443 protein-coding genes, 3 tRNA genes, 6 pseudogenes and 2 riboswitches (1 of these 454 only partly in view) are annotated in these 461,373 nt (G+C 41.2%); of the genes and pseudogenes, 186 read left to right on the top strand and 266 right to left on the bottom strand.

Features of this window, described 5'->3' with window-relative positions; all coding sequences use genetic code 11:
- Positions 1–843, top strand: partial view of a hypothetical protein gene (locus tag EHS11_RS18895; RefSeq protein ID WP_135765897.1) — the 3' portion only. Its footprint begins 231 nt before the window's first position; the window shows 843 of its 1,074 coding nt (coding positions 232–1,074); its start codon lies beyond the left edge, outside the window; it ends in the stop codon at positions 841–843.
- Positions 844–868: 25 nt separating this feature from the next.
- Here the strand turns inward: EHS11_RS18895 and EHS11_RS18890 are convergent, their stop codons facing one another.
- The 15 genes from EHS11_RS18890 to asd form a co-directional block, all read right to left on the bottom strand.
- Positions 869–1,870, bottom strand: coding sequence for a S1C family serine protease (locus EHS11_RS18890; RefSeq protein WP_167884497.1), 1,002 nt, complete (start codon positions 1,868–1,870; stop codon positions 869–871).
- The gene (locus EHS11_RS18885; RefSeq protein WP_135765895.1) at positions 1,867–2,670 is read right to left on the bottom strand and encodes an alpha/beta fold hydrolase; all 804 of its coding nucleotides are present in this window, start codon (positions 2,668–2,670) and stop codon (positions 1,867–1,869) included. The genes EHS11_RS18890 and EHS11_RS18885 overlap by 4 nt, the downstream gene beginning before the upstream one ends.
- Positions 2,671–2,682: 12 nt before the next feature.
- Positions 2,683–3,708 carry an SH3 domain-containing protein gene (locus tag EHS11_RS18880; RefSeq protein ID WP_246048063.1) on the bottom strand — a complete coding sequence of 342 codons (1,026 nt, stop codon included), beginning with the start codon at positions 3,706–3,708 and terminating at the stop codon, positions 2,683–2,685.
- 11 nt (positions 3,709–3,719) lie between these two features.
- A complete protein-coding gene (locus EHS11_RS18875; RefSeq protein ID WP_135765894.1) occupies positions 3,720–4,937 on the bottom strand; it encodes a pyridoxal phosphate-dependent aminotransferase in 1,218 nt (405 codons plus the stop codon).
- A gap of 11 nt (positions 4,938–4,948) precedes the next feature.
- The gene (locus tag EHS11_RS18870; protein WP_135765893.1) at positions 4,949–6,646 is read right to left on the bottom strand and encodes a DNA repair helicase XPB; all 1,698 of its coding nucleotides are present in this window, start codon (positions 6,644–6,646) and stop codon (positions 4,949–4,951) included.
- 190 nt (positions 6,647–6,836) lie between these two features.
- Entirely contained in the window at positions 6,837–7,826 is a 990-nt protein-coding gene (dusA, locus tag EHS11_RS18865; protein ID WP_135765892.1) for a tRNA dihydrouridine(20/20a) synthase DusA, read from the bottom strand.
- A gap of 18 nt (positions 7,827–7,844) precedes the next feature.
- Complete coding sequence (locus tag EHS11_RS18860) at positions 7,845–9,959, bottom strand: flagellar biosynthesis protein FlhA (protein WP_135765891.1); 2,115 nt, start codon at positions 9,957–9,959, stop codon at positions 7,845–7,847.
- Between the two features lie 10 nt (positions 9,960–9,969).
- Positions 9,970–11,094: an EscU/YscU/HrcU family type III secretion system export apparatus switch protein gene (locus tag EHS11_RS18855; protein WP_135765890.1), complete on the bottom strand. Its 1,125-nt coding sequence runs from the start codon at positions 11,092–11,094 to the stop codon at positions 9,970–9,972.
- Positions 11,091–11,873, bottom strand: coding sequence for a flagellar biosynthetic protein FliR (gene fliR, locus EHS11_RS18850; protein WP_135765889.1), 783 nt, complete (start codon positions 11,871–11,873; stop codon positions 11,091–11,093). The genes EHS11_RS18855 and fliR overlap by 4 nt, the downstream gene beginning before the upstream one ends.
- A gap of 1 nt (position 11,874) precedes the next feature.
- Positions 11,875–12,138 carry a flagellar biosynthesis protein FliQ gene (gene fliQ, locus EHS11_RS18845; RefSeq protein ID WP_109020627.1) on the bottom strand — a complete coding sequence of 88 codons (264 nt, stop codon included), beginning with the start codon at positions 12,136–12,138 and terminating at the stop codon, positions 11,875–11,877.
- The gene (gene fliP / locus EHS11_RS18840; protein WP_425460604.1) at positions 12,135–12,887 is read right to left on the bottom strand and encodes a flagellar type III secretion system pore protein FliP; all 753 of its coding nucleotides are present in this window, start codon (positions 12,885–12,887) and stop codon (positions 12,135–12,137) included. Before fliP ends, fliQ begins: the two co-directional genes overlap by 4 nt.
- A gap of 65 nt (positions 12,888–12,952) precedes the next feature.
- On the bottom strand, positions 12,953–13,669 hold the full coding sequence (gene fliO, locus EHS11_RS18835; protein WP_135765888.1) for a flagellar biosynthetic protein FliO: 717 nt from the start codon (positions 13,667–13,669) through the stop codon (positions 12,953–12,955).
- 38 nt (positions 13,670–13,707) lie between these two features.
- The gene (gene fliN / locus EHS11_RS18830; protein WP_135765887.1) at positions 13,708–14,784 is read right to left on the bottom strand and encodes a flagellar motor switch protein FliN; all 1,077 of its coding nucleotides are present in this window, start codon (positions 14,782–14,784) and stop codon (positions 13,708–13,710) included.
- 94 nt (positions 14,785–14,878) lie between these two features.
- Positions 14,879–15,199, bottom strand: coding sequence for a DUF971 domain-containing protein (locus EHS11_RS18825; RefSeq protein WP_135765886.1), 321 nt, complete (start codon positions 15,197–15,199; stop codon positions 14,879–14,881).
- Positions 15,196–17,451: an archaetidylserine decarboxylase gene (gene asd, locus EHS11_RS18820; protein WP_135765885.1), complete on the bottom strand. Its 2,256-nt coding sequence runs from the start codon at positions 17,449–17,451 to the stop codon at positions 15,196–15,198. The genes EHS11_RS18825 and asd overlap by 4 nt, the downstream gene beginning before the upstream one ends.
- On the opposite strand from asd, the gene EHS11_RS18815 reads away from it, so the two are divergent.
- From EHS11_RS18815 to EHS11_RS18805, 3 genes are read left to right on the top strand one after another with little or no spacing between them, the layout of a single operon-like run.
- Positions 17,442–18,302 carry an LIC_11366 family protein gene (locus EHS11_RS18815; RefSeq protein ID WP_425460601.1) on the top strand — a complete coding sequence of 287 codons (861 nt, stop codon included), beginning with the start codon at positions 17,442–17,444 and terminating at the stop codon, positions 18,300–18,302. The two genes, asd and EHS11_RS18815, sit on opposite strands and share 10 nt — an antisense overlap.
- 40 nt (positions 18,303–18,342) lie before the next feature.
- A complete protein-coding gene (locus tag EHS11_RS18810; protein ID WP_109020632.1) occupies positions 18,343–18,582 on the top strand; it encodes a hypothetical protein in 240 nt (79 codons plus the stop codon).
- Positions 18,579–18,926: an arsenate reductase family protein gene (locus tag EHS11_RS18805; protein ID WP_135765884.1), complete on the top strand. Its 348-nt coding sequence runs from the start codon at positions 18,579–18,581 to the stop codon at positions 18,924–18,926. The genes EHS11_RS18810 and EHS11_RS18805 overlap by 4 nt, the downstream gene beginning before the upstream one ends.
- Before the next feature lie 30 nt (positions 18,927–18,956).
- Here EHS11_RS18805 and lpxD read toward each other — a convergent pair whose 3' ends face one another.
- The gene (gene lpxD, locus EHS11_RS18800) at positions 18,957–19,973 is read right to left on the bottom strand and encodes a UDP-3-O-(3-hydroxymyristoyl)glucosamine N-acyltransferase (RefSeq protein ID WP_135765883.1); all 1,017 of its coding nucleotides are present in this window, start codon (positions 19,971–19,973) and stop codon (positions 18,957–18,959) included.
- A gap of 111 nt (positions 19,974–20,084) precedes the next feature.
- On the opposite strand from lpxD, the gene EHS11_RS18795 reads away from it, so the two are divergent.
- Positions 20,085–20,576, top strand: a complete 492-nt coding sequence (locus EHS11_RS18795; RefSeq protein ID WP_167884496.1) for an OmpA family protein — start codon at positions 20,085–20,087, stop codon at positions 20,574–20,576.
- Positions 20,577–20,579: 3 nt separating this feature from the next.
- Here the strand turns inward: EHS11_RS18795 and EHS11_RS18790 are convergent, their stop codons facing one another.
- From EHS11_RS18790 to EHS11_RS18770, 5 genes are read right to left on the bottom strand one after another with little or no spacing between them, the layout of a single operon-like run.
- Positions 20,580–21,173, bottom strand: a complete 594-nt coding sequence (locus tag EHS11_RS18790) for a TIGR04282 family arsenosugar biosynthesis glycosyltransferase (RefSeq protein WP_135765956.1) — start codon at positions 21,171–21,173, stop codon at positions 20,580–20,582.
- Positions 21,091–22,401 carry an MptA/MptB family glycosyltransferase gene (locus EHS11_RS18785; protein ID WP_135765881.1) on the bottom strand — a complete coding sequence of 437 codons (1,311 nt, stop codon included), beginning with the start codon at positions 22,399–22,401 and terminating at the stop codon, positions 21,091–21,093. The genes EHS11_RS18790 and EHS11_RS18785 overlap by 83 nt, the downstream gene beginning before the upstream one ends.
- 9 nt (positions 22,402–22,410) lie before the next feature.
- Positions 22,411–23,127, bottom strand: coding sequence for a glycosyltransferase family 2 protein (locus tag EHS11_RS18780; protein WP_246048061.1), 717 nt, complete (start codon positions 23,125–23,127; stop codon positions 22,411–22,413).
- Positions 23,117–24,451 carry a multiheme c-type cytochrome gene (locus EHS11_RS18775; protein WP_246048060.1) on the bottom strand — a complete coding sequence of 445 codons (1,335 nt, stop codon included), beginning with the start codon at positions 24,449–24,451 and terminating at the stop codon, positions 23,117–23,119. The genes EHS11_RS18780 and EHS11_RS18775 overlap by 11 nt, the downstream gene beginning before the upstream one ends.
- Positions 24,452–24,455: 4 nt before the next feature.
- Entirely contained in the window at positions 24,456–25,394 is a 939-nt protein-coding gene (locus EHS11_RS18770) for a sulfurtransferase (protein ID WP_135765879.1), read from the bottom strand.
- 182 nt (positions 25,395–25,576) lie between these two features.
- On the opposite strand from EHS11_RS18770, the gene EHS11_RS18765 reads away from it, so the two are divergent.
- From EHS11_RS18765 to EHS11_RS18735, 7 genes are all read left to right on the top strand, one after another.
- The gene (locus EHS11_RS18765) at positions 25,577–26,053 is read left to right on the top strand and encodes a DUF4395 domain-containing protein (RefSeq protein WP_135765878.1); all 477 of its coding nucleotides are present in this window, start codon (positions 25,577–25,579) and stop codon (positions 26,051–26,053) included.
- 3 nt (positions 26,054–26,056) lie between these two features.
- Complete coding sequence (locus EHS11_RS18760) at positions 26,057–27,544, top strand: hypothetical protein (protein WP_135765877.1); 1,488 nt, start codon at positions 26,057–26,059, stop codon at positions 27,542–27,544.
- Positions 27,504–28,112: an XRE family transcriptional regulator gene (locus tag EHS11_RS18755; protein ID WP_135765876.1), complete on the top strand. Its 609-nt coding sequence runs from the start codon at positions 27,504–27,506 to the stop codon at positions 28,110–28,112. The genes EHS11_RS18760 and EHS11_RS18755 overlap by 41 nt, the downstream gene beginning before the upstream one ends.
- A gap of 108 nt (positions 28,113–28,220) precedes the next feature.
- The gene (locus EHS11_RS18750; protein ID WP_167884495.1) at positions 28,221–29,771 is read left to right on the top strand and encodes a rhodanese-like domain-containing protein; all 1,551 of its coding nucleotides are present in this window, start codon (positions 28,221–28,223) and stop codon (positions 29,769–29,771) included.
- A gap of 126 nt (positions 29,772–29,897) precedes the next feature.
- The gene (locus tag EHS11_RS18745; RefSeq protein WP_167884494.1) at positions 29,898–30,257 is read left to right on the top strand and encodes a hypothetical protein; all 360 of its coding nucleotides are present in this window, start codon (positions 29,898–29,900) and stop codon (positions 30,255–30,257) included.
- Between the two features lie 37 nt (positions 30,258–30,294).
- The gene (locus tag EHS11_RS18740) at positions 30,295–31,242 is read left to right on the top strand and encodes a hypothetical protein (protein WP_135765874.1); all 948 of its coding nucleotides are present in this window, start codon (positions 30,295–30,297) and stop codon (positions 31,240–31,242) included.
- Positions 31,243–31,321: 79 nt separating this feature from the next.
- On the top strand, positions 31,322–32,743 hold the full coding sequence (locus EHS11_RS18735) for a sulfurtransferase (RefSeq protein WP_167884493.1): 1,422 nt from the start codon (positions 31,322–31,324) through the stop codon (positions 32,741–32,743).
- 92 nt (positions 32,744–32,835) lie between these two features.
- Here the strand turns inward: EHS11_RS18735 and EHS11_RS20515 are convergent.
- From EHS11_RS20515 to EHS11_RS18710, 6 genes and pseudogenes are all read right to left on the bottom strand, one after another.
- Positions 32,836–33,072 (bottom strand): annotated as a pseudogene (locus EHS11_RS20515) (methionine ABC transporter permease); the annotation flags it as partial.
- 78 nt (positions 33,073–33,150) lie between these two features.
- Positions 33,151–33,414: a hypothetical protein gene (locus EHS11_RS20510; protein ID WP_246048058.1), complete on the bottom strand. Its 264-nt coding sequence runs from the start codon at positions 33,412–33,414 to the stop codon at positions 33,151–33,153.
- On the bottom strand, positions 33,411–33,554 hold the full coding sequence (locus EHS11_RS20255) for a hypothetical protein (protein WP_135765872.1): 144 nt from the start codon (positions 33,552–33,554) through the stop codon (positions 33,411–33,413). The genes EHS11_RS20510 and EHS11_RS20255 overlap by 4 nt, the downstream gene beginning before the upstream one ends.
- Complete coding sequence (locus tag EHS11_RS18720) at positions 33,502–33,936, bottom strand: ATP-binding cassette domain-containing protein (protein WP_135765871.1); 435 nt, start codon at positions 33,934–33,936, stop codon at positions 33,502–33,504. The genes EHS11_RS20255 and EHS11_RS18720 overlap by 53 nt, the downstream gene beginning before the upstream one ends.
- A gap of 38 nt (positions 33,937–33,974) precedes the next feature.
- The gene (locus tag EHS11_RS20505; protein WP_167884492.1) at positions 33,975–34,154 is read right to left on the bottom strand and encodes a MetQ/NlpA family ABC transporter substrate-binding protein; all 180 of its coding nucleotides are present in this window, start codon (positions 34,152–34,154) and stop codon (positions 33,975–33,977) included.
- Positions 34,105–34,413: a MetQ/NlpA family ABC transporter substrate-binding protein gene (locus tag EHS11_RS18710; protein ID WP_246048057.1), complete on the bottom strand. Its 309-nt coding sequence runs from the start codon at positions 34,411–34,413 to the stop codon at positions 34,105–34,107. Before EHS11_RS18710 ends, EHS11_RS20505 begins: the two co-directional genes overlap by 50 nt.
- A gap of 102 nt (positions 34,414–34,515) precedes the next feature.
- Here EHS11_RS18710 and EHS11_RS18705 point away from each other — a divergent pair, with 102 nt between their 5' ends.
- A complete protein-coding gene (locus tag EHS11_RS18705) occupies positions 34,516–35,727 on the top strand; it encodes a multiheme c-type cytochrome (protein ID WP_167884491.1) in 1,212 nt (403 codons plus the stop codon).
- On the opposite strand, the gene EHS11_RS18700 is transcribed toward EHS11_RS18705, so the two are convergent.
- The gene (locus EHS11_RS18700) at positions 35,687–36,859 is read right to left on the bottom strand and encodes a trans-sulfuration enzyme family protein (protein WP_135765869.1); all 1,173 of its coding nucleotides are present in this window, start codon (positions 36,857–36,859) and stop codon (positions 35,687–35,689) included. The two genes, EHS11_RS18705 and EHS11_RS18700, sit on opposite strands and share 41 nt — an antisense overlap.
- Before the next feature lie 198 nt (positions 36,860–37,057).
- Here EHS11_RS18700 and EHS11_RS20500 point away from each other — a divergent pair, with 198 nt between their 5' ends.
- Positions 37,058–37,561, top strand: a complete 504-nt coding sequence (locus EHS11_RS20500; protein ID WP_135765868.1) for a DUF1564 family protein — start codon at positions 37,058–37,060, stop codon at positions 37,559–37,561.
- A 23-nt stretch (positions 37,562–37,584) separates the two neighbouring features.
- Here EHS11_RS20500 and mtaB read toward each other — a convergent pair whose 3' ends face one another.
- The 7 genes from mtaB to EHS11_RS18660 form a co-directional block, all read right to left on the bottom strand.
- Positions 37,585–38,877, bottom strand: a complete 1,293-nt coding sequence (gene mtaB, locus EHS11_RS18690) for a tRNA (N(6)-L-threonylcarbamoyladenosine(37)-C(2))-methylthiotransferase MtaB (protein WP_135765867.1) — start codon at positions 38,875–38,877, stop codon at positions 37,585–37,587.
- Positions 38,874–39,647 carry a tetratricopeptide repeat protein gene (locus EHS11_RS18685; RefSeq protein ID WP_135765866.1) on the bottom strand — a complete coding sequence of 258 codons (774 nt, stop codon included), beginning with the start codon at positions 39,645–39,647 and terminating at the stop codon, positions 38,874–38,876. Before EHS11_RS18685 ends, mtaB begins: the two co-directional genes overlap by 4 nt.
- The gene (locus tag EHS11_RS18680) at positions 39,644–40,078 is read right to left on the bottom strand and encodes a hypothetical protein (RefSeq protein WP_135765865.1); all 435 of its coding nucleotides are present in this window, start codon (positions 40,076–40,078) and stop codon (positions 39,644–39,646) included. Before EHS11_RS18680 ends, EHS11_RS18685 begins: the two co-directional genes overlap by 4 nt.
- Complete coding sequence (locus EHS11_RS18675; RefSeq protein ID WP_135765864.1) at positions 40,079–42,625, bottom strand: ATP-dependent Clp protease ATP-binding subunit; 2,547 nt, start codon at positions 42,623–42,625, stop codon at positions 40,079–40,081.
- A gap of 61 nt (positions 42,626–42,686) precedes the next feature.
- Complete coding sequence (locus tag EHS11_RS18670; protein WP_135765863.1) at positions 42,687–43,493, bottom strand: ATP--guanido phosphotransferase; 807 nt, start codon at positions 43,491–43,493, stop codon at positions 42,687–42,689.
- Positions 43,494–43,497: 4 nt separating this feature from the next.
- Positions 43,498–44,196 carry an ABC transporter ATP-binding protein gene (locus EHS11_RS18665; RefSeq protein ID WP_135765862.1) on the bottom strand — a complete coding sequence of 233 codons (699 nt, stop codon included), beginning with the start codon at positions 44,194–44,196 and terminating at the stop codon, positions 43,498–43,500.
- Entirely contained in the window at positions 44,189–45,541 is a 1,353-nt protein-coding gene (locus EHS11_RS18660; protein WP_167884490.1) for an ABC transporter permease, read from the bottom strand. Before EHS11_RS18660 ends, EHS11_RS18665 begins: the two co-directional genes overlap by 8 nt.
- 60 nt (positions 45,542–45,601) lie before the next feature.
- On the opposite strand from EHS11_RS18660, the gene EHS11_RS18655 reads away from it, so the two are divergent.
- Both EHS11_RS18655 and EHS11_RS18650 read left to right on the top strand, forming a co-directional pair.
- The gene (locus EHS11_RS18655) at positions 45,602–46,585 is read left to right on the top strand and encodes a hypothetical protein (RefSeq protein WP_135765861.1); all 984 of its coding nucleotides are present in this window, start codon (positions 45,602–45,604) and stop codon (positions 46,583–46,585) included.
- 4 nt (positions 46,586–46,589) lie between these two features.
- Positions 46,590–47,621, top strand: coding sequence for an LIC_10230 family protein (locus EHS11_RS18650; protein WP_167884489.1), 1,032 nt, complete (start codon positions 46,590–46,592; stop codon positions 47,619–47,621).
- 10 nt (positions 47,622–47,631) lie between these two features.
- On the opposite strand, the gene EHS11_RS18645 is transcribed toward EHS11_RS18650, so the two are convergent.
- Genes EHS11_RS18645 through acpP form a run of 6 tightly spaced genes read right to left on the bottom strand, consistent with a single transcriptional unit; the run spans position 47,632 to position 51,822 of the window.
- The gene (locus EHS11_RS18645; RefSeq protein ID WP_246048055.1) at positions 47,632–48,378 is read right to left on the bottom strand and encodes a toxin-antitoxin system YwqK family antitoxin; all 747 of its coding nucleotides are present in this window, start codon (positions 48,376–48,378) and stop codon (positions 47,632–47,634) included.
- Complete coding sequence (locus EHS11_RS18640) at positions 48,341–49,240, bottom strand: mechanosensitive ion channel family protein (RefSeq protein WP_425460600.1); 900 nt, start codon at positions 49,238–49,240, stop codon at positions 48,341–48,343. Before EHS11_RS18640 ends, EHS11_RS18645 begins: the two co-directional genes overlap by 38 nt.
- Positions 49,233–50,333 carry a 3-dehydroquinate synthase gene (gene aroB, locus EHS11_RS18635; RefSeq protein WP_135765858.1) on the bottom strand — a complete coding sequence of 367 codons (1,101 nt, stop codon included), beginning with the start codon at positions 50,331–50,333 and terminating at the stop codon, positions 49,233–49,235. Before aroB ends, EHS11_RS18640 begins: the two co-directional genes overlap by 8 nt.
- Positions 50,330–50,791 carry an NUDIX domain-containing protein gene (locus EHS11_RS18630; RefSeq protein WP_210413724.1) on the bottom strand — a complete coding sequence of 154 codons (462 nt, stop codon included), beginning with the start codon at positions 50,789–50,791 and terminating at the stop codon, positions 50,330–50,332. Before EHS11_RS18630 ends, aroB begins: the two co-directional genes overlap by 4 nt.
- On the bottom strand, positions 50,791–51,531 hold the full coding sequence (gene rnc, locus EHS11_RS18625; protein ID WP_246048054.1) for a ribonuclease III: 741 nt from the start codon (positions 51,529–51,531) through the stop codon (positions 50,791–50,793). The genes EHS11_RS18630 and rnc overlap by 1 nt, the downstream gene beginning before the upstream one ends.
- 57 nt (positions 51,532–51,588) lie before the next feature.
- A complete protein-coding gene (gene acpP, locus EHS11_RS18620; RefSeq protein ID WP_135765856.1) occupies positions 51,589–51,822 on the bottom strand; it encodes an acyl carrier protein in 234 nt (77 codons plus the stop codon).
- Positions 51,823–52,240: 418 nt separating this feature from the next.
- Here acpP and EHS11_RS18615 point away from each other — a divergent pair, with 418 nt between their 5' ends.
- Together EHS11_RS18615 and EHS11_RS20495 are read left to right on the top strand one after the other, a co-directional pair.
- On the top strand, positions 52,241–53,734 hold the full coding sequence (locus EHS11_RS18615) for a sulfurtransferase (protein WP_135765855.1): 1,494 nt from the start codon (positions 52,241–52,243) through the stop codon (positions 53,732–53,734).
- 124 nt (positions 53,735–53,858) lie between these two features.
- Positions 53,859–54,191 (top strand): hypothetical protein, encoded by a 333-nt coding sequence (locus tag EHS11_RS20495; RefSeq protein WP_425460599.1) that lies wholly within the window; start codon positions 53,859–53,861, stop codon positions 54,189–54,191.
- 206 nt (positions 54,192–54,397) lie between these two features.
- Here EHS11_RS20495 and fabG read toward each other — a convergent pair whose 3' ends face one another.
- The 11 genes from fabG to EHS11_RS18555 form a co-directional block, all read right to left on the bottom strand.
- Positions 54,398–55,159 carry a 3-oxoacyl-ACP reductase FabG gene (fabG, locus tag EHS11_RS18605; RefSeq protein WP_135765854.1) on the bottom strand — a complete coding sequence of 254 codons (762 nt, stop codon included), beginning with the start codon at positions 55,157–55,159 and terminating at the stop codon, positions 54,398–54,400.
- Positions 55,160–55,213: 54 nt separating this feature from the next.
- Entirely contained in the window at positions 55,214–56,236 is a 1,023-nt protein-coding gene (gene plsX, locus EHS11_RS18600) for a phosphate acyltransferase PlsX (RefSeq protein ID WP_135765853.1), read from the bottom strand.
- A gap of 5 nt (positions 56,237–56,241) precedes the next feature.
- Positions 56,242–56,442, bottom strand: coding sequence for a 50S ribosomal protein L32 (gene rpmF / locus EHS11_RS18595; RefSeq protein ID WP_109020667.1), 201 nt, complete (start codon positions 56,440–56,442; stop codon positions 56,242–56,244).
- Between the two features lie 69 nt (positions 56,443–56,511).
- Complete coding sequence (gene hisG, locus EHS11_RS18590) at positions 56,512–57,126, bottom strand: ATP phosphoribosyltransferase (RefSeq protein ID WP_135765852.1); 615 nt, start codon at positions 57,124–57,126, stop codon at positions 56,512–56,514.
- Positions 57,127–57,882 carry a tetratricopeptide repeat protein gene (locus EHS11_RS18585; protein WP_135765851.1) on the bottom strand — a complete coding sequence of 252 codons (756 nt, stop codon included), beginning with the start codon at positions 57,880–57,882 and terminating at the stop codon, positions 57,127–57,129.
- Positions 57,883–57,887: 5 nt separating this feature from the next.
- Positions 57,888–59,588, bottom strand: coding sequence for a 30S ribosomal protein S1 (locus EHS11_RS18580; RefSeq protein WP_135765850.1), 1,701 nt, complete (start codon positions 59,586–59,588; stop codon positions 57,888–57,890).
- Positions 59,589–59,611: 23 nt separating this feature from the next.
- Positions 59,612–60,352: a (d)CMP kinase gene (gene cmk, locus EHS11_RS18575; RefSeq protein ID WP_135765849.1), complete on the bottom strand. Its 741-nt coding sequence runs from the start codon at positions 60,350–60,352 to the stop codon at positions 59,612–59,614.
- Positions 60,353–60,419: 67 nt separating this feature from the next.
- The gene (locus tag EHS11_RS18570) at positions 60,420–62,201 is read right to left on the bottom strand and encodes a methyl-accepting chemotaxis protein (RefSeq protein ID WP_246048052.1); all 1,782 of its coding nucleotides are present in this window, start codon (positions 62,199–62,201) and stop codon (positions 60,420–60,422) included.
- A 222-nt stretch (positions 62,202–62,423) separates the two neighbouring features.
- Positions 62,424–64,004 carry a gluzincin family metallopeptidase gene (locus EHS11_RS18565; protein WP_135765848.1) on the bottom strand — a complete coding sequence of 527 codons (1,581 nt, stop codon included), beginning with the start codon at positions 64,002–64,004 and terminating at the stop codon, positions 62,424–62,426.
- Positions 64,005–64,103: 99 nt separating this feature from the next.
- Positions 64,104–64,529: a hypothetical protein gene (locus EHS11_RS18560; RefSeq protein ID WP_135765847.1), complete on the bottom strand. Its 426-nt coding sequence runs from the start codon at positions 64,527–64,529 to the stop codon at positions 64,104–64,106.
- A 144-nt stretch (positions 64,530–64,673) separates the two neighbouring features.
- A complete protein-coding gene (locus EHS11_RS18555) occupies positions 64,674–65,795 on the bottom strand; it encodes an AraC family transcriptional regulator (RefSeq protein ID WP_135765846.1) in 1,122 nt (373 codons plus the stop codon).
- A gap of 280 nt (positions 65,796–66,075) precedes the next feature.
- On the opposite strand from EHS11_RS18555, the gene EHS11_RS18550 reads away from it, so the two are divergent.
- Entirely contained in the window at positions 66,076–66,693 is a 618-nt protein-coding gene (locus EHS11_RS18550) for a slr1658 superfamily regulator (RefSeq protein WP_135765845.1), read from the top strand.
- A 42-nt stretch (positions 66,694–66,735) separates the two neighbouring features.
- On the opposite strand, the gene aroA is transcribed toward EHS11_RS18550, so the two are convergent.
- Positions 66,736–68,019, bottom strand: a complete 1,284-nt coding sequence (gene aroA, locus EHS11_RS18545) for a 3-phosphoshikimate 1-carboxyvinyltransferase (protein WP_135765844.1) — start codon at positions 68,017–68,019, stop codon at positions 66,736–66,738.
- A gap of 87 nt (positions 68,020–68,106) precedes the next feature.
- Here aroA and EHS11_RS18540 point away from each other — a divergent pair, with 87 nt between their 5' ends.
- A complete protein-coding gene (locus tag EHS11_RS18540) occupies positions 68,107–70,635 on the top strand; it encodes a cyclic nucleotide-binding domain-containing protein (RefSeq protein ID WP_135765843.1) in 2,529 nt (842 codons plus the stop codon).
- A 533-nt stretch (positions 70,636–71,168) separates the two neighbouring features.
- Here EHS11_RS18540 and EHS11_RS18535 read toward each other — a convergent pair.
- Positions 71,169–71,855: a hypothetical protein gene (locus tag EHS11_RS18535; protein ID WP_135765842.1), complete on the bottom strand. Its 687-nt coding sequence runs from the start codon at positions 71,853–71,855 to the stop codon at positions 71,169–71,171.
- A gap of 90 nt (positions 71,856–71,945) precedes the next feature.
- Between EHS11_RS18535 and EHS11_RS18530 the strand changes: the two genes are divergently transcribed.
- Entirely contained in the window at positions 71,946–72,356 is a 411-nt protein-coding gene (locus tag EHS11_RS18530) for a hypothetical protein (RefSeq protein ID WP_135765841.1), read from the top strand.
- Positions 72,357–72,360: 4 nt separating this feature from the next.
- Entirely contained in the window at positions 72,361–72,858 is a 498-nt protein-coding gene (locus tag EHS11_RS18525) for a hypothetical protein (RefSeq protein ID WP_135765840.1), read from the top strand.
- A 45-nt stretch (positions 72,859–72,903) separates the two neighbouring features.
- Here EHS11_RS18525 and EHS11_RS18520 read toward each other — a convergent pair whose 3' ends face one another.
- From EHS11_RS18520 to EHS11_RS18500, 5 genes are all read right to left on the bottom strand, one after another.
- Complete coding sequence (locus EHS11_RS18520) at positions 72,904–73,878, bottom strand: D-2-hydroxyacid dehydrogenase (RefSeq protein WP_135765839.1); 975 nt, start codon at positions 73,876–73,878, stop codon at positions 72,904–72,906.
- Positions 73,879–73,931: 53 nt separating this feature from the next.
- Positions 73,932–74,423 carry a tetratricopeptide repeat protein gene (locus EHS11_RS18515; protein ID WP_135765838.1) on the bottom strand — a complete coding sequence of 164 codons (492 nt, stop codon included), beginning with the start codon at positions 74,421–74,423 and terminating at the stop codon, positions 73,932–73,934.
- Positions 74,424–74,485: 62 nt separating this feature from the next.
- Positions 74,486–76,369, bottom strand: coding sequence for a 1-deoxy-D-xylulose-5-phosphate synthase (gene dxs / locus EHS11_RS18510; RefSeq protein ID WP_135765837.1), 1,884 nt, complete (start codon positions 76,367–76,369; stop codon positions 74,486–74,488).
- A 7-nt stretch (positions 76,370–76,376) separates the two neighbouring features.
- Positions 76,377–78,701 (bottom strand): adenylate/guanylate cyclase domain-containing protein, encoded by a 2,325-nt coding sequence (locus EHS11_RS18505; protein ID WP_135765836.1) that lies wholly within the window; start codon positions 78,699–78,701, stop codon positions 76,377–76,379.
- Between the two features lie 240 nt (positions 78,702–78,941).
- A complete protein-coding gene (locus EHS11_RS18500) occupies positions 78,942–79,202 on the bottom strand; it encodes a hypothetical protein (protein WP_135765835.1) in 261 nt (86 codons plus the stop codon).
- Positions 79,203–79,935: 733 nt separating this feature from the next.
- Here EHS11_RS18500 and EHS11_RS18495 point away from each other — a divergent pair.
- From EHS11_RS18495 to EHS11_RS18485, 3 genes are read left to right on the top strand one after another with little or no spacing between them, the layout of a single operon-like run.
- Complete coding sequence (locus tag EHS11_RS18495; RefSeq protein WP_246048049.1) at positions 79,936–80,217, top strand: cysteine-rich CWC family protein; 282 nt, start codon at positions 79,936–79,938, stop codon at positions 80,215–80,217.
- The gene (locus EHS11_RS18490) at positions 80,218–81,189 is read left to right on the top strand and encodes a ribonucleotide-diphosphate reductase subunit beta (protein WP_135765834.1); all 972 of its coding nucleotides are present in this window, start codon (positions 80,218–80,220) and stop codon (positions 81,187–81,189) included.
- A 43-nt stretch (positions 81,190–81,232) separates the two neighbouring features.
- Positions 81,233–83,632 (top strand): ribonucleoside-diphosphate reductase subunit alpha, encoded by a 2,400-nt coding sequence (locus tag EHS11_RS18485; RefSeq protein ID WP_135765833.1) that lies wholly within the window; start codon positions 81,233–81,235, stop codon positions 83,630–83,632.
- 205 nt (positions 83,633–83,837) lie between these two features.
- Here the strand turns inward: EHS11_RS18485 and EHS11_RS18480 are convergent, their stop codons facing one another.
- From EHS11_RS18480 to EHS11_RS20250, 19 genes are all read right to left on the bottom strand, one after another.
- Complete coding sequence (locus tag EHS11_RS18480) at positions 83,838–85,004, bottom strand: YncE family protein (RefSeq protein ID WP_135765832.1); 1,167 nt, start codon at positions 85,002–85,004, stop codon at positions 83,838–83,840.
- The gene (locus EHS11_RS18475; RefSeq protein WP_425460603.1) at positions 85,004–87,130 is read right to left on the bottom strand and encodes a TonB-dependent receptor plug domain-containing protein; all 2,127 of its coding nucleotides are present in this window, start codon (positions 87,128–87,130) and stop codon (positions 85,004–85,006) included. Before EHS11_RS18475 ends, EHS11_RS18480 begins: the two co-directional genes overlap by 1 nt.
- Positions 87,131–87,264: 134 nt before the next feature.
- Positions 87,265–87,441, bottom strand: a riboswitch (cobalamin riboswitch).
- 55 nt (positions 87,442–87,496) lie between these two features.
- Positions 87,497–88,162 (bottom strand): fatty acid desaturase CarF family protein, encoded by a 666-nt coding sequence (locus EHS11_RS18470; RefSeq protein WP_135765831.1) that lies wholly within the window; start codon positions 88,160–88,162, stop codon positions 87,497–87,499.
- 136 nt (positions 88,163–88,298) lie between these two features.
- Entirely contained in the window at positions 88,299–89,099 is an 801-nt protein-coding gene (gene trpA, locus EHS11_RS18465; RefSeq protein ID WP_135765830.1) for a tryptophan synthase subunit alpha, read from the bottom strand.
- Entirely contained in the window at positions 89,096–90,286 is a 1,191-nt protein-coding gene (gene trpB, locus EHS11_RS18460; RefSeq protein WP_135765829.1) for a tryptophan synthase subunit beta, read from the bottom strand. Before trpB ends, trpA begins: the two co-directional genes overlap by 4 nt.
- 393 nt (positions 90,287–90,679) lie before the next feature.
- Positions 90,680–92,425 (bottom strand): proline--tRNA ligase, encoded by a 1,746-nt coding sequence (locus EHS11_RS18455; protein WP_135765828.1) that lies wholly within the window; start codon positions 92,423–92,425, stop codon positions 90,680–90,682.
- A gap of 26 nt (positions 92,426–92,451) precedes the next feature.
- Positions 92,452–94,161 (bottom strand): site-2 protease family protein, encoded by a 1,710-nt coding sequence (locus EHS11_RS18450; RefSeq protein ID WP_167884487.1) that lies wholly within the window; start codon positions 94,159–94,161, stop codon positions 92,452–92,454.
- Positions 94,158–95,315 (bottom strand): 1-deoxy-D-xylulose-5-phosphate reductoisomerase, encoded by a 1,158-nt coding sequence (gene dxr / locus EHS11_RS18445; protein WP_135765827.1) that lies wholly within the window; start codon positions 95,313–95,315, stop codon positions 94,158–94,160. The genes EHS11_RS18450 and dxr overlap by 4 nt, the downstream gene beginning before the upstream one ends.
- A 17-nt stretch (positions 95,316–95,332) precedes the next feature.
- Positions 95,333–96,244, bottom strand: coding sequence for a CDP-archaeol synthase (locus tag EHS11_RS18440; protein ID WP_135765826.1), 912 nt, complete (start codon positions 96,242–96,244; stop codon positions 95,333–95,335).
- A complete protein-coding gene (locus EHS11_RS18435) occupies positions 96,241–96,954 on the bottom strand; it encodes an isoprenyl transferase (protein WP_135765825.1) in 714 nt (237 codons plus the stop codon). Before EHS11_RS18435 ends, EHS11_RS18440 begins: the two co-directional genes overlap by 4 nt.
- Positions 96,955–96,977: 23 nt before the next feature.
- On the bottom strand, positions 96,978–97,526 hold the full coding sequence (gene frr / locus EHS11_RS18430; RefSeq protein ID WP_135765824.1) for a ribosome recycling factor: 549 nt from the start codon (positions 97,524–97,526) through the stop codon (positions 96,978–96,980).
- A complete protein-coding gene (gene pyrH / locus EHS11_RS18425) occupies positions 97,516–98,265 on the bottom strand; it encodes a UMP kinase (RefSeq protein ID WP_109020697.1) in 750 nt (249 codons plus the stop codon). Before pyrH ends, frr begins: the two co-directional genes overlap by 11 nt.
- Complete coding sequence (tsf, locus tag EHS11_RS18420) at positions 98,255–98,851, bottom strand: translation elongation factor Ts (protein ID WP_135765823.1); 597 nt, start codon at positions 98,849–98,851, stop codon at positions 98,255–98,257. Before tsf ends, pyrH begins: the two co-directional genes overlap by 11 nt.
- A complete protein-coding gene (rpsB, locus tag EHS11_RS18415; protein ID WP_109020699.1) occupies positions 98,851–99,726 on the bottom strand; it encodes a 30S ribosomal protein S2 in 876 nt (291 codons plus the stop codon). Before rpsB ends, tsf begins: the two co-directional genes overlap by 1 nt.
- A 3-nt stretch (positions 99,727–99,729) precedes the next feature.
- The gene (locus EHS11_RS18410; RefSeq protein ID WP_109020700.1) at positions 99,730–99,963 is read right to left on the bottom strand and encodes a hypothetical protein; all 234 of its coding nucleotides are present in this window, start codon (positions 99,961–99,963) and stop codon (positions 99,730–99,732) included.
- Positions 99,964–100,076: 113 nt separating this feature from the next.
- Positions 100,077–100,382, bottom strand: coding sequence for a type II toxin-antitoxin system PemK/MazF family toxin (locus EHS11_RS18405; protein WP_135765822.1), 306 nt, complete (start codon positions 100,380–100,382; stop codon positions 100,077–100,079).
- Entirely contained in the window at positions 100,376–100,600 is a 225-nt protein-coding gene (locus EHS11_RS18400) for an AbrB/MazE/SpoVT family DNA-binding domain-containing protein (protein ID WP_135765821.1), read from the bottom strand. Before EHS11_RS18400 ends, EHS11_RS18405 begins: the two co-directional genes overlap by 7 nt.
- Before the next feature lie 44 nt (positions 100,601–100,644).
- Positions 100,645–101,046 (bottom strand): type II toxin-antitoxin system tRNA(fMet)-specific endonuclease VapC, encoded by a 402-nt coding sequence (vapC, locus tag EHS11_RS18395; protein ID WP_135765820.1) that lies wholly within the window; start codon positions 101,044–101,046, stop codon positions 100,645–100,647.
- Entirely contained in the window at positions 101,043–101,273 is a 231-nt protein-coding gene (locus tag EHS11_RS20250; protein ID WP_135765819.1) for a ribbon-helix-helix domain-containing protein, read from the bottom strand. Before EHS11_RS20250 ends, vapC begins: the two co-directional genes overlap by 4 nt.
- 210 nt (positions 101,274–101,483) lie before the next feature.
- Positions 101,484–101,605, top strand: a riboswitch (TPP riboswitch).
- A gap of 147 nt (positions 101,606–101,752) precedes the next feature.
- On the opposite strand from EHS11_RS20250, the gene EHS11_RS18385 reads away from it, so the two are divergent.
- Genes EHS11_RS18385 through EHS11_RS18365 form a run of 5 tightly spaced genes read left to right on the top strand, consistent with a single transcriptional unit; the run spans position 101,753 to position 105,221 of the window.
- Complete coding sequence (locus EHS11_RS18385) at positions 101,753–102,691, top strand: FAD-dependent oxidoreductase (RefSeq protein ID WP_135765818.1); 939 nt, start codon at positions 101,753–101,755, stop codon at positions 102,689–102,691.
- Positions 102,688–102,885, top strand: a complete 198-nt coding sequence (gene thiS / locus EHS11_RS18380; protein WP_135765817.1) for a sulfur carrier protein ThiS — start codon at positions 102,688–102,690, stop codon at positions 102,883–102,885. Before EHS11_RS18385 ends, thiS begins: the two co-directional genes overlap by 4 nt.
- A gap of 3 nt (positions 102,886–102,888) precedes the next feature.
- Positions 102,889–103,647, top strand: a complete 759-nt coding sequence (locus EHS11_RS18375) for a thiazole synthase (RefSeq protein ID WP_135765816.1) — start codon at positions 102,889–102,891, stop codon at positions 103,645–103,647.
- Position 103,648: 1 nt separating this feature from the next.
- Positions 103,649–104,263 carry a thiamine phosphate synthase gene (locus EHS11_RS18370; RefSeq protein ID WP_135765815.1) on the top strand — a complete coding sequence of 205 codons (615 nt, stop codon included), beginning with the start codon at positions 103,649–103,651 and terminating at the stop codon, positions 104,261–104,263.
- Positions 104,250–105,221, top strand: a complete 972-nt coding sequence (locus EHS11_RS18365) for a HesA/MoeB/ThiF family protein (protein ID WP_135765814.1) — start codon at positions 104,250–104,252, stop codon at positions 105,219–105,221. Before EHS11_RS18370 ends, EHS11_RS18365 begins: the two co-directional genes overlap by 14 nt.
- Before the next feature lie 83 nt (positions 105,222–105,304).
- On the opposite strand, the gene EHS11_RS18360 is transcribed toward EHS11_RS18365, so the two are convergent.
- The 6 genes from EHS11_RS18360 to EHS11_RS18335 form a co-directional block, all read right to left on the bottom strand.
- Complete coding sequence (locus tag EHS11_RS18360; protein WP_135765813.1) at positions 105,305–105,607, bottom strand: type II toxin-antitoxin system RelE/ParE family toxin; 303 nt, start codon at positions 105,605–105,607, stop codon at positions 105,305–105,307.
- Positions 105,608–105,790 carry a hypothetical protein gene (locus EHS11_RS18355; protein WP_135765812.1) on the bottom strand — a complete coding sequence of 61 codons (183 nt, stop codon included), beginning with the start codon at positions 105,788–105,790 and terminating at the stop codon, positions 105,608–105,610.
- Between the two features lie 151 nt (positions 105,791–105,941).
- Positions 105,942–106,691: an SDR family oxidoreductase gene (locus tag EHS11_RS18350; RefSeq protein ID WP_135765811.1), complete on the bottom strand. Its 750-nt coding sequence runs from the start codon at positions 106,689–106,691 to the stop codon at positions 105,942–105,944.
- Positions 106,692–106,742: 51 nt separating this feature from the next.
- Positions 106,743–108,263 carry an HDOD domain-containing protein gene (locus tag EHS11_RS18345; protein WP_135765810.1) on the bottom strand — a complete coding sequence of 507 codons (1,521 nt, stop codon included), beginning with the start codon at positions 108,261–108,263 and terminating at the stop codon, positions 106,743–106,745.
- Between the two features lie 344 nt (positions 108,264–108,607).
- Positions 108,608–109,093, bottom strand: coding sequence for a bleomycin resistance protein (locus tag EHS11_RS18340; protein ID WP_135765809.1), 486 nt, complete (start codon positions 109,091–109,093; stop codon positions 108,608–108,610).
- On the bottom strand, positions 109,090–109,560 hold the full coding sequence (locus EHS11_RS18335) for a MarR family winged helix-turn-helix transcriptional regulator (RefSeq protein WP_135765808.1): 471 nt from the start codon (positions 109,558–109,560) through the stop codon (positions 109,090–109,092). The genes EHS11_RS18340 and EHS11_RS18335 overlap by 4 nt, the downstream gene beginning before the upstream one ends.
- A 147-nt stretch (positions 109,561–109,707) precedes the next feature.
- Here EHS11_RS18335 and EHS11_RS18330 point away from each other — a divergent pair, with 147 nt between their 5' ends.
- Positions 109,708–110,460, top strand: a complete 753-nt coding sequence (locus EHS11_RS18330; RefSeq protein ID WP_135765807.1) for an EAL domain-containing protein — start codon at positions 109,708–109,710, stop codon at positions 110,458–110,460.
- 237 nt (positions 110,461–110,697) lie between these two features.
- On the opposite strand, the gene EHS11_RS18325 is transcribed toward EHS11_RS18330, so the two are convergent.
- The 15 genes from EHS11_RS18325 to lepB form a co-directional block, all read right to left on the bottom strand.
- A complete protein-coding gene (locus EHS11_RS18325) occupies positions 110,698–111,144 on the bottom strand; it encodes a carboxymuconolactone decarboxylase family protein (RefSeq protein WP_135765806.1) in 447 nt (148 codons plus the stop codon).
- 75 nt (positions 111,145–111,219) lie between these two features.
- Positions 111,220–112,281, bottom strand: coding sequence for an SMP-30/gluconolactonase/LRE family protein (locus EHS11_RS18320; RefSeq protein ID WP_246048047.1), 1,062 nt, complete (start codon positions 112,279–112,281; stop codon positions 111,220–111,222).
- 52 nt (positions 112,282–112,333) lie between these two features.
- Positions 112,334–113,641, bottom strand: coding sequence for a PP2C family protein-serine/threonine phosphatase (locus EHS11_RS18315; protein WP_135765805.1), 1,308 nt, complete (start codon positions 113,639–113,641; stop codon positions 112,334–112,336).
- A gap of 31 nt (positions 113,642–113,672) precedes the next feature.
- Positions 113,673–115,496 (bottom strand): methyl-accepting chemotaxis protein, encoded by a 1,824-nt coding sequence (locus tag EHS11_RS18310; protein WP_135765804.1) that lies wholly within the window; start codon positions 115,494–115,496, stop codon positions 113,673–113,675.
- Positions 115,497–116,345, bottom strand: a complete 849-nt coding sequence (locus tag EHS11_RS18305) for an SDR family oxidoreductase (protein WP_135765803.1) — start codon at positions 116,343–116,345, stop codon at positions 115,497–115,499.
- Between the two features lie 11 nt (positions 116,346–116,356).
- Positions 116,357–118,147 (bottom strand): sensor histidine kinase, encoded by a 1,791-nt coding sequence (locus EHS11_RS18300; protein WP_135765802.1) that lies wholly within the window; start codon positions 118,145–118,147, stop codon positions 116,357–116,359.
- 2 nt (positions 118,148–118,149) lie between these two features.
- Positions 118,150–118,521 carry a bactofilin family protein gene (locus tag EHS11_RS18295; protein WP_135765801.1) on the bottom strand — a complete coding sequence of 124 codons (372 nt, stop codon included), beginning with the start codon at positions 118,519–118,521 and terminating at the stop codon, positions 118,150–118,152.
- Positions 118,522–118,531: 10 nt separating this feature from the next.
- A complete protein-coding gene (locus EHS11_RS18290; protein ID WP_210413722.1) occupies positions 118,532–118,753 on the bottom strand; it encodes a tetratricopeptide repeat protein in 222 nt (73 codons plus the stop codon).
- The gene (acpS, locus tag EHS11_RS18285) at positions 118,753–119,136 is read right to left on the bottom strand and encodes a holo-ACP synthase (protein WP_135765799.1); all 384 of its coding nucleotides are present in this window, start codon (positions 119,134–119,136) and stop codon (positions 118,753–118,755) included. The genes EHS11_RS18290 and acpS overlap by 1 nt, the downstream gene beginning before the upstream one ends.
- 210 nt (positions 119,137–119,346) lie before the next feature.
- On the bottom strand, positions 119,347–119,700 hold the full coding sequence (locus EHS11_RS18280; protein ID WP_135765944.1) for a MarR family winged helix-turn-helix transcriptional regulator: 354 nt from the start codon (positions 119,698–119,700) through the stop codon (positions 119,347–119,349).
- 70 nt (positions 119,701–119,770) lie between these two features.
- Positions 119,771–120,256 carry a glutathione peroxidase gene (locus EHS11_RS18275; protein ID WP_135765798.1) on the bottom strand — a complete coding sequence of 162 codons (486 nt, stop codon included), beginning with the start codon at positions 120,254–120,256 and terminating at the stop codon, positions 119,771–119,773.
- 204 nt (positions 120,257–120,460) lie between these two features.
- Positions 120,461–122,167: a biosynthetic-type acetolactate synthase large subunit gene (gene ilvB / locus EHS11_RS18270; RefSeq protein WP_135765797.1), complete on the bottom strand. Its 1,707-nt coding sequence runs from the start codon at positions 122,165–122,167 to the stop codon at positions 120,461–120,463.
- A gap of 279 nt (positions 122,168–122,446) precedes the next feature.
- Positions 122,447–122,659 carry an AtpZ/AtpI family protein gene (locus tag EHS11_RS18265; protein ID WP_135765796.1) on the bottom strand — a complete coding sequence of 71 codons (213 nt, stop codon included), beginning with the start codon at positions 122,657–122,659 and terminating at the stop codon, positions 122,447–122,449.
- Between the two features lie 4 nt (positions 122,660–122,663).
- Positions 122,664–124,310, bottom strand: coding sequence for an LA_3751/LA_3752 family putative glycosyltransferase (locus EHS11_RS18260; protein WP_135765795.1), 1,647 nt, complete (start codon positions 124,308–124,310; stop codon positions 122,664–122,666).
- Between the two features lie 7 nt (positions 124,311–124,317).
- Positions 124,318–125,355 (bottom strand): signal peptidase I, encoded by a 1,038-nt coding sequence (gene lepB / locus EHS11_RS18255; protein WP_135765794.1) that lies wholly within the window; start codon positions 125,353–125,355, stop codon positions 124,318–124,320.
- 112 nt (positions 125,356–125,467) lie between these two features.
- Between lepB and EHS11_RS18250 the strand changes: the two genes are divergently transcribed.
- Together EHS11_RS18250 and EHS11_RS18245 are read left to right on the top strand one after the other, a co-directional pair.
- On the top strand, positions 125,468–126,259 hold the full coding sequence (locus EHS11_RS18250) for an aldolase (RefSeq protein WP_135765793.1): 792 nt from the start codon (positions 125,468–125,470) through the stop codon (positions 126,257–126,259).
- Positions 126,260–128,008 (top strand): DUF2079 domain-containing protein, encoded by a 1,749-nt coding sequence (locus tag EHS11_RS18245; protein WP_135765792.1) that lies wholly within the window; start codon positions 126,260–126,262, stop codon positions 128,006–128,008.
- Here EHS11_RS18245 and EHS11_RS18240 read toward each other — a convergent pair.
- From EHS11_RS18240 to EHS11_RS18210, 7 genes are all read right to left on the bottom strand, one after another.
- The gene (locus tag EHS11_RS18240) at positions 127,997–129,019 is read right to left on the bottom strand and encodes an MBL fold metallo-hydrolase (protein WP_135765791.1); all 1,023 of its coding nucleotides are present in this window, start codon (positions 129,017–129,019) and stop codon (positions 127,997–127,999) included. The genes EHS11_RS18245 and EHS11_RS18240 overlap by 12 nt on opposite strands.
- A gap of 290 nt (positions 129,020–129,309) precedes the next feature.
- Complete coding sequence (locus EHS11_RS18235) at positions 129,310–130,488, bottom strand: MaoC family dehydratase (RefSeq protein ID WP_135765790.1); 1,179 nt, start codon at positions 130,486–130,488, stop codon at positions 129,310–129,312.
- Positions 130,489–130,554: 66 nt separating this feature from the next.
- Positions 130,555–130,755, bottom strand: a complete 201-nt coding sequence (locus EHS11_RS18230) for a hypothetical protein (RefSeq protein ID WP_135765789.1) — start codon at positions 130,753–130,755, stop codon at positions 130,555–130,557.
- Between the two features lie 177 nt (positions 130,756–130,932).
- Positions 130,933–131,661 carry a hypothetical protein gene (locus EHS11_RS18225; protein ID WP_135765788.1) on the bottom strand — a complete coding sequence of 243 codons (729 nt, stop codon included), beginning with the start codon at positions 131,659–131,661 and terminating at the stop codon, positions 130,933–130,935.
- Positions 131,662–131,691: 30 nt separating this feature from the next.
- A complete protein-coding gene (locus EHS11_RS18220; protein ID WP_135765787.1) occupies positions 131,692–132,693 on the bottom strand; it encodes a hypothetical protein in 1,002 nt (333 codons plus the stop codon).
- Positions 132,690–133,205 (bottom strand): RNA polymerase sigma factor, encoded by a 516-nt coding sequence (locus EHS11_RS18215; protein ID WP_135765786.1) that lies wholly within the window; start codon positions 133,203–133,205, stop codon positions 132,690–132,692. The genes EHS11_RS18220 and EHS11_RS18215 overlap by 4 nt, the downstream gene beginning before the upstream one ends.
- A 47-nt stretch (positions 133,206–133,252) precedes the next feature.
- Positions 133,253–133,615: a hypothetical protein gene (locus EHS11_RS18210; RefSeq protein WP_135765785.1), complete on the bottom strand. Its 363-nt coding sequence runs from the start codon at positions 133,613–133,615 to the stop codon at positions 133,253–133,255.
- 332 nt (positions 133,616–133,947) lie between these two features.
- Here EHS11_RS18210 and EHS11_RS18205 point away from each other — a divergent pair, with 332 nt between their 5' ends.
- Together EHS11_RS18205 and EHS11_RS18200 are read left to right on the top strand one after the other, a co-directional pair.
- On the top strand, positions 133,948–136,674 hold the full coding sequence (locus EHS11_RS18205; RefSeq protein ID WP_246048045.1) for a chitobiase/beta-hexosaminidase C-terminal domain-containing protein: 2,727 nt from the start codon (positions 133,948–133,950) through the stop codon (positions 136,672–136,674).
- 246 nt (positions 136,675–136,920) lie between these two features.
- Positions 136,921–137,727: a hypothetical protein gene (locus tag EHS11_RS18200; RefSeq protein WP_135765783.1), complete on the top strand. Its 807-nt coding sequence runs from the start codon at positions 136,921–136,923 to the stop codon at positions 137,725–137,727.
- A 217-nt stretch (positions 137,728–137,944) separates the two neighbouring features.
- Here EHS11_RS18200 and EHS11_RS18195 read toward each other — a convergent pair whose 3' ends face one another.
- Positions 137,945–138,166, bottom strand: coding sequence for a hypothetical protein (locus tag EHS11_RS18195; protein ID WP_167884473.1), 222 nt, complete (start codon positions 138,164–138,166; stop codon positions 137,945–137,947).
- Between the two features lie 29 nt (positions 138,167–138,195).
- Between EHS11_RS18195 and EHS11_RS18190 the strand changes: the two genes are divergently transcribed.
- From EHS11_RS18190 to EHS11_RS18180, 3 genes are all read left to right on the top strand, one after another.
- Complete coding sequence (locus EHS11_RS18190) at positions 138,196–139,800, top strand: NADP-dependent glyceraldehyde-3-phosphate dehydrogenase (RefSeq protein WP_135765782.1); 1,605 nt, start codon at positions 138,196–138,198, stop codon at positions 139,798–139,800.
- A 113-nt stretch (positions 139,801–139,913) separates the two neighbouring features.
- A complete protein-coding gene (locus tag EHS11_RS18185) occupies positions 139,914–142,139 on the top strand; it encodes a hypothetical protein (RefSeq protein WP_135765781.1) in 2,226 nt (741 codons plus the stop codon).
- Between the two features lie 96 nt (positions 142,140–142,235).
- On the top strand, positions 142,236–143,507 hold the full coding sequence (locus EHS11_RS18180) for a lipase family alpha/beta hydrolase (RefSeq protein ID WP_135765780.1): 1,272 nt from the start codon (positions 142,236–142,238) through the stop codon (positions 143,505–143,507).
- 41 nt (positions 143,508–143,548) lie between these two features.
- Here the strand turns inward: EHS11_RS18180 and EHS11_RS18175 are convergent, their stop codons facing one another.
- Genes EHS11_RS18175 through EHS11_RS18165 form a run of 3 tightly spaced genes read right to left on the bottom strand, consistent with a single transcriptional unit; the run spans position 143,549 to position 147,067 of the window.
- A complete protein-coding gene (locus tag EHS11_RS18175; protein WP_135765779.1) occupies positions 143,549–145,531 on the bottom strand; it encodes an Lnb N-terminal periplasmic domain-containing protein in 1,983 nt (660 codons plus the stop codon).
- Between the two features lie 28 nt (positions 145,532–145,559).
- On the bottom strand, positions 145,560–146,507 hold the full coding sequence (locus EHS11_RS18170; protein WP_135765778.1) for a histone deacetylase family protein: 948 nt from the start codon (positions 146,505–146,507) through the stop codon (positions 145,560–145,562).
- Positions 146,504–147,067: a hypothetical protein gene (locus EHS11_RS18165; protein ID WP_135765777.1), complete on the bottom strand. Its 564-nt coding sequence runs from the start codon at positions 147,065–147,067 to the stop codon at positions 146,504–146,506. Before EHS11_RS18165 ends, EHS11_RS18170 begins: the two co-directional genes overlap by 4 nt.
- Before the next feature lie 99 nt (positions 147,068–147,166).
- Between EHS11_RS18165 and EHS11_RS18160 the strand changes: the two genes are divergently transcribed.
- Positions 147,167–148,132 (top strand): putative glycoside hydrolase, encoded by a 966-nt coding sequence (locus EHS11_RS18160; protein ID WP_135765776.1) that lies wholly within the window; start codon positions 147,167–147,169, stop codon positions 148,130–148,132.
- Here EHS11_RS18160 and EHS11_RS18155 read toward each other — a convergent pair.
- The 5 genes from EHS11_RS18155 to EHS11_RS18135 form a co-directional block, all read right to left on the bottom strand.
- Positions 148,129–149,157: a lipase secretion chaperone gene (locus tag EHS11_RS18155; protein ID WP_135765775.1), complete on the bottom strand. Its 1,029-nt coding sequence runs from the start codon at positions 149,155–149,157 to the stop codon at positions 148,129–148,131. The two genes, EHS11_RS18160 and EHS11_RS18155, sit on opposite strands and share 4 nt — an antisense overlap.
- Before the next feature lie 78 nt (positions 149,158–149,235).
- Entirely contained in the window at positions 149,236–150,147 is a 912-nt protein-coding gene (locus EHS11_RS18150; RefSeq protein ID WP_135765774.1) for an esterase/lipase family protein, read from the bottom strand.
- Between the two features lie 238 nt (positions 150,148–150,385).
- The gene (locus EHS11_RS18145; RefSeq protein WP_135765773.1) at positions 150,386–151,297 is read right to left on the bottom strand and encodes an esterase/lipase family protein; all 912 of its coding nucleotides are present in this window, start codon (positions 151,295–151,297) and stop codon (positions 150,386–150,388) included.
- A gap of 301 nt (positions 151,298–151,598) precedes the next feature.
- On the bottom strand, positions 151,599–152,972 hold the full coding sequence (gene radA, locus EHS11_RS18140; protein ID WP_135765772.1) for a DNA repair protein RadA: 1,374 nt from the start codon (positions 152,970–152,972) through the stop codon (positions 151,599–151,601).
- On the bottom strand, positions 152,972–153,610 hold the full coding sequence (locus EHS11_RS18135; protein WP_109020498.1) for a ribonuclease D: 639 nt from the start codon (positions 153,608–153,610) through the stop codon (positions 152,972–152,974). The genes radA and EHS11_RS18135 overlap by 1 nt, the downstream gene beginning before the upstream one ends.
- 54 nt (positions 153,611–153,664) lie before the next feature.
- Between EHS11_RS18135 and EHS11_RS18130 the strand changes: the two genes are divergently transcribed.
- The 3 genes from EHS11_RS18130 to EHS11_RS18115 all read left to right on the top strand — a co-directional run bounded on the left by EHS11_RS18130 (position 153,665) and on the right by EHS11_RS18115 (position 159,562).
- Positions 153,665–155,557 carry a glycoside hydrolase family 36 protein gene (locus EHS11_RS18130; RefSeq protein ID WP_135765771.1) on the top strand — a complete coding sequence of 631 codons (1,893 nt, stop codon included), beginning with the start codon at positions 153,665–153,667 and terminating at the stop codon, positions 155,555–155,557.
- A 74-nt stretch (positions 155,558–155,631) separates the two neighbouring features.
- On the top strand, positions 155,632–156,111 hold the full coding sequence (locus tag EHS11_RS18125; protein ID WP_135765770.1) for a putative lipoprotein: 480 nt from the start codon (positions 155,632–155,634) through the stop codon (positions 156,109–156,111).
- A 1,819-nt stretch (positions 156,112–157,930) separates the two neighbouring features.
- Positions 157,931–159,562: a dolichyl-phosphate-mannose--protein mannosyltransferase gene (locus tag EHS11_RS18115; protein ID WP_135765768.1), complete on the top strand. Its 1,632-nt coding sequence runs from the start codon at positions 157,931–157,933 to the stop codon at positions 159,560–159,562.
- On the opposite strand, the gene EHS11_RS18110 is transcribed toward EHS11_RS18115, so the two are convergent.
- The 3 genes from EHS11_RS18110 to EHS11_RS18100 are packed head-to-tail and all read right to left on the bottom strand — an operon-like array spanning position 159,519 to position 162,370.
- A complete protein-coding gene (locus EHS11_RS18110; RefSeq protein WP_135765767.1) occupies positions 159,519–160,631 on the bottom strand; it encodes a SpoIIE family protein phosphatase in 1,113 nt (370 codons plus the stop codon). The two genes, EHS11_RS18115 and EHS11_RS18110, sit on opposite strands and share 44 nt — an antisense overlap.
- A gap of 12 nt (positions 160,632–160,643) precedes the next feature.
- Positions 160,644–161,471, bottom strand: a complete 828-nt coding sequence (locus EHS11_RS18105; protein ID WP_135765766.1) for a hypothetical protein — start codon at positions 161,469–161,471, stop codon at positions 160,644–160,646.
- A complete protein-coding gene (locus EHS11_RS18100; RefSeq protein WP_135765765.1) occupies positions 161,471–162,370 on the bottom strand; it encodes a histone deacetylase family protein in 900 nt (299 codons plus the stop codon). Before EHS11_RS18100 ends, EHS11_RS18105 begins: the two co-directional genes overlap by 1 nt.
- A 90-nt stretch (positions 162,371–162,460) precedes the next feature.
- On the opposite strand from EHS11_RS18100, the gene pyk reads away from it, so the two are divergent.
- Together pyk and EHS11_RS18090 are read left to right on the top strand one after the other, a co-directional pair.
- The gene (pyk, locus tag EHS11_RS18095) at positions 162,461–163,894 is read left to right on the top strand and encodes a pyruvate kinase (protein WP_135765764.1); all 1,434 of its coding nucleotides are present in this window, start codon (positions 162,461–162,463) and stop codon (positions 163,892–163,894) included.
- A 21-nt stretch (positions 163,895–163,915) separates the two neighbouring features.
- Positions 163,916–164,380 (top strand): MaoC family dehydratase, encoded by a 465-nt coding sequence (locus EHS11_RS18090; RefSeq protein ID WP_135765763.1) that lies wholly within the window; start codon positions 163,916–163,918, stop codon positions 164,378–164,380.
- On the opposite strand, the gene EHS11_RS18085 is transcribed toward EHS11_RS18090, so the two are convergent.
- Positions 164,373–165,602 (bottom strand): BaiN/RdsA family NAD(P)/FAD-dependent oxidoreductase, encoded by a 1,230-nt coding sequence (locus tag EHS11_RS18085; RefSeq protein WP_135765762.1) that lies wholly within the window; start codon positions 165,600–165,602, stop codon positions 164,373–164,375. The two genes, EHS11_RS18090 and EHS11_RS18085, sit on opposite strands and share 8 nt — an antisense overlap.
- 109 nt (positions 165,603–165,711) lie before the next feature.
- Between EHS11_RS18085 and chrA the strand changes: the two genes are divergently transcribed.
- Positions 165,712–166,929 (top strand): chromate efflux transporter, encoded by a 1,218-nt coding sequence (chrA, locus tag EHS11_RS18080; RefSeq protein WP_135765761.1) that lies wholly within the window; start codon positions 165,712–165,714, stop codon positions 166,927–166,929.
- 25 nt (positions 166,930–166,954) lie between these two features.
- Here chrA and EHS11_RS18075 read toward each other — a convergent pair whose 3' ends face one another.
- Positions 166,955–167,377: a VOC family protein gene (locus EHS11_RS18075; protein WP_135765760.1), complete on the bottom strand. Its 423-nt coding sequence runs from the start codon at positions 167,375–167,377 to the stop codon at positions 166,955–166,957.
- Between the two features lie 363 nt (positions 167,378–167,740).
- Here EHS11_RS18075 and EHS11_RS18070 point away from each other — a divergent pair, with 363 nt between their 5' ends.
- From EHS11_RS18070 to EHS11_RS20035, 3 genes and pseudogenes are all read left to right on the top strand, one after another.
- Positions 167,741–168,805: a methyltransferase domain-containing protein gene (locus tag EHS11_RS18070; protein ID WP_135765759.1), complete on the top strand. Its 1,065-nt coding sequence runs from the start codon at positions 167,741–167,743 to the stop codon at positions 168,803–168,805.
- A 97-nt stretch (positions 168,806–168,902) separates the two neighbouring features.
- A pseudogene (locus tag EHS11_RS20040) lies at positions 168,903–169,130 on the top strand (aquaporin); the annotation flags it as partial.
- 180 nt (positions 169,131–169,310) lie between these two features.
- A complete protein-coding gene (locus EHS11_RS20035; RefSeq protein WP_210413716.1) occupies positions 169,311–169,532 on the top strand; it encodes a hypothetical protein in 222 nt (73 codons plus the stop codon).
- Positions 169,533–169,717: 185 nt separating this feature from the next.
- Here the strand turns inward: EHS11_RS20035 and EHS11_RS18060 are convergent, their stop codons facing one another.
- From EHS11_RS18060 to EHS11_RS18030, 7 genes are all read right to left on the bottom strand, one after another.
- A complete protein-coding gene (locus tag EHS11_RS18060; RefSeq protein WP_135765758.1) occupies positions 169,718–170,863 on the bottom strand; it encodes a sterol desaturase family protein in 1,146 nt (381 codons plus the stop codon).
- Between the two features lie 114 nt (positions 170,864–170,977).
- The gene (locus tag EHS11_RS18055) at positions 170,978–171,616 is read right to left on the bottom strand and encodes a GNAT family N-acetyltransferase (RefSeq protein ID WP_342775481.1); all 639 of its coding nucleotides are present in this window, start codon (positions 171,614–171,616) and stop codon (positions 170,978–170,980) included.
- A gap of 76 nt (positions 171,617–171,692) precedes the next feature.
- Positions 171,693–171,986, bottom strand: a complete 294-nt coding sequence (locus EHS11_RS18050) for a hypothetical protein (protein ID WP_135765757.1) — start codon at positions 171,984–171,986, stop codon at positions 171,693–171,695.
- Between the two features lie 164 nt (positions 171,987–172,150).
- The gene (locus EHS11_RS18045; RefSeq protein ID WP_135765756.1) at positions 172,151–172,768 is read right to left on the bottom strand and encodes an ABC-type transport auxiliary lipoprotein, LBF_0736 family; all 618 of its coding nucleotides are present in this window, start codon (positions 172,766–172,768) and stop codon (positions 172,151–172,153) included.
- Between the two features lie 17 nt (positions 172,769–172,785).
- Positions 172,786–173,733, bottom strand: a complete 948-nt coding sequence (locus tag EHS11_RS18040; RefSeq protein WP_135765755.1) for an MlaD family protein — start codon at positions 173,731–173,733, stop codon at positions 172,786–172,788.
- Positions 173,730–174,494 (bottom strand): ABC transporter ATP-binding protein, encoded by a 765-nt coding sequence (locus tag EHS11_RS18035; RefSeq protein ID WP_246048040.1) that lies wholly within the window; start codon positions 174,492–174,494, stop codon positions 173,730–173,732. Before EHS11_RS18035 ends, EHS11_RS18040 begins: the two co-directional genes overlap by 4 nt.
- Positions 174,494–175,618, bottom strand: a complete 1,125-nt coding sequence (locus tag EHS11_RS18030) for an MlaE family ABC transporter permease (protein ID WP_135765754.1) — start codon at positions 175,616–175,618, stop codon at positions 174,494–174,496. Before EHS11_RS18030 ends, EHS11_RS18035 begins: the two co-directional genes overlap by 1 nt.
- 93 nt (positions 175,619–175,711) lie before the next feature.
- Between EHS11_RS18030 and EHS11_RS18025 the strand changes: the two genes are divergently transcribed.
- From EHS11_RS18025 to EHS11_RS18005, 5 genes are all read left to right on the top strand, one after another.
- Positions 175,712–176,806, top strand: a complete 1,095-nt coding sequence (locus EHS11_RS18025) for an AraC family transcriptional regulator (protein WP_246048038.1) — start codon at positions 175,712–175,714, stop codon at positions 176,804–176,806.
- Between the two features lie 124 nt (positions 176,807–176,930).
- Positions 176,931–177,794, top strand: a complete 864-nt coding sequence (locus EHS11_RS18020; protein ID WP_135765753.1) for a sterol desaturase family protein — start codon at positions 176,931–176,933, stop codon at positions 177,792–177,794.
- A gap of 15 nt (positions 177,795–177,809) precedes the next feature.
- On the top strand, positions 177,810–178,241 hold the full coding sequence (gene flgB / locus EHS11_RS18015) for a flagellar basal body rod protein FlgB (RefSeq protein ID WP_135765752.1): 432 nt from the start codon (positions 177,810–177,812) through the stop codon (positions 178,239–178,241).
- Between the two features lie 25 nt (positions 178,242–178,266).
- Complete coding sequence (flgC, locus tag EHS11_RS18010) at positions 178,267–178,728, top strand: flagellar basal body rod protein FlgC (protein WP_135765751.1); 462 nt, start codon at positions 178,267–178,269, stop codon at positions 178,726–178,728.
- A gap of 85 nt (positions 178,729–178,813) precedes the next feature.
- The gene (locus tag EHS11_RS18005) at positions 178,814–180,325 is read left to right on the top strand and encodes a hypothetical protein (protein ID WP_135765750.1); all 1,512 of its coding nucleotides are present in this window, start codon (positions 178,814–178,816) and stop codon (positions 180,323–180,325) included.
- Positions 180,326–180,327: 2 nt separating this feature from the next.
- On the opposite strand, the gene EHS11_RS18000 is transcribed toward EHS11_RS18005, so the two are convergent.
- From EHS11_RS18000 to EHS11_RS17975, 6 genes are all read right to left on the bottom strand, one after another.
- On the bottom strand, positions 180,328–181,209 hold the full coding sequence (locus EHS11_RS18000) for a hypothetical protein (RefSeq protein WP_135765749.1): 882 nt from the start codon (positions 181,207–181,209) through the stop codon (positions 180,328–180,330).
- A 25-nt stretch (positions 181,210–181,234) separates the two neighbouring features.
- Positions 181,235–181,567 (bottom strand): hypothetical protein, encoded by a 333-nt coding sequence (locus EHS11_RS17995; protein ID WP_135765748.1) that lies wholly within the window; start codon positions 181,565–181,567, stop codon positions 181,235–181,237.
- On the bottom strand, positions 181,564–181,887 hold the full coding sequence (locus EHS11_RS17990) for a hypothetical protein (protein WP_135765747.1): 324 nt from the start codon (positions 181,885–181,887) through the stop codon (positions 181,564–181,566). The genes EHS11_RS17995 and EHS11_RS17990 overlap by 4 nt, the downstream gene beginning before the upstream one ends.
- The gene (locus tag EHS11_RS17985) at positions 181,874–182,323 is read right to left on the bottom strand and encodes a hypothetical protein (protein ID WP_135765746.1); all 450 of its coding nucleotides are present in this window, start codon (positions 182,321–182,323) and stop codon (positions 181,874–181,876) included. Before EHS11_RS17985 ends, EHS11_RS17990 begins: the two co-directional genes overlap by 14 nt.
- 185 nt (positions 182,324–182,508) lie before the next feature.
- Positions 182,509–183,000 (bottom strand): Spy/CpxP family protein refolding chaperone, encoded by a 492-nt coding sequence (locus EHS11_RS17980; RefSeq protein WP_135765745.1) that lies wholly within the window; start codon positions 182,998–183,000, stop codon positions 182,509–182,511.
- A gap of 65 nt (positions 183,001–183,065) precedes the next feature.
- Entirely contained in the window at positions 183,066–183,467 is a 402-nt protein-coding gene (locus EHS11_RS17975; protein WP_135765744.1) for a DoxX family protein, read from the bottom strand.
- A gap of 197 nt (positions 183,468–183,664) precedes the next feature.
- Between EHS11_RS17975 and fliE the strand changes: the two genes are divergently transcribed.
- Entirely contained in the window at positions 183,665–184,051 is a 387-nt protein-coding gene (fliE, locus tag EHS11_RS17970; protein WP_135765743.1) for a flagellar hook-basal body complex protein FliE, read from the top strand.
- Here fliE and EHS11_RS20245 read toward each other — a convergent pair.
- Complete coding sequence (locus tag EHS11_RS20245; protein WP_246048036.1) at positions 184,039–184,545, bottom strand: hypothetical protein; 507 nt, start codon at positions 184,543–184,545, stop codon at positions 184,039–184,041. The two genes, fliE and EHS11_RS20245, sit on opposite strands and share 13 nt — an antisense overlap.
- The gene (locus EHS11_RS17960) at positions 184,546–185,481 is read right to left on the bottom strand and encodes an MBL fold metallo-hydrolase (RefSeq protein ID WP_135765742.1); all 936 of its coding nucleotides are present in this window, start codon (positions 185,479–185,481) and stop codon (positions 184,546–184,548) included.
- A gap of 133 nt (positions 185,482–185,614) precedes the next feature.
- Here EHS11_RS17960 and EHS11_RS17955 point away from each other — a divergent pair, with 133 nt between their 5' ends.
- Both EHS11_RS17955 and fliF read left to right on the top strand, forming a co-directional pair.
- Entirely contained in the window at positions 185,615–186,775 is a 1,161-nt protein-coding gene (locus tag EHS11_RS17955; RefSeq protein ID WP_135765741.1) for an LIC_13076 family protein, read from the top strand.
- Positions 186,776–187,079: 304 nt separating this feature from the next.
- Positions 187,080–188,780 (top strand): flagellar basal-body MS-ring/collar protein FliF, encoded by a 1,701-nt coding sequence (fliF, locus tag EHS11_RS17950; RefSeq protein WP_135765740.1) that lies wholly within the window; start codon positions 187,080–187,082, stop codon positions 188,778–188,780.
- Positions 188,781–188,842: 62 nt separating this feature from the next.
- Here fliF and EHS11_RS17945 read toward each other — a convergent pair whose 3' ends face one another.
- Together EHS11_RS17945 and EHS11_RS17940 are read right to left on the bottom strand one after the other, a co-directional pair.
- Positions 188,843–191,404, bottom strand: a complete 2,562-nt coding sequence (locus tag EHS11_RS17945; protein WP_135765739.1) for an adenylate/guanylate cyclase domain-containing protein — start codon at positions 191,402–191,404, stop codon at positions 188,843–188,845.
- 64 nt (positions 191,405–191,468) lie between these two features.
- Complete coding sequence (locus tag EHS11_RS17940; protein ID WP_135765738.1) at positions 191,469–191,873, bottom strand: DUF4332 domain-containing protein; 405 nt, start codon at positions 191,871–191,873, stop codon at positions 191,469–191,471.
- A 134-nt stretch (positions 191,874–192,007) separates the two neighbouring features.
- On the opposite strand from EHS11_RS17940, the gene EHS11_RS17935 reads away from it, so the two are divergent.
- A complete protein-coding gene (locus EHS11_RS17935) occupies positions 192,008–192,913 on the top strand; it encodes an alpha/beta fold hydrolase (RefSeq protein WP_135765737.1) in 906 nt (301 codons plus the stop codon).
- On the opposite strand, the gene EHS11_RS17930 is transcribed toward EHS11_RS17935, so the two are convergent.
- From EHS11_RS17930 to dapA, 4 genes are read right to left on the bottom strand one after another with little or no spacing between them, the layout of a single operon-like run.
- On the bottom strand, positions 192,910–193,971 hold the full coding sequence (locus EHS11_RS17930; RefSeq protein WP_135765736.1) for a CdaR family protein: 1,062 nt from the start codon (positions 193,969–193,971) through the stop codon (positions 192,910–192,912). The genes EHS11_RS17935 and EHS11_RS17930 overlap by 4 nt on opposite strands.
- Before the next feature lies 1 nt (position 193,972).
- Positions 193,973–194,794 (bottom strand): diadenylate cyclase CdaA, encoded by an 822-nt coding sequence (cdaA, locus tag EHS11_RS17925; RefSeq protein ID WP_135765735.1) that lies wholly within the window; start codon positions 194,792–194,794, stop codon positions 193,973–193,975.
- 2 nt (positions 194,795–194,796) lie between these two features.
- Positions 194,797–195,600 carry a 4-hydroxy-tetrahydrodipicolinate reductase gene (dapB, locus tag EHS11_RS17920; protein ID WP_135765734.1) on the bottom strand — a complete coding sequence of 268 codons (804 nt, stop codon included), beginning with the start codon at positions 195,598–195,600 and terminating at the stop codon, positions 194,797–194,799.
- Positions 195,593–196,477 carry a 4-hydroxy-tetrahydrodipicolinate synthase gene (dapA, locus tag EHS11_RS17915; RefSeq protein WP_135765733.1) on the bottom strand — a complete coding sequence of 295 codons (885 nt, stop codon included), beginning with the start codon at positions 196,475–196,477 and terminating at the stop codon, positions 195,593–195,595. The genes dapB and dapA overlap by 8 nt, the downstream gene beginning before the upstream one ends.
- 78 nt (positions 196,478–196,555) lie before the next feature.
- On the opposite strand from dapA, the gene EHS11_RS17910 reads away from it, so the two are divergent.
- Together EHS11_RS17910 and EHS11_RS17905 are read left to right on the top strand one after the other, a co-directional pair.
- The gene (locus EHS11_RS17910; RefSeq protein WP_167884485.1) at positions 196,556–197,632 is read left to right on the top strand and encodes an MraY family glycosyltransferase; all 1,077 of its coding nucleotides are present in this window, start codon (positions 196,556–196,558) and stop codon (positions 197,630–197,632) included.
- Between the two features lie 27 nt (positions 197,633–197,659).
- Complete coding sequence (locus EHS11_RS17905) at positions 197,660–198,646, top strand: DUF368 domain-containing protein (protein ID WP_135765731.1); 987 nt, start codon at positions 197,660–197,662, stop codon at positions 198,644–198,646.
- An 89-nt stretch (positions 198,647–198,735) separates the two neighbouring features.
- Here the strand turns inward: EHS11_RS17905 and EHS11_RS17900 are convergent, their stop codons facing one another.
- A complete protein-coding gene (locus tag EHS11_RS17900) occupies positions 198,736–200,202 on the bottom strand; it encodes a sodium:proton antiporter (protein WP_135765730.1) in 1,467 nt (488 codons plus the stop codon).
- Between the two features lie 52 nt (positions 200,203–200,254).
- Positions 200,255–201,220 carry an MBL fold metallo-hydrolase gene (locus EHS11_RS17895; protein ID WP_246048035.1) on the bottom strand — a complete coding sequence of 322 codons (966 nt, stop codon included), beginning with the start codon at positions 201,218–201,220 and terminating at the stop codon, positions 200,255–200,257.
- Between the two features lie 171 nt (positions 201,221–201,391).
- Here EHS11_RS17895 and EHS11_RS17890 point away from each other — a divergent pair, with 171 nt between their 5' ends.
- The 5 genes from EHS11_RS17890 (at position 201,392) to EHS11_RS17870 (ending at position 206,239) form a co-directional block, all read left to right on the top strand.
- Entirely contained in the window at positions 201,392–201,772 is a 381-nt protein-coding gene (locus tag EHS11_RS17890) for a hypothetical protein (protein ID WP_135765729.1), read from the top strand.
- Between the two features lie 206 nt (positions 201,773–201,978).
- Positions 201,979–202,623, top strand: a complete 645-nt coding sequence (locus tag EHS11_RS17885) for a YdcF family protein (protein ID WP_246048034.1) — start codon at positions 201,979–201,981, stop codon at positions 202,621–202,623.
- A 329-nt stretch (positions 202,624–202,952) separates the two neighbouring features.
- On the top strand, positions 202,953–203,345 hold the full coding sequence (locus EHS11_RS17880; protein ID WP_135765727.1) for a cytochrome c maturation protein CcmE domain-containing protein: 393 nt from the start codon (positions 202,953–202,955) through the stop codon (positions 203,343–203,345).
- On the top strand, positions 203,342–205,549 hold the full coding sequence (locus EHS11_RS17875; protein ID WP_135765726.1) for a heme lyase CcmF/NrfE family subunit: 2,208 nt from the start codon (positions 203,342–203,344) through the stop codon (positions 205,547–205,549). Before EHS11_RS17880 ends, EHS11_RS17875 begins: the two co-directional genes overlap by 4 nt.
- The gene (locus EHS11_RS17870; RefSeq protein ID WP_342775480.1) at positions 205,550–206,239 is read left to right on the top strand and encodes a cytochrome c-type biogenesis protein CcmH; all 690 of its coding nucleotides are present in this window, start codon (positions 205,550–205,552) and stop codon (positions 206,237–206,239) included.
- 218 nt (positions 206,240–206,457) lie between these two features.
- On the opposite strand, the gene EHS11_RS17865 is transcribed toward EHS11_RS17870, so the two are convergent.
- Positions 206,458–207,621 (bottom strand): aminotransferase class I/II-fold pyridoxal phosphate-dependent enzyme, encoded by a 1,164-nt coding sequence (locus EHS11_RS17865; protein ID WP_135765725.1) that lies wholly within the window; start codon positions 207,619–207,621, stop codon positions 206,458–206,460.
- 75 nt (positions 207,622–207,696) lie between these two features.
- Here EHS11_RS17865 and EHS11_RS17860 point away from each other — a divergent pair, with 75 nt between their 5' ends.
- Both EHS11_RS17860 and EHS11_RS17855 read left to right on the top strand, forming a co-directional pair.
- Entirely contained in the window at positions 207,697–208,434 is a 738-nt protein-coding gene (locus EHS11_RS17860; RefSeq protein WP_135765724.1) for an SIR2 family NAD-dependent protein deacylase, read from the top strand.
- A 16-nt stretch (positions 208,435–208,450) separates the two neighbouring features.
- Positions 208,451–208,807, top strand: coding sequence for a DMT family protein (locus EHS11_RS17855; RefSeq protein WP_135765723.1), 357 nt, complete (start codon positions 208,451–208,453; stop codon positions 208,805–208,807).
- Here EHS11_RS17855 and EHS11_RS17850 read toward each other — a convergent pair.
- From EHS11_RS17850 to EHS11_RS17835, 4 genes are all read right to left on the bottom strand, one after another.
- Positions 208,793–209,470, bottom strand: coding sequence for a phosphopantothenoylcysteine decarboxylase domain-containing protein (locus EHS11_RS17850; protein ID WP_135765722.1), 678 nt, complete (start codon positions 209,468–209,470; stop codon positions 208,793–208,795). The two genes, EHS11_RS17855 and EHS11_RS17850, sit on opposite strands and share 15 nt — an antisense overlap.
- 26 nt (positions 209,471–209,496) lie before the next feature.
- Positions 209,497–210,030, bottom strand: a complete 534-nt coding sequence (locus EHS11_RS17845; RefSeq protein ID WP_135765721.1) for a phosphopantothenoylcysteine decarboxylase — start codon at positions 210,028–210,030, stop codon at positions 209,497–209,499.
- Positions 210,031–210,039: 9 nt separating this feature from the next.
- Positions 210,040–211,416 (bottom strand): hemolysin family protein, encoded by a 1,377-nt coding sequence (locus EHS11_RS17840; RefSeq protein ID WP_135765720.1) that lies wholly within the window; start codon positions 211,414–211,416, stop codon positions 210,040–210,042.
- 248 nt (positions 211,417–211,664) lie between these two features.
- A complete protein-coding gene (locus EHS11_RS17835; protein ID WP_246048033.1) occupies positions 211,665–214,148 on the bottom strand; it encodes a tetratricopeptide repeat protein in 2,484 nt (827 codons plus the stop codon).
- 418 nt (positions 214,149–214,566) lie between these two features.
- On the opposite strand from EHS11_RS17835, the gene EHS11_RS17830 reads away from it, so the two are divergent.
- The 4 genes from EHS11_RS17830 (at position 214,567) to EHS11_RS17815 (ending at position 223,855) form a co-directional block, all read left to right on the top strand.
- The gene (locus EHS11_RS17830) at positions 214,567–218,949 is read left to right on the top strand and encodes a PAS domain S-box protein (RefSeq protein WP_135765718.1); all 4,383 of its coding nucleotides are present in this window, start codon (positions 214,567–214,569) and stop codon (positions 218,947–218,949) included.
- Positions 218,950–218,997: 48 nt separating this feature from the next.
- Complete coding sequence (locus tag EHS11_RS17825; protein WP_135765717.1) at positions 218,998–220,854, top strand: ABC-F family ATP-binding cassette domain-containing protein; 1,857 nt, start codon at positions 218,998–219,000, stop codon at positions 220,852–220,854.
- A gap of 411 nt (positions 220,855–221,265) precedes the next feature.
- The gene (locus tag EHS11_RS17820) at positions 221,266–222,201 is read left to right on the top strand and encodes a family 2A encapsulin nanocompartment shell protein (RefSeq protein WP_135765716.1); all 936 of its coding nucleotides are present in this window, start codon (positions 221,266–221,268) and stop codon (positions 222,199–222,201) included.
- Positions 222,188–223,855: a family 2A encapsulin nanocompartment cargo protein cysteine desulfurase gene (locus EHS11_RS17815; protein ID WP_135765715.1), complete on the top strand. Its 1,668-nt coding sequence runs from the start codon at positions 222,188–222,190 to the stop codon at positions 223,853–223,855. Before EHS11_RS17820 ends, EHS11_RS17815 begins: the two co-directional genes overlap by 14 nt.
- Here the strand turns inward: EHS11_RS17815 and epsC are convergent.
- The 5 genes from epsC to EHS11_RS17790 form a co-directional block, all read right to left on the bottom strand.
- On the bottom strand, positions 223,852–224,796 hold the full coding sequence (gene epsC / locus EHS11_RS17810) for a serine O-acetyltransferase EpsC (RefSeq protein WP_135765714.1): 945 nt from the start codon (positions 224,794–224,796) through the stop codon (positions 223,852–223,854). The genes EHS11_RS17815 and epsC overlap by 4 nt on opposite strands.
- 119 nt (positions 224,797–224,915) lie before the next feature.
- Entirely contained in the window at positions 224,916–225,974 is a 1,059-nt protein-coding gene (locus EHS11_RS17805) for a methyl-accepting chemotaxis protein (protein ID WP_246048032.1), read from the bottom strand.
- Between the two features lie 214 nt (positions 225,975–226,188).
- Positions 226,189–226,581, bottom strand: a complete 393-nt coding sequence (locus tag EHS11_RS17800; protein WP_135765712.1) for an STAS/SEC14 domain-containing protein — start codon at positions 226,579–226,581, stop codon at positions 226,189–226,191.
- A 142-nt stretch (positions 226,582–226,723) separates the two neighbouring features.
- Positions 226,724–227,824, bottom strand: a complete 1,101-nt coding sequence (locus EHS11_RS17795; protein ID WP_135765711.1) for a winged helix DNA-binding domain-containing protein — start codon at positions 227,822–227,824, stop codon at positions 226,724–226,726.
- A complete protein-coding gene (locus EHS11_RS17790) occupies positions 227,821–228,423 on the bottom strand; it encodes a glutathione S-transferase family protein (RefSeq protein WP_246048031.1) in 603 nt (200 codons plus the stop codon). The genes EHS11_RS17795 and EHS11_RS17790 overlap by 4 nt, the downstream gene beginning before the upstream one ends.
- Positions 228,424–228,591: 168 nt before the next feature.
- Between EHS11_RS17790 and EHS11_RS17785 the strand changes: the two genes are divergently transcribed.
- Positions 228,592–230,325 (top strand): SpoIIE family protein phosphatase, encoded by a 1,734-nt coding sequence (locus EHS11_RS17785; RefSeq protein ID WP_135765710.1) that lies wholly within the window; start codon positions 228,592–228,594, stop codon positions 230,323–230,325.
- A gap of 49 nt (positions 230,326–230,374) precedes the next feature.
- On the opposite strand, the gene EHS11_RS17780 is transcribed toward EHS11_RS17785, so the two are convergent.
- Positions 230,375–230,794: a hypothetical protein gene (locus EHS11_RS17780; protein ID WP_135765709.1), complete on the bottom strand. Its 420-nt coding sequence runs from the start codon at positions 230,792–230,794 to the stop codon at positions 230,375–230,377.
- A 201-nt stretch (positions 230,795–230,995) separates the two neighbouring features.
- On the opposite strand from EHS11_RS17780, the gene lsa14 reads away from it, so the two are divergent.
- From lsa14 to EHS11_RS17735, 9 genes are all read left to right on the top strand, one after another.
- Positions 230,996–231,412 carry an adhesin Lsa14 gene (gene lsa14 / locus EHS11_RS17775; protein WP_135765708.1) on the top strand — a complete coding sequence of 139 codons (417 nt, stop codon included), beginning with the start codon at positions 230,996–230,998 and terminating at the stop codon, positions 231,410–231,412.
- Between the two features lie 13 nt (positions 231,413–231,425).
- Positions 231,426–231,737 carry a TRL domain-containing protein gene (locus tag EHS11_RS17770; protein ID WP_167884484.1) on the top strand — a complete coding sequence of 104 codons (312 nt, stop codon included), beginning with the start codon at positions 231,426–231,428 and terminating at the stop codon, positions 231,735–231,737.
- On the top strand, positions 231,734–232,081 hold the full coding sequence (locus EHS11_RS17765; protein WP_167884483.1) for a TRL domain-containing protein: 348 nt from the start codon (positions 231,734–231,736) through the stop codon (positions 232,079–232,081). Before EHS11_RS17770 ends, EHS11_RS17765 begins: the two co-directional genes overlap by 4 nt.
- 109 nt (positions 232,082–232,190) lie before the next feature.
- Positions 232,191–232,781: a hypothetical protein gene (locus tag EHS11_RS17760; protein ID WP_167884482.1), complete on the top strand. Its 591-nt coding sequence runs from the start codon at positions 232,191–232,193 to the stop codon at positions 232,779–232,781.
- Positions 232,782–232,785: 4 nt separating this feature from the next.
- Positions 232,786–233,691 (top strand): hypothetical protein, encoded by a 906-nt coding sequence (locus tag EHS11_RS17755; protein ID WP_135765704.1) that lies wholly within the window; start codon positions 232,786–232,788, stop codon positions 233,689–233,691.
- Positions 233,692–233,921: 230 nt separating this feature from the next.
- The gene (gene ilvC, locus EHS11_RS17750; RefSeq protein ID WP_135765703.1) at positions 233,922–234,923 is read left to right on the top strand and encodes a ketol-acid reductoisomerase; all 1,002 of its coding nucleotides are present in this window, start codon (positions 233,922–233,924) and stop codon (positions 234,921–234,923) included.
- A gap of 26 nt (positions 234,924–234,949) precedes the next feature.
- A complete protein-coding gene (locus EHS11_RS17745; RefSeq protein ID WP_135765702.1) occupies positions 234,950–236,269 on the top strand; it encodes a thiolase family protein in 1,320 nt (439 codons plus the stop codon).
- A gap of 273 nt (positions 236,270–236,542) precedes the next feature.
- On the top strand, positions 236,543–237,946 hold the full coding sequence (gene sthA / locus EHS11_RS17740; RefSeq protein ID WP_135765701.1) for a Si-specific NAD(P)(+) transhydrogenase: 1,404 nt from the start codon (positions 236,543–236,545) through the stop codon (positions 237,944–237,946).
- Positions 237,927–238,574, top strand: coding sequence for a class I SAM-dependent methyltransferase (locus tag EHS11_RS17735; RefSeq protein WP_210413714.1), 648 nt, complete (start codon positions 237,927–237,929; stop codon positions 238,572–238,574). Before sthA ends, EHS11_RS17735 begins: the two co-directional genes overlap by 20 nt.
- A 247-nt stretch (positions 238,575–238,821) precedes the next feature.
- On the opposite strand, the gene EHS11_RS17730 is transcribed toward EHS11_RS17735, so the two are convergent.
- Genes EHS11_RS17730 through EHS11_RS17710 form a run of 5 tightly spaced genes read right to left on the bottom strand, consistent with a single transcriptional unit; the run spans position 238,822 to position 243,627 of the window.
- Positions 238,822–239,415, bottom strand: coding sequence for a cytochrome C oxidase subunit IV family protein (locus EHS11_RS17730; protein WP_135765700.1), 594 nt, complete (start codon positions 239,413–239,415; stop codon positions 238,822–238,824).
- 13 nt (positions 239,416–239,428) lie between these two features.
- On the bottom strand, positions 239,429–240,202 hold the full coding sequence (locus EHS11_RS17725; RefSeq protein ID WP_135765699.1) for a cytochrome c oxidase subunit 3 family protein: 774 nt from the start codon (positions 240,200–240,202) through the stop codon (positions 239,429–239,431).
- Positions 240,189–241,805, bottom strand: a complete 1,617-nt coding sequence (locus tag EHS11_RS17720; protein WP_135765698.1) for a cytochrome c oxidase subunit I — start codon at positions 241,803–241,805, stop codon at positions 240,189–240,191. The genes EHS11_RS17725 and EHS11_RS17720 overlap by 14 nt, the downstream gene beginning before the upstream one ends.
- A 10-nt stretch (positions 241,806–241,815) precedes the next feature.
- A complete protein-coding gene (coxB, locus tag EHS11_RS17715) occupies positions 241,816–242,781 on the bottom strand; it encodes a cytochrome c oxidase subunit II (protein ID WP_135765697.1) in 966 nt (321 codons plus the stop codon).
- Positions 242,782–243,627, bottom strand: coding sequence for an SCO family protein (locus tag EHS11_RS17710; protein ID WP_135765934.1), 846 nt, complete (start codon positions 243,625–243,627; stop codon positions 242,782–242,784).
- A 303-nt stretch (positions 243,628–243,930) separates the two neighbouring features.
- Here EHS11_RS17710 and EHS11_RS17705 point away from each other — a divergent pair, with 303 nt between their 5' ends.
- From EHS11_RS17705 to EHS11_RS17690, 4 genes are read left to right on the top strand one after another with little or no spacing between them, the layout of a single operon-like run.
- Positions 243,931–244,824: a COX15/CtaA family protein gene (locus tag EHS11_RS17705; protein WP_135765696.1), complete on the top strand. Its 894-nt coding sequence runs from the start codon at positions 243,931–243,933 to the stop codon at positions 244,822–244,824.
- Positions 244,817–245,671: a heme o synthase gene (gene cyoE / locus EHS11_RS17700; protein ID WP_135765695.1), complete on the top strand. Its 855-nt coding sequence runs from the start codon at positions 244,817–244,819 to the stop codon at positions 245,669–245,671. Before EHS11_RS17705 ends, cyoE begins: the two co-directional genes overlap by 8 nt.
- 48 nt (positions 245,672–245,719) lie before the next feature.
- Entirely contained in the window at positions 245,720–246,385 is a 666-nt protein-coding gene (locus tag EHS11_RS17695) for a TPM domain-containing protein (RefSeq protein WP_135765694.1), read from the top strand.
- 10 nt (positions 246,386–246,395) lie between these two features.
- Positions 246,396–247,271, top strand: coding sequence for a TPM domain-containing protein (locus EHS11_RS17690; protein WP_135765693.1), 876 nt, complete (start codon positions 246,396–246,398; stop codon positions 247,269–247,271).
- An 8-nt stretch (positions 247,272–247,279) separates the two neighbouring features.
- Here EHS11_RS17690 and EHS11_RS17685 read toward each other — a convergent pair whose 3' ends face one another.
- From EHS11_RS17685 to EHS11_RS17660, 6 genes are all read right to left on the bottom strand, one after another.
- Positions 247,280–249,400, bottom strand: a complete 2,121-nt coding sequence (locus tag EHS11_RS17685; protein ID WP_135765692.1) for a SpoIIE family protein phosphatase — start codon at positions 249,398–249,400, stop codon at positions 247,280–247,282.
- A gap of 21 nt (positions 249,401–249,421) precedes the next feature.
- Positions 249,422–250,702, bottom strand: a complete 1,281-nt coding sequence (locus EHS11_RS17680) for a citrate/2-methylcitrate synthase (protein WP_135765691.1) — start codon at positions 250,700–250,702, stop codon at positions 249,422–249,424.
- A 58-nt stretch (positions 250,703–250,760) separates the two neighbouring features.
- On the bottom strand, positions 250,761–251,111 hold the full coding sequence (locus EHS11_RS17675) for an STAS domain-containing protein (RefSeq protein WP_167884481.1): 351 nt from the start codon (positions 251,109–251,111) through the stop codon (positions 250,761–250,763).
- Between the two features lie 42 nt (positions 251,112–251,153).
- Positions 251,154–251,378 (bottom strand): hypothetical protein, encoded by a 225-nt coding sequence (locus EHS11_RS17670; protein WP_135765690.1) that lies wholly within the window; start codon positions 251,376–251,378, stop codon positions 251,154–251,156.
- A 58-nt stretch (positions 251,379–251,436) separates the two neighbouring features.
- Positions 251,437–251,844, bottom strand: coding sequence for a c-type cytochrome (locus EHS11_RS17665; protein WP_135765689.1), 408 nt, complete (start codon positions 251,842–251,844; stop codon positions 251,437–251,439).
- A 63-nt stretch (positions 251,845–251,907) separates the two neighbouring features.
- Positions 251,908–252,822 (bottom strand): TIGR01777 family oxidoreductase, encoded by a 915-nt coding sequence (locus EHS11_RS17660; RefSeq protein WP_135765688.1) that lies wholly within the window; start codon positions 252,820–252,822, stop codon positions 251,908–251,910.
- A 75-nt stretch (positions 252,823–252,897) separates the two neighbouring features.
- Between EHS11_RS17660 and EHS11_RS17655 the strand changes: the two genes are divergently transcribed.
- Both EHS11_RS17655 and EHS11_RS17650 read left to right on the top strand, forming a co-directional pair.
- A complete protein-coding gene (locus tag EHS11_RS17655; RefSeq protein WP_135765687.1) occupies positions 252,898–253,485 on the top strand; it encodes a hypothetical protein in 588 nt (195 codons plus the stop codon).
- 10 nt (positions 253,486–253,495) lie between these two features.
- A complete protein-coding gene (locus tag EHS11_RS17650) occupies positions 253,496–253,795 on the top strand; it encodes a hypothetical protein (RefSeq protein WP_135765686.1) in 300 nt (99 codons plus the stop codon).
- A gap of 138 nt (positions 253,796–253,933) precedes the next feature.
- On the opposite strand, the gene EHS11_RS17645 is transcribed toward EHS11_RS17650, so the two are convergent.
- The 4 genes from EHS11_RS17645 to lmtA all read right to left on the bottom strand — a co-directional run bounded on the left by EHS11_RS17645 (position 253,934) and on the right by lmtA (position 256,584).
- On the bottom strand, positions 253,934–254,191 hold the full coding sequence (locus EHS11_RS17645; protein WP_135765685.1) for a hypothetical protein: 258 nt from the start codon (positions 254,189–254,191) through the stop codon (positions 253,934–253,936).
- Positions 254,192–254,200: 9 nt separating this feature from the next.
- Complete coding sequence (locus EHS11_RS17640; RefSeq protein ID WP_135765684.1) at positions 254,201–255,112, bottom strand: DUF1853 family protein; 912 nt, start codon at positions 255,110–255,112, stop codon at positions 254,201–254,203.
- Positions 255,113–255,126: 14 nt separating this feature from the next.
- Complete coding sequence (locus tag EHS11_RS17635) at positions 255,127–255,636, bottom strand: DUF1564 family protein (protein ID WP_135765683.1); 510 nt, start codon at positions 255,634–255,636, stop codon at positions 255,127–255,129.
- A 186-nt stretch (positions 255,637–255,822) separates the two neighbouring features.
- Positions 255,823–256,584 carry a lipid A Kdo2 1-phosphate O-methyltransferase gene (gene lmtA / locus EHS11_RS17630; protein ID WP_135765682.1) on the bottom strand — a complete coding sequence of 254 codons (762 nt, stop codon included), beginning with the start codon at positions 256,582–256,584 and terminating at the stop codon, positions 255,823–255,825.
- Positions 256,585–256,630: 46 nt separating this feature from the next.
- Between lmtA and EHS11_RS17625 the strand changes: the two genes are divergently transcribed.
- The 3 genes from EHS11_RS17625 to EHS11_RS17615 are packed head-to-tail and all read left to right on the top strand — an operon-like array spanning position 256,631 to position 259,205.
- Positions 256,631–257,887: a lysophospholipid acyltransferase family protein gene (locus tag EHS11_RS17625; protein ID WP_135765681.1), complete on the top strand. Its 1,257-nt coding sequence runs from the start codon at positions 256,631–256,633 to the stop codon at positions 257,885–257,887.
- Entirely contained in the window at positions 257,887–258,534 is a 648-nt protein-coding gene (locus EHS11_RS17620; RefSeq protein ID WP_135765680.1) for a hypothetical protein, read from the top strand. Before EHS11_RS17625 ends, EHS11_RS17620 begins: the two co-directional genes overlap by 1 nt.
- Positions 258,535–258,569: 35 nt before the next feature.
- A complete protein-coding gene (locus EHS11_RS17615) occupies positions 258,570–259,205 on the top strand; it encodes a rubrerythrin (RefSeq protein ID WP_135765679.1) in 636 nt (211 codons plus the stop codon).
- Here the strand turns inward: EHS11_RS17615 and EHS11_RS17610 are convergent.
- The 4 genes from EHS11_RS17610 to EHS11_RS17595 are packed head-to-tail and all read right to left on the bottom strand — an operon-like array spanning position 259,186 to position 263,528.
- Positions 259,186–260,163, bottom strand: a complete 978-nt coding sequence (locus EHS11_RS17610; RefSeq protein WP_135765678.1) for a DUF4340 domain-containing protein — start codon at positions 260,161–260,163, stop codon at positions 259,186–259,188. The two genes, EHS11_RS17615 and EHS11_RS17610, sit on opposite strands and share 20 nt — an antisense overlap.
- A gap of 2 nt (positions 260,164–260,165) precedes the next feature.
- Positions 260,166–261,791 (bottom strand): GldG family protein, encoded by a 1,626-nt coding sequence (locus tag EHS11_RS17605; protein WP_135765677.1) that lies wholly within the window; start codon positions 261,789–261,791, stop codon positions 260,166–260,168.
- Complete coding sequence (locus EHS11_RS17600) at positions 261,788–262,513, bottom strand: ABC transporter permease (protein ID WP_135765676.1); 726 nt, start codon at positions 262,511–262,513, stop codon at positions 261,788–261,790. Before EHS11_RS17600 ends, EHS11_RS17605 begins: the two co-directional genes overlap by 4 nt.
- A 1-nt stretch (position 262,514) precedes the next feature.
- The gene (locus EHS11_RS17595) at positions 262,515–263,528 is read right to left on the bottom strand and encodes an ABC transporter ATP-binding protein (protein ID WP_135765675.1); all 1,014 of its coding nucleotides are present in this window, start codon (positions 263,526–263,528) and stop codon (positions 262,515–262,517) included.
- 26 nt (positions 263,529–263,554) lie between these two features.
- Here EHS11_RS17595 and EHS11_RS17590 point away from each other — a divergent pair, with 26 nt between their 5' ends.
- The 7 genes from EHS11_RS17590 (at position 263,555) to thiE (ending at position 269,958) form a co-directional block, all read left to right on the top strand.
- Complete coding sequence (locus tag EHS11_RS17590) at positions 263,555–266,797, top strand: SpiroCoCo family coiled-coil protein (protein ID WP_135765674.1); 3,243 nt, start codon at positions 263,555–263,557, stop codon at positions 266,795–266,797.
- A gap of 17 nt (positions 266,798–266,814) precedes the next feature.
- Positions 266,815–267,018: a hypothetical protein gene (locus tag EHS11_RS17585; RefSeq protein WP_109021087.1), complete on the top strand. Its 204-nt coding sequence runs from the start codon at positions 266,815–266,817 to the stop codon at positions 267,016–267,018.
- A gap of 5 nt (positions 267,019–267,023) precedes the next feature.
- On the top strand, positions 267,024–267,779 hold the full coding sequence (gene map / locus EHS11_RS17580) for a type I methionyl aminopeptidase (protein WP_135765673.1): 756 nt from the start codon (positions 267,024–267,026) through the stop codon (positions 267,777–267,779).
- A gap of 62 nt (positions 267,780–267,841) precedes the next feature.
- On the top strand, positions 267,842–267,985 hold the full coding sequence (locus EHS11_RS19900; RefSeq protein WP_167884480.1) for a hypothetical protein: 144 nt from the start codon (positions 267,842–267,844) through the stop codon (positions 267,983–267,985).
- Between the two features lie 128 nt (positions 267,986–268,113).
- The gene (locus EHS11_RS17575) at positions 268,114–268,509 is read left to right on the top strand and encodes a response regulator (protein ID WP_135765672.1); all 396 of its coding nucleotides are present in this window, start codon (positions 268,114–268,116) and stop codon (positions 268,507–268,509) included.
- A gap of 23 nt (positions 268,510–268,532) precedes the next feature.
- The gene (thiM, locus tag EHS11_RS17570; protein WP_135765671.1) at positions 268,533–269,333 is read left to right on the top strand and encodes a hydroxyethylthiazole kinase; all 801 of its coding nucleotides are present in this window, start codon (positions 268,533–268,535) and stop codon (positions 269,331–269,333) included.
- A complete protein-coding gene (gene thiE / locus EHS11_RS17565; RefSeq protein WP_135765670.1) occupies positions 269,302–269,958 on the top strand; it encodes a thiamine phosphate synthase in 657 nt (218 codons plus the stop codon). The genes thiM and thiE overlap by 32 nt, the downstream gene beginning before the upstream one ends.
- Here the strand turns inward: thiE and queG are convergent.
- Complete coding sequence (gene queG, locus EHS11_RS17560; protein ID WP_135765669.1) at positions 269,930–270,904, bottom strand: tRNA epoxyqueuosine(34) reductase QueG; 975 nt, start codon at positions 270,902–270,904, stop codon at positions 269,930–269,932. The genes thiE and queG overlap by 29 nt on opposite strands.
- Before the next feature lie 9 nt (positions 270,905–270,913).
- On the opposite strand from queG, the gene EHS11_RS17555 reads away from it, so the two are divergent.
- Together EHS11_RS17555 and EHS11_RS17550 are read left to right on the top strand one after the other, a co-directional pair.
- Positions 270,914–271,291: an LIC_11502 family protein gene (locus EHS11_RS17555; RefSeq protein ID WP_135765668.1), complete on the top strand. Its 378-nt coding sequence runs from the start codon at positions 270,914–270,916 to the stop codon at positions 271,289–271,291.
- Between the two features lie 131 nt (positions 271,292–271,422).
- Complete coding sequence (locus tag EHS11_RS17550) at positions 271,423–271,827, top strand: hypothetical protein (RefSeq protein ID WP_135765667.1); 405 nt, start codon at positions 271,423–271,425, stop codon at positions 271,825–271,827.
- Here the strand turns inward: EHS11_RS17550 and EHS11_RS17545 are convergent.
- The 7 genes from EHS11_RS17545 to EHS11_RS17515 all read right to left on the bottom strand — a co-directional run bounded on the left by EHS11_RS17545 (position 271,824) and on the right by EHS11_RS17515 (position 277,286).
- Entirely contained in the window at positions 271,824–272,228 is a 405-nt protein-coding gene (locus tag EHS11_RS17545) for an acyl-CoA thioesterase (RefSeq protein WP_135765666.1), read from the bottom strand. The two genes, EHS11_RS17550 and EHS11_RS17545, sit on opposite strands and share 4 nt — an antisense overlap.
- A 9-nt stretch (positions 272,229–272,237) precedes the next feature.
- Positions 272,238–272,708: a DUF1499 domain-containing protein gene (locus tag EHS11_RS17540; RefSeq protein ID WP_246048030.1), complete on the bottom strand. Its 471-nt coding sequence runs from the start codon at positions 272,706–272,708 to the stop codon at positions 272,238–272,240.
- A gap of 226 nt (positions 272,709–272,934) precedes the next feature.
- Positions 272,935–273,846: a hypothetical protein gene (locus EHS11_RS17535; protein WP_135765665.1), complete on the bottom strand. Its 912-nt coding sequence runs from the start codon at positions 273,844–273,846 to the stop codon at positions 272,935–272,937.
- A 151-nt stretch (positions 273,847–273,997) separates the two neighbouring features.
- Positions 273,998–275,020, bottom strand: coding sequence for a patatin-like phospholipase family protein (locus EHS11_RS17530; protein ID WP_135765664.1), 1,023 nt, complete (start codon positions 275,018–275,020; stop codon positions 273,998–274,000).
- Between the two features lie 100 nt (positions 275,021–275,120).
- Positions 275,121–275,519 (bottom strand): LIC_13241 domain-containing protein, encoded by a 399-nt coding sequence (locus EHS11_RS17525; protein ID WP_135765663.1) that lies wholly within the window; start codon positions 275,517–275,519, stop codon positions 275,121–275,123.
- A complete protein-coding gene (locus EHS11_RS17520; protein WP_135765931.1) occupies positions 275,516–276,520 on the bottom strand; it encodes an LIC_10091 family protein in 1,005 nt (334 codons plus the stop codon). Before EHS11_RS17520 ends, EHS11_RS17525 begins: the two co-directional genes overlap by 4 nt.
- Positions 276,521–276,527: 7 nt before the next feature.
- Positions 276,528–277,286 carry a formylglycine-generating enzyme family protein gene (locus tag EHS11_RS17515; RefSeq protein ID WP_342775479.1) on the bottom strand — a complete coding sequence of 253 codons (759 nt, stop codon included), beginning with the start codon at positions 277,284–277,286 and terminating at the stop codon, positions 276,528–276,530.
- On the opposite strand from EHS11_RS17515, the pseudogene EHS11_RS20240 reads away from it, so the two are divergent.
- Positions 277,276–278,910: pseudogene (locus EHS11_RS20240) on the top strand (M14 family zinc carboxypeptidase). The gene EHS11_RS17515 and the pseudogene EHS11_RS20240 sit on opposite strands and share 11 nt — an antisense overlap.
- A gap of 41 nt (positions 278,911–278,951) precedes the next feature.
- Here EHS11_RS20240 and mazG read toward each other — a convergent pair.
- Positions 278,952–279,818 (bottom strand): nucleoside triphosphate pyrophosphohydrolase, encoded by an 867-nt coding sequence (mazG, locus tag EHS11_RS17500; protein ID WP_342775478.1) that lies wholly within the window; start codon positions 279,816–279,818, stop codon positions 278,952–278,954.
- Between the two features lie 76 nt (positions 279,819–279,894).
- On the opposite strand from mazG, the gene EHS11_RS17495 reads away from it, so the two are divergent.
- Positions 279,895–280,431: a DUF6580 family putative transport protein gene (locus EHS11_RS17495; protein WP_135765929.1), complete on the top strand. Its 537-nt coding sequence runs from the start codon at positions 279,895–279,897 to the stop codon at positions 280,429–280,431.
- Between the two features lie 4 nt (positions 280,432–280,435).
- Here the strand turns inward: EHS11_RS17495 and EHS11_RS17490 are convergent, their stop codons facing one another.
- From EHS11_RS17490 to EHS11_RS17475, 4 genes are read right to left on the bottom strand one after another with little or no spacing between them, the layout of a single operon-like run.
- Positions 280,436–281,386, bottom strand: coding sequence for an alpha-L-glutamate ligase-like protein (locus EHS11_RS17490; RefSeq protein WP_135765659.1), 951 nt, complete (start codon positions 281,384–281,386; stop codon positions 280,436–280,438).
- Positions 281,383–282,978, bottom strand: coding sequence for a 7TM domain-containing protein (locus EHS11_RS17485; RefSeq protein WP_135765658.1), 1,596 nt, complete (start codon positions 282,976–282,978; stop codon positions 281,383–281,385). Before EHS11_RS17485 ends, EHS11_RS17490 begins: the two co-directional genes overlap by 4 nt.
- A gap of 2 nt (positions 282,979–282,980) precedes the next feature.
- Entirely contained in the window at positions 282,981–283,520 is a 540-nt protein-coding gene (locus tag EHS11_RS17480; protein WP_135765657.1) for an ATP-dependent zinc protease family protein, read from the bottom strand.
- A gap of 60 nt (positions 283,521–283,580) precedes the next feature.
- Positions 283,581–285,389: a chloride channel protein gene (locus EHS11_RS17475; RefSeq protein ID WP_135765656.1), complete on the bottom strand. Its 1,809-nt coding sequence runs from the start codon at positions 285,387–285,389 to the stop codon at positions 283,581–283,583.
- A gap of 6 nt (positions 285,390–285,395) precedes the next feature.
- Here EHS11_RS17475 and EHS11_RS17470 point away from each other — a divergent pair, with 6 nt between their 5' ends.
- Positions 285,396–286,199, top strand: coding sequence for an LIC10920 family plasminogen-binding lipoprotein (locus EHS11_RS17470; RefSeq protein WP_246048028.1), 804 nt, complete (start codon positions 285,396–285,398; stop codon positions 286,197–286,199).
- Positions 286,200–286,217: 18 nt separating this feature from the next.
- Positions 286,218–288,425, top strand: a complete 2,208-nt coding sequence (locus EHS11_RS17465) for a sensor histidine kinase (RefSeq protein ID WP_135765655.1) — start codon at positions 286,218–286,220, stop codon at positions 288,423–288,425.
- A gap of 3 nt (positions 288,426–288,428) precedes the next feature.
- Here the strand turns inward: EHS11_RS17465 and EHS11_RS17460 are convergent, their stop codons facing one another.
- The 4 genes from EHS11_RS17460 to EHS11_RS17445 are packed head-to-tail and all read right to left on the bottom strand — an operon-like array spanning position 288,429 to position 291,516.
- Positions 288,429–289,382 (bottom strand): polyprenyl synthetase family protein, encoded by a 954-nt coding sequence (locus EHS11_RS17460; protein WP_135765654.1) that lies wholly within the window; start codon positions 289,380–289,382, stop codon positions 288,429–288,431.
- Between the two features lie 3 nt (positions 289,383–289,385).
- Positions 289,386–290,279: a transglutaminase-like domain-containing protein gene (locus EHS11_RS17455; protein ID WP_135765653.1), complete on the bottom strand. Its 894-nt coding sequence runs from the start codon at positions 290,277–290,279 to the stop codon at positions 289,386–289,388.
- A 49-nt stretch (positions 290,280–290,328) separates the two neighbouring features.
- Positions 290,329–291,141, bottom strand: a complete 813-nt coding sequence (locus EHS11_RS17450) for a transketolase (RefSeq protein WP_135765652.1) — start codon at positions 291,139–291,141, stop codon at positions 290,329–290,331.
- A gap of 9 nt (positions 291,142–291,150) precedes the next feature.
- Complete coding sequence (locus EHS11_RS17445; protein ID WP_425460602.1) at positions 291,151–291,516, bottom strand: hypothetical protein; 366 nt, start codon at positions 291,514–291,516, stop codon at positions 291,151–291,153.
- 113 nt (positions 291,517–291,629) lie between these two features.
- On the opposite strand from EHS11_RS17445, the gene EHS11_RS17440 reads away from it, so the two are divergent.
- Together EHS11_RS17440 and EHS11_RS17435 are read left to right on the top strand one after the other, a co-directional pair.
- Positions 291,630–291,704 (top strand) — tRNA-Thr (locus tag EHS11_RS17440).
- Positions 291,705–291,713: 9 nt separating this feature from the next.
- Positions 291,714–291,795, top strand: a tRNA-Tyr gene (locus tag EHS11_RS17435).
- A gap of 2 nt (positions 291,796–291,797) precedes the next feature.
- Here EHS11_RS17435 and EHS11_RS17430 read toward each other — a convergent pair.
- The 5 genes from EHS11_RS17430 to EHS11_RS17410 are packed head-to-tail and all read right to left on the bottom strand — an operon-like array spanning position 291,798 to position 297,311.
- Positions 291,798–292,280: a hypothetical protein gene (locus EHS11_RS17430; protein ID WP_135765650.1), complete on the bottom strand. Its 483-nt coding sequence runs from the start codon at positions 292,278–292,280 to the stop codon at positions 291,798–291,800.
- Positions 292,280–293,224: a hypothetical protein gene (locus EHS11_RS17425; RefSeq protein ID WP_135765649.1), complete on the bottom strand. Its 945-nt coding sequence runs from the start codon at positions 293,222–293,224 to the stop codon at positions 292,280–292,282. The genes EHS11_RS17430 and EHS11_RS17425 overlap by 1 nt, the downstream gene beginning before the upstream one ends.
- Position 293,225: 1 nt before the next feature.
- Positions 293,226–295,847 (bottom strand): transglycosylase domain-containing protein, encoded by a 2,622-nt coding sequence (locus tag EHS11_RS17420; protein ID WP_135765927.1) that lies wholly within the window; start codon positions 295,845–295,847, stop codon positions 293,226–293,228.
- A 30-nt stretch (positions 295,848–295,877) separates the two neighbouring features.
- Positions 295,878–296,750 carry a ChaN family lipoprotein gene (locus EHS11_RS17415; RefSeq protein WP_246048025.1) on the bottom strand — a complete coding sequence of 291 codons (873 nt, stop codon included), beginning with the start codon at positions 296,748–296,750 and terminating at the stop codon, positions 295,878–295,880.
- 18 nt (positions 296,751–296,768) lie between these two features.
- Positions 296,769–297,311 carry a glutathione peroxidase gene (locus EHS11_RS17410; RefSeq protein ID WP_281282588.1) on the bottom strand — a complete coding sequence of 181 codons (543 nt, stop codon included), beginning with the start codon at positions 297,309–297,311 and terminating at the stop codon, positions 296,769–296,771.
- A gap of 27 nt (positions 297,312–297,338) precedes the next feature.
- Here EHS11_RS17410 and EHS11_RS17405 point away from each other — a divergent pair, with 27 nt between their 5' ends.
- The 4 genes from EHS11_RS17405 to EHS11_RS17390 are packed head-to-tail and all read left to right on the top strand — an operon-like array spanning position 297,339 to position 305,093.
- Complete coding sequence (locus EHS11_RS17405) at positions 297,339–298,220, top strand: phosphorylase (RefSeq protein WP_135765646.1); 882 nt, start codon at positions 297,339–297,341, stop codon at positions 298,218–298,220.
- On the top strand, positions 298,213–299,208 hold the full coding sequence (locus EHS11_RS17400; protein ID WP_135765645.1) for a spore photoproduct lyase family protein: 996 nt from the start codon (positions 298,213–298,215) through the stop codon (positions 299,206–299,208). Before EHS11_RS17405 ends, EHS11_RS17400 begins: the two co-directional genes overlap by 8 nt.
- A gap of 50 nt (positions 299,209–299,258) precedes the next feature.
- Positions 299,259–302,999 (top strand): adenylate/guanylate cyclase domain-containing protein, encoded by a 3,741-nt coding sequence (locus EHS11_RS17395; protein WP_135765644.1) that lies wholly within the window; start codon positions 299,259–299,261, stop codon positions 302,997–302,999.
- A gap of 6 nt (positions 303,000–303,005) precedes the next feature.
- Positions 303,006–305,093, top strand: coding sequence for an adenylate/guanylate cyclase domain-containing protein (locus EHS11_RS17390; RefSeq protein WP_135765643.1), 2,088 nt, complete (start codon positions 303,006–303,008; stop codon positions 305,091–305,093).
- 168 nt (positions 305,094–305,261) lie between these two features.
- Here the strand turns inward: EHS11_RS17390 and EHS11_RS17385 are convergent, their stop codons facing one another.
- Positions 305,262–305,600: a hypothetical protein gene (locus tag EHS11_RS17385; RefSeq protein ID WP_135765642.1), complete on the bottom strand. Its 339-nt coding sequence runs from the start codon at positions 305,598–305,600 to the stop codon at positions 305,262–305,264.
- A 1-nt stretch (position 305,601) separates the two neighbouring features.
- Positions 305,602–306,069 (bottom strand): ankyrin repeat domain-containing protein, encoded by a 468-nt coding sequence (locus EHS11_RS17380; protein ID WP_135765641.1) that lies wholly within the window; start codon positions 306,067–306,069, stop codon positions 305,602–305,604.
- 165 nt (positions 306,070–306,234) lie between these two features.
- On the opposite strand from EHS11_RS17380, the gene EHS11_RS17375 reads away from it, so the two are divergent.
- The 5 genes from EHS11_RS17375 to EHS11_RS17355 all read left to right on the top strand — a co-directional run bounded on the left by EHS11_RS17375 (position 306,235) and on the right by EHS11_RS17355 (position 311,459).
- Positions 306,235–306,753 carry a helix-turn-helix transcriptional regulator gene (locus EHS11_RS17375; protein WP_135765640.1) on the top strand — a complete coding sequence of 173 codons (519 nt, stop codon included), beginning with the start codon at positions 306,235–306,237 and terminating at the stop codon, positions 306,751–306,753.
- Positions 306,754–306,830: 77 nt separating this feature from the next.
- Positions 306,831–308,546, top strand: coding sequence for a peptidoglycan DD-metalloendopeptidase family protein (locus EHS11_RS20235; RefSeq protein WP_246048023.1), 1,716 nt, complete (start codon positions 306,831–306,833; stop codon positions 308,544–308,546).
- A 15-nt stretch (positions 308,547–308,561) separates the two neighbouring features.
- Positions 308,562–310,529 carry an ankyrin repeat domain-containing protein gene (locus EHS11_RS17365; protein ID WP_135765639.1) on the top strand — a complete coding sequence of 656 codons (1,968 nt, stop codon included), beginning with the start codon at positions 308,562–308,564 and terminating at the stop codon, positions 310,527–310,529.
- On the top strand, positions 310,529–310,954 hold the full coding sequence (locus tag EHS11_RS17360) for a Crp/Fnr family transcriptional regulator (protein WP_135765638.1): 426 nt from the start codon (positions 310,529–310,531) through the stop codon (positions 310,952–310,954). The genes EHS11_RS17365 and EHS11_RS17360 overlap by 1 nt, the downstream gene beginning before the upstream one ends.
- Positions 310,944–311,459: a Crp/Fnr family transcriptional regulator gene (locus EHS11_RS17355; protein ID WP_135765637.1), complete on the top strand. Its 516-nt coding sequence runs from the start codon at positions 310,944–310,946 to the stop codon at positions 311,457–311,459. The genes EHS11_RS17360 and EHS11_RS17355 overlap by 11 nt, the downstream gene beginning before the upstream one ends.
- 23 nt (positions 311,460–311,482) lie before the next feature.
- On the opposite strand, the gene EHS11_RS17350 is transcribed toward EHS11_RS17355, so the two are convergent.
- From EHS11_RS17350 to EHS11_RS17330, 5 genes are read right to left on the bottom strand one after another with little or no spacing between them, the layout of a single operon-like run.
- On the bottom strand, positions 311,483–312,214 hold the full coding sequence (locus EHS11_RS17350) for an SDR family oxidoreductase (protein WP_135765636.1): 732 nt from the start codon (positions 312,212–312,214) through the stop codon (positions 311,483–311,485).
- Positions 312,215–313,165 (bottom strand): CE1 family esterase, encoded by a 951-nt coding sequence (locus EHS11_RS17345; RefSeq protein WP_135765635.1) that lies wholly within the window; start codon positions 313,163–313,165, stop codon positions 312,215–312,217.
- On the bottom strand, positions 313,162–313,677 hold the full coding sequence (locus EHS11_RS17340; RefSeq protein ID WP_135765634.1) for a hypothetical protein: 516 nt from the start codon (positions 313,675–313,677) through the stop codon (positions 313,162–313,164). The genes EHS11_RS17345 and EHS11_RS17340 overlap by 4 nt, the downstream gene beginning before the upstream one ends.
- Position 313,678: 1 nt before the next feature.
- Positions 313,679–314,287, bottom strand: a complete 609-nt coding sequence (locus EHS11_RS17335; protein WP_135765633.1) for a hypothetical protein — start codon at positions 314,285–314,287, stop codon at positions 313,679–313,681.
- Complete coding sequence (locus EHS11_RS17330; protein ID WP_135765632.1) at positions 314,284–315,396, bottom strand: DNA alkylation repair protein; 1,113 nt, start codon at positions 315,394–315,396, stop codon at positions 314,284–314,286. The genes EHS11_RS17335 and EHS11_RS17330 overlap by 4 nt, the downstream gene beginning before the upstream one ends.
- A 62-nt stretch (positions 315,397–315,458) precedes the next feature.
- Between EHS11_RS17330 and EHS11_RS17325 the strand changes: the two genes are divergently transcribed.
- From EHS11_RS17325 to EHS11_RS17300, 6 genes are all read left to right on the top strand, one after another.
- Positions 315,459–316,694 carry an MFS transporter gene (locus EHS11_RS17325; RefSeq protein ID WP_135765631.1) on the top strand — a complete coding sequence of 412 codons (1,236 nt, stop codon included), beginning with the start codon at positions 315,459–315,461 and terminating at the stop codon, positions 316,692–316,694.
- Between the two features lie 156 nt (positions 316,695–316,850).
- Positions 316,851–317,369, top strand: coding sequence for a DUF2721 domain-containing protein (locus EHS11_RS17320; RefSeq protein ID WP_135765630.1), 519 nt, complete (start codon positions 316,851–316,853; stop codon positions 317,367–317,369).
- Between the two features lie 127 nt (positions 317,370–317,496).
- Positions 317,497–317,796 (top strand): helix-turn-helix transcriptional regulator, encoded by a 300-nt coding sequence (locus EHS11_RS17315; protein ID WP_135765925.1) that lies wholly within the window; start codon positions 317,497–317,499, stop codon positions 317,794–317,796.
- 412 nt (positions 317,797–318,208) lie between these two features.
- Positions 318,209–319,519, top strand: coding sequence for a 3-hydroxyacyl-CoA dehydrogenase family protein (locus tag EHS11_RS17310; protein WP_135765629.1), 1,311 nt, complete (start codon positions 318,209–318,211; stop codon positions 319,517–319,519).
- A 15-nt stretch (positions 319,520–319,534) separates the two neighbouring features.
- A complete protein-coding gene (locus EHS11_RS17305; RefSeq protein ID WP_135765628.1) occupies positions 319,535–320,803 on the top strand; it encodes an acetyl-CoA acetyltransferase in 1,269 nt (422 codons plus the stop codon).
- 1 nt (position 320,804) lies between these two features.
- Positions 320,805–321,248, top strand: coding sequence for a hypothetical protein (locus tag EHS11_RS17300; protein ID WP_135765627.1), 444 nt, complete (start codon positions 320,805–320,807; stop codon positions 321,246–321,248).
- Positions 321,249–321,429: 181 nt separating this feature from the next.
- Here EHS11_RS17300 and EHS11_RS17295 read toward each other — a convergent pair whose 3' ends face one another.
- Entirely contained in the window at positions 321,430–322,392 is a 963-nt protein-coding gene (locus EHS11_RS17295) for a PLAT/LH2 domain-containing protein (protein WP_167884478.1), read from the bottom strand.
- 485 nt (positions 322,393–322,877) lie between these two features.
- Between EHS11_RS17295 and EHS11_RS17290 the strand changes: the two genes are divergently transcribed.
- From EHS11_RS17290 to EHS11_RS20425, 6 genes are all read left to right on the top strand, one after another.
- Positions 322,878–325,958, top strand: coding sequence for a PAS domain S-box protein (locus tag EHS11_RS17290; RefSeq protein ID WP_135765625.1), 3,081 nt, complete (start codon positions 322,878–322,880; stop codon positions 325,956–325,958).
- Positions 325,948–327,132 (top strand): EAL domain-containing response regulator, encoded by a 1,185-nt coding sequence (locus EHS11_RS17285; RefSeq protein WP_135765624.1) that lies wholly within the window; start codon positions 325,948–325,950, stop codon positions 327,130–327,132. The genes EHS11_RS17290 and EHS11_RS17285 overlap by 11 nt, the downstream gene beginning before the upstream one ends.
- 99 nt (positions 327,133–327,231) lie before the next feature.
- A complete protein-coding gene (locus EHS11_RS17280; protein ID WP_135765623.1) occupies positions 327,232–329,508 on the top strand; it encodes a SpoIIE family protein phosphatase in 2,277 nt (758 codons plus the stop codon).
- Between the two features lie 50 nt (positions 329,509–329,558).
- Positions 329,559–330,935 carry an MFS transporter gene (locus EHS11_RS17275; protein ID WP_135765622.1) on the top strand — a complete coding sequence of 459 codons (1,377 nt, stop codon included), beginning with the start codon at positions 329,559–329,561 and terminating at the stop codon, positions 330,933–330,935.
- A 46-nt stretch (positions 330,936–330,981) separates the two neighbouring features.
- The gene (locus EHS11_RS17270; RefSeq protein WP_246048021.1) at positions 330,982–331,257 is read left to right on the top strand and encodes a hypothetical protein; all 276 of its coding nucleotides are present in this window, start codon (positions 330,982–330,984) and stop codon (positions 331,255–331,257) included.
- A 136-nt stretch (positions 331,258–331,393) separates the two neighbouring features.
- A complete protein-coding gene (locus EHS11_RS20425; RefSeq protein ID WP_342775477.1) occupies positions 331,394–331,636 on the top strand; it encodes a PIN domain-containing protein in 243 nt (80 codons plus the stop codon).
- Positions 331,637–331,741: 105 nt separating this feature from the next.
- Here the strand turns inward: EHS11_RS20425 and EHS11_RS17260 are convergent, their stop codons facing one another.
- Positions 331,742–332,224, bottom strand: coding sequence for a hypothetical protein (locus EHS11_RS17260; protein WP_135765621.1), 483 nt, complete (start codon positions 332,222–332,224; stop codon positions 331,742–331,744).
- A 328-nt stretch (positions 332,225–332,552) separates the two neighbouring features.
- On the opposite strand from EHS11_RS17260, the gene EHS11_RS17255 reads away from it, so the two are divergent.
- Together EHS11_RS17255 and EHS11_RS17250 are read left to right on the top strand one after the other, a co-directional pair.
- Positions 332,553–332,849, top strand: coding sequence for a hypothetical protein (locus EHS11_RS17255; RefSeq protein ID WP_135765620.1), 297 nt, complete (start codon positions 332,553–332,555; stop codon positions 332,847–332,849).
- A 4-nt stretch (positions 332,850–332,853) separates the two neighbouring features.
- Entirely contained in the window at positions 332,854–333,576 is a 723-nt protein-coding gene (locus EHS11_RS17250) for a lysophospholipid acyltransferase family protein (protein ID WP_135765619.1), read from the top strand.
- A 21-nt stretch (positions 333,577–333,597) separates the two neighbouring features.
- Here EHS11_RS17250 and dapF read toward each other — a convergent pair whose 3' ends face one another.
- Positions 333,598–334,440, bottom strand: coding sequence for a diaminopimelate epimerase (gene dapF / locus EHS11_RS17245; RefSeq protein ID WP_135765618.1), 843 nt, complete (start codon positions 334,438–334,440; stop codon positions 333,598–333,600).
- A 124-nt stretch (positions 334,441–334,564) separates the two neighbouring features.
- Between dapF and EHS11_RS17240 the strand changes: the two genes are divergently transcribed.
- Positions 334,565–335,416 (top strand): methyltransferase domain-containing protein, encoded by an 852-nt coding sequence (locus EHS11_RS17240; protein ID WP_135765617.1) that lies wholly within the window; start codon positions 334,565–334,567, stop codon positions 335,414–335,416.
- A 188-nt stretch (positions 335,417–335,604) separates the two neighbouring features.
- Positions 335,605–336,210, top strand: a complete 606-nt coding sequence (locus EHS11_RS17235; RefSeq protein ID WP_135765616.1) for a Uma2 family endonuclease — start codon at positions 335,605–335,607, stop codon at positions 336,208–336,210.
- Positions 336,211–336,235: 25 nt separating this feature from the next.
- On the opposite strand, the gene EHS11_RS17230 is transcribed toward EHS11_RS17235, so the two are convergent.
- From EHS11_RS17230 to fliD, 3 genes are read right to left on the bottom strand one after another with little or no spacing between them, the layout of a single operon-like run.
- Positions 336,236–336,979 carry an HAD family hydrolase gene (locus EHS11_RS17230; RefSeq protein ID WP_135765615.1) on the bottom strand — a complete coding sequence of 248 codons (744 nt, stop codon included), beginning with the start codon at positions 336,977–336,979 and terminating at the stop codon, positions 336,236–336,238.
- 21 nt (positions 336,980–337,000) lie between these two features.
- Positions 337,001–337,960 (bottom strand): hypothetical protein, encoded by a 960-nt coding sequence (locus tag EHS11_RS17225; RefSeq protein ID WP_135765614.1) that lies wholly within the window; start codon positions 337,958–337,960, stop codon positions 337,001–337,003.
- A 1-nt stretch (position 337,961) separates the two neighbouring features.
- A complete protein-coding gene (gene fliD / locus EHS11_RS17220; RefSeq protein WP_135765613.1) occupies positions 337,962–339,881 on the bottom strand; it encodes a flagellar filament capping protein FliD in 1,920 nt (639 codons plus the stop codon).
- A 92-nt stretch (positions 339,882–339,973) separates the two neighbouring features.
- On the opposite strand from fliD, the gene ppk1 reads away from it, so the two are divergent.
- The 9 genes and pseudogenes from ppk1 (at position 339,974) to EHS11_RS17180 (ending at position 353,159) form a co-directional block, all read left to right on the top strand.
- A complete protein-coding gene (gene ppk1, locus EHS11_RS17215) occupies positions 339,974–342,052 on the top strand; it encodes a polyphosphate kinase 1 (protein WP_135765612.1) in 2,079 nt (692 codons plus the stop codon).
- 10 nt (positions 342,053–342,062) lie between these two features.
- Positions 342,063–343,481 (top strand): FAD-binding oxidoreductase, encoded by a 1,419-nt coding sequence (locus EHS11_RS17210; RefSeq protein ID WP_135765611.1) that lies wholly within the window; start codon positions 342,063–342,065, stop codon positions 343,479–343,481.
- A 17-nt stretch (positions 343,482–343,498) separates the two neighbouring features.
- The gene (locus EHS11_RS17205; RefSeq protein ID WP_135765923.1) at positions 343,499–345,091 is read left to right on the top strand and encodes a carbon-nitrogen hydrolase family protein; all 1,593 of its coding nucleotides are present in this window, start codon (positions 343,499–343,501) and stop codon (positions 345,089–345,091) included.
- Positions 345,092–345,421: 330 nt separating this feature from the next.
- Positions 345,422–345,769 carry a hypothetical protein gene (locus tag EHS11_RS19890; protein WP_167884476.1) on the top strand — a complete coding sequence of 116 codons (348 nt, stop codon included), beginning with the start codon at positions 345,422–345,424 and terminating at the stop codon, positions 345,767–345,769.
- Positions 345,770–346,150: 381 nt separating this feature from the next.
- Positions 346,151–346,516 carry a hypothetical protein gene (locus EHS11_RS17200; RefSeq protein WP_135765610.1) on the top strand — a complete coding sequence of 122 codons (366 nt, stop codon included), beginning with the start codon at positions 346,151–346,153 and terminating at the stop codon, positions 346,514–346,516.
- Between the two features lie 348 nt (positions 346,517–346,864).
- Positions 346,865–348,118: pseudogene (locus EHS11_RS17195) on the top strand (TolC family protein); the annotation flags it as partial.
- A gap of 6 nt (positions 348,119–348,124) precedes the next feature.
- On the top strand, positions 348,125–349,129 hold the full coding sequence (locus EHS11_RS17190; RefSeq protein ID WP_135765608.1) for an efflux RND transporter periplasmic adaptor subunit: 1,005 nt from the start codon (positions 348,125–348,127) through the stop codon (positions 349,127–349,129).
- A gap of 2 nt (positions 349,130–349,131) precedes the next feature.
- On the top strand, positions 349,132–349,875 hold the full coding sequence (locus EHS11_RS17185) for a hypothetical protein (protein WP_135765607.1): 744 nt from the start codon (positions 349,132–349,134) through the stop codon (positions 349,873–349,875).
- Positions 349,875–353,159, top strand: a complete 3,285-nt coding sequence (locus EHS11_RS17180) for an efflux RND transporter permease subunit (RefSeq protein ID WP_135765606.1) — start codon at positions 349,875–349,877, stop codon at positions 353,157–353,159. The genes EHS11_RS17185 and EHS11_RS17180 overlap by 1 nt, the downstream gene beginning before the upstream one ends.
- Before the next feature lie 75 nt (positions 353,160–353,234).
- On the opposite strand, the gene EHS11_RS17175 is transcribed toward EHS11_RS17180, so the two are convergent.
- The 4 genes and pseudogenes from EHS11_RS17175 to EHS11_RS17155 form a co-directional block, all read right to left on the bottom strand.
- Positions 353,235–354,452: a porin gene (locus EHS11_RS17175; RefSeq protein ID WP_246048019.1), complete on the bottom strand. Its 1,218-nt coding sequence runs from the start codon at positions 354,450–354,452 to the stop codon at positions 353,235–353,237.
- Positions 354,453–354,519: 67 nt separating this feature from the next.
- Positions 354,520–354,927 (bottom strand): hypothetical protein, encoded by a 408-nt coding sequence (locus tag EHS11_RS17170; protein WP_135765605.1) that lies wholly within the window; start codon positions 354,925–354,927, stop codon positions 354,520–354,522.
- Between the two features lie 466 nt (positions 354,928–355,393).
- Positions 355,394–356,527: pseudogene (locus tag EHS11_RS17160) on the bottom strand (sigma-54 interaction domain-containing protein); the annotation flags it as partial.
- A gap of 91 nt (positions 356,528–356,618) precedes the next feature.
- Complete coding sequence (locus EHS11_RS17155; protein ID WP_135765604.1) at positions 356,619–357,485, bottom strand: DUF455 family protein; 867 nt, start codon at positions 357,483–357,485, stop codon at positions 356,619–356,621.
- A gap of 107 nt (positions 357,486–357,592) precedes the next feature.
- Here EHS11_RS17155 and EHS11_RS17150 point away from each other — a divergent pair, with 107 nt between their 5' ends.
- Together EHS11_RS17150 and thiD are read left to right on the top strand one after the other, a co-directional pair.
- Entirely contained in the window at positions 357,593–357,940 is a 348-nt protein-coding gene (locus EHS11_RS17150) for an MGMT family protein (RefSeq protein WP_135765603.1), read from the top strand.
- Positions 357,937–358,728, top strand: coding sequence for a bifunctional hydroxymethylpyrimidine kinase/phosphomethylpyrimidine kinase (thiD, locus tag EHS11_RS17145; RefSeq protein ID WP_135765602.1), 792 nt, complete (start codon positions 357,937–357,939; stop codon positions 358,726–358,728). Before EHS11_RS17150 ends, thiD begins: the two co-directional genes overlap by 4 nt.
- Before the next feature lie 260 nt (positions 358,729–358,988).
- Here thiD and EHS11_RS17140 read toward each other — a convergent pair whose 3' ends face one another.
- Positions 358,989–361,052: a sigma-54-dependent Fis family transcriptional regulator gene (locus tag EHS11_RS17140; RefSeq protein WP_167884500.1), complete on the bottom strand. Its 2,064-nt coding sequence runs from the start codon at positions 361,050–361,052 to the stop codon at positions 358,989–358,991.
- A 304-nt stretch (positions 361,053–361,356) separates the two neighbouring features.
- On the opposite strand from EHS11_RS17140, the gene EHS11_RS17135 reads away from it, so the two are divergent.
- The 5 genes from EHS11_RS17135 (at position 361,357) to EHS11_RS17115 (ending at position 365,736) form a co-directional block, all read left to right on the top strand.
- Positions 361,357–363,285: a GAF domain-containing SpoIIE family protein phosphatase gene (locus tag EHS11_RS17135; protein ID WP_135765600.1), complete on the top strand. Its 1,929-nt coding sequence runs from the start codon at positions 361,357–361,359 to the stop codon at positions 363,283–363,285.
- Positions 363,282–363,599, top strand: coding sequence for a PP-loop family protein (locus tag EHS11_RS20360; protein ID WP_135765599.1), 318 nt, complete (start codon positions 363,282–363,284; stop codon positions 363,597–363,599). The genes EHS11_RS17135 and EHS11_RS20360 overlap by 4 nt, the downstream gene beginning before the upstream one ends.
- A gap of 8 nt (positions 363,600–363,607) precedes the next feature.
- Positions 363,608–364,606, top strand: coding sequence for a tRNA lysidine(34) synthetase TilS (gene tilS, locus EHS11_RS20355; protein WP_281282587.1), 999 nt, complete (start codon positions 363,608–363,610; stop codon positions 364,604–364,606).
- On the top strand, positions 364,603–365,238 hold the full coding sequence (gene yihA, locus EHS11_RS17120; RefSeq protein ID WP_135765597.1) for a ribosome biogenesis GTP-binding protein YihA/YsxC: 636 nt from the start codon (positions 364,603–364,605) through the stop codon (positions 365,236–365,238). The genes tilS and yihA overlap by 4 nt, the downstream gene beginning before the upstream one ends.
- A 102-nt stretch (positions 365,239–365,340) precedes the next feature.
- Complete coding sequence (locus tag EHS11_RS17115) at positions 365,341–365,736, top strand: LA_2478/LA_2722/LA_4182 family protein (protein ID WP_135765920.1); 396 nt, start codon at positions 365,341–365,343, stop codon at positions 365,734–365,736.
- A 107-nt stretch (positions 365,737–365,843) separates the two neighbouring features.
- Here the strand turns inward: EHS11_RS17115 and EHS11_RS17110 are convergent, their stop codons facing one another.
- The 7 genes from EHS11_RS17110 to EHS11_RS17080 form a co-directional block, all read right to left on the bottom strand.
- A complete protein-coding gene (locus EHS11_RS17110) occupies positions 365,844–366,575 on the bottom strand; it encodes a hypothetical protein (RefSeq protein ID WP_135765596.1) in 732 nt (243 codons plus the stop codon).
- A 153-nt stretch (positions 366,576–366,728) separates the two neighbouring features.
- Positions 366,729–367,406, bottom strand: coding sequence for a surface adhesin Lsa25 (gene lsa25 / locus EHS11_RS17105; protein ID WP_246048014.1), 678 nt, complete (start codon positions 367,404–367,406; stop codon positions 366,729–366,731).
- A 13-nt stretch (positions 367,407–367,419) separates the two neighbouring features.
- Entirely contained in the window at positions 367,420–368,952 is a 1,533-nt protein-coding gene (omp85, locus tag EHS11_RS17100) for an Omp85 family outer membrane protein (protein ID WP_135765595.1), read from the bottom strand.
- 131 nt (positions 368,953–369,083) lie between these two features.
- Positions 369,084–369,761, bottom strand: a complete 678-nt coding sequence (gene lsa25, locus EHS11_RS17095; protein ID WP_135765594.1) for a surface adhesin Lsa25 — start codon at positions 369,759–369,761, stop codon at positions 369,084–369,086.
- Positions 369,762–369,774: 13 nt separating this feature from the next.
- Entirely contained in the window at positions 369,775–371,301 is a 1,527-nt protein-coding gene (gene omp85 / locus EHS11_RS17090) for an Omp85 family outer membrane protein (RefSeq protein WP_135765593.1), read from the bottom strand.
- Positions 371,302–371,388: 87 nt separating this feature from the next.
- A complete protein-coding gene (locus EHS11_RS17085) occupies positions 371,389–371,880 on the bottom strand; it encodes an acyl-CoA carboxylase biotin carboxyl carrier protein subunit (RefSeq protein ID WP_135765592.1) in 492 nt (163 codons plus the stop codon).
- Positions 371,877–373,322 carry an acetyl-CoA carboxylase biotin carboxylase subunit gene (locus EHS11_RS17080; RefSeq protein WP_135765591.1) on the bottom strand — a complete coding sequence of 482 codons (1,446 nt, stop codon included), beginning with the start codon at positions 373,320–373,322 and terminating at the stop codon, positions 371,877–371,879. Before EHS11_RS17080 ends, EHS11_RS17085 begins: the two co-directional genes overlap by 4 nt.
- A 93-nt stretch (positions 373,323–373,415) precedes the next feature.
- On the opposite strand from EHS11_RS17080, the gene EHS11_RS17075 reads away from it, so the two are divergent.
- Positions 373,416–375,395 (top strand): LTA synthase family protein, encoded by a 1,980-nt coding sequence (locus EHS11_RS17075; RefSeq protein ID WP_135765590.1) that lies wholly within the window; start codon positions 373,416–373,418, stop codon positions 375,393–375,395.
- Position 375,396: 1 nt separating this feature from the next.
- Positions 375,397–376,020, top strand: a complete 624-nt coding sequence (locus tag EHS11_RS17070) for a DUF2889 domain-containing protein (RefSeq protein WP_135765589.1) — start codon at positions 375,397–375,399, stop codon at positions 376,018–376,020.
- Here EHS11_RS17070 and EHS11_RS17065 read toward each other — a convergent pair.
- Complete coding sequence (locus EHS11_RS17065; RefSeq protein ID WP_135765588.1) at positions 376,000–376,317, bottom strand: 7(1) septoil knot domain-containing protein; 318 nt, start codon at positions 376,315–376,317, stop codon at positions 376,000–376,002. The genes EHS11_RS17070 and EHS11_RS17065 overlap by 21 nt on opposite strands.
- 112 nt (positions 376,318–376,429) lie before the next feature.
- Between EHS11_RS17065 and EHS11_RS17060 the strand changes: the two genes are divergently transcribed.
- Positions 376,430–378,802: a dual specificity protein phosphatase family protein gene (locus EHS11_RS17060; protein ID WP_135765587.1), complete on the top strand. Its 2,373-nt coding sequence runs from the start codon at positions 376,430–376,432 to the stop codon at positions 378,800–378,802.
- A 5-nt stretch (positions 378,803–378,807) separates the two neighbouring features.
- Here the strand turns inward: EHS11_RS17060 and EHS11_RS17055 are convergent, their stop codons facing one another.
- From EHS11_RS17055 to EHS11_RS17045, 3 genes are all read right to left on the bottom strand, one after another.
- Complete coding sequence (locus tag EHS11_RS17055; RefSeq protein ID WP_135765586.1) at positions 378,808–379,428, bottom strand: response regulator; 621 nt, start codon at positions 379,426–379,428, stop codon at positions 378,808–378,810.
- Positions 379,429–379,519: 91 nt separating this feature from the next.
- On the bottom strand, positions 379,520–380,320 hold the full coding sequence (locus tag EHS11_RS17050; protein ID WP_135765918.1) for a lysophospholipid acyltransferase family protein: 801 nt from the start codon (positions 380,318–380,320) through the stop codon (positions 379,520–379,522).
- A 111-nt stretch (positions 380,321–380,431) separates the two neighbouring features.
- The gene (locus tag EHS11_RS17045) at positions 380,432–381,550 is read right to left on the bottom strand and encodes an LIC11274 family protein (RefSeq protein WP_135765585.1); all 1,119 of its coding nucleotides are present in this window, start codon (positions 381,548–381,550) and stop codon (positions 380,432–380,434) included.
- Positions 381,551–381,691: 141 nt separating this feature from the next.
- On the opposite strand from EHS11_RS17045, the gene EHS11_RS17040 reads away from it, so the two are divergent.
- The 8 genes from EHS11_RS17040 to EHS11_RS17005 all read left to right on the top strand — a co-directional run bounded on the left by EHS11_RS17040 (position 381,692) and on the right by EHS11_RS17005 (position 390,862).
- Positions 381,692–382,573: a DUF2225 domain-containing protein gene (locus EHS11_RS17040; RefSeq protein WP_135765584.1), complete on the top strand. Its 882-nt coding sequence runs from the start codon at positions 381,692–381,694 to the stop codon at positions 382,571–382,573.
- A gap of 3 nt (positions 382,574–382,576) precedes the next feature.
- Positions 382,577–383,377 carry a tRNA pseudouridine(38-40) synthase TruA gene (gene truA / locus EHS11_RS17035; RefSeq protein ID WP_135765583.1) on the top strand — a complete coding sequence of 267 codons (801 nt, stop codon included), beginning with the start codon at positions 382,577–382,579 and terminating at the stop codon, positions 383,375–383,377.
- A 46-nt stretch (positions 383,378–383,423) separates the two neighbouring features.
- Entirely contained in the window at positions 383,424–383,996 is a 573-nt protein-coding gene (locus tag EHS11_RS17030; RefSeq protein ID WP_246048011.1) for a hypothetical protein, read from the top strand.
- On the top strand, positions 383,993–385,336 hold the full coding sequence (locus EHS11_RS17025) for an LIC11270 family surface protein (RefSeq protein ID WP_135765582.1): 1,344 nt from the start codon (positions 383,993–383,995) through the stop codon (positions 385,334–385,336). The genes EHS11_RS17030 and EHS11_RS17025 overlap by 4 nt, the downstream gene beginning before the upstream one ends.
- Positions 385,337–385,445: 109 nt before the next feature.
- Entirely contained in the window at positions 385,446–387,299 is a 1,854-nt protein-coding gene (locus EHS11_RS17020; RefSeq protein ID WP_135765581.1) for an adenylate/guanylate cyclase domain-containing protein, read from the top strand.
- A 6-nt stretch (positions 387,300–387,305) separates the two neighbouring features.
- Positions 387,306–389,207: a FecR family protein gene (locus EHS11_RS17015; RefSeq protein WP_135765580.1), complete on the top strand. Its 1,902-nt coding sequence runs from the start codon at positions 387,306–387,308 to the stop codon at positions 389,205–389,207.
- Positions 389,207–390,202 (top strand): hypothetical protein, encoded by a 996-nt coding sequence (locus tag EHS11_RS17010; RefSeq protein WP_135765579.1) that lies wholly within the window; start codon positions 389,207–389,209, stop codon positions 390,200–390,202. Before EHS11_RS17015 ends, EHS11_RS17010 begins: the two co-directional genes overlap by 1 nt.
- A gap of 27 nt (positions 390,203–390,229) precedes the next feature.
- Positions 390,230–390,862 (top strand): hypothetical protein, encoded by a 633-nt coding sequence (locus EHS11_RS17005; RefSeq protein ID WP_246048010.1) that lies wholly within the window; start codon positions 390,230–390,232, stop codon positions 390,860–390,862.
- Here the strand turns inward: EHS11_RS17005 and EHS11_RS17000 are convergent.
- Genes EHS11_RS17000 through EHS11_RS16990 form a run of 3 tightly spaced genes read right to left on the bottom strand, consistent with a single transcriptional unit; the run spans position 390,848 to position 393,907 of the window.
- Entirely contained in the window at positions 390,848–391,933 is a 1,086-nt protein-coding gene (locus EHS11_RS17000; protein ID WP_135765578.1) for a DUF1574 domain-containing protein, read from the bottom strand. The two genes, EHS11_RS17005 and EHS11_RS17000, sit on opposite strands and share 15 nt — an antisense overlap.
- A gap of 11 nt (positions 391,934–391,944) precedes the next feature.
- The gene (locus EHS11_RS16995) at positions 391,945–393,423 is read right to left on the bottom strand and encodes an MBOAT family O-acyltransferase (protein ID WP_135765577.1); all 1,479 of its coding nucleotides are present in this window, start codon (positions 393,421–393,423) and stop codon (positions 391,945–391,947) included.
- Between the two features lie 7 nt (positions 393,424–393,430).
- Positions 393,431–393,907, bottom strand: a complete 477-nt coding sequence (locus tag EHS11_RS16990; RefSeq protein ID WP_281282589.1) for an NYN domain-containing protein — start codon at positions 393,905–393,907, stop codon at positions 393,431–393,433.
- Between the two features lie 76 nt (positions 393,908–393,983).
- On the opposite strand from EHS11_RS16990, the gene EHS11_RS16985 reads away from it, so the two are divergent.
- Positions 393,984–394,739 (top strand): SDR family NAD(P)-dependent oxidoreductase, encoded by a 756-nt coding sequence (locus tag EHS11_RS16985; RefSeq protein ID WP_135765576.1) that lies wholly within the window; start codon positions 393,984–393,986, stop codon positions 394,737–394,739.
- A gap of 1 nt (position 394,740) precedes the next feature.
- Positions 394,741–396,195, top strand: coding sequence for an FAD-binding oxidoreductase (locus tag EHS11_RS16980; protein WP_135765575.1), 1,455 nt, complete (start codon positions 394,741–394,743; stop codon positions 396,193–396,195).
- Between the two features lie 245 nt (positions 396,196–396,440).
- Here the strand turns inward: EHS11_RS16980 and EHS11_RS16975 are convergent, their stop codons facing one another.
- Genes EHS11_RS16975 through EHS11_RS16945 form a run of 7 tightly spaced genes read right to left on the bottom strand, consistent with a single transcriptional unit; the run spans position 396,441 to position 402,784 of the window.
- Complete coding sequence (locus EHS11_RS16975; RefSeq protein WP_135765574.1) at positions 396,441–397,583, bottom strand: LptF/LptG family permease; 1,143 nt, start codon at positions 397,581–397,583, stop codon at positions 396,441–396,443.
- Positions 397,580–398,866, bottom strand: a complete 1,287-nt coding sequence (locus tag EHS11_RS16970; RefSeq protein WP_135765573.1) for a PP2C family protein-serine/threonine phosphatase — start codon at positions 398,864–398,866, stop codon at positions 397,580–397,582. The genes EHS11_RS16975 and EHS11_RS16970 overlap by 4 nt, the downstream gene beginning before the upstream one ends.
- A gap of 28 nt (positions 398,867–398,894) precedes the next feature.
- Positions 398,895–399,311 (bottom strand): acyl-CoA thioesterase, encoded by a 417-nt coding sequence (locus EHS11_RS16965; protein WP_135765572.1) that lies wholly within the window; start codon positions 399,309–399,311, stop codon positions 398,895–398,897.
- A gap of 9 nt (positions 399,312–399,320) precedes the next feature.
- Positions 399,321–401,468, bottom strand: a complete 2,148-nt coding sequence (gene pbpC, locus EHS11_RS16960; protein WP_167884475.1) for a penicillin-binding protein 1C — start codon at positions 401,466–401,468, stop codon at positions 399,321–399,323.
- Complete coding sequence (locus EHS11_RS16955; RefSeq protein WP_135765570.1) at positions 401,465–402,061, bottom strand: RsmD family RNA methyltransferase; 597 nt, start codon at positions 402,059–402,061, stop codon at positions 401,465–401,467. Before EHS11_RS16955 ends, pbpC begins: the two co-directional genes overlap by 4 nt.
- Positions 402,058–402,603, bottom strand: coding sequence for a tetratricopeptide repeat protein (locus EHS11_RS16950; protein ID WP_135765569.1), 546 nt, complete (start codon positions 402,601–402,603; stop codon positions 402,058–402,060). The genes EHS11_RS16955 and EHS11_RS16950 overlap by 4 nt, the downstream gene beginning before the upstream one ends.
- A gap of 1 nt (position 402,604) precedes the next feature.
- On the bottom strand, positions 402,605–402,784 hold the full coding sequence (locus EHS11_RS16945; RefSeq protein WP_109020986.1) for a hypothetical protein: 180 nt from the start codon (positions 402,782–402,784) through the stop codon (positions 402,605–402,607).
- Positions 402,785–402,854: 70 nt separating this feature from the next.
- On the opposite strand from EHS11_RS16945, the gene EHS11_RS16940 reads away from it, so the two are divergent.
- Genes EHS11_RS16940 through EHS11_RS16920 form a run of 5 tightly spaced genes read left to right on the top strand, consistent with a single transcriptional unit; the run spans position 402,855 to position 406,214 of the window.
- Complete coding sequence (locus EHS11_RS16940; RefSeq protein ID WP_246048008.1) at positions 402,855–403,865, top strand: hypothetical protein; 1,011 nt, start codon at positions 402,855–402,857, stop codon at positions 403,863–403,865.
- Positions 403,862–404,224: a hypothetical protein gene (locus EHS11_RS16935; protein ID WP_246048007.1), complete on the top strand. Its 363-nt coding sequence runs from the start codon at positions 403,862–403,864 to the stop codon at positions 404,222–404,224. Before EHS11_RS16940 ends, EHS11_RS16935 begins: the two co-directional genes overlap by 4 nt.
- Before the next feature lie 7 nt (positions 404,225–404,231).
- The gene (locus EHS11_RS16930; protein ID WP_135765912.1) at positions 404,232–404,648 is read left to right on the top strand and encodes a SufE family protein; all 417 of its coding nucleotides are present in this window, start codon (positions 404,232–404,234) and stop codon (positions 404,646–404,648) included.
- A 50-nt stretch (positions 404,649–404,698) separates the two neighbouring features.
- Positions 404,699–405,898, top strand: coding sequence for a serine hydrolase domain-containing protein (locus EHS11_RS16925; protein WP_246048005.1), 1,200 nt, complete (start codon positions 404,699–404,701; stop codon positions 405,896–405,898).
- Positions 405,899–405,902: 4 nt separating this feature from the next.
- Complete coding sequence (locus EHS11_RS16920) at positions 405,903–406,214, top strand: hypothetical protein (RefSeq protein WP_135765568.1); 312 nt, start codon at positions 405,903–405,905, stop codon at positions 406,212–406,214.
- A gap of 33 nt (positions 406,215–406,247) precedes the next feature.
- On the opposite strand, the pseudogene EHS11_RS16915 reads toward EHS11_RS16920, so the two are convergent.
- From EHS11_RS16915 to EHS11_RS16895, 5 genes and pseudogenes are all read right to left on the bottom strand, one after another.
- Positions 406,248–406,621, bottom strand: a pseudogene (locus EHS11_RS16915) (PIN domain-containing protein).
- Positions 406,618–406,833 (bottom strand): DUF2191 domain-containing protein, encoded by a 216-nt coding sequence (locus EHS11_RS16910; RefSeq protein WP_135765910.1) that lies wholly within the window; start codon positions 406,831–406,833, stop codon positions 406,618–406,620. The pseudogene EHS11_RS16915 and the gene EHS11_RS16910 overlap by 4 nt, the downstream one beginning before the upstream one ends.
- 57 nt (positions 406,834–406,890) lie before the next feature.
- Complete coding sequence (locus tag EHS11_RS16905) at positions 406,891–407,799, bottom strand: energy transducer TonB (protein WP_135765567.1); 909 nt, start codon at positions 407,797–407,799, stop codon at positions 406,891–406,893.
- Complete coding sequence (gene ruvB, locus EHS11_RS16900; protein WP_135765566.1) at positions 407,780–408,805, bottom strand: Holliday junction branch migration DNA helicase RuvB; 1,026 nt, start codon at positions 408,803–408,805, stop codon at positions 407,780–407,782. Before ruvB ends, EHS11_RS16905 begins: the two co-directional genes overlap by 20 nt.
- Positions 408,806–409,981: a trypsin-like peptidase domain-containing protein gene (locus tag EHS11_RS16895; RefSeq protein WP_167884474.1), complete on the bottom strand. Its 1,176-nt coding sequence runs from the start codon at positions 409,979–409,981 to the stop codon at positions 408,806–408,808.
- A 132-nt stretch (positions 409,982–410,113) separates the two neighbouring features.
- Here EHS11_RS16895 and EHS11_RS16890 point away from each other — a divergent pair, with 132 nt between their 5' ends.
- A complete protein-coding gene (locus tag EHS11_RS16890; protein WP_135765564.1) occupies positions 410,114–410,665 on the top strand; it encodes a DJ-1 family glyoxalase III in 552 nt (183 codons plus the stop codon).
- On the opposite strand, the gene EHS11_RS16885 is transcribed toward EHS11_RS16890, so the two are convergent.
- The 8 genes from EHS11_RS16885 to rpsT all read right to left on the bottom strand — a co-directional run bounded on the left by EHS11_RS16885 (position 410,662) and on the right by rpsT (position 418,428).
- Positions 410,662–411,015 (bottom strand): STAS domain-containing protein, encoded by a 354-nt coding sequence (locus tag EHS11_RS16885; RefSeq protein WP_135765563.1) that lies wholly within the window; start codon positions 411,013–411,015, stop codon positions 410,662–410,664. The two genes, EHS11_RS16890 and EHS11_RS16885, sit on opposite strands and share 4 nt — an antisense overlap.
- Before the next feature lie 45 nt (positions 411,016–411,060).
- Positions 411,061–412,662, bottom strand: a complete 1,602-nt coding sequence (locus tag EHS11_RS16880) for a carboxyl transferase domain-containing protein (protein ID WP_135765562.1) — start codon at positions 412,660–412,662, stop codon at positions 411,061–411,063.
- Between the two features lie 2 nt (positions 412,663–412,664).
- Positions 412,665–413,579 (bottom strand): alpha/beta fold hydrolase, encoded by a 915-nt coding sequence (locus tag EHS11_RS16875; RefSeq protein ID WP_135765561.1) that lies wholly within the window; start codon positions 413,577–413,579, stop codon positions 412,665–412,667.
- Positions 413,580–413,582: 3 nt separating this feature from the next.
- Positions 413,583–414,623: a glucose-1-phosphate thymidylyltransferase gene (locus EHS11_RS16870; RefSeq protein ID WP_135765560.1), complete on the bottom strand. Its 1,041-nt coding sequence runs from the start codon at positions 414,621–414,623 to the stop codon at positions 413,583–413,585.
- Positions 414,624–414,628: 5 nt separating this feature from the next.
- Positions 414,629–416,566, bottom strand: a complete 1,938-nt coding sequence (glmS, locus tag EHS11_RS16865) for a glutamine--fructose-6-phosphate transaminase (isomerizing) (RefSeq protein ID WP_246048003.1) — start codon at positions 416,564–416,566, stop codon at positions 414,629–414,631.
- Positions 416,449–417,825 (bottom strand): phosphoglucosamine mutase, encoded by a 1,377-nt coding sequence (glmM, locus tag EHS11_RS16860; protein ID WP_135765559.1) that lies wholly within the window; start codon positions 417,823–417,825, stop codon positions 416,449–416,451. Before glmM ends, glmS begins: the two co-directional genes overlap by 118 nt.
- Positions 417,826–417,921: 96 nt before the next feature.
- Positions 417,922–417,994 (bottom strand) — tRNA-Val (locus EHS11_RS16855).
- A 155-nt stretch (positions 417,995–418,149) separates the two neighbouring features.
- The gene (rpsT, locus tag EHS11_RS16850; protein ID WP_109020972.1) at positions 418,150–418,428 is read right to left on the bottom strand and encodes a 30S ribosomal protein S20; all 279 of its coding nucleotides are present in this window, start codon (positions 418,426–418,428) and stop codon (positions 418,150–418,152) included.
- A gap of 123 nt (positions 418,429–418,551) precedes the next feature.
- On the opposite strand from rpsT, the gene EHS11_RS16845 reads away from it, so the two are divergent.
- From EHS11_RS16845 to EHS11_RS16830, 4 genes are read left to right on the top strand one after another with little or no spacing between them, the layout of a single operon-like run.
- Positions 418,552–418,836: a hypothetical protein gene (locus EHS11_RS16845; RefSeq protein WP_135765558.1), complete on the top strand. Its 285-nt coding sequence runs from the start codon at positions 418,552–418,554 to the stop codon at positions 418,834–418,836.
- A complete protein-coding gene (locus EHS11_RS16840) occupies positions 418,833–419,840 on the top strand; it encodes an LIC_10450 family protein (RefSeq protein WP_135765557.1) in 1,008 nt (335 codons plus the stop codon). Before EHS11_RS16845 ends, EHS11_RS16840 begins: the two co-directional genes overlap by 4 nt.
- A complete protein-coding gene (locus EHS11_RS16835; RefSeq protein ID WP_135765556.1) occupies positions 419,837–420,634 on the top strand; it encodes a hypothetical protein in 798 nt (265 codons plus the stop codon). Before EHS11_RS16840 ends, EHS11_RS16835 begins: the two co-directional genes overlap by 4 nt.
- 15 nt (positions 420,635–420,649) lie before the next feature.
- A complete protein-coding gene (locus EHS11_RS16830) occupies positions 420,650–422,176 on the top strand; it encodes a thiolase family protein (protein WP_135765555.1) in 1,527 nt (508 codons plus the stop codon).
- A gap of 133 nt (positions 422,177–422,309) precedes the next feature.
- Here the strand turns inward: EHS11_RS16830 and pheS are convergent, their stop codons facing one another.
- From pheS to EHS11_RS16795, 7 genes are read right to left on the bottom strand one after another with little or no spacing between them, the layout of a single operon-like run.
- Positions 422,310–423,335: a phenylalanine--tRNA ligase subunit alpha gene (pheS, locus tag EHS11_RS16825; protein WP_135765554.1), complete on the bottom strand. Its 1,026-nt coding sequence runs from the start codon at positions 423,333–423,335 to the stop codon at positions 422,310–422,312.
- The gene (locus tag EHS11_RS16820; protein ID WP_135765553.1) at positions 423,332–424,726 is read right to left on the bottom strand and encodes a UDP-N-acetylmuramate--L-alanine ligase; all 1,395 of its coding nucleotides are present in this window, start codon (positions 424,724–424,726) and stop codon (positions 423,332–423,334) included. Before EHS11_RS16820 ends, pheS begins: the two co-directional genes overlap by 4 nt.
- Complete coding sequence (locus tag EHS11_RS16815; RefSeq protein ID WP_135765552.1) at positions 424,723–425,337, bottom strand: hypothetical protein; 615 nt, start codon at positions 425,335–425,337, stop codon at positions 424,723–424,725. Before EHS11_RS16815 ends, EHS11_RS16820 begins: the two co-directional genes overlap by 4 nt.
- 1 nt (position 425,338) lies before the next feature.
- Complete coding sequence (locus tag EHS11_RS16810; RefSeq protein ID WP_135765551.1) at positions 425,339–426,427, bottom strand: hypothetical protein; 1,089 nt, start codon at positions 426,425–426,427, stop codon at positions 425,339–425,341.
- Positions 426,424–428,280 (bottom strand): motility-associated ABC transporter substrate-binding family protein, encoded by a 1,857-nt coding sequence (locus tag EHS11_RS16805; protein WP_135765550.1) that lies wholly within the window; start codon positions 428,278–428,280, stop codon positions 426,424–426,426. The genes EHS11_RS16810 and EHS11_RS16805 overlap by 4 nt, the downstream gene beginning before the upstream one ends.
- A 4-nt stretch (positions 428,281–428,284) precedes the next feature.
- The gene (locus EHS11_RS16800; RefSeq protein WP_135765549.1) at positions 428,285–429,016 is read right to left on the bottom strand and encodes an ABC transporter permease; all 732 of its coding nucleotides are present in this window, start codon (positions 429,014–429,016) and stop codon (positions 428,285–428,287) included.
- Entirely contained in the window at positions 429,013–429,942 is a 930-nt protein-coding gene (locus tag EHS11_RS16795; protein ID WP_135765548.1) for an ABC transporter ATP-binding protein, read from the bottom strand. The genes EHS11_RS16800 and EHS11_RS16795 overlap by 4 nt, the downstream gene beginning before the upstream one ends.
- A 33-nt stretch (positions 429,943–429,975) precedes the next feature.
- Between EHS11_RS16795 and EHS11_RS16790 the strand changes: the two genes are divergently transcribed.
- Both EHS11_RS16790 and EHS11_RS16785 read left to right on the top strand, forming a co-directional pair.
- Entirely contained in the window at positions 429,976–431,499 is a 1,524-nt protein-coding gene (locus tag EHS11_RS16790; RefSeq protein ID WP_135765547.1) for a PAS domain-containing sensor histidine kinase, read from the top strand.
- Positions 431,496–431,897: a response regulator gene (locus EHS11_RS16785; protein ID WP_135765546.1), complete on the top strand. Its 402-nt coding sequence runs from the start codon at positions 431,496–431,498 to the stop codon at positions 431,895–431,897. The genes EHS11_RS16790 and EHS11_RS16785 overlap by 4 nt, the downstream gene beginning before the upstream one ends.
- 48 nt (positions 431,898–431,945) lie before the next feature.
- On the opposite strand, the gene EHS11_RS16780 is transcribed toward EHS11_RS16785, so the two are convergent.
- Complete coding sequence (locus EHS11_RS16780) at positions 431,946–432,938, bottom strand: adenosine kinase (protein WP_135765545.1); 993 nt, start codon at positions 432,936–432,938, stop codon at positions 431,946–431,948.
- Between the two features lie 89 nt (positions 432,939–433,027).
- Here EHS11_RS16780 and EHS11_RS16775 point away from each other — a divergent pair, with 89 nt between their 5' ends.
- From EHS11_RS16775 to EHS11_RS16760, 4 genes are all read left to right on the top strand, one after another.
- Entirely contained in the window at positions 433,028–433,516 is a 489-nt protein-coding gene (locus EHS11_RS16775; protein WP_135765544.1) for a DUF1564 family protein, read from the top strand.
- Between the two features lie 70 nt (positions 433,517–433,586).
- Positions 433,587–435,236 carry a 2,3-bisphosphoglycerate-independent phosphoglycerate mutase gene (gpmI, locus tag EHS11_RS16770; protein WP_135765543.1) on the top strand — a complete coding sequence of 550 codons (1,650 nt, stop codon included), beginning with the start codon at positions 433,587–433,589 and terminating at the stop codon, positions 435,234–435,236.
- Positions 435,193–437,319 (top strand): serine hydrolase domain-containing protein, encoded by a 2,127-nt coding sequence (locus EHS11_RS16765; RefSeq protein ID WP_246048001.1) that lies wholly within the window; start codon positions 435,193–435,195, stop codon positions 437,317–437,319. Before gpmI ends, EHS11_RS16765 begins: the two co-directional genes overlap by 44 nt.
- A 44-nt stretch (positions 437,320–437,363) precedes the next feature.
- Positions 437,364–437,702, top strand: coding sequence for an STAS domain-containing protein (locus tag EHS11_RS16760; RefSeq protein WP_109020956.1), 339 nt, complete (start codon positions 437,364–437,366; stop codon positions 437,700–437,702).
- Here EHS11_RS16760 and EHS11_RS16755 read toward each other — a convergent pair.
- A complete protein-coding gene (locus EHS11_RS16755) occupies positions 437,692–440,088 on the bottom strand; it encodes a SpoIIE family protein phosphatase (protein WP_135765541.1) in 2,397 nt (798 codons plus the stop codon). The genes EHS11_RS16760 and EHS11_RS16755 overlap by 11 nt on opposite strands.
- A gap of 94 nt (positions 440,089–440,182) precedes the next feature.
- Between EHS11_RS16755 and pgsB the strand changes: the two genes are divergently transcribed.
- From pgsB to EHS11_RS16730, 5 genes are read left to right on the top strand one after another with little or no spacing between them, the layout of a single operon-like run.
- Positions 440,183–441,391: a poly-gamma-glutamate synthase PgsB gene (pgsB, locus tag EHS11_RS16750; protein WP_135765540.1), complete on the top strand. Its 1,209-nt coding sequence runs from the start codon at positions 440,183–440,185 to the stop codon at positions 441,389–441,391.
- The gene (gene pgsC / locus EHS11_RS16745; RefSeq protein ID WP_109020953.1) at positions 441,384–441,842 is read left to right on the top strand and encodes a poly-gamma-glutamate biosynthesis protein PgsC; all 459 of its coding nucleotides are present in this window, start codon (positions 441,384–441,386) and stop codon (positions 441,840–441,842) included. The genes pgsB and pgsC overlap by 8 nt, the downstream gene beginning before the upstream one ends.
- Complete coding sequence (gene pgsW / locus EHS11_RS16740) at positions 441,839–442,972, top strand: poly-gamma-glutamate system protein (RefSeq protein WP_246048000.1); 1,134 nt, start codon at positions 441,839–441,841, stop codon at positions 442,970–442,972. Before pgsC ends, pgsW begins: the two co-directional genes overlap by 4 nt.
- A 50-nt stretch (positions 442,973–443,022) precedes the next feature.
- Positions 443,023–443,208 carry a hypothetical protein gene (locus EHS11_RS16735; protein ID WP_135765539.1) on the top strand — a complete coding sequence of 62 codons (186 nt, stop codon included), beginning with the start codon at positions 443,023–443,025 and terminating at the stop codon, positions 443,206–443,208.
- Positions 443,209–443,258: 50 nt separating this feature from the next.
- Complete coding sequence (locus EHS11_RS16730; protein ID WP_246047998.1) at positions 443,259–443,762, top strand: LIC_12238 family plasminogen-binding lipoprotein; 504 nt, start codon at positions 443,259–443,261, stop codon at positions 443,760–443,762.
- On the opposite strand, the gene EHS11_RS16725 is transcribed toward EHS11_RS16730, so the two are convergent.
- Positions 443,746–445,809: a tetratricopeptide repeat protein gene (locus tag EHS11_RS16725; RefSeq protein ID WP_246047996.1), complete on the bottom strand. Its 2,064-nt coding sequence runs from the start codon at positions 445,807–445,809 to the stop codon at positions 443,746–443,748. The genes EHS11_RS16730 and EHS11_RS16725 overlap by 17 nt on opposite strands.
- 106 nt (positions 445,810–445,915) lie before the next feature.
- On the opposite strand from EHS11_RS16725, the gene EHS11_RS16720 reads away from it, so the two are divergent.
- Positions 445,916–446,611, top strand: coding sequence for a hypothetical protein (locus EHS11_RS16720; protein WP_135765906.1), 696 nt, complete (start codon positions 445,916–445,918; stop codon positions 446,609–446,611).
- Here EHS11_RS16720 and EHS11_RS16715 read toward each other — a convergent pair.
- From EHS11_RS16715 to EHS11_RS16685, 7 genes are all read right to left on the bottom strand, one after another.
- Positions 446,583–447,317: a phosphate signaling complex PhoU family protein gene (locus tag EHS11_RS16715; RefSeq protein WP_210413718.1), complete on the bottom strand. Its 735-nt coding sequence runs from the start codon at positions 447,315–447,317 to the stop codon at positions 446,583–446,585. The two genes, EHS11_RS16720 and EHS11_RS16715, sit on opposite strands and share 29 nt — an antisense overlap.
- 18 nt (positions 447,318–447,335) lie before the next feature.
- Positions 447,336–447,815 (bottom strand): chemotaxis protein CheW, encoded by a 480-nt coding sequence (locus EHS11_RS16710; protein WP_135765538.1) that lies wholly within the window; start codon positions 447,813–447,815, stop codon positions 447,336–447,338.
- 21 nt (positions 447,816–447,836) lie between these two features.
- Positions 447,837–448,568, bottom strand: a complete 732-nt coding sequence (locus EHS11_RS16705; protein WP_135765537.1) for a hypothetical protein — start codon at positions 448,566–448,568, stop codon at positions 447,837–447,839.
- A gap of 170 nt (positions 448,569–448,738) precedes the next feature.
- The gene (locus EHS11_RS16700; RefSeq protein WP_135765536.1) at positions 448,739–449,809 is read right to left on the bottom strand and encodes a mannose-1-phosphate guanylyltransferase; all 1,071 of its coding nucleotides are present in this window, start codon (positions 449,807–449,809) and stop codon (positions 448,739–448,741) included.
- Between the two features lie 65 nt (positions 449,810–449,874).
- Positions 449,875–450,126, bottom strand: a complete 252-nt coding sequence (hfq, locus tag EHS11_RS16695) for an RNA chaperone Hfq (RefSeq protein WP_135765535.1) — start codon at positions 450,124–450,126, stop codon at positions 449,875–449,877.
- A gap of 28 nt (positions 450,127–450,154) precedes the next feature.
- Positions 450,155–451,042: a tRNA (adenosine(37)-N6)-dimethylallyltransferase MiaA gene (gene miaA / locus EHS11_RS16690; protein WP_135765534.1), complete on the bottom strand. Its 888-nt coding sequence runs from the start codon at positions 451,040–451,042 to the stop codon at positions 450,155–450,157.
- A gap of 117 nt (positions 451,043–451,159) precedes the next feature.
- Entirely contained in the window at positions 451,160–451,681 is a 522-nt protein-coding gene (locus EHS11_RS16685) for an FYDLN acid domain-containing protein (protein WP_342775474.1), read from the bottom strand.
- Between the two features lie 72 nt (positions 451,682–451,753).
- Here EHS11_RS16685 and EHS11_RS16680 point away from each other — a divergent pair, with 72 nt between their 5' ends.
- Entirely contained in the window at positions 451,754–452,521 is a 768-nt protein-coding gene (locus EHS11_RS16680) for a pyridoxine 5'-phosphate synthase (protein WP_135765532.1), read from the top strand.
- Here EHS11_RS16680 and EHS11_RS16675 read toward each other — a convergent pair.
- On the bottom strand, positions 452,490–453,425 hold the full coding sequence (locus tag EHS11_RS16675; protein ID WP_135765531.1) for a tetratricopeptide repeat protein: 936 nt from the start codon (positions 453,423–453,425) through the stop codon (positions 452,490–452,492). The two genes, EHS11_RS16680 and EHS11_RS16675, sit on opposite strands and share 32 nt — an antisense overlap.
- Positions 453,426–453,537: 112 nt before the next feature.
- Between EHS11_RS16675 and EHS11_RS16670 the strand changes: the two genes are divergently transcribed.
- The 5 genes from EHS11_RS16670 (at position 453,538) to EHS11_RS16650 (ending at position 460,495) form a co-directional block, all read left to right on the top strand.
- Entirely contained in the window at positions 453,538–455,373 is a 1,836-nt protein-coding gene (locus EHS11_RS16670; RefSeq protein WP_135765530.1) for a S41 family peptidase, read from the top strand.
- Positions 455,370–456,971 carry an L-aspartate oxidase gene (gene nadB / locus EHS11_RS16665; RefSeq protein ID WP_135765529.1) on the top strand — a complete coding sequence of 534 codons (1,602 nt, stop codon included), beginning with the start codon at positions 455,370–455,372 and terminating at the stop codon, positions 456,969–456,971. The genes EHS11_RS16670 and nadB overlap by 4 nt, the downstream gene beginning before the upstream one ends.
- Before the next feature lie 375 nt (positions 456,972–457,346).
- On the top strand, positions 457,347–458,450 hold the full coding sequence (locus EHS11_RS16660; RefSeq protein ID WP_342775473.1) for a tyrosine-type recombinase/integrase: 1,104 nt from the start codon (positions 457,347–457,349) through the stop codon (positions 458,448–458,450).
- Positions 458,451–458,546: 96 nt separating this feature from the next.
- Positions 458,547–459,401, top strand: coding sequence for an FRG domain-containing protein (locus EHS11_RS16655; RefSeq protein ID WP_135765528.1), 855 nt, complete (start codon positions 458,547–458,549; stop codon positions 459,399–459,401).
- Between the two features lie 314 nt (positions 459,402–459,715).
- Positions 459,716–460,495: a DNA methyltransferase gene (locus EHS11_RS16650; RefSeq protein WP_135765527.1), complete on the top strand. Its 780-nt coding sequence runs from the start codon at positions 459,716–459,718 to the stop codon at positions 460,493–460,495.
- On the opposite strand, the gene EHS11_RS16645 is transcribed toward EHS11_RS16650, so the two are convergent.
- Positions 460,435–461,079, bottom strand: coding sequence for a restriction endonuclease (locus EHS11_RS16645; protein ID WP_135765526.1), 645 nt, complete (start codon positions 461,077–461,079; stop codon positions 460,435–460,437). The genes EHS11_RS16650 and EHS11_RS16645 overlap by 61 nt on opposite strands.
- Positions 461,080–461,373 lie beyond the last annotated feature (294 nt).

Below are 461,373 nucleotides of genomic sequence, written 5' to 3'. Positions count from 1 at the left end.
AGCAGTAGTTTTACTTACAATACCAAAAGTTCGCAAAGCCAAAGATTGATGGCGATGGTAAAAGAAATCTATGAAAACGGAAAAGATCCTGTTATTGCAAAAGAAGCGGTTATAAAGTTTATCAAAGAGACAAACATTGCGAACAAAAACCCTCGTGAGTTGACTGCATGGTCTTCCTCTAGCGTAAATGGAAGTGGAGAAACTGTTTATACCTACAGTGGAACTGTGAATGGATACGTATTTACAAAAACTACCGTAAACGCAACCATTAGTGGCGCTACTTGTCCCATTGAAACATACTCAGGATACAGTTCCACTCTTTCTAGTCTGACCAAACAGGGAACAGCTGTCTTTACAGGCGGAGAATACAAAACAAAAACAAGCTCAGGAGTCACTACAAGTTCGAACAAGGCGACTACAAAGTTTACAAACTTCGGATCCATCTACACGGATAGTTTCGGTTATTACAAATACCTAAAAGATAAAGGTGCGACATCTTTTTCTACGACTGACTGCGCAAGCCTCCAATCTTTGTATAAGGATGCTTTAGTATTTTCAAAACCAGTCACTGTTGACGGAACTTTGGTATTTGACAATCAATCCAGCATTACAAGTGGTTCTTCATTCAGCTTTACTGTCACCTCACAAGCAGATTCAAATGATTTGGTGATCACTCAAGATGGAACGACCACTCCTACTTTGAAAATTGAAAGTTTGAAACTGATAGCAACATCCACACTGACATCCACAAGTACTTCCATCACAGGAAAGTTCAATATTACTATCACTGGAAAAATCAACGGAGAAACACTCGCTGAAACCATTACGGTAGAATTCAACTAATATCTATTTTGCGAATCGCCTCTTCTTACAAGGAAGGGGTGATTTTTATTTTCAATTCCCGATTTTCCCTAATAATTATTAAATTTATCGCTTTTGAGGAAGGCAATTTTGCCATCTGTACATAAAAGTCTTCCGCGTTATCGACAACATTTTCATCAACACCTACAATCAAATCGTATCTTTTAATTCCTGCTTTTTCCGTCAAAGATCCGGGTTCGGTATAACTTACCAGAACGCCTTTTTTTTGTTTTAATCGTAGTTTGTCGATCAAATGCGCCGTTAAAATCGGGATCTCTACGATTCCCCTTTGGATTTCTTCTTTAGTTTTGCCGGCAATGGGGATCGATTTTACAAATTCACGCAAAACCGGTGCCTGAATGGCAAAACCGATCCCGTCCCGTTTGGATCCGTCGGAGGACAATTGAAACCGAGCCATACCCAAAACCTTGCCCTGTCCGTCAAAGACAGCAGCGCCTGAAGAACCGGAAAGCACCATTCGGTTCAATTGCACAAATGCTTTGTTTGGCGCAAATATATCCGCTCCCAGGCGGGAACGGTTGGCGATGATACCCGAATCAAACGACTCCTCCATTCCGAAAGGAGTGGATATCATATAAAAGGAAGCCCCAGTCTCCGGCTCATAAGAATCGGATATGTCTAAAGATATCTCGCTTTCCGGGTTTTCCCATTTTACTATTGCTAAATCATTGTCAGTATCGCGTTTGATCACCTGGGCGTAGAATTTTTTTCCGGTTCCGCCCATCCGTATCACGAATTTTTTATCGTCAGGAACCACATGAGAGCACGTCAAACCTAACCCCTGTTTATCGAAAACAAAACCGGATCCGGTCCAGGTTTTGGATTCCTCCAGCGGGCCTGAATCCAAAGATACGGAGAAACTGGTTTCCACATAAGTATCGAATATTTTTTTAGGATCGGATAAATCCTTGTTCGAATCACAAGATAAAAAGTTGAAGAAAATTAGAATAAAAAAACTTAAGCTCCATGCAGACTCTGAATGTTTCAATCTAGGACTCCTTTGATAAATCTTTCGATTCGATCTAAAAATTGGCTCGCATGCGTATAATGGATGTAATGCCCTCCTCCTGCAAGCGTTTCTATTTCTGCTTTTAAAAATACTGAAAGGATTAATTCCCGATCCAAGTCCTTTATATAGGGGGAATCTCCGCCTACGATAAACAATGCCTTTGTCCGAGAACTCATATCGGGGAGAAATACATCTTCAAACATATAGCGAGCTTTGGATAAACCTTCAACGTTCAATTTCCAAAAATACCCTCCATCGGGTTTTCTTTCCAAACTCATTTGTAAAAATTGCCGGATAAAAGCATCGGGAAGCACTTCTCTCATAAGTTCGTCTACTTCTGCTCTTGTATTTGCCCGGTCAATCGGTATCCGCATGGATCGGATCTCCTTATCATAAGCAAAGGGGTAAGGGCGGGGAGAAATATCCTGAATGATCAAAGCTTTCAAAGATCCCGGATGGAGAAGATCGTATAACATAGATACGAGTCCGCCCATAGAATGTCCGAGTAAGATCGTGTTTTGAAGAGAATGATCTTGGACGAACTCTTTTATATCCTCAACCATAATTGAAATAGAATGTTCTTCCGAATGAGGGGAATCTCCGTGATTTCGGAGATCAACGGTATATACATCGCCATATAACGATAGTTTTTTGGCGATAGAGACCCAATTTTTGGAAGATCCAAAAAGCCCGTGGAGAATCAGAATATTGGCTTGGTCGGGGGGATTTGAATTTCCTTCCGGATTTTCTTTGGAATATAATTTGTAGGCCAACTTCAAGGGAAACCTATTCTATTTCAGACATTCCTTCTGAAGGATTTGAATGTAAGGAAGAATCTCCTTTCGATACCTCAAACCGTAGTCTTGAACATAACGGTACATCGTATTGATTTCTACCTGAATGTTTTGCGGAGCCGGTTGAAAACAGGCAATTGATTCGGGATCTTTTGTAATTTCCTTCAACTTGGCAACTACGGACTTGGAATATAAGGAAACATAATTTCCATTGGGAAAAAAGTAAATATACTTCATCTTGGAACGTCTGAGTTTTTCCAACTCACAAGCAAGTTCGCCCTTGCAATCCACATCAGGAGAAGCTTCCGCAGCCAGATAACCTGCGTAATCCGAATGTTTTGTATTCGGATGATTTTCAACCAGCTTCCAAAAATAATTGGCGTCCACATAGTATTTGCCTGCTGAATAATCAAAAAGCAGTTTTGATTCATGTCGTTTCAAAAAATCCAAAAGCTCCTTCGAACTGTCCGCTTTGATATTTTTTTCATTTAGAATATCTATGGATTTGATCAGAGCAAAACCGGCTTTTGCTTTGATCAAAGTAAAGTCGTCTCCCCTGAACTCACCCGTACTTGCATGACGAAATAAAGAATCTGCAATTTCCATTCTTTGTTCCAAACTAGTGGAATTCAGGTTCAAAAGTTTATCCGCTTCGAATAGAACAGTGGATAAAAGTTTGTTCTTAGAAACCAAAAGCAATGTATTACGAAGTAAAAAACCAGCTAAATTTTCTTCCGTAACGACAGGAACCCATTCCGCGGTATTCGGCTCCAAACTGGAATTATCATAAAACAACCGTTCTCCGAACTGTATTGTTTTTAAAACATTGCTTTTTCTATCGGGAAATAAATAAAGTTTCACTCCGAAATGATTCACAACGATTTCAGACTTGGAGTCCGTGTTATGAACTGATTTCGGCGCGATTTGTTTTGTGATCGGTTTGAGAGATTTCGGTTCGGCACCGAGAAAACCCGGAACAAACAAGGTAAGGAAGAAAACAAATATGGCTAGAATTCTTCCCATACCTTTCGACTTTATTTACTTAAGTCCTCAACCATCTGTTTGATTCGAGACACACCTTTTTCTATGTCTTTTTCACCCAACGCATAAGATAGACGAAGAGCATTATCATCTCCGAATGCAATTCCGGGAACGGCGGCTACATTGTAATTATCCAAGAGCACGTCACAGAATAATTTGGATAAGGATTTTTCATTCTTTTCTTTTTGTAGTTTTTGAAAACCCGGCAGTGCATAAACACCGGTTAGATAAGGAAATGCATAGAAGGCGCCTTCGGGCATTCTGCAATTGATTCCAGGGATACCATTCAAAAGAGAAACGATCAGCTTACGACGATTATCAAACGCCTTTTTCATTTCCGAAACAGGGCCTTGATCTCCGGTTAACGCGGCTTCGGCGGCAGCCTGGGAAATGGAAGAAGCGTTGGAAGTGGATTGTCCTTGCATCGTATCCATATTTTTTATGATTTCTGCATTTCCCGCCGCATAACCGATACGCCATCCGGTCATGGAATATGCCTTGGAAACTCCGTTGACGACAAAAGTTTTTTCCTTCATCTTCGCGGAAATCATCGCAGGGTTTACGAATTCCAAACCGTCGTAGAGAATCTTTTCATAAATATCGTCGGAAACGGTAATGATTTCCTTCGGTTCCAAAACCTTTACCAAAGCTTCGACATCGGAACGGGTATAGACCGCACCTGTCGGGTTGGAAGGAGAATTGAATATAAATACTTTTGTCTTGGGTGTGATCGCCTTTTCCAACTGCTCGGGAGAAATTTTAAAACCGCTTGCAATATCAGTCGAAACTATAACAGGAACACCTTCCGCAAGACGCACTATATCCGCATAACTCACCCAATACGGCGCAGGGATGATTACCTCATCTCCTGCATTCAAAGTCGCCATAAAAAAATTATACAGAACTTGTTTGCCACCCGTTCCCACAATGATTTGATTTTTTTCGTAAGCCAGCCCGTTGTCCGTTTTGAACTTTTGAATAATCGCTTCTTTCAAACTTACGGTCCCACTAACAGGAGTATACTTGGTCTTCCCCTGATCCATAGCTTTTTTTGCAGCCTCTTTGATGTGGGCTGGAGTATCAAAATCCGGTTCACCTGCACCAAAACCGACAACATCCAAACCACTTGCCTTCAGCTGGTTTGCTTTGGCGGTAATGGCAAGGGTGGGAGAGGGTTCTACTACATCTAACCTTTGTGCAACGAGTTTCATTTTGTTCCTTTTTATTTACTTAATGCTTCTTCTGTTACTGTTTCTTTGAACTGATCAAGAGTATAAATTTCATACTCATAACCTTGTTCCGTTAAAAACAACTGTCTGTTTTGTCCGAATCTCTCTTCGTTCGTATCTCGGGAAATCAGCGAGTAAAAAATCGCGGTATTGTCTCCCGATTTCGGTCTGAGAATCCTTCCGAGTCTTTGCGCTTCTTCCTGTCTGGAACCGAAAGTCCCCGATACTTGAATCGCAATGTTTGCATCCGGCAAGTCGATGGAAAAGTTTGCCACCTTAGATACTACAAGCTGTTTGATCTGGCCGGAACGAAATGCCTGATATAACTCCTGTCTTTCGGGAAGAGGTGTTTTTCCCGTAATCAAAGGAATCTTAAAAGTCTGGGAAATCTCTTCCAATTGATTGATATATTGCCCGATCACAAGGATGTTATTCGTCGCATGTTTCTTAAGAATATAACTGATCGCTCTGAGTTTTTCAGGATTTTCAGAAGCAAGTCTGAACTTTTCACGGTCGTCTGCAACGGAATAGCGCATACGCAAATCTTCTTCCATCGGAACACGAACCTCAATGCAGTTCGCCTCTGCAATCCAAGCTTTGGCTTCCAACTCTTTCCAAGGCACATCGTATTTTTTCGGTCCGATGAGTGAGAACACATCTTCTTCCAGTCCGTCTTCACGAACGAGAGTAGCAGTCAAACCTAACCTACGTTTTGCTTGGAGTTCCGATGTCATGCGGAACACAGGTGCCGGTAACAAATGCACCTCATCATACACAATCAAACCCCAGTTATTTGCACTGAAGATATGGAAATGCGTAAAGTCTCCGCCTTTTTTCTTTCTATGAGTCAGAATGTTGTAAGTAGCGATTGTAATCGGCTTGATCTCTTTCATCTCACCGGAATATTCGCCGATATCCGATTCGGGGATGTCGGTCTTGTCTAAAATTTCATTTCTCCACTGACGAATGGACAAAGTGTTCGTTACAAGAATGAGAGTTTCCGCTCCCACGATTTGCATCACACCCATACCAACGATGGTCTTGCCCGCACCGCAAGGAAGAACAACTACCCCGGAACCGCCTTCGTTCCGTCCACCTGCGTGGAAAGCTTCCACGGATGCCCTCTGGTAGTCCCTCATTCCGAACTTGGTTCCACCACCTGTAACAGGCTTTAGGTTGAAAGGATATTTGTTTCCTTCGTCGTAACCCGCCAAATCTTCTACGGGAAAACCGATTTTGATCAGAGCTTGTTTGATATGACCACGGTATTCTTTTTTGATTCGGATCTTGTCGCCTTCCATTCCGTCTACGAACGGTTGTACGGCACGGTTGTTTGCGATCTCAGTGATAAATCCCATTTCATTGGAAATGATATAGAGCTCACCTGATTCTTCTTTCACGAGCTTTACTTTTCCGTAGCGGGAAATCTGCTCTTTGATTTCATTCATCACGTTTTTCGGGACAGAGTAGCGGGAAAAACCAACCAACCCTTCTACTATCTCTTCAGCCGTCATTTTAATGGATGCCGCATTCCAAAGAGATAGAGGGGAAATGCGGTAAGTATGCATATATTCCGGGCTTTTTTCGAGCTCTGCAAATTTGGAAATAAGATCGCGACAAGCCTCGTATTCGGGGTTATCAACCTCGAGGAGCATCGTTTTATCGCTTTGAACTGTGAGTGGCTTGGTCATATAAATTTCCCTCTCAAAAAACCAGGCTGGGAAGCGAAACTCTCCTGTCAACCAATTTGATTTTAACAGATTTTGGATAAACAAACATCGCATTATAGACCGTTTCAGAAGTCTAAGGAACAAGCACCCACCTAATGGAGGTTTGCTTATTGTAAATACTAGTTTTTATTTGGGTTGACAAACCGAAGTTTTAAAGAATATGCGACTGATGCTCCTTAGCTTTCCCGATCAGTTCGTCTATGATCGTATAATTTGCATTTGGTTTGTGCATATTTTCCGAAAGAAATCTTCGGTAAACTTTCGCTCCCGGATTTCCATGATAAAGTCCGAGGGTATGTCTTAAAATAGAATGAGGACGGATTTTCTCTTTTTCCATCTCCCTAAGATAATCTTTCAATCTTTCCAGAATTTCCAAGCGGGAAAGTCCGGGAGAAGGAGTATCCCAGAATAGCGAATCCGCATCTGCAAATAAATAGGGGTTTTCATAAGCCGCCCGACCGATCATCACCCCATCCACCCGGGAGAATTCCTTGCCTGAATCTTCAAGAGACTTGATTCCTCCGTTGATCGTAACGGAAAGTTCGGGAAATTCATCTTTCACCGCATAAACATCGTTATAACGAAGAGGGGGGACGGTTCTGTTTTCCGCAGGAGACAAACCTTCCAGTATGGCGATCCTTGCGTGAATGATGATCCTATCCACGCCTGCGGAACGGATGGATTTTACAAAATGGAGAAGATCTTCCAGACTTTCCTTCCCATTTACACCTATTCTATGTTTTACGGTGATGGGAAGAGCGGTGGATGACTTCATTGCCGAAACAAGTCGAGCCACTTTGTCCGGCTCTTTCATAAGGCAGGCACCGAAACTTCCGTTCTGCACACGGTCGGAAGGACAACCTACGTTTAAATTGATTTCAGAATAGCCGTAATCTTCTCCGATCTTTGCACATTCCGCAAGATCGTTCGGATCATCACCGCCGAGCTGCAACGCCAACGGAAATTCTTCATGAGAAAATTTTAAATACCGATCTCGATTTTTTCCCCTTAAGATGGCGCCTGTTGTCACCATCTCCGTATAGAGGAGCGTCTTTTTCGTGATAAGACGCATAAAGTATCGGTAATGTCTGTCGGTCCAGTCCATCATAGGAGCGACCGACAAACGGTAATTAGGGGTCATTGATTCCAAGCCTTGCTCTTAGGCTTCTTGGTTATGTTCTTCCTTGGACACTAGACTCAGTACCGAGGCAATCTCGGTAGGCACAGATCTTTGGATTTCTTCCGAAGCCAATACGGCAAAGTTCCTAGGAGGGATTTCCTTGGCGAGAAAGAAAGCAAACGGCTGGCGGAGGTAACGGGCAATGACAAAGATAAGGAAACGGTTCTCTTCCAGTGCTTTTTGGAATTCCGCATAAAGGGACTCCATAATCCTGGTTCTCACTTCATGAGGAAGGATGATGATTTTTCCTTCCACTTCGTCCTGCATCAAACTTCGGTTCAAACGATCTACGATGCGAGGGTCAATGGTAACCACATGCAATTTTCCGTCGACGGCAAGAAAATCATTCACTATCTGTCTGGAGATTGCCTGACGGACCGATTCGGAAAGAAAAAAAGGATCCAAGGACTTGGTGATATTATTTGCAATCGCTTCCATAATTTTCGGAAGATTTTTAATGGAAAGACCTTCCACGAGAAGATTCTGAAGTGTTTGTTGGATCACACCTAGTCTTCCCTGTTTATCATAATCCAATTCCTGAACAAGAGTAGGATGGGTTTGGCGCAAATGTTCGAGAAGTGCTTTCACTTCTTCTCTTCCCAAGAGTTGAGATGCATAAGTGGAAATCAATTCTTTCAAATGAGTGATGATGACTGTGGAAGGATCAACGACCGAATAACCCTTGTTCTCTACTTCGGGTCTGGTTTGAGGGTCGATCCAAGTTGCTTTCATGCTGAAAGCAGGCTCTACAAAACTTTCTCCCGAAATCGGTTCCAGCTCTCTTTGAGAACTGTTCATCGCCATGAGCCGATCCGCTTTCACTACGGATTGACCTACCACAACTCCGTTGATTCGAATCGTATAATTGTCGTGAGGAATTTCCAAATTATCCACAATTCGGATCGCAGGAATCACCAAACCAAAGTCAGTTGCAAATTTTTTGCGCGTATTCGCAATCTGTTCCAGCAAATGACCGCCTGACGAAGCATCGACGAGAGGGAGTAAATCCCTTCCCAGTTCCACCTGGATGGCTTCTACTGAAATCTCTTTGATATAATTTTCCGGTTTTCGTTCTTGCACTTTTTCCTGAGCGACCGTTTCTATTTTTTTGATTTCTTCTTTAGCCACTTGTTCGATGGAATAACCAAGATAACCGATTCCCGCAGATAAAATGATGAGAGAGAAAAAAGGAAGACCGGGAATCAAACTGGCAAGACCCAAAGCTCCCGCTACGACATACAGTGTTTTCGAATTTCCGAACAACTGATCCTTTACTTCCAGAGTCAATTTTTTCTCCGAACTTGATCGGGTAACAATGATACCTGTAGCAGTTGTGGAAAGTAGTCCGGGGATTTGGGAAACAAGTCCGTCCCCGATCGTAAACTTACCATAAGTTTCAATCGCAGTCAGAAAGGATTCTCCCCGAATGGTGGATCCTATGACGATCCCTCCGACCAGATTGATTGCAGTGATGATAAGTCCCGCTCTTACATCCCCTTGCACGAACTTGGAAGCTCCATCCATAGCCCCGTAAAAATCCACTTCTCTTTGGACTTTTTTACGTTTGATCTTCGCTTCCTGCTCCGTGATGGAACCGCTGTTCAATTCCATATCGATGGACATTTGTTTCTGAGGCAATCCGTCCAATGTAAATCTTGCAGCCACTTCAGAGATCCTGGTTGCACCTTTGGTGATTACCAATACCTGAACGATTGTTAGTATGATAAAGATGATAAGACCCACTACGTATTTTCCAAGTCCCGACTCGCTTCCTACAACGAAAGTTCCGAAAGCTTCGATCACGCTGGAGTTCATCGCGGGGCCTTTTGAAAGAATCGCCCGGGTAGTGGATACGTTCAATGCGAGCCTGAATAAAGTAGTAATCAAAAGCAAACTCGGAAAAATGGAAAACTCGCTCGGTTCAGTAACGGAAAGAGCATTGAGTAAAATAAGTAATCCGAGCCCGATACTGATCACAAGCAAAACATCCAGTATAAATCCTGGCAGAGGGACAATCAACATCCCTAGTATAACAAGTGTTCCAATACCAAGGATAAGATCGGACTGTTTCAACATATCTCGTAAATAATTCATATTCGCCTGCTTATACCATGCCTACTTTTCTCTTAAACTTTTCAAGAGTCATCAATATCGAACTGACTGCTTGAAAAAACTCATTCGGAATTTCCTGACCTACTTCCACCTGTGCATACAATAATCTCGCTTGTGCCGGGCTTTCGATGATAGGGACATCGTTTTCTTTTGCTATGCGGCGGATCTGCAAAGCAAGTTGATTTTCACCCTTTGCTATCACACGAGGCGCCTGATCTCTTCCCAATTCATATAATAACGCTACGGAATAATGAGTGGGATTTGTGATGACTACATCCGCCTTGGGCACTTCCTTCAGCATATTGCCTTGCATCATATCGCGGGCAAGTTGCATCCTTCTGTTCTTTAGAATAGGATCTCCCGAATCATCCCTCATCTCCCGTTTGGCTTCGGAAGGAGTTTGTTTCAAGGAATCTTCAAACTCTGACTTTTGGAAGAAAAAATCGGCAACTGCGATCGCAAGCAAAATGACTCCGACTGTCATCATGATCTTAAATCCGGAATAGGAAATAAGTGAGATTGATTCCATCACACCCATATTTCCCGTAAGCAGAACTTTTAAAAAATCTCCCGAGATCAGAATAAAACTGACCACACCGATCAAAATCACCTTGGCCAAAGACTTCAGAAGGTTGAATATGGTCTGCCTGTTCGGTAAAACTTTTTTAAAGTTAGGTGTAATGCGATCAAACCGGAAAGACAACGCTCTCGGAGTGAACATAAATCCGACTTGCACTACATTTCCTGCGATCGCAAATACAACGGTAATCGCAAAAATCGGCCAAAGGACGGAGAAAAAATCGCGAGTCACGGAAGCCATAATCACACGGAATTCCTCTGCGCCGAAACGATCGACTCTGACTCCCATAGAAAGATATTTTTTAATGAATACTGCCGTATTCTGAACGAATTTATCGCCCAGGAAAAAAATCGTGGCCGTTCCACCTAGCAGAACCAATGTGGAGGATACCTCATTCGATTTGGGAACATTTCCTTTATCTTTCTCTTCTCTTCTTCTTCTTTCACTGGGAGGTTCGGTTCTCCCCTCGTCCGCAGCCGCGAACAACTGAAGATCAATTAGATAATATGGATGTTTTAAAATTTCTTCAGGGATCATTCGTTCGGCCACTCCCTGATCATCAAACTCGCCTTATCCAAAGAAATCTGAATGCCTTGGGTCATCTGGGAACTGATAAATGTCAAAGTCGCAATCAATGTCAAAGTTCCGATAAACACCTTCAAAGGAAAGGACATAGACATAACGTTCATTTGTTGAGCGGCTTTCCCCATCAGTCCTTCCACAAGACTGACCAAAAACAAAATCCCCATCACGGGAAGTGCAATCTTGAAAGCTACAGTAAACATCGCACCGATGGATTCTTCCAATAAGCGAAGTAGCCCCGCATTGACTTTTCCCGTAAAAGAAATCAAACGGATCTTCAAAAAAGAAACGGCGAGCGTTTCGATAAGAAAACGATGAGCACCTATCACGAGAAAGATGGCCGTTGCCATCAGGTTTTTAATCGTTCCTATAGCAGGAAGTGAGTTTTGGGTGATCGGATCCAAAATTTCCGTATAACCGAATCCTATCTGGTTGTTGAAAAATTCTCCCGCCATTTGGAAGGATGCAAATACGATCGACACAATAAACCCTATGATCACTCCCACGAGCAACTCGGAGAATACCAAAAGACCGAAATTGATCATATGGCCGGGCACAGGAGGCATGGAACTCGCAACGACAGGATACACAATCAATGCCACTAGAAAGGCAAAAATCATCTTGAAAGAAAATTGAATGGAATCGGACGAAAAGAAAGGTGCTACCAGGAATAGACCGAATAACCGTGCTAATACGAAGAGGAAGGATTGGAAATGTAGTAGAAATGGTTCCATATCATATCTTTTCGATCATAAAAAATATCTCACGGGTATAATCCATCATCACCCGGACCATCCATGCGGAGAAAACGATAATCACTGCAAAAATAGCAACCAGCTTAGGAACAAAGGCGATCGTAGGCTCCTGAATGGAAGTAGTCGTTTGAATGATACCCACAACCAAACCCACAACGAGAGCCGTGATCAGGATCGGACTTGATATTTTCAAAGTCACGATAAAAGCCTCTCGTATCAGATTGACCACGTCCAGTTCCGTCATTTATAACTCTTCACAAGTTCAAGCACGAGCAGGTTCCAACCGTCGATCAAGATGAATAGAATCAACTTGAGAGGAAGTGAAATCATCACAGGAGGCAACATCATAAAGCCCATTGCGAGCAAAGCGGAGGCTACGATAAGATCAATGACGATAAAAGGAATGAAGATATAGATGCCGATGATAAATGCTTTTTTAATCTCGGAAAGCATGAATGCGGGAACCAAAACATAGGAAGGAACATCCTCAAAAGACTTAACATTTTGTACCTTGCCGATTCTAAGGAAAAGTGCAACGTCCTTGGTTCCGTCTTTTCCCAGCTGACGGATCATAAATTCGCGCAAATGTTTCATCGAACCTTCCATAAACTGGGTTTGGTCGATTTTGCCGTTCAGGAAAGGCTGCAAAGCCTGATCATTCACCTTACCGATTGTAGGTGCCATAATAAAGAAAGTAACAAACAGGGCAAGGCCCATCATCACCTGGTTTGGCGGCAGATTTTGCAGAGACAAAGCTCTCCGCACAAAATCAAATACGATTACGATTTTTGTAAAGGAAGTAAGACTCATAACAATCGCAGGAGCAAGAGAAAGAATCGTTACGAGAAACAGGATCATCAAAGAAAGGCTGGTTTCTTTGGGCGACTTCGCTTCATTTACATTGAAGGATAAATTCGGAATCGGAATTTTCAGACCTTTCGAACCAGTCTCTTGCGCTGAGAGCGCGATCGGACTCGCCAAAAAGAATCCGATAAACACGAGTAAGCCGAGTGAAAAGAGAATTTTCCTCCGGGCGGAAGGACTTGTCAGAATTTTTTTCATGACTGCCCTCCTTCCAACATCTCTCTGTGTTTCCGCAAACGATCCAAACTTTCCCGAGCTTTCGTTTGGATTTCCAAATGGGCATCCGAATTGGATTCAAATGAGTTTTTATTGATACGTATTTTTTTAGACAGCGCTTTTGATTGTAGGCTCTCTAACATTGTTTCAAGGAAGTTGGGAACATATGGATCTGCTTCCTCTTTTAATTTCAAGATTTGTGATTTTTCCTCTTGGCTATTGATTTCACTGATAAGACTTACTGATCCGTCGGCAACACCCACAACCAGCAAACGATTCCCCACTTCCACAATCTGCAAAGATTGATTCGGCGAAAGGGAAAGACTGGATAAAACTTTCATAAACCCTTTCACGGGGTATTTTGCAGACTTGGTTGCCTGCATCTTGATCACCAAATAATAACCGGCACCTACAAGTATGAATAATACGAATAATATCTTTACCAAAATCCAAGTGGCGGAAGGAGAATCATCCGACTGATCGTTGTATCTTTCCTGAATCAGGTTGGGTTCGGCGTCTCTGGATTCTTCCTTGGCGGGACTCGGCTGACCTTGGTTTTGCGGTTCCGGTTTGGTTTTGCCATCGGAGACTCCCAATTCATTGCGCAAAACCTGATCCAATTCTTTTTGATCTGCGTTGGACTGGGAAAATACGGATACGGAAGCACAGAAAGATAACAGAATAAAAAAGTACATAAGTACCCCGTTTCTCTTATTCTTCCAAAAATTCGGGATCATTTTTCCCCTTTTAATCTATCCGTCGGACTTACGATATCTGTTACACGAACACCGAAGTTTTCATCAATGACCACAACCTCGCCTTTGGCGATGAGTTTACCGTTAACAAGAAGATCCACTGGTTCACCCGCGAGTTTATCCAACTCAATGATGGAACCTTCACCTAACCCAAGTATGTCTTTGATATACATTTTAGTTCTTCCGAGTTCAACGGTAAGAGCCATCTGCACATCCATAAGAAGATTAAGATTTGTTTGTCCGGGGCCTGCTCCTGCCGTAGCGAGAGAAGGAAAGTTCACTCCCTTGATCCCTACGGAACTTTGCGCCATCCCCATACCCATTCCACCACCGGGTACGGCAACGTTCATACCGCCACCGCCGCCACTGCTAGCTTTGGTCGCTCCTCCTTTTTGGATGTCCAAAATGGAGTGAGCCATGGAAAGAGAGATCACATAATATACCTTAAACGAACCGACTCCTTCGATATTCAAACTTAAGGTAGTTTTTACCAGATTGGAATCATCGGGAAGTTGCAAATCGCGCGCTGCGTTGACTACGGCAATATCAGCAGGCGTTCCCGACATCGCTCCGTTCAGCTTCATACCAATCTGTGCGGTAATCGTGCCTATGATCGGAGACATGGAATCTTTTAATGTTTGTAATTGCGCATTGTCCAGTTGACCGGGAGGAGTCATCCCGCCCATCATCACACCTGCGACTTTTGCCGCATTTTCCTGTGCCATGATGAGGCTGACTCTTCCCGTCAAACTTCCGCTCAAGTTAGAGTAAAGACAAACTGTTTTGGTGCCGAGTTCCTTTTGAACTTCGGTCGCCAAACTGGACTCAGTTGCCGGATTCATAAAACGGGTGTTTTTTGCTAAAATGGTTCCGAGTGTGTTCCCGGCGACCTGGAAGGCGGAACCGACTACGTCGGAAATAATATCTCTGTCGATGGGAGAAAGGGTATCTGAATCAGAACTTGCAGCTCCGCCGAGCGAGGACAAATCAAATGTGTCGTCGGCACCTTGCAAAAGCGCATCTATTTCATCTTGTGAGAGCGAACCTTCACCCATACCCTATTTCTCCGAAAAAACTTAGGATAATGTGACATAATACGATTTTTTCTGTCACCTAGTTTTTTTCTAGTTTGACAAAAAGTAAGGGTTTTTAGTCGAAAGCTTCCTCTTTTCCCTCAGAATACGCTCTAAGGTGGTCATAAGAGTAAATTCCTGTGTTATGATAGTCGCTCCAAACAATGGAAATCGCATATCTCCCCACTTTTGTCCAGGAAAGAAGTTTGATGGACTGGATCTGTTTGGTAGCCGCACCAATCTTCCCCCCATGCCCTCCTCTACAAGTAGCACAGGGACATTTTTTACGCAAATCCAAAAGGGAAAATTTCGATTCAAAACCGTCTTTCCATTGGATGAAAAGACTCTCGTCATCGAAATGGATTTCTTTGGGAAATGTGGCTAATTGAGAATTCATAACTTATGTTTAACCGGTAGCTGAATAATCTTCTTTTTGAATTGGCCGATGACAGTTCCGTATTGGATCTTTTCCCCTAATTGTACGTTAGGCGAAAGGTCGATCGTATCGTTTTCGAATACCAATATGACAGTCGAACCCATTTCAAATCTTCCCATCTCCGAACCCTTGTCGATCATAATGGAAACATCCTTATAAATATGTTCTTTGGAAAACCGAATCCAGTTATTGGTAACGATCTTGTCGTCATAAGTCACTCTAATCTTGCCTACGTTAGATGCTCCTACCTTAATTACTGCGACTTTACCGTATTCTGTTTGCAAAAAAGTAATCAATCTTTCGTTTTTCGGAAAAAGACCTCTGATATTCAAAACTGCCAAATCGTTCACAGGAAATAATTTCCCCGGCTCATAATAATAACCGAGGATCTGACCGCCAAACGGAGAGTGGATGCGGTGATAGTCCTGAGGAGACAAATAGAAAGTGATGTATTTTCCGTTTGTGAAAGCGGAATAATATTTTTCAGAACCAAGCAGTTCTTTTACGGAGTAATCGATTCCTTTTGCCTGGATGATCGTAGACTGATTGATATTTCCGAAACTGGTGATCTTGGAATCCGTAGGAGATACCGCCGCATTGGAAGCGGAATCGATGATACGTGCTTCCGCGCGAAGTGCACGAGTGAAAAATTGATTGAGAGATGCATACTCCTGAATCTCAAGCTCTGCCTCGTTCAAATTGATCTTATAGGCTTTTGCAAATGCCTTCAAAAGAGGGATCATCATAAAACGGGGAAGTCTCAAAGTGGAAAAATATCCGAAGATTTTTGAAATCAGATTTTTAGGAAGCAGAGTTAAAAACAACAGGTAGATATCTTTAAAGATTTCATACCTTGCTCCGGATTCGGAAATGTATTTTTTAAGTTCCAAATTTGCCGATTTTCCAAGTAAAATCAAAGATACCAGAAGAGGGATGGAAGCAACAACTGCCACCGTATAACCAATCTTCATCGCAAAAAGAAACACATTACTACCGTAAATATTGTATACAAAGGCTGATAATACGATCACACCGATAAAAAGGATTCTGAAAAAATTGGCAAATTTTTCCCCGAAGATATAAAATGCGTTTTGTTCTCCCGTATAAAACCAACCGGCAAGACTGAGAATCCCGAAACACAAAAAGGATGTGAACAACACAAGTGCAGGAAAGGATTCCCTACTTTCCAAAATTCTCGCAGGAAAAGCGAATATGGATTCGGCAGTGACAGCACCAAACGAGTACAATACGAATCCGATGAGAGTCGCCATGATGAAACCTTCGAAGAAGGTAGCGAGCATACTCACTAACCCTTGTTTTGCGGCATAATCCGTCCGAACCACACCTGCAACCCCGGAAGATTTCCCCACTGCTGTCTCTGTAGAAAGAAAGAATACTCCGAGAGAAACGGAAATCGCACGCAATACTCCGAAAGCCCCGCCGCCTTCCAATGCTTTCATGGAGAATGCTTGCGAAACTACGTCTTTCAAATAAGGAAAAAAAGCAACCAGGCCTTCTCCGAACAAACTGAAATAAGCGATGATAAATAAAATGATTCCAAGAGGTGCAAGTATGGAAGCGGTTCTTCCCACACGGCGAATCCCTCCGACCACGATGAATAATAAAATAACCGCGATGGCAATCGGCCCGGACATCCCCCGAAAATTCAATCCTTCCTTAGCGATGTAGGTCAAACTCAAGAATGGGAATATTCCACCGAAGCTGAGAACTGTAAATATACTTCCCAATGAAAATGCAACTGCGAGCCATTTGGCACGCAAAGATTTTTCAATAAAATACATAGGCCCCGAAAGATAACGTCCGCTAGGTAATTGATTTCTGAACTTGATGGCAAGAGTGGAAGATACGAGACGAAGAGGCATCACAAATAAAGATACCACCCAAATCCAAAATATAACACCGATTCCACCATAGGCAACGGCAAGACCGGTTCCCAAAACGGAACCGGTCAATAGGGAAGATCCGATCCCGGCAAAAAATGCCTGAGAATGGACCAGTTGTCCTTTGGAGCTTTTGAAGTCCATATTTCCCGTGAGGATTTTTAAAGAGAGGAATAGATACCGAATTTGCGGAAAACCCAGACGCAGAGTCAAATAAAGACCTGCAAGCAACATCAGGTAAAAATACGGGCTGAGAATATCTGAGCCAAGGATGAGGGTGAAATTCGAATCGCCTTGAAAGAATGTTTCCATACGAGATGAACCTTACGAAATTGGATGAAATTGTTATGTCAAGATGTATTGGGTTCGTTTCTCTCCTCCTTTTCCACTTATGTTTTACCATTTCTCTCCTTGCGGAGACCAGCGCTTGGGAGGTGGGGCTTCGAACTGGGGTCGGCCGGAGGGTCCCGGGAAGATTCGATGGGAATTTGAATAGTTTTTCTTCCACTTTCAATCCTTTGATTTTTTCAGATCTGAATCTGAACGGCGGAAAACAAACAAACACTTACGAAGCCTTCATTCGGTTTTTCCTAGACCCCAGAAACAAAGTAGGAGCCATCATAGGAAGACAGGACTTGTCCAATCTGTACCTAACCGAAACCACAAGCGATTCCTATTATACTTCTTTAAAGTCGGAGATCTTTTCTTATCATGTGCTTGTTACTTATCATTATGTAACTGAAATTTCTCGGAATTGGGAATGGGAAAACGGGGGAGGATTCGGATTTGCCTCTGCCGACTGGCAAATCAACGGATACAATGTGGGAGCGGATTCGGTAAACACTCTTTCCATGCAAAAGGGGAATCTAAGAGGAAGCGGACTAGCATTCCGATTGGAAACTGCCGTCAATCGCAGATTAGGTGATAGTCATTTCTTACAAATCGGATTAGGATACCATTTGACATCCATTGCAAAGTTTTCAGGACCTTATAACGGAGAAGAATCAAGCTTTTACATCCAACAAGATGGAAAAGTGGGAGTCTTTGATGATACTCGTGTTGTGGATGTCAGCGTAGGAACCAATCAATCCTTGCGTAGGTTAGATATGAACAGCGGTTCTTGGAATCTGTATTTTTCAGTCATGCATAGGTTTTTGGATTGACATTGAACTGGTTTAACTATGATTCAGGAGTAAGAATCGAATGAAAGCCCCAAAAATCATCACAATCGGGATTAAAGAACTCGCCCATCAAAAAGTGATTCTTGCTGCATGGTACAATTTTCTAAAAGAAAGTTTCGATGCCAAAAAATTAACGGGCGATGAATTCACTCAGTATTTACAAGCTCATGTGATGTATGATTTGGACAAAGACCAGATTGAGCTTATGCTTTCCGGCTCCGAACCTCTGTTAGAGGAATTCAAAAAGTCTATTTTCGGATGAACTTGCAGATCTTTGGCACAAAGAAGTGCAAAGATTCAAAAAAAGCGCAGCTATTCTTCCAAGAAAGACGCATACCTTTCCAATTTATCAATCTACAGGAAAAAGAAATGAGCAAGGGAGAATTACGTTCTATCCTCGGCTCGGTCAAATTGGATGATTTGATTGATACAGAATCAAAAGTCTATGAAGACAAAAATCTAAAGTATATGAAATACGATAAGGAAGAAGCGCTTTTGGAAAATCCTCTTCTATTCAAAACACCGATCGTTCGCGATGGAAAAAGAGCCGTGGTAGGATACGTTCCCGATGTTTGGAAAGTTTGGATCGAAGAAAGCAAAAAATAATATTCTTCCTGTCGGAAACTTTGTTTTTGTTTAACTCTCTTTTTTCTTTTTTAGAAATTCTTTCACCAAATCGGGAATCATCCCCAAAGAAGTATGAATTCTATGCATTTCCAAAGCTGGTCTCGCAGGAATTCCGAAATACGCCGTTTTCTCTTTCGAATCTTCCGTAAGCCCGGAAAGTCCCATAAGAATCGACCCTTTTTTCATTGTTAGGTGTTCGGCCACAGCGGATTGTCCTGCAAGGAAACATCCGTCCTCAATCGTAACGGAACCCGCAAGCACGGTTGCTCCTGCAATATAAACATAATTTCCCACACGGCAGTTATGGCCGACATGAACATGATCGTCAAACTTGGTGAAGTTGCCGATGGTAGTCGCCTCGATCGCCGCACGATCCACAGTGCAACAAGCCCCCATCTCCACATCATCCCCGATCATTACATTTCCGATCTGAGGAACCTTATAACGAACTCCCGCATAATCATAGAATCCAAAACCGTCCGCACCGATTACGGTATTTGCATGGATCAGATTATTTTTTCCCAATTTACAATTATAATAAATGATAACGCCGGATTTCAAAGTTGTGTTGGCGCCGATTTCAACTCCCGGTTCCAAAACTACACCTGGAAAGAAAGTACAACCGTCACCGACGATTACATTTTCTCCCACAAATACATTCGCCATGATAGTTACGTTTTTTCCTATCTTGGCGGTAGGATGAATCGTGGCAGAAGGGGAAATTTCCCTTTTGTAATCCGGCTTTTTCTCAAAGAGAGCCACGACCTCTATGAATTTTACCTTGGAACCTTCTTCGGGAATAATGATCGCATTCGGAAAGTTTTCACTTAATGACTGGACAGTTAATGAAATCTGCACATCTTTTGACTTCGGATGTTTCAATAAATATTTTTTGGAAGCTACGTAGTAAATGGAATTCGGGTCAACGGGAGAGTGATGTTCCAGATCTTTAATGCCTGTTATTTCCAGTTCTCCGTTGCCGTGAACCGTGCCACCTAAACGATTTGCCAAATCTTTCAGTTTCATTCTAACCACCCTTGCCGAATTAGTTTCAAGGAATTGTTTTCGGGACATATTTCAATCATATTTTTCTATTTTGGTCTTAGTTGTAAGCTCGAGAATTCCGAAAATAATAATGTGAGCACCGGAAATTATAAATTCTTTCCTTTTTTCTTATATTTATTCACTCTAACTTACACCGTTCAATATGGTCTGATTTCGAGTCCTCTTTCCGCCGATGAAGGACTACTATTTGAAGAACCTTTCAAAAAAGTACAAAGGGATGAACCGGAAGAAAAACTGACAATCTATTTTCCCAAAAAATCATTTCTGATCGTAAAACCCGAACAACTTAAACTTCAAAAATTCACAGAACTTTTATTAGCCGATCAAAATAAGGAAATATGGATACATGCACATTCTTGGGACGGGGGAAATGAAAATCAAGAATTGGTTTTAAGCGAAAAAAGATCTCTTGAGATCTCCCGATTTTTACAGATACATGGTGTGAAGGAAAATCAAATCAGAAGACTGTTTTATGGAAATACAAAACCATTGGATCACGGATTCACCACAACAGACCAAGCATTGTTGCGCAGAGCAGAGCTCAAAATTACAAACAGAGAATAAAATCTAAATTCCTTTCCAGTTTTTATAATCATTCAGACTGTCGATGTCGCCTAATTCTCGTAAGATATAGGAAGAAAGGTTTAAATTTTCACCGCGTTTCACAGTAGTCTCATACACTTTGTCTGTGCTCCAGACCATATCTTGAAATAATCCGGTAAAAACTTTTTTCAATCCGAGTAAATAATACCCCCCATCCAAGGCAGGCCCGATCACATAATCCGCTTTACCGGCAAGGTTTTCGTAAGCATTTACCAAAATTTCCGAAGATAGATAAGGACAATCCGTACCAATAATACAAACTAACGAATGTTCCTTTAAGACTTCGGAAAATGCTTCCCCCATTTTCAAACCGAGATCCCCATTCACTTGCTTTCTATGAATGCAGTCTTCCGAAAAATAATTCTGATTCTCCGGTATTCCTCCGTCCCAGTAAATATATTTTGTCACAGGTAAGGATCGAATGATATGATCAGTGATGCGCAGAAGCTCGATATAAACTTCCAAGGCCAAAATCTCACCAAGACCTTCCGCAAGTCTTGTTTTTACCTTTCCTAATCTGGGATTTTTTGCGAAAATAATTAATGCACGCTCTTCCATAAATGCAGGCAAATAAACTAACTCCTTCTATCATGAAAAAAAAATCTGAAAAAAATGTATATTGAATTGAGTACAATAAGTACGAAAATCCGGAGAAAATAGAAAAAACAAGAAAAACACCTGTATAAGGAATCTTAGAACTTAAGAGCGCAAATAACGGCAGAGTATACCAAGGATGGATCACAGGCGAAAACAAAAGCATCAAAAGAAACCCTACAAAAATGGCTTCGTTTAAGTTACGATTTTTAGCATATAGATAGAATAAATAAATCGTGCCTCCCATAATCAATGCAATCGTCCCGGACAAATAAGTATACTCGGCAAACGGAGACAATGCGAAATAAATCAAGAACTCGAATAAAGAATGAAAACGAAAAGAATGAAAAAACAAACCGATTCCTGAGGACGCCTGGTTTCCCAATTTGGAAAATAAACTGAAGAAAAGAACCGTGAGAGACAAACATACGGCAAAAATAAAAAAGATTCTTTTCTTTTTAGGAAGTAGAAAAAAACCTCCTGGAATCAGAAATACCAAACTCAGCTTAATTTGCAGAAACAAAGAAAAAACAAAATGAAAACCGACAAACTTTTTTGCTTCAAACAGCCTGTAAGATAATAAAATCAAAAATACCAAAATCGGTTCCGGGTGAATCTGAGAAACGGATTCGATGATCACAAGAGGATTGCCCGCATAAATCCAAAATTTCTTTTTTGATTTATCTCCGCCTATCAAAGATAAGTTTACTGTTTCAAAACACAGAAGAACAAATTGCAGGAGTATGATTTTTGCAAAAAAAGAAAGAACGAAAAACCAAGGAAGATAGAACAGAATTTGAAGTAAAGGAGGATATACGGAATAATACGGTTGGCTGTTCATCTTCCTGTAAAGCGACAAAGCCTCTTCCGTCACAGGAACGCCCTGTTCCAAAAATTCATTCGGAGAGAAAGCAAACGGATTGATCGAATGCGATACCAAATATCCGTCCCACAAAAAACGATAGAAATCATCCGAAAGGGAAGGAATCGCCCCGACCGTTACAATCCGCAGCAGTATTCCTAAACATAATATCTGTTTGGTTGTAAAATCGGAGAGGTAGCGAAAAGAAATAATATAGATACTAAAAAGCGAAAGCCAAATGACGAAGACATTGATCGGATCGTTTCGATCAAATGAATGAACTGAGAGAAAGATGGCAATGGAATAAAATATAAAATAGAACTTCGACAAACACCCTGCCTAACGGCCGCGAAGAATCAATAGTTTGAAAAAAGTATAAAGGATCTTGATTCCCACACGAATTGCCATGACTAAATTACCGGAAATTTTGGATACGCCTGCATGTCTTCGTCTGTACCAAACTCCCACTTCTACAATTTTCATTTTTTCCTGCAAGGCACGCACATGCATTTCAATATTCCAACCCCAAGTTTTATCTATCAAGTTAAGTTTCAAAAGAGATTGGTAACGAATGATCCGGAAAGGACCCAGATCCGTAAATTTTTGGCGAAAAAAAATCAATATCAATAAACAAGTCAGCCAATTTCCGAATTTTTGCAAAAAACCCAATGAGCCTTTTTCCACTTCCTTTATGGTTCTCGATCCTATCACCAAATCCGCATTTTGCGAATGATATGCTTCTATCAATAAACTCAAATCGCCCGGATCATCGGAACCGTCTCCGTCACAAACAAGGATCCAATCGGGCTGTTTTTTCCTCTTTGCGATCTCGGAAAGTGCGTGCAAGCAGGCATTGCCATAACCTCTCTCTTTCTCAAATAATACGTTCACTCCGAAGGATACTGCAATCTCGTTGGTCTTGTCCGTAGAATCGTTATCAACCACATATACATTTTCTTTCGAAATGAGTTTTGTATCCAATAGACCTTTGAGGGCAAACGCAATGGAACCCTCTTCGTTCTTTGCAGGGATAATGACACAGGAATTATTCTCCACGACGACTCTCATTTAACTTAAATAAGTCGGGAAGAGCGGTATTGGAAACCTTTTTTGTTTTCCAATTGTATTCCGATTCCAATACCAAAGAACTATGGGGGTAATGTTTTTTTAATTCTTTGATCTTATCCTCATATTCCTTCGGAGCGCCCACGGTATATTTTTCCACATAATCGGAAGTGGTATCCGTAAGTCGTACATGATAAACCCTAAGGACTACCGACACCGCTTCCTGGCTGAAAATCTTTGTTTTCCAATCTCTGATTTCTTTCGGCTTCAAACGGTTGTCGGCAACTTTCCTTGCCTTGGGAGACCATTCCCAATCCTGCCCGTAACGAATCTTGTCTTTTGCAATTTCCTTTCTGTCCTTATCGAGCCATACCAATTCCAATTTCAAATGTCTTTCGGGGTCGGCAGAAGGTAAATAATGTCCCGCGTTCCCGTTTTGAATTTTAACAACAATATCGGAGTCTTTTTTTTCCCAACCGACAAGTGCAATGCCCGGCTTGTAGCCACCGGGGATCTGATCCTTATAAAGTTCGAATCTTTTAGGAACCCCACCACCGATAAACGCGTGTTTGTGTGAATTTCTCTTAGGTCTTTTCAAAGCAGGAATTACAAAGGATCTTTGCACGGAAGGAAGATGACAATTCACACAGGTTTTTTCGGAGAAATGTTTTGATGCTTCCTTAAGTTCCCCGCCGGTTTGGAAAGAACATACCAGACTTTCATTCAATTCATAAGTTTCGTTATGACAATCATAACAGCGGTTACGTAGAGCTTCCGCATCGATTTTTACAGGGTGAGGAGGATTTGTTTTTCCGTTGGCACCGATCACATAGGAAGCACCTTTTCCATCCGTGCGCACATGACATGTTGCGCACGTGATCGCTTCTTTTTGCATGATCGGATCAAACCCCGGGTTTGGTATTTCTATCGGTTGAAAGTAATCTCCGTGATTCAAACTCACTACGATGTTTTCTCTCTGATTTTGTATTGGAATATGACAGTTCAAACAGATCCATTTTGGTGAGGAAGTTTTGGAAAGTTCCGCCTGGAACTGCAAGTCGGAAAGAGCTTCCGAATGAGTAGAAGACTTCCATTCCTTATAAATTTCCTCATGGCATTTTCCGCAATTTTCCGCTCTAGGGGCGCCTACTCCCTGCAAGTCGGGAAGTTGCGCAACTGTCTTTGCCCATACTTTTCCTGGGAACACCTTCTCTACAGGAACAGGATCGGAAATTAATTTTTGTCCCATAAAAACGGCAAAAGCCAATAGAACGGATACAGAGAAGAAAATCGAAATGGTTTTGAATCCGTTCAAATGATTATTTCACTAACGGATAATCGGATGCACTGAGTGCCGACCATTCCCACATGGATCCAGAATAATTTTTAGCGCTGATCCCATAAGATAACAATACGGAGGTGGTCCAAGCGGATCTGATCCCTCCGGTGCAATAGGAAACAACGGTTCCGTTTTTGGAGATGGATTGTTGGTTCAGAATGATTTGGATTTCTTCTTTGGACTTAAGGTATCCTTTATCATCTAAAAATTCTTTGAAATAAATCCATTTTGCACCCGGTATATGACCGCCCCTAGACTCGCCATAAGGAGTTTCACCTTTGAACTCTCTTTCTTCCCTTACATCTACGATGTACAAGTTCTTGTCGCCCGCTCTCCATGCTGATTTTAATTGATTGTGGTCGATATCCAGCTCAGAGGATTTGCCCGGGTTGGATTTTAATTCCTGCTTCACAGGAGGTTTACCCTTGCCTATTTCTACCAGATAACTAGAGTAAGCTTTCGCACCACCGTCGATCCAAAAAGAATTCTGATAACCGACGGAACGCAATGTCCATACAATTCTGCCTTCTTCCCCCCAACCGTTCAACGGATCACCGATCACAACTACGGTTGTTTTTTCGGTGATACCTAGTTTTTCTAATTTTGAAAGAATATCCTTTTTCGGCAACAGCTTACCATTATTAGGTGATCCACTAAGAGAGAATTCCTCCCAGGTTACGGATTTTATATCCGCGATTCTGGGTAAAAACCGAAGGGAAATATCACGTGCATCTAAAAAAACAGCTCCGGATTGTTTCAGTTGGTAAGCCTGTTCCGCAGAAATAACCCAGGATTTTGCCAGATCCCATTTCTTCCGTTGGTCAGCACTGATTAAGTCGGAACCTACTGCAAACACGAAAGCCGTTAAAAAGGCCAAAATCCCGTAGGAATTGAATATAATTTCCGCTGTTCTTTTCATTCTATTTCCCTCTCTACTTTCCCTCGAACTTAGACGTCTTCTTAAAAAATCTCGAATTATTATGGATATAATGCACGAAAATAGCCAATTTACGTCAATAAAATAAACTTTTCATCTGCAAAAACGAATTTTTCTTGATCACTCACCCCAGGTCAGAACTCTAAGTACTAGGTAAGAATTTTATGAGACTTGGTTATTATCCGGATGTAGTGAACGAAAATGCGACCAGAATTGTTGCTTTTTCCGTAGTTGTGATTGGAGTATCCTCCATTCTTTTTCCCAATCCATACCTTCTAGGCTTTCTTCTCTTTGGATTCACGGCAAGATTGAGCTATGGACCCAAATATGAACCGTTCGCTTGGCTCACCGCCAACTGGATCGTTCCCAAATTAAAGATTTCCTTTATAGGAACCGCAGGGCCTCCCAAAAGATTTGCGCAAGTTATCGGATTTAGTTTTGCACTCGCGGCATTGGTCCTTTATTTTCTCAACTTAGCAACTGCATATAACATTGTACTTGGCATCCTGGTTTTCTTTGCCTCTTTGGAAAGTTTCCTCGGGTTTTGCGCCGGATGTTTCTTTTTCGGGATCTTAATGAAGTTAGGTGTTATTCCAGAAGAAATATGCGAACGATGCAATAACTTGAGTTTTAATAAATAATGCGTGTTTAAAAATCTACAAAGCGATTGGGGAAGAATACTTCCCTATCTTTTTTTTATTCTATGTTTTTCCTTATCCTTATCTTTCGGTTTCTATACGGTTCAGCGGGGAATTCTCTCCTATATCCCGATTCTCTTTGTTTTAACCGGCTCCTTTTATTTACTAACAACCGTTCCACTGAAATTTTATAAGACCAACTTTCCCAAACTTATTCTTTTCGGTTTGATCTTACGTATCCTTTTTTCCTTTTCCAACCCGATCTGGGAAGATGATTGGGCACGTTATCTTTGGGAAGGAGGTCTTGTCTCCAATGGAATTTCTCCTTATCTCTATTCTCCGGAATCTTTTTTTTCAGAAAACACAAAACTATTATTTGATGAAACAGGTTCCGAAATACTTTCCAGGATCAATCATCCCGATTGGACCGCCATTTACTTTCCTCTGATTGAAGTTTATTTTTCTCTCGTTCACAAACTCTCTTACTATTCCTTAATCGCTTTAAAGATAGGTTATATCTTATTTGATCTTGCGATCGTATATTTTATATTTTCTCTAAAAAATGCAAAGTCGGCTGTTTTATATTTTTTATTTCCCATCTTACTGAAAGAAGTTTATGCAAATGCGCATTTTGAACTGATTCCTTTGTTTTTTCTTTTATTTTCCATATGGTTGAATGAAAAATCTTACGAAAGGACAGCTTGGTTCGTATTCGGTTTGGGAATTCATTGCAAGTTGTTTGTGGTATTTTTCATACCGTTACTGGTTTTACAATGGAGTCCCGATCAATCTTTGAATCGTTCTTATTTTATCAGACTGATTGCAAATGCCATCTATCTTATATTAGGTGTTATTACTCCTTTTGTTTTTCTTCCTATTCTATTAGATGGAAATTGGAGCTGGGATCTATTTTCCGTTTTTACGTTCGGAAGGGAATTCGAGTTCAATTCCCTTCTGTTCCCCATCATCAGAATTCTGTTCCAAAACCAGGCAAGGCTCGCGGTTATTTTAATTTTGCTACTTACGACAGCCTTTCTCTTTCTCCAAAGAAAGAAACTGTTTCGAACAAAAGAAAAGGCATTTGAAAACACCGGTTATTTTTTTCTATTCTTCCTCTTCCTCGCTCCCATTGTGAATCCTTGGTATTTTCTTTTTCTACTCCCCTTTTTTTGGAAAACCACGGGTAAAAAACCTTCTTTTCTTTGGTTGGTTGCGGTAATCCCGCAACTGGCCTACCTGACGGGGACAAATTTAGGATTTTTCCCGCCAAGGGTGGATTCTTTTGGGTTTTATAATCTTCCAATTTCGTTAAGAATAACAGAATTCACCCTATTTTTGATCATTTTCTTTCTAGAATTCCGAATATTTTCTATTATACTTTACAAATTATCCAATATATTAAATTCATGGAAAAAGCTCGGGCTACCTTTTAAAAAAGGGAAGAGAGATTTTTATGAAGAAGACAGAAGTTCTAGAAAACCAAACCAAAACTGAAGCGGAAGAACTACTAACAAGTGTTCTGGGACTAACCATTAAAAAACGCAGAATGGAGCTTGGATATTCCATGGAGAGGGTTTCTCAAATATCAAACGTTAGTCGAGGAATGTTGGGTTTGATCGAATCCGGCAAAACAACACCTAGCATCGGGATTCTCTGGAAACTTTCGAAAGCGTTGCGCACTACAATCGCAGAAATGGTGCCCGATTTGTTTTTAAGAAATCCCAAAATTATTAAAAAAGAAGAAGCGCGGATTCTGAAATTACACAAAGGCAACCTGGAAGCAAGAGCTCTTCACAAAGATGAAAACGAAAAACTGGAGTTATACGAGATCAAGGTGGCGCCCGGTTCCTATCCGCTTCCCAGTTGGTTTGAAAATCAATTTGAGCAGAATGTTGTGGTATTGGATGGAAATCTGGAACTGAATTTTCGGGATCGTAACTATTCTCTGGAATCGGGTGACAGTGCAATTTTCCTTGCTTCTGACCTACTCCAAATCAAAAACTCTGCCGATTCCATTGCGAAAATTTTTTGGGTCAATTCCCTCCAGCACGACAAAAAATAACTCCTGAGAAGGGGAAACTTTTTAGGTTCCCCTAAAATGTTGAACATATTATACAAATATCCAAGAATATGTTCGTAATAGCATATTTTTATTCATTATAATGAATTTATGCAATTGAATTCTAACCCTGTTCGTTCCAGTTTGGCTTATCTTCCTTTAGGGACAGAAACCCTTACCGGAGGAAATTTGCATTTAGAGGAAAATACCATGAAAAAAATCATCGGTAAATTAGCAGTTGGTCTTGTCCTTTTTGGGTTTCTAGGAGCCTGCAAGAAAGACAAAGACGACAATACAGGGTTAATCGCTTTGGCAGTAATACTTGGAAACGGTGTGAGAGTAAATTCAGCGGCAGATCTTGCCAGCGAATCTGCGGACAATTATGATAATAATAATTACGGCTTAGTAACTGCGACCACAGTTAAAAAATGGATCGCGAATTGGGCAGGAACAAAACCTGACGGAATTTCAGGAAACTTAATCATCCTTCAATCGAACACTGCTGGAACAGGACAAGAATATATCAAACCGGCGACCGGTGTTTATGTTTATGATTGGAACGCTGGTGGTGGAACAGACGTTAACTTTCGCCAAGAAAGAAACAGCGGTGTCACATACGTTCCTACGGGTCTTCCAGACGGAGCAAGAACAGATGCATTCCTTAAATTGTACAATATCGATCTTACAAAAGACTTAGTTGTTTTTGCTGCGGGAACCGATAGTGCAACAGGAGTCAACGTAGGTTCTTTAGCAAACGGCTTCTCCGCAGATCTTCCCAGCACTCCAAAAGGTTCAATCTATCAAACAACCGGTCGTGGTCTATTCTGGTTACGTTACTGGGGAGCTGATAAAAAAAATATAGCGATTCTGGACGGAGATATCAAATCGCAATTTGCAGTATCTGAATTGGTTACTACAGGAGGACAAAGTTCTCCACCTAATACCGGAACATTTTCCGTAAAGTCACTTAAGAGTGTAGACAACTCCGTATTGGCACAACCGGTAGAAAACATCATCGCATTTGTGAAAGCAGGCGGAACCTCGAGTGCAACCGGATTCTCCGGATCTGTATTCATTGCAGACGCAAGATTCAATACAACCGCAGCTAGCAATGAATACGCCGGGGTAGCGAGTGCTACCGGAGTGACTGAATATAACACCGGTGGTGTAACTGCCCAAAATAAAAGTGCGATCGAAGGTCATATCAAAGGGGCGGTTTTTGCTCCATGGCCGAAATTTATCAATCAATCGACAGGTAGATTCAAAACAAAATCCGAAATCGCAGCACTTTGGAAAGATGTAACTTGGCAGTCGGATAACACAGGTAAATCGGGCTATCAAGACGGACAAGTGATCTTACAATATTGCAGAACCAATGCAAGATCCATGATCACGGGAATGTCTACATTTATCATCCTTGGTAAACCTACCGCTTTCTATGATAACTCTTGGATTGAATGGAGTTCATTGACTGCAACTACAGGAGGAAAACAAAACCTTCCTTCAGGTTCCAAATTTGCAACGGATTCTGCCGACGTAACGGAAGGTCTACGATTCAATGCAACAGGCGTAGTGGCAAATTACTCGAACCTGAAAGTGAACGCTAACGCGACTACTTCCAGACAAATTCAAATCGACGACTTGATTTACAAGAACCAATAGTCCGATTCATTGCACAAACCGCTCAATTCATTGGGCGGTTTTCCTCAAAAATATCCAATAAATTATACTTCTTGTTCTTGATAGCAGATATTTGTTCTATTTTATGGAATCAAGAGGCTTAAAACAATGAAAAAAATAACAATCATATTCGCCATATCCGTTATTACATCCTTCAGTTTACCCATTCTTCCTTCAGGAGGATTCGGAGGAGGTGGTGTCGCTCAGGTCCCTCAAGGAAAGGACAGGGAAAAGTTTCACCTGGGAAAGGCTGTGTTCAACCAAGAGGTAGAACTTGCCACCCCAACGGATAAGACAAAAGAAGTGGCTCAAGCCGAGAGGCTGGATTATTTGCAAGGAGCGCTTCCCAATACGGAAAAACGCAGAGTCAATCTTCCCGATTTTGCAGGCAAATTGACAGAAGAACAATTGGATGCTCTGGAATATTTCGTTAGCATCCGTTTCAACGTAAAACTGGATAAGAAGTAATTAAACATTTTAGTATATCATTATATACAATATTAACATGAAACATATAAAAAAAATCTTTGGCGCAATCTTCTTTCTATACTCTTCTTTGTCAGCCCAGCAGGCTTGGGCGCCTTATGAGAGACAGCTTTGGGTACGTCCTGTCTTTGTTCATTCTGAATATAACAGTGCTTATTTGGCAAACAATCATTCAAGTTATGATGATAACGTTCGAATCAATGCAGGAAGCCTGATTCTCGAATATGGAATCACCGATAGACTAACTGCAGATATTAGCTCCGGCTTTGGCAAATTGGGACGCCATAAAATCTTTGATCGGTATTTCGGTATTCAAACGACTCCCGAATCCCCTGATAAATACGGAGTATTGGATACCCGACTGGGAATTCGTTATAAACTGATTGATGAATTCGACTCCAAGTATTTTTGGATGCCAACAATCTCCGTTCGTGCGGGAGTTATTAAAAAAGGAGACTATGACCGCAACCCTCAAGCGTTGGGAGACGGTGCCAGTGGCGGGGATGTAAACCTTTATCTTGCTAAAGACTTCAACGTTTGGGGATTAGGCGCTCTGGGAGAATGGAGTTACAGAAAAAGACAAGCTCCCGTACCCGATGATATTCTATATTACGGTGCATTCTATAAAAGGTTTTTGGAGAATATTTTCTTCACCGTCGGCGGAAGGGGCCAAATCGGACAAGGGGGATATGCATTCGCAGATCCAAGGCAAACACCTCCTTATAACTATTTAGATTTGAAAGTTCAAGACACAATCCCCGGTGTCAACTTGGCAGACATTTGGGTAGCAAATGACAGGCCTGCCTGGGGGAGAAAGGAAGATTTTCATAACGTGGAAGTAGGACTCGGCTTTTCAGATTCGTTTGGAAATTTTTACACTGTTTTCTATTCAAAAACCCTATCGGGTTACAATACCGCCAAACTGGAAACATTCGGTTTTGCTGCAACTTTACCATATAACTTATAAAGGAACATACATTATGCGATCTATAAAAATTCCAATTCTTTTGCTGGGTTTACTATTAGTAAACTCTGAATGTAAAAAAATGCCGGAATATGCTTTTGTGCCGGCGGCATTGAAGTTGCTCATACCGATTTCTCCGAAAGTAAACTCGGCAACCGACCTTGCCAGTGAATCCGCAGAAAACTATTCCGAAAACAAATACGGATTGATCACTGCCGCAACTTTGGAAAAATACAGATCCGATTGGGCGAATTCCAAACCAGCAGGAGTTACGGGCAGTTTGATTATATTTCAAATACAGACAAATTCCTCAGTTCTATCGAATAGTTACGTAGTCCCGAACGGTAAAGATGTATATACATACGTCCTTAACAACCCAAGTAGTTTTTTCGGTCAATCAAGAAGCAACGGAATTATAGAATCCGAACTGATAGTGCCGGAAGGTAAAACAATCGACTCATTCTTCGGAACATTCGGATTGGACTTGCGTCAGGATTTAGTTGTATTCTCCGCTGACACCGCAACGGACGATAACTTATTACAAGCGTTACGCGGTTGGTTTGCACTTCGTTATTGGGGTGTAGACAAGACCCATCTGGCGGTTTTGAACGGTGCTGTAAAATACCATGCTACCTTGGGATCTCTTACAACATTCACGATAACATCCGGGCCGCAATTCAGTCGTACAGCTTCAGCTAAAAACATATTTACGGACAATACAATTCTACATGCGACCGTCGGAGATATAATTCATATCCTGAAAAACGGAGTGACTACTTTTGAAAAAGTAACACCCGTTCCTACAGGAGGCGTGTTTTTTTGGGATTCGAGAACTGCCGCCGAATACAATGGTACAGCAAGCAGTACAGTTACCAGCGCTTCACTAAACTGTGTAAATAAGCTGACTACACCAATTACATCGACTATTTGTTACACGAACCACGAAGGACATATCTCCGGTGCCAAGAGTCTGCCAACATCTTCTCTTATCAACTCGAGTACATCCGAGTTCAAAACAAAGGTAGAGATAAAAACATTACTAGCTAATGCAGGCTATACGGAAGGCAAAACGGTAATTACATACGGGCAAAACGGTGCGAAAGCCATTGCGGCATTCTTTGCTTCCAATTCGATCGTAGGTTATCCAACCAGAAATTACGAAGGATCTTGGATAGAATGGGGAGCATTGGGAAATCGTAAACCAAGCACAGAGCCTGCCGATCTAAATCCTGCAACGAACGCAGCATATCCCGCACCAAATGCATTGGATACCGGATCACCTTGGCGAACTGATTATGCTTTTCTTACTGAAAGTTTGCAACTCAACCCGGCTTTCTCGGTGCCAAATTATAACTTAGCAACTACCAAGCAGTTTTCCACTTCTTCATCTGCTTTGGTAGAAGCGGACAAAAAGTATTTACTACCGGGAGGAAGCAGCAGCAGTGGCGGCACTAGCTCCGGCGGCAGTGCTTCGGGCGGAGGAGGAAATGCTTGCGGAGGATAAGCTTTAGAATATCCGATTCTATTTCTTTTTTATAATAATCACATAAATCCATACATACTTTGGGAAATATAAATTTTCAAAGTTTGTATGGATTAGCTTCTTTTATCGAATTTATTTCTTAATTTATCGCCAGTTAGTTGAACTAGCTGAACCAATAGTATGAGAACTGCCACAGTGAAAAACATGATATCGTCTTCATAACGATAATAACCGAATCGAATTGCCAAATCTCCGATCCCTCCTCCTCCTACGATTCCAGCCATAGCGGAATAACTTAACAGACTAATAGTCGTTAATGTAATTCCGGAGATGATTCCGGGCAAAGCTTCGGGAAAAGTATAATCCTCACAATCAGTATTAAATTAGCTCCCGTTGAAACGGACGCCTCCGAGATTCCTTCCGGGATTTCACGAAGTGAAGACTCCACTAGCCTCGCGAGAAAGGGAATGGCTGCTACCGATAAGGAAACGGACGCCGCAACCGGGTCCGATCGTCGTGCCGGTTAAAAGTAAAGTAAGCGGTAACAAAGATACTAGCAAAATCACATAGGGAATCAATCGGATCAAATTTGCCAAAGTACCGAAGAAAATATAGATGAATAACATTAGAAAAGTCTGTCCGAATGCGGAATATAATTCCGGCAAAAGTTCCGATAGACGACTTAGAATCACAAACTCACCTCTTCTATCTCGGCCCCCCCCCCCCGTTGAATAAATGTATTCTTTGCAGACAAAACATCTTCCTTTTTACCGATGACTTCAATATAAAATACTCCAATAGGTTTTCCGGAAATATATTCGATATTGCTCATCAAAACATTCAAATCCACATTCGTTTACAGAATAACTCTCGTGAGTAACAATCAAAATTGTGACTCCCAAGTCTCTATTGATCTTTTTCAAAAGCGATAGAATGGACGTGGTTGTTTCGGGATCCAATGCCGAAGTAGGCTCATCGCATAAAACAAGATTGGGATGATTTGCAAGTGCTCTTGCAATTCCTACTCTTTGTTTTTGCCCTCCACTTAATTCATTCGGATAAGAATTTCTTTTTTCGGAAATGCCAACGAGTTCCAAAAGCTCCAAAACTCTCGTTTTTATTTTGATTTTTTGCCAACCTGCGGCTTTCAAAGGAAACGCAATGTTATCAAAGACAGTGGAATTGGACAGCAGATGAAACTGCAGAAAGACCATACCGACGTTTGATCGAAGATTACGAAGATTTTTGCCTTTTAATTTTGTAATTCCCTACCTTGAAAGTCGCTCTTGATTACTTCTGCAAATTCTTTTGAACGAACTGCTTCTTCAATATCTTTCGTAGATTGCGAATTTTTATCTTCTTCTCTTATTACAATTATATTTTTATGTTCTTCCGCTAAGGTATGGCTGATGTTGAAATAGATTGGCGTCAATGTCTCTACTTGCCAAGGCCAGATTCGGTTGAATATAATCGCTAAAGGAAACAATTTCGATATTATAGCCTTTTTTAGAAAGAAAAGGTAAAACCGCTTTTTTCAGTAGGTCGCCATAGGAACCAGAGCAGATTTCGATTTTTAAATTTTTTCGATCTGCTACTAATGGATTAGAATTTGATTTTCCGCAAGCCATCGAAGCAAAAACCAAAAGCCCGATCAAAACCGGAAAACGAAGTTTGGAAATAAAACGTATCATCTGAGCCGTCCTACTTCGTTCAATGATTTTTAGAGGTGTTTTTTTTTAGATAGCAGAAAAATATACAGTTTAGAAGATAAATTGTCTTATATTGCGAATACAATGCTGATCAGATTACTTTTCATCGCCGCCATCATTCTTTCTTTGTCATTAGGATGCCGTGGTGAGGAATTTCTGGAGACGCATTGGAAAGATCCGATTCCCGAACAAGGCCCTCTTCCCGGTCATTTTTCCCAATTAGAATCACAATTAGATCCTGTTTCTTGTGGTACCTGTCACAAGGAACAGTTCCAGAAATGGGAAGAAAGTCTTCATGCCCGAACCATCAGCTCGGGTATCCTCTGGCAATTGCCGGGACTTGGGAAGAAAAAAGCCGACACATGTTTTCGATGTCATAGCCCTTTAACAGAGACAAGGCGATATTTGGCAGTGAATGAAGGTTGGGAACCGGATTTTCCACAAGAGTGGGAAACCTATCTCCCCAAAGGAACGGAAAAACAAGGGTTAGTTTGTGCAAATTGTCATGTGAGAAATCACAATCGATATGGTCCCCCTTCCAGAGTAAATTCTGTGGCTACGAAATTAACACCTCACAATGGTTTTACTGTTAAAAAAGAATTTGAATCATCCGAATTTTGTAAAAACTGCCATGAAACTCCCGAATCCGGTAAAATAATCAACGGGAAACGAATGATGGAAACTTTTTCGGAATGGAAGACTTCCAGGTTTGCCAAAGAAGGAACGAGTTGTCAGAATTGCCATATGCCGGGCCGCAATCATGAATGGAAAGGAATTCATGACAAAGAAATGGTTCAAAATGGCTTGGAAGTAAAATTGGATATCTTTGAAAAAGATAATTCGATTTTCGCAAAAGGCATGTTGACTTCAAAGAACATCGGTCATAAGTTTCCGAGTTATGCGGTTCCGAAAATCTATATTCGGTTGATCTTGGATTCAAAGGCAAAGTCCGAAGAACCAATCCTCCTCAGAGAAGAAACGATAGGAAGATTTGTAGATATATTTATCGAAAAGGAAAGTTTTGATACAAGACTTTCTCCGGGAGAATCTATTCAGATAGAAGCAAAGCTTGCTAAAAATCAAATCTCCCCGGGATCAATCATCAAGCTAGAAGTAGATGTAAGTCCCGGAGAAATGTACAACCGTATGTTTCAACATAATTTGGAAAATAAAGAAGCATTATCACTTTCACCAAAAGCCGTTCCGATACTGGAACAGGCATTAGATGAAAAGAAAAAATCGGATTACCGCCTCTTTACTTTGAGCCAAGAAGTGCTTGGTCCACCTCGGCAATGATATCATCAATATGCTCAAGACCTACGGAAACTCTAATCAAACCTGGTAAAATTCCTACTACAACCCTTTCTTCTTCTTTTAGTTTCGAATGTGTTGTAGAGGCAGGATGAGTTGCAGTAGTTCTTGAATCGCCTAAATTTGCAGTTAAAGAAAACCATTTTAAAGCATCTAAGAATTTACGGCCCCGATCCAAACCACCTTTTACTACAAAACTAACGACACCACCGCCTAACTTCATTTGTTTTTTAGCCAGTTCATATTGCGGATGAGATTTTAAAAAAGGATATCTGACAAACTCTATTTCGGGATGTTTTTCCAAATACTCGGCAAGCTTGGTTGCGTTTTCAGAATGTCTTTCCATACGAATGGCAAGTGTTTCCAAACTTTTGGAAATAATCCATGAATTCATAGGAGAAAGAGAAGGACCTGTAGCACGTGCAATGAATCTAATTTCTTTCATTAGGTCTTTACGGCCCAAAACAGCACCAGCAATCACTCTTCCTTGTCCATCCAGGAATTTTGTTCCGGAATGAACTACCAAATCGGCACCCCACTCGGAAGGTCTTTGGATGTAAGGAGTGCAAAAACAATTGTCGACAATCAGAATCAAATTTCTTTTTTTACAAAATTCGCCAATCCATTTCAGATCAATGATGTCCAAAGCGGGATTAGACGGAGTCTCAATGAATACAATCTTGGTATTCGGCTTTACTCCATTCTCCCATTCCTCCACCTTACCTATGTCAGCATAAGTATGATCTATATTGAATCTCGGAAAAATTTGAGTCAATACTTGGTGGGTTGATCCGAATACCGACCGGGAGGCCAACACATGATCTCCTGTTTTTAAGAGAGCAAACATAGAAATAAAGACTGCTGCCATTCCGGAGGCAGTTGCAAGTCCATCTTCGGTTTTTTCCAAACGGCAAAGTTTCTCGACTAACTCATCGTTATTTGGATTGGAAAATCGAGTGTATATATTGCCTTGGATTTCGTCCGCAAATAGAGCACGTGCTTGCTCGGCATCATCGAAAATGAAACTCGATGTCATAAAAAGAGGGGTGGAATGTTCGCGTTGGGCGGTTCTTTCGGTTTGGATGCGCACTGCATCTGATTCAAAATTTTCAAACATAATATACTGCAAGGTTCGGCAACCTTGGTTTGAGCTCACTTTTTTTTTTTGGTTTTATCTGCTATATCTCCGGATTTAGTCTACTATAACGGATTTTCTCAAAAAAAAAGGCTAATCTCCTTACTCTAAATAGATCGACATAGCGAAATCTACTTATTTTGCAGAACCAATCGAAAGAGAAATCTCTCTCTTCTATATATGAGATCTCGTAACCAATTCATTCGTCTCAAACAGATCGAATCTTTTATCAGCAAAAGTCCGAATCCAAAAAACCGTAGGAAAGCATTTACGTTTCTTCTCCCTCGCGGTCTATTCGCACATTTTGAATTTCTAAAAAAGAATCGAACCTGTTCAGAGCTTTTAAGCGATTTAATAAACAAATATTACGAATCCGTTTTTAGCGGAAGATTGTGGTCCAATGAAAAAATTTCGAAACAATATCAAGAAGAAGGATTGGATTTGGTTCGTATAGGAATGAAAGTCAGTGAAGGGGATTTGGTAGAGCTAAGTTTATTAGCGGATTATTTAGGTGTGTCGAGATGTTTTCTTTTTTCGAAATTGTTGGAGTTGGATTTAATGGGTTGGGGGGAGAAGGTGGCGGAGATTGGATGGGTTAGATCTCTGACCTCCAACCCCCGTATAACCCTCCTCCATCTTTCCCATTACCCAAAATACAAACTTAAAATGACTTACCTATACTAAGATCACACTCAAACTTATTTTTATTACTTTCTTAATTCAAATTCGCAAGTCCCTTCCTTACCTGCATTAGTTGAACTGTATCCGGCAATTTTAACATCCAAGAACTGTCCGCCGGTCAAATATTCATAATCAGCTTGGTCTTTCAGTTTTCCTTTTAAATAATTTCCGGTAACAAGAGTCCCGTCACTCTCCAAGATAGCTTCTTCTACAGTTCCAATTCTAGATTCCGCATATTTCTTATGCAGATCGGCGCTCAGGCTCATCAAATCCAAGACTCTTCTTTTTTTGATATCACCCGTGATAGGGTCTCCCCAAGTTTCGGCCGCTGTCCCTTTACGAACTGAATACGGAAAAGCGTGAATCTTTGCAAAACCCAAATCAACTAACATACCTTTAGTGATTTCGAATTCCTCTTCCCCTTCACCCGGAAAACCTACAATGACATCGGTTCCAAGAAAAATATCTGGAAGTCTTGATCTTACAGCTTCTATTCTTTTACGAAAAGACTCGGGATGATAAGTTCTACGCATTGCTTTCAAAACATCACGGCTTCCGCTTTGCAAAGGAACATGGAGAAATTTGGAAAACCGAGGATGAGTTAACAGGTCCGCCAAATCGGTTCCCACATCGGGGGGTTCGATAGAAGATAGACGAAGTCTCGAATATTCGAGAATCTTCAGAATACTCTCCAAAAGATAAATAAATCCTTTTTCTCCGTTATCAAGTCGATACCAACCCAAATTAACGCCGGTTAATTGAATCTCTCCGACTCCATGGTCTTGCAAAAACCGCACTTGATCCAGTACATCTTCGAATTTTCGACTAACGCCTAAACCACGCGCAGAAGGAATTTTACAATAAGAGCATTTACGATTGCAACCGTCTTGGACTTTCAGATAAGCCCTGGTATGGCCTTCCGGCAAAACATCCGAATAAGAAAAACGATCCAAAACCTTTGGAGAAGTTTGAACCTCACCTTTCCAATCTTCTAAAATACGATATGGTAGTGCGCTTTTTTCCGTATTTCCATAAACTCCTGTTACACCGGGGATCGCAAGGATTGCTTCTTTGTCGGTTTCCGCATAACAGCCTGTTACAAAAATTTTCGCCCCCGGATTGGAACGAATTGCATTTCGAATGATACTTCTGTTTTTAACGTCCGCTTTATTAGTTACAGTGCAGGTATTAACGACTATATAATTTGCAGATTCATTGGTGTCCGCGAGGCTAAAACCTTTATCCTTTAACACGGAATAAAGCCCGTCCGTCTCAAAAAAATTAAGACGGCAACCCAATGTATGAAATTTGATCTTCACGAATTAGTGATGGAATGAATACGTTTGTGATTTTCTTTTACGGAACTGTCATTGGAATCTATATTCTCGGCTTTTTGGATGCATTCTTTCGCTTCTTCCAAATACCCGACCGCATCTTTCTTTTTTCCCAACTTCAAATTTTGACGATATAGCGCTTCTTGAACCAAAGCCAGGTTATTCCAAATGGATGCTGACTTTTCATTCAAAGAGGATGCCCAACGAAGACTCATATCCGCTTTATCATAATTTTTTAATAAATAATAAATCTTTCCCTCTAATTCCAGAAAACGCACATCATTTGCATTTCCGGATTTTGCTTTTTCAATTTGAGAAAGCGCAACTTTACCAGCACCTTTTTCCGATAAGGCGAGAGAATAAAAATATCGTATTTCCGCATTTGTAGGAAACAGAGGAACGAACTTTTCCGACAACTCGATCACAGCTTTCCATTTTTTATACTTGGCCAAAATACCCAATGTATCCGCTGCCAGATTTTCATCGTCCGGTTTTCTTTTGCGGGCTTCCTGGATGGAGCCGTATGCATTTTCAAAATCATTTAACTTATCATAATTATAAGCTAGGAGCGCATAACTTTCAAAAGTTGCCTTTCCTTCCGATTGAAGTCCTTTGAGTAATTCTATGGATTTGGGATAATTTCTTAATTTGTATTCTTCAACCGCTTGAAAATAAGAAGAGCCGGCAGGGCTTTGCGAAAATACCAAACTAAAAGGAGCCAGTGCAATCACAAAGGCGAGAAATTGAGTTTTCATGTTGAATCCGAATGAACGCTGATTGAATTTAAATTCACCTGATCAATCCTGGAATGATAGGGCTCGATCGGGTCTATGTATAGAAAAACACTTCCCGCGTGAGAAAGCAAGTAATGTTCGATATGTTCTTCGCTAGTGATTTCAAACTCATCTACATACATAGTTGGCAAATCCGCCTCTCCCAAATGTAGATGAAATTCTTTTCCCGGTAGAAAATCAGACACATTTAAGTAACCCGACCCGAAATACAGACCTGATTGAAAATAATATTTATAATGAACCTTGGCTTCGGGAAGAACCAGATTGGGTCTGATGATACCAATCTGAATCCTCTCGATGGTTCCGAGCGTTCTCACCTTTCTCAACTGAAACCATACTTTTCTGATAAAAAAATAAGAAAAGAGGAATAGTAAAGGAATGAGAATCGCCATTTACACTAAGGCCAAATCCTTCTGTTCTTCACTGGAAGAAGAATCATCATCCTTCTTTACAGGTTCTTTAAAATCTTCCCAAGGAGTTTCGCTAAACTGAAGCTTTGCATCTACAGCATCTACGAAGATCTTCGTTGGGTTATCATAAACTCCTTTCAAAGATTGAACTGCCATATAATCTTCCAATTCCCGTTGGAACACTCTGCGAAGCGGTCTGGCGCCATAGTTTTGGTCATAACCGACATTGGCAAAATGTTCTTTCGCGGGTTGTGAAAGTTCTACAAACACTTTCTTCTCGGTAAGTCGTTTGTTGAAATCTTTCAGCATGATATCCACAATCTGAACGATCTCTTCTTTTTTCAAAGGTTCGAAATAAACAACTTCATCGACACGATTCAAGAACTCGGGATTAAAATGTTTTTTCAACTGTTCCCGAGCCTGGTCCGCTTTATATTGCTCTCTTTCCTCTTGGAAATCTTCAAAACCCAGACGACCACCTTTGGAAATCTCTTTCGCAGCAATATTCGAAGTCATAATAATGATCGTATCACGGAAGTTAACTTTTCTTCCTTTTGTATCGGTCAAATTGCCTTCTTCCATAATTTGTAACAGAATATTGAACAAATCATGGTGAGCCTTTTCGATCTCATCCAAAAGTACCAAGCTATAAGGTTTACGTCTTACGAATTCGGTCAATTGACCACCATCATCATAACCGACATACCCCGGAGGAGCACCGATCAAGCGGGAAACCGCATGAGGCTCCATATATTCAGACATATCGATACGAAGCATCGCATCCCCGGAACCAAACAACTGTTCCGCGAGAGCTTTTGCAAGCTCTGTCTTGCCAACACCAGTAGGTCCTAGGAAAATAAAAGATCCCGTAGGACGCTTTTCACTTTTAAGACCTGTGCGGGAACGGCGAACCGCGCGAGCGACTTTGTCGATGGCATCTTTTTGGCCGACGATTCTATCCTTAATGGATTCTTCCAAATTGAGAAGTTTGTTGTTTTCGGTTTGTTCCATTTTTTTCAAAGGAATTCCGGTCCACAAACTAACAACAGATAGTATATCTTCTTCTTCAATGGAAACGGCATAACCTTCCATACGTTCTTGCCATTGTTTGGTTTTGTCTTCCAATGCCTGTTTTTTACGGTTCACATCATCGCGAACAGCTGCGGCTTTTTCATACTCTTGACCTCGAACCAAATCTTCTTTTTTCAAAGAAAGAACTTTGATTTCTTCTTCGATATCTTTGATCTCAGCCGGTCGTTGACAATTGGCAAGGCGAGCTTTCGCTCCCGCTTCATCAATGATGTCAATCGCCTTGTCAGGAAGGAAACGGTCATTGATATAACGGTGAGATAACTTTACGGCTTGCTCAAGAGCTTTTGCCGTATAACGCACCTTATGGTGAGCTTCGTATGCTTTTTTAAGTCCGTCCAAAATCAAAATGGCATCGTCAACGGAAGGTTCTGCCACTTTCACCATTTGAAATCTTCTTTCCAGAGCGGAATCTTTTTCGATGTATTTGCGATATTCGTTGCTTGTAGTAGCACCGATACATTGCAGCTCGCCGCGGGCAAGAGCAGGTTTCAAAATATTGGCCGCATCTACCGCGCCTTCCGCCGCTCCGGCACCGATTAACGTGTGTAATTCGTCGATAAAGATAATGATATTTTGAGACGTAACGATCTCTTTCATTATCTTTTTCAATCTCTCTTCGAATTCACCTCGGTATTTTGTTCCGGCGATCAAACTTGCAAGATCAAGAGAAAGTACTCTTTTCTCAAATAACAGATCAGGTACCAGTTTTTCCACAACCGCTTGCGCAAGTCCTTCTACGATAGCGGTTTTACCAACACCGGACTCACCAACTAACACCGGATTGTTCTTTGTCTTACGTGATAAGATCTGAATCACTCTTTCGATTTCTTTGGATCTTCCGATGACCGGATCCAATTTTTTTTCACGGGCAAGCTGTGTTAAATCGCGAGCGAACTCATCCAAGATAGGAGTTTTACTTTTTTCCTGTCTGGGTGCCGATTGAGTTGTTTGTTGCTGAGTTTGGCCGGTACTAGTTCCCGCACCCACCGCACTTGCGGGAGGAGCGCCAAGTAGGCGCAAAATTTCGGATTTGATTACATTATAGTTCACGCTAAATGAAGAAAGCGAACCGCCCGCAATATTATTGTTATCTCGTAGTAACGCGAGAAGGATATGCTCCGTTCCCACATAATTATGTTTTAATCTCTTGGCTTCTTCCTTGGAGATTTCTATCATTTTCTGATATTTATCTTGGCCTTGTGTGACATCGAGTAGTAGCGCGCCCGTGTTTTCACGAGTACGTTTTTCGACTTCCTTTCTAAGCTCATTCAAATTTATGTTAAGATTCGTTAGAATCTTGATCGCAACCGAATCTTCTTCTCGCAATAGGCCGAGTAGTATATGTTCGGGACCGATAAAATCGGATCCTAAGCGTTTAGCTTCGTCCTGCGCGATTTCGTTGATGACTCGTTTTGCTCTTTTTGTGAATTCCAACATGCCGCACCTTACCTCTTTATACTTAGACGAACGTCTTTGTTCCCATCTTTACCGTACCGACTTAAGCGAACCCCAGTAAACCAAGAATTTTATGAAACCGTAGTTTTTGGATCGGATTTGCATTTTTGCAGGAAAACTGCACTTGAACCTCAGAATCCTCTCCTTTCCTACCTCTCTTATCATCGGTAATCAGCCTAAATTCTAAACCAAATCCTAAAATAAGAGATAGATAGGCTTCCAGGTCATTATAAAGGAACATAGGCATCTTCCATTGCAAGCTCAAACGATCCCCTCTTCCCGCATTGGTCGGACAAGAATTCAAAAAACCAGTGCGAGTGGACCAAGCCCAAAGCCCTTTCCTAAACAAAATCTCTCTGACTTTTTTTTTGGAACCCTTTATTTTTTTAAAAAAATTCTTCGAAAAGGGGGAAAACCCGTCTTCGTCGGATAATATGCTTCCTTTTTCCCAAGTAAAAATCCATTCCAGGCGGAGATGATCCTCTTCTTTCCAATAAAAACGGTAGGGATAATCCGGGGAAACAACGGAACTCGATGTTTTCAAATCCAGAGGAATTCCTTTTTCCTCTAACAAAGAAATAATTTTATCGTTTGCGGGAGAATAATAAGGAAAAAATCCGTCCCGCAAACACCGAGTTAGGCGGATACGGCAGGTAACTTCTCTAAACAAAGAAATATGCGGATAAGGAGAATGGTCTATCTTTACCGGAACGGAAATCTCACGATTTTGCGAGTAGAATCGGGTCCAGTCCTTTGGCAAAAAACAGGAAAAACAAGACGGGCATCCGAATTTTCCGGTTTCTAAAAAAACCGGTTCGGAAAGACCACATCTGATGCAATAAAGTGCCAAAGACTCATCCGTTAATCGGTGTTAATCTTCCGGATACGATTCGATTTCTTTTATGAGCCATGGAAGCAAGCTCCATATCATGGGTCACAAGGATCAGTGAAAAACGAAATTCATTTTGCAAGCTTTTAATCAGATCCATCAAATGTCTGGAATTGTCCCGATCCAAATTTCCTGTCGGTTCATCGGCAAGGATGAGTTGTTTTTTTCCCACAAGAGCACGTGCAACACCGACTCTTGCACTCTCTCCTCCTGACAGTTGAGAAGGAAAACTTTCCGTTCTCTCTCCAAGTCCCACCAATTTCAACATCTCCTTTGCTTGGGATTTTGCTTGGTTCAGATTTATTTTGGAAATGAGAAGAGGCATCATTACATTTTCCAAAGCGGTAAAATCAGGCAGAAGCAAATGTTGTTGGAATATAAAAGAGATTTTTTCGGCTCTGAAATTTTCCCTTTGTTTTTCACTCAAGTTTTTAAGAGAAACTCCGCAAACTTCCACCTCACCGCCGTCAAACGAGTCCATTGCACCGAGTATGTTCAAGAGTGTCGATTTGCCTACACCGGAAGCACCTTCTACGGAGGCAATTTCTCCCGCTCTGACCTCAAAGTCCATTCCGGAAAGGATTTGATATTTTTGATCCACCACTTGGTAAAATTTTTCCAAACCGCGAACAGATATAGTTACAGAATTTTCAGAATTAATCATTTCGAATTGTATCCACAGGATTTAAATTTGCAGCCCAACGTGCAGGGAAGTACCCGGCTAACCCAGATAAGATGGTAGAAGCGGTTGTTACCATAAAAATAAAGGAAATATCAATATCCACCGGAATATGATCAAAATAATAAATATCTTTCGGAACAAGCTCCATATGATTCCAATCCCCGGGGTTCAATGTGCTTCCTACCGAATTGATGATTTCGGAGAGACCGCTGATGATTACTTCCAGTTTTGTTGCGACGAATATTCCCCACATTCCACCTACAAGCGAAGAAAGAATTCCGACTACCATGGCATTGAGTGTGAAGATCAGAAGTATATCATTGGAAGCAAGTCCGAGCGCTTTCAATGTTCCGATGGATTTTCTTTTGGCACGGACGAGCGAGTGGACGGTTGCAACCATTCCGAGCGCCGCAAGAACTATGAATAAAAATACAATAATGGAGATGATTGTTTTTTCCAAACGAAGTGCCGCTAGAAAATTTTCCTGTTCTTCCGCAATCGTTCTGACTGACCAGGAAGCTTTTTCCTGGATGGAAGGATTCCAATTGTCTTCGTTCAAACGGTTCAGAATCCTAACTTTTGTTTGTTTCAGATCGTCCAGTGAACTGACCTTAATTGCAATTTGGTTTACGGCACCCTTCATCTTAAAAAAATCCTGAGCCACAGGCAGAGATAAAAATACGAACTTGGAATCGTAATTGTAATACCCCGTTTTAAAAAGCCCTGTTAGTCGGAAAGTCTGGACGTTCACCTGAACCCCCCTCTCCACAGTGAATCTTCCTCCCGGAACCGCCATAGTGATTTCGCGCCCCATCCCGTATCCGAAGATAGCGCTCATTTCTTTTCCGATCACAACCAGTTTTTTCGAATTTATATTTTGAATTTCATCCCGGTTGTAATGCAGAATCCTCGGAAAATTGGGAAGACCGTTCTGAAGCAGCCGTTCCACAGAATCGATCGGCACGGCGCGGATCATAATCGGGTTGAAGTTGTTATTGCTTTGGATGAGTCCGTGGCTTGTGATATTTCCTTCCACGGAAATAATGAAATCTTTGAGTTTCGGATCGCTCTGCAAGTGGGAAATTACTTTCTCATAGTCGTAGATTGCCCCTGAACCGAAGGAATTTTCGATCGTGATGTGCGGACCGCCCTGCCAGAGCGATTCTTTCACCTGTTTTTGGAATCCATTGAAAATGGAAAGTACGACAACAAGCAAAGAGACCCCAACCGCCATAACGATAAAGGAAAGCCTGGACTTAATGGATAAAAATCCTAAAACGCGAGACCCGCGAATGTATCTGGTGGTAATTAATGTGACGATTCCCATGCAAACCTAATCTTTTTGACAGCTTTCTCCGTCAGATGGATACTGTCAAAAAAGAACCTTATGCCAGACACTCCAAATTACTATTCTATTAAGGTGATTGTACGGGACGAAACGAACATGGTTTATTCTATGCTTGCAGCTGTTTTGGACCCGGTCGGAATCCGTACCATCAAATTTGAAGGAGTGGCAAGCGGTAGTCCTTTGATTTTACTCCCTGTCAAGTCCACATTTCAGGACTTTTATAACAGAACGCAGAGAGTTATTTACAAAGGTGATCAACTTAAAAACATCACAAAGTCCATTCACGAAGTTTTAAAGTCATCTTTTAACTCAGAGAGTTTTTTAGAAGAACTGTTCCACTACATAGATCACAATCTGGTGGATAGAATCGAATTTATTTTTACTCAAATTCACAATCGAACCGCAGGTAACTCCAATCCCAGAGTTGAGATTCATTATGAACTGATCGATCCCGCCGATATAGAAAAAACTACGATTGATGAAGAAGAGATCGCAAAAAAAGAAGCTCCTCCCGTAATCGTACCGACTACTTCCGGCTTTATCATTCCTCCCGACAAACAACTGATTCAGTTTCGTTTCCAATTATCTCCTGTTAACGGGACCCCACTTTCCGAATTGAAAGGAGGAGATAATGTTTTTATCCGTTTGTTGCCGGGCGATCCTATCACCAATGCTATCATCGAAAGTTTGGAACTAAAGGAAGATTCAGGCAACATCAAACAGGTTCCTGCAAAGATCGTAAACATTTCCAACTCGAAAAATATTTCCGAAGTGGTAATCAAAATCAATGAGCAGGTTTACGGAAAGATAGTGGAAGAGGAAAATTCCGTAAAAATCAAAACCTTTGACAGTTCTGCGGGAGCCGCTCCCGTATTGACATCGCCTGCGTCCATCACTGCCGTAAGAAAAGCGGGGCAACCGCAAAAACAGAAAGATTCCGAAGACTCCTTTCAAATCATGCCTTTTATCGTATTACTTGTATTAATTGCGGCAGGAATGATCGCCATGATAGTTTATCTCTAACCAAATGAAGAAACACCAAAGACTAATTCCAATCCTCACCCCTATTTTTTTACTAGTGTTAGCATTACACTCCATGTTAGTTGACTACGAATTGGCAGTTTCGGAACCGATCTCCGTCCGTATGGAAGCAAAGGAAGAAGACATCAGCTTTAGTTCGCCGGAACAAAAAATAGAAATCAAGAGAGGAGTTTGGTTCCGAATCGATTATCTAAGCCATATGATCCGGGAGCTGCAAAAGGAAGAACTTCCCATCGATACGACTCCGGAAGAATCCATCGATACGCTCAAACGCATCCTGATCGGGCAAAGGATATTATTCTTCATTCTTATTTTTTATATGTTACTATGTTTCTCTGCATTTGTTTCTTTCCTCTATAAGGCATGGTTCTATTTGCCTTTAAATCGCGGACTATTCTGGTTGGGGATCTTTTGGACCTTGCAACAAACTTTAGTTCATCTTAGGATTGCTACGGAAGGCGGAATCTGGGCTTGGGCAGGAGTTGTCTTTTTTCTTACAAGTCTTGTTCTTTGCATTCTTTCCTCCCTATACATTGAAAAAGGAAAAAAAGAACCTCTTACCTTCGAAACACTCAAACATTCATCCGCTCTGGAAGAAGAAGGACGCGCTCCGGTGGCAAACTCAAGAGCTTCCTATCTCAAGCTTTTGATTCATTTTCTGGTGATCATTCTTGTAGGTGTTCTAATCGGAAATTTCATCTACATCCCTCTCTTCCTGTTACAAAAATACTATGTAACTGAATTTGGAATCTTTATCTTATCCCTGCTCGGGCTTTTGTCCGGGTTCTATATCTATAATTACGGTAAGGTGGGGGGTGAAAAACAACTTTCTTCTCTTCAAAACACATTGGTTAGTGTTTCTTATTTGCAATTCCGTTTTCTAAGGAACGGTTTCCTGGGGATTTTCGGACTGATCTTGGTAGTGTTCTTTGTTACCTTTCTCTTCAGCCTGCTGCTTTTCAATATAGATATCTTGCAAACGAATACAGGTCTTCTTGAGAAAGGAACCGAATTTTAAGTTTTAATATTCAGATACAAACGGAATCGTTCGTTCTTTTGGTTTCGCACCAAACGTTTCCGTTCGGATAATAAGTAGCTCTGTATTCCAGCTCCCCTTCTTCTGTAAAACGCTCGTAAGCTTCCTTTTTTCCGTCCGGATAATAATAAAACCACTCGCTCACTTTTTTATCCGCCAGATAGGAACCTTTGGATTCTATCTTAGTATCAGGATAATATTTCACCCAATCACCTGCGCGGTTTCCGCCGTCGTAAAATCCCCGTTCGCTGACTCTCCCGTTCTTAAAGTAACGGACATACGGTCCGTTTTCATTTCCCCATTCCAAAACGGACATCCAAAATTGTTTTTTGCGAGCCCCTGGTGTAAAATTCATTTCATAATACGGAAGTCCGTCGGAGAAGCTCCATCGCCAAACTCCCGTTCGCTCCATAAGTTTGTATTCTCCGGTGGCAATGACAGTTCCCGTTTGATATTCGTATCTTTCCGACTTTCCATTTGCAATTCCGAACTCATTGACTTCGGTTTTGGAAACAAGGGCTCCAGTCTCGAACCAACCCATTTCCTTTCCGTCTACTACCGCAGTATACACATTCGCTTTGCGATTGTATCTGGCGGACTCGGGTATTTCTTTCGGTCTTTCCCCTTTTCCTTTGCAAGGGGACAAAACAAAACTAAGGCCCATAATGAATACGAGTTGGAAAAGGTAAGATACAAATGTATTATCTTTTAGGTTGGATAAAATAGATTTCAGTTTCATTCTTAAATTGTCTCAGTATTTCTTTTGAAATTAGAATTCGGTTGAGTCGCTTGGATCGAATGGGGGTCAAATAACGAAGCGACAATAGTATATAGCCTTCCGGTTCCAAAGAAGTATACACTATGGGAGTGGATTTTCCCAGTCTCACAAGATAGTTTTTTGATAGTTCTCTTATTTTTTCATCTACCAGTTCCGGTGCAAGGACCAGTTCTTCATGTAAAATATGATTGCAGATCTTTTCGGCTTTCTCCCAATCCGAATCCACGGTGAGGGAAATTTTAAATTCATCCCAAACAAAATCCATAGCATCCGATACCAAAAAAAATCGATGTAAAACAATATTAAAATTGGGAAAATGAATGAGTCTGTTAGTTGACTGCTCTGCCTTCGGATCTCCCGAAATTTCAAGCAGGCTGAATTTTAAAAAACCGATGTTGACTACATCTCCTTTGACATTATCAATCTCAATCCGATCACCCACTTTAAAACCGTTTCCTCCCATGATCATAAACCAACCGACCATATTGAGCCAAACTTCTTTTAGGGAAATAACGATACCGGCTCCCGCCAAACCAAGAACAGTTGGTAACAATTGAAGACTGGAAAAAATAATAGGGAGATAGATGATTATAAAAAACCCGAGATAACCGGTGCGTAAAACTTTTCTCCGGTTGTATTCATGTCCCGGATCTTTTGCAGGGCGAATCCTTTCCAAAACAATCATCGTAATCTTATATATCAATATTGCAAATAGCAACATATAAGCGAAGAGGATTATGGTTGCGGAAAATCCTCTATGCGTATCCAGAACCAAACGGAAAGGGTTCAGTTCGAGATAAAATTCTTTTATGTTTTCACCCAAGTTCATCCCAACCTTTTTGAAATTTAAGAATTTCCAAAACCAAATCTCTTTCTATAGGAACACCAAACTTGTATTTGCCGAAGTCTTCCAATAATACGAAATTTAAAGTATCACCGTCTCTCTTTTTGTCATGTTCCATATGTTCTATGATTTTGGAGGGGTTTTCTTTGATGCTGCGGGGAAGCCCGAGAGATTTCATAATGTGAATCGCTTTTTGCAGTTTTTCACGAGGGAAACCAATTACGCGTTCCGAGAGTAAAAGCGCCGTCACAAGTCCCATGGCAACTGCCTCTCCGTGAGAGTATTTGGAATACTTGGTCAAAGACTCGATCGCATGCCCTGTAGTATGGCCTAAATTCAAAATCGCGCGGACTCCCGCTTCTCTTTCATCCTGAGAAACGATTTTCGCCTTAAACCGGACGGATTCATCAATCGAATAACGGAGTATTTCCGATTCGGGAGAAAAATCGGATCTTTGCATTCGGGAAATTTTCTCTAAAAAATCTCCTCCGGAAAGAAACGCGTGTTTGACGATCTCCGCAATTCCGCAACTCCATTCTCTGGAAGGTAAAGTGGATAATGTAAACAAAGGAGCAAAAACAAATTCCGGTTGATGAAATGCTCCAACCATATTCTTGCCTAAGTCAAGATTGACTGCGACTTTTCCACCCACGGAAGAATCCACACAAGCTAGCAAAGTGGTGGGAACTTGAATAAATCGAATTCCACGCTGATAAGTAGCGGCGACAAACCCGGCAAAGTCTCCGATCACCCCTCCGCCGAAAGCAATGATGACCGCTTTTCTATCCGTATCCTGTTTCACCATTTCATGAAAAACTTTCTTCAATCGGTCGATATGTTTATTTTTTTCGCCCGCCTTAACATAGATAATATGATAAGGAACTTTGATCGATCGAATTTCCTTGATCAGATATTTTTCGTAAATGCCTGCAATGTCTCTATTTGTGATGATGATGAAGCGGGAAACTTTCTTCAGAGCTTCCAATTTTTCACGAAATCCCGCGAGATCTTCATGAAGTTCCACCGGGTATTGGAAACCTGTGCCTTCCACTGTTCTTGATTGCAATATCATGACTCAGCTACCCATTTGCTCGGTACATACGTAGAAAGGGATCTTTTTTTACCTTTGAAATATTCTTTGATATCGGGTCGAAGATCCAGCCTTTGCAATTCTTCAAATGTGAAATACCCGAACCCGGAGATGGCTTTTTCTTGAGGATTGATTTTGGGAACTTGATCCTTTACCTTCACTTGAAATACCAATTGGATCAGGTGCCTTTGTTTTTTGGGATCAATGGATTCGTTCAATAATAAAAATGCCGAGGAAATCACATCCAATTCCAACTCTTCTTTCAATTCTCTTTGCAGCGCTTCTTCGGCAGATTCTCCAAACTCAATTCCACCGCCGGGGAGCAGCCAATACCCCTGTCCTTTTTTTGTCTGTTGGATGAGTAGCACCTTCCCTTTTTTATCTTGGATGAGGGCAGCGACCCGAACTCGCAATCCTTTCTTTTTAAACAAAAAATCAATCATAATAAACCCAATTTAGATAAAGCCAGCTTTGCTGCATTTTGTTCTGCAGAACGTTTGTTTTTTCCTCTGCCTTCCGTTTGGAATACATGATCCAAAGAGACTGCAATCAAAAACAATTTTTCGTGATCAGGGCCTTCTTCTTTCATTACTTCATAGATCGGAATTTTCTTCCACTTTTTCTGGCAATGTTCCTGTAAAATAGTTTTGAAATCTTTCGTTTCTTCCACTTCATCCAACAATTGTTCCATATTCTTGAAGTTAGGTTCCAAAAATCGCCTGCATTCCTCCAAACCTTGGTCCAAATAAAGAGCGCCGAGGAATGCTTCGAAACAATCCGCTTGGAGATTGGTATTGAATTCTCCTTTTTCCTTTTCACCTTTTCCAAGCAACAGAAATTGATTGAATTTATATTTACGGGCAATGGCTGCGATGGCCGGAGCAGATACGATTTTACTTTTTAATTTTGCGAGCTTTCCTTCCTTTCCTTTGGGAAGAGAACGATAAAGATAATCCGCCGCAAGTAATCCCAGGATGGAATCGCCTAAAAATTCCAATCGTTCATTGTCCAGATGATCCCTATCCAGTTCATTGGCAAAGGATCTATGAACAAATGCTTGGTGAAGGATTTTAAGATCTTTGAACTTTGTATCTGTAAGAGACTGAATAGAGTTCAGTTCTCCAAGTCTGGCCGGATTTTGCCAATTTTTAGAATCGTGATAAGAGTGGGAATGGTGCAAAGGCGGGAAAAATCCGGGTTCCCCTTTTGAGAGGAAACCCGGTTTTAAAATTGGGAATTACTGTTTAAGTGAATCGATGTGTTTGATTACATCGCCAACTGTTTGGATTTTTTCTGCGATTTCGTCAGAAATTTCCACACCAAACTCTTCTTCAAGAGCCATAACTAATTCAACTGTATCAAGAGAGTCCGCACCGAGATCATTGATGAAATGAGCATCGATATTTACTTCTGACTCATCAACACCAAGTTGTTCAACGATGATTGACTTAATTTTTTCGAAATCTGCCATGTGTTCCTCCAGGCTTATGCCCCAACTACTGGGACAAAATGTTTAATTGTTTTCGCCAGCACACACGGAAGTGCCCAGCGTTTTTTTAAAATGGAATTGTCGGAATTTTTGGCAAGTCTAAATAGATTATTTTCTAATTGTTGCAAGAGCCATAAAATTGCCATCGTTTAACTAATATTATATGTTTCGTTTTATTGTGCTAAGCCAAAAAGATCCTAAAACCCTTATAAATTGAAGATTTCAAGACCAATTCCTTCATCCATTTCCTTCGCTGATTAGCCAATTAGACTATTTTCCAATACCGTGATCCGTAATAGTAGATTAATAATCTGTTATCATGAATTTTATATATTAATGTAATCACTCTATCCGAAATATAGAAAAAAAAGGTGATTTTAAATCATCAGGAGTCAAAATCATGAAAAAAATATCGATATTAACGAGCCTACTCTTGGCTTTTGCCTTTTTGGGGTTTGCCTGTAAGGAAAAGGATGAGGACAATACAGCTTTGCTTGCAGCAGTTTTGTATCTAAGCAATGGAATTAAAGTCAACTCGGTAAGTGATCTGGTAAACGAATCGAATGCGGATTATACCAAAAACGAATACGGACTGATCGAAGCATCAAAATTGGAAACTTGGGTGAGTGACTGGACTGCAAACAAACCTTCCCATATTTCAGGAAAATTGATCATTCTACAAACTGATGCTGCAGATCGTTATGAGCCCGGCACAAAAGGTTCTTATATAAAAGCAGATGCCGCAAAAGGCGTCTATGTCTATCATTTGGATGACTACCAAACAGGAGGAACTTCCAACTTTCGTTTCAACCAAACCAGAGATTCCGGGCTAATTAAAAATTCAGTTCGTTACCAAGCAAACGGAACCTATGTGGATGAATGGCTGAAAGCATTTGGAATCGACCTGAGTAAAGATTTAGTAGTATTTGCAGTCGGGACAACAACCACTCTGATCAGCGGAAGTGCGACCGGTGGAACACAAGTAGCTTACGATACCGCTGCCAACAAAGGAACCTATGCCAGTGGAGTACAAGACATTGCTCGCGGAGTGTATTGGTTGCGTTATTGGGGTGCAGACATCAAACATCTCGCCATCTTAAACGGTAACCTTTACAAAAATTTCAATAACGCGAGTCTTCTATCTAGCACACGTTCTACGATTCCGAATAACAACAGCGGATTTTCGGTAAAACAACTTCGTGTAGACAATACCGCTCTTACTCTCGGACTGGAAGATATTTATGAAATTGCAAAATCCGATTTGAAAGCAAGTCTCTCGGGAATTACAAGCACACAGTTTCTTATAGATGCGCGTCCTTCCGCTCAGTTCAATGGGACGGTGACTACGATCGGAACCCCCGGTGCTTATTTCATTACAACTTCCTGGGGATTTTCAGGAGCACCTAATGCTGCGGCAAACCCCGCCCAAAAATTCGTATTATTTGAAGGCGGAATCAAAGGAGCCGTTGATTTCCCTTGGGTAGATTTACTTGGTGATTCCACAACCGGATTCAAATTTGTTTCTAAAGACAGTTTAAAAACAATATTTACAAACAAGGGTTATATAGCAGGAAAAACGGTAATTTCCCAATGTCGAACCAACTTTGAAGCGCAAGTAAACGGATTTGCCGCACTGAATGTATTGGGTTATCCTACCGCTTTCTATGACGGGTCTCTTGTGGAGTGGACTTCCGTTGCGGCGACTCACCCTTCTTCCGAATTCAATAAGGTAACTTCCAGTTTCAAATGGAGAACGGATTCTGATACGGTATCACGCATCCTTTGGTACAACGGAACCGCAGCAGATATTACCCGCACACAAGCAGCGGAAATAGATCCGACGGCAACAACCACAAAAAAGTTTATCCAAGAGGATAAAGCTTACAAATATTAATCATTCATTTCTCCAAGTTTGATTTTCATGTATGTTCTGGCCCTCATCTTGAACAAGTGAGGGCTTTTTTTGTGCCGCCGTTCCTCTATTGCATTTAAAACACCAATAACGGATAACATTGATTATGTGGCATGGTTTGAATTTAGCTTCTCCATTGGGAGACTCCAGGCAAATCAGAGAAAACAATTCCAATCAGTTTGCAATCGACTTTGTTTATTCCAATTACGGATCCTACCTTCGAAAGGCGAACCAAACTCTGGAAGATCCTTGGCTCCCTACTCCTCTTGGAAATATTTCTTCCGCTGATGCACATTTGAATTTCAGAGATAAGGGAGGTGTTCAACCGGGACTTGAACACAAGTTAAACGAAATCTGGACTTATCGTTTGGGATATAGTTATAACACGGAATCTACTTTCCTAAACGTTACACTTGGTGCCACAAAAAAGTTTGAATGAAATAACGAGTGAAACTTGGCTCGCGGAGGCGAGAAACTCATATCGAAGTAGCGAGAGTACTACTCGCTTGTTTTGAGAAAATGCTTTATAAAAAACAATTCTTAAAAGCAAGCGAGGCGCTTCTCGCGGTCGCGTAGGCCAGGACGGCCGAAGCTTTTTCGTCGGAACAGGATGTTCCGCGAAAAAGAGCGAGCAGCGCCGAGCGCTTAGTGACCGCCGCCTGGTAAAAATCCGCCACCATTGATGTCTAATACGTGGCCTGTGATGAAGGAAGAAGCATCCGAAGCAAGGAATGCAATCCCGTTGGCGATGTCTTCAGGAAGACCAGCACGTTTCAATGGAATCGCAGCAACCATTCCGGCTTTGATGTTTTCAGGAATCGCTTCCGTCATTTCAGTTGCGATAAATCCCGGAGCGATCGCATTGCATCTGATTTTTCGGGAAGCCATCTCCAGTGCTACGGCTTTCGTAAAACCGATTACGCCTGCTTTGGAAGCGGAATAATTTGTTTGCCCGATGTTACCGTTTTCTCCGGAAATGGAAGAAAGGTTGATGATAGATCCGCCGTTTTCCTGTTTCATCATGATTTTGATTGCGGCTTGAGTGCAAAGATAAGTACCTGTTAGGTTAACAGCAATGACAGCATCCCACTGTTCTTTTTTCATTCTCATAAGAAGAGTATCACGAGTGATACCGGCGTTGTTTACCAGGATGTCTACGGAACCGAATTCTTTATGAGCAGCTGCAATCAGATTTTGCGCATCTTCTTCAACAGATACGTTTCCAATCACTGCGATCGCTTTGTATCCCTTTGATTTCAACTCTTCAGCTGTTGCTTTTGTCGTTTCTGGGTTCATGTCAGCAACTACAATGTTAGCGCCAAGAGATGCAAGTTTGAGACAAGTCCCTTTTCCAATCCCTCTCGCACCACCAGTTACAATTGCAGTTTTTCCGGTTAAATTAATCATCTCATTCTCCTAACTAATCATTTATACTGTTCTATTAAAAAATAAATCCTTTGATCAAATAGAATCGCCCATTACAGTGCGAAACTCCAATATTCTTGCGGCGATTCTTTCGTTTACTTTCTGTTTGGCGCACTCGGTGATCACTCTAATCGCATTTTTTACGGCAAGGGCGCTGGAAGATCCGTGTCCGATCATACAAATTCCTTCCACTCCCAAGAGAAGAGCGCCGCCGTATTCTGCATAATCGAGTCTTTTTTTTACCGCAGTGAATGTGGATTTGAGAAGCAACGCACCTGTTTGCGCAAAGCTGGACTGACGGATGGAATTTTTTAAAACATTAAAAATGGATTTGGCAAGTCCTTCCGTCGCTTTCAAAACGATATTTCCAGTATAACCATCACAGACGACTACGTCCACATCCCTTCCGCTACCGTAAAGATCGCGTCCTTCCACATTTCCTATAAAATTGAATGGTATTTTTTTTAAGATTTCAAAAGTTTTAACAGTTACTGCGTTTCCTTTTTTGTCCTCTTCCCCGTTGGATAAAATTCCAACCTTGGGATTTTGGATTCCGAAAACTTCGCGGGAATAAATTTCTCCCATAACTGCGAATTGGGCAAGATACTCGGGTTTGCAGTCCACATTGGCACCAGCATCCAGAAGCAACAGTGGGGGACCCACTTCTCTGGGAATGGGTGCAGCAATAGGAGGTCGCAGAACACCTGGCAGGCGGCCCATATGGAGAAGTGCTGCGGCCATCGTAGCACCGGTGTTACCCGGTGAAAATACTCCGACACATTCTTTTTCAGCTACAAGTCTGACTGCTTTTACAACGGAGGAATCTTCCATTGCGCGAACTGCAATGGAAGGAGAATCATTCATTCCTATGATTTCCGTAGAATGAACGACACGGATTTTTTCCGTATCATAATCAAATTTCAAGAGAAGATCTAATAACTCTTGTTCATCTCCGACTAAAGATACAGAGAGGCCTAGTTCCCGCACTGCGAGAACTGCGCCTTCAACAATACATTCCGGACCGTAATCCCCGCTCATCGCGTCTACGGCGACCCACATAACTTTTAGTTATCTTCAGTAGTCTTTTTTACTTTCGGAGCGAGAACGAGCGCGCCTTTGTAGAAACCACAGTAAGGGCACACACGGTGAGAAAGAATATAAGAACCACAATTGGTACAAGGGTTCAAGTTAGGTTTGCCAATGGCGTGATGTGCTCGTTTGGTTCTAACTTTTGATTTCGATTTGCGTCGCTTTGGGACTGCCATGACTATCCTCGATGGATTTATTACTAAGTTTTTACTATGGTTTCTAAAATGGTACCGAAAACAAGATATTTAATTTTCTAGGCTCTCAATTAGCGATCGCAGTTCATCCTGTTTGGCATAAAAGGAAGACCGGTTGCAAACTAGCCTTGCCGTGCTAAATAAGATGGATTCGATTTCTTTCAGACCATTTGCTTTGAGAGTTCCCCCGGTAGAAACCAAGTCCACAATACAATCGGAGAGACCTACAATCGGTGCAAGCTCAATGGAACCATACAGTTTGATCACTTCGCAGGAAATTCCTTTTGAAAAGAAGTATTCTTTAGTCAATTCGGGGTATTTGGTTGCAACACGCACTTTAGATCGTTTGGCATAAAGATCAAAATCAGGGAAACTCGCCAAAGAAAGTCTGCACTCTCCTATCTTTAGATCCACAGGTGAGATCAGATCGTATTTTCCTTCTTTGATTATGTCCCATCCGACAATCCCTGCATCTGCAGAACATTCTTCCACATAAGTGCATACATCCTGGGAGCGAACAAAAAGAAGGCGGAGTCTTTTGTCTTTGGATACGAAGGTGAGTTCTTTGGAATCAGAGGGTGGAAGAGAATCCAACCACCCTTTGTCTTTGAGTATCCGGGCGCTTTCCTCTGCAAGCCTCCCCTTAGGAAGAGCGAGGGTGAGCACTTAAGATTTCCCGATTTTTAAAAGTAGATAACTTGCGAGAAGCTTTACGTCTTCCAATGAATCAGCGGCAGTTCCGTCGATTTTCAAAACTTTTTCCAAGTTGATCTTGGCACCCGTCTTGTCTCCATTTTGAAATTGCAGTCTTGCCGTATGATAAAATGCCCACGCTTTGAACTGATTGATCTCTCTGCTCGTTTCAAGGAGGGTGGATGCAATTTTATAATTTTCTAATGCTTTTTTGGAATCGGATACCTGGTCTCTGTAATTGCCCGCAATATAAAAGTAATACGCTTTGATTTCTTTCGGAGTATCTATCTTTTTGCCGGCAAGTTCGATGTATTCTGCAGCTTTTGCAAAGTCACCTTTCTCTGCATAAAGTCGGGAAAGATCCTTCCAAACTCTAAGTTCCATTTTGCCCGTGCTTTGTTCTTTTAGAAAGACTTCCAGATTGGCAATTTGTTTTTCAGGACTGAGATTTGCCTTTTTGGCTTTGTTTTGAAGATCCTCAAGAAGAATCGTTTCTTTCTGGAATCTATGATCCGCATACTCGAAGTATCCGATCACTGCCGCAAGTACGATGACAACGGCACCGATTCCTAAAAAAACATTCCTTCTGTTTCTGACAAAAAAATGAGAAAACTTTAAAAAATAAAGTTCGGACTTTGTCCCTTCGAAGTCTGCGAACTCATCTTTATGAGTCCGCACTTCTTCTTCCCGTTTTTTGTCGATGAGGTTCTTCTTTACAAACTTATCCATACGAACTAACGGTTGTTATTTAAATTCATGAAAGATCCGATCGACTCTCTGGAAGGAGTGTTGTCCTCTTTCATATATTTCGCCATCTCTTCTCTTTCTACCGCTTTATCAAAGTCTTTGATGGAAAGGGAAATCTTCTTGTTGTTCGGCTCGATCTTAACTACAACAGTGCGAACTTGTTCGCCTACTTTGTATAGTTCTTCCAATTTGATATTTCTACCGTCAGGGATTTCCGAAATATGAACTAGTCCTTCGAAACCGGGTTCTACTTCCACGAACACACCGAAACTAACGATGGATTTCACTCTGCCTTCTACAAGAGTACCCGGTGGGTATTTTTTGCGAAGTGCTTCGTAAGGATGTTCTAATAATTGTTTGAGACCACAGCTGATTCTTTGTGCGTCCAAATTCACATCCAGGATTTTGAATTGGATGGATTGGCCTTTTTTCAAAAGAGAAAGAGGGTTTTTTTCCTTTTCATCCCAAGTGATGTCGGAGATATGAATGAGTCCTTCGATTCCGTTTTCTACTTCGACAAAGGCACCGTATTTGGTGATTCCAGTGACTTTACCTTCAAGAACATTGCCTGCACGCACATTGGAAGACAGAGCTTCCCAAGGGTTCGGCAATAATTGTTTGAGTCCGAGAGAAAGTCTGCGGGCTTCAAAATCAATGTCTAAGATTTCAGAATCTACTTCCTGGCCTTTTTTCAATACATCTTTCGGATGAGGCGGTTTTTTCGCCCAAGAAAGTTCGGTAGTGTGAATGAGTCCTTCCAAACCTTCTTTGAGTTCTACGAAAGCGCCGAAGTTGGTCATGGAAGTCACGATTCCGCGAACAACCATACCTTTTTCCAGTTCTTTCTTAGCCCAGATCCAAGGATCTTCATACAGTTGTTTGATGCCTAACGAAAGTTTGTTGTTCTCTTTGTCTACTTCGAGAACAATCACTTCCACTTCCGCGCCGATCTGGAAGTATTGTTTGAAAGGAGCGAATTTTTTATAAGAAATATCGTTTTGGCGAAGAAGACCTACTACTTCGTAAACAGACAGAAATACTCCGAAGTTTGCAATTTTTACAACCTTACCTTGTACTTTGTCGCCTACTTTTACTTTTTCAAGTAACTCTCCCCATTTTTCGCCGTTGATCTCATCTAACAGTGTTTTGCGGGAAACAACACCTGTTTTTGTTTTTTCATTGAGTTCTATGATTTTGACTTGGAATTCTTTTCCACCTTCGGTGGCTTCTTTGAAGCGAACTCCTACGTGAGAGGCAGGTAAAAAAAGTTGAATGCCTTCGCTTTCAACCAGGTATCCTTTGTTTTTAACTTCGCTTACGATTTTACCGGATAAAGGGTAACCGTTTACGCTTGCATCCTTGATCGTTTCCCAACCAACTCTTTGGTCTGCTTCCTTTTTCGAGAGAATTGAATATCCATCGACTCGCTTTTTTACAATGGCACTGACTCGTTCGCCTCGTTTGGGGGCTTCCGAAAAATCTTCACGTGGAACACGTGCTTCTAATTTTTCACCGATGTCTAAGAAGACTGTGTCTCCGATTACGTCTACGACGGTGCCTTCAATGAGCAGTCCTTTACTGCCTGCATTGCTTTCTTGTTCTTGCGATTGCGACTGTGATTCCCACTTTTCAAGGAGTTCTCCGAAAGTGGTCTCGTTTTTGGGGGAAGAAGGGTTGGTTGAATTCAATGGTACTTACCGGGATACAAAACTTAAATTTGTCCAGGCAGAGAAAGCTTGGACAGGATAGTATTTAAGACAGCTTCTGTTTCAAGCCCGCTCGTGTCAATACGGAATGCGTCCTGAGCCTGTAGGAGGGGGGCTACAGCCCTACTTTCATCCGAATGATCCCGAGATTCGATTTCTTCTTTGAGATGTTCGAAATTCACTTGAATTCCCTTCTTTTCCAGCTCCAAAAACCTTCTTTTCGCACGAACCTCGGAGGAAGCCGTCAGGAAAAACTTGAATTTGGCATTCGGGAAAACTTCCGTTCCTATGTCTCTTCCGTCCATCACCAGCTTGTGTTTTTTGGCAAAATCCCGGATTCTTTCGTTCACAAAATCGCGAAATATGCGTTGGCTGGCAATGTAGCGGATCAGGCGGGTGATTTCAGGAGTCCGAATCTCTTCGGAAATATCCCTCCTGCCTAGAAAAATCTGATTTTCTCCCGAATCGGAAAGTTCGCAGGAAAGTGGTACCTCCGACAAAACAAATCCGAATTCTTCCTTCTCCTTTCCGAGTAAGCTAGCATCCGCTAATTTCTCTGTGAAAAAAGAAAACTCTTCGGGATCTCCATCTTCTTTGGAAAACTTTTCCCATATAGCAAGCGTTAATCCTCTATAAAAAGCGCCCGAGTCCAAATACAAAAACCCTATTTTTTTTGCAAGCAACCGGGCAATCGTACTTTTACCTGAGCCTGCAGGTCCATCAATTGCGATGACAGAATCAATCATAAGGAATACTTATCAACACGTCTTCCTCCAGTCCAGAATCAAATTGGAGGGAAACCTGGGGTCAGATCTAAATTCTAAACTTTCCGATTTCCTTATTTAATTCCAGGGCGAGTTTGCTCAAACGATTTGCGGCAGTAATGACTTCATCGGATGATTCCATTTGTTTTTGGGAAAAGCCCGCAATCCCCTGGGTGTTCTCGGAAATGCTGCTCGTCATATGCGCCAATTGTTCTGTGGATGCGTTCAACTCTTCGGTGCTTGCGGAAATTTCTTCCGTAGTTGCAGATACATTTTGTACTTCATCGGTAACTTTTTCAATGGAAGACAAAATCAATTGGAAAGTTTCTCCCACTTCATTGACCATCTGCACTCCCACATCCACTTCTTTGTTCCCCTTCTCCATCATATTGACGGAACTCAAAGTGTTTTTTTGAATCTCTCCGATGAGGACTGTGATTTGTTTTGTGGCATTCTCGGATCTTTCCGCAAGTTTACGAACTTCATCCGCAACGACCGCAAAACCTTTTCCATTATCTCCGGCGCGCGCCGCTTCAATAGCAGCATTTAACGCAAGTAAGTTTGTTTGACTGGCGATTTGATTGATCGTATCCACAATCTGGCCGATTTCTTTGGAGTTTTCGCCCAAAGTATGAATACTGGAAGAGATACCGCTTACAGATGAATTGACAACTTGCATCTGTTTGATGGTCTGACCGACAACTTCCCTTCCCTCCTGAACTCTTTCCAAAACATTGTTTGCAAGAGAAGAAACAACCGATGTCGCTTCTGCAATTTTTGCTATTGCCTGTGCGTTTTCATCCATTGCATTTTTGTTTTCCGAAAATGCATTCAACTGATTTTCCGCATTGGTAGAAACCTCTTGAACGGATTGGGAAATGGAAGTGGCTACGGAAGAAGAATGTTCCGCGCTGGAATAAAGATTTTTTGCAGAATCGGAAACTTGCTCGGATGAGAATGATACTTTTTTAATCATCTCTCTCAAACTCCGGGTCATGATATTGAAATCGGCGGCAAGCAGTCCGAACTCATCCATGAATTTCAAATCCGCATTCTGAGTGAGATCGCCTTCACTTGCACGTTCGACTACCGATTTGATTTTATTGATTTTGCGGGAGATGATTCCTGCAAAGAAATAAGATAGAATTAAAGAGAATATAAGTGCGATACTTGCAGCTAACAAGAACTTGATTTGTAGAATTTTCAATCTTTCTTCGTAGATGATCTCTTCCCTACCGCCCGATCCTACAATCCAGTTCCAAGGTTCGTAGTAAGCCTGGTAAGCAATCCAATAATAGATAGGCTCTTGACCTTCCTGCCACATCTCCCGAACGATCCGTCCCGTCTTTTCTTTGTTAGACCAAGTATCGCGCACTGTATATTTGCCGCCAACCTGGTAGTCCCAAAGATTGACACCTTCTATATTGAAAGGGTTCATGGTAAACATTCCGTCCGGTTGGGAAGCCCAAACTCTCATATCCAGTTTTGCCGACATTTTCCCCTTGGACAAATCCCTCACGCCATCGGAACCTTTGGGACCAAGTATGTAATTTTTAGCTCTTTCTTGGGCCTCGGGAAGAGAGATCTTTCCCGCTTTCACATCCTCGTTCAAAAGATCAATGAGTCCCACGGAATCTTTTACGATATTTGTAAACATCTCTTCTCCGATATTCAGAATCTGGGTTTTTGCGGAATCATAAACGATATAAAAAATAGGAATGAGGACTAAGTTGAGTATGATAAACATGAAAAGCATCATCTGCAATCTGATGCTTAGAGATTTAATTTTTTTTAAAGCGGACTCGGAACTTTGGGAAACTGCGTTTACCATAATAATTGTTAGGTTCTCCTGAAAAAGCGATTAGACACACCTCTCATCGGCTTTTCCGCAGGATGAGCTATGAAAATACGACGAAGAATTGTTTGGCTTTTCGAAAAATCTTTCCAAATTCTACCAAAAAGCCATGGAAACAAATTTCCATCCGAAAGTATCTTTCGATCTTAATGTCTATTGGTCATGATTTATCAGACAGTTCATTTGGCGAGGTGTGTTCTAAGTCTCAGGAAAGCGATAGATAAAATTTCCTCCCAGAATGCCCGGATAAGCAAACTCCAAACGAAACATTCCGTCAGTCGATTTACCTTTCTCTCCATAATACAACCTGACTTCCTTATCCATTGTTCTATAGAAAAGATAATTGTTTTTTACATAATCATATAGTTTTAAATATTGTATCTGATCTTCTTCCGATAATTTTGGATCGGGTCGACCCGGATTTTTGCTGGCAAAACGCAATTTTCCGGAAAGATAAGACAGATTGTTTTTTAACAAATAAAATCCCGGATCAGCTTGTTCCAAATCTATCACCATCGGTATTTTCATCCGGTTGCAATGCCAGTAAAATCTCAAATTAGGATCTTCCACACTGACATTACTCCAAAGAAACTCAAACTCGTTTCTATTTGAACACATAACTTTTGTTTTAGAGTCTGAATTGGGAAGAAGCTTCGGTGTTTTCGGTAACAATCCGAATACGGTTTCTTTTTTGCTGTGTTTGGTAAATACTCCATGAGGAAGAAATACGGAAGTCTCTACTTTTCGAACCAATTCCAACGCGAAAACATCACCTTGAGCTTTTTTTACCTCTCGGAAAAGAGAGGAAGAAAGTGCGTCTAAAAACTCGGGGAAAAAACGGGGAGCAGCATCTGTTCCGGATACTGCCTGCAATATAGTAACGTCCGCTAGGTCCTTTCCGACTACACTTCTGTATTGCCATAACAAAGACGGTATAAATCTCAAATCCTTTTTGAATTCGGATTCGATCCCGGTATCGTAACTTCCGAAACTTTTGTCCAATCGAAAGGAAGTCACCAGAAGCTGACGTTTTACACCCTCACATGTCTTATAAGTATATAATTCGGGATGATCCAACATGGATGCAGTATAATAATCGGACAACCCTTCACTCAAGGACTTGCCTATGGAATTGTTTCCCAAATACTGTCCCGTGATTAAATGCGTGTATTCATGATAGATTGCATCCGGGCAAAGCGCCGTATCAATGATCCGATCTATTGCAAATGTTCCGCCGATAACCGGAAAAGACCATTTGGGTGCAAACCAAAGTTCGCTGTTCCAGCCGCTTTTTGAACCGGACGGAGGTATAGTCAACGCGGTATTTTTCAGCGATATCTTTTTATCGTAATAATCCGTCGGTGAATACGCGTAAGGTGCATCGATCCGAATCCGAATGGGAGGATTGAATGCGGTGATATCCTTTTTAAAAGATGCTTTTTTAGATATGTATCGAAACCTATTTTCTATTTTTTGAAGATGATATCCCAAAGTCATAAGTTTCAAATTTCCTTCTACTTGTTCCAAAGGAACGGGCAAAGACTCCATGCCGGAATGGATGGAAAAATGTTCGAGCGTATAATTGGTAGTGGACCTAAGTCCCAAATCATTCAGAGTTATGTTCTTATGTACAAATGCCTTTTCGGATTCGTCCCAATCCAAGATCTGATTCTGTTTCCTTTCTTCCGAATAGGATGGCATTGTATAAAAAAATAAAAGAACGAGTATGATGAAATAAAATTTCGACTTTGAGTTCAAAAATAGTTTATACCTCTTCATTGTAAAATCCCTCTCTGCTTGTAACATTGTTTTGTATTAAAAAGAAAGGCTCCCGTTTCTTTAAAAATTTCAGAAACGAAAGCCTCCGCTTAACTAGGATTATAATCCCAATCCTATGCTGTTGTACAATCCGCCTGTAGTAAGAGTATTCAGACCGCCTGCATGAACCACCAAAGCAACAACCGCTACAACTCCGACGGATGCTACTGCATTTGTAATAATTACAAAATTGTTTCCATGCAAGTAGCTACCTGTTGACTTTTGCAATTGGACGGATGCTACAATCTGATCCATATCCTGATCCAAAGTTCCTGCAAACTCTGAGTTTTTGATTTCTCTTTTGAGGCGGGCGAATTCAGCAGGTGTAATATGTGCCTGAAGATATTCGTTCGCTTCTTTGGAAGTCATTCCGCTCTTTGCAAACGATTGCGCAAGTTCACGAACACTCATTGCACCGGAAGGAGCTGCAAATGCCGCTTGTGCACTGAGCGCAAATGCTAAGATCAAACTAATTTTCTTTTTCATGGTAGAATCCTTTTGAATCGAATTGATCGGGTGAAAAGTTTTTCTTTTGAAGTGAACTTACCGCTCGATTGAATCCAATCCTACCACGAAGAAGAATTCCTATCGTCTGGCTCGATCGAAAAAGTATAAAATCCAAGACCGGATTTATCGGATCGGATGTTTTTTTAAAATTTTTTCTCTATACTCTCTCGGAGTCTTGCCTGTTTCTTTTTTAAAAGCTTCATTGAATGTGGACTTGGAACCGAAACCGACATCATAGGCAATGGCAAGCAAGGAACGATCCGGTTCTTTTTCTATTTTTTCTTTCGCTTCATTCACTCTGAACAAATTTGTATATTGATAAAAGCTAAGTTTGATTTCCGTATTTAAAAATTCAGACAGCTGATGGGAAGTCAGATCCAGTTTTTCTGATAGGTCTCTTAAGTTTAATTTTTCTTCTCTGTATATCTTTTCCTTTTCAAACAAATCTTCCAATTGTTTGCGAACCAAATTGTGATCCAGTTTTGAAATTTGCGAGATTCTCTCTTTCTTTTCCTCTTCAACGATCTTTCTGACTTCCAGGAAAAAATCGGGAGAAGACTGTCTGAGAACATATAAAAAGCAAAAGAAAAATCCTATGGCGATTCCGGAAAATTGATAGGCCGCATGATCGCCGAAAGCAATGGTCCGAAGTGCATTCAAAGATAATGCCAAACAAAATATCGTAATACCCAGACCAATTTTCAGAGTGGTGTTTTTTCTGAAAGTGGACCATCGGATTTGTTTGGAAATTCTAGTTAAAATTTTCAACATACACCAAACATAAGTTAGAGTTGTGATAGTTATAAGTAAAACCGGACGATCTTCCAAACTGTAGGTTGTCGACTCCGCATTTTTCATAAAGTCCGTTTCGTGCAATAGATTCCATATTAAAATCAATACGAAAAACAGAACGATCGGGATAAGTTTAAAATACAATCTGCGAAAAGATCGGAACTTTCCCTCCAAAGCGATAAGGAAATATTCATCCAGTAAAATCCCCAAACCCGCCACAACGGGTAAATCGGTTAAGTACAAATAAGGAAACGATTTGATCCGATGGGAAGAAAGAAGATAAAAATTGAACAAGATATAACTGGCGCCGAGAAAAATAACCCCGAGTAACACTTGTTTCCTACTCCGATGATAGCTGAACAATTCTCCAATTGCGTAGAGAAGGCCGAGTAAGGAAGAAAAGATTAGAAAGAAATTCAAGTATTCACCAAATTCGCTGAGTGAATGAGACATCGCATCACCATTGATCCAAAGATTGTGTATTCAGGTGATTAGACTAAAACTCCAACCCGCATATTATCTATCTCCATAATTTTATTTATCAGCAGAAATATAAAAATCCAAACAACCATTAACCGGCAAAACGAACATATTCTTTCACATAAATATTCTAAAAATAACACAATATGTCCGACTCGATCCAGCCGTCTGCACTTTATCGTCAGATTAGATCCATCCAGACGACAACGAAAGAAATCAAGGGTAAACTAAATTATAAAAAAGAGGTATAAGAATGTCGATTGTCAGTTTATCAGGGAAAAATGCTGCAGAGGAAAATCCCAGCAAAGAAAAAATAACTAGCGTTATATCATCAAACGGAGATATATTCTTATCCGCAGAAAACTTACCATACCACAGTCACCTTTCCTTGTCCGTCTATGCGCAAGATATGACATTTCATTGGAAAAGATGCGAGATTGTTTCCAATTTCGTTTCTCAATTTTATTCCGGTTCGGGTAAAGACGAATCCTTAGATACGAATTCAGCATCTACAATCATGAACGAACTGATAGAAAACGCGGCAAAATATTCCGAAAAAGAAAACAGTAAAATTTATATAGAAATCAAGGATTTGGGAAACACGCTTAGAGTGGATGTAAAAAACAAAGTTAGCTCTTGGACAAAACAAAACTTTGAAAAGTTAATGCAAACGATAGTTTCCGGAAATGTAAACCAAATGTATTTTGATGCGCTGGAATCAAAACAAACGGAAGACAAAACTTCCGGGATCGGGCTTTTGATGTTACTGAATGATTATCATTTGAATCTAGGATATAGAATCAAAAGCACTCACCAAGGAAGTTTTGAAATTACCGTACGCGTCCATATTTTGAAAGAAACTCTCTACTGAATATAGAGAGTTTTTATTTCGCATTTGCCGAACGGGTGGAATCTAAAATGTTTTTAAGATTTCAAAAAATCCGGGGAAAGAAGTGTCCACCCAACTGGTATCATCGAAACTGAAAGAAAGCCCGGACAGTTTGGCAAGGATGGCAAAACTCATCGCAATTCTATGATCCATATAGGTTTCTATTTTTGCGGAAGTCAAAGAACTGATTTCGTCAAACTCGTATCCGTCTTCAAATTCTCTCACAGAAACACCTAATTTTTGCAAGTTGACAATCACCGAAGTAATACGATCGGATTCTTTTGCCCGCAATTCCTTTGCATTTCGAATGGAGAAACCTCCTTCCGAAAAAAGTCCCGCGATCGTAAGGATTGGTATCTCGTCAATGATGGAAGGAATGAGAGATGCGGAAATTTCCGTTTTGCGTAATACGGAAGGATAAACAACCAGATCCCCGATATCTTCACCGCATTCCTTTCTGGGATCGGCAATTTCGATTTTGCCGCCCATCTTTCTTAATACTGTAATGATACCTACCCGGGAAGGATTCAGTCCCACATTACGAATAATAGTTGGTTCTCCTTTGGCACATAACCCGAGCACGATATAAAATGATGCGCTGGAAATATCTCCCGGAACTTTAAAGCTCCCCCCTTCGAACCGGTATGGAGGTTTCATTTGAAAACGAAGCGGCGTAATCTGATTGATGCTCCCTCCCAAAAATCGAATCATATTTTCAGTATGATCACGGGAAAGTTCATCTTCTTCATAATCCAATCCAATTTCAGAAGACAATGCAGCGAGCATAAGCGCACTCTTAACTTGTGCGGAAGCAATAGGGCTTTTGAATTTATAATCCTGTAGTTGTTTTCCTTTGATTTTCAAAGGTGCGCGCCCATCCCCGGAAAGAGAGCGGATCTCTCCTCCCATAGCGGTAAGAGGATCGATGATCCTTGCCATCGGTCTTTTTTGCAAAGAAGCATCCCCACCCACAATGGCTTGGATCTGTGGCAATCCGCAAAGTAACCCTGCGGAAAGTCGGATTCCGGTTCCGGCATTTCCAAAATCCAATTCTCCTTTCGGAGAAGTGAGACCTTTTTTGCCCGGACTCTCTACGGAATAACTTCCTTTTCCCAGATTTGTAAAGGAAACCCCGAGGTTTCCAAAACATTTCATGGTATTGAGAGGGTCTTCGCCTTCTAAAAAGCCGTGGATTTCCGACCTGCCTTGGGCAAGTGAGCTGAAAAGAACGGATCTATGGGAAATCGACTTGTCCCCCGGAACGGAGACGGAATGAGAACCGGAAAGAGTAAGTTTAGAGGATAACATTCAATATTTTTCTAAAAAGTATTTTGCAATTTGAGCAAAGATTCTTAGGTTTTGTAGGAACAGCAATGTTCCTACAAAAAGCTAAACATGCCCCTAGATACCACTAAAAATAATCAAAAGATCCCAGTCAATCCAGGTGAAGTTCTCTTCATTGCAGGAAAACCATCAATGTCCTTAAACATTCTCCACGAGGGTTCCGTTCGAGTGGAAACCACTTTAGGGGAAGAAAGCCTGGCACTCTACACCTTGGAAGGAACCAACCTCACTCCGGGCATCTTTGCTCTGTTAGAGGGGATGCCTTATCCTTATACCATTCGTGCAAAAACTTCCTGTGTCATTTCCACTTATGTGATGAACCAGCCGAATGCAAAAAAAACTCTCATTCAAAAAGTCTCAGTAGGTGTGATGGCTGTCCGAACCATGCTCAAAGAGATCGGAGAGCTTTACAAAAGGATACTTGCAATACGCGGACTGAGTTCCAAAATCCAAATGACTGCGGATAATTTAGGAGTTGTTTATTATATCCTGAATCCTTCCATTTTTTCAGACATCCAACCGGGGGCACCGATCACAAGAGACGATAACATTATAGATCCTGTTATACGGACCATTCGAAATAACCTTGCGGGGTTTTATGAACATGGTGGAATTTTGCCCGATGAACCCAGCACTTCTTTCTTAGAAGAAAGTCACGGAGAGTTTTTTGAAAAAGATTACCCAGAGACTGTGGAGTGGAGCGATTCCTCTTTTCATTTCATCCGCAAAATTTTGGCGGTCAATCCCAAGATCTCCCAAGCGCTTTTTGAAGCTGATCCTACGCTTTTACAAAGTGCAGCGGAAAGTTACGTTTCCACCTATCGCGAGCTATTTGACATACTGAATCGGGAAGCAGGGGAATTGAAAGACAGTTTGAATTTTCTTTTTCACGGGGACCAGTCTTTAATCGAAAAATTCAATCTTACTTTGGATTTATTTTCTACAGGTTATTCCACAATCTCCGCCACTACCTTATTGCCCATTACGGAATGGGTTTCTAAAAAAAGTCAAACCCACCTGGAAGAATTCAAACAAATTTTCGGATCACAGTACAGTGGTTTAACGGGCGGCCTTGACATTCTGGAACAGAAACAATCGGAACTGAATAAAAAATACGCTCACGAACTGGGAGCAAAAAAAGATCAGGATGCGGCAAGTGCCAGCGGGATCACTGCAGGAATCGACTTGGCAAGTTTGAAGAACGAACTACTCAACTCTGCAAGTCAGATTTTGAATTTTTCCCAAGTAGATCCGGAGTCCGTGAAAGAATTTTCCACTTTGATGGTAAAACTCAAGTCTTTCAAAAACCCTCTTGATCCCGAACCGGACAATAGAAAAATCCGACGTACGATCACAAAAACCTATTGGGAGGTTTACAAAAAATCTTTTACCAAATGGCTTGCTGCTGGCAAAAAAGCCCCCAAGGCCGTTGAACTTATGTTACGTTATGGCTACTTTGACGAATCTTTGCTTGAGGACGGTCATTTGGTCGAACTTGTGCAAAGATTGGATCAAGGACGTTACAATGGCAATGTTCCGGTTCATTTGGGAACGGATTGGCTGGAAAGAATCTACTCAAAAGAATCTCCGACCTCCGTGGATGAATTGGGTCAGACTTTCTTTGAAAAGCTAAAGTTGGATCTGAAAGACTCAGGAATCAAATCCGACAAAGACATCCCGCCCAGTTACGATACCCCGGACGCAAGACTTGCTTATGAAATCTCATCAATGTATGAACCGAACTGCCGTCTAACATCCGGTAGTGTTGCCAGTCACTTTCCGATTCTAACCAAATACCATATCACGATTCCCTTGGAAAAATGTTTTGTTACCAAAGAAAGTGTACAAAAAGCAATGCAAGACATACTCAATGTGGATTATACCGCATTCAACCGCGAAGTCATTTACAGGAATGAAGACATCGGAATCAAAAACGAGTTCGTTCAAAAATCGATCATTCCCGATCTGGTATTAGTTCCTTCCATCGGACCAAAAATCATGATGTGGCAAGATCTTTCGATTTTCCGCGGTGCAGGCTCGAAAGAATCCAAAGGAAGAATTACGATCCCACATTTTGTTACGGGAGATTTGAAAACATTCCTGTTTGAAGCGATTGCCGCGTTCCGTTGGGAACTTTGCAAAAACATACTTGGCCCTGATTGGAATAACGTAGGGATTCCATCCATCACAGCGGATTACACGGACTATGTGCAATTTTACAAAAAAAGCAAAGATCTATCACCCGAACTCAAAGAAAAAATTTCAGGGGAATTCAAACGATTCAGAACGGATCGGGATAAATTTGCAAACGATTACTCTCTGTGGATCAAATACGAAGCAGAAGGAGTGCAAAGATTGAACCGGGTGGTTCGTGCTATTTTTTACCGCCACATACCTTTCCACAAAACCATTCGGGAAAAAGTCTCAGCACAGCCTGCCTTTTTAGAATTGCACAACCGATTCAAAAACGTACGCAACCGCCAGCACAAAGAGTTGGAAAACAAATACAAAAAGTATATGGATGCATCGGGTGCTCTACCAAAGGAGTTGCAAGAGAATTTACAGTTCTACGAAGTATAGAAGATTCAATGTAGGAGACATAATTTTCTGCGGAATCAGTAGCCCCCACCCTTCATCGGGATTGGGGGGTGTGGATCGTGGGCTTGCAAAAAACCACCTAACACAAAATCCCTGACTCCGCCATTCCGAACCCGTTTTTCCAAAAAAAAGTTTCAAAATGTTCGCCTTTTTGCAGGATCTATTCGCATATACGATCGCAGCGGAAATCACGAACATATACCAATTCTTAAACAAGGAAAGCGCATCTCGCGGTGGCGAAGGCCGGGATGGCCGAAGTTTTTTCGTTGAGGTTCCGCGAAAACGAGCGTGGAATGTTTTCCGTTTGATTGAAGCGAAAAGCCCGGTCGATGTTTAAAACAGAAGCCAACGCCATCGAACACATGCGAGGCGTTCACAAAAAACAAATCATATTTCTATATTCTATTCTTAAAAGCAAGCGGAGCTTGGCTCGCGGTGGCGAGACCATGGATGGTCGGAGCTCGCCCGTCGTAACACGGAGGTTACGCGGGCAGGAGCGGGGCAAGCTCCGCGGTTTAAACTTCCTCTACGAAATAAGGTCTTGTGTATTCTCGAACAATCTCTACGACGAATCTTCCCCACGATTTAGGATCTTCTTGGGAGATGTTCACTTGTTTGATTTTAGGGAAATATGCGGTAGGTTTAAAAACAGTATGAGTGAGCTCCAATGCGCGGAGATAATTGTCCAGCCGTTTTACTCTTACAAAATTGATGATTTCGTTTTGAATTTTTTCTTTAGGAAGATAGCCAACAATGATCATTCGAGGAAAAAGGTTCTTTTTTAAAAGAACGATGAAATCTTCAAAACTATCCACCCGGTCAATGAATCCTTCGTAAGCACCACCGCCTAAGTTCATAATCTGAGTCACAATGTCCATGGAAAAGGAAACACCTTCCATGGTAGACATATCGGAAATGATCACCAAACCTTCGTCAGGTTGAAAGACCTTAAACATGTCGCCACCTTTAAAATGACGCCTAAGGAGTTTGGCTGCGGAAACATCAATCTCTTGGGCTTTTTGCAATAAAACCTTGCCAGAACTGTCCGAGATTGGATCCCTTGTGATGAGATAGCGTTTTTTAACAGCATTCTGATTCATGACACGAAATGCCTTCACTTTGTCTTCAATCTCGTCCAAAGTGGCGAATCCAATTTTTAAGACGTTTTCTCTTTTTCTTTTCCCTAAATCTGTTTCTTCCATGAATGGAAAATGCCTATATATCTAACTTTGATCATCCTAAGGTTTTTATACCAATGTATAGCAATTTTTGTCTAAGGAATAAGAATGCTTATGAAATTTAAACATTTTGTCCTCATCCTTTCTCTTTTCAGCTGTTCTACGACACTGGAATTCATTCCGGAGCCAGAATACACCTTGCACTATTCCAGATATAAGAAAACATCTTGGGAAGATGTTGAAATCCTTCAGGAAAGACCTGAAAAATCCTTTCAAATATTAGGAGAGGTGGTTCTTAGGAACCAAAACGAAGCCTCTTGGGATGATGTAAAATTATACCTGAAAAAAGCGATGTGGGAAAGAAAAATGGACGGTCTTTGGATCGTTTCCAAAAAAAAACATTCCGTGGAAGCTCTTTCATTTCAAACCATGGACGTTAGAGGGCATACCACACATGCCTACGAATACAAAGATCAGATTCCCATTTTTCGGGGATATGCTTTTCGCTATAAACAAGGAAACTAAGAACATGTCCGATCCACGCAAATTTGATTCGGAAATTATCATCGACGCGCATGACAGATGGATATTTCGGGAAACCGAAATCACCCAAGAAGACATCCTCAAATATTTCCGCGCAAATCTCCACCAAAATGAAAAGGGAGTCTATATTGAAAATGTTTTCGGAGAGTTGCGGGAAAACGGTTATTTGACTTTAAACGGATATCCGTGCCACATAACAAAAGTTATTTCAGATAACTCCGAGCTGAAGTTTTATGCGAATGACGGGAAAATCTTTCCGTTCTCCACGATAGCAATCTACCAAACAGACAATGGCAACCTTATAGGGATCAACCCGATACAGGATAAAATTAAATACAGATTCAATTGGAACGCCGCTACCGATTTTGCGGAATTCTTTGTCGAAGAAGGGGAAAAATCGTTTTTGAAAGTAGGAAATTTACATATGGAAATTCCCATCTATTCCGAAACGATCGAAGTTCCCTTGCCGAAAGATTATATTTAGAGCTCGGGCTTGAATATAATCCGTGGATTGGTTTGAGTGTTTTCTTTAAATAATCCGATCAAGCAGATATTCCCCCTTTTGGTAACGACGGAAGTTATCCAAAAAGTGGCGAACCAAGTCGGTAAATTCTTCCTGATAGCCCCCCGCCACATGCGGAGTGATAAAACAATTTTTTAAATTTCGAAGCGGATGATTTTCATAGAGAGGTTCGGGTTCGGTCACATCCAACCAAGCGGCCGCTAAATGACCGGATCTTAAGGATTCATATAAGGCGGATTGGTCCACTGTGGCACCTCGACCGATATTATAAAACACAGCACCTTGTTTGCAATCTTCGAAACGTTTGGAGTTGAAAAAATGTTTCGAGTCTGAATTTTCAGGAAGGACATTGATGATATGGTCCGCCTCTCGGAGTGCCTTCGGCAAATTTTCCGAACTTATGATGGGAATGGATTCGTCCCCTCTCGGTTTTCTTCGCATTCCCGTGATTTTCATTCGGAAAGGTTTCAAAACTTCCACAAGGCGGATCGCGATGGAACCGTATCCCAAGATCAAAACATTTTGTCCGATCAATAGTTTGGACTCATGGCGAAAACGAGACCACTCCGGATCGGTATTCTTTATCCTGGCTTCCAAAGCATTCGGCAGGTTTCTTTGGTTTGCCAGCATAAAAGCAAATACATGTTCTACGCAAGATTCGGTAAATACCGATGAGCTATTGGTAACGATGATACCTCTTGCCTTCATCTCACCCCGAAAATCCTCGGTATCATAGCGTGCAAATCCGGCGGAACTGATTTGAATCCATTTCAGTTTTTTTGAATTCAAAATATCATTTATGTTAGGTTGCCCGAATGCAATATCTGCCAAAAGAAAATTAGGATCGGAATCTACACTTGTCAAAAGAGAAAGAGAAGGTTTGGAAGAAATGATGATTTTATGAGGGAGAATGGAGCTTTCCAGCAGGTTTTGTGCCGAAGGGGGAAGATTGGTATCTGAAAAGACGGAAAGTTCTGACATTTTAGACAACAAATGCTTTGGAGGTTAAACATCCAAAGCATTTCCTTTAGGAATTAATTAGCGTTAGTGGATTCGTTTTTATCTTTTTTGAGCTCGTCCCACATTTTCCAAGCCTCGGGAAAATCCTTTTTGATTTCCATTGCTTTGTGCAAATATTGCAAAGAGCGTTCGGGTCTATTCCAAAGTTTGTAAAGAGTTGCCAGATTGAAAAAAGAAATATGAGGAGCGTCGTTTTGCGTGCATCGAACCGATTTTTTCAGCCAATAGATCGCTTCTTTGTCTTTTCCCATACGGAGTAACAAAACCCCGATTTCATTGCACGGATTTCCATAATCGTGATTGATTGATACTGCTTTATAATAAGAAATAAGTGCTTCGTCCCATTTGTTTTGGGAATTCTGGATTAGCCCAAGGTAAAAATATGCTTCTTCATTCTCGTTCATTTCCAGAAAGGCACGAGTATGGTATTCGGCACGGTCTAAATCACCGATCCGAAAGAATTGTTTTGCAAGGTCAAGTTGGGCTTGTAATGAGTTGGAAGACAAAGATATCCTCGTTGTTTTCTTTCATTTTCGGAAGACGCGAGCCATCTCCTTGAAAACTTATTTTAAATAAGACGAATTATTTCCTTTGTTATCCCTTCCGGATCAAGCTGGTAATGCGCCAATACTTGCGATCTTTCCCCGTGGTGGATCGGCTCCAGAGGCAATGCGAAGGTTTTCAAAAACTTGGAAAGGTATTTCGGATCGATTTCATTCAATAAATAACCCGACGCGCCCGAATGAACGTAACTTTCGTCTATAAAGGCAAACCGCGAAACTTCACCTAATATCTGCTCAATGGTTCCCTTGTCGAAAGGACGTAGCCAGAAAAGATCAATCAAACCGACTTTTTTTCCCGCTTCTTCCAATTTCTCCTTCACTTGTTTGGAAATGGCAAGCATCGAACCTACGGAAATCAAAAGCACATCGTTTCCTTTTGATAAAACTCTGGTTTTCCCTTTTTGGATCGGGTTCGGAGTTTCAAATTTCAATTCCCTTAGGTCTCCGCTTTCCTTAGGAAAACGGATCGCAATGGGACCGTCAGAATGATCTTTCATAAAATGAAGGGAATCTATGATATCTTGAGCGGAACTCGGTGCCATAATGCTCATATTGGGAAGACCGGCAAGGTAACCCAAATCGGAAAGACCTTGGTGGGTTTCTCCGTCCGCCCCCACAATCCCCGCGCGATCGATTACAAAACGTACGGGAAGATTCATAAGAGACACATCTTCCACAAGTTGATCCATCCCACGGGTTAAAAAAGTGGAATAAATGCACATATAAGGAATCACTCCTCCGTTTGTCATTGCACCGGCAAAGGCAACTGAGTGTTGTTCGGCGATCCCTACATCGAAAGTATGTTTGGGATAAGCCTCTTGGTATTCCCTGAGCCCGCTTCCTTCGATCATAGCAGGGGTAATGACTGCTATATTCGGATTTTTTTCAGTCAGATCCATAAGAGTTCTTCCTACGATTTTAGAAAGACCTATCTTGTTGGAATCTGCCGATGCCATCTTTCCGTCTTCCTTATTGAACGGTGTGACTCCGTGGTATTTGATCGGGTCAACTTCTGCGGGTTTGTAACCCTTCCCTTTTTGAGTTAATACATGAAGTAAAACAGGACCCTTGATTTTAGCCACATTTCCCAGCATCTGAACCGTTCTTTCCACATCATGCCCGTCAATCGGGCCGTAATAATTGAATCCCAGATCTTCAAAGAGCCCGCCCGGTCGAAGCATAAAATGTTTGATCGATGATTCCATGTTATGTGCCGCTGCTTCCAGAGCAGGCCCGATAAGAGGCAACCATTTCAAGAACTGATAAAACACGGTTTTCCATTTATTATAAATCTGAGAAGTGATGATATTGTTCAGATAATTGGAAATCGATCCTACGTTTTTGGAGATCGACATATAATTGTCGTTCAGGATAACAAGCATATCCGGTTTCACATGACCACCGTGGTTCATCGCTTCCAGCGCCATTCCGGTCGCTATGGATGCGTCCCCGATGACCGATACTACCTTATAAGTTTCTCCCACCAAATCACGGGCGCACGCCTCACCTAATGCCTGCGATACGGACGTTCCCGCGTGGCCGGTATTGTACAAATCGTAAACGGATTCCTCCCGTTTTGGGAATCCGGAAAGCCCTCCCCATTTTCGGACGGTATGAAGCTCGTCTTTTCTGCCTGTTAGGATTTTATGAGGATAGGTTTGGTGCCCCACGTCCCAGATCAACCTGTCTCTAGGGGTTTGAAACGCATAATGGAGAGCGACTGTAAGCTCTACCACTCCCAGGTTGCTTGCAAAATGGCCACCGACTCCCGCAAGGGTGTCGATGATAAATTCCCGCAAGTCTTTACAGACTGCGGGGAGGTCGGAAATATTGAGTTTTCTTAGATCTTCTGGTGTTTGGATCTGATCGAGATAAGGGTATAAAGACATTCTTTTTTCATGAGGCTGCCCTTTGGAGTGGTCGCTTCATTTTTTCCATATCTTCTGGGCTTGTGATTCCAAGCAATTCGTAAATCCGAACAGGTTGGGTTTTTCCCTTTACCCGCACCAAATCCAGTTCCCGAGCAACTACCCTGTCTTTTACCTTTTCATATGTGTATTCGGAGATGATCACATTGGTTCCGTACATCTTATTGGAACCTTCCAAACGCGAACCTAAATTGATCGTGTCTCCCATACAAGTGTATTCCATCCTGTGGGAAGATCCCATGTTTCCTACTACGGCTGGGCCTGAATTCAATCCGATTCCGATATCGATCACAGGTACATTTCGTTCCGCCCAAATTTTTTGGAGAACTTTCAAATGTTCTAATTGAGCGAGAGCTGCCACACAAGCATAATACGCATGGTCTTCCAAAGGAACGGGCGCTCCCCAAAAAGCCATAATCGCGTCTCCCATATACTTATCAATCGTGCCCTTATATTCGATAATCAAGTCCGTCATCGCAGACAGATATTCGTTGAGTAGCTTCACCAAGTCTTCCGGACCAAGTGCTTCCGAGATCGTTGTGAATCCGCGCACGTCGGAGAAAAAGATGGTAATCTCCCTCTTTGAACCACCTAATGCGAGATTGTCGGGGTGTTTCAACAATTCGTCCACAACGTCTTTGGATACGAATTTAGAGAAAGTCTGGCGGATGTATTTTACGTTTTCTTCTTCCGTTAAAATCCTAAATCCGATGATCGCGATAAATACTACGATTTGTTCGATCGTTACCGATGGTAAAACAGTAATTAGGTTGAATTCTTGAAAAATGTATAAAGCAATCAAACCGTACAAAAGCAACTGTGTGATCATAATGGCAAATCCCCAATGGGTTTTGACTCGAGGTTGCAAAAATCCGATCATCAAGCCCAAGCCGATGTAGATAAGAAAGATCGCCCAGTTGGGAACAGACGCCATAAAATCCTGATTGAGGATGGTATTGATGGTATGAGCGTGGTGTTCGATCCCCGACATATCTCCGAAAGGAGAAAGATGCGTATCTTTCGAAGCTCCACGACCGGTTGCATAATACATAGCGACCAAAAAGATCTGATTGTCGATCTGGTTGGAGGCAAGCAAATCGGAATCCCAATCGTTCGTGACTTCGAAAATTTCGTTTTGTTTGAAAGAGTAACGGCCTCCGACAAAATTGATTTCCATTTGGCCTTCGTAATCAATAGGAATCACGATCTCTCTCTTTTCATTCGGAGAAGCCATGATATCATGCTCTTCCATCTTGAGAGTTTTACGATTGAATTCTTTTACGATTTTTTTGGGAATATTGGAAAGTTTTACGTACTTACCCATATTGACTTCCACATCCCGTCTCACATCGATCCCCAGATATTGGCACACAATGAGTAAATCAATGGAAGGAAAATATTCCGTTTCCCTATCTTTTCCCGAGTTACGGACTTTTGCCACGAGAGGCATTTTGCGGTTGAGCCCGGACTCATCCTTTTTTACGTTCGCAAAACCAAGACCAGACGATAACTCTCCAATCGGCTCGATCGGAGGTTGAGGAAATTTTACCCAAGAGATAAAATCCTCTTCGTCTGTTACATTTTCGAATTTAAACCTTCTGAGTACATCGATTCTCTTTTCCAAATTGAGAACGGCTTCCTTGGACTCGGAACTAGTTTCCATAGGGTAGTCAAAGAGTACGTTCCTGTTTTTTTTAAGAGCTTCCACCATCTCTTCCGTCTGACCGGGCTTATAGTCGACGAAGAAAATATCGAACATCAGAATGTTGTTCGTGTCTTTGAAAGTTTCAATGATATTTGAATAGTATTTCCAAGGGAGAGGCCAAGTACCTTGCAATCTCTCCAAAGATTCGGTTGTAATACCGATGATATTGATGTCCTTACGCGCCTTGGCAGGTGGCTGGTAGGCGATATACTCGATCCTTCCCGTGTCGCCTTCTTTTTCCGACTTGGTAGTTGAGCCGCGTAAAAATTGAAAACGGGTAGAGATGGAATCTTCCTCCAAATCCTTCAAAGGTTGGAACGTATTGACTAATGTGTACATAAACATGGCAATCACATAAGACAACCATAATGCACCTGACTTTTGTTTGTCGGAAGAAACCTTGTCGATGGTTTTATAAACGAAATAGGAACTGGCAAGAAGTATCGCCATTCCCCCCAAGAGGAAACTGTATTCGTATTCCCAACCAGCAAGGATAACAGACGTTATCACTCCACCGGAACCGATCACAGCAAAAAATAAGATGATATAATCTAATATCGAGAGTGATTTAGATTCTTTGTTGGACATAGAGCCTCTTTTCCTAAAGGGAGAATTTCCTTGCCATCCTCCAATAAAAATTGATAAGACTCAAATGTTTTTGATGCTATTCTCGGAAAAAATTTGCTTTTTCCTAAGTTGCAAATATGAAATACCCTTCTAAACCCGATTCCGTGTCCGGGTAAAGCCTTCCAAAGGCAAGAAAGAGCATTCTTTCATTTCCCCGTCACGGCTTTTGAATCAAGGCCGGGAATTCCGTTGAAAAATCGATTACATCCGGTTCGTATAAATGGGGCATAAATCCGCTTTCAGGACTTCTATAAAAAGCTCCTTGTTCTTTTTCGTCCCACCAGTCGGAAATCCTTCGTATTTATTCATAAACGCTCGGGTGTTGATCAGATTTAATTGATGATCATAAATATAAAACTTGGGATCCGCCTCTTGTACCTGCCAGAAAGGAAAAGTGCCAGAGTCAGCAACTTTTGTAATTTCATCGAAGCCTGTTCTTTTTACCTCGTTTAAGTCGTTCATCACGAATTCCTTTACCCTTTCCGAAGGAACAGATGTATCGATTCCATTTGCCGGGAAGGATTCAACGGGTTTTCAGATTTTTGAGGATGACTTGACCCGATTATTATATTCTAACACGGCTGTCGTTGTTGTTCTATTGCCGAAGGAATATGTGGAATACCGATAAGGATAAAATCCGATGAGTGCAACTTTCAAAGCTTTATCTGCAGAAAGAGTTTGTATCGATTGGAGTTTCGGCTGACATATAAAATGAATGTTGCAATTAGAAGGGAAAAAATACAGAGGAAGAATTTTTATTTGATTCATAATGATTTTCATTTTCAAAGTAAACTAACAACTAGAATATGAAGGCCGACTGCCCGCAATAAGAAAACGATTTCACCGAATATCGCCCGTTTGATGTAATGATGTTGAAAAAATTTTCCACGAAGGACAAGCGAAATTACCTACATCCGCATTTACGCCCGGTTGAAGATTCCGATACCAAAAATCAAAATTTTGAAAATAACCCCGGATAAAGTACATTGACATAATATGTCTCCTTAGGTTTACTTGGATTCATTCCGGGAGGAATTGGGGTGTGAATCCCCTGCTGACGGCGCAACCGTGATTTCAGACTGATCGTATCAGTCAGGATAAGTCGGATCTTCCCATGAAAGCATCGCCCGTTTACCGAGCTTTCGTACCGAAAATTTTCTTTTCAGGGCCCCGGACACTATAACCGGAGATCGCCTTGGAAGACCTGACTCATCGCAAATTATATCAATCCGCGACCCGACACAAAGAGGGCTCGCCAAAACACGAAATCAAGTTTTGCCCCAGATGCCTGATAAAATTCGAATGTAAAGTAGGCTCGATCGCCCTTTGCCAATGCTCCGGATTTTCTCTTTCTACGGAAGAGAAAGATTTCATTTCATCGCAATTCGACGACTGTCTTTGTCGTGAATGCATAAATCTCACTATATCAGAATATAATACTATTAAAATATATAAAAGCATTACTTGGAGTTTCTAAATGTTGAAGGATGAAGAAATATTACTTAGGGAAAACAAAGACAGATTTGTCATTTTTCCGATCAAGTTTCCCCGTATTTGGGAAATGTATAAAAAACAAAAGGCTTGTTTTTGGACTGCGGAAGAAATCGATTTGAGCGGTGACTTGGAAGGCTGGAAAAACCTGGACTCCAAAGAACGTCATTTTTTATCCCATGTTTTAGCTTTTTTTGCTGCAAGTGACGGAATCGTAAATGAAAACCTGGCGGTTAATTTTATGAATGAAGTGCAAATTCCGGAAGCGCGTTGTTTTTACGGATTTCAGATCATGATGGAGAACATCCATTCGGAAACTTATTCCTTGTTAATCGATACTTATATCCAGGACGGAAAAGAAAAGACAAGACTGCTCCATGCTTTGGAGACAATACCGGCGGTTCGTAAAAAAGCGGACTGGGCATTTCGTTGGATTCAGTCGGACAACTTCGCAGAACGACTGCTTGCTTTTGCTGCAGTGGAAGGAATTTTTTTCAGCGGTAGTTTCTGTTCCATCTTTTGGATGAAAAAACGGGGCTTGCTTCCCGGTCTTAGCTTCAGCAATGAACTTATTAGTCGGGACGAAGGACTTCATTGTCAATTTGCCTGCCTTCTTTACCAAATGATTCAAAATAAACCGAACTCGGAAAGAGTATATGAAATCTTCGGAGATGCGGTTGCCATCGAAAAGGAGTTCATCACCGAATCGCTTCCAGTAGATCTCATCGGTATGAATGCAAAACTGATGCAACAATACATAGAATTTGTCGCCGATCGTTGGTTACTCGAACTAGGATACGATAAACTGTTCTATTCGACAAACCCCTTTGACTTTATGGAACTGATCTCGTTGGAAGGAAAAACAAATTTCTTTGAAAAGCGAGTAGGAGATTACCAAAAAGCGGGTGTTTTAACTGCAAAGGAATCCAATGCATTTTCTTTGGATGAAGATTTTTGATCGTTCGAATTCATTTTGGCAATATATAAATCAGAGGAAATAGATGTTTGTAATCAAAAGAAATAATAAAAAAGAAAGTGTTAAATTCGATAAAGTAACTGCACGTATAGAAAAATTATCCTACGGACTTAGTCCTCTTGTGAGTCCGGTCAATGTGGCCAAACGGGTAATAGAAGGGATCTATGACGGAGTCACGACGACGGAGCTGGACAATCTGGCTGCGGAAACGGCAGCTTCTTTCACCACCAAACATCCTGACTACGCACTGCTTGCCAGTAGAATTGCGGTCAGCAATCTTCATAAAAATACGGAAAAATCCTTTTACCAAACCATGAAAGCACTCTTCCAATACATAGATCCTAAAACGGGAAAACGAATGCCCTTACTTGCGGATGATGTTTGGGAGGTGATCGAAAAAAATGCGGAACTGCTAGATAGCACGATCATTTACGATAGGGATTTCGGATTTGATTATTTCGGATTCAAAACTTTAGAGAAATCCTATCTGCTTCGTTTGGACGGCAAAATCGTAGAACGACCCCAACATATGTACATGAGAGTCGCCGTAGGAATACATAAAGGCGATTTGGAAAATGTAATCAAAACATACAACCTAATGAGTGAAAGATGGTTCACTCATGCGACACCTACCCTATTCAATGCAGGAACTCCCAAACCGCAGATGAGCAGTTGTTTTCTCTTGACTATGAAAGACGATAGCATCGACGGGATCTACGATACATTGAAACAAACCGCAAAAATTTCCCAGAGCGCGGGAGGGATTGGACTTGCCATTCATAATATACGTGCCACGGGGTCCTATATCGGAGGAACGAACGGGACAAGCAACGGAATCATTCCCATGTTACGAGTGTTTAATGATACAGCCCGCTATGTGGATCAGGGAGGAGGAAAGAGAAAAGGTGCTTTTGCGGTTTATTTGGAACCATGGCATGCTGATATTTACCCTTTCCTCGACTTAAAAAAAAATCACGGTAAGGAAGAGATGCGGGCTCGGGATCTGTTTTACGCATTATGGATTTCCGATTTGTTTATGAAAAGGGTGGAAGCCGATGCGGAATGGAGTTTGTTTTGTCCGAATGAAGCACCGGGCTTAAGTGAAACCTGGGGAAAAGAATTTGAAGAACTATATGAAAGATATGAAAAGGAAGGCCGTGCCAGAACAAAAGTGAAGGCGCAAGATCTTTGGTTTACCATTTTGGAAGCACAAATCGAATCCGGCACACCTTATCTTCTTTATAAAGATGCTGCGAACGGAAAGAGCAACCAACAAAATCTGGGCACAATCAAATCCAGCAATCTATGTACCGAGATTATGGAATACACAAGTCCCGAGGAAGTCGCAGTATGCAATCTTGCTTCTCTCGCCTTACCGAAGTACGTCGTAAATGGTAAATTCGATCATACCAAACTTTACGAGATCACATACCAGGTAACAAAAAACCTGAACAAAATCATAGACGGAAATTATTACCCGATTGAAGAAGCAAAAACTTCCAATCTACGCCATCGTCCTGTCGGGATCGGAGTGCAAGGACTCGCAGACGTATTTATTTTACTCAGATTGCCTTTTGAAAGTGAAAAAGCCAAAGAACTCAATCGTGATATCTTTGAGACCATTTATTTTGCGGCAATGACCGCAAGCAAAGATTTGGCTGCGGAAGAAGGCGCTTATGAAACCTTTTCAGGTTCTCCGTTATCCGAAGGTAAGTTCCAATTCGATCTTTGGGATGCAAAACCGTCGGAACGTTGGGATTGGGAAAGTTTACGTAAAGAAGTGGTCAAACACGGAGCACGCAATTCACTTCTTGTTGCGCCTATGCCAACGGCATCTACTTCGCAAATACTAGGCAACAACGAATGTTTCGAACCTTATACCTCCAACATTTATTCCAGACGGGTGTTAAGCGGAGAGTTCATCATTGTCAACAAACACTTATTAAAAGATCTCGCGGAACTGGGGCTCTGGTCGAACGAAATGAAGAATAAAATAATCTCCGCCAACGGCTCAATCCAGAATATTCCTGAAATCCCGAAAGAAATTCAAGAACTTTATAAAACAGTTTGGGAGATCAAACAAAGAAGTATCATCGATATGGCTGCGGATAGAGGAGCCTTTATCTGTCAGTCTCAGTCATTGAATCTTTTTGTCGAAAATGCAACTCCATCCAAACTTACATCCATGCATTTTTATTCCTGGAAAAAAGGTTTAAAAACCGGAATGTATTATTTAAGAACCAAAGCGGCAGCGCAAGCCATTCAATTTACCGTGGAAGCAGACAAAGGAGAAGAGCTTTTATCAAGACTCATACCTGTTGCAAAACAATCTCCCAAACAAGAAAACAATACGGATGATATCAATCCTGAATTTGTAGGAGAAACATGTACAATGGAAGAAGGTTGTATCGTCTGCGGCAGTTAGATTATCGGTAAATCATAATATTCCTTTTGTTGGTTGAATTGCCAATAAAAGGAACTGACAGATCATGAAATATGAAACAAGTTATTTCAAAAAACCGAAATATTTGCCCGGGTGTTAGCGATGGATTTAGACCCAACTTCTTCTCAGAAAGTTAAGTTCAGAATATTGTGATATTCTATTCATAAAATAATTTTTTAATTCTTTTTCATTCAGACAATTCGATAAAATCAAATGGCTGTAAGTCCACGGAAATAGGCGTCGGAGACAGCAGATTGCTATTATTCTTCGTATCATACATACTGACACCGGGTCTTTCAAATTCCTTGTTACCTACATAAAGAATCCCATCCCTTGCAATCAAAAGAGAAGATAAGCTGGCATCCGTAGACGTCGGAATGGAAAGGAGAGTATTTAATTTCTGACCGGTGGAGGGATTAAAAACCTGTAAGGTTTTATTGAAGGAAGCATCCAATACACTCGCATAACCAATATTATCATCTGCAACTTGAACGGCAAGTATGTCTCCTCCCGCCGTTTTTTCATCATACAATACTCTGGATAGAAAAGTCTTAGAGGACAGACGAAAAGCAGTCACTCCCCCATCCATAGCACTCAGGAAACCCAAACGATTGGCAGTCGCAAAGACCAAATGATCTTCTCCGAATATTTTGACAAACTGGGGTTTTCCCAACGGATTGGGCACGGGAAATTCAAAAGTTCCTACCACCTGATTTGACGTCATATCGATTTCCACAAGAAGCGAACTTCCATAAGGTGGATAATAACCGCTAGGATCATTCCGGTCCAATCTTTGCAGACATACATAAAGGCTATTGCCCACACTGATCATTCCTGCCATCTCAGGCAACCCGTCAGGATTAGGACTTTGTTCCGAATAAGATCCCAGATCAATGTTACCTATGACCGATCCGGTTTCCGAATGAAAGATTCTTAAAAATCGGGATCCGTACAAACTGACGAATGCTTTGGACTGACCGACTGATAGACTGATATCCTGAGGATTCGTCGCTTCGCCTACGGACCATTCGCTGATCGTTTGATAACTTAAATTCGGGTCCAATACCTGAATGCTATCTTTCCCCAGACGATTGACCACATATACTTTGCCGTTTTGAAAACGAGCGACCGCGTCCGAATGAATCGGAGTGAGTCCGGGATACGAAGATTTCAACTCGGGGCTCAATACCTTAAACCGGCCCCCTCCCCCGAAATCCGTCGTCACAATACCTATATTAGTCGGTATATTGGAAACTAAGAATAAAGTCCATATAGGAGGTCTTTTCAAGTCGGAACAGAATAGAAAATTTCCGAGTAAGATAAAATAAAATCCGGAAAGAATATTCTTTTTCATCAGAATCTACCACTCAAAGTGACATGCCAATTCCTTCCGGGAAGAGGATAGCCGACGATATCCTCCACTCTTTTGTCTCCTAGATTTCTGAAATCGAAACTTAGGAGGAGCTCCTGGATGCCGGAATTCTTTTTCTGATCTTGTGTTCCATCCGAAATGGCATCGGCTTCTTTCTGATAAAGGACTTGAGTATAGTAGAAATTCCAAATTTGTCTCGATGGCTGGTAATTCACATACTCATTGGTTCTATCTTTGAATACCGCACCGACATACACTCCCTCCACACCTAACTCCCATTTATCTGTTTTATAGGCAACAGTGGTTGCAAGTTCATGAAGAGGACGAAGAGGAAGGGTTCTTCCATTGAGATACAATGCCTGAGAAGTATTGATCGCTTTTTGATATGTATAGTCAAATACCAATTTCCAACGTTTGTATTCCGTTTTTTGAGAGACTTCCACACCGTCGATCTTTGCCGAATCAACATTTTCCGGCCGTAAAGTGAATTGAGAATTCGGTAAAAATAGAATCATATCCTGGATCCGTCTTCTAAAATAAGAAACACTGGTTTGCGATTTCAAGTCCTTCTGCGAATAACGGAGTACAGCGCCTCCGTCTATATTATGACTTTTTTCAGGCTTCAATTTTTCATTGGGAAGTATCGTTCCCACTTCACCGAATAATTCCAAAAAACTGGGAATACGATTTTGTTTGGCAATATTTCCCTTTATATCAAATCCCCAATTTGCATTATCGACGATCTTAATCAATAATCCCGCTTTCGGATTTGTAAACGCGGTTTTTTTATCTCCCGAAGCAAAGGGATTTTCTCTCCTGTACCAAGGTTCGTCCGATTGAAATCGATCCAGATAATTTTCCCAAGCGATTCCGGGCGTAAGAATCAACTTGTCCTTAAATAACCTGATTTCGTCTTCGATTCGTAAGGTGGTGTAATTACGAAATTTTTCCGGCTCATATTTCAAATCGATATTAGTGACGGTGCTTCTGGATCTTTCGAAAGATTCTTTTTCTATCCCTGCGTGAATTCTAAGAATTTGAAAATAGTCCAATAGATAAAAAGTAGGTATGATATGACCGCCAAACTGGCGCATATTGGTAGTGGAGTTGGGAGTTCCGCTGGAAAATTCCGATTTAGGATCATATAAATTGTCGTCCGAAAAAGATCCGAATACCCTTGTTTCCAATTGCAAAATTCCCCCGAACAAACCTTTCGTATTGGTTGTGAGAGAAGAAGTATTGCGTAAGTATTTTCTATGCACTTGTCTCGTTTGGTTGGAAGCAGCACCAGGGATTCCGTGCATTCTGTAATTCAAGTCGTTCCAAAATTTGATTTTTGTTTTTCCAATTTCTCCGTCCAGACCGACCATACCGGAAGAACGTTCGTACTGCGCGTTTTTTCTCCGATCAATCGTATCGTCCAACGGGTTGACAAGTATGGTTCCATGAGGATTCAAATAGGGAAAGTTTTGATCCGACTTTTCTCCCAGAAAAAACAGGCTGGTTCCAATGCCTCCGTAAGTCGCTGAATGGGCAATTGACGACTTACCTGTGTTATAGCTTCCTCCTCCGAGATTGATTCTGGTTTTAGGAGGACCACCCGGAGCTCGGGTTACCAGATTCACACTTCCTCCGATCACAGAGCCAGTGAAACCTACGGGCGCGCCGCTTCTGTAAACTTCCACAGATTGAAGATTTTCGAAAGGTAAGTCCGCTAAATTAACCTCCCCTCCTTGGGTGTTATTGAAAGGAACTCCGTCTATATAAATTCTGGATTGATTCGGGTTCGTGCCCCTGAGAGAAAGTGTGGAATAAGACCCGAGCCCTCCATACCTTCTGATTCTTACACCTGCCTCTCTTTCCAACACATCGGGAAGGCTCGTGTAACGGGATTTATATTGGTCAAGGTCGATTGAGGTTTGAAACCCTGTAGGGTTTTTTCTGAAATTTTCGGGAGTATCTTTACTTTCCGTTTTTCCGACGACTTCAATCGGCTTATCTTCTTTTTTTTCAGGCGTAGTTTGCGAAAGAATGTCCGAAGAGACAAAAAATAAGAATAGTATCGGGAAAATATATAAAACACATCCATATAATCGCTGTAATGTTATATAACCCGTCTTCTCTTTTTTTAAAAACAAAACTCTCTCCCGACGTTAGGGAGAAACATCAGGAAAAACCGCCTTTTCTCGTTCATAAGGCAAATCGAATTTCCTGTCTGGTGCTAACTCCCGAAAACCTGACAACTAAGAACTGTTTGTGGGTAGGTATTCTGGCTAGCACCAATGTAAAACGCCTTCCCGTCATGGACAGTGGCAATATGTCTTACACTTATAAAGGTGATTACAGCTGCGGGTACAGCTCCGGTTTTTCATCGGATTCCCTTTCCCAAAAGTTCTATACCCAGAATTTAGAAACTTATCTGGGAGGCAATCATTAGTTCGCCGGAAGGATGAGTGTATGAATCGAATCCCGAACTACTTCTGTCTGTTTGCAATCAAAACGGATTCAATTGAAGTTTTCATTTTAGGGAAAAATTTCACAAACTCGAACAAAGGATTTAACCAACCGCAAGTGATGCAATAGTAAGAAGAAAAAGGAGGAGTATGATGCAAAGAATGCATGGTTTTGGGTAGGATCATACCGGAAATCTGTAACACCCGAATCCAACGTGGGGGATTTTCCAGATGAGCCCATTTATGAAATTGATTGGTGAAAACTACGGAAGTCACGGAAAAAAGAAAAGAGAAAGAAACCCAAACGGACAAACCATCGGAAACAAAATAATAAATTCCCATAACAGGCAAAACCACCAAACAAGTATTCCCGTTTGTTTCGAAAAAATCATGTTTTGTGATATCGGAAGGATCGGTATGATGCATTCGAAATGGTTGGATAAATGCTGGGCCAAAATATGCGGTTTCCTCGTCTCCGAAGTTATCGCATAAAAAATGAACCATTCCCGATAGAAAATCAGCAAAAATATACCCGGTGCCCAGACTAAGAATCAGATAAGCAGAAGACATCCAAGGCTTTTCCGCCAAGGAAACAACAAACAATGGAAGTGCCTTGTTCACGAGAAAAGCCAAACCGATGAGAAAAAGGAATACGGAACAGATTTCCAATTTTCGATGAAGATTCATAATCTCATAAAAAGAGTTTTGATTTTTTTACTGCAATAAATTTCCTAAAGAGGAAAAACGATTTTTTCAAATCCAAAATCATCTCCATCCCCGAAAGTTTTATCTACTCTAAGGATGGGAGTATGCAACAGAAAAGTTAGCTAAAACTATTACGAATGGAAGAAGTGTAATCCTGCAAAGCTTTGACGCATTGCGCGCGATTTTTTCCGTTTTCCTCGATGATTCTTTGTACGGCGGAACCGATGATGATCCCATCCGCATAATGGGCGATTTGCGAAGCCTGTTCCGGAGTGGAAATTCCAAATCCCGCGCAAATGGGAAGATTCAAAATCCCTTTCAGGAATTTAATTCTTTCTTCCAAATCAACGGAAAATTCCCGTCTTTCTCCTGTTACACCAAAAGAGGTGACGTAATAAATAAATCCCGAAGAAGTTTTTTTCATCATTTGAATCCTGGACTTTACGGTCGCAGGTGTGATCAAATGAATCAAATCCATATCCCTCTTTGCAAGCTCTCGGAAAAGAAATTCGCTCTCTTCCGTATCGAAAGGCAAATCGGGAATCACAAGTCCTTCGATGCCGGATGCTTTCGCTTGATTTAAAAAAGATTCGATTCCACATCGATAGATAGGATTGAAATAAGTCAGATAAACCAAAGGGGTTTCAGGCCGATGTTCGTGGATCGCCTTTGTGACCGAAAATAATTTCTCAAATGAAAAAGGATTTTTAAGTGCACGTGCGTCAGCTCTTTGTATTACAGGGCCGTCTGCAACCGGATCGGAAAAAGGAATCCCCAATTCCAAAATATTGGCTCCGGATTCCAAGATGGCTTTTCCGTATTCGACGGATGCATCGTAATCCGGATCTCCTAAAGTAAAAAAAGGAATATAAACGGACTGAACCGATTTGGTCTCAAAATATGTTTTAATCTTACTCAAACCGTTTCCTCTCCCAAAAGTCGCAGAACTTCAGTTACATCCTTGTCCCCTCTTCCCGAAAGGCAGATTATGATATCCTTTTTCTTTCCCAATTTTTTTGCAACGTCCTTGGCTACATGAAAGGCATGTGCAGTTTCCAAAGCGGGAATGATTCCTTCGGTCCGGCTTATTTCCAAGAAGGAAGCTAACGCTTCTTCGTCGGTGACTTGGCGGTATTCCACCCGATTGGTTTCTGCCAAATGAGCATGTTCCGGACCTACTCCGGGATAATCCAATCCTGCCGATACGGAATGGGCGGGAACGATCTGACCGAAATCATCCTGAATGATAAGAGTTTTTGTTCCGTGCAAAAATCCGGTTTTTCCATAAGTGATCGTCGCAGAATGTTGTCCCGGTTTGGAACCGAGTCCGCCAGCTTCCGCACCGAATATTTTGACTGATTTGTCTTTTAAAAACGGCGCAAACATTCCAATCGCGTTGGAACCGCCGCCTACGCAAGCAACGATCGCATCAGGCAAAGATTTGTTTTCTTTTTTGAATTGTTTGCGCGCTTCCGTTCCAATCACGGTTTGCAAATCACGAACAATCGTCGGAAAAGGATGAGGTCCGATCGCCGAACCTACTATATAATGAGTTGTAGATACATTCAAAGCCCAGTCTCTCATCGCTTCGCTGGTTGCTTCTTTCAAAGTTGCTTCTCCCGACGTGACTGGAAGAATTTTGGCACCTAACATTTGTATTTTTTTTGCGTTCAAGTTTTGTCTTTTGACATCCACTTCGCCCATATAGACGACGGTTTCAAGTCCGAACATGGCGCCTACGGTCGCAGTCGCCAAACCATGTTGACCCGCTCCCGTTTCCGCGATGATTCTCTTTTTTCCCATATAACGCGCGATAAGGGCTTGTCCGATGGCATTATTGATTTTATGTGCGCCTGTGTGATTCAGATCTTCCCGTTTCAACCACACTCTGGCACCACCCCAATGTTTTGTTAGGTGTTCAGCATAAGTCAAAGGGGAAGGTCTTCCTACGTAATTCTTCAAATAGTAGGAAAGCTCCTTTTGGAATTTTTTATTTTTCCGAAGTTTCGAATAAGTCGCCTCCAGTTCTTCCAACGCTTCCGTCAAAATCTCCGGCGAGTAACGACCACCAAATTCTCCGAAATAACCAACTCGATCACGTGCCATAATTTCCAAATGTACAGATTGGTTTTTAAGGGAAACTGCCTTTTGAAATTCAGGATTTTCAGGAGAAGTTGGGCGCCTTATCCGGCTCTCCGCTCCAATCTTTCCCTAACGGGAAAGGATTTCCGCTGTGATCCGGGGCGTGGGGAATTAAATTTCGTTGTTGGGGATGGGATTCATTCCCGTTGGACTGGTTGCATTTTGGAAGATATATGAGAAAAGGATGGCGGCGGACAAGAGGTGAAATAAGATACTAGACCATCCCCGCCCTATCGACATTGGGTGGGGTTTCCACCCGCCACCCAATGGCTCCCGTTTATCACGCCACACTCGCAAACGCGAGCTGATTTCCGGATTTTACCTTTTTTCTTTGGAAAAGTTCGCCTTTTTGCCTGCTTAAGTCAACTTAGCCGCCAATTCCTTCCTTAAGTTTTCCAAAAGGGCCTTCACTTCGGTGACGAAATTCTCTTCCGTAGTGAAATTATGAGTCGTTTCTTCCATCGTCTTCCGATTGAGTATCGTGATTTCATTCTTCTCAAGAAACCCTTTACCAATTGTTAGTCGAACTGGGAATCCAATCAATTCGGAATCTTTGAACTTGAATCCGGGACCAAGATCGCGGTCGTCCCACAGCACTTCCACCCCGCTTGCTTTCAATGCGGAATAGATCTTTTCGATTTTGGAGATGTCTTCGGGATTTTTCGCAATACTCACCAAACATACTTCGAAAGGTGCGATTGAGATCGGCCAATAAATTCCTTTATCATCATTGCATTGTTCGATGACGGTCGCCATACAGCGATTAATTCCAATTCCGTAACAACCCATGGTCGTGGTAGTTGCCTTCCCTTTGTCATTCAAAACCGTGATATCGAATGCTTTTGAGTATTTCTGCCCCAGTTTGAAAATATGACCTACCTCGATTCCTTTTTCCGCCTTGAGAGGAGAATTGCAATTCGGACAAGGATCGCCCGGAAGACTCTGAGAAAGATCCAAAACTTGAACTTCATCAGACTTAAAATATTTCGATAAAACAACACCTTTTTTATGTTTGTCGAACTCATTTGCACCCGAAACATAAGCTTCGTTCCAATCCGCCAAACTATCAACAAGCACTAACAAGTCTTTCGACGGAACAAATCCCGGTCCGATAAATCCAGCCACCAAACCTACTTGAGTGAGTTCCGTCTGAGACATTGGTCGCAGTTCATTTGTATTCAAATGATTCTTCAGCTTATTCTCGTTTAACTCCCGTTCTCCTCTTAAAAAAACCAAAACGTATTTTCCGTCACAAGACAAAGCAACTGCTTTCAGACAATTCTCGGGACGAATCGAAAGAAAGTTAGCAACATCCGTAATGGACTTCTGTCCGGGAGTTTCAACAACCGCTTCCTCTTCTTTTTTAGGATTCGGATTTTTTACAACTACTACAGGTGTTTTTTCTATATTACCCGAATAACCGCAAGAATCGCAAAGAGTGAGAGTTTCTTCTCCTATGGGAGACACTACCATAAATTCTTCCGAAGCGGAACCACCCATATTTCCTGAGTCAGCTTGCACAGGGATCGTAGTCAATCCCAACCTAGCAAAGATTCTGCGGTAAGTCGTCCGCATCTTTTGGTAAGTTCGATCCAGAGAATCGTCATCCAAATGAAAGGAATAAGCATCCTTCATAGTAAACTCGCGCGAACGGATCACTCCGAAACGCGGACGGATTTCATCTCTGAATTTAGTATGAATCTGATATACATTGATCGGCAGATCCTTATAAGAGCGAACCATGGGCTTTACCAAAACACAGAACGATTCTTCATGGGTGGGTCCAAGACAACTCTCGCTGTCGTGACGATCTCTCAAGCGAAACATTTCTTTGCCCATTTTGTCCCAACGTCCCGACTCTTTCCAAATCTCACTCGGTGTCAGAATCGGAAGTTGAAATTCAAGTGCGCTAGCAGCATCCATTTCTTCCCGAACGATACCTTCGATTTTTTTCAAAATCCTCAAGCCCAAAGGCAAATAACTGTAAAGTCCGGAAGAAGATTTACGAACAAGGCCTGCACGTAACATCAATTTGTGGGAAGCGACAACCGCGTCCTGTGGATCGTCTTTGGTGGTGGGAATTAGATAAGAACTAGCCTTCATTTTTTAAGAATATACCTTTATACATATTAAAAGAAACGCATTACATCATTGAACGAAACAAATAGTCCTAGTCCGATGAGAAAGAAAAAACCAACTCTGAAAATCGCTTCAATCGCTTTGCGGGGAAGAGGTCTTCCCGTAATCGCTTCATAAGCATAGAGTACGATGTGTCCTCCGTCAGCCATAGGAATCGGAAGAAGATTCATTACCATAAGCGCCAATGAAATTTTTGCAACAAAGTCCAAGTAAGTTGCCCAACCGTATTCCAAACTGATCCCGGCAAATTGGACAATTCCGATAGGACCAGAAAGATTATCTTTAGGAGAAAGAAATCCCGAGAATAATAGTTTAATCCCCGTTAGGGTCATGGCAACGTAATCATAAACTTTTTTAGAGGACGAAACAAATGCAGTAACGACACCCGTTTCTCTTTCCATTTGCTCCGCTTGAAATTTCATGGAAGGACGAAATCCCAAAAGCCCGATCGGCTTCAGATGGAGCTCGGAAGAATATTTCATATTCCCGACCCAGATATTTTTCCGGACATTTCCTTCTTTTTGAAAATACGAAATCAAATCATTTGCATGAGCGAAACTCCTATCTTCAATTTTCAAATTGGAAAGTCGGTTTTCAATCTCCGGATCATAACTATCCAATCTCAAATAAGGAACATTCAACTCAGGGAAGTTAGGATGTTTCGTATCTATAAATTCGAATACTTCTGCTCCGAGAACAGGAATATTAACAGTAGTTAGTTCCGTTGCCCAGGGAGTGAGAAGAGGATATGTTTTCCGATCCACTAAAACAGGAATGGTTTCATTCTGATGTTTACCAAGTTCCGCTTGCAGATCAGGGATGGTATAAACATCCGCACCGCCTACTTTTAAAATCACATCCCCGTCTTTTAAATATTTCAAGGCGCGCTTGCGAAGACCTTGTTCCCTTTCCGCACGTTCTCTCTTTTTCAAGTATTCTTCCGGGATCTCGTCTTTCTTCTCTTCGATGATTCCTTGAAAGTATTCGGAGGACTTGTCTTCGTTGTCCAATATGCTTGCAAGTGCATGGCCGGCTTGTTCGGCATAAGTAAACGTAGCGACCACCCTTCTTTCTCCGAACGGTTCTACTCCGATGGTAGGTCGTCCTCCCGCAGAATAAAGGTTAGGAACGATTTCCAAATTTCCTTTCTTACCTTCTCTCTCATATTCCAATTGAATGGGATCGCCGGTAGTAAGGCTGATGTTTGCAAAAATATCCTCAAAGTTTTCCGTTTTTTTTCCGTTCACGGAAAGGATGCGGTCTCCTGTACGAAGCCCTGCCAAATAGGCGGGGGAATTGATCTGATTGGAAGCTTCGATAAAAATCCGATTGGAAGCCGGGCTATCTCCCGAAAGATCCAGGATAAACAACAAAAGGAAACCTAACACTAAATTTGCGAACGGTCCGCCGAGTACGGGAATCATACGTTTCAAAGGAGGAGTTCCTAGAAGTTCTCCCGGACGACCACGTAGTTTTTTAGCGTAATCGTCTCCACGAAAAAGCACATAACCTCCGATAGGGATTGCCGTGATTTGATAAATGGTTTTACCGATTCTTTTTTTCCAAATTCCTTTTCCGTAACCGAGAGAAAAGATACGGGCTTCCACTCCGACGAGCTTGCCGCAAAGAAGATGTCCCAACTCATGAATAAAGATGGAAACAGCTAACATCAATACTGCGCCTAAAATTAGAATGATCATGCATGTACTCCTTTTAGGTACTTTTTGTTTACAAACGATCTGGCTTCCTGATCCTTTTCGTAAAATCCATCCCAGTCTTCGGGATATGTAATCACCAGTTCATTTAAAGTTTCTTCGATAATACGGGGAATCTGAACGAAAGGAATCTTTTCCTCCAAGAACAGGGAAACCGCGGCTTCATTCGCAGCATTAAAAATAGCCGGAGCCGCGCCACCCGTTCTACCTGCTTGAAACGCAATCGCCAATGCGGGATAACGATTCGGATCGGGACTTCTAAAACTCAGATTTTTCCAGGAATGAGGTTTTCTATCGGTTAAAAGTTTAGGTGTCTTGTGTGGATAGAATAACGCGTGTGCTACGGGATAAATCATATCAGGATGACTGGTGTATTGCAAACAGGCTCCGTCCGTAGTTTCTATGATTCCATGAGTCAAAGATTCAGGATGGATCACCACTTCAATCTGATCGTAGGAAAACCCGAAAAGAAAATGTGCTTCAATCACTTCCAAACCTTTATTCACAAGACCTGCGGAATCTACAGTGATCTTCGGACCCATAGACCAGGTAGGATGGTTTAATGCCTGCTTGATGGAAACATTCGGTAACTCTTCGATTGGCAGATCACGAAACGATCCGCCGGAAGCGGTAAGAGTGATGGCACGGATATTATTCCGTTCTTCTTTTTCCAACAACTGAAACAGTGCATTGTGTTCGGAATCTACTGGCACCATACTTACGCCATATTCTTTCACCAAACGATTGATATAGGGTCCGAAAGTGACCAAGGTTTCTTTATTCGCAATTGCGATTTTTTTCTTTGCTTTAATGGCAGTGATCGTAGGCAAAGCACCTGCGGCTCCTACGATGGCAGTAACCACGGTATCGACTGCAGCAAGGGAAACAATCTCGTCAAGGCCAGCAGAACCGTAAACAATATATGTTCCGTTTTTTTTGTCCCCCCAAACTCCGGTTTGTTTTTCATCCGTGATGCAAACAAAATCGGGATGAAACTCATCCATCAATTCCAAAGCGAGTTTGGTATTGCTATGAACACTAAAGGATACAAGTCGAAAACTCTCAGGGAAATTCTTAAGAACTTTTAGAGTCGATGCTCCAACCGAACCGGAAATCCCAAGAACAGAAATACCAATCATTGGTAATTAGACTGATCTCAAACAGGGAATCCCAAGATTCCTTTGAATTGAAAATAATAATAAACTGCCGGGACAGTGAAGAGAAGCGCATCCGCTAAATCCAAAAGCCCGCCGTGTCCGGGAATCAACGCCGACGAGTCTTTGATCTTGGCGTCCCGTTTCATCGCAGACTCCGCAAGATCCCCCATCACGGATAGAATGGAAACAAAGAACGCAAGTAGAATCGACTCCAGTGTGGTCACAGGAAGTTTGACTCCGGAAAAATGTTCCCAAAGAAAATTCAAGAGTAATACGCTCAAAACAGCGGTTATATTCCCAACAACATAACCTTCCCAGGTTTTTTTCGGAGAAATCTTCAAACCTGCCGAGTGTTTTCCAAACCAACGTCCGCCGAAATAAGCACCCGCATCGCTGATAAAAGTAATTGTGGAAACAAGAAAGATGTAATACGCTCCGAAAGGAAACGCGAGCAAAAGTAAAAAATGACCGATCGGCAAAGCAAGATAAACCGCACCGAAGATAGTAGCACTTGCGGAAAAAAGTGCGCCATCTAACGGACGTTTAAAAATCTGCAAGACCCAAACCGTGATGGACAATGCTATGATAAGAAAAGGAACAGGATGAAAACTTTCTCTTAAATGTTTGGAGATCTCGACCGTCCAAGCCGGTGGACTGACGTTATACTGAAGGCCCAAAAATTGAAAATAATACACAAGTACAATCAGTAGGGAAAAGAAAAGTCCTGTTCCGAAAAAAGGTTTCGAATCTTCTCTGGTGCAGAATGCGTATAACTCGCGTAATCCGAAAAACACAACAGCGCTTCCAAAAAGCAAAAACTCCAAATAATACCAGCCGGAATGGAAAATCATAGTAACGTAAGCTGCAACGAGACCCGCTGCCGAAAGAATTCTCAATGTAGTTTCACTCATGAAAGACCACCAAATTTGCGTTTTCTAGATTCAAAAAAATGTAGGGCTTCTTCCAAAGATTCCCGGCCGAAATCAGGCCATAACGTATTTGTGAAGAAAAACTCAGCATAGGCGATTTGCCATAAAAGAAAATTGGAAATCCTTTGTTCTCCTGCTGTCCTGATCAATAAGTCTACCGGAGGAAGGGGGTATGTATACAAATATTTTTCAAATTCCTTAGGAGAAACAGGCTTCTCTAAAGAGATTTTTTTATGAATGCGTTCTTTTTGTAATCTTTGAAAGGAACTGAGAATCTCTTCGTGTCCGCCGTAGTTCAGACAAAAATTGGCGGTTAGACTTTTGTTTTTTTTTGTCGCTTCAACAGCGGTATTGATCTTTTGTTTTACCTTGGTGGAAAGTTTATTTAAATTCCCCGAGTGTTGGATACGGATTCCTTTTTTCTGGATATCCTCCAAACGGTTGTCTATAAACTCGATCAACAAATTGAAGATTGCGTTGACTTCGGTGATCGGTCTTTTCCAATTTTCCGTGGAAAAAGCATACAAAGATACTGCTTTGATTTTATGTTCCAAGGCAACATCTAACAGACGATCAATGGCTTTAGCGCCTTCCCTATGACCTTCCGTTCTTTTTTTGCCTTGTTTTTCGGCCCAACGGCCATTGCCGTCCATAATGACACCAATATGTGCGGGAATGGTTTTAAATTTCATTACGAAAACTAACTTCTGTTTATTTAAACAGTCGTGATTTCTTTCTCTTTCTCTTTTTCCAGGTCTGCAATCTTTGCAATGTACGAGTCCGTAATCTTTTGGATTTTGTCCGTATGACCTTTCAATTCATCTTGAGAAAGTTCTGTTTTCTTTTTTAAATCATCGTTTGCATCACGGCGTAGATTGCGAATGGCAACTTTTTTTTCTTCCGTTTTTTGTTTCAGAACTTTGACTAGTTCTTTTCGTCTTTCACCTGTTAGTTCAGGGATATTGATGCGAATTCCTATCCCGTCGTTGTTGGGAGTTAGACCCAAACCGGAAGAAAGAATCGCTTTTTCAATGTCCTTGAGAACGGATTTTTCGAAAGGAGTTATGACAATCATTCTAGGCTCGGGAACGGAGATCTTTCCGAGCTGGTTGAGAGGAGTGGAAGTTCCGTAATAATCCACTCTCACGTCTTCCACCATCAAAGGGTTTGCTTTGCCGGTACGAATGGCTACAAAGTCTTTTTTAAGGGCGTCGATGGTTTTGTCCATCTTGGCCTGCATTGATTTAATGATTTCATCTACCATCTTCGATCACTTCCTCTGAATTGGAAATTAGAGTACCGATTGTTTCTCCGTCAATCAACCGTTTTAAATTGCCCGGTTTAAAGATATCGAATACAATGATCGGCATATTATTATCCATACATAAACTAAGAGCGGTCGAATCCATTACCTTTAATCTATGTTTGATGGATTCCATAAAAGATACCTGAAGGTATCTATTTGCAGTAGGATCTTTCTTAGGATCAGCCGTATAAACTCCGTCCACTTTGGTGGCTTTGAGAATGACTTCGCAACCTACTTCCACCGCACGGAGAGAAGCTGTCGTATCCGTTGTAAAATAAGGATTTCCTGTTCCACCTGCAAAAATGATGACTCTGTTTTTTTCCAAATGACGAACGGCACGTCTGCGGATATAAGGCTCCGCAACGGACTTCATTTCTATTGCAGAAAGAACTCTCGTAAACATACCTTGCTTTTCACATGCGTCTTGTAAGGCGAGGGCATTCATAATCGTTCCGAGCATTCCCATATAGTCCGCTGTGGCACGTTCCATTCCTGATTTCGCAAGAGTTTCTCCGCGAATCATGTTTCCGCCGCCCACGACCAGGGCAATCTGAACACCGGTGTTATGAATTTCTTTGATTTGTCCCGCTAGGGAAAAAGTTTTGTTGGTATCAATACCAAGCTCACCCTCCCCGGCAAGTGCTTCACCGGAGAGTTTGATCAGAATCCTTTTGTATTTGGCAGGATTACTGACCACCTACTTGAAACCTCGCAAAACGGCGAATCGTTATGTTCTCACCAAATTTGGCGATTGCTTCTTGAACTAGCTCGTGAATCGTTTTTGTATTATCACGGATCGAAGCTTGGTGAACAAGACAAATCTCCGAGTAGTATTTTTTCATCTTACCCGGAAGGATTTTTTCTATCTGTTCCGCTTTTTTCCCTTCTTTTTCGAGAAGTGCTTTTTGGATGCTTAATTCGTTCTCCATTTCTTCTTTCGGGATGGACTCTTCATTTACATAAAGAGGATTCATCGCGGTGATTTGAAGAGCGATTTCTTTTCCCAGAGCTTCGAAATCAGAGTTGTTTGCAACAAAGTCGGTTTCGCAATTGAGCTCCAGTATAACACCTGTTTTGCCTGTTCCGTGGATATAGGAAATGATCTTTCCTTCTCCGGTGTCACGACCCGCACGTTTAGCTGCTTTTGCCAGACCTTTTTCACGTAAATATGTTACCGCTTTTTCGATGTCCGCATTGGTCTCTTCGAGAGCTTTTTTGCAATCCATCATCCCCGCACCGGTTCTTTCGCGGAGTTCTTTGATTTGTTCAGAACTAACAGCCATTACTCTTTTCCTTCTTCTTTGATGACTTCGATTGCTGCCGCTTTCACCGCTTCCGGATCTACAGGCACATCTTTGTTAGGTGCTTCGTCGTCCATAATGAACTTACCGGACTCATCGTATTCACCTTGGTATTCAAGAGCGAGTTGATCCGCATCCATATCTTCGGAGAAATTGGTTTGAATCACTTCACCACCTGTTCCTTCGAGCACTGCATTTGCCATAGTATCGAGGAAAAGGGAAATCGCGCGAATCGCATCATCATTACCGGGAATAGGATAATCGATCGGTTCAGGATCGCAGTTTGTATCGATCACAGCGAAAACTTTAAGACCGAGTTTTTTTGCTTCTTTTACCGCAATTTCTTCTTTTTTAGGATCAATTACAAAAAGGATCTCGGGAACTACTGCCATATCCTTGATCCCGCCCAATGTTTGGCGGAGCTTTTCCAATTCTCTTTTGAGAGAGAGTGCTTCTTTTTTAGTACGGGCTTCTTGTTCGAAAGAGTTGTTCTCTTCCATTTGCTCTAATCTTTTCAAACGAGCGATTGATTTTTTAACCGTGTTCCAGTTGGTAAGTAGTCCACCTAACCAACGGTTAGACACATAATACATATTACATGCAACTGCCGCTCTTTCGATGGCGCCGCGAGCTTGTTTTTTGGTTCCTACGAAAAGAACTTTTTTGCCCTGACCGGTTAACTTTTTCAAAGCATCGTATGCTTCTTTTGTTTTTTGAACGGTTTTTTGAAGGTCGATGATATGGATTCCGTTACGAGCCGTATAAACATAAGGACTCATTTTTGGATTCCAACGACGTGTTTGGTGACCGAAGTGTACGCCTGCCTCAAGCAAGCTCTTCATGGAAATTACGGACATATGTTACCCCTTTTTTAGTGCGAGATAACCAGATGCTACAAGACCAATTAGACTTGCAGGGGTTAGCTGGATCTCGACTTTAACTATGTAAAGTTCAAAGTTAACCGGACTTTCGAACAAAAACTTAGAAAGAAAAACCGTGCCGAGAAGTCGGTCAATGACCACTCCTGCCACAGCTCCCGCCATTAGTCCCAAAAAAAGGACCAAAAGTAGGTTTCCCGCTTGCGCTTTGTTCATAAACTGGGCTTACCTTTGAGCTTCCCAGTCAGATTTTGGGATACGGACGGATTGTCAAGGGAAATGGATTAAGGCAATTTGTCGTGATCGGGGATTCGAAAGATATTATTTCCCTAAAACAATTCTTCGCGCCGGTTTATCGCTGAAATCGCAGCTACAAAAAGCCCATTGATTATAGAATAAGAAGTTTTATATTTTCTTCCACTTCTCTTAAAGCGACTTATTTGAACTTCGAAAGGATATCCTGTTTCTTTGCTAGTGATAGGACAAAAAATGGCTAGGTTGGTTTTAGAATTATATTCAAGAGGAGAAAGAACCAAAGCTGGTCTTCTTCCCATTTGCTCATGACCGGCTTGTGGAGCAAAATTAAGCCAAACAATATCACCTTTTTCTGGAGCGTAAGAAGATCTTTTTACCAAGATTCATTCCCTTGCGGTGAACCGGAATCTATTTCCGAATGCAAATTTTTCTTGTTAATCTCCTTCAATTTCTGTTCTAAAGTTTCCTTAACATATGGGTAAATAATGATTTTATTACCTTCTTGAATCACTTCAACCTGACTACCGTCATCAAGTTCTAGTTGTTTCGCAAATAGTTTAGGAATGCGTATACCCAAACTATTTCCCCATTTTGGCACCTAATGCACCTTAATTCTCCTCCAGACTCAACCGGGGAGAATTTTTATAAAAGCCAGTTTTCTATTTTTAAATTCGCAATTCTGGAGAATTCTTTTTCGTTATTTGTAACAAGAATACCATTCGAGCTTAATACGATAGAAGCAATAATCAGGTCATTCGGCCCAATAGGTAAACCTTTCAATTCTAAGTCTGTCCGAAGCTCAGTATAAATTTCAGAATCCAAATCATTGAATCCTATAATTTCAAAAGGATCCAGGAAGTTTAAAACAATTTCCCTATTTTTTCTTTTATCCGAACTTCTAAGAACACCTAAAAGCAATTCCGCTTTTACAATAGAAGGAATCTTAATTCTACTTGGATTAAGTTTTTTAATATTATTTTCAATATTCGAGCTTTTCCCTTTTAGAAAATAGATACAGATATTTGTATCAAGAAAATAATTCAAAGAAACTCTCTTGGGACGTCAGCTTTAAAGTCCGGAAACTTTGTTTGCTGAAAAGAATCGTCATCAATAGCTCCGTATAACATAAAATAATTTTCCGGCCACTTTTTTTCAAAAGAGTTCTGCAATTTTCCCTTCACCCATTGCGATATTGAGACTTTCTCTTTCTTAGCGGCAGATTCTATTTTTTTCAGAGTTTCTTGATCTATATAAAGGGACAGCTGCGGCATATAAAACTCCAACAATTCATGTAAAGTATATATGCAAGTATACTTTTGTCAATATTATATGTCTGTAATTATTCTCCTTTTATGGCCTTTTCTTTTAACTTCGCTTCTCAACTTCACCCTAACGCACCTTTAACTTCACCATACCCAGCCGGGAAGAATTTTCATAATCGTTCCGAGAATGATTGACAAGGCGAACAAACGACGGCAAATAGTACACGTCAGGGGAGTCCCACCATAGAGACTGAGAGGCTAATAGCGCACTAGCGCGGCTTAGCGACCCTTTGAACCTGACCCAGGTGATGCTGGCGTAGGAAGAACGGATCTGGCTTAAGTAGCATTTTTACTTTGCGACAGCAATTGTTTTATTGTGCTTAAGCCATTCTCACCTTACCTCTGTTATCCATGAGTCTTGTTCAACTGACTGAAGAGGCTGCCAACATGGAGTTATTATTTTTTACAAATCATTGGGATAACTACCTATGACCATTTGGTCCATACTGGGCAGTGGTGTTACAGGACTATGTGTTGCCACTACATTATATGAGCAGGGTGAACTGATTGAGGTCATTGAGTCCCCTCATGCACAAGGAGCATCCCATTTGGCCGGAGGGATGCTTTCCCCTTTTTGTGAAGGAGAAAACGCTCCGCAAATTGTAGTAGAGCAAGGACAATTCGCTGCAAATTGGTGGAAACGTCATGTCAGCTGCGTGATTCAAAATGGCAGTTTGGTATTGGCGCCTGCTCGTGATAGCGCCGAACTCCTACGTTTTGCCCGCATGACGCAATGTTATGAATGGGTATCCCCCGGAATGTTGGAACCCGATTTGGGCGATCGTTTTGCAAAAGGTTTATTTTATCCTTCGGAAGCGCATCTGGACCCACGTCAGGCGTTAGGTGAATTGAAACAAAAACTGATCAATGCCGGTGTGGATTTTCATACAAATAGACCAAATGGCAGAATCATTGATTGCCGAGGCATTCAGGCTTCGGCGGAATTAAGCGATTTACGTTCTATCCGTGGAGAAATGATCATTCTACAAAGCGAGGAGATCAGTTTGTCCCGATCAATTCGTCTATTGCACCCTCGTTTTCCTTGTTACATCGTTCCACGCGATAACAACCGTTTTATGGTAGGGGCGACCATGGTGGAAAGCAGCAAAGCCGATCCGATTTGTGCGCGGGCGATCATGGAACTGCTCAGTTCCGCCTATAGTGTTCATCCTTCCTTTGCAGAAGCGTCCGTGGTAGAAGTAGGCGCAGGATTAAGACCGGCATTTTTTGACAACGTCCCTGCAATACACTTTAAGGATGGGAAGTTTTTTGTCAACGGAATGTATCGCCACGGTTTCTTATTGGCACCTATTTTGGCCGAGAAACTGCTTGGTCAACTAACACAGACACAGGAGAGCGGCAAATGAAGGTTGAATTTAACGGCAAAATTTTGAACACCACAGCAACGACATTAGCGGAGTTATTGAGTGAACAGAAAATAGACCCGACTTGTATAGCCAGCGCGATGGACGGCGAATTCGTACCACGCAGTCGTTACAATAACACTCTGTTAAGGGAAGCAGCAAAACTCGAAATCTTATCCCCGATGCAAGGAGGATAACTTATGTTTTATGAAGCCGAATTAAATTCACGTTTATTTTTAGGCACAGCAGGGTATCCTTCTCCTGAAGTGCTAATACAAGCCTTGGAAGAATCACAAACCGATTTAATTACCGTTAGTTTGCGAAGAGAAGGACAAGAGGGTAAATCGTTTAGAGAAATATTAAAGAAAGTTAACAAACGGATTTTGCCCAATACGGCCGGTTGTTATAGCGTTAAAGAAGCCGTGACAACCGCGCATATGGCGCGTGAATTGTTTCAAACCAACTGGATTAAGTTAGAGGTTATTGGCCATGCGGATACCTTACAGCCTGATCCGTTCGCTCTTGTGGAAGCGGCGCGCATTTTATGTGATGAGGGTTTCGAAGTGTTTCCTTATACTACCGAGGACTTGATTCTTGGAGAAAAACTTCTAGAAGCTGGCTGCAAAGTACTCATGCCTTGGGCCTCTCCGATCGGATCCGGGCAAGGTTTAAGAAATATTCCTGGTCTACTTTCCATGCGCGCTTATTTTCATGATGTACCGCTTGTTATCGATGCAGGCATTGGAGCGCCTAGCCAAGCAGCTCTGGCAATGGAAATGGGTTTTGATGCTATACTTCTCAATACAGCCGTAGCCAAAGCGAAAGACCCTATCAAAATGGCGGGCGCTTTTCGTGATGCGACTCAAGCGGGGCGCGCGGCTTATCAAGCAGGATTGATGCCGCGTCGTGACATGGCGTATACCTCAACGCCTACTTTCGGATTGGCGGAGTTTCATTGACATGGAACGATTCTATCTAATTGCCGGCACAGCTGAATGGCTTGAACGACTCGTCCCGCAAGGTGTAAAACTTGTGCAGCTTCGTATGAAAGATTTGCCAGTCAGTGAGTTAATGGCACAAACATTGTCAGCTAAGGTATGTTGTGCGCGATACGGCGCCCAATTGGTTTTGAATGATTACTGGCAACTGGCTTTGGAATTAGGTATCAACTTTGTTCATTTAGGTCAAGAAGATATGGAAAAGGCAGATTTTGTTGCCTTACGGAAAGCCGGTATTCGATTCGGTTTATCAACTCATGATGAGGAAGAGTTAAACCGGGCACTGGCTTTGCAACCGGACTATATTGCCTTAGGACCTATTTATCATACACAGCTAAAAAAAATGAAGTGGGGTCCGCAGGGATTAACTAAAATTAGCCGATGGAAACAAATAATCGGGGACATACCCTTGGTGGCAATAGGCGGCCTCACTCCCGAACGTATTCCCGGTGTACTGGCTGCAGGAGCTGATAGTATTGCGGTCGTCACCGATATTCAATTAGCATCAGATCCGGAGGCGCGTTGTAAAGAATGGTTAACCCTAACAGCAAAGGAACATTTCTATGAAACGTTATGATCGGCAAACGATATTGCCTGAGGTAGGTCTGCAAGGGCAGCTCAAGTTGGGAGCGGCGCGTGTCTTGGTGATCGGAGCCGGAGGTTTGGGCTCTGCCCTGCTACCTGCCTTGGCTGGTGCAGGTGTCGGTTATCTGCGTATTTACGATGCCGACTTTGTGAAGGAGAATAATCTCCACCGCCAAACAATGTATCGTGTTTCGGATATAGGTGCTTTCAAAGTAGAATGTGCGAAAGCAACATTGATGCAGCTGAATCCTGATTGCAAGATAGATGTATATGCAGAACGTATTTCGGCAAGCAACGTAGAACAAACACTTGATGGTATCGATGTGGTTGTCGATGCTGCCGATAATTTCGCGGCGACTTATGTGTTATCTGATGCCTGTAAAATCAGAAAAATAGCTTTGATCAGTTCTTCTGTAATTGGTCGCAAGGGTTATGTGGGAGGATTTTGTATGGGGGCGCCGAGTTACAGAGCTCTTTTTCCTTTCCTTCCGAAAGCCGATGGTAATTGTAATACGCAAGGAGTTATGGGGCCTGTAGTTGCTGCGTTAGGTGCCGTCCAAGCGCAAATGGCTTTGAATACTTTATTATGTCTTGCACCATCCCCCCTCGGTTTATTAGTTTCCTTTGATTTCGCATCTTGGCGCTTTACACATTTCCGCTTTGATCATGCAGAAGAACCGACGAGCGCAGAATTTTTTCCTTTTATTGACCGATACGGTCTTGATCCAAACGACTGTGTTGTCGATTTGCGCAGTCATGAAGAGGCACCTGAAAATCTGAGAGCTGACGTTTTACGAATTGCTCCGCAAGACCTTGCTAATTGGGAGCCAAGTAGGCGACAACAGCGCGTCGTGTTTGTATGTAAAAGCGGAATTCGAGCAACACAAGCTGCCTATCAGTTGCAAGCTAGAGGTTATACTTCTTTGGCAATTTTAGCCGCAGATTTGTGAAAGATTTCCAACTTCTACTTATCTTACCTTTATCCTCCTCCACACCCAACCGGGGAGAATTTTCATAATCGTTCCGGTGACTATTAAATCTTCTTTCTCAATAGTTTCTGAAATTCACGGCTTTGATGAATTACAGCATAAATGTGAACTTCATGATTATCGACTTTATAGAAAATTCTAAATGGAAACTTTAAAGTTAAGATTTGATGAAAATCTTTATAAACAACTTTGCCTATTTTCGGGAATTTTGAAATTCTACTAAATACCTTGTCAATTTCAAAAATATATTGAGAACCGAGACCAGTCTTTTGGTTTTCATAAAAAGAAAAAGCGTCGAGAATATCTGATTCTGCAGATGACTTTACCCGAATAGGATAGCTATCCATTTAGGACTTATCAAATAGCTTGTTTTTAATGCTGTTCCAATGTGCACCGTCAATGTGTTTTTCGGAATCAAAGCGATGGTCAAGCAAATCCATATCTTCCTGAGAAAGCGGAAGAGCCGGATTGGACTCTGCGATATGATCCCAAATAGAAGCAAGCGCTTCTATTTGATCATTTAAATCCATGTTCTTGATTTCAGCGATAGTTAGCTTGGATTCTAATTTCACAAGATCATTTAAGGATTGATTTTTTGGAAATCAAGTCTAAAAAGCGAAATGATTTCAGCTATGTTGTTACTTTTTTCGCTCGTCCAAAATACACTCGCTGCCCCACACACTATCTTACCTTTATCCTCCTCCACACCCAACCGGGGAGAATTTTCATAATCGTTCCGAGAATGACCCAAGGAAATACGGGAGCGCAAACTTCGAAAACCCGACCTTCGATCTGTTTGGCGATAATGGCGGCACCTTTTTCGACGGTAATCACAAAAGGACGTACCTTTCTTTTTTGATTGATCGGAGTGTCAATGTAACCCGGATTAATGGTTGTTATATGAATTCCGAATTCCTTTACATCGTTTCTCGCAGCCTCAAGATAAACGGAAAGCCCTGCCTTGGACGCGGAATAACTGGCCGCTCCCGCAATTCCCCGAAATCCTGCTACGGAAGAAATCCCTACGATTTGACCTGATTTTCCTTTTTTCATGATTTGAACCCCTGCTTCGACGGTAGCAATGGCGCCCAAAAGATTGGTTTCAATCGTAGCCCGATCTCCTTCAAAGTTTCCGGAACCTACCGCTTGTGATGCGGACATACCCGCATTGGCAACAAGTATCTCCAAACTTCCCAAAGCATTTGTTAGTTTTTTAAGTACAACCGGTATTTTGGAATAATCGGTTACATCCAAAGCCTGGATTTCAATTTGAATATTAGGATATTGTTCTTTTATTTTTTTCTGAATGGATTTTAAAACATTCAATCTTCTCGCCGTGAGTCCAAGCCCGTAGCCTCGTTTGGCAAATTCGAATGCAAGCGCTTCGCCGATCCCTGAACTTGCCCCTGTGATAATGATATTCCTATTCATAGTCAGAAATTGCTGACCCGGTGGAAAAATATCCACAGAATAAATAAAACTTCAGAGTTTTTGGTGGCTTTCTTTTAACTTGATCCGAGCGGAATCAAACTCGCCGACTGTGGCAAATTTGCAAAAGTTAAGCACCTCTTTGGGAATCTCCGAACTTTTGGCCTCTTTTTGATTGATCATAATCATCATATCACCCAAGTAGATAGGATATACGATTTCTTTGTACATCTCTTCCACAAGCATAGGACGATGGTGGTATTCCATAGCACTTGCATACACTTCCGGAAAATTCCATTTTTCAGCAACAAGCGCACCGAGTTTGGTATGGGTGATTCCGAAACTGGCTTCTTCCAGAGAGATGGCGGAGGCGATTTCTTTGGAATTAGAATAGGATTTGATTTGGCCCATCTTATCGGACTCAAAAGATACTAAAAGAATTTCTCCTATATCATGAAGAAGTGATGCAGAGAGTAGATTGCTCATTATGTTTTTAGGCATTCCCATTTTTTCAGCAATCCATTTGCAATAATAAGCGCATTCATTCGACTTATCCCAGATAGCTTGGAAAGCGGGAAACTTATCTTCTAATATCTGTTTGGTTCCAAGAGAGTATAATAGGGATTGTAATTCTTTCAGTCCGATCAATTGGATGGCGCGGTCCAATGTTTCCACCCTTCCCCCCCGATTGAATGCAGCCGAATTGGAAAGTTTCAGAATATTTGCAGAAAGGGAAATATCTTTTTTAATCATCTCGGCAATCTGACCGATGCTGGAATTCGGTTTCTCTATGGCAGTTTGGATATCTTGGATGGTTTTCGGGAACGTAGGCAACTGATCTAATTCGGAAATGATCTTATCCGCTTTGGATATCTTTGCGTTGTCTTTCGCCATCTGAGTGGGAACATCAATCATAAAAATCGTTTTGTTTCCGCTGCTTTCGAATTTGAAAGCAGAATCCCCCAAGCCGTCATTCTTCAACATCATAAGGGTCATGATAAGACCGAGTCCCGCTCCTTCCTGATCGCTGGAAATATCCATATATGCTTCCGCCAAATCATTGTAAGTTTTTGCCTTTTCCAATCTGAGTTTGATTCGGCTGGACTCTTCCTCCGTAAGTTCCACGTTATTCATAATCCTGATACGCATCATCGTCTTATTATGAATAAACGATACAAAGACACCGTAATTGTATTTTAAAAGTCCTTCCTCGAATTCATCCCGATTGTCAAAGTAGGATTTTTTAAAATCAATCATCCTACTTTGATAATCCGCAGAGTTTTGAATGTCCAATTGAAGCGTATTGAAATAAACCCGCTTCACATTCGCCTTGACTGCATTTGTTACGGTTTCTTTAACGGCAGCTAACACGGAATCTCTGATAAAAACAATATCCAATTGCAAAAGGAATCGGTCCAAAGTCTGGTATAATGTGTTTTCGATATGTTCGTTGATGTTGAAAAATTTAAAATGAAAAGGAAGGTTTTCCTGAATCGGATGATTGATATCCGGGATATTGCTATGCATTCCTAAACTGTCTTTGTATTCCAATGGCAAAGGTTTCGCAGCAGACATTAAAATTCTCCCTTCTTGCAAGTCCTACCCTTAGGGCTAAGCCTAAGAGCACGGATTTCATCAAATATGACGAAAATAATCCGCATCTTTGCAAGGATTGAGATGAATATATTCGTATTCGTAAATAAATTTTCCGAAAAAAAAGTAAAGGAAGAGTACTAAATCTAAATTCATAATATACAAAAATATGTGCGATTTTGAATATAGATTTAGTATATTTACTAAGCAATTCGTAGCGTTTTTCATAGACACTTCGTCCGATTTGTTCTTTTATTTTCCAACGATCAATTAACAATTGATCGTTGTTATACGAAAAACACGGATCGAATTTCCGGGTAGATTTGTTACAGATAAGGAAAAAATACCTTATCCAAACCCGCTTTGCCCGAATTCTTAAAAATGGATTTTGTTACCTTGGGAGAGGAAGAAACTGCAACAGGTTTTTTGTCCGTTTTCTGTCCAATCCGAATCCAGTTTCCTGTCGGATCCACAATATCAAATCCGCGTTCCTCCAAAGAAAGATCTTTGATAGGAGTAAGTCTTGGAATTCCAGAAGAAGGAATTTTTCCGAAATTTCTTTTTAAAGAATCGGCAAAAGATTTGTACAATCCGTCCACATCCGACGTCGAAACATAACAGGTACCATACGATCCTTTCGAAGCAGCTTGTTTCATTGCAAAAAAATGAATCTCTATACCGCCAAAACGAGCGCATACATAAGGATTTGGCCCAGTCGGTTTACGGGTAATTTCAAAACCAAGCGATTGGTAAAATTTTATCACTTCCTTAACGGAAGAACATGGCAACATAGGTATTGTGAATTCGCTCATAATTCGCTCTCTGAAACATCGAGTATGTCTTCTTCCAGACTTTCCTTGATTGCCAATAATTCCTTCTGCAAGGTTTTCAGTTGATCCAAACCATGCTTTTCGGAAATCCGATTGGCCCAATCTTTTTGTTCTGACTGCACATAATCCAATGCTTTACGCCCTTTCGGAGTTATGTTAAGCAGTTTTGCCCGTATATGGTGAGGATTGTCCGTAAAACGGATCATCCCTTCTTCTTCAAGACTATTTGCAGTTTGCTGAACTGCCTGCCGCGTAAGACCCATTATACGAGCAATTTGAGGAACAGGTGCGGGACCATGTTCAACAACGCCTAAGACCTGCCATTTGGTACTACTTAGACCTACAGGTTCCGTAATCCTATCTCCGAAATCCAAAAGCAACCGGTTGATCCGAAAGACTTCCAGGATAATTTCGGAAAAAACCTTCCCGCTGGAACTAATCTTAGACACGACAATTAGCTTCCACTCCGACAATACATTGTCAAATAAATTTCAAACCGGGTGCCCAAAATACAGATAATGATTTTGAGAATCATTATCATTTTTCTTTGACAAATTCCCTCCCCCGCGTTGCAATGGGTAAGCAAGGAGAGTTCGATGAATTACCTATTAGATCCGCAAAACGAAGTTCTAAGCCCGGAGGAAGATACCTCTCTTCTTGGAATTCTTCAAACGATGCTTACTCATCGTTCCTTACATACTGAATTTGAACCGATCGTTTCCGTTGAGACCAGTCAAACCTTCGGATATGAGGCATTGGCCAGGTTTCGTTACGAAGGCAGAAACCTATCTCCCGATTTGGTTTTCCAAACCTTACACAAAGACCCTGATCTGTTTTATGAATGGGAACGTGCTTTGAAATTCTTTCAAGTCGCCAATCGGCCGCAAGGTTATCCGCTATTCTTAAATCTTGATCCTCATGTTTGTAAAAATGAAGAACAAGCTGAGTTTTGGAAATCCTATCTCGGTCCCAAAAAAGATATAGTCTGCGAAATGATAGAAAACACGGATTCGACTTTGATTGAAGAATCCGACTATTGCATCACCAAACTTAAAGAAGCCGGTATCACATTGGCATTGGATGACATAGGCGGAAAACGCAATCTTTTCTGTTTTGATTTTTTAGAAGATGTCAAGTATCTCAAATTCGACAAGTATTGGTTCCAACTTTTCAAAGAAAGAGACTCCTATAAGGAAATTGTTAAAGGATTTTTGAACTTTGCGATCAAGTCGGATATCAACTGCATTTTGGAAGGAGTGGAAACAAAGGAAGATTATCTTTTAGCCAAAACACTCGGTTTCCCCTTGTTGCAAGGATATTTGTTCAAATTCGGGAATTTATACGTTTGATGATCTGGTTTCGTTCTATTTTAGAATATAACAATAAAGTGGTATTTCATGTGTGCTAAAAACGATATTGGATGCGGGAAAAGCGGTTTTTGTAATGGCGGTGGTTGTGGAAAAAGAAATCCGAGCCTCCTTACTTCCAAGGAATGGGGAATTTTTTCTGCCGTTGAAGACGAAAGAGAAAAGAAGCCGATGAAAGATCTTGAAACCCAAGACCTTCCATGACGTCTTCGACTTCAATCACTCCGCAGGCGGATGGAACATATGAGTCGCTATAGCAATCCGATTCCATGTATTGATAATGGAAATCTGCATAATGATCTGCGCAATATTGTTATCATTAAAAATCTTTTTAGCGGCTTTGTATGTTTGTTCGCTTAAACCTTTTTCAGCAATACGAGTGATCTCGTCCGTCATTGCCAAAACTACTTTTTCCTGTTCCGTAAAAATGGGAGTCTCCCACCAAGCACTGAGAGCGTAAATTCTTTGTTCCGTTTCTCCGGCTTTTCGTGCATCCGCCGCATGAAGTTGAATGCAGTAGGCACATCCGTTGATTTGCGACGCCCGAACTTTGATCAGCTCTTTCAATTTTTTATCTATCCCTGTGGAATGTAGATAATTTTCCAAACCAAACATAGCCTTATAAGCTTCGGGCTGTAAATCTCTAATACTGATTCTTTGTTGCATATCGATTTACCTCGGCCATCATCCTAACTCAGCTCGGAAAAAATGCAAGCCCTTTGATTCAGGTTTATATGTAAATTATTTATCTCTTAACTTTAGTTTGCCGACACGATCCGAATACAAACTACCCAAATACAAATTCCCGTTTTTTTCCAATGCAGATGTGATTTCCTTTAAAACTTCCCCTCCCGGATCCTGAACCGTGGAAATTACGTTTCCATTTTCATTCAATCGAACCGCAAAACCGTAAGGTTCAGGTTTCGGCCAAAGAAATTTGGGTAGCTTGGATGTGAGTTTTTTCAGGAAGGGAGAAGGATGCATTTTATCCATTCGGTCGTTTCTCACGGTAAATAAGGCTACCCAAAATTCACCCTTTTCATTCCGGGTGATGTTGTCGGGAAATCCGGGTAAGTTGGAAATGAACTCTTCCTTTATTCCCGCTTTTTTGCCTTTCAGCCAAAACCGGCTGACCTTGTACTGATAGGTTTCATTGATCAGTATAAAGTCTTCGTTTTTGGACAATGCGACTCCGTTGGCAAAGTACATTCCATCTAACAAAAGCTTGGTTTGCTTCGTTTTCGGATCATAAACGAAAAGCCGCCCGTAAGGCCGGGATTCGAGTAAATCCAATAGATACTCTTTTTGCTCGTAAACACTTGCATCGGTAAAGTAGATTTTACCGTCTTTTGCAATATCCACATCATCAGTAAATCGAAAAGGAACTCCTTCGAATTCGAAACTAAGAACTGTTAATTGCCCATTTTTCCCCAAGCTCAAGAGTCCTTTGTATGCATCCGCAATGATCAAATTGCCCGAACCGTCAAATTGCAATCCGAGAGGTCTACCTCCAGTATTCGCCAGAACTTCCAAGTTGCCTTTCGAATCGATACGAACGATATTTCCCTCTTTGTCACCTCCGTAAATATTTCCGGCAAGGTCGACATCCAAAGATTCCAATCCTTGCACTTTGCCCTGCGCGATGAGTTCGGAATCCCGCAAACTAGTGTTAACCGAATACGCAGCTTCCATTGGAGGTTTTTTGGGAGGTTCGTAAGGAAGCGGATCGAAAGAGCGGCAAGAGTGAAAAAAAAGGAGGTTTAATAGAAAAACCGAATATAAGGAAAAGGAATTTGGTCTCACAAGGATCACCTCTATGCATTAAATGATCCAGAGAATTATAAAAAGAGAAGCTTTATTTTTTTGGAACTTCCATCCCGATACAAAGTATGGTAACATCATCCATCATCTCTTTCCCTCCCTTGAACCGATGAAATGTTTCGATTAGGTTTTCTACGGAAAGATCCAATGATAGTTTTTCGGTTTTCAAAATTTCTTTTTTCAATCTGGATTCCCCGAAAAACTCTCCTTTCGTGTTTTCTTGTTCCATGATCCCGTCTGAAATCATATAGAGTCTGTCTCCCGGAGAAAAAGGAAGGGATTGAGTAGTAAGAACAGGATTTTTTTCCAAACCGAGCATGATGCCGTACTCATCCAAGGGAATGATTCCGCCTTGGGATAAAATATAAGGCTCGTTATGTCCTGCGCAGGAATAGGAAATTTGAGATTCGGAAAGCAATATATCCACGACCACAGCGGTGAACTGAGTGGCTCTTTCTCCATACCTTTCCAAAAAAACCTGATTCAAATGCAAAAGCAAATCGGAAGGTGTTTCTATTTCTTTTTTGATATGATCGAACTCAGCTTTGATCGCCATAGTGATGAGTGCCGCCTGAACTCCATGGCCGATCGCATCCGCAAGGAAAAGCCGAATCCGATCCGGTTTCATCCGAAACACATCAAAGACGTCTCCGCCGACTTCACTCATCGGTTCGAATCGGGAACTAAACTGTAATTCGGCGACCATCGTAGTATTCAGAGGTAGAATATTTCTTTGGATGGTTTTTGCAGTTTCCAAGTCCTCTCGGATGATTTCCAGAGACTGTTGCAATTTTGCGGTCCTTTCTTTGACCATCTTTTCCAAATTTTCATTTTGTTTTTGCAGCTCCTCCATAAGAGCCGCACGAACCGCTTCGTTCATTCGAAGTTCATCCAAGGCAATTTCCAATTCCCTGTTGGTTTGAATCAGATTTTTGTTTTTTGTACTGAGAACCTGATTTTCTCTTTGTTCCGAGTTTCTGATCCTTGCCGTAAGGATCTTCAACAAAAACACCGTCATAGAAGGATTAGAATATAATAATTCTCGAAAACTATCTCTGGTCATTTCCCAGAGAATCACATCATCATTTGCAGTTACGTTTACGGTCCTCGGGGCGGAGTCAATCAATGCGATCTCTCCGAAATAATCGCCCGGGACAAGATCACCTATATCAAGTCGATCTCCCTTTGTTTCATCCAGGAATTTCCATACATGAACGGAACCCTGATCGATCAAATAAAAAGAACTTCCGTCGCTATCCTGTTCAATGACCAAGTCCCCTTTTTTGAAATGAACCTGCGTCATTTTTTCCCGTAAGAAACTTAAGTCTTCTTGATTTAACATATAATTAGGATAGGTACATAAGTATGAAACCTTACGGATGCCTTCGTTGATTATCGGGATGTTGGCCCGAAATATTAAAAAAACTTAATGTTTTTTGCAGCTGAGATGCTTGGTCTTGAAGTGAGTTTGCAAGTCCGTGATTGTCTTCGGAAATATTTACAAGATAACTTGTATTTTCTGCCACTTTACTCACCGCATTTGCAATCTCCTGAAATGTCATTGTCTGTTCTTGGTTTGCAATCACGATCTCTTCCGTAATTTTAAAAAGATTGACCGAATCTTCACTTACCAAACTGCTAATTTCCGATTGTTCCTTGCTTGTGATTTGAATGCCACGAATATTATGAATCGCCTCTTCCACATAAGATAAGATACTTCCCATGGAACTTCCCAATTCCTTCATAGAATCGGTTCCCAGGTTTACGATGGACACGGCTTTATTCACCAAGGAATCTATATCCTTCGAATTTTTCTGAGTGGATTCGCCTAACTTGGATATTTCCTGAGCAACTACGGCAAAACCTCTTCCCGCATCTCCCGCACGAGCGGCTTCAATCGATGCGTTCAAAGACAATAACCCTACTCGGTCTGCGATCTCTCCTACAAGTCCCGAGATGCCTTGAATTTTGAGAGTGATATCACGAATATCTTCCATCTGTCCGATATTTGTTTTGATTTTGTTGCTACCGGATTCAGCAACCTTTTCCATTTGTTCCGACTGGGAAACCGCCTTTTCACTGTTAGATTGAATCTCGCGGATCTTTTCGTTAAGAAGATTCAAGGAAAGATTGGTTTTTTCCATTTGCTTCATTTGATGATCCGTTTTGGAAAGAACTTGTTCCGATTTGGTATGCAATTCCTGTGTTGCCGCAGACATCTCTTCCGCCGCAGCGGCTTGGTCCATCAATCTCTCCGTTGTTAGTTTAACGGAACCAAGCAGGTTTTCCGAAAACAGGAATAATTTGTCGGATTCCTTTCCGATCTCGGAAGTAACGGATTCCAATTGGGAAGAGAATTGATTTACGGAAATTGTAACAAATCCGATTTCATCGGAACTGATCATGGCATTTTGATCTCCGATCTTTCCTTTGGCCAAATCCTGCAGCTTCCGAACTAGATCGTTTGTATTCTTTTTCGCGGAATAAGCAAACAAATAAGTGATCATTCCTACAATCAGGCATAACTGTATCCCGATCGTAGGAAGAAAATACCAAAAGTTGTCGAGGATCGTTACCTTTTGGGTTTCCAAAAACAAAAGGTAACCAAAGAGAAAGAAACAGAGCCAAACAACGGATAACATGGAAAAAAATATACGAGCGCGGAATGAAATCAACCGGACATTTTGTACGGAAATGTTGATCCATTCTTCCGAAGACAACTCCCTACCGATAATGATCTCTGTTGTAAAAAAATGAGATACGTTATTTACGAAAAATATAATAAAATAGGTAAAAGCAAAACTAAACCATCCCCAAAAACCCATATTCACCAAATAATCCGTGATAGAAGCAGCTATCATTATACCTGTGATCCACTGGGATTGGACGAATACCGTTTCCAACAAAGGGAAATTCAAAAGTTTGGCTTTTGCGGAAATCAGCAATGATGTGTCACCCGAAAGTTTTCCATTCTCCGCATTCATCACGATCCGCTTCAAATACAGATAACGCAGAGAAGGAAAAACGATTCCCGTTACCGTACTCGCAGCAGTCGCTCCCCCGAGAAAGTATAGCGATTCCAGGAAGTCGAAACCATTTGCGAATATGATAAATACGCAAGCCATAGGAACGACCAGAATATAGGTAATAAATTCCAATCGAACCGTAAGAGTTCTGTAAAAATTAGATGATATCATCTATTTGAGTATAGTCTTTGCTATTTGTTCCGACCTTTTCCAGAGTTCTTTTCTTGCGGCAATATCATATGATTGTTTTGAACTTTTTTTCGCTCTTGATTTTTCGAAGTACTGACCGGTTACGTTTTTAACTTCATCCGAGGTAGCAAGAAAAACGGATGTTTTCGCACCTTTGTCTTCATTGATCGCAAACAGGTTTTGTACGAACTGAATGAAAGACTTCGTAAAACCGATGTTATTATGACCGAATTTGGTTTTGACAAAACCGGGATGAAGGCAATTGACAGTAATTGACTTTTCTTTCAGTCTTTCATCCAATTCATATGTGAAATATACATTCATTAATTTTGATTTTTGGTATTGTTTCCATCCTGAGTATTTTGTTTCTCCCTGTAGATTGTCAAAATCAAGTGAAACTCCGAAATGAGCCCCGGAAGCAACATTTACAATCCTACCTTCGCCTGACGCGTGTAAGCAAGGAATCAGGACATCGGCAAATACGAAATAATTCAAATGGTTTAAGGCAAAAGTAGACTCTAATCCTTCCCCGGTGACGGCCCTATCCGAAAAAAAGGCGCCCGCATTGTTGAGGAGCACATGAATCTTTGGAAAATCTTTTTTGATCTTTTCGGCAACTTTCTTCGTTTCTTTCAGCGAGCTCAAATCCGCTTGGTAGAGAGATATGGAATTTTTGACGGCGAAAGGAGCAAGTTCCGTATTGACTTGATTTAGTTTTTCTTTGTTTCTCGCGACTAACGCAACGGAGTAACCTTTTTTTAAGATCTCTCTTGCCGCGACTTTTCCAATTCCATCCGTTGCACCGGTGATGATTACAATTTTTTCTGACATAAACTCCTCTCCTACTCGCTGGTATCTAATGGAAAAGCAGTCTTGCAAAGCGTAAAGGAAAATACGGAACCTCTTCCAATTTCGCTTTCCACCCGGATCTTACCTTGATTTCGCTCAACAAATTCTTGACAAAGTAACAGCCCGATTCCGCTTCCATTTTCCCCTTGGGTTCCAATGGATTTGATCGTTTCTCCTACGTGAAAAAGTTTTTTCAAAATATCGGCAGAAATTCCAACCCCCGAATCAATGACTTTGATTCTCCACATCATCCCTTCTTCTTCCGCTTCAATCCGAATGCTGCTGCTATTATAGCTGAACTTGATCGCATTGGAGAGGAAATTCCGAAGTACGGTAAGAATCATCTGGTCGTCGCAAAATACTGTGGCATGGGTAGGTATGGAATTTTGGATCTGAATGGATTTTGTTTTAGCATTCAGCTCGAAAAGATAAATCGTTTCATTTACAATATCATTTACGTTTGTAAAATTGGGATGAAATTCCTCTTGACCTCTTTGCAATTTGGACCATTCCAAAAGGTTTTCCAAAAGGGAAAAAACAGACTCGGAAGCATCAACAAGAGATTTTGTCATTTCATATATCTCGGTGTCTTCCTCTTTCACCTTCTCATTCAGAATTTTTAATAGAACTTTGATCCCTGCAAGCGGACCCCGCAAATCATGAGATATAATGGAAAGAAATCTGTCTTTGGTAGCATTCGCGTAAGAAAGGGAGCGATTTGCATCCACCATTTGGGATTCTAATTTTTTCTGATCGGTAATATCCCGAAACACCACCACCAAACCAATGCTAATGCGGTATCTGTCTCTGACTCTTTTCACCCGGACGTCCCAGTCCCGGAGCGGGTCTTTGGATTCCCATCTCCATTGAATCAAATTTCTTTTTTCTGAAAGGTTTTGTATTTTTTGGGAAAGTTCGGGATAAGACTGAAAAAAAACTTCGGTGGAACTCAAAGTCAGATACCTTCTTCCATCGGCAAATAGTTGTTCAGCGACAATATTCCAGTCGATCACCCGGTTTCTGCCGTCAAGGATCACAACCGGATCATCCAATTCGTCTACAATTTCCCCTCTTACCAAAGGAACCAGATCGAACATACGATAATAACCGATTGCAAAAAAGAATATCAGAACCTGAACGGATAATGTAACGGGAGCCAGCGCCAAACCGGGGAAAGGACGAACCCCTAACACATGGAAAACGGTTGTCGTCCAAAGAACGATGAAAGAAACCAGTATCAGATAGAATTGGTTTCTTGCGGGGGCTCTGGTATTCAGTATGCTCTTAAGAATGAGATAGGCAATATAACAGGACCAGATGGTAGATCCGCCCAGTTCCACAATCTGTCCCGGAAGAGCGAGAACCTGCACCCATTGGGTTCTTCCTTCAATGATTTCGATATGAGTGTCTTGTAAAAGCGTCCCAAATAAAGGATCGAATAGTATGATCATAGCCATTAGAAGCGGTTGTATGGATAAAAGTATCCACATCCTGCGGGTCAGCAGCTGTCTGTTCAGAGTGAAACCGATTGTAGAGAGAGTCCCACCTAACGTAGCGATGATGATGCCGGCATGAATGAAATAAATCCGAAACCTATGCCAATCTTTGTCGATGAGAAGAAAGTCAAATCCGTAAAAGCCTGTCCAAACGAGACAGCCTACGATCATGACCAGTAGATAACGGATGAGAGTGAGTTGGATGGAGCGAAGAACGAAAAGCCCCAATATCAAATTGAGGCAAAATGCAAAACCTAAAAGTAAGCTATACGGATGAAACTGCCACAAGATTAAGTTTCTTCTTCGCTGCTAATCATTTCGCAGTTTCCGTCGAATACCACTCCGTCTGCGATTTGTAATTTTGCAGTACGGATGTTTCCTTGGACTTTTCCGGATGATAACATTTCCAATCTTTGTGTAGCCGTCACATTTCCAATGATGGTTCCACCGACGACTACGGTGCCTGCCTTCACATTCGCTTTGACTCTGGCACCTTCACTGACTACCAGATAACCGTCGGAAATGATCTCTCCGATAAAATCTCCGGATATCTGCAATGGCTTTTTGAAAGCTAAAGTTCCGTTAAACGCTGTTTCTTTACCGAGAATGGTAGCAATCACTCCATGTTCGGTGACAATCGGTTGTGTATTTTTTTTGGACATAAATCTCTAATTATTTTGTTTTCATATTATAAACCCCGTCCCAATCTTCGGGAGGAGGTTCTGCGATATAATCATCACATCTTTCGATATACAATTGCGATGGGCCGTCTTCCGGATCAATTTGTATTGCTTTTTGAAATGTTGCTTTTGCTTCCGCGAACTTTCTTTCTTTGTAAAGGGCAAGTCCTTGGTTGTAAAGTGCCACAACTTGATGCATCTTTTCTGTTACGATCATAATTTCTCCTTGTACAAAACAACGACTGCCGTCGAGTGATTTCTCCCATGACTAATGGACACCGAACTATGGGTGAAACCTTTTGCTTGGAAAAATTTCTCCGTTTTCCCGTGCATGACCAGCGTTTTTTTTCCGAAATTGGCGCCTGCGAGTTCGATTTCTTTCATATCCGCAACTTCGCCCGGATCAAGGGACAATGCCTTGATCAAAGCTTCCTTGCAGGCAAACCTCCCGGCAAGATATGGGATGGGGTCTTTGTGTTTGTGGCAGTATTCCACTTCTCCGTCCGTAAATACCCGTTTCAGAAAACGATCTCCGTGTTTTTCCAATAGATCCCGGATTCGGTCGTTTTCGACTATGTCATTGCCAACGGAAATCATTCCATCACAAGGATTCCGCCCCATCATTCATAGGTCGAGCCTGTTTCGGATGGTACCGGGAAAACTTTAGGGCGAGTCCCGATGATTTTTGTCAGAAATTCCAACGAGTCAGGGACCAGGCTGCTCCGGGGTGACCGTCGCATAGCGACCGCGTTCCGCGCCCTCCGCATCCCTCTCGCAAAGGTATAAATCTAACGATATATAGGTGATCTAAGCTCCCAACCGATGCAACGTTTCCTTAAGGGAAAAAACTTCCTGGAGAGAAATTCCCATTTGGCAAAATATTTTTTCAGGAACTGACAATGCTTTTGTATGTAATTTTTTTCCCAAAGAAGTCAACCTTACAGTGACTACTCTTTCATCTTCTTCTCCCCTCTTTCTTTCCAAAAGATTTGCAATTTGCATTCTTTTCAAAAGAGGTGTCAATGTACCCGAATCAAGACTTAACCTCTCACCGATTTCACTTACGGAAAGCCCATCCTCTTCCCACAAAACAAGCATTACAAGGTATTGAGGATAAGTCAAATTCAGTTCGGTAAGCAAAGGACGATACATTTTCATCATCCTATGCGTTGCCGAATACAGGGAAAAACAGATTTGGTTCTTAAGTAAAAGAATTTCTCCCTTGTTCGCTTTATTTTGCAATCAATTCCTCGATATCTTTTACAATCGCTTCCGGCTTCGTAATAGGCGCATAACGCTTAATAACATTTCCCTTTTTATCTATCAAAAATTTTGTAAAATTCCATTTTAAATCCAAAGAACCGAATATTCCTGGCGCTTGTTTTTTTAAATGTTGGTAAAGAGGATCTGTGTTCGGACCATTCACCTCCAACTTTGAAAAAATAGGAAACGTCGTGCTGAAAGTTCTTTCGCAAAAAAGTTTGATCTGCTCATCGGAGCCCGGCTCTTGTCCGTTGAACTGGTTGCAAGGAAAGGCGAGAATCTCAAAACCCTTGGTATGCAATTTCTCGTAGGTTTCCTGTAAACCTTTGTATTGCGGTGTGAAACCGCACTCGCTAGCAGTGTTTACAATAAGAAGAACTTTGTCTTTAAAATTGGACAAAGGGATTTCTTCACTTCCCCGTTTTACTTTGATTTGATAAAAATCTTCTGCCATTTTGAAAACCTCTTGTTATTGCAATGATGACAGGCAATTAAGTTGTGCACAATCTTTTTTTTTAAAGATCCTCTGTAAAATTCAAAGTTGGGGAATGCGGTGGAATCCTTAGCATCCCCGCCCCTTCTTCTGTGCCAATAGAAGCGAAGAAGTATTCGAAAAATCATCAGCGAAGCTGATCCTGGGTGGGGTTCCACCCGCCACTCAATGACTTTTCTCTACTACATCTTTCCAATTTGTTCCAGCAGCCAGTAGATATTCATGGTTCGCTTTACCAGCAGGAACAAAAGGATAAACGCCTTCTTCTTCCGGAACAATCACTTCCAAAAACGACGGAGCTTTTTTGGAAAACCAATCCGAGAAAAAAACGAAATTATCTTTCAGATGAATTTTTGCCGATTCAATTCCGAAACTTTCTGCCAAGCGGAGAAAATCCGGCTGAAATTCAAATTTGCTTCCCGACTTTCTATTTTCATAAAAAAGTTCCTGTTGCTGCCGCACTAACCCCAGATGTCCGTTGTTGACTAGAATGATTTTCACATTCAAATTCCATTCTTTCAAAGTGGAAAGCTCCTGCAAATTCATCATAATAGAGCCGTCTCCCGTAAAACAAAGAACAGTTGCACCCGGATTGGCAAGTGCAACTCCGATGGAAGCCGGTAAACCGAAACCCATTGTACCTTGTCCGCCGGAAGTAATCCATGAATTGGGCTTTTGAAACGGGTAACTTTGGGCTACCCACATTTGATGTTGGCCTACGTCGGTAAGAATAAAAGCATCCTCATTGATCGAACTTGCGACGGATCTCACAAGCGAATGAATTTTGTTTGGTGGTGGTGCCAAATTACTTTTAAGCCTGCTGATTTCACTTAACCAGTCTTTGTTGGAAGCTTCATAATTAGTTTCCAAATCGGAAATCCAGGCAAACAAAAACGAAGAAAGTTCTCCATTCCAAGACAAATCAACCTTTCGATTTTTATTGATTTCCCTTTTATCAATATCTACATGAATAACTTTGGCATTTTTACAAAAAGATTCTAAATTGCCGGTAGCACGATCGTCAAACCTTACTCCGAATGCAAGCAATAGATCGCAATCTCTTAATGCTTCATTTGCGGCGGCAGTTCCGTGCATCCCCATCATTCCCAAATACAATTCATCTTCTTCGGAAAATATACCAAGCCCCATCAATGTGGACACTACCGGGATTCGAAATTGATCGGAAATTTTACGAATCAGCCTTTCCGATTTTACGGCCCCTCCTCCAATATATAACAACTGTTTATTGCTATTTTTCAATAACTCCGTCGCACCATCAATCAATTCCCTTGATGGATCTTCTGAAAGGATTTTTTTATCTTCATGCTCATTCGGAATCGATCCTTTTTCTTTAAAATCGCCAATCAGTGAGTTCTGAATATCTTTAGGAAGATCAATCCAAACGGGGCCTGGTCTTCCTTCTTTGCAAAGCGAAAATGCTTCCTCCAGAATCTCTGGAAACCGGCTCGGATCTGTAACCAAATACGCCCGTTTGGTGATGGACCGGACAATGGAAAGAGTATCCAATTCCTGAAACGCATCGGTACCGATGAGCCATGTAGGAACTTGACCTGATATCACAAGTATTGGAACGGAATCCCGGAAAGCATCGGCTACCGCAGTGATTGCATTGGAAACCCCGGGACCCGATGAAATCAAAAACGGAGTCACCTCCCCCGTTGTCCGAGCTATCCCTTGGGCAATAAAACCGGCTCCTTGTTCATGCCGTGCAAGAACATGAGTGAGCGAAGACTTCGCCAAAGCGTCGTACACCGGTAAGATGGTGCCCCCGGGCAATCCGGGAAGAAAGCGAATTCCCTTGGATTCGAAAAAACGAATACAATATTCAGAAACAGTAATAGAGGTTTGCATAAAATAGTCCTTAGGATTTTTCTTCCCGCGAAAAGGCTTTCCATCCGGCGGGAAGTCCCCAAAGGGGAAAGCTTATAACGACGGAAAGCTAAGACTATTTGGATGAGTGACGACGACTAAGACGAGAGAAGTGGTGAGTACATAGGAAACTTCTGCGGGATCTTGGCTGAACAAGCTTAGATTGCAAAAGTTCGAATTCGACATTCTAAACCAGAATTTCCTTATCAGAAAATCCAGTCACTTTTTTTTTGAAGTGAGTAGAAACAAATCGGAAATGTTTCAGAGATCTTTTGTTCTTTTGATCAGGATATAAAAAGAATAAGCAAATCCCCCAAAAAGTCCTACCAACAACCAAAGAGGGCTCGTATCGAATTTTTCGTCCAAAAAATAACCACCCAATACAAAGACCAGTATCGAAGTTACAAATTCGAACCCGACTCCCGCCATAGCGAGAGGTGATTTATCTTCCGGTTTTTGATCCTTTGGATCCATTGAATTATTTATCCTCTATCTTTCGATAACGTTGGATTCGATAGCCTAACTCGGTTTTATCGGAAATCAATTGATAATGATGAGCGGGAAACTCATAACGATTGTTAATCTTTTCATCATAAAGTTTTTTGGAACTGTTATAATCATAAGGTTTCTCGCCATCGAACCAGAAAAGATGAAACCCCGGAAAATCGTTTTTATAGAGAATGTCCTGAAGGTCTTTCGCTTCCTCTTCGTTAATTGCTAAAAAATGATATTGATTCAGATAAGAAACGGAAATAAGCAAAGCATCAAAAAGATTTTTATGAATCACAGGAAGATTTTCCCTTTCTCCTTCTTTCCAAATATTAAGCAACTGAACCTGAGATTCCTGCACACGATTCATCAATGGAAAAAACGATTTGAGGAGACGACTTTGCAAATAAATTTGCGAAACTAGCAAAATGCCCGTAAAGATAAAGATTTCTTTTTTGAATCTAAAAGAACTCAAGTTTTCCAGATGATATAGAAAATAAGCAGACGCGATCACAAAGCAATAAAAACTAACATCCGTAAATCGAAGACCGGCAAATAATCCCCCGGGGTTATAAGGAGAAAGAACGGAAACGATGATTACGCTTAAAATACCAAATAGGCTCCAAAAAACGATTTCCAAAGGATAAGTCGCAAGATCTCCGAAGCAAAAATATAAAGAAACAACTCCGAGAACGACGAGTAATCCCCCCGCCTTCAGAAATCCCAATTTTTCGGAATCACCTAAAAAGAAACTTTTGATCAAAACCAACTGGCGTCCCATCCCCGAACCGGAGAGATCTCCTAAGGAAATCCGTCCCCTAACACCAAATATATTACCAAACTCTATTTGGTTCCAAATGGCAAAAAAAACAACTCCAATCAAAAATCCGATCAGAACAAATCGATTTTTTCGAATGAGCGGGAAGACCTGAAACGAATGCAAAACAAGATATAATATACCCGCTAAAAACAGATAAATGAACATCTCCGAACGAAGGTATGGTGCAATCGATACGATAAGCCCTAGAAAAAATCCGATAGCAGGTTTTTTAGAAAATTTAGGAGACGCGGAAGATTGATCCAGAGTGTAAAACAAAAAAACCAAAACAAGGAGAACCGCCAAAGTAGTTTCCGTATATTCATAAGCAGAATATATCGGATAACCGGAGATACTGATAATAGCCAAGAGAGAACGAAAAAGGACCGATTTCAAACCGATGATTTTTTCGATGTAAAGTAAAATGACAAACGATGTAATCAAATACAAAATTAAACAAACCCATGTCAGTCCAAAGGCACCAAACAAAGAATAAATAGGAACGGATGCCAAAGTAAAAAAATACGGGTATTGGAAAACGCATTCTTCCCGAAAAGTTTTATTCAGTCCTTTGACTGCCCATGTATAATCAAAAGGGAAAAAACGATAATCCGGATCTATGCTTTTTCCCGGATACAAACATCTGTGATTTTGCAATCCACCTTCTGAATACTGAATGAGTTGATAGTATTTGATTTGCGCATCAGACTGAATCATGGGCATACCTAACCCATCCAGTTTGATGCGCTTATGAATATAATAAGAAGAAAAAATTACTAATATAAGAAATGGTATGATATTAATAATCTTTTGTTTCATAAGACGACTAGTTTAAGATACGACCGACCCGATCCCATCGAACATCCAGTCTCCAAAGCCTGTATTTCAAAGTTCGTTCAATCCAACCGAAGCGGGTTTCTTCTTCTCTATATCTGTAGGAAGAAGAAGAAAATACTTCGCTAGGGTGACATTTTTTTTCCAACTCTTCGCCATGATATCGTTCTGCGAACTCCGCTCCCTTCTCTGCCAACTCTTTACCTGATTTATATTCGCAGGTAAAATCTTTCCAGTCGATGGAGAAATAAATCACAAGTGCTTTTCCGAGAATATCTTCTCTGCCCACAAATCCCCAAGCACGCGAATCGTGAGAATCATCACGGTTGTCACCCATCACCATATATTGACCTTCCTGAATCAGATGGCCTTTTACAAAATCACAACATTCGAATATATGTGCTCTTCGATCGTCCTCAAAACCTTCTAAAATATAATGTTCGAAACCTGGTTTTTGTTCTACAAAGAGGGCTCTTTGAGAAGCATCGATATTGTCCAAATCGGAAAGCTCGTCTCCGATAGGAACTTCTTTGGGAGAGTAGGATAAAAACTCTGTTCCATCCTTCGGCTTGTATTCGAAGTATGCGAAATGAACTCTACCTCTGTCTTTCGTATCTACGAATTTTCGTGTGATACGAATCGTATCTCCCGGCAAACCCACCACTCGCTTAACAAACCGTTTGGCGAAAATCCCAGTGCGGGACTCTTCCTGGGCAAGTGCTGTGGCGGGAGGAATAAAAGTGACGATATCTCCCCGCTTGGGGTCATCAATCCGAAAGAGTTCCTTTTCCGTGAAAGGCATCCGAATGGAATAACGCATCTTGTTTACAAATAGAAAATCACCGATTTTCAGAGTGGGAATCATCGACCCGGAAGGGATATTATTGGCGTCAAGTATGGAAGACTTGAAAGCAAAAACGAGAACTACGATGAATGCAAAGGAAAAACTGGATGCAAAAATACCTTCTTGGGGCTCTTCTTTTTTGGTTTTTGGAGGATTTGGCTTGGTTTTGGAGGAAAAAATTCCCATACGGTGAGCCTAGATTTGCGGAATTTTCTGTCAACAAAGGGAAAAATACCGAGAAAGGCTTGTACGAATCCGGGATTTCACCGATAACATACCTGGAGCCCTTTAGTTTAGTATGGAAAAAAGCCTCTCTGTTTTGCGTTTAACTCTTCAAGAAATGAAGGATCAGTATGCCTTTGTTTGCCTAAAGACCGGAACTGAAACGGAGGATATGGGAGAGGGGGAAATAGCCCTACTCCAAAAAATCTGCCAGGGGATTTTGCCCCTCTCCGTTAAAATCGGCGGCCCCGAAGCACGTAACGATATTAGAATATGCAATAAAATCGGTGTAGCCGGCATCTCCGCCCCCATGGTGGAATCGGAATACGCTCTTAGAAATTTTATCTCCACTTTAAAGAACCTGATTCCAGGCACAGAGTTTGAAAAACTAAAAAAAGCAATCAACTTGGAAACAATCACCGGGTATAGAAATCTTCTGGATATTTTCGACTCACAAGCATTTGGTGATTTGCAGCAAGTAACAGCCGCTAGGTCGGATCTTTCCGCTTCCATGGACAAAAAACCGGATGATCCGGAAGTTACACGCATCTCGAAAAAAATCATTTCGGAAGCAAAAAGCAGAGGCAAAAAAACTTCCGTCGGCGGAACCATCACAAAAACAAATTTTGAATTGATTGCGACTGAAATTGTTCCCGACTTTATCAATTCCCGCCATGTAATGGTAGATACTTCCAAGGCCATGGAAATCGGAGCAACGGATGTGGCGGAATGTATGTTGATTTTTGAAATGGATGTATACGAATATTTTTCCAAGGCGTTTCCCGAAAAAGGATACTACTACCGCAATCGTGTAGAGATCAATAGAGAAAGAATCGGAGAAAGAAAGGTATTGTACTTTATTCGTTAGGTGGTATTTCTATTTTTCATATTCAGTATTGTAACCGCATTTTTATTTGCCACTCCTTACTCATTGCATAAGCCCCTTCAAAAAGGGCTTTTTCTTTTTTGTATCATTGTTTCCTTAGCCTGTTTTTACTTTAGAAATTCGGATTTCAAAACAAAGAGAACCTTCTTTTTCCCTTCCTCTTTGCTACTTGCTATCAATCGGTTAAAAATCTTATTCTCCCAAATCATTTTTGTACGATTTGTACTCATTTTGAGTCTATTGATTTACATAATCAGTTTCGGACTTCATTTTGATGAGATCAGTCAGAATTTTTCTTCCCGATTTTTATTCCAAGACTCGGATTATATCGGGATGGATGAAGTAATCCGGGAGATATTGAGAGGGAACGGATTTCACTCTGCGTATTATTCGGAATCGGGAAAAGAATCCTACCTATTGCACCATTTTGCACCAGGGCTTGTTTTTTATCTGCCATTTATAAGTTTGTTCCCTGATCGTTGGGGCTATGCAATCGGATGTTATGCGTATGCTGTAATAGGCCTTCTCGGATGGGGATTTTTATTATACAAAGAATCGGAAAAGAGAGGAAATCCTTCCCGGCAAACTATATTTTGGATTCTTTGGATCGCACTCTTCAACCAACTTTATATCTACCGTCTGGGAACCAGTTATCATTTTGAAATTTTGGTTTTACCTTTCTCCGCTTTATTTTTTTATTTTTATCTGTCCGTCCAAGATAAAAATAAAACCAAATTGATTTATCATTGGTCGGGACTATTCTTTAGCTTGGCTTTGTTTTTATCCGTAAAAGAAGATATCGGAGTATACATTGGTTTATTTGGGGCTGTTAGCTGGCTGTACGAATGGTTTTCAAAAAAAAGAACTCCCTTTTATAAAAATATCCGATTCAATTCTTTGCCTTTTTCGATTTTAATCCTATCTTTATTATACTTTCTATTTGCATTCTGGATTTATCCACACTGGATCCTAGGAAATTCTACTGTTTCCTGGTCCGATGAATTGTCCCGGGAGTATGCGGGGTATTACAAAAAGGTAGAAGGAGCGGACAAAGCAGTCAGGATTTTTTTGGAAATCGCAGTGAGCGGAGGATTGGGAATACTTTCCGTTATCCCGGAAGGAATCGTATGGGGTTTGATATATTTAACACACGCTATATCCTCCAGGCCATGGCATCATGAGATATATTCCTACTATTCCTATACACTTCTCCCTTTCGTATTATTTTCAGGTCTTGTTTGGTTGAGAAAGAAAAAAGAAATTCCCTATTGGGGATTTTTTCTGATCGTAGGACTTATTTTTTATAAAAACTCTTTGGATGGAAATTATCCTTTGCATTTTCAGAAAGAAAATATCCGGAACGAAGTTGAGTTGTTAGAAAAAGAAGCAGGAAGAACTGTCCGGACAGAACTTGCGGAAAGCAAAAAATCAATCCAGAACGACGGAGTTGTTTATAGCCAGTACAATTTGTCTTTTTATGTTTCGAAAGATATTCCCGTTCGACCGATTCGTTTATTTGAATCAGATTGTTTCCAAGAACGAAATAGAATCGATTTAAATTCGAAACAAGATCACCATCATTCCTGTTATGTGATCATGGCCCCGAATTTTGCGGATCCGGTATTTCATCCGAAGGAAGAATTTTTAAAAATACGCGACGGGCTTCGGGAAAAAAAAGCCGCTCTGATTTACCAAGGACATATGATAGAAGTTTGGAAATTATTCCTTTAAGTGAAAAATTTCATACCCACTATCTCTTTTTTCGATTCGGATGAGTCCCTCTAGAATCAATTTTTTAATGATGGAATAAATCAATCCGAGTGCGGTAGGGAGATGACCTCCGTTATGAACTTTTTTGCCGATGGCGGCTTCCATTAGGTTCAAAAGATCGGAAGGACTTTCTCTTAATCTTCGGATTACACCTTTTTCCAAAATAGATAAGGTTTTTTTCACAAGAGTGATCGTTCTCATCGGGTCTTCTATCTCATGACCGTGTGCGGGAAGCAGTCTTTTGATCGGCTCTTCCAAAAGTTTGGAAAGAGTAAAATAGTAATCTCCCAAACTGCCATCCATTTCTGAATAAATAGCTGTTAGGTTGGCGATGATCAAATCCCCCGAAAAATAAACGCCGGACTCCTGGATCACGGGAGTAATATGATAGAGATTGTGGCCGGGTGTATAAATAAAACGAAAGCGCCTGTCCCCTATCTCCATGGAATCGTTATGGTCGATCGCTTTGTCGATTCGAAGGATAGGATCCCCTTTTTTTGTTTCCTGAAACTTGCTGTAAAAATTGACCCAACCACTTCTGGATTCGGAGATGATTTTTTCCAATTGAACCGGATCTCCGAAAGCAACAGTGAATAAATCCTCGGTCGCCTGTTCGAAAAGCCGCATGGAATCCAGATAGTTGCCCACTCCATCCTGCATTGCACGATAACCGTAATATACCGCCTTAGGCGCGTAAGATTTTAAAATCAGAGACGAAGAGATATGATCCAGATGATTGTGAGTATAAATGATATTTTTAATGTCCCGAAGGGAAAATCCTCTGGTTTTCAGAGATGCCTGCAACATGGGAACGGATTCGATATAACCCGAATCGATGAGAGTCAAACCGTCGTTATCTACAAATAGGTAGATATTGTTGGGAGCATAAAACGGTTGAGGGAGAACGATTTTAAAGATCTCATCTCCAATCTCTTCCATAGGAGGAACTTTTTTGGGAGTTGTGACGATCATGGATTATGTAAATGTAGTAGGTACCACATAATATGTCACTTTCATTCCTATTTTTCGGATTTTACGGTAAGTTCATTCGAATCCGATTTTCTTTCCTGTCGGGAAATCAGGTTTTGTATTCGGACTATTCCTAGCGTTAGGGATCGGTAGGATTTAGTCACCCGTCCGTTTATAAAAACGGCGGGGACCGGAGCGCACGCGGAGTCCGGACGAGCCTGGGCCCAAACACTGCGGAGCCGATCGGATAGAAATACCGAAGGGAATCCGCATGTGTTTGGGCAACGCCCACCTTACGGCTGTTTTTTGATAAGAAGTCTTCTTTCGATTTCGAAAATTTTTTCCGGAATTTTTTCTTTTCCTAATTTCTTTTTGTCGTTTTCTTTTAGGAATAGGTCCGCGCCGAATTTATCAAGAGCATCATTTGCTTTGATATTTTTAAGTCCGATGAGTTGGATTTGAACTTCGCCGGCAGGGATGCCGTATTCCGTTCCTTTGTCTTCTACGGAAAGAATACGGCTAATGCTAGTTACGGTGTCGCCCGAAAAAGCCGGTTGAGTGTGGTATCCTTCGGTGAATCCGATTTCCCAGAGAGCGTTTTCGGAGATATCGCGGGAAGCGTTTCCAACTAACCAACCAAACACGAGTCCACCGTATACCACCGGTTCGCCGCCCATTGGACCGGAGATCCCTGCGGAATAAAGTTTATCGTAATGAAGAGGATGAGTGTTTCCTACGCGGAATGTCCATTGGTAATGTTCATCCGTGATCGTGCGGCCGTTTTGGTGCACATAGATCTGGCCCGGTTGGAAGTTTTCGAAATAAGTATGTCCCCAAGTAACATCCTTTAGCCCGGTCGGAAACTGCAATTTGGGAAGTTTGAGGGCAGGGGTCGCAGACTCGGGAAAGAATGCGGATTTGTCACCAGGTTTGGAATTTCCTTTCGGTTTTCCGTTGGACTGGTAGATCATGATCTTTCTTTCGTATTGCAAAACAACTTCGTTTTTTTGATTGAGACAAAGTGTACGCACATGAACGATCCCCGGTTTGTCGGGACCTTTGTCATCGACTGCAAGGATTTTTGTACGGGAAGAAAGCGTATCTCCCGGGTAGACAGGTTGAAGGAATTGAGCATTGTAGTAACCGAGGTTAGCTAGCGCCTTCTCGCTGTTATTTTGTACGCCGATGGAAAGTGCCAGGTTGAACACCATAAGGGGAGGCACAAGTAAATCCTGAAAACCGTGAGCTTTCGCATATTCTGCGGAAAGATACAAAGGATTTGCATCCATAAATACTGTTGCAAACTCTTGCGCGAAACTACGATCCACAGTGAATTGGCGGGGGTGAACATAAATATCACCGACTGTGAATTCTTCCAGGTAACGTCCATAGATGTTCTTTTTGATTTTATCAAGAGTGGCTGGGGTTTTCGGTGCTATTTCACCGAAGGGGGTCATCGCTTTTTCTACCATGGGACAAAGGTTCTAGGGGGTATGCAGGAGGAAAAGAGTTTTTCTTAGAAAGAAATAAGGGAAGTTTCAAGACTCTTTCGCATTCATGTTAGAGACGGAAATCTCTAGTTTACTGTTATCGCCGTGGCGGGGAAATATAATAGGATCACCCCGAAAGTTACAGGAAGGTTGCAATAACGAGGAGCCCCCACCTACTACCGGATAGGAAATCACGGCGACTTGGTAGTTGGATTGGCCCGAAAGCCGACGGGAGAAAACAAAATCCATATCTCCTGAATAACCTGTTGCGGAGGATGAAATGTTTTTTACAATCAAGCGTATGGAAAAAAGTAAATCTTTCGTAGCTCCTCAGTTTGCAAAAGAGACGCTCCCGCTGGATAGATAAAATTAAGTTTAGAAAATTAGGATATTATAATTTAATGGTGGGAGAGGCCTCCCCGAAATTCAAAATCGAAGATACCATAGAACCGATGCGTTCATTTCCGATTGGTCTGAAAGTTTGGCTTGGTTTCCCTCCAAAGAATAGAGAGAATTGCCTTGGACGGGAGCAAAGCCTACATTCGTTTTGATTCCGGTTTTGGGAGTTTCTTCCTCTGCTGCTCGAAAAGAGTCGTACATAACAAACGAATATGTAATCGCACCAAGGATAAAAAGTAAATTGGCAGTTCGATAGGAAGATTCATACTCAGAGTAGCTTTTTGTGTATTCCCAAGGAAGTAATTTGCTGGACTTTGCCTGACTCAAACTGGAGTTAGCTTCGCTTTGGAAAAAAATTCCTCCCAAAAGAAATAAGCTGAAAAGCCCCGAGGAAATAATTCCTTTTTTGGTCTCTCCCGCTTGGAAATAACCAACGCCCGGGTAAAAAAAATTTTTGCGGAGTTGGTCCGCCCTTTTCTTTTTTGCCATCCACCTTCTTTCCAATTCTTCTTTTTCCGCAATGGAACTTTCTTTGACCTTTCGGTTTCCCTGTTCCTGCAATTCGGAAGCTTCTTTTTTAATTTTAAAAACCCGGGAAGCTTCTTCCTTTTCTTTGACCTGCCGTTTCAGCTCTTTGTTTTCTTCCTCCAGAACTCTCATTTGCAAATCATCCGTAGTTTCTTCGGAAAAGACGGGACAAACCGCAAAACAAATACCAAACGAGAGCAATACGGAAAAAATTGTAATTCGATTCATTGGAATATATGAGAATGGGAATTTTAATACTTAGTTTTCTAAAGACAAAATGAATTCTGGTGCCACAATTCTGGTTTCATCCGGTGTAAGAAGATGCCACTTCCCACCTTTCACATACCATACGGCGATGATTTCCGTTCCATCTTTGAGTTTAATTTTAGCGGCATTTCCATAGAGTGCGGTCAGTTCTTTCCAGGTCCTGATAGGTTTTGCATCCGGGTCTGATTGGGATTCCTGAGTATTGGTAACGATAATCGGTTTTTGGTCCAATTCCGTTTTTATGATTCCCCCTTCCCGCAAAGACGCATAAGAAAGAGAAGAAGTGCTGTCGGAGTAAATTCCATCGGTCTCACTGACTTGGTATGATTTTCCTTCGCGGACAGAACCTAATCCCGTTTTGTTGGAAAGAAGTTGGATTTCCCCTTCCCAAACATCCAATGAATCGGAATTTCCTTCCACCTTCAGTCGGGCGAATGTCCCTAGCAGAACGTAGGTTTGGTGAGAACTCTCCCAAACCAAGGATTTTGCCGCCCTTGGGTCCGACAGAACTACCACCTCCCCCGAACGGATATTAAGATGCAAACGGGGAATCCCTTCCGAAATAACTTCCTTCCAGGCGACAATGCCCGGGCCTTGCAATCGCAAAGAGATCCCCGGGGAAGGAGAAATCTGTACTTTGCTCCGATCGGAAAGAATCCAAAGATCTCCTGCCAACAGCTTGGAGCCGGGAGATAAAACGGAAACGTCATTTGATCCGTTTCGGCGTATCCCTACGTTTCCATAAACGTCGGTGATCAAAACAGATTGGTTAATAGTATTTAGGTATTTGTCTTTTCCGTTAAAGAGGAAAAAGGCAGCGGCGATAATCGCCGCTGCCGAAATTGGAAAAGAAAGAATAGAAAGCGAGCTTATCCACTTTCTACGCTGAATAGAGGTAGAGGCCTTTCTCTCTTCTGAGTTCCAAGTAAGCTCTTGCAAAGGTTTGGGCCAATCATCCGGATTGTCAGATTCCCACCACGGAGTTTGTTTCATTCCCAATCCTCCCAGGTCCAGCCTTCCTTTTGAAAAACCTTCCGTATCACTTTAACACCTTTTTCCAAAGAAGTTCGAACTGTCTTTTCATCTATCTTAACAATCCCTGCGATCTCTTTTAGCTTCCTTCCATCGGAAAAACGAAGATATAAAACCTCTTTTTCCCTATCAGAAAGCTCATCACCATCGCCAGAGAGAATAGAATTAAATACCAGTATCAATTCTCTTCTTTTACCTTGAACCAAAGCGGGTATCTCTGCACCGGAAAATCCCAAATGCACTTGCCCCGCTTTCCTAAGGTGTCTTAGAAAAAGGTTTCTACCTATTCCCATCATCAAAGGGGGAATGGATTCAACAGTTTCCAAACCTTTCTGAGATTTTTCGTACAAACGCAGGAAGACTTCATGAGTCAAATCCTCCGCAGTGTGAAAATCAGCACCTAACCTACGCAAGTAGGATATAAGTGCGCCCTTATTTGCTAGAAATAATTTACTTAGAAACTCCCGATCCAAAAGCCCTCTACTAGTTCATTCCTTGAGAGAGGGAAAAAAGGGAATTTTTATTCTGAATCTTCGAAAAATTCGCATCGATTTACTAAATTCCATGGATAACGCACTAAGTCTTTGCCGGTTTCGCTGCCGAGCTCCAAATATTCCGAATTCCAGGCCCAGAATCGCCCTTTTACTTCCGAACCGTCCGATAATGCCAATCGTAATTTTTTGCCAGTCAGTTCATTTGGTTCTACTTTTGCGACCGTTTGTCTTGCGACCCGATAGATCCCATTGGGACCTTCTACCCAAAGAAAAGATTCATCGGAGACCCAAATTTTCCCCAAAAGAATCTCTCCCGTTTTAAGAATGAGTTTGTCAGCGGAAGCAGGAATCGAAAATAAGAAAATTATAAAGAATAACGTCTTTCTCATCCAGGTACCATTTTTACTTAAGGTATTTTATAAAGTTTCTGAGCAAACAGAGAAACTAATCCCTGTTCTCTAAAATAGAAATAAAATGCGAAAAAAAGAATATTTTATTCCTTTTTCAGCACAGAAAGGAATAAAGCAGTAATAATCGTTACATAAAATAAAATAATTTATGGACTAGAAATAAAAATTCAATGCAAAGCCCATTTATATACCTAACTCCTTTTAGAGGGCAGAACCTAACCGGACGCAGCTCCAAGTATATTTTCAACTTATTTCTGCTATTTTTTTTCTACAATTGCGGGCCTCTCGCCCCGGAGGATTGGGCTCCTTCCATGGTAATGGTGTTGGGATTGGGAGGAGGTACCACAAATCCGAACGGCCCCAAGACGCTTAACCCAGGACAAACTGTCAGTTTCGGCGGAGGACAGGGAAATGTCACAGGAACCGTCGTCGATATAGACGGAGACGGGGTAGCGGACGCAATTGCAATCAACTCAAGTGATGGCTCTGGAAACAACAGACCGCCCAGCCTGATTTTAATCGATTCGGATGGAGACAGCGTTCCGAACGGGGTCGATGCCAACGGCGATGGGGTCATTGATTATTATATTACGATTGGGAACGGAGGTTCGATCGTTTTGACAACACAACCAAACGGAGGGGGAAACCAGGTAACGATCGTTCCGGGACAAGGTTTTGATTCCAATGGAGATGGAGTCGTGGACAATCCCGTTCTCGGGCAATTGGTAAACGATACGACTCCCCCTACTTCCGTCATTACACCTGCGGGAGGAACTTACACTTCCGCACAAAATCTCACGATCCTATGTTCCGACAATATCGCCCCAAGCAATATAGTTTATACTACCAACGGAACCGCTCCCGGCTTCAGTCCGGTCAATGGGTTGGTAAAAAGTCCACCTAGCACTACTTTCACGATCGGATCGGAAGGGAACGGAACGTATACTGTCCGTTATCTTTGCCGGGATCTGGCGGGAAACCAGGAATCTGCAAGTGCGCATACGGAAACCTATGTGATCGATAGCAATGTTCCCGCCGTGACAGCAAGTCTTGCTTCCCTTTATGTGAGTAGTAACGGTAGTGCGATCAACTCATCCCAACTCACCTGGTCAAGTAGTATGGACGGAACTTACAGTGTTCGTAGCGGTGGGACAAATTGTACAGATGGAAGTCAACTTTCCACCGGAAGTGCAACGGCGGCGGTTCCGAACACTGCAACGACTTTCACAGCGGGCGCGTTAAGTTTGGGAAATACTACGATTCGAATCTGTGTTACAGGAACGAGTAACGGGCTTGTAGGTTCTTACGCACTTACGATCACAAGAGACGATACTGCTCCTACCGTCACAGCCAGCCCAACAAGCGGTAGTTATATGTATTTGGCTTCGATTTCACTTACTTGCAATGATGCGGGAGGAGCGGGTTGTGATACAGTTGCCTACTCTTCACAAACCGGTTCCGCTCCAACCAATCCTGCGATCACAGGAACAACAGGAGCGATTACTTCGGGAACTTTATATGCGAGTGCTCTTGCTACAACAGATCTCGCAACAACTTACATTAAATTCATCGCCCGCGACCTGGCAGGAAATGTATCCGCTGTTTCCAGTGAAAATTACATTGTGGATACTACTGTTGCTACTCCTTCTCAGGTTTCCGTTTTAGGTGTGGGCACAGAAGTTTTCGTGCAATGGGCACCCGTTACCAATGCTGCCGAATACAGAGTTTATTACAGCACATCCAGTCCTGTCACCACTTCCTCTACCAGTATAACAGGAATTAGTAACCTTTACTATGAAATCACAGGTTTAACCAGTGATACTATGTATTACGTAAAAGTGGAAGCCAGGAATGGCGTGGGTGGTGTGAGTTCACTTTCTCAGGAACAAAGGGTTTTTACCACTTCGGTGCCACCGGGGACCGCAGTGTCCGGAAGTTATGCGGATATTTCGGCGGGACAGGGAACGGATTCGGGATACTCTCCGAACATTTTGGTAGATTCCAACTCCATGAAACTATTAATTGTAACTCAAAATACTGCAAATAACAACAAGCCAGGATTGTTTCGATGCGATTTAGATGGTTCTAATTGCTCCCATGCAGATATTTCCGTGGGGCAAGGAGCAGATTCGGGAGTCAGTGCTTTTGCACTGCTTGATACAGTCTCCAATAAATTATTAGTCGTAACCCAAAATGCGACAAATAGCAACAGGGCTAGCTTGTTTCGATGTGATTTGGATGGCTCTAATTGTACTCACACAGATATTTCTGCGGGGCAAGGGGGTCTGTCAGGAACGAATCCATTTGCTATCATCGATTCCGTTTCGAATAAATTACTAGTAATAACATGTAACGTAACAAATGATCTCAAGCCAAGCCTATTTCGATGTAATTTAGATGGATCCAATTGTACTCACACCGATATTTCGGTAGGACAGGGCCTTGGTTCAGGATCTATGCCTTCTCTAGTGATTGACCCGATTGCGAATAAATTACTGGTAGTAACCAGCAATGGAGCCAACAACTACAAACCAAGTTTATTTCGCTGCAATTTGGACGGTTCCAATTGTACTCACACCGATATTTCGGTTGGGCAAGGAGCTTACTCAGGAAATCACCCCTCAGCAGCAATTGATCCGATTGCGAATAAATTACTGATTGCAACTCGCAACGAAGCAAATGACCAAAAGCCAAGTTTATTCCGCTGCAATTTGGATGGTTCTAACTGTATCCACACAGATATTTCGGTTGGGCAAGGCACTGCCTCTGGCCTCTCCCCAGAGATATCCATCGATTTAATCACAGGAAAGGTGCTTGTAACGGCCATAAATGCGGCCAACAATTACAAACCAAGTCTATTTCAATGCAATTTGGATGGATCCAGCTGCACTCATACGGATATTTCGGCAGGACAAGGACCTAACTCAGCCTCTGGACTTTCATACATATCTATGATCATCGACCCGACCACTGGCAAACTGCTCGTAGCAACAACCAACGGAGCCAATAGCAACAAGCCCGCCCTCTTCCGTTGGTAGCTCGTTAGTCGATCACATTTTAGCGAGAGGGATGCAAAGGGCTTGGTCGGTAACGACCGCAGCGTAAGCGGAGCCCGGAGCAGCCCGGTCCCGAAGGGGACTCGCCCGACTGCTCTTTTCTCTGATAAAACCATTTTGTTTGTAAACCTTTCTTGCAATCTTTGGGAAACTAGTTTTAAAATGTTTGCAGTTTACCCAAATGAGAGGGATGGCATGCTTTCGGAGCCATCGGGAAACGGAGAATGGATGAAACAACCAAATATCAATATACAACATAACAGATGCATGCGGAACTTGTTATTCCATCTGGTTTTTTATCCGGTTCTGTTTTTTTGTTTTGGCGGTTCGGTTTATGCGGATGAAAACACCATTTTTGAAACGCAAAAACAAAGGCGATTGGAAAAGAGAACTTCCGTTTATATGGATTTTTATTTTGCTCCGAATGATTATTTCGGGAAGTTAGGTAGGGAGATTCATGTTCCCAATATTTCGGTGACTTATAATTTGAATGAAAGTTTTACGGTGGGTGCTTCCTTTAATTATTTCAATTACCAAAAAACGGCGTATGGCTCTGCAACGTATAATCATGAAAACATACAGAGCTACAGGTCGGGGAAAGAGGGAGGTTTTTTCAAATTATTTCTCAACTACTATATCTTAAGTTCGCCTCTTTATTTGAATTTCGGAATGGCGACCATGCCGGATTTTAAGTTTACATCGACCAACACTCTTTACAACCAGCTGACAAGAGAATACGAATCATACTCAAGCCATTATGCAAACAAAACCCCTTTGGTATTGGATCTGGGGCTCGGTTTGAAATTTATATTCTTTGAAAATTTTCTGACTGGGTTTGAAATGGGCGCCTATCGGTCGTTCTCCGAGAGCACGAGACGGTCCATTGAACCGAATATTTATTTTCCTTCCAGTTACACTCCGAATGTGGCAACACCGTTTTTAGCAAATTCCTTATTTGAATCCGGTTCCCGTGCAAGCAAGGATACGAGCACGAGTGGGGTGTATTTGAAGATCTTGTTTGGGATTGTGTTTTGATTTTTTCGGGGAAGGGATTTGTGAATCTTTAGTACCCCGCCCCTTCTCCTTCGCCAATAGAAGCAAAGAAGTATTCGAAGAATCATCAGCGAAGCTGATCTACAGGGTGGGAAACTGAACCCGCCACCAAATGCGTCCTAACTACCATGGGCCGCAACTTTTGTCCTTTCGGATCGCAAATCTTTCTATTTTTTTATAAATAAGTTCGCCTTTTTGCCTAGCCGACTTCCCGGACTCTCTTCCATTCCTGGTGCCAGATATGCCACTCTTCCCGTGCGGCGCGGTAAGCCTCCATATCGGAACGGACTTCCTCCATTAGGCATTCCAATTCCTGAACTTTTCGCAATAACCTTTCCGAAAGCTCAATCCATTGCACAGAATCCTCTTGCAAACTTTCCACGTTTTTAGTATCGGGATTCTCTCTTGGAAATCCTTGCATTTTTAAGCTGGGACAAAACCCTCTCAAGTATGAGTTTTTCTTTCCCCAAAAAGGATCTGATCCCCGAAGAATTTCAAATTTCCCCAAAACACCAAAAACGTTACCTTATCAACGGGGAATTAAGGACTTGGGTGGGAAAAACGGAAACAGTCCTCTCTCCGATTTTTTTGGAAACGGAAACCGGTTTGGAACAAGTGGTACTTGGCAGTTATCCTTCGTTTGGTGAAGTAGAAGCGTTGGAAGCGCTTGATTCCGCTGTAAAGGCTTACAATCAGGGAGCCGGGGAATGGCCTCAGTCCACCGTAGAACAAAGAATAGTTGCTATTGAAAATTTCATCTCACTTATGCAGACAAAGCGGGATGAAATCATCCTTTTTCTTATGTGGGAAATAGGGAAAACACACAAAGACAGCATCAAAGAATTCGACCGGACGATTGAGTATATCAACGATACCATCGACGCTCTCAAAACGATGGAAAAAGATTCTTCCAAATTTATAACGGAAAAAGGAATCCTCGCTCAGATCAAACGTGCTCCTTACGGAGTTGTGCTTTGCATGGGTCCGTTTAACTACCCGTTAAATGAAACATTCTGCACTTTAATCCCTGCACTCGCTATGGGAAATACCGTAGTATTCAAACCGGCAAAATTCGGAGTACTGCTCCTCGAACCTCTACTCGAATGCTTTCAGAAGGCGTTTCCGAAAGGAGTCATAAGTACATTGTACGGCGACGGCGCCAAAGTTGTCTCTCCCATTATGGAATCGGGCAATGTGGATGTATTCGCATTTATCGGCGCAAGCCAAACTGCAAATATCATTACGAAAAAACACCCAAAATTAAACCGCCTACGGTCTGTTTTGGGGTTGAATGCGAAAAATCCTGCTATCCTACTTGAGGATTGTGATTTGGATGCGGTCGTTCCCGAAGTATTAGCGGGATCACTTGCTTACAATGGACAAAGATGCACCGCACTTAAAATTATTTTTGTTCCGGAAAAACTAGCGGAACCATTTTTGGAAAAATACCTGACCTTATTGAAAACCTGGAAGAGAGGAATGCCTTGGGAAAAAGATATTATGCTGACCCCTCTTCCCGAAGAAGGAAAAACAAAATGGCTTACCGAACTCATCGAAGATGCGGTAACTCTAGGAGCAAAAATTCATAATTCGAAAGGCGGAATGGTCACCGAGTCTTTTATGAACCCTGCTGTATTATTTCCTGTTTCCAAACAAAGCAGAGTTTATCATGAAGAACAATTCGGTCCTATCGTTCCCATAGTCCCTTATCATAATATAGAAGAAACTTTGGAATATGTTCGGGATTCCAATATGGGACAACAAGCAAGTATATTCGGAAAGGACGCAAAAACCATAGGTCTGTTAGTTGACAGACTGGTAAACCAAGTAGCAAGAGTCAATATCAACACTCAATGCCAAAGGGGACCGGACAGTTTTCCATTTACAGGAAGAAAAGACTCGGCTGATGGAACTCTTTCCGTAACAGATGCGCTCAGAGCTTTTTCCATCCGAAGTCTGGTGGCCGCAAAAGACGAAGAATCCAGCAAAGAAATCATCCGTAAGATCGTAGAAACGAAATCTTCCCGGTTTATCGGAACCGAAACCAAGTTATAAGACATAACCTGGTTTTTCCCTAATCTTTTTCTTTTGCGGGGAAAAGGATTAAAGATTGCTATTTTTGGCTAAAGAGTTAGCTTAAATGTAGAGATTTTCTCTACGAGAATCCAATGAGCCAAAACCAAACGATTCGATACTTTTTGATCATTGCAATACCTTTGTACATATCTTGTGCAAAGGTAATCACTCAGGAACAGGCAGGTTTTTTAAGTTTACTCCTGAGCACAGGCCAATCTTCCCTCGCAAGCAGTTCAACAGAAATACCTGTTACGGTCGATCGCCAGACAGGCATACAGATCAGCGCCTCCGGCTTGACAGTAACTTATGCGGCATTGACCACTTTGGCAGTCAAACTTTCCGCAAAACCAACTCATGATGTAACAGTCTCTTTATCCTTTGATACCACCAAACTAAGTGTAAATGGTTCCGGTGTTTCTCCAGTCAATTTAACTTTTACGGAAAACAATTTCGATACTCTTCAGAATTTCAGTTTGGATGCGGTAAATAATGCAAATGACACATCCAGCATTTCATTAACTACGCAAAGTACGGATACCCCTTACGATAGCCTATCCAAATCGCTTTCCGTAAACATTCAGATTGCCACTGCGGCTATCATATCAAGTGTAAATACGGTTTCTTTGGATGGTGGAGGAACAGGTTCCTTCGGAGTCAGACTCAATGTATTGCCGACAAATAATGTAAACTTAACCTTGAGTTTTTCCGGCGCCAAACTGGCAGTAGATGGAGTGACGTCTTCCCATCCGGGCTTGAGTTTCACTCCTGCCAATTATTCAACCTTACAAACCGTAAATTTAAGATCGCTTTTGAATACGACCGAATCGGTTAACATCGGTTTTATTGCATTCAGCTCCGATGCGGATTATAATTCCAAGTCAAAAACCGTTTCCGCTTCGGTTACTTCCAATACAAGAAGTATTGTTCTTTCTCCGAGTCCTGTTTCTCCCAGTATGAAACCTGCTGAAGTTCATTCTTTTACGGTTGCACCCAGCGTAGCACCTACTTCCGATATTACAGTCAGTTTCACCTATACGCAAAGCCAGGTAAACATAAGAAAGTTCGGGGATGTGAGTTATGATACGGACGGTAGTTTTTCAATCACTCTCTTAAGCGGAAGCACCACAGCACAGACCATTCAAGTCAAAGCGGTGTCCAATATCAATGTGGCAAGCGGAACCATAAGTATTGCCACAACGGTTCCTGCTTCCCCGAACGGAGACATATCCTTTGACGCTCTGACAACAAGCACCGGTTATTCGATTGACACCGACAATGTTCCCGTGGCTCTCAACGGAAATATCCAAAATGGAAACCAAGCGACAACATCCAACTCTACCACTTATACCCTGGGAACGACTGTTGACCCTGCCACCTCTTTTGTAATTTGTAATTTTCAAACGGCAGGATCGGATATAGTCAACGCAACTACTTGCCAGCTCAATTCTTCAGGAACCCAGGTAGAAGTGAAAAAAGGAGCATCCGGTACAAACGTAACCACCAACTATTATGTTATGAATTTCAGTTCGGGGATTTCAGTCCAACGGGGTGCCACCGTTCTAACTTCAGGCACAGCAACAATAGGTTTATCCCAAACAGTCAATACAAACAAAGCGTTTATCATATCCTATGTGAGAACAACTTCCACAGGCGCTGCCAATGACAATCGAAAGCAAGTTCAAGTATCTTTTGCCGATGCGAACAATTTAAATTTCTCATGTAATGGTTGTACTGCGACTACTGTAGAATGGCAAGTCGTGCAATGGCATTCAGCAACGGTGCAATCTGGTACAGCCACTATAGCCGACACCGCTTCGAGCACAACAGCAACTCTTAGTTCAGCGGTCGACCTCTCAAAAACATTTTTGATCTTCAATCATTCTTACACTCCGAACGGAGGAACAGGCCAAGAGCAAAATTACTTTACCTCCGGGGCTTTCTCTTCCACATCACAGCTTTCTTTCCAAAGGGGGTTCACACAAGGAACGATCGCCATCCAATACTTTGCGGTGTCGGTTCCTTCGGGTTTGGTTGTGAAATCAAATGATTTTACACTTAGCACTTCTGAAACAAACATCTGCGATGTTACCCCGAGCGGAGGAGTGACGGATTATTTAAAATCAATGATGATCACTTCCAATCGAACCGGAACCGTTGCTGAGGATACTGCATTGGACTCTTCTTCACTTACGTATGAATTTCGAAACTCCGGATGTGGTGCTGCGGGAAATACAAACTTGAAAATCACCCGATACAATAACGGAGACGGAACAAATCATAGTTTATCTGGCACCTACTTCCTGTTAGAATTCAATTGAACATGAACAAACCTATCTCTTTCGTTTTTGTTAAAAAAATCCCGGGTTCGCCTAATTTTTCAGTGATTTAAGATTAAAATCAGTTAAACTCTATTTGTGATTCAAACCATTGTACATTCCATCGCAGGTAGAACAGTTCAGTTCACCCATAATTCCACAGAGTCCTTACTCAATGGAATCAAAGTATTAGTAAAGGGGACTCTGCAAAGTACCGGAGCCGGCTTGGATTTGCTTTCCAATGCATTTCTTTACAAAGAAGATTGGAAGGAAGCACTCAAGAAAGCAGGTGTTACCCTTAGGGAAACAGGCGACCAAACTACAGAAGCAATGGAAAAGGCAATCCACTCCACAAATGTCGCTTTCGAGAAAGCATTGTTTGCTGTGGACGCCGCAGGAAGACAAGGGAATCAAATGGTCTTTGACAATCGGGTGATCTCAAGTATCATCGGCAGTTCTCATGACCAAAAAATCATACTAACTAAAATAGAAATGAGTTTCAGAGATATTGGAAAAGATATCTCCGTATCGGAAGCAGTGAAATCTTTCAGAGAATCGGGACAGAAAGAATCCGTTCTGTTTTTACCGGGATTGTTCACCGATGAAACCGTTTGGCTGGAAAAATGGATTCCCTATAAAAAAAGAAAAGTCCGCTCCTTGGGAATTGCCACGGAACTTTCCAAAAAAAATATCCACCCGCTTTACATTCGTTATAACCACGGAATGCCAATCCATGAGAATGGAAAAAAACTAATGTATTTATTGGATGTGTTTTTTACCGAATGCCCGGAAGCGAAACCACATATAGTGGCATACAGTCTGGGTAGTTTGGTACTGAGAAGTTGTTTGTATCATGCAAAAGAAGAAAATAAACCTTGGGTCGGAAATTTCAAAAAAGTAGTATCTATTTCCTCACCAAACAGAGGTTCCTATTTGGAAAAACTCGGATTTTGGTTGGGTTTGATTTTGGAAAAAAGCCCGAATGCCGCTTTAAAGATCATAGGAATGATTGGAAATTTACGCAGCGATGCCATCAAAGATCTATCGTTCGGTTTGATTCGCAGGGAACAAAAATCTTTCTGGGCACCCATTTCACAATACTTTCAAGAAACATATTTCGGTGAATTGGATGAAGTCGATGCCTACGAAGCCTACTCACTTGTCGATACGATCGAAAATCCGATTCAAAATTTTTTAGGAGATGGGATTGTTGAAAAACAAAGTCTTCGCTATCTTTCGGACAAAGTGTACTCTAAAAAATTGAATCCGTCACTCCGAACACTGGAAATAGAAAAAGCAAATCATTTCACAATTCTAAATTCTAAAAAACTATTTCGATGGTTGGATGAGATTTTTTCGGAACGTGCCTAAAGAAACCGGTATAAAATAAACAAATACTTAAAGCATTTTTATCAAAACAAATACTGATAAGAAAAAAGTAATTCGTCGTATAATCTTTGCGAAGCAACTTCAAGCCGTAATTCATGATTTTTTGTGATCGAATAACGGATCTTTGCCGTATTCAGAAAGCTCTCAGTTTCCCGGCTCGCTTGAAAATAATAATAACCACTCGCCAATTGCAGCTTCCAATCCCCCATCTCCCATAAATAATTTAACATGATTTCGGGACCATATCTGACTCCGTTTTGAAAAACCGCGGACCCTTGTGCCTTTCCCCCTATCAAGACTGAAAATGTGGAGGAAGGATTGAAATTCTTAAACTCATTCTGAAAAGAATAACCGACAAGCCCTTCCAAATTACCAGCTTGTTTGCGGATGATATCGTTGTCCCGGATCGGGTCTTTCTCTTTGTATAAAACCGTATCCCAACCAACATCGAAAAGATAAGATAAATGTTTCGATAAGGAATTATAAGGAGAAAGTGATAAGACGCGAAGTACACTCATCGAAGTAAATTCCATCGGTTTGAATTCGTATTTTCGAATGGTTCCGTTAAAAAACTGCAACTCCGAATTGGGAGAATGCCCTTTGTTTGCATTCAATAAATCGTGATAAGCAACTCTGTACTGAAGTTGCGTGAATGTTCCTAAAGAAGAAGTTCCCAAAGATACACTGGCCCGACTTAAAGAATGTGAAAATTCGGGAGGAATGGAAACCGGAATGGATTCATTAAGCGAATAAGTATCTGTCAGTTTACTTCTGTAATGAAGAGTCGGTTCATAAAGAGGATCTTCCTCTTCTTTTTTAGATCTGATTTGTTTGTAACGATATGCTTCCAAAATCGCATCTATTACCAACGATCTACGAATTTCCTTTCCTTCCAAATCAGCATAATTTACTTTCCCGGAAAGCAAGTCCCAAAAATATTCCTTTTCCAAATCAGTCATGGCAACTAACTTTTGTTTAATCTTTGAATACATGGATGGCCTGTAATAAGATCCGGCTACTAAATCTTTTTCACCCAAATACAACTTGATCGTATCCGCAGGTGACACCAAACTTCCGGCTTTCGAAGACAAAGACAGATTCGTGCCCGCAACATCAAACATTCCCAATAGATGATAGGAACAATTCTCGGAGAGAAAAAAGTAATCGAAATGGCTTCTTCTCATTTCCCAAAGATGACGGAGAAATCGGGCACGCTCCTCTTCGTCCAAATTTAATTTATATTCCCATAGATCACGATTTTCCAAATCATTGTATTCGTTTACTTTCAGGTAGTAAGGAAAAATGGAGAATGTTCCGGGGAATCTTCCCGTAAGACCACCAAACATATAGTAAACGATATTTACATCACCGGTATTTGCCGCAAACCCAACTCCATAATCCAATAGTTCGGAACTTTCATTGAACTGAGAGTCCACTTTGATCAGTGTGTGACCGAACATGGAGCCGGGAGATTGCATATAATAGGAAGAGAACACAATTCGTAAACCTTGCCCCCCGAGTGCTTCTTTCCAAGCTTCAAAACGTTTGCATTTCCTTTCTTTTAAAACCTTAGCATCAAAACCCAATTGTTTTTTCAACCAATCGTATCTTTCCGGGAAAGAACATTGCGGATGTAAAATTTCTTCGGAATCAAAGTCTTCTTCTGCAAAAAAACTTCGTAGAGTGGCAAAGAGTTCTTTCTTAGGATTCTCATTTCCCTTATTCGAAAGAAAATAATATTCCGAATCGACTTCACTGATATACACACCGAAAATATTTTTTTTATATCGGATTAGATTTATCCAATGTTTTTCTTCGTAAGTTTTTTGATTTTCAATTTGGAGCAACAGCGAAGAAAGATGTTTTTTCCCATCCGGATCCGAAGGTAAAAAATCATCATAATGAACCGGTTTCTCATTATCCATCTGGTCTTTGGAGATAAGAAAACAAGGAAAACTAACTTCGATTAGGATAAGAACGAAAAATAAAGATTTTCTATAAGACATATCTGTTTATAGAAAATGAAGTGCAGTATTACCCTGCCAATGCCTGCAAATGCACATTCACCGACTCTGCAAGTGCGGTAAAATCATACCCTCCTTCCAAAAAAGAGAGAACTCTTCCCTTTGCATACAACTTAGCCTCTTCCAAAATCTTAACAGTGAATGTTTCAAACGATGAAGTACTCAGCTGCATTCCACCCAAAGGATCGTTCTTATGGGCGTCGAACCCTGCGGAAATCAAAACGAATTCCGGCTGAAACGATTCCATTTCTTTTTGTAAGCCAGGCCAAAGTTTTAAATAATCATATTCTTCCGAACTTCTGGGAAGAGGAAAGTTGAGAGTAAAACCTTTTCCTTTTCCCGATCCTCTTTCCGAAGCCGCTCCGGTTCCCGGATAAAAAGGATACTGATGAAAAGATATAAAATATACGGAATCATCTTCGTAAAACTGATGTTGTGTGCCATTGCCATGATGCACATCCCAATCTAAAATCAAAATTCTTTTTATTCCTTTCGATTGAAGATATTTGGCTGTGATCGCCACATTATTGAAAAAACAAAATCCCATGGCATGAGTAGACTCGGCGTGATGGCCGGGAGGACGAACCAAAGCAAATCCGTTTTGAATTTCATTTGCAAGTATACGATCCGCCAAGTGGATTCCTGCTCCTGCCGCAAGAGTTGCAGCACGATAGGAGACGGAAGAAAAAGGAGTATCCGCATCAAAATAACCAAACGAATGTGTGGTGGAGGCATCTTTAAAAGAACGGATATAATTCAAATCATGAGCCAAACCGATTTGTTCCGGACTGGCCGCGGTTATTTCTTTTTGCCATAAAAATTTACTTGAGGGAAGATTTTGCAATTTTGCTAAAATGGATTCCAATCTGCCTTTTGTTTCCGGGTGTCCGATCCCGGTATCGTGTTTTAAAAATTCATCACAAAAGGCAATCGCCGTTTTAGCTCGGGAGTCGGTCATTGAAATAACATAAACCTTTCTATATAAACGATCATTTCTACAATTTCCAGAAAGAGTTTGTCCAACTGAGCAGTAATACTTTTTCTTTCTTCCGGAGTGATCTCCTTATCCGCAGCGGCACTTCCGTAAATCGCCAGAAATTTTTTGATTTCATCCGAAAGAGTCACGTTAAACCATTCTTTAAAGTTGCGGTTTTTTATCTGATAATCCGATAGCATAACACCCGTAAATTGCCATAGGGACTTTTCCACAAACTTAAGCTCGAGCTTGAATTTCCCTTCCGACTTTTCGACCGAAACCTTATCCTGGGAAGGGGCAAAATCGATTCTACGAAGCATCACTACGAAAATCAAAACCTCTTCCAATCCTTCGACTAATTCCTTTTTTTCCAAACCGGTGACTTTCTGATCATCCCCCAAGTGAGAAAGATAAAGATTTCCCACTTTTTTGAAAGAGCTAGTCAGCTCAAGTAGCCTGTCTTTCAAACGCCCCGGGATAGAAAGATCCTCTGAAAAACGCCCAAAAGACTTCAATTCATAGTCTTTAGAAATCTCGATCATATTTGCCTGCTGTATAAAATCTTTGAAACTTTTTCATCCGATCTTTCGATTCGATTGAATTTCCCATTCCATTCTTAAAACTGACTAAAAAAACAGCCAATGAAATTTCTGATTCCTATATTACTAGTATTCACTTCCATCGTAATCAATTTTTGTTCTACGATCGGATCACAAGATGCCAAAAATGCAAAGTCCTATTCGGGGGAAGCACCTCCGTTTATCGAAGGATTGTATATTAATACGAAAACGATTCGTGATAAAAAGTTTTGGAACGTACTTTTTGCCGCCATGCAAGAAAGTGGAATGAATGCGGCAGTCCTCGACATCCAACCTGTTGCACCTACCAAAGAGCAAGTAGATGACTTGAAGTCACGCGGGATCTATCCGATTGCACGGGTGGTGAATTTTGAAGGAGGGCTGATTGAAAAATCACCTCCACCAAACCTGATGTTATCCATCCAAAAAGCAATTCGTACAGCTTGCCTTGCCGGATTCAAAGAGATTCAGTTGGATTACATTCGTTATGCGGACGGAGGAACGAATTTCAGCATGAGTTACGAGAAAAGATACGATAGTATTCTTTCCATCATCTCGGATCATAAAGAAAAAACAAAGGATGTCTGCGGATCGGATGTGACCTGGAGTGCGGATATTTTCGGGAGAGTCCCTTTCATTGAAAACGATGTAATCGGCCAAAAGGTCGAGCCGTTCAGTGAAAAATTAGACGGACTCTATCCCATGCTTTATCCATCTCATTTTTACGGGCTGACCAAAAGAGTCGCCGATCCTTACGGAACGATCAAAGACGGATTGGACTTTACAGTGGAAAGAGCCAAACCGGGAACTCGCGCCATCGCATGGGTCCAAGGATTTAAAATGATGATCGGACCGAGCAGACTTTCCTATCAGGACTATATCAAAGTACAGATGTTAGGTGCAAAAGATTCGAAAGGAAACGGGTTTATCGTATGGAATGCCGGCAACGATTATGCCGACACTCTCGAAGCTTTCGAAGAATATAAAAAAGAAAAAGATTTGGATAGATCCAAACCTTTAGCACCTTAATTGTCGGTTTCTTTTTCCAATTGAGCACGGCGGGCGTATGCGTCCGCTTCCTCTTCACCCAAAATTTTCACTCTGAGTTCTTTCAGTTTTTTCTCCTTCTCGGAAGTACTTAAGCCGGAGTTTTGAGAAAGAAATTCTTTTTCCTGTTTTTCATAATCGGAGATTCTATGTTTTTCATCCGCTTCTTCTTTACGAACTTTTGCCATAGCCGCAGCTCTTTCTTTTCCAAAATATTTGGTCTCAAGAGTCGCTAGTTTTTTTTCCTTTTCTTCCGCATTCAGTCCGGCAAATTCTTTTTCTCTCAGTTCTATTTCCGTCTGGTAGTGGTCAAATTTATCCTCTCTACCGACCACAGATTCATAATAAGAACCGTAAGTTTTCTTTTTGAGATCCTGGTATTTACGAACCCGATCTTCGGCACTCATGTTTTTAGAAGAAACGATAAAGTTTCTGGAACCTTCCATAAACTGAACCTGTGCCTCTTCCATACCGAAAATCAGCTCTTCCTTTTCGTCACCTAATACTTGTTTTCTCTTTGTCTTTAGAATTTCATATTTATCTTCGAAACTGGTGCTTGCGGGAATTTCCAACTGGTGGATTGCAGTTTCATATTTAAAATAACTTTCAAATAAATCTTTTATTTTTTCCTTGTCCGGACTTTCATAATTGGCATCTATATAAGCAAGTAAAGTAGCGTTGCATTGTTCCGCTTTATAGCTGGGATCACATTTGCGCCTAAGAGCCCAAATTTCCCAAACAAAGTTGATTTTTCCGGCTTGAAGATCTCCAATGAGTTCCAGATAACTTTTTCTCTCTTCATCCCGAAAAGGAGAAAGTGCTTCGTCCCAAAACTGGGAAGAATTCCCCAATGGATTCAAATTCGGATCGGAACTGCCATCCGCGCCGCCTGATTCCGTATAACTAGCACTATCCTTGGAAGTGCTTAATTTTTTAGTTAGAAAAAAAACGGAAATGACTAGTACTAGCGCGAGCCCACTGATGATGAAAATATTTTTTTTATCCATATATCCTTTCTAAATAAAAAAGGCCATGCTCTATTGCAGCACAACCTTATCTTTCTAATCCAATCTTTTTATAAGTGATTAAAGAGCCGCTTTTGCGTTCTTCGCAATGTTCAAATACCAACCGTTCACATCGAAGTAAGTTTGACCACTCCATTCGAAGTTAGTTGCTTGCAAATGGTCGATACCTGTTGCAAACCAATAAGAAGGTGCTTCACCTTTGTAAGTTCCCCATTTTTGTGAAGTCAATGGAACCACTCCGTCATTTGATCCGCCCAATCCGTAGTACAATCCTCCTGCCCAAGTGATCGGGTGAGTCAGTGCCATAAGAGGATGTTGAATCAAATCGGCCCAAGCCATAGAATTTCCATAAGAATAGTATTTCATTCCTGAAACGTTAGGTGTAGTATTATTGAAACTATTTACATAACTTACAGTCAAAGATTGACCCATAGCGATCACGTCTTGAGGACGACCGTCACGATAAAGTAGTGTAGCAAGCAAGCTGAGTGCTGAGTTTGCAAAAGGTTCCAACCAGGAAGGAATCACAGCTAGAACGATGTCAGCGAGAGGAGCACCTTTATGAAGGGAATCAACAGTCGTTACGGTTGCAGTTTTACTAGCGAAGTTCAGGTTCTTAACCATATATCGAACAACAAGTCCGCCTTGAGAATGTCCGACCAACTGAACTTTGGTACAACCGTTGGAGCTCATCCAGGAAGTTACAGCAGACTGAATTTGATCGGCGCGAACAGGAATGCTGTTGGCTGCGGAACTTCCCGGAGTAGTTACTTTTGCACCTTGGGTTCTTAGATAACCGTCTAGTCCACCCCAGTATTTTACTAAGCCGGCAGCGAGTCCTTTTGTGTCATCGAATCCTAAGATTCCGTGAACGAGTGCGATACACTGACCGTCCAATGGACCTGCAAATAATCCTGATGATGGGATAGCGAGAAGGAGGGCAAAAATCCCCGTAACTAATTTTGCTTTCATATGTTTCTATTCCTTTACCTTTTCAAGTTGGCAAATATGTGACAATGATGTAAATTCCTGTCAATAAATTTGATAAAATTTGTAAGATTTTTCAAAATATCACAAAATCGAATCTATATTACCGTTCATTTTGTATCCAACAGTATAACTTGCGCTATCTGCAACAGTATAAACAAAAAAGGTCATGCTCTGCAGCACAACCTTATCTTTCTTAATCCAATTTCTATTTTATAAGTGATTAAAGAGCCGCTTTTGCGTTCTTCGCAATGTTCAAATACCAACCGTTCACATCGAAGTAAGTTTGACCACTCCATTCGAAGTTAGTTGCTTGCAAATGGTCGATACCTGTTGCAAACCAATAAGAAGGTGCTTCACCTTTGTAAGTTCCCCATTTTTGTGAAGTCAATGGAACCACTCCGTCATTTGATCCGCCCAATCCGTAGTACAATCCTCCTGCCCAAGTGATCGGGTGAGTCAGTGCCATAAGAGGGTGTTGAATCAAATCGGCCCAAGCCATAGAGTTTCCATAAGAATAGTATTTCATTCCTGAAACGTTAGGTGTAGTAGTATTGAAACTATTTACATAACTTACAGTCAAAGATTTACCCATAGCGATCACGTCTTGAGGACGACCGTCACGATAAACCAATTTTGCAAGCAAACTGAGTGCTGAGTTTGCAAAAGGTTGCAACCAGGAAGGAATCACAGCTAGAACGATGTCAGCGAGAGGAGCACCTTTATGAAGAGAATCAACAGTCGTTACGGTAGCTGTTTTGGTATTAAAACCTAAGTTCTTAACCATATAACGGACAACAAGTCCACCTTGAGAATGTCCGACCAACTGAACTTTGGCACAACCGTTGGAAGTCATCCAAGATGTAACAGCTGTTTTTATTTGATCGGCACGAACAGGAATGCTGTTGGCTGCGGAACTTCCCGGAGTAGTTACTTTTGCACCTTGGGTTCTTAGATAACCGTCTAGTCCACCCCAGTATTTTACTAAGCCGGCAGCGAGTCCTTTTGTGTCATCGAATCCTAAGATTCCGTGAACGAGTGCGATACACTGACCGTCCAATGGACCTGCAAATAATCCTGATGATGGGATAGCGAGAAGGAGGGCAAAAATCCCCGTAACTAATTTTGTTTTCATATGGTCCTGTTCCTTTACCTTTCAGTTGTCAAATATGTGACAATGATGTAAATTCCTGTCAATAAATTTGATAAAATTTGTAAGATTTTTCAAAATATCACAAAATCGAAAATTTTGAGAGTGAAATGACAAGAGAACGACATTCACTCAGAACAAAATGTGCAAACATTCAGCAAACAAGTCGACACCTGTCTATTAATCTTTCGTTGATCTATGTTCTTGGAAGCAAATGCAATAAGGAGAGAAGAGTTTAAAAAAATCAAACCGAGTCAAAAATAGCGGAAATCGCTTTTATGAAATTTTACCAATCCCCCAAATCTTTCAAATGACCTATCGCCTTTATATTGTTTGTTGGGAAAAAAGAGAGGGCCTCCTCTTTGTTTCCGGAAGGTATGACAACCGACTCGATTCCCACCCCGGCAAGTGCCTTCAATCGAAGTGCCATTTGTCCGATAGGACGAACTTCTCCCGAAAGACCCACTTCTCCCAGATAAGCGGTGTTACGTGGTGCAACTCGTTCCTTGAAGGAAGAACCGATTGCGACTGCAATTGCCAAATCCAAACTCGGTTCGTCGATGGTAAGGCCGCCGGCAAGGTTACTGAAAATATCCGATTGGGAAAGCGCAAGTCCCAAATACTTTTCCAATACTGCGGCAAGTAAAATCACCCTTCGGTTGTCCAACCCTTCCGCCATCCTTCTTGCCTGACCAAACGAAGATTTGGTGACAAGTGCTTGAACTTCCACCGCAATCGCTCGGGAACCTTCCATCACGGATGAGATCACACTCCCCGATCTTTCTTCCGAATGGGAAGTAACAAACAAACTGTTCCGATCCGTGACTTGTTTCAAACCACCAGCCACCATTTCAAAGATAGCAGTGTCACCGACGGCACCGAAGCGGTTTTTCACAGCACGAAGGATACGGTAGTAGTTCACACGATCTCCTTCAAAGTACAAAACGGTATCTACCAAATGTTCCAATACTTTGGGACCTGCGATCAGTCCTTCTTTTGTGATATGGCCGGTAAGAAAAATGGGAATGCCCGTACGTTTTGCCGTTTCCAAAAACACTTGTGTCGACTCGCGCAGTTGTGTGACTGTGCCCGCTTGGTTTACAAGATTTTCTTTTAAAATCGTCTGGATGGAATCTACAAACAGAACCACAGGATTTGTATCCGTAAGCATTGCGGAAATGTTTTCCGCATAAATCTCCGAAGAAAGAAGTAAATTTTTATCTTCAATCCCCATTCGTTTTGCACGAAGTGCAATTTGTGCAGCAGACTCTTCTCCTGAAATATAAAGAACCTTTCCCGCACGCACAATCTCCCGGGCCATCTCAAGTACAAGTGTGGACTTGCCTACTCCCGGTTCTCCTCCGATGAGAATGAGACTTCCCGGAACGATCCCTCCTCCGAGTACAAGATCAATCTCGGAAATGCCTGTGGAAATCCGATCCCATTTGGATTCTTCGACTTGAGTGATGGGAACCGGAACCGCATAACGTCTATCATGTGGCCTTACGGCTACGGGAGCTTCAAATCTCGCTCCGCCGTTTCCTGTCAGTTCTTCAATACTATTCCATTCTCCGCAGTCGGAACATTTTCCCGCCCATCTTTGGGACTGGGCTCCGCAGGACTTGCAGATGAAAATTTTTGCGGGGGGCTTTTTTGCCATCAATGTTCGAATAAATTGGGAACTTCGAGCAAATCCAGTTCTACCTGGGTTTCCAAAAAGTTAAAACATTTCTGGGCAATTTCGAATCGGTTTTCACGGATCATCATCTCCGTGAGAATCTGTTCCAAAGAAATTAAAAACCGAACATCCGTAGAAGCATAATCCACCTGATCTTTTGTAAGGATTTTTTTGCCCCAGTCGGAAGATTGATTTTTTTTATCTATGTTTTCTTCGAAAAACTCCCGAATGAGTTCTTTTAATCCGTGTTTGTCGGTATAAGTACGGGCAAGTTTGCTTCCTATCTTCGTACAGAATACGCTTTGTACTTTGATCCCCAGGCGGGCGCGGAGAAAAGTAAGATCCATACGTGCAAAATGAAAAACTTTGACAATGTCTTTGGATTCGAATAATTTTTGGATTTTAGGTGCGTCTTTTTGGCCGGGAAGAATCTGAACAAGGGCGACTCTATTTTTAGAGTCTCCGATTTGCACGACGCAAAGTCTGTCGCGTCTAGGATTCAATCCCATCATCTCACAGTCGACCGCCAACCGATCGTCTTTTTTGAAAGCATCGAAAAACTCGTCGCTTAAGTCACCTTGAAAGACTACCGGTTTTATACTTGAACGTTTTTGGGTCATAATGGCTTACTATAGATTCAGTCCCATCTAAATCATCAAATAGATTTTTCCTAAATGAAAATTCAATACAGAGTTTACGATTCCATCACCTTATCTTCCTTTCTTCCTGCAAAACCCGGCTTATTCATCAGCGAATGTAAAAAGTTCGAGCTTCAAATTGTTTCCACTTCCATAAGTAAGGCGGAAAACATACTTTCCCCCAAGCTGATATGGAGGGAATCGACTAGGCCCGAAGTTGGATTTTCCATTGATTTTCTGGAGTTGGACCTGGATGCACGCCCGGATGGAAACGGATTTCAATTATTCCAACACGGATACCAATCCTGGTCGCTTTCCAAAAAGATGAATTCGGACGAAGAAGATCGTTCCCCCAGACTCGCTTTTTTACAGTATTCCCAAGAAAACATTTATTCCAAACATGCGGGAAAACCGGGAGAATACATTTCGGAATATTTTGCTCTATTGTATTCCAATTACAATAAACAAGGGTTGTTATTCGCATCTCTCGATCGGGGAGAGTTCGGAATCAAATTCAATGTCCGTCTAACTGATTCAGGCGAGATGGAAAAAGTTTCGGCTATCTATGATTTTTACTGTTTGCCCGACTTACGCCCGAATGCAAAACTTGCGATTTCCAAAATCAAAATCGAATCTTTCACAAAAGATCCTGAAAAAAAACTAGCGGGTTATTTCCGGGAATTGGGAGAAAAATTGGGAACACCCGTATTTCCCAAAAAAGTACCGACAGGATGGTGCTCCTGGTATTATTATTATACAAAAATCAGTCAGAAAAATATTCTTGAAAACCTAGCAAAGGTTAGAGAACAAAATCTGCCGATCGAATTTTTCCAAATTGACGACGGATACCAAAAGGAAATCGGAGATTGGCTTGTCCCAAATGATAAATTTCCGGGAGGAATGCGAATCCTTGCGGATGAAATCAAACGTGCGGGATTGAAGCCCGGGATCTGGCTCGCTCCTTTTTTGGTTCGGAAAAAATCGGAATTCTTTCGAAAATACCCCGAAGCGATTTTAAAAGATGAAAATGGAAAACCGGTTCCGGCACTTTATCAGCCGTTATGGGGACTGGATGCTACCTATGCATTGGATATTACGCACCCTACTTCTCTTTCCTATTTGGAAAAAGTATTTTCCACTGTTGTCAAAGAATGGGGTTACTCCTATTTAAAGCTGGATTTTCTCTATGCGGGATTACTCCCAGGTGAAGTTTATAAAAAAAATCTGTCACCTCAAGGCCGTTATATGGAAGCTTTGCAGTTGATCCGAAAAACCGTAGGTAAAAACACTTTCCTACTCGGGTGTGGCGCTCCCATGCTGCCTTCCGTAGGATTTTTTGACGGGATGAGGATTTCCTGCGACGTTACACCGTCTTGGAATCAGGAAAAAATCCGGATCTTCTTGAAAGATAGAAACGCACTCTCCACAAAAACTGCACTTACAAACGATCTCACGCGCGCTTCCATGCATCGCAATCTTTGGTTAAACGATCCGGATTGCCTTCTTGTCCGAAAGAAAAAAAACAAAATGAGCGAAAGCCAGACCATACTTATGGCTTCGATCATGGCAATTTCCGGGGGGATGTTGCTTGTTTCCGACGATTTGACAAAACTGGAACCGGACCGGTTGCAACTTCTCAAAAAAGCATTCCAATTGAATGCGGATTGCCAAGCGCACACTCCGATTCCGATCGGAATTTTTGAAGAAGATTTCCCCCATGCAATGTACAACCCTGCTGGTTTTTTAGGCATTTGGAATCCGAATGAAATTGCCAAAAAAATAACGGTTCGGCTGCCTTTCACGATCAAATCCAAAGAACCCTATCTTGATTATTGGACTGGAACCATTGTCGATTTGGAATTATCCGCAAAAAAAGATAGTATTGAGATGGAATTACCCGCTTACGGAAGTGTAGTTCTCTCGATATAAAAACAAAGAAAAAATCTTGACCATTGCAAAATGGGAACTAGGCTATTGGAGATATTCGTTTCATAGAGGTTTTTATGGTTCAAAACAAAGCCAGTCTCATAGTTTCCATGTTAGTTGCCTTGGTTCTAACGTCGCAATGCTCTTTTTTAGATTCCGCATCCGGTATTAGCGGACGAGTAGGGTTTTCCATATCGGATTCAACTTCCAGTTTATTCAAAATGCTTAGCACAAGTGTAACTTCGCTTTCCGGTTCGTCCTCAGGCGGAAAAGAAGAAGCTTTAAGAGAATACAGAGAAGATGTAAAATCAGCTCTTGTTTTGTACCACAATCACCCGAACTCCCGGAAAGACCTGGAAAATGATTTGGATGCGATTGCAAAAGAACACGGGTTAGTTCATTGGAAAAATCATCCGGCCACTTATATTGCGATGGGACAAGGGATTCGCGCTGCAGGTGCCAGCTATTCCGAATTGGAAGAAATCACTTCCAAAGTCTCTCTCAATCACAAACAAATGGCTTCCTTATTGAAAGAAGGTTACCAATCCGTCCGCTAAAAAGATTTTGGCGGCATTCTGCCGCCTTACTTTTATTTTGCGGTTTTCTTCAAGTCCGCGCATCCGAAGAAATTCCGCCACCTTCTCCGAACGAAACAATCCAATTTGTTTATGTAAATGCAAATACGGGCGGGTCCAGCGGAGGACACTCTGGACTTCTCGTCGGAGACAAACTCTATCATCTGCAATATGATTCCGAAGACAAAGTCTTTCATATCGTCAGAGAACCCTGGGAAGTATTTCGATTTCATTATTCCGTTTGGGAAAACAGATCCATTGATCTGATCCCTCTTGATTTGTCCGACATGACAAAAGAAGATCTGAAAATCAAATGGAATGGAATTTATATTATTCAAAGAAAATGGATCGAGAACAGGGAAGAAAGAAAAAAAGAAGCCTTGTTCTTTAAAAAAATCGAAGAAGCCAAAGATAATGTTTTGGAATGGGAAGTACCGGGACTCGGATATTGGAAAGAAAATGCACTGAACGAAAGTTTACCGAACGTGCAGGAAGGTCATTCTAATTCTCCTATTGCCGAGGCTGAATCAAATCAGAAACCGAACGAATGGGAAAAAGATCCAGGAGTATTGTCTCTTTCCCCTCCTCCCAGATATGTATCTTCCGTCACCCGATGGGAGGAAAAAAAACAAAAAGAATTTGTCCGTAGATTTCAAATAAAAAAAATAACACCTAACTTAGAACAGTTTATCAAACTGGATTTTGGAAACGGGTTTCAGCTAACTGAAGAAGAAAGAACAAAACTCAAGTCCTATTTGGGAAATCTCGAATCGGAACTTGCATACTGTTTGGGATCCGATCTTTGCGCGGGCTGGGAAGAAATACTAACGCTCATTCGACTGCAAAGTATAGAACTCTCTCTTTCGTCCGGGTATTTCGTAATCCCTAAAAAAACAAAAAAGAGTCTATTTTACAGAGAGATAACCGATCTGGAAATTCCCAAAGAAGTTTGGGCGAAAAAAAAAGAAGAAGCCCTCGAACTTTTTCAACTGACAAAGATTAGATTTTTTTCGTTCTATGATCCCACTTCCTTCCAAGATTGGGAAACCGTAGGCAGCAAAGTACATTCCATATATTCTGAAAATCTGGAATTTGCCGATATGGACATCTATCCCAAAGCCGGTGCCAAGATTAAAATTCTTTTGACAGATGCGTTTCGAGCGGACGACTCCCGTCAATTGCTAACGTATCAAACAAGATCGGATCATTACGAAAAATTGGTTTCGGATATCTATTCCTATCATCTGATTTATAAAAATTGTACAAATGAATTGTTCCGTTATCTTAATATTTTTTATCCGGATCCGGAAACCAGGAAGGAAAAATTAGGCGGAACCGTTTCCGAAAAAACGAATTCTTTTTCCTTTATCCCAGCGATCGCATACCACCAGGTAAAATCGAATTACAAAACGAAAGACCCAAAACAATTTCTTTCCTATCGGCTTGCAAAGAAAAAGGAAGCGGACCTTGGTTTTTTTTCCAATATCGGAGAGGATATGACATTTTTTTCTTCTACGTATAAGAAAAGTTCCTTTGATCCCTCTTTTGTTTTTTTCACAGATGATACCATTGCACTTCGCCCCATATACGGACTAACAAATATTACATGGGGAATAGGAAATACAGGTATAGGAATATTTTATCTTCCTTGGGACAAAGGGAAAAGATTGAAACAGGCCGCAGAAGGAGTCTTTTTTAGCTTGCCTGAAATATTCTTCTTTAACATTCGCAAAGGTTTTTTTCCCTATGTAACAAGGGAAGATTTACCCAAATCCTATCTCCAAGAGACCATCGAAACAAAATGATTTTTTTTCTAATCCTACCTTACCTGGTTTATATTCTTTCCTGTTCGTTAAAAACATCTCCCTGGTTCATCCTGTTAAGCCCAAATATATTGATCCCTGTCTCTCTCGTATTTGCAGGTTTTACCATATTCTTTTATATTAAAAAAGACAAATTACAAAATCCGATTTATAAATTCGAATCAAAGATTCTATATCCTTTTCTGCCGATTTGTTTTGCTCTGTATTTTCTACTGATGCTCGTTTTCCCTTTAGCGGATTTGAACTGGGGAGACGGAATTTTACTTTTGGAAACGAATGCATTGGAAACGGATCTTTTCGGATTCCAATTGGCGATGGATGAGATCGGAGAAACCACAATTCACAGTCTCGTATCCAGGTTACTTGTCTTTTTCGGAATGGAGTCTGATCCTAGAAATTCCTATCGTATACTGTCCAGTCTTTCCGGACTGATCATCTTAAGTCTACTTGGATGGTATCTACCTAGTAGAATGACCCGAACCCGGACCACTTTCGGTAGTTTTATTTTCCTGGGGGCAGGAGGATTTTTATTGTTTTTCGGCTATGCCGAAAATTATACACTTGTTAGTTTGATTATCTTTTTAATCATATTCGTTCTCAGAAAACAAATCAAAAAAAATGTTCCTTATAGAAACATCCTAATCACTGCAACGATATTGGTTTCTCTAGGAATCTACTTTCACCTGGTTGCAGGTTATTTGGCAGTGCTATTATTCTATCTTTGGTACGAGCTTTCTCCGAAAGAAAAAAAATGGAAGGACCTGATATTATGCACAATACTCGGCTCCCTTATACTCGGGATCGGATTCGGGTATTTTCTATTCTTTAGCGATCCGACCATCGACAGACAAAGCAGCCATGTACTCCATCCTCCTTTTTATCCTTTGAAAAGACTGATTTCAGTAAACCACTTTAAAGAAATATTATTCGTTGTTTGGTGGAATGCATCGCTTCCCTTTTCAATTTTTATTTTTTCTTTGATATTTTACCCTGATCAGTTCAAGGAAATCTTCGGAAAGAAAGAAAACAAGCTTGTATTGGTCACTGCATTCGCATTTTTACTCCATGGTTTTTTCCATAACCCGCAGCTGGGATTTCCTGCTGACTGGGACTTGATGGGATTTTATTGGATTCCTCTTGCATGGATCGCATGGATTCTTTGGAAGGAAATAAATTCCATTTCCGTGTATTTTCTGCCTCTCCTTGTCTTTTCACTCGTCTTGCAAATTGGAAATGCGATTATACTTTTCAAAACTTCGCCGGAAAAAGAAATCATTCTAAAACAAACAAATCAATTAATATTAGAATATTCCAAACAAAATAGAGGATTTATTCATACCCTTCCCAAAACGGAAAAAAAGTTTTATGCTAAAACTGATTTTTTTCTATTCAAAGCCGAACGGATTACAAATAGCCTTTGCGAATTCCCTGAAAAGAACAACCAGTCGAAAGATTTGGGTGATTTGAGAAAGGAGTGGCAAACCGCTTATGCAGAAGGTAAACCCAAGGATAAGATCTGGTACAAAGACTTTATCACAAGGGCTACGATTACAAATACAAAGTATGTTAAATCTCTAGAAGCAAATAGGATATGTCATCCTGAGCTTTAGCGGAAGAGATGAGATAATCTATATAGTTTCGAATTTCCTTTTGCATGGATTCGATTCTATGCAATCCGCCGGGAAGATGAGTCAAAGTCTGCACAAGAGGATGAGAGGTAGAGCCAAGCAATCCGTCCGAATACAGTAACAAAATATCACTACCTTCCACTGTGACGGTTTTTTCCGTAAATTGAATGGAATCCAGGATACCTAAAAGTTGTCCTGAATTCTCCTGAAGGATTTCCATTTCCAAAGAATTCTTTTTGAAAACCAAAGGAAAAGGATGTCCGCCTCTCGCGTATGTGATCGTTTTTTTGGAATGATCCACAAGAACACTAACGGCAGTCATACTATGTGTTCCTATTTCCCTGCATAGTTCCTGATTCAAACGATCCAAAAGAATACCGGGCTGCAATGATGTGGTTCTTGCGATCTCACGATGGATAGTAGTCATTAAAATGGCAATCAAACCTGATGTGACTCCGTGACCTTCGATGTCTCCCATAAGGATCAAAGTTTTATCTTCATCCAAAGAAACTACTTGGTAAAAATCCCCGGAAACATAACGCATAGGAAAAACTTCCGCAAAGATTCTGTGTTTGAGTTTGGGTAGATTCATAGTCCGAACCTGAATGCGGGCGGCAAGTCTCAAGTCCCTCGTGATCGCTTCGTCTTGGGACTCTTTGTCTTTTAAAAGATTATAATATTCAAAAGATCGGGAAATCGCTGCCTCTACTGCTTTCAGATGGAAAGGTTTTAAAATAAAATCGGCAGCTCTATGGTACAACGAGGATACGACGGTTTGGATGTCTCTTTCCCCGGTCATCATCAATACTTGAGTTTTAGAATCAATAGCCTTGATCTTAGGCAGCACATCCAAACCCGAAATCAAAGGCATATTCACATCTAAAAAAACAATCGGGTTCAGTTCTCTTTCGAAGTATTCCAAACCTTGGGATGGATTGGTAAAATAACGTACATAATAACCCAATCCATTGATGAGAAGCTCTAAAGTTTCACAAATCTCAGAGTCATCATCTATGATTAGAATTTCAGGTTTAAAGGTATAATCAGCCATTTTCCATCGATGTTAAATAGACTCGCTCGCAGATTTGAGAACGAACCTAAGCTTTTGTTTTATTTCTTCAACTTTTTTAAAATAGCTATCTTGGAAAACCTTCTTTTCTAAATAAATATCGGTGCAAGAGATCATTTCTCCATATTTCCATTCGTAAGGTTCTCCAGATACAAAACAAACTTTGTTTTGGTGAATTTGGGAGGAAAGAAGTCTAAGATTGATTCCCTTGAAAGAATGGATCAATGCGCGAAAAGTTCCCTCTTTTTCCGGATCGATGAACCTGAATTTTCTGGAAAAAAGCACCGCATCATGAAAATACTCGGGAACATTGAAAGCACCCGAAGTTCCCAGCTTCTGCGAGAGTAACCGTATAAAATCTGTTATCTCATTTAGAACATTCAACCCGGGATATTCCTGCCCGAAATAAAGTTCTTTTTTTATCTTGTTGTCCGTAAAGTTCAGGTTTTGAGTCAAGAGCCAATCGATATAAATCATGGGAAACTGTTCGTCATCTCCCTTCATATGAAACTGAGAAACTTTGAGCCGCATATGAACCAGGATCTTGTCTTTGCCAGTCTTGATATATACTCGGTTGTCATAATCATTTAAAATTTCAAGAGAGAGTATGCAATTTGGAAATCCCCTGGACTGAACGGCCTCAAGTAAACCGGACTCCAATAAAAGTTCCTGCACTTCTTCCTTTCGAAACCTATTGAATAATCTCGGTTCCATATTCAATGATGTATTCAGCTCACGAGACACGTCAACTAACGAAAGTTCATCCAGATTCAACCATTCGGGATCATCTTTTTTTTTGTCAGTCGAAGAAAATACGCCCATTACTTTTCCCCAAAAGCCGAAATGGTATTAAAATGAATCTCGACAGTATCTCTGAAATCTCTCGCATAACCGCCTGCCAGAGTGACTACACATGGTGCACCGGTCTCCAGTGAGAATTGGCGGATTTGTCTGTCTCTTTCCTTCATACCTTTCATTGTAAGCTTCAATTCTCCCAAAGAATCGTCTTCGTAGGGATCGGCACCGGCAAGATAATATATAATAGTTGGTTCAAATTCTTTTTTAATTTTTATCAATGCATCTTTAAGTAATGTTAGATACTGATCATCTTTCGTTCCCGGTTCCAAATGAATATCAAAATCCGAATTTTCCTTTTTTGGATAAATGTTTCCTTGGTGCATCGAAAATGTGTAAACATTGTCATCATATTGAAAAATATACGAGTTACCGTTACCTTGATGTAAATCCAAATCAATGATGAGTGCCTTCTCATTCGGGTTTGTCTCTTTTGACTTTCTAATCGCAATCGCAATGTCATTCAGATAACAAAAACCTTCCGCTTTGTCTGGAAAACTATGATGATAACCTCCGCCCATATTGAAAGCAAACATGTGTTTCTTGGTAAGTTCCATTGCATAAATCGTTCCACCCACTCCGTAGCAGAAACTTTCCACAATACTCCGATTGAGTGGTAGTTCCGAATACATTGTGCGTATAGTATGATCATAACTGAACAAATCGTCCAAATATTCTTTGGTATGAACCAACTCCAAATCATGTTCTTCCGCAATCTTGGGGAGTAAAATATCCCACTGGGCGTAAACCGGGTCCTTTTTAACCCGATTGTAAAGGTGAGAATATTTGTGTGCCGGAAAAATATGTCCGGGTAATTCGAGGTTGTACTGAGAGTGATAAATTAAAGCCAATCCGTTGGAACTCATCAACATTCATTCTGACCTGAAAAAAACACATAGTCAAACCAAACCGTGCAATTTGCTTGCAGGTTTAGCAAAAAATAGTAAAATTCACGCATGCCCATCGAGAGAAAGCTCCCCTTAAAACGCACGAAAATCATCTGTACCATCGGACCCGCTTCCGCAAATAAAGAAACAATCCTTGATCTCATCTACTCCGGAATGGATATGGCCCGGATGAATTTCTCTCATGCCACCCACGAATACCATAAAGAAATTTACGAACTGCTCAGAGAATGCGAACAGGAAGCAGGCACCCCGATAGGCATCCTTGCAGACTTGCAAGGCCCCAAAATCAGAACGGGAAAACTCTCAGGGCCCATTGAGTTGAAGACAGGCGATATCATTTCAATCAACAACCATGGGGATTTTATCGGAAACAAAGACGAGATCGGTTGTACCTATCAGTATATTCTGAACGATATAGAAGTAGGACACAGATTACTTGTGGACGACGGCAAACTCTCGTTTGTTGTTAAATCCAAAACGAAGGAAAAAGCCGTCTTGGAAACGGTAATCGGCGGAATTCTCAAAGACAATAAAGGAATCAATCTTCCCGGAACGCCTATTTCCGCTCCCGCACTTTCCGAAAAGGATATTGAAGACCTGCAATTTGCTCTCAGCTTAGGTGTGGATTACATTGCACTTTCTTTTGTTAGACGAGCTTCCGATCTGGAATTTGCGCGTCAATTCATGAAAGATAGTTTTGCAGGTCTGATTGCAAAACTGGAAAGACCCGAAGCCATTCAAAATATTGAAGAAATCATAGATATTTGTGACGGTGTGATGATCGCTCGAGGTGATTTAGGCGTGGAATTGGACAGCCAGTATGTTCCCATCATTCAAAAAGAAACAATTACAAAAATGAACCAAAAGGGGAAACCGGTCATCACCGCCACACAAATGTTAGAGACTATGATCGACAATCCCAGACCCACCCGCGCGGAAGCAAGTGACGTCGCTAATGCGGTGATGGACGGGACCGACGCAGTGATGTTATCCGGTGAGACAGCTTCGGGAAAATATCCTGTCGAAGCCGTTGCTACCATGACAAGGATCATCCAAGCTGCGGAAGATTCCCATATCCATTTGATTCATTTGCGCCAGATGGATCGCTCTTTGATTGAAGTGGAAAGAACCGCACTAGGAAATGCCGCAGAATCCATTGCGCGTTCCATCAATGCAAAAGCAATTATCAACTTTACCCGCTCCGGTTATTCTTCGCTACTATCTTCCGAGTTTCGCCCGATCAAACCGATTTATTCCTTTACACCTTTTCTCGGTACCTCCCGCAAGATGAAACTCTATTGGGGAGTGGAACCTTATGTGATGCCTATGATGGATAAATTTCCGGATATGATTGCTTTTATGAGCAAAACATTGAAGCAGGAAGGCAAACTTGCATCAGGCGATACCGTAGTGATTCTATCGGGAGCACCGGGAAGCGTGGCACAAACGGTAGACTTCATTCAGATACATAAAATCAAATAACAAAAATACAAGGATATAGATATGGCAAAATTAGTTCTCTCCAGTTATTCGGAATTGGAAGCGTATGTAGGAAAGGAATTGGGAGTCTCCGAGGTTCATGAAATCACTCAGGAACAAATCAATCTTTTTGCAAATGCTACCTTGGACCATCAATGGATTCATACCGATCCCGATCGTGCGGCAAAAGAATCCCCTTTCGGCACAACGATTGCGCACGGATATCTCACTTTGTCGATGGCTCCCTTTTTATTGTCTCAGATTTTTGAGCTGAAAAATATCAAAATGGGAATCAATTACGGAATTGAAAAACTAAGGTTTCTCGATCCTGTCAAAGTAGGTTCCAAATTGAAACTGCGTGCGGAACTAACGGAACTGAAAGATCTGAGAGGCACTGCCCGTATGACATTGAAGCTGAGTTTTGAAGTGGAAGGCGCGAGTAAAGCGGCTATGGTGGGAGAAGTAGTCTACCTTTATCAGTTTAACTGACGGAAATGGATCTTGCGGCGATCGTTGCGGTCGTCCATGCATTTTGAAAATTAAACCCTCCGGTGATCCCGTCCACATCGATCACTTCTCCTGCAAAGTAAAGTCCCGGTATCACCTTACTTTGCATAGTTGAAAAATCTATGTCCTTTCTGGAAATTCCTCCCGCAGTTACAAATTCTTCTTTGAAAACTCCTTTGGCTTTCATTTGAAATTTGGAACGGGTGATGATGTCCGCCAAAGAACGGATTTCTTGTTTGGAAATATCTGACCAACGTTTGTCGGTGGAGATTTTTGCCTGAAGTAAAAACCATTCCCAAAGCCGACCAGGGATGGAATCCAATCTTTTGTTTATCATTTTCACCGCTTTATGAACTGATTTGTAATCCAGAAAAAGTTCTTCTAACTCCATGAAGGTTATAGACCCGATCCAATTCACTTCCAAGTTTGCTTTGTAATCCGTTTCAGCAAATGTTCTTGCTTCCCAAGCGGACAACCGAAGCGCTGCGGGTCCGCTGAGCCCCCAATGAGTGATGAGAAGAGGTCCCGATTGCGGTTTTCCTTTTGGCAAAATGCGAATGTTTGCCTCAGTGACGGAAAGCCCTGTGAGTTCCATAATGTTTGTATTTTCCAATGCCAATGTAAAAAGAGAAGGAACCGGTGCTATGAGTCGATGGCCCAATGCCTCCATCCAACCCCATACCTTCCGATTGGATCCTGTGGCGATCAGAATGGAATCGTAATACACTTCCTGTTCATTATCCAAAAGCAACCGGAATCTGCCTTTCTTCGGATCGGGTTCCAAAAAAACGGAACTAACACCTAACTCCAGATTCAAATGTATATTTTTTTTTCCGATCTCTTCCAAAAAACAATCTATGATGGCTTCGGAATCATCTGTGACGGGAAACATCCTTCCGTCGGCTTCCGTTTTCAAATCCACTCCTCTTTTTCGAAACCAATCAATCGTATCCTCGGGCCCGAAACTTTCGAATGCCCAACGAAGTTCCTTCTCTCCTCTCGGATAACGTTTGGACAATGTCTCCGGTTCGAAAAGATGATGGGTTACATTGCATCTTCCTCCTCCGGAAATTCTTACCTTAGAAAGAGGTTCTTTTGATTTTTCATAGATAGTGATTTGAATATTTTCTTTTCCCAATTCTTTTGATTGGATTGCGGCAAAACAACCGGCCGCGCCACCACCTAATACTGCCAAACGGATCATCCGTTACATATTCGAAAAAATCAGTATAAAGAATATTCTTTAATGAAATTTTCCATGGAAAAAAGAGAAAAAAAATGGTTTTCCATTTCTAAATAAGAAGAATGGATGCATGAGCGAAGTGAAAAAGATAAGAGAAAAATTTCATTCCTGTTTGGAAATCACATTCACATTTCTTCGATTGGGTTGCACATCCTTCGGAGGACCTATCGCACATATAGGATACTTTCACCACGAATTCGTTTTGAAAAAGAAATGGATCAATGACAAAAGTTATTCCGATTTGGTGGCGCTTTGTCAATTTTTACCCGGACCTGCCAGTAGCCAGATAGGAATGGCATTAGGATACAAACGCGCCGGACTTATCGGAGCGATCCTCGCCTGGATCGGATTCACTTTGCCTTCCGCATTTTTACTTGTCGGATTCTATTATGGAATCACATCGCTTGTCTCTCCTGGATTCCAACCGATCTTACACGGATTGAAACTATCCGCAGTTGTAATCGTTGCGCAGGCAATCTGGTCTATGGGGAAAAAGTTTTCCTATGATAAACAGAGAGCAAGCATAACCATTTTAACATGTATTAGCTGTCTACTTATTCCCTTTTCCTTTACCCAGATCTTTCTGATATTTGTATCCGGCACGATCGGATCTTTTTTATTTCAAGAAGAAACCTCTGCCATCATTTCCCAAAAGAACAAACAACACGGAAGTTCATTCAACTTTTTGTTTCTCATTCTGTTCTTTGTATTACTTGTATTATTGCCATTGGCGGCATTTTATTTCCCTCGCGCGGAAATCCTGTTATTCGACAGTTTTTATCGGGCTGGTTCCCTGGTATTCGGAGGAGGTCATGTTGTTTTGCCATTATTGCAAAATGAAATGGTATCTCGTCATTGGACGACAAACGAAGTGTTTATGAACGGTTACGGAGCCTCCCAAGCGATACCAGGTCCTTTATTCGCATTTGCGGCTTATTTAGGTGCTGCATCCGACATACTAAGTCCGGTTTGGTGGAAGGCGGGTATTGCTCTAGCAGCTATTTTTCTTCCTTCGTTTTTATTAATTTTGGGAGTTCTTCCCTTTTGGGAATCCATTCGTTCCAATCGCAAAATACAAAATGCTATGTTCGGGGTCAATGCCTCAGTAGTAGGAATCTTACTAGCAGCATTTTATCATCCGATTTGGACAAGTTCAGTACAAAACGTACAGGATTTTTCCGTCGCGTTATTCGGTTTTCTGCTAATTCTTTTTTGGGAAATCCCTTCCTGGGCGGTGGTTCTACTATCCGTAGTTACTTCCTACGGATTTTATCTCAGTAGATACTGATTCGAACAAAACCGGAAATCATTACTTACCATTCGCCTTTGTTTGTCATAGACAACCAAGGTTCTTTCGGAGGAAGAGGTTTTCCTTTTTGCAATAGCTCAATCGAAATCAAATCAGGAGAACGAATAAAAGCCATCCTTCCATCCCGGGGAGGACGATTGATCACAACTCCCAAGGATTGAATCCTCTCGCAAGTTGCATAGATATCATCCACTTCATAAGCAAGATGACCGAAATTTCTTCCGGCAGTGTAAGGCTCTTCCTGAGCCCAATTGAAAGTGAGTTCCACCTCCGGCGCATCCGGTTCCCCCGTGGAAAGAAATACCAAAGTGTATTTCCCTTCAGGATGTTCCGACTTACGAGTTTCTTTCAAACCCAACACATGAATAAAAAAATGCAATGCTTTGTCCAAGTCTCTCACTCGGATCATGGAATGTAAATATTTCATTAGCGATACCCGTTATAACTTATCTTCCGGAACCACTCTGTCAATAAAAGATTTTCCAAAGCAATTTCTAAAATTATAAACGGGATTGAATCATTCTTACAGCGACTACACCGGAGTTTACTAAAAAAGTAATAAATAAACCGAAATTTCATTATAATATTGCAATTAGAATATTATGAAATATTTATATACAATGAACAAAATACTTTTCAAAACCACAAAACTAAAATCATAAAAAAAGAACAATAAACCGGAATTATTCGCAATAGAAGAGTCACATCAAAACGAATCTGCTTGTATCACAGACATGGAAAGAAAATCTGAGAGAAAAGAGATCATGATCTATTATGATTCGGGAGAGATATGCCTACAGCCTCTGAATTGGAAACCTTGAAAGCAGTTCAAAACTATTACGGTAAGATCTTGCAAACAAACAAAGATCTTAAAACTTCAGCTTGTTGCAGTATTGAATCATTACCTTCCTCTTACCAGCCCATCCTTAGCAAAATCCATCCGGAAGTAAAAGAAAAATTCTATGGTTGTGGTTCTCCTTTCCCTCCGGCACTTACCGGCAGAACAGTCATTGATTTGGGATGCGGGTCGGGTAGAGATGTTTATCTTCTCTCAAAACTGGTGGGAGAAAAGGGATCTGTCATCGGGATTGATATGACCGAGGAGCAACTAAATGTTGCGAGCTCTTATCTGGATTATCATAAAACTCAATTCGGATATCAAAAATCAAATGTATCTTTTAAAAATGGATATATCGAAGATTTGAAATCGGCAGGAATTGAGGACGATTCTGTCGACCTGATAGTTTCCAACTGCGTCACGAATTTATCACCTAACAAAAAATTGGTTTTTTCAGAGATCTTTAGAGTATTGAAGCCGGGCGGAGAGTTGTATTTCAGTGATGTTTTTGCAGACAGGAGAATCCCGGAAGAGCTGAGCAAAGATCCTATGCTACTGGGAGAATGCCTGGGAGGAGCCCTGTATACGGAAGATTTTCGAAGACTCTTCTCTCTCCTGGGAATCAATGATTTTCGAGTCGTATCCCAATCCAAATTGAACTTACAAAACCCTGAAATAGAAAAGAAAATAGGAAATGTAAATTTTTATTCGATCACATTCAGAGCCTTCAAAATACCTTTGGAGGATCGCTGTGAAGATTTCGGGCAAGTTGCTTTTTACAAAGGAACAATTGAAGATCATCCTCATAATTTCATACTTGACGATCACCACGTTTTTTATACAGATAAACCGATGTTAGTTTGTGGAAATACGGCCGATATGTTATCCAAAACCCAGTACAAAGAACATTTTAGGATCATCGGTGACAAGTCAAAACACTTAGGGCTTTTTGACTGTGGTCCAAGTCCCGTCACATCAGCATCTTCAGGAGAAGTACTGTCGGGAGCCTGTTGTTAATTATGATTGAAAAACGAATAAAACGGGAAAACTCAATTTGAAAGACAATACGACTACGATTTATAGCAACTTATAAAAATTAGGTTCCGAATTTGCAGGCACCTTTCTTCTTTTGCTTATTGTCATAGGTTCAGGCATTATGGCAGAAAGCCTTTCTTCCGGCAACACTGCGATTGCACTTTTGGCAAATGCGATAGCGACAGGCACCGGCCTATATGTCTTGATCTCTATTTTCGGACCCATCTCAGGAGCACACTTCAATCCAATTGTTACGATATTCTTTCGAATCAAAAGAGAAATTCCGAATCAATTGGTTTACGGTTAGATCGCTGCACAAATATTAGGTGGCATATTGGGGGCTGGTTATCCCATTTCATTTTCGAGCTTCCTATTTTTCAATTTTCCGCCCACGTAAGAACCGGTGTTCCTCAATGGACATCCGAAATTTTGACTACTATCGGGCTTTTACTTACACGTTTTAGGAATAAGACACGCGGGAGGTCAGGTGCCTGCTCTAGTAGGATCTTATATAACAGCTGCTTATTGGTTCACTTCTTCCACATCTTTTGCAAATCCGGCAGTAACGATTGCCAGAGCGTTGTCCGATATTTGCAGGGATTCGTCCGGAGACGCACCCGGCTTTATCCTAGCGCAATCAATTGGCCTTGGGCTTGGGATTTTCATACTTCGTTTTTTCGATCCGAAACCAAAAGAAGCACCGGCCTAGACCGGTCAAAAAGGCGAACTTTTGAAAAGAATTTTCGATGAATCGGGAAATGGGTTCGCGGGCAGCAAGGTTTTATGGTAAGGCGAAGGGGAGGGAAAGCCCACGAGCCCGCCTCCTCCACCCGATTCAGGGTGGGGGCTTAACCATCCCGCAGAATATTATGTCACATCCAATGGCTCGAAATTTCATAGAGCAAAATAGCCGGCGATAAGAATCCAAAACAACCATTTCGCCAATTCGTATCGCTTTACGTCTGTTTGGCTATTTAATACTTTGCCCAAAGAATAAAACGAAAATACAATCACATAAGTAAAAACTGAAATTTCAAAATATGTCCATTTCCCGTACGTTTTAATAAAAACCAAAGAAGACAAAGCAGTAATGACAAACTGGGAAATTATATAAAATCGAAATCCGTTTGTTTCCTTTCCTTTAGGATAAAACTTTGTAAAACTATACGGACTAACAGGTCTTGGTTTCGGGTAAGCGGGCAAATCGGAAGGCCGGAATCCGGGAGGTTTGAAAAATCCTAGAATGCCTTCCCGTTTATTCTTTGTCAGTCGAAAGTCACGAAACAAATCCGAAAACACATGAATCTCCGCCAAAATCGGTTGAAATGTTCCCAAAGGTTTGACAACACCGTATACGGGTTCTTCTTTTTCCTCTTCAAAAGTCCCGAACCATCTGTCCCAAAAAATAAACACTCCTCCGTAATTTTTATCAATATAACGCGGGTTCACCGCATGATGCACTCTATGATGGGACGGTGTTACAAATATCAACTCATACCAAAAAGGAAGCTTATCAATAATTCGAGTGTGCACCCAGAACTGGTAGGTGCGATTCAAAGCATCAGTGATTAGATAAGCCTCCGCAGAAAATCCAAAAACCGCCAAAGGAAGATAAAAAATCCCGATAAAAAGATTTCGAACAAACGATTGTCTGAGCGCTACTGACAAATTAAACTCTTCGCTGGAATGATGCACTACATGAGATGCCCAAAATAAATTGATTTCATGTGCAAACCTGTGCGCCCAATAAAATAGAAAATCGACCAAAATAAAAAGAATCACCCAACTGTAAGGAGACTTGTAACTCACCAAAGACAAGGGAAGAAAATCTTCAAAAGAAAACAAATTTTGCAAAGATTGGTAAACAAAAACAATTCCTAAAAGGATAACACCGTCGGCAATTCGGCTAAGAGTTCCCAAACTCAAATCCGCTACCGAATCCCTAAAGCTGTAAAAAGTAAGTTTGTATTTATAGGTATACAGAATCTCCGTTAAGATGAGAACAAAATAGAAAGGTGCTATGGATTCTATCAGGCGCACCGTTGCATTCTATTTTTCCAAAAAAAAGAGTCAAGAACTTAGATGCATTTTATTTTAGTAAGGAATCCCGCATTGACTTTCGGTTTTCTTCGGTCGGGAACCCCTATTCAGATCTTATGAAAATTTAAAATCCTTTCTCTCTACTTCCATATAATGATGATCAGGCACAATACCAGGAGAACCGGGAAGATTTCTGGTAGCGACCACCTGAAATCCCAAACTTTTATAGAGAGAAATGGCAGATTCATTTTCTACGGAAACATCCAAAGATATTTTTTTCGAAACAGGATTTGCGCTGACCGCATAACGCATAATCTCCTTTGCGATCCCCTTTTTTCTCTCCGATTCTGATACAGAGATATGACCCAAATACAGACAATCCGATTTTGGAGGTTGAATCATTGCTTCGGTTTTGAGTCCGCGACCGATCACCCTCAATGCCCGAATACCGTATGTAAAAAAAATTCTGATTGCAGTACCGACGGTTAATAATAGAAAAACTGGTTGCTTGTAAATGATAAGGCTTCCTACTACCAAATCTCCTTTGATTGCGACAAAATGATTTGAATAAGAAATCGTATTGCCTCGTTTAAGAAAGGCCTTTCGCAAAAAATCAAAAGGACCGACAACCCCTTCCTGAAATACAAAAGACCATGCCTTGGGACCGGAAGAATAAATCAAAGGAATCACCCCTTCTACATCTTCCGGAAGAGCGGGGCGAATGGAAAAATCTTTGTTTGATATGTTTGTCATAGAAAAATCTGAATCTAAAATATGAAGCTTTCCTCATATTTTCAATTCTAAAATCCAAATCTTTTTTAATTTATACCTATAACTTCCACTTACCTGGATTGCCCGCATTATGAAATCTTCCCGCTGGAACATGGAATGGATTGTGATGGGCGTCTCCGCCTTGGCGGTTATAAGAAGGTTGTTGGTAATAATACATCCTATTGTAGTTGTAATTTCCAGAATTTCTATTGTAGTATTGATTGTTTCTGCAAGATGGATCATTGAAACAATCCCTTTCGTAATAATTGCCGGAAGCGCATCCGACAAATAAAAACAAAGATAGATTCAAAATCCAAAAAATTCCCAAGTTCCACTTCCGATCTAGTTTCATTCGATTTTTCCTTGAAGCATTTTTATCCGAAAGGAGCAACGTGGGCCGGATCACCAACCCGCAGTTTCAAAACGCTAACAAAAAACATATTACACGAAATCCAACCCATTTCAATAGGGGATAGTTACTAGTTGCGGAAACTACCTATGCATTTGATGAAACGCTTATTTGATTTTATCCCGAAGGTCGGTTTCCAGTTCCTTTCCGATTTGCCCCAAAGCTTCGTTCCAACCGAGGACCAAAGCTTCCGGTTCTTTTTTACCGATAGGAGCCGCTTTTTCATACGTTTTTCGAAGTAAAATCTTTGTATTGCCATCGACTTCTATATAGAACAAAAATTCTATTTCCATTACCGCTTTCGGAGAATTTCTAAAATCACCATACAAAGAACGCACGTTAGCTTCCAAATAATGTGTGGGCTCTATTTTAGTATTGGAATTTGCATCCCATTCAAACAGTTTGAGCTGGATCAAACCTTTTAAAATCTCTTCTTTCAAGTTGGTAGCCGGCGGAATAAAGAAAAGATTGTAATAGTCGGATTCATAGCTCACATCGTCTTTTCTATACACAAGCTCCTTACCTTCAAATTTTTGTGAAATGGAAAACCGTCTTACTTTGAGGGCAGATCCCTTCGGAGGATAAAAATTCGGACCGGAAAATCCTGTCTCAACCAGAAAGAACTTTTTTTCAGGAAATGTTTTGGAAATTCCAAAACAACCAAACGAAATAAAGGTGACGAGGATCGGAACAACGGAAAATGAGATTTTCTTTTTAAATAGCATAACTGAACTTTTATCCGTTATTTCCATATCTTGGATTTATTGGGAGCTTCTCCGAATAAAAACTGAGACGGGTATTTTTTGGCATTTGCCGTCACTTCTCTTAAATCCTCGGAAGCAATCCGGAGATTTTCAATAGAAACGGAAATATCTCCTTGGTTGGAAGCAAGAAGAGTATCCAATCTTTTGATTGTTGTCTGCAACTGCGTGATTGTCTGATCGATTTTTTTGGGAGTGTTCTGAAGTTCGGGTTGCGCAATTAGGTTTTTCACTTCCGCATTTGTTTTACGAAGTTCCGCAAGCAAACCGATCGCTTCCTTGGAAATATCACCCAGTCGTGCATCGGTTACAGTTTGATTGAGGTTATTCACCAAATCATTAACACCTGTTAATATCTTGCTTATATCTGCTTTGTCCAAAGAATCGAAAAACTTATCGACTGAGGCGGTAAAACGGGAAATGGTGCTCGGTGCGGAAGGGATGTAATTCGTTTTAGGTTCCCATTTGATGTCCAAAGGAGGATTCTTTTCCGGGTTAAGATAATCCAATTCCAAATATGCGGTTCCGGTAAGTCCCTGGGACGCCAAACGAACACGCAGTCCGTTATGAATCATTCTTTCCACCGTTTTTTTTAGTTCGTTCCCGCTCACTCCCTGCACAAAATCGGGAACAGACATCTTTATGATCACATAACGCCCGTAACGATAAGACATTTCTCCGTCCAGCTTGTCAGGGTATTCGTTTTGTACAAATGAAATCGCTTCTACCGAACCCACTTTGACGCCCCTGTGTTTTACGGGAGAACCGATATCCAAGCCTTGTACCGATTCGTCAAAGTATGTTTCCAATTTGATCGATCTTTGAAACAAAGCACCTGCAGTGAATGTAATTACAAATCCGATTAGAGCAAAAAAACTGGCGAGAACAAAGACACCCACCTTAAAGTAACTCATATTCATTTGATTCATTTTTTAATATTCTCCTCGGATAGTCGGTTGAAAAATCTATACACAAAAGATCCTTTTGCTTTTTCCTTTAAATCTTTGGGACGACCTTCGGCAATTATCCCCTTTGTTTCTTTGTCCAAAACAATCACTCGATCCGCCATAGTGAAAACAGACGGCAATTCATGAGTCACGATTACAAAAGTGACTCCAAGAGATCTGGACAAACGAATGATCAGATGATCCAAATCCACGCTCGTAATAGGATCAAGCCCGGCTGACGGTTCATCTAAAAATAATATTTCAGGGTCCATCGCCATTGCCCGCGCAATAGCGGCTCTTTTTTTCATCCCACCGGAAAGTTCGGACGGCATAAGATCTACGAATGCTTCGAGTCCCACCATCTTCAGCTTCATTCTTGCGATCGTATCCATAGCTTCGACGGGAAGATTTGTAAATTCTTCCAAAGGAAGTTTTACATTTTGCAATAATGTCATGGAACCGAAGAGAGCACTTTGTTGGTACATTACCCCGATCTTATTCCAAATACGGATTTTGTCCTTTCCTTCAGCGGTGACGATATCGTCTTCTTCGATCCAAATCTTACCGCTGATAGGTGGTGTAAGCCCGATCATATTTTTTAGAACCGTGGACTTGCCACAGCCCGAACCGCCTAAAATTCCGAAGATCTCTCCTCTTTTGACAGAGAAAGAAATATCATTCATAACGATATTTTGGCCGTATCCGGTTTTCAAATGTTCTACTTCTATGATTGAGTCTTCCATTATATCCCCAGATAAAAGTAAACGATGGAAAATATCCCGTCCAAAATCGAAACTAATATGATGGAACCGACTACTGCTGCAGTTGTCGACTCTCCTACGGCACCGGCACCGGTTGTGGTTTTCAATCCGCGATAACATCCTATCGCGGCAATGATCATTCCGAAAAAATAAGATTTTAAAAGGCCGCCTGCAATATCGTTGAAGCCGACAGCTATATTCACTTGGTTGACAAAAGTAACGAGAGGAAAACCAAAACTGAGTAGTACGATCGCACCCCCAATCAGACCGAAGAGATTAAAAACAACTGTTAGGAGAGGGGTCATGAGAAGTGAAGCTACAAGTCTCGGGACAATCAAAAACTGAACGGGAGGAAGACCCATCGTCGTCAAAGCATCAATCTCTTCCGATACCTTCATCGTTCCAAGTTCGGCAGCAAAGGCGGAACCTGATCTGCCGGACAGAATGAACGCAGTCATAAGAGGTCCAAGCTCTCTGAATAAAGACAGGCCGACTAAGTTTGCCACAAAAATTTCGGCACCGAACCTGCGCATCGGAATCGCCGATTGAAAGGACATGATAAGTCCCAGTAGAAATCCTATCATGGCAATGATGGGAAATGCGTTCACTCCCATTGCTTCCGAAACACGGAATACGTCTTTCCAACGAATGCGCGAAGGACGAAATACCGATTTCCAAAAAGATACTGTCAATTCGCCCGTGAAAGAAATCAAAAACGACAGTTCCCGTATATATTCGATGGTGAATTTTCCGATTTCTTCCGGTTTGCCCAATTTGAGTTCGGGAGGACGAAAGGAAGCCTTGGATTCTTCCGTGGCAATCTTGTAGGAATATTGAAATTTTTCGTTTAACCCATGTAATTCGAATCGGTTGTGTTTGTTTTCCTGGAAGGTTTTCAGAAAATGCAAAAAAGAAATCCCGGAAGAATCCGTGTTTTTTAATTTTTTTGCAATGACCCTAATCAACTGAGGGGATTTGTTTTTTAATTGAGAATCCGCCTCGGCCCATGTTTCCGCTGTTTGGTGAGACAATAATACTTCAGGAAGATAGACTTCCAGAGTGCTCCCTTCCCATAAAAATGATGTTGATCTAGCATTTTCTGCCACGATATTTTCTATCTAAAATAATACTGGTTTCTTATTTATGGCAAGTGATTTTATTTTGATTTTCTAAGTGTTTGGGAGACAAAATTAAAATACGTGCACCATTCCATTTACATTCAGGGATTCATCGCATTCACGGGAGGACTTTCCTTTTTATTCGCCATAGGGGAGATCATAACCAGAGAAAAATCCTACCAGTCCTATATCCAAGCCTTGTTGTTTTTACTAGGAGGGATCTTTCAAACCCACACTGTTCTCGTAGGAACGGATGCCATTCTTCTTTTTCCTCATCTTTATTTAATCCATCTCCCTTTGGCGGCATTCCTTGGTGCACTGCTCAAAAGGTATTTTTCTTCCATTTGGAGAGAGGACAAAGGTTTTGAAAAAATCAATTTTTGGGAATTGGCTCCTAGCGCAATTATAATCCTTCTGCTCCTACCATATTACGCAAGTAATGCGGACGAAAAAAGACTGCTTTTCGAGAAATTCCCTGTTCAGGGGATACCTCTTCTAATCAAACTCTCAATCGTTATCGTTCAATTACCTATTTTTTACTCCATCTACTACGTGTTCAAACAAATTTTCCGGTACGTCCGCTGGGAGATGATCCAATCTTCAGCTCACCTTCGTTTGGTGTTTCTAGTATTATTCATTTCAGGAGTGTCGGGAATCATTGGATTTATCACCATCTCTTACAATTCCAGATACGGGTTGGATATAGTTTCAAGTATTTTCGGAGTCCTGATCATTTGGGTCTATTTTATGAGACAGAGGAATCCGGAACTGATGCACGAAGTCAAACGGATCGTACAAGACGCAAAAAAATACCAAACCACACAGTTGAGTTCCGTCAATCTGGACGAGATCGGCAACGGATTGAAACATCTGATGGAAGAGGAAAAAATCTATAGGGAAGATGAATTGAATCTTTCCGAGCTTGCCTCCCGAATCTCCCTCTCTCCCCACCAACTTTCCGAATACCTGAATCTCCATTTGGGAAAAAACTTTTTTCAGTTTGTCAATTTTTATCGGATCAAAGAAGCAAAAACTCTCTGTGCTGAAAAAAAAGAAAAGACGATCCTCTCCATTGCGTACGAGGTAGGATTTCCCTCAAAATCCACATTCTACGATGCATTTCGCAGAGAAACAGGTATGAGTCCTACGGAATACCGAAAGAAAATAAAATCGTAATCCTTACGAATCTGTTCCGAATGGATGTATCCGGATTCTTTTTTCTTTCCGGATTGATCCATTCGGTCGATTGGTTTTTAAAACCGGAGTAAACTTAAGATCAGAAATTTTTTGGAGGCTGCCGATGTTCGGACCCATTCAATGTGAGCTTGTTTTAGATTGTGTAACGAAAGTTTCTTTTGCACAACTTATCATGAATTTTATCCGCTATTATCCGATTGCAGGTTTTGCTTTTTTGTTTTTCTATCTTTGGAAAAAGAATTATTTTGAAAAATTCAGAATTCAAAAGGTTTATCCTAAAGTAGAAAAGGTTTGGCAAGAGTTTCGTCAATCAGCTGTTACATTGATAATGTTCACCTTGATTGCAACAGTCAATATCACTCTCTCCAAGATGAAATTGATTCCAAACAAAGTTTATTTCGGTTCCATCACCGGACTCGAAGCTTGGGGTTATGCTCTCTTCAGTTTTCTATTGATTACCGTTTGGCACGAGACATGGTTCTATTGGATGCATAGATTTGCCCACAACCGGAAAGTATATCCCTATGTTCATTCCGAACACCATATGTCTATCAATCCTTCTCCTCTCGCTGCCTACCGTTTCCAAGCGACAGAGGCATTCCTCGAAGGAATCTATATCGTTCCTTTCATCATGTTTGTCCCGATTCATTTCAACGTAGTGATCTTCCATACTTTCTATGCGATGGTGATGAACATCTGGTGGCATCTGGGTTATGAATTTTTCCCCAAATCCTGGGCGAGAGGTCCATTGACCAAATGGATCAATACATCCACCCATCACAATCTTCATCACCAGAAGTTTCAGGGCAATTATAGCCTTTATTTCAATGTTTGGGATCGGATCATGGGGACAAATTTTCCCAATTACGAGACCTATTTCGAGCAGGTTGTCGAGGATCGCATAAAAAAAGGAGAGGCTAAACGACATAAATCGCTTAACCCGGTAGAGAATCTGGTCGAAGGATAAACCAGAGGGTTAGTCATGTTCGAATCTACTCATTTTATGAAAACGCAGGATCTTTTGGAAAGAGGCCTCGGTGCCGCGATGACCAAAAGAAAGGTTCTGACTGACAATATCTCCAACGCGGATGTTCCTCATTTCAAACGTTCGGAGGTGAATTTCGAGTCTATGCTCAAACGTGCCTTCGAATCCGAAAAAATAGAAAAGGAAAAAGCAGTCCCTACCCTCATCACAAACGAAAAACATATCGAATTTTTCAAACCTCTTGATTACAGAGATGTAAAACCGAAAGTGAACGTGGATTATCTCACGACCATGCGCCCTGACGGAAACAATGTGGACATTGAAAAAGAAATCGTGGAAGCCAATCAAAACCAAATGACTTACAACCTGATGATTGAAAGGCTCAACCAAAACAATCGTCTATTAAACATCGTTATGCGAACTACGTAAAAGGCAGAAAGAGGAATAAAATCATATGGGCATGTTTGATTCAATCAATATATCAGCTACGGGACTTTCCGCACAACGTCTTCGAATGGACGTAATCTCAAATAACATCGCAAACTCGACTACAACGCGCAATACAAACGGAGACGGTCCTTTCCGTCGCGACAGAGTCATACTTACTCCTATCAATCTCAGAACCAAATGGAAAAGTCCGGTTTACCCATTCGGAGTGGCTCCCGGAGAAGGCAAAGGTGTGAAAGTGATGAGAATCGAAAAGGACATGAGTCCTCTCCGATTGAATTATGATCCGAGCCATCCGGATGCCATACAGATCGGATCTAAAAAGGGTTATGTGGAAATGCCGAATATCAATATCGTTACAGAGATGACGGATATGATTTCCGCATCCCGCTCCTATGAAGCGAATGTGCAAATGATCACAGGTACAAAAGCTATGTACAATAAGGCGATGGAGATAGGAAGAGCTTAAATCAATTAGATCAAAACCGACTTCTCAATTAAAAACGGGGGAAATCCTATTGACTCTTTTCAGGAAATAGATAATTTATTTCCTAATGAATCGTTTCCCCGGCTTCCTACTGCTCCTTACGAGTTTCAGCTTTTGCAATCTCCAGCTCAATAATACGGGAGATCCTTTCACATTTTCCAACCTACTGACAAAGTATCTTTTAGAAGCAAAACCTCAATGTGAAGCACGGGAATGGGAGTTCAATCATCTTGAATCCAGGATCGGAGGAAAACCGTTTTTATATACGGTTGAAAATTCCGTCGGGGAAGTTTATACGATTTTTCAAACATATGATACATTTGAAAACCGATTGAATGAAGTCTCGGGCACAAACGCGCTCAATGTTATGTTGATTAAATTCAATTCCAGCGGAAAGATACTTTGGTCCAGAAGTCTCGGGATTGCCGACGAAGGTTTCAATCATTTGAAGTTAACCGACAACGGAGTGATTGCGACTGCGAATGTTCTGAATTCCGTAGGAACCCCAATCCATCCTTATTCCGGAATCACTTCTACAAACATAGGAGTCTTTTCTGTTACAAGCAATGGAGATTTGATTTGGAATACTTATATCAATGATGAAGGGACGGATAACTTTAAAACGGCAGCGTTGGAAACCAGATCCAACGGAGAAGTTCTGGTTTTAGGTTATAGTTCCGCCGCGTCCAAACCAAAGGGATTCGGAGAAGACAGGTTTTCCGGCAGAGCCGCAAACAGTGACCTGATACTTGTTAATCTTTCTCCGAATGGAACCGGCAATTGGTTTTTGTCCGTAGGGAACAGCACTCAAACAACGGAGGGAATGTCCTTAAAAAAAATAGACGATGACAATATCTTGATCCTCGGCAAGTCCAAAGCGGCTTTAGATCCGGGCTTTTTTCCGTCGCCTGTCTTTCCTTATACGGGTGCTTCCGTTAACTTTCAATATGTGGTCTTGCATTATAATGTGAATACCAGAAATCTCAAACATACTTTTATCGGGACAAATAGCAATATCATCAATGTGGTACCTCCGTCCATTCAATACGACCATTCCAAGAATCTAATCTATTTAGGTTTGGCCTTGGCAGGAAGTATCGGAGGAGAAATCAGAGCTCCGTCCGCATCGAACGATCCGCTTCTCGTCCAACTGGATTCGAACCTGAATCGAAAATGGATCAGTTATTTCGGAACAACTGACTTGGATCTTTTTCCGGGGAATATAGATATTTATCCCAATGGGTCCGTTTATACCTCGGTTTCCTACGGAAGTGCAAATCCGAATCTGGGGAATCAATATCCCGGATCTTTCAGTCATGGTGGTATCTTGGAATACAATTCGGAAGGGCAAATCCTACGTTATGTACTTATACCCACGTATGATCTGAGATATGTATATCCGTTACAGACGATTCATTCGTGTGACGGGGGTTATATACTCTCTTCCATCAGTTTTGATGTGTCGATCGCGGCAAACCCGACAAATCCTTCCGCCACAAAGATCAAAAAGACAAGAAGCACGGATTTTCCGCGCCCCAGACCCTATGTATTTCCGACAGGTGGAACAATATATCAGTAAAATTAAATTTTAAAACCGATTCCCCAATACAATGTCTTTATGTCCTCTCTTTGAGAAGAATAGTTCCCTTCGCGATTGTAGGAACTATAACCATAGAATGTGCTGAAATTATCGATATACTCTTTTTTCAAAGAATATTTTGAATCAATCTTGTTTCCACCTACAAAAAGCTTAAAGTTCTCAGTCACATAATAATTCAAGGCAAGATCCAATTCGAAACCTTGAGTGAACATTGTAGTACCGTCATTATCATTAGCGATAAAAACTGAGCCGGGAGACCCTACTCGATTTCTTTGATAAACTCTAGTCCCTCTCAGATAAAATGCATCAATATCAAAAGATAAAGAAAGTTGATCGATAAATCTCCACTCGGATCGAAAGTTAATTTGAGCACCAATGCTATTTACACGGTATAAATAATTAGTGAGAAAAAAATAACCTTCTCGATTTTCGTAGCCGATCCGGCGAAGTCCGGCACCTGCGCCCAAACTGAAAGAACCAACTTGTATCTTATGAATAAAATTCAATTCTTGTTCGTTTCTTTTAATTGTACCTAGATTGCCAGCAGTATAATAAACATCTCCTGGTGAATAAGGGGGGAAATAAAAATATGAGATTTTAAGATCGGTCAACGCCAAATTGAAATAATTAAATTCAATATAAGAATTGATACTATAGATATGATACTTTGCATTAATGCTAAAATATTCATCCTTCATTCCCGTAGACTGATCTTTTTTGTAAAAGTCATATTCTTTTTGTGCCGCCAAGGGAATGTAAGTTGAATATTGTCTGCGAATATTAAATTCGAAAGAGCGTTTTTGAAAGTCTTCCTCTTTTTCTTTTGTTTCTGCGTCTAAGCCAAAAACAAAAGAAACAATCATAATAAAGAATAAAATCCGCACAAAACTACTGTGCAACGACGCAGTAACCTTCCAGTCGAATGCGATTGGTCCAGGACAAAAATCCCAAATCAGTGCTAAATCGGCTACCGATGGATTGAATCATTCCGTTCGGGCACTGAGCGACTAATTTATGAAGAGCTTCATCCGCATAACTCGTATTTTTTACAATGCCTAAGATTGTAAACTGTTCCGCCTCAGCCACAATCTTTTTTACCGACTCGATCTTTGCAGGTTTTTCCGTATCTCCTGCATGGAATTGATGAATGGAATACATACATCCTATGGTCTCAAAAGCCAGAACAAAGATTAAACCGAAAGCCTTAGATACTTTGTTCATTTAACACAGTATCCTTTCGCTATTACATTCATTCTATATGCTAAAACATACTGAATGATTTCATACTTGGTAAAAAGACCGGTGATTTTTCCTGTAGGGCATTGTGCGGTCAATTTGGCAGGAATCTCTTCCAGAAAATCATTATTAAAATTAAATGCCAAAAAAACAAACTTGGAAACATCCGCTTGGATCGGAACCTCCCGATCTTTAGGAAAAGGTTGCGGTGTCATGGAAACCGTTTGCAGTTGAGCACATCCCAACAAAGAAAATAACATAATCGCGGTTAGCATTTTGTAGGAAACGGGTTTAGATTGAATCAAGGCAATATCCTTCTATTTTAATAATTTCTCCTGTGATCACAGGGTATTGTGCAGTTTCACGAACACTTCGTAGGCCGGTGATATTTCCCGAAGGACATTCTTTGTACAACAGATCGGGAATTGTGTCCGTATAATTTTTTACAAACGTCATGGCACCTGTACGAGGTCCCATTGTGGAAAGAGTGATCATGAGTTTGACATACTCGATATCTTTAATGGCGTCGGCATTGGAGGAAGAATTGCTTGCGTACAATCCTCCTTGAACCAATGCAAGTCCCTCATTTAAGTTGATCCCTTTTTCACTCACCATAATGGTAAACGGTTTTGGTTTGGAAGAGGATCTGTTGTCAATATCGCCTAATGAATAATGATGTAAGACCGCACACCCGGTTAAAAAGACTGGTAATAGCAGATAAAGGAAATTTGTTTTTTTCATAACCTAAAAACGGATCGGTGAACCGTCGTATTATGACCATCTAACACCTGACTCCGTTTTGGTGCAAATCTTTTCCGAAAAAAGAAGCACGTCTTTGTATCATTCCAACCTTTTTTTTAAGATAACGGTACATTCTGATATAAGTCTCCTACGTCACATCATCGATGTTATCTACCAAATCGGGGTCAGTCACGTTTTTTATCTCGTTTACCCGGTTTGTCTTTCATCTTATCTTTTTTACCATGATCTGCATGAAGTTTTTTCATAATCTCTTTGTGTTTGGTTCTTTGTTCTGAAGTCAGAATCTCGCTCGTCTTGATTCGTTCGTCAATCCACAACATTTTTGAATCGACTTTTAGTTTGAAAATTTCTTCCATTTTAGAACGAATCGCCGACTTATCCAGGTTATCCGCAGATAATAGAGAATGAAGTTCCTTGCGAAGAATGTCTTTTTGTTTTTCATATCCTTCTCTTGACTGTTTGGAATCCGAATGCACTTTCTCAATTTGCTTTTTTTGTTCCGGGGTAAGGCCGAGTTCCTTCGCCATTTTTTCCAAATGTTTTCCATGGTCTTTGGAATATTCCTTTCCATGATGCTCTTCGTCATGAGCAGAGAGTGCGAATGTAAGAGCTACCACAAGGGAAGCAGCGAGCAAAGTTCTTAAAATTGATTTCATTTTTTCTCCTCTTTTGACTAATTTACCCAAAAAGAGAAGAAGAGGTTCCCCGGTGGTTAAAAAATTTATGCCTTTTCCGGTTTTTCCGAATCCTGATTCAGAAAATAGGAAACAAACAAGATCGCGATGGCAATGATATGAACCGCTTCGAATTCCCCGATGGCGAAATGAGAGTATGCGGCACCGATTAAGGTAAATGTAAATCCTGCATAAGCCCACTCCCGGAGCCTCGGAAAACCGGGAACCAAAAGTGCAAGAATCCCCGGGATTTTTGCAAACCCGATCAAATTGATAAAATAATCGGGATAACCCATTTCCTGCATTTCTTCTATAAAATGCTCATTGTACCGAAAGAGTTGCATGATTGCCGCATTTCCCATCAAAAGTACGATCAGAATGGTAGAAATCCAATAGAGGATTTTCTTTGTTTTCGGAGTAAGCCATTTGAATTTAGAGAATAGTTCCATAGAAAAAGGATATATATTTGAGAAAGAGAGTCAATCTCAAATATTTAGAAATGGATTCTGTTGTAGATACCACAATTCTCGGCCAAAGCCGTCGGAAGGATAAAAATGTGGTACCTACCACAATCAAAATCCCTCATCCGACATAATTTTTACTAAAGGAATCGGAAAATCCTGCGATACTAGATCTGAGGGTTCCCATGGCAATCAATCCGATTTCTTCTATTTCCAATTCCTATTCTCAAATCCTGTCTTCCGCAGGAAAACCCCATTCACTCCTACCTAATGGAGACAAGGTGGCAGTTCAAAGAACGGATACGAGACATTACGGAAAAACAAATGAAGCAAAATCACCCGATGAAGTCGCAGGTACCTTTGCAGATGCAATGAAAAAAGCATTCGAGCAGGTAAACGATCAACAGGTAGAAGCCGATGAAATGACTCAAAAAATCGTTTTTGATCCCAACAGTGTGGAACTTCACGACGTGATGATCGCAGCGGAGAAAGCGAGAATCTCCTTGACTTTCGCCAAAACGATGTCAGACGGATTTATCAGAGCTTACAGAGAATTGACTCAGCTTAGATAATTAAAATACCTTTTCGGTTTCACGTTTGGCGATCCGTTCTGGGACATGGGTCGCCCGAATACTCTTTCCACAGGAATCAGTTTGATTTCTATCTTGTCTTCCATTCCTACACGAACACCTAACTTAAGTTCGACAGAGTTTACGACTTCTCCGTTTATATAGATCACCCAACCTTCCTTCCAGGAATTCCTAACACTGTTGATCTCCATGATCTCTTCCGTTTTATTAGTGGAAATAAAACGGATGGACGGATTTTCCTTCTGAGAGAGTTCGGCAAGTAGCAAAAGCAGATCTTTTTTCTCGTTTAGTAAGACAGGATAGTAAAACTCTTCATCAAATTCGCCGCATAAAATACGAATTTTGATTTGATTTGTAATATGATCCTGTTTGGAACTTTTTTTCCGATTGGAAATCTTCGAACCGAACCCGGAACAATCGGTAATGGCAACGGAAATCGACAATAAGACACAGATTAAGGAAAGCCGGTTTTTCATTTAACGGGCGCTACTTTTCAAGGCTGCGAATTTCAAACCTTGCGCGTTCAAATTCACATCCAAGTTCAAAAGATTCCAATCATCCTTTGTCAAAAGAACTCCTTGTCTTATCGCTGCGTTTTCAATCATTTCTTTCACCTTAGCTTCAAAATAGAGCGACATATCTTCTTCGTTTTTATTTACAGAAACTGCTTCATTGATTGCGGAATCGCACAAAGTCAAAGATTGTTTGAGAGCCTCCGCTTTATCGGAGAGAGAGTCCACTCCGTCAAAATGAGTCAGATAAGCAATCTCAGCTCCGGTATTTATAATGATGTCAATTGATAAAACGGCTTCCTCGTAATCAAAGTCCGTAGGAGTGGTCGTGGGAAAGATGAACCTTTTTCCATTTTCCAAATTGGGATAAGAAATCCCGAAAGAGTCTCCCGTAAAAATGGAATTCGATAATGAATCGTGAATACAAAAATGATGGTTGGCATGACCCTTTGTATAATAAAAAGTGAATTTTCTATTGCCCCATTCCAATACTTCCCTATCCGACATCACTCTCACTCTTTCTTCCGGAGCGGGGGAAATTTCTCCGTATAGTTTTTGAAAATTTTCTTCCCCGTATACTGTTTTTGAACTTTGGATGAGTCTGATCGGATTGATTAGGTGTTTGGCGGTCTTAGGGTGAGCCAGAATTTTTGCATTCGGACAAACGCCGAGTAAAGCGGATGCCCCTCCTGCATGATCCAGATGGACATGAGTGACAATGATATAATCCACATTCTCTTTAGGGATTTTCAGTTCTTCCAATTTGCCCAAAAGATAAGGAAGAGCGTGCGTGGTATTTGTTTCAATGAAACTGGCCCGATCTCCTTCCACAACCAAATAGGAACATGCCACAAAATCCAATCCTGCATAATGGCAGTCAATCGTGTGTATCGTCTTCATGAATATCAGACTAAATGGGAACCGCTTCAGTTCAAGATCAATTTCCCGGTTCCGAAAAGATTTCCGGAATCCTGCAATAATTTTCAATTGTATTTGTTTTATTAATATGAGAATGTTTCTGAAAGAGAAAAATATGCGATCTATCTTTTCCGTTCCACTGGCACTTGTTATTCTTTCCTTTTTTATTTTTGAATGTGCTACTCCTAAAAAGAATTACTCTCTAAAAGAAACTTCCCCCCAATTGGAAAAGTATGAAGATACTTCTCTGAACCCTCTGTTGATTTCTCCCTATTCTCACAGCGTATTCGGGATTCCTGTGTATGACCAATTTCTGGAAGATTCCTACCGCACTATCATCACAGTTCGATTTTCCCAACTGGCCATTCAAAAGATGGAAGAGTCACTGACAAACAAAACCGATCATAGCGGCAAAAAGGAAGCATTTCTCTTTGCTTATAGAGAGCTTCCCGTTTTGCAAACAAGATTGGAAACACTCCATCTCAAAGGTTTGGAACACATTGCCCAAGTCTCCATGGCAAATGCTGAAGCGGAGAATGTCAGAGATACGCTCAGAAACGAATTGGTCTTCACGGTGGAAGAATTGCAATATATGGTAAAACAAGTTCCTTCCAGCGTCAAACGGGCGAAAGAGATTTTTCCAAAAGTCGTTCCCGGCACAGGGAAAGCAGACTCCTCGTCACTTACCAAACTGAAAATCCACAATCCTTATGAAACACAACCTCTGTTTCTTAGTAGAGCAGATGACAAGTGTTATTTGTCCAGAGAATATTCCCAGTGGTATATATTGCTTGGAACCTACCGACTCAATCATGTTGCGTTGGAAGAATTATTTCCCGATCCGAATCAATCCTACCGCTTTGAAGAAAAAGTAGGAGTTTCGGATGTACTTCTATCGGTTGTTTTGGGATGGGCTACTTCCATTACAAAAAAAACAATTCGAATCGAAGCTTGTGATTCTCCCTTACTCGCCGATTATAGACAACTTTTGGAAGAAAGGGATCTTTACAAAACCATCATCGCAAACAAAAGAGAAACCGAATCTACCGTTGCGGAAGCAGAAATAAAAGAAGAAACGGAAGAACCTTTTTACATGAAACGTGTGGCGATGATCCAACTAACAAATGGTATATCGGTCCAAGGCGATATCAAAGCTTTCAGTCCCGACAATATCAGTTTGGAAGTAGACGGGGAAATTAGAAATTTGGAAAAAAACCAAATAGAAAAGATTCGTTATACTAAAATCAAGGTAAGAACCGATGGGAAACCTTTTTAGAACGTTTTATATTTCTATTTTTACATTCCCCTTTTTTTGGAATTGTTTTACAAATCCGGTTTTTCAAGACCGTTCCGAACGAGAGGAAGAAAAACGGAAAAAAGCAATCGCCACTTCCATTAGCCTCATCGGGTTAAACAATATCTTTCAGGAAATGACAACCCCCGCAAGGACGGGATCTACCGCGAGCGCGAACAGTAAAGAACCTTAAAATCCGGAAAATCCTCCGGGAAGCCTCGAAAAAGACTTGTACAAATCAGTACAAAGATGCAATTATGTCTCTTAATGGGATGAGGCCCGAACTATGCCTGAGGCACTGCAACGAATTCTAGACAATCTTAAGGAACTTTTAGCAAAACTAGACAATACAAAGAAACTCATCCTGGGAGGAGTTCTTTTAGTTGTAGTGATTGCGATCGTAATCCTATCCTCCGTCTCTTCCACAAAAAACCGAATCATTTTATTCAAAGATCTGGACCCGAAAGACTTTTCCGAAGTCACAAAAAAACTGGATGCACTCGGTTACGGATACGGATCAAGCGACACAAGTCTCATCACTGTAGATCCCGACAAAAGACAGGAAATCATCACCAAACTCGCGCAAGAGAACCTCATCCCTGCGGGAGTGACCGGTTGGGAACTTTTTGATATAGAAAAATTCACAGAGACACAATTTGACAAAGATATCAAAAAGTATCGGGCGTTAAAGGGTGCGATTGAAAAGTCACTAATGACTTTGCGTCCCATTGAAAAAGCGGACGTCAACATAGCGATCCCGGAAGCGGATCTATTCGAAGCCAATGCATACCCTGTAAAAGCAAGTGTGATCCTACATTTTCGTCCGGGCATCGAAGGACTTAGCAAAAAGGAAGTGAAAGGTATTGTCAATTTGGTGGCTCGTGCGGTTCCTAAATTGAAACCTGAGAACGTAAGCGTTGCCGATCCCGATGGTAAGATCATTTCCGATTTCGAAGAAGATCTGGAAAAAGAAAGATTGGAACTACGTATCGTTCAGGAAAAACTCCGAATCGAGGAAGAAGAACGGGTCAAACGCCTAATCGATATTAGGAACACACTACGTTGGTATTTGGGCGGAGAAGATAGAGTGGATATCACCCGCTTCGAATACATCTTAAACTGGGATCAGGAATCACTTACGGAAAATGAAGTGATGCCAGTTGTGGCTTTCGAAGACAACCCCGATACTCCTTACTCGGAACGTCAGTTAGTTGACGGTTATTCATTGAAGGTTTCTTCCAAAGAAACAAAAGAAGCATTCAAAGGAAGAGGATTCACTCCCGACGGACCTGCAGGAACCGAACCGAACCTACCTCCCGGTTACAAAGACACTGACTACCAAAAAGCGGAATACTCCAAAGATGAAAATATCAATAACTACGAATTCAACAAACGTGTTAAGGATATCAAACGCCAGCCTTGGAAGATTGATAAACTGGGACTTTCCGTCGTAGTGGACGGAGTTTGGGAAAAAAAGGAAAGAGAAGACGGACTCGGATATGATAGAAAGTACAATCCGGTTTCTGAATCCGACCTCAAACTCATCCGCAAAAACCTGGAAGCAGCGATCGGTTATACTCGTTCCAGAGGGGACCAGATCAGCGTTATCACCATTCCTAAAGACAGGACGGAACAATTCAGACTCGAAGACGAAGAATTCCAAAAACAAAGAGCAATCCGAAATATGGTGATCGCTTCTCTAGTGATCTTAATCTTACTCATACTTGCGATCCTTGTCTACAGAGCGATCAAAAAGGAAATGGCAAGAAGAAGAAGACTCCGCGAGGAAGAGCTTGCCGCTCAACAACAAATGATGCGGGAAGCCGCATTGCGGGTGATGGACGAAGGGGGAGCGGAAGTAGAGCTCTCTCTGGACGAAAAATTGCGTCGGGAACTTTTGGAAAACGCAATCAATCTTGCCAAAGAAAAACCGGAAGACGTGGCGCAATTACTTCGCACTTGGCTTGCTGAAGAAGAACAAACTTAAAAAGAATTCAAACTTAAACGTTTATCTAATACCTTACCCTAAAAAGACCGACCAACCTGAAATCACTCAGGTTGGTTCTTCCAGCGGATTTTGGAACCCGAATGAATCCTGGCATATAAATCCCGAAACAATTGGTTCGGCGCCTTTCCGTCAGGATCTTGCGAATAACGAGGTCTTAGGCGGTGAACAAAATACATATCCAACTCGCCTTTGTTTTTACCGTAAATCTTTCCTCTGTATTCAGTTACAAAAAAATACTTAACCAAGCTGTAGGTTTCGGAAGATACATTGATCTTTCCCGACTCTCCTCCCGATTCCATTCGGGAAGCAGTGTTGACCGTATCGCCCCAAATATCATAGGCAAACTTAAATCTTCCCACCACTCCCGCAACCACAGGACCCGTGTGAATCCCCAACCGAAGCTCCCAAAAAGGTAAATTCAAAGCTGTTTTGATTTCTTTCAATTGATTCATAAAACTTTGGATTTCCAATGCGGCAAGGCAAGCATCGATTGCATTCGTATGGTTTTGTACAGGCAGTCCTCCCGCACACATATAGGAATCTCCGATTGTTTTCAGCTTTTCCAAATTGTTCCGAAGGATGATCTCATCGAATTGAGTGAAACAGGCATCCAGCTCCTGAACTAACTCCTGTTCTTCCATTCCTTCCGCAACTCTGGTGAATCCTTTGAAGTCCGTAAATAAAACTGTGACACTTTCAAATCTAGCAGGCGTTACACTTCCTTTCAGCTTAAGTTCCTGTGCGACCTTTGTAGGCAAAATATTCAAAAGTAATTTTTCCGATTCTTCCATTGCTTCTTCCGCTTTGTCCTGCGCGATAAGAGCCTTTTCTCTTTCTTCATCGGCCTTTTGTTTTTCCAAGTCCAAAAGGAAATAACTGATATCCAATTCTTCCGCCAAAGGGCGGGACATGATGTACACAACCAGGTAATTGAAAAGTATCAGCGGAAGAACCAACATCATCAAATGAAATGCGGATTCACCGATGCCGTAATGATCCCGGATCAATGGAAAATACAAAATCCCGGCAATACCTATCGTGACAAGTCCGAGATTTGCCAGTCTTTGGCTGAGTTGAATCGTTCTGCCTTCCAAGGAGAGTGCACCGTGGCGTAACACCGCATAACCAAGAATAATCGCCGGAACAAATTGAAAATCACTCAGAGGAAAAAAGGGAAATCCATGCGAGGGAAAAAGTGCAAACAAAAGCAAAGTAGCCGATAGAACAAAAGAACCTATGATCCAACGGGAAGCGCCCTTCACAATTTCCTTATGTCTGAACAAAGAAAAAAGAATGAAAATCAAGGCAAGGAGTCCGTTGAATCCGACAAGGATTTCGACAGGACCACCATGATGAACTCTGGACCAGGGATATTCGTAATAACCAACAAATAACCAAGGTGAGGGGGCAAGTAATGCGGCAACCAGACATAAAAAATCTATCACCTTCAGACCCTTCGGATTTTTCCGAGATACTGCTTCAAATACAAGTCTCACCATAATGCTCGGAGCAAATGCAAAAGGAACAAACACCAATTGAGAAACACGCAATTGCACAACATAAGGAAGGTTCAATTTCAAAGGAACTGATTGCATTACGTAAAATCCAGTCAGGATGAGTGCGAAAGCGCATAACTGATTCAACCTTGCGGAAGGATTGGCGCCAGCAACGATAATGGATAAAAAGATGGCAGCAAACACGCTCACTACGGGAGGAAGTCCCCAAGGGTACCAATTTGAACTTTCATACGAAGTAGGCGAAAGCCCGAAAGAAACTCCGAAAGAAATAAAAATCAAAACAAAAGACAAGAGACCGAATAAAAAATAAAACATCCCGTTCTTTTGAAACAGAAGTTGATTCACATCGAAAAAATCGGAACGAAACACTCCATAAGCTACAAGAAGCATAGGAATAAACAGAAAGAATCCACCGGGATACAGTTTGTAGCCGAGAATGCTCGGAGCATTCGAACAGATAAGTAGAAACAAAAGATTCACACCATGAAACAAGGAAGGATGATAATTGGCACGGATTTGAGAATAATGTTTTACGAATGCAGGAACGATTAACAGAAAATAGCCGATGGGCGCTACGATTCCCCAAGGACGAATGAAAGAACTTCCTTTAGGATACTTACCGAAAGGAAAGACGGTCACATCCGTTTCAAAACCTTTTCCTATGATAATTCCGAAGTAGATGAGAAAACAAGTAAGCCAACATAGATAGGAATAATAGAGAAGTAACTTGCTCTTTTTTCCGGTCATATGATAAACCAGATAGAACGCGGCCGGAGCAAGAGAAGGAACAAAGAAATACAGTATATCGTTCCAGAAAACAAGCAATTCTACATTTTGAATCCAAGCGCGTAAACTTAAGACAAGTCCGACAAAACCAAAACTAACAAAGGTGATCGCCAGATTCACATGGAAGAGACGATTCTCTTTCGATTCCCGAAATTTTTGAAAGGCAAAATAGCTTAAAAAAATACCTACAAGAAATGTGAGAATCCCGGGAGCACCGTAAGGAATCTGATACCAGAAGTAGTCCCAATCGGAAACAGATCCTTCCGGCATTGAGAAAAATTGAAGCGGGTAAGAAGGCATTACATAAGACTAAGATTTAAAAGGAACGAGAGGGCAAGAATTTCTTCTCACCCGTTCAGGTAGTTCAGTAAGTAAGAGCACGAGGAGTTTTTTTGGCTTGGAGAACCCAATCTTCCACTTTGGATCCGGAAGGAAGCTGACGGACTAGTTTTTTTTTGTCATTGATCGCTTTGATGGTATCGTATAAACTTCCGGGTTTTCTTTTTGAAAGTTCTACCACAGTATCCACACCTGCCTCTTCCAAAAGATCGGCGTATTCTTCTCCGATGCCTTTGATGCGAAATAAGTCTACATGATTGGCCCATTCCAAAATCAATTTTTCCAGAATCCCGGTTGATTTGGCAAGATCCTTGCGACCTTGAGGAGCTTTGGTTTTTTTTAGAAAATCTCCGATAGAACGAACCCCTGCCTTTCGTAGAATGTTAGCATACTTGGGACCAATACCTTCTATATCTTCTAATTTTGCCATGATAACACTCCTTATCTGAAGTAAACTTCAAACAAACCGGTGCCCATTAATGAATTCGATCTTTGAATATTGTCAAGTTTTTCTTAACAAGTTTTTCATTGACTTCTTAGGATAAAAAAAATCCTTATATTTCTATGATTGATATAACCCTTCCCTTCAAAACTGTCACTGAGTGGTTGGCAGGTGGAAAATTTTTCGAGTATAAAAACTTCCAAATTTTCTATATTCAAGAAGGCAAAGGCAATCATTTACTTTTGTTACATGGTTTCCCCACATCCTCCTGGGACTATGCAAAGGTATTCAACGGCTTCAGCAGATATTTTACTACTATCGCTATTGATTTTTTAGGCTTCGGATATTCTTCCAAACCGAAAAACTACCAATACACTTTGATGGAACAAACCGATATCATTGAAAGTTTCATTGAAAAAAATGCACTCAAACGAGTGAGATTTGTTTTTCATGATTATGCAGTCAGCATCGGCCAGGAAATATTGGCCAGGCACAAAGAACGAAACGGATCAGGATATGAAATTGACAGTGCCGTTTTTCTGAATGGAGGACTTTTTCCTGAACTGCACAGACCTATATTTGTTCAGAAGTTATTGGCAACCCCGATCCTCGGAGGACTGCTTGTTCCTTTTTTCAGCGAAAAAACATTTGCGAAAGCGCTTGCAAGGGTTTTCGGTCCGAACACCCAACCGACAGACAAAGAAATTACAACTCTTTGGAAATTGGCAACCTACCCATCCGGCATCAAAATTCCCCATCTGCTTCTTCCCTACATCAAGGAAAGAAAGGTACATGGATTTCGCTGGAAGAAAGCATTATTGGAAACCGATGTCCCTCTCTTTTTTATCAACGGTTTGGCTGATCCGGTGAGCGGAAAACATCTGATTGATGAGATCGAAAAACTTCCCCTCAAAAATGCAAAAATTCTGAAACTGGAAAACATAGGTCATTATCCACACTGGGAAGCACCAAATGAATGTTTTACGGCGATGAACGATTTTTTAAATAAAAAAGATAAATCCGTTTAAGAAGGATTTTTTTCAAGCCAGGATTTGGAATCTTCCAACTCACTTCCGTCTTCTCCCGGGTCGGAAGGAATGTCGTTTTTCGGAGAACCCTCCTTCACTTTATAACGGATTTCTATTTTTTCAGGATTGATTTGAAGAACTTCAATTCCCTTTAAATCCTTATTTTTAATGATTCTTACCTTTGCCACTTGCGGTTGTAGCTCGGGAATGATTTTGTCTTTGACCGGATCATAAATATAATTGCAGGGAACTTGTGCCACAATTCCGGTCAGTACTTGCGCCGAGCGGATCGGCTTTACGGAAAAATAACGAATTGCCACTTGTTCTTCGGATAACTCCGGCTCAAGCCGTCCATCTAACCCAGAACAGATGATCGGAATCCCCGCAACCGTTTGTTCTCCCGATTTATAAGACAAAGGAATGATATTCACATTTACGGTTACGTCTCTGGACCCGAGAATCCCGATACCTTTCGGAAGATCCGGGATACGCACTGTTCTTGCAAAAGGTTCCTTTTTGTCCGTCAGACTGATTTCAGGAAGAGTGATTTTGGATATTTTTTCCAGATCTTGCGGTTTGCCGCTGATCGTAATTTTCGTAGGACTTAGAATCTGAGTCAACTTTTCAAAGTTAGGTGGTGGAGTCCCGTCGAAGACAGCTTCAATAGGAACTACCTTCAAGCCCCTGGATTCGATTTCAACCGGAACTGTTTTTCTCAATTTGGTAACTTTTACGCCACTGGGAACACCTACGATTTTTTTGATGGGAACTTCGGTAACACCGATTTGAACATCTTCCGAATCGATAACGGCTTTCATAAATTGGGAATAGTAATTTACAACGTCCTTCAAACCCTCCACCCGAACTGGGATTGTTTTTTCCGGGTTTTTGCTATAGGAAAGATTGCCGCTTAACTTCGGATATTCGATAGGAACATTGATGGTTTTGATAAGTATTTTGGAGTTCTGAAGGTTGATATAAAAAATACATGCAATCAGTAGCGATGCAAGCTTTGCTTTCCAGTTACGCAAGATATTGGCCCTCAGTTTACGTAACATGTTAAATTCCGGATTCCTTTTGTTTCTTTTTGTCTTCGTCCCGGTTTGACTTGCGGGCATCCGCCATAAGCTGACTGATGAGCGCCTTAAGCTCCAACGGTTTGACCGGATGAAACATCCCCCCCTCGTAACAAACGGTGATCTCTCCCGTCTCTTCCGAAGTGACAACTACAATCGAATCCGATTCTTCCGAAAGTCCGAGTGCCGAACGGTGTCTCGCTCCCAGAGTTGTAATCTCCATACTGGAACTCATAGGCAGGTAAGACGCCGCAGAGATAATCCTGTTTTGTTCAATGATCACCGCTCCGTCATGAAGAGGTGAATTTTTAAAAAAGATAGTCTGCAATAATTCGGAAGAAACCACAGCATCAATCGGTACCGCAGTTTCAGAAATATCTTTCAGACTGATATCCTTTACAAGTACGATGAGAGAACCGATCTTTTGAGAAGCCATCGTTCGCACTGCCTCCACGATGGGATCCAGATCAAACGTAGGTTTTAAAAACAAAAAACGAAGTAGCCGTATCCGGGCAAAATCTCCGGTAAGTCTGCGAAGTTCCGGTTGAAGCAACACGATGATTGCAAATACAAGCGCCGGACGGATGTTCGTAAGAATGAGTTCCAATAATTCGAAATTGAAAAATTCGGCAAGACTACCCGATATCCAAATCAATCCGACGCCGAGTAAAAGTTGGATACCTCTGGTTCTCCGAAGAGTCGTATAGGCTTTATAAATCAGATACGCGACTATCAGTATATCCAAAGTAATGGAGATGTAGTTTTTACTCCAAGGAATGATATATAAGCCGCGTAAAAAATCCAATGTCAGATCCCAAGCACATCAAACATATTATAAAGTCCTTTCGACTTGCCGGATAAAAATTCTGCGGCTTTCACGGCACCGACTGCGAATGTTTTGCGGTCTTGCGCTTTATGTGCAATTTCGATTCTTTCTTCCGGACTGAAGAAAAATACGGTGTGCTCTCCGATCACTTCTCCCGCTCGCATCGTATGCATTGCGATCTCTTTCGAATCTCTTTCGGGATACATTCCGTGTCGTCCATAGATGACATTCTCTTCTTTGCGTTCCAAAGCTTTCAGAAGCACTTCTTTGATATGTTGTGCTGTTCCGGAAGGGGAATCTTTTTTATGACGATGATGGATGTCCAGAACTTCCACATCAAAGTCGTCTTGCAGAACTTTGGCGGCGATTTCCGTCAATTTGAAAAGCAAGTTCACGCCCACGGACATATTGGGAGAAAATACGATCGGAATATGGGTCGAGGCTTCTACGATTTCTTTTTTTTCCAAATCATTCAGACCCGTTGTTCCGATCACAATCGGTTTTTTTTTGGAAACGGCGACGCTCAGGTTTTTGGAAAATCCTGTATGAGTGCTGAAATCGATTAGAATATCCGAATTTTCACATGCGGTTTCCAGGTCGGAAGAAAAAGTAATCCCGGTTTCTTTGATCCCCGAATGAATCCCTGAGTCAAAGTCGGTATAAACGGAACCTTCTTTCACAACAGCAGCACTTAACTGAGATTTGTTGGAGGCGGTGAGAACCTGGATGATGGCACGACCCATCCGTCCGTTTGCGCCGATGAGTCCTATTTTAAGTTTAGACAATTCCTTCCTCTCTCAACTGAAAAACAATCTTTTTGAAATTGTCCGAGGCGGGTCCGACGGAAAGAGAAGTCATCGGCAAACGAAGCTCATTATCACAATACCCAAACCAACTCATCGCCGCTTTGATTGGAATGGGATTGGTTTCGATGAACGCATTGATAAATACGGGAAGCAATTTATAATATATCTTTTGGCTTGCGGAAGTATCCCCCCGCATATAAAGAGACACCATATCCACGCATGCACGTGGAAATAAATTCGATACGACCGACACGACACCTTTTCCGCCGATAGAAAGAACCGGTAGCGTAAGATTGTCATCCCCAGATAACAAGTGGAAGTCGGGACTAGTCAAAGAGATCACCTTTGCCATCTGTCCCAGATCTCCGGTTGCTTCTTTAATGGAAGTTATCTGTTTGAGTTCGGAAAGCCGTTTCACAGTCTCAGGCAAAAGATTTACATTCGTTCTGCCTGGAATGTTGTACAACATCACCGGCTTTGAAGAATGTTCCGCAATTTTTGAAAAATGTTGGTACAGTCCTTCCTGGGTGGGCTTGTTGTAGTACGGATTCACAGTCAGGATACCGTCCACTCCGTCGGCACAGGCCTTCTCAGTCAGCTCGATCGCTTCCACAGTAGAATTGGAACCTGTTCCTGCAATCACCTGGATACGACGATTTACCACCGATACGGTCTTTTGAATGAGTTCTTTATGTTCTTCATAGGAAAGAGTGGGAGACTCTCCCGTGGTTCCACAAGGAACTACGCCAGCTACGCCTGACGAAATTTGATTTTCTAAGATTTTGAAATAACTATCGTAGTCAATTTTTCCCTTACGGAAAGGAGTAATGACAGCAGTGTAAACGCCCTGAAACATAAATTTAAAGGTGGAATGTTGGCTCTTTTTTGCAATAAAAAACTGCCAAAACAGCCTAAGTATCCGATCTTAGCGAAAATGGATTCATTTTCCCTTTCTTTTTGGATATTTGCGAGCCTCATCAGCCTGATTTTCCATAGTCTCTACGTACATTCCGGAATTGGGGTACAAGATATCCCAAATGAAAGAAGTCTTCATACCGAAAAAACGAAAAAGTCAGGGGGGATGGTATTTTTGCCATTGTTTTTATGTTTTTTGCTTTGGGTGACTTATTCGGGGCAAACAAAAGGAAGTCCTTTCGAAAGCATCCATTTCCAACTACTTTCGATTTTGCCGTTTTTGCTTTCAGGAGTCGTTTTTTTCGGGTTACTTGGGTTTGTGGATGATTTGATTTCACTATCACCTAATATCCGATTGAGCCTGGAGCTATTATTTGCGGGAATATGGTTCTATCATTTAAACATAACTCCGACAATTCTTAGTTATGTGATCGAAAACAGGATTGTTTCCCTATCCGTTTTTATCTTTCTTTTGGTATTTATCGTAAACCTGGTAAATTTTATGGACGGCCTGGACTTATATGTGATAGCCAGTTTTTTCTTTTCATCTTTATCATTCGGGTTTATATTCTCGGAATTGTTTTTTCCAAACTCGGTGTTTTTTGTCATCATGGTATGTCTCTTTTTGGCACTCTTCGGATTTATATTTTATAATTCACCGAAGGCAAAATTATTTATGGGAGACAGCGGATCTTTGGGGATCGGGTTTATCATCCTTTCCCTTCCTCTTTTGTCCGCAAAAACCGACCAAGTCGGGTTCGATATTACACTTCTATTTTATCTGTTTCCTGTTTTTTGGGTGGATGGAATCTTCACAATCTTACTTCGCAGTTGGCAGAAAAAACATATCTTCCAAGCACATAGGGAACATCTATATCAAAATTTAACAGATACTAGTTTAGGCAAGAAAGGAACTTGCCTTCTACTGTCTTTACTCAACCTTCCTGCAGGCGGCATATATGTATATTCGCAGTTTTTGAATCCATACATGAAAGTTTCCCATACGATTCTCCTATTAGGAACCTTAGCCTGTTACTTATTCGTATACCTTTTGATTCGATTGAGTTTGAAGACAGGCAGAAAAAACCTTGCCTAGAGGAGCGTCCCTTTCGATTCTTCCTCTATGCCACTAACAAGAAAAGAAATACTCTTCTGCATCCTGAATGGATTTTTGATTGGAATCGCAAACCTGATTCCGGGAGTTTCAGGCGGAACATTTGCACTTATACTCGGGCTTTACGACAGACTCCTAGGCGCGATCACATCTTTAAACCTAACTACGATTAAAGTAAGTATCGGTTTATTAACAGGACTTTTCAATAAGGAAAGCAGAGAAAAATTTGCGGAAGAAATGAAACGAATCGACTTTTGGTTTCTAACCTTTCTCGGGTTTGGACTTCTTTTATCCGTGGTCTCGGGAGCAAAGCTGATTCAGTTTCTACTTCAGAACCATCCCGCACCCACCTTGGCATTGTTTATCGGTCTTATCATTCCTTCTCTTTCTGTTCCTTACAAACTTATGGAAAAACACAGTATCGGTATTTGGCTTTGGCTTGTTCCGGGGATTGCGCTCACAGTCGTACCTAGTTTTTTTATGGGTGAGACTGCCGGTTCCGAAAATCCGATTATTGCGTTTATCACAGGTGCCATCGCCATTTCCGCAATGATCCTTCCCGGGATTTCAGGATCATATATCATGTTGGTTCTCGGAGAATACCAAATCGTAATAGGAAAACTTTCCAATATACTTGCAGTGGACTCGATTGTTTTTCTATCCGCATTCGCACTCGGATGTTTGCTCGGATTATTATTATTCACTCATTTTGTGAAGTGGCTATTTAAAAAATACAAATCACATACGATGACTTTCCTTTTGGGTCTTATCCTCGGATCGTTTTTTATCCTTTGGCCTTTTAAAGATTATTCGGTAGGGCAAACCATCGTAGGCAGATCGGGTGAAGTGAAACGGGATATTCAAATTGCGACCGCACAAAATATAATACCCTCTTCTTTCGAAGAACTGATCTTTCCGCTTGTTGCGCTCATCATCGGTGTAGCACTCGGATTCGGATTGAACCAACTGGAAAAATTGAAAGAAGAAAAGAACTGATCTTTCCATTATAATTCGATAGAAAGCAAAAGTTTTATGATCGGAAGAAAAGCCAAGCCTACGAAAGTAGACTTGGCTTTTTTATGCAACTAAAGGAAGAAGATAAAAGTAATCAGTATGAACAAAGGAATCAAGATTCCGAAAGAATAAAGCACATAACCGCCAAAAGACGGCATCTTCACTTTATTTTCTTCTGCTACTGACTTCACCATAAAATTCGGAGCATTACCAATATAAGTATTCGCACCCATAAACACAGCACCTACTGAAATCGCTTTCAGAATTTCTTCTGCGGCAGGATTTCCAATAAACTGTCCCAGAGTCAACGGAGTAGCACCTGTAGGAGTGAGTAATCCGGAAGCCAAAGAACCGAAAGTCAAATAAGTAGGGGCATTGTCCAGAACGGAAGAAAAAGCTCCTGTTGCCCAGAAAAATTGCCATCTTTCCGTGATCCCAAGCGATTTGCCATTGGCTTCAAGCAAAATCAAAGCAGGGATCATTGTGATAAAAATCCCAACGAACAGATAAGCTACTTCCTGGATAGGACCAAGAGTAAAATTGTTTGCTTTTCTGAATTCCGGTTTGGATGTAAATTTGGAAATAGCGATTAACCCGAGTAATACTGCTTCACGAATGAATCCAAGATAAGGATTTTCAGCGATGGCAGGAATGTAATTGCTATTTAAAAATGCTACGGATAATACAACACCGAATAACCAAACAAAGTTGACTTGGCCATCAAGGTCGAAAGGAGCCGCATTCTTATCATCTTTTTTAAGATCCGCTTTCGATTCTTTTTTATAAGCGATCGTATCCCAGATAAAATAAACAACAAGTAAAATCACAGCTGCAAAAACCATCTCAGGCAATAATCCGAAAGTCCAAGTGAATGGCACTCCTTTCAAATAGCCGAGAAAAAGTGGAGGATCTCCAAGCGGAGTGAGAGAACCACCGATATTCGAAACAAGGAAGATAAAGAATACAACCGTATGAACTACATGTTTTCTTTCACTGTTCGTTTTCAAAAGAGGACGAATGAGAAGCATGGAAGCTCCTGTGGTTCCGATAAAGGAAGCAAGGCTAGCTCCGATAAATAGAAAAATCGTGTTGTTGAGAGGAGATGCGTGAATGTCCCCTTTGATTACGATTCCTCCTGAGATATAAAACAAGGAAGCAAGCAAAATAATAAAGGGAACGTAGTCGAATATAAGAGTATGGTAGATGGCATGACCTCGGCCAAAAGCCAAAAGAACAACCACGGAGATGGTCCCGAGAACACCGGCAACAATCAACTTATTGTTGTTATTTTCCCACCAATGCTCTGTTTTATGAGAAGCAATCGGTAAAATCGCAATCGACAATAAGATCGCAATAAACGGAATCACTGACCAATACGGCAATTCACTATGCGCTTCTGCCGCATGGGAGGAATGACCTGTATCTTCCTGAACAGTCGGTTGCGCAGGTGTTGGAGCAGTATCATCTGCCAAAAGAGTGACAGAGAAGAGCCCAATGCAGGCAAGAAATACAAATAATGTGAGAAGCTTTCGAAACATGCTCACCATCCTTTTTTTTGGACAGCTTACTCAGAATCGAAAGGTTCTGGAACTAAAAAAACCGGGATTCTCCTATTTTTAGAGGAACGAGTCTGTCTGCGGCCAATTTTAGATTTTCAAAGGCTTTTTCCGCAAGGGGAACCGGAGAATCCAACTTTTCATCACTCAAAACGAAGGTCATATAATGCATGGGAATCATATATTTTGCGCGTAAATCCGCAAAAGCCCGAACGGACTCTTCAGGATCGACATGAACCGATGACATAAACCATCTGGGTTCAAATGCGCCTATGGGCAAAATGGCTACATCAAATCCATCGAACTTTTCTCCGATTTCTTTGAAATGAGTGTAATATCCGGTATCCCCGCCGAAATATACTTTTTGGTTTTTGCCGAGTATCGCATAACTTCCCCAAAGAGTTTCATATCTATCGGCAACTCCCCTTCCGCTAAAATGTTGAGTCGGGGTAAAAACAAATTTAACTCCTTTCCGTTCCACGGAATCCCACCAATCCATTTCTTCCACATCAGAAAGACCGATGCCTTTTAGAAGCGATTTATTGCCAAGACCGGCCAAAAACTTGGGGTGGTGTTTTGCTTCCAAAAGTTTCAAACTGGGAAGATCGGTATGGTCATAATGATTGTGAGATAGTATAACTATATCAATGCGAGGAAGATCTTCCAATTTCAAACCGGGAGGAGTATAACGTTTCGGTCCGGCAAAACTAACAGGAGAACAGCGGTCGCTCCAAATCGGATCCGTAAGGATATTGATTCCGTCTATCTGAACAAGAGTAGTAGCATGTCCGATCCAAGTCACCGTCAGTTTCGAATCGTTTTCCCTCAAAACTTTTCCGTCATTGGGAATCACCGGGAAAGGAAGGTAATCTCCCGGTTCTACGCTATGTTCCCGGGACCAACGCCCGCTGACCCATTTCAAAACATCCGTTAAGCCATGATCTTCGAAATCCGGATTGAGATTGCGAAAACCGGTTTTTGTGTGGTGAGGTTTAGTCATTGCCTTATCCGTGGAACACCCGTTTAAAATACTTAAAATCATTAAGAGGACGACGGTGCCTATTTGTATCATACTTTAACAACTTAGACGGGAGGGAACACAGGTGTAAAATTTTATTCTTGCAAACATTTAGTTTCAGCCAATCCTTTCAATTAGGCGCTAGGTAAGAATATGTCAAATTGTCAATATATTGAAACACAACAATTATTGAATGCCTATGCCAATTGGAGATACTGTGTGGATTCCACCGAAGGGAGTGAACACTTTATGGGAACCAATTCGGATGATACTGTGCGTTTGCGTGACAAAAGGGAAGACGCGGAAATCGAACTGAGAGTTCTGATTTCCGACTTAAAATCCACTCGCCCGGAAGCTTTGCAAGAATGGGTAGAAATCAATAAAACTCTGCTGGAAGCTCCTGCAAACATTCCCAAAACCTCGATGGTCGCCCGCAGACAAGCTGCCAGGGATTGGAAATTTTCCAAAAGTTTTTTGGGCGTTACCGTTCGTTACCCCCACCCTTCCAAATACTGGGGTGCTGAAATCATCTAGCCTGGCAAAAACGACAAATGAATCGTCCTCTTAATTCTTCTTGTCATCTCTAAAAAAAAGAAAACCTTCTTTTTATGAATTCCTTCTTCTTTCTTTTTTCTAAAATCCTTGCGATCTTCCTTTACCCACTCCCCTTGTTTTTCATTTTTTCTTTTCTCTATCTTTTTGTTCTGAAAGGGTTTCGGCAAAAAATCGGCTTCTTCCTTTTGATTTTTTTCTTAGGAATATTTTCCACTTCTTTCTTGGCGAACAGTTTGATCCGTTCTTTGGAAAGACCTTACCCTCCTGTTACAATCGAGTCTTTGCCCAAATCCGATGTAGTCATAGTTTTGGGAGGAATGATCCAAACGATTTCTTCCATCAAAGAAAGGCCGGAACTCACCGATTCCGCCGATCGTTTGTTAGATGCAGTTCGGATATACAAAGCAGGTAAGGCAAAAAAAATCCTATTCACGGGCGGATCGGGTTTACTCTTTGCGGACAAATACAGGGAAGCGGACTTGGCAAATAAAATCTTATTGGATTTGGGTGTTCCTAAAGAAGATATTCTTTTGGAACGGGAATCCAAAAATACTTATGAAAATGCTACGGAGTCTGCGAAAATTTTAAATTCACGCGGGTTCAAAGATATCATACTTGTTACCTCCGCTTTTCATTTCCGACGAGCTTCCGGTTGTTTTAACAAACAACGAATTGTTTTTTATTCTTACCCAACAGACTACCGCTCGTTTTCCACAGATTCGAATGCTTTTGATTTATGGGTTCCTTCTCCGGGTTATCTGGAATTATCAACACTCGCCATCAAGGAATGGGTGGGTGTGCTCGTTTACGAGTTGAAGGGGTATTTGTAAGAGAATGAGACATAAAGAGGTCGGAGAATAGTAAAATCCCCCGCCCTGTTGATCAGCTTCGCTGATGATTCTCCGAATACTTTTCGCTTCTATTGGCGCTCAAAGGGGTTGGGGGGAGTGGCTCGTCGGCTGCCGATTCCCAACTAACACAAAATCCCTCTCCCGCCAATCCTAAATCCATTTTCCCTTATTTTTCTTTCGAAAAGTTCGCCTTTTTGCCCAAATCCCCCGCCCTTTCCCGAAAACGGAGGGCTCGTTCGACTTGACTCAATCCTTAGTTTCTGCGATCCTGAAAGAAGACTTCCTTCCTTTAGTCTAATGAATCAGCTATGAATAAAAAATTTATCACACTCCTTGTCCTCATAGGCCTATCCCTTTCCGGAATTGCTTTTTTCTCCTCCAAGGAAACTTCTTTTCTCCTTTTGGATGCGTCCGAACTTGCAGCAAACCAAGCTCATTACCACGACCAAAACCTACGAGTGCGCGGGTTTGTAAAAGCAGGGAGCCTCGTTAGGGAAGGCAAAAAAGCAAAATTCACATTGGAACTGAATGACTTAACGGTTCCGGTCTATTTTACAGGAGCAACCCTCCTTCCTGATGCATTCAAAGAAGGTGCACGTGCAAGAGTCGACGGAAAACTCGATAAAGGAGTGTTAGTTGCCACTCATGTGGAAGCAAAATGCGCTTCCAAATATGAAGCAGGTTATGCGGAAGAAAAATGAACAATCTAGGAACCATTCTTCTCGCTTCTTCTCTCGCCATTTTATCCTTTTCACTGATCCAAACAGCCTACGGAATTTATAAAAAAGACCGCAAAGCCACAGAACTCGGTCGTTTGGCGCTTATGACAAACCCAGCCATCATCGTCCTGACCTTCCTCGTATTATTAACGCAACTGGTAAGATCCGACTATAGCAATTATTATGTGGTGATGCATTCCAGCGAACACTTGCCGTTATTCTACAAAATGACCGCTATCTGGTCCGGGTCTTCCGGATCACTTTTATTCTGGAACCTGATTCTCAACATATTCACCTTTATTGTGTTATGGCAGACCCGCAAGTCCATCCAGGATAGAATTCCGGTGATGAATTTGATACTTGCCGTTCTATCCGGATTTTTTTCCTTCTTAGCGGTATTTTACGCTGATGCACAACCTTTCCGCGAATTCCAACCGGAAGCTGCTGCCGGAAGAGGACTCAATCCCCTTTTGCAGCATTGGGCGATGATCATTCACCCGCCCATACTGTACATCGGTTATGTGAGCATTTCTATTCCTTTCGCGATTGCCATGTCGGCACTTGTATCCGGTCAGCTTTCCGAAGATTGGATGAAATTTATCCGCAAATGGACTTTATTCTCCTGGTTCTTTTTGGGAACTGGAATTCTATTGGGATCGAAGTGGGCCTATGAAGAGTTAGGTTGGGGCGGTTATTGGGCATGGGATCCTGTTGAAAACGCATCCCTTATGCCTTGGCTTTTAACAAGTGCCTTCGTTCATTCCGTCGTGATTCAGGAAAGAAGAGGTATGCTAAAGTTTTGGAATATGATTCTCGTCATCCTGGCATTCCATTTCAGTTTGCTTGGCACTTGGATCACCCGTTCGGGAGTTTTGGAAGGACCTCATAGCTTTTCAAAGTCCACGATCGGAACACCTTTCATTTGTTATATTATCGCAAGCTTCGTTTTTTTTACGGGATTTGTCCTTTACAGAAGAAAAGATTTGGCACCGGAAAGAAACCTGGAGGCAATCACCTCGAAAGAAGGTAGTTTTTTACTGAACAATTTTCTACTCGTTCTTTCCACAGCAGCGATCCTACTAGGGGTGTTTTCTCCTCTTCTTTACGGAAAAGAATTCAAAGCACCTTGGTTCAATTCCTGGGGAGTTCCGGCAGGGATCTTTCTTTTGCTACTTATGGGTTCAGCTCCCCTACTCGCTTGGAGGAAAGGGGCGGGCTCTGTATTTTTAGCAACTTTGTTCAAACCGTTCGTTGCGGGACTGTTAGGTGCCGGACTATATATCTTATTCTATTCTCAAAACTTCACACGAGGGGATTCGGAATACGGAGATCTTTTGAGTGAAGTTTATTCCGTTTTAACCGTCGGGATAGGGATCTTTACGATTGCGGGGATTTTCCAAGAATACTACAGAGGGATCAAAGCCCGCAAAGAACAAAATCCGGAAGAGTCCTACTTTTCAAGTGCATTCAATCTTCTGATCAAAAACAAACGCAGGTATGGCGGTTATCTGGTTCATTTCTCATTGGTTCTCATTTTTATCGGTTATGCGGGAAATGCATTCAAACAGAACACTTCCGTCAAGTTTTATTATCAACTCTCCCCTCCTACTTCTCCTGAAGTTGTTTACACGTCGATAGACAAAAGTGTAATCTCAGGTTATCAGATCGAAGCTTCCACTTTGAAAATCAAACCTGTGATGGTTTCGGATAACGACGATAAACCGAATATCCAAAATGTAATCGTTTCCCAAGAAGGAACTTTCAGTATCTACCGAGGAACAACCAAGGAAGCCGATCTCGTTACGGAGAGAAGGTTCTACCCCCAGATTTCCCACCTAACGGGAGATTTCGAAACACATATTCCGACCAGTGAACCCGCGATTCTCTCTCTTCCCAAAGAGGACTTCTATATTCAGTTAGGCGCTATTGAAAAAGCGGATATGAGTTCCGAAAACCCGGACTTACCTCTTATGTTTATGAATTATTATTTTACCGGCTCCACTGGGAACGAAAAGCTCGCTCTCTATCTTCAATTTCCCAAAGAGATCGTTGCCAATTTGGAAATCTGGATCAACCCTCTTGTCAAATTGATCTGGATCGGATCTCTCCTCTATTTCCTCACCGGAATCTTTCTGTTATTGCCCATTGGAGAAAGAAAATCCGCCAAAAAGGAATCGGCAACATAAATGAACCAACTTACTTCAGTTATGTTGGGCGAATCCCCCTTGCGGGGGTCGGGCTATCCGCTCCAATCTGCTACGCAGGATTTCCGCTTCTATCCCTTTCGCAAGATTACAAAATTATTTAAAACTTTGATCGCGTTGTTCTTATTCGGTTCTCTGAGCTTATCCCCTTCCGGTTTGATGGCACAAAAAACCACAACCAATCTCAAAGATCCTGCACAAATCAAAGCTTTCCACGAAGCCACGGAACGGATTCGGTGCATATGTTTGCCAAGTCTTCCCATCCAAGCTTGCTCATTTAATATGTGTTCTGCATCCAGCTACCTAAAATCTTTTATTGAAAACCGAATCCGGGAAGGAATGAGTTCCGAGGAAATCGTAAACAAAATGCAAGGCGGGTTCGGAGAAGGAATTTTAACAGACTCCGTAGTAAAACATTTTGTAGAAAGTGGAAACCAAGGCATGGTAGATTCACTTGTCTACGGGTTTGGTCCGAAGATTTTAGCAACTCCTGATAGTACCTGGATCAACTTCACATTATTTGGATTAGGTGCTCTGGGACTCGGTTTGATTTATTTTTATTTTGCTAAATTTAAACCGAATCTTAAGAAGGAAACCATAACCAAGAGCACAGATTTAACTACTGAAGAAATCAGTCGAAAGATAAAGAATTGGGAGAATTCGGAAGGGTAACAGGATTTTCCTGAAAGAAAAGATTAAGATGAGACATAATTCGGCGCGGGTGCTAAAATCCCCCACCCTGTTGATCAGCTTCGCTGATGATTCTCCGAATACTTTTCGCTTCTAATGGCGCTCAAAGGGGTTGGGCGGTGTGGCTCGTAGGCTGCCGTCATCCACCTAACACAAAATCCTTATTCCCACAACTTGATTCTTCTTATCCTTAAATTTTTTTAAAATAAGTTCGCCTTTTTGCCTTCTCGAACCTGGATCAAACTATTTACTAAATTTTGAATGTCCCCCTCCCGAATGGTGGCGTTCAAGCTCACCCGTAACCTAGGTGTGGGCACCGTAGGCGGGCGAATGGCACGAACATCCAATCCCTTCTTTCGCAACTCCTCCGAATAATATAATGCCTGTTGTTCGGATTCCATCAGGATCGGAACGATATGGGAAACTGAGGGAGAAATGGAAAATCCGTTTTCGGAGAGTTTTGTTCGCAAAATGTCCGCTACACGGAGCAAATGAACCCTTTCCTTATCCATATCACGCAAAAGACTCAAAGATTTCAAAGCAGCAGTATAGATTGCCGGCAGAGAGGCAGTACTGAAAATAAATGATCTCATCCGATTCACTAAATGTTCTCTACCTAGTTTCGTAGTAGCAATGATCCCGCCTTCTAGGCCCAAAGATTTTCCCAAAGTATAAATCCGATAATCAATAGATTCGATTTCCTCCTCGCTCAAATCAGCGAAAGCCAATCCTCTGCCGTCTTTGCCAAAAATTCCGAACGAATGCGCTTCATCCAAAATCAGAACAGCGTTGTATTTTCTTTTCAGAGCAACTAATCTCTGCAAGTCGGGTTTGTCTCCGTCCATACTGAAAAGGGATTCGGAAACGATAATCTTTTTTTTTGATTTGGAATCTTCCGATGAAGTAACTTTGGCCAATTGTTCTTCCAGGTGATCCAAGTTCAAATGATTGTAATACTTTTTGATCGCACCGGAAATGCGAATCCCATCCAAAATTGATGCATGATTCAAACGATCCGTAAAAATCACAGTGCGCGAATCTGCGATCGTATCGATCAATCCGAAGTTTGCAATAAATCCGTTTGCGACTGTTAGACTGGCCTCCGAATGTACGAAAGAAGAAAATTCATTTTCCCAATCGTCCATTGTTTGCCTATGACCACGTACCAAACGTGCAGCAGTAGAACCGACAGTATCTGTATCCAAAGCCTCCTTAAAGGCAGAAACCAATCCAGGATGCCCGGATAATCCCAAGTAGTCATTGGAACAAAAATCAATTCCGTACGTTACTTTACATCGCCTGTAAAGGTTTTTAGCACGAATCGATTCCATCTCTTTTTCGATTTGTTTCCAATGGTCGTACATAGTTTACTAAATTCTCGTATGAAGGTTTTTTTCCGATTTCTTTTTACTCATATATATAAATTCTTCACTTCAAATATGGATTCTTTTCCTTTTTCCGAGAACGATCTCATACGTATGAGAGATGCGAAACGCATCACTGCCATTACGGGCGCCGGTATTTCCAGCGAAAGCGGAATCCCTACATTCCGAGGCGAAGGTGGGTTATGGAGAAATTACAGGGCGGAAGACTTGGCAACGCCGGAAGCATTTGCCAAAAATCCGGATCTTGTTTGGGAATGGTACGACTGGAGGAGAGGAATCTGTGCAAACGCTTTGCCAAACCCAGGGCATATAACACTTGCAAAATGGGAGAATCTCATCCCAAATTTCGCACTGATCACTCAGAATGTGGATGGGCTCCATCCGCGAGCCGGATCCAAAAACCTGTATCAGATTCATGGAAACATATTCACAGCAAGATGCCTTGGTTGCGGAAACTTAACGGATATCGACCCTAAAAAACAAAGGGAAGATTCCTGTTCTATTTGCCGTTCCAAACTCAGACCACATATACTCTGGTTTGGTGAAACATACGAATCAGGTCTACTTGAATCCTGTTTTCAAACAACATCTTCTTCCGATTTGATATTGATCATTGGAACCAGCGCCAATGTTTCGGTCCCTGCGAGTATAGCCAAGGAAGGAATCCGCAACGGAGCTCTCAGCATAGAAATCAATCCGGAAAGGACTTCATTATCCGATTTGGTCGATTATTCACTACAAGGAAAATCAGGAGAAATTTTACCAAAACTACTGGATGAAATTTATAAATAGAATGAAATGATCCTATATGATTACGGTTCTACTTTTATTTTTATCCAATATCTTTATGACATTTGCCTGGTATGGCCACCTAAAGTATGCTAAGTCCAATGGGATATTTTATGTGATCCTATTTTCCTGGGGTATCGCTTTTTTCGAATATATGCTGATGGTTCCCGCAAACCGAATCGGTTACACTCAATATAAACTGGAGGGTTTTCAATTGAAAATTCTGCAGGAAATCATAACCATCGTCGTATTTATCTGTTTTGCGACATTCGTGCTTGGGGAAAAAATAAAGTGGAATTATATAATCAGCTTCGGGCTTATCTTACTTGCCGGTTATTTTGCATTCGTATTTGGAAAAGAATCACAAGGACATTAAAAACCCGACAAGTTCCTTCGCTATTGTCTCTTTCGGCAGAGGTCCGATTTCTTTCATCACCCCCGAACGGTTGTATATACGAACGGAGGAATCTTTTTCTCCAAATCCTTCCGTTTGACTGACATAATTTCCTACGATCCAATCAATTCCTTTTTTTTCCAATTTTTCTTTGGCGTGTTTTTCCAAATCTCTTGTTTCTGCAGCAAATCCGATGCGAACCGCATTTTTCCATCCTTTCTCTTTTACAAAAGCGGATACTTGTTGCAAGATGTCCGGATTTTCCTCCAGTTCCAAGAGCAAACCTTTTTTGGCGCCTTCCCTGTTGTCTTTCTTTATCTTATGTTCTGCGGTCATGATCGGACGAAAATCGGCAGGTGCCGCCGCCATAATAAGAAGAGTGTCTTCTTCCATTTCCTCAAGAACCGCGTCTCTCAATTGGATCGTAGTTTCGACCGAAATGATCTTCTTTGCACGGTCCACATACGCATACTTTTCCAGAGTATTTCCATGAATATACACCACGTCGATGTTATGTGATATAAATGCCTTTGCAATATGGAATCCCATTTTGCCGGAAGAGGCATTAGAAATATAACGAACCGGATCAATCCACTCCCTGGTCGGGCCGGATGTGACGATGATTTTTTTGTATTTGGAGTTCATAAAAGGAAAAGGTATAAAAAGATATTTTATATTTTAGAATGAAGCTCGATGATTTTTTCTTCGATGGATTCTACGGTTGCCAGTTTTCCGTAACCTTCATCCCCACAGACTACAATCCCTTTGTCGGGGGATACGATATGAACTCCGTCTTTTTCCAGAAGAGACAGATTTCTCTGAACCGCTTTGTGAAGATACATTCCAGGATTCATGGAAGGAGCAACAAGTATCGGGCAAGTCGCAGCAAGATAAGTGGATGTTACCAAATCGTCAGCGATCCCATTTGCCATCTTTCCGATTGTATTTGCGGAAGCGGGAACCACCGCAAATACGGATGCAATGTTTTTAATTTCAATATGTGCCATCCCTGTATCAAATTCGTTGATTCTTACGGGTTTGCCAGTTAACGCTTCGAAGGTGATCTTACCCACAAAATGTGTGGCATTTTCCGTCATGATCACCCGAACGGGAAATCCTTTTTTGGTGAGATTACGCACAAGCTCGCATGCCTTGTAGGCCGCAATGGAACCGGAAACAGCAATTACGATTTCTTTTGAACTCAAGGGGAAACCCTACCTATCCTCGCCTGCCAGTTCCCTTTCCGATTCCGAATCAGACTCGTCCGCAAAAGCGCCCTTAGGTGTAAAGAGGATGGATACGATTTTGTTTCCTTCCATTTTTTTTACCTTCAGAATTCCTTTTTTGATTCGAACGGAACTTCCCTCTTTGGGCATGTCCTCGTTTTTTTCCAAAAAATATCCTGCAATGGTTCTGACTTCTTCCATATCCCGAGGCTCTTCTCCTTCCAGAATGCCAGTGAGACTGTCGATTTCGGTTTCACCGTCGATTAGGATCGGTTTTGATTTTTTGGTAACTGCGGGAGTATCCTTCTCGTCAGTATCCGTTTCATCCCGGATCTCGCCGAAAAACTCTTCTATGATGTCTTCCAACGTCAAAAGCCCTGCGACTCCGCCGTATTCATCGATGACGATCGCCATATGCTGCTTTTTTTCCCGAAGTTTTGACATTACTCTTTCGATCGACATTGATTCGGGAACAACGGCAAAATCCCTTTCCATAATCGCCGTTATCTTTTCTTTTTTGCCTTTGCTGGTAGCATGATCGGCTTGCCACTTGAGATATTTTTGGACATGTATAATGCCCGTTATCTTGTCCAGTGTTCCGTCGTAGATCGGGTATCTGGAAAAACTATGTTCGGCAATCAAAGGAAGAATCTTGTCAATTGTGGAATCCTGCGAGATACCTACGATGGAAAGGCGGTGAGTCATTACGTCTTTGGCAGTGTGTTCCGAAAAATCGAAAGTCTTCTGGATAAGACGCATCTCTTCATTATCAATTCGCCCGTTTTTCCTTTGCTCTTCAATGATGATCATCAATTCTTCGGGAGAGTGCACGTATTTATCACCTGTTCGCTGGAGACGGAAAATGGTAAGTACTCCTCCTGCAAGACGATTCATCACGAATGTCACTGGAAAAAACAAATAATAGAACAACCACATTGGCCCGGAAACACCCAAAGCAACTGCCTCGGTATTTTGAATCGCAATGGTTTTGGGAACAAGCTCACCCAAAATCACATGAAAGAGCGTAATCAGAGTGAAAGCAACTCCGATGGAGATACTATGAATCGTAACTGCTTCCGCAGGGATGGTAAACAGGCTGAAAATCCCGCCTACGATCCTTGCAAAATACGCTTCTCCGATCCAACCGAGAAGTAAGCTAGCGACCGTTATGCCAACCTGACAGACGGAAAGCATATCGTCGATTTTTCCGATCGCCTTTTTTGTTAAAAGCGCCATGGAACGATTTTCTTTGACCAACTCCTCCAAACGGGAAGGGCGGAGGGAAACCATAGCAAACTCGGAGGCTACGAAAAACCCGTTGATAAAAACCAAAAGAAAGATAAGAAAAATGCCTATCAGTTCCATAAGAACTCTTTTCTTTGATAAGAATGGAAAGGCAAAGGTCGGAAGGGTGACAGTTCAAAACTGAGAAAGAATGGCAAAATGAGCGGCAAAATAAAAATACTATCGGGGTCCATCGCGGATGTGTAACTCTTCCTCCTAAGGAGAGACGAATAACTGATAAGTATTGGAATTACTCATACTCTGTCAGCCTATATTTTTCGAAAAAAAGGATCTAATTCTGAAATTATGTCTCATTATATTTTTCCCTATTAATGGGGTGTTTGTGAGATAACGACTCCTTCTTCCCGATAAAAAGCGGGGTCCAGGAGGAAAGCTGCATTCGGTAGATCGGAATAGGACCATTTCGGTTTGTAAAATACCGATTTTACACCGGACCGGAACCAAAACTGAAGCCAAGCCAAATGAGATGGATAAGAATCCTGCAAAGATTTGGTAAGAACTTTATCCGAATAAATAATGGCGCGAGGCACAGTCCTGTAGTCAATCCTTCTCGAAAGTCGGGTCAAACTCATCTCTTCGAAATTTCCGGCTCCGTTTTTGCAAGCCCAGGCCAAATCCCGAAACGGAGAATTTCTAGACTGCGCCTCAAAGTCCCAAAGATGGGCGCGTTCTTTTTCCTTCAGAATCCTGGATCCTTCAAAATAGGAAGTTTCCACCGTCTTCAATCCATTCACCGGATTTGGGAAAGGGCAACTCCAACTAACAACCGATAGTGATTTTCCCGAGTCGGTATTCGGCATCATGGAATAAAAAAGGAAAAAATTCTTATCCTTGAAATCTCTTTTCAAAACGCGGGATACAACTAATCCCGGTTCGTTGAAATAAATCTGATGACGCTCGGATTCCCGTGTCAGATAATAAAAATCTTTAACCGACTCGGTCACTTCTATGGAGTCGAAACGGGAAGTTCTTATTTCTTTCCAGGTCAGCGCGTTTTTCTTTGATTCTTTCGGGTTATAAAAAAACAAAAAGATCGAATCTTTATAAGGTAAAATAATGATGGAAGGATTCTTGGATGCTTCCAAAGCTTTTGCAGGAGACTCTTCATCCTGTCTTGCCAGTATCGTAGACTCGGTTTGTCTACTCTCCACATAAGTTGAGTCGAAAAATTTGGATTCTCTTTGAGTGTGAAAACCGGAAAGGTATTTGAATTGGGATTCTACAAATTGAATCTGAAAAAGAGACTGGGGTTTTCCTTTTTCATTCAACTTCCTTTTGATAAGCTCGTAATTGTACAAAGATTCCAAAAGTCCCAGGCCGTCCGATTCATCTTTTAAAAACTGAATCGAATAATCCCAAAATTGATCCGTAGAAAATGAAACCGGTCTGTAATTCCGAATCAAAAACAAATCTTCATAAACGGCGGAATTTTTGTAATCGGAAATCCCTTCCCGTATATGAGTTGTTATTGGGCCTCTTTTCCCGGAAGCAGCGTGAGCAAAAACAAATCCGAAATTGCGAATGAACTCGGTGGAAAAAAACGAATTTTCCGTATCAAGAATGCCCCGGCTTTTGGTAAATTCGATTGTGGATTTGCGAAATTCCTTTCTATAGATCTGATTGTATCCCTGCAGCATTGTAGCTGCGTATTCCAAACGACGCCATCCTTTTCCCGCAGCCATGTAAATGATTTCATCTGCAATCTGCGAAGAAATCTCCGGATTCTGATCCATAATGATCTGTGCCAATCTGAGTTTCGGCCAAATATCGTCTTCGTTCAGTTTGTCGGGGTCCTGGATTTTCTGAAGAGCACGAATCGCATTATCCGCGCTTTGTGCTTTCCAAACACTGACTGCAATCAAATCCTTGGCACCTGTAATCGTAATAGGCTCGTTCAAAACAGGATGAAGGATATTGGAAGACCAATTGGACAAATCCAATTTCAAATAATACTCTACGGACTTTTTATAATCTTTTTGCAGAAAGGCAAGCACTCCGAGTTTCAAGTAAATCCGATTCGTATAGGAAGTTTTTTTGCTCTTTGTAATTTGAAGATACTGTAATAAAGACTCTTCCGCGAGTGAATAATCTCCTCCCAAGGTTTGAAAAAAGGAAAGTCTTTCTATCGAATTTTCGCTCACGTTTCCGTCAGCAATCCTTTCAAAATCCATAATCATATTTTGGAAATAAAAAGCTTCGCGAATCAAACCAAGGAACGCAAGTTTGGCGGGAAGATCCTCATCGATCCGATCCAAAAGAGGAATCCACTCAAGCAGCGGATCTTCGAAAAAAGGAGAAGCAACCCTCATAATATTAACGTATTGTTTGTGCATGTCCTTTTCTTTGCCGTTCGGCAAATCGATGTAATACTGCAATCGGAAGACCCTGCAAAGCGCATAGTATGGTTTTGATTTCAGACAATCCATTTTAAGCATGGATTTTTTCTCGTCCTCTCCTCCCTGGAAAAGATTGGCATGCATGTTTTTTGCCAGATTTCGAAAATAGGTGTTCGGTTCCTTTTGAATGTATGTATCTAAGACTTTAATCGCTTGGATATCTTCTCCTTGCGCCTGTTTCCATAAAGAAGTGAGAAGTGCGTCGGCAAACGAATATTCTCCTTTTTTGGTTCTTAGGTCATAAAGAATATTCGCAACTCCTACTTTATCTTTTCTCTTCAAATAGAATTCGCCTAATGCAAGATAATAGTCGATTTCCTGATTTGTGTTCAAATTTTGAGGGGATTTAAAACGAAATCCATCTCTTGAGGAAATGACTTCATTTCCCCCGATCATCAGGGCGCCTCCATCGGAGTTTACAGACCAACCCTGATTTCTTTTGCCCTGGCTCTGCAGCCTGGAAGGAAAAAATGCCAGGGCCCCGAAGATACAAAGGAGAAAAAATGAATAATAGTGGAACATAACCCTACTTCATCCTCTCAAATCGACGAATTTTGGTCAAGTGACATAAGTTTTCGGGAAGTTTCCCCGTACAAATCCTGATAAAAACCGTTTTCAGGAAAGATATAGATTCTATACAAGAAATTGAACTGTTCCACGGAAAACAAAAGCGGGTGCGTTTCCGAAGTCCTAAAATATAATATCAGTTACATGATTGCGAAATAAATTTTCACCCAAAAATAAACACAGGCTAGACTTTATTTTCACTTTACGAGGGAAGAAATTCACTCTATTATTGCGATGAATCGGTACCATGACTGCAAAAAAAGTAAACTATCTGAAAGAAGAGTTTTTCAATTATATGAAGGCAGATCTTTCCCTTTTCAACTTTATTCTGGAAAACTCCATCGACGGAATCTGGTTTACCGATTTGGAACGCCCGGGACAAAATTGGCTTTCCGATTCCTTCTGGAGCGGCCTGGGATACGACCCGAAATCGGTCGAGAAAAACAACCTGCAATGGGATGATCTGATCTTTCCTGAAGATAAGCTGAAGGCCTCGGAAAGTTACAGAAAATATATCGATAAAAACGCCCTCACCTACGAGGAAGTTTTACGCTTCAAACATAAAACCGGCAAAACCGTTTGGCTGCAATGTAGAGGAACCGTAATTCGAAACGAAGAAGGCAAACCCATTCGGTTGTTTGGAAGCCATATCAACATTACAACATTAAAAGAGAACGAAATAATATTACACAAAAATTCTTCCCGCCTAACATCTTTATTGAATAATGTAGGAGACATGATTTTTGTTTTCGACTCAAATTTCGTATTTCAGGAATTTCAAAAACAAACAATGGATTCCTACTTCATTTCACCTGACGAGTTTACCGGCAACCCGCTAAGGAGCCTTCCTTTCCCCGAAGGACTTGCAGACAAAATGGAAAATTGTATTACTCACACGATTCAAACGGGAGAAAAAACAGAACTTGATTATTCCATCCAATATGCGGACGAGGAAAGAAGGTTTCATACTATCATTTCTCCCATTTACAACGAATTCAACAAAATAACAGAAGTTATCTCTGTAGCCAGGGATATAACGGAAAATTACAAACTCCAGAAGACCATCGAGGAAGAAAGAGGAATCTTTATCAACGGACCGACCGTAGTTTTCAAATGGAAAGCGGATCCCGATTGGTCTATGGAATATATTTCTCCGAATGTTCAAAACCTACTCGGGTATTCCGTTCGAGACCTCATGAACGAACAAAACCATTATTTGGAATTGATCCATCCGAACGATAGGGATAGAATCAAATTGGAAGTCGAACTTTACATCAAACAAAAGTTAGCTTACTTTGTTCAGGAATATAGAGTTATACAAAAAGACGGATCCGTCATAACAGTCATAGATTATTCCACGCCAATTTACGATGAAAACAATTCCGTAAAATGTATGTTCGGATATGTACAGGATATTTCGGAAAGAAAAAAATTCGAAGAAGAAATCCTGCGACAAAGAAACGAAATCCGTCGCGTCTACAAAAGCCTGGAAGATACGAATTCGGTAGCTCATATAGGAGGCTGGGATATTGACCTCCTAACAAATACATTATGGTGGTCGAAAGAAGCCAAAGCCATGTATGAAGCGGAAGAATCGTACATTCCGGATCTGAATGCCGCTATGAACTTGGTAAAAGAAGGAAAAAGCCGGGAAAAATTTTCAGAAGTTTTCGAAGAAGCAATCACAAAAGGAACCAAGTACGATATTGAAGTTCAATTTCTGACTCTCAAAGGCAGGGAATTCTGGGCAAGAACCAGAGGAAATCCCGAATTTAAAGATGGTAAATGCGTAAGAATCCACGGCTCCGTCGAGGACATCAACGAACTTAAATTAGACGAAATTAATCGTGCGATCACGGAAGAACAATTCAAAAAAGCTTTCGAATCTGCTGCATTGGGAATGGCGATCGTAGCTCTCAACGGGAAGTACGAAGAAGTAAATCTAAGGCTATGCGAAATGTTCGGTTATTCGAAAGAAGAGATGAAAAACAAAACACTTCAAGAACTCACTCATGAAGATGATTTAGAAACCGATCTCATTCATTTGCAGGAGCTTCTGGATGGAAAAAGAGACAATTATCAAATGGAAAAAAGGTATTATAGAAAAGACAAATCAATTCTTTATGCCATGATGAGCATTGCCATTATTCATTCGTTAGACGGGACAGCTCATCATTTTGTCGCACAAATCAAAAACATTACGGATCGGGTCATCGCCGATCAGAAATTGAGTCTTGCACTTGGAAATTTGCAAACCATCATGGACGCGAGCACTCATGTATCGATTACAAGTACCGATACCAACGGAGTATTTACAAGCTTCAATAAAGGTGCTGAAACTTTACTCGGTTATACGGCGGAGGAAATGATAGGATTACAAACTCCCCTAGTGATCCATAATGAAGAAGAAGTAACCAAACGTTCCGAGGAATTAAGCGAGGAAATAGGAAGGCCTATTTCCGGGTATGAAACATTCGTGTTCAATGCAAGGCTCGGGCAATATGATTCCAGAGAATGGTCTTACGTTCGCAAAGACGGAACCAGTTTTCCGGTTCAATTGATCGTTACTGCGATTCGGGATCAGAGCGGAGAGATCATAGGTTACCTGGGAATCGCTAGTGATATTTCCCAATTGAAGGAAACACAAAGACAGCTTAGAAAAAGTGAAGAACGCTGGCAGTTTGCACTGGAAGGTTCGGGAGACGGGATTTGGGATTGGGACGCGCAAACTGACAAGGTTTTTTATTCCAGCCAATGGAAACGAATGTTCGGTTATGAAGACAATGAAATCGGAAGTACATTGGAAGAATGGGACAAGAGGATTCATCCTGATGACAAGAATGCCTGTTATGCGAAACTAAATCAACATTTTAACGGGGAAACTCCGTTCTATTCCAATGAACATAGAATGTTATGCAAAGACGGAACATATAGATGGGTTTTGGACAGAGGTAAAGTAATCCATTGGACCAAAGACAAACAACCCAAACGGGTCATCGGAACCCATACCGACATCACCGAACGGAAAAAAATGGAAAAAGCCGTCATTGATGCAAAACTGAGAGCGGAAGCAGCTAACCTATCAAAGTCGGAATTCCTTGCAAATATGAGTCACGAAATCAGAACTCCTCTTAACGGAGTCATTGGGTTCAGCGATCTTCTTATGAGAACGGAATTGGACGAAACACAACAACAATACATGCAAACCGTTTACCAGTCCGCAACTTCTCTTCTGGATCTGATCAACGATATATTGGACTTTTCAAAAATTGAAGCAGGCAAAATGGATCTGCATATCGAGAAAGTGGATATCTTCGAACTTGCCGGTCAGATCGGAGACATGGTGAAATACAAAGCTCATGAAAAAGGTTTGGAGATTTTACTCAATATAAATACGAACACTCCTCGCTTTATATGGGCAGACTCTGTTCGACTAAGACAGGTTATGGTAAATCTGCTTGGCAATGCGGTTAAATTCACCCACTCCGGAGAAATTGAAATCAAAATCGAATGTTTGAATCCGCAGATTGACAATCCGATAAAAGATTTTATGTTTTCCGTAAGAGATACCGGTATCGGAATTTCAGCATCGAATAGGCAAAAAATATTCGAAGCGTTCGAACAGGAAGATTCTTCTACGACAAGAAGATACGGAGGCACAGGTCTCGGACTTGCCATTTCCAATCAACTTTTAGGACTGATGAACACCAAACTCCAATTAGAGAGCGAACCTGGTCGGGGAAGTTGTTTTTATTTTCCGCTGAAACTAAAGTCGGAAAACGGAGAATTGCCCGAACTTAACGTAGAACTGAAAATTAAAAAAATACTCATTGTAGATGATAACTCGAACAATTTGATCATTCTCCGTGAGATGCTCGCTACCAAAAACATCAATGCGGATCTCGCAACTAACGGGATCGAAGCCTTGGAAAAAATCAACAGACAAAGGGACTATGATGTGATTCTGATTGATTACCATATGCCATATATGGACGGATTGGAAGTGATCCGAAACATCAGAACCAAGATGGGTCTTTCTGCGGAAGAACAATCGATTATTTTTCTACATAGCTCATCGAATGATCTGGAAGTGGAAAAAGAATGCACCAGGCTGGAAGTTCAATTAAGAATTGTTAAACCTATCAAAATGGAACAACTGTTCGCAAGTCTTGCCAAGATTAGAGAAAAGCCGAAAATGACAAAAGGAAAAATAACGGACTTACCTGCTACTTCCAAAGACAAACGATCCATTACGGTGATGATCGTGGAAGATAACAGCGTAAATATGTTATTAACAAAAACCATTGTAAAAAAATGTCTTCCTCAGTCTCAAATCGTAGAAGCTGAAAACGGAATAGAAGCCATCGACAAATTCAAACTGTATTTGCCCGATCTCATCCTGATGGACATTCAAATGCCGGAGATGAACGGTTATGATGCAACCGTTGCCATACGCAAAATTCCCAAAGGAGAAACAATTCCTATTCTTGCTCTAACTGCGGGAACTGTCAAAGGCGAAGAAGAAAGATGCAGGGAAGCCGGAATGAACGATTATATTTCCAAACCGGTAGTTATGGCAACGATCAAAAACAAAATCCATAAATGGACCGAAAACTGGCAGGTTAAATAATAATACCTTTTTTAGCTTCGCATCTTCTTATGACGTAGAGGTGCAACTTTGTTACTTTCTCTTTCCAAATTAACCAAAATCATCGGTGAAAAAGTTTTATTCAAAAACCTGGATTTCGGAATTTCCGAATTGGAAAAAGTTGCGATCGTAGGCATCAACGGTTCGGGAAAGTCCACTTTGCTCCGAGCCATTCTCGGCAAAGAAGAGTTAGATGCAGGAAACATAGTCGCCAACAAACAGCTGAAAATTGCGGTTTTGGAACAAAATCCGACCTTTGACCCGAACGAAATCATCTTAGATCATATCTACCAGGGAGGAGGGAAAATGGTTTCCCTCATTCATGATTATGAAGCAGCTTGCGATGCTTTGGAAACAGGCACGGAAGAAGCCGAAAAAAATTATACAAAACTTATGCAGGAAATGGATCGTTTGCAGGCCTGGGATTATGAGGCTCAGATAAAATCCATATTATCCGAGTTAGGTGTCAACCATTTGGAGAGAAAAATGTCCGAACTCTCCGGCGGAATGTTGAAAAAAGTGGAACTTGCAAAATCACTGATCGAAGAAAGCAATCTATTAATTTTGGACGAGCCTACCAACCATTTGGATGTAAATTCGATTTTGTGGCTGGAAGATTACCTGATCAATTGCGAAAAAGCAATCTTACTCATCACTCATGATCGTTATTTTTTGGACAGAGTCGTCTCTAAGATATTGGAAATCGATCGGGGAAATTTTTTCAACTATGAAGGAAACTACTCCGAATACCTGGAAAAAAAAGTAGAAAGGGAAGAAACCTTACTCAAACAGGAAGACAAAGCAAAACAATTTCTGAAGCAAGAAATCAAATGGCTCAAAAGACAGCCTAAGGCACGTTCAACGAAGCAAAAAGCGAGAATTGATCGTGCAGAATCCCTGAAGAACAGGGAAGTATTCGAACTTCAAAAGGAATTGGAGTTGAGTGTCGCGGCGAAAAGACAAGGCAAGACCATTTTGGAAATCCATTCTTTACAAAAATCCTTTCAAGATAAGGCGATTGTCAAAGATTTCACCTATTACTTCAAAGCAAAAGAAAGACTGGGAGTCATCGGGGCCAACGGAGTCGGCAAGTCGACTCTACTCAATTTGTTTGCGGGAGTCTTACAACCGGATTCCGGCTTTATCAAACCTGGGATCAATACCAAAATCGGATACTTTGACCAAATCAGCAGAGAACTTCCTTTGGATATGAACGTATTGGATTATATTAAAAAGTATGCGGGAGAATACATCACAAACGACGAAGGAGAAAAGATTACCGCTTCGAAGATATTGGAGCAGTTTTTGTTCGACGGAAAAACACAACACTCCCAAATCGCCAAACTTTCCGGAGGCGAAAAAAGAAGACTCTATCTGGTTCAGATACTTATGTGCGGACCCAATTTTCTGATCTTGGATGAACCTACAAATGATTTGGACATTCAAACTCTTTCCATATTGGAAGATTTTCTGAATGGTTTTCCGGGCACTGTTGTTACAGTTTCCCATGATCGTTATTTTCTAGATCGTGTCGCAGAATCTTTGTTAGTATTCAAAGAAGGTGGCCAAATAGATACATATATAGGAACCTTTTCTTCTTTTTTGGAAAAACAGATTTCCGACAAAGAAGAAACACCTTCCAAAGCAACCAAAGCCGAACCTACGGCAGAACCGAAAAATTCTGGTTCGAAAAAAGACACAAAGGAAGACAAACTTCGGAAAAAAATCGAAAAGGAAATTGAAGATCTGGAATCCAAAAAAACGGAACTCACCTCTTCTTCGGAAATCCATTCCGCTGATCATAAAAAACTGCAAGAAATCGGTAATGAAATAGGAAAGATAGAAAGTCAAATCGCAGAGAAATACAAAGAATGGGAGAATGTATAAGCTAAGTAACGAATACATATTTTTCTTTCGCACAATATATTATCATTATGCATAATTCATTGTAAGTTTCTTTTTCCCATCTTCTTCCGAAACAAACCGACTTTAAAATTAAAATACAATATCTTTTCCAAACCGGAGAAAGACAACACTTACAAGAATTAAATTTCTACAATAGCAGATTAATTTTTTAAGATTATAGAATTTAAACAAATAGAACATAAAAAATATCGGTTGTTAGTTGGCAATTGCAAAAGATTATCCTTTCCCCATTTTTCTCAGTAAAATTCAAATTTTGATTTTCATTTTTTCATTCTATTTTATGGATTGGATACCAATGGATTCAATAGTATAACAAACCATTAATCTTGGTTAATATATTATACAAATCATCAATTAAATAAGGATCATTTCATGGCAGAACAACTTCAACACTCACTCGGGGATGCCGCCGCACGTAAACTGGCGAACACAACAAAAACCACACCGCAATACAGCACAATTACACCTCGTTGGTTGGTTCGACTATTAGATTGGAAACCTCTTGAGTCGGGAACTCTGCGTGTCAACCGAGTGAAAGACAACACTTCTGTTGATGTACTTTGCGGACAAAAAGACGAACAACCACTTCCTGAAACTTTTGTAAACTACGAAGAAAAACCGAGAGAATACACTCTGAGTGCGATCTCTACCGTACTAGATGTACACACAAGAGTTTCCGATCTTTTCAGCAACCCTCACGACCAGATCAAAGAACAACTTCGTTTGACCATTGAAAGCGTGAAAGAAAGACAAGAACTGGAGCTCATCAATAATGAAGATTACGGACTTTTGAAAAATGTTCCCAAATCCCAAAGAATTCAAACACGAAAAAATGCGCCTACTCCTGACGATTTGGATGAGCTCATCGGTAAAGTTTGGAAAGAGCCTTCTTTCTTTTTAGCACATCCTCTCGCTATAGCGGCATTCGGTCGTGAATGTACAAAGAGAGGAGTTCCACCGGCTACAGTCTCCTTATTCGGAGCGCAATTCCTAACATGGAGAGGACTTCCCATCATCCCTACCGACAAACTATTGGTAGATGGTGAAACAAACCCTAAAACCACTGCCGGCAAAACAAATATTCTGTTACTCCGCGTAGGAGAAAAAAAACAAGGCGTAGTAGGTCTTTACCAACCGGGTCTACCAGGAGAACAAACTCCCGGACTATCCGTACGTTTTATGGGAATCAATCGTTCCGCGATCGGATCCTATTTGGTTTCTCTATATTGTTCTGCTGCAGTTCTGACGGATGATGCGATCGGCGCATTGGAGAATGTGGATGTAGGCAATTATTATGATTACAAATGATCCTTTCGAAGGAGCCATTCCCGGCGGTTGGAATGGAGTCTTGGATACAAAGGCATTGGAAAGTATGGCGAGTGAGTTATTCGGTCCTTTGCCTACAGGATCCAACGTGGAAGAATTGGTTTTGTCGCAAAGCCTGTCTTTACCTGCTGATCCCAATGGTTCCAAACCACCCGTAGAACCCACGTTACCCGGAAATTTGGAAATCCTGCGAAATTCGTATGATTTTTTCCCGGGAAGTGCACTTCCGACCTTCCCTGGTGGTTTAACACCTAACGGATTCGGAGGACAGACTGCCGGCCTTACAAACGGATTTCCCTTTTTGGAAGAAATCCGCGGAGATGTTTCCAAAAGTTCGAATATCCAAATTACGGATCCTTTCAGTTTTTCCCCTACCCTTGTGCCGGCGGTGGAGATTTCTTCGGGAAATTTCGATATAGCAAGTGTTCGCCGGGATTTTCCGATCCTTTCCGAAATAGTCAACGGACGCAAACTTGTTTGGTTGGACAATGCGGCAACAACTCATAAACCGCAAGCTGTGATTGATCGGCTTTCGTATTTTTATGAACACGAAAATTCAAACATCCATCGAGCCGCGCACACACTTGCTGCAAGATCGACCGATGCTTACGAAGGTGCCAGAAACAAAGTAAAACAATTCCTGAACGCTTCCTCATCCGAAGAAATTATTTTTGTTCGAGGCGCTACGGAAGCAATCAACCTGGTCGCAAATACCTGGGGAGATAAAAACATAGGAAAAGATGATGAGATCATCATCACTTGGCTGGAACACCATGCCAATATCGTTCCTTGGCAGATGTTATGTTCTAAAAAAGGTGCGAAACTAAAAGTCGTTCCCGTAGACGAAACAGGTCAGATCATCTTAAGCGAATATGAAAGGCTCCTCGGTCCCAAAACCAAGTTCGTATCCTTAACTCAAGTTTCCAATGCTCTCGGAACGGTCACACCCGCCAAACAAATGGTAGATATGGCTCATCGTTATGGTGCAAAGGTGTTAGTTGACGGCGCCCAAGCCGTTTCTCATATGCCTGTAGACGTACAATTATTAGAGTGCGATTTTTATGTTTTTTCCGGGCACAAGATTTTTGCTCCCACGGGAATCGGAGTCGTTTTTGGAAAAGCGGACATTTTAGAAACCATGCCTCCTTGGCAAGGAGGAGGAAACATGATCGAAGATGTTACCTTTGAAAGAACAGTGTATGGGAAACCACCGTTTCGGTTTGAAGCGGGAACGGGTAACATCGCCGATGCAGTAGGACTCGGTGCGGCGATTGATTATCTGAATCGTTACGGAATGGCAAACATCGCAGAGTATGAACATTCTCTTTTAGAATATGCAACAGGCCAACTCTTACGGGTTCCGGGATTACGATTGATCGGAACTGCAAAAGACAAAGCAGGAGTTCTATCTTTTGTAATAGGCGGATTCAAAACGGAAGAGATCGGAAAAGCACTCAGCCAGGAAGGAATCGCAGTAAGATCAGGGCACCATTGTGCGCAACCTATCTTACGTAGGTTCGGTCAGGAGAGTACAGTTCGTCCATCGCTTGCGCTTTATAATACTTGTGAGGATATAGATGCGCTCATAAACGCTTTGTTTGATATCACAAGCGGAAGAAAAACAGGACCGATTTAGATGGTAAAATCAATTACGTTGTTCATTTCCTGAGAATTACGAACCCTTACTTCATTTTTCTGGTACACAATGGAAAAAGGAGGGATGCTTTGGGTCACCCAGGCATTTCCTCCAATGACACTGTTTCTCCCGATCACAGTATCTCCTCCTAGGATTGTTGCTCCAGAATAGATCACTACATTCTCTTCGATGGTAGGGTGCCTCTTCAGCTTCGCCATATCTTTGCTAACCGATAGAGCACCGAGAGTCACACCCTGGTATATTTTTACGTTATTGGCAATGGTGGTGGTTCCACCGATGACAATCCCGGTTCCATGATCCATAAAAAAAGACCTGCCTATCTTGGCACCGGGGTGAATGTCGATTCCTGTTTTTTCATGGGCATAACCGCTGAGCATTCTTGGAAAAATAGGAACACCTAAATTGTGTAATGCGTGAGCCACACGATGCACTGCGATCGCATAAAAACCGGAATACGCAAGTACGACTTCCTTTACACTTTCCGCAGCGGGGTCTCCTTCAAAAGCAGCGCTCGCATCTTCCCAAATCAAGTCGTAGATTTTCGGTAATTGGTTTTTTAATTCGTTGATGACTTCATTTACACCTAACGTAAGTTCGCTTGTTGCCTTTTCTTCCCTGGAGGACAGATAAGGAGCGAATTTTTTCTTCGCCCCCAAAAAGAAGGAGGAGAGACTGTCCTCCACTTGCGCCAAGTCCCGAAATGTTAGTTCTGAAAAATACCCGGCAAACAAAATATCAAATAGCTCCTGGATGAAACTTTCGGCAACCTGTCTTCCTCCGTAACGATGTAAGTCTTCGTATTGTTTTTTATAAATAGAAGCAACAAACCGGTAGTATTCCGCATCTTTTCCGGAAAGAGGATGGGAACCATTTTCCCGGGAAGGTTCGGAAACTGAAGAAGGATGGGATGAGGAAACCATATTATCTACTATAGCGAAATTTACTTCATTATAGCAAATAAATTTATTGCAAACGGGAAATGACCAGTCGATTTTGTCAAATATAGTCAACTTTATGTTGAACTGGCTGCCCTTTGGCATTATTTGAATAAGAGCACAACTCCTCCGATATCATCCGAAGTGGTCTTGATTTTTTCCAATAATTTGGAAAGATTGTCCCCTTCCGCAGAGGTTGCATTTACAGTAGCGTCCATAGCAGAAGCAACATCAGCGATTAATTTCTGAGAAACATTTTGATCTGCAATCGTTTGATTGATTTCAGCTAACATTTGTGATAGCTTATTGGATTCACCGATCAAAGTTTCTTTTATTTTACTTTGAGTGGATACAGATTCGGAAATACTACTGATTCTTTCAATGATCTGATTTACTTCGACAATGATCTCCCGATAAAGCTCGCTCGTTTCATTGATTTTCAACTTATTGAGAATCACTTCTTCCTTATTTCTTTTCACATTGCTGTCTATTTCCTTAATGCTTTTCGCAGTTTGCGAAGCAAGTTTCGAAACTTCCTGCGCAACTACCGCAAATCCGCTTCCATATTCTCCGGCACGTGCCGCCTCAATCGAAGCATTTAATGCAAGTAAGTTGACTCTATCTGAAATTTCCTTGATAACAACAACCATTCCTTCGATCTTTCCCGAACTTTCCGCAATGCTGTCAATCACTCTGGTCATTTCTTCCAAAGCGAGATTTCCTTTCTGAATTTTACCTGAAATACCCGAGGTTAAACTTCTGGAATGGGAACTGTTTTCTTCCGCATAATTGATATGTTCCGAAAGGATTTTTATGCTATCGGAGACTCTTGTCAAAGTATCATAATTTTCTCCCGACGCATCTGCAATATTCGCCATGTTTTCCGTCATCTTTCTTACCGTAGAATCCAGGTTTTGCGAATAGATTTGTTGTTGGTGCAAATTGGAATGAAAAGTTTCGTCCGCCAGTTTGGCGTTGGAAATGGAAGATGTTAAACCTTGTGTGGCGCCTTTCAAAAGAGTGATGATGTCTTGAAAGATATTCAGCAATTCGATCACAGACAATAGTATTTGGTCGAAATCATCTGTCTTTTTCAGTCGGTTCTTAATAGAGTTGTCAAAACGCAAATCTCCTTTAACCGCATTCGTTAATGTTTGTTTCATTAACTTCAATTTCCTTTGGTTACTTCGGAATACAAAGAAAAGGAAAACTGAAAAAATAACGGATGTTATAAGACTCATTGATTGCAGAATGATGCCCCAGACTGCTGCTACATTTCCAAGGAGTAAAAATGAGACAGATCCTATCTGGGAAAAAATCAACACAATAGCAAAAATAACAATTTTGGACTCCAGTTTGATCTTCATCAGTATCGAATTAAACTGATTCTAACCATTTAAATCCGGCTTCCGGAGTATCAAAGATTTTCACCTCGATCCCGTTATCCGCAAAAAAATCGACAAGGTTTTTTTCAGACATTGCAGATAAAGCGGACTGAGGTTGCACAAGTGCCCATTTTTTCCAACCTGCTTTGATCGCACGAGGAGTCCAATCGCTGTTCACCCATTCTACGTCTTCTGCAGTATGAGTTCCCATATTGCGATTGTCCGAAAGCCATTTGACTGCTTTGTTGGCAATCAATGCTTCCACACCTTTGTCCAGACTTTGTTTCAAACTATCGCCTGAGTTTTTGCCATTTTGAGTGAGGACTACTATTTTTTTATCTTCTAAATATTCTGTAACGCCCGTTGGACATTGAAAAACGATCATTGCTATATATTTCCCTTCTAACTAAAAATACTTTCTCGGATTTAAGACGAAGAAGACAAGGCAAATCCATGTTTTAGTTAATAAATTTTTGACCCTTTGAATAAAACGAAGCGCTTCCTTGCGGAAATTTTTTGACAACCGTCTACTTCTCGCCCTGAGACCAAAACCGGACCATTTCGGATTTTTTTCGGTTTATTTCCTCTCTGTCCGAGTCCTTCCATTTGAAAAACTGAGAAACATTTATTTCCAAACCATTTTTGGTTTCCGTTTTGTTCCAAGTTCCGATTACATTTCCATCCTTTAGGATCGTCGGTTTGAAAATAGCATTTTTTTGTATTACTAATTTGGAATATTCCGGATCCAAAAAAAGGTTCCTCTCCGCATAACCAATGATATATTCATCAAATCCCGCCAAAAAAAATATCCCGCCGGGTCCGGTTTGGCCCGTCATCTTGTTTTCTTTTTTGGACATCCAATAGACTTGGCCTGAAACTATTTCTTCCCGTAAAAAAGGTTTTGCCTTTTCCAAACCAAGTCTTGCTTCCGTTAGAGTCAAACCAGACCACCAGATAAAATCCTGCAAAGTAGCAGGTCCTTTCCGGAGAAAATACCTTTGTGCCAATTCACTCAAAGCTTTTTCTCTGGGAATCGGTTTTGGTTTTTTCACCCAATCGGAAAGAAGGGTGTAAGTCTCCTGTTTTCCCCGATCCTTTCCCAAACAGATTATTTGTTTGAGAGCTGCATTGATTAGAATAATAGAACCTCGGTTTTCTTTTGTAGAAATGTTTTTTTCTTCGATGTAAGCAAATAGCTCCGCTCGTGTGAGCTCTTTTTTTCCTGAGAGTCTTTTCAAAATAACGGACTCCGTTTCGGAAAGCATTTTAGGGCTAAGGTTTAGCGTTTTCTGATAGGTTGCAAGCTTGGCAAGAATTCTTTCCGAAATTAAATCCAAAATCCAATGGATATCTTTCGCGGAAACAAAATGTAAGGTTCCACGCAAAAGCCATGTCCGGATGATTTTTCTTTTTTCGATCGCTTGGTTGATTTCTGATTCATTGCCATCTAACAAACGACTGCCGAGCGCAAACTTTGCCTGATTGCGATCCTGGGCCTGGATTGCTACCAAAGAAGACAAAATATCCGTAGTTTTTTTCCCAGGATTTGTTATATTCTGAGAATACAACCTTAATTGTAAGATTTCATCGACAGTCATCGTTTCGAAGATTGTAATCCGAAAAATCAATCTTCCATAGGAATGAACCCGACAACTGATTGAATCCTGGAAATCCAATTCAGGATAGAAGGATAACCTTTCAGATCGTAATCTCCCTGTTCCGCCTTATGCGTGTATGCGAAAAGCGCCAAATCCGCAATTGTAAATCGGCTACAGGCAAACCAAAAGTTTTTTGCCAAATGGTTTTCCATAATTTGCAAAGCATGCAGCCCTTTAGAATGGTTTTCCGCAATTCTGTCTTTCTTTTCTTCTCTTTGGTTCAAATAATGAATCATCCAACGATTGGTAGCAATGTACGGTTCGTGACTGTATTGTTCAAAGAACATCCATTCCAAGATTTGCGCTTCTTCCCATTTGTCTTTGCCGAAGTAAATACTGTCCGCAGCAAGATAGTATAAGATCGCATTGGATTCTCTTAAAATATTACCATTTTCTAATTCGATGATGGGAACCCTTCCATTCGGGTTTTTTAATAGAAAAGAAGGAGTCTTTGTCTCATTCTTGCGTCCGTCAGTTTCCACCCATTCGTATTTTATTTTCAATAATTCACAAATCAATTGGATTTTATAACAATTTCCGGAGACCTTCATTCCGTAGATTTTAATCATTTTGTTCCTCTGCAGTTTTACGGTACGAGGGAATCCTCACATTTGTCATTCTTTAAACCGAAAGAACACACAGAGAAATGCATTCCAGAAATATTTTATTGATCAAGCTCATATTTTGATAAGAAAGGCTAGACTAAGCAAAATGTCAGGGGTAACTTTGATTTCTCTATGAAATCGATCCTAAATTGGCGTCTCCTCATTTGGACCCCTATACTAACGGTCGGTTATGTTATATTCTCCAAAATAGGATTCCAACTCGCTTTTTTAAACAGCCAAGTTTCTCCTGTTTGGCCTCCCGAAGGAATGGGACTGACAGCTCTTTTGTTTTTGGGAAAAACATCCGTTCCGGGAATTTTCTTAGGAGCTTTTACCGCAAATTTTCTGAACAATCCGCATCTCCCCACCGCATTTTTCATCGCTGTGGGAAATACATTAAGTTCTTCAGTAAATTATTATTTGCTTTATCGCCTAACAGGGCAGAAGAATCCTTTGTATTCCACAAAAGGACTTCTTTACTTTCTAACGGTATGTACTGTTCCCGGTTCCGCACTCAGCGCAGGGATAGGCGTGACCAGCTTACTCTATTGGGGATTTTTGCCGTCAGAAAAATATTGGAACGTACTTTTCACGTGGTTCTCCGGTGAATTGCAAGGCTTTCTGATCGTAGCGCCTCTTCTATTCGTATGGATCAATCCGAAAGAAAGATTTTTAGGCGACTGGAAGAAAAAAATCGAACTGATCTTTTGGTGTGCCGTCATATATGTTTCTGGAAGGATCGCTTTTTCCGACGTTCTGCCGCTACTTTTTCTTCCCATACCGTTTGTTATCGTAGCAAGTCTCAGGTTTCAGCAATTCGGAGCCACTCTCGCAAGCGCCATACTCGCGTTTACCGCAGTTACGCAAACGGTAGCGGAGTCGGGAGTATTCGCAATGAAACAGGCGGGAACACTGTCAGTGAACGATTCATTGATTTATCTGGATGCGTTTCTTTTTAGCATCAACGGTATTTCCTATTTTCTGGTGACCGTATCCAGGGAAAGGGAAAGAGCACAAACGCAAGCAATGGAATCTCTGGAAACGATCAATCGTTTGAAAGAGATTACAAACGAAGAGTTGGAAAGAAAGGTCAACGAAAGAACCCAAGTCATAGAAATGCAAAAACAGGAAATCGACAAACAACTGGATGTCGCCAAACGCATCCAAGAGTCTCTTTTTCCGAACAAGATGACTTCTCCCGATCCGATTGAAATCGCATTTCATAATGTTCCCATGATGAAAGTGGGAGGAGACTTATTCGATATCAAATGGAGTCCCGAATCGAATTCGTTAGCTGTATTTATCTGCGACGTATCAGGTCACGGAATCCCCGCTGCATTTTTATCCGCACTGGTAAAGATGTCTTTGGATCATTGGAATAGAGAGCCAAGTTCTCTTACGAAGAGCCTGGAACACATTCGAACTCAAATCACGCCCAATTTGAAAGATCATTTTGTAACGGCAAGTATGGTATTTATAGATACGAAACAGGGCAAACTCCGGTTTGCAAGAGCGGGCCACTTCCCTCTCTATATCATCAGAGAATCCGGCAGCCTCGTGACATTGAAACCGATGGGAAGAATCATCACTCCTTTTTTCCCGACTCTTTCCGAAGAAGAAAACTTCGAATTAAAAAAAGGAGACCTCATCATATTGCTGACGGACGGACTCACGGAAGCCCGCAAGCCCGATGCCATCGAAATGTTCGGAGAAGAAAGGCTGTTGAATCTGATTTCCGCGCGGAGAAACGAACCTCTTGCAAACGTAATTGATTTCGTATTTGATACCATCCTAGATCACTCCGGAGGGATGGAAATGATTCAAGATGACCTAACTCTGGTTTTATTGAGATATAGGGGAAACTGACAGACTAAAGGATTCAATACCTTTATTTTAAAGGACTTCCCTTCGGATTTTATTGAATCCTTCCGATTAAAAAAAACAGATAGGATTCCAATTCTTTTTTTTCCACCGAACTACCATCCAAAATATATCCCTGTTTCTTTTTTCCCTGGACGGATACAAAACCGGAACCTTTGACTCTATTTTGAATTCTGATTTTTTTCTGATCCAAAGCTTTATTGAAATAATCCGCCAAAACGGAATATTCCTTTTCATTAATGATTTTTGTAACGGGATCTCCCCCGCTGTAAGTCCCGCTGGAGCTTTGTTCTGCGGTAATGGGAATATATTGAATTGTTTTTTTGGAATCGCCGGAGACTAGAAACCGGTTTCCGTTGCCATCTAAATATTGGTAGGTGGTCGGTTCCGCACTTAAGTAAGTAGTAGCCGCAAAACCAAGAAAAAAAAGGAAAATCCCTCTTGTTAGATGCATAAAAACAATAAATTTCGGTTCCCGGAAAAAGACAACCCGGTTTTCAGCAAACGAATGAATAGTTCTTATACCGAAACTAAACACCATTTAGACGAAAATTCCCGTCCTTTGGCAATTTTTTTAAAATTGGTTTGACGTAAAACATAGCAAAGTTATCTGTTAGTTTCCAAAACTTTAACAAATATCAAACGTAGGCAAACAATGAATGTGGAACACATGAACAAGTACGCACTCGCTTTGGCTCTATTAGTTGCATTGACTCTTTTCAATTGCACGGGGACAAACATAAGGAATATCGGTATGATTTCCGGCACGGGCACTTTCAATACGAACCCGGTTCCTTTTTACGGAGAACCGTCTTATGCTTTTCTAGGTAGAGCCGGAGCCCTTTATCACCATGAAGCAACTCCCGGCCCCACCCCGGGACTAGCGAAAGGTGTTAAACGGGGAGAGTCTTGCTCTCATTCCCTCGCTGGTCTTTGGGCATGGGGAGATTCCAGCATCGACACTGCCCGCAAGCAAGGTAAGATCGAAAAAATCGGTTATATCGAATATGAACATATCGCAGTCCTCGCGGTTCTTTATCATGGATTTTGTACAACGGTAGCGGGTGAATAAAATGAAAAACAAAATGAAATTAATATTACTTAGCCTAACATTACTTTTAGTCACAAACTGCGCATCAGGCCCGGTAGGCGGATTGCTTTATTCCGACATCAAATATCCCGGCACAACGAACGGAACGGATATTAAATCGAATACCCAAGCAGAACGCTGCATTTACAATGTTCTGGGAATCATCGGCGCAGGGAATTCGGGCGCAGGACAAATTGCAAAAGACAATAAAATAAGCAGAATCTCGACGATCGATTATCGCTCATTAAACGTTCTGGTAGGTGTTTTCAGAATGCAATGTACTGTAGTAACAGGAGAAAAAGAATGAAAAATACATTTATCTTAGCAATCATCGGATTTGTTTTCATCGGATTGGTAGGCTGTACGCACATTAGTGAAGCAGGCTTACTTATTACCGCAAGTACAGAGCATCTGGCAACTCCAGGGCACCAAAACAATCTAGGAAGTGGAAAAGTAGTCAAAAGCGGAGAAAGTTGCAATTATGCTACCTGGGCTCTCAATTATAATATGATTTTCCATGGACCAAAAAACAGTATCAATGATATTGCTGCGTCTGCCGGCATACAAAAGATTGCCGTAGTTGACCACAGCAGTTTCAATATACTCGGGCCATTGTTTTATAGAAACTGTGTCATCGTTTGGGGCGAATAAATAAACCAAAGGGTTTACTTAAAAGTAGATCTGATTTGAATTTTAAATGAAAAAACAACTTTCTCTACTTTTAATATCTTTTTTCTTTTCAGGATGTATTGCTCTTAGAGTGTACGTCCCGCACTCTTCTCCCAAATCTTCCGATCCTTTGAGAGGATTTACGGAAGAGGAGCAGGAAGACACTTCTGCCAATTCAAAACCATCTGTTCCATTTGTGACTGTGGAAGACAAAACAGAGAACGGAGAAGTATTCGGAAGACGGTCTCCTTCTTTGTTTTTTTTATCTCCCAGAAACTTGGAAAACCATTACGGCACACTTCCTCAATTGATTGAAAAAGAAATCGCTCTCAACCCGGGGCTTTATCCTGCCAAAAGCAAATACAAGATTACAATCCATCAGTTTTCCCTGCTTGCAAATGACGTCTGTTATAAGAACATTACCTCTGTGGATTTGCATATCACCGTAGAATCGGAAAAGCCGAAGAAACAAATTCTGGATTTCAATTACAGCGACTCGCTTGAATCCCGTGTAACGGATTGTACATTTACTCTGGCTACTGCGCCTGCATTCGTAGGTTGGGTGATCTATCTACCCTATCTTAGTTTTCGGGGAAACAGGGAAGACCAACTGAATCAAATGGGAAGGATTGCAGTCCTTACATTTTTTGAAAAGCTAAGGGAAAGTTTTCCTAAAAAATAATCAAATGCAAACAAATCAATCTTATCATTGGCTTAACACTTTTTTTTTCCTATTGATTTCCATGTTTCTTTCCTGTAGTTTCGCTACGGAAAAGAAATATACATTCGGTAAACCTTATTATCCGCAACAGAATATTTTCAATGAAGAAGACAATCCTCAGTTTGAATCGGGAGAACCTTATGTCGTTCTGGATTGGATTGGAAATGCCTTTGGTTTTTTATCCAAGCTGATCATCAACGATTCCAGAATGTCGAATCACAAGATTTCCGAAGAAACAAAACAATATCTGAAAAATTACATCACTGAGAACAATATGAAAGATGTAAAAGTACGTTTCAATCAGTATGCGCCGATCGAAGACCTCAAACAGCTTTGGAGATCGGATAATGCGAATCCGGTTCTAAAGTATACTATTGGACTCATCAATTGGTTTTTTAGCGCGCTTTTCCCTGCGAGAATATTCTCCGGATGCCCGATTCCCTATGTTTGTTCGGGAGACCATTACAATCCTTATTCGAATACAATCAACCTTTACAGTGATATTCCTACCGTAGTTCTTCACGAAGGAGGGCATGCAAAAGATTTCTCCAGTCGAAAATATAAATCTTTTTATGCCTTAGGATACAGTGTGCCTTTTTTCGGTGCTCTTTATCCTGAAGCAAGAGCAACGGACGATGCCATTCGTTATCTCCGATACAAATGCGATCGTAAGGTGGAATTGTCTGCGTATAAGACTGTATACCCGGCTTACTCTACTTATGTGTTCGGACAAATATTAGGAATCGCGTCTGCTGTTCCGGGTCATATTGTCGGTTCGAGCAAAGCGTCTCGATTTTTGAGAGAAGAAATTCCTGAATGCAAGTTAGCTTATGAGATGGAACTGAACCGACCGGAAACAAAACAAAAATAAATTCCGACCAAAACCTTGTGACATAATTTCAAGTCGTTAGGAACTGATCCGCCAATTTAGTAAAGACACCGCGCCCTTGATACGCAGGAAGCGAAGCTGTCCGAAGGACCGAAGCGCACGCGGAGTCCGAAGTAGCAAGGAAAGGCGCCCTAATTCGTTCTTGTTTCCCACCCCCAAGGACAAAAAAATGGAAAAAACCATCTAAATTATCCTTAGGAAGTGAGCCCTTCATGGCAAATATATATTACGACGACAGCTGCGATCTAAATATCTTAAAAGGAAAAACCATCGCGGTCATTGGCTACGGAAGCCAAGGACATGCCCAAGCCCAAAACATGAAAGACAGCGGCTTGAAAGTGATCATCGGTCTTAGAGACGGGTCCAAATCAATCGCAGAAGCGAAAGAAGCAGGCTTTGAAGTTTATTCTGTTTCCGAAGCGGCAAAAAAAGCCGATATAATTCAAATTTTAGCACCTGACACAATTCAGGCGGAAATGTACAAAAGCGAAATCGAGCCTAACCTTACCGAAGGCAAAGCACTTGTTTTTTCCCACGGATTCAATATACATTACGATCTGATCACTCCTCCTAAAAACGTAGACGTTTATATGGTAGCACCAAAAGGTCCTGGCCATTTGGTGCGCCGGGTGTTTACGGAAGGTGGCGGGGTTCCTTGCCTGATTGCGATCTACCAAGACGCAACCGGTAACGCAAAAAAACGTGCGTTAGCTCAAGCTTCCGGTGTAGGCGGAGGAAGAGCCGGAATTTTAGAAACATCTTTCCGTGAAGAAACGGAAACAGACCTGTTCGGGGAACAAGTTGTGTTATGCGGTGGAGTTGCCAACCTGATTATGAACGGTTTTGAAACTCTGACCGAAGCGGGTTACGATCCTGAAATCGCATACTTCGAATGTTTGCATGAAGTAAAACTCATCACTGACTTGATTTACGAAGGCGGACTTGCACGTATGCGTTTCTCCATCTCCGATACTGCCGAGTATGGTGATTATGTAAGTGGTCCAAGAATCATAGATGCAAGCGTGAAAGCTCGCATGAAAGAAGTGTTAAACGACATCCAAAAAGACAAAGGCGCTGCTTTTGCAAAACGTTGGATGGCTGATACGAAAGCCGGCTATCCTGAATATAAGAAACTTAGAGACAAAAACGCCGCTCACCCGATCGAAGATGTAGGTAAAAAACTACGTTCTATGATGAAGTGGTTGGCGAAATAATTTAGAAATCAAACAAGAGGAACAACATGAAAGTTAATCAAAAAGTCGTAATTGCAGCACCTGCTCGTACTCCTTTTGCACAAATAGGCAAGGCGCTCTCGCAATATTCCGGTCACCACTTAGGTAAGATCGTTGGTGAAGAAGTAATGAAAAGAAGCGGTCTGAAACCGGCTGACATCGACGGAGTGATCGTTGGTGAAGGTTTTTCCAACGCACCGAACTCCGCTCGAGTCATCGCAAACCTACTCGGACTTCCGATGGACATTCCTTGTCTTACAGTAGCAAACAACTGCGTATCAGGATTCGAAGCTGTTGCAGAAGCAACCAGAAGAATTCTACTCGGTGAAGGAAAAGTATTTCTTGTCATCGGAGAAGAATCTCAAACCTCCATGCCGTTCGTTGTTAAAAATGCTAGATTAAATAAAAAAACAAATAGCTTGGATTCGTTGATGAAACTTCTTCCGAACGATCTTCCTGAAGGTGTTGAAGTTCGTGATACACTCGAAGACGGATTAGGTGACGGAGAAACCAGTTTTGGTATGCAAGTCACTGCCGAAATTCTTGCGCAAAATTACGCACTTCCTCGTGAGACTCAAGACAAAGTGGCTTACGAATCTTTCAAAAGAGCTTTCGAAGCAACAGGCGAAGGTCGTTATAAACCTTATATCATGGAAGTGAAAGACGATGAAGGAAATCCTCTCCAAGCGGATGAAGCGGTTCTACTTCGTGAAGGGCTTGTAAAAAACCCTACTCGTATGGGTCGTGCTATGTTACTCTTTGACAATCCCCAAATGAAATTTGACCAATTCAAAGAAAAATACAGCAAGTATTTGAAAAAATCACATGGTCCTACTCTTTCCATTTTCAATGCCAGTCCTCGTTCCGACGGAGCTGCCGGTCTCATCGTTGCTTCCGAAGAAGCGGCAAAAAAATTGGGAGTCAAAGCGGAAGCTTATATCTCCGGTTTTAAAATGAAAGGGGTAGACCCGAACCTTATGGGACTCGGACAAGCGGAAGCAACCATTTCTCTATTGGAAGAACTCGGCGAGAAGATCGAAAATATGGACATCATTGAAATCCATGAAGCTTTTGCTGCGACTGCTGTAGCGGCTTTGGAAGAGATCAAGATCAGAACAGGATTCGATTGGGAAAAACGTTTCGATGAAAAGAAAATCAATCCTAACGGCGGGTCCATTGCCATCGGCCACCCGTTCGGGGCTACTGGTGTTCGTCTTCTTCACAACGCCATCATGGACTTTGCTGAGAACAAAGACGCTAAAAAAGTCTTAGTCACTGCTTGTGCACACGGCGGGATCGCAGGATCCATGGTTGTAGAAAGAGCTTAGTTTTTTACTACCGCGAAGAAAGCCACTAAACTTAAGTTTGGTGTGCGGTCAGAAACCCAAGGGAGAGATTCTTCCTTGGGTTTTTTTGTATCTTTCGGGTGTTTGGCAAAAAGGCGAACTTTTTGGAAGATTTTTTTCGGGATTTGAAATCGGTGTCGTAAATTAAGCCGACTCATGATACTAGGAAGGCATTGGGTGGCGGTCTAGTTCCCCACCCAAATCAGGGCGGGGATACTAAAGATTCACAAACCCCACCTTCCCCCCAGGAGCGCTATGTTACACTTCGATCTTATCATCATTGGCGCAGGTCCCGCAGGGGAAAAAGCGGCCGCCAAAGCCTCTTACTTTGGCAAGAAAGTAGCTCTGATCGAAATGGCGGAAGCACCAGGAGGTGCAGGAGTCCATACCGGTACACTCCCTTCCAAAACCTTAAAAGAAACGGCCATTTTCCTATCAGGTAAAAATGATAAAGGCATCTTCGGAGTAGACAAAGATTTACGACGAAACGCTTCTATTGAAGATTTTTACTACCGCAGAGATTATGTGAAACGATCCGAAGTAGATGCGATCAACAAGAATATAGAAAAACACAAAATCACTCTTTTTTACGGTAAAGCGGAATTCGAAAGTGCTAACACAATCAAGGTGGTAAATGATAAAGAAGAGCTTATAGAAGGAGACTTTATTTTAGTCGCCACAGGCTCTTATCCTTTTCGACCGTCTAACATACCTTTTGACGGAGAAAGGATTCACGACTCGGATACGATTCTGAATCTCAAAAGATTTCCCAAATCTCTATGTGTTTTAGGTGCCGGTGTGATTGGTTGCGAGTATACTACCATATTCGGTGCAATGGGTATCCCGGTTTATTTAGTAGACACCAGGGATGAAATTTTACCTTTTTTGGACAGTGAACTTTCCGCGAGTCTAGTAGAACAAATGCGAAATGACGGAATCCAGATCATTTTTAATTCAGGTCTTGATAAAATCAACTCACCCTTAAAAGAGGAAGAAGATTTTGAAATCGTATTAACTTCCGGGGAAAAGTTAAAAGTAGATATGTTTTTATTCGCTGCGGGGAGAAGTGGTAGAACCGCCGGGCTCCAATTGGAGGAATTAGGTGTTAAAGTAGGAAAAAGAGAAGCAGTAGAAGTAAATGAACACTACCAAACCAATATAGAATCCATCTACGCTGTCGGAGATGTGATCGGTTTTCCCGCACTTGCCAGCACAAGTATGGACCAAGGAAGAATCGCAGTGACTCATATGTTCGCCACAGACGGATTTGATAAGTTAGCAAGAATTTTTCCCTACGGAATTTATACGATTCCCGAAGTTTCGATGGTCGGACTTTCGGAAAGGGAAGCAAAAGAAAAAAACATTCCCCATCTAACAGGCAAGGCACATTACTCGGATATGCCCAGAGGAAAGATATTAGGGGCACAGGATGGTTTTTTAAAATTGGTTTTCGAAAAACAAACTCAAATCATTTTAGGTGTACACATCATAGGAATCCAAGCAACAGAACTCATTCATTTCGGATTAAGTCTGGTAGAATCTAAAAAAACATTAAACGATGTTATCTCGATTGCTTTCAATTTCCCGACTTTACATGATTTATACAAATACGCAGCATATGACGGGCTGGGAAATCTAAGTGGACACAAAATCAAATGATTTCTGCCCGCTTTGCGATTCTTCTGCAATATTTTTTTGGAAGGATGAAAAGAGAGGCGATTACTTTCAATGCGTAAGATGTCGTTCAGTCTACTTAGGCAAAGATTATCACATAACAAAAGAAGCCGAAAAAGAAAGATACCTTTTACATAACAACGACATAAACGATCCGAGGTATTTGAATTTTTTAACACCTGTCACCCTAGCGATTGAAGCAAATTTCACAAAGGATAAACTCGGACTGGATTTTGGAGCGGGCCCAGGCCCTATTCTAACAAATCATTTAAGAAAAAAAGGATACTCCGTAGAGTTGTATGATCCTTTTTTTTGGGACAATCCTGCTGTCCTGCAAAATCGATACGATTTTATCATCTGCACGGAAGTAATGGAACACTTTCAAAACCCAAAAATAGAATTTGAATTATTAAAAAGCCTTTTAAACCCAAAAGGCAAACTCTTGTGTATGACAGATACTTTTTCCGAATCTATCGACTTTCCCAACTGGCATTATAGACGGGATTTGACTCATGTATTTTTCTATCACGGAAATGCTTTGGAATATATTTCAAAGCATTTCCAGTTTCAATCTTATGAAAAAAAGGAAAGATTGATTTTATTTTCCTTATAAACGAGATGGGTACCGCCCGCCGCCCAGTTTATTTTGGAGCTCTTTGTTTTGTATTCCGTATTAGAATGTCTTCAATGAGTTTTTAATATCGTATTTTCCCTTCATCCGAGTGTCTTTCTCTTCTCCGCCGATCCCGAAAACAAAATAGAAGAATGTTTTTTCATAAAAAAACCCCACCGAAGAAGTGAGGTTTCATTGTTTTTATTTTCCCGGGAAAGTGCGGGAAATAATCCAAAGAGGGGTTTACTTACTTTACGTCGAAACCGAACACAGGAAGTAATCGGGAAGCGATATCTCCTGCAGTAAAAGCAAACAACAGCGCTAAGAACCCGAATGCAGAAAGAAAGATCACACGGTTGAGCATGTTATCATACTTTAAGTGCATAAAGTAAGCCAATACAAAGAATGCCTTGCAAGTAGCCACACCCATTGCAACGATCATATTCAATTTGCCTAAATCGTATTGAGCCACCCATACAGTGATGAATGTTCCCAAAAACAAAACGAGTAGAACATAAACATACGACTTAATGGAAATCACATGATGTTCGTGTTCTTCTTCATCACCGCCATCTCCGTCTTCCACCCACATGGATGCGGAAGCGTGATCTTCCTGGTGAGCTTCCTCACCGGTTACGAATTTCAAAAGTTTGTTATCTTTGTTTTCTTCTTTGAATTTTGTAACTCGGTCTGTTTGGAAAAATTGAGAGAACCAGTTCACAATGAAAGCGAGCACGGTTGTCTTTGCAATTACAGGAGCAAAAACTCCAAATCCTAAAACTGGAGTGGCCACCGCAGCAAATGCGATAAACCAAAGGCTATAATTAATTACGTATTCCATTCTGTTTCGTCCTTTATCCGACTAAGTAAAGTAATGGGAAGAGGTAAATCCATACCAAATCCACAACGTGCCAGAAAAGACCAACGCCTTCCACTGGAGTGTAGTATTCAGGACCTACTTTTTTTCGAAGTGTTTTGATCAAGATCCAGAAAATCATAAGAGCCCCCACAACAACGTGAACTCCATGAAGACCGGTCATGATAAAATAAAATCCGTAGAACATTTCCCATTTCGGACGGGAGATCACAGCTTGCAAACGAGCGGCTTCCTCTTCGGAAACATGGTTTTTGTGACGTAGTTCTTCCGATTTAAGGAGAGCGCCTATTTTCGTTTCACATTCCGATCTGTTTCCGCCGGAACCACAAGTAGGATCTACGAGTGAAAATTTACCGGGAACGGTTCCAACATGAAACTTGTGAGTGTATTCAAAGTATTTGATTACCATGAACGCTCCAGCACAAGCGATTGTAAGAATCAGCATAATTGATGCAATCTTATGCAATCCGCGTTGTACGAAGTTGATTGCCGCAGCCATCGTAAAGGAACTGATCAGAAGTACAACCGTGTTGACCGCACCCATTTTCCAATCGAGGGTATGAGAGCCGTTTTTGAAAACGGCCGGATAAAGAGAATGGTAGATCAGATAACCTACGAATAGGCCGCCGAACATAAGAATCTCTGTGCATAAAAACAACCAAATACCTTGTTTTGAAGAAGCGTATTGGTGCTCAGCACTCTTAAAGTGATGCTGATGGTGGAATTCACTTGTTGAACTAACGGAAGTCATATGGTCCTGCAGTTACTGTTGGTGTTTCAATAAAATTTTCGTGTGGAGGTGGAGAGGAAGTTTGCCATTCGAGAGTTTTTGCTCCCCAAGGATTGTCCCCTGCCTTTGGTCCTTTCAAAAGACCGTGAATCAGAGTGATCAGAATCACAACGAATCCGCTTCCGATCAACCAAGAACCAACCGTTGAAATTTGGTTTAAGTTTGTGTATTCGGGAAGATAGTCGAAGTAACGTCTTGGCATTCCCATCGCACCCAATACGAATTGAGGGAAGAATGTTACATTAAATCCGGTGAAGATCAAAACCCAAGAAATCCTTCCGCCTAAATCGGATGTCATTTTTCCAAACATCTTAGGGAACCAGTAAAGAATCCCACCGTTCAGTGCCATCAATGTTCCCCCCACCATTACATAGTGGAAGTGGGCTACTACGAAGTAAGTATCATGAAAATGAACATCCATACCGGTAGAGGCAAGGAAAACTCCGGTCAAACCGCCGATGGTGAATAGAAACATAAACCCGATTGCATAAAGCATCGGAGCTTCAAAACTGATTGTTCCGCGATACATCGTGGAAAGCCAGTTGAAAAGTTTAATCGCAGTCGGAACCCCGACAAACATAGTGATAATGGAAAATATAATCCCTGCCAAAGTAGACTGACCGGAAACAAACATATGATGTCCCCAGACCATAAAGGATAATGCAGCAATCGCGGCCGAGGAATAAGCAATTGCGCGGTATCCGAAAATTGTCTTTCTGGAGAAAGCGGTTACCAATTCGGAAATAATTCCCATCGCAGGAAGAATCATGATATAAACTGCAGGGTGAGAGTAGAACCAGAAGAAGTGTTGGAATAAAACAGGATCTCCGCCTAAGTCCGGATCAAAAATCCCGATTCCAATCACTTTTTCCGCAGCAATCAACATAAGAGTGATCGCAAGGATCGGTGTTGCTAGAATTTGAATGATAGAAGTTGAGTAGAGCGCCCAAACCATCAGCGGAACTCGGTCCATTGTCATCCCGGGAGCTCGTAGCTTGTGGGTGGTAACAATGAAATTGAGTCCGGTTAAAATGGAAGAAAATCCCATCGTAAAAGCACCCATTACCAGAAAGATCACACCGTTTGATGTTTTCGATGTCGAATAAGGAGTGTAAAACGTCCAACCGGTATCCACTTGATTATAAATCATAGAAGTTGCCGCAAGTGCCGCTCCCGCTAGGAAAATATAATAAGAAGCAAGGTTTAATCTAGGAAAGGCAACGTCTTTTGCACCCAATTGGATGGGAAGAACGAAGTTTCCGAGAAAGGCGGGAATCCCGGGAATGATTACCATAAATACCATAATCGCACCATGGAAGGTCATGAACTTATTATAAGTATCAGGATCCAGAAGAGGAGTTGCACCGAATTTTGCCAGGTGCAAACGAATTCCCAAAGCGAAAAAACCACCCAATGCAAAAGTGATAATGATAGTGATGAAATACATCAAACCGATTCGTTTATGGTCTTTCGTAGTGAGCCAAGACCAGATCCCTGATTGATGGTTCAGATAATGATGATCAGTGGAGTGATCATGTGCTGTGTTTGTATGTGCTGAGCTCATATCCGTCTCCTTATTTTATAGTTTTGATGTATTCGATTAAATTTTCGACGTCTTCGTCGGAAAGTTGTCCTTGAAATACTGGCATCGCCGGGGGATAACCCTCTACGATTTTTGCAGTAGATACAAGAATGGATTCACGAAGGTAAGTCTCATCCGCCTTAGCACCGGATCCGTCTGTAAACTTTCTAGAGCTTCCAAAAAGACCTTTCATGGATGGACCTACAACTCTGCTTCCGTCCAATGAGTGGCAACTGGCACAAGCCTTCTGCGCGAACAGAGTTTTACCTTTGTCAGCCGGTGTCTCTGCACCTTTTTTCTCCGCATGGAACCAAGCAGCAAACTCATCGGCAGGAAGTGCTTTGATTGTTATAAGCATTCCGGAGTGTTTGGTTCCGCAATATTCCGTACAGAAAACAATGAAATTACCCGGTTCTTTCGGTTCAAACCATACTTGCGTGTATTTTCCAGGAATCGCATCTTGTTTCACCCGGAATGCAGGAACAAAGAAACTATGAATGACGTCTTTCGAAGTTAGGATGATCTTTGTGGCTTTTCCCGCAGGAACAATCAAAGGATCATTGGCAGAACTGTAGAATTCTTTACCGTTTGCGTAACGATAAGTCCATGCCCACTGCTCCGCTGTTACATGGATCTCCGTAGAGATATTTTCAGGCGGAACACGAAGTTTTTCGAAGATGACCATACCCCAATAGAAAATCCCAACCATGATCACAAGAGGGATAAAAGACCATAAAAATTCTGCGAAATTATTATGAGTAATGTAGGCAGACTTTTGGTCGACAGAGGTGCGTTTGAACTTGATGAGGAACCAAGTCATTCCTCCCACCAAGATCACAAAAGAAACGAGACTCGATACGAGCAGAAACGCGTAAAGAAGATCTACTTCTTTTGCGATTTCCGTAGCCTGTATTGGCATGAACGACGAGGTCGCTGGGAAGGCGGTAAACCAAGACATTTACTTGACTCCTTGACGGTGATTATTTTTTGTTTTTCGCCAGTTTATGAATAAAAACGAGCCCAAGATCAGGAGTGTAATACCCCCGCCCATTTGCATTATCCTGAAAGCGTATATCGTATATTTATTTTTGTATGGGTCAAATTGAAAGCAAAATAAAGCAAACTTGTCTACAAAACCCCCAATCTTACCATCTGCTGCCTCGAGAAAGGCTAACTTCAAGTCTCTTTCCGAAAGCTGGATGCCTTGGAAGATACGAGAAACCTTTCCCTCGGGTGTTAATACATATACTCCGCTTGCATGAATGAATTGTTTGGCTGTTTCATCCCAAGTGTAACGAAATTGTAATTGTTTCATTAATGCGGTGATAGACTCACTACTACCAGTTAACAGATGAAAGCCGGTATCCACACCGGGACGATCATATTCTTGAACGTATGCTCGTTTTTTCGGGGCGGAAATCTCTTCGGTTTCTCTCGGATCAATCGACACTGCGATGTATTGAAACTCTTTTCCGGCAGTCCAGTCCAAAAGTTTCAACCCTTTCATCACTCCGTTCATATGATGATTGCAAAGTGTGGGACAAGTGAAATAAACGGGAGAAAAAAGAACAGGTTTGCCTTTTTTAAAATAATCAGACAAAAGGACTTCCTTCCCTTCTTCGTTTTTAAATGGAATGTGGAAATCGATTTGTTTTCCTGTTACATCTGAAATCCCAATTTCCGAAAGTTCTTTGGGAAGTTTGTTCTCTTTTGTCAAATTGGAATGCGGGTCATAGGCCCACAAAACAGTGGGAAAAACCCAGACAAAAGAGAGAAGATAAAGTGCAGATTTGAAAAATAACACGAGTGTTTTAACTGAATTCAAGTGTTATTTGGAATAACCGGACGGTGTCCCTTGCCCTGGGTTATCAGGAGTACCTGGGTGAACAAAGGAGATATAGGCAAAGAAAACAAGGTTAAAAACAAGTGTCACAAGAAAAGTCAAGTATCCACTTCTGTTATAGAGGTCTTGGTTGTTCATATAAATAGTTCCTATCTAAGACTATAAATGAAATCGGTTTAAATCTCCAACAATTTTTAGATTTACTTTGATTAAATTTATTTTCCTGACAATCCAGTCTTCAATCCTGGAGGAAACAGACTGAAGATGAAAATAAAAAAAATATACACCGCCCTCTCCGTCTTAATCCTCTTCAATATGATCTACGGGCCGCTTGTACGTGCCACAGATTCAGGTCTTGCTTGCCCCGATTGGCCTTTGTGCAATGGGCAATTTGTACCTACCTGGACTTTTCATATCTTTATGGAAGTAGGACACCGGTATTATTCGGGTATTTTAGGAATACTGATCTTTGCCGCATTGATATTCGTTCTCAAAAACAAAGAACATAGAAGGAATTATGCGATCCTTGCGATACTATCCCTTATTTTTCTCATTTCCCAAGTTACTTTGGGTGCCTTAACGGTAACAAAGCTCCTCCACCCAACGACTGTTAACCTTCATTTGATCAACGCGGTTTTACTTCTCACCACATGTCTCACAATCGCTTTGCAGGCAAAGGAAGAAGGTAAATCCGTTTTTTATGCCAGACCTAAGGCTCGGTTTTTATTCGTACTGATCCTAGCTTTCGTTTTATATCAACTTTTCCTGGGCGGAAAAGTCAGTTCCCATTACGCAGGACTTGTTTGCCCCGATTTTCCCACATGTTTCGGAGAATGGATGCCCAAGATGCAAGGCACGATCAGGCTCCAAATGGAACACAGGCTATTCGGATATATCACTGCACTTCTGATTTTGGGAGCGACAGCCTACTCCATCTTCCGACTGGAAGATGAAAAAGTGAAGTTTTATCTGAAAGCGGCGTCCCATCTTATCATTTTACAGATATTAGTTGGTGCATTGAATGTCCTCTATCAGCTGCCGAAGCTTTTGACCGGATTTCATACATTAAACGGAGTTTTTGTTTTTACTGCATGTTATATCGCCAGTTTCCACCAGTTTCGAAAGAGCGAAACCGAGCAAGTAGGTTATCATGTTTAAAGTGTGGAACCAACTTACCAAACCAAGAGTAACGATTCTCGTACTCGCGACCGTATTTCCCGGTCTGTATTTGGGAACGGAAGGAACTCCTTCGCTCTCATTGACATTGATCACTATGCTTGGAACCTATCTGATGAGTTCCGCATCCTTTATATTCAATCAATACATTGAATGGGAAAAAGACGCGGTGATGTACAGAACGAAAAAAAGACCAATACCGGAAGGAGTTATCACTCCGAAAGCCGCACTGTTCTTAGGAACTGTGATTATGCTACTTGCCTTCGGGATATTGCATTATTATGTAAATCTTCTCACTGCCATTTGTGCTTGGGCGGCACTTCTTCTCTATGTATTTCTGTATACTCTCTGGTTGAAACCCAGAACAGAACAAAATGTTGTGATCGGGGGGATTTCCGGTTGTATAGGACCTTTGATCGGTTATGCGGCCATCTCGAATTCGCTTCCTCTTCCCGCATGGATTTTATTTTTAATGATCTTTCTCTGGACACCGGCGCATTTCTGGGCTTTGGCGATTTTTTTGAAAAAGGATTATGAATTCGCAGGGATTCCCATGATGCCTGTGGTTTCGGGCGTGGACAAAACTGTGAAACAGATTTTTTTATATTCCATTGCCTATTCCATTACTGTTCTCGGATTCTATTTTGCAGAAGATAGAATGGGAATGATTTATTTAGTTTCTGCGATACTACTCACTATTGTTTTCCTAAGTTTCGCTTATAAATTGTTGCAAATCAAGGAAGCAGTTTTTGCCAAAAAGTTTTTCTTTTTCAGCATACTTCACCTTTTTCTTGTGAGCATTGCCATCGTTGTCGATTCCAGAATTTAGATAATTTTTTGATTGCAGACAGATATAAAAATACCCAAACTTTGACCCATGGGTATTTTATCTCGTTACTTTTCCACAACCGATCTAACAGAAATCAAGCTCGCTGTCCAAGAAGCTGAGAAAAAGACTTCAGGGGAAATCGTTCCTTATTTTGCAGAAGCTTCCCACCATTATAAAGAATGGAATTGGTTCGGTTCTTTTATCGGAGGAGGTTTGGGAGGATCAACGCTTTTCCTTCTGGACCGATTCGGTTTCAAAGGATGGGATTACGGCGCACTGGACTCTATCGTATTCGTATGGTTAGGTGCTTTTATGGGATTCATTCTTCCTTATTTTCTTTCTTCTCTTCGCCTAGCAATTGTTCCCTTTGGCGCAAAAAAATTCTTTGTGAATCTGAAAGCAAAAGAAGCCTTTTTGGAAGAAGAAATATTCCGCACGAGCAACCGAACAGGTATTCTGATTTATATATCTTTGCGGGAAAAAATGGTGCGCGTCCTACCCGATACCGGCATCGCAAAAATAGTTCCCCAGTCCGATTGGGAAGAAGCGGTCCGTTTGATTGTGGAAGGAATGAAATCCAAACAAAAGAAAGAAGGAATCGTAGCCTCCATACTTTTCTGCGGCAATTTACTTGTGAAATACGGACTTCAAATTCAGAAAGATGATAAAAACGAAATCTCCGACGAAATCAGAGATGGCGGAACTCAGCTTTAGGAAATAAAAATTGAAAATCTACAGTTTAGTTTTCTTACTATGCCTTTCCCATATCACCAGCTTACAAGCGATAGATGTTCCTGAGTTATCAAAAAGAGTCACGGACAGGGCAGGGATACTTTCCGAAGAAACAATTGCCAAGCTGGAAACAAAATTAAAAGCTCATGAAGAATCCACTTCCAATCAAATTGCAGTGTTCACTCTTCCTAGCCTGGAAGGAGAGGCGATCGAAGAAATTGCCATTCAGGTTTTTGATAAGTGGAAATTAGGCCAAAAGTCCAAAAACAACGGAGTATTGTTTTTAATCGCGCCTACAGAAAGAAAGATGAGAATCGAAGTGGGACGCGGGCTGGAAGGAGCACTCACGGACGTTCAGGCGTATCGCATCATCCAAAAGGAAATCAAACCCAGGTTCAAAGCTGGGGATATCAATGGTGGGGTAGAAGCCGGAGTGGATGCCATCATCGGCACGATCTCGGGGGAGTATGCTCCAAGCGAAGATGATATTTCCACAACAACGACCGGGGGAACGGAAAATCATGCAGTTTATCTGATTGTAGCAGCTGTTATCCTGTTTGTGGGACTTTTTATGCCTTCCATTATGGCAGGAATCGTTACCTATCTGTTTACGATCAGCATTTGGTACCAAGGTTTAATCGGGTTTTTCGAATCGGCTGTGGCGATTTTCATCACCGTGGCGATCGGGATCGGCTATCTTTTGTTAAAGCTGATTGGACCGATTACTGGCGGCAGCGGTTCGGGTGGGGGCTTTTACGGAGGAGGATACTCTTCGTCAGATGATTCTTGGTCTTCTTCGAGTTCGGATGACAGTTGGTCCGGAGGCGGTGGTGATTCCGGTGGCGGTGGATCCAGTGGTGATTGGTAGTTTTTGTTTTACACTAGCAATGATTTGGATTTCAAACCGACTTCCAGAGCGATTATAGATACGTCATCTTTCCATTTTGATTTTTTCATCTTATCGAAAAGGTTTTCGGTAAGATTGGATATCACTTCTTCGATGGGAAGATGAATTGTATTTTTCAAAACATCGGTAAACTCGCGCAAGGCGGCGATGCCGTCTATTTCGTTGAGTTCTTCAAAAATCCCATCAGTATAGATAAAGATCCGATCTCCCTTCTCTACTCGATGTTCCACCATTCCAAACCGATAGTTTTCCAAAATACCGATGATTGGTCCTGTGTTTTCGAGAAAGATCACATCTCCGTTTTTTTTCTGTAGGAGATGATTTTGCATTCCGGCGCACGCAAAACGCAAAATAGATTGAGAAAAATCAAAATCCAAAACTACAGCAGGAAAATAGATCTGAAGATCGGCGTTTTTATCATAAAAATGCTGATTCAAATAAAAAAGCAAATCGTTAGGCTTGAGCGCTATCTCATTCAACCTTTCGAATTCCGATTGAATCATCATTGTATAAAGTGCGGCTTGCAAACCATGACCGGTTGCATCAACAAGAAAAAACCGAAAATAGGTATCCTGAATCTTTTTAACTGAAAAAATATCTCCACCCACTTCGGAAAGGGGTTGGTAGAGTATCTGCACATTCAAATAAGGTGATAAGTTTGGAATCGTTGTTAGGCTGTTAACTATACTTTTTGCAAGTTTCAAGTCCTTTCCTATTTGATCCAATTTGGATTGAAGTTCTTTTGTTTTTTCATTCACCTTATCTTCCAGTTTTTCATTTAGATTGGTGAGTTGCGATCTGGTGGTTTCCAAATCTCTGTTCTTTTCGATGAGTTCATTCGCTAGATTTTCCGCATCCTGAAACCCTTTGGAAAATCCGCGCGCGATAAACAAAGATTGAAATAAAAACATCATAAAAATCCCGTAATGCGCCATAAGGGGAGTCGTAATGATGATATTGTTCACCATGATATCATTTAGAAACGTCATGATAAAAATAAGAAAGCTGAATAAAAACAAAACGGATCCTACTTGTTTATTCCGAATCACTTTAAAAATCACAATCGTTACGTAGATAGCACCTAACAAAGTAAATATTTGATACGGAATCATCAAATAAGTATAAAAAGAAGATTTCGTCAATAAAACAAGCAATGAAAACAGCAAGCCGACATTAAAGATGATCTTATAACCGATCTTTGCAAAATGAGGTTTAAAAAGCAAAAAAACATAACGGCAAAAAACGGGAGGAATCAAAAAGAAGGAAAGATAACTGAGTTTTAAATGCAATTCCCACGGTAGATTGGGAAAAAACAAGGTAATGTATTTGTTTCCAGTGAAAAAAACCCTAAGGCAAATCAGCAAACAGGCAAGGGCAAACCAATAAGTATGACGGTTTTTCTTTCTGTTAAAGTATAAAAGAAGATGATAAATCCCCATAAATAAAATACTACCGACGAGCAACATATCCTTGAGTATCTCTTTATCAAATTGGGCATGAATAGCTTTCGCCTTTCCCAGACTGATGATTTGTGAGGGGCCGCCTTTTCTATGATGATAGTTGGATATCTGCAATATGAATTCACTCTGATCCGAAGAAGGCACGAAGTCTGCTACCAGAGGACGGTATTCCGGTCTGGAGTTTAACTCGGAGCTTGAAACGATTCCGTTGTTTGCCAGTTTTTCCCCATCAACAAACAAGACATAGGCGGTTTCCATTTCGGGAATTTTCAAAGAGAGGGCTTCGTTTTTTAAATTATGTTTGATTAGAATCCGAAAACTGGCATATCCATCGCCTGCCAAAAAACCCCGATTCCAAAAACTTTCGGACCAGACCCCAGGTACAGTGAAGTATTCTTTATTTGGCTGAGTGTCCAACGTAGGCAAATCGGCCGGGCTTACCATCAACCAAGGATAGTATTGCCAACCACCTACTAATTTTAGAATATGCGAATCATCTTTCAGAAACTCCGCCGCATCAAGTATGCCCGATTTTGCAACCGGTGCCAGGGCGGCTTTGCAGCAGGAAACAGTTAGAATACCGATACACACAAAGAGAAAATGAAGACAGAACCAGGATTTGTATTTCATTTATCTCTTTGTTAGCAAAAGTTAGATTCGGCTTTGTACCGGAACGTATTTACGTTGGTTTTCCCCGACATAAATTTGTTTCGGACGAAACTTGCTGAAGTCGCCTTTTTTTCTTTGTTCTTTCCAATGGGCAAGCCATCCGGGCAATCTTCCTATCACTTGCATGACCGAGAACATTTCCTTTGGAATTTCCAAAGTTTGGAATACAACTCCCGAATAAAACTCCAAGTTCGGATATAGCAGATTTTCAATGAAATAGGAATCATTCCAAACAAGTTCATCGATTTTAAGGGCGGTTTCTTCCACCGCATTGAGTTTGCGGTTTTTATAAAACTCCTGAACAATACCGCGAACCACTTTTGCACGCGGACTTACGGTATCATAAGCTTTTTGTCCGAAACCGTTGGAATGAAGTTTCGCTTCGCCTGTTTTGAATCTTTCGAAGTAATGTTTCACATCCGTTTTGGATTTGATGATGTCTTCGATGAGTGCGATCGCAGCAGTCGGTCTTCCGCCTTCCCTTGCTCCCCACTGCGCCATAATACCTGCGGAGATCGAAGCAAATATATTGGCTTGAGTGGAACCTACCGCTTGTACTGCGATATTGGATACATTTTGTTCGTGATCCGCATGTAAAATCCAAAGTTGATTTAAGATACGATCGAATTCTTCCGGAACATGATAAGCGCCTGCAGGAACAGAGTGCATCATATATAAAAAGTTCGTGCAATAAGGATTTTTATCCAAAGGATAAACGAAAGGGTGACCTACCGAATGTTTGTAGGTAAATGCGGCAATGGTTCTGATCTTTGCAAGCAAGCGAGTGATCAAATCAACACCCATATCCAGTTTTTCTTCGTAGTCTTCCAGATAATAACTGGATAAAGAAGTCACCATAACGGATAAAACCGCAAGAGGGTTCGCTACCCCCGGGAATCCGTCAAACAGGTTCAACATATCTTCATGAATCATCGAGTGTTTTGACAGTCTTCTGGAAAAATCATTTAACTCCTGTTTATTGGGAAGATCTCCATAGATCAATAAATAGGATGTCTCTACGAACGTAGATTGGTGTGCAAGTTCTGCAATATCATAACCGCGGTAGGACAATTCTCCTTTTTCAGGATCACGTCTGGAAACTTTGGAAAGACCGAGCGCAGTATTAAATAAGCCCGGGTCAACAGTGACAAGTCCGGTCTTACGATAAAAATCAGAAAGATCTATACCCTCTTTTCCATCGGTTCCAATAATGGTAGGGAATTGATATGTTTTGCCTTTTATGTGGATTTCCACTTGATTCATTCAGAAAGCCTCTCTACCTTCCTATACTTGGGAAGGGAAGTTAGGAATCTAGAATAATTTAAGATTGAGTGAGTGCGGATTGCAAAGAGTCGTGAATTAAAACAAAGTCTGTAAGCCCGACAATATCCATCACTTTACGGAAATGGGTATTTAGACCTGCAAATTCGATCTTGCCTTGAGTTTCAGATGATTTTGTAATCAAGCTGATCAAAGTGGCAATGCCAGCCGAATTGATATAGGAGGTTTCGGTAAAATTGAGGATCACCCTAATTTTTTTGTCTGTAGGAATCGAATCGTAAGATTGAACGATTTCCTCTTCCGCTTCCGAGGTGATTTCACCTGCAATGTGAATCACTGGCAAGGCGCCACCGTTCTCAAAGCCCAGCCGAATCTTAAATTCCTCGATCATTTGCTTCCAGGGAAATCATACGGAGAGTTGGGTCAATCAAAATTAACGTGCTTCTTTTCTTTCCGCCTTGGACAACCGGCCAAAGGGTTGTTTGCAAACACGGCAAACGTAATAGACGTCTTTCGGGGTGGCAGAAATTCCAACAAGTCCCATAGCGACCAATCCCCAAAAAGAATATTTTACAACTTTCCTAGCATTCGGGGAATCGTGGGAGGTACCACAATCACAGCTAGGGCGGTCTGCTTTTTTAACGGAATTTGTGCTCATGATGGCATATTTCCGACCCTACCCTTAAAAAACGAGTACGATCGGAGATTTTCAAAAATTAGTTTTTCACTAGATACTCTACGTACTTGGCGAGGATGGTCAAATTTTCTTCTCCCAAATGGGTGTATGCAACCATAGGAGTTCCCTTGATACCTTGTTTTAAAGTTTTTGTAACTCCAGCGACCGAATTTCCATTCTTCCATTCGTTAGCCGGCGCTTTGTAATTGCGAGGTTTTGGATTGAGTGCAGCCCCCGCAGGCCCGTCTCCCAAACCTTTTTCTCCATGGCAAGAGGAGCAGTTTTGTAAAAACAGTTCTTCGCCTTTTGCAATTTCAGGGTCAACCGGAGCCGTGGCCTCGACGGTTTCTTGTGGCGTAGTCTCTTGAGGTTTGTCTCCTCCACAAGCAACAATTGCAAGTGAAAGAAGGCAAACAGAAACTAAACTGATTATTTTTGTGGAATTCATTTCTATCTCCCAGATAAGGATGCTTCCAGGTTAGCACCGAGATAGGGATTTGGAAAGAAGAATTCAGTTCTTCTTTATGAGATTTATCAATGAATCCCGAAGGTATTGATATTGAAACTCATAACCTTCTTCCAGGAGTCTTTTCGGATATACATATTGGCCCTGGGTAATCACCTGAGCGCCTTCCCCATATAACATTTGTATCGCGAAAGCGGGAACACGCATCAGTGCGGGTCGAAACAACACCTTCGCCAGCTCTTCAGCAAAATAAGCATTCTTGCAAGGCGAAGGAGAGACCACATTATAACTTCCCGAGGAAGATTGTTTGCCGAGTAAAAATAACATAGCGGAAACCAAATCGGCAATATGAATCCAGCTCATTCCCTGTTTGCCAGAAGCGATCGGTCCACCCACTCCCATTTTGAAAGGAGGGATCATTTTTTCCAAAGCACCTCCCTTGGGAGAAAGCACGATCCCTGTTCGGATAACAACTGTTCGAATGCCTGTATCTTTGATAGGATTTGATTGATTTTCCCAGTCCACACAAATGGAGGCTAAAAAATCATCCCCTGGTTTCGTATTTTCATCATAAGGTTCATGTTCCGTTTCGGACATGCCATAGTAACCGACAGCCGAGGCTTGCATATAGACAGACGGAGGTCTTTTGCAATCTCTGATACGCGCGGCGAGTCCTTTTGTAAATTCCACACGGGAAGTACGGATTAAAGTTTTTCTTTCGTCAGTCCAGCGAACACCCGCTATAGGCTCACCGACTAAATTGATGATTGCGTCCATTCCTTCCAATTGGGCCGAGGTAGGAAGAGTGGTAGTGACAAAGTCAATCTCACCCAATTGTTTCAAATCGGAAGGAATTTCTTTTTTGCGAGTGAAAATACGAAATGTATGACCGCGTTTGATTGCATAAGGTATGAATTCCATACCCACAAGTCCGGTTCCGCCGATGATTCCGATTTTCATTTATAATTTAGACTTTACCCTTTCCATAAAAAAGAAGTAGAACTTTTTTTGGGGAAGCAAATATTTTTAGATTTCATGAAAGTTTCCACGATTGTTCCCGTTTCGCTTTGTTTTTTTTCAATTTTATCAGCCAATTATTATCTTTTTTCCAGTACAAAAAGTAACATAGATCGTTATCATAATTTCCCTCCGTTTCGAATTGAAGATGCTACAAAATCCGGAGGGCTCGGCAACTTACTAGACAACGATTCCGAGACCGTTTGGATAAAAAAATTGCCAAGTTCTGCCGATTGGGACTTCTTTCTGGAAATGAAATTATCTCATTTTTGGGATGGGGTTGTTTTTTCTCCCAGAAACTTTACTTCTTTGGGATGGAAGGCCTGTAAAGGTCAAACTTTGCCGCCATTTGAAGCAAAACTGCTGCTACGCGAAAGCATCAATGTGGACAAAGAATTGAGGATGCCGAACGACAAGTTGATCACAGTTTATCGTTTTGGCAAAGAAAACGAAACCAAAACCGAGTTCCCCATTCAAAAGTATCTGAATTTGAAATCGGAAAAAAATTATCCCTCCGGTATTTCGATTCTGACGGTAGAAGTAAAACTAATGGACGTTGATTCCACTAACAACTGTTTCTCTGAAATCATTCTTTCAGAGAAATAGGGAGATCCAAATGGATTTAAAAATTGCGGCTAAAAAAGTTTCGCAGTCCCCTACTCTTCCCGGCAAAAAGGATAACAAAAAGAAATTCGACCTGGCTTCCCTTTTGGAAGAAGGTCTCTTTCCGTCGGCGGGCCCGGTCGTAGAAAAACACGGCTTCCGCAATTCTAATGGCGTCCAGATGGATTTCGTGAGGGTTGAAACCAAGTTCTTGCCAGATGGACGCGGTAGGTACCACAATATTATCTTTAACCTGCAATCTCAGGCGAATCATCCAAGAGAGGAATTCCTCTTAAGGAAGTTGGGAAACTAGGGTGCGAGGGTCGGTTTCGGAAAATGTGGTATCTACCACAGACTGAATCAATTTCAAAAAAGCTGGAAATGATCTCGTTCCCTCAAACTTCTTTGTTTTACCAAGTAGAATAGACTGAAGCTCAGGTTTTAAATCCAACTAAGATCCCTTTTCCCATTTCACGATTGCTTCTTTTAATTCACTTGCACTGGCATAAAGGTTGGCGTAAGTATTGATTTGATTGAGAGCATCTTGTAAGCCAGCCTTGAAAAGTAGACCATTTTCCATATGTTCTCGAAAGATGATCAGAGGGTTTTCCGATTCCATCTCGGAAATTGTTTTTTGAAAAGAACTTAACATTTCCTGCATTTCTTCCAAACTTCCAGGAATTTTCCAACCATTGCTCAATCGACTCATATTTCAAGATTAACCCATAAAAGATACGGATTCAATTAATTTTCGAGAAACCAAAAAGCCTCGTGATAATTCTTTAGGAGTAATACCGATTTGTTCCCATTCTACTATTAGAACTGAGAAGTCGGGATCATCTAAATTTCTCAAAAACTGAATCAGTTCATTATACGTGTAAACATCCGAATGCAAAGGATAACTCATAAGCCATGACAAGCGAGAAGGGATCGAAAAATAAGAATTCGATTTTGTTTGTGGTACCTGCAACCTATTTTCCCAGGGTATCCAATATCCAGATCTGTGATCAAAATTTATTTCATTTAACAACGATTTTTTGTATTCCCCGGATAGGTATTCATCTATTGGATAAAACAGAAATCCAACAAACCAAAGCATTGGTATGAATATTTTATCATATTTAACATGCAAGTATTCCTTACCTTCCGCTCTCTGAGATAATGTCATTTGGTTGTCGAATAATTTCGATAATTTTAAATCCAAACGATCCACACCACTTGGTCCAATATAAGAAGAAAGATCGGGTGCTTTTTTTAATTTGAGATAAAACTTTAAAGCTACTTCCAAATGGATATTTTCTTTGTTTTCCCATTCTAATAAAAAATCAAATTCACCTAATGTTCTTTCTGAATTGCGAAGAGGGACATTCTTATCAATTATTTGCACATAATTACTTTGTGAAAAAATAAATTCAAGTAGTGATTCAAAATATCGACCAAGTCGACTGGATTCCAAAATTGGAAACAATTCCAAATTTACCAAATTACTTCCATTACTATTTGTTAGGTTTGGAATAAGATTAGAACGAAGACTCTCTCTTTTCGTATCAGGAAAATTAGAAGGATGTTGGACCAGATATCTGGAATCAAGAGCCCAAAGTAAATCAAGAAGAAGAGACGCTTTGTCCATAATATTCCCGTATGCTAACTTGGAATGAACTTCCAGATTTTTAAAACTTGGATTTTAGAGATAGTTTGATAGTTCATCGAAAAAATTCGGGAATTGAAAGATGTGGTAGGTCTGATTAAACCCAACTCTTTCACAAGCCGAAGCCAGCCTATTGCCTCTAATTCCAAAAGTAGAACAAATAATCTACATCTGGAAATTCCAAGAGATCTAGCCATTATATCCATTTCAATGATACTATCATTAAAAACTCGACAGCTTACCTTCTGTAATTCCAAGCCTTGTTCCTGATAAGAACAAGTTGCTTTCCATCTTTTCCGAGGAATCATTCCAAAATAAATTAAATCGGAGGATTCTGCCAATAACCAGCTAATTCTAGTTGCAAATGAACGATAAAGCTTCAGTGAAACAGTTAACTGTTTCATTTGCCTTACTGGAATTAAAAACGAGGTATTGGAGCTTTTGCCAATACTACATAAAGTGGTTAACTCTAAAGAATCGTTAGCGAAGATTTTTCTTTTTTCCATCTTAACCTTAATAGGTTAAATAAAGATCCAGTTGGTTCCTTTTTTGAAGTGTTTGGTCGAATTTAAGCAATGTAAGAGGTACCACAATTCAGAATAATTCCCCTCACATCCTGGACCTTTCCAGGATTTTTTTTGTAGGATCTATTCGCATATACGATTGCAGCGGAAAGCGCGGTTCAGGCGCCCTTAACGTCCTTCCACATCCAAAACTTTTGTAGTTTTCGCTAATGTGCGAGTTACCACATAAAACAAAACCCCGAACCCGAAAAAATAAGTATGAAACGGTTTCCAAATCCCGAAAAAATTTCCAATACGGAGATAAGGTTCCTGGAAATAAATCTGTACCAGATCAAGGACTGTAAAAACGGCGATGATCCCGAAAAGACTGGGATATTCCCTTTTTAGAATATTCTTAAAAGAGAAAGCAAGATTCGGTTTTACATAACCGGAGAAGCGGGGAATAAACGCGGGAGTTTTGTCCGCCCAAGCAAGATAGTCATTTGCGAATTTGCCACGAAGGAAAAACTCTTCCGTAAATATAATTCTTTCGTAATAAAGATAAAAAAACATCCCATATACAAGAGTGAATGCAACATCCCTTACGATAAGAACAGGTCCCAGATACATTAGAAAATTTCCTACATAAAGGGGATGGCGCACGAGGGAATAAATTCCCGTTTGGTTGACCAGATCAGCTACTTGCTGTTTGGTGTTCCTTCCCGAAGTGCGGGCCGGAGTGTATCCGATGGTAAAACAACGGACAGCAAGCCCTAAAAAACTGATTAAAAACGCAAATCCCAACCAATAAAGATTGTGTTTGTAATTTCCGTTCAAAAAAGGAACAAAGGGTAAATAATAAAACGACAACGCTAAAACCAGTCCAGGAATGTAGGAGCGCCAGCGAAAGAGAAAATTGCCTTGTTGGTTGAGTTCTTCTATAAGTGCCATATGAAATCGTACTTGATTCCTTTCTAAAAGCTTATAGCTTTCGTCTATGTCAATCAAATCCTTTATTCCCGCTAAATTGAATTTGCCTGCGCTCTGGTTTACCGATCTTTCTTTGCCCCTGATCCTGAAACTCGCGCATAATTTAGAAGGAATCGAGGTTTCCCCTCAAGATCAGAAAATGTTAAAATCCTTCAAAAATGAGAGGATTCTATACATTTCCAACCACCCCACGACCAAAGAACCTCCCGTTGCCTATCATTCCGCAAATATCATGTCTTCCCGATTTTTCTATATGGCAGCTCGTGAGGTTTTCGATTGGGCGGCGGGCTTCGTGGGAGAATTCATTCAATCGATTGGCGCCTTTTCCGTATTAGCTGGTGCTCCGGACAGGGACTCGGTGAAAGCCGCAAGGGAAATTCTGGCAAGTTCTGGCGGCAAACTGGTGTTATTTCCTGAGGGGGAACCGACCAGCGGAATGAACGACACATTGCTTCCCTTCCAGCCGGGGGTTTCCCAATTGAGTTTTTGGGGTTTGGAAGATGCTTTAAAGAAGGGCACCGATGTTAAAATTTCAGTGATACTTTCTTTTGTAAAATACCGAATGACAAATTCCATCGAATGGATGCAAAAAGACATTGACCTCTCTCTTACCCGAATGGAAGAAAAATTCGGAATTGCAAAAACGGGCAAAGACATAGTTCATCGTTTTTTATCCATCGGCAAACGTATGATCGAAAGGGAAGAAAGAGAGTTTCATCTTTCCGTTCCGAATGACAGAACGGAAGATTTCGATTTCAGAATCGGTCGTATTCGTCATGTTATGTTGGACAATATCGCCGACAAAGCGAAAATTCCGAACTGGGAGAAAGAAGCAAACGCAATCGAAAAGCTAAGAAAAATCCTTACCACTTTGGAGCTTGTATCAATCGGGGCTTCCGATCCGAACGGAGAATTACCTTCTATGGAAATGGCAAATTGGGCCCGCAAAGCCGCAACCAAAGCATACGATTATATTTCAATCCAGACGAACTATATCAAAGAACTGCCTTCCGCAGAAAGACTATACGAATTCTTATACCGATACGAATCCGAAATTTTCGGAGAATCTTCCAATAGACCACACAAAGCGACTGTTAGTTTTGCAAAACCTTTCTCCATGAATGATTTTTATGAAGATTATAAAAAAGACAAACGAGGAACCGTAGATAAATTAACGGATAGATTTCGCAAAGAAATGGAAACTCTGCTGGAAGCGGAAAAAAAGAAATCGGTTGCCTTGTTTCCTTCCAATTATATATTCTAATGAATCTAAAACACGAAAACCCATTCTTGGAAAAGATCAAAACGGGAGAACCGATCGTACTCACCGAGTACGGCCCTTCCACTTTGTTTGATGAAAAATTATTACTCTTACTCGACAATCTGACATCCTTCTATAAGATTTCCGATTTTTCATCCATCTTCTTTACAATCATAAAAGATTTAATTCTAAACGGATTCAAAGCAAATTTCAAAAGGATCTTCTTTTTAGAAAACCGGCTTGAAATCGAATCGGGTGCCGACTACGAATTGGGAGTTCGGATGTACAAAAGTTTTATTCTTTCCGGCAAGAGCGAAACCTATGAAAAGCTGGCCCGGGAAAAAAATTATTTTGTAGAAACAAGAATCGAGCACAGCCCGGACTTCATCGAGGTGACAGTCACAAATAACAACCGATTGGTGAAAGGAGAAATGCAGAAAATAAAAACCTCCCTTACCTATGCCCAAAACTATAATGATATTATGGAATACTATATCGAACGAGGGGACAATTCGGAAGGAGAAGGAATCGGAATTGCCCTTTGCGTGATTTTACTCAAAGGGGAAAAACTTCCCGTAGAAAATTTTAAAATCATGAGTACGGACAAGGCAACAATCGCCAAAGTCAAAATTCCTTTAAAGAAAAACTAGAAATTCTACGAAGGTTTGCAAATCTGGGATAAGTTATGATTTCCCTTGCAAAGCCCTTAGAAGAACAAAAATTAAAATCATTCTTTCAAGAACTAATCACTCAAACGGATAAACATTCCCTTTGGCTTAATACGTTATCTCTACTGGAACACATCGGTTCCCGTAAAATTCTAATGACCCAATCAAGCGAAGAAACTTCTGAAATGATTTTACGCCATGCTACAGAGGAAGCAAGGCATGCTTTGTTTTTCAAAAAAGCTGCACGTTCCATAAAATCCGATTTTGACTCGGGATATCGTAGCACAGAACTCTTGCAAGGTGGTTCTGCCAAGATTTATTTTGCAAAATTGGACGCAAGCGTCCGAAAAAATCTTAAATATGCAGGTTTCAGCGGTCAAACTTTTACCTATCTGGCATACCTTTATACAACCACGGTTATTGAAGAAAGAGCGATGATTGTTTACAGGATCTACAATTCCGTATTGGAAGAAGCAAGTCATTCTCTGAACTTAAACAATTTGATCATGGAAGAAGAAGGTCATCTGGATGAAATGTCAAATGAGCTGGCAAAACTGGACAAAGATTACCAAACCAGACTGACAAATATGTTGGACCAGGAGCAAAAAATCTTCAACCGGTTTTTTAAAGCGCTCACTCTTCAAGCTGCCTGATATCAAAGTTCTGCCAGTAATCCCATACATAGAACGGCATGATCACATATTGCCCGTTTGGTGCAAATCGCAAAACTCTTCCCGTGGCATTCAAACTTCCCATATCAGTCAGGCTATATTCTTTTTTAGAACCTGACTCCTGCCAAATCAAACTCAAAGATTCACCCGTATTTGTATCTTTTAATTTGAACTGAAGCAAAGAGGATTCCGTTGCGGCGAATAAACCGGATAAAGAAACTACACGCAATAATAAATTATCTATTTTGCTATTGGAAAGTTTCTGTTTCGAAATCGGATGATCGGAAACCCATACATTATTTTTTTTTAGGAAAGATAAAACCATCTGATCCTTTCTTTTATAAACAAATGATTCCAAATTCCCGATGGATAAAAAAGCAAAAGGTTTTATAGTTAAAAAGAAATCAAACTCCCCTTCCCCAATTCGTGAAGTAAAGTCAGTAGGAACCAAATAGGCATGTTTAGTGTTCGAATGACGAATCAGACATTCCGATTTGGTTTCAAAGCAGTCACCTAACTCTAAATCAACTATTTCTTTGTTTTCTTTCTTTAGGATCAAACGAAAAGGTTTACCATCTTTTCTGAATTCAGAATCACTTAGTTCTTTTGCAGGTTTTCCGAATTTGCGAATTGCAGCAAAACCATTCAATAAAGATTGAATTTTTTCCGGATCCGCAAAATAGATTCTTGGAATTTCTTCATCTTTTCGGGAGACAAACCATATATTATCTTTTTTGAATATGAAAAACTCAACCGTCGAACCTAAATTCGGTTCTTTTACCTTGATCATGAGAAAATCGGCTGCCAGTGCTTTCTCTCCCAACCAAAGTCGGGCTTCTTCATACGTTGTAGGAAAAAAATGAAATACATCATAGACGAGTAATATCAGTAAAACCAAAACCAGATTTAAAAAAAGGAATGTTTTATTGGCTTTTTTCATTTTTACTCACGTGCTGATTGTCTTTTTTTGATTCGCCGCAGTGCGTATAAAAACAAAGCCATTGGTATGAAAAAAGTATTAAATGCCGAGTAAAGATTTCTTTCATAAATGGAAAATGCTCGGAGAGGTAGGACCGCCAGATTCTGTTTGCGAACGGAAGAATGATTTCGATCTTCGAGAAAAAAATCTATGGCGTTTAACATAAAAGGTACGTTAGCATCTCTAAGATAAATTCGAAATTCGGGAAGAGCCAAAATATCGGATACAAAATAAGGCGTCGAAAAAAGCATAATCTTTGTTAGTTCTTTTTTCTTTTCCAAATTCTCCTTAAAAAAAGGATTTAATCTGCCTTCCAAAAGAACCGCGATGGGAACTCTGCTTTTCGCGGGAATTCCTTTGGAAGCAAGATTAACACCATTGACAGGAACCAAATTCGGAACTAATGAGATCTTTTCCCCGGACCAAAGAAGAGTTTCGTATTTCATGGTTCTTTGTTTGGAAATATCCATGGAAAAAGAAGAAACCCAAGGAACCAACAAAACATCCGTTAGATTAGATATTTCATTTCCCAAATGAATATCCCCGTCATGTTTTGTAATCACTTGCCAAAATGGATAATAACCAGGGAGGCTTCCTCCTTTTTGTTCCGCCAAATGAACGGGGTGCTGAAAATCCAAAACCAGATTCGTTTCCAATTGAAATCCATAGTGGGAAAGAATGTCAGTCCAAAAGGAATTATTTGCATTCGGAATGGCAGGAGTTGCTTTTTCAAAACTTAACCCTTTTGCACCACGAACCGGATTCAAACGGAATTCCATCGAGCCCAAAAGAAAGATCGCTCTTCCCCCCCGAAGCAGGTATTCTTCCAAATTCCTTTTACCTTGAATTGACCATTGGGGGGCTCCTACGACAAGTATAAGCTTGATTGTATCACCTATCTTTTGTTTATTCAAAGATATTTCTTTAGGATAACCATATTCCTTAACAAGTGCTTGGTGAAAAAATACCCCCCATGTATCCTTCCCCGAACCTTCTCCCGGCTTGGGATAATAAAAACAACCGGGATCCGCGATCACTGCAATTCGCTGCCCCAACTTTCTTTCTTCAATGCGACGGATCGCACGGACAAACTGAGATTCAGCTTCTTCTACAAAGAAAAAATCAGGGACAACCTCAGATTCACCGTCATAATGAATGACAATCCCCATATAAGCTTCATAAAACAAAGGAGAACTCACGCCCGCCTTACGAATCTCATTCGGAATGAGTCCCGAATCTTTGACCTTTTGTTTGGCTTCAGGAGAACTATCGGGATCATAAAAGTTCAATTTGATTTGGCTGGAATTCCGTTTGGACAATTCCATCAAGTATTCCTGGATCACATCCAAACGAACTTGGTATTCCGAAGGAAGATCAGAAGAATAATAAGCATCAATCACCAAAGGTTTGTTAATAGATCGTAAAACCGATTCGGTATATTCGGAAAAACTCAAACGACTTGATGCGGAAATATCGATCCTGATGACAAAACGATCCAAAAGAACATTGGAAAGAACAAAAAATAAAATAACCTGAAAGACCAGAAATTTCCCCGATCTTTTCCATCTATGTAAAATCTGTATTCTCATCGTTTCTTTTGCAAATGAATTACCGAGAGATAGAGAAAACTAGCAGTTATAGACAGAAAAAAATAAAAAGATCTCGGATCAAAGATTCCCAATCGGAATGTTTCATAATGTTTGGAAATGGAAAAGATCCCAAGCCAACCGAAATATTCGGACCCCAAAATATCGATGAGTTTTTGAATTCCGAGCAAGTATATAATCCCCAAAAAGACAAAACCGATTAGAAAAGAAATAATCTGACTTTTTACAAAAAGAGAAACATACAAAACCATCGAAGTAAAAGTAAGTCCAAGTAAAATCATTCCCACATAACCGGAAAAAATGATTCCCCAATCAGGATCACCTAATACGGAAATGGTCAGAGGAATAAAGATCGTACAAACTAATGCCGCAATAAATGAAAAACAAGTAGCCAAAAATTTTCCAATCACGATCTCCCATTCGGTGAGTGGAAGTGTAAACAGCAATTCCCAAGTTCCCGTTTCTTTTTCATCCGACCAAATACGCATTCCGATCGAAGGAATGAATACCAAAAACAGAACAGGAGCCGATAAAAAAAAGACTTCCATCTCCGAACTATTCCGATCCCAAAAGGACGTGCTTTTGAATCCGTAGAAAAAAACAAAACTTTCTATTAACAAAAACAAGATGATAAAGGTATATCCGATGGGTGTATTGAAATTTTGTAGGATTTCTTTTCGGAACAATGCTTTGATTTTTTGCATATCAGCTTTGCCCGCTTGTGATGGAATCGAATATGGTTTTCAACGAATCTTCCGATCTTCTCATTTCACGTACGGAAAAATTTGTACTCGCCAAAATTCTAAATACTTCTTCAGGACTTTTTTCACCTAACGATAATTCGTATTTACCAAACCCGTCTTTCGGAGTTTGAATCGACGTTAAACCTGTAAAACCATATTTTTGAAATAGGGAATCGATCACAGGGTATTCCGCTTTTACTTCTATGTACAACTTGTCCTTTTTTCGCAAAGTTTGCACGGAACTGTCGGCAACGATTTTACCATTGGCAAGAATGATCACATGATCGCAGATTTCTTCCACCTCTTCCAAACTATGAGTGGAGACCAGAACGGTTTTCTGTTTGGACAAAGAACGGATCAAATTTCGGATTTGTGTCATTTGTTTCGGATCCAGTCCGTAGCTCGGTTCGTCCAAAATCAGATAGTCGGGATCTCCGAGCAATACTCCCGCAAGTGCTACCCTTTGCCTGTAACCTTTCGATAAATTTCCTATAATCGAATTGCGAACGTCGCCTAACACAAGCTCTTCGACTACGGAATGAATCACCTTTGTCGATTTGTTCAAATCGAATCCCCGGACTCGAGCCAAAAAATGCAAAAACTCCATAACGGTTAAATCTTTATAAGAAGGTCCGTTTTCGGGAAGATAGCCTATTTTCCCAAGCAAACTCTTTCGGGAAGTGGAAAGATTCACCCCTCCCATTCTTACTTCTCCGGAACTAGGATCCAAAAAACCGCTCAAAAGCCGCATGGTTGTAGTCTTTCCGGCACCGTTGGGACCGAGAAGTGCGGTCAATCTGCCCGGAACCAGGGAAAAATTGAGGTCATTGACTGCCATTTTTCCCGGAAATTGTTTAAAAAGGCGAACTGCCTGCATAAATGTAAGAACTCTTACCTCGCAGGAATTCCAAGTATAAAAAATGGCTTGCCGAAATTCTACTAGAAGGCAATTTTCTCCCCATACTTCATGAGACATAATTCCATGATTGGATCATTCCCACGATGGGCCTAGAAATCATTCTCCTACCCTTTTTAGCGAGTATCGCAGTCACAATCGGACTACGCCGTCTTGACAAATCCAATGCAAAATTATCGCAACTCAAGCGTTATGCGTCAAAATTAACGGACGAAATTCATAATTCCGCACTTCAGAAAATGCAGGTAGTGAAAGATGCCGGCATTGATCTGGACATCCTGGTCAAACAATCCCGTAAAGTCGCGGAAGAAATCCAATCCTTAAGTTCCGAGTCTCGCGACCTGTTTGAAAAAATCAAAGCCAGCAGAGAATACCTTTCTTCGCTTTCGGGAGAAATGGCTCAGGTCAGTCAATTGGGAATGGAAGTTAGGCGGGAAACTTCAAATATGGAAGCGAGCCTGAACCAAATCCATTCTCATAAAAGAGAACTGCAAAATGTGGCAGAGGATATGGATCGTTTGCATGAAGAAAGCGGTTCTCTACTTGATGCGTTCCAATCTAAATTGAATCTGCGCTCCGATGAAATTTTACAATCCGTAGCTCACAAGATGGTCGAACTGGAAGGACTACTTGAAACCAAATCGGATTCGTTAGACGATTCTATCCGCCATATCGCTGAGTCCGCAAAAGAAAAATTGTTGAATCACGCGGATGTGATGGTGCAGGAAACAACTGGTAGATTGGATCATGCCCGAAAGGAAATGGATTCATTACTTGAGTCCATGAAAGATGCACAAAATGATATCGATTTGAAATTGACCAAGTTCGAAGATACTTCTTCCTTACTTTCCGATAAAGTGGACAAGTTTGATGAGAAGATCGAGGACAAATACATTCGCGTCTCACAAAAGTTAGATGAGAAAGTGAACTTGCTCGAAAAGAAAATCCAAGAAAGATTCGACGCAATCTTCGAACAAGTCAGTCATACGAAAGATTCCTTTATGAGAGGCTTAAGCCAGGAAACCGAGACAATCAAACGGGAAATAGAAGGTCTCTCTCTCGAAACACTTTCCAAACGGGATGAAATCATAAATGAAACCAGAAGACAAGCGGATGGAATCAACCAAACCATCATCACCTTCCAGGAAAAATATGTGGAAGCGGAGAATAAACTGCTCCGCCAAGCCGATACCCGCAAACAAGAGTTAATTCGTGAAATCGAAGCATTCAGCGACGAATTTCATAGAATTTCGGAAGATCTCAAAGAAGAAGCTTCCACTTTAAAAAAGAGCGCCTTACGAGAGTTAAAAGAATTTGATAAAGATCTGGAACTTGTCCGGGAAAATCAGGAAAACCTGATCAAAACCTCTCTCCTTTCCCTGAAGTCGGAATTGGAAGAAAAAATGAAAACGGACTTCGGAAACAAAGAAACCGAAATCCTTTCCCAAATCCGGGGGATCGAAGACCAAGTGGGCGAATTGAACGAAACCATTTCCTCTCATACGAAAGATGTGGACGTTTATGTGGAAGATTTGAAATCCGCCCTTCGGGAAACCGCTTCTGAAATTTTCGAAACTGTGGAAGAAAAGGCAAAATCTTCCGAAGAAATCGTCTCCGAAAAAATCAGAATCGCAAATGCCAATCTGGAACAATTCGTAGTGAAGTGGGAAGATGAACTTTCCCGCCTCAAAGATGACCAAACGGATTCCATCGACACATTACAGGATCGTTTGAAAGAAATTCATGTCGAAGGACGGGAACTACTTACCCGGTTCCAGGAAGAATACAGTTCCATAAAATCAAAGTTAGATGAAACTGCGGAGAAAAAATCTTCCGAGATCATTTCCAAAATCGAAACGGAAACCAAATTTGCCCGCGAAGAAGTGGAACGGATTCTAGGAAATCTGGAAGAATCGGGAGAGTCCTTTTTCAGCAGGCAAGAAGAAAAGATGGACAGGCTCAATGAAACCATTGATTCTAAAATCTCCTACCAATTGGCAAAACTTTTGGACAAAGGCAATTTGCAACTAGGGCAATTGGAAGAAAAGATCACAGCCCATCTCAATACGGTTCGCAAAAATTTGGAAGAAAGTATCAAACGTTCGAAAGAAGATTCCAAGAGACAAATCGAAACTTACCAACGTGATTATGAAAAATCTTTCAAAGAAATCGCAAAAGACAGTCAGGACTTTTTAAAAGAAACCCGCATTCAATTTATCGACTTAAAAGAAGATATCGAAACGGGACTCAGTGAAGCGCGGGATATCAAAAGGGAAAGTCTTGCGGAATTTCAGGAAGAAATAACTTCTCTGGGTGAATCCATTTCCAATCTGACGGAACAACTGGAAACCGTAAAAGAACACACGGATCTTTTTCAATCGGCAAACGAAATTTCCAAACAAGCGGAAAAAGCCTTGGAAGAAATTTCTACCGCATTACAACAATTAGAAGAAGAAAAACCGAATCTTCTTGCATATCAAAATTCCGTCGAAACTTTCAAAGAATTGCAAACCCAGATAGCCGAAGAATTGGAAAATCTGATTCAGAACCAGGACAAGACAACTGATATTGACAAACAAGTTCAGATCCTTGCCTCTAACCTAACATATGTAACAGAAAGATTGTCTTTCTTCGGAGAGATTTTACCCGAAGTGGAAGGAATCGAATCCAAACTGTCAAAAATTTCGGAAGAACAATCCAAAATCGAAAACTTCCTGGAATCCCTTTCCGGATCCCAAGATTCCGTTTTACACCTTTCTTCCGGACTCGAGGCCCAAAAACACAACTCTCGCGAACTGCAAGCAAGACTCGATGTGATGGAAAGGGAAATCGAAGTGGTGGAAGCAAGAGAGAAAGAACTTTCGGAAACCATTCGACTTGCAGAAAACAGGACTTCATTCCTGGCGGAAAGAGAAGCTCAAATTGATTCGGTGGAACGCAAGTTTGACAAAATCGAAGAACTTATGGGGGATCTTTCCGATCGCCACAAACAAATCCTCACCCTTCAGAAACGATTGGAAGAGTTGCGAGAAGCCTCTGCGGAAACCAAAGAAGACATGGAATCCCTACTGGGAGAAGCAGATGAAACCTTCGAAAAACTCTCCCAGTTTTTGGACATAGTTCAGGGCGCAATGGTAGTTTCCCCGAAGGAAACAGTAAAAAACCAGAATTCCGGGTCCAAATCAAGCCAAAATTCCCTGATTGAGCGCAAAAAATCCACGATTTTAAGCCTCCATGACAACTACCAATGGACTCCTGAGGCTATTAGTGAAAAATTAAATATTGAAAAATCCCTTGTGGATACAATCCTCGGAGCTAGAAAGAAATAAAACCCTCCGAGGACACCATGTCAGAAGAACAAAATGAATCTACGTCGAAAGAAACCCTAATCGTCGCATCCAAAGTCAAAGCTTACATCAAATCCAAAGGATTTATGACAGCGGGCGACGCAATTGAAGGTCTAAATGAAGAAGTTTACCGTTTGATTGACAAAGCACTAGAAAGAACCGGTTCCAATAAGCGCACAACCGCAAGGTCTACAGACTTCTAATCTTCGTGATTTACATTAAGAACAAATCTGAAATAGAGAAAATGAGGTTGGCTGGCGCTTTTGCAGCCAAACTCCTTAACTATTTAGGTCAATTTGTAAAACCAGGGGTGAATACCCTGGAGTTGAACGATCTAGCTGAAGCTTTTACCAAAAAACACGGACACCGCTCCGCTCCTTTGGGTTATAAAGGTTTTCCTAAGTCGATTTGTTCTTCCATCAATCAGGTCGTCTGTCACGGAATTCCCAAAAAAGAGGAAGTTCTGAAGGAAGGCGACATCATCAATTTGGACGTTTCTCCCATTGTAGACGGATATATCGGAGATACTTCCCGAACTTTCCTTGTAGGCAGTGTTTCTCCCGAAATTGCAAAGCTCGTAGAAGATACGGAAAAATCCATGTGGCTCGGAATTGAGCAAATCAAACCCGGAAACCGGATCGACGATATCGGAAACGCAATCGATGATTACTTAACCCCTCTCGGTTATGGGATTGTACGCGATCTGATGGGCCACGGGGTGGGAAGAAACTTCCATGAAGAGCCGCAGGTACCACATTTTCGAATGCACCGCAAGCTCGCCAAAATCGAACCAGGTATGATTTTCACAGTAGAACCGATGGTAAACCTGGGAACCTGGGAAGTCAATTTTGACAAACAAGACAAATGGACCGTCCGTACCAAAGACGGAAAATGGTCGGCTCAGTTCGAGCATACTGTTCTTGTCACTGACAAAGGTTACGAAATTCTTACCCAAGAATCGTAGATTTCCAAAAAACGACTGGAAAACCCGAAAAAACCAAGTCTAACTATCAATAGAGGCTTATTATGAAAAAGATATTGCTTGGTGTTTTACTCGTAGGATTTAGTTTCGCATCTGTTTCCGCCATTTGCCCTGGAAAAGAAAAACGCAGTGAGTCCTGTCCGGGAAAAGATAAGTATACTGAATCCTGTCCAAACGACGGAAAATAATTTCTTTCTTTCGCGCTCTTCTTTTAAAGAATTCTTTTCACTTCGATTCAGTTTCTTTGTTAGTTTCCTATAAATTTTTCTTGATTCCTTCCTATTATCAGATTTTCTATTGGGGGATTTAATAAGCCATGTCAAAAGCGATTTTATTTGTAGATGATGAACAAATTATATTAATGAGTTTAAAGTCTCAGTTGAAAAAACATTTCGGAAACGAATATAGATACGAAACTGCTCAAAATACGGAAGAAGCCTGGTCCATCATAGAAGAGTTAGTCGACGAAGGAATTTATATCCTCATCATTATCTCCGATTGGCTGATGCCAAATCAAAGAGGAGACGAATTTCTGCGGGATGTGCATAAAAAATACCCTAAGATAAAAAAGATCATCATCTCAGGGCATATCGATGAAAACTCTTTGAATAAACTCAAAGGAGAGGTAAATTTACACAGTTTTTTAAACAAACCTTGGTCCGAGACCGATCTGATTAAAAAAGTAGAAGACGCTATAGCAAAAATTGCCTAAGTTTCCCTCTAGAAGCTTAGAAAATGTCAAATTTCACTCAACAAATAATAGAAGATCTCTCTCTCATTCGGAAAAGTTCTCCCCTCGTTCACAATATCACAAACTATGTAGTGATGAACAGCACAGCCAACGCCTTGTTAGCTGTAGGTGCATCACCTATTATGGCACATTCCATTGATGAAGTGGAAGAGATGGTAACTATCTCAGGCGTTTTGGTAATCAATATGGGAACGCTCTCCGAACCTTGGGTTCAATCCATGGAAAAAGCAATTGCAAAGGCAAACACTCTCTCAAAACCGATTATATTCGATCCGGTCGGTGCCGGAGCAAGCACTTACCGCAATACAGCGATTAGACGGATATTGGATGCAGGTTTCCCCAGCATTATCAGAGGAAATGCTTCCGAAATTTTGGCAACATTGTCCTCTTCGGGAAAAACAAAAGGTGTGGATTCCACAGACTCTTCCGAATCGGCAATCGGTTCCGCACAAGCGCTCAGTCGGGTGACCAAAGGCGTTGTAGTCATTTCCGGTGCTACAGACTATATCATAAAAGATACTGATATTCGAAAAACCGTAAATGGAGATCCCATTATGACAAAGGTGACCGGAATGGGCTGCACGGCAACGGCAATCTGCGGAGCATTCGCAGCCGTTCAGAAAGATTACCAAAGAGCAGCTTTTTCAGCGATGGCTGTTATGGGAATCGCAGGAGAAATGGCAAAAGTAAAATCCTCAGGTCCCGGTAGTTTCCAACTTCATTTTTTGGATGCACTTTACGAAATCTCGGAAAATGAAATCAGAAAGTATTTCAAAGAAACATAAATTCCCTGATATACACGGTCCGTATCTGGTTACGGATCGTGGTCTTTGTTTATTTCATACTCTGGAATCCATTGTCGCCAAATCCATACAAGGTGGTGTCAAACTGATTCAATTAAGGGAAAAGGATTCCGATACAAAAGATTTCGTCGATCTTGCCCTTAAAATCAAAACCATCTTAAAAGACACAGACATTCCTCTTCTTATCAATGATCGCATTGATGTAGCTTTAGCTGTGGGTGCGGAAGGAGTTCATATAGGTCAGTCGGATATGCCTCCGATCTACGCCCGAAGGATCCTGGGTGATTCGGCTATCATTGGTTTGTCGATAGAATCCATGGAGGATTTTGAAAACATTCCTGCTGAAGCAAAGATAGATTACCTGGGAGTATCTCCCGTATTTGCCACTACCACCAAACAAGATACAAAACCTCCCTGGGGAATCGAAGGATTGAAACTATTGCGATCCAAAACCGATCTCCCTTTGGTTGCCATCGGTGGAATAGGAGAAAAAAACGCCAAACAAGTGATAGATGCAGGTGCAGATAGTCTTGCAGTAGTATCCTTTCTTTGTTCTGCAGAGTTTCCCGAAAAACGTGCTAAATTTCTTTCCGATTTATTTCTTTAGAACCTAGAACGGATTTAAGATTCCGATTCCAAACAAGAGAGCCGATTCTTCCTATAGCAGACTGTTTGAACTTGGATTGGAATTCCTCGTCTGAAAAAACTTTTTCCCCCGACAAATCCTCTTCTTTCCAAAAAGGATAAGGCAAAAATTCATCCATGGAAGTTTTTACGGAATTTCTACGGGCTTTGGTTTTGTTCCAAGGGCAAACTTCCTGACAAATATCACAGCCATAGATCCAATCGCTAAGCTTTGTTTCTTCATTCAATAGAGAATTTCTGTCTTCGATTGTGTGATGAGAGATGCATTTGTTTGCATTGATTTTATATGGCTCAAAAAGAGCTCCCGTTGGGCAAGCATCCAAACACGCCCTACAGGATCCGCAACGATCGAATTCCTTCTGAAGGGGAATCTCCCATTCACAATCGGTAAGTATGGTAGAGATAAAAAAATAAGATCCCAATTCTTCGTTGATGATGTTTGTATTTTTTCCCATCCAGCCGATTCCCGCCAAACGGGCGAAAACTTTTTCAGGCACGGGCAAACTATCCACCGATTGGCGGAAAGAATGATTCGGGTACAGGGCTTTTAATTCCTTTAAAATAGGATTTGCCTTTTTGCGGAGGACGGAATGATAATCATCACCTAGCGCATAACGGGAAACCTTTTTAGGTTGGGCTTGAATCGTTTCTTCGGCTGCAGGAGAATTATAAACAACGGCAAGAACCAGAACCGACTTTGGAAAAAAACCCAAATGTTTCAGATCCAATCTGATTTCCTGGCTTACTTCTTTCGTATACCAATTCATTTTCCCGAAAAAACCATGTTCAACCCAGGAAAGCAGGTTGTTTCTGTCCTTTTCGGGAATTTCCGCCTTACAAAACCCAACTAAATCAAATCCTTGGGCCAGGCAAAATTGTTTTATTTTTTCAAGCTCGGATGAAATCATAGCAGAGTGATGGCAACGGATCCTTTTTTAAGTATCAAAGACAATTTTCCCTCTGTCAATCTTTCTCCTTCCGAAACAAAAGCCATCGAGTGTTTTAAAATCATAGAAAAAGATATCATCTATTCCGATGCGGGCAATTTGCTTTTAGTTAACGGAATCAAATCAGCAGTTTTTCAATCCATTCTGACTTTGTTTGCCCGGGGCATCAACCCACTTGCAAAAGAGATCTTAGGTGAATACAAGGACCTAACAAACGATATTCTAAGCGCCTTTCAGTCCATCCAGCCGGATTCGGAGTCCAATTGGATCGAAGAATGTATCGCATTCGGAGACAAGAAGGCTTTTCATTGGGAATGGAAACATTACGGTTCCAAAGAGTTATTTTGAAATACCATCTAACTCTTACATAAGTAGACCGCCTTACAGTGGCAAAAATACGAACATTTATAATATTTTTCGCAAACAAAAACAAATTAAGCTTTCCGTTTATTAGCTGATTTCAGAGAGTTTCCTCCAAAATGAAAGCCAAACACATTAACGTAAGTTATAATAAAAATGTTTTGTATATACTTTTTGGAGATCATAAAAGAAAGCAGACTTATTTTCTACTTTCCAAATGGGAAATAACAGTTGTTCAATCCAAGGTAGTCGGACACGGAAGTCTCGGAAACTATTTGGAATATCTGATTCGTTCGTATTCCGGAACAATTTACAACGGTTTTCACGAAACCAAGGAAGAAATGAATGCGAGTATCGGAAAAAAAGACCGCTTGATTCGTTTTCATTGCAAGGTTTATGCAAAGACATTGAGGGAATTGGAAAACCTTGCAAATCATACAAATGCATCCAAAACGAATGTGCTCAGAATCCTTTTGGAGATGGACGGAAGAGGATGGAAGCCTCCTTTACAAATTGCAGCCTAACAAATATTATCTTTTTCTTTTTCCAGTATCCGTCTGAAAGATTCGGGTATGGTGAGTTTTTTTCCCAAATGGTAATCAAAATAGACTTGGATCGTCTTTGCCTTCACATAAATATGATTTGTTTTTTCCTGAAAGACTTCGTAGTCGAAATCCCAGGAAGTATTTCCAATGCGGGAAACCCAAATTTTCACAGCAATCTCGTCTCCCGGCAAAACGGAACGGATCAAATCCATCTCCACTCTTGCCAAAACAAAAGGAATATCTTCCAATTGATTGATTTTAAGATACTGATTGCAAAAATCAAGACGGGCAAGTTCAAGGTAAGCCGAATAACTTGCGTTATTTACCCTTCGCATCGGATCCATATCGTTGAAACGTAATTGAATTTTAGTGGTGATCAAATTTGTAAATTATAATGCCTCTGCAGGCGCAGGCACCGGTTCCTCTTTGGAATTAAGATAATTTCGAATTCCCGCGATCCGTATCCTATTGGCAAATATATCCCATAAACCAAAAATAGATTGTGATCTTACCTGGATTTCCTTTTTATCCTGTTCAAAATAAAATTCTACCTTGTCCGGAAAACGAAAAACTTTTGTAAAAAACACAAGGCGGATGTAATCGTTCTCTTTTTTCTCCGCCACATATACATTTTCCATTCCGTCAAAACGTTCCGCCAAATACAGATACGCCTTTTCCTTCGGCATGAGATAAACTATCGGCTCTATCTTATGGATGTAATTATAACGAAAACTCTGACTGGACACGCAGTTCGGAGTGGGTGGGCAACCATGCAATGAATTCTCATCTACCCCTGTTCCAGGCCCTAAAAAACTTCCGCAACAAATCAGAAATACCCCGACTAAATGTTCGATACCCATATACGATCAGACGGTTCTCATTTGCAATTTAGGCTTGTTTCTAAAATATTTCCCGATTTTCAAAGATCGCCATAAACTTTCTCAGCTTCCGAAAAACCGATTAAAATCATTTCTCCGAATTCAGGTATCGGTTCTTTGATGGAAGGAACCGAAGGGATGTCATATAAAAAAGCCCATCTAATGATGGGCTTTTTGTTTTACTAAAAGAGTTTAATCGTAAATCAATCTACTCCACGATGATTTCAACTTCTCTATTGCCCCAGAAGTCGCTGTAAAGGATATTTACCGACTTACCGTTGATAGTTGCCTTAAACCCTTTCCCTTGAGGATTGATCATCAAATACGTACTTTTGGTTCTATAAAATTTATATGTGGAAGTATAGATTTCACTGGAAAAGAAAGACGTTGTTTCGAATTTTCTAGTTACCTCCATCTGAGTTTTTTTATTTTGTAAAACCAAATCGGTTCCAAGGGTGATGCTATCATCCTTTCCATCAAATCTGAAAACTGTATCCCAAAAAAGTCCGGGGCTAATAAAATCCGTTCCTCTTCTTTGAATCGTAAACTTGGACAGCCCGCCCAAAATTCCTTTCGGATCGTATGTTACCGAATCCTTATCATAAGTGATTACAGTATCTGAAGACAGGATTCCGCCTTTGAGGGTGACCGAACCCGAAGTAACCATATATTCCGTTTTTCCGCCTAGTATGCCACCAGTATCAAGAGTCAGATGTTGTCCGTCTTTTGTAAGAATCACATCATTGGACATAAATCCCGATGCTTTTTGAGTAACTTTGAATTTGTCTTTGTTTCTTAAACCGAGTACATCAATTAAACTCAAGATTAGATTTTGATTTGCATCCAAAAAAAGACCGTTCCCCAGCTCAATCCCCGCAGGCTGGTCCTCCACTCTTTCTCTTCTTTGTGTAACGGTTCCGTTTGCATTCTGAGTCGTTACAGTTCTATACTGTCGGATGATATCGACTCTCAAAGTATTGAACACATCCACACCTGGTTTCGGATTGAATGCTGTAAAAGGGATTTTAGGATCATTGCCAAGATCGGACTCTTTGAAAGAGACCGACGAACATTGAACAAATCCTAACAAAGATACAACTACTAATAAATTTTTAAACATTTGCCATCTCTTAGATTTTTAATTTGTGTTATTCAGTCTGCCGGATCAAACTGAATAACACATGTTTTGTGTAGGAATGTTTCTTGGCAAGATTTTTCCGAGGTCAAGTCCATCCCAGCATAACAAGTCTGCCAGGATGTCCATGGATTGCTTATTTCCTCGTGGAGGGAGCGGACTTTTTAGGTTTGGTTTTCTTTTTTATTACTTTTTTCAAAGTCAGACTTTTTTGGGAAGTTAGGATTTTTACAGGTTTGACAGTTCCTTTCGATTTCTTTTTATTCAAGGAAAACAAATTCAACAAAAACTGAGACGCTTCTTCTCCTTTTTTTACTCCCAACTCAACCGTTTCCCTCAGTCTCTTTCGAACCGTAGTCACAAGTCCGACAGGAAGAGAATCATCAGGCGCAATCGTATGAATCTGAACTCCTTTAGGCGGTTCCAATGCGATTCTACGAGCATCATTAAAATGATGATGATGCCATTCTCTCATCATCTTGCTCAACTTCCAGTTTCGCGGAAAAGCGAGAAGACCTATGATAAATCCGAGAGGTTCTGAAATTCTTGCAATAGGAGAATTCATCACTACGGTAATACTTTTATATCCCGCTTCGATCAGATCCTGCAAAGGCAATGGATTGAGTATGGCAGCATCGGAATAAGTCGTTCCATCTAGCTTATGTTTTCCTCTGGTTGCAATCGGGAGGGAAGTCGCTGCTTTCAACAGATCGAATACGTTTGTAGCGGTAGCACGAACATAATCCACTGTATGGGAATGGAGATTGCTCACTGCAATTCTGAACTCAGGCAATCCATCCTTCTCCAGATTTTCCGACTCCAAACGGACTTTATTTCTGAATATATAATCAATCAGGTATTCCTGGTCTAAAAAAGTTTTTCCCTGAAAAGGATGAAAAACGGAGATAAGTTGTCTCCCTGAAAGTTCGCTGTACCAAACGGATAAAGCCTTTTCACTTTTAACCGGCTCCGGTTTCGGCATAGTAACATAATATGCCGCCGAACAGGCGCCGGACGAAACTCCTACAACCAAATCAAAATTAGTCGCATTCAACAGACCGTTCATACCGTGCAATACTCCGCCAGCGAACGCACCTTTCATTCCGCCGCCTTCAACGAGCAGGGCGCGCTTTGCCCCTTTAGCAATGGGAAGTTTCAAATTGTATTTTCCTTTCTGTCAAGTCTGAGTCTAAAAGTCCCCATCCGGTTGCAAAAAGAAAAATTTTACCGTATCTTCTCTTTCGAAAAATTTTCGAAAACTAAGACAACGACTGCAAATAAAGTTTCACTTTATCCAGAATGAGAGTTTTTCCGGATTCAAAAAACAAATCGATCGGATTTCCCTCAGGATCTTCCCAAAGGAATTCGGCAGGCTCGTATTTACCAAGGCTTACATAAAAAATCGGAGGCGGGTTGCGGGCATATCTGGGATGTTCTGCAAGTCGCAAAGTTACCGAACCCATCTCGGACACAATCCATTCGAAAACGGAACCTAAAATTTCGGCCTTCCATTTCAAAGGAAAAACAAACTCTGCCTGCCCGATATTCATCTCGTCTACGTTTTTCGGTGGGTAATTTTCCAAAAGGAACTTTACCGCCTGTTTTGAATGAAAGGACAGGCTCTCAAAGTCGGAAATGTCTATCTTCAGTTTTTTCAAAGTGAATTTGATCCGGGTCCGTTTTTCACATAAGTAAATCCCAGCTTAGGATCGATTTTTCCGGACTCTTCCATAATGTGCAATGACCTGAATGGGAATTTAACCAACGTTAGCCATTCCTGAAAACTATTTCCGCTTTGGACACAATAATGAAATCCTAGTTTGGTGGATATATCCGAGCCAGGAGCCCAAGGAAATGTATTTTTTTTGACGGAAAGAGTGCGGACCACTGCGGACTCATCGTTCATGGGGAGATTTAAAATCGAGTTTTTGAACTGATTGGGATAATAAAAATACTCTTCCGCATTACTGAAATAAATGATTCCCAGATGAAGATCGTTTTTGCGTAAATTTTCGCCTATACTTTGCAAAGTAACGTTACCAAGCAAATTGCCCCTTACGGGAAAAATCTTTCCTTCCTTGGCAAGACGATGAATGTGCGCATATTGATCATCATCCGTTTGAAACATTTTATACTGATACAATTCCGCTAACACAAGGTTTGTTTTATGACGCTTGCGGACAAAACGGATGATTTTTTTGTACACTTTCGTATAAGATTCCGGGTTGGGAAGTTTTTCCCGGATGAGTTTCATTGCATCCTCTTCCCCCGTTTTGGAATAATAATATAAAAACTTTTCCTTTGTAGGAGACTCTTGCAGAAAAAAAACCATCATTTCATTTGCTGAAACAACTACCGAGGTAAAATCCATAAGGTAGATAAACTCCGACTTTGCCCAGGCTGCAATGGTTAGGTTTTGTTCCGATCCGACTCCGATATATACGTTACCTATGTTTTTTACATAAGGAATCAGAATATCCAATCTATCTTCATTGGAGACAGTTGTGTTTCCCACATCCCAACGAGTAGGTACAAGTGTTTCTTGCCGGATCTCTCTCAGATAAGAATATTTTTTTCCGAATGTCGCATTACAAGAACTTAGCGAAACAAAAGAAACGAAAAAAAACAAACACTTTAGAATTTTAAAATAGGAATACATATACACCTTAAAACGTTTTTGCACAACGAAATCCGAAATGATGGTATTCCGGAAAATTCTCCGGAACATGCGCTCTTCTATAAGATCCGCGCGCCATTTCTCCCGGCCACCACCAGGAGCCTCCGCGGACTATTTTCATGTTCGATCCGGGACAAACCTCATCTCCGTTACATGGTCCTCTGGGATCTTTCCCGAAACAGTCTTTTCCGCATTTCTCATAACTAACGGAATACCAATCGGAAACCCATTCCCAGGAATTCCCCGCCATATCATACAATCCGTACACTCCGGGAGGGCGCGACCCTACGTCCAGAGTAGGCATAAGCTGAGGTTTCTCTGTTTTTGTTGTTACACATCCTTTTTTAGTGTCAACCTCAATCACTGCTTTCTCACAACTGGCAGGTTCATTTCCCCAAGGATAAAGATTTCCATTTGTTCCTCTCGCCGCCTTTTCCCACTCCGACTCCGTAGGCAATCGTTTGCCGGCCCAATTGCAATACTCTTTCGCGGTATACCAACTAACACCCAAAATAGGCTGTCTTTTCCCCAAGTAAGGAGCACCGTATCTGGGACCGATATAATCGCACTTCCCTTCACCAAGACAGTCGGAACAATACCCTGCATTCAAACAAGTTTCAAAATCTTCGTTTGTGACTTCATACAAATCCATATAAAAATCGCTGATATGAACAACCGACTCCGGTTGTTCATTTGCTGAAAATACATTGCTTCCCCTTACGAACTCCCCTCCCGGAATGCACTGCATTCCGGTAAGTGTTTTGCCGTCACAAGGTAGCTGTCCCCTAACTTCTGTTCGACAATGTACTAAAAGAAAGCTTGCCTGTAAACATAAACAAATCTTTAGTGAATCGGAAAATAAAAAAGATAACAAACGAATGAAACTTATCTTTAAAATCCGAAAATCCGCTTTCATATTAAACACTTTCATTCTCTCGCTGTTTTTTAGTTTTCAATGCGGAAGTTTTTTCAAAAAAACGATCCCTCAAATTCCTTTGGGTGACAAATCGTATTGGGTTCTGGCTTTTTTTTCTGAATCAAAACTAACCGAGTTCCAAAATTTAACAAACAATAAAATAGAAATCCGTTATCGGGAAAAAGGATCGGCTTATGTTTTAATCCCCAAAAAAGATTGGGACTTGTCCTATAAGAACATAGAATGGATGCAATCTGCAAAGCAGGATTCGGGTTTCAAATATTTTGCGGGAAATTATCAAAACCAAACCGACAAAGCCCAATTCCAGCTAACAGACACTAAACTGGGGTACAAGGACAACAGAATCAATGAGTATTATCTGCATTCCATCGCAAAACGATACCCCCATCTCACCGAACTTCATTCCATAGGCAGATCCAAAGAAAACAGGCCCATATTCGCCTTATCTCTTTCCGACAGTAAAAAACCAAACTCGGAAAAAATTCCGATTCTATTCCATTGTTCCATACACGCAAACGAAGTGATTGCAACGGAACATTGTTACGATATCATATATTCGATTTTAAATTCGGAAACATTGGTTGAAAAATATCTTGATATTTTTCGGATTTGGGTCGTTCCCATACTCAATCCGGACGGCTCGGAAATTTTTTGACAAAACTCCCATTTGTTGGGAAGAAAAAATCCCGATGTGGATTTGAACCGGAACTTCCCCTTTCAATGGGGAAAATTCAGCGGAAAGTATTCCTCAAAAAACGGAGAAAGCCCGTATTATATCGGACCAAGCGAAAGTTCGGAATCGGAAACGAAAGCATTGATTGCGTTTGCCAACAAACAAGGATTTGTTGCTTCGATCAGTTACCACGCATATGCCAATAGTCTTTTGATTCCCTACTCTATTGAATCCATTACCAACCCTGAGCCGGATATTGCAACCTCCATTGGAAAAAGAATGGCAACCGGGGTTCAAAGTTTTCACCCGGAAAAGGAATTCGTTGCCAAAAAAAATCTATACCCGGTGGACGGAGTCGATCAAGATTATCTTTTTTTTCAGAACGGAACACTTGCCTATGTAATGGAATCTTCCCATTTGAACCCGGATTATCACCTAACAGAATATATAATGGATTCGTTCCGTCCCGTATGGATGGGACTTTTGGATCAGATTCTGGATCGTAAGAAAATCATTCTAAAGATTTCAGATGAAAGGGACCTGCCTACGGAAGCGGAAATATCTTCGGATTCAATTCGGTTTTTCCAAGGAGAAAAAAGAAAGAGCCATCCCGAGACGGGAATCTTTTTTCAAATCTGGGATGATAGCATAATATCGAATATTCGGATTGAAAAAAAAGGTTATGATACGATTGTCTTTCCTGCAAACCCAAAACAGACTTTCCAACCGGAACAGGTCCGTTTGAAAAAGTCAAAAGACTAAATGGGAAAGATTTTAAAAAATCGAAAAAGAAGTCCTAGAACTCAAACGGTTTTTTGTTTCAGGATTTCTTTGCTCTGATTCCAAAGCAGATCCAATTCTTCCAAAGATTTTCCCTTCATCACTTCCTTCTTTTTGGAAAGCAGATCTTCCATCAGTCGAAATCTTCTTTCAAATTTTTCATTTGCTTTGCGCAGTGTGGTTTCAGGATCCAAAGAAAGTTTTCGGGATAGATTCACCAAAAGAAAAAACAAATCGCCCACTTCTTCTTCAATGTTTTCCGAATAAGGTATCTTTTTCAAACCGGGATCCGCATTTTGCCCGATGGCTTCTTCCAATTCCTTTATTTCTTCTCCGAACTTTTCAAAAACACCGGAAACATTCTCCCAATCAAATCCTTGTTTTGCGACCTTAGATTGGATTTTTTCCGACCTCTGGATGGATGGCAAAGAAAGAGGGATTCCATCCAATACGGAAACTTCCCCTCCAATACCGTTTCGTTTTGCCTTATCCGCCTTTTCCTTCTTTTTAATTTCATCCCACTGTCCGAGGACCCCCTCACTGTCCTTGATATTTCCTACGGATTCGTATACATGAGGATGTCTTCGAACCAACTTCTCCACAATTTCGGATACCACCTCATCCCAGTTAAATGCTCCTCTTTCGGAAGCAAGTTGACAATGAAAAACAACCTGAAAGAGCAAGTCTCCCAGCTCTTCGCGGAGATGCGTGTCATCCTTTCTTTCGATTGTATCCACTACTTCGTAGGATTCTTCCAAAAGACAGGGAATGACTGAGCTATGGTTTTGTTCTTTGTCCCAGGGACATCCGTTTTCACTGCGGAGATCCGCCGTCAATTGGAGAAGATTTTGGATGGGAGAGGGCGAAGAAGGAGGCAACATGCTTTCCATTTTACAAACACAGATCTCAGGCAAAGTGAAATTTTCTCTTGCCCTGGTCAGGCGCGAGCCAAACGATTGCAGTAATATGTTTCAGTCCCGATTATTTGTAGCCTCTTTGATGGTAGTGGCCGCAGTCACAAGTCGCATTTTGCCCCATCCTCCTAATTTTACCCCGCTACTAGCAGTTTCACTTTTCTCCGGAGCCTTCCTTTCGGACAAACGTTTGGCCTATGCAGTTCCCCTTTTGGCTATGTTAATCAGCGATTTATACTTCGGCTTTCATTCCCTGATGCCTGTGATCTATCCTTGTATGGCACTTGGGGTATATTTCGGATTCAAACTCCAATCAGCTAGATCTATTCCTAAAACCCTCGGGTATACTTTGGCCGGCTCCGTGCTTTTCTTTATCGTTACCAATTTTGCGGTTTGGCTCACTTCCGGGATGTATCCTTTGAACGGAGAAGGCTTAACAGCTTGTTTTACGCTTGCGATTCCTTTTTTCCAAAATTCAATCGCGGGAGATTTGGTTTATACGGGAGCTCTTTTCGGGGGGATGTATCTCTTGGAAAGAATGAATGTGGTACCTACCACAAACACGGATCCGATCAAAGCAAAAATCTAACTCTCTAAATCCCCTGCCGGGCAGTTTCCACTCGTTTTTGTGGACTGTTCGGTGATACGTCCATTCCGTCCACCCAGCGAAGCGCACCGAGTAGCCCCTTCTGGTTTGCAATCTGAATTCCAAGCCCGGGCCTTGCATTCATTTCCAAAAGAAGTGGGCCCCTTCTTTCATCCAAAACAATATCCACACCTAAATAATTGAGTCCTGAGATTTCAAAACAGGAAGAGGCAAGAACTAAAATCTCCTCCCAATGTGGGATGGTTTTTCCTTCCAAATGAAAACCAGTGTCAGGATGGGAAAAAATGATTTTGTCCTTATGAACAATCTTTGTCATCTCTCCTTCCTTTATCTTCACGCCGACTCCGATGGCACCCTGGTGAAGGTTGGCACGCCCTCCCGATTCTTTAGTAGGCAGACGAACCATCGCCATCACCGGATAACCACGATAAACGATCACACGAATATCGGGAATTCCCTGGTAACTGATATCGGTAAAAAAGGGATGAGCATCCAGTTTCTCTTGAAAAATCGCCCTATCCGAATTTCCATCTAACGAGTATAATCCGGAAAGAATACCAGTGATATGATGAAGAAGATCCTTGTATGATAAAACTTTTCCACCGACCTTATGATAGAAAGGAGTTCCGGTTTCATTCCAGATTGTTTTTTCGATGACCAAAATCCCATTCCCCATACCACCGTTAGCTGGTTTAACGACAAAAGAAGACTGGTCTTTAAGAATCAAAGGAACGTCTTTTACTCTTCCGAATTCTTCAATCATGGAATAATGATGAGGCATAAAGACCCCGTTCTTGGAAGCGAGCTCAGCCGTAAGCCACTTATCATCTACAAGAGGGTAGTTCGCTCGGGGATTCAAAGGAAGAATGAACTCGCCGATCCTCCGGTTGATCCCGAGTATTCCCGCTTCTTTGAATTTTCGAAGTATTGAAATCATTGCAATTTGGAAAAGATTTCCCTAAATCGGAAAAGTTCGGTCAATCTGTATCCCTTGTACTGACCAAGTAACAGCTGTATGGCAATGACAATCAAAAGCAATTCGGGATGGGTAAAGAACAAAACCTGCAAGGAAGAAAACAAAAACAAAGTATAGGTAACAAGCGCTATAAAAAAGGTTCCGGCGAGCGTGATAAGAGTGTTTTTTACACCCTCTTCAATGAGCATGATGGAAAATCTCTCGATAAAAATCGTAGTGATTACAATGGGAAACAGAGTAATCGTCAAATTATTGAATAATGAAAAATTTTCATTCCAGATGGAAAACAATATCAAACTCAAGACAGTGATCGTAAGCAAAATGGAAAGCCTGGGCACCGCCAATAAATAGAATTTATCCAATGCATATCTTTCAAAAAACCCGATCAATATCATGGACAGAAAGAAAAGAATTCCGAACCATAGATTGGTTTCCCAAAAAAACATGGAAAGCAGTATCGGTGTGAAAATTCCAAAGGTAGGAATCCCGATTAAATTCCTGGCTATACCCAAAACAATCGCACCGATAGGAAGCAAAATCACTACACGAAATAAATTCTGCAAAGGGAGAGGAAGCGTATAAAGTGAATAATATTTCAAAAAGGAATTTGTTTCTCTTACTTCTTCGCTGTATTCCTTATAATTATAACGATTGACACTCGCCTGGGTAATGTATGCCGAATAACGGAGCGTTGACGATTCAAAACCTAAATCCCTTTTTTCTTCCACTCGTTTCCAAAGAGGAAGCAAATTCTCCGCCCTGTTTCCGAAAATTTCTTTAGAAGTGGAAACATGATACCATCTTCCGTTCAAACTGATCTCATTCCAAAACGTGAATCGAACCTTGTTGTCCTTGGATTTTTCGGAAACTTTCTGCAAATCAAAACCGGCAACAGTCCTTACCGGAATTTCCCTTAACCTGCAAAGCAAAGAAAACATCAGTGATTTGGAATAGGCATTTCCTTGTCTGACGAGTAAAGTATCGACCAGCCTCATTTCTTTGGAGGTATTCAAAACCTCTTCGGAAACAAAATAAAATATCTGTTTTGCGGCATTCAATTTGTCCTTATCATAAGGATGGATGGATGCAAGGATCTTTTTTCCTTCTGCAAGTTCCTTAGGTTGATAGAATTTCAAAGAGATATAATCAATCTGTTTTTCAGAAACCTTTTTCGAAGTGTCGGAGTCAGGATCATTGTGGGAATAAGGAGAAACCTGTACCTTTGCAGAATAACCGATCGGATGACCAACATCCCAATCCTCTCCCTCCCAATATCCCATATTTCCGAATTTCGTTTTTACAAAATTGAAATTCATATCCTGGTCCTGAGTCTCCCATTTATGCACTTTCACCTGACCGAAGTTTTTCGGTATGGGGAAATTTGCTTCGGTGAAGGCTATATTTTCCTTCGGATATAAAAACACCTGTAAATTCCAAGTATCTTCAATCGGCATAGGGAGAAGGGAAAGATTTGCGATCTTTAATTTGTAAAATAAACTAAATATCGGGATCAGCACCAATATGGAAAAAAAAATCAATGTTTTTCGATCCACAACTAATCACCTAATGCATGCGATAGGGAAACGTCGACCAGATACTTCCCCATAAGAAAGTTGCGACCGATTAAAAAAGGATAAGTTAAATTGGTTCTGTCATTCAAAGTAAGATTCACTTCTTCAGTGATCTTACCCAGCTTCAGAATCTCACGGACTACGATCCTGGTTTCGGATTGACCGTTGGTACTCACCACTTTGGTCTCACTGGAATATTTGCTTCTCACCCTGGTGATTTTACCATCTGGAAGAAATGTATCGAAATAAATGTATGTTTCTCCGTTTTCCGCTTTCTTTTCTATATTCACTGCATGGATGGAACAGGTTTTGGCACCGGTATCAATCCTTGCCCGGATTCTTAATTTCAAATTGGGAATTTCAACCCACTCCACACGACCGATGATAGGTTTCAAATACTGGGGAGGAATGACGATTGGTTTGGTATGAGGGTCGGGTTTTTTCTCTTTGACATTGCCTCTGAGGCAGCCGAAAAAAGCCGAAAAAAGTATAATCCATATTAGGAGTAGTAATCTATGTCTCATCGCCTATATATGCAAGTTATGGTAGGATTCTCCCCTGATCCACTGCTTTTTTAGATTGGTTTAGTTCTTACGTGAGTTCATTCGGATTTCAGCTTGGTAAGCATGAAAAAAATCGATATACCGCAGATACCCCAGGCATTTTTTGAATTCGTTTTCCACCGCTACCTTATCGACATCGTATTGTAATAGAATACGAAGCCCTTCCCCCAAGCTGTTCGAAGGAGACAAACTCGGCACGGATTCAAGGATATCTTCGCACATAATTAATTTTTGTAAAGATTCCTCGTGCTCCGGCAAAATCCGATTTTTTCGAAGGGAAACAATTCCCTTATAAGTTTCGTTTTGATCTACGATCACAAAATCACTCGCCTGGATTCCAGGAGCACGGGTTTGAAGCTCTGTTAGTGGGAGGCTATTTGAAATGACTGCATATTTTCTAAACTCCGAAAAATGCTGGGAAATTTTAATCCGATCCATGATGTCCTGGTTCATGTCCCAATGATGAGAAGGAGATAAAAACCGATTAGTCACCTGGTTGCGGTAAATAGACATTTTGCTTGAAAGGATGGCGGCAAGTACGGATACAATCATAAGCGGGGGTAACAATTCGTAACTTCCGATCATATCACAGACCATCACCATACCGGCAATAGGTGCTCGTGATACTCCCGCAAAGAAAGAACCCATACCAACTAACATAAAAGGGAAAACCTGGATATTCCAAGCTGGAAATAACATTTGAGACAAACTTCCCACGAAGGCACCCAACATTCCTCCGATAAAAAAAGATGGGCCGAGGAGTCCCCCCGAACTTCCGGAACCGACTGTAAACGAAGTGGATACAACTTTGAATAATGCAATGGAAAGTAAAAACAAAGGGCCGTAAAATCCGAATCGAAAGGATCGGATGTCTTCTCCGTCCACCATCTTTTGCAAAAGACCGAATCCCGAACCGAGCACTTCCGGAAAAAAAAGAGCAATTGCTCCAACCACCAAACCGCCGATCGCCGGTTTATAATAATTGGGAATCTTCAAACCTGTAAAAAAGTCCTGTATGAAATGGTAAAATCGAACAAAAAGATAACCGACGGCAAAACATAGAAGCCCCATAAACAAATAAATCGGGATATGTCTGTAGTCGTGAAGAGTGTATACCTGAACTTCAAAAATGGAACCCCTTCCCGCCAGGGAAGAGTATGTTAAATAAGCCGTCACGGAAGAAAGAATGCAAGGAACAAGAGAGTCACTTTCGATATCTTCCTTGTACACCATTTCGACTGCAGTCATGGCACCACCTAACGGTGCACGAAAAATAGCCCCGAGCCCGCCCGCCGTACCCGCTAACATCAAAGTTCTGCGGGCCCTTGCTCCCACTCCCAAAATATTTCCCAGAGTGGATCCGAACCCAGCTCCGATTTGCGCGGTAGGTCCTTCCTTACCTCCCGAACCTCCGCTCCCTAAAGTAAGGATGGTGACAATTGCTTTGTAAAAAGGAACCTTCCAATGAATCTTCCCCTCATTATAATGAAAGGAATGGATGAGCGAATCCGTTCCTCCACCCGCCGCTTCCGGGCAAAAAAAATAAGTGATGATTCCTGCAAGCAAACCACCGATAGCTGGTAAAAAAAACAGCCAAAGATTATTGAGGGGATAATTTCCATGTTCGAAAGAAAAAAACCGATCCCCTGCAGGAACTCCCGGGTCAAATCCGATCAATGTCCCGAAACTCACACTTTCCACGAAAGCCAAAATAAAATTAAAACCATAGGCCCCAAAGCCTGACAACAGTCCGATCAGTAGCGAGTAGACATAAATGGATTTGGGTCCTTGAATGGAAAAAAGGGAACGAATGTTGATTCCAAAAACCATAAAACCATGGTTCCCAAAATCTATTTTTTTTACCAAGGAAAAACAATTTTTACTTTAGGAATCCTCTTGACCGATCATTTCGGAGGAGGAAAGAATGAAAGTATGTGGTCGAAATTCACTCTAATCCCTTTCTCGCTTGTTCTGGCTTTTTCCGGTTGTACAACTAAAAACGACAACGAAGCAAATATCAACCTGCTGGGTCTCGTGAGTAGCAATCCCTTTTTTCTAGGTGAGATCGATACGGACGTGACTTCCAGTTGCGGAACCGCAAGTCCCGCCACAACTTCCTCGACCACAACAGGTACGACGACGACCACTGCCACTTCTTCCTCAACAACAACCAGTACGAAATTTTCCATAGTCTCCATATTGACCTTCAAAACAAAAGAGACTCTGAGTATGAGATACACTTACGATTATATGCAGACCAAAGGAACCATTAACACGCAGCAAGGTTTTATTCTCACAGGTGGTGCCTTTGCCAAAACAGCTACCGGGACTTTAGGATCGGTAAGTTGGAGTTCATCAGGAATCAATATCAACACAAGTTTGACAACAAGCCAGGAGATTCCCAGTTTCGATATCAGTTTAAATTTGAATGGTTATGCTACGGACTCGAGTACAAGTACTTCCACAAGCACTTGCCCCACTTTGGACAATGTCAATTGTACTGCGGCAACTACGACTACCACAACTACCTGTTATACGATCAACAATCAGACCTGTTATATAGCAGCAAGTGGTAGTGGAACGGCGATTACTATTTCAGGACAAGTCAAATGCAATTCACCGAACGTGGTAGCACAATAACCTGAGTCTGATGAGACTTTGAAATTAGTCGGTCTTTTACTATTTTTATTTCAATTCGCCCTTCATTCGCAAACTATTTATGAAATCCAATCTCCGGTGGACGACACAAGTCCGAAGGCTTTCCAAAAAAGTCTTTCCGGGGAAAAATTAAAACAACTTGTCCGGAGAGACCATTATCTAGGTTTCTATAAAGCATCCGCCTGGTATAAGATTAGTTATCCCGAGAAAAAAAACTCTCCTCCTTATCTTTACATGGGGAATCCTCAACTTGGTGAAATCGATATCTATCTGGTCCGAAACGGATCTATCGTTTGGTCCAAACTTTCTGGGATTTACAGGCCTTATGATCCTTCCGAATTTTTCGTTTACGGTTTTATCTATGATTTTCAGGAAAAAGGAGACTATTATCTAAAAGTTCATAATGAAGATACGCATAGAATCAATTTTACTCCGTTTCATAAGGAAGAGCTGCTCCGCTTCGTCAGCCTAACATCCATTATACAGGGGATCTATATTGGAATCTCCACTTTGGTCATCGTCTTTGGAATTACTCAGTGGATTTTCACCGCAGAAAAAATATATCTATACCTGGCCTTCTCCACATTTTCAGTCAGCTTCGCAAATACATTTCGGTCCGGACTCCTTTTTACTTCCGTATTTTACGATACGCCCTATTGGAGTAAAATTGCCGCTCCATTTGTAGTACTCACTCCCTTTTCGATGATCTTGTTTTTTCGCGAGTTCATGCAGACGAAAAAACTGTTTCCTAATATTGACAAATCTTTGGTAATCTATCTTTATATTATCCCTTTCACTTCATTTATAAACATTATAGGCGTTCAGGAATATATAAAAGTAATGTACACGAACAATTTGGTAGTCAGTTTGTTTGCACTTTCTTTTGGAATTTATGCCATAGTCCTTAAAACGAAACAAGGAGTTGTGTTTTTTATAGCATGTCTAGTAAGGCAATTGGGAACATCTACCCATGTACTTACAAATTTAGGAGTTTTTACTTCCACTTCCATTTTAAACCAATCAAGCGATATCGGTGCAGCAGTTCAAATGATCATATTTACCATAGCAATTTCAAGAACTAACGTTCGCTTGCGCAAGGAAAAGGAAAAAATCATTCAAAGACAAAATACAAATTTGGAAAATATGGTTTTTGAAAGAACTATCGAACTACAAGAACAGAAAAAAAATCTCGAAGAAACATTAAACTATCTCAAACAAACGCAAAACCAACTTGTTTATTCGGAAAAAATGAATGAACTGGGCAAGCTTGTAGCAGGTATTGCGCATGAATTAAACAACCCTTTGAGTGCAATCAAAGCGTCGTCGGAAACATTATCAGCGGTATCGGAACACGAAATCAAAACCTTGGAAAAAACGAAAGAAATCCTGAGCGATCTTACGATGGATGAACTGACCAAGCTCATTGATATCATTTGCAAAGATTACGATATTGGCACTGTTTCCAGTTATACGGAAAGAAAGGAAAAAAAGAAAAATTTAAAAACGATCTTATCTGAAAATCAATTCGATTATGACGAGAACACAATAGAAAAATTATTGGATGTGGGGATAGAATCCCCGACACAAAACGATATCGACATCCTAGGCCACAAAAACAAAAACGTAATAGATTATATCATCAACCAGAAAAACATCAATCTGCACCTATCTATTGTTAAAATTGCGGTGGATCGCGCTTCCAAAATCATTTCCGCATTAAAAAACTTTTCAAGAGTAAGCAGGCTGGAAGAGAAAAGGATATTTGATCTTGTGGAAAGTATAGAGACGGTTCTTACCATCTACCAATACAAAATGAAAAACAAGGTCTCTCTCAAAAAAACTTTTTTATACAATGCAAATGTGTTAGGTTGGCCCGAAGAAATCGTTCAGGTTTGGACAAATATTATTTTGAACGCATTACAAGCAATGAACGACAAGGGCAACTTGATTCTAATGACTCAGAAAAAAGAAGAAACGACCATCGAAATCAGGATCAGAGACAACGGCCCTGGCATACCTATCGAAATCCAAAAAAAGGTATTCGACCCGTTTTTCACTACCAAAAATCCGGGGGAAGGAAGCGGGCTTGGACTTGACCTTACCAAGTCAATTGTAGAAAAACACGGAGGAACCATTCGATTGGAATCGGAAGAAGGCAAAACCGAATTTATCATCAATCTACCTGTGATTGAATATGTGGAAGTCTAAAACTTAAGAAAACTTTTCAATCTGAGCCACGAGAAGTGACTTTGCTTCCGAGTCTTTGTAACCGGATAAGAATTTCAGAAAATAGGATTTTTCTTTTTCGAATTCATCATCCAAAATCCTTTTGATCTGTTTATCGGACAACATGGATAAAATCTTTTCATCATCTACGGATGTTCTTTCATCTTTTGCAAAAAGGGAATGGATCTCTTTTTTTTCCTTTCCGTTTGCTTTGTCCCGAAGAACTAATATGGGATAGGTGAACAATCCGTTTTTAAAATCTTTTAGAAATTCTTTTCCACTGTCCTTCGAATTGGTAAAATAATCCAAACAGTCATCTTTCTTTTGAAATAGTTTCCCGAGCCTCACTCCGAAATCCGAAAGCAGAATATTTTCCTTTTCAGAACGTTTGGCAAGGACTCCCGCACTTTCCGTGCAAGCACCGAACAGGGAGGCTGTTTTCCCGTAAATCACCGAATCATAAATCTTCAAAGTGATCTTTGGATTTTTTTCCCATTCCATTTGGATGAGTTCGCTTACGGAAAGATCCCGAAGCACTCTGGAAAATAAAGTCATTAGCTTTGGGTTTTCCAAAGAATTCAATCTTTGGATTCCGCATGCCAATAGAAAATCTCCTGCCAAGATCGCAGTCTTATTTCCAAACCGAGCTCCAACCGTCGGTTTTCCCCGACGAACTGACGCATGATCCACCACATCGTCATGCAAAAGACTTGCGGCATGAATCAATTCCGCAACGGCACCAACATCCGCCCAATCTTTGCCTTTGTATTCGAGCAGTTCGCAAAAAAGATAATGAGTGAGAGGACGGATTCTTTTGCCTCCGGATTCAATGACAAAAGATTTGATCTTTTTTAAAACGGAAAGATCTTCCCCGATGATAGAATAAAGATTTTTATCTACCCGGGAAATGATTTTGGCAAGAGAGAGAGATATCGGCATAATCTATTCGACATGGGTAGAACGACTTTCTAAAATAGAAAGCTGCTCTTTCATCAGATCTTCCATATCTTTTTTCTGACCGTCTCTGTAAATATGAAGCAAATTACGACACATACGTTTGATGATGGAAAGAGTGCTCGCTTTAGTGAAATATTTTGGGGTCAAAGGATAACCGTTTGCCTCTAAAAACTTTTCACAAGTAAATCTATCCAAAAGCACTCCGCCATGAAACGGATCTATATAGGTAAAATAACTACCTGACTCATATTGCAATAAAAAATGCAAAGGCAGATTGGTTCCGAAAAGAGGCATCCCCACCCTCTGGGCAACTAACAAATATATAACGGAGAGAGAAATAGGTATTCCCAATCTGGATTTTAATACGTGAAAAAGATAAGAATTGGCTGGGTCATTGTAATTTTGAATATTTCCTACAAAACCTTCTTCCTGGTATAAAACCTTACAAAGGATTTGGACTTTCATTTCTTCCGTCAAATGGCCGGAATGTTCGTCAAAAAGCTCGAAAACACGGAGTGAAATACGATCCAATTCCTTTTTGATCTCCGCATAACTTTGACTAGGGTATCCAAGACTGGAAAGATGAACCACTGCCTCTTCCAAATCCTTATAATGATTGGGATTTCCGCGAAGAGTGAGTTTAAAGAAACTATGGCGAACTCTCAAATTGAAAATATCATCGGAAATATTGCGGGCCATGATGCGAAGGAAAGGATCTTTCACTTCTTCCGTCGCTTCATCAATGGACATCTGCCAAGGAATACGAGAAGCGATCATCTTTAGAATAAAACGTTTTTTTTCCGGAGGTGCAATCTCCCAATCATATAGGAGGCGGGTTATGTCGTCAGAAGAAAAGTTTGGATGATGAGCCTGTCCCATGCAAGAATACTGGGAATTCTATTCCCAGTGTCAATCGAAGAAATTAGAATTATGATAATTCCGAAAGAGCTTGCGCTTCTTGCTCTTTGTTTGGCGGAGTGCCATGCCATTTAGGATTATTTTCCATAAATGAGACACCTTTGCCAAGGATAGTTCTAAACACAATCAAAGTAGGACTACCCGAATGCGAGTTTGCTTTTTCAAACGCGGCAAAGATCTCTTCCATATTATGTCCGTCTGCATTGATCACGTTCCAACCGAAGGTTCTGAATTTTTCATCCAACGGTTCCAGTTTCATAACGTCTTCCGTATTGCCGTCGATCTGAATATAGTTTCTATCCATGAATGCGATCAAATTGTCCACTTTGTAGTGAACCGCAGACTGGGCAGCTTCCCAAGTCATTCCTTCTCCGCACTCACCGTCGGAGATACATGTATAAATTTTATAGGTTTCTTTTTTAAGCCGGGCAGCAAGCGCATAACCGACAGAAACGGATAACCCTTGTCCGAGTGACCCTGAACTGGATTCGATCCCTTTCATATATCTGGTAGAAGGGTGACCTTGCAAATAAGAGTTGATCCCTCTGAAAGTAAGCAGATCTTCCACCGGAAAATATCCGGAGAGAGCCATCGCAGCATATCTGACGGCACATACATGTCCGTTGGAAAGGATCAAACGATCCCTAGTAGGCAGCTCGGGATTCTTAGGATCATGCTTTAGTATATTAGTATATAATGCCGCATAGATATCGGCAAGACCCAATGGCCCGCCGGGATGTCCTGAATTTGCGGCAGTAACCATTTTGATTACCTGTATACGAATGTCTTTTGCGAACTTCTTAGCTGTGTCGATAGCGCTCATTTTTATACCTTATGAGATGGGATGGGTTTGAAATATAATAAGACCGGAAACATAAACAACGGTGTATAAAGGTAAAAAGATACGATGTAGCTTTACGTGCAAATTTCTTTTTCTTTTTATTCCCGAATATGCCATGACAAGCATCATAATTAATGCTACTAGGGCAAAAAATCTGTGAGTTTGGATGATCCAATTTGCGACTGCCGGAAAGATGGAATGAGCTTCAATGCCACCTAACAAATACTTCATGGCAAGCAGGTAAATTGCTGCGGAAAGATTGAATCCCACTCCGGAAAGATTCCAGATCCTATGGGCAAAAAGGTTCCTTTTTCGGAAAAAATACCCGGTATAGAAACAAATTAGGGAGAGACTCATCAGGCTGTGAATGAGAAATAAAGCCACTTAAGCCATCTTGTCCGACTTCTCTCCGATACAAAGTGAATTTTTATTTGACCTTAGAGCGTTTTCCCGAAAATTGGAAAGCACGCGCCGCCTTAGCTCAGTGGTAGAGCAGCTGTTTTGTAAACAGCCGGTCGGAGGTTCAAATCCCTCAGGCGGCTCCATTTTTTCTCGGGTAGGTACTCAAGTGGCCAACGAGGGCAGACTGTAAATCTGCTGACTATGTCTTCGAAGGTTCGAATCCTTCCCTGCCCAATTCACTCGGATCTGACCCAGTTCCCAGGAATAGTCCTCAAGAAAAAATAAGCCTTGTCCTTTCGGACAACCTGAACAAATAACTGCTGTTTGTTTGTGATCACAAAAGAAAGAAGGACTAGCCTGCCGTAACCTTCTTCTTCCCATTCCGGATGAATTTGTTTTCCATCGGTCGTATAAAAACCGAACTGCGACTCTTCCGTGCGGGCCTGTTCCAAAAATAACGCCAAGGCATTTGAGATCGGATTTTGCTCAATAGCATAACACTCGCTACTTAAAGCAGTATTTTTTCCGAATACCTTTTTGTTTTCGGACTGACATAGAAAAATCTCACCTACGCTCTTTCCTTGAAAATTCAAAAATCTTTCCCTGTCTTCCAACGATAAAAAATTCGATTCCGAATACAATCCCCCGGACAAGAAAAGAAAAAACAGAAATGCAAGACCAGGATAGTAAAATTTCTTAAAAAGGAATAATCGGGTCATTACCATTTCTCCAAGGCTTGATTTACTTTTTGAAAAAATTCTCCGCCTTCTTTTGCACCAAGTGCAGTGATACTCGAACGGATCTCACCGAGAAAATCCTTATCTTTTTTTGTACAGATCAAATACAGAAGCTGACCGACCTCTTCATTGGGCGAAGAAGTAAAACTAAAACTTTGACATGCTTCACTGAACTTTCCTCCCAAGACAAGAGACTTTGCCGCTTCCAATTTGGCGCGCTCCTGCCAGTGAAAGGATGCGCTCATTCTGAAATAACGTGCGGACGAATCATAATCTCCCGTATTTCTGAAATAATGACCTAATAGATATAAAAGATCGGATTTGGTAGGATTGTCCTTATCAAATCCGAAACCCCAGGATAAGATAAATTCTTTTCCTTGTTCAGGATTCAATTTCAAAAGAACGATACCTTCGTATAACGGAGATTTGGAGAGAGAATGGTCTTGGATAAAAAGAAGATTCAGGGTTTCATACTGTTTTCTTTTGTACAATACGATATATACGAACTCGAATAATTTCGGTTGGTTTAGAGAATGAAGATACTGCAACAAATCCGAATAATTGTCAGGATTTGTTTTGATTGCTAGAGAATAAGCAGCCGTCAACTCCCCGTAGGACAAAGGACGGTAGATCTCCGTCAGACTCTTCCATAAACTGGCTTTTTCCTTGGAGTTAATGATATTCGAAAACCGCGTCCCCAAAAGAATTGCTTCTATGATTTTATTGTGTTTTTTATAAAGAAAGAACAACCGACTAACGGCCGCTTTTTTCAGGTTTGCGGAACCTGCGGTTTGCAAAGAAGATTCATAAAGAGGAATGGCGAAAAGAGTGCTTTTTTTTTCCATCTCGTAAGCTTTTTGGTAACGAGCCGCCTCATTTGCATAAATCCCGACGGAAAAAAAGAGAAGGCATAAAATCTTTTTCATACTAAAACAAACTCTTCATCAAATCCCTGTTTTCCAAATTGGGAAGTTTATGATCGTCCGTACAAACACCGCTAGGCGGATAATCCGAAAGATAAAGTTCGTTTGCAGGATTCGGGCAATGAAGACCCGCTTCCTTTCCGGAGATAGGACAAATATGATGGATCTTGCTGTAAACAGGAGGAGTAAAATCTTTACGCGCGATAAAATGGTTCCGATCGACTATGCTTAGAATTTCACCCCAGAGAGGCGCTGCTAGTGCTCCTCCGAGTCCGCTCCCACCCATCCCGAATTTAGGATTGTCATAACCAATCCAAACGGCAAGCGAAACTTCGGGCCTCGCGCCCACAAACCAAGCATCCTTATAATCATTGGTTGTTCCCGTTTTACCGACAACTTCTCCCGTATAACCGCCGTTTCGTACTCCACTGGCACGACCGCTGTCCTTTAAAAGTGAAATCATGACTTCAGCAGTATCGGGACGAATGACTTGTCTTTCGTTCGGAAGCTTCAGTTTAAATTCGTCCATATCTTTCAGGTCATACAAAACCATTCCACGGGAATTGGTAATTTTTCTAATCAGAAAGGGACGTTTCACCGTTCCTTGGTTTACAAATGCGGTGAAAGCCGAAGCCATTTCCAAGGGAGAGATTTCTAAAGTCCCCAATGCCAAAGAAAGATCTCCCCGAAACCTTGCTTTTTTTTCACCCGCGTTGGGGAAAAAGAATTTGGTAAAATAATTTTCGATTCCGGAATAACCTAGTCTTTCCGCAACCTGAACTGCTGCGGTATTTTTGGATTTGATCAAAGCAGTACGAAGGGAAATCTCTCCGTCAAAAGTCCCACCCAAGTTGTCAGGAGACCATTCCTTTCCCCCACCACCTCTATAATAAAGAGGAGCGTCCAGGATTTTGGTTCCCGATTGGATCACTCCGGAATCAATCGCCGAAGCATATAACACTGCTTTGATGGAACTACCCGTCTGACGTCTCATTTGAATGGCGCGATTGAATTGATTATTGCTATTGAACTCCTGACCTCCGTGAAGGAAAAGAATCTCTCCGGTATTCGGTTGAATGCCTACGATCGCAGCCTGGATTCCCGATTCCTTGGAATTCTCCGTAAAGTCGGCTTCCCAGAGGAAATCATTGATCAAAGACACATCCTCAAACCTTTGTTTGATGGCCTTTTCCTCGGAGCTATCGGGCAATTTCCGAATCAGTTTTTTCTGAATTTTCCCCGACTTGACCGCTTTGGCCAAATACGACCGAACGAGAGGGCTGATGATTTCCTGAATGTTGCGGTCCAAAGTGGTTTCAACCGTATAACCGCCGTTCTCGTAAATATTTTTATCCCCCGCAATGGAGGAAAGAATGGTTCGTATATGCTCGGTTACATAAGGGGCGATGTCCTGTCTTGCTCCGAATACGGTTTCATTCGGCGAACGTGTGGAAAAGTTATGATATAGAGAAGCGAATTTATCCTTTTGCAGATTGGGAAAAATCCCCCGATTCCGAAACATCGCAAGTATCGCCCTCACTCTTTTGTAAGAGTCCTCGGGATTTTTCAAAGGAGAGTATTTATTGGGGGCGGAGGGAAGGGATGCAAGTAACAACATCTCTTCGCGCGAAAGTTCCTGAGGGTTTTTATGAAAATAGAATTTCACACCCTCCCCAAAACCGAACGCACCATGTCCGAGATAAACATGGTTCATATAAGTTTCCAAAATTTCTTCTTTGGACATCACCGATTCCAGAGCAAAAGCAAGCTGAGCTTCCCGTATTTTACGTGTTAGACTCTTTCTTCTGTCGTCAATGATGATCCTTGCCAATTGTTGGGTAATGGTAGAAGCACCCTGCTTATAGCTAAAGCCGATTATGTTTTTTCCCAAAGCCCGTAAAATCGCAACATAGTCAATTCCGCCATGGGAAAAAAACTTTTGATCTTCGATATTCAAAAGAATGGAAATCATATCTTCCGGGTAGTCTTGCAAGTGCAAGGTGGAAGTCCGCTTTTGAAAAATTTCACTGACAACATTTCCGTTACGATCCAAAATCTTTGTGGGAATATTCTTTGAAAGGGAAATCAGTAGATCGGGAACTTCCTTTTTGATTTGAAATACTCCGGCGATGAAGTAAGCAAAAACGATGATAAATAAAAAAAGCGCAAATGCGGTAACTGTGAATCCGACTTTTAAAAAAGATAAGTCCGATTTGATCCTAGGTCTTTTCGGAACGGGTACAGTTTGCGGTCGGGAAGAAGTGAGCCAGGCCGGAAGAGGTTTTTTCTCGCTTCGAGGGTAATTCGGTTTTTTTTCTTCTTTTTTGAAAAAAGGTTTTTCCGGCTCTCTTTCTCTTACGACTCTTTTTTCAAACAAAGGCTTTTGTTCCGGCTCCGTATTTGCAATGTTAATGTTTTTCTCAGATTCCTGCAGGGTAACGGATTCCTGCCGCTTAGCAGGTATAACACGATCGACTTCGAAATTATAATTTTCGAATTTTAGGACGACCTTTTCCTGGCAATGAGCGCATGTTAGTTGAAACAACCCGTTTTCTGGCAAAGGTTGGGGAAGGCGCGAAGCCTTTTTGCAATGGGGGCAAAGATATTTGGGAGATGGTGCACTTATATTTGCCTGCATAGGAACTCTCTCTTCTGTTTATCGGCCCTTTGTTAAAATTACAAAATCACCTAATTTCGAGAAATCCCCTTCTTCTTCTTTTCCCTCGGGAAAAACTGACAAAACCAAAACTTTGTGCCCCATTTTACGCAGACGAAATACAACTCCTCCCTCGTCATCACTATGAAAACGACCGTTCACATGAAAGATTTTACGCCCGGAACGGTAGATTTCACGCGAAATCGACTCCGCCATTCCTTGGTCCCACATAAACTGTGCGAGTATCATATTTTCCGGGCCGGGTAGATTGGACTTTGGCTCCGAATCCCGACTATGATCCGCTTGGAACATAGACAATAATTTGGTATGATAACCCGGAGAAATATTCTGTTTTAAGGTATGGGCTTCCGGAATCCAATGATAAACCTCATTGGAAAAATCGGAATAGGCAACCGTTCCCTTTCGTGCCACTGCATTCACATAACGGCGGGGAGGGTTGGCGCAAACAATGGAAGAAGAAGATTCCTTTGCATGTTTGACCAAAGGGTAATAGTCGGATGCAAAATTTTTCCAGTGATTGCTGCCAGCTAACAATTGCCTGTCGGGAATGACATTTTTCGCATATTCATCCAAAATCAGCTGTTGGTCTTTTTCCAACATTTCCAAACTCAACGCGGAAGCAGGAAAACTGCCGGTGAATTTTTGAAAAAAGGCAAGTTCGGCTCTATGGCCTTCCTCGTCATCATGTTCTTCTCCCCAAATGACAACATCATACTCTTCCGCTTGTTTCAGAATCTCAGACCAATCTCCATAGGATTTTGTTTTGGAATTCCAAATTTTCAAAGAAGAAACTTCTTCCGCTGCAATCGATACTGCAAAACCAATCAGAAATAAAATAGAAAACCTTCGCAACAAACAAGACACCCTTTATTATAATAAACTTTCGACAGCTTTTTTCAATTCTTCGCTTTCCGGTTTTACGGCAGAAGGAAAACGGGCTTTCACCTTACCGTCTTTATCGATTAGGAATTTTTCAAAGTTCCACTTCACATCTCCTTTTTCAGGAGCATTTTCTATTAAAAACTGGTAAATCGGGTCTTTGTCTTTTCCGAGCACCTTGATCTTTTTCATCATATCAAAGCTCACACCGAAATTCAATTGGCAGAATTCCGCAATTTGGGCTTCCGTTCCGGGCTCTTGTCCGCCGAAATCGTTGCAAGGAAATCCGATGATGGCAAATCCTTTGTCTTTATAATCCTTACGAAGCTCTTCCAATCCGCCGTATTGTGGCGTATAACCGCATTTAGATGCTACATTGACAACAAGCACCACTTTGCCTTTATAATCGGAAAGGGAGATATCTTTGCCTTGGATGGTTTGGGAATGGAAATCATGGAATGACATTTTTTTTTCTCCTGAATGTAATGGTAAATAGATGAAGAAGAAGATTGCTAGTAAAAGTTTTCTTTGCATGCATGCCCCCGGACAAAAGATTAGACCATGGGAGTGATCACATTTGCTTTAGTTTCGGAAGCGAAACCCTGGATCAGGGCGCTTGGGGCAAAACCAGACCCGGCCCAAGGCAGATTCAGATACTTTCGCACTCCTGAACACATTCTGGCAGTGACTGGTGTGGGGAAATTGGCGGCAGCACTTGCTCTCGGAGAGATCAGCCACAAAATCCCGAAAGAAGAAAGAAAATACTGTAGGGTATGGAATTTGGGTGTCGCAGGTACCACATCCCCGAACAAATCTTTGGGTGATTTTTTCTGGATCAACCGCATAACAGATGATTCTACGAAAAAGGAATATTTTCCCGAACGAATCGAATCTTTTTCACTCAAAGCCGAAGCGCACCTTACCACATTCGACAGACCGGTGAGTTTTTCAAAGGATCAGGAGACGAAACCCTTTCCGAACTTTAGGGAATTGACGGAAGAGGAGTCAAAGTCGGTCGACCTGGTCGATATGGAAGCCAGCGGTTTTTTCGAAGCAGCAAGTCTCTATTTCGAACTGGAACAAATCCAAGTGGGAAAGATCATATCCGACCATCTGGAAGGTACATTTTGTACGGAAGACAAAGTGACCGGTTATACGGAAAAAACGATCGAGCCGTTATTATCCGATTTTTTAAAACCGTTTGACTGGGAAAAAGAAGAGCTCCTTCCTGATTCCGAAAAAACACATTGGAGGAACATAGGAGAAAGTCTTAATTTCACAGAATCTATGTTAGTTGAACTGGAAAAAACGATTTTATATTTCAAATTGAGACACCCCGATTCGAAGATTCCTCTTCCCCAATTCCCCCCGGAAGAAAAAAAACTGGAAAAACGAATGGCAAAAGAAATCTTCCAAAGCTGGCTCGGGAGATTACTTGTTTAAATCATTTTCTCATATTTATATTGAAGAAGAGATAGAAAATCATTTCAGAACCTTGCAGATCCTGGAAAGATTCAAATCTTCGGAAATCATTAAAATCAAACATTACAAAGACGTGTTCAACAAAAGAGGACAGGATTTCAGAATTCAAAAACTTTCTCCAAAACTGATACTTGCCAGAAAAAAGGATCAATTCCTTTATCCGGGCAGCGACTTTTCACCTAACTTTGATCATCCGCAATTCTATTATAATACTCTGGCATTGAATTGCCTTTACGATTGCGATTATTGTTATTTGCAAGGTATGTTTTCTTCGGGGAATATAGTGTTATTTGTGAACTGGGAGGATTTTTTCCAATCTACGGATGAATTCCTGAAAAAACAGGGCAATCTGTATCTTGCCCTCTCTTATGATACGGATCTTTTGGCAACGGAAGGATTTTTCCCGGCGACCAAAGCTTGGATTGAATTTGCAAAATCCAGACCGGAACTTGTTTTGGAAATCAGGACCAAATCGAGCAATTATCAACTATTAGCTGATATAAAACCGATTCCCAATGTGATTTTAGCCTGGACAGTTTCCCCCGAAAGTATTTCCAAACAGATTGAAAAAAAGACAGCCCCGATGGAAGCAAGAATACAATCTTTGAAAAAAGCAAGTGAAGACGGATGGAATGTGCGGATTTGTTTGGATCCTATTTTAAGAGAACCAGGTTGGAAGGAAGCGTATTCGGATTTGATCCAAAAGTTCAAGAAAACCCTAAACTCGGAAAAGATCATGGATTTCAGCATTGGTAGCTTCAGGATGAATGCCGACTTTCTGAAAAACATGCAGGACTTAAGACAAGATACGGCTGTTCTCTTTTATCCATTCCAAAAAAAGGACGGAGTTGTTTCCTACAGTGCATCCGAAAACGAAGAGATGATACATTCGATTCGTTCCTTGTTATCGGATTGGATTGAAGATTCGAAGATAAAACTCAGTTACTAATTTTTTGCTTTAAAAATCGCCATCTTCGTTTAGCTTAGGTGGCTACCGCCATGCCTGATTACTTCAAAAAATCCGTTCTCATCCTCTTTGTTTTGGGATCCATTTTTCTTTCCTGCCAAAAACAAGGAAGGAAAGCCGACCCGGCTTCCCAAGGTGTCTTGGATTTGGGGACATGGGATTTTACCAAAGACGGAATCGTTGCCTTGGATGGAGAATGGGAGTTTTATTGGAACCAAACCTATGAAGATATTTCATCGTTGGAAACGGAAAGTCCCGCCTCCTTTGTTCCGGTTTCTATTCCTTCCACTTGGAAAGGGATGGAAGTGAATGGAAACACTCTGGAAGGATTCGGTTATGCCGTCTACCGGCTTAAGCTAAAACTCCCCGAAAACAATCCTCCCCTTGCCATTCATAATTCGGATTTATCCTCGGCGTACAAATTGTACGTAAACGGCAAGCTAGTCCACGAAGAAGGCAAAGTATCCCGATCTCCGAAAAATTTTCATCCTTCTTACAAGCCGGGGCTGTTTGATTTGGAAGATCTATCCGGAGAAACCGAGATCGTTTATGAAGTTGCCAATTACCATTATCCCAAAGGAGGGTTTTGGGAATCCGCTGAAATCGGAGAGCGAAAACAAATATATGGAAAATTAAACCGAATCTACCAGATCACCTCCTTTATTGCAGGGAGCATCTTTCTTTGGGCGCTCTACCATATCGGATTGTTCATTATGCGAAGACAAGACAAAGCAAGTTTGTTCATCGCATTATTCAGTTTGTTTTTGATTTTGAGGATTTTAACAACGGGAGAAAGACTACTCACAAGCATCTTTCCGGAAATACCGATGGATGTTTTGATTCGTTTTGAATTTTCCACTCTTTATATTTCAACGGCTGTATTCGCATACTTTTATCATTTGGTATTCCCCAAGACCTTAGGCAAAAAAACAACTTTGACGATTTTGGCATTGATCACTCCCTTTACCATTTCCTTGTTTTTTCCAGTGCATCAGTTCGCATCCCTTGTTCTTTATTTTCAATTATTGCTTATGATTATCTGTGTGATAATCATCGCCGCAACGATTAGAGCCTTTAGCAATGACAAGGTGGCGGCAAGCATGTCTCTCATCGGTTTTTTATTCGTATGTGTTGCACTAACAAATGACATACTATATCAAAACAATGTGATCAATACATTAAACCTTACTCCTTTCGGATTTTTGTTATTCATTCTATTCCAAGGTTATATTCTTTCTTACGGATTCACCCGCGCCTACTCATCCATTGAAAAGTTAAAAGAAAATCTGGAAGGGTCCAACGAACAATTGAACAACCTGAAAGAAGGATTGGAAGGGCTGGTAATGGAAAGGACCAAGGAGCTTGCAAACTCCCGCGAAAACATACAAAGGTTAAACGAATTTGCCAAAACGCTCAACTCCAGTCTGCGATTGGAATCCATTATGTCCAAGGCATTCGAATACCTGAAGAAAGAAGTTTCCTGCGATTCCATGATTTTGTTTTTGGTCGATGAAGAAAAAGCTTCGATTGATTATTATAAATCCGCCCTTTCGTCGGATTTGGCGGAAGAAAAACAAAAACTATTATCCAATTTGAACTTCGCGCTCCACCCTGATTCGGGTGTTATGTATTTGGTTTACAAACGGAATCGCCCTTTTCGATTTTCCAAAGTCAAAGAAGGGATTTTAACTGATTCCAATCAAATCATGGTAGATATAGTGGGAAAACATCCCGGAATGATTTTACCATTGGTAGCACAAGGAAAAACGATCGCCTTACTTACATTATTCACAACGGAAGAAAACATATCCTTTTCCAAAGATCATCTTCGGGTTGCGGAAAGCACTGCCGAAGCGATCGCCACGGCCGTCATCAATTCGATGTTAATCGAAACATTGAACAAGGAAAGAAATCTCGCGGAACTCGCACGCGCCAATACCGAGTATGCCAAAAACGAAGTGATCAAACTGAATGAGTTTGCCAAAAAAATCAATTCGGAGTCCAATCTGGATCGAATCATTCAGGAAATGTTCGATTATATTCTGAAAACGTTCGGGATCGAAGGAACCATCTTACAACTGATTGATCATAAAAAAAACGAACTTTATACTTACAGCACGACAAAACCGGAACAGGCAAAACCGGAACATTTGCAATTTGCAAAGAACCTGATCATTCCCTTGAACGAAAGGGGAGGATTTGTTTATAAATCCTATGTTAGGAAAAAGCCACTCTATCTATCCCGAATTCCTGGTTATCTGGAATATTCGATCGACAAAGAAATGATCAAAAATCTGGAACTGAAATCATTTATCATCAATCCTTTGATTGTTCAGAACGAAGTGATCGGTATGGCTTATTTCACTTCTTACAAAGAAGGACTCAATCTGAACCGGGACGAGTTGAGAAGGATCACCGGTTTTTGCGATCAAATTGCCGGAGCGATTCAAAATTCCCTTCTACTCCAGATCACCGAGCAGGAAAGAAAAAAAGCCGAGTCGGCTAAACTTGAAATCCAAAAGCTGAATGAGTTTGCAAAAACAATCAACTCCTCGACCAACCTGGAAGGAACTCTTGCGGAAATTTTCGAATTTATAAAATCAAATTATAGGATCTCCAACTGCGTATTGTATTATTTGGATGATGAGTTTTCCGAGTTTCGTTATCTAAATCATTCCGGCTTTGATTTGCTTGCGGATGAAAACATATTCTTTTTCAAAAATCTGAAATTCCAATTAAACGAAAAAAGTGGATTTGTTTACAAGTGTTATTCGAGAAAAAGATTTTTCTATATGAAAAAGATTCCTAAAAAAATTCCTTACGAAATCGACAGGGAAATCATCGCAAAATCCGGTGTGTCGTCCTTACTTCTATCCCCTCTGATCAATAACGACAAAGTGGTTGCTATGGCGATTTTCGGGATTATGGATAAAGATATCCAATTGAACCAAGAGGAACTCACGTCCATCGTCGGTGTTTCCGAGCACATAGCAGGCGCTATAGGAAATAACTTTCTAATGAATAAGATCGAAGAGGAAAAACACAGATCCGACTCGCTTCTTTTGAATATTTTACCAAAAAACGTCGCGGAAGAACTACAAAGAAAGGGAAGAGTCAATCCTGTAGAGTTCGAAAACGTAACCATGCTGATGACCAGTTTTCCAGGCTTCTCCCATATGACATCCCAGCTCACTCCGGAAGAATTACTGGAAGGATTGGATTTATATTTTTCCAGATTCGATGAGATCATCAAATCCAATAATATGGAAAAATTAAAAATGACAGGAGATATGTATGTCGCTGCGGGAGGACTTCCTGTTGGAAATTTCACCCATACCATTGATGCATGTCTTGCTGCACTTCAAATCAGAGAGGAAGCAAACCGAATCAAAAATGAATTTCCGGACATTGCATTCAAACCTCGGCTAATTACAATCGCCATTCATTCGGGTCCGGTCGTTGCGGGTGTGATCGGAAAAACAAAGTTCAGTTATGATGTATGGGGCAAGACAGTTACACAAACACAAGCTATACGAAGAGGTGCAAACTCCACCGAAATCAACATATCTCTTGAAGCAGCCGAAAAAATAAAAAGATTATTCGTTTTGGAAAACCAGAAGGAAATCAATACTTACGAAGGAGATCCGATCCCGATCATAGAATTGAAATCCTTACGATTGGACTTTGCATTGGAATCGGGGATTCATCCGAACGAAACATTCGAAAGACTTTACACCCAACAAAAACGCGGTGCAAGAATTCTAATCAAGTAAATCGATATGATTGAATTTTTAGCCGCTGCCGCTTTAGGGATTTTAGTTATATTTTATTTGCTCTTTCGCATTTATAAAATTTTATCCGCTCGGGACAAAGAGATCAATCAATACAAAATTACAATTTCCGAATTGGAACATACGATCGCTTCGAAAAAGAAGGAAATATATGATATAAAATCCCAATCCGACCAGTTTTCGGACAAACTCTATCGGTCTTATTCCCAACTGACAGATTTGGATTCTTTATTGAGAGAGATCAACGCCTGTCGCCACTTAAAGGAAATTTTAGTCTTGCTAGCCCGTTATTTTCGGGACAAATACAAAGTCCCTCACTACGTTCTTTATATATTCGAAAAAGATACAAACGAACTGGTGTTTTACGACTCTAATTTTCCTGAAGAAATAGAAGAGAACCTTCGGGAAGGAATCCGCTCAAGAAGAATCAAAGTCACGAACGAAACAGTCACTTATTATGCCCATGCTTACGCCTGGAAAAGAAAACGGACTTTTTTTATAGAAGACTTAAACAAATACGATACCAAAGGAGTCGAGTTGGAAAATAAAAATTCCGTAAATCTAAGATCCTTATTCATTGTGCCTTTGTTTTTGCGCCAAAACTTCATAGGAACTCTCGATCTTCTGGATTATTCGGGCAATTTGAAGCTATCCACCCAAGAACAAAATCAAATCAAAATCATCGGAGATTATGTTGCAGGTTCCATCGAATCAGGATTTTTAATCATCGAACTTGCCGACAAAAACAAAAAGATTCAAAATGAAAAACAGATTTTGGAAACCAACAGACAAAAGTTGGAACTACTTTACAAATCCATCCGCAAAATCAACTCGCATAACAAGATAGATGATATCATCACGGAAGCTTTTTTATTTCTCAAATCCAATCATAGGGTTGAGCTAGGATTTATTTTACTGACTGACAAAAAAAAGAAAAAACTGATGCCTTATGTTTTTTCCAAGGAGATATTCAATAAAGGACTTTTGGTTACCAATTTCCTTCGCAATTTTTCCGCACCTCTTTCCAAAGAGTCAGGATCTTTATTCAGAACCTATGAAAAGAAAAAACCGGTTTATCTGAAGCGGATCCAATCCTCGGACAATTTGTTTTCCGGTTATGATAAAAGAATCATCGATGCCTTCAATCTTGATAATTTTGCGCAAATCCCCTTGGTAGTTCAAAATCAAACCATAGGAATCATCTGCGTTACAAGACTTACCAAAGGCTCCGATTGGAACAAAGACGAATTTTTTGAAATCAATTCTTTTTGCGAACAGATAGCAGGTTCCATTCATAACGCCAATCTTATGAGCGACTTGGAATCGGAAAAAGAAAGAACCATCCATTTTCTGAAAAACATTCTGCCAGGAGAACTTGCGGAAGAGTTAATGGAAAAAGGAGAAGTCATACCGATGGAATACGAGTCGGCCACGATTCTATTCACGGATTTTAAAAATTTCACAAATGCGGCGGAATCCCTCTCCCCCGAAGATCTAATACAACAGTTAGACGCTTGTTTTTCCCAATTCGATGATATAGCTGTCCGTCATAATTTTGAAAAATTGAAAACAATCGGGGATTCCTATATGGCAGCAGGAGGTATTCCTCAAGGGAATTTCACCCATCCGGTCGACGCCTGTCTTTTTGCCATGGAAATCAAATCTTTTATGAATCAGGTGAAAATCGTAAAAGAAATGTTAGGTCAACCATTTTGGGAAATACGGATCGGAATTCATACGGGATCGGTTGTTGCAGGGGTGGTGGGCAAAACAAAATTCGCTTACGATGTTTGGGGAGATACCGTAAATATTGCAAGCCGTATGGAAAGCAGCAGCACACCGGGTGAAGTCAATCTCTCGGAAAAAACTTATGAAAAAGTAAAACGATTCTTTGTTTGCGAGTACAGAGGCAAGGTATCCGCCAAAAACAAGGGTGAGATGGGAATGTATTATTTGAAAGCATTACGTCCCGAATTCTCAAGGGACGGAGAAGGTGTTGTTCCCAACGAACAATTCTTTGATTTGTATAAGAATTTAAAAATCGGAGCAAAAATCATCTATAGGCAGACCGGATAATCCGTCCATCGGGATGGTTTTTCAGAGATCACAAAGAGTTTGTCGGATTGCTAAAAAAATTCTGTTGGCAGCAAACAGGTGCTTACTGCCAACAGGAAAGAGGTGGAAAAGATTTGTATAGAAACAAAAATTCAAGTTTCAAATAACAACAGATCTATCCGTTCAAGATCAATGCCCGCTTCCTCCGTGGCCCCCTCCACCACTGCTACTACCTCCCCCGGAACCGCCGCCGGAAGAACTTCCCCTACCGGAACTGGAGCTGGTTCTCGTTGTTCGAGTGGTGCCCGTTGTTGTGCCTCCGCATTTCGATTCGCATAGATTATAAACGGCAAGACAGGTAACAAAGGAACTTCCCGAACTCACATTCTGTTGATGTGAAACCAGACCGCATATCAATTGTTCCGAGGCACATTGATTCAAACAGGAAGATCGACTCTTTACATTGCCGCAATTTCCAAAGAAGGCAAAACCAAGGAACGTTACGAAATAAATCATCGGTCGTTTCATATCATTCAACCGCGCCCTTGGATTTGAGTAAGTGGATGATTGTTTCCTTTTCACTTTGTTGGATCTCGGAAAGCGCGGTATGACCCGCCTCGGATTTCAAATTGGGATCGGCACCGGCGTCTAGCAAGTATTCCACAACCTTAGGATAACGGTTGTATGCTGCCATCATAAGTGCAGTGTGCCCGTTTCTGGATTTTAGATTTGGATTTGCTTTATAAGTCAATAATACATGAACTACATTATGATGACCTTCTTTCGAAGCGATCATAAGAGGAGTCATCTGATCGAATGTGTCTTCAGGGATATTCGGATTCTGGCCCGTCCGCAGGATTTCCCGAACTCTTTCCACATTCCCTTGTGCGACCTGAAAGTAGAAATTGTTATAACGGTAGTTCCTTCCCTGGTCGGGAAATGTTGCACATCCGATCACCAGAAAAATCAGCAAAGTACCCAGAGCGGTTCGTTTCATGCTCTCAGTATCTCAAAAAAAACCTCATCTGCAAATGGAGGTTATCCGCAAATGTGGGAACCCACTAAAAACGAGGGTATAAGTGTTCCCCGCAATTGCGGAATACACCTAGAAGTTAAATTCCTTGCGTTAATAGTTTGGTTCCCATAGATAATACAATTACCAATGAATCACCGTAAATATAGAATTTTATTCCTCTGGTTCTACGGAATCTCTCTCATTCTCTGGATCATTCAAGAAGCCTACACTCTGACCAATCCCCCTGACATTTTCGATCGTTACCGGGTTTTTATTGCCAGCTTCGAAACTTTGATCGCGATCTCTTCCTTTCTTACCATCTTTATACTCTACAAAGAGCTAAAGCAAGAGGCGGGGGAAAACAACCAAGCCAAAGTGGTGATCTACGACTTAAAAAGAACCAACCGGATTCTAAAAGGGCCGGAGATGAACTTCTGGAAAGAAGCAAACCAACAAATGAATGAATGGAAACTGACTGATACGGAAAAGGCAATTGCAGTTCTGATTTTACGGGGCTTTTCCCACCAACAAATCGCAGGAGTTCGCGGGAAAAGCCTGAGAACCGTGGAAAACCAAACCGCATCCATCTATGAAAAGTCTTCTATGAGGGGAAAATTGGAATTTATCTCTTTTTTTCTCACACCTCTTCTTCCGGAAGAAGAGTAAAGAAGGTTCTGAAACCCAAAAAACCTTGACCAAATCCTAAATTTCACTAAATTTCTTAGGAAAAAGACGAGGATGGAATGCACAAAAAAACCAAAATACTAAGCTTAGTTGTTTTTCTGATCACTTGTTTCCCATTACTCGCGCAAAGCTCCTTAGACAACAAAGCAAAAGACAAACAAGACGCGCTTTTGCAAAAAGACAAAGCCAATAGAGAAAAGATACTGGCAAAGTACTACCAATTCTATTCCAAACTGAAAGATCGTTATCCCGGCCTCAATTTCGAAGAGTTGCCGGTGGATCCGAGCCTTGCCCGCGATGTAATTGAACATAACGAATCCCCCGGCGGACAAACAAAAAAAGCGAAGTCCATTTTTGCCTACTCCAGCGAAGCTTATCTCTTGAAATCAGAGCCAAGTGTTATCCCCAAATTCAATACGGACACCAAACTTTCCCGAGGGGAAAAAATAGAAGTGGTTTTGGTTTTGAAAAACGACGGCCCGGAAAAGAAAGATCAACCAAACTGGTGTTTAGTGAGAACGAATTCGAAGAAAGAAGGTTATATTCCTTCCGAATATCTGTCTTCCGTTGCAATTTCCAAAGAAGACTCTCCTGAAAAAAAACTGGCAAGTCTGAAACCTCCTTCTACTAGAGCCTTTGCATTTCCTGAAAACCTAAAAATTTCCAAAAAATCCAGGGCCGCAGAACAACCGTTCTTTGATCCTGTTACGGGAGAAATGACGGAAAATGTTCCTGAGTTTACCGAAATACCCGGAAAAGAACAAATCAGTGTAACCGAAACGGTAAACTTGGAACCGGAACCGAAAACCACAGACAAACTAAAAGGTAAATTTTTTTGGGTGAATGCGGGTTCTCTTAATGTTCGTGAAAACCCGGAAGTGAATTCCTATATCGTAGACAGACTTACCAAAGGAATCAAAATCACAGTCATTCAATCCACAAATTACGAAGATAATATCGACGGAATTTCTTCCGCTTGGCACCAAGTGGAAAACGGATACCAAAAAGGTTGGGTGTTCGGTGGATACTTAAGTTCTTCCGAAGTACAAAGTTACGATTCCAGTTCCAATTCGGACTTCCCATCTTTCCCCGAGGAAAATCCCGACGAACTGAAACCAGGCGAAAAACGATATGTTCGTGCGGCAAGTTTGCGTTTACGGGATGAACCGAATGAATACGGAACCGTTATCGCATCCATCGCGGGGGATGAAAAACTAAAAATCATAGATGCTAAAAATGAAATAGAAACCATCGGAGGTACCCGCTCCAAATGGATTTACGTAAACTGGGACGACCAATGGGAAGGTTGGGTGTTCGGAGGATTTGTCTCCAAAGACAAAGGTCAATTGGTGGATAACGACGATATTTCCAAATACTTTCAAATCCCGATTGATAACGACCGTTATGTGTCCTCGAACTTCGGGACCAGAGTTGATCCTGTCACTGGTAAAGTAGGTGCTTTCCATTCGGGTGTGGACTTACCCGCACCGGTTGGCACGGCGATTCGGGCAGTGAGCGACGGGAAAGTATGGAAGACAATTACAACTGCCGGCGGTTACGGAGTGTTAACCATTCTCAGCCACAAAAATAACGTTTATACTTATTACGCACATCAAAACCAAAGAAAAATCGCAGAAGGGGATGTGGTTCGTTCCGGTGATGTCATCGGAGAAGTGGGAAACACTGGAAAATCAACAGGACCTCATCTACATTTTGAAGTCAGAAAAGGACCACAACAACAAGCGTTAGATCCTGGCGCCTACTTACCAAAATAATAAAGAAAAGAAAAAATGGAAACATCAAAAATAAAACAAACGATAACACTTATCATTCTAATCTTCAGTTTCAATTCCTTGCTCTCTCAAGATACGAACACTTCTCTTGAATCGGTAAAACCGAATGTAAACGAAGCCATTGAAGAAATCAGACCGGATATGGTTAAAATTTTACTCAAAGGTACACCAAAAGATTTTGATACTGCCATTTCCAAAGGAGGAGATGTCAACTCGGCGGACACGGAGGGCAAAACTCTTTTGATGTTGGCTGTGGAGAAAGGAAAAACAAAACAATTTGATTCTTTGGTTAGTGCAAACGCGGATCTGAACCGAAGGGACTTTTCCGGAAAAACATTGCTTCATTATTTGGTGACTTCCCGATTTACAAACCAAATCAAAACGCTGATAGAAAAAGGTGCCGAGCCAAATGCTTATGACGGGGAAGGAAATACTCCTTTGCATATCGCGGTTCTGAAAGCAAATCTTTCCATTCAAAAGATCTTAGTGGAAAGCAAAGCAGATGTTAACCTCCGCAACAATCCCAGAAAATCCCCCCTGTTTTTTGCAGTGGAAAAAGGAAAAATGGATTCCATCAATTATCTTTTGCAAAACGGAGCAAATGTCAACTTACCAGAGTTAACTGGTCGAACACCTTTGTTTGTGGCACTCGAGGCGAAAAACATAAAACTAGTCACTAGTCTTTTGGATGCAGGTGCCGATGCAAACGCGAAAGATACCAAAACAATCACACCGCTTCTACTTTCCATTGATAAGTCCTACCAAACGGGAGTGGAATTGCTTCTTGCAAGAGGAGCCAAATGGGACGGGCTGGATGATAATGACGAACCACTTAGTTTTACCGCTTATAACAAAAAAAATTTAAACATAATCAAACTGCTTTTCGGAAAAGGTCTGTCTACCGAGCTGAAAGGAAAAAGTGGAAAAACACTTTTGGAATTATCCGTTGAAAAAAACGATCTCGGTCTTGCCAAACTACTGATCGAATTCAAAACAAACTTAAATATCCGATTTACCAATAAAAAACCGGCACTTGAAGATGCTTTGGAAAAAGGACGTTCTCCGATTGCAGTAGCTTTGATTCAAAACGGTGCTGATCTCAATATCCAAACGGATGGAGGATATTCTCCGATCCATGTTGCAGCAAAAAAAGGAAGCAGCCAAATCATCGAAGAACTTTTGAAAAAGAATGTTGCAGTAGACAGTTTGACGGTTCAAAACGGAGAGACTCCCCTTGCACTGGCTTTGGAAACAAAACAAATTACAGCCGCCAAACTTCTGTTAAGCAAAAAAGCCAATCCCAATCATGTTTCCCGTAATGGCAAGTCTTTGCTTACAGAATCCATAGAAAGAAAAGATTTGGATTCGATTAAATTATTGCTCGGAAACAGCGCCGACCCTAACGAAAAGAATTCGGAAGAAGAAACTCTCATTATGGTGGTTGCCAAACAAGAAGTAGATAAAAAAGATCAGAAGTTCGTTCAGGAACTTGTCAAAACATTGCTCTCCAAAGGAGTGAGTGTGAATGCAAAAAACAAAAGAGGATTATCCGCACTTCATATTGCTTTTAACAGAAACAATAGCGATCTTATTTTATTACTACTGAACCAAGGCGCGGAAGTGGATTCAGCCGATAATAATGGTTTTACCGTATTGAGAAAGGCCGTGATTAAGTTTTTACAGACTCGTGAAACAACAGTTGCAGAACAATATAAAAAATTAGTACTTTTACTAGTTGAACGAAGGGCAAACTTAAATCTCACTGACAAATCAGGAAAAACTATTCTTTCCGAACTGGCGCTGCAATTTGATGCTGGTAAAAAAGATTCCATATTAGAATTAGGTAGAATTTTTCTTTTGAATGGCGGTAATGCAAATTTAGATGACAGTAGTGGAAAGTCTCCGCTAAAATATGCCGAAGATAAAAACATACCTGAACTAGTAGAAATATATCGTGGCGCTTGATGTCCCTTCCCAGAAAAGAAAATAGAATCAATATATTCGACTTCGTTAATACGGTTCCGACGAAATCCTTCAAAAAAGGAGAGATTATCGTGCGCGAAGGAGAGCCGTCTAACGAAAAGATGTATTTCATCTTAAGCGGAACTCTTTCCGTAGGGATGGGAAACCCCGAACAAAAAAACTTTCATGAAGTGAGAAAACTCACTACCGGAGAATTCTTCGGAGAAATCGCACTTATCTCTGCGCATCCGCGTACAATGACGGTATATATAGAATCAGATCGAGCCCAATTGGGGATTTTAGACAAACAGAATCTGACCAAAATTGCAAATTCCAATCCCATGTTTGTTTACGCTCTCTTACAAACTTATGTGGAAAGGCTCATCGAAGCGGAACAAAAACTAAAAGAGTTAACCGATGGGACTTAAAGAATCACTCGCAAAACTTTCCATGATTACCATCAAACGAGGGGAACTTCTATTCAAAGAAGGAGTTCCTTCCAATGGTGCTATGTTCTTTTTGTTTGAAGGTCAGCTCGATATTTACAAGCACATCGAAGGTAAACATACAAGGATGAGAAGTATCCTGCCCGGAGAATTTTTCGGAGAGATGGCAATCATCAATAATAGCCCGAGATCTGCATCCATTGTTGTCGTTTCGGAAAATGCCAAATTGGGCATCATCAATCGCGGAACATTCGTTAAAATGGGACAAGAAAGTCCGGAGTTTCTATTTTTACTTTTGAAACGTGTGATTGAAAGATTGTATGAAACGGACTCAAAGATAAGAGCCATCAAAAAGAAAGACGACGATGGTGAAAAAATCACTTCGAAAGAAAATACGTCTGAAGAAACTTCCCCGGAAGATGCATCTAACGAAGAAGAACCGTCCGAGGGTGAAGACGGTTCCGTATCGGAAGCTCCGATCGAATAGACTTTCTCTATTTGATTCTTAATTCAATCCTTTCCTTTCTCCTTCTTTTTGATCTTAAATCGTTCCGGTTGGATGACAAGTTCCGACAAAACAGTTCCCTCTCTTTGAGAAAGTACAGTTCCTACTGCATCCGCAATGCATTCGGGCAAAATATAAGAACGAGTGTCTTCATCCGTAGTAAAGGATAAATGATCGAAAAAATCAGTGTTTGTGAGATCCGGGATCAGGTTCGTTACTTTAACTCCCGATTTGCGAAGCTCCTGAAACAATTCCCTCCCGAAATGAATGAGTCCCGCCTTTGTGGAACCGTATACGCTCCCCCAAGGAGAAACCTTGGTTCCGGAAATGGATCCTATAAAAAAAATACGGCCTTCATTTGCTTTTAAAGTCCTTAAAAAATAATTTGAAATCAACATGGGAGCTGTCAGATGAAGACCTATCATCTCAATGATCTGTTCCCAAGACAGCTCCTCAAAAGGAGCGAAATACCCTACTCCCGCATTATGAACCAAAATACGAACTTTGTCTTTGTCGGGAAAATTCTTCAACCAATCTTCCATTTGTTTGGTGTCATTCAAATCCACACGATCCAAAACAAATTGCGAATGGGAAAACTCACAGCGATCCGGATTTTTACATATCCCTTTCACAAAGTAGCCGAGAGAGATCAGTTTTTTTGAAATAGCAAGGCCGATTCCGCGAGAAGCTCCTGTAACAATTGCTATATTATGATTTTGGTTATTATCAGAATTCATTTATAAACCTTTGAAAAAGTTCCAAGCTTCCAGGGTAGCGTCCAACTCTTCCGTAAGTTTGCCTCGAAAAATAACGGGAAGACTTTGTTTTCGGCCCGGCCAGGAATGCCCTCCTCCGATGACCTTATAAAGTCGGACGACTGTATTATTTTTGCACTCCGAATAGGTAAAAATCTCCAAGCTAGTCTCATCGGACTTTTCATCTTTTTTTGTGACAGTCGCCTGGCCGGAACATCCGTTCCAGGTCTTCCACCTGTCGATAGAATCTTCCACACTCAAGATTTCACCGCCGTCTCTCACATAACCGCCATAATATGGTACGGTAGGGTCTTCCGTCCCGGACATAAAAGCAACCGACAAACCGGAACTTGGTGCCCATTTTTTCACAACTTCTTTACTCAGTTGAGCCGCAATACTCACTGCCCCTTTGAACAAATGCGGCTTTTCCACAGCCATTCTCTGCACCATAAAACCACCGTTAGAATGGCCAACGATAAATACTTTGGAACTGTCGATTTTATACTTGTCTTCCATATACAAAACCGTTTTTTCCAGAAAAAAAACATCATCAATGTTTTCCTTGTCCGCAGGGGTTTGACCTCTTCCGTCCGCCCAACTCCTGCTATATCCGTCAGGGTAAACCACGATCAAAGATTCCTTGTCTGCCGACACATTGAACTGAGACTGCTCCATCACCTGTAAACCGGAGCCAAGACGCCCATGCAGTACAAGCAAAAGAGGACGACCGTTAGTCGGTTCTGTTTCATTTCCTATTTGATTTTTACCGACATGAACATAAAAACTTCGAAACATTCCGTTCACTTCCAACTCATGGGCCGAAGTATCGGAATCATTCAATCTTTTCTGTTTTCGAATGAATCCACAACCGAAGCAGAAAAAAAGAAACAGAGACAAGAATATGATAAAACGTAAAGGATTTGAATAGGTCATTTGCCTGTAAACTCCAGCTTCCAAGTCTCTTCTATGTTTTGATAGAAAGCCTCTGACGGCCAATAAAAAGGAGAAAGAAACAATATCAAAATCCCTCTGTATTGACTTAGGCGCACTAGGTATTCGGACTCTTTTATAACTTTCTCTTTCGCGTAACGATATGTGATTTTATGATTCGTATAAATCTGATAAGGAATCAGAGAGGCTGTTATCAAAGTCATTACAAAATTCAGTCGATGCAGATTTATATCTTTATAATGATGCCCGACTTCTTCCAATTTAACTTCCAAAAGCAAATCGGCATCGGGATCTTCCTTATAACCCGATTTTAAAATCGTCTCACGCAATTTCAGTCTTTCTTTTTCATAAAAACCGAACCCGGTAAAATGCAAACGAACAAGCGAAGGAACAAAGAAAGAATCGGATCGCGTTGTCGAAATGACCGGATTGGAAAATCCGGCACAACTGAGGAACAGAGTGTTTGCAATCAAGAAAGCGATTCGAAAATACATTCTAATACACCTCTCTTGTATCTTCAATGAATTGATGCACTATGTCGGAATAATGTTTGTCCAATGTTTCACGATCATCGGACCACCTTAAAAGTAAAGATACCCATCCGACCACATAAAGAGAATGTGCGGGATAAATGTGCTCCCCCACGAGACGGTTCTTGTTCCAAACACGGAATAGAATCGTATCGTCATTCTTCAAAAAAATAGGTATGATAAGAAAACTTTGCATCGCAGCAACACGATTCAAAATGTACAAAGAGAAACTCCCCAACTTTCTTTCTACCATCCAAGAAACCGGCTCTGCACTTTCTCCGAATAGGATTTTGAAACGGGGAGATGATTCCAAAATGATTTGGACTCTTGTCTCCGAATCGGATTTCACGTAAGAAGATATTTTTTTAAATTTCCCCGATGTATGCAAAGTCTTTAATAACAAGGAAGCCATTTCGCGGTTTTCGTTTGTTTCCCAACCGATCAATTCGTAACTGATTTCTTTATCAATGGCTGTGTTATTTTGTTTTAGATTTCTTTTTTCTTCCAAAGAATAAACGGAACATCGGGAAAAGAAAAAAATAATCAGAAAAAAAAACTTATAATTGAAAATCATTTTTTTCCTTTCACCAAAAGAAAGGAAGTTTCTTTGATTTCTTTGCCGTTCATCACAAGGATCAATTTGTGTTTGCCCGGATAGTAAGTTCGGGTAGTAATCAATGCGAAATTATGCTTTTTGGTTAACGTCAGTTTGTCTCCCGGATGTAAGGTTTTTTCGCCCAACTGAAAAATCTTTCTGCCCGTTTTACCATTTGCCAAAACAAACTCGATCAAATATTCCATTCGAACCTTTCTTGTTTTCTTTTCTTTATAATCGAAAGCGATGTTAAATTCTAACTTTTCACCGATACGGACGGAATCATTTTCCAAACGGAGAGATACCTTTTCGGGAGACCATTCCGTATCATAAGAAAAATGATTTAACGACTGTTTGTGACCTCTTTTCAAAAGAGTGCGGACGGCGTGTTTTAAACTTTTGTCCAGGTCCCCAGACTTTCCGAATTTACTTTTACAAAAATCCCAAGTCATGTCCTTGTCCAGTTTGGAAATATCATTCAAATGATTTGCAACACTTCTCCTTACCACTTCGTCTTCATCATCCCAAAGATTTTCCAGGATAGGCAGACTTTGCCCAGGATTTTTCTTTAAGTCAGGCACTCCCAATCCCCAAGGGAGAAGAGGCCTGCTTCCTTCGCTGGCGAGCCTTCTCACCCCGGGGTCCTTATGCTTCGACCAAACTAACATTTGTTTATTTGTATCTTTGTGATGACGAAGGTAGAAAACACGAATGGCATACTCGGCACTGGAAAAGACAGTTATAAATTCCAATGCTTTCATACTTTTTGAAAATTCAGAAAGCCCGGTTTTCTGAACGATTTCAGGAAAGAACATATGTGCGAAGTTAAAATCCGCCGCTCCATCCCTCCTCAAATGATCGATTGTATCTTTTAAAATAGGAAAAAGAAGATCCAAATCCTTTGGTAAAAATTCTATCATTACGTCTGAAATACGGGACATTCTCTCTTTCAATTCCAGATCCTTCCAAGGGGGTGCGAAAATAGATTTTTGAAATTGGTGTTTTTCCAGTTTAGGGTATGCCTTTGCCAATGACGCAGCCAACTGAAAAATAAATGTTTCGGAGTAAATATATTTAAGAGGTTCCATTCAGTACCGGGAAAGAATGAATTCAGTAAAAAAACGGGTTCGGCTTCTGTAAAGAAGGTTCTTTGTTTCAAAGAGGAATCGCCAAACAGAACTCCGTTGAAATCTTTGTATCCATGAATCGTTTTCTTTCCTGGCCCTCTTTCCGGATTTTAATTTTGATCAATTTGGGAACAGTTCTCGGTTTATCCGGGATAGATCTCATCCTTCCTTCCATTCCTGACTTTACCGAAGTGTTTCCGGGAAGTTCTCCTGCACAGGCGCAATGGATCATTGCATTTTACGTTTTAGGTACAAGCGTAGGGCTTTTGGTATTCAGTTTTCTTGCAGATAGATTTGATCCGATCCGTTTGTTTTCCGCATCATTACTTTGTTTTGCGATTCTTTCTCTGGTTTGTATTTTTTCAGTTCATATTTACGAGTTGATTCTTTTTCGCTTTTTCCAAGGTCTCAGTTCCAGCGGTGCGGCAGTGCTCGCACCCGGTCTTATCCGAGGGCTTTTTACTTCCCAGGGTGCAATGCGCGCCATCAGCATTATGGGAAGTATGGAATCCATGGTTCCCGCATTTGCTCCTCTCTTGGGGGCTTATTTGGCGGCAAAGTTCGGTTGGAAGTCGGGTTTTCAACTGACAGCAATATTTTCTCTGATCATAAGTATGTTTTTATTCGTATCAAAGACAAAAAGCCCCGATACCGCCAAATTAAAGTTAACCGAAAATGCGGAAAGAAGTTATAAAAGCTTATTTACCAATTTTAATTTTTTGAGATACGCTCTTAGTCATGCGGGAGTTTTGGGAGGATTGTTGGTGTTTGTTTTTTCCGCACCGAACCTAATCGTAACTTATAAAAAAGGAGAGATCGAAAGTTTCATTCTATTACAGATCATCTCGGTTGCAATGTTCTTTACGTTTGCGCAAATCTCATCCTATTTTGTAAAAAAACTCGGCCCGGAAAAAGTCATTCTGGCAGGCACTGCGTTTGCTTCTCTGTCGGCTGTACTATTTCTTTTTGGCGCATACTTTCAGTTAGATGATCCTTTGTATTTGATTTGTTATTTTATCCCGATCAATATCGGTTTGGGACTGCGGGGAGGAACAGGGTTTGTCAATGCTCTGATTGCCGCGGGGGACAATGATGCCCGGGGTTCCGCTTTTATGATTCTGGCTGTGACCGTTCTTTCCGGAGGAATCACAGGAATCCTTTCTCCCTTTTTGAAATGGGGGCTCGGACCGATTGCGATCGCCATTTCCGTATTGGTCTTGCCTTCGATGGTTTTGGTTTTGATGAAGAGGGAAAGTTAGGGATCCTTGGATTTGTGGTACCTGCCACCTACCACGGATGAAAAATGTGGTACCTCTTACAAATCCCTCCCTTCGAACGAGGAAAGTTAGTCCTATAACCGAATCTGAGCTACTTTTTTGTTTGTGAAAGCGGCAAACACCATAAATTTTATCCCTATGTTCGAATCTTTTTCCAATTCTGAAATCCTTTCAGGAATGATCACTCCTGCCGTACTTATATCTGCCAGTGCCAGTCTTATCTTTTCTACAGCCAATCGGTTGGGGCGGATTTTCGATCGGGTGAACCTTCTCAAAACAGAAGTCGAAAAGTTACTCGAAGGTAAACTTGCCTACCAGGAAGAAAGAAAACTTTATTTAACCAATCAACTTTCCATCCAAAAAAAGCGAGCCGTATTGATCCAGCGCTCCATGGCATTTCTTTATATGGCTACGTCTTTATTTGTTATTTCAAGTTTAACCTTGGCAATCGTGTTAGCCGTTTCCAAAGAATATTCCTGGATACCAACAGTGATTGCCCTTTTGGGAGGAGTGTTTCTTTTTCTGGCCAGTTCCTTCTTGTTATACGAGAGCAGATACAATTTAACATTTATTATGGGCCAAATCGATATTGCTGAATTTTTGGGAGAACAGATTCATAGGGAAAAACCCGAGAAGGAAGGAAACCATTCTTTATAAAATTCAGCTTTTAGAACGATTGAATTATTATCGTTACATCCGGATATGTTAAGAAAGATCAAAAGACAAATAAAGATCAATTAACTAAAGCTCAGAATTTAATGGATTCTTTTAAGGGAGAAAAATGATGAAACTTAAAATCAAAGATTTTGATTCTCTTTTGAAAAAGGAATTAAAAGACAAGAAGTTCAAAAGTGAATACGATGCCCTCGCTAATGAATTTACTTTAGCGAAAGAAATCATTAAGTTAAGAAAGAAAAGAAATTTAACACAAAAAGATTTAGCCGAAAAAATCGAAACTTCTCAGCCTGCAATTGCAAGAATTGAATCTGGTAATTACAAAAATCTTTCGCTTTCTTTTATTAATAGATTGGCCAAAGCATTAGATGCTGAACCAATAATTCACTTAAAAAGTAAAAGTGCTTAATCTCTCTTCAGCTAGTCCGTTTCAAGATACTTCTCTGTTCGCCGAAGGCGGATAAAAGGCAGTCGATTTCCGCTCAAAGGAAAAGATTCCCCGCGGCAGGTATCGAAGCGGAAATCTTTTCCCGCAGGGAAAAATTGGAGCGAAGAGACCGGTCGTTGCAGGAAAGGATGAGAATCATCTAACAAATCCGAGGCGCCCAAACTTTAAAAATGTGGTACCTCTTACAAAAAATACCCTTCCTTTCTTTCCCGATTCCCCTCCTCTCGAACATTATGTCACATTGCCTGATTGAAAACCCGCTTAGACGCACAAATTACACATACCGCTGTAACATTTCTGACAAAAAAAACGATTTTCCTAGGGCTTTCCTTTTGTACAAAGGTAAGTAAAATTATATTCGGAATCCAACTTCATGAGAGAAATCAAAACCGTCACGATTTTAGGTGCCAACGGAGCTATGGGCTCCGGGAGTGCGGGCGTTATCGCCGCTTTCGGTGGTGCTAAAGTCCATATGCTCGCAAGAGACGTAGAAAAAGCTAAACAAGGTATCGAAGCCGCAGTTAGTTCTGTAAAAACAGATACAATCCGTGGGAGAATGATCCCTGGTTCGTACGATGCAGACTTGGAAAAAGCAGTCGCAGAATCCGATTGGGTATTTGAACTTGTTGCCGAAAGTTACGAAGTCAAGGAGCCGATTAATACCCGTATTGCGAAAGCAAGACGCCCCGGCACAATCGTATCTACCGTTTCATCCGGTCTTTCCATCGGAAGACTCGCAAAAGCTTACGACGAAGACGGTCAGAAACACTATTACGGAACTCACTTTTTCAACCCTCCTTATAAAATGATTCTTTGTGAGCTAGTCACTCATGCAGGTAATGATAAAAAAGTAACCAAAGCACTCGGTGAGTATTTGGACAAAGTTTTGGGTCGTGCCGTAGTTTATACAAATGACACTCCTGCCTTTGCGGGAAACAGAATCGGTTTTCAATTGATAAACGAAGTGGCTCACTTCGCGGAAAAGTATGCGGATAAAGGTGGAATTGCACTTCTTGACGAAATCATTTCCGGTTATACAGGTCGTGCGATGTCTCCTCTTGCTACTGCCGACTTCGTAGGATTAGACGTTCACAAAGCAATCGTTGACAATATTTATGACAACACAAAAGACGAAGCACACGAAACATTCAAACTTCCCGGTTACTTCCAAAAACTGATTGATGAAGGGAAACTAGGAATGAAATCCGGAAGCGGACTTACCAAAGTGGTAAAACACGCAGATGGAAAACGTGAAAAATTCGTTTATAATATCAAAACAGGTTCTTACGATCCTTACCCTAAATTCGACATCCCTTTTATCAAACAGGCACGTCTAAAGATCAAAGAGTCCGATTACAAAGGCGCAATGGAAATTGTCAAAACTGCAAACGGTTTGGAAGCTGACATCGCAAGATACTTTATCGGTCGTTATATCAGCTACTCTCTTTCTCTTGTAGGCGAAGTAGTTGAGACAAAAGAAATGACAGACGGTGCGATGGGATTCGGATTCAATTGGGTTCCTGCTTCCGCTCTTGTGGATTTCTTAGGCGGACCTAAAGAAACCATCAAAATGTTAGAAACATCCAAATTGCCGGTTCCGAAAATTCTTTCAGATGCAAAATCAGGCAAAAAATTCTATGAGTTAGGCGACAAACTCGATGCTCGCTCTCTTTTCAAAGGTTAAGGCAGGAGATTTACTATGGGTGATAATAAAGTATTCGTACTAGGCGGCGAACAAACCGACTTCCAAAGAAACTGGTCCAAAGAAGGCAAAACCTTCGTATCTATGATGAGAGAAATCATCGAAGATTCTTTGGAGAAAACAGGAATTGAATATTCCGAAATCAAAAGACTCAATAAAGAAAACCGGGTAGCGGTGTTCGTGGGAAACTTTGACGGGGAACAATACACAAACCAAGGTCATTTGGGCGCGTTCCTAACCGAAGTTAACCCTGCTTTTTACGGAGTGCCTGGCGCTCGTTACGAAGCAGCTTGCGCTTCCGGATCCGTTGCACTGGATGCGGCGATCACTCACATCCGCACGGATGATTACGATCTGGCGATCGTTCTAGGAATCGAAGTGATGAAAACGGTTTCTTCTTCCGTAGGTGGCGACTTTCTAGGAACTGCCGCTTATTACGAAAAAGAAGCGAAGGGAGTTCAATTTCCTTTCCCTAAACTTTTCGGAAAACTAGCAGATGTTATCCTGGAAAGATACGGCCTGAAAGAAGAAAGATTTATGGATGCTCTCGCAGAGATCTCCAGAATCAACTACGCAAACGCAAAACGTAACCCAAAATCACAAACACGTTCCTGGTTCATGAACAAAGAACATGCACTCGCTCGCGGTGGTGACAACAATATGGCTGTGGGTGGAAGACTTTGCATTACGGACTGCTCTCAAGTAACAGACGGTGCGGCTGTAACGGTTCTTGCTTCCAAAGATTATGCAAAAGCTTATGCTAAAAAACACGGCAAAAGCCTCGGTGACATCCCTCGCGTAAAAGGTTGGGGACACCGTGTAGCACCGATTACATTCGAAGCAAAAAAAGACGAGTCGGTAGGTGACAAATACATCCTTCCTTGGACCCGCCAAACGGTGAAAGACGCTTACAAAAGAGCGGGTATGGACGTAAAAGATATTGATGTTTTCGAAACTCATGACTGTTTTACTTCTTCCGAATACGCTGCTATCTCTGCTTTCGGAATCTCCGATCCGGGCAAAGAACACATCGCAATCGAAGAAGGCACGATCGACTTCGGTGGCAAAAAACCGATCAACCCTTCCGGCGGACTCATCGGTGTGGGCCATCCGGTAGGTGCTTCCGGAGTTCGTATGATGCTCGACCTTCACAAACAAGTCACCGGCAATGCTGGCGAATACCAAGTGAAAGGTGCGAAAAACGGTCTTATGTTGAACATCGGTGGTTCTGCAACTACCAATATGGTGTTCATCGTAGGAAGATAGAATGAAATCTCCCAATACAGATACATGGAACCGGATTCTCGTCCGGTTCCTTTTGGCCTTCGCGTTTTGGGAAGCAGTCGCTATCCCCTTACGCATGTTATTTTTTTCCAAATTCTACTTTGATCCTTCCTTAAAAGGGATTTTCGTTCCGATAGCAGATGTTTATTGGGTCGGACCTATTGCAGGCGACTTACTTCAAACTTTGTTTTTGGGCATTCTCTACGGTTACGCCAAAGAAAACCTCCCCAAAGGACTTGTGGGTGGACTGTTATTCGGGTTACTCTTTAGTTTGACCGCTTATGTGGGACTCGTCCTATTTCTTTCCAACCTGATTCAAATTACCCCAACGATTCTCTGGTGGGTCTGGGCGGGCTATCAAACTTTATTTGCTCTTGCTACCGGCGCGATCTATTCCATCGGCTGGGATTCTTCGGACAATCAGTAGATAGATATTCTACGGCTGCGGCTGGCTGATTATCAGCTAGCGCATATACTCATTGCACGGACATGCAATGAGTATAGTTCCTCCAATGTGTTTCCTTTATCATGCCGTTTTACTTTTGTAAAACGACACTCGGAACTTTCAACTTTCCTTTGTTAATCGACCACACTCTCTACTGCAACAATCATCCAGTGATGATTTCAAAATCACTACCGGTAATCTGCTTATAAAGTATTTTGTCCTTAAGGCTCAAATCCGCGTTTTTACCGTAAGTGCGCATTATTTTGCTTGCCGTAGGCATGCTTAAATTACTTACTCCTTTGATCACTTCAAGAACCAGATCGCCAATCTTATGAGTGAAAGCTTCTTTCTTTACGGAGATAGGAAATTCATAAATAGCAAGCTGATTCTGGTTTGCATTCGTCGTGAAATCAAAGTCTTTTTCTGTAACAATTGTCATCCTACTCTCTTCTACGGTTTTGGTAGTGGTTTTTGTCTTGATATCGACGGAAAATTTATAGTCGACGCCGAACCATCCTCCATCTTTCCCCATCGAAAAGCTATAATTGTTTTCTTCTTCGACCTCTTTGCCTTTCCCCAAGAAAGAATCGATAGAGTAAGTATATTTTTCTGTCTGTGTCAGAGACATTGGCTCTGAACCTTGACGATTGTCCAAGATAACATAAAGTGTATCGATATTCTTTATTAAAGATAGCTCCTTATTTGAAAGCTCAAAACCTTCGGCACATTTGGTCATAACCGTCCAATCAAAATTTAAGTCAAAATCACCTTTCTTTCCAATTGCTCCATTAAAAGGAAATTTAACAACTATTGGTTTTTCCGCTTTATCTTCATTTTCATAAGTAGCACTGTATTCAACTTCCACTTCGTCCAGATAAAGAGCATCACTGCTATCTTTATTATTTCCATCTATGTGAGTGAGTGTAATTGCGTAAGGAACTCCTACATCAAGGCCTATCAGATTTTCACTTGCGTCAAATGTAAAAGTACTGGTTTTTCCTCTTTTGAAGTCATCTTTGTTTTTATTGTCCAACCGGAATTGGTTAGTTGAATGGGTTTTCCCGAAAAGTATAATATAAAGTTTAAAGCCATCCGCGCCCGCGTCCTTTTTATCTTTTACTTTCACTCGGATTGTATAAGATGCTTTTTTTACTTTCTTGTTAAGAGTCGAAGAATCGGTCTGGTTGAGAAATCCGGATTCAAATCCATAGATCGATTTTATTGGTTGATTGGGCATATACTTAACATCCTTCTAATATTTATTATTTGTTATCATTCCTGAAAATGATAACGATTACAAATTCATTCAACATACAAATTCAATCTTTTATCATCTTTGTAGAAATATTTTATTGATCATGCAAAGACCAATGAGGCAGGAGATTAGGGAAATACCGAAATCAATCTTTACGGATAATGTTTGAGACATAATCCCAATCGCAGCCTGCCAACCCATCCTCTCCATTATGCCCGTATAATTCGCGGATAGGTGAAATATTTTTGTTTTATTTTTAAAATTACTATCATCTGATGAGCAAATTCTAAACTTTCATCCTGCGTTTCGTTTAGGAACGGTTTTTGTTTTATTTTTGCCATGGTAACCTACAAACAATGAACTACACTAATGTATTTCCGGAATGGATGACAAACTCAGAAGTATATTATTATTTACTCACCAATCTTTCAGGAGAGTATTTATACACAAACGATTGGTTCAAGTTTAGATTTGCAAAAACACACGCCGCTCTTCTTTACCAGTCAGCACTGCACTTTATTCATCCTGGCGATAGATCTGCATATTTAACCGCATTGGAAGAATGTATCGCTTCTTCCAAACCGATCCATTTACAATTTAGAAAACATTCCAACGATCCCGAAATCAACGAATGGACTGAATGGGAATTTTCCGCATGGAAAAACGAGGAAGGAATGTATGCCGGGGTTTTACAAATCGGACATGATGTTGTAGAAGCAGCAAAATCGAACGATCCGAATTTAAAAATAGTTACCGAAAATCTGTTCAGATCTACGTTCGAACATGCGGCCGCAGGCATCGCACATTTTTATCCCGATGGAAAATGGTTACGTTACAACCAACAATTCCAGGAACTTCTCGGATACTCAAAAGAGGAACTGGAAAATTTAACTTCGGACGACTTAACACATCCGAAAGACCGCAATACCAATAACTCCAGTTTCTCCGAATTAATCAAAGGAACAATAGATAAATATTCCATTGAAAAGAGATTATTGACAAAAGGGGGAACTTACGTCTGGGTAATAGAACATATCTCTGCCATCTATGATGGAAACGGAAACATCGACTACATAGTAAAAGTAGTTCAGGATTTATCGGCAATCAAGAACGCCGAACAACAGTTTATTGAAAGTGAGGAAAAATTCAAAAAAACATTCTATTCCAATCCTGCCTTTATGATCTTATCCGAACAAAAATCAGGAACTATCGTCGAGGCCAACCTGGCTTGGACGGAGATTTTCGGTTATAGTCTGGAAGAGACCGTAGGCCGTAATTCCATCGAGTTGGGAATTCTGGAACTGGAATCAAGAGCCCAATTGGTTGAAATTCTGGAAAAAGAAAAAAGAATAAAAAATTTCGAGATTAACATTAAAAACAAAAACGGGGTAATAAAAACCCTACTCAGTTCGGCAGAAATTTTTCCTTACAAAGGAGAAACATATGTTCTCATTACCGGCATCGACGTTTCCGAAAGAAGAAAACTGGAAGAAGACCTTATCATCGAAAAACAAAGATTAAGTGATATTCTGGAAGGAACAAACGTAGGTATTTGGGAATGGAATATCTCGACGGGGGAAGTGTTTTTAGACGAACGTTGGGCAAACATGTTAGGGTACAGATTGTCCGAACTGGGAAATACCAACTTGGACACATTGGCAAAGTTTACATTGGAAGAAGATCTAAGCCGGATAGGTGAAATCATGAAGCAACATCTTAGAGGAGAGACTCCTTATTATGAAGCCGAGTTCAGAATGAAACATAGGTTTGGGCACACAATCTGGGTTTTGGACAGAGCCAAGGTTACCAAATGGTCCAACGACAAAGAGCCTTTATTCATGCACGGAACCCGTCAGGATATATCAGAACGAAAAAGGCATGAAGCTTCTCTCATCAAAAATGAAATCCGGCTCAAAACCATTTTGGCAACCATCATAGACGCACTTCTGATCATAGATCAGAACGGTATCATTCAAAAATGCAATCTAGCAACGGAGAAAACCTTCGGTTACACAGAGTCCGAACTCATAGGCCAAAATGTAAAAATTCTAATGCCCGAGCCGGATCATTCCCAACATGATCAATATCTGCAAAAATATCACACAACAGGAATCAAAAAGATCATAGGTTACGGAAGGCAAATTATAGGAAGAAGAAAAAACGGAGACAATTTTCCCGCAGAGCTTTCCGTCACCGAATGGGAGTTCTCCGGTGAAAAATATTTCACAGGAACCATACGTGATATCTCCAATAAAATCAAGGTAGAAGAGCAGCTCAAACAATCTCAAAAGCTCGAAGCACTTGGACAAATCGCCGGCGGAATCGCACATGATTTCAACAACATACTAGCAATTGTTAGCGGAAACTTAGAACTGATCCAAAGAAAAATCATAGATTCCGGACAACAATTTACAAAACAAATCGGAAGTGCTCTCAAAGCGGTCGACAGAGGCTCTCAATTAACCCAGAAACTTTTGGCGTTCGCCCGCAAACAACCAGTTGTTCCGACTTCGGTTGAAATCAACCAGGTGATTGCCAATATGCAGGAAATTCTGGAAAGAGTGATAGGAAAACATATTCAAATTCAATTCAAATTCTACGATAAGCCACTCTATCTGTTCCTCGACAAAAATGATATGGAAAACTCCATTTTGAATTTGGCAATCAATGCAAGAGATGCTATGGAAAATGCGGGGAGTTTGATTATAACGATTGATCGCGTACAAAAGAATATCTTACCCGAACTGCAAAATTCACCCAACCTCCAGGAAAATTATGCGGAGATATCGGTGATAGATACGGGGAAAGGAATTCCTCCCCATATATTAGAAAAAATTTATGAGCCGTTTTTTACAACGAAGGCGGTCGGCCAGGGAACAGGGCTCGGGTTATCGATGATTTATACTTTTGTAAAACATTTTAAGGGTCACATCAAGGTCTACAGCGAAGTGAATATAGGTACCAGCTTTAAGTTGTATTTTCCTTTAATGGAAGAAAATTCGGAAACAGAAAATCCTATAGCAGAACAAAATACAAACCAATCTTCTAATGACAAATACTCTGAACGGGTGTTACTTGTAGATGACGAAGAAGGAATCATCGATATTGCGGAAACCCTTTTGGTAGATCTGGGATTTACCGTCACCACCGCAGTATCCGCTGACGATGCATTGAAATTATTGGACAACAAAGGAAGTTTTGATTTGCTGATCAGCGATATAATGATGCCGGGAGAAATTGATGGACTTGCCCTTGCCGAGATCGTAAAAAAAGATTATCCGAACATGAAAATCATTCTTACGTCAGGGTTTCCGGGAGATTTAAGAAAAAGAGAATATAGTGATTTAAAAGAATTTCATTTTTTAAGCAAACCGTATAAAGCCAAAGAACTGGAAGAAACGATTCAAAAAGCATTAGGACGTAAACATGAATTTTAACAAGGCATTAATTTTAGATGATGAACCGGATATGAATGAGTTTCTATCCGATGTACTCAAGGAACTGGATTTCCGGGAAATCATCCAATTAATAAAGTCTACTTCCTTTTTTGAGAATTATTCTTCTGACCTTGATTTGATTGTACTCGATTTGTTTATGCCTGATATGGACGGAGTGGAAATTCTTAGATATTTAGGGGAAGCAAAATCGGAGGCGCTGATCATTTTGATCAGCGGACACAGTCAGTCTGTCCTTAAAAGTGCGGAACGTGTGGCAAAGGCTTACGGACTGAATGTAATCGGCAGTCTGACCAAACCTTTTTCGATCAATACCATAATGAAAACGATCGAACAGGGAAAAGATCTTAAAAAGAAACCGAAACAATTGGAACAAAAAGAATTTCATTTCTCAAAAGAAGAGATTCTAATCGGGATTAAAAACAAAGAAATCGTTTTATACTACCAACCGCAAATCAATTTGCATACAAAAGAAATCAGCGGTTTTGAAGCATTGGTCCGATGGAGTCATCCGGGCCACGGAATCATTTTTCCGGACCAATTTCTTCCCTTGGTTTCCAAATTTAGTATATTAGGTGACCTTACAAAATATCTGATCCAAGAGGCGTGTTCATTCTTTGGAAATTTGGCAAAATTAGGAATCAAAAAAAGAGTCTCCATCAATATCTCCGTTTATGATTTGGTGGATACTTCCATGCCTGAAGATATCATCAGCCTGATTCAAAAATATTCTTTGGATTCAAACCAAGTCATTCTCGAACTGATTGAAACCGGAAAGATCGAAGATCATCCCAAGGTTTTGGAAATACTAACTAGAGTATGTATGAAAGGAATCGGACTCTCCATTGATGATTTCGGAACAGGATTTTCTTCTCTGGATCAATTGAGCAAAGCACCTTTCACGGAATTGAAAATCGATAAAAGTTTTGTATTTGATGTATTAAAAAATGCAAATACCAGCAAGATCATAAATTCAACCGTACATTTGGCAAATCAATTGAAAATGGAAGTTGTAGCAGAAGGAATTGAAAACAAAGAAACCAGAAATCTGCTACGTGAATTGGGAGTTCATCTTGGGCAAGGTTATTACTTCAGCGTTCCGCTACCTTCTTCCGGAGTTGTCAATTTTATCAAGAATTTTCATTATGCGGATTGAATCCGATTCCGGTTTTCTAATTTACAGCGCTTCTTTATGATTGCATAATCTAAACACAAAGGGAAAAATAACGAACAGTTACTTTTTCAGGTGGAATCCGTGAATTCAAAAAAACTATTCTGGGAACTCACCTTAAAATTAGAAACCTTCACCCACACAGTCCCGGTTCCATTTGCAGTTTATTATGCCATCATCACTCAAAAGATGGAGACTGAAAAATGGATGATCTTTGTCGGCTTATGCCTTTTCTTTGCAACCGGAATCGGAATTTTAGGAACATTATGGCGTTACTTTATGATTCGCCGCCTTTTTCGTAAGATAGACAAGATCAAATTTCCCGATGATTCATCCAATATTCAATATACATTCCAAGACCAGGATTATGCAAAAAAGGTAAAATTATATATATTCAAATATCCTCTTATTGAAGCGACCTTCATCGTATTCCGTTGGTTTGCCGGGGTCATACCGATAGTTACACTGTATACTTATCTGGTAGAATACACTCCTTCCGTCGTTCGCTCCGGGATATTCACAATTGCGATGATCCCTCCCATCTCTTTCGTAACCTATTACTTTATTACCGAGAACAGCTTACGTCGGTTATTTGATCTACCTCAGATCCGTAATATTGAAATCAAACCGAATGAGATCCCCAAATTCGATTATTTCAAACGAATCGTTTTGGCTTTTTTCAGTTTAGCGGCACTTCCCGTATCCGTTTTGTCCTATCTGCTTTATTCCATCGTAAAAGGGGAAACTATGGTGGAAGAACCCTTGATTCCCATCGTTATCGTTTCCTGCATATTTATTGTCCCGCTCATCGTATGTTCTTATATAGTTGCAGTGACCGTCAAACAAGGAATATCCGAAACCAGTAAATCATTGAACGAGCTTGCCAAAGGAAACTTCAATGTGGTCGTAACTCCCACATCGGGAGATGATTTCGGACAACAAGCATTCTACTTAAACAATATCATCCAAAAACTAAAAGGGATGTATGAAGAAATCAAAACCCTAAACGAAGGACTGGAGGAAAAAGTTACCGCAAGAACGGAAGAGCTCAACTCAACTCTCCAAGAAGTAAGAAAATTAAAATACCAGCAGGACGGAGATTATTTTTTAACTTACCTGCTTCTCAACCCTTTGACGATCAAAGAAATAAAAAGTGATTTGATACATGTGGATTTTTTACTCAAACAAAAAAAGAATTTTGAGTTCAAAGACAAAGAATACGAGATAGGAGGAGACTTAAACGTTTCCCATTCCATACACCTTCAAAACAAAAAATATCTGTTATTCGTAAATGCGGATGCAATGGGCAAGTCGATGCAAGGTGCGGGCGGAGCACTTGTCTTCGGAGCAGTGTTTCAATCCATTGTTCAAAGAACAAAAAACAATTCTTCGTTTCAGGCGATTTCTCCCGAACTCTGGCTAAGAAATTCCTTTCAGGAAATGCATCGGATTTTTGAAGCATTCGACGGAACCATGCTGATCTCTCTCGTTATGGGACTCATTGAAGAAGAAACGGGTTTACTCTATTTTATAAATGCGGAACATCCTTGGCCGGTATTGTACAGAGACGGGAAAGCTTCCTTTATCAAATCGGAAGTATCGTACCAAAAACTGGGGACATTGGGAGCGGAAGCCTTCTCACAAGTAAAAATCTTTCAGTTGTTAAACGGTGACGTGATCATCGCCGGTTCGGACGGAAAAGACGATATTTTGCACGCAGGCGGTCCTGATGAAAAGGATTGGGAAGTCAATTTGGATGAAAATTTTATTTTAAGAATCATCGAACAAGGGAAGGCGGACCTAAATCGGATTTTCGAACTCATAGGACGAAAAGGAGAAGTAATCGATGATCTCTCTCTCATCCGAATAGGCTACTCGAATGAAATTCGTAAAATAAACAAGGTCTCTTCCGAAGCAAAACTCAAATTCAGAAAGGCAAAAAAACTTTATTCCAAGGGAAACTTTTCCGAGTCCATTGACGTTCTTTTGGATTTAATCGAATCGGAACCGAATGCAAACGAGCGACTCCAAAAAGACTTATCAAAGTTATACTATCAAATCGGCAACTTCAAAAAGGCAATGGAACATATGGAAATTTATCTGATCTCACATCCCGAAGATGATGATTTTCTCTACTTTGCATCCAAACTATTTAAAAAAACCAACCAGCTTCCCCGTGCGATCGAGCTTGCGGAAAAAATCAGAATCCGGTCTCCGAAAAAAGTAAATTACCTGGTTCATTTATTCCATCTCTATCTCAAAACGGGAGATCGTTCCCAAGCTTTGGAAGTTCTTAAAGACCTGGAGCTTTTGCAATACCCGAAAGAGGATCTGACGATACTCTCCGATTACCTAAAATAACCCGCTTATACCCACATTCCTATTCCGATCAGTCAAATAGATACAATCAAATGACGATCCATTCCCTTAACCTTAAAACCAAATTAGGTTACGCTTCTGCAGAAATCGGCATAACAGCCGTTCAGCTATTCACTCAAATTTATCTGCTTAAATACTATACTGAAACCATCGGACTCATCCCTAGCCTCGCAGGAATCGCTCTTGCCATATCGGTGGTCTGGGACGCAGTGAGTGACCCTTTGATGGGAAGTATATCCGATCGAACCAAATCGAAAATGGGCAGAAGAAGACCTTATATCTTGTTCGGAGGAATTTTTCTTTCTCTTTCCATTTTACTTCTGTTCTCGCCGCCGGAAATCACTTCCCAACTCGGAAAGTTTTTATATCTCCTGACTACTTATCTGTTGGTGAATACCGCTATGACGATCATCTCCGTTCCCCATATCGCTCTCGGAGGAGAGTTGAGTTTCGAAAGAAACGAAAGGACTTCCATTTTCGGATGGAGGCTTTTTTTCAGTAATATAGGAATGCTCGTTGGTATGATCATACCCGCTGCCATATTACAATCCCTAGGTGACGAAACCTCAAAAGAAAATATCATTTCATCCAGAATCGGAGCCAGTGAAATTGTTTCGGGAGTGATCGTATTCACATCCGTACTGACTTTTTTAGTTACAAAAGGAAAAGACAATATACTTTCCAAAGAGGAAGGACAACCTTCGTTCTTTGTCTCTCTCTATTCGGTATTCAAAAACAAAGTGTTTTTGATTTTGCTCGTTGCCTTCGTGGTAGCCGGAATAGGCAGAACTTTCAACACTGCGATTGCACTTTATTATTATCAATACAGACTCGGACTAAAAGAATCTGACGTAATCCTCAATATCATGCTGCCTTTCTTTTTGATTCTTATCTGCTCCATTCCATTCTGGGTTTGGATGGCAAAGAGATTTGGAAAAAAAATCCCTGCGTTTTCAGGAATATTTTTACTGGGTCTACTCACAATTATCGCCTATCCTTTGTTTCCTTATGGAGAGATAAGACCTCCTCTATTGGTTGCTTTTTTAGGAGGGATATTTGGAGGTTCCATTCTGATCATGGATTCCATACTAACGGATGTAGTGGATTATGATGAATTGAAAACAGGTCAGAAAAGAGAAGGACTGTACTTCGGTTTCTGGAAAATGGGGATTAAATTTTCCCAAGCATTTGGAATTGCGCTTTCGGGGTTTTTACTTGATTTGATCGGGTTTGATGCGAACCTATTCATTCAATCCGAGGAAGTCGGATTTTCCCTCGCAATGATATTCGGCCCGGGAGTGGGATTCTTTTTTATTATCGGATCTCTTATCTTTCTCTTCCTATTTCCACTAACAGATGATAAACACAAAAGAATCCAAAGAGTATTGCTAAAAAGACGAAAAAAATGAGATATTTTTCCTTGCGCCCTACTCCCACGTCTCTTAGAATCGAATCATGAGCTTACGAATCTTCTCGGTTGCGTTATTTTCTCTTTTTATCTTGGATTGCGGTTCACAAGTTCTGAGTACAAAAGATATCACCGATCTGTTAGAAGCAGATGGCAAACCAAACGCATCCAATTCCTCGGGAAGCAGTTCACAAGATGCAAATGGTCAAAGCGGAACCAGCAGCACTGGTTCCCAAAATTTAGACTATTACGGTCTGACGGATTCCTCTACAGGCACAAATACTTACGGTGCCGTAGGTTCCCCCGGTTCTCTGGATCGTTAATTCCTTGTTATAGGAAAAAGACAGATTTAAATTAGAAATGAAAGTATTTCTAAAATATTAAAGGACTTTCTACTTTTCTCCAATAAAGCGAAAGTTTTTAATTGAAACACAGAAAATCAAAGCATCTATTTCTTCTTTGATAATTTGGAATATCTATTACATACTCTCGAAATACACAAATGAAAAAAATGCGAGAGAACTTATTAAAGAATTTAGAAGCATTATTGATATAATTCCTATCGATGATAAAATTATAGACTTAGGGTTGAACTCCTCAATCAAAGACTTTGAAGACTCAATACAATTCTTTGCTGCCAAATCAAAGAAAATTAAATATATAATTACCAGAAATAAAAAAACTATCCTTCTGCCGGCTTAATAGCTATAAGCCAGAAAGAATTTCTTAAAATAATTGAACAAATCAATTAGTCTTTTTTGAAGATATCTCTTGCTTACAAATTACAGCGTATCGCTACCAAAGTTTTTATTTTATATATTCGAAAAAATCATCCAACAAAGGTTTAAAACAGGAACGAATCGTTACTTTTGCCACTCGTTCGTCTTTCGGTCCGTAATTCAAAATGATATCGTTCGGATCTCTGATAAAAGAAAATATCTTATCCACCAAAATGGTAGCCGATCCTTCCCTGATGGAGATCGAATAATTAAACTCGTGTTCGTTGGCATCCACTTCCCCGATCCCGTAAGGTACATAACAGCGAATCTGTCCTATTCCTTTGATCGTTCCCGTATCCTGGTTTTCTTCTTTGATTTTGGAAATCTCAGGATCTAGTTTGTATTCCAACCATTGTTTCGCTTTTAGGAAAGAACGTGTTTTCTGATAGGTTTTATTCTCTCTGGTGTCTTCGACCGTTCTGAATTTTCCGGAAACAATCCAGAGCCTGAGGCACATGGAATCGGAAAAGACCACGAAAAAGAAGGCAATCGGAAGTAGTTTTTTTATCATCTATAATAAGCCTTCTTTCTCAGCCTCTACCCCGCAAAACAAATCTTCATAAAGATCGGAAATTTTCTCTTTGTTCGGGCGGGAATTTGGAAAAGGAATCACGTTCCCTGTCAGTATAGTTTGGTTCTGGTTCGCTTTTTTGATCTTATGTCGCTTTGACTCGATTCTATCTCTCACATTAATATCATCGGGAATCCCACCCCCGATTCTTCAGCCGCCTTCTTAAAAATCCTCCGGCACCTTGGGTATAGTCCGGAAAAATTAGATTGAATTTCAGAGAAAACTAGTCTGAACTCTAAGGGAGAAACAAGGGAAGGATTCCGCTTATATGCCCGATTTTGATCGAATCGATCTAATGAACTACGCCATTTATGGAAATGATTTTGACTCCCAGTGGGACGAGATTCGTGCGTATCTTAAATCAAATGCTGGGGCTCAAAGAGAATTGGAAGAGATCAAAAGAACTCTTCCCGCACCCCAAACAGGAAAGAGGAGAAGGGATACCTTTTCAGCAACGGAAGGGAATGACCAGGACGATGCAAACCGCCAAGGCGCAGATCCAAACAAACGGGCGCTTAACGATGACCAAACAAAGTCATGGTGGAAAAAGTTAATTGGAGAATAAAAAGATGGAAAATACAGTCGATCAGGTTAAAAAGAATGTAGAGAACATCAAAAAGTTCGTAACTCCATTTTTTAATCTAGCCGTATCGACGACTATTTACGGTTATCATAATATTGTCCCCACCGGAAAACTGATTCTAACCTGCAATCATAGAAGTGATATGGATCCTTTTGTAATCGGATCCGTATTTCCCAGATTCATATCTTGGATCGCTGCGGAATATACAACCCGCATTCCTCTCTTCAAAGACTTGGTGGAAAAAACCGGAACCATTCCTATGGCGATTGACGGAAATATTTCCATGGCAAGTATCAAAAAAGTACAACAGGTTTTTAAAAACGGAGACGTGCTTGGGATCTTTCCGGAAGGTCATGACTATATGGTGCAGAATGATTTTTCCGCACCTCTTGCCAAGTTCCACGACGGATTTGCCGCATTCAGCTTACGAAACAAAGTAGATATACTTCCTGCGGTCATCATCCCGGAAGAAGAAACCATTTCCGATCATCCGATACCTCCTCTGGTTCGTGCGTTTATGGGAATGCCCAAAGAAGTTTGCGAAATCAAGAAGAGAGTGGTTTATAAAAAAGTAAACTTGGTGTTTGGCGAAGTAGTGAAATACCAGGACTATGCCCACCTTCCTTTGGCAGAAGGCATGATCGAAGCCTCCAAAGAAACAAAACGCAGAATGGGCGAGTTGCAGAAGGCTGATTTTTTAAAGAAATAAAAAGAGATTTTTCGAATCTCTTTAAATTTCTATCTCTCCAGTAAATACTTCTTTGGCAGGTCCTGTCATGATGATATTTCCGGATTCATTCCATTCAATGTGCAAGGTCCCGCCTCTCAAATCAATCCTTACTTTACGACCGGCTCTTCCCGTTAGGTGAGCTGCAACTGCAACTGCACAAGCCCCGGTTCCGCAAGCGAGAGTCTCTCCAGCGCCGCGTTCCCAGGTCCTTTGGTAGAGATGGTCTTTGCCACGAATCGTAACAAACTCCACATTCACTCTTTTGGGAAAAAAAGGATGGTGTTCGATTTTGGAACCTACTTCATGAACCGGAAATTTATCCGAGTCCTCTACAAAAATAACACAATGGGGATTTCCCATACTAACGGATGTAAACTGGTATTTCTGTCCATCCACTTCTATGGTTTGATTTATCACAGGATCCGTACCCGGCCAAACGATGGGGATGAGAGATGGTTGTAAAATCGGTTCTCCCATATCTACGGAAACCATCTGCACTTTTCCATTTCCATCCGTGGAAAGATCCAAAGTCAAAACTCCTTTTCCCGTTTCGATTGTGGGTCGGGTATTCTTCGTTAACCCATGGTCAAATACATACTTGCCGACGGAACGAACTCCGTTTCCGCACATTTCGGAAGAGCTTCCGTCGGAATTGTACATATCCATCTGGAATTCGCCGGATTTTGAGTTGCGAATAAAAATAACACCATCGCTTCCGATTCCAAAATTGCGATCGGATAGTTTTTGGATCTGTTCCGGGGTCAGGCGGATGTCTTCTTTTGTGGCATCAATGTAAACATAGTCGTTTCCAATCCCTTCCATTTTAGTAAATTTCAATTTCATAAATGATAACTCCGAAACAGTATCTCTACCCAATCCTGAAAAAGAAGGTTTCGTTGGCAAGCGAGATCGGCTCCTTTTTTGATTTGACCCAGCGTTCCCTATTTAGACGATACATGGAGTAAACATGAAATCTTGTATTCTCTGCCAATCCTCCGAGTCCTCTACTGTTTTTAATGAAAACGGAATTCCCATTGTAGAATGCAAATTCTGCGGCCATGTTTATTCATCTTTCGAACAAGCGGAACATTACGAAGGTTATTGGGACGGAGAAGACGAGTCCTATGATTTGGAATGGTGGGACAAAGCCCATCGGGGGATTTACAAAGATTTTATCAGAACTTATCTGAAAGCACCCCAAGGAAAACTTTTGGATGTGGGATGCGGGCTCGGTTTTTTTGTGAAAGCGGTTTTGGAATCCACGTCTTGGGAAGCGCACGGTTATGAAATTTCCACGCGAGCGGTGGATTTTGCCAAAAAAGAAAACAAACTCGTTACGGTTCATGCTGGTCTTGTTCAGGATTCGGGACTACCGACTAACTCGTTTGATGTGATCACCCTTTGGGATGTGATAGAGCATATCCCGAAACCCCATTTTTTACTTACGTATCTGTTTACACTTCTGGGACCGGGCGGGGTTCTGTTTTTACAAACCCCCAACTTCCCCATCCAGTTGGCAAAAGCAAAACTGAAAGTGACTTTGCGGGGAATGAAACCGGATGTTCATTATCTGGAAGCCAAAGACCACGTGAATAACTACAAAATGAAAACCTTGGCGGAGCTTGGCAAACAATGCGGTTTCACCAAACCCGAATACAAGGTTCTCATGCCTATTTTATCCGTTGCCGGTTCCAAAAGTAAGCTTGCCGTTTATGCAAAGTTAGGCTATTATTTCCTGACAAAAATACTGTTCAATCTGAGTTTCGGCCTGATCAATTGGAATAACACCCTCTTTCTGACCTTACGCAAACCCCTCTAAACTTTCGGTTCCAAAATCCGGATTTCTTACGGAAGAAATCCGATTTCTGCCGCGTTTTCTCAAAATTTTTTTGTCTATTTGGAAACTAAATTTCGTCCAAAGACAATAAGATCGTAAGGGTAGCTTCAACTCCATTGTTTGCAAGTTTCGAAATATGATCTGCCGGAAAACAATATCTTCGAAAATTTATGAATAATAGAAAACTCAATTTAAGAAAAGATTTTGTAACATTATCGCATGGCCCTCGTTATGTTGGATGGCGGGCGACACCGAAGGAATTTCAAGAACTGCCTCATGACGGTTACGGCTATCGGATTGTGGACGGAGTTCTCCATTTGCGATTCGGCAAATCCTTTCAGCACTATAAGATCCAAAAAAGAATCGTAAGCCTTATCCGAAACGCCGTTGGAAACGATTCTCCCGGAGAAGTTCTGGAAGAGACAAATTTGTTTCTTCCTACCGGAGAGATATTTCACCCTGATATCATTTATTTCAAAGACTCGATTCCAAGTGCGGATAAAACGTGCATTCATTCCATCCCCGATATGATCGTGGAAATTCTTTCTTCCCATCTGGAAAGCTTGGAAAAAAGGATGATTGCTTATCTCAAAAACGGTGTCAAAGAGTATTGGCTCATCGAACCCATATATAAAAAGATATCACGCTTTACCAACAGAAACGAGATATCCTGGGAAATAGAATCTGCCGACAGATTGGCTAGCGAATACTTGGAACGGCTGGAATTGGATGCCAAAGATCTATTCCAGTTTTATACCGAGGCCGGAAACCGATAAACGCCCGTTTGTTGGGATGACCTGCTTATAATTTCCAGGCGGTTTTGATATAATTCAAAGTGGAAATCAAATTTTCAGATTCCAAAACAAATGGAGTTTCACTCAAATTTCGAATTTCTATATTTTCACCGAATCTTTGTTTTTGGTAGATGGCGGGAATGTTTTTCCTTTTTGCACCCTCTATATCATCTTCCAAGCTGTCGCCTACCATAAAACAATCCTTTGGTGAGGAATTTGCTTCCTCCAAGGCAAAGTTAAAATACTTTTTATCCGGTTTTTCCACTCCCAAATCTTCCGATGTGATCAAATGAAATCGAAGATCGGAAGGAAAGAAGGATTGGATTTTGAGCAGTTGAGTCCTCAAATTTTCGTTTGTAAGAAAGAAAATTTTCCCGTTGATAGAAATCAATTTCAAAAGAGAAAATACTTCATCCCAATCCGGGTTTTTGTTTCTTTCCTTTTTTAAAAAATCGGTGAAAAATTCAAAGTATTTGGATTCCAAATCAAGTATGGTTTCCGCTTTTTTAACGGAAATCCCGTTCCATTTCCCGCTCACCATTTCCTTAAAGCACAGAATACGTAGCCGGTTGGAAGAATGACCTTTTAACCTTTGTTTGATGGTTTTTCTAGCGTCTTCATAGCGGGACAAAAAATCTTCTTCTTCTCCCCATCCTTTTTGTTTCCAAAAGGATGCTAACTTGGAAATAGACTCCGCGTATGCTTCTTTCGAGGGAAGAATCGTATTGTCCAAATCCAGAAATAAAGTCATTTCAAAAGCGCCTTGAAACTTTCAGTTTTTGACAGTTTCCAGAATCTTTTCCAAGAAAGGAACCATTCCTTCCAACAATTCGGGAAGTTCGTATTCCAAAATATCGCCTGCATACACGATATCGTTTTTTTCCATTGCGGAAGCGATTCCATTCAAAGTTTCATTGAGCGATGAGGTGAGTTCACCTAAGGACTTTCCGTTGATCAGAATTTCCGACCATTTGTTTTCCGCATGACGGGACTGCAACGATACGAGCGCGGAAATCAGTGAATTGAATCTTCCAACCGCATCCGTTAAAATTTCAGTAGCAAGGTGATCTTTGCCCGACTGAAAGTTTTCATTCACTAGCATAAAATCTTTTTTAACTTTATCTTTGTCTTTTACGAATTGCCTGATGATTTCGAACAATTCTTCATCATCCTTTCGGATCACGTTCAATCTTGCGCTTAGATCAATTAGAAATAATTTTAAATCGCGTAAATCTTCCAAAAACGATTCGATTACCTTCGTAGAATCTAAGTTTTGCGATCCTAGTTTCAAAGATTCGATGATCTCTTCCACATTTTTGCCCTTGCCCATCGGTTTGATGGAAGAAAGATTCAAATGAAGTAGTTTTTTTGTGGAAAGGAGCATTGATTCAATCCAAGGAATGCCTTCCTTCAAATCGGAATTTTCCTTTTCCGTAAGAGAATCTCTTCCCACAAGAGTTGAACCTACGATATCTACATAACGATCCAATTCAACGAGGCTATCCTCAATGATATCCAATTCTTCACCGACAACCAGATCGATTCTTTCCGCTTTTTCTACTCCCCAAGTCTCCACTTCGGAGCGATTGATTTCCTGACCGTTCACGGTAAAATGACGAAGATATTTTCCATTCGATTCGATCCATTTTTGTATTTCATCCAATACTTCACCCAAATGAGTTTCCCCATTCAATTTTGTTTCCAATTTTTGATCGTTAATATAAATATTCATACTAATCCTGACCTCCTCGAAATAGATTGTTTTGCAAATAAGTCCCGACTGATTTGTTTTTCCCTACGCCTTGTTCCATATAGAGAAATCTTTGCTTTAGCTTCGCTTCATAGCTGATTAGATGTGATTCGTGTTCTTTGATTTTTTTATTATTACCGGCTAAATTGTCTTCCAGGAGTTTAACCTTGCTTGTAACAATCCCGGAGGCGTACTGATTGTACGGTTTTAGATTCTCAAGCAGTCTAACACCTACGCCGTCTTCCATCTTTGCATCGTTATTCGTATCAGATGCAAATAGTTCCCGTACTCCGTCGGGATTGTCGGAAAGTGCCTGGGTAAGTTTCGGTTCATCGATGATAAGTGCGCCGTCTTGGATTTTTTCCCAATTGGAACCTACTGCTCCCGTAGAGATTCCTATATCAGTAAGAACCCGGAAACCCGATTCTTTTGTAACAGGGTAATAGGAGTTCGCAACTGTCTTCATACCGGCTATCAAGCGTAATACGGAATTTTCCCCGGCAAGAATTCCCGATTTGACTTTATTGTCCCAAAACTCTTTGGAGATATCCAGTTCTTTGGTATTATCACTTGCTTTTTTATCCGAGATCTTGGAGTTTTTTTCCACAGAAGTGACTTCTTTGGAAAATTTCATCAGTTCGTTATAGGCTTGCACCCATTCCTTGATGAGCAACATCCCTTTTGCATTGTCTACGTTGATGTTAAGCGTTACGGGTTCCGTAGTCGGTTTGTGAATGGAAAAGGAAATCCCTTCCAAAACATCGGTAATGGCATCATTGGATTCCCGAGTGATTTCCACTCCGTCGATTTTAAACTTGGCATCTTTCGGTTCCGCCAAAACTTTCAAAGGTTCCGCTGTTCCAGGAAGGGGCGGTTGGAAAAATGTTACCGACTTCAAAGATACGTCGGTTGCCGAAGCATTTGTCAGTATAATCTTTGTTAACTTTTTACCTTCCGCGAAATCGGAAATAGGGAGAGAATACTTTCCGTCTTTTACGGGGACGGGAATCAGTTTGTTCCGGACATTTCCGTCTTTGTCTGCGGAAATTCCCAATTCCCAGGAAGAAGGAGCTTCCCCTTCCACTTGAAATTCAATATAAGAACGAGGACTGATTTCCAAAGGATTTACATCCAGTAAAAAAGCCGTGTCCGCTTTGATGATTGTTGCTATTTCCGTTTTGGAAATTTTTTTATCCGGTTCTTTCGAATTTTTAAAACGATCCTCTTCAAATGGAACGGCAGTTTCCAAATTCAAAACAAGAGGAGTCGAAGCGGTTTCTCCCGCAGCTTTGTTTTCTCCCACAAGGCCTGCGGATTTTAAAATTCCGTCCTGGTCGGAAAATTGCAATACATTCGATTTTCCTGTCTTAACGGATGTTATGGTAATAAGAGAGGAATCTTTATCAATTTTGATGACTGTCGCCTGAGCAAGACCGCCGGCCAAATTGCGAATGGAATTGGTAAGTTCGGAAAGATTTCCGCCGGAAAACTGGATCGTTTCTTTTAATTTTCCGGAATAAACGGTAAAACTTCCCGCAGGTAATTTTATGTCAGTGTCAACGGGAACACCGGATAATTGGTGTTTTGTAGCAAGTTCCAGAATTTCGAGAGGCCTTTCCCCCGATTTGGCAGCGCGGGAAGCTTCCCCAGTGATCGCGCCTTCTACCGAAGAAGTGACGGATTTTGTAGCAAAAGGAGCTGTAAAGGAAACCAGAGCACGGGTTTTGGTTTGCAGGTTGGTGGTTAGATTTTTCACCTCATTCCAGACTTGAATCTGCCCTTTGGCATATTCATTTTCAGTCTCCCACCGTTTGATGGGGCGACGCTCCAAATCTACGAGCTTTTTGACGATTTCGTTGGTATTTTGGCCGGTCATAAGACCTGGCATCGTGTATGCTGGCATTTTTTTCCTACAACCCCTCAAAGCTAGTGTCGTCGAATTCGCTTAAATGATTAGGAATTTACAGAATTTTTTCCTTCCGCAATTTGATAATTATGACTGCTAACCCACCAGAAAAAATCGAACTGGAGAACCCAAATATCTTTTTTGACAGAGAACTTTCCTGGGTCGATTTCAATTTTCGAGTCCTCGAGGAAGCCCAAAATACGAATAACCCTCTTTTGGAGCGGTTGAAGTTTCTTTGCATCACAGAGAACAATTTAGACGAATTTTTTATGGTTCGGGTGGCAGGACTCATCAACCTGAAAACCGCAGGTGTTGACGAAAGAAGTCTGAACGGAAAGCGCACATCCGAAATCATCAGCGAAGTTTACGAAAAGGTATCCGGTTTTGTAAAAACCCAATACGAAAGCCTATCAACCATCTTACACGAATTAAGTGAAAATAAAATCAATATCGTCCAGGATCCGAAAGACCTTCGGGGCGAAGATATTCAGTTTGTTAAAAACTATTACAAAAGAGAAGTATCTTCCATTCTCACTCCATTGGCAATCGACCCGTCTCATCCCTTCCCTCATCTTTTGAACAGAACTTTGAATTTGGGCATCACTCTTTACTCGGACGAAGATAAAAACAAGCTAAAGGAATTATTCGCAATCGTTCAAGTGCCGAATGTACTTCCCCGTTTTTTGCAATTGCCCGCTACATCAGACCCGGACGAAAGAAGGTATTTTCCTCTGGAAGAGATCATCAAACTTCACTTAAGCGATCTTTTTTACGGAATGGACGTAAAACAAATCCACACTTTCAAAATCGTTCGTGATGCCGACATTTCCTTCAATGAAGAACAAAACATTGGCGACCTTCTCACGAAGATGAAAAACGAGCTGAAAAACAGAATGTGGGGAGATGCCATTCGTTTGGACGTTCATAGCGGTGCGGGTCATATCAAAGACATACTCAAAGGTCTTTTGGAATTGGAAGATTACCAAGTAATGGAAATTCCCACCTTACTCAATTTAAATGACCTCATGTTCTTTCAAACTCTTGACAAGACCGGTCATTTAAAATTTTCATACCCGAAACCGAAAGCAGGATTCAATATCAAAAAGGGAGAATCCATCTTCCAAGAAATTCGAAAAGCGGATCACCTGCTCCACCATCCTTACGAAAGTTTCCGCTCGATTGAAGATATGCTAAAGATTGCAAGTTCCGATCCCAAAGTACTTGCGATCAAGATGACTTTGTACCGCACCTCAGGGGATTCCCCCATCATACAATACTTAGGTGAAGCTGCCGAAAACGGAAAACAGGTAACCGTACTCGTTGAACTCAAGGCAAGATTTGACGAAGAAAGAAATATCCGTTGGGCACAAAAACTGGAAGATTTCGGGGTTCATGTGGTTTACGGAGTGGTGGGTTTGAAAATCCATTGCAAAATGTTACTCATTGTCAGACGGGAAGATGACAAACTGAACCGTTACGTTCACTTAGGAACGGGAAATTACAATTCCACAACTGCCAGATTTTATACGGACGTAAGTTTGTTTACCGCAGAACCTGAAATCACTGAAGACGTGGCCATTCTTTTCAATACGATCACTAGCTCGGGAAAGATGCCGAAGCTAACACAAATTTATGCGGCACCTACTTTTTTAAAGGAAGGTTTTCTAAACCTGATCCAAAGGGAAACGGAAAATGCCCGCGCCAAAAAGGAAGCAAGAGTCATCTTCAAAATGAATTCACTCGTCGATGCCGATGTGATTATGAAACTCTATGAAGCAAGTCAGGCAGGAGTGAAAATCGATCTTATCATCAGAGGTATATGTTGTCTTCGTCCCGGAATCAAAGGGGTTTCGGAGAACATCAAGGTTCGTTCGATTATCGGCCGTTATCTGGAGCATTCCCGTATTTATTTTTTCCAGAACGGAGGAAAAAACGAAGTGTATTTGGCTTCTGCTGACTGTATGCCTAGAAATTTTCAACGCCGAATCGAAGTTATGTTTCCTATCCTACAGGACAAACACAAAAAAAGAATCAATAAAATACTCGACCTGCTGCTCCGGGACAACACACAAGCCAGGGTTTTGGAATCGGACGGTTCCTATACGAGACTTTTTCCCGGAGAGGACGATCCTGCCGTAAACTCGCAGATTGATCTTTCGGAAATATAAAGGAAACGCAATGACGACTGCAACAAACAATGCGAAAGAAGATTTGATCCGACTTCTCGGAAAAGAGAAAGTTTTTACCAGAGATGATGGAAAATTGGATTTAGGTACATTCGATTCCTATGGAACGGATCGTACTAAAGTTTATAAACCGAATTATCAAATCCTAATTCTTCCGGAAACCACGGAAGATGTCGCAAGAGCCGTAGATTATGCTTACCAAAACGGAATCGCCATTGTTCCGTCAGGTGGTCGTACCGGGTATGCAGGCGGAGCGGTTGCAAAAGACAGCGAAATCGTCATCTCTCTTACCAAGATGAACAAAATAGTCGATTTCGATCCGTTCCTAGGCACCTTACACATTCAAGCCGGTATGATTACTAAAGAGCTCCATGCGCAAGCGGAAGAAAGAGGATTTTATTTCCCAGTGGATTTTGCGGCAACCGGATCCAGCCATATTGGAGGGAATATCGCAACCAATGCAGGTGGAGTCAGAGTTGTACATTACGGACTCATCCGGGACTGGATTTTAGGATTAACGGTAGTTACAGGAAAAGGAGACGTCCTTCGTTTCAACGGGGAAATCTTAAAAAACAATACCGGTTATGATCTCAAACACCTGTTTATCGGTTCTGAAGGAACTTTGGGAATCATCACGGAAGCGGTGGTCAAGCTCACCAAACCTCCCAAAGACATCCGGGTAGTGTTTCTTGCAGTTCCCGAATATAAAAATATCCTGGAGATATTCAAAGAAACCCACAACTTTTCCCTGCCCTTACTCGCATTTGAATTTTTAACGGATTATTGTCTAAACAAAGTAAAGGAACATTTGGGAGTTCCCGATCCGTTTCCGGCACCTAGCGAATATTATGTGCTCATGGAATACGAAATCTCGGAAGAATCCGACGAAGAAAAACTTTTCGCTATTCTGGAATCAATTACGGAAAAGGAACTCATTACCGATGGTTCCATAGCCCAAAATACCCGACAAAATCAAACCTTCTGGAAATACAGAGAAGGGATTTCCGAATCTTTGTCCCTGGCATATACTGTTCACAAAAACGATATTTCCCTGCCTCTTCGCAATATGGAAACATTCCTATATGACATGCAGTCCCTTCTTTCTTCCAAATACCAGGGCTTCGAGATCGCACTTTTCGGACATATCGGAGACGGAAATCTCCACCTAAATATAGTTAAACCAAAAGAACTTACCGATAGTGATTTTTTTCAAAAATGCAAACAAGTAGACCCTGAGATGTTCCAACTCATCCAAAAACACAAAGGCTCCATTTCCGCAGAACACGGAATCGGCCTTTTGAAAAAGGATTATCTGGTTTTTTCCCGCTCACAAACGGAAATTGACTCCATGCGGGCCATCAAAGCGGTGTTTGATCCCAAAGGAATTATGAATCCGGGAAAAGTACTTTGACACCGGACTTTCCGATTATGGACGCTAAGAAAAAAATAAAAAAGAAGCCCAAGAAAACAGCAAAACCAAAGTTAGCTGTCAATGAGCAGCACAAACTTGAGTTGCGCCATTTGCGACCTTCCGACTATGAATCCGTCCAAAAAATCATGAATATGGTTTTTTCCAAGGCGTTCGACGGCGCCTGGACCAAAGAAGAATTCGAAAGACAGATCAATATCTTCCCCGAAGGTCAAATTGCGATCGAAGACAAAGGAGAAGTCATAGCGGCTGCCATCTCCATGATCGTATTTTATAGCGACCATGGAGACAAACATACCTACCATTCCATTACGGGAGGAGGAGGATTGCCCAACCACAACCCGGAAGGGGACAGTTTGTACGGTGTAGACGTGTTTGTGAATCCGAAATACCAGGGACTTCGATTGGGACGACGGTTGTATGATGCGAGAAAAGAAGTCTGCGAAAAACTGAACCTGAGACGAATCATAGTCGGAGGCTGGCTGCCCGGTTATAAAGATCATGAGTCAGAGATGACTCCTCAGGAGTATGTAAATCTTGTAAAACAAAAGGAATTATTTGATCCGGTACTCTCCTTTCAACTCGCCAACGACTTTCACGTCAGACGGATCGTTACCAATTATTTTCCGGATAACAAAGGCTATAGTTCATATGCCTGCCTACTGGAATGGTTGAATATCTATTACGAAGATGAGGAAAAACTCATAGGAAGGAAGAAAATAGTCGTTCGCGTGGGCGCCGTTCAATGGCAAATGAGATCCGTCCGGTCTTTTGAGGAACTCCGCGACCAAGTGGAGTTTTTTGTAGATACCGTAGCAAGTTACAATGCGGACTTTTGTCTTTTCCCCGAATTTTTTTACGCACCTCTTCTAACGCAGTTCAATAAAATGAGCGCTTCTAACGCAGTACGCGCATTAGCCGAGCATACCGAAAGAATGAAAGATGAAATGGTTAAGCTTGCAGTCTCTTATAACATCAATATCATCACAGGCTCGATGTTCGAGTATGAAGACCAAGAGCTTCGGAACGTATCCTTTCTTTGCAGAAGAGACGGGACTTATGACTCACAGTACAAATTGCACGCAACACCCGATGAAAGATCCTACTGGGGAGTGACAGGAGGAGATACTCTCAAAGTTTTCGAAACGGACGCGGGAAAAGTGGGAATTCTAATTTGTTACGACGTGGAATTTCCGGAACTGGCCCGTATCCTCGCCGAACGAGGGATAGACATTCTATTTGTTCCCTATTATACGGATACGAAAAACGGATATCTGCGGGTTAGAAAATGTGCAGAAGCAAGAGCCATAGAAAATGAAATCTATGTGGTGATGACGGGCTCCGTCGGAAATCTTCCCAATATAGAAAACATGGATATCCAGTATTCCCAGTCGGCGGTTTTCACCCCCTCCGACTTTTCCTTTCCTCATGATGCGATAGCAGCGGAGGCAACCCCGAACGCGGAGATGACTTTAATCGCAGACCTGGATCTGGACCTTCTGAAGGAGGTAAGGAAAAAAGGAGCTGTTCGCAATATGTTGGACCGCAGATTGGACCTTTTCCGAATTGAATGGTTGGGGAAAATCCTCTAGTAGCAAAAAGGCGAACCTTTCGAAAGAATTTTTGTAAAAATCCGGATAGGAAAAGACGAAATGTCGATTTTGTGTTAGGTGGAAACCCGCAGCCCACGAGCCACTCCCCCCAACCCCTTTGAGCGCCAATAGAAGCGAAAAGTATTCGGAGAATCATCAGCGAAGCTGATCAACAGGGCGGGGGATTTTAACATCCGCACTATTACATTATGTCTCATTAGAACGTAACAGTTCATTTTTTTCGTTTTTTGCTCAAAAACTAAGCACTCAAATCGAAAAATGCTGGATTTTAATCGAATTTATGAGTCGAATGAGTATATGGCAAAAAGAATGATAAGGACAGCAGGAATATCCTTCCTATCCCTAGCGTTAGCCATTTCCTTTTTATCGGATGAAAATCTATTGGTTCGGGTACGGGTTGTCAAAACTCCCAACCGTCCAACTGACACAAACACAAAAGATTCATTCCATTCGCAAATGTCTTCCACAGTGCAGGATGCTTGCGAGTCTTCGAATGAAAATTTTGGCAAAGGATCTCTGGAAGACGCTGATACTGGATATTTCAAATCCTATGTCTGCCGTATAACTTTCGTTCCGGTTTCGGAAGGATCCGATGTTATAACACTATATTCAAATCTTCTGTTAGACCAATATTTAAGTCTACCACCCCCCGTTTAACTCCTCTCTCCCATTTTAAACCTGTGTTCTAAGTCTAAGGATTTAGAACACAGGATGTTTTTATATTTTCTGAATTTTAAGTGAAAATTTGTTTCTCATTTGCCAAAGACTCTTTGATCGTCCTGGTTCGTACACCAGGGCGGTCCCCTTTTTCTTATTTATGTTTATGTTTGATCTTACGATAGAAGCGAATGAAATTTGAGTGATTCTACCAATCTTATGTTAACTTTCCCGCAAATTGCCACCAAACCGAATTAGTTTGTTTAATATTTTATCCCGAACCAGGAAAAGAATGAACTTTTTGAAACGTTATAAATTTTAATTCTTTGGGAACCTATTTTATTTGAAGCGCCGCTCGTCTTCTTAAATATGGCAATTGTGATGAATCGGATGCTCCATAAAGCTATCGTCTTAATGCTCAGTGCAGTTATTTTACTGCCAACTGAGGAAGACGGAGTATTTGATTCGGCATTTCTGGATTTTAAATCAAGTCCGATAAGTCACAAATCTTTATCCACAACAAAATCGGAACATCACTCTGTAAGTGACCCCGAACTAGTGGGAATGGATGACAACGCACTCTTTACCAGAAGCAGATGCGATTTCCTTGATTTGGTTTTTGAGAATTTTTTCACACTCAGCCAAACAAAGTTTCTTCATTTTTCCAGTATTCCGATTTCGCATACCTTTCATATTTCCTCTCTTCTTTCCGATTTACTTTTAAATCTTCCCCCACCAATCGCTTAACAACAAACAGCTATTTCTTTCTCCAGTAAGGAACTAGGGCTTTTTGTAGGTAAGTAAGAGATAATATACTCTCACCAACTGAACACACTCCCTAAAGGTTACTTTCCGGAATTCGTATCAGGAGGATACACCCATGCATTATCTTTACCATAAACGCCTAACAAAGGTTCACGCATGAAATTTAAATTTTTCTTTTTTCTCATGGTTTTGGTTCCCTTCGGGTTTCTCAGTCCGGAAGGAGAAAACCAGGAAAGGTCTCCGTCTTCCATATTGGATAGACAGATTTCGGATGATGACCCCAATTCTTTAGGTTCGGAGCTTTATCCCAAGGACCAAAGAAAGGATGTCGCTCTAGATCTTTTGGATGCAGAAACTTTGCTTTGGAAGAACAACTTACTTCTCATTGCGGCAAAATTTCAGATTGATGCAAAGAAAGCGGGAGTTCTGCAAGCAGGACTTTATGCTAACCCGAATATCTTTGTAGATCAAAGTATATTTGCAGAACCTACGCAAAGATACTTTGATACGAGCAGATCCGGTCAAACCACGGTGCAGATCCAGCAGGTATTTTTACTTGGAGGCAAGATAGATAAAAGGGTGAGAGTTGCGGAACTAAACGCAAAAATCAGCGAACAAGAGTTTTATGATCTTGCACGGGCACTACTTACCAAACTCAGAAGAACATTCTATACTATTTATTTTTATAGAAAGGCCGTTGTATTCTATGATCAGAGTATTGCGTCTATAGAAAAAACAGTATCTTCTTCCGAACTTGCATACAAAAGAAGAGCAATCCTCCAAGCGGAGTTATTACGTCTCAAAGCATTATTATTTTTTCTAAAAAAAGAAAGAGAAGAGCTGGGAATCAAAGTTTATGAGAAAGAAGCCGATCTAAAAGTTCTGCTCAATGAAGATAAATACAGAGAGGCCAAAGTTGCCTTTTACCCGACTGTGGATGAAAGCACTTTGAATAACATCATTCCAAATGCTTCTCAATTGGAAGATTTGGTTTCCAAAGCGAGAGAAAATCGCCCGGACTTGAAAGTAGCACTTCAAACTCTAAAATATGAAGAAGCAAATCTTGAACTGCAACATGCGAACGCAATTCCGGATTTGTCCATTGGTCCCGTATACAACAGAGGGGGAACTGCATTTCAAAACTATTGGGGAGTAACAGCCCAATTGAATGTTCCTGTATTCGACCGCAACCAGGGAAATATCCAAGCCGCAGAGAAAGCAATCCTTGTTCGCAAACAAGAACTTAGAAATCGAATCTTAGAAGTAGAAAACGAAGTAGCGATTGCATTTCAAGGTGCGCGAATCAAAGATGCACTCTACCGCAGGTTCATTGATACATATATCAAGGATTATGCGAACCTGTCTCTTGATATGATTATGAGTTATGAAAAAAAATACATTACCATCTTGGAATTTGCGGATTTTTTTGAAACCTACAGATCGAGCGTAGTGGAAATGTTAAAGCTCCAAACTGATCGTATGGAAGCAATTGAAAGTGTAAATTACTCCGTAGGTTTAGGGGTATTTATTCCCAAACCACAAAATTATAAACCAAATTCCAATAAACAAGGCCAAGAGGAGTAAAATCTTATGAATCTTACAACAAGACTTAACAAACGTTCTTTTCTATTATTAGCAACAGGAGCTCTTGTAGTTATTGCTTCCATAACTATTTTTGCACTTACCAGAGGACCGAAAAAAGTTCCTCATCATCCTGAAAAGGCAGTCGTGCATGATAACGGACTTAGGATTGAGTTCAAACCTACGAGTCCTGGCCTAGAAATTGTAAAATCAAGTATCATTGGAAATGGCGGTGAATTTGTAAATTTGGAAGCACCGGCGAGACTGATCGCTTCCACATCCCCTTCCGTGAGCAGCGGATCAAGGATCGTGTTATTCGAATCTTCCGAATTGAATGATCTTTACGTAGGTTACATTCATGCCAAAAACAAAGTACATAGATCCAGAAAAAATCTAAATCGTATTCAGGATATGTTCAAACATAGAGTGGCTACGGAAAAAGATCTTGTGGAATCGGAAACCGACGTAGGAAATGATGCCGCCGAACTTGCAGAATTCGAAGGGAAACTCAGAGCAGTCGGTCTCAATCCGAGCGAGCTTGCCAATGCAGGAAACAAAAAAGCGTGGATCATCTGCGATGTTCCTGAATCTCAAATAAACAGCTTGAAACGTGGCAAAAAGGTAAAAGTAAAGTTCTCTTCATTTCCCGATGAGGACTGGGGAGGAACTGCAGAAGCAATCGGGGACAACGTAGACCCTTACACTCGTACGGCGAAGGTAAGAATCGAAATCATAAACAAAGATTATAAGCTGAAGCCAGGTATGTTCGGAGTTGTAAAATTTCCGGAAGAAACAGCAGGAGACACCGTTGTATTACCGTTTAACTCGATTGTAACGGTAGAAGGTAAAAACTATGTCTTCGTAGAAGAAGAACCTCTTAACTTTGTCAGAAGAGAAGTAACTCTCGGAGTTTCGACTAAGGACTTAGTCAACGTAATCGCCGGACTCACACAAGGGGAAAAAGTAGTGGTTCAAGGATCTATTCTGCTGAAGGGCCTAAGTTTCGGTTTTTAATCATGAATAGATTTTTTTACTTAATTCTATTAACAAGTTTTTTGAGTTCCTCTTTTTTGTTTTCGGAACCGACACCTTCCGGAAACAAAAAAGACAAAGAGGAAACTCCCGAATGGAGTCCTGACCCAGATAAAAAAACCAGATTCGGAAAAGAAGATGAATTGGATCCCGATACGTTTCTTCCGAAAAACCAACCTAAATCCACCAACTTTTGGGTCTATGGTGCAACGATCGGAACTCCGGCAAGCATCAACCTCAATTTAGGTTATTACTACAAGGATATCGTAGTACGAGTATCAGGTGGTAGTTGGAGATCTCATTGGAACGGTGGACAGGTGGACTTGGGTTATACTTTCTGGAAAACGCCTGTCATTGCACATAGTATCTCTATTGTTGCAGGTAGCTTCAATGTAGATCCTTATTCTCCGGAATTAGGCAGAGGTGGTCAAACTTCTTATCCGACAGGGCTCAATGTTCCGGGATACCAATACAGAGACCCGAAATACGAAGATCAATTTATCCGTGCTTACGTAGCCGAAGTTAACGCTGATCTGGCCCTTCTACTGGAATACCAGAGCAGAGACACCCAAAAGGTATACCTCAAACAACAATACATCGGTTTAACATATGATATACTTCTTGGAAATTTTTTCCTCCAATTGGGAGGAGGAATCGGCCAAGGAGATTACAAAAACCCACAGATATTGATGCAGATGGGTTATTTATTTGATACAAGGTCAAAATAATGATTAAAGATTTTATAGAAAAAGCCTTACGATACCGTAATTACACTCTGGTTGCGGCAATCGTCTCTGTCATATTCGGAACCTGGGCATGGATTGATATTCGCAAAGAAGCCTATTCCGATATAGCAGACACTCAAGTCAGACTTATAGCAAAATTTCCTGGAAAAGCGGCAGTAGAAGTAGAAGAAAGAATAACTCTTCCCATTGAACGGGTATTAAACGCAATTCCGAATGTTGCCGTTAGGCGATCTAGAACTATCAATGGTTTGGTAGTATTCCAATTCGTATTCATTGATGGTACTGACGACTACTTTGCCCGTATGCGTCTTATGGAAAGAGTAAGAGATGCGGATATTCCCGACGATGTGGATCCGTCACTAGGACCGATGAGTTCTCCTGTAGGTGAAATTTTTCGCTACGTAGTAGAGTCCAAAGGCAACCATACTCCGATGGAGTTGAGGACTATTCAGGATTGGGTAGTTATGCCCAAGATGCTGCAGATTCCGGGAATTGCCGACGTAGTTACGTTTGGCGGTCTACCGAAACAATTCCATGTAGTAACATCTCCCGATCGTTTGATTCGTTATAAGTTGACGATCAATGACGTGATCCAGGCAATACAAGTTAACAACCTGAATACGGGAGGAAATTTACTCCTACAAGGTGAGCAAGGTTTTCCCATCCGCTCTCTAGGTGCCATCAGAGATCCCAAACATATTGAAAATATAGTAGTTAAAGTGGTAAACGGAGTTCCCGTCTTCGTTCGTGATTTGGGAACTGTTGAAATTTCCCATCCCATTCCCAGTGGGGTTCTCGGCTATACCATCCAAAACGACCATGAAGGTCTGATTGATGTAGATTCGTCTGTCCAAGGTTTGGTGGCGATGCGTCGATGGGGTGATCCCAACGAGATGGGTGAGAGAATTCGCGCCAAAGTCAAAGAAATCAACGAAAACTATCTTCCTCCCGATGTGACTCTCAGAACCACTTACGATAGAAGTGATTTGGTCAATTACACTCTCAGAACCATAGGTAAAACTCTGGTGGAAGGTGTGGTTGTAGTCAGCCTTGTATTGATTTTCTTTATAGGAAGTGTAAGAGCTTCCTTAGTCGTAGTTGCAACGATTCCATTTGCCATGTTGTTTGCATTTTTGCTAATGAATATAACAGGCATTCCCGCCAGCTTACTCTCGCTTGGTGCGATTGACTTCGGAATCATAGTCGACGGTGCCGTGATCATGGTAGAAAATATCATGAGGCGGTACAGAGATGCGTCTCCTTCCGAAAAAGAGAAAGGAATTCTTATTTTTACAAGAGATGCTGCCGCCGAAGTAGGAACTGAAATTATATTCTCCATCCTAATCATCATCCTGGCATACTTGCCTATTTTTTCTTTTGAAAGAATCGAAGGAAGATTGTTCAAGCCGATGGCGTTTACCATCTCTTTTGCCATCCTAGGTGCATTGATTTTTGCGATGGCCGTCATTCCGGTCATCATGTCGATGTTGTATAAAAAGTATTTCGAGTCGGCAAATCCGGGACCGATCGAATGGCATAATCCCTTTTATGCCTGGTTGGAAGTGAAATATGAAAAACTAATCAGATACATAGTAGATCGTTCCAAAAAAGCAGTTACTTATACGTTTACGGTTGTTACCATATTACTCGGAATCGGGATGTACAGTCTTGGAACCGAATTCCTTCCCGAAATGGATGAAGGCGGGTTCAACATTCGTGTCTTTTTTCCTGTGGGGATTTCATTGCCAGAATCCCGTAAATTCATTCCTAAAATCCGGGAAACCATTTACAAGAACGAACAAGTCAACATAGTCCTTTCCCAATTGGGAAGAAACGATGACGGAACAGATCCACTTCCACCAAACCGACTTGAGGTGCTTATCGGGCTAAAAGATTATAACGATTGGCAGGAAAAGATTACCAAACAGGAACTTTTACTTCGCATGAAAAACGATTTGGAAGCGACTCTCCCTGGATGCAGAATCAGTTTTTCCCAACCGATTATGGACAACCTATCCGAAGCCATCATGGGAACCATTGCCGACTTAGCAGTGTTTGTTGCAGGAGACGATCTCAAAGTGATGCGCAAAATTGGAAACGAAGTTTTGGATATCGTGAAGGATATGAAAGGGGCAAGTGAATACGGGATTGAACAAGAAGCGGAAAGCCCGCAATTAACGATAAAAATTGACCGCGAAGCCGCTGCTCGTTTCGGAATCAATGTAAGTGATATCCAACAAATGATCGAAGCGGCAATCGGAATGCAGAGAGTCAGCACTCTTTACGAAGGTCCTTCGGACATCCCCCCAAAAACACCTGCTAGGTTTGGTATCGTAGTTCGATTTTCCAAAGACTACCGGGCTTCTCAAAAAGCAATTGAGAATATGCCGATCATTTCGCCCAAAGGAGAAAGGATTCCACTTTCGGAACTGGCAAAGATCAGTTTGGAAGACGGGCCTACTATGATCTTTCGCCAGGAAGGAAGAAGGAATATTACGGTTAGAACCAATATCCGGGGAAGAGACCAAGGTGGTTTTGTTGCGGAACTGCAAAAAAAAGTAAAACAAAAGATCAAATTGCCGGAAGGATATCAAATCAAATTCGGTGGTCAGTATGAAAACCTATCCCGTGTAGGAACGAAACTAGCCATCGTGATTCCGATTACGATTCTAATCATATTTGGTGTTCTATTTATGTTGTATCGTAATTTAAAATACGTTTATGTTGCACTTGCTTGTATCCCTCTTTCTCTGGTCGGAGGAATCTATGCACTACTTTTCCGAGGATATTATTTCAACGTATCAGGCGGAGTCGGATTTATATCGCTCTTCGGAATTGCAACGATGGCTGGAGTACTTTTCGTATCCAGAACCAACCACCTACTCATTGATGAGCCGATGATTTCCACAAAGCTTGCAGTAAGTAAAGCCGCAGTAATCCAACTTCGGCCGATGTTAATGACTATGTTGTTGGCACTGCTTGGACTTATCCCCGCTACCTTAGGAACAGGAGTAGGTTCGGACGTGCAAAGACCTCTCGCTACTGTAATTGTAGGCGGGCTTTTTTCCGCGATGTGTTTGGTGCTAACCGTGTTGCCTTCTCTGTATCTACTGGTAGTTGGAGAAAGAAACAAAACGGATGCTTCTACTTTATATCCGCGTACTTCCAGCTTTAACTCGTTTAAAGAAGATTATGATTACGAAGAAGAACCTGCTTCGGAACAGAAGAAAACGAAAAAAGGATCAAACAAAAAGAAAACGAGATAGGCTAAAATCATTTTCTCCTAATGACTCAAAAACGATCCATGGTGGACGAAGCCAACTTCCATCATGGATTTTTATTTATAACTTCATACTAAAAGCGACTACGAAAAAATCTTCCTTCTTCGATGTTTGCCCGTTTCTATATTCAAAAATGGAATCCGCAGACCTTCTGTAATTGTATTCAAATCTTAAGAGTGCCGGTTCCCAGGATAACAGATCAAGAGTAGCCGTATAACCGTTGGACATAAATCCATTCCTGGTTCCCGTTTGAGCCATCACTTGTTTCGGATCGTAAAACCGCTCTACTCTGAAACTCAAACGATATGCAGGGTCCCATTTGAAACTGACCCAAAACGTTCCATGATACCAATGACGAAACGCTTTTGCTTCAGAATCCTTATAAATCGGATTCTGAGAATCCCAAACATTCCACCAAGGTTCGTACAATAGACTCTGTTTAGCTTTCTGGGCTCCGGCATCAAAGCTGCCGGCAAGAGACATCCATTCCAAAGCACGCCATTCCAATATCGTATTATTATAAAGTCTTAATTGTTTTCGTTCGTTGTCCGGTGCTTCATTTCCTCCGAACTGATTCACAATCAAAGTCAAACTCGGTGTAAATTTATATTTCCACTGCAACCCCAAAGACTTGTCCCGATTGTTCTCCGTTATATTTTGCCACCCGTTCATCACGTGAAACTGCATGGAAAATTTATTTGTGAACTCATGAGAGACGCGAACTCCTGTGGAGTAATAAGGAACGTAATCGAGTGCATAAGCCCGGGTGTAATTCCAATTCAAATGGGAGATCCAAGACTCAAACCCGATATGCCCGAAATAAATCCCTCCGTCCACCCAGGTTTTATCCGCCAAACGGAATCCGACGTATGCTTCCTGAAGATTGCGAACCCCCAGTTGATTGGAACCTGTATCCTTCGCCAGCTCCGATGCATAATTTGTATTTACGGAAGTTCCGTATTGCAAAGCAAGTCGGCCTCTGTATTTTTCTTCGTCTACTTTCATATCAATATAGGCCAGATTGACATTGAACTCCTGGTTACGAACTCCTTGCGTCGTGTATTTGCGTTCTGTAGCTTTAGGCAGGTTATTATTATAGAGATAATAGGAATCGATAAAACCTCCGAACTTGAGTGATTTGGGCAAGGAAACAGTCTCAGTCTGCTCTACTTTTTTTTCCTTAGGCAGTTCCAAGTTTTGGTCTTCCGCATGCAAAGCGAACGCAAACAGAAATAATATTATAAAATATAATTTTGTTTTGAACATAAGAGTTAGCATAAAGCAAATTTCCCAATCAAACAAGATTACCTGTATTAAGAGGTCCTCTTGTTTGATTAAGATTTTATTATTTTGCTTTTAATGCAGCTTTGATTTCGGCAGGAAAATCTTTTAGTTCTTCCGGGATCAATAGGATTTTTTTTCTGAATTTGTCTTTGTAATCTTTCTTAAATTTAACATGGCAGGACTTACAAGTATCTTCCGGTTTTCCGACAGCTAACTTTGCATCGATGATTTCCTTCCATTCTTTCTGTTGATCCGAAGGAGCAAGAGAAGGGATATGTTCCAAAATTTTATTTAGGTAATCCGCATTGCCTTTTTTATCATAAAGTTTTGTCGCAGGCTTTGTATAATCTTCCATAAAATCATGGAGATTCATCTCAAGGCTGGGAGTGTTTTTATTTTTTTCAGAGTGGAGAACCACAGTGAAAGATAGGCATGCAAACAAAATGGAAAGAGTAATTTGCAATTTCATTCTTAGTCTCCGATAGGTGTCCAAATAATCTATTTTGACAGGGCATCCCAGGCAAGCCGGATTTTTTTCAAACGGTTTCTTTTCTTACTTACGGCCTGAGCTTGCCGGAAGCAGTCGGTCACGCAAAGGAATACATTCATAATGCGATTGAGGATTCGATTCAAACCGGCCCGACAACTCACCTGAATCATTTTCCGGAGGGGTGAAAGTTTAAAGAAATTCGAAACGCCGAACGAACTGGCAAAAACCCGAACTTATTTTTTATATTTTTCCCAGAAAGGGAAATGAGCTGGAAAGAGCACATAATATGTGCTAAAAGGAACACATTGGGCGGCGGGTGGAGTTCCCCTCCCAAATCAGGGCGGGGATACCAAAATAAAATCCAATATAGCGAGAAGTAGTATTCGAAGAATCATCAGCAAAGCTGATCTGGAGGCGCGGGGAATAAAGGAAACTCACCTAACAACTAATACTCTATATTCAATTCTTTGATCTTTTTATCCAAAGTATTTCGGTTGATTCCTAAAAATTTAGCCACTCTCGTTTTGGTATATCGGAACTTCTTCATTGCATATTGAATCAAGCGGGATTCCACTTCATTCACGACTATTTCCATTGCCCTTCCGTCCAAATTGTCCAATTGGTTCGGAGTCAATCTGCCAGAAGCAAGATCCAACGGTTCAGAAGAATTCATAGGTTCTGTGTGAGAAGCCGATTGAATCTCGGGATGAGTTTCCTGATGTTCCTCAAAGTGATCTACTATATCCGAAAAATCCTCTTCAGATAATAATTCCTCTTGGGCAAGAACCACCGCCCTTTCGATCACATTTTCCAACTCCCTTACATTTCCTGGCCAACGGTATTTCAAAAGAAGTTTGCTTGCTTCTCGCGAAATTCCTTTGATTACTTTATTATTATCTTTTGCATATTTTTCCAAGAAGTGGTTTATCAAAAGTGGAATGTCTTCCGTTCTTTCCCGAAGAGGAGGAGTATTGATCTTAACGACGTTTAGGCGATAATATAGATCCGCGCGGAATTTCTTTTCTGCAACCAACTGTTCCAGTTCAGCGTTTGTAGCGGCAATGATTCTCACATCCACTTTTTTCGCTTTCACCGAACCAACCGCTTCAATCTCCCTTTCCTGCAGAACGCGCAATAACTTTGACTGCAAATTCAAATCCATTTCTCCGATCTCATCCAAAAAAATCGAACCTGTATCCGCCATTTCAAACTTCCCTTTTTTATCAGACACCGCTCCCGTAAAGCTACCTTTTTTATGACCGAACAATTCGCTTTCCAATAAGTTTTCAGGAATGGCGGCGCAATTGATTTTGATAAACGGATTTTCAGAACGCGAACTGTTATAATGAATCGCATTCGCTATCATCTCTTTACCTGTTCCCGATTCGCCTGTGATCAATACGGATGCACGGGAATCCGCTACCAACTGGATTTTCTCAAACATCTTTTCCATCGAACTGGCTTTGCCGATGAGAGAACCAAACTTGTATTTGTTTTTCAACTCACGTTTCAGTTGGATATTTTCTCTGGAGATTTCCTTTTTTGCTTCTTCTACGAGACTTTGGATCTTGATAGATTGGGTATAAAGCTAAATTAGCAAACATACAAGGGCTCAAGTATTAAGGAGCTTCCTTGTTTGATTAAGATTTTATTATTTTGAATCGATTGTTTTATAAAGTTTTGAAGGTGGATTTTTTCCAAACACTTTCATCCAGTGAAAATCGCTCTAAAATCCTATGATTCACTCGAGAAGTGTATTCATCTGTATAATTTCCCAAACACTCAATGAAGGATTCGGACATTCCTGCCATTCTTCTTGTCTCGGGAATAAAATAATAACCCTTTGCTCTTCTGGGAGTGAAGGGAAATTGAATCAAAGAAAGATAATATTCCCAATCCGATTTTCCCTCAGGGATCCCGTTTTGAAACACCCGCATTCCCCGCTTCACATGTTTGATTTCATCTTCAAAAATCCGCATCATAATCTCTGCCGTTTCGAAATCACCGAAATGATGAAATGCTTTTGCATACACTTGCGAATAATCCAGATTGGCCCCTTCAAAGGAAATGGATAAAACCGCAGTGAACTCTTCCAAACTATGTAGTCTGGGAATCTGTTTCCAAAATATATAATTGAGAGGGATGTCTCCGAAGCCGATTCCAAAGTCGGACATTCGTTTCAGATAAAGTCTGAGATGGGATTGTTCTTCTTCAATGGTTTTGATAAAACCGTACTTCACATGAATGGGTGCATCCGGGAAAGCAAGGATCGCCCAGGCAAAAAGTTCGATCGCCATCAATTCATGATTTGCAAAATGATGAAGAGTCAATCCCCTTGCACTGGTTTGATTCAAATGTTCCAATCTGGGAATTTTGACTTTCTTATCGGAGAAAGACAAACGATCCTCCCTGATCGGTTTTTCAATGCGAATAGGAATCGGTTCTCTTTCTTCTTCCCATTCCTTAGGTGGGGAAGTAAGTTTATCTTTCAAGTGAGGAGAAAGTAACAAGTGCTTGGCGTAATCCGAAAGTTTCATAATCCGATCAATCGATTCCGACTGCCTATGACCAAGATGGAAAATCCAATTCTTAAATAAATGATTTACTTCTTTGGAACGGAGATACCAGATAGAAATCGTATCTTATGGTTGCCCCGAAAAAAGCAGTATCCAGTTTTTATCAGGACGTATATTCTATGGTAAAAAAAGTTCCCAAAGGAAAAGTAACGACGTACGGAACGATAGCTGTTCTTTTGGGAAAGCCCAGAGCCGCAAGGGCTGTGGGTTACGCGTTAAATGCGTTGAAAAAAAGTCAGGCTGGGGCCGTACCTTGGCAAAGGGTGATCAACGCACAAGGTCAGATCTCTTTCAAAGGAGACGCCATACGTGCCGGTTTGCAAAAGCAAATCCTGATCGGTGAAAAAATAAAATTCGATGCAAATGATACGATTGATTTAAAAAAATTCGCCTGGAATCCCAAAGGTCTTTTATGAAAAATTTCCCCATTACTCTTTCCATTGCAGGTTCCGACTCGGGAGGAGGTGCAGGCGTCCAAGCGGATCTCAAAACTTTTTCATCCCTAGGCACGTTCGGAACTACCGCCTTCACTTGTTTAACGGCACAGAATCCCGATGGGGTGACTGCCATCCATGAGATCCCTACTTCTTTTATCAAAGCGCAGTTAGATGCAGTGCTTAGTTATTTTCCGGTCTCCGCCTGTAAAACAGGAATGTTGTTTTCAGAGGAAATCATCAATATCGTTCGGGAAGTTTTGCAAACAAAGCCGGATATCAAATTGGTCGTGGACCCCGTGATGATCGCAACAAGCGGCGCCAAACTTTTGAAAAACGATGCGATCACGGCCTTAAGGGAAAATTTGATTCCTATTGCAACGATCATCACCCCGAACCTGGACGAAGCTTCCCTCCTATTGGGACAAAACATAACCGGTCAGAACGAGCTCGAAAGTTCCGCAAAACAATTGTTTGATATTTTCAAAGTTCCTATCCTTCTAAAGGGAGGGCATTTACAGAATGTAACGGAAGCAATTGACATACTCTTCGATGGAAAGTCTATTTATAATTTCAAAAAACCTTTCCTCAAGGTAAAGAACACTCATGGTACGGGGTGCACCTTTTCCTCTGCAATCACCTCCTATCTTGCGCACGGCCTGAGCTTGCCGGAAGCAGTCGGTCACGCAAAGGAATACATTCATAATGCGATTGAGGATTCGATTCAAACCGGCCCGACAACTCACCTGAATCATTTTCCGGAGGGGTGAAAGTTTAAAGAAATTCGAAACGCCGAACGAACTGGCAAAAACCCGAACTTATTTTTTATATTTTTCCCAGAAAGGGAAATGAGCTGGAAAGAGCACATAATATGTGCTAAAAGGAACACATTGGGCGGCGGGTGGAGTTCCCCTCCCAAATCAGGGCGGGGATACCAAAATAAAATCCAATATAGCGAGAAGTAGTATTCGAAGAATCATCAGCAAAGCTGATCTGGAGGCGCGGGGAATAAAGGAAACTCACCTAACAACTAATACTCTATATTCAATTCTTTGATCTTTTTATCCAAAGTATTTCGGTTGATTCCTAAAAATTTAGCCACTCTCGTTTTGGTATATCGGAACTTCTTCATTGCATATTGAATCAAGCGGGATTCCACTTCATTCACGACTATTTCCATTGCCCTTCCGTCCAAATTGTCCAATTGGTTCGGAGTCAATCTGCCAGAAGCAAGATCCAACGGTTCAGAAGAATTCATAGGTTCTGTGTGAGAAGCCGATTGAATCTCGGGATGAGTTTCCTGATGTTCCTCAAAGTGATCTACTATATCCGAAAAATCCTCTTCAGATAATAATTCCTCTTGGGCAAGAACCACCGCCCTTTCGATCACATTTTCCAACTCCCTTACATTTCCTGGCCAACGGTATTTCAAAAGAAGTTTGCTTGCTTCTCGCGAAATTCCTTTGATTACTTTATTATTATCTTTTGCATATTTTTCCAAGAAGTGGTTTATCAAAAGTGGAATGTCTTCCGTTCTTTCCCGAAGAGGAGGAGTATTGATCTTAACGACGTTTAGGCGATAATATAGATCCGCGCGGAATTTCTTTTCTGCAACCAACTGTTCCAGTTCAGCGTTTGTAGCGGCAATGATTCTCACATCCACTTTTTTCGCTTTCACCGAACCAACCGCTTCAATCTCCCTTTCCTGCAGAACGCGCAATAACTTTGACTGCAAATTCAAATCCATTTCTCCGATCTCATCCAAAAAAATCGAACCTGTATCCGCCATTTCAAACTTCCCTTTTTTATCAGACACCGCTCCCGTAAAGCTACCTTTTTTATGACCGAACAATTCGCTTTCCAATAAGTTTTCAGGAATGGCGGCGCAATTGATTTTGATAAACGGATTTTCAGAACGCGAACTGTTATAATGAATCGCATTCGCTATCATCTCTTTACCTGTTCCCGATTCGCCTGTGATCAATACGGATGCACGGGAATCCGCTACCAACTGGATTTTCTCAAACATCTTTTCCATCGAACTGGCTTTGCCGATGAGAGAACCAAACTTGTATTTGTTTTTCAACTCACGTTTCAGTTGGATATTTTCTCTGGAGATTTCCTTTTTTGCTTCTTCTACGAGACTTTGGATCTTGATAGATTGGGAAATAATAGAGGCAACCACTTGTAAAAAATCCAAATATGATTTCAGATCGGTATGTTTGTTCTGTACGATAAACGCGTTCACCACGCCGATTATATTCTGATCACTCAAAATAGGAGAACACAACAAGCCTACGTTATGCGGGTCGTGCTTAAAATGGGAAAGATAGCCGACTCGATTCAAAAACGCCGGGTGATTGGCAACCGATTCGATGATCATCGCTTCCCCGGATTCAAATACTTTTCCTGTAATCCCTTCTCCCGGTTGATAAGAACCTTTGTCCATCTCCTCCTGGGAAAGACCCGAAGCCGCTACGATTCGCAATACCCCTTCTTCCTTATGATGAAGTACGATGCTTCCTTTCTCCAAACGAAGGGATTTTTCCATCGTAACCATAATGCCTTCAAAGATTTCATTCAAATCCAAAGTGGAAGTTACTAGTTTCGAAATTTCGATCAAAGTGGTTTGAATCTTGGTTCTCTGTTCCAAATTACGAATGGTTTGCAGGTTTTTAAAAATCTGTGCGGCTTGGTTGGCAAGAACACTTACAATTTCAAGCATCTCCGCGCTAAACGCATTCAAACGATTCGAATCGAGAGAAATCACACCGATAATTCCGTCTTCAACAATCATGGGAGCGACTAACTCCGATTTGATTTCTTCCTTTACCTGAATGTAATCGGGATCTTTGGAAACATCATTCACAAGTTTTGCCCGTCCTGTAGATGCAGCCATTCCGGTGATCCCTTGGCCGATCTTCAATCTGGTCTCTCTTAAAACCTGTTGGTTCATCCCCCGGGAAGTCACCACATCCAAAACCGCCGATTTTTCATCGATGAGCATAAGAGAGCCGGATTCTACACCGCAAATTTGAATGCAACGATCTAAAATCAGTTCCAGCAAACCATCCGGGTCTTGGGTGGAATTCATCGCTGTAGCAACATCGTGGATCGATTGGATCGGATTGATTTTCTTTGAATTCATAATATTTTGCTCTTAAAGTTTACGGTATGTATAAAAAAAACGCAATAGCAAATGCTCAATAGCTAGCTTCAATGCATAAATAATAGGCATTTTATTCATTTTTTGTTCATTTAGGCGTAGTTTTTCTCGAATACAATAGAAAAACTAACATTTGCTTATACATTAAGCACGAATCGTACCAGCTCTCTTCTCTTTTTTTGGAAAATACTTGTAGAATGTTTGAATGAAGTTCCTATATGATCCAACCCGAATGAACCAAGACCCCGTGGAAGAAACGCTTTGTCTGCTCTGTCAGGAACCTGAAGTCCCGGACGGAGTCACAAGACGCGGAAGATTTTACTGCAGAACCTGCGATCGGGAATGGATATTAGAAAAACGTAAAATAACCAGAGTCGGCAAAAACATACTCACCTCACAGGAAAAAACGGAATTCCTATTGGATTGTCTTTCCTTATTCAACTCTTCCATGGGATTGGAAGATTTGTTATTCAGATTCACGGAACTGATCACTGAAAGATTAAAAAGAGATAAAATTGCAATATTCATCACAAACCTTGAGTTAGGTGAAATCAGACTGGCCTATTATACTGCAAAACAAAAAAGCCTGCAAAGAGCGATCAAACGTATTCGTTTGGATTATGATTTAAGTTTCGGTGTTCTGATCGAATCCATGGCCAAAAGGGAATCCCGATTTTATGTTCTGGAAGATGAAATACATCCGTTCTATAAATTCTATTCGGAACTCACAGGAACCAAGTCCCAATTGGTGATTCCTATCATCTATGCAAATACCGCAGTAGGTATGTTAGCTGTCGATTATGAAGAGGATGATTATTCCGTTTATTTGGAAGACCAGGAAATTTTACAATTGGTAGTCGGGCAATTTGCGGTCTCACTTCGCAATTCCCTACTCTACTCCAAATCGCAAAACCAATCTAAAAATTTTCAAAGCCTTCATACTGCCGCATTGACTCTCAGCAAACTTTATCTGGACAATCATGATGAGATGATTCGAATGATTCTCTTGACATTATCCGGAATCGTAGAATCTTCCGTAGCCTGTTTGATTGAAAAGCCTGTCAAGTCGATGAAAGTAAAAGTATTCAAGTTGATACGTGATTTGGAAAATTTTCATATCAGCACCGAAACAAACACTGTGGATGTTTCGACTGTCATTCATCTATTGCATGCAAAAGAAACAATCACTGTTGATCCGAGCGACTATCCGGTTTTCGCATCCATCGGAGTGATCGGGAAAGAAGTAGTGATCATTCCGATCAGTCTTGAAAACGGAACCGATTGTATTTTTACCCTGGCAAAGCCGGATTCCCGATTTCCCCAAGACGAACTGGAAGCCTTGAATGCGTTCGTTTCCCTTGCCCGCATAACAATGGAAAATGCGAATCTTTATCAGAACCTTTCCCAAAAAGAAAGACTGGAAAAGGAAATTGAAATCGCAAAAGAAATTCAGGCAACCCTCCTCCCCCGAAAGATTCCCGATTCCAAATATCTTCTGTTTGGCGGATTCATGGTTCCTGCGCGGGGAATCGGAGGAGATTATTACGACTTTATTTTATCTCCCAATGGCAAGGAATTATTCTTATGTATCGGAGATGTGAGCGGGAAAGGAGTTGCCGCAGGACTTGTTATGGCAACGGTGCGAACCATATTGCATTCTTTGGTGCGAGTCAAAGATTCTCCCTGGGAGATAGTAAACGATATCAATAGTTATCTGTATACCAGTTACAAAGACGCGGCCACTCCCAGATTTATGAGTTTGATTTTGATTCGCTGGAGTTTGGAAACAAATCAAATGCTTGTTTCCGGCGCTGGCCACGGATTACTTTACATTCATAGAAACAAAACAAATTCCCTTGAAATTGTGGAAACAGGAGGAGTCATTCTCGGAATCACCGGAGATATATCCCAGTTCAAAAATGAAGACTCCATCGATCTGAAAAAAAATGACACGCTTCTCATGTTTACGGACGGAGTCACCGAAGCACTAAACCAATCGGAAGAACAATACGGTGACCATAGATTGCAGGAAAGTTTTTTATCTTCTTTGTCTCTGGAACCGAAGAACCAATTGGAAAGGATTTACAACGAAATTCGAAATTTCACAATGGAAGCGGAACAACACGACGATATCACCATGGTGGCGATTCGCAAATTATGAAATACAAACTTTCTCAAGAACTACGATCCCACTTCGAATCACTCCTTCGTCGAATGGGGAGAAACAGTTTAAATCTTTTGCAAAAAACAAAAACCATCGTTTCTTACTCGGGAGGAAAAGACTCCACTCTTGTTTTGTTTTTCTACGAATATCTGCACAAAGAGTACAATTGTCCTTCTCCCTATGTATTTCATTTCAATCACGAAATCAGAAACAATGAGGACGAAGAAAAACAAATGGAAACATTCATCCGATCCCGTTTTTCCGATTTTTCATTTATAAAAAAAAAATTCCTGAGCTTGCTTCCCATTTAAAAAAAGGTTTGGAAGAAACGGGGAGAATCGCCCGCTACGAAGAACTAAACCAGCTTTCAGATTCGCATAACACATATTATGCAACAGGACATCATCCTAGAGATTATTTCGAATCTATTTTGCTTCATCTCACGCGGGGAGGAGGGAAAAACGCATTGCAAACCCTACCCCCTCTTAGTCCCAATCGCTTTTTGCCTTTGGCTTTTTTAGAAGATAAGGAAAGAGTGGATTGTTACAGCCGGATCGTGGAATCATATCCGGTCTATGAAGACGAATCCAATGCGGATTCAAAATTCAAAAGAAACAGGATTCGAAATGAAATTCTACCTCTTTTGGAAAAAGAAAATCTAAACTACTACTCCATTTACTGGAATTTTCATTCTTGGGAAAAAACCGAGTTCGAAACATTTTTATCTTTTTACATAGAACGGAATTCGGAACCACTCCCGAAAAAAAACTCCGTCAAAGCAAAACACTTTTTGATTCCTCACCAAACATGGATTCATTCTTCCAAAGAAAAAAAGAAAACTCTCCTGGATTTCCATCTGGAGCTTTTGGGTTTTCCTTCCGTATACAAAGCACCTTTCGAAGATTTCATCCGACAAACAGCAGGAGAAAGAGCATTTTTACAAAACAAACTCTTTACCATTTACAAATCGAAATTAGGTGATACTTGGATAATGGACAATTCATCTCCTTTGTTTTCAATCCCTATTTCCCAAGCGGACGGAAACAATTTATACATCCGATGGAATGATCAGGAAAGAAGGATTCCGAATATAAATGGAAAATTATCATTTCAAATTTCACGCCCGGGCGAAAAAATCCAAGTTTCCATAGGCAAAAAGGAAATCTCGGAATGTTTGCGGGAAAAGAAGATTCCTTTTTTTATCAGAGAAAATATCCCAATTTTATATTACGAAGGCAAACCGATCCAAATCTTATTTTCTTTCTTTGATTCTAATTTAAAGGATCTTCCGCAAAACTGGCAGAACAAGTTCTTATGAATCCGAACAAACCCATCTATCACGAAGAAGTGCCGTTCCCGGAGACGAGTTTCAGTACTTCGATTTCTAAAATTTCTCCCGAGACTCCTCTCCCGGAAGGAACCTTACTTGGATTTATCGGTCGTTCCAATTCGGGGAAATCATCTCTTTTGAATTCAATTACAAATCGCAAAGGACTTGCCAAAGTTTCTAAAACTCCTGGCAAAACAAGACTGATCAACGTCTTCTCAACAAAGGCAGGATTTTCGCTCATCGACTTACCTGGATTTGGTTATTCGAAAGCATCCCATAAAGAACATAAGGATATGATGAACTTATTGGATCAGTTTCTGAATGAAATCACATCTCTCAAAGTTCTTTTCATACTCTGCGATGCGCAAAGAAGTTTTCCGGAGGAAGAAGTTCAAATGATCGAAACCGCTACATTGAAAAAAATCCTTCCCGTAGTGGTTCGTACAAAAATAGACAAGCTCAATCAAAAAGACAGAAATGCGATTCAAAAGGAAATGGAAGCTGTGATGAACGAGCTGGGCTACCCTTTCCCGCTTTTTTTCGTTTCTGCAACTACGGGAAAGGGAATCGGAGAGATGCGCAAATTCATTCTCAGCAAAGTCCAGACCATTCCAGTGTGATAATAAAAACAAAAAATGATTTCCTGTTTGAAAGATCCCTTCCCTACTTGATAAATAAATTTACAAAAAGGTCCATACATGAAAATCAAAGCCGTTTCTTTAATGATATCCCTTGGGTTACTATTTCTTTCCGCTTGCAAAGGTTCCGCATCTCCTGAAGCGAAACTTTTAGAACTCGCGCCTAAATTTCAAAAAGCAATGTGCAGCAAATCCATTGAATGCACGAAAGACGAGTTTGCAAAAATTCCTCCCGCTTACCGCAATATGATTCCTTCTTTCATGCAATCCGAAGAAAACTGCGTAGCTTTCTTCAAAGAGAAGTTTGACGAGGCACAAAAGAAACGTGCCATTGAGAAAAAAGAAGTAACGGAAGAGATGGTAAGCACATTTGAAACCTGTATTTCCGCTTTGGAAAAAACATCCTGTGAGCTTTACAAAGGTTCCAAAGGAAAAGTAAGCATTCCCGGTTGTGAAAATATGGAAAAATATTCCAACTAAAACTTTCATCTCGAAGACGTTGATTCGTTTTCGAGATTCTTCCTTCCTTAAGTTCACTTCACTTAAAAAAATATGAACCGTAGATTTTTTAAAAACTTTTGAGATAATTAGATAAATGCTTCGAAAAACTGACCAGGTTTGGAATCATTTGCAACCTGCATCATTCCAAATACGTTGGACACCATCATTTTGCGGATGTCGGTTAACATAGAAAAGGTTTCCTTGATCTCTTCCTTCATTTTAAGAAATCGAACTTCCTCTTCCAGTCTTCTCTTTTCCTGAGCGATCTCTTTTGATTTAGAGTCCTGTTCTATAGGAAGATTCCCTTTGTTCTCGGATATTTCCTTTTGTTTTTCCGAATCAAGACGAACTTCCAATTCTTTTATACGGGTTTCCAACTCTTCTTTCTTCTCATGCTCCACTCTTCCGACCAATTCGTTGTCTTTCTTTTCAGCCTTCTTTTCATCTTCTTCTTTGGACTTGGCGGAGAAAATATCTTGGAACGATTTGCCATCCGAGTATGGCTGAAGGGAAAAATCCCCAGGAGAAGATTCCTTTCGTTTTTGGGTGATGGCAGATGTTTCTCCACTAACAGCAACCAGACGACCATCTCTTAATTCGTAATTGATTTTAACATCAAGAGATCTGACTTCGGAGCCGTCCCGAAACGCTTGGTTACGAAATTCCTGCGCGTGTCCCAATTCATGAGAAATCACATGCAATGCGGAAAAAGTCTCAGGAGCACTTTCCAACTGACCATGACCAACATAGCTCACGCGTCGGTCTGCATAAAGACCGTTTGGGTTTGCCTTCTGATTGGTCAGTCCGATCGAATTCATACCTACTCCTATGATTCTAAGTGGTACTTCGGAGGATCTACTAATTAGATTACAATAATTTGGGAAAAAAGAAAGATTTTTTGAGGTATTCGGGACTTACAAACAAGTCCGTTCGATGCACCCCGCAAAACCAGGGTGCATTCTGTTTTTATGTTATAAGTTTTTAACGCAACGGACATAATTTCGATCCGTCTTAACAGTGTTCTTTTCATCTCCAAAAGTAGATCTGTCAAAGGAGATAGATCTTGCCGTCTCTCCGGGGATGTCCTGTTCATTCGACCAAGAGGACCAGTATTCCGCTTCCAAGGTCGATGGAAAATAGTTCAATACAGATATCCTTCCCGTTTCTGTCAGTCGTTTCAATTCGATCGGGGTTGGCACTCTCCAGGTTGTTCCGAGTGCAGCACAAGCATGGTAAGCTTCACTCGTTCCACTGATCGCTATCTCAGAGGCTGCAAGCAACACTTGAGGTACTGTCACGCGGTTACAAGCATGCGTCTTGCTATCGCAAAAGGCCAACTGACGGGCTCCGTAACGATACGGATCCTGAGGGTTCAATACCGTTCCCGCTGCTCCTCCCTGACAATCGTTCTCGCTTTGACGATACACTTGACCTACTGAGCATTTTTGCCATTCCAAACCGGCAGCAGGATCCCGCACTGTCCCCGTTCGCGTGTCCACCAAACTTTGATTTGCCAGAAAACCTGCTAGCAACAGATTTGTTTCTTCTTCCGAGATTCCGTAAAAATCTTTTTCAGGCTTCGCTTCGCAATTCACAAGGAACATCACGACAGAAAGCGCAATTATCAATATCATATTTCTATGTTTCATTGTCTCTACTTCCCTAAAATATATGGTTAAAGTTCACAAAGGCCTGTGAATCTTCTTTCGACACTGCATAATCAACATAGATAACAGTTGCTTGGTTCCAGGGAATTCTAAAACCCAGACCTCGGGAATGTTTATAACCTTTTAAGTTTACACGATCCGTAACGTCCCAAACTCTACCTACATCGTAAAACGGTACCAATTGAAAATCAAAATGTTGGCCCCAAATATCAATCGATGCGAATTTCCAGCGAATTTCAAAGTTGGCATAACCCATTGTCTGACCTACAAATCGATCTTGTTTGTAACCGCGAATCGTAGTTCTACCACCTAACCCCGATTGGTTTGATTCAGTTCCCCACATATTTCGGTATTCATAGAAAGGAGCATCTCCGTTTGTTTGCATCAAAGCTGCTCTTGTTGCGATTACGAATTTTTCCAATAGCTCAGGCGGTTTTTTTGTAAACCATTCCACAGGACTGAAGAAAAGTCTTCCCGAAACCAAGTTTTTGTTAAACTCATAATTGGAACCGATTGATTTCGCAGATCTTTCATGAGTGGCTTCCAAAAACAAACCACGATTTGGGTCCGGTTCGAAATCTCTAGTATCATATACAACCCCTGCACGAACCGTATTTGTAGTACCACCGTTGAATCCCAAAATTTTGCCGTCTTTTTGGTCACGAGTCAAACGGGTTTCCCCTTCGGGAGTAGGCAGATGTTCTCCTACAACATTGTCCAAGAAACCTGATCCCAAAGGAACTCCGCCTAATTGTTCCGATGCGCCGAATTTGGCATCATATGTTTTGCCGTCATAAGTGCGTACGATTTGTTTTGATAGTCTTACGCCAGTTACGGTACGAACCGTGCCTCCGAAGAAAGAATATTCACCGGAAAAGCTGAAGTTCGGGTTTTCTATATCATAACGGTTGTATCTGGAATCGGTAACATAAGGGGCTTCTCCCGCCCCTACATCACCCGGCCTACGGTATCCTAAATTGCTCTCATAATCGGCAAAAGGAGCATTTCGCACCATCCGGCCGGCAGGATCGTTTCTTTCCAGATAAGACAATGGTTGAAGTGTTTTTTCTCCGATTCCAAAGTACAATGTGTTCGGATTTCTATCATAAACCAAATCGGCACGCACTCTCCATTTTGTATCAAAGATATAAGGTGCGTCCAAACTCAACCAATGGTAAGGAGCATTTTTGGTTGTGTTAAAATACTGAGCGAAAATTCGATAACGATAAGGAGTATATTCGAATAATGGATTATCTCTTCCTCCGTTATTCAGATAAATGACCCTCGCTCCATAACCGATCCCTACGTTAGGATCGGAGTTCACAAGAGGAAGACCGGTGAAGTATCCGCCTTCTTTTTTGTTTTTTACATCCCTGACACTCAACCGTTTCTTTTCAGAAATTTCAAAAGGAAGACCGGGATGTGGTGCGCGCGGACCAGTCTCCTCCTCCGTTTTTGGCTGTGCCATAATCCCCAGAGATAGTAAAAAAAGAAGAAGTATGACACTTCTTGTTATATATTTGAACATTTTTGACCTATTTTTTTATAAAATTGTCTAACGATGTCATGTCTTACTACATTATGTATAAATGGGAAGGATTTTTTGGGAACCTTCCCTACCTTGCAGTAGGGAAGTCGTAGGGAGGCGAAAGTCAGAAATTATAAGTTTTTAACGCAACGGACATAATTTCGATCCGTCTTAACAGTGTTCTTTTCATCTCCAAAAGTAGATCTGTCAAAGGAGATAGATCTTGCCGTCTCTCCGGGGATGTCCTGTTCATTCGACCAAGAAGACCAGTATTCCGCTTCCAAGGTCAATGGAAAATAATTCAATACAGATATCCTTCCCGTTTCTGTCAGTCGTTTCAATTCGATCGGGGTTGGCACTCTCCAGGTTGTTCCGAGTGCAGCACAAGCATGGTAAGCTTCACTCGTTCCACTGATTGCTATCTCAGAGGCTGCAAGCAACACTTGAGGTACTGTCACGCGGTTACAAGCATGCGTCTTGCTATCGCAAAAGGCCAACTGACGGGCTCCGTAACGATACGGATCCTGAGGGTTCAATACCGTTCCCGCTGCTCCTCCCTGACAATCGTTCTCGCTTTGACGATACACTTGACCTACTGAGCATTTTTGCCATTCCAAACCGGCAGCAGGATCCCGCACTGTCCCCGTTCGCGTGTCCACCAAACTTTGATTTGCCAGAAAACCTGCTAGCAACAGATTTGTTTCTTCTTCCGAGATTCCGTAAAAATCTTTTTCAGGCTTCGCTTCGCAATTCACAAGGAACATCACGACAGAAAGCGCAATTATCAATATTATATTTCTATGTTTCATTGTCTCTACTTCCCTAAAATATATGGTTAAAGTTCACAAAGGTTTGCGAATCTTCCGCAGACCAAGCATGATCTATGATAATAACAGTTGCTTGGTTCCAGGGAATTCTAAAACCCAGACCTCGGGAATGTTTATAACCTTTTAAATTCACTTTTTCCGTAGCATCCCAAACTCTACCTACATCATAAAACGGAACCAATTGAAAGTCAAAATGTTGTTTGGCAACATCGATTGATGCGAATTTCCAGCGAATTTCAAAGTTGGCATAAGCCATTGTCTGACCTACAAATCGATCTTGTTTGTAACCTCTTAAAGTGGTTCTTCCTCCGAGACCGGATTGAGTGACTTCCGTTCCCCACATATTTCTCATTTCGTAAAAAGGAGCATCTCCATTTGTTTGAACCATTGCGCCTTTGGCGCCCAAGACCAGTTTTTCCAGGAGGACATGAGGTTTTTTTGTAAACCATTCCACGGGGCTGACAAATCCGCGAGCGGAAACATAATTTTTGTTAAACTGAAAATCAGAACCTATCGCACGAAGCGATCTTTCATGAGTGGCTTCCAAAAACAAACCACGATTCGGGTCCGGTTCGAAATCTCTAGTATCATATACAATCGCAACTCGCCCGGTATTGACATTTCCTCCCTTGAAACCTATGATATTTCCAGCCTTGTTTTCTTCCGTGACTTTAGTAGTTCCTTCCGGAGTGGAAATTTCTTCGTTAGGTGCAAGGATATTGAGAGGAAGTCCCACCAACTGGTCATAACCTCCGAATTTGGAATCCTGCCATTTTCCATCATATGTACGAATGATTTGTCTGGAGATTCTGGCACCTGCAATCGTACGAACCGTTCCTCCGAAGAAAGAATATTCACCGGAGAATGTCCAGTTCGGGTTTTCCAATTCATAACGATTGTATTTATTGTCTGTGACAGTATTGTACTGTTCTCCGGATCCGCCCGGTCTGCGGTACATTAAACTATCGGAATAATCACTGAAACCGGCATTGCGAATCTGTCTTCCGGAAGGATCGTTTCTTTCCAGATAGGAGAGAGGTTTCAAAGTTTCCGTGCCCATTCCGAAATAAAGCAAGTTCGGGTTTTTTTCATAAATCAAATCCGAACGCACTCTCCATTTCGTATCAAAGATAAAAGGAGCATCAAAACTTAAATCCTGATATTGGTTGCTCTTTGTTGTAGTGAAATATTGAACGAAAACTCTATATTTATAAGGGGTGTATTCAAATAGGGGTCTTGACCTTTCCCCGTTGTAATAATAAAAAACCCTGACTCCGTAACCGATACCGTTGTTGGGATCGGAATTCAACAAAGGAAGACCGGTAATGTATCCGCCTTCTTTTTTAATCTTTAAGTCCCTTTCACTCAATCGTTTCTTTTCAGAAATTTCAAAGGGCAAATCGGCCCGGGCCGGTCTTACGGTTGGCGCTTGCTCTAATTCAGGCTTTTCCTGAGCAGAAAGGGCAAAAGTAGATATGAGAATGGACAGAAATAAAAATTTCCGAAACAAAGATAGATTCATTGATGACTCGTTCACTATATAGGTTGTCAGACTCTGCTATGTTAGATGAGCTTGTCAAATCATTTTGACACAATTTGCCTTTTTTGGCTAAATTTTGTCTAATAAAATCAACGGCTCATCCTGTTGCACGATTTCTCCCTGCGATCTCAAAACCTGGTTCACCTGACAATCAAAAGGTGCTTTGATCGCATTTTCCATCTTCATTGCCTCCAATATCAGAATGGTTTCTCCTCGGGAAAATTTTTTGCCTGGCTCACCAAACATCTGTATGATCTTTCCGGGCATCGGGCTTTTGATCTCAGGAGAATCGTTCCCGGACAAGGCCAACTCTCTTTCCTTTCTGCGAAAGGACCAGGTGTCCCCCAGATAATGTAGGAAAATTTCATTTCGAACTTGCAAGTAGGTAAGAATACTTCCGGTTTCAAATACAATCTGTCCTCCGAAAGGAGACTCGTTTGTTTTACTTTTGATCTTGAGAAGAGAAACGGTTTCAACCTTCCGACCATGAATGATCTTTACGTTGTTATGTGAAAAGATAAGGGAAAGCTCACCCTCGTGCGTATCCAATCGAAGCATCATGCAGACTCTCCCGAACTCACCCAAGGATCTGTTATTTTAGTTTCCGCACCGGCAAGACCTGCCAGTGCCAATCGAACGGGGAAAGAAACATTTTGGCGGAGTAGTTCTTCTTCGTTCCCCGCAATAAAATGAGTGGAAACCTTGCCTTCTCTGAATCCTTTCGCATCCGCCAGGTTTTTCAAAAAACTAATATTTGTTATAGGTCCAAAAACGATTGTCTCTTTTAACACCTGTACCAATTTATCAATGGCTTTGGTTCTGGTTTCATCCCATACTATCAGTTTTGCGATCATAGGATCATAATACAATGAGATTTCCGATCCGGATACAATCCCCGAATCCACGCGGACTCCTTCTCCTGTCGGAAATTGAAGCGCGTGGACTTTTCCGATGGAAGGTAAAAATCCGTTGGAAGGATCTTCCGCATAAATCCGAACCTCGATGGCATGACCTGTCTGCTCCGGAGTTTCGGGAAGTTTGCCTCCTTCCGCCACACGGATTTGCAATTCCACAAGGTCAAGACCTGTAGTCATCTCGGTAACAGGATGTTCCACCTGCAAACGGGTGTTCATTTCCAAAAAATAAAATTCACCTTTTTCACCTAATATAAATTCGACGGTGCCCGCTCCTTCGTAAGAAACGGATTTTGCCGCTTGGACGGCGGCCTTTGCCATCTGTTCTTTCAAAGAAGCCGGATAATGGGGCGCCGGAGTTTCTTCGATCACCTTCTGGTGCCTTCTTTGCAAAGAACAATCCCTTTCGTGCAGATGGATTACATTCCCGTGCTGATCTCCGAAAATCTGAAATTCAACATGGCGCGGATTGGAAATATATTTCTCCAAAAGGATACGATCATCTCCGAAAGCTGACAATGCTTCCCTTTTTGCGGACAAAATCATTTCTTCCAATTCCGAAGCGGATTCCACTCTGCGCATTCCTTTCCCGCCGCCGCCGGCACTCGCTTTTGCCATAATGGGATAACCGATTTTGTCAGCTTCTTTTTTGAAACGATCCATGGATTGGTCTTCGCCTTCATATCCCGGAACGATGGGAACATCGAACTTTGCAACTAACAAGCGTGATCCGATCTTGTCTCCCATTGCCCGAATGGAAGAAGGTTTCGGACCTAAAAATTTAATTCCTTTTACGGAAAGCTTTTCCGCAAATTCAGCGTTTTCAGAAAGAAATCCGTAACCTGGATGAACTGCATCCGCACCGGAATCTTCACAAGCCTTGAGGATCATTTCCTGATTCAAATAAGACAGCCTTGGCTCAGGAGGACCAATATGGATCGCTTCGTCCGCAAGTTTCACATAGAGACTATCTTGGTCGGCATCCGAATAAACGGCAACAGTCTTGATTCCCAAGCGTTTTGCAGTGCGAATGACTCGAACTGCAATTTCACCCCGATTTGCGATTAAGATTTTTTTAATGTGAGACATGAGTAAAAATCAGAGTCCAATTCCACAGAAAATAAATCAACAATGTTTGGAAGCGAGTTGACCGCTCTCTTTTTTCAAATGTCTTGGATCGGAATGAAACTACTATATCGCAATTTGTCCTTTTCGGATAAATTATTTCTGGGATACTCCCTATCCTTTTTGTCATTATTCACAATTTTCAGAATTATTTTTCTTTTTGCATATTCTTACAGACTAGAATCCTTCCAGCTTAGTGTCATCTTACATGCGTTTGCGGTAGGGCTTCGTTTTGATTTGGCAACGACGGGAATGCTTCTAGGAGCCTTCTATATTCTCTCCAAACTCAGCATCTTAAACAGGTTTCGTTCCTATCGTATCCTTTGGTCCTTTCCACCCATCCTGATATTTGCCTGGAGTATCGCTCATCTTTCGGGAGATATGCTCTATTATGAAAATGCAAACAAACATATCGGCTATGAAGCAATCGTCTTCTTAGCAGACATGCCGATACTCATTCGATCTGCGATCCATGAAAGCCCTATTGTGATGATTCTTATCATTTCAGGGATCATCGGTTTTCTTCTGGTTTCCTTTTACGGCTATCAAAAATGGATTCTTCCCCAAGGGAACGAACCTTTTTCATTTTATAAATTTTTTATCTCACTGTCCTTAGCTTTTTTTCTTACCATCATACTCACAAGAGGAGGAGTTCAGGAAACTCCTCTAAGAGCAAGCAATGCGATTTTTTCCGAAGATACGTTCGTAAACAATATTCCGTTGAACGGGATTTATACGACTATCATGGACCTCAAAAGTCAGTCCATCCCCAAAGAGTTGAAAATGGATTTGAGTGAATCCTATGCATTGGTTCGGAATGAAATTGATTATCCCGAAGCCGAATTTGTAAACCTTCCCAATTATCCTCTTCTTCGCAAACAATTGGAAACGAACAAATCAAAACCACCAAACATCGTTTTGATTTTGCAGGAGTCCTGGACGGGGAAATTCGTTTGGCCGATCGGCGACGGAATCATACACGGAAAAGAACTCACCCCTTTTTATAATAAACTTGCCAAAGAAGGACATAGTTTTAAAAGATTTTTTGCCAACGGAGGAAGGACATCCAACGGATTACTTTCCATGCTGACAGGAATTCCCGACAGACCGGGACTAACAGCCGTTCGCACTCATCAGGTGCTCGGAAATTTTTCCGGTTTGGGAAACGTATTCAAACGCTGGGGATACGATACCATATTCATAACCGGCGACGATTTGCAATTCGACAGTCTCGGAACCATCCTTCCTCATTGGGGCTTTCAAAAAATAATCGGCAAAAAGGAAATTGAAAAAAAACACCGATTTAAGATCGGAGCCTGGGGTTATGACGATAGGGATATATTGGAAGTACTTCATGATGAAATCAGCATTTCCAATAAAAATGGAAAACCGTTTTTGGGAACGATCCTGACGATGACAACACACTACCCTTACAAAGTTCCCGATTCCAAATTTGAAATCTACGATCCATCTGTCCAGGACTACGACTATCTGAATACATACCATTATGCGGATTGGGCTCTTTCCGATTTCATCAGTCGCGCTGAAAAATCGGACTATTTCAAAAATACGATTTTTGTTTTCGTCGCGGACCATACTCATCATAGATATTTGAATTACTTAGAAGATAGAAACGTTCCTTTCCTGATTTGGGCACCGGGGAAAATCAAAGCCAAGTTGGACACAAGAACAGCATCCCAATTGGACGTTCTACCGACTATATTAGGTTTGGTGGGAAAGGAAACCTACTTTTCCGCAATGGGAAAAAACCTTCTTTCTTCCGGAAAAACAAAAGAATCCGCCTACTTTGCCTATGGGGTAGCATTCGGTTGGATTGAAGAAAATCAATTTCTAGTCCAATGGGTCGACGGAAATAAAAATTTCACTCTTACCGCAAATCCTCCTCTCGGCGACAACGAAAAGTGCAAACAAACGCCTATTTTATGTTCTACGTCGTTGCAAAAAGCAAAAGCATACTTCAATTTATCCATTGAACTGATGAACAAAAACAAGGTTTTTCCAGGGGGAATGTTATAATATGTCAATCCGCAAAAAAATGCAGTATACTCCTGTCGGACTGGAAAGAAATATGAGTGTTTCTTTCTGGTGGTTTTTCGATCAGTCTCCTTCCCGAGCGGTGATCGAATCCAAGATCTATGACCGTTATCATGATATCAGTTTACTCATTGAGATAGATCTCACCAAACAAACAATCATCGATACTGAAATTGAAGAAAGAAGAACTCCTTTCGCCACATGCCCCGGAGCCATCTCCGCATACGGATTTTTAAACGGGGTCAAATTCAACAGACCTGGACTCGAAATCGCCATCCGGGAATCTATCCCCAAATCGGGAGATGGGTGCATTCGAATCGACCAACTCCTCTTTTATGCAGTGGATAATTTTGTTTCCGCACTCGCATATGAATTGAAGAGTCGCCAAATCCCCGATAGATGGAATGAAGAAAGACACGCTCCCGATGCGGAACCTTTCGAAAAGAGAAGTGCCGCAGTGCATCAATGGTGGATCCGGGACAGAGTGATGAAAAACAGTTGTTTTACGATGAACGTAAAATTTTCAAATGAAGAGAGCCGCAAGTCTTTGGAAAAAGAACCTACCATCACAACTATGTTACTCGGTTTACGGAACCCCGGGAAATGAATTCACATATTGGATTTTAAAATCAGGGAAACTGTTTACAATCTGAACTTTAAAGTCGGGAAATGAATTCACAACTTGCCATTTTCCGCAATCATTTGGAAAAGAATCAACCTGTTGAACCTTTAAATCGGGAAAACTATTTACAATCTGAACCTTAAAGTCCGGAAAAGAATTTACAAACTGAATTTTGCCAAAAAGTTTTTGACCTTTGAATTTGCAATCGGAGCCGATATTACCTGCTAGTAATACCGGACTGAATATAAAAAATCCGAAAAAACCGATTAAAAAAAATTTCATACTTTGACCTTTTATTTGGAAACCAGAATTTATATTTTCCATTTTTAAACTTTTACAAGTAATATAAGATAAAAAACTCGATTTTTTTACAATAGGCGGTCAATATTTTTCCATGCCTAAGGAAGAAGCTATTCTATTCACCCAATGCCTCCAGAATGATTTTACAGCTCTTTTGGACAAATACGATCCCATCCCGAATGCACTTCACGTAGGTTATGCGGAATCAAATCGTCTCCTGGGTGAAATGACGGAACACGGACCGGTTTATTCTTTGATAGATTGGGCTTATCAGACCGATCCGAATCGATTGAAAATCATTCATATCAGAGATTGGCATGACCCGAGCTCTCCAAACCAAAAAGATCACTTACGACAGTTTGGCGATCATTGTTTGAAAAATTCAAAAGGAGCGGAATTTGTATTTCAACCCTGGATTCAGGATTTTTCCGATAGGCATTCGATTGTAAACGCTTCGGGATTGAATGATTTTGTAGATACCGATTTGGAAACAGTACTTCATCCCTACAAAGGGAAAAAATTAAAAGTGGGAATCACGGGAGTCTGGACCGAAGCGAAAGTTACCTTTCTCGCTTATGATTTAAAAACAAGATACCCTGAATTCGATATCGCCGTATGTTCCGCACTTACCGCCAGCTCTTCCCTTTCCATGCATTTCATTGCTTTGGATCAACTTAAACAAGTATTAGGTATTCAGATCTTTCCTTCGATAGGAGCTTTCACGGAATTTCTCACCGGATCCCAACCTGATCTGGAAAAAAAAATCACAACTCATTCCCGCGTTTCTTCCAACCATTTGAAACTGGACCCCGAATATCCTATCTCGGATGCGGATAAAAATATTCTTCTCTATTTGTTCAGAGATTGCAAAGAAGCGGAATTCAAAACATTGGACGGCGGTTTTTCGGGAAACGTAGTACTCAAATCAACATCGGTGGATGTATTGGGACATACTCAAGTTCCTTGTGTTGTTAAAATAGGAAACAGGGATCTGATTGCAAAAGAACGTACATCTTTCGAGCGCATCCAGGAAGTTTTAGGAAATAATGCACCTTCCATCGTTGACTTTTGCGAACTGGGAGAAAGAGGAGCAATTAAATATCGTTATGCGGCGATGCTTGACGGGAATGTCCGCACTTTTCAAAAGATGTACGGATCGAGTGATGATTTTGAAAAAATCGACAACGTCATCAATATCGTTTTCAAACAGCAATTGGGTAGGTTGTACCAAGCGGGATCTTCGGAAAAGTTAAACTTACTTGAGTATTACGATTTTCAATCCAAATATGCAAAATCCGTCCGAACCAGGGTCGAAGGTCTGCTCGGTGGCCTGCAAACGGGAAACACAATTGAAATTCTCCGGGGAGTCTCCGCCCCCAATCCTTGTATCTTTTATGAAAAAGATCTGACTGTTTTAAAGGAGTACAATGCGATCAATCATAACCTAGCATACGTTCATGGAGATCTGAACGGGGCCAATATCATTCTGGATGCTCAGGACAATGTTTGGATGATCGATTTTTTTCACACTCATAGAGGCCATATCCTTCGGGATTTGCTCAAACTGGAAAATGATATTCTCTATATTTTTACAAAGATCGAAACGGAAGAAGAATTGAAAGAGGCAATGGAATTGACCAGGATTCTTACAAGTCAAGAAGACCTGGGAGTTCCTCTTTCGTTTGACGTTCCCTTTTTGCTTTCAAATCCGAAACTGCGAAAAGCATATCGGGTGATCGCCAAACTCAGATCCTTGTATCCTACTTTGATCAAAATGGATCGGGATCCTTATCAAACCCATGTGGGATTACTGCGTTATGCGATGCACACTCTTTCTTTCGACGAAAGTAATGAGGTTCAGAGAAAATGGGCGCTCTTCACCGGAACCGTTTTAATTGATAAAATCAGGGAATACATTCAAAAATCGAAAACATTGCGAATTGATTTTCTCAAAGGAGAAGGAAAAAACAATTCGGAGCTGATTCAAAATATCGGCCTCACCATTCTACCCGGCAGAAAAGACAGAGGCAGAAGTTTAAGCGACGATATAAAGGAGATGAAAAAACAAAAGGTAACTCATGTGATCAGTCTCATCACGGAACAGGAGTATACGGAATATGGTGTTCCCGAAATGAAGAAGGAATATGCAAATGCGGGGTTTGCAACATTTTATCTCCCTACCTTGGATCAAAGGGTTCCCACCTTACATTCATTTCACGAAACGATAAAATGGATGGAAAAGGCTCTTCAGCAAAAGGGAAAAATACTGATTCATTGTGTAGGAGGGCTCGGGCGATCGGGCACACTTGCGGCAGGGTATTTGATCGGGAAAGAAAAAATGACTGCCAAAGAGGCGATTCAAAAAGTAAGAGAATCCAGAAGCGAAAGAGCAGTAGAATCCAGAGAACAGGAAAAGTACCTAAATGAATTCGAGAAAGAATTCCAGGAAAACAAACAAACCGAATAGATACTTTAAGCTGTTACTTTTTCTCTGATGATTCGAACCAGTTCGGGAAAAGATTTTACATCGAACTTACCCTTCAAACTGATTAGAACTTCTTCCAATTGTTCTTTGGAAATATTTGCTTCAGCCAAAACTTTCGCCAATGTATGACCTTGTTTCAATTGTCCGATGATGGATATTTCCAATGAATTGAACTTGGAATCCCCTTCCGGTTTTTTAGAATTTTGAGAAAACTGTTTGGAAGTAACAAACTTTCCATCCATAACCACTTGCAAACTTGCGCCTAAGGTAAGAGGGTTGTCGGACTTGAGAATGTATCCGTCCGCACCGGCTTTGACCGCATTTCGGAAAGTCACCATATCGTCTTTCATCGTATAGACTACGATTTTCATAAGTTGAAAGTTTTTCTTTAGGTCAGGAAGAATTTCCAAACCGTCCGATTCTTTCAGACGAAGATCCAAAAGTAAAATATCAGGTCTGGTAAGACCGATTTGTTTGGCAAGACCGACGTTATCATCCCACTCGCCTACCAATTCAAATTCTTCAGTTGCAGCAAGTGCCCGCTTAACTGCCGTTCGAATCAGAAGATTGTCTTCAACTATAAAAACTCGCTTTTTATTTTTAAACATATACTTATTATACGCAATGCTATCAATATATATATCGGACAACAACTAATATTCTGTGGAAAATGTAGGAAAAGTTCTTCCTACACCGGTTTTAGTTTAGGGATTTCATCAGTTCTTGCTCAAGAAGAACATCTAACTCTTTCTTTTTTGTAATCATCCGCTCTTGCAAGTGAGCCTGCATCTCTTCATAATTGGGAAAGTCTTCGGGAAGGATCGTGCCTAATTCCAGATAGCCAATCGTATTGTTTTTAGGTTTTTTTTGGTAATTTGAAATCCCGGATTTCAATACTACATAAACAGGAATCTTTTGATCGAATGCTATTTTGATCATTCCCTTTTTCAAGGGCTGGATTTCTTCTGTATAAGTATTACGACCTTCCGGATAGACGATAAAGGAATTTTCCTTAATACCACCTAACAAATTCCTTACGGAAATGGCAATTGTCCTTGCTTTGGAGTTATCGAATACCTGCGAACCCATCGCAAGCATCCACCAATAAGCAACGACCGTCTTTTTGATTACTTGGTTGGCAAGATAAGGTTTGCGAATCACATAACAATCGTAAGGAAAGTCCATCTCGTTTACATGATTCAAAAAAATCAAATGTCCCTTTTCGGGAGGATTGATCGCATTGAATAAAATCACCTTTGACTTTGTATACTGCCTGACGTCCTCACCCCAAAGCCTGGAGCCTTCCAAGAAGGAATCAATCCTCGCCTCTGAGTCACCTTTAGCGGCTTTCCAGACTCCTTTCATCATATAAGGACTGGCTTTCCCCATAACAAGAGGAATTACTCGGAAATAAACCTTCATTACAAGATGTCCGTAGCTTGCAGGTTGCCCATGTAAATTTCTTACTAAAAAATTATCAAGAATTGGAATTTTAACCACAAGGACAGTTAGAGGGAAATAGGTTTGTGAGGAAATAAAAAAAGCCACAGTCTTCTGTGGCTTTCTTCACATGTGAGTGAACAACTATAAACTAAACGGAAAGAAAAATTTTTATTGCGCTTGAGTATTGCCCGCCGGCGTTGCAGGTTTTGCGGGGATATTCAAAGCCTTCTTTCTTTCCTGATCATATTTCAAGAATACCATATTGTTCGAATCGATTTCATAGATACGACCGCGGGTGTCCGCATAATCGACTCTATATTCTTCCGGAATACGGACATCAAACATGGCTTGGAGTCTATGATCAAAACGAATGTAAGGGTTGTTACTGAAATCATAAGTAACTCCTTCCACTTTCACCGGTTGACTTTCGGAGAAATTGCCGTTTTCATCACGCATCGGCTCCGACTTTGCTTGAGAATTGTTCAGGAAATAATTGTCGTAAGGATACTTTAACTTGTATATGTTGATCGCATTTGCTTTGGAATCACGGGAAAGGCTGATCGAACCGAAGTAGTTTTCAATACGGAACTTTCTATGAGAAGGTTGGAGCTTTTGGTGTTTCTCCAAATTTCTTTCCACTTTAAGAGCGTTGATCCTAGCATCCTTTGCAAGACCCAAATGTCTGTAACCCAATTCCATGTTTTTTTCAATGGTGTATTTGTTATAAACATAATGAACTTCTTTTGCATCATACATTCTGCGCGAAAAAGGAGCTTCTCTCGGTTGATCCATTACATCCGATCGGAAATAAGAACCTTTTCCATATTCAATGGAAATATCAAGCAAGGCTTTGTCCAAAGGGTTGTTGGCATTTTTTCTTTCCATCGCCACTTTCATCATCTCTTCCGCACGCAGGATGTACACTTGAGATAACTCTTCCAACATTTTCTCAACACCTAACTGGCATTCTAAGAACCTTTGGTAGGAAGCAACGTAGTTTCCTTCAAAATAATACTGAAGCCCTTCCTGGTAAATCCGCTTGGCTTCCAGATATTTTTTGAGGCGAAAACCTTCTTTTCCTTCTGCCGCATTGAGTGGAGCAGGATTGCCTTCCGGGTCTTCCCCTCGGAAATTTTTGACGATCGGCTCTAACTCGCGTAAGTAAGTAAGTAGTTCGATACGCTTTTTATAAGACTTATTGGAGACAGCTTCCGCAAAAAGAAAGTTTTGCGTAGCAAGAGTCATAATTAGGATCAGAAAGGATTTTTTCATAATGCTGCCGTTCATTCCGTTTCCGTAATTTCCTTCTTGGGAAGAATCTTACAAGTAATTTCAGGGATGCCCCTGTGAGGATTATCGGAGAAATATGATATTGGATTGACAGATTGTATTTTAAAATTGAGCCTTTTCCTAGATTTTTCTAAGCTTATGTCCATTGCCGCCTCCGCCAATTCCAAAAAAGTATCATTCCGAGCCAAGGAAACGACTGTTTGTCCAATTTGTGACGAAAACCACCAAAAAGAACAGATGTTCCAGGGAGGTGGACGGCTCATTGCGGGGAAATTATCCCAAGATCTACGCCGTTTGTATGAAAAAAACAAAAAATTCGGGCGTGTCAGCCCGATGGATTATGTCCTTTCCGTTTGTCCCCGTTGCCTTTATTCCTCTTTTCCCAAAGATTGGTCCGTTATTGCCCCTGCAGAAAACGAAGCATTGCGCATGCAAGTGGACATCCGAAGGTCTTATATCGAAAAAATCCTAGGCCCATTGGACTTCCATGGGGACAGGCAATTGGTTTTGGGGGCTGCCTCCTACCTTTTGGCAATGGATTGTTACCAACAAAGAGGCCCTTCCGTTGCACCTACTCCCAAAAAAGCAGTATGTGCGATCAGAGGTGCCTGGTATTTTTCGGATCTGCATGATGAATTTCCCGAATTAGGTTACGACAAAATCAGAGATTTACTCTACCAGAAAGCGGCTGTCACCTACGGGACAACCCTGGAACTGATGCAAACAGGGCAAGAACCTGTAGACCAAGCTGCGGGAATGCTCGGGCCCGATACTGACAATAACTGGGGATTCGACGGAGTCATTTACCTCAATGCATATCTGACCAAACGATTCAAAGACCAAATGGCCCCAAAACCGGAAGACCAAATCCTGTTATTATCCAGAGCGAAAAGAACCTTAGCCAGGTTATATGGTTCAGGAAAATCATCCAAAGGAAAACCGGGACCTATTTTGGAAATGTCCAGAGAACTTTACGACGAATACAATATTCTGATCGAATCCCTCGGGGGAGAAAAGTAGAGATTGCCCAATTACGCTCTCGTGGTTGAGTACGATGGGGCTCTATTTTACGGCTGGCAAAAACAAAAAAAACTGAAAACCGTGCAAGGCACATTAGATGAAGCCTTAGCGGTTGTTTTACGAAGAAATCCTCCTTCACGTATCTTTGTCGCCGGTAGAACGGATACGGGAGTTCATTCTTTGGGGATGGTCTGCAATTTCAGAACGCTCGAACCCATTCCCAACCTTCATAAGCTGATCGTTTCCATCAATGCGTTGTCCGGAAAAGGAGTCAGCATTAGAAACGCTATCGAAGTTCCGAATGAATTTCACTCCAGGTTCTCCTGTGATGCCCGCGAATATGTTTATCAAATCTATCACGGAAAGTATGAAAATCCTCTTCTGAAAAACAGGGCCTATTGGCTGAAGTTCAAAGTGGATTGGGAGAAAGTGGAAAAAGAATTACCTACTTTGCTCGGTGAAAAAGATTTCAGTTCTTTTGCCAAAGCAACTTCCATTCGGGGAAAAAAAACGGTTCGAAAAATTTTGTCCGTAAATTTGGAAAAAGACAATTTTAATGGGAACCTTTTCAGAGTTAGAATTCGGGCAAACGGGTTTATGCACAATATGGTGCGGATTACAGTAGGAACTTTACTAGACATCGGAAAGGGACGTTGGGAATCTAGATCCATTGAGTCAATTTTGGAAGAAGAAGACCGCAGAAAAGCAGGTATGACTCTTCCTCCTTACGGTCTGTATTTTGTCCGAGCCTACTACGAAAAATTCCCTGAGATTAATGAACTATACAAACCGGTCCTTCCTTAAATATTATTTTTTCCTTATTCTACTAGGGTTTGTTCCATCTTCTCTTTTGAGTCAAAACATAGAAGACTATCAAAAAAGACGTTATGAGGTGGGGGGATGGGTAGGTGCTGCCAATCCGTTTCCCGGAACTCCGGCAGTGCGATTTTTAGACACGACTCTAGGCGGCGGATTCTATGCCAGGATGCCTTGGCCCTATATTTTTTACACGGAAGTAGGCGGAGGTTACTCGGTATTTCTTTCCCGATCGGAAAGATCACTTACCGTGATGCCACTTTATGCGGCGCTCGTTTATAAAATTCCCATTGAAATGCCCATTCAATTTTTTCTAAAAGGTGGCGGAGGAGAAGCCTATGTGGTTGCTCGTCCTGCGGATACGGCTCGTTGGGATCCCATGCTTTATGGAGGAATGGAAGCCAGTTTTATTGCCGGTCGCCGAATTCGAATTGGAATTCGTGTAGATTATAATAAAGTAATGGAATCGAATTTGAATATGCCTCCGCAATATACTTATCCGCTAGCAAGTCCTTACGACGATCCAAGGCTTTTAAATCCGAACGCTTATAAATTGCAGAATGCCGATTTTTTCTACTTCGGGTTAGTCGTGGGAGTCTTGTTATGAGATTCGATTTATTACAAGTGATTCGCTATTTTTTCCTAAGCGTTTTCCTTGTGCTTCTTTCCGATTGCAAAACCAAGATCGATCTCGGCAAAGAAACCTCCCTTCCCGTTCTATCTACCTTATTTAACAACCGTATGTTGTTGCTTTTGAAAGGTACTTATTCTACGGATTCTCCTCTCGACTGGGCCGAACTCAACGGAGGATTAGGAACCATTTACCTGGACAAACAGGATATAGGCGACGGGACCGGCGGAGATCCTGCCATGAGCACAAATGATTTGCCTTTGGCCAAAGATCTTCCTATTTTTCTGGATATAGGAGAAGTGAGAATCTCAAGTAAATATACGAAAGGGTTGAATGATCTGACCCAAATCAAAGACGCGCTTGATTCCAGAAAATTCTGGAGCTTCATTGCCCCCAATAGACAAGTATTTTGTACAGTTCCCTACTCATTTGATGATGACACTTGCAAACAGAACAATGGAGTTCAAAAGGCATATGATTTTTTTAACGGAATCGGTGCCCAGTATCCTTCCAACGATCCTTCTGCGGAAACTTGGGGTTATGACAATTCCGCAGAAACCATCGCTACTCTCAGTGCGGTAGGGAAAAGTTTTTTAGGAAGACAGTATTATTATTCGGGCATTTATTTCCGCTCCATAGTGACCGGTTATGCAAAAGATGCGGGAGTTCCCATTTTAACCAGCACCAGATTTGACAACCGACTTGTTTACGGTTTGAATATCGTTCCCCGGAACAATTACCTTCCCGGTACAAGTGCCGTGGCAAAAACTCAAATCGTTCCCAAGATGTTTCCCGTTTTATACTCCCAACAACCTACGCAAGCCGACATGGAAGTGCGGGACGGATTTGATCCTTATATCCTTGAAATCCGAACCAATATCAAAGAAAATCTAATGGTTCATTCTTATACAACCAGCCGTAGTACTACTGTTACCTATGTAGGTTATAGCGATGTGTTCAACGATCATAACGGAGAAGGAGACGCCGGAGGCAATTTACTTTCCCGCGCGAGAATCATCTATCCGGAAACTGCCTCCAGTTTGGTGATCACAGGAGGAGGAGGTTCTCTCAGGCATGTATTTGCGATTTTTCGCAATACGGAAGGAAATTACACTACAACCCTTCCCCTTGCGGCAACACCTTCGAAACCCACTGCAAAGATCAAATACCTAAACCCTGGAAGCTATAAGCTAGTTTGTTTGGGCGATGTGAGTAAAATTGACGGATTTCCCGACACATTTGTAGCGGAAACCGAGTTTTCCATTCCCGAATATCCTTTTCGCTCTACGTACACAGTCAACCTGACCTGCCCGTAATTTAGTCAAAAAATTGCAAAATCTAACGGTGAATTAATTCTAGATTATCATGTTTTTATCTTTTTTTGTAAGTGTCGAATTTGAAAATTAGGTCATTCAGACGAAATCTATGCGCCAAATCATAACGAATATTACAAACCTGTTTATCAAAGATGAGAGCAATTCTTTGGAATCGCAATTCCCCATTCGATTCAAATTATTAATGATCATTTCCTTCGTTCTTCTTTTTTCCGTATCCGGGGTGATCTTTCTCGCTTCCTACTTCTTCAGAAAAGATAGTGAGGTGCGGGTAAAAGAAAACAATATCAAGATCAATGATATTCTGGCATTGGAAGTCAAATCGGATCTGGAAACAATCAGACAAGACGTTCATATTACAGCTTCTGCGATCATAAGAAATCCGAAAATTTCCTCCGTCATCGCAAAGGAATTATTCGAATCAGATTCAAGTTTCATTTTACTTGGTGCTTATGGCCCTGGAATGATTCCTCAGTTTGAAGTATACAATGAAGAATTCTTACAGAACTACGATTATAATAAATCCGAAATTCGCAACCTGATGGGAACGATGAAAGACAAGGTCAAAAAAGCCTATTCAGGATCAACGGTAATATGGAATGCGAGTCCTTACTTCCGGCACCCCATGTTATGTTTGGCATTCCCTCTCTCCGAAAAGAAAGACACAAATACAATTTTAGTCACCTTAGTGAAGTTAGATCGTTTATTGGATGCGTTTCAGACTTCAGGGACAGTGGAAACAATTTTGATAGGGGACGACGGAAGTGTTCTTGCTCATCCGGATGCAAAAATCGTTCTTTCCGGCTCCAAATTAAACGATTCGCCAATAGTGGAAAAAATGAAAAAGTCCACTGTAGACAACGGCCAATATCGTTTTGAAAACAAAGACGGGGTCAAATTTCTAGGATCCTTTAAAAAATTGACGATAGGCAGCGTAGGAGTCATTTCGCAAGTAAGAGAAGATACAGTATTCGCAGAAGTAAACAATATCCAAAAACGAAATGTTTATCTTCTGATTATTTCTCTTGCTTTGGCATTTATCGTGGTTTATATTTTTGCAAAATCGCTTTCCACTCCCATCCTCGCACTTGTCAGCGCCTCCAAAAAAATCGAAGCGGGTCAATACCATTTGGATTTGAAATCAACTACCAGGGATGAGATCGGAGTACTTACCAAATCATTCGTTTCCATGAGCCGGGGTTTAGAAGAAAGGGAAAAGTTAAAAGATTCCTTCGGAAAATTCGTAAACACTGAAATTGCGGAACTTGCCGCAAAAGGAAAACTATCCATCGGAGGAGAAAGAAAAAACTGTGCCGTTTTCTTTTCGGACATTCGAAGTTTCACATCCATTTCCGAAAAACTGGAACCGGAGGATGTGGTGGAATTTCTAAATCAATACATGAGCGAGATGGTAACTTGTGTTAAAGAAACTGGTGGAATCGTAGATAAGTTTATCGGAGATGCCATCATGGCAACCTGGGGAGCTTTGCGTTCCACAGGAAACGATTCTTTAGACGCAGTCGAAGCATCCGTCAGAATGCGGGAGAGACTTCTCATCTTCAATAAAGGAAGAGGCAGTGTCAAAAAACCGATCATTAGAATCGGTTGCGGAATCAATACAGGAAACGTAATTGCAGGCCAAATCGGTTCTTCCGACAAGATGGAATACACAGTTATCGGAGATACGGTCAACTTGGCATCAAGAGTGGAATCATTAAATAAAGAATCGGGAACGGACATTCTAATCTCGGAAAACACATACGAAGACGTCAAAGACAAATTCAATACAGTAAGTATGGGAGAAATTAAGGTAAAAGGAAAAGCAAAAGCCCAAAAAGTTTATGCAGTGCTCGGAAGAAAGGGAGATTCCAATTGTCCTAAAAATCTTCAAGAGTTACGAAAGTTAGTCGGTATCCCTACCCCGGATTCTAAAAAATCCAAATAGAAAAATATGAAATTAGATAAACGCGATTTACGCATTCTCACTCTATTGATCATTATAGCAGTCGTCTTTACCGGACTATTCTATTATGATTTAAACAAAAAAATCGATATCGGCGACAGAGAAGTCATCGGAACGATCCATTTCAAAAACAATATCGTTCAAAGAAAACTGGAAGATCAGGTTGTTTGGGAAAGATTGGAAAACAACAGCCCGCTTACAAACAAAGATACGATCCGTTCGGAAGCTTTTTCCGATGCATTGATCCGTTTGAATGATGGAACGGAAATCAATATTGATGAAAACTCAATGTTCAACCTGGATCTTACGGGAGAAAAACCGAGTCTCGAATTTTCGCAAGGTTCCCTCCAAGTTAAAAGAGGTTCCTCCAAAGAATCCAACATAGTCATCAAGTCACAAGGAAGTGAAATCGACGTTACTTCGGGCGATGTAAAGATTGAAAAAGAAGGCCAAAAAGATTTGAGCCTTTTTGTTGAGAAAGGAAGTTCCAAATTAAAACATAATGGGAAAGAAGTGGATGTGGAAAGCGGAAGAAAAGCCGAGCTAATCGAAGGAAGCGAAGTTACTGTCAAAAAAATTCCCGTCCGTCTGGTATTGCCCATATCGCAAAAACTATTTCTAATCGAAGGCACGGATGCGGATGTGGGATTTGAATGGAAACTGGATCCGGGATTTTCAGAATCTTTAATCGAAGTTTCACGATCTCCCCAATTCAAACTTCCTTTGATCGAATCAAAGGTAAGTAAAAACAAATTCACCGCTTCCTTAAAAGAAGGAACCTATTATTGGAGAGTCAAAACCAAAGACACCAAAACCAATAAATGGGAATCAAGCGATACAGGAAAATTTTTCGTAGCGAAAGACGAACCGCTCAGACTGGATTCTCCGAGCAATGCGGCCGAATACAGATTTGTCGCCAATCCTCCTATGGTAGGATTCAGTTGGTCCAAACTCAATACTTCCCGTTCTTATAAATTTGAAATTTCCGATTCCAGCCAATTTTCGAATATTATAAAAACCTTAGAGACTGAAGGCAATACGATCTCACTCGATGATTTAAAGGAAGGAACTTATCACTGGAGAGTGACCGCCCGCTCTTCTTTTCCCGGTTCTCCCGACAAAAAAACGTCTTCACATAGTTTGGTGATAAAAAAAGACGATACTTACCCTGCCCCGATTATCATTCGTCCCGCAAACGGATCGGAAATCACGCTGGATGAAATTCAAAAAGGACAAGCCATTATGATTTGGGAAGGAAATCCCGAATTGATAAAATACAAATTGGAAATTGCAAAGGACGCGAAGTTCGCAGCAACAAATCTTTCCAAAGAAACTCCTGGCAATTTCTTTCAACCCAATTGGAAAGAATTTACACCTGGCACTTATTATACGAGGGTCAGAGGATTTTCTTCCGATGGAAAAGAAGGGACCTCTTCCGTAGCTTCCAAATTCAGCATAGTGGAAAAGAAAGCCCCGGAAGAAGAACCTAAAAAAGAAGAAAAAGTAGATAAACCGAAACCCCCTCCTTTGGAACTTATTTCTCCAGTAAACAACATCGTCGAGATGAAAGGCAAGAATAGTCTGGACTTCTCCTGGAAAGCAGGACCCGGTTCCGACAAATACGAATTTGTTCTTTATCAGATAGAAGGTTCCCGCCGAACAGCAATTTACCGAGCCCAGACAAAATCCCTCAATCTATCCATTCGGGATCTGACGATTTTGGACGAAGGCACTTTCTCATGGGAATTATTGGAACATAGAGACGGAAACCCCGCTCAGTCCAGAAAAGGAAACTTTATCATCGCTTTAGACCAATTAAAAACCCTAAAACCGAATGATATCGAATTCATTTCTCCCAAACGACTTTATAAAGAAGGAAAACATAAATAATGAAAGTTCGCTCCAGTCTCATTTTCTTAATATCACTGAGTTTTGTTTCTTCACTGATTGCGAGCGAACTCTATAAATTTGTAGCTTGGAAAAATATTCCGGACGCAAGCGGTTATCAAATCCAAATCAAAGACACGCAAGGCAAAGTGGTTGTAGATAAAAAAATAGAAAAGAACTATTACTCGGTACAAGATATCGGTGTGGGAGATTATTTTGTTCGCACGGCACCTTTGAATATATTCAAAAAACCGGTTGTATGGTCTCCTTGGAAAGAGATGGAAATATTGATCTCGGAAGTACCTACTGTTGATTCCAATAAAGACAAACCGAAACTCGCGCTTAAAATTCAAGAATCGGAAAAGGATCAAAAGCAAGTTTCGGAACTGGAAATCCAGGGGGATCATTTTTTGGATGTTACCGAAGTGGAAATTTCCAAAGAAGAAAAAAAATTACCAATCATAGGCAAACAATTCAAAAGCGACAAACGTATCGACGTAACAGTCGACACGACAAACGCGAGCGCGGGGGACTACGACTTAACAATTGTTAATCCTTTCCAGAAACCTCAAACCATTTCCAAGTTTTTAAAAGTGGAAGAAAAGAAAGAGCCTGTAGTGGAAGTTCCCAAAGAGAAATCGCTTAATTCCTTCACTTACCCTGAACTCATGGCTTTCCTGAATGCAAACAAAGCCGAGTCTTGCCCGATGACAGGAGTTCCCGGACCGACATTGAGCGAATGTTATAGTGATTATATCGTTTTAAACCAAAAGACAAATGATGCAAAAGATATATTTGCTTTTTATAAATTGATCAGTGAAAATCAATCCGATAGATTTAGTTCTTATACTTATTTTGAAGGAAAATGCAAGCCGGTATTTCGCCCTGCAAAAGAAAGGATAGTAGATTTCCTAGGTAAAAGACGAGGATCTCTTGATCCGGAAGAAATCTTCAGATTGGAGGAAACCATTAAAAAAATTGACTCTTGTTCTGAATAAAGGGATATTCGTGATATAATAAAATATATGAATTCGAGTCCTATGAAAGATATGTTTGTAAATGCTTTTTTTTATCTTCTGGTTTTCAGTTTACTCTTACTAGGGACATTGAATGCGGAACCACCGGGTTCCTCTTTGAGCATGAATGTTAAAGAAGTAACTGCAAGATTGCAGGATCTGGCACTCTATCCGACTCTTTCTAAAAAAAGACTTTATGGTGCGATCAACAAAGGCGGTGCGATTCGTTTCGATTTAAAAGCTTCGGAAGCAGCTCCTCAATCCTTAGGAATCGGCATCGCGGGTGACGGAACTCTCAAAGAGTGGCAACTAACAGTATTTAGTGGGAATGGTCCTGAAGAAGTGGCGCCTATACTCCGTAAAGAAAAAATCACCGGAGAAAACCAATGGGTATTCGAGATCCTCGCCCCTCCGGACGAAGTCGTCATTGAAATCAGAAATTTAAATTCTTCCCATGCGATTGCAGTTGTGGAAGTGATTCACGGATATTATTTCGGGTATTCGGTGGATAAAGAAAACACAAACAAACCTGCCGTGCCGAATCCGGCACAAAAACAAAACCCTACGGAACCGGAAAAACTCTCACCGAACGATTTGCAAAACAGAGTGGAATTCATCCGTACTCCTTTACGGAACGAATGAAATCAGTTTGTTCATAATATAATCCGTATAGGCAGGATAACAAGACGGAGACATATGTCCCGCATCGCTAAAAGCATCACAAGTATAATTCGGATCATCGTTCATATTCCAAAAAGGAATGTTTTTAGTTTTGTGGAAAGCAGACATCCTGGGCATCCAATCTTCATAGACAGTACCTTTTTCCCCGTCTTCCAAACCGACTTCCTTATGACGAATATGATCCAGATAAGGTACGGACAAACGCACCCAGACCACTGCAGATTTTACCCCGAGCCGATACGCAATATCAATTGATTTGTCTATAAAGGTTAAAGTATTTGCAGAAAAGCGAAACGGAACCAGATAAGAATGAAAGTCACCTAACGCAGATTTTTTGAGAAGCTCGTCCGACAGAATCGCTTCATGAGTTCCGGGAGTAATGGCCGACCCCTTCCCTTTTTCCAAACGACTGAATAGATTATCACGAAGTTCGCGATAAGGGTATAAAAACGATTTTTTGTTTTTCGCACGGGCAATGATTGTTTCCAGTTTCGGTCTGTATTGATAAGTCCTGAACATTCGTTTTGCGATCAGCGTGGAAACCTCGTCGGTAGTAAATAAATTCATATGACGAAGCACAAAAGACACGTCCAAACCGTTGGTAAGAGTTTCATCTACTTTCAGAGTTGCTGCGGAATTATAAAGTTCTACGGAATGATCGAATAGAAAAAAATCAGGCTTCACCCCGTCCGATTCGAACTTTTCCATCCACTGTAATGTATAATCCGATTTTCCACCAGGCACGGAAAAATTGAACATGATCCAACCGGGATATTTTTTCTGAATGTAAGAATTATCAAATAATAGAGCTCTTGAGTTTCCGAAATAAACCAGAACCTTGTCCCGTTTCTCAAGTTTGAGATAATCTTTCAAAGACTTGTACAAATCGTTTTTTTGAATGTAGTTAATGTCCGAAAGTGATTTGGAAAAATAAGTATGAACATTTTCCAACAGGATCAATTTGTCCAATGCGAATGTCAGGGCGATTGCCAAAAAAGGAATCAGTAAAAACTTATGTTTGAATAAATCCATATTTGTCCCTGTTAAAATTTATAATAAATGAAATCGCCGCCGTCTTGGGAAAGAGTCGCTAACATAAAAATAGTGAAGACTCCGATGATAGGCGCGAGATAAGCATCGTATTTTCTATACTTGCTCCAATACTCCGGAAAGTATTGAAAATGATGAAACAATAACAATACCACAGCCATATAGCTCACCCTTTCCAGGTTTTCTATATGGGAAAAAGAATAGAGTGATCCGTTCCCGAATAAGGAAGTGGCTCCCACAAGCCAGGAATTCGAATCCGATCCGACCAAAGATTCCAAAGAAGAAGGAAGATGAGTGAAGATACCGGCAAACAGATCAACCATCAAACTCGCGCTATTTGATCGAAACATAAGACCGCTGATGGAAAACAACATAAAAACAATCAGAGCTTTCAAAACGATAAGGACTTCGTTTTTTGCAGGAGTGAGTTTCCATCCCAGACGATCCTCGAGAAATTTTTCTCCGGCCAGGATCACTCCCCAATAAAATCCCCAGCAGATAAAAGTATAATCCGCTCCGTGCCAGAACCCGCCCAATGTCATAATGATGATCAGATTGAGATAGGTTCTGAACTCGCCCAACCGAGAACCGCCTAACGGAAAGTAAATATAATCACGAAGCCAAAAGGAAAGAGTGATATGCCATCTCCTCCAAAGTTCCCTTCCCGAAAGGGAAAAGAAAGGACCGGTAAAGTTTTCAGGAATTTCAAAACCCAAATACAATGCAATGGAACGCGCCATATCCGTTAGTCCGGAAAAATCACAGTATACCTGGATGGAATAACAAACTCCGGCCATAATGAGAGAAAAAGAATCGTAATTGGACGGACTACTGAAAATGGGCGAGATCGTAGTGGACATCGGATCTGCAACTAACACCTTTTTGATGAGACCCGACATCAGAAGATAGGAAGCTCGATACATTTTTTCTTTGTCCGGATTCAACTTTTCCAGATTGGGAAAAAAATCCGTCATTCTCATAATCGGTCCCGCTATCAGAACGGGAAAAAATGCGACGAATAAAAAATAATCAAATGCACTCACCGAAGGTTTGGAAGGATCACGGTAAGTATCGACTGCCGCAGCAATCACTTGAAAGGAATAAAAGCTGATAGCGAGAGGAAGTACAATATGGACTAGATTCGGAACTTCTTCAAAGAACGGATAACCTGTCACGTCCGCGAGGAAACGGTTAAAAAAATAAAAATATTTGAAAAATCCCAAATTGAGCAAATTAAAGCTGACGGAAAGGGACAAAATCCGTTTACTCTTTGTTTTGCGGATCTGAGTATATAAAAAATAATTCAGCGCGATGACTGATAAAAAATGAATTGTGAAGAGAGGAGAAAAATAAGCGTAAAAGGAAATACCGGATAATAATAGAAACGGTTTTCTATAAGAACGAGGGAGTCCCCAGTAAAAAAGATACACGACGGCGAAAAAAATCAAGAATGGGATTGAGTTAAACAACATGGAATAGTTATGCTAAAAATTGTTTTTCCCAGTAATCTTGGTCTTTGGTCGCTGTCAAGCCTTCTTTAACTTCGTCTATTTCAGCTTCTTCCTTGGCTTCGAGAGAGGCCAACCAATCTTTGTAAAACTCTTCCGAAGTTTTACGTTTGGCTCTGATCCTTCGGGCAAAATTAACGATCTCTTTGTCGGATGTTACCACCAAACAATGAGAAGGAATCGGCGCTTGTTTCAAATAACCTATAATCAAATCGTCCGCTTTCTGGTCATGACTGTAATGAACCGACATTCCTTCATAATCTTCCGAGTAACAATCCGAAAGAAGCTCCTTTTTGCCGTCGAAAAATACGAGGACCTGGCAGCTCTTTTCTTCCTTGTAAAACTGCCATAGATATGCCAAAAGCCCTTCCCTTGCTTCATTCAACCGGTAATCGACCAAATAAAAGGCCAAATCGGGGAATTTGTAGATCAAATTCATCCCATCCACTAGGATTCGTTGGTTTACAGACACTTCCCCTATTGAATGAACTTGCCAGATTCCCTAAAACCAAAAAATAGGAGCCATAGTGAAAAAAATAATCGTAATCGGTGCATCAAGCGGGATCGGAAAAGCCATTGCAGAGGCTGAATTGAAGAACGGATCGGAAGTGGTTCTCGTTGCCAGAAGGGAAAAAGAATTGAAGGCAATCGCTTCCAAATGGAACAAAAAAGGGCAAACGAAACCCGCCATCCTGGTCGTAGCGGATGTAACTCAATTCGCTTCTGCGGAAAAAACAGTTGCGAAAGCGATAGGAGAACTAGGCGGGTTGGATGAAGTATATTACGCTTCGGGAGTTATGCCTGCAGTCGCATCCGACGAATACAATATTGCAAAAGATTTGCAGATGCTAAACGTAAATACACTCGGAGCCGTTGCCTATATCAATCCGATCGCTACTTACTTCGCAAAACAGGGCAAAGGTAAAATCGTAGGGATTTCTTCCATCGCCGGGGAAAGGGGTAGAAAAGGAGCACCAGTCTATAACACATCAAAGGCGGCACTCAATACTTACCTGGAAGCTCTGAGAAACAGGCTTGCCGAAAAAAATGTTCAAGTAACAACGATTAAACCTGGATTTGTAAAAACGGAGATGACTGAAGGTTTGGATCTTCCCGAAAAAGGACTACTGAAAGCAATCACCTCCGAGGAAGCAGCAGAACAAATTCTAAAGATAGTTGCCAAGGGCAAAGACGAAGCCTTCGTGCCGGGAATCTGGAAATTGGTTGCTCTTATTATTGTTAATATCCCCAATTTCATATTTAAAAAATTGAGTATCTGATATGGTCGCAAAAAAAGTTTCCAAAACAAAAACATCTCCTCTGAAAATCGAACTGCCCAAGCCAGAAAAGGTGGAGGCTTGGGGAATGAACAAATATTCGTTAAGCTCTGTTTTGCGACCGACAACAGTAGAAGAAATTCAAAGTATTTTTCAAAATGCAAATCTCAACGGAACCAAGATCGCATTAAGGGGAGGAGGATGCAGTTACGGAGACGCCTCCATCAACAGCGAAGGAATTGTTTTGGATTTGACCGAGTTCAACAAAGTATTGAATTTCGATACGAAAACGGGAATCATTACAGTTCAATCCGGTGCAAGAATCAAAGACCTCTGGGAAACGGGAATTGGAAAAGGTTTTTGGCCGCCGGTTGTTTCCGGAACGATGATGCCTACCGTCGGCGGAGCACTTTCCATGAACATTCATGGAAAGAACAATTTCAAAGTAGGTACAATCGGCGAACATGTAAAGGAATTCACATTCCTCACGGCAAAAGGTGAGATTTTAAAATGTTCGCCAAAAACAAATTCGGATTTGTTCTATTCCGCCATTTCCGGCTTTGGAATGTTAGGTTGTTTTCTAACGGTTCAGATCAAAATGAAACCTATCTATTCCGGCAAGATGCGAATATTCCCCGTACTTGTAAAAAATTTCGATGAACTTTTCGATTATTTTGAAAAAGAATACAAATCTTCGGACTATCTGGTGGGTTGGATCGATGCTTTTGCAAGCGGTGCCGCCATGGGCCGTGGACAAGTCCACAAAGCAGTCAATCTAAGCGAGGGGGAAGATTCCGATTTTCCGGATAACTGCCGTTTGGACAAGCAACATCTTCCTACACGGCTTTTCGGAATCATTCCTAAAAAATGGATGTGGATTCTGATGAGGCCTTTCAGTTTCAATTTGGGGATGCGACTTATCAATTTTGCAAAGTATGTTGCGAGCATTCTCGTAAATAACAAACCTTATCTCCAAGGTCATGCAGAGTATGCATTTTTATTGGACTATGTTCCCAACTGGAAATTTGTTTATAAACCGGGGGCAATGATTCAATACCAGGTATTCATTCCGAAAGAGACTGCAAAAGAAGCGATGAAAAAAATCTTTTCTCTGGGCCAATCTTATGGAATCATAAACTATTTGTCCGTATTCAAAAAACACAAACCAGATCCGTTTTTGCTCACCCATGCAGTAGACGGATTCTCAATGGCAATGGATTTTCCGGTAACAAAGTCCAATAAACAGAAGTTATGGGATCTTTGTTATGCGATGGACGAAATAGTTTTGAAAGCGGGCGGGCGTTTTTATTTTGCAAAAGATTCCACACTTCGCAAAAGAGTGATGGAAAGTTATTTTCCGAAAGCAAATCTGAAAAAATTTTATACCTTGAAAAAGAAATACGATCCGAAGGGGATTTTGCAAACAGATTTGTATAAGAGGATCTTTCTTACAGACTAAAAAACCAACCATATATTCCCTTTAGTTCAGTTTGCAAAAGAAAACTTTCCTCCGGGTTTTTGCCGGAGGCTTGGATCTAAACCGTGATATAATTCGGGCTCGTTTCTATGATTTGAATTCCAAAAGAAGTCCCACTAAAAAGAAGATGATTCAATACAAAACCCAACGCTTCTTTTTTCAAAGCCTACATAGGAGTTTCATAACGAACATATAACAAAACATTGCCGATCGTTTCCGAATTGGAATCAAATATTCATTTTTTTATAAAACACATAGGCAAAGATAATAAACATTACCGGAGTGACCCATATCCCGAACCAGATGGGAAGCCCTCCGTTCTCGGCCAAAGTTTTCATTGTAGAATATAAAATATAGTATAAAAGCACGACAGCGATCGTAAGCCCCAAAGAAGCAACACCTGCTGATCGTTTGGTGATCGCACCTGCCAGAGCTCCCAAAGCGACTACGATAAAAGACATCAAGGGCATCGCAAAGGCGGCATGTCTATGCACAATCACATCACGATAAGGAATCCCTTTTCCGATCCTGGATTCGATCTCTTCCGCAAGTTCGAAAAAGTTCATCTCTTCCGGATTACGGGTAGGACGGGAAAAGTATTTTATATCTTCCGGGAAAGGATATGTTTTTTCAGGGATATTTTCGCGGGAAACTACTTCCAAATCCTTATTGAACTTAACCTCTTCCACATCATACAAAACCCATTGGTGTGGGGACTCTATGAATTTTGCCTTCTGAGAAGAGACTGTAAATACGGGAAGACCGTCTTCCGAGATTTCGATATAATTGAATCCACCTTTGACGGTATTTTCCTTTTCATCGATCCAATATACGTAATAGAATCCGTTCTTTCCTTTCACATGGAATTGATATACGAAATCAATCAGTTTGTTGGCACCCTTGGCCATATAACTGAATTGAATTTGCGCCTGTTTGTTGGCGGGGATCACGACAAACTGTTGGAAAAAAGTCATGAAAAGCCACATACAAAAACCGAAAAACAAAATCGGAGTGATGATACGGAGAAAAGAAACTCCCGCTACCATAATGGCAACTAACTCTTTGTTTACACTGTATTGACCAACAACAAAACAAACTGAAAACATAAGCGCGGGAGATACGACTTGCACAAGCATACCCGGTACAGAATATAAAATATACAAATACACATGGGATTGTTGTACTTTGGAAGATACCAGATACTTCATATTATTGGTAAATTCGTAAATGATGATCATGGAAGTGAGCAGAATCAAAGTACCTAAAAAGTTTTTCAAAAAATCGAAAAACAGGTAACGATCCAAAATCCGAAACGGAATGAATTCCCGTTTAAACCAAACAAAGGGTGCTAAAAATAAATTTAATGTCATTGAAGTTCAAGTAAAAGCATGCTCATATCGTCGGATGCGGCTTCTTTGGAATAGGCCATAACATCTTCGAAAACTGCATTTAGCAATGTCTCTCCTTTTTTATCAAAATGGTTTTTGATACTGCTTACAAGATTTTCTTCTCCGAAAATCCTGCCTTCTTCATCAAAAACTTCGATCATTCCGTCGGAGTATAACAAAAGTCTATCCTCTTCTTCCAAAATTCTTGAATAATTTCTAAGCTTGGGTTCCAACATGGATACAATCAACCTGCCGCTTCCTTCTAAAAACTGAAATTTTCCATCCGTTTTCAAATATAAAAGTGGAGGATGACCAGCATAAGAATAACTGATCTTTTTTGTTTCAGGAAAATAATAAACAACGACCGCACTGATATGATTGGTTGTTACCAAGTTTCTTAAATCCTCATGCATAGCCCTCAAACAGGTCGCCGGTTCCTCTTCCACAGCATGGATGTTAAACGCCAAGACAGCCATGGCGGAAACCATTGCGGATGCAATTCCATGACCGGAAACATCGGCAAAAAAAATAGCAATACTACCGTCGGATCTTAATTTATAACTGATCGCATCTCCACCTACTTTCTCAAAAGAACGAAAAAAAGATGTAAATTTAATACCTGCAATCTTCGGCCAAACCGTAGTAACAAGATTATTTTGTATTTCCTGGGCAAGTTCCAAGTCACGGGAAACACGATCATGAAAAAGTTTCAACTGGAATTCGGAATCTCTTAGTTTCGCAACGGAACCTAGCCTTACATTCAAAGTGAGATAAGATACGATTGCCGGTGTGATGATGGATGTGATATAAAGAGAAAGATCCACTTGCGGATCTACGGTATAAATCCCTACAAGGATTCCGGCGGATGAAACGGAAACCAGATAATTTACAAGCCATCTGCGATTTACAAAACTCACTCCGATACAACTGATCACCATAACCATACCGATCAGATAACCGACGAAAAGCGAGTTCCAATAGAGCAAAGCAAGAGAATGCGTGCTCATCGTATAAAAAAATACGAGCGTAATCGATTGGATGTATCTGCGAATCAAAAAAGAAAAATAAGAGAATAGAAAGAAAGCGAATGTAACGCTTGAATGAACGATTCGAATCCACTTCGGATCATAGAGACCTTGTTCCTGGGTGGGGGCAAAAATTCCAAAAGCAATAAATGCTGAAAATACTCCAAGGCAAATCCTCGCGATTTTCAATACTTCCTGATCCAATTGGAACTTGTCGGACTCTCTCCTTTTTAGCTTCATGCTCATTCCATATTAAACAACTCCGGTTTCATTTAGAACCAAATTTTTCCCGAAAAACGTCGGGAATCTGAGAGGGTTTCTGAAGTTCAAAATCAAACCAGATAAAACCGGCGTGTCCCGTCAGAACACAATCTTCGTTTTGATTCCACATGGAACATACAACCGTAAAAGCACGGGAAGAAATAGAGTCAACTTCCAGGGAAACTTCCAATGTGGCGGGAAATACAACTTGTTTCCGATAGTCCATATCCAAATGGGTCAACACCGGACCAAACCTAACCGGCTTTAGAGGGGAATCCCAAAGAGATTCCGCTGTAAAATAATCCGCACGAGCAGTCTCAAAATATCTAACATAAGTTACGTTGTTTACGTGCCCGAAAGCATCCATTTCTCCCCATGCCACTTTTTGAAAATAACTGTGTCTGTATTTAACGGGTTTTCCCACCTTATCTCCCTAACGAACTTCGAACGAAACTTGATCCAATACTTTTCCACTTTGATCCAAGAGCTCCAAATGGAAATTGCCTTTTTCCAAGTTCCAAAAAAAAGGTTCCGCCGCCGGACCTAGATTTTTTTTATTCAAAGACCAATTTGAATTTTTTTCATACCGGTTCAGCTTGAATAAAATTTTTTGTCTTCCTTTCGGGATATCGGGATCATCTGCAAAAACAGTTTGATCTGCGGGAGAAATGATTTTCGGCGGAGTTTTGGTTTTAAAAACTTGAATCGTTTCTATGGATTCATCTTCCAAACCTTTTTCATAGTATGTTTGTTTGTCGGTGTTGTAAGAGATATTCTTGGGAGGTTTCGGATATGTAGAAGGAGTTTCAGAATGAAGAAATTCCATCACATCCCTCCAAATGGGAGCGGCACCAGTGATGCCCGAAACATCTTTCATAGGCAGACCTTTTGCATTGCCTACCCAAACTCCTACGGTGTATTCGCCGGAATAACCGATACACCAATTGTCTCTCATGTCCTGGCTCGTTCCTGTTTTCACTGCCGTGAAAAACGAAGTGGATAAATGATTTTCCCAACCGAAAGTCAAAGCCCTCGCTTCCCTATCGGAAAGAATACTAGTAATTAAAAATGCCACCTCGGGCCGAAAGATAGGATTTTCTTCCGATAGGATTTCTTTCGAAGATGTCCGTTTCTCTTTCGGAGTTTCGCTTAATTCTTCAAATCGAACCTTCGGTTCGGAATATATTCCCGAATTGGCAAATATCCGATAAGCATTTGTTAGTTCCCAAAGACTGACATCCGCTGTTCCCAAAGCAAGAGAAGGACCGTAAAATTCAGGATAGGCGAGATCCTTGAACCCGAGCCTGGATAATGTATTAATGAATTTTCCCATATCCAAATAGGAAAGGGTTCTGACCGCAGGAATATTCAGAGAAGAGCCTAGGCTTTGTTTTACCGTCACCTTACCTTGGTAAGATTTATCATAATTCAAAGGGCGGTAAATCCCCCGAAATACAGGAATGTCCGTCGGAGCATCATTTAAAATAGAACCTGGCGTGAGCTTTTTTTCCTGAAAACTTTGAGCATATACGAAAGGTTTTAGAGTGGAACCGGCCTGCCTTTTGGTTTGAATCAAATCAAGATAGGACACTTCGCTTGCACTTCCCTGATTCCCCAGATAGCCTAACACTTGACCCGTTCGGTTGTGCAATACAAGCACGGCACCGTCAGTAACATTCTGAGAACGAAGCGGGGAAATATGAGAGACAAGTATCTTTACAATCTTTTCCTGCAAACTTTTGGAAAGAGATGTTTTTTCACCGTTGGAAATTCCTTTTTGAATGGCATAAGATCCGAACTGGGGCGCAAAACTGGGATTAGCCGGAAATTCCATTCTTCCGAAGAACGATTCCTTTGCTGTCAATTCCAGAGAATCACAATCCTGAAATATTTTTCCCTCCGTCTTTTTCTTAAGAAAACAAGCCCTTTCTATGATTTTTTCCAAACTTGCTTCCGGAGCACGAATCAGAACCGAAAGTATATAAGATTCATTAGGCGATAGATATCCGGGATCTTTTTGAAAAAGCCCGGCACTTGCGGAATGAATTCCCTTCAGCTCTCCCTTAAAATAAATCAAATTGAGATACGCGGTTAGAATTTCATCTTTGGACCAAACCTCTTCCAAATCCATTGCCCTTTGGATTTGTTTCATCTTTTGAGAAAAACTACGCCTTCCCTTTTCGGGTTTCAGATCCTCGTCCAAAAGGGAGACCAATTGCATGGTGATGGTTGAACCGCCTCTAAGAGTTCCCCCACGGAGTTTCTCCCAAGCAGATCCGATAAAAGCCAAGCTATCCACTCCGTTGTGCTCCCGGAAATTTTTATCTTCGCTGAGAAGGATGGCATCAATTGTATGTTTGGCGAGAGATCCTGAAGGGATCCAGGAAAGAGAACGATAGTTATGTGATGTACGGACGGATTGCAGCTTTTCTCCGGTTCTGTCAAGAAGTAGAATATCGGAAGGTAAATAGGAAGAGCGGACTTCTTCAAAGCTGGGAAATGCAAAAATAGAAATACTATAATTGCAACATAGGAGAAAAAAAAGAAATTTGAATCTTTCTTTCCAAAACAAGAGGATCACATCTCGAAAATAGTCTCGATCAAAGAATGACTTCCATACTCTCTTTCCTTGAAAGGAACTCCCACCCAAATTTTATCCGATTTCTGGTGTTCGGGAATCTGGCATAGAATGATGGAAGGTCGGGAGAGAGTGCTACAATGAGCATATAGATTTTCAATCATGAGTTTCATACGATCGGGAGTTTCGGACCAATAGGTATAAGGAGGATCGAGATAAAATATATATGCCTTCTCAGTCTCCTGCTCCCACTTTAATGCATGTTTTGTGGCGTCCTTTCGGAACAATTTGACATTGGCAAGACCCTTGAACAATTTCAAAAGTTTGCCAAACCGATCCTGGTCCAATTCATAAACTAAAATTCTCGCAAAATCCAAGCTATACGCTTCCGCTGCGATCTGTCCGCTACCGGAAAAATAATCGCAGAAGAGACAATCCTCAGCTCGGATATCCCAACCGGAAAGACGGGAATCTATAAGAGAAAAAATCGCTTTTTTGATCAGACTGTTAGTAAAGTTCTGATGCCCCGAAATTTCATCCGGTGCGGAGATTTCTTTTCCTCTCCATTTTCCGGAGCCTACGCGCAAACTTTTCAATTTCCGGTATCTCTCCCTATTTCGTTTTTAAGAGCGATCATCTGTTCTTTGTTTTTTGGGGAAGGGTTCAGATTGTCCAATTCTTCCATAGCTTTTAAAGCTTCTTTCGGATTTTTCAATTCCAAAAGACCGGCAGCCAAAATCAAAACTGCATCCACATAACGAGAGTTACCCTTTCCTTCCTTTTGAAACAACCTACCCCATTTGATCAGGCTTTCATATTCCCCGAGAACCAATGCTCTTTCCATTGCTAAATACAAAGCATTAAAATAATGAGAACTGTCTTTGCCTGTAGGGATTGGAAAACTTCCCGTCCTGGCTTTGATTTTTTCCCAATCCTGCTCCGTTGCAACATAAAGGTAAAAAATCCGAGGATCCCGGTTACCGGTTTTAGAATTTAAAATTTTTTCCGTAAGACGAGAGACCGTTTCGTAATTTCCCCTTTTGTATTCATCATACAAAGACTTAAAAGAAGTTTCCTCCGAAAAAAGAGGGGAAATGGAAAATAGGCAAATTACGTAGATGGAGAAAAAAAGATACAAACTAAAGTTCTGTTATATTGGCAGATCCGCACATAGGGCAGATCAATTCCCAGGAATCGAGGTATTCGTCCTCCCCCTCTGCTTCCCATCTATGGTCGCAGTCCTCACATGCATAGGTCACAACGTCTTCGTTGAGACTTTCTGCCTCAATTTCATCATCATCAAATAAATCATCTTCCATAACACTCACACTAAATCATAAAGAAAAAGCCGTGTCAAGTGGGGAGACTAAAAAAAAATGGAGACTATCTATGGCGATTTACTCTAGATACGAACCTCATAGAAAGAAGAAAAGCGGAACACCCTGGTTTCTGCTTATTTTCCTAATCATTCTTGGCTCTCTCGGGTATTTTTACCGAAAGGAAATTTTTTTTCTTTTTGCAAGGGATCAAAGTGTCCGCGCGGAAAAAGCGAAAGAAAAACTGATCGAACTCTGGAAATCGGACAAACTGAAAGAATCCGATATAGAAGACTTTCAAACGGTTGCGGTCAATTTTTCCGAAAAAGACCCGACCGATCCGCAGGCATTTCACCTAATCGCGCGTAGTCTTTATTGGAATTTACCCCGAATCGGGATTTTTTTCGATTCTTCCAGTCTGGTGTTGAACTTAGGTTCCGATTTTTCGGAATTTATCGGAAAAACCCAACTTGCCGAATCCACGCTCGATTCGATTTTTTGGAATGCCAGAACCGCCGAAGCTGTGGCAGGATCCTCTTTCTCCGATTGGGAGAACAACCGTCTGTTATTATTTCTAACGGAAACCTACCGTCATGTAAAAAGGCCGGGTGCTCTTACAAAAGATTACGGCTCCATTGACACATCCAAACTTTCTCCTGAATTTCAATCTGTGTTTATCTGGCTACTTACATATAACACAATGCAGGCGGGAGATGCGCAAGGACTGGAAAAAATCCTGGACGCAACAAAAAAGCCGGGTTATGCGGGAAGGATTCAATTTTCCCCCCGCGAAGAAAATTTTTTAAAAGGAATGTCAAAGTTCTATAAAAAAGATTATGTGAATTCTCTTTCCCTCCTTCGCAGTACAAAAACCGCAAATCCCGACAAAATCACGGAGACGGCAGTCATCACGGAAGCGAATATTTTCCATATGCAAAATCTCACTCAGAAAGGCATTGATCTATTGGAAGAGTATTACAGTTTTTCCGGCAAAAAAAATGAAGAGATTTTAAATATCATTCGGGTTATGCTGAAAGAAAGACCGACTGCAAAAACAAAATTGGATGTAGGTCTTTCCAAATGATGAGCGTGCAAAATAAAGTTTATCCGTCATTCATTTTCATCTTGGGAGTATTACTTAACTGCAGTTGCGGTCTTTTTGAAAAACGTTTTCCTCCTAAGGGAGAGTTCTGTGATGTAATGGTAAGACCTCCCGTATGTTTGTATGCTGATTTTGAGAAACGCCATCTCTTTTGGAATGGTACGGAATACAAACTAACACTACGAACACGAACCGAATACACATTCCCTTACCAAGATAACAAAGCTGAACTTTTGGTTTCTACGCAAAACAGACTGGATATGAAACTGCCCGAATCAAACCAACCCCCCAAATTTTATATGCGCAAAAAAGAAAAATTCGCACATGAACCGCCTAAATGACATTACTATGAAAAAATCCGTTTCAGAGATTCAAAAAGAAATCATAGAAGAGTTTTCCGACTTACAAGATTGGGAAGAAAAATTCCAATACCTGATCGAATTGGGAGATGAGCTCCCTCCCTATCCGGAAGAAAAACGATCTGATGCTTACATAGTTCCCGGCTGCCAATCCAAGGTTTGGGTCTATCCCAAATTGGAGAACGGTGCCTTGACGTTCTTTGCAGACAGTGATACTGCTCTGACCAAAGGATTGATTGCGATTTTAATCCGAGTGTTTTCCGACCATTCCCCCGAAGAAATCGCAAATGCATCTCTGGGATTTATAGAAGAAATCGGATTGTCCAAGTTTCTCTCAATCTCCCGCAGAAACGGACTTTCCTCTATGGTCAATATGCTGCAAAATTTTGCAAAACACCCGCAGTAATTTGTACTTTCCTTTCTAATCAATCCGGTATAGGATGAGTCCACTCTCGAATGATGGACAGTTGCATGTACAGATTGTTTCTTTTAATCTTCTTTGTCTTCCTGTTAGACTGCGGCAAGGATCTCTCCCCTTTTGGCGGACCTCCTTCAATCTCTCCCTTGCAGGCAAGGATCAAACCGGAATGGCCTACCCTCGACTGGAAAGAAACAAAACCGGAATCCGTCGGTGTTTCCGGCGAAAAACTGAAATTAGTCGGTGAATATGCTTTTGCGAGAACGGGAGATGAAACGGACAGAAAAGGAAAAAGGACCGATGCACTTCTTATCATCCGCAACGGGAAAATCATCTTCGAACAATATGCACGCAATTTCACAAAGGAATCTACCCACCTAACATGGTCGGTATCAAAAAGCATCATCCAAGCACTTTACGGGATCACAATCAAAAACGGACTGATCAAACTGGATGACCCGGGCTATTATCATTTCGAATCTTTGGGAAAGGACGAAGCCCATAAAAAAATCACAATCCGTCATCTCTTGAATATGTCCTCTGGCCTCGATGGAGAGGAAGGTTATGAGAGCGGCCCTCTCAAATCTTCCGTGATTGCCATGTTGTACACCCGTGGAAGAAAAGACATGGGTGAATTTTGCAGTGAGCTGCCTCTTCGCGCGGAACCCGGTACCCAAGTTTATTATTCCAGTTGCGATACGAACATTCTATCCGCCATTCTAAAAAAAGTATATGGGCAGGAAGCATACGAAGATTTGGTTTATACAAAATTATTCGGAACACTCGGAATCAAAGACGCTCCTTTCGAACAGGACGGATCAGGAACATTTGTAGGATCGTCTTACTTGTATTTGACGGCAAGGGATCTAGCCAAGATCGGATATCTGTATTTGAATGATGGAGTATGGGAAGGAAATCCTCTCCTCCCGGAAGGTTGGGTGGACTTTACAAGAACCCCCGCACCCGGTTACAAAACTACCCCTTACAGCGAAGATCTTTCGCAAGACAATTATACATCCCACTGGTATGCAAATACTGGAGTGCCCGATAGGGGGATTCCGGAACCTTGGCCGGATGCTCCAAAAGATACGTTTGCAGGTCTAGGTCATTGGGGACAGATGTTGTATGTAATTCCAAGCCTCGATATAATCATTGTTAGATATGGTGACGATCGGGAGAAAGGAACTTTTAGCAAAAATGAACTTCTTAAACTTGTAAAAGAATCGGTGATCAGGTAGTCTTATGAAAAAGAAAATTGCAATCGGTGTAGCTAGTTTTTTCTTGATTTTAGTTTTTTGGGTGCAATGGAATTGGAAACATCTATCCGCTTTTCCTGCCATCATCTCCAGTTTTTATTCCAAAGAATTCTGTTCTTGTTATTACGTAATGAAACAATCAGAAGAACAATGTCATAACTTTGCAAGGCAATGGGTTCCCATCAGCCTCTTCAACCTCGACCAAACCAACAAAGAAGTAACTGTTTCAGGCTTGGGTAGAACGAACAAAGCAAAGTATTTGGGAGAAAGATTGGGTTGCAGATTGGTGAATGATTGAGACGGATCTATCTGTGTCTGAAAAATAAAACAATCAAGAATAGATTTCTTTTTTGTCCAAAATTTTAAGAATTTTTTCATCTAAAGTCCAAAGTCGAAAATTCTTATTCCTAACTTCGTTAATCAATACCGAATCAATCAGTCCGATGCCTTTGTGAATCAATTTGTTTTCGTAAGAAGTTTACCAGCGGCAAGAAAGCTACCTTCGGAAGTTAAAGTATTCAGATTATCCCAATAATCGAGAATGAAGGAGAGTTCCGTTTTTGATCTGCAACCCTGAAGCAACTCCCCGAAAACGACTTCGTGAACAACTACTTCAGAAGACTCAATTAAATCTTTTAATTCGGAAAAGAAAGGTTCCTTTACACGAAAGAATTCAATCCAAACGGATGTATCCACTAAGATCATCTATTTCGATTTAGATTACGAATATTTTCTGCTGAAAAACCATCTTGAAAGACAAGGGGAGATTTGTGCAGTTTCGTATTTAATTTCCGAATTTTAGCCTGCTTAAGCCATTCGGAAAGGGCTCGTTGGAGAGAATCGGTAATATTCTTGCCTCCGGAATATTTCTGAACCTCGGCAATCAGGTCATCGGGTAGAATCGCTGTCACTTTCATACGATTGATCATACGATATAAATTCGCATAATCAACGAAAAAATATATAAATCAATTCTATCTGTAATTCGGAAAGATAAAATTAATCCCGAAGATCATACCCTTTGATTTGACCTCTTCGGGAACAATTCCGAAATTCTGTCCTCGGATAGAATCCATACAGGATTGGTCTACGACCACTTGCCCTTGGGAAGAAACCAAGCGAACGTCCACAACCTTGCCCGAATCGTTTAACATAAATAAAACTTTTGTCATCCCGGGTTTGATCCCTTCTCTGACTACAGTTCCCGCCATATCTCTATATGCAAAGTTGCCTCCTCCGGGAGGAGCGAAGGATTGTTCGATTTGGCGAAGCATGTTTTTAAAATAATGATAACCTGCGAGTTCTTTGGTAGGTACAGTCAACGCCTTTGACCCGTCCCATCGAAACAAAAAATCCTGCTGAAAGCGGTAATTGAAAGGAATTTTCATCATCTGTCCACTCGACTGACTTTGATTTGGTGATTCCTGTTGATTTTCGCTGGTTTTAGGGTCCGCTTTAAAAATCCCTACTTCGAATATCTCATCTTCCTTTGTTTGTTCCGCTTTCGGTTGCGCCTTCGACGGATTGGAAGCCTTGCTTCCGAATACGAATTCACGAAAAGAGGAAAGTGCATGAAACCCTTGTTTTTCGGTAAGTCCCCCACCGCCTGCGGATTCTTTATTGGAGAGAGCTTTGTACTCGTCCTTCTTGTCAGGATTGATAAACTGTTGTTCTACCAGAACATCATAGATTTTTTCTTTTTCTTGAGCGGTAAGTTCTTCGGAAGCGGATTCCTCTCCCAACATCTTCCATAACATATTGCGAGTGATCAGATGACCTAAAAGCAATGAAGAAAGTAGTACCACAAATGCTGCGGAGTAAAATAAACGTTTTTCTCCTTCTTCCTTTTCAGGAAGTTGGAAATCAAAAAAGACTGGGGCCATCTTTTTCACCTAATTTAACCTGTGTTGCATAAGGGAATCCCATATGTTCGTATGCAGCGCGAGTCGCCACTCTTCCGGCAGGGGTTCGATCCACCAGTCCGATACGAACCAAAAAAGGTTCATATGTATCTTCTATCGTTCTCTCTTCCTCTCCCAGAACCACTGCAATCGGTTTGATTCCCACCGGTCCTCCCGAATAACGATTGATTAAAATATCCAAGATCTGTCTGTCTACACCGTCCAATCCCAAATGGTCCACACCCATCCGGTCAAAGGCAAAGCGACAGGTAGTGAGACCGATTGATTTTTCATTTCGGACTTCTCCAAAATCCCTCACTCTCTTTAACAGGTGATTGGCGATTCGTGGAGTTTTGCGGCTTCTTTTTCCAATTTCCAAAGCAACCCCCTCTTCCAAAACAACGGAAAGTAGTCTAGCCGAACGATCGACTATAATCGCCATCTCTTCATCAGAATAAAAATCCAATTTCAAATGAATCCCAAACCGGGATTTTAAGGGATCACTGACCAATCCCGATCTTGTGGTAGCTCCCACCAAAGTAAATGGCTGCAATTGGATCTGAAGCGCATTTGCGGTCACTCCTTCCCCTACTACCAAATCCACAAAGTAGTTTTCCATGGCAGGATACAATAGCTCCTCTTGTTTTTTAACAAATCCATGGATTTCATCGACGAAAAACACTTCGTTGGTTTTCAGAAGTGTAAGAAACCGAACGAGATCGGCTCCCTTTGAAATAGCAGGCGCCGATGTGGATGTAAATGCCACTGAGAGCTCATTGGCAATGATATTTGCGAGAGTCGTCTTTCCAAGCCCGGGAGGGCCGGAAATCAGAACATGATCAAGTGGAGATCTTCGTTTTTTAGCAGCCTCTATATAGACAGAGAGGTTTTCCAGAACCTCTCTCTGGCCAATAAATTCGGAAAGTTTAGTAGGACGAAGCTGTGGCTCGTCGATGCTCTCCGTATTGATCTCTTCACGTAAACCCACTCAATTTGGTTTCTGCTCCGGAGTGACCTGCGTCAAGATTTCATTTTTATTTCGAATGATTTTTATCTCGAGTCGTTTCCCAATTTTTGAACCTCGAACAAAATTAATGAGTTCTTCCGGAGCTGAAATTTCCTTTCCACCAATCTCAATAATCACATCTCCCAATTTGATTCCCGCCTTGTCGGCAGGAGAACCTTTGATGATTTGTCTAACGATCGCGCCTTTTTCCGAAGGAAGTTTCAATTGAGCAATGTCTTCTTCCGTAATGGTATCGAGTCCTACTCCAAGCCATGGCCTGACTACCTTGCCGTTGACTTTTAGCTCTTCCGCTACTTTTCTAGCTTCATTGATAGGAATGGTAAATCCGATCCCTACTGAACCCCCTGATTGAGAAGCGATCATCCGATTGATTCCGATCACTTCCCCGCGGATATTCAGAAGCGGACCTCCGCTATTTCCCTGGTTGATAGCCGCATCCGTTTGGATATAGGAAAGTCCGGAACTATCGATCCCACCTCTTTGAACTGCCGACACAACCCCAACTGTAAACGATTGTTCGAATCCGAGCGGGGCACCAATGGCAATCGCCCAGTTCCCCACCTTTACCTTGTTAGAGTCAGCAAGAGGGATCGGTGTCAAACTTCCTTTAGGAGCATCAATCTTGAGCAAGGCAATGTCCATCGTTTCGTCCGATCCGATGAGTTTAGCCTCATATGCCTTATGTGTTTTGAATTTTACCGTTAGTTTGTCCATATCCTTGATCACATGATGGTTGGTCATAATGTAACCGTCATCATTCAGAACAATCCCCGAACCCAAACCGGTTTGTTTTTGTTGCATCACTTTGCCCGCACCCTGTCCAGGTCTGCCCTGGCGTCCGAAGAAATGATCAAAAAACGGATCTCCCGCAAAAGGATGCTGTTGTACGTTTACCGTACGCTCTGTAGCGATAGAGACAACACTGGGTGAAGCTTTATCAAATACTTCTTGGAATGCATCTTCCAAGGCGACTGCTTGTGTTTGTGCGGGAGAGAGTTTATCGGAACCGTCTGCTTTTAATTGTAATGGATTGTCGGAGTGAGAGTCCCCACAAGTAATAATAGGTGATAAAAATGTCCCGATTAATAATGAAGTGGCGGCGACTGCGATGAATTTGAAAGGATTTTGTTTATTCATAAATCGTATATTCTTCTCCTTTGTTTGATTAGACTGGATTCAAGAACATTAGTTCCATACATCCCCATTTCCTCAAATCGAATTTTCCATAAAATACTTGAACGAAAGTTTAATTTTTGGGAACCTTTCCGTATGGCTTCTACAGTTCTTATCCCGTTTGCCGAAGGTTTTGAGGAAATGGAAGGTATTATACTCGTAGACGTTCTCAGACGAGGGAGTGTATCGGTTGTTACAGCTTCATTGAATGAGGCGCCGGTGATCGCCGCAAGAAAAACAATCCACCTAACAGACAAAACTTTACTCTCCGTAAAAGATCAAAATTTCGATATGATCATTTTACCGGGCGGACTGGAAGGGGCAAAAAATCTTCAAAATTCGGATCTATTGAAAAAGATAATCTTCAAACACAGAGATCTGGGAAAAGAAATCGGAGCCATTTGTGCCGCACCGAATGTACTGAGAAATTGGGGCATCATCTCGGAAGAAGATAAATTCACAGCATTTCCGACAAGTCTCATGTTAGGTGAAGGTGGAGTATATACATCCGACAGGATTGTTTCGCATAACAAAGTGTTTACGAGTCTGGGGCCCGGATCCGCTTTTGAATTTGCTCTTTTTATCTTGGAAAAACTGGAAGGTAAAGAAACCAGAGTCAGGGTGGAAGCTGCGCTTCACTTACCTTAATCTATATCTCGTTCTTTAATGATCGCCCGGATAGCGGCGGCTTCGTCAGCAAACACTTCTAAATGACTTTCCATTCCGGTAAGCTTAAACACTTTGGCGACGGAACCGTGTACATTGCAAACTTTGAGATTGCCATGGTATTTTTTGAGCTTGTACATTGCAGTGACCAAAGTCCCGATCCCTGAAGAATCCATAAAAGGAACTTTCGCAAGATTCACCACAATCTCATACTGCTGAGTTTTGATCTTAGAATCGAGAATGTCCTTTAGCTCTTTGGCATTATAAAGGTCCACTTCCCCTTCCAGAGCAATCACTGGAATTGAATCTATTATGGTCTCGTGAATCAACATTTTGTTTGAGTTTTCATATCAAAAGGAAATGGAAAAGAAAAAAACTTACATCCTAAAAACGCCGAAAGGTTTTCTTTCTTCGTCCCGTTTGGAAACAATCGACAAAGCCCGGCCTAAAGTCACTCTAGTTTCGCTCGGATCCAGAACCCCATCATCCCATAGACGTGCGGAACTGTAAATCGAAGAAGATTTTTTCTCATAATCATCTAAGATTGGTTTTTTGAATTTTGCCTCTTCGTCCGGAGTGAGGGACTTTCCTTCTTTTTCCGCTTGGTCAAGCTTTACGGTCCAGAGCACATTGGAAGCTTGCTCTCCTCCCATCACTGAGATTTTCGCGTTAGGCCACATCCATAAAAAATCAGGAGAAAAGGCTCTACCGCACATTCCGTAATTTCCTGCTCCATAGGAACCACCGATAACAATAGTTAACTTTGGAACCGTGGTAGTGGAAACCGCATTGACCATCTTCGCTCCGTCTCTTGCGATTCCTGCATTTTCGAATTTTTTCCCCACCATAAACCCAGTTATATTTTGGAGAAACAAAAGAGGAATTCTCCTTTGGTCACAAAGTTCGATAAAGTGGGCCGCTTTCAAAGCGCTTTCGGAAAATAGAACTCCGTTGTTGGCAATGATTCCCACAGGATACCCGAAAATCTCGGAGAACCCGCAAACGAGCGTGGTAGCATATAGTTTTTTGAATTCATGAAACCGGGAAGAATCCACCAAACGGGCTATGATTTCCTTTACATCATATGATTTACGGGAGTCCTTTTGAATGATTCCGTAAATTTCTTCTCCGGGATAAAGCGGATCCTGGGAAGGAAGAGAGACCGTTTTCTTTTTATGATTTAGATTTTTGACAATGGAACGGGTGATTTCAATGGCATGAAAATCATCTTCTGCGAGATGATCCGTTACACCGGAGACACGACAATGAACATCAGCGCCACCTAACTCTTCCGGTGTGACAATTTCGCCGGTTGCCGCTTTGACAAGAGGCGGACCTCCTAGAAATATGGTTCCATTCCCCTTTACAATCACTGACTCATCAGACATAGCGGGAATATAGGCACCGCCAGCGGTACAAGATCCCATAACAACCGCTATTTGAGAAATCCCTTTCGCACTCATATTTGCCTGGTTGAAAAAGATTTTACCAAAATGATCTTTGTCGGGAAAAACTTCGTCCTGCAAAGGAAGAAATGCTCCTCCGGAATCCACAAGATAAACGCAAGGGAGATGGTTTTTTCCCGCAATCTCCTGAGCACGTAAATGTTTTTTGACTGTAAGAGGATAATAAGTTCCTCCTTTTACGGTCGCATCATTGGCAACGATCATACACTCCACGCCTTCAATGCGGCCGATCCCGGTAATGATACCAGCAGAAGGAACAACATCAGGATAAACTTCATGGGCGGCGAGTGTGGAAAGTTCCAAAAATTCGGTATCTACATCTAACAAATGCTCGATTCTCTCTCTGGCAGTAAGTTTGCCCCTTGACTTGTGCCGTTCTAACGCCTTTTCCCCGCCGCCTAACTTCACTTGTTTGATAGTTTGACGAATGGGAACAACCAATTCCAAAAAGGCCGATCTATTTTCTTGGAACTCTTTGGAGGAGTTACGGATGTTTGAGAGAATGGTTTCCATGTTTATTCCTCAGGATTTATTTTATTGCGGGAGAAATGAAATGTTTTGGATTTATTTCTGGAATAGGAATCCACCAAATACTCGATCTTGACGGAAAGTTCCTCGGGGCATTCTTCCATTGGCAGGTGTTTGGCGGGAACCGTAACAAAGCCGCTGGTCCGAAGAGTCATTTTGATAAACTCGGTTTGGTAAGGGGATAGTCTCGTATCTTCGTCACCGATGATGATTTGTCGCAGTCCTATCAATGACTTTACTCCATCTTCCACGTCTCTCAAGGCATGTGAGGAACGATCTACATTGTTCAGATATTCAAGAGTGTTTTTGCGGCCATTTCCGGCAAATAACATTTGATAGGTGTTGCTTTCCCAACCCTTTTCAAAGACAAATCCCTTTTTTGTTAAAAAGAATTGATAAAAAAACCGAAGGAGCGGAGGACGAAATAAAAAAGACAGTAAAAATCCGAATATAGGGATTCTCAACAAGTTCACTGGCAGATAGAAACGAAATTTCGGTAAATTCAAAAAACCGTTCACAATGGTTAAAGACTTCACAAGCTCGGGGTGTTCCTTTGCTAAAAAAGCAAGTATAGGCAAAGCGTAGTCATGAACAACCACATGAACTTTTTTTTCACCCACCAATTTTTCCAAAAAGGAATATAGATGATATGCCTGCATTCTATGGGACAAAGGAGAATTCGGTCTTTCACTTAAGCCCACTCCTAAAAAATCAGGAGCGATGACTCTGTATTTTTTTCCCAGAATCCCGATCAACTTTCTATAATGATAGGAGGTCGTTAAAAATCCGTGTAAAAGCAAAACGATCTCATCTTGTTTTCCGCTCTCTATGTAAAAGAAACGAACTCCGTTAACTTCCAGATATTTTCCCGAATTGATATGCTCTTGTAAAGAGGGATTCAAAACTTACTTACCTTCCAATAAATTCGAATATAAATTTCTCAAATACTCTTCTTCAAAATCCAAAAGATCCACGCTTCTTCGAGCCATAATCTTTTTCGTATCGGCAAGGAAAGATTCCAATTGGTAATGTTTCCCGGCGCTGATCCAAGTGAAAGGATGTTGGTATCCCGAAACTCTTGCATCCAACAAGTTGGAACCGATATCTACGACCGATCCGGTATTCAACATGACCCCGATCGCAATTTTGGCAAAAGGCCCCAAAATCGATCCGAACTTGATCGTCCCCGTATTTGTTTCCGAGTCGTTTAACTTTAATTTTACGATACCGTAATTGTTTTTCAGATCGCTTGTTGTTGCCAAAGCTCCTAAATTCACCCAACTGGAAACAAAGGAATGGCCGAGAAAACCTTCATGGTGTTTGTTGGCGTAATCAAGGATGATTGAATTTTCAACTTCTCCGCCGATTCTGCAATTTTTTCCAATCAAACTTCCGCCTGCAATTCTTGCGTTGTCGACTTGAGAAGATTTGCCGATATAGAGCGGACCTTCCAAAAAACTAAAAGAAGATATTTTGGCACCTTCATCCACGAGTATCGGTCCGGTCGAGGTATCAAAAACGACTCCCGGATAAACCGTCACACTAGGGTGAAGATAAAGATGTTTTTCCTTACCTACGATATGAAATCCGGATCCTTTGATTTTATAATTTTTACGGTATTTTTTCCAATCCTTATTCAGGCTGAGTGTTTCTTCTATAATGGAAGTAACAACTCTCTGCAATTCCCAAGGCAAATAACTTTCCGCGAGAATCGTTTCATCATAGGAAATCTCTTTATAAGGCAAAAGATCGGAGTGCCTTTGCAATATAAGTTTGGTAAAACCGGGATCATCTGCCGTATAATAAATATTTGCCGATGGATACTTGAGTCGAAGTTTATCAGGCAAATTCAATCCTCCCAAATTCCATTCCAAGAAAGAATGAAACCTGGAGATCGGATCTAAAATTTTGGGGCGATTCCTTTCGTCAATTAAGATCGATTTCACGATTTTTACTCAACAGTTACCGATTTTGCCAAATTGCGGGGTTGATCCACATTGCATTCCCGCAAGATTGCGATGTGATAGGATAACAACTGCAAGGGGACAACAGCAAGCAATGGAACCAAAGGATCGGTAATGCTCGGAATTTCAAAAGTAAAGTCAGCCATAGATTGGATTTCTTTGTCGCCTTCCGTTACGATGGCAATCACTCTTCCTTTTCTGGCTTTTACTTCCTGGATATTGGAAACCACTTTCTCGTAAGATGCGTCTTTTGTTGCAATGAAAACAACCGGCATATCCTCATCAATCAGTGCAATCGGACCGTGTTTCATTTCCGCCGCTGGATAACCTTCCGCATGAATGTAAGAAATTTCTTTCAACTTCAAAGCGCCTTCCAGGGCCACGGGAAAATTGAATCCTCTGCCCAGATAAAGGAAGTTACTCGCTTTGTAAAAAGATTTGGAAATCGTTAAAATTTCGTCCGCCTTGGAAAGTATCTTTGCCACTTTATCCGGAATCGTATCCAACCCAAATAACAACTCCTGGTATTGACTGAGAGAAATCGTACCTTTTTTGAGTCCGAGGTACATTGCCATCATGGTAAGTATCGTAACCTGAGATGTAAATGCCTTAGTTGATGCGACTCCGATTTCAGGGCCCGCATGCAAATACGCGCCCGCATCGGAAGCACGTGCAATGGAAGAACCCACCACATTACAAACTCCAAAGATCAAAGCACCTTTTGATTTTGCGAGCTCAATTGCCGCCAAAGTGTCAGCAGTTTCACCTGACTGGGATACTGCGATAACGATATCCTTTTCCCCTACGACCGGATTGCGGTAACGAAACTCGGAAGCGTATTCCACTTCCGCCGGAATCCTTGCCAAATCTTCAAAAAGATATTCGCCGATAAGACCCGCATGCCAGGAAGTTCCGCAACCGATGAGAAGAAGTCTGTCTGCATTCAAAAAACGATTCAGATATTGATCAATCCCGCTCATAAACAGATGGTGTTCTCTGGATACCAACCGCCCTCTCATTGCGTCTTTGATGGATTTGGGTTGCTCAAAAATTTCTTTGAGCATGAAATGAGGATACCCTCCCTTTTCAATATCTTCCAAATCCAGTTCCAGTTTTTGGATAAAAGGAGTTTTGGTAATGTTTTCCAGGTTTTTTACAATGAGGCTCCCGTCTTTGATAACAGCCATTTCACGATCGTTCAGATAAGTTACGTTGTTCGTATATTCGATGATAGGTGTTGCATCGGAAGCCACGAAAAATTCGCCTTCACCTATTCCCACAACGAGAGGAGATCCCTTTCTTGCGGCAATCATGGTTCTATCGTCATCTTTAGAAAGTACCACAATCGCGTAGGCACCCACCACTTCATTTAAAGCAAGGCGAACAGCTTCGTCTATGGAACAATTGTTTTGTTTTTTGATCTCTTCGATCAGATGGATGAGAACTTCCGAATCGGTATCCGAATTGAATTTATGACCGGTCTTTTCCAATTCCTTTTTGATGGCGGAATAGTTTTCAATGATACCGTTATGGATGATCGCAAGTTTTCCGTCAGTCGAAGTATGAGGATGGGCGTTTTTATCATTCGGCTCTCCGTGAGTCGCCCAACGGGTATGACCGATCCCTACGGTTGCGGAGAGAGTTCTTGTGCCTATTTCAAGTTCAAGATCGGAAACTTTTCCTTTCTTTTTTACAATGTCGAGATTACCGTTTAACATTGCCACACCGGCACTGTCGTAACCTCTGTATTCCAGACGTTTTAATCCTTTGATGATAACGGGAAGAGCTTCTCTCTTGCCTAAATAACCTACGATTCCACACATGATTTTACCCTCTTTAAGGTTTGTTGCAAGTCTTCGTTCGACTTTGCCTCTGCAATAACTCGAAATATTGGTTCGGTGTTTGATGGACGAATATGAATCCATCTATCTTCTTCTGATAACCAAAGCCCGTCTTTTTGAGATGTTTTGGCTTTTGGAAATCCTTTTATAAATTTTTCATAAAGCGTTTCCAAAGAAAAACCTTTTGGTAGCGGGAAAGATTGTTTTTCCATATGGATGGAAGGTAATTCGGAAACGAGCGCATCGATGGTTTTATTTTCTTCCGCCATCAGGTTCAATATATGCCCGATACCTGAAAGAGTGTCCCGTCCGAAAGAAGGAACTTTGGGATCTATGACTCCTCCGTTCCCTTCTCCACCGAACACCGCTTTTTCAGCTAACATTTCTTCTACGACATTCGCTTCGCCTACTTTGGAACGGATCACTTTGGCACCGAATAGGGAAGCGACGTGTTCATTGAGAAAACTGGTGGATAAATTGACGACCACCTTGCTTCCCTTTTTCGAAGAAGAAAGTATGTTTCGCAAAGCAAGAGGAAGAGTCAACTCTTCCGATATGGCACCTAACTTGGGAGTAAATAAAACCAAACGATCCGCATCGGGATCAAGTGCAAAACCTATATCCGCTTTTGATTTTAAGAATGCTTTTTCCGACGATTTCAAAGCTGCCGGTGTAGGTTCGGGAGGTCTTGGAAAAGTTCCGTCCGGTTTGCAGTTATGTTCGACTACAGCGCAGCCTAACTCGCGCAAGAATTTCGGTATTACGAAAGAACCTGCTCCGCCGACCGCATCCACAAATACTTTGAATTTTTTCTTTTTGATTTTTGTAAGATTGATCCGCGCGAGCACGGATTTGATATGCAAATCTATATATTCTTCGCCGAAACCGACTGCACCTTTGGGATGAATCATCTCGGGTGAAAATTGAAAACGTTTCAAATGATCAATCAAGGTTTCATTTTCTTTCGCATTGAAAAAAAACCCTTCTTTGGAAATAAATTTAAATGCATTCCATTCCATAGGATTGTGAGAAGCGGAAATCATGATGCCGCCGCGTGCTTTCGAAAGTTTAACGACTGCTTTGGTGGTAGGAGTGGGAACCAGTCCCAAAGAAAGAATGGAAGAACCGTTCGCCAATAGAGCGGCTGTTAAGAGGCTCTCCAGATAAGGACCGCTTGGTCTTGAGTCCCGCCCGATCACTACGTTTCCATGATTCATCATGGTCGTAAATGATTGCGCAAATAATAAAGCTTCCGAAAGACCAAACCCGTTTGCTATTTTCCCTCTGACTCCTGAGATGGAAATCATCAAGTTGGACAAATCGTATTCTTTAGAAATTCTCATAAATTCTAATCCAAAATGGCGTTTCCAAAGGGGAAGTCTATTCTTTTAGGTTTAGGAATGGGGGTTTGAAAAAGTAAATGGCGGAAGGAACGGATTTGGGCGATGACAGGATTGAACTGCCGACCCGCTGCTTGTAAGGCAGCTGCTCTCCCAGCTGAGCTAATCGCCCGTTCGTTCGTATAGTCATTAAAAAACACAGGACTCGGATGTCTAGAGTTTTAGAGATTTTAAAGTTTGGATTTCTTCAGGATTTCGATTGTCTGAAAACAAAAAAGGCCGCGAAATTCTCGCGACCTTTTCATTCATTAGCTATGGAAAAAAATGTTAGGCGCTAGCCGGTTTGGCTAACAAATTGATTTTTGCCGCCATTCTCGCTTTTTTTCTATCAGCGTTTTTCTTATGAATGAGGTTGGTTTTTGCAGCTCTGTCTATCTTAGAAGCGTATTTGGAGAAAAAGCCGAGAGCCTCTTCTTTGTTTCCTGATTTGATAGCTTTCAGCAAACCGCGTGCGTATGTACGGATTTCCGTCCTGTCTTGTGAATTGCGCTCTTTTCTGCGCTCTGTACGTCGAATGTCTTTTTTAGAAGATCGTAAATTAGCCAAGGAATGTCCCCTACGAGGAATTTTTACTTATCTTTTGAGTACCACTCCCGGGGTCAAGGCGAAAGAGAAAAAAATCCGAACCATTCCCCCCGGTTTTCTACCTTTCCAAGGAGAGGAAAACATATGTTTTACAGTTTATTGGAAATCGACAAAGAATTAGCAGAAATCATTACAGAAAAACATTTGGATTTAGGGCTGGTACTTAGATTTGCCATCCTTCAACTTTCTCTGGGGGAAGTCTCCGTTTGGGAAAGGGACAGATCTTTTTCCGAATACCATAATAGAGTAAACCTCTCACGTTCTGATTTTTTTACATTATATCGTAAGTCTTTAGAGAACGAAGTTGACCCGAATGTACTTCTATCTTATGCTTTTACTGAAGCGTTATTGGACATACTGAGACTGTGACACCGGATAAAGGAAAAGGCAATTATATACGAATCGATTCTATCTCGGAAATAGACCCGAACCGTATGTCTATTTCCCAAATCAATCAAAGATTCATAGACAAAGATGATAATCGTTATGCGCTTCGTTTTAATAAAGAGACCAGACGTATCGAAATTATAAAGATCACTTCCGCGAAAGAGTTTGAAGTGGTGACTGCTGCGGGAGACGCGAGCCAACCACCGAGACCCACTCTCTCATCCATCAAAGACTTATCCGAAACTTCTAATAAAATTCCGCCCAAAGAATCGGAAAACCAAAACATCCCTTCGGAAGAACCGACCGACTTTCTTATGGAAGGAGATATTGATCTCAATATTATGGATGGAGCGGAAGCACAATCCTATCCCTCTTCGCTTACTCCTAATAACTCAGCCAGCTCTCCTTCTTTACAACCAAACTTGGAAATACCTGAGTTTCGTCCCGCAAGAGGACTCATTGATCATTTTATCAAGATGCTTGGAACTTATAAAGAACGATCAAACGCAATCATCAAAAACTTACAAGCATCCCGTATCTTTGAAATTACGGGAGATCCCTCTGAAAATAAAAATATTGTAGGGAATTTAGCTAGAGAATTTGAATCACAAGTTTTTGAAGCACTGGATAAAATGATCGATCTGCATAAAGAAATGTCGTCATATCCTCGTCCAATTACTTATTATATTTCAAAAGCTCCCGCTGACAAACGGGAAGAGATGAAGCTAATTGAATCAGACAAAGATAAACTGGACAATCTTCATCTATTTGAAATGCAAAGACATGCAGAGACGATCATTAAGGATTTGAAAAAACTAAGTCTTCAATTGATGAATATTCTGAACTTGAAGGCAGATACACAAGTTAAACAATTACAATACCCCAACCAACTAATGTATGCCGATGCGAAAACTGCATCATTGTACTTTTCGCAAGACTTGGACAAGTCCATTATGGAGGTTGAGAACTGGAAAAAACAAAGATGAATAAAGAACTAGCTGCAACAGAAGTAAAGGCACTATTAGAAAAAATTAGAACTGATTACAGAGAGAATGCCAAACTCCATCCTAGGGCATTTGACATTGTAGAATTTGAAAAAAGATACCTCCAAATCCTCCAGATGAGAGGCAATATAACAAAGTTTATATCGGAAGAAGTCGTTTTTTTAGAACAACTCAAAAGCAAATATAAGGAACTTGTCGCAAAAAAAGAAGCAGGCAAAGGCGAAACACTCAACCGAATTATGGATGAATCTTTGGAAAGATTGTCCAAATATTCAAAGATAGATTTTCATCCGATGGCAAAAGCGGAAATCCGTTATTTTTACGGTGCGATGGTGGATTTTGCTGAAATTGAACTCCCAGTATTACTGAATATATTCAAAGGCACGATCGAGTTCTCTCAAATCCAGGACAGCATAGTTCAAATAGAACGAATCGGTGTTACACGGAGAGGGGTGCCATCCTTGCGAGCCCAAGAAGCGATCAAAAACTTTTTAGATGCAAACGGAAATACTGTAATGATCGAAAAAGTTTCCCAGAACCTTTTGAAGGATGGTTGTTTCGCCCTAAAAAACTTGGCGACATCCATCCATGAATTGGTCTCCAAAAACCGGGTGAACCCGGAGCTGATCATCAGAATCAACGAAAAGGATTTTCCGAAGGCTTCCGCGAACTTCAACGGCAGAAAATTCGGTGAAAGTCTGGATCGGGTTACTGAACGATGTATAGGGATCATTCAAGATTTTAGAATGAATGCCTTGCTAGGTATGGATAATTGATTTTACTTATGCAAAATGACACCTATCCTGCTTGGCGTTGCCGACACAATTGAATCCGAGTTCAATGCAGAGGAATACAAATCTTCCTCTGCTCTAGAAAAATATTATAAAATACTATTCCGTTCCGTTGATAAACTATTTACGTTTTTAGGAACGGACCGCGCCAAAATAGCCCCCTTCCTTACTGATTTTGTTTCTGTGGAACCCCAGTCTTTGGCAAGAGAAGGTTACGGTTTTACGGTTCGTGATGCCAACGATTTGGGATTTACGGGAATTGCATGCCATGTTGTGGATCTCGGCGGCGCAAGTGTGGGAGGAGCGCTCCAGCAAGCTTATACTATCGTCTCATCCAATCCCGACAGTGTCGTGTTAGTTGCCGCAGCGGATGTTCCCAAATCCGTATTCAAACAGGTTTCCGATCTGAAAAAACTGACATTCACTGTTTGTCATAAAGATTGGGAAATCCCTTACGGTTCCACACTCATCGGGCTTTATGCAATCCTTGCGGAAAGATCGATGAAAGACGCAGGGATAAATTCGGAAGATTTTGAAAAGATTACAAAATATTTCAGAGAAAAAGCGATTTCCAATCCACGTGCCTTTCAATTCGAAAAAGTACTGACCGACAAACAACTCCACAAACCTCTGGCAGGTCCCTATTCCACTCCTATGATCGCCATAGTAACGGATCACGGATTTGCAACTCTGATCACAACGGAAACAAAGAAACAGGAGTTAATCGACAAAGGGATCATTCGAAAAGATTTGAAACATATCTACCTGGCTGGTGCAGGACATGCGGCACATACGGAATACTTTATCCAGAAAAAAGATCTGGCAAGTCCCGCCGCCATTGCCGCCGAACGTGCATTCTCTCTTTCCGGCTGGGAAAGAGAAGATATCGATTATGCCTGGATCTACGACTGTTTTACAGGAATGATCATAGGTCAGGCAAGCCTGTATTTCGGAAAGCCGGCAAAGGAAGTGGCAACAAGTTTGCATGAGGGAAAAATTCCTACAGGCAAAAGACAAATCCCTATCAATTTCGGCGGAGGGATTTTAAATTACCAGGCTGCCATGTCTCTCTCCGGTGCTGCGGGACTCATTGACGTAGCGAGCCAATATGATTTGGCGGTAGATCCTATTCCCAATCGTCTAAGCGAACCACCTAATGTGAGTTTACTGGGAGGGAACGGAGGAATCGACAGCATCAATTCGGTGATTATTTTTTCCAAAGAAGCTCCTCAAAAAGGAAGAAGGTCCGTTCAACCTACGCGCGCCCTAGGAGTCAATGTTCCCCATGCAAAGGAGGAAGAGGAAGGAGTGATTCTATCCGCAAGTGCCGTGCACTTCAACCCGGGCGGACAAAAAAAACCACCATACCTGCTCTGCGCCGTGACAACTAACGCAGGCTCAATGTTACTTACAAATCTATTTTCCGAGTCAGGAGAAGAAATCAAATCGGCGGATACAATTGAGATCGGCAAAACAAAGGTAAAATTAAAGATACTAAACGGAATCTTGCAATCATATTTGATTTAGGTTCGAGACCCGAGTTCGACCAACAAGGGTCAGTTGACAGGAGTCATTCGACGAAAATCGAATTTTGTTAGTCAACGGAAATCGTTTTCTTAGTCGGAATGATTTGTTTTGAAGATCAAATGATCCCCAAAACTTAAAACTGTTTTAAGAACCGCAAGTTTCCAGATTGGAAGTAACGGATGTCATGGATATTGTACCGCATCATAACAAGCCGATCCAATCCCAAGCCAAAAGCGAACCCCGACCATTTTTTAGGATCAAGTCCCGCATGACTGAGCACATTCGGATGCACTAGTCCGCAAGGAAGTAACTCCAACCAACCGGATTGTTTACAAACGGAACAACCTTTTCCTTCACAAACGAGACAGTTGATGTCCAATTCAAATCCGGGTTCTACGAATGGAAAATAACCGGGTCGAAGTCTTGTTTTCACTTCTTTGCGAAATACCCGGGACAATAAAGTTTCCATGGTATAGATGAGATGAGCGATGGAAATCCCTTCCCCTACAACCATTCCCTCTACTTGATAAAATGTATTTTCATGAGATGCATCCACTTCTTCATAACGGAACACTCTGCCCGGAGCAATGATGCGAAAAGGGGGTTTTAAGTTACGAAGTGCACGCACTTGGATGGCGGAAGTATGAGTGCGAAGCAAATTGCCATCTTTTGTATAAAACGTGTCTTGCATATCCCGTGCAGGATGATCTTCCGTAAAGTTCAATGCGCCGAAATTGTTTTCATCGGTTTCCACTTCAGGACCATCCATAATGGAAAAACCCATGGATGTGAAAATATCTTCGATCTCGTATTGGATTTGGGAAATAGGATGAAGAGATCCTTTTTCTTTGGGCTCTTCAGTCCGCAAAACATCGAAAAATTCCGATTTGAGTTTTACTTCGTAAAACTCTTCTTTGATTTTATTTCTTTTGGATTCGACAATGGATTCGATTTTGACTTGGGCTTCGTTCGCCAGTTTGCCTACAGTTTTTTTCTCTTCTACGGAAAGACTCGCAAGTCCTTTCAATACTTGAGTGAGCTTTCCTTTTTTGCCGATAAAGTTGTTTTTGTTTGTATCCAGTTCTTCTTCGGATTGCGCCTTGGATAAAGCCTCTTCCGCTTCCAGGATGATGGATTCGATTTCTTTTATGATGCTCATTTGATTTCTCTCTCTAAAACGAGTTTTGTCAATTCGGGATAAATTCCGCCGAAAGCACCGTTTGACATGGCAAGTACGATGATCTTTGATTTGGCAAGTTTTGGAATTTCTCTTTTGATTTGGACTAGTATGTCTCTCGGGTCTTTGCAATAGAAGGACGATGCTTTTGTTTTTGCTTTGGTATCTTTGACAAGTTTCTTTACATTCAGTCGCAAGCGGGATGCGACTTTGTTCACCTGGTAGACTTCCGTAATAAATACATAGTCGGAACCTTTGAAGGATACGGCAAAATCATCTTGGAAAACATTTCTATGGGATGTAGCACTTCTCGGTTCAAACAAAGAAATGATCTTATAACCGGGATAAGCTTCTTTGTGAGCTTTGATCGTTTCCAATATCGCCACCGGATGATGGGCAAAATCCTCTACAAGCAGGGATGTTTCATTTCTAACAAGAATCTCCTGTCTTCTTTTTACCCCTGGAAACTTGAGAAATGCTTCCAAAATTTCCTTTTTCTTGGCGGGAGCAATGGCCAAACAAACTCGGATCGCCGCTTCCGCATTACGATAATTATGTGATCCGATTAAGGAGGGTTTCAAAATATTTTTGGACTTGTTTTCGCTCAAAATACCTTTTGCATAATTCAAGATGGAATCTTTTTCATTTAGTTCGAACGGTTCCACGGGTGCGTGTTTGTATCCGTCAATAATGGAGTTCAAATTCCTGGATCCCTTCCAATAAAGAACCTTTCCCGTGCCTGGCACAAGATTGAGAAGTCGTTTGAACATGACTTTGATCGCATCGAGATTTGCAAAAATATCGGCATGATCGAAATCAAGAGCGTTTAACACCAGATAGAAGGGTCTGTAATGTAAAAATTTGGAACTTTTATCGAAAAATGCAGAATCGTATTCATCCCCTTCGATTACAAAATAATCTCCTTTTCCGAGAGAAAATCCCGCATGACCGTCTTTGCGAATCCCTCCCACAAAAAGTCCCGGAGCAAGACCGATTTCAGAAAGTATCCAATGAGTTAAAAATGTAGTCGTTGTTTTTCCGTGAGTGCCTGCGATTACAATCGGCTTTTTTCCTTTTAAGAAAAAATGACCGATCGCCTCCGCCATACTCATATACTCTTTGCCTGAATTCAAAACTTCTTCGACTTCGGGGTTTCCTCTGGAAATCGCATTTCCGACGATGACTAGATCCGCATCTTTTACATTTTCTTTTCTATAACCGGATTTAGGTGAAAGTCCCCATTCCACCAACTTATCGGACATAGGAGGGTATAAATTTTCATCGGAACCAGATACATCATGCCCGATCTCTTTCAACATATAAGCAAGGTTGCCCATGGCAATCCCACCGATTCCCACTAAGAAAATTTTCAAAAACTTACCGTCCGAATAATATTATAAACTAACAAAGGGAAAAAGGTCAAAAACAGAAAAAACAAAGACGCCTTCAGAAAGAAAAAGAAAAACTCAGCCGTTGTCCAATGACGGATCATGGAAAGATACATATAGGAAAGCTGCAAAGAATACAAAGCACCTATCCCGACAAAGACGAGAGGAAACGGAGGAGGTAAAATCCAAAAGATAGCTGTGGAAGTGAAAGGCAGAAAAGAAACAGTAAACACATGAGGTTCCGGGCCATCCCAATCTGTTAGCCTATCACGCGTTTTGTGATACAATCTGAAACTATCCAGAAGTCGAAATACGAAAATCATCAGAACATAAAACGCAAATACGGAAAAGACTCCTTGAAACAAAGTCAAACTGGTTTCTTCGTCCGTGTTTGTTACTTTAAAGACAAAAATCTGAATGAGGTTGCTCACGAACTTGGATAAGATTCCGAGTACGGCAAGACTCAAATGAGTCACAAACAAATCCCTTCCTCCTAATTCGTGCTTTTGAAAATAAGATTCGAATGCCGATTTCGGGGAAAAGAAAACATCTCGTAGTAAATCCGTACGAGCTCTGGTAGAATGATTATTTTGCACCTTATTGGATTTTCTGATTGGGACGTTCCCAACGGGAAGCATTTTTCACGTTCGTTACGGCCTGAATAAAGTTTTGAAAGGTTTCCTCTTTCACGAAACTCGGGCTTTCTTCGAAATAAGGAGAAAGATCCCGAACTACCGGACGGTAGTTTTGGTCTTTCCATTGAACTTTGGGATAAAAACGAATCTTCCATTTGTATCCTAGGGAATGTTTTGCGGATAGATTTCCTTCCGGTTCCGGTTTCACAGCTTCCTTGGCAAAAGAAAGCCCCGGACCATTCTCATCATCCGGATAAAGATCCGCGCGAAGTGCTTTGGTATTATTTTCCAAAGCGTTCCCGATTTCAGGAGAGAGAACGATCCTTTCTCCCGTAGGCCGATTCCAATGATTTACATACGAGTCATACTGATTTTTTTTTGCATTGTTCTCAGCAACAATCCTTTGTCCCTGTCCGATGAATTCAATGGAAACCAGATAACCACCGCTATATGTGATAAATTGGCGTTCTCTAAAACTGAGAGTATTGTTTCTGAACTTTTCAATCAGATAGGAATAAGGAGAAATCACCCGGTCTTTTTCCCGAGCGGTCATTCTTGCTGTATCCGATTCCGTTTTTTTTCCGAAATACAAAGTTCGGCCTTGGAGATCGTCAAATTTAATAGCAAGTAAATCTTCGTTCATCACCAAACGGGGAGCATCATCCCCGATACAATATGATTTTTGAATCTCTTCGGAGGAAGACTCTATGAACTTTGTTTTGAGAACACTCAGATCTGAGAAAGAATTTTTCACATTGAAATTTCCTTCGTAAGTGAGAATGTCCTTTTCTTCCGGATGAAAATAAGAAACGGAGAAGAGAGGAGATTTTTTCCAACCTCTTTCAAACATACGAAAAAAGATCGGGTCTTTTCCGAAGGCAGGTTCTTTTTCTCCGCACCAGGTTTCTTTCGGTGGGAAATAAACAACCGATTTCCAATTTTCCTTCCAGTAATTGGTTTCGGTGATATTTTCCGTTTTTTCCTCTAAAAAGAAAAATAGGAAAAACAATAAGATGAAGGAAACAATAACATAGATTAAACGATTTTTCATACTTCAGTTAATGATTTTTTACGTTTTGAATGAACATAATAAGCACCGATGCCCAAGATCAGTCCCGGATAAAAGAATACTCCGATGGCCCAGACGATTAGCTTTTGATTGTCCGAAAGACTGACCGTTTGGACTTCTTCTTTTTTGGGAGGAATTTCGGCAATTCCTGTATCCTGGAAAAGCCCGGTAATGGATGCATTTGCAAAATGGGCGTTCATTACATAAGCGATGAACTGATCCGTAATCCAGGAAGTGCCCGAATGAACTACAATTCTTCCTTTTTTGTCATCGTCCAGAGAAACAGGCGTTAGGACAACGGAAAGGATTAAATTTTCCTTTGTTTCCTCTTTGTCTTGTTTTCCGTTATTGTTTTTATCCACAAACACATCGGAGCCTGTTTCCAAAAGATTTGCCGACTTGAATGAAAAGGGAGTTTCGCCGGTAGACTGAGTCACAAAATAGCCGCTATACGGGAAAAGAATCCCCAGATCTTTTTTTGGCAAAAGATCGGTGAGTTTGTTTTCGGAAAAACGTTTGGCCAGGATGATTCCCGGTTTCTCCGCTCTTTCCATCAGAGGTTCTTTTTTAAATTGTAACCCGGAAACCTTTAACAACCAATTGAAGTCTTCGTTTCCTTTCGGTTCAATCGTGATGAATAGTTTTCCGTTTTTTTCCAAAACGAATTTTTTGATTTCGGATTGTGCTTCCGGAGAAAACGGAACGGTAGGTCCTAGGATTGCCACCATATCTGCGTCAGTTGGAAGAGCTCCCGGCCATCCTTGTGCAAAGCCCAACTCGGAAACTTTAAAATTGAGAAATTGTAAATTTGTATTGAGTCTGTTTATTTGTTCATTCGGTACGGAACGAAAACCAGCTCCGAATCTTTCCCCGTTGGAAGTGGTGAAATAAATCTTTTTCTGTTCCGTGGAAACATTGAAAATACCTGCGATTAACTTGCGTTCCAGTTCTTCCAAATCGTTCGGCTCTTTGGCAAAGATTTTTTCTTCCGCATAAGGAGTATTGCTATCAAGCAAAGAATCTTTCTTAGATCGAATCACAATCGTTCCGTTGGAAGCTTGGCCGAAGTCCTTCAACAAGTCGGTTTCCACATCCGCATTGATAAAATTGATCGTGATCAGAGGATTTTCCGTTTTTACCTGGTCTAGTAAAATCTCAACATCCGGGCGTATTTTAGTCAAAGTAAAGGAACTTGCCGGACCGTCCGCTTCCAAAGGTCTGGGATAAAAAGCGGTAATCGTTGTTTCTTTGTTAATCTGCTTCAAAAGATTTCTGGAGATGGGGGAAAGAGAATATTTTCCCTTCGAGCTCAAATCAAAATTATAATTTCGTTTGATGGCAAAATAATTGAACGCAACGAGCACAGGCAACACCAACAAAAATCCAAGCAGAGCATTTTGTAACAAAGAACTTTTTGTTTTGCTGAGATTGCTCTGCGCTTCCAGAGAGGACTTTCCGATTTCCGTAAATAACACTTGCAATAAAAATGCAAATGCGAATACAACAATAACCAAAAGTAAGAACTCCCTTACTTTCGGAATGGAACTGGCTTCGGAATTGATGCCCGCTATCATTTGGTTGTCCAGATAGTCTCTAAGCAAAGAAAATCCAAATGCGGATAGTCCGAGAGCTGTCCCGAGATAACGGTTGCCGTCTTCCTTGCGGAAACGGTGTGCAATCATCCGGTAAAGAGAGTCGGATAACAAAAATAAGGTGATCGCCAGAAGCCAGACGATCCTGCGGGAAGGATCCGTGATCATTCCATCCAGCAAAAAGAACAAAAACAGAGAAACTACACTGATAAAAGGAAAAATACGATCAATTGAAACTAACACAAAACTAACCTCTCCATCTTCTGGATTCCAATACCTTTACGGTAAGGTATAAAAAAAGAAGCGATCCGGTAACAAAGAACATAATGCCTGTTAAAGGAAGAACTCCCTTTGAAAAATTGATATAATGGGAAAATATATGCAGATGAAACAGGACTTTTCTGGTTGTTGCCTGGAACAAATGGGAAAAATAACCGACCACCCAAAGTGTAAGAATGATCAGCACCGAAATCAAAAGGGAAATCATTTGATTTTTGGCAATGCTGGAACCGAAAAGACCTATCGAGTAGGTAAAAGTTCCTAACAAAAACACTCCGATCGTACCTGAGGCAACGATATAAAGGGGGGCCTGCCAATAACTGTAAAGGAGAATCGGAAAAAGCCCGTTGATGAATACGGTAATGATTCCGCAGATTGTAACACCAAACAGAAATTTGCCGAGAACAATATCCGCATCAGTGATAGGACTTGTAAAAAGCAATTCCAAAGTTCCTTTGTTTCTTTCTTCTACGATCGATCCCATTGATATGATGATCATGGCAATGAGGATCGTAGTCATAAAGGAAATGAAGGTTACAATGGTGGCTTCTTCATAATTCGCCCTTCCGTTGAAGTTCAAAATCATGATAAAGAGAGCATTCAAAAAAGCGGTTCCACCTAAAACCAACGGTCCCATATATGTGCCGAAAAATAATTTTAATTCTTTTTTATAAATCCAAACAGCGATTTGCCAATTCATATTTTCTCCATAAAGATTTGTTCCAAAGATACTTCCTGTTTTTTTAAGGATTCTATCTGGATGCCGGAAGCGATTGCCGAAGTGAATAGTTTTTCTTTGAAAGATCTAGGTTCGCGTGCCTTGATCAAAAACAAAGTCTCCTCATTCTGAACACCTAAATATTGTAAGTTGTCTTCGGGCAAAAGTTGGGAACGGAGAAAATTTTCCAATTCATCCTTACTTTTTCCGGAAAGCCCGATTTCCCAACCTGCCACCCGGCTCATTTCTTCTTCCAACTGTTTCAGACTGAGTTGTTGCCTGAGAGAACCCTTGTGTAAAAATAAAAACTTATCACAGGTTTTGTAAATTTCGGAAAGGATATGGCTGGAAATTAAAACAGTATGATCTCCGGCCAAACTGCGGATCAGATTTCTGATCTCTACGATTTGTTTCGGATCAAGGCCGGAAATCGGTTCGTCCATAATGACAACCGCAGGATTTCCCAGGATTGCTTGGGCGATTCCCACCCTTTTTCTGAATCCGAGGGACAAAGTGCTGATCAACCGGTCTCTCACTTCGGATAAATTTGTTTTTTGAAGAACACGGTCGATTTCACCGTTTAACTTCGATTCTTCTATTTTTTTTAAACGACTTACGAATTTAAGATAATCTTCCACACATAGATCTTCGTAAAGAGGAGGAGATTCGGGAAGATACCCTATTTTTTGTTTGGCTTCCAGAGGGTGTTCGAAAATGGATTTGCCGTCAATCTGAGCATCTCCGGCGCTTGGGATGAGATAACCCGTCAAAATACGAAGGGTCGTCGTTTTTCCGGCTCCGTTTAAACCGAGAAGCCCTACGACTTCTCCCTTTTCCAACTTGAAATTCAAGCCTGTAATGGCTCGTTTTTCCCCATAAAATTTAGATAAATTGCTGACTTGAATCATAACTCTGGTTTTATTTTAAGTATATTTGAACGTATGAATGACTTTTACGAAAAAATCAAAGGCTTTTTCAAGGATGAGTCAAGCTTGTTGGAAGCAAAGCAACTTCTTTCGGAAAATTGGGAGAAATTGGCTCCCGATTACCTCAACAAAATTCTGGAAACCATTCGAGACGCCGTCTTTATCTTAGATTCCAATTGGAACTATATTTACCTGAACTCAAAAGCCCTGGAAATGGTCGAACTTTCCGCCGATCAAATCATAGGGCGGGAAGTCTGGACGGTTTTTCCCCAAGTGAAAGACAGTGAGCTTGGAGAAAGAATGAGAACCTCAGTGCGGGAACACAGGAGTATGCAATTTGAACACATTCATGCCCAGGGGGAAAAATGGTATGATCTTCTCGTTCTTCCTTCTCAAGACTTTTTATTCGTTCTCGCTACAGAGATCACCTCGCAAAAGAAGGTGGAACGAGGTTACGAAAGTGTAGTTTCCAAAAACCGTGCCATCATCAATTCCATCCCGGACAAACTCTACCGGATTCATCAGGACGGAATCGTAATTGATTACAAGATGTATCCCGATTTTCCAGGATGGGATATGCCCTCGGAAAATTCGAAAGAACGATTTTCTTCCGTAGAATCTCTTTTTCCCGAGGAAAGTTTAAGTTCTATCCGTAATATGATTTCACAGGTGCTTACCTTGGATCAAACGCAATCAATCGAATATTCCAAAGAGGAATACGACGGGGTCAAATTTTATGAGGCGAGAATCGCAAAGAGCGGCCCGGAAGAAGTTTTGGCAATCGTTCGTAACATCACGGAAAGGAAAAAAGCAGAACGTTTAAAAAACGAATTTATCAGTTTGGTAAGCCACGAACTGCGCACTCCCCTGACTTCGATTAAAGGTGCCATTGAACTTTTGATAGGCGGCGTAGCGGGAGATTTGTCCAATCAGGCAAAATCCCTGTTGAATATTTGTCGCAAGAATACACTTCGTCTGGTTCGGTTTGTGACAGATCTTTTGGATATAGAGGCTCTTGATTCGGGAAATATTAATTTTAAATACAAAGCGTTCTTTTTGGAAGATGTCATCCAAGCTTCTGTCGACGGAATGAGAACATTCGCCGAACAATATCATGTTTTGCTAAATTATCAGAAAGATGCGGATTCCATTTCCGTATATGTGGACGAGGATCGTTTGAATCACTGCGTTACCAATCTGATTTCCAATGCAGTCAAATACACTCCAAAGTATTCCGAGGTATTTATCCGAGTCGGCAAAAACGAATTGGGTGCCTACATTCAAGTGGTAGACCATGGCCCGGGAATTGATCCGGATTTTCAGCCGAGGTTATTTCACAGGTTTGCACAAGGAACTCCCCCAAAAGATAAGTTAGTTGGCGGAACAGGACTCGGACTATCGATTACCAAAGGATTTATCGAAGTGATGAAAGGTTCCATTGATTTTATTACAAGTCCTACCGGAACCTCATTTACAATCACATTGCCTTTGTATGATCTGAATTCTCTTTCTAAATTCACAGAAGGACAGAATCAATGAGAACGAACCCGAAACACATCAAAACGGTCTTAATCGTAGAAGACGAAGAAGATATTATTGAAATCCTTCGCATAGCCATTGAATACAATTCCGACTTTAACGTATTTTTTGCGAAAACAGGTCCGGAGGGATTGCAAAAAGCAATCATCCTGCAACCCGACTTGATCTTGTTAGATGTATTGATGCCGGGGATGAATGGTTTGGAATTGATTGAAGAACTGAGAGTATTTCCTGAGACGGCAACGATCCCCGTTGCTTTCATCACTTCCCGAGTGCAAAAAAACGAAATTCAGGAATACCAAAAAAGAGGAGCAATCGGGGTTATTGAAAAACCGTTCGCTCCGCTTGAAATCACCGCAAAGATTTATACTTTGTGGAATGAGGCAACGACCAAATAACTTTGGGTTGGTGCAAACCCTTTTCAAAAAGGGAAACACCAACTAACATCAGTAACCTTTTAAAATCTCTTCCTGTTTGTTCGCCAGTTTGACGGATAATCTAGGCCCTACTTTTTCTACTATCCGGGAAGCAACGTAATTTCCCCATCTTGCGGAACGTTTCGGTGTGAATCCATGTGTCAATCCGTAGAGAACTCCTGCCGCAAATGCATCTCCTGCTCCCGTAGTATCTACAGGTTTTACCGGAAATCCGGGAACCAGTTCGATTTGTCCATCTTGACAAACGTAAGCGCCTTCTTTGCCCGCAGTCATAAATACCAACGGGGACAAAGTTCCGATATAAGCAACCGCTTCCAAAGGATCGTTTTTTTCGCTCAGTGCGAGACCTTCTTCCGTGTTGCAAAAAACAACATCCACATAATCCTTTGTTAGTTGAATGAATTCGCCACGAGTACGATTTACACAAAACGGATCGCTGTATGTGAATGCCACTTTTACCTGGTTGGCTTTGGCTTCTTTCATTGTAAGCTGACTCGCTTTTTTTGTAGAGTCACCGTCCCAAAGGTAACCTTCTACATAAACAAATTGAGAAGATTTCAACTTTTCCAAATCAATGTCGTTTGGAGAAAGTGAAGTAGAGATGCCCAGACAAGTTAGCATGGTTCTCTCAGCATCAGGCGTTGTCAAGACGACACATGTTCCCGTATGACCTTCTTTATCCGGGGAAGTTTCAAATTGGACGCCTGCATCTTCCATATCTTTTTTATAAAACTCACCGTATGTATCGTGAGTGACTTTTCCCGCATAACAGCAGTTCCCTCCTGAGTTTGCAATCGCGATCATCGTGTTAGCGGCACTACCGCCGGATCTGAGTTCTTTTTTGATATCGTGGAGATCGGCTAAGATTTGCCCCTGTCTCGTTTCATCGACCAAGGTCATAATGCCTTTGTCTATTTTTTGTTTGTCTAAAAATTTCGGTTCTACAAATGCGATAATATCAACAAGAGCGTTTCCCACACCAAATACGTCATATTTCTTCATGAAAGCTAAATTGAAATCCTTTGGATCTAAGTCCTCTTTTTTTTGAACCAATCGTGCAGAATCTTTAACTCTTCTAACAGAGGAAAAGTATGCAAGAGAATCGTTGGCTCATGAGGGAAGTTCTGGTTTTTGCAGACACATCCGTTTCCAGTTTGTTGCTCTCCGAAACGGCAGCGGGCTTCTATCGCAGACTCTTGCGGAGAAGGCACGATAGCAGGGATCTGTTTTGTAGATTGATCCGGAGGCACAGGGAAAGGTTGGTGGTGCATTTGAATTCGGTAAGACAAAAGAGAAATTTAAGGATTACCTACCAAAGTCATTTGGAGGATGCGGAAAGTTATTATGTAAAGGTGAACTTTCGACCAGGTCATGAGGATTGGGCGGAGATAGGATTGATTGCGGGGAATTTTAGGGTTTCCAGAACTTTGATTGTGAGTTTGATGATGTTTTGGGAGATGGAGGGTGAAGGGAGAAAAAGTGAAGGTGTTCCTACATTTCAATCCAAACCCAAAGAGATCACGGTAATATACCGACTCAAACCCTTCCGATTAACAAGATCCTTCCACCTCCGCCCCTAAACCAAACCATATCTTGCGGTTGCAAAATGTAGAATCATTCAGATACTGGAAAAAAATAGGAATCTAATCTATGTTATCTCTCCAAAAACATCCCAATGGACCTCTTGCAAAACAAGTCCTCCTAGTCATTTTAGATGGAGTCGGATTCACCAAACAAGGCATAAATGACGGAAATGCGGTAGAAGCGGCAAAAATGCCTGTCCTCAAAAATCTTTGGAAAACAAGACCCACTCTTCATTTACGAGCACATGGAACTGCCGTGGGAATGCCGAGCGACGAAGATATGGGCAATTCCGAAGTGGGCCATAATGTTCTCGGTTCGGGGCGCATTTTCGACCAAGGTGCAAAACTAGTCAGTGCCTCGATCGATTCCAAAGAAATGTTCCATGGACCCATTTGGAAAAAATTAATCCAAAATACAAAAACAAACAAATCAACCTTACACTTCTTAGGTCTGCTATCGGATGGAAACGTTCATAGCCACATCGACCATTTAAAAGCGATGATCGATGTGGCAAAAGCGGAAGCAGTTCCCAAAATCAGACTTCATATTTTGTTGGATGGTCGGGATGTTCCCGAAAAGTCCGCACTTGATTATCTTACCCCGCTGGAAGCCCGTCTAAACGAACTTAAAAATTCAGGGTTGGACATTTCCGTTGCCTCAGGAGGAGGAAGAATGGAAATCACCATGGATCGCTACGACGCAGACTGGTCTATGGTAGAACGGGGTTGGAAGGTACACGTATTAGGTGAAGGTAGGGAATTTTCTTCTGCTACCGAAGCAATCGAAACATTCCGCAAAGAAAATCCAAGCGTAATAGACCAATACCTTCCCTCCTTCGTTGTTACCGATCCGAATGGCAAACCTGTAGGAACCGTGGAAGACGGCGACTCGGTCATCTTTTTCAATTTCAGAGGAGACCGTTCCATTGAAATCTCAAAAGCATTTACGGAAGAAAACTTTTCTCCTTTCAACCGAATCCGTTTTCCCAAGATCGAATTTGCAGGCATGATGCAATACGACGGAGATTCATTCATCCCCAAACAATACTTAGTTTCTCCACCCGTCATCGACCGCACGATGGGAGAATATCTGGTGAACGAACGTGTTGCTCAATACGCGATTTCGGAAACGCAAAAATACGGACATGTTACTTTTTTCTGGAATGGAAACAAATCCGGATACTTCAACCAATCACTCGAAACTTACGAAGAAGTAAAATCGGATGTCATTCCGTTTGACCAAAAGCCCGAAATGAAAGCAAAAGAAATTACAGATACTCTTATCCAAGCCGTCCAAAGCCACAAATATCCTTTCCTAAGAGTCAATTATGCTAACGGAGATATGGTGGGACATACAGGTAATATGGAAGCAACGATCAAAGGTTTGGAATATCTGGATTCTTGCATAGACCGTTTGGTAAAAATCTGCAAAGAGTCGGGCACCGTACTTTTTATCACTGCCGACCATGGAAACGCAGACGAAATGTATCAATTGGACAAAAAAGGACATGCGCAAACTTCCCAAGATGGCAAACCAGTTCCTAAAACCAGCCATACCTTGAATCCTGTACATTTTGTTGTTTTCGATCCGGAGTTAAAAATCGAATTCGTAGTGCAGGATCCTAATTTTGGTTTGGCGAATATTGCAGCAACTGTTTTGGATGTATTGGGATTTGAAGCACCTGTCGGATACCACCAGAGCCTCATCCGACGGTAGTTTTTATATGAAGTTTTTTTCCGTTTTAAGTTTCTCTTTTCTTGCTTTATTTTTAATTTCTTGTTCCGAAGAAGTAGGATCCCTATCGGAAACAAAAAAAAAGGAGATCAGAACCAAACTAAGACAGGAAAATTTTCAAGGAGTTGTCCTCGTCGCCAAAGGCAAGGACATTCTATTCAGAGAAACTTTCTATCACAAAAAGGGAAATCAACCGAACCAGCTCTACAGGAAACATAGTTTTCCATTAGGTGAAGTAACAAAAGCTTTCACCGCTTTCGCGCTCAGAATCCTTCTCAGGGAAAAAAACATCAAAGAATCCGACCCTGTGGTCAAATATCTTTCCTGGTTTCCCCATAAAGAAATCACGATTGAAAATTTGCTCAAACACACAAGCGGTCTTCCCCGATTTATAGAAATCGATTCCCATTTTGATTCTAAACTCGAAGCCCAAAAAAGAATCCAGGTTCGAAATAGTTTTACTTCTTCCTTCCTACAACCTTCTTTTCCTCCGGGAGAATACTGGAAGTACACGAGACTCGACTATTTTATATTAGGTTATCTGATAGAAACACTCTCAGAACAATCATATTCCGATTATATCAAAGAAACGATTTTAAAACCGTTGAACATGAATCATTCCTATGTGGATGTTCACGATCCGTTTCTGGGAAATAGCGGAATTTACTCCAACCCGGAGGATCTTGTTCTCTGGAAAGAAGAACTATTGCACCCGAGTCTATTGCCCAAAAAAGAAGTGGAAAAACTTTTCTTGAAAACAATTCTACAGGACTCCATCTCGCAAGATTCCATCTACTTCGGAGAAGGGATGTATGTAGGAGAGTATTTTCATTGGGCGTATGGAAAAGTAAAAGGGATTGCCAATCTATTTTACCAGGATCGAAAAAGCGATATACTGATCTCGATTGTAAATCCGTGGGGAGGCACCAAAGGAGATTTGTCCTCATATAAATCCATTCTCACCGAATCTATATTTGGTGGTAAAAAATTAAAGCTGAGAGAAGCTCCTAAAAATCAAACGGAAGTGGATTTGGAAACTTTGATGAAAGAAAGCAAAGTCCCTGCTATCGGAGTGGCCGTTTATAAAAACTACAAACTGGTTTGGAAAAAAAACTACGGTGTTCGCAATTTAAAAACTTCAAACAAAGTAACGGAAAATACTTTGTTTCGTGCGGGTTCCCTTTCCAAAACAGTCACCGCAGTCACCGCAGTAAAACTTGCCGAAGAAGGAAAGCTGAATCTTTATTCCAACTGGAATCAAAAATTGCTGAAATTTCATATCAGGTATCAGAAAAAAGAAAAAGGTTCATTTGTCAATTTGGACAGTCTGCTTTCTCATACGAGCGGACTCACGGAAAAAGGAAACTGGGATGATCCGATCAACCAAAACAAAAAGCACCTAACGGACATTCAAGATTCTTTCTCTCCCAAACCTGGCCATGGCTTGGAAATATACTACAAACCGGGATCTAAGTCCCGTTATTCGGGAGCGGGTTATAGCGTCATCCAGGAAGCGATCGTAGAAGCAACCAGGCTTTCTTTTCCCAAAGTGATCACTAAATATGTGGGAAAACCTCTCAGTTGGAAACGAAGCAGTTTTCGCCAAAACCTGACTGAAGCGGACGATCACTGCGAAGGTCATGATGAAAAGGGAGAAATCCTGGAAGAAAAAAAATTTGTCACACCCGAACTGGCCGCAGGAGGGCTTTGGACCACTCCGGAAGAAATTGGCAATGTTTTTGCGGAAGTGGCACTCGCTACCAAAGGTAACTCTTCTCTGATTTCCGAATCTTCCGCAAAATACCTACTCACTCCTAAAATGAGTGCTGCCAATCTGACGGTGCATGCGCTCGTAGGCCGGGGCTTTTTTATCAACCAATCCGGTCCTTCCGAATATTTTTTCCATGGCGGCCATACAAAGGGACATAAGTCGCTGGCATTTTTTAACGCAAACAAGGGATATGGGATCGTGATTATGACCAATTCGGAAAACGGCTCCAATCTGATCTGGAGAATCCTCAGGGTTGTTTCCGTTCAAGAAAAATGGGATAAATTCGTAAATTAATCTGATTGACCAATACCGAAAATTGATTATCCTCTAAGCGTTTAATGGAATACACTGAGTCAAAGACAAATGACATTATAGTTCTGAAACTTTTCGGAAACTTAGATATGTTAAATGCCGGAATCTTGAAGGAAAGAATCAGGGAGTCTTTTGCTCAAAATGAGTTCAAATTTATATTTGATCTGGAAGGAGTGAACTTCATCGATTCTTCCGGTTTCGGACTCATTATGTCTCTCAATGACAAACTTGCCGAGTCAGGTGGAGGGCTTCGGATTGCAAATGTATCCAAAACCATCCAACAAATTTTTCGTATCTCCAAGATCTCTTCTGTGATTCTGATTTTCGAATCTCTGGACGAAGCACTTTCTTCTTTTAAGAAGTAAACGCGCCTACCATCTTTTTCCAAAAATTTCTCAACTTGGCAACTTTGGCATTTCCAGGAGAATTTTCTTCCATTGTTTCCAATAAAATTCCCGCCTTGTCCGTATTTTTCATATGCATCAGAATTTCAGTTAACAAAAGTAAGTTTTTAAAATTTTTGGGATCGCGGAGTCTGAGTCTTTCCGAAAAATCACAAGCCTGTTCGTAGTTTCTTTTTTGTTTATAAGCAAAAGCGATATAAAAAAGAAAATCCGTATCCTGCGGATTGGTCTTAAGGTATTTTTCAGCATGAACAATTGCCTCTTCGTATCTTTCCGATTTGATATAAAGTTTGGAAAGCTCCCGCAAACAATAAGGATCTTCCGATTCGGATTCCAACGCCAACTCAAGCGAGATGATCGCATTTTCCCAGTTTCCGTCCCGATAAGATTGAATCCCTTCATTCAATTTGATATAGTATTCTTTTTGTTTGGTGGTATTCGCCGATCGATCGTTTTTTTCCTCTAAAAAGGAAATTCGAAGCAAGCTGAAATCATCTGTGAATTCACCGGTTTCAAGAATCGCTTCTTCGATCTGATATAAATCCCCTCCCCCCTCTTCCACACGTTTAAGAAATAAAGTTTCATCATCATTGATCACACGCAATTCTTCATCTTCACTGATAAGAATATCATCCCTTCCGTCCGAACCGATGATCACAACATCCCCCTGCTTCAAAGGAAAAACCTGAATCGAAACCTCTTCACCGTTCATCTCCGTAAATCCGATTTTACGAAGGGAATGTTCCTGATCCAAAAATCCGGCGATTCCATCACGATACAAAACCAACCAGGGATGTTCCGCATTGATAAAGTATAATGTTCCTGTCTCTTCATCCACAAGTCCCATAACAGCCGATAGTAGCATATGTCCGTCAAAGCTGATAAAAACATTATGCACTTCCTGGAAACATTCTTTCAGCCATCTCTCCGGATGACGGTCTTGCATATATTTTAGTTTTTGAGTTCTGGTTACGATCGACTTAAAAACAGTTCCCATAACAAGAGCCCCTCCGGCTCCTTGAATGGATTTTCCCATGGCATCCGCGTTTAAGAAGACAGTATATTTTTTTCCCAGAAGTAAAATCGTATCCGTTGCGGTGAGATCGCCTCCGATCTCGGATTTTCTGCTTCGAAAGCTAAATTCTTTTTTTTGTCTCTCCAGAATGGAAACAGAAACCGTCTCCGATTTTGCAAAAGCACCTCGCAACGGTTTGATGAGAAGTGATGTGAGAAAATAATCTCCATCCTGTTTTTCCTTCAGTTTCTGGACTTCTTCCAAAGTTTCATTCAACTCATGGGTCCTCTGTTCCACCAAATCTTCCAAATTGTTCTGATGAACATAAAGTTCTTCTTTCATCTCGACAAAAACCCTTCCCATCTGTCCTATCTCGTCTTTACGTTTTGTAGGAAGTGTTTCCGGTTTCCAATTTTCAATGTCATTCATTGCGTTGGTAAGCAATTTGATCGCTTCCACCATGTCTTGAGAAAACAAAAACGAAGTTACAAATATAATTCCAAATAACAAAAATGATGCGATCGTAAAAAACGACCAGATTCTGAAAGTTTTGGATTCCACTTCGTTTTCATCGATCATCACGTTAAATTCCAGATTTTGAAGTGTGTTTTCCTTTCCGGTATAAGGGATCTTAACTATATAATACGGCTTGTCCTTAAAATGAAACCTCTGATTGTTTTCCAAAAGTTTGGGATCTTCTTTAATCACCGAACGAATGATATCCGATCCGATCGTTTTCACCTTACCTTCCTGCAAGATGGCAAGATGAATGCGATTGTCTTTGGAAATGGTTTTAGTGAACTTATCGTCCACTACCTGACCGATGAGGATTGTGCCTTTCCCCATCAAAGGTGCTGCAAGCCGAAAGCCCAACCCGCTATGTCCGTCTTCCAGGCTTGCGGCCCACTGTCCTTGCAACGCTTTCTGAATGATCGGCTGATTTCTTTTATCATCCCCGAAATCCTTTGGTCTATGAAAACGAAAAAGCACCTTGCCGTTCGCATCCCCAATCTCAAACAGGGAAAGCCCGTAACGGCTCATGATTTTTTGAAAATAAGCCAACTCCGAATGAAATACGTTTCGATTGTTCAGTCCCTTTTCTAAAATTCCTTTGGTTGTGGGATTGATCGTAATTTCTTCCAACAAAAGCCGCAATTTTTCTTCTTTAAAATCCAACTCCCTCTGGAAGTTTCGGGATAAGTCTTCAGCCCTTTGCGTTTGCGGTATATTCTTTACAGCTTGTAGTAGGTAGGCAAAACTTGTAGTGAGTGCCAAAACCAAGATGATTTGACTGACACTCAGGATGAGTAAAAATTTATAACGAATGCTCATAAGATTTCATGTCCAAACTAAACCTTAAACCTTTCGTATTTCAATCTGATGACATTCTCTTAAACGAATCGTGTAATCCGGCGTAGCAACACGTATGAAATCAAATACGATTCTATTTTTTGTACTTATTTCCCTCCTACTTTTTTACTATCTCATCGAACTTTTGATCCATCGGATGACACTATCGGGTTTTCGTAATAGAATTCATGTGAACGGAACAAGAGGGAAATCCAGTATAACTAGACTTATACGGGCAGGTCTCGCCGCCAATGGAGAAAGGGTTTTTGCAAAAACCACAGGCACTTTGGCAAGAATGATATTGCCTGACGGAACGGAAAGAGCCGTCCATCGTTTCGGCAGACCTTCCATCCTGGAACAGATCTCCATTTTGAAAGCTGCCAAAAAAGAAAATGCGACCTCCATCGTCATCGAATGTATGGCTTTGGAACCACGTTACCAATGGGCCAGCGAAGGGATGATTTTAAAATCCACAATCGGAGTGATCTCCAATATCAGAGAAGATCATCTGGACGTAATGGGACCTAATCTGGATGATGTGGCGCATGCTCTTGCTTCCACGATTCCCATTGGCGGCAAACTGATTACAGGCGAGACCAAATTCAAAAAAATCATCGGAGAAGTATGCAAAGACAGAAAAACCGATTGGATCGAAGTGAGTGGAACTTCTTCCAAGGATTTTTTGGTCACGGATGCCGAAATTGCAAGATTTTCCTATTGGGAACATAAGGAAAACGTTGCCATTGCTTTAAAAGTTTGCCAGGAGTTAGGCGTTAGTCGAGATGTTGCATTCCAAGCGATGATAAGTTCGGAACCCGATCCTGGTGCACTCACTGTTTTACCGATTCAGTTTTTCGGAAAAGATATATTGTTCATCAACGCAATGGCTGCCAATGATACGGAAAGTACCCGAATGATTTGGAACGAAGCAAAAAAAAGATATTCAAAAGATCGTTCCGGATTTTTGCTTTTCCATTGCAGAGAGGACAGACTGGAAAGGAGCAAGCTGCTTGCCCAAGAGATTGCGAAGTGGGCGGATGTAAATGCCATCTTTCTCATCGGGGCGGGAACCAAATACGCAATGCATTACTTGAAGAAAGAATGTAAGGAAGGAATGCGCGTTTTCAATTGGGAAGATTATAATATAGATTTGATTTTTGAATCTCTTGTGGCACAAATGAAACCGAAGTCCTTTGTACTCGGACTAGGGAATATTGCCGGAATGGGACTTGAGCTCACTCAGTATCTAAAAAACAGGGCAAAGATAGACAACAGAAATGAATGATATTTTATCTCTCTCCATAGGGCTCAGTCTTGTCATAAGTCTGGTCTTTTCCGAATTTTTCGGAATTGTAGGAACAGGACTTGTCGTTCCGGGTTATATCGCACTCAACCTGAACCATCCTAAAAACCTAGCGATTACATTTCTAATTGCACTATTTGCTTACCTAACGGTGGAACTTTTATCCTTCCTTTTCATTCTATTTGGAAAACGAAAGACCGTACTGATTCTGTTATTCGGCTATTTTTACGGTTATCTTTTCAATTTTCAGATTTTACCCGATATAGAAACTCCTCTTCTTTCCGATGTAAGAAGCATCGGATTCATCATCCCCGGCCTGATCGGAATCTGGTTCGAAAGACAAGGTGTAATTGAAACCACATCAGTCCTGGTGATTGCATCCATCATGGTAAAAATGTTACTGATTCTTTCCATAGGTTCCGAATTTTTATGATCACCCGCATCTATTGGAGTTTTTGGAAACATTCGAGTATTGCCATCGCACTTCTGGCGTTATTCGCCGTTTTGGGATTAATTGCAACGGAATCCTTCAAAGTAAAAAAAGAACAACCTTACTTCAAAAAGAAGATCCATGCGGCTAAATTAGCGGAACGGGCGTTCCAAGTTTTACGCTCGGATCTACTGAAGAAAAAAAAACCGGATTATAAAGATTGGGACCCGGCTAACACCGGTCTCGTCGGTGAGTTTTTAAGTCCCGTTACGAGCAATACGGGATCTCTTTCTTCCAAACAAACATCCGTAAACCCGAACTTTGCCGCAGTGATTTTGCATTTATTGAAAAGAGCAAAGTTGGAAGAAGGAGATACGATCGCCGTTGCGGTTTCCGGGTCCTTTCCTGCAATGAACGTTTGTTTGTTTGCAGCGTTGGAAACCCTCAAGCTGAAACCTATCATCATCGCAAGCACATCCGCTTCCCAATTCGGCGCCAATCATCCTCATATGTTGTGGCTGGATATGGAAAGAATATTGTCGGAGGAATCCGTTTTTTCCGTAAGATCGACGCATGCTTCCCTCGGAGGCACCCAAGACAAAGCGATCGGAATGTCCAAAGAAGGAAAGGATTATCTTTTAACCGGTATTAAACGGAATAAGGTGATCTATATTGATCCGCTCAGTTTCGAAGATTCAATCAAAAAAAGAATGGATCTTTATCAAAAACTCTCCGCCGGAAAACAAATCAAAGCATTTATCAATATAGGAGGAGGTACCACTGTTCTCGGGACAAGTCTCGGCAAACAGGTGTTTAAGAGCGGACTCATCACTCAATTGCCGGACGATATCAATCCTCCCGATTCCGTGATCAAAGAGTTTTTGCAAAGAGATATCCCGGTCATCAATGTGATCCAAGTAGAATCCCTGGCCCGCAAATTCGGCTTACCCATTGCACCGAAGAAAACCCCGAAACCGGGAGAAGGAAAAGTGTTCGTCCAGGAAGAATACAATCCCTGGCTGTGTATCGGAATCCTGGTTTTTCTTTCCATGGGATTGTATGGAATCACCAAATTGGGATGGGGTGGAAACCAAACGGACTTCCAATTACCGGAAACCATCCGACGCAAATAAATCTTTGGAAAACGCTTGCACCTCTTTCGTCTAAAGAGTAGGATAAAATCGTGATCAAAATCATAATACTTTCTCTTCTGTTGTTTTATGTGTTCCGAATCCTTTCCCGATTTTTTAGTTTTTCGGCACATGTGAAACAAGAACAAATTCGATACAAAACGGAAGTTCCCGGTCCTAGACAGGGCTTTCATAAGGAAAAAGACATCTCCGAAAAAGGAAGGATTTTGGAAGATTAACCCGATTTCTTTTTTCTAAAAATTCCACTCCTTCCGATGATAGAATTAGAATGTTTCCCTTCTATCGTATCCTAATCCTCCTCCCTGCACTCTGTTTTGCCATCAATTGCGGTGTTCCCAAAGGAGAATTTGGTTGGGCTACCTCCAAAACCGGTGATTTAGACATTCTGGAAAAACATATCATGATCATCACGGATTATAAAATGATGCGCGATGGTCTTATCTTTTCTCCTACAGATACGATTCATTACGTTTATACATTCTCCCGTAATCCCGGTAAAGAGACTGAGATTTATATCTCACTCAATCGTTATGAACTGGATTATGTGCAAGTGGATATCAAAAAGAAATTTGCGGAACTGGAATCCAATTCCATCAGAGACGAATTCACAGGGCTCATTGCAGGGGAATATCTTTTGAAAATAGTCCACGAAGGCGAGACTGTGGATGAGGTGAACTTTCAAGTATTGCCGGAAGAAGGTTACACGGAAGATACCATCGAACAAGAGTTAGCCACGGATGAAAAGGACGAATTGATCAAATACTCTCGTTGAAAGGAGGAAAGATCACTCCGGTAGTCAAAATTCTTTCCACTCTCTTCTTTTCTTTCAAAGCCAGCTGGATTTCAACTTCTCCGCCGAGTTCAATTACGGAATTATAATAACCTACCGCTTTTTCAAAATCCTTGCTGTATTCCGCAAGCACTCCCAAACGAAATAACAACTGTAATACGGGAATCTTGTCCAGTTTGGTTTTGAGAACCCTTACCACCGCTTCCTGGTCTTCGACTCGAATGTCAAGAAGCCTGTATTGGGAAAGCGCATCGTCTTCCGTAGTCACAAGGAGATCTTTTTTGATTTTTAATTTGCGGGCGCGGATTGTTTCCAGTTCTTTCTCGGCTTCAATATGTAAGGTTTCCAATTTTTTCCATTGAGAATAAGCCAAATTCAATTTATTACGTTCAGCTTCCTGATTCCGATCCGATTTGTCTTTTTTAGACAGATAAAAAAATGCAATGGATTCTAATTCGGGAAGATTCGTATTTGCATCCAAGCCGGGATTCCAATCTTTGCTATTCCGCTCCAGCCAATAGCTTAGGTATAAGCTCGACTTTTTCAAATCGCCTATATGGCCTGCAAAGAATACTCCCATCTCATAAGAAACTCTTGTTTTTTCCGGGTTATCCTGCGAACCAAGAAAGTATTTTTCATAATAACCGCTTGCGATTACCTTTCTTTTTATGTCCGCATTGAGCATCGCCAAACGCAAGTATGTCTTTGTCAGGCTTTCTTTTCCGGCTTCGTCCTGAGGATTCTGTTTTTCAATGAGTCCCAGGTATTTTTCATAAAAGTCGATCGCTTTCTCTTTTTTACCGTCTTGGCGGTATTGTTCCGCCACATCCAAAATCACCTGCGGATTTTCCTGCCATTGGGAATACGCTTTTTCTAAAAGCAATTCGTAAGCGAAAAAATCCGTATTTCTTTTATAATCGAACAAAACATAAATCCCTTTTCCCGCGACTCCCAGTTTGTTTACAATCTTCAGCCTTTCCTTATTATCATCTTCTATCTTTTTCACGACATTCGCCATATCATAAAAAGTTTTGGAATCTGATTGTTGTTTTCCCAGGAGATACGCAGCATAACGGGACTTAAATGAATCGTCGTAGTTTTTGGAAGCGGTTTGCAAAGTACTGGATCTGTTTTTTATAATTTCATCCTGTCTTTTTTCTTCTGCCAAAATTTCGGAAAGAGGTCTTTTGGTCCGGGCCAAATCGGCAAGTACAGAGTGTTTGTCATCCTTTGCCTGTTTCCAATCTTTTTCCGCTTTGTCTTTTGTTTCCCAAATCCTTTGGTGTTCTTTTGCAGACGGAGCAAATAAGGATTTATAATCTTCCTTTTGCCATTCCCCTTGTCTAAATCTTTCTTCCGACGGATCCAAAGGGTGATATCGAAATGCCGCAATGTAATGTCTGAGAGCAGGTGCGTATTTTTCTTTCTCGGTATAGAGTCTTGCCATACGTGTGTGAAGTTCGTACAAAACTGGAGAATCTTTCACTACCAATGTTTCCGAAAGTTTATGAGTATTTTGCCAGAGAAGAAGGCGGATATCATTTTGATCCGACCGGGAAGAATATACATTCCCCCTTTCTCTATCTTCCCAAATCCGCTTTTCTTCTATAAACTGACTGTAGTATCTTTTGAGTAATCCTTCCCCTTCCCGGATCTTGGTATCCAAACTTTTGGGACCAGTTTCAACGGAAGAATCCTCTGCAACGGGAGGTTCAATCACAGTTGTGGCATTCGGATCGGCAACAGCCGGGTCGGTTCCTATCGGAGCCGCGTCCGGAGGGCGAAGTGCAATCCCGGAATCCTCATCAATCGGGATTCGTTTTTCCGAATCCAATTGGCCCAACTCCTCTACGGAAATCACCTGCAAAGGACTGAGATAAAGTCCCTGAAGAGGATTACGCCGATCTTCTTCCCCTGAAATCAAAGGCAAAACGGAAAACAGAAAAATCACAGTGAGAAAGAACAGTTTTCCCGTCAGAAATCCATTTCCCTTTTTACCGGTTTCTTTCTTTTCATGACTTCTTTCCATTTTTTCTTTTCTAAGGATTCCTACTCTATACCTATCGGTGAAAAAAGAAAATCATATAATCGAAAAGGGTTGTCATGGAAGAAGACCCCCCTTCCTAATGATGGTCATGGCGCAGAACATCGTAGAGCGTTACCTGGTTCTAAAAAACAAATATCGTAATTACGATACGAAATATGCACTCAAGCGAATGCAAGCATTCCGTCTCGCCACCCAAGAACTTTCCCGAAAAGGGTATGAAGTAGCTCTCGAAATCTTGGGTTCGATCAATTTCGGAATTGTGGAGCCCACTTCCGATGTGGATTGCATTTTATTTATAGAATGCGATCTCCACAAAGATCATTCCAATTGTCCCCCTCATTGTGCGAATCTGACATTTGTCAAACAGGAGATTTCCAAATTCGTATTAAAACGATTGCAGCCCGAAACGTTCAATATCGATTATTTGGATTCCATCAACTTGAAATATGTGGAAGAAAGAATCAGAATAGAACAAGTGCTTGGTGACGAAGCCCTATATTGTCTTTTGTTTTATCGAAATATAGGAAGACCTGTCAACCGACCGCTTTTCATACACTATTGCGACGAATTGGAAGAGAATCCCGACTTCTTACAAGAAATCATTCCTTGGGCATCGGAGGCACTCATCGGTTATCTCCATACCAACCAACATATTTTATCTTTTAATAAGTACAATGAAAGAATCCTGAGCAAAGGACTTCATTTGCCCGAAGGGCTCCAGCAGGAATTAAACGAATATCTGAACGCGAATCAATCTAACCAGAACGATCTACCGCATAACTGACAGACGTCGGACTTTGGATTTCGTTCCCCAAATGACGGATATCCTTTCCGGTATTCAAACGGACCAATTCTTCGGCAATATTCACGGCATAATCTCCCAATCGCTCCATGGCAAGAATGATGCGGTAAAGATCCGCAAATTCCACTTTGTCCATATCTTGAGCGTCTCTGTATTTTTTGAATGCCTGATCGCAAAGTCCGTTTAACTCTTCTTCGATGGTATTGACGCTGCCCATAAACCTTTCTTTTTCTTCAACAAGGGACTCGATCGCCATTCCGGCAAGAGTGGTTACCCGGGCAAGAATCAATGTCATCGGCTCTTCTTTTTTGAACAAGGTCTTGCGAATGGTTTTGTATCGGAATACTTCCGCGCAATTCACCACTTGGTCTCCCATCCTTTCCATATTTCGCGTGATACGAATGGCGGAGAGTGCGAACCGAAGAGGGTCTTTTTTTAAAACGATATCATTGTCTACATTTCCCATTCCCAGAATATTCCGGTTGGTAATGGCTTCGAGGATTGCGTTTTGGGAAAGATTGTCATTTTCCTTTTCCAAATCATCTATACGATCGTCACGCTCTACGATCCGGTTGGCGAGATCGTAATCGTCGTTTTCCAAAGCTTCACCTAACATGATGACTTGTTCGAGCACAAGTTCGGCCATCGAATGAAGATTTTTTCTAAGGTAGTAAAATTTGGAAATCATCATGGCTTGCCAAAGGTATTAGACAACTGCCATTTCTGAAATTTCCTCTACTGTGAGAATTTTTTCGATATCGATCAAAATTATGAACCGATTGTCCTTTTTTCCTACTCCGGTGATGTAGCGGGAAGAAATCCCTTTTACGGAAGGAGGCGGTGGGTCCACCTGGTTTGCGGGAAAATGTACCACATGAGACACTTTGTCCACGATAACACCGACTGATTTTCCACCCAAATTGATGACAATAGCTCTTTCAATCAAAGTCTCCTGGCCAGTTTTGATGTTCAATCGTTTGGCAAGGTCGATCATTCGAACGACTTTTCCCCGGATGTCCATGATACCGGCAAAGTAGGTTTTGGACTGGGGAACTCGGATGAGATTTGTGATTTTTACAATCTCTTCCACAATGGTGATGGGAATGGCGTATTCTTCTTCACCTAAATTGAATATGATGTACTGTTCATGGATAAACTGATTGTTGTTAGACGATTCTTTTGCCATTGGGTTCTATCGGATACGATCTTAGAAGTAGACGTAACCAGTATAGAAAAAATATGACCCAAGTGAAAGAAATGACAACACTTTTGTAAAAAGTACGGAACGTTTTCTGACAAGAAAATCCAAAAGACCAGTTGTCATACCCAAAGCCGCTAAGCTCCAACCCAATACGACATAATCATAGTAAAATAGGTACACCAGATAGGCGATTCCACAGCCGAGGCTGATGTCTTGCAGATCTCCCCAAAATCTCCTTTTAAAGCGCTCCCAAAGCGTACCACGGGCCTCTATTTCCTCTCTGCGTCTTCTCTTCCATCTCTGGAAGCGGGTCTCTCTTACAATCCCAAATACGGAATCATAGCGACTGGAACGGGGAAAAGAGGAATCTCTACCTGAATCGAACCTTCGGTCCTGGTATTCCTGTTGGACTGGTGGGAATATATCATAACAACCACCTACGGATAAAAGAAGGTCGTTGTCCGGGAGTGAGGAAAAATAATCTCGGAAAGGCCAGAGCTTTCTAAATACCGGATAAGCTCTGCCGGAGGATATATCCTTTTCCTGGAGTACAATTCCATTCCGGACTGTAGAGGAATACATCCTGCCTTTTTCTTCTTTAATTTCAACCGCTAACCTAACAAGTCTTTCGTGAAAGTTAAACTCTGCCTCTAAGATATCTCCGAGAGGAGTTTCCATCGTATAGGCTCGGGTGAATCCCGGTGTGCGGGGTTTCTGTTTCCTCCAAACATGCTTCATAAAAGATGTATCGGAGGAAATAGAAAGTCACTGAAGGAAGATTATTTCTTCTTTTTGTGGCGGTTGGCTCTTCTTTTTTTCTTACGTTTGTGGGTTGCGATTTTTCTACGCTTTCTCTTTTTTCCGGAAGGCATTCCTTCCTCCTTATATAAGCCGTTTAAGTCAAAATTCTAATCGAGGTACTTTTGTAAATGTTTATTTTTACGCATAGAAGAGAGCATCGATTTGATCTCTCCAATACCTTCTCTTGAAGAAACAAAAATAACATCCGGCTCTTCTACGACAATCAAATCATTCACTCCCAAAAAGGCAATGAGGTCTTTGGAGACGGAAGAGATGTTCCCTGAAGATTTGTGATAGATGACTTCTTTTCCTTGATGGCGATTTTTCCCTGCATCACCGGGAAGGATTCTTTCCAAAGAAATCCAAGATCCGACATCATCCCAATTGAAACTTGCCTCTACCATTCGGATCCGATTGGATCTTTCCATAATGGCAGTATCAATCGCTTCGCTCGGCAAAAGGGAAAATGCGTTTTTCAAATCTCCGAAATTTTTAAAAGGAAATCCATTCTTTAACGGTTGTAACAGGGAAGGAGCATGTCTTTCAAACTCTTCCAAAATGGTTTTCACCCGAAAAAGAAAAATCCCGGGGTTCCAGTAAAAATCCTTTTTTTTGATGTATTTTAGCGCAGTCTTAAAATCCGGTTTTTCGAAAAAAGCTTTCACCTGGTATCCGACATCAGTCGGTTTTCCCGCACTGATATAACCGTAACCCACTTCGGGACGGTTGGGTTTTACACCCAATAGAACCAAGCCGTGTTCCGTCTCAAATAATGCCTGTTCGATGGTCTTGGCAAATTCTTTGATAGGATCGATAAACGCGTCTGCAGATAAAACGATTAGGTTCGGGTTTCCATATTTCTTTTGAAAATATAATGCGGATAAGGCGATGATCGGCGCGGTATTTTTGCCTTCGGGTTCGATGATAAAGTTAGCGGAAGGAAACTTCGGATCTTTTTTCAAGATTTCGTTTTTCAAATTGGAATTGGTTCCAATATAAATGCGATCCTGGCTCGTGATTGTAAGAGCCCGATCAATCGTCTCTTTCAATAATGTTTTATTGGAGTAAACTTTCTGTAGTTGTTTCGGGGAATTAGTACGGGATCTGGGCCAAAACCGTTCTCCCTTTCCCCCCGCCATAATCAAAACAACAGGTAACTCTTTTGGTAACTTTGCCATATTTCAAATATCCGCTAGTTACCAAGTTTTAAGAGAGTGGGAAAAGGAAAACAAGAAATGCTCCCTTATGTAGCGGGAGCATCCTTCGGTGCGTCTTCCGAATGTAGTTTGATCGGCTTTGCCGGGATGATGGTGGAAATGGCGTGTTTATAAACTAAGCTTTGTTTGTTATCATTTTCCAAGACAATTGTAAAGTTATCGAAACTCACTACCTTACCTTTGAGCGGAACCCCGTTTAACAGATAAATTGTGAGATCGATTTTTTCCTTTCGAGCAGTATTGAGAAGTTGGTCTTGGATGTTGTTTTTTGCAGACATAGGAAATTCCCGAGTGGTTTCTATATTTTTAATCTATTTTTGTAAATTCCTTGAACGCCGAATCCCAGGACATAGGAACGAGAAGTGGATCTTTTCGAAACCATGTGATCTGTCTTTTGGCATAATTTCTATGAGATTGTGCCAAACGTTCAAGCAATGTATTAAAATCGATTTTTCCATACAAGAAATCAAGCGCAAAATTGTATCCCAAAGAATGTAGGCCGGGACAGTCGGGACCATATTTTTCCAAAACCAATTTACTCTCTTCCAACATCCCGTCCTTCAATAGACCGGGAACTCTCGTTTCAATGCGGGCATATAAATCTGCACGAGGCCAATCCAACCAAACTGCTTTCGGTTTCAGATCGGGAAATTCTTCCAAAAATCCCCCGGTGGTTCGACTGGAAACTTCAGACCAAAGAACACCTGTGAGTACAACTTCCAAAGCCCTGCGAATCCGATATCCATCCGTTTCTGAAATATTACGAAATGCTTTCGGATCCTTTTCTTTGAGAAGCAGAACCGCTTCCGAAAGCGGTAGGTTTTGCGCAAAATCTTTTGTATCTTGGGGTACATTTGGTACGGGAAACATTCCCATCAAAAATGCGCGTAAATAAAATCCTGTCCCGCAAACAAGAAAGGGAGTTTTGTTTTTGTTCCAAATGGAAAGAATCGCATCTCTTGCCCAAGTGGAATACTGTTTGGCATTGGGAGATTTATCTGCCGTTAAAATCCCTACAACCCAATGAGGGATATGATCTCTTTCTTCTTTTGTGGGAGATGTGGTACCTACGGCAAGTTCCGAATACACCTGCCGGGAATCAAAAGATACAACTTCAAATCGATTGGGGTCTAAGCTCCCGGTAAGAGAGGTTTTGCCGGAACCGGTTGGACCGGCAAGAATGGGTAGGATCATGTTTTGAAAAATTCCATTGCGGGAGGAACAAAAGGATACGAAGTAGGAAAAACAAAATGGGAAAAGATTCAGGGAAGGAAAAAATTCCCCTTCCTTTTTCCAATCGTAAAAAACTTTTTAAGCTTCCTCTTCTTCTGCGGCAGGAGTGTCATCTTCCGCTTCTTCCAGTTCCTCAGTTTCTTCCAGAAGTTCTTCTTCGACTACCGGATCTTCTTCATCCTCAACATCATACTCGCTCTGACGAATTGCGGCCATACGCGATTTGATCGCTGGTTTTGCCAACTGATCGGCACCGCATTTAGGACATTTTTTTTCAGGTTTGTTCAGATCGTAAAATTTAGTAGAACAAGAATAACATGTAAATTTTTTACCAAGCGGGCCATTGGCAGCAAGTTCCGCTTTAGATACTTTTACCGGAGCTACTACTGGTTTCTCTTTTATTGCTGTCGGTTTGGGCTTGGACAAGGGTTTTGCGGAACCAGCCTTAGGAGGAGATTTTGGTTTCTCTTCCTTTTTTTTAGCGGGTTTAACATCCTTGGATGCCTTTACCGGAGCTTTTTTCTTCGGTGGAGGGGCTGACTTTTTAACTGCTTTCTTTGCTACCATAGGAGTTCTTTTGACGATCTTCGGAGACCCCATCTCTGGGACAACCTTTTTGAAATTTGACGTTTTTCTCCTGGATAAAAATAATAGGAAAGTATTTTTTTTATTATGGCTCAATTAAGTGTAAACGTAAACAAGATCGCCACTCTACGCAACTCCCGAGGTGGAGATATTCCCGATGTAGTGCATTTTTCCGAATTGATCCTGAATGCGGGAGCGCACGGGATCACGGTCCACCCGAGAGAAGACCAAAGGCATATTACAACGGAAGACGTTTTCTCTCTTCAAATCTTCCTTTTGAATTACAATCGAAACGCTTCGTTTCACAGAGAATTCAATATAGAAGGAGAACCTAGCGAACGTTTTGTGAAATTGGTTCTGGAAGCCAAACCGGACCAGGCAACACTCGTTCCGGTCCGTCCGGGGGAAATCACATCCGATCACGGTTTTAATTTGAAAAACAAATCGGAAGTCGATCGTTTAGCGCCGATTATTGAAAAGTTTCATAAGGAAAAAATCAGAGTTTCCTTGTTTATGGATACTGATTCTTCCCAATACAAAACCGCAAAGGGAATCGGTGCCGACAGGATTGAATTTTATACAGGCCCTTTTGCCCATGCCTACGATCAATCGGAAGAAGCCGGAAAAGTATATTATAAAGAATACGAAAATGCTGCAGAAGCCGCATACAAACTAGGTCTTGGGATCAATGCAGGACACGATCTGGACACAAACAATTTAAAATTATTTTCCCATCTCCCCCATCTTGCGGAAGTATCCATCGGACACAGATTGGTAGCACAAAGTCTTGTGGACGGAATGGAAAAAACGGTAAAATCCTATCTTAAAATTCTTTCGAAAGAAACCGGATCTTAGAATAAACAGGATCCTGATCTATCAAGAGTTTTGCGGACCTTTCCAAAGCAAGACATAGATCCGTTTCTTTTTTACCTTTCTTCTTAAGAATCTGGATCTCATTTAAAAAATGTTTCAACGCATCCCGCGCCCCGTTTTCATTGCCTGTTCCGGCCGCCAAACGAAGCTTACGCCATGCCTCGGTAAGAGGATGATTTGAAACAGTTCCTTCTTTTGTCTCTCCGCCTTTGTGATAGGCGCCTGTGTCCCAAACCCGGGAGAAAGGATCCGTTTTCACCTGATCGCTGAGCAATCTGTCCGAATAAATGGAACGGGCGGTTTTGATATAAGGTAGAATTTCCGATTTTTCCGGTTCGGAAAAAGAAAGATAACATTCGGCAAATACTCCTTTTCGAAGCATATCCTTTGTTAAATGGCCTTCTTTTGCGAGAAATAAAACGGAAGGAAAAGCGTCCTTGTGCCTATATTCTTCTCCGCAAGACCGAATCGCTTTCGAATACGCCGCCAAGGTTTTCCCTTCTTCGAAAGTCTGACTCATATCTTCCAGGTTATTCGAACTTTCGGCGGAAAGACGGAGCATGTTTTTATAAAGAGTGTCGTCAGGATTTTTTTCCAAAGCCTTTTTGAAAGCTGTATAACTTTCACTGAAATTTCCGCGCCTGTATTCCAAAAGTCCCCAGGTGTAACATAGATATCCGTCATCGGTGTCCTTGTTTCGGCAAACATACCTTAAGCGGGACAAAGCGTCTTCCCTTGAATCCGCACTTTCCCAGACATCCAAAAGCACCTCTTCCAGGAAACTCAAGGTTTCCAAACTATAAGGATCGGTTGTAGGGTTTTTATTCGGTGCGGAACAGGAATAAACGATAAGGAAGGAAAAAAGAAAAATGCCGAATCCTTTCATGGATATGTCTATTTTAACGTAAGAATCAAGGCTTGTCCTGTTTTTTTTCAGTTGCCCAGTCTGGAAAATCAGGTTTTCCTTGCCTAATCTAAGTACTAAATCGAGAGAACCATTGAAACGTATTTTATATCTAATCTCCCTATCGGCAATACTTTGCTTAACTCTCCCTGCAGGATTTATATCCTGTGAACCGGAGGCGAAAAAAGCCCAAAAACAGGTTACCAATTTTACCTACCAAGATTTTGAAAACGTGGTCCAAGCGGTAGATAAATACTATATAGACAAAATCATCAACAAAGACCGCGCCTTTATCGATGCGGCGGCCTTTGCAACCTTGAGTATGCCGCATCCGCTTTATCTCTATCCCGAAAGTTATTTCAACGAACGGGAAAAGTACGATGATAAGGAAGAACTTTATCCCGGCAAAACATTCAAGATTTCTCCTTCCGACAAATTTGTGTTATTCGACCCTGATTACGAGCAAGTAGAAAAAATCCAAAAGGAAAAATTCAAAAAAAACGAGAACAAAAAACTCTCCGATGAAGAAGTCAAAAAACTGATCGAAAGGGAAAAACTTAAAAAATCCGTCATCACTGCAAAATGGGAAGAAATCAATTTTTCCAAAAAGGATTTTGATCGTATCATCGCATACCTAAGAGACAATCTTGATAAATACAAAACTCCCGTTCTGAAAGGACTCATCGAACTGGATGGTGAAGTTTCGGAAGAAGAGGAAGAGAAAAAAGAATTTACCATGGAACAAGTGTTCCTTGGTGCAGCAAACGGTTATCTCAATTCACTTGATCCTCATTCCAATGTTTTTCTCAAAGAAGTTTGGGAAGAATCCATGGCAAAAATCAATGACAGTTCCTTTGAAGGAATCGGTGCTATTCTTTCCGGCGGAGGTTCCAGAGAAGTGGTCGTTGAAAACCCGTTAGAAGGAAGCCCCGCTGTAAAAGCGGGAGTCCGGAGCGGAGATGTAATTGTTGCCGTAGACGGCAAGGTGATCAAAAACCTTTCTTTGGATAAAGTAGTTAAAAAAATCAAAGGTACAAAAGGCACCAAAGTAGCCCTCACTCTCAGGCGTAAGGGAAATACCGGGAATGTAGATATCGAAGTGATTCGTGATAAAATCACAATCAAAAATATCACCTACCACTTGTTAAAAGAAAATCCTCAGGTTGGTTATATCAAACTTACCGGCTTTGTAAAAACACAAGGCGGCGAACAAGCGGATTCACTCATCGTAAAGGGTCTCCGCGCTTTGGAAGAAGAAGCTAAGAACAACAACAAACCTCTCAAGGCGGTTGTTTTGGATCTTCGCAATAACGCAGGCGGTTATTTGGATCTTGCCATTGATATTGCGGATATGTTCATCGAAAAGGGATTGATTGTTTCCACAAAAGTTCCCAATAGAAGCCCCGATGAACAGTTTGCGAGCAAAAAAGACATCACAAATCTTCCTTTGGTAGTACTTATCAATTCAAAATCCGCATCTGCTTCGGAAATCGTAGCAAGTGCCATCCAACACCACGGACGTGGGATTTTACTCGGCGAAAGAACTTTTGGAAAAGCAACAGTTCAAAAGCTGATGGATCTTCCGGGTAACGCGGATTATCTGCTCAAAATCACAAATTCACGTTATTACTCTCCTTCCGGAAAAACAATCCAAGTAGTTGGAGTTTCACCTGATATCGAAGTATCCGAGGAAGCGGATGGAAACTTTCCTTTCCGTTACAGAGAAGAAGATATGTGGAATCATTTGCCTAAAATTCCTTATGACGGAGTGGTGAAGTCCAAGTTCAATATCGATGCAATCAAAGAATATGCAAAAAAACAAGGGAAAGCGGATGCTTTCCTAAAACAACATGCAGGAGATGCGATCAAACCTGACTATATGTTGATCCGTAGTTTGGATTATATAGAAGGATTGCTCAACGCCAAGTGAGCCGCATCCAAGCAGATTTTTTAATCATAGGGAGTGGAGTAAGCGGGCTTTTTTCGGCACTCAAACTCGCTCCCCTTGGTTCCGTAGTCGTCGTTACGAAAAAAGCCGACTACGAATCTAATACGAATTATGCGCAAGGCGGAATCGCCTCGGTATTTGACGATAAAGATAAATTTGAAGAACATATAGAAGATACTCTGAATGCAGGCGCAGGTCTTTGTGACCTGGATGCAGTCAAAGTCCTGGTGGAAGAAGGCCCTACCAGAGTGAGAGAACTACTCGAAATCGGTGTTCCTTTTACCAAAGACGAATCAGGCAATTTAGATCTAGCCCGGGAAGGCGGCCACAGAAAACACAGAATCATTCACTCTCACGACCGGACGGGAAGTGCGATAGAGACCGCTCTCCTGGATGCGGTTCACGCTGTTCCGAATATCCGTATTTTGGAAAACCATGCCTGCGTGGATCTCATCACACGCCACCATCTGAAGGACAAGGAAGGTCTTCCTCTTCGTTGTTACGGTGCTTATATAGTGGATACGGAAACGGGAGAAGTGTTTCCGGTGATTGCTAAAAAAACCCTTCTTGCCACAGGAGGATCCGGTCAGGTCTATTTACATTCAACTAACCCGAATATTGCGACAGGTGATGGTGTAGCGACTGCTTACCGGGCCGGTGCCATCATTAAGAATATGGAATTTTATCAATTCCACCCTACTTCCTTATTCCATGAACAAGGAAATTCGTTTTTGATTTCAGAAGCAGTTCGGGGTCATGGTGGAATTTTAAGAGAAATAGGCGGGCGTCCTTTTATGAAGGATTACCATGAAATGGGAGAACTTGCCCCGAGAGATATAGTCGCGCGCGCCATTGACGATACGATGAAAAAACGAGGGGAATCTTATGTACTACTCGATATTACTCATAAGCCGGCAAACGATATCATCCATCATTTTCCCACCATCTACGAACGTTGTAAAAAATTAGGAATCGATATCACAACTGATCCGATCCCGGTTGTACCTGCCGCTCATTTTATGTGTGGAGGAGTTGCTACGGATCTTTTCGGAAGAACCAATATTGCTGACCTGTATGCTGTGGGCGAAACCGCTTGCACGGGAGTTCACGGAGGCAACCGCCTAGCATCAAATAGTTTATTGGAATGCGTTGTTTTTGCACAAAGAATAGCCGACGATATCCGCTCTCAAGGCAAACTGGATTATGCAAAAGAAATCGTAAACATTCCCGATTGGAATAAAGAAGGAACTACAAATACGGAAGAGTGGGTTTTGATTTCTCATAATTTAGTAGAGATCAAAACCATCATGAGTAACTATGTGGGGATCGTAAGATCGAATTTACGATTGGAAAGAGCCCTTCGTAGACTCACCTTAATCTCGGAAGAAGTAAAAGACTATTACAAACGAACTACTGTTTCTCTGGATCTATTAGAATTAAGGAATATAGTAAAAGTTGCAGAGTTGATTGTCCGTTCCGCTCTACTTCGCAAGGAAAGCAGAGGGCTGCATTTTAGCACGGATTATCCGGAAGACAGATCCCCTTCCCGCAAAGACACAATTCTCTCCAATTTGTCTTAGAATTTCCATTCAGCATTCGAATTAACCTCAACGTATTTTCTCCCCCCTCCTTTTTCAAAAATAAAATCACCAATATTTGACCTGTCAGGCGAAAATGTATTGCTCCCTGTTATCTAGTAACGAGAATTAGCCTCACTTTTTCTTGGGCTGGGACTCATGGGGCGAAGCTATAACTGAATGTTACATAATGTAAATAATACAACTGTTATAAGAACAGGATTCATTTATCAGGAACAAATCGGATTGCTGAGGTGTTGCAAGGAGTATCAGGATTATGTCTCATAATATAATGGGACAAATTTTCCCAAGGTAAAAGAAGAAAAGCAAGAACACTTTACATATGTTTACATATTTCCGAAATTGGATATTTAAGTTATGGATTCCATTCTTGAACTCAAATATTCACCGGAAGACAGCCGTTATATTCTCTATTTCCCCTATCGTGCGGAATGGGTTCGTTTGGCAAAATCCATTCCCGGCAGAAAGTATGATTGGAATCGGAATATTTGGTCTTTTCCGCAAGATCCGGTTACTTTCAAAATCATTCTCAAAACTTTTTACGACACACCGATTCGCTTCAATATAAAAGAGATCCCCCGATCCGTAAAAATTCTCGCTGACCTTCACCAAGCGATGCGAGCCAGGAACTACTCCTTTCAGACGGCGCGCACCTATTATCATTGGATCATTCAGATTTGTTTTCATTTTAGAAAGCTTCCCTATCAAATCACAAAAGATGAAATCATCGAATTTACGGATTACTGCACAGAAGTAAAATCACTCAGTTCAGCTAGCATTCGTTCTATGAGGCAAGCGTTTTTGTTTTACTTTAAAGTAGTTCGCTGTCAATTCCCCGATCTTAGTTTTCCCAGAATGAAAAAGGAAAACACTTTGCCCGAAGTTCTTTCCGAGTCCGAAGTCAAAAAGATTCTGAACGCTCCCGCAAACCCAAAACACAAACTGCTTCTTAAGCTGGCTTATTCCGCAGGACTCCGGGTCAGTGAAGCGGTTCATCTCAAAATTTCGGATATTGATTTTGATAGAAAGATGATTCGCATCGAACAAGCCAAAGGAAAAAAAGACAGATATACCCTCCTTGCCGACTCTCTTTGCGAAGAGCTGAGAGAATACTTACTCTACAGAAAGAAAGTATTGCAGTTCGGGCCGGTTTCCACAGCACAAAGGTCCCCCGCTATCAAAAACGAATGGTTGTTCCCCGGGCATGGATTCACTCAGCTTTCCATACGATCCGCTGAGAAAATCTTCGAGACTTCCAAACAAAAACTAGGAATTACCAAAAAAGTATCCTTTCACTCTCTGCGCCATGCCTTTGCCACCCATCTATTGGAACAGGGAACCGATCTGAGAATGATCCAGACCTTGCTCGGCCATATGAGTGTCCGAACTACGCAAATCTATGCGAAGGTGTCCCGCACCCAACTCACTAAAATCCGCAGCCCTTTCGATCGAATCAGTTAGTTGTTCGGTTATTCCTCGGTAAGAAAGGGATAACCGAATAGGAAAAATTTAACGCAATTCGAGGAGAAGGAGTTATACGCCATTGCATAAATTCAAATGATCAAAGAAGAAACAATAACAACCGAAAGTGAATTAATCAAAAAGCTAAATGAGCTAGAAAAACTTACCGATTTATGGGTTTTTCGAGGTGAAGCAAATAGCGATTGGAAATTAAATACAACCATTGATAGGATTTCCCAAAGCATCGGTCTTTTTCCCTTTAGTGAGCAAGAGTCTATCTTTCATGTAATTAGAACAAAACGAATATATGACGAGCTAAGAGATATTAATTCAGAAAACTATTTAGAAATTCTTTCATTTCTTCAACATCATGGGGTGCCAACTCGGTTGTTAGATTTCACAAAATCTCCGTATATTGCTCTGTATTTTGCATTCGAAGATTTAAGTCCAAATTCAGATTTTGCATCTATTTATGGTTTCCAACCCTCATTCTTCAGAATGAAACTTTATGACTGCATAAATAGACAAAAAGAAAAAATTAAAAGTAAAATTGAACCAAAATCATACCAAAGTGAATTTATTAATTGGGGTCATATCGATAATTTTCAGAAACTATATAATGAAATATTACAGTCTGATGCGATAAATCTCGTTTTACCGGTTGAACCAGATATTTTCAATAAAAGAATTTTTATTCAACAAGGTTTATTCTTTCTGCAAGGAAATTCAAATCTTTCATTTATCGAAAATTTAGAAATCTATTATCCTTCCGATATAGAACAAAATACTTTCAAAATAAACATAAGCAGAAATTTACAAAAAAGCATAATTCTTAAACTAGCAAACATGGGAATAACTCCATATAGCCTTTATCCAGGTTTAGAAGGATTGATGAAAGATATGAAATTAAATCTTTACAGAAACCATTATAAAATTTTCGGAACTGAATAAAATAGATATGCAACAGCGTATAACTACGCCTTACCGCTGCGCTGCGGGATTCGTTTCACTCACCCTTGCTCGGTCTGCGACACATTGTCCTCCGTCACGTTTCTTGCATAAGCAAGAAAACGCGCCGACGCTAACGTCCCTTTGGGACTCAGCTGCGGACAACGTCGGTAAGGCTAGTCCGTTATACGAAATCAGGTTAAAGAAAATTTGAATAATTTACGAAAGTTTAGATCGGCAAGGAAAAGAAAATATCTTTATTGATAACATAGTAGATTGCCGCTTGACTAAATTGGTACATATGTTTGTATAGTGTCATGGCAAAGCAACTATCTCTTTTTGAAGCTGATAAGAAACGTCGCCAGCCAGAAGGTATTACTACTTCAGAAGCAACTTTATCAGCGTATACAAGCAATAATGCAGACATTTTTCCAAAAATACTCTCTCTTCATGTATCAAAGGGGGCAACCATCTATGATATAACTTATGGAACTGGGGTTTTCTGGAAAAATGTTGATATTTCCGAATATAATTTTCTCCCCTCTGATCTCAAAACTGGCGTAGATTGTCGAAATCTACCATATGAAGATAACTCTTCGGATTGCGTAGTTTTTGATCCTCCTTACATGGAGGGATTATATCGATCAAGTAAAGTGAACCTGGCTGGCAGCGGAAGCCATAAAGCCTTTCGAGAATATTACTCTACTGGAAAAGAAACTACAGACGGACCAAAATGGCATAATGCCGTATTAGATATGTACTTTCGTGGAGGCAACGAAGCTCTACGTGTTCTCAAAAACAAAGGTGTTTTTATTGTTAAATGCCAAGATGAAGTGAGTGCCAACAGACAAAATCTGACACATGTTGAATTAATTAATTATTACCAAACTTTAGGCTTTTACTGTAAGGACTTATTTGTAATCATACGACAAAATCGACCAGTTGTTAGTCGAATGTTAAAACAAGTGCATGCTAGAAAAAATCACTCTTACTTTCTTGTTTTCATTAAAGTTCCCAATGGAAAACAAATTGACTCTTATCGTTCCTCAAGTAATTCATCAAGCAATGGAAAAGGATCCAAAAAAAAAGGCGGTTGAGGAGGATAACTCACTGTCGCTGTTGTCGCTAAGAGATGTTTTTTTTGGTCATCGGTATATTTATTTGATTTTGTTCTAGGTAAATCACTATTTTTTGCAAAAGCGAAAACCCATTCACCACTGAATGCAAATAAATTTATTGCGACCAAATCGAATTCACCTACGACAAGACAAGTAGTTTTTACTATTTCACCAGAAGGGAGTTTAACTTCCCTATTGTCCGATGCATCTATTTGTGTTTTGCCAACCCAACTATCATCGACCCTCTTTACTGTATTAGTTTGAAGTGATTTAACTTCTATGATAAATCTCTTATTCTTATAGCGGATATTGCGGTCACCTTTTTGTTTTCGATCATGATCATCTGTTTTCGAAATATCAGATATTTTAGGATTGCTTAGCCAATTTTTTTCAAATTGAAACTCCGCAACATAACCTAATATCATTCCACGTAAACTTGGATTTTCAATAACCAGTTTTGAAAATTCCTCTACGCTTATACCCCAATCTTGCAAAATATTATTACTCATAGTAATATTTTCGACATTATATACAAGAAAATTTACTAAAATAGAAATTAACATATTTGTTGATATTCTAATTATTTACAGTTTTTATTTCAAAATGACTCTCATTTGACTTAAACCTGACTTCGCATAACTACGCCTTACCGCTACGCTGCGGGATTCGCTCCGCTCACCCTTGCTCGGTCTCCGACACATTGTCCTTCTGTCACTCGTTTGCATACGCAAACTACGCGCCAGTCCCTAACGCCTCAATGAGGCTCAGGGTCGGACAACGTCGGTAAGGCTAGTTCGTTATACGAAAGTCGAAAAATTAAAATCATGAAACTTATAAAGAAATATTGGAAAAAAACA

Origin of the sequence: Leptospira ilyithenensis, assembly GCF_004771005.1 — a bacterium.
Lineage (GTDB): Bacteria > Spirochaetota > Leptospiria > Leptospirales > Leptospiraceae > Leptospira_A > Leptospira_A ilyithenensis.
This window is presented reverse-complemented; position numbering and strand designations above follow the sequence as displayed.

Bases quoted from the DNA above. Each gene is read 5' to 3' on its own strand.
- EHS11_RS17930 (WP_135765736.1), bottom strand. From the start codon at position 193,971: ATGTTACGTAAACTGAGGGCCAATATCTTGCGTAACTGGAAAGCAAAG.
- EHS11_RS17865 (WP_135765725.1), bottom strand. From the start codon at position 207,621: ATGTACGACCATTGGAAACAAATCGAAAAAGAGATGGAATCGATTCGT.
- EHS11_RS17515 (WP_342775479.1), bottom strand. From the start codon at position 277,286: ATGCAGTGCATTCCGGGAGGGGAGTTCGTAAGGGGAAGCAATGTATTT.
- EHS11_RS18615 (WP_135765855.1), top strand. From the start codon at position 52,241: ATGAAAAAAATATCGATATTAACGAGCCTACTCTTGGCTTTTGCCTTT.
- EHS11_RS18125 (WP_135765770.1), top strand. From the start codon at position 155,632: ATGGTTCAAAACAAAGCCAGTCTCATAGTTTCCATGTTAGTTGCCTTG.
- EHS11_RS17375 (WP_135765640.1), top strand. From the start codon at position 306,235: ATGAATCACCGTAAATATAGAATTTTATTCCTCTGGTTCTACGGAATC.
- EHS11_RS17905 (WP_135765731.1), top strand. From the start codon at position 197,660: ATGCCACTAACAAGAAAAGAAATACTCTTCTGCATCCTGAATGGATTT.
- EHS11_RS19900 (WP_167884480.1), top strand. From the start codon at position 267,842: ATGAAAAAGATATTGCTTGGTGTTTTACTCGTAGGATTTAGTTTCGCA.
- EHS11_RS17685 (WP_135765692.1), bottom strand. From the start codon at position 249,400: ATGAAATACAAATCCTGGTTCTGTCTTCATTTTCTCTTTGTGTGTATC.
- EHS11_RS18555 (WP_135765846.1), bottom strand. From the start codon at position 65,795: ATGTCTCATTCACTCAGCGAATTTGGTGAATACTTGAATTTCTTTCTA.
- EHS11_RS18490 (WP_135765834.1), top strand. From the start codon at position 80,218: ATGTTGAAGGATGAAGAAATATTACTTAGGGAAAACAAAGACAGATTT.
- EHS11_RS18070 (WP_135765759.1), top strand. From the start codon at position 167,741: ATGCCTACAGCCTCTGAATTGGAAACCTTGAAAGCAGTTCAAAACTAT.
- EHS11_RS17785 (WP_135765710.1), top strand. From the start codon at position 228,592: ATGAAATCGATCCTAAATTGGCGTCTCCTCATTTGGACCCCTATACTA.
- EHS11_RS20245 (WP_246048036.1), bottom strand. From the start codon at position 184,545: ATGAAAAACCGGCTTTCCTTAATCTGTGTCTTATTGTCGATTTCCGTT.
- EHS11_RS18470 (WP_135765831.1), bottom strand. From the start codon at position 88,162: ATGAATCTTCATCGAAAATTGGAAATCTGTTCCGTATTCCTTTTTCTC.
- EHS11_RS18585 (WP_135765851.1), bottom strand. From the start codon at position 57,882: ATGGATAAGTTTGTAAAGAAGAACCTCATCGACAAAAAACGGGAAGAA.
- EHS11_RS17270 (WP_246048021.1), top strand. From the start codon at position 330,982: ATGAGCTTACGAATCTTCTCGGTTGCGTTATTTTCTCTTTTTATCTTG.
- EHS11_RS18155 (WP_135765775.1), bottom strand. From the start codon at position 149,157: ATGGATAAAAAAAATATTTTCATCATCAGTGGGCTCGCGCTAGTACTA.
- EHS11_RS16660 (WP_342775473.1), top strand. From the start codon at position 457,347: ATGGATTCCATTCTTGAACTCAAATATTCACCGGAAGACAGCCGTTAT.
- EHS11_RS16725 (WP_246047996.1), bottom strand. From the start codon at position 445,809: ATGGAAAGAAGTCATGAAAAGAAAGAAACCGGTAAAAAGGGAAATGGA.
- EHS11_RS18860 (WP_135765891.1), bottom strand. From the start codon at position 9,959: ATGAATTATTTACGAGATATGTTGAAACAGTCCGATCTTATCCTTGGT.
- EHS11_RS18540 (WP_135765843.1), top strand. From the start codon at position 68,107: ATGCCCCTAGATACCACTAAAAATAATCAAAAGATCCCAGTCAATCCA.
- EHS11_RS17705 (WP_135765696.1), top strand. From the start codon at position 243,931: ATGAAAATAAAAAAAATATACACCGCCCTCTCCGTCTTAATCCTCTTC.
- dusA (WP_135765892.1), bottom strand. From the start codon at position 7,826: ATGACCCCTAATTACCGTTTGTCGGTCGCTCCTATGATGGACTGGACC.
- EHS11_RS16800 (WP_135765549.1), bottom strand. From the start codon at position 429,016: ATGAATTGGCAAATCGCTGTTTGGATTTATAAAAAAGAATTAAAATTA.
- EHS11_RS17830 (WP_135765718.1), top strand. From the start codon at position 214,567: ATGACTGCAAAAAAAGTAAACTATCTGAAAGAAGAGTTTTTCAATTAT.
- EHS11_RS17350 (WP_135765636.1), bottom strand. From the start codon at position 312,214: ATGAATTCTGATAATAACCAAAATCATAATATAGCAATTGTTACAGGA.
- EHS11_RS18325 (WP_135765806.1), bottom strand. From the start codon at position 111,144: ATGCAACAAAGAATCAGTATTAGAGATTTACAGCCCGAAGCTTATAAG.
- pheS (WP_135765554.1), bottom strand. From the start codon at position 423,335: ATGAGCATCATAAAAGAAATCGAATCCATCATCCTGGAAGCGGAAGAG.
- EHS11_RS18185 (WP_135765781.1), top strand. From the start codon at position 139,914: ATGAGCCAAAACCAAACGATTCGATACTTTTTGATCATTGCAATACCT.
- EHS11_RS16715 (WP_210413718.1), bottom strand. From the start codon at position 447,317: ATGATTTCCAAATTTTACTACCTTAGAAAAAATCTTCATTCGATGGCC.
- EHS11_RS17605 (WP_135765677.1), bottom strand. From the start codon at position 261,791: ATGAGAATACAGATTTTACATAGATGGAAAAGATCGGGGAAATTTCTG.
- EHS11_RS17870 (WP_342775480.1), top strand. From the start codon at position 205,550: ATGAACCAACTTACTTCAGTTATGTTGGGCGAATCCCCCTTGCGGGGG.
- EHS11_RS17200 (WP_135765610.1), top strand. From the start codon at position 346,151: ATGAATCGGATGCTCCATAAAGCTATCGTCTTAATGCTCAGTGCAGTT.
- frr (WP_135765824.1), bottom strand. From the start codon at position 97,526: ATGGTAGATGAAATCATTAAATCAATGCAGGCCAAGATGGACAAAACC.
- EHS11_RS16935 (WP_246048007.1), top strand. From the start codon at position 403,862: ATGATGAGCGTGCAAAATAAAGTTTATCCGTCATTCATTTTCATCTTG.
- EHS11_RS20360 (WP_135765599.1), top strand. From the start codon at position 363,282: ATGAAATACAAACTTTCTCAAGAACTACGATCCCACTTCGAATCACTC.
- lsa25 (WP_246048014.1), bottom strand. From the start codon at position 367,406: ATGAAACATAGAAATATGATATTGATAATTGCGCTTTCTGTCGTGATG.
- EHS11_RS20235 (WP_246048023.1), top strand. From the start codon at position 306,831: ATGCACAAAAAAACCAAAATACTAAGCTTAGTTGTTTTTCTGATCACT.
- EHS11_RS17730 (WP_135765700.1), bottom strand. From the start codon at position 239,415: ATGGAATACGTAATTAATTATAGCCTTTGGTTTATCGCATTTGCTGCG.
- acpS (WP_135765799.1), bottom strand. From the start codon at position 119,136: ATGATTTCCGTTGGCAATGACATAGTCGAAAACGACCGAATCCGGGAT.
- EHS11_RS16730 (WP_246047998.1), top strand. From the start codon at position 443,259: ATGTTTCCCTTCTATCGTATCCTAATCCTCCTCCCTGCACTCTGTTTT.
- lsa14 (WP_135765708.1), top strand. From the start codon at position 230,996: ATGAATGTGGAACACATGAACAAGTACGCACTCGCTTTGGCTCTATTA.
- lmtA (WP_135765682.1), bottom strand. From the start codon at position 256,584: ATGGCACTTATAGAAGAACTCAACCAACAAGGCAATTTTCTCTTTCGC.
- EHS11_RS17985 (WP_135765746.1), bottom strand. From the start codon at position 182,323: ATGAAAAAAACAAATTTCCTTTATCTGCTATTACCAGTCTTTTTAACC.
- EHS11_RS17080 (WP_135765591.1), bottom strand. From the start codon at position 373,322: ATGTCTCACATTAAAAAAATCTTAATCGCAAATCGGGGTGAAATTGCA.
- EHS11_RS16835 (WP_135765556.1), top strand. From the start codon at position 419,837: ATGAATAAAGAACTAGCTGCAACAGAAGTAAAGGCACTATTAGAAAAA.
- aroB (WP_135765858.1), bottom strand. From the start codon at position 50,333: ATGATATTGCAATCAAGAACAGTGGAAGGCACAGGTTTCCAATACCCG.
- EHS11_RS18645 (WP_246048055.1), bottom strand. From the start codon at position 48,378: ATGAAACTGAAATCTATTTTATCCAACCTAAAAGATAATACATTTGTA.
- EHS11_RS18740 (WP_135765874.1), top strand. From the start codon at position 30,295: ATGAAACATATAAAAAAAATCTTTGGCGCAATCTTCTTTCTATACTCT.
- EHS11_RS16685 (WP_342775474.1), bottom strand. From the start codon at position 451,681: ATGGGGTCTCCGAAGATCGTCAAAAGAACTCCTATGGTAGCAAAGAAA.
- EHS11_RS18675 (WP_135765864.1), bottom strand. From the start codon at position 42,625: ATGTTGGAATTCACAAAAAGAGCAAAACGAGTCATCAACGAAATCGCG.
- EHS11_RS20255 (WP_135765872.1), bottom strand. From the start codon at position 33,554: ATGAGCAATATCGAATATATTTCCGGAAAACCTATTGGAGTATTTTAT.
- EHS11_RS16930 (WP_135765912.1), top strand. From the start codon at position 404,232: ATGAAAAAATCCGTTTCAGAGATTCAAAAAGAAATCATAGAAGAGTTT.
- EHS11_RS18880 (WP_246048063.1), bottom strand. From the start codon at position 3,708: ATGGGAAGAATTCTAGCCATATTTGTTTTCTTCCTTACCTTGTTTGTT.
- epsC (WP_135765714.1), bottom strand. From the start codon at position 224,796: ATGGTTTCCTCATCCCATCCTTCTTCAGTTTCCGAACCTTCCCGGGAA.
- EHS11_RS18810 (WP_109020632.1), top strand. From the start codon at position 18,343: ATGAAAGCCCCAAAAATCATCACAATCGGGATTAAAGAACTCGCCCAT.
- EHS11_RS18295 (WP_135765801.1), bottom strand. From the start codon at position 118,521: ATGTCCAAAAAAAATACACAACCGATTGTCACCGAACATGGAGTGATT.
- EHS11_RS17475 (WP_135765656.1), bottom strand. From the start codon at position 285,389: ATGGTTTTTGGAATCAACATTCGTTCCCTTTTTTCCATTCAAGGACCC.
- thiS (WP_135765817.1), top strand. From the start codon at position 102,688: ATGAAGGTTGAATTTAACGGCAAAATTTTGAACACCACAGCAACGACA.
- EHS11_RS17780 (WP_135765709.1), bottom strand. From the start codon at position 230,794: ATGCATCTAACAAGAGGGATTTTCCTTTTTTTTCTTGGTTTTGCGGCT.
- EHS11_RS17770 (WP_167884484.1), top strand. From the start codon at position 231,426: ATGAAATTAATATTACTTAGCCTAACATTACTTTTAGTCACAAACTGC.
- EHS11_RS17230 (WP_135765615.1), bottom strand. From the start codon at position 336,979: ATGACTTTATTTCTGGATTTGGACAATACGATTCTTCCCTCGAAAGAA.
- EHS11_RS18250 (WP_135765793.1), top strand. From the start codon at position 125,468: ATGGAAAAAAGCCTCTCTGTTTTGCGTTTAACTCTTCAAGAAATGAAG.
- EHS11_RS18205 (WP_246048045.1), top strand. From the start codon at position 133,948: ATGGTAATGGTGTTGGGATTGGGAGGAGGTACCACAAATCCGAACGGC.
- EHS11_RS17015 (WP_135765580.1), top strand. From the start codon at position 387,306: ATGAAATTAGATAAACGCGATTTACGCATTCTCACTCTATTGATCATT.
- EHS11_RS18195 (WP_167884473.1), bottom strand. From the start codon at position 138,166: ATGCAAGGATTTCCAAGAGAGAATCCCGATACTAAAAACGTGGAAAGT.
- EHS11_RS18160 (WP_135765776.1), top strand. From the start codon at position 147,167: ATGAAATTTCTGATTCCTATATTACTAGTATTCACTTCCATCGTAATC.
- rpmF (WP_109020667.1), bottom strand. From the start codon at position 56,442: ATGGCAGTCCCAAAGCGACGCAAATCGAAATCAAAAGTTAGAACCAAA.
- EHS11_RS18570 (WP_246048052.1), bottom strand. From the start codon at position 62,201: ATGGTAAACGCAGTTTCCCAAAGTTCCGAGTCCGCTTTAAAAAAAATT.
- EHS11_RS18450 (WP_167884487.1), bottom strand. From the start codon at position 94,161: ATGATCATTCTAATTTTAGGCGCAGTATTGATGTTAGCTGTTTCCATC.
- EHS11_RS17670 (WP_135765690.1), bottom strand. From the start codon at position 251,378: ATGAGCACAAATTCCGTTAAAAAAGCAGACCGCCCTAGCTGTGATTGT.
- EHS11_RS16760 (WP_109020956.1), top strand. From the start codon at position 437,364: ATGGAATACACTGAGTCAAAGACAAATGACATTATAGTTCTGAAACTT.
- EHS11_RS18310 (WP_135765804.1), bottom strand. From the start codon at position 115,496: ATGATATCATCTAATTTTTACAGAACTCTTACGGTTCGATTGGAATTT.
- EHS11_RS16790 (WP_135765547.1), top strand. From the start codon at position 429,976: ATGAATGACTTTTACGAAAAAATCAAAGGCTTTTTCAAGGATGAGTCA.
- EHS11_RS18190 (WP_135765782.1), top strand. From the start codon at position 138,196: ATGAGTTTTTCTTTCCCCAAAAAGGATCTGATCCCCGAAGAATTTCAA.
- EHS11_RS17575 (WP_135765672.1), top strand. From the start codon at position 268,114: ATGTCAAAAGCGATTTTATTTGTAGATGATGAACAAATTATATTAATG.
- EHS11_RS17055 (WP_135765586.1), bottom strand. From the start codon at position 379,428: ATGTTTAAAAATAAAAAGCGAGTTTTTATAGTTGAAGACAATCTTCTG.
- EHS11_RS17790 (WP_246048031.1), bottom strand. From the start codon at position 228,423: ATGATTAAAATCTACGGAATGAAGGTCTCCGGAAATTGTTATAAAATC.
- EHS11_RS18005 (WP_135765750.1), top strand. From the start codon at position 178,814: ATGAATCGTTTCCCCGGCTTCCTACTGCTCCTTACGAGTTTCAGCTTT.
- EHS11_RS17590 (WP_135765674.1), top strand. From the start codon at position 263,555: ATGGGCCTAGAAATCATTCTCCTACCCTTTTTAGCGAGTATCGCAGTC.
- EHS11_RS17755 (WP_135765704.1), top strand. From the start codon at position 232,786: ATGCAAACAAATCAATCTTATCATTGGCTTAACACTTTTTTTTTCCTA.
- EHS11_RS17020 (WP_135765581.1), top strand. From the start codon at position 385,446: ATGCGCCAAATCATAACGAATATTACAAACCTGTTTATCAAAGATGAG.
- EHS11_RS17455 (WP_135765653.1), bottom strand. From the start codon at position 290,279: ATGGGACAGGCTCATCATCCAAACTTTTCTTCTGACGACATAACCCGC.
- cmk (WP_135765849.1), bottom strand. From the start codon at position 60,352: ATGATTGATTCTGTCATCGCAATTGATGGACCTGCAGGCTCAGGTAAA.
- omp85 (WP_135765593.1), bottom strand. From the start codon at position 371,301: ATGAATCTATCTTTGTTTCGGAAATTTTTATTTCTGTCCATTCTCATA.
- EHS11_RS17150 (WP_135765603.1), top strand. From the start codon at position 357,593: ATGGTTGCCCCGAAAAAAGCAGTATCCAGTTTTTATCAGGACGTATAT.
- gpmI (WP_135765543.1), top strand. From the start codon at position 433,587: ATGTTATCTCTCCAAAAACATCCCAATGGACCTCTTGCAAAACAAGTC.
- ilvB (WP_135765797.1), bottom strand. From the start codon at position 122,167: ATGCAAACCTCTATTACTGTTTCTGAATATTGTATTCGTTTTTTCGAA.
- thiM (WP_135765671.1), top strand. From the start codon at position 268,533: ATGTCAAATTTCACTCAACAAATAATAGAAGATCTCTCTCTCATTCGG.
- EHS11_RS17255 (WP_135765620.1), top strand. From the start codon at position 332,553: ATGCCCGATTTTGATCGAATCGATCTAATGAACTACGCCATTTATGGA.
- EHS11_RS16830 (WP_135765555.1), top strand. From the start codon at position 420,650: ATGACACCTATCCTGCTTGGCGTTGCCGACACAATTGAATCCGAGTTC.
- EHS11_RS17335 (WP_135765633.1), bottom strand. From the start codon at position 314,287: ATGATTTTCAATTATAAGTTTTTTTTTCTGATTATTTTTTTCTTTTCC.
- EHS11_RS17550 (WP_135765667.1), top strand. From the start codon at position 271,423: ATGAAAGCCAAACACATTAACGTAAGTTATAATAAAAATGTTTTGTAT.
- EHS11_RS18040 (WP_135765755.1), bottom strand. From the start codon at position 173,733: ATGAATCAAATGAATATGAGTTACTTTAAGGTGGGTGTCTTTGTTCTC.
- EHS11_RS18875 (WP_135765894.1), bottom strand. From the start codon at position 4,937: ATGAAACTCGTTGCACAAAGGTTAGATGTAGTAGAACCCTCTCCCACC.
- EHS11_RS18115 (WP_135765768.1), top strand. From the start codon at position 157,931: ATGATTTTTTTTCTAATCCTACCTTACCTGGTTTATATTCTTTCCTGT.
- EHS11_RS18665 (WP_135765862.1), bottom strand. From the start codon at position 44,196: ATGATTAATTCTGAAAATTCTGTAACTATATCTGTTCGCGGTTTGGAA.
- EHS11_RS17720 (WP_135765698.1), bottom strand. From the start codon at position 241,805: ATGAGCTCAGCACATACAAACACAGCACATGATCACTCCACTGATCAT.
- EHS11_RS17045 (WP_135765585.1), bottom strand. From the start codon at position 381,550: ATGAACGGCAGCATTATGAAAAAATCCTTTCTGATCCTAATTATGACT.
- EHS11_RS17110 (WP_135765596.1), bottom strand. From the start codon at position 366,575: ATGAATTCGATCGGACTGACCAATCAGAAGGCAAACCCAAACGGTCTT.
- EHS11_RS17250 (WP_135765619.1), top strand. From the start codon at position 332,854: ATGGAAAATACAGTCGATCAGGTTAAAAAGAATGTAGAGAACATCAAA.
- EHS11_RS16945 (WP_109020986.1), bottom strand. From the start codon at position 402,784: ATGGAAGATGATTTATTTGATGATGATGAAATTGAGGCAGAAAGTCTC.
- EHS11_RS18045 (WP_135765756.1), bottom strand. From the start codon at position 172,768: ATGCTATTTAAAAAGAAAATCTCATTTTCCGTTGTTCCGATCCTCGTC.
- EHS11_RS16705 (WP_135765537.1), bottom strand. From the start codon at position 448,568: ATGAAGCATGTTTGGAGGAAACAGAAACCCCGCACACCGGGATTCACC.
- EHS11_RS16920 (WP_135765568.1), top strand. From the start codon at position 405,903: ATGAAAAAGAAAATTGCAATCGGTGTAGCTAGTTTTTTCTTGATTTTA.
- EHS11_RS17745 (WP_135765702.1), top strand. From the start codon at position 234,950: ATGAAAGTTAATCAAAAAGTCGTAATTGCAGCACCTGCTCGTACTCCT.
- EHS11_RS18260 (WP_135765795.1), bottom strand. From the start codon at position 124,310: ATGAAACAAAAGATTATTAATATCATACCATTTCTTATATTAGTAATT.
- EHS11_RS18735 (WP_167884493.1), top strand. From the start codon at position 31,322: ATGCCGGAATATGCTTTTGTGCCGGCGGCATTGAAGTTGCTCATACCG.
- EHS11_RS16675 (WP_135765531.1), bottom strand. From the start codon at position 453,425: ATGAAAGGATTCGGCATTTTTCTTTTTTCCTTCCTTATCGTTTATTCC.
- EHS11_RS18485 (WP_135765833.1), top strand. From the start codon at position 81,233: ATGTTTGTAATCAAAAGAAATAATAAAAAAGAAAGTGTTAAATTCGAT.
- EHS11_RS16895 (WP_167884474.1), bottom strand. From the start codon at position 409,981: ATGAATAAACAAAATCCTTTCAAATTCATCGCAGTCGCCGCCACTTCA.
- EHS11_RS17330 (WP_135765632.1), bottom strand. From the start codon at position 315,396: ATGGAACCTCTTAAATATATTTACTCCGAAACATTTATTTTTCAGTTG.
- EHS11_RS18660 (WP_167884490.1), bottom strand. From the start codon at position 45,541: ATGGGAATCGTCACATTAATTACCACCAGATACATTCGCGGGTCTCGC.
- EHS11_RS16785 (WP_135765546.1), top strand. From the start codon at position 431,496: ATGAGAACGAACCCGAAACACATCAAAACGGTCTTAATCGTAGAAGAC.
- EHS11_RS18315 (WP_135765805.1), bottom strand. From the start codon at position 113,641: ATGTTAAATCAAGAAGACTTAAGTTTCTTACGGGAAAAAATGACGCAG.
- EHS11_RS17935 (WP_135765737.1), top strand. From the start codon at position 192,008: ATGATTGATATAACCCTTCCCTTCAAAACTGTCACTGAGTGGTTGGCA.
- EHS11_RS18100 (WP_135765765.1), bottom strand. From the start codon at position 162,370: ATGAGTTCCAACGGATTGGCTTTAATTTATCACTCTCAGTACAACCTC.
- EHS11_RS18720 (WP_135765871.1), bottom strand. From the start codon at position 33,936: ATGGTCTTTCTGCAGTTTCATCTGCTGTCCAATTCCACTGTCTTTGAT.
- dxr (WP_135765827.1), bottom strand. From the start codon at position 95,315: ATGATTGGTATTTCTGTTCTTGGGATTTCCGGTTCGGTTGGAGCATCG.
- EHS11_RS18085 (WP_135765762.1), bottom strand. From the start codon at position 165,602: ATGATCCGTTTGGCAGTATTAGGTGGTGGCGCGGCCGGTTGTTTTGCC.
- EHS11_RS17680 (WP_135765691.1), bottom strand. From the start codon at position 250,702: ATGAATCAAGTGGAAATCCACATAAAAGGCAAAACATATCAATTCCCT.
- pgsC (WP_109020953.1), top strand. From the start codon at position 441,384: ATGAATGATATTTTATCTCTCTCCATAGGGCTCAGTCTTGTCATAAGT.
- EHS11_RS17235 (WP_135765616.1), top strand. From the start codon at position 335,605: ATGAATAATAGAAAACTCAATTTAAGAAAAGATTTTGTAACATTATCG.
- EHS11_RS17840 (WP_135765720.1), bottom strand. From the start codon at position 211,416: ATGGAACTGATAGGCATTTTTCTTATCTTTCTTTTGGTTTTTATCAAC.
- ilvC (WP_135765703.1), top strand. From the start codon at position 233,922: ATGGCAAATATATATTACGACGACAGCTGCGATCTAAATATCTTAAAA.
- EHS11_RS16655 (WP_135765528.1), top strand. From the start codon at position 458,547: ATGATCAAAGAAGAAACAATAACAACCGAAAGTGAATTAATCAAAAAG.
- EHS11_RS18265 (WP_135765796.1), bottom strand. From the start codon at position 122,659: ATGGATCCAAAGGATCAAAAACCGGAAGATAAATCACCTCTCGCTATG.
- EHS11_RS17470 (WP_246048028.1), top strand. From the start codon at position 285,396: ATGGTTCCCAAAATCTATTTTTTTTACCAAGGAAAAACAATTTTTACT.
- EHS11_RS19890 (WP_167884476.1), top strand. From the start codon at position 345,422: ATGATAAGGACAGCAGGAATATCCTTCCTATCCCTAGCGTTAGCCATT.
- pyk (WP_135765764.1), top strand. From the start codon at position 162,461: ATGCCCATCGAGAGAAAGCTCCCCTTAAAACGCACGAAAATCATCTGT.
- EHS11_RS18710 (WP_246048057.1), bottom strand. From the start codon at position 34,413: ATGATACGTTTTATTTCCAAACTTCGTTTTCCGGTTTTGATCGGGCTT.
- EHS11_RS16905 (WP_135765567.1), bottom strand. From the start codon at position 407,799: ATGGCCCCAGTCTTTTTTGATTTCCAACTTCCTGAAAAGGAAGAAGGA.
- EHS11_RS17060 (WP_135765587.1), top strand. From the start codon at position 376,430: ATGCCTAAGGAAGAAGCTATTCTATTCACCCAATGCCTCCAGAATGAT.
- EHS11_RS18560 (WP_135765847.1), bottom strand. From the start codon at position 64,529: ATGAAAAAGAAAATTAGTTTGATCTTAGCATTTGCGCTCAGTGCACAA.
- EHS11_RS18870 (WP_135765893.1), bottom strand. From the start codon at position 6,646: ATGACCAAGCCACTCACAGTTCAAAGCGATAAAACGATGCTCCTCGAG.
- EHS11_RS17665 (WP_135765689.1), bottom strand. From the start codon at position 251,844: ATGAATTCCACAAAAATAATCAGTTTAGTTTCTGTTTGCCTTCTTTCA.
- EHS11_RS16940 (WP_246048008.1), top strand. From the start codon at position 402,855: ATGGCGATTTACTCTAGATACGAACCTCATAGAAAGAAGAAAAGCGGA.
- EHS11_RS17975 (WP_135765744.1), bottom strand. From the start codon at position 183,467: ATGGAACTATTCTCTAAATTCAAATGGCTTACTCCGAAAACAAAGAAA.
- EHS11_RS17320 (WP_135765630.1), top strand. From the start codon at position 316,851: ATGTTCGAATCTTTTTCCAATTCTGAAATCCTTTCAGGAATGATCACT.
- EHS11_RS17305 (WP_135765628.1), top strand. From the start codon at position 319,535: ATGGGTGATAATAAAGTATTCGTACTAGGCGGCGAACAAACCGACTTC.
- EHS11_RS16650 (WP_135765527.1), top strand. From the start codon at position 459,716: ATGGCAAAGCAACTATCTCTTTTTGAAGCTGATAAGAAACGTCGCCAG.
- EHS11_RS17405 (WP_135765646.1), top strand. From the start codon at position 297,339: ATGGGAGTGATCACATTTGCTTTAGTTTCGGAAGCGAAACCCTGGATC.
- EHS11_RS18385 (WP_135765818.1), top strand. From the start codon at position 101,753: ATGACCATTTGGTCCATACTGGGCAGTGGTGTTACAGGACTATGTGTT.
- EHS11_RS16710 (WP_135765538.1), bottom strand. From the start codon at position 447,815: ATGGCAAAAGAATCGTCTAACAACAATCAGTTTATCCATGAACAGTAC.
- tsf (WP_135765823.1), bottom strand. From the start codon at position 98,851: ATGGCTGTTAGTTCTGAACAAATCAAAGAACTCCGCGAAAGAACCGGT.
- EHS11_RS17430 (WP_135765650.1), bottom strand. From the start codon at position 292,280: ATGACCCGATTATTCCTTTTTAAGAAATTTTACTATCCTGGTCTTGCA.
- EHS11_RS18365 (WP_135765814.1), top strand. From the start codon at position 104,250: ATGAAACGTTATGATCGGCAAACGATATTGCCTGAGGTAGGTCTGCAA.
- EHS11_RS17655 (WP_135765687.1), top strand. From the start codon at position 252,898: ATGAAAGTTTCCACGATTGTTCCCGTTTCGCTTTGTTTTTTTTCAATT.
- EHS11_RS18240 (WP_135765791.1), bottom strand. From the start codon at position 129,019: ATGATCGTCACAACTCCCAAAAAAGTTCCTCCTATGGAAGAGATTGGA.
- EHS11_RS18170 (WP_135765778.1), bottom strand. From the start codon at position 146,507: ATGACCGACTCCCGAGCTAAAACGGCGATTGCCTTTTGTGATGAATTT.
- EHS11_RS17390 (WP_135765643.1), top strand. From the start codon at position 303,006: ATGATTGAATTTTTAGCCGCTGCCGCTTTAGGGATTTTAGTTATATTT.
- pgsW (WP_246048000.1), top strand. From the start codon at position 441,839: ATGATCACCCGCATCTATTGGAGTTTTTGGAAACATTCGAGTATTGCC.
- EHS11_RS16980 (WP_135765575.1), top strand. From the start codon at position 394,741: ATGGTCGCAAAAAAAGTTTCCAAAACAAAAACATCTCCTCTGAAAATC.
- EHS11_RS16795 (WP_135765548.1), bottom strand. From the start codon at position 429,942: ATGATTCAAGTCAGCAATTTATCTAAATTTTATGGGGAAAAACGAGCC.
- EHS11_RS16645 (WP_135765526.1), bottom strand. From the start codon at position 461,079: ATGTTAATTTCTATTTTAGTAAATTTTCTTGTATATAATGTCGAAAAT.
- EHS11_RS17600 (WP_135765676.1), bottom strand. From the start codon at position 262,513: ATGCAAAAAATCAAAGCATTGTTCCGAAAAGAAATCCTACAAAATTTC.
- EHS11_RS17955 (WP_135765741.1), top strand. From the start codon at position 185,615: ATGCGATCTATCTTTTCCGTTCCACTGGCACTTGTTATTCTTTCCTTT.
- EHS11_RS18455 (WP_135765828.1), bottom strand. From the start codon at position 92,425: ATGAAGGCTAGTTCTTATCTAATTCCCACCACCAAAGACGATCCACAG.
- EHS11_RS17355 (WP_135765637.1), top strand. From the start codon at position 310,944: ATGGGACTTAAAGAATCACTCGCAAAACTTTCCATGATTACCATCAAA.
- glmS (WP_246048003.1), bottom strand. From the start codon at position 416,566: ATGGATTCATATTCGTCCATCAAACACCGAACCAATATTTCGAGTTAT.
- EHS11_RS17005 (WP_246048010.1), top strand. From the start codon at position 390,230: ATGAATTCGAGTCCTATGAAAGATATGTTTGTAAATGCTTTTTTTTAT.
- radA (WP_135765772.1), bottom strand. From the start codon at position 152,972: ATGGCAAAAAAGCCCCCCGCAAAAATTTTCATCTGCAAGTCCTGCGGA.
- EHS11_RS18210 (WP_135765785.1), bottom strand. From the start codon at position 133,615: ATGAGAAAGACGTTATTCTTTATAATTTTCTTATTTTCGATTCCTGCT.
- EHS11_RS18105 (WP_135765766.1), bottom strand. From the start codon at position 161,471: ATGGGCGTATTTTCTTCGACTGACAAAAAAAAAGATGATCCCGAATGG.
- EHS11_RS18145 (WP_135765773.1), bottom strand. From the start codon at position 151,297: ATGAAAACAAAATTAGTTACGGGGATTTTTGCCCTCCTTCTCGCTATC.
- EHS11_RS18805 (WP_135765884.1), top strand. From the start codon at position 18,579: ATGAACTTGCAGATCTTTGGCACAAAGAAGTGCAAAGATTCAAAAAAA.
- EHS11_RS18855 (WP_135765890.1), bottom strand. From the start codon at position 11,094: ATGATCCCTGAAGAAATTTTAAAACATCCATATTATCTAATTGATCTT.
- EHS11_RS18530 (WP_135765841.1), top strand. From the start codon at position 71,946: ATGAAATTTAAACATTTTGTCCTCATCCTTTCTCTTTTCAGCTGTTCT.
- EHS11_RS16885 (WP_135765563.1), bottom strand. From the start codon at position 411,015: ATGTTGATTCACGAGACCATAATAGATTCAATTCCAGTGATTGCTCTG.
- mazG (WP_342775478.1), bottom strand. From the start codon at position 279,818: ATGGAAAGCATGTTGCCTCCTTCTTCGCCCTCTCCCATCCAAAATCTT.
- sthA (WP_135765701.1), top strand. From the start codon at position 236,543: ATGTTACACTTCGATCTTATCATCATTGGCGCAGGTCCCGCAGGGGAA.
- EHS11_RS17890 (WP_135765729.1), top strand. From the start codon at position 201,392: ATGTCAAATTGTCAATATATTGAAACACAACAATTATTGAATGCCTAT.
- EHS11_RS18650 (WP_167884489.1), top strand. From the start codon at position 46,590: ATGAAGAAACACCAAAGACTAATTCCAATCCTCACCCCTATTTTTTTA.
- fabG (WP_135765854.1), bottom strand. From the start codon at position 55,159: ATGATTAATTTAACCGGAAAAACTGCAATTGTAACTGGTGGTGCGAGA.
- asd (WP_135765885.1), bottom strand. From the start codon at position 17,451: ATGGAAACATTCTTTCAAGGCGATTCGAATTTCACCCTCATCCTTGGC.
- EHS11_RS17815 (WP_135765715.1), top strand. From the start codon at position 222,188: ATGATTACAAATGATCCTTTCGAAGGAGCCATTCCCGGCGGTTGGAAT.
- EHS11_RS18375 (WP_135765816.1), top strand. From the start codon at position 102,889: ATGTTTTATGAAGCCGAATTAAATTCACGTTTATTTTTAGGCACAGCA.
- EHS11_RS18535 (WP_135765842.1), bottom strand. From the start codon at position 71,855: ATGGAAGAAACAGATTTAGGGAAAAGAAAAAGAGAAAACGTCTTAAAA.
- EHS11_RS17875 (WP_135765726.1), top strand. From the start codon at position 203,342: ATGAACAATCTAGGAACCATTCTTCTCGCTTCTTCTCTCGCCATTTTA.
- EHS11_RS17640 (WP_135765684.1), bottom strand. From the start codon at position 255,112: ATGGACAAAGCGTCTCTTCTTCTTGATTTACTTTGGGCTCTTGATTCC.
- EHS11_RS18700 (WP_135765869.1), bottom strand. From the start codon at position 36,859: ATGTTTGAAAATTTTGAATCAGATGCAGTGCGCATCCAAACCGAAAGA.
- EHS11_RS17210 (WP_135765611.1), top strand. From the start codon at position 342,063: ATGACGACTGCAACAAACAATGCGAAAGAAGATTTGATCCGACTTCTC.
- EHS11_RS17040 (WP_135765584.1), top strand. From the start codon at position 381,692: ATGTCCATTGCCGCCTCCGCCAATTCCAAAAAAGTATCATTCCGAGCC.
- EHS11_RS17980 (WP_135765745.1), bottom strand. From the start codon at position 183,000: ATGAAATCAATTTTAAGAACTTTGCTCGCTGCTTCCCTTGTGGTAGCT.
- EHS11_RS17480 (WP_135765657.1), bottom strand. From the start codon at position 283,520: ATGAGACATAGATTACTACTCCTAATATGGATTATACTTTTTTCGGCT.
- EHS11_RS17650 (WP_135765686.1), top strand. From the start codon at position 253,496: ATGGATTTAAAAATTGCGGCTAAAAAAGTTTCGCAGTCCCCTACTCTT.
- dxs (WP_135765837.1), bottom strand. From the start codon at position 76,369: ATGTCTTTATACCCTTATCTCGATCAGATCCAAACACCAGAAGATCTA.
- EHS11_RS17425 (WP_135765649.1), bottom strand. From the start codon at position 293,224: ATGAAAAAGATTTTATGCCTTCTCTTTTTTTCCGTCGGGATTTATGCA.
- EHS11_RS17075 (WP_135765590.1), top strand. From the start codon at position 373,416: ATGAAACTACTATATCGCAATTTGTCCTTTTCGGATAAATTATTTCTG.
- EHS11_RS20250 (WP_135765819.1), bottom strand. From the start codon at position 101,273: ATGCCGCAGCTGTCCCTTTATATAGATCAAGAAACTCTGAAAAAAATA.
- EHS11_RS16775 (WP_135765544.1), top strand. From the start codon at position 433,028: ATGCAAGAGAATCGTTGGCTCATGAGGGAAGTTCTGGTTTTTGCAGAC.
- EHS11_RS17365 (WP_135765639.1), top strand. From the start codon at position 308,562: ATGGAAACATCAAAAATAAAACAAACGATAACACTTATCATTCTAATC.
- EHS11_RS16880 (WP_135765562.1), bottom strand. From the start codon at position 412,662: ATGGAAACCATTCTCTCAAACATCCGTAACTCCTCCAAAGAGTTCCAA.
- EHS11_RS18280 (WP_135765944.1), bottom strand. From the start codon at position 119,700: ATGATGAAAATGTATCGTCCTTTGCTTACCGAACTGAATTTGACTTAT.
- EHS11_RS18035 (WP_246048040.1), bottom strand. From the start codon at position 174,494: ATGGAAGACTCAATCATAGAAGTAGAACATTTGAAAACCGGATACGGC.
- pgsB (WP_135765540.1), top strand. From the start codon at position 440,183: ATGAAATCAAATACGATTCTATTTTTTGTACTTATTTCCCTCCTACTT.
- EHS11_RS18050 (WP_135765757.1), bottom strand. From the start codon at position 171,986: ATGAAACTAGATCGGAAGTGGAACTTGGGAATTTTTTGGATTTTGAAT.
- EHS11_RS18225 (WP_135765788.1), bottom strand. From the start codon at position 131,661: ATGAATCGAATTACAATTTTTTCCGTATTGCTCTCGTTTGGTATTTGT.
- EHS11_RS18705 (WP_167884491.1), top strand. From the start codon at position 34,516: ATGCTGATCAGATTACTTTTCATCGCCGCCATCATTCTTTCTTTGTCA.
- EHS11_RS17185 (WP_135765607.1), top strand. From the start codon at position 349,132: ATGAATAGATTTTTTTACTTAATTCTATTAACAAGTTTTTTGAGTTCC.
- EHS11_RS16700 (WP_135765536.1), bottom strand. From the start codon at position 449,809: ATGGCAAAGTTACCAAAAGAGTTACCTGTTGTTTTGATTATGGCGGGG.
- EHS11_RS17555 (WP_135765668.1), top strand. From the start codon at position 270,914: ATGGCAACGGATCCTTTTTTAAGTATCAAAGACAATTTTCCCTCTGTC.
- rpsB (WP_109020699.1), bottom strand. From the start codon at position 99,726: ATGTCCGTAATTTCCATGAAGAGCTTGCTTGAGGCAGGCGTACACTTC.
- EHS11_RS17675 (WP_167884481.1), bottom strand. From the start codon at position 251,111: ATGATCGAGGAATTTAAGATTCGGCTGGGCTTTGAGAACGGTGGCGCC.
- coxB (WP_135765697.1), bottom strand. From the start codon at position 242,781: ATGTCTTGGTTTACCGCCTTCCCAGCGACCTCGTCGTTCATGCCAATA.
- EHS11_RS18440 (WP_135765826.1), bottom strand. From the start codon at position 96,244: ATGAGTGAAACTACATTGAGAATTCTTTCGGCAGCGGGTCTCGTTGCA.
- aroA (WP_135765844.1), bottom strand. From the start codon at position 68,019: ATGTTATCCTCTAAACTTACTCTTTCCGGTTCTCATTCCGTCTCCGTT.
- lsa25 (WP_135765594.1), bottom strand. From the start codon at position 369,761: ATGAAACATAGAAATATAATATTGATAATTGCGCTTTCTGTCGTGATG.
- EHS11_RS17800 (WP_135765712.1), bottom strand. From the start codon at position 226,581: ATGATCGTTTTTCAATGTCCAACGGGCGTTACAGAATATTTAGAAGAT.
- EHS11_RS17495 (WP_135765929.1), top strand. From the start codon at position 279,895: ATGTTTCAGTCCCGATTATTTGTAGCCTCTTTGATGGTAGTGGCCGCA.
- EHS11_RS18480 (WP_135765832.1), bottom strand. From the start codon at position 85,004: ATGAAAAAGAATATTCTTTCCGGATTTTATTTTATCTTACTCGGAAAT.
- EHS11_RS17635 (WP_135765683.1), bottom strand. From the start codon at position 255,636: ATGGAAAAAAGAAAAATCTTCGCTAACGATTCTTTAGAGTTAACCACT.
- EHS11_RS17910 (WP_167884485.1), top strand. From the start codon at position 196,556: ATGGATTCATTTTCCCTTTCTTTTTGGATATTTGCGAGCCTCATCAGC.
- EHS11_RS18360 (WP_135765813.1), bottom strand. From the start codon at position 105,607: ATGGATAGCTATCCTATTCGGGTAAAGTCATCTGCAGAATCAGATATT.
- EHS11_RS16680 (WP_135765532.1), top strand. From the start codon at position 451,754: ATGGCTCAATTAAGTGTAAACGTAAACAAGATCGCCACTCTACGCAAC.
- EHS11_RS17820 (WP_135765716.1), top strand. From the start codon at position 221,266: ATGGCAGAACAACTTCAACACTCACTCGGGGATGCCGCCGCACGTAAA.
- EHS11_RS18745 (WP_167884494.1), top strand. From the start codon at position 29,898: ATGAAAAAAATAACAATCATATTCGCCATATCCGTTATTACATCCTTC.
- EHS11_RS16995 (WP_135765577.1), bottom strand. From the start codon at position 393,423: ATGTTGTTTAACTCAATCCCATTCTTGATTTTTTTCGCCGTCGTGTAT.
- EHS11_RS18565 (WP_135765848.1), bottom strand. From the start codon at position 64,004: ATGAAGAGGTATAAACTATTTTTGAACTCAAAGTCGAAATTTTATTTC.
- EHS11_RS17880 (WP_135765727.1), top strand. From the start codon at position 202,953: ATGAATAAAAAATTTATCACACTCCTTGTCCTCATAGGCCTATCCCTT.
- EHS11_RS16925 (WP_246048005.1), top strand. From the start codon at position 404,699: ATGATGGACAGTTGCATGTACAGATTGTTTCTTTTAATCTTCTTTGTC.
- EHS11_RS17460 (WP_135765654.1), bottom strand. From the start codon at position 289,382: ATGCCGATATCTCTCTCTCTTGCCAAAATCATTTCCCGGGTAGATAAA.
- flgB (WP_135765752.1), top strand. From the start codon at position 177,810: ATGTTCGAATCTACTCATTTTATGAAAACGCAGGATCTTTTGGAAAGA.
- EHS11_RS18770 (WP_135765879.1), bottom strand. From the start codon at position 25,394: ATGAAAAGAACAGCGGAAATTATATTCAATTCCTACGGGATTTTGGCC.
- EHS11_RS17395 (WP_135765644.1), top strand. From the start codon at position 299,259: ATGCCTGATTACTTCAAAAAATCCGTTCTCATCCTCTTTGTTTTGGGA.
- EHS11_RS18000 (WP_135765749.1), bottom strand. From the start codon at position 181,209: ATGATTGTTTCTTTTGTTTTTGGCTTAGACGCAGAAACAAAAGAAAAA.
- EHS11_RS18020 (WP_135765753.1), top strand. From the start codon at position 176,931: ATGTTCGGACCCATTCAATGTGAGCTTGTTTTAGATTGTGTAACGAAA.
- EHS11_RS16910 (WP_135765910.1), bottom strand. From the start codon at position 406,833: ATGAAAGTGACAGCGATTCTACCCGATGACCTGATTGCCGAGGTTCAG.
- lpxD (WP_135765883.1), bottom strand. From the start codon at position 19,973: ATGAAACTGAAAGATTTGGCAAATCGTTTAGGTGGCACGGTTCACGGC.
- EHS11_RS18505 (WP_135765836.1), bottom strand. From the start codon at position 78,701: ATGTCCAACAAAGAATCTAAATCACTCTCGATATTAGATTATATCATC.
- EHS11_RS17310 (WP_135765629.1), top strand. From the start codon at position 318,209: ATGAGAGAAATCAAAACCGTCACGATTTTAGGTGCCAACGGAGCTATG.
- EHS11_RS17205 (WP_135765923.1), top strand. From the start codon at position 343,499: ATGGACGCTAAGAAAAAAATAAAAAAGAAGCCCAAGAAAACAGCAAAA.
- EHS11_RS17660 (WP_135765688.1), bottom strand. From the start codon at position 252,822: ATGAAAATCGGAATCATCGGCGGAACCGGACTTGTGGGTATGGAATTC.
- fliR (WP_135765889.1), bottom strand. From the start codon at position 11,873: ATGGAACCATTTCTACTACATTTCCAATCCTTCCTCTTCGTATTAGCA.
- EHS11_RS17180 (WP_135765606.1), top strand. From the start codon at position 349,875: ATGATTAAAGATTTTATAGAAAAAGCCTTACGATACCGTAATTACACT.
- dapF (WP_135765618.1), bottom strand. From the start codon at position 334,440: ATGAAATTGAAATTTACTAAAATGGAAGGGATTGGAAACGACTATGTT.
- fliD (WP_135765613.1), bottom strand. From the start codon at position 339,881: ATGCCAGCATACACGATGCCAGGTCTTATGACCGGCCAAAATACCAAC.
- EHS11_RS17900 (WP_135765730.1), bottom strand. From the start codon at position 200,202: ATGTTTCGAAAGCTTCTCACATTATTTGTATTTCTTGCCTGCATTGGG.
- EHS11_RS17855 (WP_135765723.1), top strand. From the start codon at position 208,451: ATGATTACGGTTCTACTTTTATTTTTATCCAATATCTTTATGACATTT.
- EHS11_RS17170 (WP_135765605.1), bottom strand. From the start codon at position 354,927: ATGAAATTGCAAATTACTCTTTCCATTTTGTTTGCATGCCTATCTTTC.
- EHS11_RS17260 (WP_135765621.1), bottom strand. From the start codon at position 332,224: ATGATAAAAAAACTACTTCCGATTGCCTTCTTTTTCGTGGTCTTTTCC.
- EHS11_RS18350 (WP_135765811.1), bottom strand. From the start codon at position 106,691: ATGAATAGGAATATCATTATCACAGGGGCAAGTTCAGGGATCGGCGAA.
- EHS11_RS17010 (WP_135765579.1), top strand. From the start codon at position 389,207: ATGAAAGTTCGCTCCAGTCTCATTTTCTTAATATCACTGAGTTTTGTT.
- EHS11_RS17585 (WP_109021087.1), top strand. From the start codon at position 266,815: ATGTCAGAAGAACAAAATGAATCTACGTCGAAAGAAACCCTAATCGTC.
- EHS11_RS18230 (WP_135765789.1), bottom strand. From the start codon at position 130,755: ATGGATTTTGTTTTCTCCCGTCGGCTTTCGGGCCAATCCAACTACCAA.
- EHS11_RS17140 (WP_167884500.1), bottom strand. From the start codon at position 361,052: ATGAATTCCACCCAAGACCCGGATGGTTTGCTGGAACTGATTTTAGAT.
- EHS11_RS17070 (WP_135765589.1), top strand. From the start codon at position 375,397: ATGTCAATCCGCAAAAAAATGCAGTATACTCCTGTCGGACTGGAAAGA.
- EHS11_RS16975 (WP_135765574.1), bottom strand. From the start codon at position 397,583: ATGACATTAAATTTATTTTTAGCACCCTTTGTTTGGTTTAAACGGGAA.
- EHS11_RS17360 (WP_135765638.1), top strand. From the start codon at position 310,529: ATGTCCCTTCCCAGAAAAGAAAATAGAATCAATATATTCGACTTCGTT.
- fliF (WP_135765740.1), top strand. From the start codon at position 187,080: ATGCCTGAGGCACTGCAACGAATTCTAGACAATCTTAAGGAACTTTTA.
- EHS11_RS18150 (WP_135765774.1), bottom strand. From the start codon at position 150,147: ATGAAAGCAAAATTAGTTACGGGGATTTTTGCCCTCCTTCTCGCTATC.
- acpP (WP_135765856.1), bottom strand. From the start codon at position 51,822: ATGGCAGATTTCGAAAAAATTAAGTCAATCATCGTTGAACAACTTGGT.
- EHS11_RS18235 (WP_135765790.1), bottom strand. From the start codon at position 130,488: ATGGTAGAAAAAGCGATGACCCCCTTCGGTGAAATAGCACCGAAAACC.
- EHS11_RS17385 (WP_135765642.1), bottom strand. From the start codon at position 305,600: ATGAAACGACCGATGATTTATTTCGTAACGTTCCTTGGTTTTGCCTTC.
- EHS11_RS17520 (WP_135765931.1), bottom strand. From the start codon at position 276,520: ATGTATTCCTATTTTAAAATTCTAAAGTGTTTGTTTTTTTTCGTTTCT.
- ppk1 (WP_135765612.1), top strand. From the start codon at position 339,974: ATGACTGCTAACCCACCAGAAAAAATCGAACTGGAGAACCCAAATATC.
- EHS11_RS18825 (WP_135765886.1), bottom strand. From the start codon at position 15,199: ATGAATTCTCAATTAGCCACATTTCCCAAAGAAATCCATTTCGATGAC.
- flgC (WP_135765751.1), top strand. From the start codon at position 178,267: ATGGGCATGTTTGATTCAATCAATATATCAGCTACGGGACTTTCCGCA.
- chrA (WP_135765761.1), top strand. From the start codon at position 165,712: ATGAGCGAAGTGAAAAAGATAAGAGAAAAATTTCATTCCTGTTTGGAA.
- EHS11_RS18090 (WP_135765763.1), top strand. From the start codon at position 163,916: ATGGCAAAATTAGTTCTCTCCAGTTATTCGGAATTGGAAGCGTATGTA.
- hfq (WP_135765535.1), bottom strand. From the start codon at position 450,126: ATGTCTGCAAAAAACAACATCCAAGACCAACTTCTCAATACTGCTCGA.
- EHS11_RS18275 (WP_135765798.1), bottom strand. From the start codon at position 120,256: ATGGCAGAAGATTTTTATCAAATCAAAGTAAAACGGGGAAGTGAAGAA.
- fliE (WP_135765743.1), top strand. From the start codon at position 183,665: ATGGCAATCAATCCGATTTCTTCTATTTCCAATTCCTATTCTCAAATC.
- thiD (WP_135765602.1), top strand. From the start codon at position 357,937: ATGAAAAATTTCCCCATTACTCTTTCCATTGCAGGTTCCGACTCGGGA.
- EHS11_RS17290 (WP_135765625.1), top strand. From the start codon at position 322,878: ATGAACTACACTAATGTATTTCCGGAATGGATGACAAACTCAGAAGTA.
- EHS11_RS17995 (WP_135765748.1), bottom strand. From the start codon at position 181,567: ATGAACAAAGTATCTAAGGCTTTCGGTTTAATCTTTGTTCTGGCTTTT.
- EHS11_RS17380 (WP_135765641.1), bottom strand. From the start codon at position 306,069: ATGAAACGAACCGCTCTGGGTACTTTGCTGATTTTTCTGGTGATCGGA.
- EHS11_RS17625 (WP_135765681.1), top strand. From the start codon at position 256,631: ATGTCAATCAAATCCTTTATTCCCGCTAAATTGAATTTGCCTGCGCTC.
- EHS11_RS17945 (WP_135765739.1), bottom strand. From the start codon at position 191,404: ATGCCTTCTTACCCGCTTCAATTTTTCTCAATGCCGGAAGGATCTGTT.
- EHS11_RS18790 (WP_135765956.1), bottom strand. From the start codon at position 21,173: ATGGAAGAGCGTGCATTAATTATTTTCGCAAAAAATCCCAGATTAGGA.
- EHS11_RS16720 (WP_135765906.1), top strand. From the start codon at position 445,916: ATGGCGCAGAACATCGTAGAGCGTTACCTGGTTCTAAAAAACAAATAT.
- EHS11_RS17410 (WP_281282588.1), bottom strand. From the start codon at position 297,311: ATGCAAAGAAAACTTTTACTAGCAATCTTCTTCTTCATCTATTTACCA.
- EHS11_RS17535 (WP_135765665.1), bottom strand. From the start codon at position 273,846: ATGTTTAAAAATTTATTAGTAGTTGTATCTTTGTTAGGATTTGTTCAA.
- EHS11_RS17615 (WP_135765679.1), top strand. From the start codon at position 258,570: ATGATTTCCCTTGCAAAGCCCTTAGAAGAACAAAAATTAAAATCATTC.
- EHS11_RS18500 (WP_135765835.1), bottom strand. From the start codon at position 79,202: ATGAACGACTTAAACGAGGTAAAAAGAACAGGCTTCGATGAAATTACA.
- EHS11_RS18055 (WP_342775481.1), bottom strand. From the start codon at position 171,616: ATGACAAACATATCAAACAAAGATTTTTCCATTCGCCCCGCTCTTCCG.
- trpB (WP_135765829.1), bottom strand. From the start codon at position 90,286: ATGGCACGTGATCGAGTTGGTTATTTCGGAGAATTTGGTGGTCGTTAC.
- EHS11_RS18130 (WP_135765771.1), top strand. From the start codon at position 153,665: ATGAAAATTCAATACAGAGTTTACGATTCCATCACCTTATCTTCCTTT.
- EHS11_RS18520 (WP_135765839.1), bottom strand. From the start codon at position 73,878: ATGTCAGAACTTTCCGTCTTTTCAGATACCAATCTTCCCCCTTCGGCA.
- glmM (WP_135765559.1), bottom strand. From the start codon at position 417,825: ATGAGAATTTCTAAAGAATACGATTTGTCCAACTTGATGATTTCCATC.
- EHS11_RS17595 (WP_135765675.1), bottom strand. From the start codon at position 263,528: ATGTCTCATGAAGTATGGGGAGAAAATTGCCTTCTAGTAGAATTTCGG.
- yihA (WP_135765597.1), top strand. From the start codon at position 364,603: ATGAATCCGAACAAACCCATCTATCACGAAGAAGTGCCGTTCCCGGAG.
- EHS11_RS17490 (WP_135765659.1), bottom strand. From the start codon at position 281,386: ATGATTTCAATACTTCGAAAATTCAAAGAAGCGGGAATACTCGGGATC.
- EHS11_RS17340 (WP_135765634.1), bottom strand. From the start codon at position 313,677: ATGTATTTTCGAATCGCTTTCTTGATTGCAAACACTCTGTTCCTCAGT.
- EHS11_RS18355 (WP_135765812.1), bottom strand. From the start codon at position 105,790: ATGGATTTAAATGATCAAATAGAAGCGCTTGCTTCTATTTGGGATCAT.
- EHS11_RS17175 (WP_246048019.1), bottom strand. From the start codon at position 354,452: ATGCTAACTCTTATGTTCAAAACAAAATTATATTTTATAATATTATTT.
- EHS11_RS18110 (WP_135765767.1), bottom strand. From the start codon at position 160,631: ATGGCTGATTATACCTTTAAACCTGAAATTCTAATCATAGATGATGAC.
- EHS11_RS17620 (WP_135765680.1), top strand. From the start codon at position 257,887: ATGAATCTAAAACACGAAAACCCATTCTTGGAAAAGATCAAAACGGGA.
- EHS11_RS18330 (WP_135765807.1), top strand. From the start codon at position 109,708: ATGAATTACCTATTAGATCCGCAAAACGAAGTTCTAAGCCCGGAGGAA.
- EHS11_RS16970 (WP_135765573.1), bottom strand. From the start codon at position 398,866: ATGAAGCTAAAAAGGAGAGAGTCCGACAAGTTCCAATTGGATCAGGAA.
- EHS11_RS17645 (WP_135765685.1), bottom strand. From the start codon at position 254,191: ATGAGTCGATTGAGCAATGGTTGGAAAATTCCTGGAAGTTTGGAAGAA.
- EHS11_RS17610 (WP_135765678.1), bottom strand. From the start codon at position 260,163: ATGAAAAAAGCCAATAAAACATTCCTTTTTTTAAATCTGGTTTTGGTT.
- EHS11_RS18750 (WP_167884495.1), top strand. From the start codon at position 28,221: ATGCAATTGAATTCTAACCCTGTTCGTTCCAGTTTGGCTTATCTTCCT.
- EHS11_RS18435 (WP_135765825.1), bottom strand. From the start codon at position 96,954: ATGAAATTTAAAACCATTCCCGCACATATTGGTGTCATTATGGACGGC.
- EHS11_RS18220 (WP_135765787.1), bottom strand. From the start codon at position 132,693: ATGAAACAAACTCCGTGGTGGGAATCTGACAATCCGGATGATTGGCCC.
- EHS11_RS18345 (WP_135765810.1), bottom strand. From the start codon at position 108,263: ATGTCTGCTGCGAAACCTTTGCCATTGGAATACAAAGACAGTTTAGGA.
- plsX (WP_135765853.1), bottom strand. From the start codon at position 56,236: ATGTGGGTCGCCGTAGACGCGATGAGCGGGGATTACGGTCCGGAATGT.
- EHS11_RS17725 (WP_135765699.1), bottom strand. From the start codon at position 240,202: ATGACTTCCGTTAGTTCAACAAGTGAATTCCACCATCAGCATCACTTT.
- EHS11_RS18525 (WP_135765840.1), top strand. From the start codon at position 72,361: ATGTCCGATCCACGCAAATTTGATTCGGAAATTATCATCGACGCGCAT.
- EHS11_RS18550 (WP_135765845.1), top strand. From the start codon at position 66,076: ATGTCGATTGTCAGTTTATCAGGGAAAAATGCTGCAGAGGAAAATCCC.
- EHS11_RS16845 (WP_135765558.1), top strand. From the start codon at position 418,552: ATGTTTTACAGTTTATTGGAAATCGACAAAGAATTAGCAGAAATCATT.
- EHS11_RS17850 (WP_135765722.1), bottom strand. From the start codon at position 209,470: ATGAACTCCAAATACAAAAAAATCATCGTCACATCCGGCCCGACCAGG.
- EHS11_RS17450 (WP_135765652.1), bottom strand. From the start codon at position 291,141: ATGAGCGCTATCGACACAGCTAAGAAGTTCGCAAAAGACATTCGTATA.
- miaA (WP_135765534.1), bottom strand. From the start codon at position 451,042: ATGATCCTACCCATTCTTGCCGGTCCAACCGGTTCCGGCAAAACCTCT.
- EHS11_RS18755 (WP_135765876.1), top strand. From the start codon at position 27,504: ATGAAGAAGACAGAAGTTCTAGAAAACCAAACCAAAACTGAAGCGGAA.
- EHS11_RS17300 (WP_135765627.1), top strand. From the start codon at position 320,805: ATGAAATCTCCCAATACAGATACATGGAACCGGATTCTCGTCCGGTTC.
- thiE (WP_135765670.1), top strand. From the start codon at position 269,302: ATGAAATCAGAAAGTATTTCAAAGAAACATAAATTCCCTGATATACAC.
- EHS11_RS20500 (WP_135765868.1), top strand. From the start codon at position 37,058: ATGAGATCTCGTAACCAATTCATTCGTCTCAAACAGATCGAATCTTTT.
- cyoE (WP_135765695.1), top strand. From the start codon at position 244,817: ATGTTTAAAGTGTGGAACCAACTTACCAAACCAAGAGTAACGATTCTC.
- EHS11_RS16810 (WP_135765551.1), bottom strand. From the start codon at position 426,427: ATGAAAAATCGTTTAATCTATGTTATTGTTTCCTTCATCTTATTGTTT.
- EHS11_RS18685 (WP_135765866.1), bottom strand. From the start codon at position 39,647: ATGAAAACTCAATTTCTCGCCTTTGTGATTGCACTGGCTCCTTTTAGT.
- EHS11_RS18135 (WP_109020498.1), bottom strand. From the start codon at position 153,610: ATGACCCAAAAACGTTCAAGTATAAAACCGGTAGTCTTTCAAGGTGAC.
- EHS11_RS18680 (WP_135765865.1), bottom strand. From the start codon at position 40,078: ATGGCGATTCTCATTCCTTTACTATTCCTCTTTTCTTATTTTTTTATC.
- EHS11_RS18815 (WP_425460601.1), top strand. From the start codon at position 17,442: ATGTTTCCATACGAGATGAACCTTACGAAATTGGATGAAATTGTTATG.
- EHS11_RS17895 (WP_246048035.1), bottom strand. From the start codon at position 201,220: ATGACTAAACCTCACCACACAAAAACCGGTTTTCGCAATCTCAATCCG.
- dapA (WP_135765733.1), bottom strand. From the start codon at position 196,477: ATGTTTCAGGGCGTTTACACTGCTGTCATTACTCCTTTCCGTAAGGGA.
- EHS11_RS16890 (WP_135765564.1), top strand. From the start codon at position 410,114: ATGGCTTCTACAGTTCTTATCCCGTTTGCCGAAGGTTTTGAGGAAATG.
- EHS11_RS17960 (WP_135765742.1), bottom strand. From the start codon at position 185,481: ATGAAGACGATACACACGATTGACTGCCATTATGCAGGATTGGATTTT.
- EHS11_RS18765 (WP_135765878.1), top strand. From the start codon at position 25,577: ATGAGACTTGGTTATTATCCGGATGTAGTGAACGAAAATGCGACCAGA.
- EHS11_RS18075 (WP_135765760.1), bottom strand. From the start codon at position 167,377: ATGAAATATTTACATTCCATGATCCGAGTGAGAGACTTGGACAAAGCA.
- EHS11_RS17135 (WP_135765600.1), top strand. From the start codon at position 361,357: ATGAACCAAGACCCCGTGGAAGAAACGCTTTGTCTGCTCTGTCAGGAA.
- EHS11_RS17835 (WP_246048033.1), bottom strand. From the start codon at position 214,148: ATGATCGGGGGAAATGAAGTCATTTCCTCAAGAGATGGATTTCGTTTT.
- EHS11_RS17065 (WP_135765588.1), bottom strand. From the start codon at position 376,317: ATGAAATTTTTTTTAATCGGTTTTTTCGGATTTTTTATATTCAGTCCG.
- EHS11_RS17765 (WP_167884483.1), top strand. From the start codon at position 231,734: ATGAAAAATACATTTATCTTAGCAATCATCGGATTTGTTTTCATCGGA.
- EHS11_RS17115 (WP_135765920.1), top strand. From the start codon at position 365,341: ATGATATCCCTTGGGTTACTATTTCTTTCCGCTTGCAAAGGTTCCGCA.
- EHS11_RS17345 (WP_135765635.1), bottom strand. From the start codon at position 313,165: ATGACCTATTCAAATCCTTTACGTTTTATCATATTCTTGTCTCTGTTT.
- EHS11_RS18165 (WP_135765777.1), bottom strand. From the start codon at position 147,067: ATGATCGAGATTTCTAAAGACTATGAATTGAAGTCTTTTGGGCGTTTT.
- fliQ (WP_109020627.1), bottom strand. From the start codon at position 12,138: ATGACGGAACTGGACGTGGTCAATCTGATACGAGAGGCTTTTATCGTG.
- EHS11_RS17940 (WP_135765738.1), bottom strand. From the start codon at position 191,873: ATGGCAAAATTAGAAGATATAGAAGGTATTGGTCCCAAGTATGCTAAC.
- fliO (WP_135765888.1), bottom strand. From the start codon at position 13,669: ATGTACTTTTTTATTCTGTTATCTTTCTGTGCTTCCGTATCCGTATTT.
- EHS11_RS17285 (WP_135765624.1), top strand. From the start codon at position 325,948: ATGAATTTTAACAAGGCATTAATTTTAGATGATGAACCGGATATGAAT.
- EHS11_RS16755 (WP_135765541.1), bottom strand. From the start codon at position 440,088: ATGAGCATTCGTTATAAATTTTTACTCATCCTGAGTGTCAGTCAAATC.
- EHS11_RS17240 (WP_135765617.1), top strand. From the start codon at position 334,565: ATGAAATCTTGTATTCTCTGCCAATCCTCCGAGTCCTCTACTGTTTTT.
- EHS11_RS17225 (WP_135765614.1), bottom strand. From the start codon at position 337,960: ATGAATATTTATATTAACGATCAAAAATTGGAAACAAAATTGAATGGG.
- EHS11_RS17805 (WP_246048032.1), bottom strand. From the start codon at position 225,974: ATGAAACAAACATTAACGAATGCGGTTAAAGGAGATTTGCGTTTTGAC.
- fliN (WP_135765887.1), bottom strand. From the start codon at position 14,784: ATGGGTGAAGGTTCGCTCTCACAAGATGAAATAGATGCGCTTTTGCAA.
- queG (WP_135765669.1), bottom strand. From the start codon at position 270,904: ATGATTTCATCCGAGCTTGAAAAAATAAAACAATTTTGCCTGGCCCAA.
- EHS11_RS18200 (WP_135765783.1), top strand. From the start codon at position 136,921: ATGAAACAACCAAATATCAATATACAACATAACAGATGCATGCGGAAC.
- EHS11_RS17275 (WP_135765622.1), top strand. From the start codon at position 329,559: ATGACGATCCATTCCCTTAACCTTAAAACCAAATTAGGTTACGCTTCT.
- EHS11_RS17025 (WP_135765582.1), top strand. From the start codon at position 383,993: ATGAGATTCGATTTATTACAAGTGATTCGCTATTTTTTCCTAAGCGTT.
- EHS11_RS17190 (WP_135765608.1), top strand. From the start codon at position 348,125: ATGAATCTTACAACAAGACTTAACAAACGTTCTTTTCTATTATTAGCA.
- EHS11_RS17695 (WP_135765694.1), top strand. From the start codon at position 245,720: ATGGGTATTTTATCTCGTTACTTTTCCACAACCGATCTAACAGAAATC.
- lepB (WP_135765794.1), bottom strand. From the start codon at position 125,355: ATGGGAATTTTTTCCTCCAAAACCAAGCCAAATCCTCCAAAAACCAAA.
- EHS11_RS17085 (WP_135765592.1), bottom strand. From the start codon at position 371,880: ATGATGCTTCGATTGGATACGCACGAGGGTGAGCTTTCCCTTATCTTT.
- EHS11_RS18655 (WP_135765861.1), top strand. From the start codon at position 45,602: ATGCCAGACACTCCAAATTACTATTCTATTAAGGTGATTGTACGGGAC.
- EHS11_RS18340 (WP_135765809.1), bottom strand. From the start codon at position 109,093: ATGAGCGAATTCACAATACCTATGTTGCCATGTTCTTCCGTTAAGGAA.
- EHS11_RS17000 (WP_135765578.1), bottom strand. From the start codon at position 391,933: ATGGATTTATTCAAACATAAGTTTTTACTGATTCCTTTTTTGGCAATC.
- EHS11_RS18370 (WP_135765815.1), top strand. From the start codon at position 103,649: ATGGAACGATTCTATCTAATTGCCGGCACAGCTGAATGGCTTGAACGA.
- EHS11_RS17540 (WP_246048030.1), bottom strand. From the start codon at position 272,708: ATGGGTATCGAACATTTAGTCGGGGTATTTCTGATTTGTTGCGGAAGT.
- EHS11_RS17445 (WP_425460602.1), bottom strand. From the start codon at position 291,516: ATGAGTCTCTCCCTAATTTGTTTCTATACCGGGTATTTTTTCCGAAAA.
- EHS11_RS18175 (WP_135765779.1), bottom strand. From the start codon at position 145,531: ATGTCTTATAGAAAATCTTTATTTTTCGTTCTTATCCTAATCGAAGTT.
- omp85 (WP_135765595.1), bottom strand. From the start codon at position 368,952: ATGTTCAAATATATAACAAGAAGTGTCATACTTCTTCTTTTTTTACTA.
- EHS11_RS17860 (WP_135765724.1), top strand. From the start codon at position 207,697: ATGGATTCTTTTCCTTTTTCCGAGAACGATCTCATACGTATGAGAGAT.
- EHS11_RS18305 (WP_135765803.1), bottom strand. From the start codon at position 116,345: ATGTCAGAAAAAATTGTAATCATCACCGGTGCAACGGATGGAATTGGA.
- EHS11_RS18410 (WP_109020700.1), bottom strand. From the start codon at position 99,963: ATGAACAAAGCGCAAGCGGGAAACCTACTTTTGGTCCTTTTTTTGGGA.
- EHS11_RS16780 (WP_135765545.1), bottom strand. From the start codon at position 432,938: ATGAAGAAATATGACGTATTTGGTGTGGGAAACGCTCTTGTTGATATT.
- EHS11_RS20495 (WP_425460599.1), top strand. From the start codon at position 53,859: ATGTGGCATGGTTTGAATTTAGCTTCTCCATTGGGAGACTCCAGGCAA.
- EHS11_RS17155 (WP_135765604.1), bottom strand. From the start codon at position 357,485: ATGAAACTTTCGGATTACGCCAAGCACTTGTTACTTTCTCCTCACTTG.
- EHS11_RS17315 (WP_135765925.1), top strand. From the start codon at position 317,497: ATGAAACTTAAAATCAAAGATTTTGATTCTCTTTTGAAAAAGGAATTA.